General features: G+C 58.4%; 396 protein-coding genes, 3 tRNA genes and 13 pseudogenes (2 of these 412 only partly in view). 212 read left to right on the top strand and 200 right to left on the bottom strand.

Annotation, left to right across the window (positions count from 1 at the left end; all coding sequences use genetic code 11):
• Positions 1-670, top strand: the 3' portion of a protein-coding gene (yddG, locus tag ACA047_RS15390) for an aromatic amino acid exporter YddG (protein ID WP_497350614.1). 233 nt of this gene lie to the left of the window's left edge; the window shows 670 of its 903 coding nt (coding positions 234-903); its start codon lies off the left edge, out of view; the stop codon is at positions 668-670.
• Between the two features lie 72 nt (positions 671-742).
• Here yddG and ACA047_RS15385 read toward each other — a convergent pair whose 3' ends face one another.
• From ACA047_RS15385 to ACA047_RS15370, 4 genes and pseudogenes are all read right to left on the bottom strand, one after another.
• Positions 743-1186 (bottom strand): GNAT family N-acetyltransferase, encoded by a 444-nt coding sequence (locus ACA047_RS15385; RefSeq protein WP_497350612.1) that lies wholly within the window; start codon positions 1184-1186, stop codon positions 743-745.
• 59 nt (positions 1187-1245) lie between these two features.
• Positions 1246-1347: pseudogene (locus ACA047_RS15380) on the bottom strand (transposase domain-containing protein); the annotation flags it as partial.
• A gap of 26 nt (positions 1348-1373) precedes the next feature.
• Positions 1374-1898 carry a GNAT family N-acetyltransferase gene (locus ACA047_RS15375; protein ID WP_497350610.1) on the bottom strand — a complete coding sequence of 175 codons (525 nt, stop codon included), beginning with the start codon at positions 1896-1898 and terminating at the stop codon, positions 1374-1376.
• Between the two features lie 121 nt (positions 1899-2019).
• A pseudogene (locus ACA047_RS15370) lies at positions 2020-2205 on the bottom strand (transposase domain-containing protein); the annotation flags it as partial.
• Here ACA047_RS15370 and ACA047_RS15365 point away from each other — a divergent pair.
• Positions 2205-2647, top strand: a pseudogene (locus ACA047_RS15365) (IS66 family transposase); the annotation flags it as partial. The pseudogenes ACA047_RS15370 and ACA047_RS15365 overlap by 1 nt on opposite strands.
• Before the next feature lie 45 nt (positions 2648-2692).
• Positions 2693-3469, top strand: a complete 777-nt coding sequence (locus ACA047_RS15360; protein WP_497360374.1) for a nucleotidyltransferase domain-containing protein — start codon at positions 2693-2695, stop codon at positions 3467-3469.
• Between the two features lie 415 nt (positions 3470-3884).
• On the opposite strand, the gene ACA047_RS15355 is transcribed toward ACA047_RS15360, so the two are convergent.
• On the bottom strand, positions 3885-4895 hold the full coding sequence (locus ACA047_RS15355; RefSeq protein ID WP_497350608.1) for an asparaginase: 1011 nt from the start codon (positions 4893-4895) through the stop codon (positions 3885-3887).
• A 162-nt stretch (positions 4896-5057) separates the two neighbouring features.
• Positions 5058-5531, bottom strand: a complete 474-nt coding sequence (locus tag ACA047_RS15350; protein ID WP_497350606.1) for a GNAT family N-acetyltransferase — start codon at positions 5529-5531, stop codon at positions 5058-5060.
• A gap of 120 nt (positions 5532-5651) precedes the next feature.
• Here ACA047_RS15350 and ACA047_RS15345 point away from each other — a divergent pair, with 120 nt between their 5' ends.
• The 5 genes and pseudogenes from ACA047_RS15345 (at position 5652) to ACA047_RS15325 (ending at position 8287) form a co-directional block, all read left to right on the top strand.
• Positions 5652-6098, top strand: coding sequence for an NUDIX hydrolase (locus ACA047_RS15345; RefSeq protein ID WP_497350604.1), 447 nt, complete (start codon positions 5652-5654; stop codon positions 6096-6098).
• Between the two features lie 97 nt (positions 6099-6195).
• Positions 6196-6435, top strand: a pseudogene (locus ACA047_RS15340) (GFA family protein); the annotation flags it as partial.
• Positions 6436-6470: 35 nt separating this feature from the next.
• Complete coding sequence (locus ACA047_RS15335; protein ID WP_497350602.1) at positions 6471-6929, top strand: NUDIX hydrolase; 459 nt, start codon at positions 6471-6473, stop codon at positions 6927-6929.
• A gap of 100 nt (positions 6930-7029) precedes the next feature.
• Complete coding sequence (locus ACA047_RS15330; protein WP_497350600.1) at positions 7030-7536, top strand: P-loop nucleotide/nucleoside kinase family protein; 507 nt, start codon at positions 7030-7032, stop codon at positions 7534-7536.
• Between the two features lie 40 nt (positions 7537-7576).
• Positions 7577-8287: an HAD family hydrolase gene (locus tag ACA047_RS15325; protein ID WP_497350598.1), complete on the top strand. Its 711-nt coding sequence runs from the start codon at positions 7577-7579 to the stop codon at positions 8285-8287.
• A gap of 57 nt (positions 8288-8344) precedes the next feature.
• Here ACA047_RS15325 and ACA047_RS15320 read toward each other — a convergent pair whose 3' ends face one another.
• The 16 genes from ACA047_RS15320 to galU all read right to left on the bottom strand — a co-directional run bounded on the left by ACA047_RS15320 (position 8345) and on the right by galU (position 24472).
• Positions 8345-9688, bottom strand: a complete 1344-nt coding sequence (locus ACA047_RS15320) for a UDP-glucose dehydrogenase family protein (RefSeq protein WP_497350596.1) — start codon at positions 9686-9688, stop codon at positions 8345-8347.
• On the bottom strand, positions 9685-11136 hold the full coding sequence (locus ACA047_RS15315) for a mannose-1-phosphate guanylyltransferase/mannose-6-phosphate isomerase (protein ID WP_497350594.1): 1452 nt from the start codon (positions 11134-11136) through the stop codon (positions 9685-9687). The genes ACA047_RS15320 and ACA047_RS15315 overlap by 4 nt, the downstream gene beginning before the upstream one ends.
• A gap of 50 nt (positions 11137-11186) precedes the next feature.
• Positions 11187-11663: a glycosyltransferase gene (locus ACA047_RS15310; RefSeq protein ID WP_497350592.1), complete on the bottom strand. Its 477-nt coding sequence runs from the start codon at positions 11661-11663 to the stop codon at positions 11187-11189.
• Positions 11663-12118: a polysaccharide biosynthesis protein gene (locus tag ACA047_RS15305; protein ID WP_497350590.1), complete on the bottom strand. Its 456-nt coding sequence runs from the start codon at positions 12116-12118 to the stop codon at positions 11663-11665. The genes ACA047_RS15310 and ACA047_RS15305 overlap by 1 nt, the downstream gene beginning before the upstream one ends.
• A 34-nt stretch (positions 12119-12152) precedes the next feature.
• Complete coding sequence (locus ACA047_RS15300) at positions 12153-13130, bottom strand: glycosyltransferase family protein (protein ID WP_497350588.1); 978 nt, start codon at positions 13128-13130, stop codon at positions 12153-12155.
• Between the two features lie 26 nt (positions 13131-13156).
• Positions 13157-13699 (bottom strand): acyltransferase, encoded by a 543-nt coding sequence (locus ACA047_RS15295; RefSeq protein WP_497350586.1) that lies wholly within the window; start codon positions 13697-13699, stop codon positions 13157-13159.
• Between the two features lie 13 nt (positions 13700-13712).
• Positions 13713-14543, bottom strand: a complete 831-nt coding sequence (locus tag ACA047_RS15290) for a polysaccharide lyase (RefSeq protein ID WP_497360372.1) — start codon at positions 14541-14543, stop codon at positions 13713-13715.
• Positions 14544-14568: 25 nt separating this feature from the next.
• Complete coding sequence (locus tag ACA047_RS15285; RefSeq protein WP_497350584.1) at positions 14569-15720, bottom strand: polysaccharide pyruvyl transferase family protein; 1152 nt, start codon at positions 15718-15720, stop codon at positions 14569-14571.
• Positions 15717-17177, bottom strand: coding sequence for an oligosaccharide flippase family protein (locus ACA047_RS15280; RefSeq protein ID WP_497350582.1), 1461 nt, complete (start codon positions 17175-17177; stop codon positions 15717-15719). Before ACA047_RS15280 ends, ACA047_RS15285 begins: the two co-directional genes overlap by 4 nt.
• Positions 17177-18442, bottom strand: a complete 1266-nt coding sequence (locus ACA047_RS15275) for a DUF6369 family protein (RefSeq protein ID WP_497350580.1) — start codon at positions 18440-18442, stop codon at positions 17177-17179. Before ACA047_RS15275 ends, ACA047_RS15280 begins: the two co-directional genes overlap by 1 nt.
• A 662-nt stretch (positions 18443-19104) precedes the next feature.
• Positions 19105-20295, bottom strand: a complete 1191-nt coding sequence (locus tag ACA047_RS15270) for an MFS transporter (protein WP_497350579.1) — start codon at positions 20293-20295, stop codon at positions 19105-19107.
• Between the two features lie 125 nt (positions 20296-20420).
• Positions 20421-21260: a glutathione-dependent disulfide-bond oxidoreductase gene (gene yghU / locus ACA047_RS15265; RefSeq protein WP_497350577.1), complete on the bottom strand. Its 840-nt coding sequence runs from the start codon at positions 21258-21260 to the stop codon at positions 20421-20423.
• Between the two features lie 169 nt (positions 21261-21429).
• The gene (locus ACA047_RS15260; RefSeq protein WP_497350575.1) at positions 21430-22485 is read right to left on the bottom strand and encodes an NAD(P)-dependent oxidoreductase; all 1056 of its coding nucleotides are present in this window, start codon (positions 22483-22485) and stop codon (positions 21430-21432) included.
• A gap of 63 nt (positions 22486-22548) precedes the next feature.
• Positions 22549-23070: a transcription/translation regulatory transformer protein RfaH gene (gene rfaH, locus ACA047_RS15255; RefSeq protein ID WP_497350573.1), complete on the bottom strand. Its 522-nt coding sequence runs from the start codon at positions 23068-23070 to the stop codon at positions 22549-22551.
• A gap of 65 nt (positions 23071-23135) precedes the next feature.
• Positions 23136-23567: a phosphomannomutase gene (locus tag ACA047_RS15250; RefSeq protein ID WP_497350571.1), complete on the bottom strand. Its 432-nt coding sequence runs from the start codon at positions 23565-23567 to the stop codon at positions 23136-23138.
• A 74-nt stretch (positions 23568-23641) separates the two neighbouring features.
• A complete protein-coding gene (gene galU, locus ACA047_RS15245) occupies positions 23642-24472 on the bottom strand; it encodes a UTP--glucose-1-phosphate uridylyltransferase GalU (protein WP_497350569.1) in 831 nt (276 codons plus the stop codon).
• A 525-nt stretch (positions 24473-24997) separates the two neighbouring features.
• Between galU and ACA047_RS15240 the strand changes: the two genes are divergently transcribed.
• The 9 genes from ACA047_RS15240 (at position 24998) to ACA047_RS15200 (ending at position 34605) form a co-directional block, all read left to right on the top strand.
• On the top strand, positions 24998-25438 hold the full coding sequence (locus ACA047_RS15240; protein ID WP_497360370.1) for a low molecular weight protein-tyrosine-phosphatase: 441 nt from the start codon (positions 24998-25000) through the stop codon (positions 25436-25438).
• A 42-nt stretch (positions 25439-25480) separates the two neighbouring features.
• The gene (locus tag ACA047_RS15235) at positions 25481-27709 is read left to right on the top strand and encodes a polysaccharide biosynthesis tyrosine autokinase (RefSeq protein ID WP_497350567.1); all 2229 of its coding nucleotides are present in this window, start codon (positions 25481-25483) and stop codon (positions 27707-27709) included.
• A 291-nt stretch (positions 27710-28000) separates the two neighbouring features.
• Positions 28001-28894 (top strand): dTDP-4-dehydrorhamnose reductase, encoded by an 894-nt coding sequence (rfbD, locus tag ACA047_RS15230; protein ID WP_497350565.1) that lies wholly within the window; start codon positions 28001-28003, stop codon positions 28892-28894.
• A 403-nt stretch (positions 28895-29297) separates the two neighbouring features.
• Positions 29298-29528 (top strand): hypothetical protein, encoded by a 231-nt coding sequence (locus ACA047_RS15225; protein ID WP_497350563.1) that lies wholly within the window; start codon positions 29298-29300, stop codon positions 29526-29528.
• Between the two features lie 86 nt (positions 29529-29614).
• Positions 29615-30727 (top strand): polysaccharide biosynthesis/export family protein, encoded by a 1113-nt coding sequence (locus ACA047_RS15220; protein ID WP_497350561.1) that lies wholly within the window; start codon positions 29615-29617, stop codon positions 30725-30727.
• A 14-nt stretch (positions 30728-30741) separates the two neighbouring features.
• Entirely contained in the window at positions 30742-31398 is a 657-nt protein-coding gene (locus ACA047_RS15215) for a YjbF family lipoprotein (RefSeq protein ID WP_497350559.1), read from the top strand.
• Positions 31395-32162, top strand: a complete 768-nt coding sequence (locus ACA047_RS15210; protein ID WP_497350557.1) for a capsule biosynthesis GfcC family protein — start codon at positions 31395-31397, stop codon at positions 32160-32162. Before ACA047_RS15215 ends, ACA047_RS15210 begins: the two co-directional genes overlap by 4 nt.
• Positions 32159-34249, top strand: a complete 2091-nt coding sequence (locus tag ACA047_RS15205; RefSeq protein WP_497350555.1) for a YjbH domain-containing protein — start codon at positions 32159-32161, stop codon at positions 34247-34249. Before ACA047_RS15210 ends, ACA047_RS15205 begins: the two co-directional genes overlap by 4 nt.
• Positions 34246-34605: a VanZ family protein gene (locus ACA047_RS15200; RefSeq protein WP_497350553.1), complete on the top strand. Its 360-nt coding sequence runs from the start codon at positions 34246-34248 to the stop codon at positions 34603-34605. The genes ACA047_RS15205 and ACA047_RS15200 overlap by 4 nt, the downstream gene beginning before the upstream one ends.
• Positions 34606-34778: 173 nt before the next feature.
• Here the strand turns inward: ACA047_RS15200 and ACA047_RS15195 are convergent, their stop codons facing one another.
• The 8 genes from ACA047_RS15195 to ACA047_RS15160 all read right to left on the bottom strand — a co-directional run bounded on the left by ACA047_RS15195 (position 34779) and on the right by ACA047_RS15160 (position 43574).
• Positions 34779-35129 (bottom strand): hypothetical protein, encoded by a 351-nt coding sequence (locus ACA047_RS15195; RefSeq protein WP_497350551.1) that lies wholly within the window; start codon positions 35127-35129, stop codon positions 34779-34781.
• A gap of 82 nt (positions 35130-35211) precedes the next feature.
• Positions 35212-36606 carry an undecaprenyl-phosphate glucose phosphotransferase gene (locus ACA047_RS15190; RefSeq protein WP_497350549.1) on the bottom strand — a complete coding sequence of 465 codons (1395 nt, stop codon included), beginning with the start codon at positions 36604-36606 and terminating at the stop codon, positions 35212-35214.
• A 444-nt stretch (positions 36607-37050) separates the two neighbouring features.
• Positions 37051-37719 carry a winged helix-turn-helix domain-containing protein gene (locus ACA047_RS15185; RefSeq protein WP_497350547.1) on the bottom strand — a complete coding sequence of 223 codons (669 nt, stop codon included), beginning with the start codon at positions 37717-37719 and terminating at the stop codon, positions 37051-37053.
• A 39-nt stretch (positions 37720-37758) separates the two neighbouring features.
• Positions 37759-38511, bottom strand: a complete 753-nt coding sequence (locus ACA047_RS15180) for an EAL domain-containing protein (protein WP_497350545.1) — start codon at positions 38509-38511, stop codon at positions 37759-37761.
• Positions 38512-38539: 28 nt separating this feature from the next.
• Positions 38540-39253: a winged helix-turn-helix transcriptional regulator gene (locus ACA047_RS15175; protein WP_497350543.1), complete on the bottom strand. Its 714-nt coding sequence runs from the start codon at positions 39251-39253 to the stop codon at positions 38540-38542.
• A 1367-nt stretch (positions 39254-40620) separates the two neighbouring features.
• Positions 40621-41022 (bottom strand): GFA family protein, encoded by a 402-nt coding sequence (locus ACA047_RS15170; RefSeq protein WP_497350541.1) that lies wholly within the window; start codon positions 41020-41022, stop codon positions 40621-40623.
• Positions 41023-41066: 44 nt separating this feature from the next.
• The gene (locus tag ACA047_RS15165) at positions 41067-42293 is read right to left on the bottom strand and encodes a YbfB/YjiJ family MFS transporter (protein ID WP_497350539.1); all 1227 of its coding nucleotides are present in this window, start codon (positions 42291-42293) and stop codon (positions 41067-41069) included.
• 231 nt (positions 42294-42524) lie between these two features.
• Complete coding sequence (locus ACA047_RS15160; RefSeq protein WP_497350537.1) at positions 42525-43574, bottom strand: GlxA family transcriptional regulator; 1050 nt, start codon at positions 43572-43574, stop codon at positions 42525-42527.
• Between the two features lie 109 nt (positions 43575-43683).
• On the opposite strand from ACA047_RS15160, the gene ACA047_RS15155 reads away from it, so the two are divergent.
• Positions 43684-44652: a LysR family transcriptional regulator gene (locus ACA047_RS15155; protein WP_497350535.1), complete on the top strand. Its 969-nt coding sequence runs from the start codon at positions 43684-43686 to the stop codon at positions 44650-44652.
• Here the strand turns inward: ACA047_RS15155 and ACA047_RS15150 are convergent.
• The 3 genes from ACA047_RS15150 to ACA047_RS15140 form a co-directional block, all read right to left on the bottom strand.
• Positions 44628-47051, bottom strand: a complete 2424-nt coding sequence (locus ACA047_RS15150; protein WP_497350533.1) for a glucose/quinate/shikimate family membrane-bound PQQ-dependent dehydrogenase — start codon at positions 47049-47051, stop codon at positions 44628-44630. The two genes, ACA047_RS15155 and ACA047_RS15150, sit on opposite strands and share 25 nt — an antisense overlap.
• A gap of 280 nt (positions 47052-47331) precedes the next feature.
• A complete protein-coding gene (locus ACA047_RS15145) occupies positions 47332-48015 on the bottom strand; it encodes a class I SAM-dependent methyltransferase (protein ID WP_497350531.1) in 684 nt (227 codons plus the stop codon).
• 70 nt (positions 48016-48085) lie between these two features.
• Positions 48086-49015, bottom strand: coding sequence for a LysR family transcriptional regulator (locus ACA047_RS15140; RefSeq protein ID WP_497350529.1), 930 nt, complete (start codon positions 49013-49015; stop codon positions 48086-48088).
• Positions 49016-49142: 127 nt separating this feature from the next.
• On the opposite strand from ACA047_RS15140, the gene ACA047_RS15135 reads away from it, so the two are divergent.
• The 4 genes from ACA047_RS15135 to ACA047_RS15120 all read left to right on the top strand — a co-directional run bounded on the left by ACA047_RS15135 (position 49143) and on the right by ACA047_RS15120 (position 52646).
• On the top strand, positions 49143-50291 hold the full coding sequence (locus tag ACA047_RS15135) for a muconate cycloisomerase family protein (RefSeq protein ID WP_497360368.1): 1149 nt from the start codon (positions 49143-49145) through the stop codon (positions 50289-50291).
• Positions 50292-50301: 10 nt separating this feature from the next.
• Positions 50302-50592, top strand: coding sequence for a muconolactone Delta-isomerase (gene catC / locus ACA047_RS15130; protein ID WP_497350527.1), 291 nt, complete (start codon positions 50302-50304; stop codon positions 50590-50592).
• A gap of 51 nt (positions 50593-50643) precedes the next feature.
• Positions 50644-51573 (top strand): catechol 1,2-dioxygenase, encoded by a 930-nt coding sequence (gene catA, locus ACA047_RS15125; protein ID WP_497350525.1) that lies wholly within the window; start codon positions 50644-50646, stop codon positions 51571-51573.
• 113 nt (positions 51574-51686) lie between these two features.
• Positions 51687-52646, top strand: a complete 960-nt coding sequence (locus tag ACA047_RS15120) for an AraC family transcriptional regulator (protein ID WP_497350523.1) — start codon at positions 51687-51689, stop codon at positions 52644-52646.
• Between the two features lie 54 nt (positions 52647-52700).
• On the opposite strand, the pseudogene ACA047_RS15115 reads toward ACA047_RS15120, so the two are convergent.
• Together ACA047_RS15115 and ACA047_RS15110 are read right to left on the bottom strand one after the other, a co-directional pair.
• Positions 52701-52808, bottom strand: a pseudogene (locus ACA047_RS15115) (VIT1/CCC1 transporter family protein); the annotation flags it as partial.
• Positions 52809-52894: 86 nt separating this feature from the next.
• A complete protein-coding gene (locus tag ACA047_RS15110; RefSeq protein ID WP_497350521.1) occupies positions 52895-54574 on the bottom strand; it encodes an HAD family hydrolase in 1680 nt (559 codons plus the stop codon).
• Positions 54575-55023: 449 nt separating this feature from the next.
• Between ACA047_RS15110 and benA the strand changes: the two genes are divergently transcribed.
• From benA to ACA047_RS15075, 7 genes are all read left to right on the top strand, one after another.
• Positions 55024-56388, top strand: a complete 1365-nt coding sequence (gene benA / locus ACA047_RS15105) for a benzoate 1,2-dioxygenase large subunit (protein WP_497350519.1) — start codon at positions 55024-55026, stop codon at positions 56386-56388.
• A complete protein-coding gene (gene benB / locus ACA047_RS15100; RefSeq protein ID WP_497350517.1) occupies positions 56385-56873 on the top strand; it encodes a benzoate 1,2-dioxygenase small subunit in 489 nt (162 codons plus the stop codon). The genes benA and benB overlap by 4 nt, the downstream gene beginning before the upstream one ends.
• A 10-nt stretch (positions 56874-56883) precedes the next feature.
• Positions 56884-57897: a benzoate 1,2-dioxygenase electron transfer component BenC gene (benC, locus tag ACA047_RS15095; protein ID WP_497350515.1), complete on the top strand. Its 1014-nt coding sequence runs from the start codon at positions 56884-56886 to the stop codon at positions 57895-57897.
• 24 nt (positions 57898-57921) lie between these two features.
• Complete coding sequence (locus ACA047_RS15090) at positions 57922-58695, top strand: 1,6-dihydroxycyclohexa-2,4-diene-1-carboxylate dehydrogenase (RefSeq protein ID WP_497350513.1); 774 nt, start codon at positions 57922-57924, stop codon at positions 58693-58695.
• Positions 58696-58928: 233 nt separating this feature from the next.
• Complete coding sequence (locus ACA047_RS15085) at positions 58929-59240, top strand: Mpo1-like protein (protein ID WP_497350511.1); 312 nt, start codon at positions 58929-58931, stop codon at positions 59238-59240.
• Positions 59241-59596: 356 nt separating this feature from the next.
• The gene (locus tag ACA047_RS15080; protein WP_497350509.1) at positions 59597-61102 is read left to right on the top strand and encodes an aldehyde dehydrogenase family protein; all 1506 of its coding nucleotides are present in this window, start codon (positions 59597-59599) and stop codon (positions 61100-61102) included.
• A 214-nt stretch (positions 61103-61316) separates the two neighbouring features.
• The gene (locus ACA047_RS15075; RefSeq protein ID WP_497360366.1) at positions 61317-62174 is read left to right on the top strand and encodes a TorF family putative porin; all 858 of its coding nucleotides are present in this window, start codon (positions 61317-61319) and stop codon (positions 62172-62174) included.
• Between the two features lie 63 nt (positions 62175-62237).
• Here ACA047_RS15075 and ACA047_RS15070 read toward each other — a convergent pair whose 3' ends face one another.
• From ACA047_RS15070 to ACA047_RS15055, 4 genes are all read right to left on the bottom strand, one after another.
• On the bottom strand, positions 62238-63254 hold the full coding sequence (locus ACA047_RS15070) for an AraC family transcriptional regulator (RefSeq protein ID WP_497350507.1): 1017 nt from the start codon (positions 63252-63254) through the stop codon (positions 62238-62240).
• A 320-nt stretch (positions 63255-63574) separates the two neighbouring features.
• Positions 63575-64759, bottom strand: a complete 1185-nt coding sequence (locus ACA047_RS15065; protein WP_497350505.1) for an MFS transporter — start codon at positions 64757-64759, stop codon at positions 63575-63577.
• A gap of 33 nt (positions 64760-64792) precedes the next feature.
• The gene (locus ACA047_RS15060) at positions 64793-66229 is read right to left on the bottom strand and encodes a coniferyl aldehyde dehydrogenase (protein WP_497350503.1); all 1437 of its coding nucleotides are present in this window, start codon (positions 66227-66229) and stop codon (positions 64793-64795) included.
• 61 nt (positions 66230-66290) lie between these two features.
• Positions 66291-67448, bottom strand: coding sequence for an amino acid deaminase/aldolase (locus ACA047_RS15055; RefSeq protein ID WP_497350501.1), 1158 nt, complete (start codon positions 67446-67448; stop codon positions 66291-66293).
• 317 nt (positions 67449-67765) lie between these two features.
• Here ACA047_RS15055 and ACA047_RS15050 point away from each other — a divergent pair, with 317 nt between their 5' ends.
• The gene (locus ACA047_RS15050; protein ID WP_497350499.1) at positions 67766-68563 is read left to right on the top strand and encodes an SDR family NAD(P)-dependent oxidoreductase; all 798 of its coding nucleotides are present in this window, start codon (positions 67766-67768) and stop codon (positions 68561-68563) included.
• A 32-nt stretch (positions 68564-68595) separates the two neighbouring features.
• On the opposite strand, the gene ACA047_RS15045 is transcribed toward ACA047_RS15050, so the two are convergent.
• On the bottom strand, positions 68596-69789 hold the full coding sequence (locus ACA047_RS15045; protein WP_497350497.1) for a sensor histidine kinase: 1194 nt from the start codon (positions 69787-69789) through the stop codon (positions 68596-68598).
• On the bottom strand, positions 69786-70475 hold the full coding sequence (locus ACA047_RS15040; protein WP_497350495.1) for a response regulator: 690 nt from the start codon (positions 70473-70475) through the stop codon (positions 69786-69788). The genes ACA047_RS15045 and ACA047_RS15040 overlap by 4 nt, the downstream gene beginning before the upstream one ends.
• A gap of 98 nt (positions 70476-70573) precedes the next feature.
• Between ACA047_RS15040 and ACA047_RS15035 the strand changes: the two genes are divergently transcribed.
• From ACA047_RS15035 to ACA047_RS15005, 7 genes are all read left to right on the top strand, one after another.
• The gene (locus ACA047_RS15035) at positions 70574-72082 is read left to right on the top strand and encodes an efflux transporter outer membrane subunit (RefSeq protein WP_497350493.1); all 1509 of its coding nucleotides are present in this window, start codon (positions 70574-70576) and stop codon (positions 72080-72082) included.
• Positions 72079-72909, top strand: a complete 831-nt coding sequence (locus ACA047_RS15030; RefSeq protein ID WP_497350491.1) for a MipA/OmpV family protein — start codon at positions 72079-72081, stop codon at positions 72907-72909. Before ACA047_RS15035 ends, ACA047_RS15030 begins: the two co-directional genes overlap by 4 nt.
• Positions 72910-72926: 17 nt before the next feature.
• Complete coding sequence (locus ACA047_RS15025; RefSeq protein WP_497350489.1) at positions 72927-74057, top strand: efflux RND transporter periplasmic adaptor subunit; 1131 nt, start codon at positions 72927-72929, stop codon at positions 74055-74057.
• A 2-nt stretch (positions 74058-74059) separates the two neighbouring features.
• Positions 74060-77119, top strand: a complete 3060-nt coding sequence (locus tag ACA047_RS15020; RefSeq protein ID WP_497350487.1) for an efflux RND transporter permease subunit — start codon at positions 74060-74062, stop codon at positions 77117-77119.
• Between the two features lie 392 nt (positions 77120-77511).
• Positions 77512-78000: a hypothetical protein gene (locus tag ACA047_RS15015; protein WP_497350485.1), complete on the top strand. Its 489-nt coding sequence runs from the start codon at positions 77512-77514 to the stop codon at positions 77998-78000.
• Positions 78001-78182: 182 nt separating this feature from the next.
• A complete protein-coding gene (locus ACA047_RS15010) occupies positions 78183-78992 on the top strand; it encodes a hypothetical protein (RefSeq protein ID WP_497350483.1) in 810 nt (269 codons plus the stop codon).
• 291 nt (positions 78993-79283) lie between these two features.
• Complete coding sequence (locus ACA047_RS15005; protein ID WP_497360364.1) at positions 79284-79901, top strand: LuxR C-terminal-related transcriptional regulator; 618 nt, start codon at positions 79284-79286, stop codon at positions 79899-79901.
• 113 nt (positions 79902-80014) lie between these two features.
• Here ACA047_RS15005 and ACA047_RS15000 read toward each other — a convergent pair whose 3' ends face one another.
• The 3 genes from ACA047_RS15000 to ACA047_RS14990 all read right to left on the bottom strand — a co-directional run bounded on the left by ACA047_RS15000 (position 80015) and on the right by ACA047_RS14990 (position 83792).
• Complete coding sequence (locus ACA047_RS15000; protein ID WP_497350481.1) at positions 80015-80500, bottom strand: MarR family winged helix-turn-helix transcriptional regulator; 486 nt, start codon at positions 80498-80500, stop codon at positions 80015-80017.
• Between the two features lie 277 nt (positions 80501-80777).
• The gene (locus ACA047_RS14995) at positions 80778-82562 is read right to left on the bottom strand and encodes an IlvD/Edd family dehydratase (RefSeq protein ID WP_497350479.1); all 1785 of its coding nucleotides are present in this window, start codon (positions 82560-82562) and stop codon (positions 80778-80780) included.
• Positions 82563-82610: 48 nt separating this feature from the next.
• On the bottom strand, positions 82611-83792 hold the full coding sequence (locus ACA047_RS14990; protein ID WP_497350477.1) for a fumarylacetoacetate hydrolase family protein: 1182 nt from the start codon (positions 83790-83792) through the stop codon (positions 82611-82613).
• 114 nt (positions 83793-83906) lie between these two features.
• On the opposite strand from ACA047_RS14990, the gene ACA047_RS14985 reads away from it, so the two are divergent.
• The 4 genes from ACA047_RS14985 (at position 83907) to ACA047_RS14970 (ending at position 88086) form a co-directional block, all read left to right on the top strand.
• Complete coding sequence (locus ACA047_RS14985) at positions 83907-84857, top strand: LysR family transcriptional regulator (protein WP_497350475.1); 951 nt, start codon at positions 83907-83909, stop codon at positions 84855-84857.
• Positions 84858-85076: 219 nt separating this feature from the next.
• Complete coding sequence (locus ACA047_RS14980) at positions 85077-86459, top strand: MFS transporter (RefSeq protein ID WP_497350472.1); 1383 nt, start codon at positions 85077-85079, stop codon at positions 86457-86459.
• A complete protein-coding gene (locus ACA047_RS14975) occupies positions 86456-87196 on the top strand; it encodes an SDR family oxidoreductase (protein WP_497350470.1) in 741 nt (246 codons plus the stop codon). Before ACA047_RS14980 ends, ACA047_RS14975 begins: the two co-directional genes overlap by 4 nt.
• 41 nt (positions 87197-87237) lie before the next feature.
• Positions 87238-88086 (top strand): ureidoglycolate lyase, encoded by an 849-nt coding sequence (locus tag ACA047_RS14970; RefSeq protein ID WP_497350468.1) that lies wholly within the window; start codon positions 87238-87240, stop codon positions 88084-88086.
• Here ACA047_RS14970 and ACA047_RS14965 read toward each other — a convergent pair.
• Complete coding sequence (locus ACA047_RS14965) at positions 88033-88551, bottom strand: MarR family winged helix-turn-helix transcriptional regulator (RefSeq protein WP_497350466.1); 519 nt, start codon at positions 88549-88551, stop codon at positions 88033-88035. The two genes, ACA047_RS14970 and ACA047_RS14965, sit on opposite strands and share 54 nt — an antisense overlap.
• A 22-nt stretch (positions 88552-88573) precedes the next feature.
• Between ACA047_RS14965 and ACA047_RS14960 the strand changes: the two genes are divergently transcribed.
• Positions 88574-89083: an FAD-dependent oxidoreductase gene (locus ACA047_RS14960; RefSeq protein ID WP_497350464.1), complete on the top strand. Its 510-nt coding sequence runs from the start codon at positions 88574-88576 to the stop codon at positions 89081-89083.
• Positions 89084-89165: 82 nt separating this feature from the next.
• The gene (locus tag ACA047_RS14955) at positions 89166-90245 is read left to right on the top strand and encodes an FAD-dependent monooxygenase (protein ID WP_497360362.1); all 1080 of its coding nucleotides are present in this window, start codon (positions 89166-89168) and stop codon (positions 90243-90245) included.
• A 149-nt stretch (positions 90246-90394) separates the two neighbouring features.
• Here the strand turns inward: ACA047_RS14955 and ACA047_RS14950 are convergent, their stop codons facing one another.
• Together ACA047_RS14950 and ACA047_RS14945 are read right to left on the bottom strand one after the other, a co-directional pair.
• Positions 90395-90772, bottom strand: a complete 378-nt coding sequence (locus ACA047_RS14950; RefSeq protein WP_497350462.1) for a c-type cytochrome — start codon at positions 90770-90772, stop codon at positions 90395-90397.
• Between the two features lie 167 nt (positions 90773-90939).
• A complete protein-coding gene (locus tag ACA047_RS14945; protein ID WP_497350460.1) occupies positions 90940-91749 on the bottom strand; it encodes an isocitrate lyase/PEP mutase family protein in 810 nt (269 codons plus the stop codon).
• 212 nt (positions 91750-91961) lie between these two features.
• Between ACA047_RS14945 and ACA047_RS14940 the strand changes: the two genes are divergently transcribed.
• Positions 91962-92309, top strand: a complete 348-nt coding sequence (locus ACA047_RS14940) for a GFA family protein (protein ID WP_497350458.1) — start codon at positions 91962-91964, stop codon at positions 92307-92309.
• Between the two features lie 206 nt (positions 92310-92515).
• Here ACA047_RS14940 and ACA047_RS14935 read toward each other — a convergent pair whose 3' ends face one another.
• Genes ACA047_RS14935 through ACA047_RS14905 form a run of 7 tightly spaced genes read right to left on the bottom strand, consistent with a single transcriptional unit; the run spans position 92516 to position 100779 of the window.
• On the bottom strand, positions 92516-93787 hold the full coding sequence (locus ACA047_RS14935; protein WP_497350456.1) for a TIGR02270 family protein: 1272 nt from the start codon (positions 93785-93787) through the stop codon (positions 92516-92518).
• A 33-nt stretch (positions 93788-93820) separates the two neighbouring features.
• Positions 93821-94747 (bottom strand): beta propeller repeat protein, encoded by a 927-nt coding sequence (locus tag ACA047_RS14930; protein WP_497350454.1) that lies wholly within the window; start codon positions 94745-94747, stop codon positions 93821-93823.
• A 24-nt stretch (positions 94748-94771) separates the two neighbouring features.
• Entirely contained in the window at positions 94772-95962 is a 1191-nt protein-coding gene (locus ACA047_RS14925; protein ID WP_497350452.1) for a PAAR-like domain-containing protein, read from the bottom strand.
• Positions 95962-97002, bottom strand: a complete 1041-nt coding sequence (locus ACA047_RS14920; protein ID WP_497360360.1) for a hypothetical protein — start codon at positions 97000-97002, stop codon at positions 95962-95964. The genes ACA047_RS14925 and ACA047_RS14920 overlap by 1 nt, the downstream gene beginning before the upstream one ends.
• A complete protein-coding gene (locus ACA047_RS14915; RefSeq protein ID WP_497350450.1) occupies positions 96999-98111 on the bottom strand; it encodes a DUF2169 family type VI secretion system accessory protein in 1113 nt (370 codons plus the stop codon). The genes ACA047_RS14920 and ACA047_RS14915 overlap by 4 nt, the downstream gene beginning before the upstream one ends.
• 15 nt (positions 98112-98126) lie before the next feature.
• On the bottom strand, positions 98127-98585 hold the full coding sequence (locus ACA047_RS14910; RefSeq protein ID WP_497360358.1) for a DUF6484 domain-containing protein: 459 nt from the start codon (positions 98583-98585) through the stop codon (positions 98127-98129).
• Between the two features lie 16 nt (positions 98586-98601).
• Complete coding sequence (locus ACA047_RS14905) at positions 98602-100779, bottom strand: type VI secretion system Vgr family protein (protein ID WP_497350448.1); 2178 nt, start codon at positions 100777-100779, stop codon at positions 98602-98604.
• Between the two features lie 599 nt (positions 100780-101378).
• On the opposite strand from ACA047_RS14905, the pseudogene ACA047_RS14900 reads away from it, so the two are divergent.
• From ACA047_RS14900 to ACA047_RS14870, 7 genes and pseudogenes are all read left to right on the top strand, one after another.
• Positions 101379-101645, top strand: a pseudogene (locus ACA047_RS14900) (IS66 family transposase); the annotation flags it as partial.
• A gap of 513 nt (positions 101646-102158) precedes the next feature.
• Complete coding sequence (gene ltrA, locus ACA047_RS14895; RefSeq protein ID WP_497350446.1) at positions 102159-103388, top strand: group II intron reverse transcriptase/maturase; 1230 nt, start codon at positions 102159-102161, stop codon at positions 103386-103388.
• A gap of 82 nt (positions 103389-103470) precedes the next feature.
• Positions 103471-103644, top strand: a pseudogene (locus ACA047_RS14890) (transposase domain-containing protein); the annotation flags it as partial.
• Positions 103645-103973: 329 nt separating this feature from the next.
• Entirely contained in the window at positions 103974-104735 is a 762-nt protein-coding gene (locus ACA047_RS14885; RefSeq protein WP_497350444.1) for an SDR family NAD(P)-dependent oxidoreductase, read from the top strand.
• 132 nt (positions 104736-104867) lie between these two features.
• On the top strand, positions 104868-105560 hold the full coding sequence (locus tag ACA047_RS14880) for a M24 family metallopeptidase (RefSeq protein WP_497350442.1): 693 nt from the start codon (positions 104868-104870) through the stop codon (positions 105558-105560).
• A pseudogene (locus ACA047_RS14875) lies at positions 105557-105789 on the top strand (LysR family transcriptional regulator); the annotation flags it as partial. The gene ACA047_RS14880 and the pseudogene ACA047_RS14875, both read left to right, overlap by 4 nt.
• A gap of 361 nt (positions 105790-106150) precedes the next feature.
• The gene (locus ACA047_RS14870; RefSeq protein WP_497350441.1) at positions 106151-107086 is read left to right on the top strand and encodes a proline dehydrogenase family protein; all 936 of its coding nucleotides are present in this window, start codon (positions 106151-106153) and stop codon (positions 107084-107086) included.
• Positions 107087-107439: 353 nt separating this feature from the next.
• Here ACA047_RS14870 and ACA047_RS14865 read toward each other — a convergent pair whose 3' ends face one another.
• The gene (locus ACA047_RS14865) at positions 107440-107970 is read right to left on the bottom strand and encodes a DUF2867 domain-containing protein (RefSeq protein WP_497350439.1); all 531 of its coding nucleotides are present in this window, start codon (positions 107968-107970) and stop codon (positions 107440-107442) included.
• A gap of 252 nt (positions 107971-108222) precedes the next feature.
• Positions 108223-108843 carry a DJ-1/PfpI family protein gene (locus ACA047_RS14860; protein ID WP_497350437.1) on the bottom strand — a complete coding sequence of 207 codons (621 nt, stop codon included), beginning with the start codon at positions 108841-108843 and terminating at the stop codon, positions 108223-108225.
• Between the two features lie 126 nt (positions 108844-108969).
• Here ACA047_RS14860 and ACA047_RS14855 point away from each other — a divergent pair, with 126 nt between their 5' ends.
• Both ACA047_RS14855 and ACA047_RS14850 read left to right on the top strand, forming a co-directional pair.
• Complete coding sequence (locus ACA047_RS14855) at positions 108970-109524, top strand: TetR/AcrR family transcriptional regulator (protein WP_497350435.1); 555 nt, start codon at positions 108970-108972, stop codon at positions 109522-109524.
• Between the two features lie 195 nt (positions 109525-109719).
• A complete protein-coding gene (locus ACA047_RS14850; protein ID WP_497350432.1) occupies positions 109720-110175 on the top strand; it encodes a GNAT family N-acetyltransferase in 456 nt (151 codons plus the stop codon).
• On the opposite strand, the pseudogene ACA047_RS14845 reads toward ACA047_RS14850, so the two are convergent.
• The 4 genes and pseudogenes from ACA047_RS14845 to ACA047_RS14830 form a co-directional block, all read right to left on the bottom strand.
• Positions 110172-110444: pseudogene (locus tag ACA047_RS14845) on the bottom strand (transposase domain-containing protein); the annotation flags it as partial. The gene ACA047_RS14850 and the pseudogene ACA047_RS14845 overlap by 4 nt on opposite strands.
• 383 nt (positions 110445-110827) lie before the next feature.
• Positions 110828-111043, bottom strand: coding sequence for a hypothetical protein (locus ACA047_RS14840; RefSeq protein WP_497350430.1), 216 nt, complete (start codon positions 111041-111043; stop codon positions 110828-110830).
• A 226-nt stretch (positions 111044-111269) separates the two neighbouring features.
• The gene (locus tag ACA047_RS14835; protein ID WP_497350428.1) at positions 111270-111692 is read right to left on the bottom strand and encodes a bleomycin resistance protein; all 423 of its coding nucleotides are present in this window, start codon (positions 111690-111692) and stop codon (positions 111270-111272) included.
• Positions 111693-111946: 254 nt separating this feature from the next.
• A complete protein-coding gene (locus tag ACA047_RS14830; protein WP_497350426.1) occupies positions 111947-112609 on the bottom strand; it encodes a TetR/AcrR family transcriptional regulator in 663 nt (220 codons plus the stop codon).
• A 143-nt stretch (positions 112610-112752) separates the two neighbouring features.
• Between ACA047_RS14830 and ACA047_RS14825 the strand changes: the two genes are divergently transcribed.
• A complete protein-coding gene (locus ACA047_RS14825) occupies positions 112753-113631 on the top strand; it encodes a DAPG hydrolase family protein (RefSeq protein WP_497350424.1) in 879 nt (292 codons plus the stop codon).
• Between the two features lie 56 nt (positions 113632-113687).
• Here ACA047_RS14825 and ACA047_RS14820 read toward each other — a convergent pair whose 3' ends face one another.
• Positions 113688-114419, bottom strand: coding sequence for a TetR/AcrR family transcriptional regulator (locus ACA047_RS14820; RefSeq protein WP_497350422.1), 732 nt, complete (start codon positions 114417-114419; stop codon positions 113688-113690).
• A gap of 331 nt (positions 114420-114750) precedes the next feature.
• On the opposite strand from ACA047_RS14820, the gene ACA047_RS14815 reads away from it, so the two are divergent.
• The 6 genes from ACA047_RS14815 to ACA047_RS14790 all read left to right on the top strand — a co-directional run bounded on the left by ACA047_RS14815 (position 114751) and on the right by ACA047_RS14790 (position 121137).
• The gene (locus ACA047_RS14815) at positions 114751-115839 is read left to right on the top strand and encodes a hydroxymethylglutaryl-CoA synthase (protein WP_497350420.1); all 1089 of its coding nucleotides are present in this window, start codon (positions 114751-114753) and stop codon (positions 115837-115839) included.
• A 29-nt stretch (positions 115840-115868) separates the two neighbouring features.
• The gene (locus ACA047_RS14810) at positions 115869-117065 is read left to right on the top strand and encodes a thiolase family protein (RefSeq protein WP_497350418.1); all 1197 of its coding nucleotides are present in this window, start codon (positions 115869-115871) and stop codon (positions 117063-117065) included.
• 11 nt (positions 117066-117076) lie between these two features.
• Positions 117077-117517, top strand: coding sequence for a Zn-ribbon domain-containing OB-fold protein (locus ACA047_RS14805; protein ID WP_017125423.1), 441 nt, complete (start codon positions 117077-117079; stop codon positions 117515-117517).
• Between the two features lie 205 nt (positions 117518-117722).
• Complete coding sequence (locus tag ACA047_RS14800; protein WP_497350415.1) at positions 117723-118772, top strand: type III polyketide synthase; 1050 nt, start codon at positions 117723-117725, stop codon at positions 118770-118772.
• 151 nt (positions 118773-118923) lie between these two features.
• Positions 118924-120204: an MFS transporter gene (locus ACA047_RS14795; protein WP_497350413.1), complete on the top strand. Its 1281-nt coding sequence runs from the start codon at positions 118924-118926 to the stop codon at positions 120202-120204.
• 6 nt (positions 120205-120210) lie between these two features.
• A complete protein-coding gene (locus ACA047_RS14790; RefSeq protein ID WP_497350411.1) occupies positions 120211-121137 on the top strand; it encodes a fumarylacetoacetate hydrolase in 927 nt (308 codons plus the stop codon).
• 412 nt (positions 121138-121549) lie between these two features.
• Here the strand turns inward: ACA047_RS14790 and ACA047_RS14785 are convergent, their stop codons facing one another.
• From ACA047_RS14785 to ACA047_RS14755, 7 genes are all read right to left on the bottom strand, one after another.
• Entirely contained in the window at positions 121550-122851 is a 1302-nt protein-coding gene (locus ACA047_RS14785; RefSeq protein WP_497360194.1) for an MSMEG_0569 family flavin-dependent oxidoreductase, read from the bottom strand.
• A 53-nt stretch (positions 122852-122904) separates the two neighbouring features.
• The gene (locus ACA047_RS14780) at positions 122905-123240 is read right to left on the bottom strand and encodes an MSMEG_0570 family nitrogen starvation response protein (protein ID WP_497360192.1); all 336 of its coding nucleotides are present in this window, start codon (positions 123238-123240) and stop codon (positions 122905-122907) included.
• Between the two features lies 1 nt (position 123241).
• A complete protein-coding gene (locus ACA047_RS14775) occupies positions 123242-124273 on the bottom strand; it encodes a sll0787 family AIR synthase-like protein (protein ID WP_497360190.1) in 1032 nt (343 codons plus the stop codon).
• Positions 124266-124826, bottom strand: a complete 561-nt coding sequence (locus ACA047_RS14770) for an MSMEG_0567/Sll0786 family nitrogen starvation N-acetyltransferase (protein ID WP_497360188.1) — start codon at positions 124824-124826, stop codon at positions 124266-124268. Before ACA047_RS14770 ends, ACA047_RS14775 begins: the two co-directional genes overlap by 8 nt.
• 14 nt (positions 124827-124840) lie before the next feature.
• The gene (locus ACA047_RS14765) at positions 124841-125923 is read right to left on the bottom strand and encodes an MSMEG_0568 family radical SAM protein (protein WP_497360186.1); all 1083 of its coding nucleotides are present in this window, start codon (positions 125921-125923) and stop codon (positions 124841-124843) included.
• Positions 125910-126887, bottom strand: a complete 978-nt coding sequence (locus tag ACA047_RS14760; RefSeq protein ID WP_497360184.1) for a Nit6803 family nitrilase — start codon at positions 126885-126887, stop codon at positions 125910-125912. Before ACA047_RS14760 ends, ACA047_RS14765 begins: the two co-directional genes overlap by 14 nt.
• Positions 126888-127009: 122 nt before the next feature.
• Positions 127010-127492, bottom strand: coding sequence for an MSMEG_0572/Sll0783 family nitrogen starvation response protein (locus ACA047_RS14755; RefSeq protein ID WP_020294052.1), 483 nt, complete (start codon positions 127490-127492; stop codon positions 127010-127012).
• Between the two features lie 243 nt (positions 127493-127735).
• On the opposite strand from ACA047_RS14755, the gene ACA047_RS14750 reads away from it, so the two are divergent.
• Positions 127736-129643: a sigma 54-interacting transcriptional regulator gene (locus tag ACA047_RS14750; protein WP_497360181.1), complete on the top strand. Its 1908-nt coding sequence runs from the start codon at positions 127736-127738 to the stop codon at positions 129641-129643.
• Positions 129644-129665: 22 nt separating this feature from the next.
• On the opposite strand, the gene ACA047_RS14745 is transcribed toward ACA047_RS14750, so the two are convergent.
• The gene (locus tag ACA047_RS14745; protein WP_497360179.1) at positions 129666-130769 is read right to left on the bottom strand and encodes a DmpA family aminopeptidase; all 1104 of its coding nucleotides are present in this window, start codon (positions 130767-130769) and stop codon (positions 129666-129668) included.
• An 11-nt stretch (positions 130770-130780) separates the two neighbouring features.
• On the bottom strand, positions 130781-132142 hold the full coding sequence (locus ACA047_RS14740; protein WP_497360177.1) for an APC family permease: 1362 nt from the start codon (positions 132140-132142) through the stop codon (positions 130781-130783).
• 195 nt (positions 132143-132337) lie between these two features.
• Between ACA047_RS14740 and ACA047_RS14735 the strand changes: the two genes are divergently transcribed.
• The 3 genes from ACA047_RS14735 to ACA047_RS14725 all read left to right on the top strand — a co-directional run bounded on the left by ACA047_RS14735 (position 132338) and on the right by ACA047_RS14725 (position 136580).
• On the top strand, positions 132338-133117 hold the full coding sequence (locus ACA047_RS14735) for a helix-turn-helix transcriptional regulator (protein ID WP_497360175.1): 780 nt from the start codon (positions 132338-132340) through the stop codon (positions 133115-133117).
• A 170-nt stretch (positions 133118-133287) separates the two neighbouring features.
• A complete protein-coding gene (locus tag ACA047_RS14730; protein WP_497360173.1) occupies positions 133288-134643 on the top strand; it encodes a hypothetical protein in 1356 nt (451 codons plus the stop codon).
• Positions 134644-134768: 125 nt separating this feature from the next.
• Positions 134769-136580, top strand: a complete 1812-nt coding sequence (locus ACA047_RS14725; RefSeq protein ID WP_497360171.1) for a di-heme-cytochrome C peroxidase — start codon at positions 134769-134771, stop codon at positions 136578-136580.
• A 75-nt stretch (positions 136581-136655) separates the two neighbouring features.
• Here the strand turns inward: ACA047_RS14725 and ACA047_RS14720 are convergent, their stop codons facing one another.
• The 3 genes from ACA047_RS14720 to ACA047_RS14710 all read right to left on the bottom strand — a co-directional run bounded on the left by ACA047_RS14720 (position 136656) and on the right by ACA047_RS14710 (position 140268).
• On the bottom strand, positions 136656-137603 hold the full coding sequence (locus ACA047_RS14720; RefSeq protein WP_497360169.1) for a hypothetical protein: 948 nt from the start codon (positions 137601-137603) through the stop codon (positions 136656-136658).
• Positions 137604-137659: 56 nt separating this feature from the next.
• Entirely contained in the window at positions 137660-138457 is a 798-nt protein-coding gene (locus ACA047_RS14715; protein WP_497360167.1) for a hypothetical protein, read from the bottom strand.
• 158 nt (positions 138458-138615) lie between these two features.
• A complete protein-coding gene (locus ACA047_RS14710) occupies positions 138616-140268 on the bottom strand; it encodes an ArnT family glycosyltransferase (protein WP_497360165.1) in 1653 nt (550 codons plus the stop codon).
• Between the two features lie 251 nt (positions 140269-140519).
• On the opposite strand from ACA047_RS14710, the gene ACA047_RS14705 reads away from it, so the two are divergent.
• The 8 genes from ACA047_RS14705 to ACA047_RS14670 all read left to right on the top strand — a co-directional run bounded on the left by ACA047_RS14705 (position 140520) and on the right by ACA047_RS14670 (position 148975).
• A complete protein-coding gene (locus ACA047_RS14705; RefSeq protein WP_497360163.1) occupies positions 140520-141539 on the top strand; it encodes a LacI family DNA-binding transcriptional regulator in 1020 nt (339 codons plus the stop codon).
• Positions 141523-142527: an ABC transporter substrate-binding protein gene (locus ACA047_RS14700; protein WP_497360161.1), complete on the top strand. Its 1005-nt coding sequence runs from the start codon at positions 141523-141525 to the stop codon at positions 142525-142527. Before ACA047_RS14705 ends, ACA047_RS14700 begins: the two co-directional genes overlap by 17 nt.
• Positions 142528-142539: 12 nt before the next feature.
• Complete coding sequence (locus tag ACA047_RS14695) at positions 142540-143397, top strand: ABC transporter permease (RefSeq protein ID WP_497360356.1); 858 nt, start codon at positions 142540-142542, stop codon at positions 143395-143397.
• Positions 143394-144188 (top strand): ABC transporter permease, encoded by a 795-nt coding sequence (locus ACA047_RS14690; protein WP_497360159.1) that lies wholly within the window; start codon positions 143394-143396, stop codon positions 144186-144188. Before ACA047_RS14695 ends, ACA047_RS14690 begins: the two co-directional genes overlap by 4 nt.
• Complete coding sequence (locus tag ACA047_RS14685; protein WP_497360157.1) at positions 144185-145210, top strand: ABC transporter ATP-binding protein; 1026 nt, start codon at positions 144185-144187, stop codon at positions 145208-145210. The genes ACA047_RS14690 and ACA047_RS14685 overlap by 4 nt, the downstream gene beginning before the upstream one ends.
• Positions 145211-145237: 27 nt before the next feature.
• Positions 145238-146071 carry a phosphodiesterase gene (locus ACA047_RS14680; RefSeq protein WP_497360155.1) on the top strand — a complete coding sequence of 278 codons (834 nt, stop codon included), beginning with the start codon at positions 145238-145240 and terminating at the stop codon, positions 146069-146071.
• A 190-nt stretch (positions 146072-146261) separates the two neighbouring features.
• A complete protein-coding gene (locus tag ACA047_RS14675) occupies positions 146262-147581 on the top strand; it encodes an OprD family porin (RefSeq protein ID WP_497360153.1) in 1320 nt (439 codons plus the stop codon).
• Positions 147582-147817: 236 nt separating this feature from the next.
• Positions 147818-148975 carry an alpha/beta hydrolase family protein gene (locus ACA047_RS14670; protein ID WP_497360151.1) on the top strand — a complete coding sequence of 386 codons (1158 nt, stop codon included), beginning with the start codon at positions 147818-147820 and terminating at the stop codon, positions 148973-148975.
• 278 nt (positions 148976-149253) lie between these two features.
• Here ACA047_RS14670 and ACA047_RS14665 read toward each other — a convergent pair whose 3' ends face one another.
• From ACA047_RS14665 to ACA047_RS14645, 5 genes are all read right to left on the bottom strand, one after another.
• The gene (locus ACA047_RS14665) at positions 149254-150387 is read right to left on the bottom strand and encodes an FAD-dependent oxidoreductase (RefSeq protein ID WP_497360150.1); all 1134 of its coding nucleotides are present in this window, start codon (positions 150385-150387) and stop codon (positions 149254-149256) included.
• Positions 150388-150726: 339 nt separating this feature from the next.
• Positions 150727-152196, bottom strand: a complete 1470-nt coding sequence (locus ACA047_RS14660) for an NAD-dependent succinate-semialdehyde dehydrogenase (RefSeq protein ID WP_497360148.1) — start codon at positions 152194-152196, stop codon at positions 150727-150729.
• Between the two features lie 16 nt (positions 152197-152212).
• On the bottom strand, positions 152213-153229 hold the full coding sequence (locus ACA047_RS14655; protein WP_497360146.1) for a dihydrodipicolinate synthase family protein: 1017 nt from the start codon (positions 153227-153229) through the stop codon (positions 152213-152215).
• Between the two features lie 26 nt (positions 153230-153255).
• The gene (locus ACA047_RS14650) at positions 153256-154266 is read right to left on the bottom strand and encodes an ornithine cyclodeaminase family protein (protein ID WP_497360144.1); all 1011 of its coding nucleotides are present in this window, start codon (positions 154264-154266) and stop codon (positions 153256-153258) included.
• A 99-nt stretch (positions 154267-154365) separates the two neighbouring features.
• Positions 154366-155325, bottom strand: a complete 960-nt coding sequence (locus ACA047_RS14645; RefSeq protein ID WP_497360142.1) for a LysR family transcriptional regulator — start codon at positions 155323-155325, stop codon at positions 154366-154368.
• A 284-nt stretch (positions 155326-155609) separates the two neighbouring features.
• Here ACA047_RS14645 and ACA047_RS14640 point away from each other — a divergent pair, with 284 nt between their 5' ends.
• Entirely contained in the window at positions 155610-156533 is a 924-nt protein-coding gene (locus ACA047_RS14640; RefSeq protein ID WP_497360140.1) for a LysR family transcriptional regulator, read from the top strand.
• Here the strand turns inward: ACA047_RS14640 and ACA047_RS14635 are convergent.
• The 13 genes from ACA047_RS14635 to ACA047_RS14575 all read right to left on the bottom strand — a co-directional run bounded on the left by ACA047_RS14635 (position 156523) and on the right by ACA047_RS14575 (position 171349).
• The gene (locus tag ACA047_RS14635; RefSeq protein WP_497360138.1) at positions 156523-157269 is read right to left on the bottom strand and encodes a FadR/GntR family transcriptional regulator; all 747 of its coding nucleotides are present in this window, start codon (positions 157267-157269) and stop codon (positions 156523-156525) included. The two genes, ACA047_RS14640 and ACA047_RS14635, sit on opposite strands and share 11 nt — an antisense overlap.
• A gap of 12 nt (positions 157270-157281) precedes the next feature.
• On the bottom strand, positions 157282-158067 hold the full coding sequence (locus tag ACA047_RS14630) for a cyclase family protein (protein WP_497360136.1): 786 nt from the start codon (positions 158065-158067) through the stop codon (positions 157282-157284).
• Positions 158054-159064 (bottom strand): NAD-dependent epimerase/dehydratase family protein, encoded by a 1011-nt coding sequence (locus tag ACA047_RS14625; RefSeq protein ID WP_497360134.1) that lies wholly within the window; start codon positions 159062-159064, stop codon positions 158054-158056. The genes ACA047_RS14630 and ACA047_RS14625 overlap by 14 nt, the downstream gene beginning before the upstream one ends.
• A gap of 11 nt (positions 159065-159075) precedes the next feature.
• Positions 159076-160059 (bottom strand): fumarylacetoacetate hydrolase family protein, encoded by a 984-nt coding sequence (locus ACA047_RS14620; RefSeq protein ID WP_497360132.1) that lies wholly within the window; start codon positions 160057-160059, stop codon positions 159076-159078.
• On the bottom strand, positions 160056-160637 hold the full coding sequence (locus ACA047_RS14615; RefSeq protein ID WP_497360130.1) for a cupin domain-containing protein: 582 nt from the start codon (positions 160635-160637) through the stop codon (positions 160056-160058). Before ACA047_RS14615 ends, ACA047_RS14620 begins: the two co-directional genes overlap by 4 nt.
• 146 nt (positions 160638-160783) lie before the next feature.
• Entirely contained in the window at positions 160784-161827 is a 1044-nt protein-coding gene (locus ACA047_RS14610) for a Rieske 2Fe-2S domain-containing protein (RefSeq protein WP_497360128.1), read from the bottom strand.
• Between the two features lie 76 nt (positions 161828-161903).
• Positions 161904-163106 (bottom strand): MFS transporter, encoded by a 1203-nt coding sequence (locus tag ACA047_RS14605; RefSeq protein WP_497360126.1) that lies wholly within the window; start codon positions 163104-163106, stop codon positions 161904-161906.
• The gene (locus ACA047_RS14600; protein ID WP_497360124.1) at positions 163096-165588 is read right to left on the bottom strand and encodes an efflux RND transporter permease subunit; all 2493 of its coding nucleotides are present in this window, start codon (positions 165586-165588) and stop codon (positions 163096-163098) included. Before ACA047_RS14600 ends, ACA047_RS14605 begins: the two co-directional genes overlap by 11 nt.
• 3 nt (positions 165589-165591) lie before the next feature.
• Entirely contained in the window at positions 165592-166722 is a 1131-nt protein-coding gene (locus tag ACA047_RS14595) for a WD40/YVTN/BNR-like repeat-containing protein (protein WP_497360122.1), read from the bottom strand.
• A gap of 52 nt (positions 166723-166774) precedes the next feature.
• The gene (locus tag ACA047_RS14590) at positions 166775-168142 is read right to left on the bottom strand and encodes a DUF1329 domain-containing protein (RefSeq protein WP_497360120.1); all 1368 of its coding nucleotides are present in this window, start codon (positions 168140-168142) and stop codon (positions 166775-166777) included.
• A 14-nt stretch (positions 168143-168156) separates the two neighbouring features.
• Positions 168157-169827, bottom strand: a complete 1671-nt coding sequence (locus tag ACA047_RS14585) for a DUF1302 domain-containing protein (RefSeq protein ID WP_497360118.1) — start codon at positions 169825-169827, stop codon at positions 168157-168159.
• A 215-nt stretch (positions 169828-170042) separates the two neighbouring features.
• The gene (locus ACA047_RS14580) at positions 170043-170399 is read right to left on the bottom strand and encodes a Rieske (2Fe-2S) protein (RefSeq protein ID WP_497360116.1); all 357 of its coding nucleotides are present in this window, start codon (positions 170397-170399) and stop codon (positions 170043-170045) included.
• Positions 170399-171349, bottom strand: a complete 951-nt coding sequence (locus ACA047_RS14575) for a VOC family protein (protein WP_497360114.1) — start codon at positions 171347-171349, stop codon at positions 170399-170401. The genes ACA047_RS14580 and ACA047_RS14575 overlap by 1 nt, the downstream gene beginning before the upstream one ends.
• Positions 171350-171730: 381 nt before the next feature.
• On the opposite strand from ACA047_RS14575, the gene ACA047_RS14570 reads away from it, so the two are divergent.
• Complete coding sequence (locus ACA047_RS14570) at positions 171731-172471, top strand: EthD domain-containing protein (protein WP_497360112.1); 741 nt, start codon at positions 171731-171733, stop codon at positions 172469-172471.
• Positions 172472-172515: 44 nt separating this feature from the next.
• On the opposite strand, the gene ACA047_RS14565 is transcribed toward ACA047_RS14570, so the two are convergent.
• Positions 172516-173223, bottom strand: coding sequence for a methyl-accepting chemotaxis protein (locus tag ACA047_RS14565; RefSeq protein WP_497360354.1), 708 nt, complete (start codon positions 173221-173223; stop codon positions 172516-172518).
• Between the two features lie 1025 nt (positions 173224-174248).
• Between ACA047_RS14565 and ACA047_RS14560 the strand changes: the two genes are divergently transcribed.
• Positions 174249-175397, top strand: a complete 1149-nt coding sequence (locus ACA047_RS14560; RefSeq protein ID WP_497360110.1) for a MalY/PatB family protein — start codon at positions 174249-174251, stop codon at positions 175395-175397.
• Positions 175398-175459: 62 nt separating this feature from the next.
• On the opposite strand, the gene ACA047_RS14555 is transcribed toward ACA047_RS14560, so the two are convergent.
• The 5 genes from ACA047_RS14555 to ACA047_RS14535 form a co-directional block, all read right to left on the bottom strand.
• The gene (locus tag ACA047_RS14555; RefSeq protein WP_497360108.1) at positions 175460-175864 is read right to left on the bottom strand and encodes a VOC family protein; all 405 of its coding nucleotides are present in this window, start codon (positions 175862-175864) and stop codon (positions 175460-175462) included.
• A gap of 269 nt (positions 175865-176133) precedes the next feature.
• Positions 176134-178734 (bottom strand): DNA ligase D, encoded by a 2601-nt coding sequence (gene ligD / locus ACA047_RS14550; protein WP_497360106.1) that lies wholly within the window; start codon positions 178732-178734, stop codon positions 176134-176136.
• Positions 178731-179894 (bottom strand): carboxylate-amine ligase, encoded by a 1164-nt coding sequence (locus ACA047_RS14545; RefSeq protein WP_497360104.1) that lies wholly within the window; start codon positions 179892-179894, stop codon positions 178731-178733. The genes ligD and ACA047_RS14545 overlap by 4 nt, the downstream gene beginning before the upstream one ends.
• Positions 179866-180867 (bottom strand): methyltransferase, encoded by a 1002-nt coding sequence (locus tag ACA047_RS14540; RefSeq protein ID WP_497360102.1) that lies wholly within the window; start codon positions 180865-180867, stop codon positions 179866-179868. Before ACA047_RS14540 ends, ACA047_RS14545 begins: the two co-directional genes overlap by 29 nt.
• A gap of 9 nt (positions 180868-180876) precedes the next feature.
• Positions 180877-182262: an iron-containing redox enzyme family protein gene (locus ACA047_RS14535; protein ID WP_497360100.1), complete on the bottom strand. Its 1386-nt coding sequence runs from the start codon at positions 182260-182262 to the stop codon at positions 180877-180879.
• A gap of 210 nt (positions 182263-182472) precedes the next feature.
• Here ACA047_RS14535 and ACA047_RS14530 point away from each other — a divergent pair, with 210 nt between their 5' ends.
• Complete coding sequence (locus ACA047_RS14530; RefSeq protein WP_497360098.1) at positions 182473-183810, top strand: cation:proton antiporter; 1338 nt, start codon at positions 182473-182475, stop codon at positions 183808-183810.
• A 37-nt stretch (positions 183811-183847) separates the two neighbouring features.
• On the opposite strand, the gene ACA047_RS14525 is transcribed toward ACA047_RS14530, so the two are convergent.
• The 4 genes from ACA047_RS14525 to ACA047_RS14510 form a co-directional block, all read right to left on the bottom strand.
• The gene (locus ACA047_RS14525) at positions 183848-184384 is read right to left on the bottom strand and encodes a hypothetical protein (RefSeq protein ID WP_497360096.1); all 537 of its coding nucleotides are present in this window, start codon (positions 184382-184384) and stop codon (positions 183848-183850) included.
• Between the two features lie 265 nt (positions 184385-184649).
• The gene (locus ACA047_RS14520; protein WP_497360094.1) at positions 184650-186581 is read right to left on the bottom strand and encodes a hybrid sensor histidine kinase/response regulator; all 1932 of its coding nucleotides are present in this window, start codon (positions 186579-186581) and stop codon (positions 184650-184652) included.
• A 90-nt stretch (positions 186582-186671) separates the two neighbouring features.
• Positions 186672-188975, bottom strand: coding sequence for an ATP-dependent DNA helicase (locus ACA047_RS14515; protein ID WP_497360092.1), 2304 nt, complete (start codon positions 188973-188975; stop codon positions 186672-186674).
• The gene (locus ACA047_RS14510; RefSeq protein WP_497360090.1) at positions 188972-190624 is read right to left on the bottom strand and encodes a VRR-NUC domain-containing protein; all 1653 of its coding nucleotides are present in this window, start codon (positions 190622-190624) and stop codon (positions 188972-188974) included. Before ACA047_RS14510 ends, ACA047_RS14515 begins: the two co-directional genes overlap by 4 nt.
• A 222-nt stretch (positions 190625-190846) precedes the next feature.
• Here ACA047_RS14510 and ACA047_RS14505 point away from each other — a divergent pair, with 222 nt between their 5' ends.
• Positions 190847-191071, top strand: coding sequence for a YgdI/YgdR family lipoprotein (locus tag ACA047_RS14505; protein ID WP_497360088.1), 225 nt, complete (start codon positions 190847-190849; stop codon positions 191069-191071).
• 75 nt (positions 191072-191146) lie between these two features.
• Here ACA047_RS14505 and ACA047_RS14500 read toward each other — a convergent pair whose 3' ends face one another.
• The 7 genes from ACA047_RS14500 to ACA047_RS14470 all read right to left on the bottom strand — a co-directional run bounded on the left by ACA047_RS14500 (position 191147) and on the right by ACA047_RS14470 (position 200922).
• Complete coding sequence (locus tag ACA047_RS14500; RefSeq protein ID WP_497360086.1) at positions 191147-193000, bottom strand: polyurethane esterase; 1854 nt, start codon at positions 192998-193000, stop codon at positions 191147-191149.
• A gap of 76 nt (positions 193001-193076) precedes the next feature.
• Positions 193077-194411, bottom strand: coding sequence for a TolC family outer membrane protein (locus ACA047_RS14495; protein WP_497360084.1), 1335 nt, complete (start codon positions 194409-194411; stop codon positions 193077-193079).
• 13 nt (positions 194412-194424) lie between these two features.
• Entirely contained in the window at positions 194425-195759 is a 1335-nt protein-coding gene (locus ACA047_RS14490) for an HlyD family type I secretion periplasmic adaptor subunit (protein WP_497360082.1), read from the bottom strand.
• Positions 195756-197519, bottom strand: a complete 1764-nt coding sequence (locus ACA047_RS14485; protein WP_497360080.1) for a type I secretion system permease/ATPase — start codon at positions 197517-197519, stop codon at positions 195756-195758. The genes ACA047_RS14490 and ACA047_RS14485 overlap by 4 nt, the downstream gene beginning before the upstream one ends.
• A gap of 136 nt (positions 197520-197655) precedes the next feature.
• Complete coding sequence (locus ACA047_RS14480; RefSeq protein ID WP_497360078.1) at positions 197656-198093, bottom strand: AprI/Inh family metalloprotease inhibitor; 438 nt, start codon at positions 198091-198093, stop codon at positions 197656-197658.
• Positions 198094-198228: 135 nt separating this feature from the next.
• Positions 198229-199686: a serralysin family metalloprotease gene (locus ACA047_RS14475; RefSeq protein ID WP_497360076.1), complete on the bottom strand. Its 1458-nt coding sequence runs from the start codon at positions 199684-199686 to the stop codon at positions 198229-198231.
• A 330-nt stretch (positions 199687-200016) separates the two neighbouring features.
• The gene (locus ACA047_RS14470) at positions 200017-200922 is read right to left on the bottom strand and encodes a LysR family transcriptional regulator (RefSeq protein ID WP_497360074.1); all 906 of its coding nucleotides are present in this window, start codon (positions 200920-200922) and stop codon (positions 200017-200019) included.
• Positions 200923-201054: 132 nt separating this feature from the next.
• Here ACA047_RS14470 and ACA047_RS14465 point away from each other — a divergent pair, with 132 nt between their 5' ends.
• Together ACA047_RS14465 and ACA047_RS14460 are read left to right on the top strand one after the other, a co-directional pair.
• Entirely contained in the window at positions 201055-202509 is a 1455-nt protein-coding gene (locus tag ACA047_RS14465; protein ID WP_497360072.1) for an MFS transporter, read from the top strand.
• 202 nt (positions 202510-202711) lie between these two features.
• The gene (locus ACA047_RS14460) at positions 202712-202990 is read left to right on the top strand and encodes a DUF1652 domain-containing protein (protein ID WP_003201764.1); all 279 of its coding nucleotides are present in this window, start codon (positions 202712-202714) and stop codon (positions 202988-202990) included.
• A 72-nt stretch (positions 202991-203062) separates the two neighbouring features.
• Here ACA047_RS14460 and ACA047_RS14455 read toward each other — a convergent pair whose 3' ends face one another.
• A complete protein-coding gene (locus ACA047_RS14455) occupies positions 203063-205531 on the bottom strand; it encodes a UvrD-helicase domain-containing protein (protein ID WP_497360070.1) in 2469 nt (822 codons plus the stop codon).
• Positions 205532-205772: 241 nt separating this feature from the next.
• Here ACA047_RS14455 and ACA047_RS14450 point away from each other — a divergent pair, with 241 nt between their 5' ends.
• A complete protein-coding gene (locus ACA047_RS14450; RefSeq protein WP_497360068.1) occupies positions 205773-206468 on the top strand; it encodes a pirin family protein in 696 nt (231 codons plus the stop codon).
• A 54-nt stretch (positions 206469-206522) separates the two neighbouring features.
• On the opposite strand, the gene pgm is transcribed toward ACA047_RS14450, so the two are convergent.
• The 5 genes from pgm to ACA047_RS14425 form a co-directional block, all read right to left on the bottom strand.
• Positions 206523-208169: a phosphoglucomutase (alpha-D-glucose-1,6-bisphosphate-dependent) gene (pgm, locus tag ACA047_RS14445; protein WP_497360066.1), complete on the bottom strand. Its 1647-nt coding sequence runs from the start codon at positions 208167-208169 to the stop codon at positions 206523-206525.
• A 93-nt stretch (positions 208170-208262) separates the two neighbouring features.
• Positions 208263-209660 (bottom strand): aminotransferase class I/II-fold pyridoxal phosphate-dependent enzyme, encoded by a 1398-nt coding sequence (locus ACA047_RS14440; RefSeq protein WP_497360064.1) that lies wholly within the window; start codon positions 209658-209660, stop codon positions 208263-208265.
• Positions 209661-209747: 87 nt separating this feature from the next.
• Positions 209748-211232 (bottom strand): hypothetical protein, encoded by a 1485-nt coding sequence (locus ACA047_RS14435; protein WP_497360062.1) that lies wholly within the window; start codon positions 211230-211232, stop codon positions 209748-209750.
• Between the two features lie 131 nt (positions 211233-211363).
• Positions 211364-211681 (bottom strand): hypothetical protein, encoded by a 318-nt coding sequence (locus ACA047_RS14430; RefSeq protein ID WP_497360060.1) that lies wholly within the window; start codon positions 211679-211681, stop codon positions 211364-211366.
• A 242-nt stretch (positions 211682-211923) separates the two neighbouring features.
• Positions 211924-212949 carry a zinc-dependent alcohol dehydrogenase family protein gene (locus ACA047_RS14425; protein ID WP_497360058.1) on the bottom strand — a complete coding sequence of 342 codons (1026 nt, stop codon included), beginning with the start codon at positions 212947-212949 and terminating at the stop codon, positions 211924-211926.
• Positions 212950-213193: 244 nt separating this feature from the next.
• Here ACA047_RS14425 and ACA047_RS14420 point away from each other — a divergent pair, with 244 nt between their 5' ends.
• From ACA047_RS14420 to ACA047_RS14375, 10 genes are all read left to right on the top strand, one after another.
• Positions 213194-214108, top strand: coding sequence for a LysR family transcriptional regulator (locus tag ACA047_RS14420; RefSeq protein ID WP_497360056.1), 915 nt, complete (start codon positions 213194-213196; stop codon positions 214106-214108).
• A 342-nt stretch (positions 214109-214450) separates the two neighbouring features.
• Entirely contained in the window at positions 214451-214750 is a 300-nt protein-coding gene (gene hxsD, locus ACA047_RS14415; RefSeq protein WP_497360054.1) for a His-Xaa-Ser system protein HxsD, read from the top strand.
• Positions 214747-216234 (top strand): His-Xaa-Ser system radical SAM maturase HxsB, encoded by a 1488-nt coding sequence (hxsB, locus tag ACA047_RS14410; protein ID WP_497360052.1) that lies wholly within the window; start codon positions 214747-214749, stop codon positions 216232-216234. Before hxsD ends, hxsB begins: the two co-directional genes overlap by 4 nt.
• Entirely contained in the window at positions 216234-217469 is a 1236-nt protein-coding gene (hxsC, locus tag ACA047_RS14405; RefSeq protein ID WP_497360050.1) for a His-Xaa-Ser system radical SAM maturase HxsC, read from the top strand. Before hxsB ends, hxsC begins: the two co-directional genes overlap by 1 nt.
• Positions 217466-218074 (top strand): His-Xaa-Ser repeat protein HxsA, encoded by a 609-nt coding sequence (gene hxsA / locus ACA047_RS14400; protein ID WP_497360048.1) that lies wholly within the window; start codon positions 217466-217468, stop codon positions 218072-218074. The genes hxsC and hxsA overlap by 4 nt, the downstream gene beginning before the upstream one ends.
• Before the next feature lie 317 nt (positions 218075-218391).
• On the top strand, positions 218392-220167 hold the full coding sequence (locus ACA047_RS14395; RefSeq protein WP_497360046.1) for an SIR2 family protein: 1776 nt from the start codon (positions 218392-218394) through the stop codon (positions 220165-220167).
• 107 nt (positions 220168-220274) lie between these two features.
• Positions 220275-220706 (top strand): hypothetical protein, encoded by a 432-nt coding sequence (locus ACA047_RS14390; RefSeq protein ID WP_497360044.1) that lies wholly within the window; start codon positions 220275-220277, stop codon positions 220704-220706.
• Between the two features lie 783 nt (positions 220707-221489).
• Entirely contained in the window at positions 221490-222458 is a 969-nt protein-coding gene (locus ACA047_RS14385; RefSeq protein WP_497360042.1) for a toll/interleukin-1 receptor domain-containing protein, read from the top strand.
• A 101-nt stretch (positions 222459-222559) separates the two neighbouring features.
• Positions 222560-222925, top strand: a complete 366-nt coding sequence (locus ACA047_RS14380) for a hypothetical protein (RefSeq protein ID WP_497360040.1) — start codon at positions 222560-222562, stop codon at positions 222923-222925.
• A gap of 332 nt (positions 222926-223257) precedes the next feature.
• The gene (locus ACA047_RS14375) at positions 223258-223818 is read left to right on the top strand and encodes an NADPH-dependent FMN reductase (protein WP_497360038.1); all 561 of its coding nucleotides are present in this window, start codon (positions 223258-223260) and stop codon (positions 223816-223818) included.
• A 34-nt stretch (positions 223819-223852) separates the two neighbouring features.
• On the opposite strand, the pseudogene tnpC reads toward ACA047_RS14375, so the two are convergent.
• From tnpC to ACA047_RS14335, 8 genes and pseudogenes are all read right to left on the bottom strand, one after another.
• Positions 223853-225378 (bottom strand): annotated as a pseudogene (tnpC, locus tag ACA047_RS14370) (IS66 family transposase).
• A gap of 81 nt (positions 225379-225459) precedes the next feature.
• Positions 225460-225795 (bottom strand): IS66 family insertion sequence element accessory protein TnpB, encoded by a 336-nt coding sequence (gene tnpB, locus ACA047_RS14365; RefSeq protein ID WP_497360036.1) that lies wholly within the window; start codon positions 225793-225795, stop codon positions 225460-225462.
• On the bottom strand, positions 225792-226124 hold the full coding sequence (gene tnpA, locus ACA047_RS14360; RefSeq protein WP_497360034.1) for an IS66-like element accessory protein TnpA: 333 nt from the start codon (positions 226122-226124) through the stop codon (positions 225792-225794). Before tnpA ends, tnpB begins: the two co-directional genes overlap by 4 nt.
• A gap of 484 nt (positions 226125-226608) precedes the next feature.
• On the bottom strand, positions 226609-227610 hold the full coding sequence (locus tag ACA047_RS14355) for a DUF2971 domain-containing protein (RefSeq protein WP_497360032.1): 1002 nt from the start codon (positions 227608-227610) through the stop codon (positions 226609-226611).
• A 158-nt stretch (positions 227611-227768) separates the two neighbouring features.
• Complete coding sequence (locus ACA047_RS14350; RefSeq protein ID WP_497360030.1) at positions 227769-228269, bottom strand: hypothetical protein; 501 nt, start codon at positions 228267-228269, stop codon at positions 227769-227771.
• A gap of 1000 nt (positions 228270-229269) precedes the next feature.
• Positions 229270-230271, bottom strand: a complete 1002-nt coding sequence (locus ACA047_RS14345; protein WP_497360028.1) for a DUF4917 family protein — start codon at positions 230269-230271, stop codon at positions 229270-229272.
• A 615-nt stretch (positions 230272-230886) separates the two neighbouring features.
• Positions 230887-234711, bottom strand: a complete 3825-nt coding sequence (locus tag ACA047_RS14340) for an ATP-binding protein (RefSeq protein ID WP_497360614.1) — start codon at positions 234709-234711, stop codon at positions 230887-230889.
• A 15-nt stretch (positions 234712-234726) separates the two neighbouring features.
• A pseudogene (locus tag ACA047_RS14335) lies at positions 234727-234903 on the bottom strand (helix-turn-helix domain-containing protein); the annotation flags it as partial.
• A 188-nt stretch (positions 234904-235091) separates the two neighbouring features.
• On the opposite strand from ACA047_RS14335, the gene ACA047_RS14330 reads away from it, so the two are divergent.
• On the top strand, positions 235092-237758 hold the full coding sequence (locus ACA047_RS14330; protein ID WP_497360026.1) for an AAA family ATPase: 2667 nt from the start codon (positions 235092-235094) through the stop codon (positions 237756-237758).
• 475 nt (positions 237759-238233) lie between these two features.
• Positions 238234-239946 carry a SulP family inorganic anion transporter gene (locus tag ACA047_RS14325; protein WP_497360024.1) on the top strand — a complete coding sequence of 571 codons (1713 nt, stop codon included), beginning with the start codon at positions 238234-238236 and terminating at the stop codon, positions 239944-239946.
• 262 nt (positions 239947-240208) lie between these two features.
• Here the strand turns inward: ACA047_RS14325 and ACA047_RS14320 are convergent, their stop codons facing one another.
• Positions 240209-241777 carry a carbohydrate porin gene (locus ACA047_RS14320; protein ID WP_497360022.1) on the bottom strand — a complete coding sequence of 523 codons (1569 nt, stop codon included), beginning with the start codon at positions 241775-241777 and terminating at the stop codon, positions 240209-240211.
• Between the two features lie 169 nt (positions 241778-241946).
• Here ACA047_RS14320 and ACA047_RS14315 point away from each other — a divergent pair, with 169 nt between their 5' ends.
• The 7 genes from ACA047_RS14315 (at position 241947) to ACA047_RS14285 (ending at position 249548) form a co-directional block, all read left to right on the top strand.
• Positions 241947-243221 carry an ABC transporter substrate-binding protein gene (locus ACA047_RS14315; protein ID WP_497360352.1) on the top strand — a complete coding sequence of 425 codons (1275 nt, stop codon included), beginning with the start codon at positions 241947-241949 and terminating at the stop codon, positions 243219-243221.
• 21 nt (positions 243222-243242) lie between these two features.
• A complete protein-coding gene (locus tag ACA047_RS14310; RefSeq protein ID WP_497360019.1) occupies positions 243243-244205 on the top strand; it encodes a carbohydrate ABC transporter permease in 963 nt (320 codons plus the stop codon).
• Positions 244202-245044 carry a carbohydrate ABC transporter permease gene (locus ACA047_RS14305; protein ID WP_497360017.1) on the top strand — a complete coding sequence of 281 codons (843 nt, stop codon included), beginning with the start codon at positions 244202-244204 and terminating at the stop codon, positions 245042-245044. The genes ACA047_RS14310 and ACA047_RS14305 overlap by 4 nt, the downstream gene beginning before the upstream one ends.
• 27 nt (positions 245045-245071) lie before the next feature.
• Complete coding sequence (locus tag ACA047_RS14300) at positions 245072-246217, top strand: ABC transporter ATP-binding protein (protein ID WP_497360015.1); 1146 nt, start codon at positions 245072-245074, stop codon at positions 246215-246217.
• The gene (locus tag ACA047_RS14295) at positions 246214-247716 is read left to right on the top strand and encodes a glycoside hydrolase family 32 protein (RefSeq protein WP_497360013.1); all 1503 of its coding nucleotides are present in this window, start codon (positions 246214-246216) and stop codon (positions 247714-247716) included. Before ACA047_RS14300 ends, ACA047_RS14295 begins: the two co-directional genes overlap by 4 nt.
• A 75-nt stretch (positions 247717-247791) precedes the next feature.
• Positions 247792-248784: a LacI family DNA-binding transcriptional regulator gene (locus ACA047_RS14290; protein WP_497360011.1), complete on the top strand. Its 993-nt coding sequence runs from the start codon at positions 247792-247794 to the stop codon at positions 248782-248784.
• Between the two features lie 200 nt (positions 248785-248984).
• Positions 248985-249548: a hypothetical protein gene (locus tag ACA047_RS14285; protein WP_497360009.1), complete on the top strand. Its 564-nt coding sequence runs from the start codon at positions 248985-248987 to the stop codon at positions 249546-249548.
• Positions 249549-249576: 28 nt separating this feature from the next.
• On the opposite strand, the gene pqqA (ACA047_RS14280) is transcribed toward ACA047_RS14285, so the two are convergent.
• On the bottom strand, positions 249577-249648 hold the full coding sequence (gene pqqA / locus ACA047_RS14280; protein WP_335944289.1) for a pyrroloquinoline quinone precursor peptide PqqA: 72 nt from the start codon (positions 249646-249648) through the stop codon (positions 249577-249579).
• Between the two features lie 625 nt (positions 249649-250273).
• Here pqqA (ACA047_RS14280) and ACA047_RS14275 point away from each other — a divergent pair.
• The 7 genes from ACA047_RS14275 (at position 250274) to ACA047_RS14245 (ending at position 261844) form a co-directional block, all read left to right on the top strand.
• Entirely contained in the window at positions 250274-251038 is a 765-nt protein-coding gene (locus ACA047_RS14275) for a substrate-binding periplasmic protein (RefSeq protein ID WP_497360007.1), read from the top strand.
• Positions 251039-251246: 208 nt separating this feature from the next.
• Entirely contained in the window at positions 251247-252500 is a 1254-nt protein-coding gene (gene mexE, locus ACA047_RS14270; protein ID WP_497360005.1) for a multidrug efflux RND transporter periplasmic adaptor subunit MexE, read from the top strand.
• 15 nt (positions 252501-252515) lie between these two features.
• Positions 252516-255695, top strand: coding sequence for an efflux RND transporter permease subunit (locus ACA047_RS14265; RefSeq protein ID WP_497360003.1), 3180 nt, complete (start codon positions 252516-252518; stop codon positions 255693-255695).
• Positions 255692-257125: an efflux transporter outer membrane subunit gene (locus ACA047_RS14260; protein WP_497360001.1), complete on the top strand. Its 1434-nt coding sequence runs from the start codon at positions 255692-255694 to the stop codon at positions 257123-257125. The genes ACA047_RS14265 and ACA047_RS14260 overlap by 4 nt, the downstream gene beginning before the upstream one ends.
• Before the next feature lie 237 nt (positions 257126-257362).
• The gene (locus ACA047_RS14255) at positions 257363-258418 is read left to right on the top strand and encodes a tetratricopeptide repeat protein (protein WP_497359999.1); all 1056 of its coding nucleotides are present in this window, start codon (positions 257363-257365) and stop codon (positions 258416-258418) included.
• Positions 258419-258671: 253 nt separating this feature from the next.
• Complete coding sequence (locus ACA047_RS14250; protein WP_497359997.1) at positions 258672-260174, top strand: ATPase domain-containing protein; 1503 nt, start codon at positions 258672-258674, stop codon at positions 260172-260174.
• A complete protein-coding gene (locus tag ACA047_RS14245; RefSeq protein WP_497359995.1) occupies positions 260171-261844 on the top strand; it encodes a response regulator in 1674 nt (557 codons plus the stop codon). The genes ACA047_RS14250 and ACA047_RS14245 overlap by 4 nt, the downstream gene beginning before the upstream one ends.
• Before the next feature lie 83 nt (positions 261845-261927).
• Here ACA047_RS14245 and ACA047_RS14240 read toward each other — a convergent pair whose 3' ends face one another.
• From ACA047_RS14240 to ACA047_RS14220, 5 genes are read right to left on the bottom strand one after another with little or no spacing between them, the layout of a single operon-like run.
• Complete coding sequence (locus ACA047_RS14240) at positions 261928-262305, bottom strand: response regulator (protein WP_497359993.1); 378 nt, start codon at positions 262303-262305, stop codon at positions 261928-261930.
• Positions 262298-263563 carry a hybrid sensor histidine kinase/response regulator gene (locus ACA047_RS14235; RefSeq protein ID WP_497359991.1) on the bottom strand — a complete coding sequence of 422 codons (1266 nt, stop codon included), beginning with the start codon at positions 263561-263563 and terminating at the stop codon, positions 262298-262300. The genes ACA047_RS14240 and ACA047_RS14235 overlap by 8 nt, the downstream gene beginning before the upstream one ends.
• 5 nt (positions 263564-263568) lie before the next feature.
• Positions 263569-264156: a chemotaxis protein CheB gene (locus tag ACA047_RS14230; protein WP_497359989.1), complete on the bottom strand. Its 588-nt coding sequence runs from the start codon at positions 264154-264156 to the stop codon at positions 263569-263571.
• Positions 264153-264968 carry a CheR family methyltransferase gene (locus tag ACA047_RS14225; protein WP_497359987.1) on the bottom strand — a complete coding sequence of 272 codons (816 nt, stop codon included), beginning with the start codon at positions 264966-264968 and terminating at the stop codon, positions 264153-264155. Before ACA047_RS14225 ends, ACA047_RS14230 begins: the two co-directional genes overlap by 4 nt.
• Positions 264968-268450: a response regulator gene (locus ACA047_RS14220; protein WP_497359985.1), complete on the bottom strand. Its 3483-nt coding sequence runs from the start codon at positions 268448-268450 to the stop codon at positions 264968-264970. The genes ACA047_RS14225 and ACA047_RS14220 overlap by 1 nt, the downstream gene beginning before the upstream one ends.
• A gap of 259 nt (positions 268451-268709) precedes the next feature.
• Here ACA047_RS14220 and ACA047_RS14215 point away from each other — a divergent pair, with 259 nt between their 5' ends.
• The 11 genes from ACA047_RS14215 (at position 268710) to ACA047_RS14165 (ending at position 280647) form a co-directional block, all read left to right on the top strand.
• A complete protein-coding gene (locus ACA047_RS14215) occupies positions 268710-269081 on the top strand; it encodes a response regulator (protein WP_497359983.1) in 372 nt (123 codons plus the stop codon).
• A gap of 77 nt (positions 269082-269158) precedes the next feature.
• Complete coding sequence (locus tag ACA047_RS14210) at positions 269159-270451, top strand: glycosyltransferase (protein ID WP_497359981.1); 1293 nt, start codon at positions 269159-269161, stop codon at positions 270449-270451.
• Positions 270452-270616: 165 nt separating this feature from the next.
• On the top strand, positions 270617-271522 hold the full coding sequence (locus ACA047_RS14205; RefSeq protein WP_497359979.1) for an AraC family transcriptional regulator: 906 nt from the start codon (positions 270617-270619) through the stop codon (positions 271520-271522).
• 291 nt (positions 271523-271813) lie between these two features.
• On the top strand, positions 271814-273124 hold the full coding sequence (locus ACA047_RS14200) for an ABC transporter substrate-binding protein (RefSeq protein ID WP_497359977.1): 1311 nt from the start codon (positions 271814-271816) through the stop codon (positions 273122-273124).
• A gap of 150 nt (positions 273125-273274) precedes the next feature.
• Positions 273275-274207, top strand: a complete 933-nt coding sequence (locus ACA047_RS14195; RefSeq protein WP_497359975.1) for a carbohydrate ABC transporter permease — start codon at positions 273275-273277, stop codon at positions 274205-274207.
• A gap of 10 nt (positions 274208-274217) precedes the next feature.
• Positions 274218-275048: a carbohydrate ABC transporter permease gene (locus tag ACA047_RS14190; protein WP_497359973.1), complete on the top strand. Its 831-nt coding sequence runs from the start codon at positions 274218-274220 to the stop codon at positions 275046-275048.
• A gap of 39 nt (positions 275049-275087) precedes the next feature.
• Positions 275088-276191: an ABC transporter ATP-binding protein gene (locus ACA047_RS14185; RefSeq protein WP_497359971.1), complete on the top strand. Its 1104-nt coding sequence runs from the start codon at positions 275088-275090 to the stop codon at positions 276189-276191.
• Between the two features lie 15 nt (positions 276192-276206).
• Positions 276207-277688: a mannitol dehydrogenase family protein gene (locus ACA047_RS14180; protein WP_497359969.1), complete on the top strand. Its 1482-nt coding sequence runs from the start codon at positions 276207-276209 to the stop codon at positions 277686-277688.
• Between the two features lie 54 nt (positions 277689-277742).
• Positions 277743-279230, top strand: a complete 1488-nt coding sequence (gene xylB / locus ACA047_RS14175) for a xylulokinase (RefSeq protein WP_497359967.1) — start codon at positions 277743-277745, stop codon at positions 279228-279230.
• A gap of 12 nt (positions 279231-279242) precedes the next feature.
• Positions 279243-280181, top strand: a complete 939-nt coding sequence (locus ACA047_RS14170) for a carbohydrate kinase family protein (RefSeq protein ID WP_497359965.1) — start codon at positions 279243-279245, stop codon at positions 280179-280181.
• Positions 280182-280383: 202 nt separating this feature from the next.
• A complete protein-coding gene (locus tag ACA047_RS14165; RefSeq protein ID WP_497359963.1) occupies positions 280384-280647 on the top strand; it encodes a DUF2790 domain-containing protein in 264 nt (87 codons plus the stop codon).
• Positions 280648-280732: 85 nt separating this feature from the next.
• On the opposite strand, the gene ACA047_RS14160 is transcribed toward ACA047_RS14165, so the two are convergent.
• The 4 genes from ACA047_RS14160 to ACA047_RS14145 all read right to left on the bottom strand — a co-directional run bounded on the left by ACA047_RS14160 (position 280733) and on the right by ACA047_RS14145 (position 284201).
• Entirely contained in the window at positions 280733-281014 is a 282-nt protein-coding gene (locus tag ACA047_RS14160; RefSeq protein WP_497360350.1) for a DUF1652 domain-containing protein, read from the bottom strand.
• A gap of 379 nt (positions 281015-281393) precedes the next feature.
• Positions 281394-282401, bottom strand: a complete 1008-nt coding sequence (gene ilvA, locus ACA047_RS14155; RefSeq protein WP_497359961.1) for a threonine ammonia-lyase, biosynthetic — start codon at positions 282399-282401, stop codon at positions 281394-281396.
• 262 nt (positions 282402-282663) lie between these two features.
• Entirely contained in the window at positions 282664-283812 is a 1149-nt protein-coding gene (locus ACA047_RS14150) for a PQQ-dependent sugar dehydrogenase (RefSeq protein ID WP_497359959.1), read from the bottom strand.
• A gap of 47 nt (positions 283813-283859) precedes the next feature.
• Positions 283860-284201 (bottom strand): hypothetical protein, encoded by a 342-nt coding sequence (locus tag ACA047_RS14145; protein WP_497359957.1) that lies wholly within the window; start codon positions 284199-284201, stop codon positions 283860-283862.
• Between the two features lie 224 nt (positions 284202-284425).
• On the opposite strand from ACA047_RS14145, the gene ku reads away from it, so the two are divergent.
• Positions 284426-285316: a non-homologous end joining protein Ku gene (gene ku / locus ACA047_RS14140; RefSeq protein WP_497359955.1), complete on the top strand. Its 891-nt coding sequence runs from the start codon at positions 284426-284428 to the stop codon at positions 285314-285316.
• A 33-nt stretch (positions 285317-285349) separates the two neighbouring features.
• Positions 285350-285562 carry a hypothetical protein gene (locus ACA047_RS14135; protein WP_497359953.1) on the top strand — a complete coding sequence of 71 codons (213 nt, stop codon included), beginning with the start codon at positions 285350-285352 and terminating at the stop codon, positions 285560-285562.
• On the opposite strand, the gene lpxO is transcribed toward ACA047_RS14135, so the two are convergent.
• Together lpxO and ACA047_RS14125 are read right to left on the bottom strand one after the other, a co-directional pair.
• Positions 285549-286448, bottom strand: coding sequence for a lipid A hydroxylase LpxO (gene lpxO / locus ACA047_RS14130; protein ID WP_497359951.1), 900 nt, complete (start codon positions 286446-286448; stop codon positions 285549-285551). The two genes, ACA047_RS14135 and lpxO, sit on opposite strands and share 14 nt — an antisense overlap.
• Before the next feature lie 360 nt (positions 286449-286808).
• The gene (locus ACA047_RS14125) at positions 286809-287432 is read right to left on the bottom strand and encodes a TetR/AcrR family transcriptional regulator (RefSeq protein ID WP_497359949.1); all 624 of its coding nucleotides are present in this window, start codon (positions 287430-287432) and stop codon (positions 286809-286811) included.
• Positions 287433-288454: 1022 nt separating this feature from the next.
• Between ACA047_RS14125 and ACA047_RS14120 the strand changes: the two genes are divergently transcribed.
• From ACA047_RS14120 to ACA047_RS14105, 4 genes are all read left to right on the top strand, one after another.
• Positions 288455-290164: a DUF1302 domain-containing protein gene (locus ACA047_RS14120; protein ID WP_497359947.1), complete on the top strand. Its 1710-nt coding sequence runs from the start codon at positions 288455-288457 to the stop codon at positions 290162-290164.
• Between the two features lie 16 nt (positions 290165-290180).
• On the top strand, positions 290181-291554 hold the full coding sequence (locus ACA047_RS14115; RefSeq protein WP_497359945.1) for a DUF1329 domain-containing protein: 1374 nt from the start codon (positions 290181-290183) through the stop codon (positions 291552-291554).
• Positions 291555-291712: 158 nt separating this feature from the next.
• The gene (locus ACA047_RS14110; protein WP_497359943.1) at positions 291713-292759 is read left to right on the top strand and encodes a YCF48-related protein; all 1047 of its coding nucleotides are present in this window, start codon (positions 291713-291715) and stop codon (positions 292757-292759) included.
• Positions 292760-292820: 61 nt separating this feature from the next.
• Positions 292821-295307 (top strand): efflux RND transporter permease subunit, encoded by a 2487-nt coding sequence (locus tag ACA047_RS14105; RefSeq protein ID WP_497359941.1) that lies wholly within the window; start codon positions 292821-292823, stop codon positions 295305-295307.
• A 234-nt stretch (positions 295308-295541) separates the two neighbouring features.
• On the opposite strand, the gene ACA047_RS14100 is transcribed toward ACA047_RS14105, so the two are convergent.
• Positions 295542-296195: a TetR/AcrR family transcriptional regulator gene (locus tag ACA047_RS14100; protein ID WP_497359939.1), complete on the bottom strand. Its 654-nt coding sequence runs from the start codon at positions 296193-296195 to the stop codon at positions 295542-295544.
• 237 nt (positions 296196-296432) lie between these two features.
• On the opposite strand from ACA047_RS14100, the gene ACA047_RS14095 reads away from it, so the two are divergent.
• The 3 genes from ACA047_RS14095 (at position 296433) to ACA047_RS14085 (ending at position 301187) form a co-directional block, all read left to right on the top strand.
• Positions 296433-297569 (top strand): hypothetical protein, encoded by a 1137-nt coding sequence (locus ACA047_RS14095; RefSeq protein ID WP_497359937.1) that lies wholly within the window; start codon positions 296433-296435, stop codon positions 297567-297569.
• A 634-nt stretch (positions 297570-298203) separates the two neighbouring features.
• Complete coding sequence (locus ACA047_RS14090) at positions 298204-299793, top strand: ABC-F family ATPase (RefSeq protein WP_497359935.1); 1590 nt, start codon at positions 298204-298206, stop codon at positions 299791-299793.
• A gap of 200 nt (positions 299794-299993) precedes the next feature.
• On the top strand, positions 299994-301187 hold the full coding sequence (locus ACA047_RS14085) for an MFS transporter (protein ID WP_497359933.1): 1194 nt from the start codon (positions 299994-299996) through the stop codon (positions 301185-301187).
• Here ACA047_RS14085 and ACA047_RS14080 read toward each other — a convergent pair.
• Both ACA047_RS14080 and ACA047_RS14075 read right to left on the bottom strand, forming a co-directional pair.
• Complete coding sequence (locus ACA047_RS14080) at positions 301181-302218, bottom strand: alpha/beta hydrolase family protein (protein WP_497359931.1); 1038 nt, start codon at positions 302216-302218, stop codon at positions 301181-301183. The genes ACA047_RS14085 and ACA047_RS14080 overlap by 7 nt on opposite strands.
• A 182-nt stretch (positions 302219-302400) precedes the next feature.
• Entirely contained in the window at positions 302401-303009 is a 609-nt protein-coding gene (locus tag ACA047_RS14075; protein WP_497359929.1) for an FMN-dependent NADH-azoreductase, read from the bottom strand.
• Positions 303010-303138: 129 nt separating this feature from the next.
• Here ACA047_RS14075 and ACA047_RS14070 point away from each other — a divergent pair, with 129 nt between their 5' ends.
• Both ACA047_RS14070 and ACA047_RS14065 read left to right on the top strand, forming a co-directional pair.
• Entirely contained in the window at positions 303139-304047 is a 909-nt protein-coding gene (locus ACA047_RS14070; RefSeq protein ID WP_497359927.1) for a LysR substrate-binding domain-containing protein, read from the top strand.
• Entirely contained in the window at positions 304044-304394 is a 351-nt protein-coding gene (locus ACA047_RS14065) for an MmcQ/YjbR family DNA-binding protein (protein WP_497359925.1), read from the top strand. Before ACA047_RS14070 ends, ACA047_RS14065 begins: the two co-directional genes overlap by 4 nt.
• Before the next feature lie 6 nt (positions 304395-304400).
• Here the strand turns inward: ACA047_RS14065 and ACA047_RS14060 are convergent, their stop codons facing one another.
• Positions 304401-304829, bottom strand: a complete 429-nt coding sequence (locus ACA047_RS14060) for a DUF1294 domain-containing protein (RefSeq protein WP_497359923.1) — start codon at positions 304827-304829, stop codon at positions 304401-304403.
• The gene (locus ACA047_RS14055) at positions 304826-305656 is read right to left on the bottom strand and encodes an undecaprenyl-diphosphate phosphatase (protein WP_497359921.1); all 831 of its coding nucleotides are present in this window, start codon (positions 305654-305656) and stop codon (positions 304826-304828) included. The genes ACA047_RS14060 and ACA047_RS14055 overlap by 4 nt, the downstream gene beginning before the upstream one ends.
• Positions 305657-305918: 262 nt before the next feature.
• On the opposite strand from ACA047_RS14055, the gene ACA047_RS14050 reads away from it, so the two are divergent.
• The 9 genes from ACA047_RS14050 (at position 305919) to fapF (ending at position 314184) form a co-directional block, all read left to right on the top strand.
• Complete coding sequence (locus ACA047_RS14050) at positions 305919-307553, top strand: methyl-accepting chemotaxis protein (protein WP_497359919.1); 1635 nt, start codon at positions 305919-305921, stop codon at positions 307551-307553.
• A gap of 273 nt (positions 307554-307826) precedes the next feature.
• Positions 307827-308390 carry a nicotinamide riboside transporter PnuC gene (pnuC, locus tag ACA047_RS14045; RefSeq protein ID WP_497359917.1) on the top strand — a complete coding sequence of 188 codons (564 nt, stop codon included), beginning with the start codon at positions 307827-307829 and terminating at the stop codon, positions 308388-308390.
• Positions 308387-308911, top strand: a complete 525-nt coding sequence (locus tag ACA047_RS14040) for an AAA family ATPase (protein WP_497359915.1) — start codon at positions 308387-308389, stop codon at positions 308909-308911. Before pnuC ends, ACA047_RS14040 begins: the two co-directional genes overlap by 4 nt.
• A gap of 321 nt (positions 308912-309232) precedes the next feature.
• Positions 309233-309679 (top strand): functional amyloid chaperone FapA, encoded by a 447-nt coding sequence (gene fapA, locus ACA047_RS14035; protein ID WP_497359913.1) that lies wholly within the window; start codon positions 309233-309235, stop codon positions 309677-309679.
• A 2-nt stretch (positions 309680-309681) separates the two neighbouring features.
• The gene (fapB, locus tag ACA047_RS14030) at positions 309682-310260 is read left to right on the top strand and encodes a fibril amyloid subunit FapB (RefSeq protein ID WP_497359911.1); all 579 of its coding nucleotides are present in this window, start codon (positions 309682-309684) and stop codon (positions 310258-310260) included.
• Between the two features lie 63 nt (positions 310261-310323).
• A complete protein-coding gene (fapC, locus tag ACA047_RS14025) occupies positions 310324-311304 on the top strand; it encodes an amyloid-like fimbrin subunit FapC (RefSeq protein WP_497359909.1) in 981 nt (326 codons plus the stop codon).
• Positions 311305-311367: 63 nt separating this feature from the next.
• A complete protein-coding gene (gene fapD / locus ACA047_RS14020) occupies positions 311368-312048 on the top strand; it encodes a fibril amyloid maturation endopeptidase FapD (protein WP_497359907.1) in 681 nt (226 codons plus the stop codon).
• A 59-nt stretch (positions 312049-312107) separates the two neighbouring features.
• Positions 312108-312854, top strand: coding sequence for a fibril amyloid subunit FapE (gene fapE, locus ACA047_RS14015; protein WP_497359905.1), 747 nt, complete (start codon positions 312108-312110; stop codon positions 312852-312854).
• 46 nt (positions 312855-312900) lie between these two features.
• A complete protein-coding gene (gene fapF / locus ACA047_RS14010; RefSeq protein ID WP_497359903.1) occupies positions 312901-314184 on the top strand; it encodes a fibril amyloid transporter FapF in 1284 nt (427 codons plus the stop codon).
• 45 nt (positions 314185-314229) lie between these two features.
• Here fapF and ACA047_RS14005 read toward each other — a convergent pair whose 3' ends face one another.
• Complete coding sequence (locus tag ACA047_RS14005; RefSeq protein ID WP_497359901.1) at positions 314230-315555, bottom strand: sigma-54 dependent transcriptional regulator; 1326 nt, start codon at positions 315553-315555, stop codon at positions 314230-314232.
• Positions 315556-315895: 340 nt separating this feature from the next.
• Between ACA047_RS14005 and ACA047_RS14000 the strand changes: the two genes are divergently transcribed.
• The 3 genes from ACA047_RS14000 (at position 315896) to nhaB (ending at position 319237) form a co-directional block, all read left to right on the top strand.
• Positions 315896-316162: a hypothetical protein gene (locus ACA047_RS14000; RefSeq protein WP_497359899.1), complete on the top strand. Its 267-nt coding sequence runs from the start codon at positions 315896-315898 to the stop codon at positions 316160-316162.
• A gap of 188 nt (positions 316163-316350) precedes the next feature.
• On the top strand, positions 316351-317640 hold the full coding sequence (locus tag ACA047_RS13995; RefSeq protein WP_497359897.1) for an NHL repeat-containing protein: 1290 nt from the start codon (positions 316351-316353) through the stop codon (positions 317638-317640).
• A gap of 94 nt (positions 317641-317734) precedes the next feature.
• A complete protein-coding gene (gene nhaB, locus ACA047_RS13990) occupies positions 317735-319237 on the top strand; it encodes a sodium/proton antiporter NhaB (protein ID WP_497359895.1) in 1503 nt (500 codons plus the stop codon).
• Here the strand turns inward: nhaB and ACA047_RS13985 are convergent.
• Genes ACA047_RS13985 through gnd form a run of 3 tightly spaced genes read right to left on the bottom strand, consistent with a single transcriptional unit; the run spans position 319225 to position 322579 of the window.
• Positions 319225-320061 carry an HAD family hydrolase gene (locus tag ACA047_RS13985; RefSeq protein ID WP_497359893.1) on the bottom strand — a complete coding sequence of 279 codons (837 nt, stop codon included), beginning with the start codon at positions 320059-320061 and terminating at the stop codon, positions 319225-319227. The genes nhaB and ACA047_RS13985 overlap by 13 nt on opposite strands.
• Complete coding sequence (gene zwf / locus ACA047_RS13980; RefSeq protein ID WP_497359891.1) at positions 320058-321578, bottom strand: glucose-6-phosphate dehydrogenase; 1521 nt, start codon at positions 321576-321578, stop codon at positions 320058-320060. Before zwf ends, ACA047_RS13985 begins: the two co-directional genes overlap by 4 nt.
• A complete protein-coding gene (gene gnd / locus ACA047_RS13975; protein WP_497360348.1) occupies positions 321575-322579 on the bottom strand; it encodes a phosphogluconate dehydrogenase (NAD(+)-dependent, decarboxylating) in 1005 nt (334 codons plus the stop codon). Before gnd ends, zwf begins: the two co-directional genes overlap by 4 nt.
• Before the next feature lie 251 nt (positions 322580-322830).
• Between gnd and ACA047_RS13970 the strand changes: the two genes are divergently transcribed.
• Both ACA047_RS13970 and ACA047_RS13965 read left to right on the top strand, forming a co-directional pair.
• Positions 322831-323004, top strand: a complete 174-nt coding sequence (locus tag ACA047_RS13970; protein WP_497359889.1) for a DUF6026 family protein — start codon at positions 322831-322833, stop codon at positions 323002-323004.
• 220 nt (positions 323005-323224) lie between these two features.
• On the top strand, positions 323225-324964 hold the full coding sequence (locus ACA047_RS13965; protein WP_497359887.1) for a phosphoethanolamine transferase CptA: 1740 nt from the start codon (positions 323225-323227) through the stop codon (positions 324962-324964).
• A gap of 22 nt (positions 324965-324986) precedes the next feature.
• On the opposite strand, the gene ACA047_RS13960 is transcribed toward ACA047_RS13965, so the two are convergent.
• The 4 genes from ACA047_RS13960 to ACA047_RS13945 all read right to left on the bottom strand — a co-directional run bounded on the left by ACA047_RS13960 (position 324987) and on the right by ACA047_RS13945 (position 327955).
• Positions 324987-325481: a GNAT family N-acetyltransferase gene (locus ACA047_RS13960; protein ID WP_497359885.1), complete on the bottom strand. Its 495-nt coding sequence runs from the start codon at positions 325479-325481 to the stop codon at positions 324987-324989.
• 58 nt (positions 325482-325539) lie between these two features.
• Positions 325540-326661, bottom strand: a complete 1122-nt coding sequence (gene zapE / locus ACA047_RS13955; protein WP_497359883.1) for a cell division protein ZapE — start codon at positions 326659-326661, stop codon at positions 325540-325542.
• 184 nt (positions 326662-326845) lie between these two features.
• The gene (locus ACA047_RS13950; protein WP_497359881.1) at positions 326846-327187 is read right to left on the bottom strand and encodes a nuclear transport factor 2 family protein; all 342 of its coding nucleotides are present in this window, start codon (positions 327185-327187) and stop codon (positions 326846-326848) included.
• A 51-nt stretch (positions 327188-327238) separates the two neighbouring features.
• Positions 327239-327955 (bottom strand): helix-turn-helix transcriptional regulator, encoded by a 717-nt coding sequence (locus ACA047_RS13945; protein ID WP_497359879.1) that lies wholly within the window; start codon positions 327953-327955, stop codon positions 327239-327241.
• A gap of 287 nt (positions 327956-328242) precedes the next feature.
• Here ACA047_RS13945 and ACA047_RS13940 point away from each other — a divergent pair, with 287 nt between their 5' ends.
• Positions 328243-328713 carry an LEA/WHy family protein gene (locus ACA047_RS13940; RefSeq protein ID WP_497359877.1) on the top strand — a complete coding sequence of 157 codons (471 nt, stop codon included), beginning with the start codon at positions 328243-328245 and terminating at the stop codon, positions 328711-328713.
• Here the strand turns inward: ACA047_RS13940 and ACA047_RS13935 are convergent, their stop codons facing one another.
• A complete protein-coding gene (locus ACA047_RS13935; RefSeq protein WP_497359875.1) occupies positions 328714-329637 on the bottom strand; it encodes a carbon-nitrogen hydrolase family protein in 924 nt (307 codons plus the stop codon).
• Positions 329638-329730: 93 nt separating this feature from the next.
• On the opposite strand from ACA047_RS13935, the gene ACA047_RS13930 reads away from it, so the two are divergent.
• Complete coding sequence (locus ACA047_RS13930) at positions 329731-330630, top strand: LysR family transcriptional regulator (protein ID WP_497359873.1); 900 nt, start codon at positions 329731-329733, stop codon at positions 330628-330630.
• Between the two features lie 3 nt (positions 330631-330633).
• On the opposite strand, the gene ACA047_RS13925 is transcribed toward ACA047_RS13930, so the two are convergent.
• Complete coding sequence (locus tag ACA047_RS13925) at positions 330634-330888, bottom strand: hypothetical protein (protein ID WP_497359871.1); 255 nt, start codon at positions 330886-330888, stop codon at positions 330634-330636.
• Positions 330889-331048: 160 nt separating this feature from the next.
• On the opposite strand from ACA047_RS13925, the gene ACA047_RS13920 reads away from it, so the two are divergent.
• Positions 331049-331366 carry an ElaB/YgaM/YqjD family protein gene (locus tag ACA047_RS13920; RefSeq protein WP_497359869.1) on the top strand — a complete coding sequence of 106 codons (318 nt, stop codon included), beginning with the start codon at positions 331049-331051 and terminating at the stop codon, positions 331364-331366.
• An 81-nt stretch (positions 331367-331447) separates the two neighbouring features.
• Here the strand turns inward: ACA047_RS13920 and ACA047_RS13915 are convergent, their stop codons facing one another.
• Positions 331448-332479 (bottom strand): Ldh family oxidoreductase, encoded by a 1032-nt coding sequence (locus tag ACA047_RS13915; protein WP_497359867.1) that lies wholly within the window; start codon positions 332477-332479, stop codon positions 331448-331450.
• A 264-nt stretch (positions 332480-332743) separates the two neighbouring features.
• Between ACA047_RS13915 and ACA047_RS13910 the strand changes: the two genes are divergently transcribed.
• The 3 genes from ACA047_RS13910 (at position 332744) to ACA047_RS13900 (ending at position 335308) form a co-directional block, all read left to right on the top strand.
• A complete protein-coding gene (locus ACA047_RS13910) occupies positions 332744-333184 on the top strand; it encodes a hypothetical protein (RefSeq protein ID WP_497359865.1) in 441 nt (146 codons plus the stop codon).
• A gap of 426 nt (positions 333185-333610) precedes the next feature.
• Positions 333611-334615 carry a FecR family protein gene (locus ACA047_RS13905; protein WP_497359863.1) on the top strand — a complete coding sequence of 335 codons (1005 nt, stop codon included), beginning with the start codon at positions 333611-333613 and terminating at the stop codon, positions 334613-334615.
• Positions 334616-334927: 312 nt separating this feature from the next.
• Positions 334928-335308 carry a fe2+ zn2+ uptake regulation protein gene (locus tag ACA047_RS13900; RefSeq protein ID WP_497359861.1) on the top strand — a complete coding sequence of 127 codons (381 nt, stop codon included), beginning with the start codon at positions 334928-334930 and terminating at the stop codon, positions 335306-335308.
• Positions 335309-335317: 9 nt separating this feature from the next.
• Here the strand turns inward: ACA047_RS13900 and ACA047_RS13895 are convergent, their stop codons facing one another.
• Complete coding sequence (locus tag ACA047_RS13895) at positions 335318-335506, bottom strand: hypothetical protein (protein WP_497359859.1); 189 nt, start codon at positions 335504-335506, stop codon at positions 335318-335320.
• A gap of 540 nt (positions 335507-336046) precedes the next feature.
• Here ACA047_RS13895 and ACA047_RS13890 point away from each other — a divergent pair.
• The 18 genes and pseudogenes from ACA047_RS13890 to ACA047_RS13805 all read left to right on the top strand — a co-directional run bounded on the left by ACA047_RS13890 (position 336047) and on the right by ACA047_RS13805 (position 361570).
• Complete coding sequence (locus tag ACA047_RS13890; protein ID WP_497359857.1) at positions 336047-337282, top strand: MFS transporter; 1236 nt, start codon at positions 336047-336049, stop codon at positions 337280-337282.
• 28 nt (positions 337283-337310) lie between these two features.
• Positions 337311-338438 carry a LuxE/PaaK family acyltransferase gene (locus ACA047_RS13885; protein ID WP_497359855.1) on the top strand — a complete coding sequence of 376 codons (1128 nt, stop codon included), beginning with the start codon at positions 337311-337313 and terminating at the stop codon, positions 338436-338438.
• A 1-nt stretch (position 338439) separates the two neighbouring features.
• Complete coding sequence (locus ACA047_RS13880; protein ID WP_497359853.1) at positions 338440-340851, top strand: acyl-CoA reductase; 2412 nt, start codon at positions 338440-338442, stop codon at positions 340849-340851.
• Between the two features lie 54 nt (positions 340852-340905).
• On the top strand, positions 340906-342180 hold the full coding sequence (locus ACA047_RS13875) for a phenylacetate--CoA ligase family protein (protein ID WP_497359851.1): 1275 nt from the start codon (positions 340906-340908) through the stop codon (positions 342178-342180).
• On the top strand, positions 342177-343121 hold the full coding sequence (locus tag ACA047_RS13870; protein ID WP_497359849.1) for a GNAT family N-acetyltransferase: 945 nt from the start codon (positions 342177-342179) through the stop codon (positions 343119-343121). The genes ACA047_RS13875 and ACA047_RS13870 overlap by 4 nt, the downstream gene beginning before the upstream one ends.
• Before the next feature lie 104 nt (positions 343122-343225).
• Positions 343226-344359: pseudogene (locus ACA047_RS13865) on the top strand (PDC sensor domain-containing protein); the annotation flags it as partial.
• A gap of 15 nt (positions 344360-344374) precedes the next feature.
• The gene (locus tag ACA047_RS13860) at positions 344375-345220 is read left to right on the top strand and encodes a methyl-accepting chemotaxis protein (RefSeq protein WP_497360346.1); all 846 of its coding nucleotides are present in this window, start codon (positions 344375-344377) and stop codon (positions 345218-345220) included.
• 203 nt (positions 345221-345423) lie between these two features.
• Positions 345424-345870 carry a DUF411 domain-containing protein gene (locus ACA047_RS13855; RefSeq protein WP_497359847.1) on the top strand — a complete coding sequence of 149 codons (447 nt, stop codon included), beginning with the start codon at positions 345424-345426 and terminating at the stop codon, positions 345868-345870.
• A 115-nt stretch (positions 345871-345985) separates the two neighbouring features.
• Complete coding sequence (locus tag ACA047_RS13850) at positions 345986-347017, top strand: alpha/beta fold hydrolase (RefSeq protein WP_497359845.1); 1032 nt, start codon at positions 345986-345988, stop codon at positions 347015-347017.
• Positions 347018-347028: 11 nt separating this feature from the next.
• On the top strand, positions 347029-347991 hold the full coding sequence (locus ACA047_RS13845; protein ID WP_497359843.1) for a D-2-hydroxyacid dehydrogenase family protein: 963 nt from the start codon (positions 347029-347031) through the stop codon (positions 347989-347991).
• Positions 347992-348613: 622 nt separating this feature from the next.
• A complete protein-coding gene (glgA, locus tag ACA047_RS13840; protein ID WP_497359841.1) occupies positions 348614-350185 on the top strand; it encodes a glycogen synthase GlgA in 1572 nt (523 codons plus the stop codon).
• A 7-nt stretch (positions 350186-350192) separates the two neighbouring features.
• Positions 350193-351992, top strand: coding sequence for a malto-oligosyltrehalose trehalohydrolase (treZ, locus tag ACA047_RS13835; protein WP_497359839.1), 1800 nt, complete (start codon positions 350193-350195; stop codon positions 351990-351992).
• Entirely contained in the window at positions 351989-354067 is a 2079-nt protein-coding gene (malQ, locus tag ACA047_RS13830) for a 4-alpha-glucanotransferase (RefSeq protein ID WP_497359837.1), read from the top strand. Before treZ ends, malQ begins: the two co-directional genes overlap by 4 nt.
• Complete coding sequence (locus ACA047_RS13825; protein WP_497359835.1) at positions 354064-356850, top strand: malto-oligosyltrehalose synthase; 2787 nt, start codon at positions 354064-354066, stop codon at positions 356848-356850. Before malQ ends, ACA047_RS13825 begins: the two co-directional genes overlap by 4 nt.
• Before the next feature lie 20 nt (positions 356851-356870).
• Positions 356871-357224, top strand: coding sequence for a DUF2934 domain-containing protein (locus ACA047_RS13820; protein WP_497359833.1), 354 nt, complete (start codon positions 356871-356873; stop codon positions 357222-357224).
• 203 nt (positions 357225-357427) lie between these two features.
• On the top strand, positions 357428-359587 hold the full coding sequence (gene glgX, locus ACA047_RS13815; RefSeq protein ID WP_497359831.1) for a glycogen debranching protein GlgX: 2160 nt from the start codon (positions 357428-357430) through the stop codon (positions 359585-359587).
• Positions 359588-359843: 256 nt separating this feature from the next.
• Positions 359844-360608, top strand: coding sequence for a PIG-L deacetylase family protein (locus ACA047_RS13810; RefSeq protein WP_497359829.1), 765 nt, complete (start codon positions 359844-359846; stop codon positions 360606-360608).
• 161 nt (positions 360609-360769) lie between these two features.
• Positions 360770-361570, top strand: coding sequence for an endonuclease/exonuclease/phosphatase family protein (locus ACA047_RS13805; RefSeq protein ID WP_497359827.1), 801 nt, complete (start codon positions 360770-360772; stop codon positions 361568-361570).
• 197 nt (positions 361571-361767) lie between these two features.
• Here ACA047_RS13805 and ACA047_RS13800 read toward each other — a convergent pair whose 3' ends face one another.
• From ACA047_RS13800 to ACA047_RS13790, 3 genes are read right to left on the bottom strand one after another with little or no spacing between them, the layout of a single operon-like run.
• Complete coding sequence (locus ACA047_RS13800) at positions 361768-362952, bottom strand: MFS transporter (RefSeq protein WP_497359825.1); 1185 nt, start codon at positions 362950-362952, stop codon at positions 361768-361770.
• Positions 362949-364163, bottom strand: a complete 1215-nt coding sequence (locus ACA047_RS13795) for an MFS transporter (RefSeq protein ID WP_497359823.1) — start codon at positions 364161-364163, stop codon at positions 362949-362951. Before ACA047_RS13795 ends, ACA047_RS13800 begins: the two co-directional genes overlap by 4 nt.
• Complete coding sequence (locus ACA047_RS13790) at positions 364160-365353, bottom strand: serine hydrolase domain-containing protein (RefSeq protein ID WP_497359821.1); 1194 nt, start codon at positions 365351-365353, stop codon at positions 364160-364162. The genes ACA047_RS13795 and ACA047_RS13790 overlap by 4 nt, the downstream gene beginning before the upstream one ends.
• A 115-nt stretch (positions 365354-365468) precedes the next feature.
• Between ACA047_RS13790 and ACA047_RS13785 the strand changes: the two genes are divergently transcribed.
• Both ACA047_RS13785 and ACA047_RS13780 read left to right on the top strand, forming a co-directional pair.
• A complete protein-coding gene (locus ACA047_RS13785; protein ID WP_497359819.1) occupies positions 365469-366401 on the top strand; it encodes a LysR family transcriptional regulator in 933 nt (310 codons plus the stop codon).
• A gap of 67 nt (positions 366402-366468) precedes the next feature.
• Entirely contained in the window at positions 366469-368094 is a 1626-nt protein-coding gene (locus tag ACA047_RS13780) for an NADP-dependent glyceraldehyde-3-phosphate dehydrogenase (protein WP_497359817.1), read from the top strand.
• A gap of 18 nt (positions 368095-368112) precedes the next feature.
• Here ACA047_RS13780 and ACA047_RS13775 read toward each other — a convergent pair whose 3' ends face one another.
• A complete protein-coding gene (locus tag ACA047_RS13775; RefSeq protein WP_497359815.1) occupies positions 368113-369006 on the bottom strand; it encodes a DMT family transporter in 894 nt (297 codons plus the stop codon).
• A gap of 136 nt (positions 369007-369142) precedes the next feature.
• Here ACA047_RS13775 and ACA047_RS13770 point away from each other — a divergent pair, with 136 nt between their 5' ends.
• The gene (locus ACA047_RS13770; RefSeq protein WP_413791240.1) at positions 369143-369580 is read left to right on the top strand and encodes an Lrp/AsnC family transcriptional regulator; all 438 of its coding nucleotides are present in this window, start codon (positions 369143-369145) and stop codon (positions 369578-369580) included.
• 49 nt (positions 369581-369629) lie between these two features.
• On the opposite strand, the gene ACA047_RS13765 is transcribed toward ACA047_RS13770, so the two are convergent.
• Positions 369630-370979: a hypothetical protein gene (locus ACA047_RS13765; protein WP_497359812.1), complete on the bottom strand. Its 1350-nt coding sequence runs from the start codon at positions 370977-370979 to the stop codon at positions 369630-369632.
• 397 nt (positions 370980-371376) lie between these two features.
• The gene (locus tag ACA047_RS13760) at positions 371377-372048 is read right to left on the bottom strand and encodes a Bax inhibitor-1/YccA family protein (RefSeq protein WP_210644852.1); all 672 of its coding nucleotides are present in this window, start codon (positions 372046-372048) and stop codon (positions 371377-371379) included.
• Positions 372049-372172: 124 nt separating this feature from the next.
• On the opposite strand from ACA047_RS13760, the gene ACA047_RS13755 reads away from it, so the two are divergent.
• The 3 genes from ACA047_RS13755 to ACA047_RS13745 all read left to right on the top strand — a co-directional run bounded on the left by ACA047_RS13755 (position 372173) and on the right by ACA047_RS13745 (position 375328).
• Positions 372173-372260 (top strand) — tRNA-Ser (locus ACA047_RS13755).
• A gap of 137 nt (positions 372261-372397) precedes the next feature.
• Positions 372398-373252 (top strand): SPFH domain-containing protein, encoded by an 855-nt coding sequence (locus ACA047_RS13750; RefSeq protein WP_497359810.1) that lies wholly within the window; start codon positions 372398-372400, stop codon positions 373250-373252.
• Between the two features lie 279 nt (positions 373253-373531).
• Positions 373532-375328 (top strand): DAHL domain-containing sensor histidine kinase, encoded by a 1797-nt coding sequence (locus ACA047_RS13745; protein ID WP_497359808.1) that lies wholly within the window; start codon positions 373532-373534, stop codon positions 375326-375328.
• A gap of 56 nt (positions 375329-375384) precedes the next feature.
• Here the strand turns inward: ACA047_RS13745 and ACA047_RS13740 are convergent, their stop codons facing one another.
• Positions 375385-375576: a DUF2188 domain-containing protein gene (locus ACA047_RS13740; RefSeq protein WP_497359806.1), complete on the bottom strand. Its 192-nt coding sequence runs from the start codon at positions 375574-375576 to the stop codon at positions 375385-375387.
• Positions 375577-375688: 112 nt separating this feature from the next.
• Positions 375689-376588, bottom strand: a complete 900-nt coding sequence (locus ACA047_RS13735) for a polysaccharide deacetylase family protein (RefSeq protein WP_497359804.1) — start codon at positions 376586-376588, stop codon at positions 375689-375691.
• 238 nt (positions 376589-376826) lie between these two features.
• On the opposite strand from ACA047_RS13735, the gene ACA047_RS13730 reads away from it, so the two are divergent.
• On the top strand, positions 376827-377081 hold the full coding sequence (locus tag ACA047_RS13730; RefSeq protein ID WP_245145449.1) for a DUF6555 family protein: 255 nt from the start codon (positions 376827-376829) through the stop codon (positions 377079-377081).
• 151 nt (positions 377082-377232) lie between these two features.
• Positions 377233-377463, top strand: coding sequence for a hypothetical protein (locus ACA047_RS13725; protein WP_497359802.1), 231 nt, complete (start codon positions 377233-377235; stop codon positions 377461-377463).
• 59 nt (positions 377464-377522) lie between these two features.
• On the opposite strand, the gene ACA047_RS13720 is transcribed toward ACA047_RS13725, so the two are convergent.
• Together ACA047_RS13720 and ACA047_RS13715 are read right to left on the bottom strand one after the other, a co-directional pair.
• The gene (locus ACA047_RS13720) at positions 377523-377750 is read right to left on the bottom strand and encodes a PLD nuclease N-terminal domain-containing protein (RefSeq protein ID WP_497359800.1); all 228 of its coding nucleotides are present in this window, start codon (positions 377748-377750) and stop codon (positions 377523-377525) included.
• A gap of 80 nt (positions 377751-377830) precedes the next feature.
• Positions 377831-378016: a hypothetical protein gene (locus tag ACA047_RS13715; RefSeq protein ID WP_497359798.1), complete on the bottom strand. Its 186-nt coding sequence runs from the start codon at positions 378014-378016 to the stop codon at positions 377831-377833.
• A 263-nt stretch (positions 378017-378279) separates the two neighbouring features.
• On the opposite strand from ACA047_RS13715, the gene ACA047_RS13710 reads away from it, so the two are divergent.
• The gene (locus tag ACA047_RS13710; RefSeq protein WP_497359796.1) at positions 378280-378642 is read left to right on the top strand and encodes an NUDIX hydrolase; all 363 of its coding nucleotides are present in this window, start codon (positions 378280-378282) and stop codon (positions 378640-378642) included.
• Positions 378643-379068: 426 nt separating this feature from the next.
• On the top strand, positions 379069-379269 hold the full coding sequence (locus ACA047_RS13705; protein WP_497359794.1) for a hypothetical protein: 201 nt from the start codon (positions 379069-379071) through the stop codon (positions 379267-379269).
• A gap of 52 nt (positions 379270-379321) precedes the next feature.
• Here ACA047_RS13705 and ACA047_RS13700 read toward each other — a convergent pair whose 3' ends face one another.
• The 4 genes and pseudogenes from ACA047_RS13700 to ACA047_RS13685 form a co-directional block, all read right to left on the bottom strand.
• On the bottom strand, positions 379322-379927 hold the full coding sequence (locus ACA047_RS13700) for a hypothetical protein (RefSeq protein WP_497359792.1): 606 nt from the start codon (positions 379925-379927) through the stop codon (positions 379322-379324).
• Between the two features lie 530 nt (positions 379928-380457).
• Complete coding sequence (locus tag ACA047_RS13695) at positions 380458-380694, bottom strand: hypothetical protein (RefSeq protein WP_497360344.1); 237 nt, start codon at positions 380692-380694, stop codon at positions 380458-380460.
• A 293-nt stretch (positions 380695-380987) separates the two neighbouring features.
• Positions 380988-381443: pseudogene (locus tag ACA047_RS13690) on the bottom strand (tail assembly protein).
• Between the two features lie 437 nt (positions 381444-381880).
• Positions 381881-382654, bottom strand: coding sequence for an alpha/beta fold hydrolase (locus tag ACA047_RS13685; RefSeq protein ID WP_497359790.1), 774 nt, complete (start codon positions 382652-382654; stop codon positions 381881-381883).
• Positions 382655-382806: 152 nt separating this feature from the next.
• Here ACA047_RS13685 and ACA047_RS13680 point away from each other — a divergent pair, with 152 nt between their 5' ends.
• Entirely contained in the window at positions 382807-383028 is a 222-nt protein-coding gene (locus tag ACA047_RS13680; protein ID WP_497359788.1) for a phiTE_072 family protein, read from the top strand.
• Between the two features lie 205 nt (positions 383029-383233).
• On the opposite strand, the gene ACA047_RS13675 is transcribed toward ACA047_RS13680, so the two are convergent.
• A complete protein-coding gene (locus ACA047_RS13675) occupies positions 383234-383806 on the bottom strand; it encodes a hypothetical protein (protein WP_497359786.1) in 573 nt (190 codons plus the stop codon).
• 409 nt (positions 383807-384215) lie between these two features.
• On the opposite strand from ACA047_RS13675, the gene ACA047_RS13670 reads away from it, so the two are divergent.
• The 3 genes from ACA047_RS13670 to ACA047_RS13660 all read left to right on the top strand — a co-directional run bounded on the left by ACA047_RS13670 (position 384216) and on the right by ACA047_RS13660 (position 384983).
• Positions 384216-384422: a DUF4224 domain-containing protein gene (locus ACA047_RS13670; RefSeq protein WP_497359784.1), complete on the top strand. Its 207-nt coding sequence runs from the start codon at positions 384216-384218 to the stop codon at positions 384420-384422.
• Positions 384423-384563: 141 nt separating this feature from the next.
• The gene (locus ACA047_RS13665) at positions 384564-384710 is read left to right on the top strand and encodes a hypothetical protein (RefSeq protein WP_497359782.1); all 147 of its coding nucleotides are present in this window, start codon (positions 384564-384566) and stop codon (positions 384708-384710) included.
• 120 nt (positions 384711-384830) lie between these two features.
• Complete coding sequence (locus tag ACA047_RS13660) at positions 384831-384983, top strand: hypothetical protein (RefSeq protein ID WP_497359780.1); 153 nt, start codon at positions 384831-384833, stop codon at positions 384981-384983.
• An 82-nt stretch (positions 384984-385065) separates the two neighbouring features.
• Here the strand turns inward: ACA047_RS13660 and ACA047_RS13655 are convergent.
• Both ACA047_RS13655 and ACA047_RS13650 read right to left on the bottom strand, forming a co-directional pair.
• Positions 385066-385152, bottom strand: a tRNA-Leu gene (locus ACA047_RS13655).
• A 194-nt stretch (positions 385153-385346) separates the two neighbouring features.
• Positions 385347-385420 (bottom strand) — tRNA-Cys (locus ACA047_RS13650).
• A gap of 344 nt (positions 385421-385764) precedes the next feature.
• Between ACA047_RS13650 and ACA047_RS13645 the strand changes: the two genes are divergently transcribed.
• From ACA047_RS13645 to ACA047_RS13610, 8 genes are all read left to right on the top strand, one after another.
• Positions 385765-386991 (top strand): MFS transporter, encoded by a 1227-nt coding sequence (locus ACA047_RS13645; protein WP_497359778.1) that lies wholly within the window; start codon positions 385765-385767, stop codon positions 386989-386991.
• Between the two features lie 122 nt (positions 386992-387113).
• The gene (locus ACA047_RS13640; protein ID WP_497359776.1) at positions 387114-387629 is read left to right on the top strand and encodes a sigma-70 family RNA polymerase sigma factor; all 516 of its coding nucleotides are present in this window, start codon (positions 387114-387116) and stop codon (positions 387627-387629) included.
• On the top strand, positions 387630-388595 hold the full coding sequence (locus tag ACA047_RS13635; RefSeq protein WP_497359774.1) for a FecR domain-containing protein: 966 nt from the start codon (positions 387630-387632) through the stop codon (positions 388593-388595).
• Between the two features lie 86 nt (positions 388596-388681).
• Complete coding sequence (locus ACA047_RS13630) at positions 388682-391105, top strand: TonB-dependent siderophore receptor (protein ID WP_497359772.1); 2424 nt, start codon at positions 388682-388684, stop codon at positions 391103-391105.
• A 61-nt stretch (positions 391106-391166) separates the two neighbouring features.
• Positions 391167-392345 carry an ABC transporter substrate-binding protein gene (locus ACA047_RS13625; RefSeq protein ID WP_497359770.1) on the top strand — a complete coding sequence of 393 codons (1179 nt, stop codon included), beginning with the start codon at positions 391167-391169 and terminating at the stop codon, positions 392343-392345.
• Positions 392342-393400, top strand: a complete 1059-nt coding sequence (locus ACA047_RS13620; protein ID WP_497359768.1) for a FecCD family ABC transporter permease — start codon at positions 392342-392344, stop codon at positions 393398-393400. Before ACA047_RS13625 ends, ACA047_RS13620 begins: the two co-directional genes overlap by 4 nt.
• The gene (locus ACA047_RS13615) at positions 393394-394149 is read left to right on the top strand and encodes an ABC transporter ATP-binding protein (protein WP_497359766.1); all 756 of its coding nucleotides are present in this window, start codon (positions 393394-393396) and stop codon (positions 394147-394149) included. The genes ACA047_RS13620 and ACA047_RS13615 overlap by 7 nt, the downstream gene beginning before the upstream one ends.
• Before the next feature lie 120 nt (positions 394150-394269).
• Complete coding sequence (locus ACA047_RS13610) at positions 394270-395049, top strand: TSUP family transporter (protein ID WP_497359764.1); 780 nt, start codon at positions 394270-394272, stop codon at positions 395047-395049.
• Here the strand turns inward: ACA047_RS13610 and nudC are convergent.
• The 14 genes from nudC to ACA047_RS13540 all read right to left on the bottom strand — a co-directional run bounded on the left by nudC (position 395017) and on the right by ACA047_RS13540 (position 414765).
• Positions 395017-395847 carry an NAD(+) diphosphatase gene (gene nudC, locus ACA047_RS13605; protein ID WP_497359762.1) on the bottom strand — a complete coding sequence of 277 codons (831 nt, stop codon included), beginning with the start codon at positions 395845-395847 and terminating at the stop codon, positions 395017-395019. The two genes, ACA047_RS13610 and nudC, sit on opposite strands and share 33 nt — an antisense overlap.
• A gap of 6 nt (positions 395848-395853) precedes the next feature.
• Entirely contained in the window at positions 395854-396666 is an 813-nt protein-coding gene (locus ACA047_RS13600) for a crotonase/enoyl-CoA hydratase family protein (protein ID WP_497359760.1), read from the bottom strand.
• Between the two features lie 155 nt (positions 396667-396821).
• A complete protein-coding gene (locus tag ACA047_RS13595) occupies positions 396822-398297 on the bottom strand; it encodes an efflux transporter outer membrane subunit (protein ID WP_497359758.1) in 1476 nt (491 codons plus the stop codon).
• A complete protein-coding gene (locus ACA047_RS13590; RefSeq protein WP_497359756.1) occupies positions 398294-401398 on the bottom strand; it encodes an efflux RND transporter permease subunit in 3105 nt (1034 codons plus the stop codon). The genes ACA047_RS13595 and ACA047_RS13590 overlap by 4 nt, the downstream gene beginning before the upstream one ends.
• 118 nt (positions 401399-401516) lie before the next feature.
• Positions 401517-404612 (bottom strand): MdtB/MuxB family multidrug efflux RND transporter permease subunit, encoded by a 3096-nt coding sequence (locus ACA047_RS13585; protein ID WP_497359754.1) that lies wholly within the window; start codon positions 404610-404612, stop codon positions 401517-401519.
• Positions 404609-405925: an MdtA/MuxA family multidrug efflux RND transporter periplasmic adaptor subunit gene (locus ACA047_RS13580; protein WP_497359752.1), complete on the bottom strand. Its 1317-nt coding sequence runs from the start codon at positions 405923-405925 to the stop codon at positions 404609-404611. The genes ACA047_RS13585 and ACA047_RS13580 overlap by 4 nt, the downstream gene beginning before the upstream one ends.
• A 188-nt stretch (positions 405926-406113) precedes the next feature.
• The gene (gene tpx, locus ACA047_RS13575; RefSeq protein ID WP_497359750.1) at positions 406114-406614 is read right to left on the bottom strand and encodes a thiol peroxidase; all 501 of its coding nucleotides are present in this window, start codon (positions 406612-406614) and stop codon (positions 406114-406116) included.
• A 158-nt stretch (positions 406615-406772) separates the two neighbouring features.
• The gene (locus ACA047_RS13570; RefSeq protein ID WP_497359748.1) at positions 406773-407444 is read right to left on the bottom strand and encodes a DUF3313 domain-containing protein; all 672 of its coding nucleotides are present in this window, start codon (positions 407442-407444) and stop codon (positions 406773-406775) included.
• Between the two features lie 121 nt (positions 407445-407565).
• A complete protein-coding gene (locus tag ACA047_RS13565; RefSeq protein WP_497359746.1) occupies positions 407566-408060 on the bottom strand; it encodes a hypothetical protein in 495 nt (164 codons plus the stop codon).
• A 121-nt stretch (positions 408061-408181) separates the two neighbouring features.
• On the bottom strand, positions 408182-408679 hold the full coding sequence (locus ACA047_RS13560) for a GNAT family N-acetyltransferase (RefSeq protein WP_497359744.1): 498 nt from the start codon (positions 408677-408679) through the stop codon (positions 408182-408184).
• Positions 408680-408904: 225 nt separating this feature from the next.
• Complete coding sequence (locus ACA047_RS13555; protein WP_497359742.1) at positions 408905-409702, bottom strand: transglutaminase family protein; 798 nt, start codon at positions 409700-409702, stop codon at positions 408905-408907.
• Positions 409699-410649 (bottom strand): alpha-E domain-containing protein, encoded by a 951-nt coding sequence (locus ACA047_RS13550; protein ID WP_497359740.1) that lies wholly within the window; start codon positions 410647-410649, stop codon positions 409699-409701. Before ACA047_RS13550 ends, ACA047_RS13555 begins: the two co-directional genes overlap by 4 nt.
• A gap of 3 nt (positions 410650-410652) precedes the next feature.
• Complete coding sequence (locus ACA047_RS13545) at positions 410653-412062, bottom strand: circularly permuted type 2 ATP-grasp protein (protein ID WP_497359738.1); 1410 nt, start codon at positions 412060-412062, stop codon at positions 410653-410655.
• Between the two features lie 576 nt (positions 412063-412638).
• The gene (locus tag ACA047_RS13540; protein WP_497359736.1) at positions 412639-414765 is read right to left on the bottom strand and encodes a TonB-dependent siderophore receptor; all 2127 of its coding nucleotides are present in this window, start codon (positions 414763-414765) and stop codon (positions 412639-412641) included.
• A gap of 246 nt (positions 414766-415011) precedes the next feature.
• Between ACA047_RS13540 and ACA047_RS13535 the strand changes: the two genes are divergently transcribed.
• Entirely contained in the window at positions 415012-416808 is a 1797-nt protein-coding gene (locus ACA047_RS13535) for a methyl-accepting chemotaxis protein (RefSeq protein ID WP_497359734.1), read from the top strand.
• Positions 416809-416885: 77 nt separating this feature from the next.
• On the opposite strand, the gene ACA047_RS13530 is transcribed toward ACA047_RS13535, so the two are convergent.
• The 9 genes from ACA047_RS13530 to pedF form a co-directional block, all read right to left on the bottom strand.
• Positions 416886-418256: a hybrid sensor histidine kinase/response regulator gene (locus tag ACA047_RS13530; RefSeq protein WP_497359732.1), complete on the bottom strand. Its 1371-nt coding sequence runs from the start codon at positions 418254-418256 to the stop codon at positions 416886-416888.
• Positions 418240-419403 carry an alcohol dehydrogenase-like regulatory protein ErcA gene (gene ercA / locus ACA047_RS13525; protein ID WP_497359730.1) on the bottom strand — a complete coding sequence of 388 codons (1164 nt, stop codon included), beginning with the start codon at positions 419401-419403 and terminating at the stop codon, positions 418240-418242. The genes ACA047_RS13530 and ercA overlap by 17 nt, the downstream gene beginning before the upstream one ends.
• A 111-nt stretch (positions 419404-419514) precedes the next feature.
• Positions 419515-419586, bottom strand: coding sequence for a pyrroloquinoline quinone precursor peptide PqqA (pqqA, locus tag ACA047_RS13520; protein ID WP_003243383.1), 72 nt, complete (start codon positions 419584-419586; stop codon positions 419515-419517).
• Between the two features lie 244 nt (positions 419587-419830).
• Positions 419831-421351 carry an acetaldehyde dehydrogenase ExaC gene (gene exaC, locus ACA047_RS13515; RefSeq protein ID WP_497359728.1) on the bottom strand — a complete coding sequence of 507 codons (1521 nt, stop codon included), beginning with the start codon at positions 421349-421351 and terminating at the stop codon, positions 419831-419833.
• A 292-nt stretch (positions 421352-421643) separates the two neighbouring features.
• A complete protein-coding gene (locus ACA047_RS13510; RefSeq protein ID WP_497359726.1) occupies positions 421644-423419 on the bottom strand; it encodes a PQQ-dependent methanol/ethanol family dehydrogenase in 1776 nt (591 codons plus the stop codon).
• 151 nt (positions 423420-423570) lie between these two features.
• Entirely contained in the window at positions 423571-424506 is a 936-nt protein-coding gene (locus ACA047_RS13505; protein WP_497359724.1) for a quinoprotein relay system zinc metallohydrolase 1, read from the bottom strand.
• A 16-nt stretch (positions 424507-424522) separates the two neighbouring features.
• Positions 424523-425278, bottom strand: a complete 756-nt coding sequence (locus tag ACA047_RS13500; RefSeq protein ID WP_497359722.1) for a quinoprotein dehydrogenase-associated SoxYZ-like carrier — start codon at positions 425276-425278, stop codon at positions 424523-424525.
• Between the two features lie 10 nt (positions 425279-425288).
• Complete coding sequence (locus ACA047_RS13495) at positions 425289-426164, bottom strand: substrate-binding periplasmic protein (RefSeq protein ID WP_497359720.1); 876 nt, start codon at positions 426162-426164, stop codon at positions 425289-425291.
• Positions 426165-426169: 5 nt separating this feature from the next.
• Positions 426170-426631 (bottom strand): cytochrome c-550 PedF, encoded by a 462-nt coding sequence (gene pedF / locus ACA047_RS13490; RefSeq protein ID WP_497359718.1) that lies wholly within the window; start codon positions 426629-426631, stop codon positions 426170-426172.
• A gap of 252 nt (positions 426632-426883) precedes the next feature.
• Between pedF and exaA the strand changes: the two genes are divergently transcribed.
• Together exaA and ACA047_RS13480 are read left to right on the top strand one after the other, a co-directional pair.
• Positions 426884-428758 carry a quinoprotein ethanol dehydrogenase gene (gene exaA / locus ACA047_RS13485; RefSeq protein ID WP_497359716.1) on the top strand — a complete coding sequence of 625 codons (1875 nt, stop codon included), beginning with the start codon at positions 426884-426886 and terminating at the stop codon, positions 428756-428758.
• 55 nt (positions 428759-428813) lie between these two features.
• Positions 428814-429458: a pentapeptide repeat-containing protein gene (locus tag ACA047_RS13480; protein WP_497359714.1), complete on the top strand. Its 645-nt coding sequence runs from the start codon at positions 428814-428816 to the stop codon at positions 429456-429458.
• Positions 429459-429584: 126 nt separating this feature from the next.
• Here the strand turns inward: ACA047_RS13480 and ACA047_RS13475 are convergent, their stop codons facing one another.
• Both ACA047_RS13475 and ACA047_RS13470 read right to left on the bottom strand, forming a co-directional pair.
• A complete protein-coding gene (locus ACA047_RS13475; protein ID WP_497359712.1) occupies positions 429585-430223 on the bottom strand; it encodes a response regulator in 639 nt (212 codons plus the stop codon).
• Entirely contained in the window at positions 430223-431479 is a 1257-nt protein-coding gene (locus ACA047_RS13470) for a sensor histidine kinase (RefSeq protein ID WP_497359710.1), read from the bottom strand. The genes ACA047_RS13475 and ACA047_RS13470 overlap by 1 nt, the downstream gene beginning before the upstream one ends.
• Before the next feature lie 389 nt (positions 431480-431868).
• Here ACA047_RS13470 and ACA047_RS13465 point away from each other — a divergent pair, with 389 nt between their 5' ends.
• The 6 genes from ACA047_RS13465 to ACA047_RS13440 all read left to right on the top strand — a co-directional run bounded on the left by ACA047_RS13465 (position 431869) and on the right by ACA047_RS13440 (position 437010).
• Positions 431869-433053: an ABC transporter substrate-binding protein gene (locus ACA047_RS13465; RefSeq protein ID WP_497359708.1), complete on the top strand. Its 1185-nt coding sequence runs from the start codon at positions 431869-431871 to the stop codon at positions 433051-433053.
• 26 nt (positions 433054-433079) lie between these two features.
• Complete coding sequence (locus tag ACA047_RS13460) at positions 433080-434069, top strand: YVTN family beta-propeller repeat protein (RefSeq protein WP_497359706.1); 990 nt, start codon at positions 433080-433082, stop codon at positions 434067-434069.
• Positions 434066-434797 carry an ABC transporter ATP-binding protein gene (locus ACA047_RS13455; RefSeq protein ID WP_497359704.1) on the top strand — a complete coding sequence of 244 codons (732 nt, stop codon included), beginning with the start codon at positions 434066-434068 and terminating at the stop codon, positions 434795-434797. The genes ACA047_RS13460 and ACA047_RS13455 overlap by 4 nt, the downstream gene beginning before the upstream one ends.
• Positions 434794-435585, top strand: coding sequence for an ABC transporter permease (locus ACA047_RS13450; protein ID WP_497359702.1), 792 nt, complete (start codon positions 434794-434796; stop codon positions 435583-435585). The genes ACA047_RS13455 and ACA047_RS13450 overlap by 4 nt, the downstream gene beginning before the upstream one ends.
• A gap of 169 nt (positions 435586-435754) precedes the next feature.
• Positions 435755-436288 (top strand): PQQ-dependent catabolism-associated CXXCW motif protein, encoded by a 534-nt coding sequence (locus ACA047_RS13445; protein ID WP_497359700.1) that lies wholly within the window; start codon positions 435755-435757, stop codon positions 436286-436288.
• Positions 436289-436344: 56 nt separating this feature from the next.
• A complete protein-coding gene (locus tag ACA047_RS13440) occupies positions 436345-437010 on the top strand; it encodes a response regulator transcription factor (RefSeq protein WP_033046458.1) in 666 nt (221 codons plus the stop codon).
• A gap of 71 nt (positions 437011-437081) precedes the next feature.
• Here ACA047_RS13440 and nahK read toward each other — a convergent pair whose 3' ends face one another.
• From nahK to ACA047_RS13415, 5 genes are all read right to left on the bottom strand, one after another.
• The gene (gene nahK / locus ACA047_RS13435) at positions 437082-439724 is read right to left on the bottom strand and encodes a hybrid sensor histidine kinase/response regulator NahK/ErcS' (RefSeq protein WP_497359698.1); all 2643 of its coding nucleotides are present in this window, start codon (positions 439722-439724) and stop codon (positions 437082-437084) included.
• On the bottom strand, positions 439654-440817 hold the full coding sequence (gene nosP, locus ACA047_RS13430) for a nitric oxide-sensing protein NosP (RefSeq protein WP_497359696.1): 1164 nt from the start codon (positions 440815-440817) through the stop codon (positions 439654-439656). The genes nahK and nosP overlap by 71 nt, the downstream gene beginning before the upstream one ends.
• Before the next feature lie 218 nt (positions 440818-441035).
• Entirely contained in the window at positions 441036-442220 is a 1185-nt protein-coding gene (locus ACA047_RS13425; RefSeq protein ID WP_497359694.1) for a porin, read from the bottom strand.
• A 221-nt stretch (positions 442221-442441) separates the two neighbouring features.
• Positions 442442-443716 carry a glucarate dehydratase family protein gene (locus ACA047_RS13420; protein ID WP_497359692.1) on the bottom strand — a complete coding sequence of 425 codons (1275 nt, stop codon included), beginning with the start codon at positions 443714-443716 and terminating at the stop codon, positions 442442-442444.
• The gene (locus tag ACA047_RS13415; protein ID WP_497359690.1) at positions 443713-445128 is read right to left on the bottom strand and encodes an MFS transporter; all 1416 of its coding nucleotides are present in this window, start codon (positions 445126-445128) and stop codon (positions 443713-443715) included. The genes ACA047_RS13420 and ACA047_RS13415 overlap by 4 nt, the downstream gene beginning before the upstream one ends.
• Before the next feature lie 90 nt (positions 445129-445218).
• On the opposite strand from ACA047_RS13415, the gene ACA047_RS13410 reads away from it, so the two are divergent.
• Positions 445219-446115 (top strand): LysR family transcriptional regulator, encoded by an 897-nt coding sequence (locus tag ACA047_RS13410; RefSeq protein ID WP_497359688.1) that lies wholly within the window; start codon positions 445219-445221, stop codon positions 446113-446115.
• Between the two features lie 62 nt (positions 446116-446177).
• Here the strand turns inward: ACA047_RS13410 and ACA047_RS13405 are convergent, their stop codons facing one another.
• The gene (locus ACA047_RS13405) at positions 446178-448307 is read right to left on the bottom strand and encodes a TonB-dependent siderophore receptor (protein WP_497359686.1); all 2130 of its coding nucleotides are present in this window, start codon (positions 448305-448307) and stop codon (positions 446178-446180) included.
• A gap of 242 nt (positions 448308-448549) precedes the next feature.
• Here ACA047_RS13405 and ACA047_RS13400 point away from each other — a divergent pair, with 242 nt between their 5' ends.
• The 14 genes from ACA047_RS13400 to ACA047_RS13335 form a co-directional block, all read left to right on the top strand.
• The gene (locus tag ACA047_RS13400) at positions 448550-449221 is read left to right on the top strand and encodes a GntR family transcriptional regulator (RefSeq protein ID WP_497359684.1); all 672 of its coding nucleotides are present in this window, start codon (positions 448550-448552) and stop codon (positions 449219-449221) included.
• A 112-nt stretch (positions 449222-449333) separates the two neighbouring features.
• Positions 449334-450266: a 4-hydroxyproline epimerase gene (locus tag ACA047_RS13395; protein WP_497359682.1), complete on the top strand. Its 933-nt coding sequence runs from the start codon at positions 449334-449336 to the stop codon at positions 450264-450266.
• Complete coding sequence (locus ACA047_RS13390) at positions 450263-451378, top strand: NAD(P)/FAD-dependent oxidoreductase (protein ID WP_497359680.1); 1116 nt, start codon at positions 450263-450265, stop codon at positions 451376-451378. Before ACA047_RS13395 ends, ACA047_RS13390 begins: the two co-directional genes overlap by 4 nt.
• Positions 451371-451607, top strand: a complete 237-nt coding sequence (locus tag ACA047_RS13385) for a 2Fe-2S iron-sulfur cluster-binding protein (RefSeq protein WP_497359678.1) — start codon at positions 451371-451373, stop codon at positions 451605-451607. Before ACA047_RS13390 ends, ACA047_RS13385 begins: the two co-directional genes overlap by 8 nt.
• Positions 451604-452860: an FAD-dependent oxidoreductase gene (locus ACA047_RS13380; RefSeq protein WP_497359676.1), complete on the top strand. Its 1257-nt coding sequence runs from the start codon at positions 451604-451606 to the stop codon at positions 452858-452860. Before ACA047_RS13385 ends, ACA047_RS13380 begins: the two co-directional genes overlap by 4 nt.
• 123 nt (positions 452861-452983) lie before the next feature.
• Positions 452984-453733, top strand: a complete 750-nt coding sequence (locus ACA047_RS13375) for an AraC family transcriptional regulator (protein ID WP_497359674.1) — start codon at positions 452984-452986, stop codon at positions 453731-453733.
• 233 nt (positions 453734-453966) lie between these two features.
• A complete protein-coding gene (locus ACA047_RS13370; protein WP_497359672.1) occupies positions 453967-454785 on the top strand; it encodes an ABC transporter substrate-binding protein in 819 nt (272 codons plus the stop codon).
• Between the two features lie 10 nt (positions 454786-454795).
• Positions 454796-456562 carry a cis-3-hydroxy-L-proline dehydratase gene (gene lhpI / locus ACA047_RS13365; protein WP_497359670.1) on the top strand — a complete coding sequence of 589 codons (1767 nt, stop codon included), beginning with the start codon at positions 454796-454798 and terminating at the stop codon, positions 456560-456562.
• Entirely contained in the window at positions 456555-457220 is a 666-nt protein-coding gene (locus ACA047_RS13360; protein ID WP_497359668.1) for an amino acid ABC transporter permease, read from the top strand. Before lhpI ends, ACA047_RS13360 begins: the two co-directional genes overlap by 8 nt.
• A 24-nt stretch (positions 457221-457244) precedes the next feature.
• Positions 457245-457895: an amino acid ABC transporter permease gene (locus ACA047_RS13355; protein ID WP_497359666.1), complete on the top strand. Its 651-nt coding sequence runs from the start codon at positions 457245-457247 to the stop codon at positions 457893-457895.
• A complete protein-coding gene (locus ACA047_RS13350) occupies positions 457888-458610 on the top strand; it encodes an amino acid ABC transporter ATP-binding protein (RefSeq protein WP_497359664.1) in 723 nt (240 codons plus the stop codon). The genes ACA047_RS13355 and ACA047_RS13350 overlap by 8 nt, the downstream gene beginning before the upstream one ends.
• Before the next feature lie 117 nt (positions 458611-458727).
• Entirely contained in the window at positions 458728-459756 is a 1029-nt protein-coding gene (locus ACA047_RS13345; RefSeq protein ID WP_497359662.1) for a trans-3-hydroxy-L-proline dehydratase, read from the top strand.
• A gap of 104 nt (positions 459757-459860) precedes the next feature.
• On the top strand, positions 459861-460778 hold the full coding sequence (locus tag ACA047_RS13340; RefSeq protein ID WP_283557217.1) for a dihydrodipicolinate synthase family protein: 918 nt from the start codon (positions 459861-459863) through the stop codon (positions 460776-460778).
• A 159-nt stretch (positions 460779-460937) separates the two neighbouring features.
• Positions 460938-461373, top strand: partial view of a DinB family protein gene (locus ACA047_RS13335; RefSeq protein WP_497359660.1) — the 5' portion only. The gene runs 119 nt beyond the window's last position; the window shows 436 of its 555 coding nt (coding positions 1-436); its start codon is at positions 460938-460940; its stop codon lies beyond the right edge, outside the window.

Raw genomic sequence — 461373 nt, 5'->3', positions numbered from 1 at the left:
GCCCTGGCAAGTCTGGGCCACAGGTTTTCTGGGGATTTTTGCCTATCACGCCTTGTACTTCTTCGCCCTGAAAGCGGCGCCACCCGCCGAGGCCAGCCTGATCGCCTATCTCTGGCCACTCCTGATCGTGTTACTGGCAAGCGTCTGCGGCGGCCAACCGCTGCGTAAACGACAATTGCTGGGCGCGATCCTGGGACTGGCTGGTACCGCTTTCATCATGCGACTGGGGGCGCAATCCACCGTCACCGACATCCCGATTGCCGGGTATGCAGCAGCTTTGCTCTGCGCGCTGGTATGGTCAAGCTACTCAGTGATCAATCGCCGCTTCAGCAACGTTCCCAGTAGCATCATTGGCGGTATCTGTGGCCTGGTAGCCATGGCCGGGCTGCTCTGTCACTTGGCCTTCGAAACCACCATTCGCCCCGATTCTGGTCAATGGGCGGCAATCATCGGCCTGGGTCTGGGGCCGGTTGGCTTGGCTTTTTTTGCCTGGGATCACGCCACCAAACACGGCAACCTGGCGAGTCTCGGTGCTCTGTCCTATTTGGCACCGCTGTTCTCCACGCTGCTGCTGATCCTGGTGGGCCAAGCTAACGCCAGGCCCATCCTGCTCGTGCCTTCGATACTCATCATCGCGGGCGCGGTGATTGCTACTTCACGCGCACGGTAAGCGTCCGCCGAACACACCTTGCGTGATTAAGCGGACGCCCACCTAAGCGTAAGCGTCCGGTCGGTACATTTTTTAGTTATTATTCAGGCACTTTTCAAAGCGAATATCACCTTCCGGTAAATTCTCCATGGGCTGCCAGCCAAGGTTTCGATAAAAGCCACTCGCGCGGCTTGCTTCAGCGGTTTCTAGCCATATCGTCTGGTGGTGTTGAAATAGGAAAGCTTCTGCTCTGTCCATCAGACTGCGCCCCAATCCGTGCCCCTCGAACTCAGGAAGAACGAAAGCGGCAAACACGCAGCCATCCTCAACATCAGCCATGGAAAAACCTACGGGGACACCATCGACCTCGGCGACCCAAGCGCATGGAGCCTCTAAAATTGCCTGTCGTATAGTTTCGGGAGTAATACCCATTTCCGCTAACTGATCATGGGACAAGTGGTTTTCCTGAACACTTGTTCGAATATCAAAAATGGCATTGATATCGGCCTGGTCGGCGAGTCTGATTGTTTTTTCCATGACGTATTCCTTTGTATTCCATCAACGCGATGGAAAGTATCCTTACATGTCTGGCGTAATCAAGGGTGGCCCCACTTGTGCGGCAGCAACTCCGCAATTTCACTCGCCCGCTGCGTCGGCAGTCGCGTGAGGACGTCCTTCAAATAAACATACGGATCATGGTATGCGTCCAGGCATCCCATCTTGCCTAACTTAATTGGCTAAAGGGCAACCGATACCTCACCTCTACCAGTGTTACACCCCCCCTTTCAAGATTGCGCTCACTCCCTGTTTCCTCAACACATCCTGCCCTGCGATAAAATCGGATAGCTCTTTCATTACGGGTCAAGACCCAAAGAGTTAAACGCTCATATCCTTGCTCCATCAAGTACTGCAGGCCTGCTTTCCACAAGGCTAGCCCGACGCCAGTTTGCCAATACCTAGCTAAAACGTAGATGGCCATGACCTCACCCGCGTTTCCCCCAGCGGCATCTTCGTCACGGCTGGCTCCGACTGATATCCAGCCGACGACCTGCTTGTTCAGCTCCGCGACCAATACTTTAGACTCGCCCGATTCAATCGAGCGAATCCAAAATGATTCACGCTGAGCCGGAGTTGCTTCCAACGAGTTCAAGTATTCGGTAGGCATCAGGTCACGATACGCTTCTTGCCAACTGCTGATATGCACCTGGGCAATAGCCTTTGCGTCGCAGGGTAACGCGTTACGAATCATCGATGTGCTCCTTCTTCGGACACTGAATGCTTATTGTAGTCGTCTCAGTATGCCCGCCGATGAGGAAATAGGTTATGAAGTCCAAACGGAGATTCTTTGGTATTGGGGTGTGTACGCTAAGCTAACATAGAACGGTCAACCATCTGTGCGCTAATAAAGTGGTGATTTCGCTTGCTGATTGCGTCGGCAGATGCGTGAGAATGTCCTTCAAGTAAGCATACGGATCATGACCGTTGAGCCTTGCAGACTGGATCAAACTCATGATCGCCGCCGCCCGTTTTCCGCTGCGTAGCGACCCTGCGAAGAGAAGTGGAACGGCAAGCGCGGGACATGAGCGATGAGGGTCGCTGGCGAATACGGCAGGAAAAGGCAGCACCGATCATCGAAACGCATCCACGACTGGATGCTGGCCCAGCGGGATTTGGTGCCTAACGGATCAGCAACGGCCAAAGCCCTTGATTACAGTCTTAAACGCTGGGTAGCACTGACGCGCTACTTGGAAGATGGGGCTGTACCGATTGACAACAACCAAGTCGAAAACCAGATCCGCCCGTGGGCACTTGGGCGCTGGAACTGGTTGTTTGCCGGATCGCTACGCAGCGGCAAACGGGCAGCGGCGATCATGAGTTTAATCCAGTCTGCACGCATGAATGGGCATGATCCGTATGCCTACCTGAAGGACGTCCCCACTCGCACCCACGCAGCGGGCAAGTGAAATTGCCGAACTCCTGCCTGGCAAGTGGGTACCAGCTCATCTAACGGTCGCTAAAGTCGCTAACCAACCGGACAATTTCATGGATAAGTGTCATGGCACAGATGCCGAGGGATTCATCAAGTCCATTCCAGCTGTACAGATCCAGCCAGAGTTTGAGAGTGTTGTCAGAGATGTCTGCTCGACCCTGGTAGCGGCACTCGGGACGGCAGTAGACAGCATCTACCTGTATGGCAGCGTTGCCAGCGGAGAAGCGAGACCAGGCGAATCAGACCTCGATGTGACACTGTTGATCAATGGTCAACTTGACCTTTATAAAAGTCAGCTAGAACGTGTAAAGCATGAGTTACAAGAACGGCACCCAGAAGTTACCAAGATTGATTTTGATGTAGGAACTCGCGCTGAAGCTCTGGCCCCTGCGAACCTTTTTAGCTGGGGCTACTGGCTAAAACATCATTGCCGATGTGTTTGGGGGAGTGACCGTAGCAGCGAATTGCAAAGTTTTAAGCCCTCACGCGAGATCGCGATGGCAATCAACGGGGATTTCGCTGCGGTGCTAAGGACGTACGCCACGTCGATTGAGTGTACGACTGATACCGTGCAGCTACGTCGATTGCAGCGCGAGGCGTCCCGAAAACTCATCAGGTCTACGAGCATCCTGCGTCTGGATCAGGAGCAGTCGTGGCCTCTCGCACTTGAGGATTATGTAGAACTCTTTGCACGAGTCGCTCCGAAAATGAAGCATAGAATTGATTATTTCCTGATGCAGGCGAGGGCGCCAGATGCTTCCGCAGAGACGTTTTCAGCGGTCCTCAGATCTTTCACGGACTGGATGATCGAACAGCAAGCACCCACCTAAAGGGTAGCGGTATGACGCGTCTAAACCCCGAACCAGGTAGGATTCAGCCATAGCTAGGTGGAAATGCGCCTGGCTATGACTAACCAGCCCGCAGCGCATGCACCATTTCCAAAATATCGAAACCTGACTTCACCGGACGCTTACGCATGAGATACCCGCTTAGAAGGCTAGAGCTAGTGCCCACTTAAATTTAAGTGCACACCATGTCTTGGCGTTGCGGGGTTGGGTAGATGACTTAGCCGGACGCATACAGATCATGTCCATTGAGTCGCGCCGACTGGATCAAACTCAGAATGGCGGCCGCCACCCCGGGCGAGTACAGCTGCAAGCAACGCATCGACCAGAGGCCGAAAAGGTGTTCGCCAGTCGCTGACCCTTGTTTCGCAGCCACCCAAACCTTAAGCGGATAACCCGTTCAAAGCTTGGCCAGTCTCAATGTGCTCTGTAATTGACCAACGCGCTCACCCCGCAGGCTCTTTATCGGCGGGTCGATCCAAGGCGCTAGAAGCCTATGTTCGTGAATTAAACCCAGCTGCAGTAATACGCTGACGGCGGTGGTGCACAGTGGTCCTGAACTTCCATCTGCAATCTTAATGGCGATACCCAAACCGCGACTGCGAACCGCGATTGTATAGACGCCATCCGCGCCGGCTTTGGCAATGCAATCGCCCTTGGATGCTTGAGCGATGGCGTGATCACAGCGTCCAGTACCTGACACCATTTCTGGGTGTGAAACCATTGCGGATGCAATTGACGACAGCGCGGTATCGTAATCACTGTCGATGCTGGAGTCGCCAGACGCAAGACGTGCCCAGAGCAGGGCAAGTCGGGACAGTGGCATGCCGTAGTTCGGCGCGCTGCAACCATCTGTTCCAGACCATAGCTGGCTTATAGGGAGCTTCGCGAGTTGCGCAACGCCTCGACGGATGTCCACTTGGAGCGGGTGATCTTGTTCAAGATAATCTTGGTGATGGTCGTGTAAAGAACAAAAGCCCAGAAAACCCGCGTGTTTGCCTGAGCAGTTGTTATGCCTCTGATCGAACACGCTGCCTAACGGTGGAAGGTTGTGTTCACCGTATTGAATCGGTAGATGGCACCCGCAGCGCAGATCAGTTTCTGATTTGCCAATTTTTTCAAGCAGTCGGGTAACGGCGTCGACATGAAAATCCTCGCCGGAATGGCTGCCACAGGTAATGGCAAGCTCTGCCGCAGACAACCCAAAGTGTTGGTGCCCACCATCCCGGACCAAAGGCAGCGCTTGAAAAGGCTTCAGTGTCGAGCGTGAAAATACGTAGGTGTCAGCTGCTCCCACCTGCGCAACCGATGCGCCCGAGGTATCAACCACGGCGAGTGATCCCCAATGGATGCGTTCGATATGGTTATTGCGCGTCGCTATCACAATCGGGATATGGGCAGGTGACAGCATCGAAAGATCCGCAAGCGAGTGAGTTACTTGAACCAGTAGAGCACCATTGTAAACGTCAAGCCAATACTGCTTGTCTGGTTAAACAGGTGCCTGCCTGTGGCGGCATGAACACATCCTTCAAGTAACGTAGGGACCATGTCCGTTGAACCGTGCCGTCACTGTCTAAATGTCATACCGTTTCACGAGACGACGTTCGTCGGGCTCATAACCTTGTTGCCGGTAAAACTTATGAGCCTGCACTCTGTTGTTGCCGCTGGTTACCTCAGCCCGGATACAGCGTTGCTCTGCAAAAAAAGCGTCAGCCGCCGAAACCAGCATGGCTCCGACGCCCTGTCCTCGGAAGGCATCATCAACCACCAATGAGGTGATACGTCCGAGCCTGCCTGGCTGATGGAATAGTTCAAGTACATGCAAGCTTATGACCCCAATGATGTCGTCACCGTCTTGCGCTACCAGCACGGCATCGGTAGTACTGGAGCCAAAAATTTCAAGTTTCTCTTGGATGAGCTTTGGCGAGATCTGGTAGCCCAACTGATTCAGGAGATTAGATATCACGTCCGCATCCACGTTGAGCGCTTTTCTAATTTCCATAGCAGTCTCGGAAAGTGAAGGCCTGGCCAGTTTTTTTCTGCGCATGCACATGCATCCATTCATGGACATCGTACGTCGCGACCTGAAAACTACTTGGGTTTCGGCTCTGACGCCGGGTGGAATGCAGTACCTTGTGCATCATCAAGCCAAAAGGGAGTTTTACTCATGCCGGAACAGCGCATTCGTCCTCTCGCTCTCTGCATCTTTCATCATCACGGAAAAATACTGGTCAACCCATTCTACGATGCCGTTGAAAAACAGACGCTCTATCGCCCTATAGGCGGCGGCATTGAGTTCGGCGAAAGGAGTATCGATGCTATCGTCCGAGAAGTGCAAGAAGAGCTAGGTCTTTCGATTAGCGACGTTCGACTGATTGGCACATTGGAGAGCATTTTCACTTACTTGGGCAAGCCGGGGCACGAGATAATCCAAGTTTACGATGCAAGATTTGACGACGCAGGCGTCTATGAAAAACCTTGGCTAGAAGGCTGTGAAAGCGACGGGGCATCGTTCAGGGCCACGTGGTGTCACAGTTCCAGCTTCACCGCTAACTCACCGCTAGTACCTGAAGGGCTCTATGATCTGCTCAAGAATGCTTCGCTATTGGAATGAATAAAGGGTTAGCGAGCGCATTTTATTGCCTAGGCACGAGAGCAAATGATTCAGTGGCACGAAGCGTTGGACGGACGCGTTCGATGCCCACTTTGCTGGAGGGGCAAATATGCTCGGGCTGTACGAGTCCGAAACTGGTGTCAGGCGCCAGTTTTGTCCGACTTGCGGTTCAAGCTTGTTCTGGTCTGATCCTCACGGCGCGTTCCCTGACTGGATATCGGTTGCCGTGGCCACTCTTGACTCCGAATTCAAGCCGGGTAAGCAACAGCACAGCTGCCGCGAAACCAGGCTTCATTGGCTCGACTTGTCAGATTCCATCGAGCCGACGCGGCGTTAGTCTTGAGTAACTGAGACCGCTTCCAGGACGTTACGATGCTTCCAAACAAAGCTTGTCCCATTATTCTTTCCAATGCTCACAAACCGCGCATCATGTTGTTCCGTCATCCGCTAGCCGGTGTACAAATTGTGAAAGGGACGATCGAGGAGGGTGAAGCGGCCAGGCAGGCCGCACTGCGGGAGTTGAGTGAAGAGTCCGGGATTGCCAGTGCTACGATCCTGGCAGACCTCGGATGCTGGGACGCCGATCACCTCGCCCAAGTATGGTCATTTCACCTATGTGATCCAAAGGTCTCGCTTCCTGAGCGATGGACATACTGCACGCGTGACGACGGTGGGCATTGCTTTGAGTTTTTCTGGGCTGCCTTCGACGAGTTGCCCTATGAAGAGTGTCATCCCGTCTTTCGCCGAGCGCTGCGCTTTTTGAGCGGTACGCTCGCTGCGTCTGGCTACCTGAATCGCTGTTGGGGGAACCACCTGCGCAGTGATCGCTGAGTCGTTGAACGGATAGGCTCGCAGAGCCCGCCCGGTTATTCTTGGTCGTTTGGACTGGCAACGACCTGAACGGGCTTAATTCACTCACCAAGGATATAGAATGCTCATTGTCTTCAGCGGCCTTCCAGGCACCGGAAAGACGACTATCGCGACGGAGCTTGCTGCCCGAATAAGTGCCGTGTACCTGCGGATCGATACGATTGAGCAGGCCATCCGAAATGCCGGGGTGCTGGCACAAGACGTGGGGCGCAGCGGTTACATGGTCGCTAATGAGCTTGCGCTGAGCAATCTTCGTTTGGGGCACTCGGTCATAGTCGACTGTGTTAACCCAGTCATCGAAAGCCGAAAGGCGTGGAGCGAAATCGCCACGCGCGCGGCTGCTCCATTAGTGAATATTCAGGTGGTTTGCTCTGATCAACGGGAACACCAGCGGCGGGTAGAAACAAGGAATATTGATATTCCTGGGCTGACGCCACTAAGCTGGCAGTCTGTTTTGGATCATGAATATGAGGCGTGGGATAACGCTCCGTTTACTATGGACACGGCCCTGACGACTCCGGGGGAGGCCGTGGCGATGATTACTCAACGATTTTTATCCGAGGTGTAGCCTGGGCTGTTCTACTGATTTGGTTTCACGAGGGAAATTCGTGTACCCACGGGCCATTCTGTTCGATTTAGATAACACCCTGACACACCGCGACTTGAGTATCCTGCGGTACGCCAAACTGTTCCTGACCGATTTCGGCCATCACATCAAACCAGCGACGTTGGATGACATCACGAACCTTATTCTGCGTGAAGACAACGGCGGTTATCTTTCCCCGCAATCTGAATTTTCCTCCATCCGGGAAGCGGTCGGTCAAGCGCTTTCCAGTCACTTACCATGGTTAGTACCGAAGGCACCCCAGATCTTGATCGAGCACTGGATGAGCCATTTTCCAGCGGCTGCCGTCCAGATGCCAGGCGCTACGGACTTGATCCAAGAGCTGGAACGCAGAGATATCAAGGTTGGGATAGTTTCCAATGGCGCCGAGCGCTCTCGAAGACAAACCGTCGCCGCATTACCTTTCGCTCAGTCGGTCAGTATGGTTATCAGTTCGCAAGCGTTTGGGATAGCCAAACCGGCGTCCGATATCTTCCACGAAGGTGCTGCACAGATAGGCTGTCTTCCAGAGCAGTGCTGGTTTGTAGGTGACCATCCTTTGAATGACTACCAAGGTGCAAAAGCTGCCGGAATGTACGCCGTGTGGCTTCAAGGTTTTCATCCATGGCCCGCAGGCATATCTCCAGCGGATTGCTCTATACATTCGCTCGGTGAGCTACTCGCTCTGATCTCAAAGTGGTTACCGGGAAAGTAGCGTTTTTTTACAGGAGCAGGCCGGTGCCTGGCACCGGGCGGCAATGCAACGAGTCAGCTAAATAACCGGCCTCACTGACAGTCCGCGCCCGATACCGTAGTAGTGGAAGCCTTCCAGTTTCATGCGCTCGGGATCAAATATATTACGGCCATCAAAAATGATCGGTGAACTGAGCTGGGTCTTTATCAAGTCCATATCCGGCGCTTTGAATTCACGCCATTCAGTAACAATAACCAGCGCGTCCGCGCCGCGCAGAGCGGCCTCCTTGGTACCCATGAGCAGAAGATCTTCATTCACGCCGTAGATGCGCTGGGTTTCTGCCATTGCTTCTGGATCAAACGCCTGAATACGGGCGCCTACGGCGCGTAATTGATCGATCAATACCCGACTCGAAGCGGCACGCATATCGTCGGTGTTGGGTTTGAACGCCAAGCCCCATATCGCAAAGGTCTTGCCCTCAAGTTGCCCGTCAAAGTGATGGTGGATGTGTTTGTACAGATGCTCTTTTTGTCGCCGATTCACTTCTTCCACCGCGCTGAGCAAGGTCGCTTCATAACCGACTGAGGACGCCGATTTCTCCAATGCCTGCACGTCCTTTGGAAAGCATGATCCGCCATAGCCGCAACCGGCATAGATAAAGTCATAACCGATACGTGGGTCCGAGCCGATACCTTTGCGCACGGCTTCGATATCCGCACCCAGCAGTTCAGCAAAATTGGCCATTTCGTTCATGAATGAGATTTTTGTCGCCAGCAGACAATTGGCAGCATATTTCGTCAGTTCGGCACTGCGAATATCCATGGTAATGATTTTTTCGTGGTTGCGATTGAACGGCTCATACAACAGGCGCATGCGATCAATGACGTAACTACTGTCGGTTCCCAAAATGATTCTGTCGGGGCGCGTGCAATCGGCGACCGCGGAACCTTCCTTGAGAAATTCAGGGTTGGACGCCACGTGGAATTCCAGCTCCAGCTCGCGATGCTTAAGCCCCTGCATGATAGTTGCCGCGACTTTATCGGCGGTGCCCACAGGAACAGTGGATTTGTTGACGATGATTTTAATGTCGGTCATGTGTTGAGCTATGGCGGCCGCCACCGTCAACACATATTTCAAATCGGCACTGCCGTCCTGATCGGGGGGTGTTCCGACAGCAATGAACTGCACTTCGCCGTGGCGTACGCCTTCGGCGGCATCAACGGTAAAGTGCAGGCGACCGGCCTCATAATTTCTTTCAACCAGTGCCGACAGACCAGGCTCGTAGATCGGAATGATACCTTTCTTCAGATTATCAACTTTCGCCTGATCGATATCGACACAGCAGACAACATGGCCGACATCGGCCAATACCGCAGCCTGTACCAGGCCGACGTAACCGATTCCAAATACAGTGATATTCATTGCAGCACTCCTTTAATGGTCTCAGTTCGTTCAGTTCGTCCGTAACGATCTTCGAAGCGCACAATGTCGTCTTCGCCCAGGTAGGAACCTGACTGAACTTCTATAAGTTCCAGATCAATTTTCCCCGGGTTTTCCAGCGAGTGCTTTACGCCGATTGGAATGAAGGTGGATTCGTTTTCGGACAGCAGGATGTGTTTGTCACCGATTTGCACGTTGGCCGTCCCTGATACAACAATCCAGTGTTCGGCGCGGTGATGATGGAGTTGCACGGAGAGTTTATGGCCGGGCTTTACGGTGATTCGTTTGACCTGATAGCGATTGCCTTTATCGATGGCATCGTACTTACCCCAGGGGCGATAGACTTGTCTATGGCTGATGGCCTCGGTGCGATGTTGCGCCGCCAGTTCGGTGACGATGCCCTTGACCTGCTGGGTCTGGCTCATGCTTGTGACCAGTACCGCATCTGAAGTTTCAACCACCACCACATTGCTCAGGCCGAGTACTGCAACAAGCCGGTGACTGGAGTGCACGTAACTGTTTTCGACATCCTGCAACAGCGCGTCGCCTCGCATGCAATTTCCGGCGTGGTCTTTTTCCGCGTCTTCCCACACCGCATCCCAGGAACCCAGATCACTCCAGTGCAAATCCAGAGGCATCACCACTGCAATCTGGGTTTTTTCCATAACCGCGTAATCAACGGAAACACTGGGCGCCTTGGCGAAGTCCACTTTGTTCAGACGAGTGAAGTCCAGGTCCAACGACGCATTTTCCACGGCCAGCGATGCAGCTTCGAAGACCGCAGGGCAGAGGTGCTGCATCTGTGCAGCCATTACAGAAGCCTTCACCATGAACATTCCGCTGTTCCAGAAATACGTGCCTTGGGCAACGAAATTGGTGGCTGTTTCCAGGTCAGGTTTCTCGACAAATGCCTGTACGGACACCGGCATTCCGGTGCTACCCGCGGACGCCTGGATATACCCATAACCGGTTTCCGGCTTGGTTGGCACTATTCCGAAGGTCACAATCGCGCCCTGCTCTGCGTCCCGTAGGGCCAACTGGATAGCGGTGTTGAAGGCATCAGCATCGTTGATGACGTGGTCGGCCGCGAGAATCAACAGGATCGGGTCCTGGCCGTTTTTCAGCGCTGCCAGCGTGGCCGCGGCAATGGCCGGTGCGGTGTTGAGGGATGTCGGCTCAAGCAATATCGTTTGAGGCGTCACGGCCAGATCACGGCTTTGCTCTGCAACAATAAAACGATGATCTTCATTGCATACAATGATAGGCGGCGCCAAAGGGACACCATCAACAGACAGGTTTCGAACACGCAAGAGTGTTTGCTGGAACAGGCTGATGTCAGCATTCAGGGAAATAAACTGTTTGGGTTTAAGCAATCTGGACAATGGCCACAGGCGTGAGCCTGCTCCACCGCATAAGATAACGGGCGTCATGGGGCGTACCCTGCTAGTCGTGATGAGACAAGGAGAACTTCAGCGAACACTCAAGAGACAAAGGCCTTGACGTAACTGATCAAGTGATCGCGTTCGGTAAAGTCTATTTGATGTTCCACGTCGCTGTAATTCATTGCAGAATCGATGGCCGAGAAAAAATCATCCTGGTCATAAGCAATGAATATGGAAGGGAAGGCGGAGAATTTTTCCACCGTATCGAACTGATGATTATTGATATGTTCACCGCACTCGCTGTCTCTAGGCACAATAACGATGGGTTTGCCCAATTCCAGAGAGCGAATGATATTACCCATGCCGGCATGGGAAACAACGATTTTGGATTCATTGAAGTTTTGCGAAAAATACGGCTCTTCAATGGTTTTGTACAGGGTGATCGGGCCTTGTTGTTTCTCCTGGTTACCGACCTGCGCAACGATTTTGATGCTCGGGTGCGCCCGGCTCCATTCGGAGAGATAGCCGAGCAGCCTGTCAAAAGGCGCTTGAGTGCCAACGCTGCAGAAAATCATTAGACGATTCTCCCTTTGTATTGGGCTTTAGTGTGTTGAGAAAGCATCGGCCACTGGGTCAATAGTTCATCGACGAAAAATAAGGCAATTCGACCGGATAACGAGATTTTTTTTGTATTGGCAATACTGTCGATCCACAACGTTTTTTTGCCCAGCAGTTTCGCGGAAATCAGGCCTAGCAATCCCGGTGCTGCGCCTGTGGAAATAACGCATGACGCTTTGCTTCGATAAACGATTTTGAAAATCCTGAACAGGCCATCGATTATTTTTAACGGATCCTTTCGGTTGAAATCCGGTACCTTGATAAATTTATATTGCGGGTATTGCAATTGCACGCTGATATCGACTGTTGCAATCGTCACGCTTCTTCCATCGAAGGCCGGTAGCAACTTACTCATTTGCACCCAATGCCCACCGCCCGAACAAACCAATAAAATGCCTTTTGCTTTATTCATGATGTACAACCTCGATTCAGTGAGGGCATGTCAGTCAGCCAGTGAGAATGACTGACTTGAGTACCTCCGCCTTGCTTTTCCAGAGTGCAATCCGCTTGATTTTCAAAAGCGCCGACTTTTTTGCATAACCATCGGTGTCCGCAACAAGCTGCAGGATGCCGTTTTTTATCGATACAGGGTCTAGTGTGTCGACGAACACTGCTGCGTCACAGAACAGAGAGCGCAAGACCGTTGTATTTGAAAGTGCCATTGGCCTGCCCGCACTGACAGCTTCGTTGGCGACACTCAGCTGGACGTTATCGCGCGTGGTCAGACCGAGCACAACATCTGCACCGCATAGCAAGGCTTCAAACTCCGGTTTGCTCAGGAAACCCGTGAACGTTACGTTTGACGGGGCCGAGTCCACCAACGCCTGGGGCACCTTGCCCTGGTATCTTCCGGTCACGAAGAATCTGACATGGGGAATCGACCTGGCTGATTCCAGCACCACGTCTATCGGCTCATCAATATCGAATGAGCAGGGGAACAACACATAGGGTGTTTCATGGCCCTTTGGGGCGGGTGTGTCGAAGTCGCAGGGCAGGTCTTCAAGCACGAAAATCTTTGCGGCCTGAACGCCACGGTCCAGAAGCTCTTCCTGTACTTTGAAGTTATGCACCACCACCGCATCGATTTTGTTCAGCAGCGTGAGGGTTCCCGGAAAGGTGATCCATTGTTCACGCAAGAGGCTATTGTGCCCATCGGCAATAATTTTCAACTGACGGTTGAATAAGAGCCGATACGTCAAGGCGATATGAATCAGCGGGCTGGGCGGTAGTTGCACCCAGACAATGTCCGGTGCTTGCCAGATCAGCGCCTTGAGTGTCTTCATGGATTTCAGAAAGTAATCCAGTGGGCGCAGGTATTTATTCCTGAACTGGTTGGGCAAATGGACTATCTTATAGGCCCAGTACTGTTTCATAGTATCAGCACGTCGCTGATAGCCCACCCATGCAATCATCAATGATTTCACTTAAGCCACCTGTGTTTCAACTCAGGTTAAATGGAAAACCAGATAGGAAAATCCAGCGTATAAGCAATGTCTTTGTTTCGGTATCTGATATGTCTTGCCGGGTTGCCGCCCACGATTGAATAGGCTTCTACATTCCGGGTTACTACACTGCCCGGATAGATAACCGCACCCTGTCCGATGGTCACGCCGGGCATGATCAGCGTGTTCGGGAAAATCCACACGTTGTCATGAATGCACACCGGCTTGATAACCGTTGGGCTCATGGGATGGTCAATGTCGTGGCCCATTGTGTAGATTTTAGTGTCATGAGAAATATTGACATTGTTACCTATGGTTATTCCCCCACGATTATCCACGTAACATCGATAGTTTAGGGTGCAGTTATGCCCGATGACACACTTGCCGAAGGTGAAAAACAGTACGTTTCTATGGATAGTGGTTCGGCGGCCAACGCTAAACCCCATCAGGCGCATGAGGGATCGTCTGAGCGAGAAAAAGAACGCTATGCTCAAGGCGGTATTAAAAAACGCCACAGCCGCCTTGCGAGCATTAAGTGTTAGATGGGTCATCTATTTTCCAAGGTTACTGGCCAGTGATGCGCCGGCTGCTCATGGCAAAGTTTCTGAACTCAATATGGGTATCAACGGGGGTTGCAAAAGTTGCATTGTTACCACCGAAGAAGGTTGAGAACATCAGTCCTTCTATCTTCAGTTTCTCGGTATCTCGAAATACCAAGCCTTTGGAAGTGTGAACAAGCATGTTGTCGTACCAGACGGTAATCTCACCGTCAGATTGGCCTGGGGTATTCAATTTGACCTTTTGCTCGATTCGGTGCCAGCTACCGACAGTAAACGTCCAACTTCCCGTGCCCAGTGCCGTTCCCCACGTCTTGCTGTTGGGCAAGTAGGCATATGCGGCGCCTTTGCCTTGTTCTTTCCAGATGAACCGCACCGAAAAACCGTCGTGGCCATTGGGGATCTTGCCTCCGGAGTTACCAATACCGCCGAACAACCCAGGTAACTTCCCACCTTTAACAAAAACAAAATTTTCATCGAATTTCAATTCGTAGGTCAGTATCAGGCATTCAACCCCTTGCTTGAGCCTGGATTTGAATCCGATTCCGCCATAGGGTAAGCCCTGCTGTTTCATAGAGCCTGGATCATAGGAACCGGCAGGGTAAAAGACAGTGACGTCTTTTATGCGTTTTTGCTCGTCGGTGTCATTGATCTTCAGGTTGGAAAGACCCCCTATCGAATCCCGGTTATGTTGGTTATCCACATCAGTGCCGGTTGCCTGAAACGGAAGTGTCGGATAAACCGTGTCGATTGTTTCTTTACATCCGTCCACAGACTCAGCGCCGTAGGAGGGCGAAATGGACAGGCATAGGTATAGGGGTGCCCAAATGGCGAACATGTTTTTCAAATTTGTCTCCCCAGGCTTATGAGTGATCTACCCAGTGAAGAAAATCGTCGACTGACTGTTTTACCCGTTCTGCACGCTCGCTGACTTCCCGCTTCAGATGTTCGGTCATGAGTGCTTTGTCACGGCGCAGCTCCTGGATCGCGTCCAGCATTACGGCACTGTCTGGACTGCTCACAAGCTTGGTACCCAAGGGTAGCATTTCATGCACTTTACGGAGTTTGTTCTCGATTTCTACGGCAATGGTGGGGTAGCCCAGGGCTGCCGGGAGCAAAACCCCGTGGGCCCTGGCACTGATGATGACGTCCGATTCCAGGATCAACCGACGCATGAATGTTTCCGGTGTACTGTCTGCCGCGTTCCAGCATAACCATTCGAAGTCGGCGTACTGATCGATCAAATGCTGATCGCGTTCTTGATACAGCGAGACAAACCTTATTTTCTCACCTCGCTCCGCACAGGCTTTTGCGGTGCGAACCATGGCGGCGATAAAAGCTTGGCCATTAGCATCATGTGGCCAGTCACGCAGGATGAACGAAACATAGTCGGGTTGGCTGTCTCCCTTCAGGTCGATACCTTCAGGCGCGCTCCATAGCTGACAGAGTAGTGAGGGGTCGGTATAAACCTGTGCATCAGCTTTTCCAAAGGTCGTGCAATGTGCCTTGCTGGTGGCATCCCTTACCGAAATGTAATCGCACCGGCCAATGATGCTGGAGGCCCGCGCGAGTTGTTTGCCGCCACCGTCAAAAGGTCCAAGGCCAATACAGAAAGCGGCCAGCCTGCGATGAAAGTAGATCTTGTCTATCCCGCCACGCAACCCTACATAAAGACGGGTCAATGTCGACGCAATATTGGTTTGGGCCCGAATACGGCGACGCAACCTCTCAAAACCTGAAGCCGGTGTCGCCGGCTGTGCCGCAGGCGGGACGAATGAGAAAAATTGCCCACCACCGCCCAGCACCACGAGATCCGCGCGCACAGGTTGTTTGATATGCAGCCACTTGATGTTCGGGTTGAAGTTTTTGGCGATTTCCGGATGGTCGACGCCGACCATGATGTCGGATTCCTTGAACTTCATTTTCAAAATGTTGATGACACTCAACATCAGTATGTCGTCACCCAAGTTTCCCGGGCCGTAAGCTCCGCGTATGTAAACCTTGCTGATGTTCATAGGGGATTTCCAACTCTTGCTGTGTCACTGAATGTTCGGTTCAGCTGCCAGGCGGCCAGGGCGATATACAGGACAGTGATGATCAGAATCGCCAATCGGTAAAGGGGGCTTTGGATGTAGTGCTGTGCCGTGTAATTCGCCAGCGGCACACACCACAACGCCAAGATAGTGGGGTTGGCGATCAGGGCTACCGGGAGTATTCGCTTGAATATGAAATAGGGCAGGCCGAGCACGAAATGGATGAGCTGTGATCCGATAAAGACCTTGGCAATACCTTGTGCACCTTCATCACGAAAGAACCACACTCCGGTAATGAATAAAGCCCCCCAAAAAATGTTGCTCATCACGCTATACCAGGCCAGATCCATGACGATCATCTTTCGGGATATACCTGATTTATAGGCGTTGAGCAGCGAGCCCAAAATAACCAGAATCAATGTCGTTTCAAATTCCTTGCCCAGAAAACCTGCACCGTATAACCGCGTTAGCATCTCTGGGAAAAGAATCACTGGCTGGATAATGACCAGGACCACCAGCCATCCGGCCAGAAAATTCAGTGCTTCCAGTTTTCGGCTTTCGCCGCCTACCCGTGATGCGAGCATTGGAATAAGCACAGTGCCCAAGACAATGGATACATGGGAGAAAATCGCATTCCATTGCATGGCGGCTGCGTAGATGCCCAGCGCCGAAAGCCCATCCTGAGTCTGTACCAGTAGCTTGTTGCCCAGCCAATTGATCGGCGCCACCATCAACCCGGTCAGCAGCACCGGCAACCCCACGGAGAGCAGGGCATGTTTTTCGGTCAGGACGTTTTTGAAGCGCAAGCTGATGTTGTTGCGGATCAACGTTTTCCAGCAGACCACCGCACCCACCAAAACAATCAACAATTGTGATCCGGCCAAGCCAGCCAGAGCACCCATCAGTTGGTAATGCACGGTCAGATAATAAGTGGCCGGTATGGAAAGGACAGCAATGGCACCATTTACGGCGGCAATGGCTCGGTATTGTCCCCAGCCTGTCAGGCAACCTTGAGTCCATCCGGACAGAATGATCAGCGCAATGGTCAACAGCACGATCATCGACACGGGGCCCAGGGTTGCAGACCCAAGCAAGGTCTCGGAAAAAAAAGTCGGAGCAACCAAAGCGGTGCTACCAATAACGCCGATAAACGCCAATGAAAATATCAAAGTGAGGGTGATGCCTTTACCGATTCTCTCCAGGTCTTGTCCCTTGAACTGAGCGATATGCTTGGCTGTTGCAGTGGTCGTGGTTTGTGCCGCCACATTCGCCAACATCACAATTGCGCTCTGGATAAGTCCGTACTCACCAAATGACTGAGTACCCAGGGCTCTGGCGACGAGTATTCCGGTAATGACGACGGATATTTTTGTTGCGACTGCAGAAATGAAACTCCAGGCGGTGTTGAACATGAATTTTTTCAGTTGCTCTGCGTTCATCAGGCTTTTGCTCCGGCGCTGAAAGTGCCGGCAACGGGCGCCATGATCCTGACACTGCTCGATCTGGTGGGGGTAACCGAAAGGCTGCGCAGCAAAATGGCTGCGTAGGCAATCCCTAGTGCATAAGGCTGGTAGGGTGTTGCCGAGACAACAAACATCAGCCCCAGGAAAGTTGCCATTGAAATGGCAACTTTATTCTGTAGAGGTCCGACAACCGACCGGGTGAACATAATCAGTAGATACAGACCCAGTACGCCATATTTGACGAAGTAGGTCAGGTAGGCGCTGTCGATATTGGAGTTCTTGTCATCCAGCCCTCGATAATCAAACCACGGAATATCGAAAGGCGTTCCTGCGCCGAGCCCCACGAAGTAGTTGACCGGGTGCATGTCCTGGATCAGCGTTATGGCGGGACTGAATCGCGTTGCCAACTGCGCCAGCAATCCTTGTGAGGACAAACCATCGGTGATTCGGTCAGCACCGATCATGCCGCTGACTTGAATAAATGCGATTGAGGAAATTACCGCCAGGACTATCAGACCCATGGCTCTTGCCGGTTTGGTGTACTGATGAATAATGATGGCGGCAAACGTGGCGAGGAAGATGAATCTTGAATTGGCAATAAATAAACAAATAAAGGCCGCCAGCAGACAAAATCTCGCCAAGTATTTTTCACTGCGGAACAGGGCCGGGTTGATAAAGTAAACGATGATAAATCCCACCGCGGCATAGGTCCCGCCGTCCAGATAGCGGTATGCATTTTCTTCGTAATACACATCCTGAAATTGATACAGGCCAAGACGCAGCCAGGTGATATCCAGAATATTGAACAGGCTCATGACGGTCAGCAGCTTCAAGATATCACGCAGTGTTATTCGGTCTTTGGCCAGGCGAACGACATTGGATAACGTAACGAAAGACAGCATCATGATGATGGGCCGGGTGTCTTTAAGCAGGTATTTGGATTCACTGAACAGTAGCCCGATGGACAGCAGGATCAGATAAACACCAAAACCCAGCAGCAGTGTTGCTGGTATCGCGAGTTGGTGCTTAGAGATCACCACCGACCTTACCATTAACGCGCCTATCGCACCTACAGTATATAAATCAAAAAAGTAAACGCCACTCATTGAAATGAGGCCGCTGTATGAGTTTCCTGTCGGGATGACGGACAGCATGATGCCCAAGGCAATCACCGAGTATTTGGGGGACTTGATTGCAATCAAGCCTGCGAACAGTGCCATCAGCGACAATACATAAAACATTGATTCGATTCTTTGTTAGGACTGATGGGTATTGTGCCGACACGCTACCGCCCCAGGATTTATTGTTGATTTCCTGAAAACACAGTGTTGCCATGATGGGCGGTTGCAACGATCCGTGATCCTTGCGCGTTGTAGCTGACCAGTCGTTGTGGGCGGTTAGGTCAGTTAATTTCCGACACCTATGCGTATTGGTAGCATCCCGAATCACAGACGATCAATTTTTTCGATCATGACCCTATTTCTGTCATCCGTCTGCGAGGTTACAAGTCCGATGTAAAAAATAGCGATTGCCTGTGTGCGCTCAGTCAACGCTTAACACAAGGTAAGTTACAGGCTATTTGGTGCGTCCGTGGAATGCTAACTCTGAAAATGGTGTACTGACAACCACTAATTGTACGTACTTGTTATGTAGTTCGGGCTTTGTTAGTTGTCCACTAAAGAAAGATGACGATATATAACATTTCTCTAAAAGTGCCAGCAAAAAAATAACATTCTGACCGGGGCGGGCTGAAAAGGTGTAGCGTGATAGGCTAAGGCTATAGGGCTTTTCTGTGAGATCAGTTATATGAATGTCCTGTATGGCGTTGGACATAACCGATTCGATACGGAGTCATTAGTGTATGTATGCGAGGTTATAGATGCGCCTGGCAAGAACCCCGCTATCAGATCAAGTCGAGCTTTTTATAACTCGCACGCCTGCGTATGCTCAAGGCAATCATCAGGATGACGGCCGGAGCAATCACCGCGCTGGCCGATAACATCGCCCCCTTGGCCCCGGCCACATTCAGCGCTCCGCCACCGATAATCACACCCAACCCGATGGCACTGTTCAGCACTGCTGTATGGATCGCGGTCGCCGGTACGGTGTGCTCACCGGCGATCCTCAAGACCCAGGTTTGCAGACCGGTAAATAAAGCGGAAATGGCCACGCCCCAGATGATCAGCAAGGCAACAACCGGGACGATCCCCATGAGCGGGCCGTAGATGCCCAAGATGAGCAACGCTGATGCCATCGCAATCAACGCCACCAGAATAAATCCCTTCAAGTAACGATCAAGAAAAAGCGCACTCAGCAAGTTGCCCAGGAATCCTGCGGCACCAAAGGCAAACAATAGGGCGGCAATCAGGTAAGCCGTAATCCCCGGGACATGGCCAATAAATGGTTCGACAAAGGTGTAGGCCCCAAAATGGGCAGCCGCGGTCAGCCCGGTGATGACGTAAGTTATCAAGAGATCCTTGCGCCTGAGTACCGCGGCAAACCCGATACCTTTGGCTGGCGAATGAATATTCATGGACGGCAACACCAGGGCTATCGCGGCGGCACTGGCAACACACATCAATGCCAGGCAGACAAATGCCGTGCGCCAGCCATCGTATTGGCCCACCAGATTGATCAAGGGAACCCCCATGACCGTCGCGATGGTGATACCCCCCAAAACGATCGAAGTCGCCAACCCCATCCGGTGTACAGGAACAATATGGGCGGCGGTGGCCGCCACGATTGCCCAGAACACCCCATGGGCTAGCGCGCCAACGGCACGAGCAGCAAGCAGCATCGAGAAGTCAGGGGATAACGCCACCAGGCCATTTGACACGGCCAGTATCAAGATCAGAACGATCAGCAGGAGCTTGCGGGGAATCCACCGGTTCAACCCATTCGACAGCAATCCGTTGGCGGCCCCGATCCAGGCGTACAGCGTCACTGTCAGGCCGACGGTAGACGGTGCTTGATTCAGGTCGTTTGATATCTGCGACAACAAACCAATGGGCGCGAACTCGGAGGTCACCATCGTGAACGAGGCCACGCACAGCACACTGACCGCACACCATATCCGCAAGGCTGAGTTGACCATGGGTAATGTCTATCCTCGTTCGTAACTGAGTCATCGTGAACAAACCCACCGCAGCTTGGACAGCGTGGCGACTGGCCGCGCTTGTCTTTGATGCTGCCGCGATCTGACAGAAGTATTAGGGCCTTTCAGGCCAAATCCTCAGCCTGATGCCGCTCCGGCACTTGGCTCGCCTCATCACCCCATGTCCGGTTGACTCGCTGCCCACGGATGACCGTCGGCCGTTTGGCGATTTGCTCCGCCCAGCGCTGTACATGGGTGTATTCGTGCGCGGCTAGAAACTCGGCAGCCGAGTACACGTTGTTCCGCACCAGTTGGCCGTACCAGGGCCAGACCGCGATATCGGCGATGGTGTAGCTATTGCCGGCCAGGTATTGGCTTTCGCCAAGTCGGCGATCCAGGACATCGAGTTGCCGCTTGGCCTCCATGGTGAAGCGATTGATGGGGTACTCCAGCTTCTGCGGTGCGTAAGCGTAGAAATGTCCGAAGCCGCCACCCAGGTAGGGGGCTGCACCCATCTGCCAGAACAGCCAGTTCAAGGTTTCGGTGCGTCCGGCCGGGTCGGTGGGCAAGAAGGCGCCGAATTTTTCCGCTAGGTAAAGCAGGATCGAACCGGACTCGAAGACTCGGATCGGCGGCTCCACACTGCGGTCCAGCAACGCCGGGATCTTAGAGTTTGGATTGATCTCGACAAAGCCGCTGGAGAACTGGTCGCCGTCGTTGATGCGGATCAGCCACGCGTCGTACTCCGCGCCTGTATGCCCAAGCGCCAGCAATTCCTCAAGCATGATGGTCACTTTCACGCCATTGGGCGTGGCTAGCGAATAGAGCTGCAACGGATGCTTGCCTACCGGCAATATCTTTTCGTGGGTCGGCCCAGCAGTAGGGCGGTTGATGCTGGCGAATTGTCCGCCGGACGGGGCGTCATTTTTCCAGACCTTAGGAGGAACATAGGACGCTTTGCTCATGAGACGGACCTCATTGTTTGCTTGCTCTGATCACCTGGACCGCGAAGCTGCAGCCCGTAGGGTTGCCAGAATGTGGGGCTTGGATCATAACCTCTTAGCCATGGGCCGCCACCCAGGCGTTCATGAATAGACGTCTGCATGATGAAAAAATCTTTGTGTTTTTGTGGCGTTACCGTGCTGTCACCTCGGTACTGAACGCGTGGATTTTGTCGACGATTTGCCGCGAGGCCGTCCTGATTGCCGTCGCGGTGTTACCCGCGATATGCGGCGTCAGCTGCGCGTTGGCGATCCCCACCAGTGGCGAGTTGAAGCGGTCTTTTTCCTGGGCAAAGGTATCGATGGCGACGGCCTTTATATGGCCAGGAAACCGGGTCATGAAGACTGCCAACTGGTCCTCGTTGACGATGCCGCCGCGCGCGGTATTGATCAGGATCGAGCCTTGGCGCATCTGGTTAAACGCGGCACTGCCGAACAGGCCCTGGGTGAGCGGCGTGAGAGGCGTGTGGATGGAGACGATGTCGGATTCACCCAGCAGTTGCTCGAGTGTTTGTCTTCGTTCAAGCCCCAGGTCTCGTGCTGCCTGTTCCGTGAAGCGTTCGGAGCCGGTGGCAATAACGTTTATGCCCAGTGCCCCGGCCTTGCGAGCCACCTCCAGGGCGATGCGGCCGGTGCCCACCAGGCCGAGGGTGAGTTCGGTGAACTCCGGGCCGGCGGGCAGGGTGCCTTTGGACCATTGGCCTTTGTGGGTTTCGGCGTTGTAGTAGTTGAGGTCTCTGGATAAAAACAACGCTTGGGACACGACGTATTCGGCGACGGATGTGGCGTTGGAGCCCGGCGTGTTCAATACCGTCACACCACACCGGGTCGCTTCGTGGCGGTCTATATGATTCAGCCCGACACCGGCCTGGGCGATGGCTCGCAACGGGGTTGCCAATGTGGGTGACACGGCGGCGCCGATCAACTCGCCATCGAGTGGGATGTTCAAGCGCGTTTTGAACACGCTGTAGCCACCCGCCTGGGTCACAGCGGTGATAAAGGCGGGTTTGTCATGGCAGTTGATCTCGCTGTACTGAATGCGCTCCCCGTAGTGCTTTTTGATGCGGTCCTTATCGGTGCAGTAGTGGAGGTTCAGGGTAACGGCCAAGCCGAGCTCGAGGAATCTGTCGATTTCCTCGAACAGCAGCGGCGGGTTGGGTGCGTCCAGTATCAAGGTGGTAAATGTCATGTCCACGGCCCTCTGTTATCGCCTAGGATCATAACTGTTTAATAGATAACCTCTCACATTGGGTCAAGCGAGTTCGCGGCCCACTGGACTGACCCCAGACAGAGGCAGACTGATTCGCTGTTCACGTTGCAGGAAATTCATCAGCAGCACCACTCGTTCCTCACCCTCCATTGCCAGGAACACCGCCTCGAGTTCGGCAAACGGGCCTTCATTGATCCGCACGTTTTCACCTGGTTTAAACAGCGTAGTCATGATGGCTTGATGGTCCCGTTCCTGGAGTTCGTCGATCAGCACATCGCTGATTGGCAGTGGATAACCGCCGAAGGCAACAATTCGCGAAACGCCGCGAGTTGAACGCAGGGGGCTCCAGCTGTCTTGCGGGCTTAGTTGAATAAATAGATAACCGGGGAACAACGACTCGCTGATGATTCGTCGTTGTCCCTTTAACTGGCATTCGCGATTGTAGGTGGCGCGAAAACAGGTGTAGCCCTGACGCTGCAGATGTTCTTCGGCGCGCTCATCCTGCCGGGTCTTGCACTGAAGCAGATACCAGGATTTGGCGGGATGCTCCGTATACGCGTTCATGGCAAGTCCTTCGTTCATAGGTGTTGATATTCAGTCGGTCAGCATTGCGAGTTGGGTAAGCCTCACTAACTGCCTTGGTCTGTCTCTGCGTCGATCTGCTCCAGGAGCTCGGCGGTTTTGAGTTGCATCAACGCTATGTCGCCGCGACTTTCCACATTCAGGCACGTCGCATGGCCATTGCCCGAGAGGTTCAAGCTGAAGCGCCAGTCGGCAAAAACCAAGCTCAGCCCGCTGTCCTCCCTGATTTCCAGCGCATCGGCGACATAGCGCCGTTTGATCTTCGCCATCAGCGCGGCGCCATCCTTGACTTGTCGGTGGATATCTCCGGAAGAAGGGAAGGCGCCGATGCGCTCCACCAGTAGTTCGGGTTTTTGCGTACGAGGGAAGATCAGTTCCGACGCGTAGGCGAGGATGATCAGGTGCGCAAGGTTGTGTTTAAGTTCAGGGCCATGCCGCTGACGGCTGTCATCAGCCTTGAAATCGCTCAACGTATCCATAGAAATCTCGCCCACCGGGAACAGAGGAACATGCAGCCGCGTCCAGGACGTGCAATCTGGCGCGGCTGCGGAAGTCACAGGTTTTGATGCAGGTGTTCGAAACAGAAATTAGTCGCTTCGATGTAGCCTTCGGCCCCCCCGCAATCGAAGCGCCGCCCCTTGAACTTGAAAGCCAACACGCAACCGTCTTTTGCCTGCTTCATGAGCGCATCGGTAATCTGGATTTCACCGCCCTTGCCAGGCTCAGTGTCGGCGATCAGGTCAAATATGTCGGGTGTCAGAATGTACCTCCCGATGATCGCCAGATTGGAAGGGGCGTCCTCCGGGCGGGGTTTCTCAACCATGTTGCTGACCCGGTAAATACCATCGCGAATCAGCTCGCCGGCAATCACGCCGTACTTCTGAGTTTGCTCAAGGGGTACTTCCTGGATCGCGACGATTGAACAGCGGAACTGTTCGTAGAGCTTGAGCATCTGCGCCAGCACCCCATCACCGCCTGGATTCAGGCACAAATCGTCAGCCAACACGACTGCAAAGGGCTCATCGCCGATCAGCGGACGGCCGCTGAGGATGGCATGCCCAAGGCCCTTCATCTCGATCTGACGGGTATAGGAAAAACTGCAGGTGTCTATCAGGTCTCGAGTGCTGGCCAGGAACCTCTCCTTATCGGTGCCGCGAATCTGATGTTCCAACTCGAAGCTGATATCAAAATGATCTTCCAGCGCTCGCTTACCGCGCCCGGTGACGATAGCCATATGCTGCAGGCCGGCGTCGCGCGCTTCCTCGACGGCATACTGGATCAGCGGCTTATTGACGATCGGCAGCATCTCCTTTGGCATGGCCTTGGTGGCGGGCAAAAAGCGGGTTCCATAGCCCGCGGCGGGGAACAGACATTTTCGAATCATGAAAGCGTCCTTGAAAGTAGACTGATGTTTGGCAAGTGGCAGTAAGAAAATGGGTCCAGCCTAGTCTCACTAGCAATGCTGGTAATCGGGGCATCGAACGTGCACCTGACTACATTGATGGAATGGTCGCAACGCGTACGGGCAACGAAAGGCCCGCCCATACTGCTCGCCAAGCGTTGGCAAAAAACCAAAAGTCGGGCAATTGGATCCTGGCAACGCACAACTAGGGAGCGCTCTACGATCTTAGATGGGCCAGTGTCAGAAAACCGGAACTGTTAGAAAATGTCGGAATAAATACTTCCCTCGGTTTTGATTATTAAAGAATACCGTCAGTTGTTATTTTTTGTCCGAAGAAAAACGTCGGGACGATTCAAGTGCCGTGTTAAATAAAACACCTACATGAACCTGTAAGGGAGACGTTTGTTGTCGCTGGATTTCCAAGTTCAGCTCATTCGTGGCTAAAGACTCTTAATGTTTGGCAAGTGCTGTGCCACCGCCAATGTTGACAATACAGGGAGGTTTATCTTGCTAAAAAGAGTTTTGATTGTGTGTGTGGGCAACGTTTGTCGTAGTCCCACCGCAGAAAATCTCCTGCGCGGAGCACTTGCTCACTCTGATATCAAGGTGAGCTCAGCCGGTCTTGCCGCATTGGTCGGCGAACCTATCGAGCCGACCGCACGTGCGGTACTTGAGGCGCATGGCCATCCGCCCGATGAGCATCAGGCTATCCAGCTTGCACCAACGGCGATCAGAGACGCCGATCTAATTCTGGTGATGGAGCGACAGCATGTCAGCAACGTACTGGATATAGCGCCTGAAGCGCGAGGGAAGGTACTGATGCTGGGGAAATGGCAAAACGACCGCGACATTAGCGACCCCTACCGTCAAGGCAAGGCTGCTTTTGTGCACGCTTATGCGTTGATCGAAGAAGCCGTAAACGCATGGGCGCAGCGTCTAGCACGCTGATCGCAACTTATTTTGAATCGAAACAGGCAAAGAATCTGACTTATGCAGCAAGCGCCAGTAGTTACCGTACAGGAAGACGACAACGCCGAGATAGATCTATTGGGTCTGTTTGGGACGCTGATTGATCATAAATGGTTGATCGCGGTGATCACGGGCATCTTTATGATGGCAGGCATTGCTTATGCCGTGCTGGCAACGCCGGTGTTTCAAGCGAATGCGCTGTTGCAGGTCGAAGCAAAGAAAAATGACTTATTGGGCTTTTCGGACATTAGCAGCATGCTGGGCAAGGAGTCGCCATCGGCCACCGAGATCGAGTTGATTCAGTCTCGCTCGGTGATCGGCAAAACGGTCGATGACCTGCAGTTGGATATTGTCGTTGAACCCATTCACTTTCCAGTGATTGGCGGGTTTCTGGCGCGTCGCTTTGAGAAGAGCAATCCTGGTGAAATAGCCGATGCCTGGTTGGGATTGAACAGTTTTGCCTGGGGCGGGGAGTCGCTGAAGATATTCAAGCTTGACCTTCCCGAGGTGGAGCTGGGTAAAAAGTTAACACTGACGGTGGGTGACAACGGCCACTTCACCTTGGTGGATGAAGATGACAACTTGCTGGCGGCGAGCCAGACCGGTCAACTCTTCGAAAAAAACGGCGTTGAGTTTCAAATTCAGGAAATGCACGCCAACCCTGGGACTCGCTTCAGTATCATCCGCAACTCTCGCTTGACCAGTATTCTTGACTATCAAGACGATCTGGATGTCGCTGAGCGCGGGAAAGATTCGGGCATGATTGGTTTGGCGCTGGAAAGCACCGATCCGGACCAAGCGATAAAAATCCTTAATAAGATTGCCGGCATCTATGTGCGGCAAAACGTCGAGCGCACTTCCGCGGAGGCGGCCCAGAGCCTGGCCTTTCTGAAAGAGCAACTTCCAGTGGTTAAAAAGGACCTGGAAAAAGCTGGCGATGCTTTGAATGAATACCAGACTCGCAGCAAATCGGTGGATATCACCCTCGAAACCAAGGCCATTCTTGATCAAATTGTCGGTCTGGATACCAGCATCTCTGAACTGAAGTTGCAGCAAGCCGAGATGGACCGCAAGTTCACTCGCCAACACCCTGCTTATCGCGCATTGCTGACCCAGATCGACGAATTGAGCAGCAAACAGAAAGGCCTGGCTGGCAAGGTCGAAAGTCTCCCATCCACCCAGCAGGAACTGCTGAGCCTGACCCGGGATGTAGAAGTCGCCACAGCCATTTATACCCAGCTATTGAACAAGTCACAGGAGTTGGACGTGATGCGGGCGGGGACTGTGGGGAACGTGCGCCTGATCGACCCGGCGGACGTCAACTACCTGAAGCCGATCAAACCCAAGAAGGTCCTGATTGTATTAATCGCGACGATTCTCGGCGGATTCCTCGCCGTAGCCCTGGTTTTGGTACGCAAGGCGCTGAACCGTGGTCTTGAAAGCCCGGAAGCGATTGAGCAACTGGGTTTGCCGGTATACGCATCAATCCCCCTTAGCTCCCTGCAAAAGACCGAAGAAGATAAAATTTCTCGCGCAAAGGGACGTGCCGGCACAGGCTATGCGTTGTTGGCCATCAACCACCCCACCGACTTGGCAGTCGAGGCACTGCGCAGTCTGCGGACCAGTCTGCACTTTGCCATGCACGAGGCCGACAATAATCGGCTGATGATTTCCGGCCCAAGTCCCCTGGTGGGCAAAACGTTCGTATCGGCAAACCTCGCTGTGGTGATAGCCCAAACCGGGATGCGGGTATTGTTGGTCGACGTTGATATGCGAAGGGGCTATCTGCATAAAATTTTACGCGTTCCTTCGGATAACGGGCTTTCCGATATCCTGACCTCTCGCTGTGATTTGGCTACGGCGATCCATAAGACAGATATCGAGTGTTTTGACTTTATCAGTCGAGGGCAGATCCCGCCCAATCCTTCCGAGTTGCTGATGAATGCCAATTTCAGTGCGTTATTGAAGCAGATGAGTGAACGTTACGATTTGGTGATTCTTGACACTCCACCACTGCTGGCCGTGACGGACGCGGCAATCGTTGGACGCCAGTCGGGGACTAATTTGATTGTTACACGCTATGGTCTGAATCCAGCGAAAGAAATCGAGTTGACTGTCCGCCGGTTCGCTCAGAAGGGCGTCGAAGTCAAAGGGGCGATTTTCAACGGTGTGGAGAAAAAGGCGTCCAATAAGTATGGCTACAATACCTACGGTTATTACCACTATGCGTATGCCTCCGATAATCGTTGATATAGATTGAATTGCTCTTATTGCCGGGGCGGATTGTGTCCGAAGCATTCGTCTTAGTCGTGTGGATTCGACAGATTTTAAACACGCGATTAATTCGATCTCTATGAGATACACCACGTCCTGAGGAATATGACGAAAAATCCTGGGGCGGTAGCGTATTTGTGAATGACATAGGTCAATGCCGTTACCTTCATGACGGCGGTCTAGGTGTTGGTACTGGCTTCGGACTCGGCAAATGAAAGTCATCAAAACCAAGCGTGCTTTCGTGCATTGCGGAGCGGGGGAATCAACATGCGTGTTCTAGTGACCGGTGCGCAAGGGCAGGTCGGCCAGGAATTGCTGCAAAGAGTGCCGTCCGGGTTCAACGTCATTGGCTATGGTTCGCACGATCTGGACATCAGTGATCGGCTTCAGGTTTTGGAGGTCATGGCCCGGATCAAGCCACAGTTGGTGATCAACGCGGCGGCCTATACCGCCGTAGACAAGGCCGAAAGCGAGATTGAGCGTGCTTATTCGGTGAACCGCGATGGTGTTACGCACCTGGCGCTTGCAGCTGAGGTGCAGGGCATCCCGTTGCTGCATATATCGACGGATTACGTATTCGATGGCAACAGCGATCGGGCTTACAAACCCGGGGATGTCAAGGCGCCTTCAGGCGTGTATGGCGTGAGCAAGCTGGCCGGTGAGCAGCAACTGCAGCAACTCTGTTCGCGCCATATGATTCTGCGAACCAGTTGGGTTTTTGGCGCTCATGGCAACAACTTCGTCAAGACCATGCTTCGTCTTGGGCGAGAGCGGGATGAACTGGCAATCGTCGCGGATCAACGCGGCTGTCCGACTTCCGCTGGCAGTATTGCCGATACGCTGTGGGCGCTCGCAGCGATTTTTCATCGCCAAGGCACACTCAAATGGGGTGTGTACCACTACAGTGGGGCTCCCGCCTGCTCCTGGTACGACTTTGCCCATGAGGTTTTCACTCAGGCCTGTGCGTTGGGTTTGCTTGAGAAACGCCCACGCTTGAAGGCTATCACCAGCGCCGAGTTTCCGACTCTGGCTAAACGACCTGCCTGGTGCGTCCTGGATTGCCAAGCCCTTGAACAAGATTATGGAATAGTGCCTCGAAGCTGGAGGTGGGAATTGCAACAGGTATTGCAACAACTGGAAAGAGCAACCACCACCGTTTAAACACTCATGAGCGCTACTCGGACGGCTATTCAGTTGGAAGCGGTATTATGGGGCGCTGTTTTGTGCTGAAATGACTGCCCGATAAAAGCGTTATGCTTGAGAAAAACCCGACAAATAATAACAATTTTCACGATGCAGACGTCTTGTCCACTTCGAGCTTTGGGTGCAACACGCCTGTTAAAGTCTTGAACATCATAAAAAACGCGAATATTTCAGTAAACCAGGATGCGCGTACCTATTTCTCCAAGCGTGTAGCGGTGGAAGTAGTCTATGGCATGCAACCTCCATAAATGACATGCTTCCAAGTGAGCCAGGCGTAAGGCCTAGCTCGTTCGGCCTGTGACTTTCAGTCCATATACCTGCTGCCTTAGTAAGAAGTCTTAATGTCGAGAAGGAGTCTGATATGAGGAAACTGTTTATTGCCGGCTTGCTGGCCTTGTCGAGCGCCGCGGCGCATGCCGAGGAACCTTTGAGCTCGAGTACGCCATTGGCTGGGGGCGTTACCGTAGGGCAAGCCGCGACCGCAGGTTCAGCCGTTGCTGGTGCTGCTGCGGCCGCCTCAAACTCCGATGGTAGTTCCAATGGAGGCACTACTGGCTCCACGGGAACTACCGGAACTACCGGAACCAATTAATCCCTCAAAAGTGCGTTGTTCAAGATCACTCAGGATGTTCTGGGTGGTCTTGTTTTAGATTCGCCCTCGACTAGCGTAGTGTAATTATGAGCCTTAGACTTTCTGCTGTGATGCTGGCAAGTATTACTTTACAAGGCTGTATGTTTTCCCCTGGCCAAAATATGGACGCCGGTCAAATGGGGCGTGACGAGTCTTCCGAGAGTAGTCGTGTGGAGTTGATTCCCATCACGCCGAAATTGATTGCCATGAACGCGGCCTCGAAAGTTCACGAGTCGGTTCCTCCCGCCTTGTTATCCTATGTCCCGGGTGATTATCGCGTAGGTCCCAATGACTTATTGTTTATCACAGTTTGGGATCACCCCGAGTTGACAGCGCCTTCGGGGCCGCAACAACAACTTGATGCCAACGGTCGCCTGGTTCGACCGGACGGCACTCTATTTTACCCCTATATCGGTAATGTCCACGCCGCCGGTAAAACCATTGAAGAATTACGTGCCTTTATCGCCGAGCGGTTGTCGCAGTTTATTGAAAGCCCTCAGGTGGACGTCAGCGTATTGCGTTTCGCCAGCCAGACCGTGGTGATATCCGGTGCCGTCGCAAAGGCCGGTAACCAGTCGATTACTACCAGTCCGCTCGGCCTGGTGGAAGCCATCGGCCTGGCAGGGGTGGACCCCCTGAATGCGGACCTGTCTGGATTGACGCTGACCCGTGATGGTCAAGCGTACAAGCTTGATCTGGACATGCTCAATCGCCAGGACTCGCAGTTGCAAAAGGTCTATTTAAAAGGCGGTGACCAGTTGTATCTGCCCTACAACGATTTGAAGCGGATCTATGTTTTGGGAGAGGTCAATCAGCCCCGTGCGCTTAGCTTCAAGACCAAATCGATGAACCTTTCAGATGCGCTGGGTACTGTAGGCGGGTTGAATCAGACCACGTCGAACGGCAACGCGGTATACGTGATTCGAGGCGCGAATAATCCTGAAAGCGAGCCGGCCAAGGTATTCCAGCTCAATGCCGAGTCGCCTTCTGCCATGGTCTTGGCCAATCGTTTTGACCTGCAGCCGCAAGACATCGTCTATGTCGGTCCGGCCGGCGTGACGCGCTGGAATCGTTTGATCAGCCAGCTTCTGCCTACGGCCAGTGTCCTCGGGACCGGGGCCAGCTCAGTTAACGACCTCAGTGAAGCCAACAGTAGATAAGGCTTAAACAATCCGTGAAAACTTTGCATAGCTGCGCCTATCTGACGACGGCACTACTGCTGTGTGGGTGCAATCCTTTGATGACGGGTTCCTGGGAAACGCTTAAAGCGTCTGTCAGCGGGCCCAACTCGATTGGATTGACCCGCGCTCAGGTTGATGCCGTCCCATACCCGCAGATTTTGGTCACCACCACGAGCGGTGAGGGGGTGATGGCCATGACTCGTCGGCGTGGCGACCTGGAGTTCTGGGTCGCGTCCGGTAAGCAAGTATTGATGATGCGTGATGGGCTTGTGGTGCGCAGTGTAGGAATGGGTGTTTCCCTGGACGGTACTCGCTTCGATGGCGAATCACCGTTCAAACGCGGTCTTCAGCATTTGCCCGACGGTTACACCAGCACTCGCTGGATCGATATCTACGAGGGCCACGTCGGCATCGCCGTCAACAGTCACTTCAGCACGGGTGGCATTGAGCGCATCAGAATTTTGGACAAGGAATACGCCTTGCTGCGGGTTGACGAGCAAGTGGATGCCCCGACCCTGGATTTCAACGCCACCAACCGCTACTGGGTCGACCCGCAGGATGGTTTCATCATGCAAAGCGAGCAGCATCTGACGCCGCAGATCTCCATGAAAATTGCGCAGTTGCGCCCCGATCGGGGAGCCGCTCGGTGAAGCGTCCAGATATTTTATTGTTTGCTCTGCTCTTGATCGGCCCAGTCTCAAGCCAGGCGGCCGTTACGGTCAGTGGTGATGTCCAAAGCCCTGGCGACGTGGTCATCAAACCCGGCGCACATCTGATGGACGTGATCAGCGCTACTCAACCTAATGCCGAAAGTTACTGGCTTGGCGCTGTGTGGCTGCACCGCCCATTGGAAGATCAGCAAATTCGGCTGAAGGCCGCCGTGTTGTTCGATTTGAAACTGCTTCAGCAGGTAGCCTTGCAGGATGGGCGTGAAACGCGAGCAGCCTTGGGCGCACGCCTGCATGAACAGGTCGAGCAGTTGCCTGTCACCGGTCGCCAGTTCGCGGTACTTGACCCGATTGCCCTGGAAGCAGGGTTCGCGCTCAACGCTCGGCTCGATGATGGCGACCGTCTTATCTATCCACCTCGGCCGTCCACTGTGGAAGTCTGGGGCGCAGTCGCACAACCTTGTCGTATGCCTTATACCGCCGGGCAGCAAGCCCGAGTCTATGCCCAGCACTGCACCATCCTCAGCGACGCCGAACGCGATTATCTGTGGCTGATCCAGCCCGATGGTCAAGTACGGCGCATAGGGGTAGCGGCATGGAATCTTGAGGAAGGCTTCACGCCCGCTCCCGGCAGCAGGATTCTGGTACCGATCAAAAGCGACGATCTGGAAACGCCGACCCCCGAGCTCAATCAACAATTGGCCGAGTTTCTCGCCACTCAACTCCCGGATGAGGTGGCGCCTTGAAGCTACATGTTGCTGTTGCTTTGCTCCTGCCTTGTGGACTGGCTCATGGCGAACCGCGTTGGACTCAAACTGATTTTGGAGGTGTCGGTCTGTTGCAGACGCCCACCGCGCGAATGGCGCCGGAGGGGGAGCTTAGTTTCACGGCCAGTCGTACCAGCCCTTATTCGCGCTATAGCCTTTCCTTGCAACCATTCGATTGGCTGGAAGGCTCGTTCCGTTACACCGCGATCACCAACCGCAGGTACGGTAGCGAGGAGTTGAGTGGCGATCAGAGTTTCAAAGACAAGGCCATCGACGTGAAGGCGCGGCTTTGGGAAGAAAGTCATTGGGCGCCGCAAATCGCGTTGGGGTTTCGGGACATCGGCGGTACTGGATTGTTTTCGAGCGAATACTTTGTCGCCAACAAGCGTTATGCCGATCTTGATTTCAGCCTGGGTATCGCTTGGGGCTACTTGGGTAACCGGGGCGATTTCAGTAATCCACTGGCGGTAGTGGACAGCAAATTCAATGATCGGCCGCAGAGCACTACGGACGTCTCCAGGTCAGGGGGGGTGAACACCAACGCCTATTTCAGGGGGAACCCTTCGCTGTTTGGCGGGGTTTCGTATCAAACGCCTTGGAAACCGCTGAGCCTGAAACTCGAATACGAGGGCAATGACTACAAAAACGAGCCATTAGCCAACTCGATCAAGCAAGACTCGCCGGTCAATATCGGCATCGTCTACCAACTGGCCGACAGCGTCGATCTGAGTGCAGCCTGGGAGCGGGGCAACACCGCTATGTTCGGTATTACCTTGCACACCAATTTTGTCAGCAGAAAATCCCCCCCCAAAACCTACGACCCTCCCGCCGAGCCACTTCCAACGCAGGTGCCGTCGACGCCGCTGGATCAGGTGAACTGGGCCAATGTGTCCAGCCGACTGCAGCAAAATGCCGGCTACAAGGTGGAACGCATCGCCGTACGCGGTCCGGAGTTGTTGGTGTACGGCGAACAGACACGCTACTTTAACCCGGCCAAGGCCGTAGGGCGGGCCAGCCGGATTCTCGATAACAGCGTTAATCAGGACATCGACTGGTTCACCCTGGTCGATCAGCGCTACGACATGTCGATAGAGGAAATCAGCGTGCCTCGAGAGACATTCCGCGCGGTGCTGAACAATGATCAACCGTTGAAAGATCTGCACCGTACGACTGAAGTCAATTCGGCGTCGGCCCACCAGGAAACCGCGCTCTATACCCAAACTTTTGATCCGTTTAGCTATGGCTTCGGCCTGGGGTTCAAACAGAACATAGGCGGCCCTAATGGTTTTCTCTATCAATTCACCGCCGACGCCGATGCGCAGTACCGTTTTACCCGAGATGTCTGGTTAAGCGGGCTGCTCAGTGCCAACCTGTTAAACAACTACGACAAGTACACCTATGATGCGGAGAGTGGGCTGCCTCGGGTGCGCACCGATCTGCGCAAATACCTGACGACCTCGGATGTAACGATGCCGACGTTCCAGCTCAACCATGCGGTGCAATTGGATCAGAACCTCTACGGCATGGTTTACGGTGGCTATCTGGAGTCCATGTATGCCGGGGTCGGTAGCGAGGTGCTCTATCGACCGGTGGGGCAACACTGGTCAGTGGGGGCGGATTTGAACTTCGTTCGTAAGCGTGACTTCGACCAGGGCTTTGGGCTGCGTGATTACCAAACCGTGACAGGCCATGTCACCACCTACACATCGCTGCCAGGTAATGTGAATGCGACAGTCAGCGTCGGGCGTTATCTGGCCCGTGACTGGGGCACCACCGTGGATCTGTCGCGCGAGTTCAGTAATGGCGTGATATTTGGTGGCTGGGTTACGCTGACGACAGCCTCGAAAGCGGACTATGGTGAGGGCAGTTTCGATAAAGGGATCTATATTTCTGTTCCGTTCGACGAGTTGATGAGTGCTTCGACGATGCGTCGGGCCAATCTAGTCTGGTCGCCACTGACTCGCGATGGCGGTGCGCGCCTGAATCGCGCCTATTCACTGCAGACGATGACTAATGGGCGCGACGGCGACTTTTTCTACAATAACTTCGAGAAAATCACTGAATGATTTTACTGCTCAAGCGTTTGGTCGAGTTGCCCTTTTGGCTCCGGTGGCTTGCCTTTGCCACCGTGACCCTGATTCTGTTGTTCGCGGGGTTGCGCCCGCAGCCGATCCCGGAGCTGTTCGCCCAAGAGGACAAACTCCATCATTGGTTCGGGTTTCTGGTCTTTACGTGCAGCTGCCGTCTGGCTTTTCCTCGGGTGAAGTTCTTTTGGATCGCCCTGGGATGTTTGCTCACTGGAGTGCTCATCGAGGGCGCGCAAGAATTGCTGCCGCTGCGCACCGCTTCACCCTACGACATGCTGGCAAATAGTTTTGGTGTGCTGACAGGGTTGCTGATCACCTGGCGCAGCACGTACTGAGCACAGAAGGGCTACCGGGTTTCTACCTCAGACTGGGCTTATGAATTGCCAGGTTGCGGCGCTGGGTACATCCGTTCGATTGAAAGTGATCGTGCTGCCTGGCTCCAGCACTTTGTTAGGTCCCGGGGCCCCAGCGCAAGGTTGCCCCAGAAGCAAATCTCCCGGGTTGGTACTCACCAAGCAAGGTCAAGGTTTCTCCTGGCATGTGATGGCCGTGCAGTTTTTGGTGCATCCAGGCCAGTGACGACATTGGTGAAGCGTGGAGCGATCAACTCCAGCCCGGCCGACGAGTTTTCTGCCCGGGCCGTACACACGCCATCGAATCGGCATTCGTCGAATTCAATATGTTCGCATTGTCCCATCAGGACCAATGCCCGCGATGTTGCCAGCGGCCGTTCAATCAATACATGGTCCACATGTGTGAATTGAATGGGTGCCTGCGTATCTTTATAGCTCCCAACAAGCCGTAAACCGTCGCCGGCAAAGCCCTTGACGAATAGCCGGCGCAGCTCGAAATCCCACAATCTTTGGCTTTGTTGCCCGCGCGGGAGCGCCGTCCGGAACCGGCTCAAGCGTAGACTGCAACCCGGCGCGGGCGCGCAGTTATTAATAGATATTTTTGGAAAAAAGCGTGAACGGCGTCTTGATCAGGATTTTTATATCGAGCCACAACGACCAGTTATTGATGTAGTTGAGGTCGATCTCCACGCGCTTTTGCATCTTATCGAGGGTCTCGGTTTCGCCACGGCAACCACTGACTTGTGCAAGGCCAGTTATCCCAGGTTTGATTCGGTGGCGCGCCATGTACGCGAGGATTTTGCCTGCGTAGTAGTTGTTATGAACGACGGCATGCGGACGTGGCCCCACCAATGCCAGGTTGCCTTGCAGCACGTTGAAGAGCTGCGGTAATTCATCAATCGACGTACGCCGTATAAAGCGACCTATCGGTGTAATGCGGCTGTCTTGACGGCTGGCCTGCTGGACCTGGTGATCATCGTGAAGGCGCATGGAGCGGAACTTCCAGACCTTGATGATCTTGCCATTCCAGCCATGACGGTCCTGTTTGAAGATGATGGGGCCCGGAGAAGACATCTTCACCGCAATAGCAATCACCACGAGCAGCGGGCTGAAAGCGATGAGCGCCACAATGGCCAGGATCCTATCGAGCAGGGCCTTGCTCAGCGCTGCCGTAGGGAAACTGGTCAGCGGGCTTTCATTGAGATGGATGGCAGGTAAACCATCAACCTCACTGATGGAGTTGTTGAGTAAGGTCATGCTACCCAGGTCGGGGATCCAGACGACGTCCACATTCGAATCAAGAAGGTCGAGGTTCAGCACCTCAATCTGCTTGGCTTCGCTCAGGGGAAGCGCAATGTATAGCCGCCGGATATCGTGAACCCTGATGAGTTCGCGCAGTTCCTTGAGTTGGCCTACTACCCTGTGGTGGTTAACGTTGGTCGACAGTTGGTTCGGTGTAGAGCTGATCAGGCCGATCAGCGGCGGATATGCAGTCATCGCCAGCTTGTCCGCCAGTTTTATCGCCAGCGAGTTGGTGCCAATAATCAATGTGTTGTTTTGGCTGTACAACTGCCGATGGTAATACCTGGAGAAACTCTGTAACGGCAGGTACAGCAAGGCTTGCAGGCAAAAACCGGAAAAGGCCCAGATCAGAACGATCTCTCGGGAAAACAGCTCGCTGGTCTTGCTTACAAAACCAATGCTGGTCAGCCCTGCCAGCGTCAGCATCCAACCAAGCAGCAAACGTCCCAGGCCGTTTAGGTAGCTGTGTCGCTTGTGATAGACCTGCAGCAGCGAATAAGAAGGAACCGAACCCAGAAAGGTGAGCACCGCAAGCACACGATAGCAGGCGCCTACGTCACCGATTCGATACAAAGCCAATACAAATAGCAGGGCATTGACTGAGGTCATGGCAATTGCCCATTGTCCCCAAAAGGTAAGTCCTTTAGGGATGCTGTTGCGATTAAGGCGATGATGTTCCATAGCGGTATCCCTCGGGCGTGCGCCGCGTTGTATTTGAGTCAATGGTTAATAACCGGCAGCCATGCGCAAAATAGCCGCAACGGCCCCATTAGTTTGTTATTGTCAGGAGGGAGCGGCGAACATGTGACAGATCAGATGGTGTTATTTTTTTGGGTTTCTCGGTGATGGACTTTATACTAATACCTTCATCTTTGAGGGTGTCAGACGTTTTATAACGGTCGCGGAATTGTTCAGGTTGTTACAAAAGTTCAGGTATTTCTAATAGGTCTTTTGAAGAGCGTTTCTATAAAATTGTGGCGGCTGCCTGTGTGCTTGCCCGATAACAATTATCGGACGAGCTTGGGGGCAGCGCCGCACCTTGATAGGGCGCATGAACGTACGCGCGAGAGGGAAAGAAAAAGTAGGCAGTAAAATATGCAAGGTCCCAGGACGCATATTATTATGTCAGTGGGTCACCCTAATTCTTTGTGCCAGGCAGTAGCCGCGATTTCTCACCGAGCGTAGAAGTCGCGCTCCATTTGCCGCAGTTTTGAACTTCGTCTGTAATCGACTCAAACACATTTCAAGACCACTGTAGTGTTCGGGATCTTTATTGACACGCACGATAAGATCCGTTTTGCTGAGTACACGTCGATCGTTGATGACCAGCTGTGTGAGTAATAGCGCTTCAGTTCCTGTAAGCATGACAGTGACATCGTCTTTGATCAGCGTTCGCTCGCCACCGTTGAACCACCATGTGTCGGAAATATTCGATAATTCGTTAGTTCCGCTTACTGCCGAAATGAATTCTTCGTCAGCCACTGGCTTTTTCAGGAAGTCGTCTATTCCGAAATGAGAAAAGTGATTGAGTTCAGAAAGCTCTGAATTAAGGGTTATCAAGATGATTTTTGCATCTTTCTGGTTTTTACGAACAAAGCTGACATCATTTAAAGATATGTCAGCCTGATCGAGCAGTATATGACTGAAGCGTTTATGTTTAATTCGTGCGCTGCTGAGTTTGCCGGATTCTATTTCAAATTGAGAGCACAGTCGGTGTGCAAGAAGCGACTCGATCGCCTGTTGTGCAAGTTGATCTCGGGTGAAAATCAAAAAGTTATTGCTGGGCGTATTCATGATTTGAGACTCCGTTCTACACTGGGTGAATGTGTTGACCTAAATAACTTCGGTGGGCGAGTAGTGTCTACCTTGGAAAAAGTCAAAGGGCATACTTCGGGCCAGTGTGTGAAGGGCTCTATGCTCCACGCGGTCCGCAATTAGCTTGGTTTTGCTGTTGTGGATTATGTTGCTCAGACAGTCATAGGATCGGTTGAAAAAGTCCTGGCTGTGATCGACCATGATGTCAAAATTTGATTGGGTAAGGTCAACTTTCACATAATCAAAAAAATCCAGGCTAATCAATGCCTGAGTACTGTCATCGCTCAGGTCATAACCGTCGCAGGCAATTTCGACCCCCTGATCCTTCAATAAATGGAGGTGATTGATAATTATTCTGCTTTCCTTTAGGTTGGCCCGACCAAATGAACCGACATAAATACTCGGCACAAGGAGCTGCCCATTGGCTTGAAGCGTCGTTTGAAGGCTATTGATTTCCTTGATCAAGGCATTGTCCAGTAGCGAAGAATGACTCATCGTTACAAACTGCCTGAGGGGGGTGTTCGGTCGTGCTGTTGTGGCGATCGCAGAGTGTTGAATGTTATTCAACTGGATGCGCGTCAGCACCTCGCGGTGAAGTGCCAAGGGGGGAGGGAGGCGCTGTGGTGGATACGCCTTCAGGTGGGTATTATGCTTTACGGCCTTGGCATAGAACTCACTGCCAAATAGCTCACTGTTTCGATTCAGTATGGCCTGTCTGAAAAAGCTTAAAGTAAAACTACCGAGCACAGAGTGCTGTTTACTTTGTTCCACGATTCAGCTCCTTTGAAAATGTAAGTCTCTATTTCGCCGTGATGACCCTGCGCAGCAGTCGGTAACCATAACCTCGAACACTGTGAATAATATTAAGGCCGAAATTTATTTTTATTTTATTTCGAAGTCGACTGATGGATTTTTCCAGCACCCTCGAGTCGTAGAGTTTTATATTAAGCCCCATGGCCTCGGCGATCCGATCATGGTGCAAGATGTTGCCTTGTGAATCGATAAGTGCCTCCAGCACTTTGACTTCCTGATAAGCCAAATCAATTTTTTGTTTTTCATCGCACAAATGCAGGCATGTTCGATCAAGCACCAACTTCATGGAAGGATTCCACTCAGGGCTGTTAAGCAGGGCCGATATCAGTTGTTCTTTTTTTGGTGGGTCGTTAGGTGCACAAATGCAATGATCGGCGCCATTGCGGTAGCACTCAGTCTTGGCCTGCGGAGAGCTGAAACTGATGTTGGCGACGATGACCAATTCGGAATTATTTTTGCGTAAAGCTCTAATCAGTTCTAGGCTGTCATTAAGCTTGGAAGGGGCTTCGACCTCTATCAATACTGCACCAGGTGCCTCGCCTGCAACATCGCTTTCCAAGGCACTGGCGCTCTCCAATGTAGGGATGTGTGTAGAGCTCGTTACGAAAAACGACTCTAACAGCACGGTTGAGGACCAAGGCTGCGCATTGGTAAGAATGATATTTTGGTCATTCTTAAACTTGCTACTCGTATTCATCATGTTAGTGACTCATATCTGGTGGCGCCATAATGTTAATACACAAAATTCTGAAGTTATCTGACGTTTTATAACATTCACGTTTCTCTGTTGGAGGTTGCGACTAGATCATTCGTAGCGACTAATTTCACGTAGGGTCAATGGCTTAGCTGGTTTTCTTGTTTTTGTGGCAGGTGAGTAGTTGGTGGCGCGTGCGTTGAGATTGACTAGGGTCAGCGCCGTGATTTCTTCAGCGCTGCACTAGGCGCTGGTTGCGCAAGTATTAGACGGTAGTGTCCGGTAGCGGGCGCCATAAGGGAGCGGATCTCGGAAAATTTGCGTCTAAATAGTGCGCAGTCAGCATTTTTTTTGCGCTGAACTGACTCTAAGACTATTTCAGAATGATATATGGATTGACACAGTGCTTGCCTCCTTTTTGGGGCGGCAAGCTGGTTGTACTTTTTGGTAATGTGTTTGTACCGTATCTGTAATGATCCGCGCTTAAAATATTTTTTAACTAGTTGACATCGCCTTCTGTTCAAGGGGAGGGGCCTTGAGAGTTGTCTTTGAGGGCGTAGGTTTACCCTGCTGTGCTCGCGGTCGACTGGAGGGGCGGTACTGATACACCTCGGATCTGCCTGACTTACAAGCAGGCAACCACACGGGGTCGGTATCGGGCTACGGTCCGCCACCGGTGCGCCAGCCAATCAGTTTTGGAGTATCTCTTTAAGCGCCTGATTGTTGTATGAAAACGTCTGGCAAAATTTTGAGATGATCCAAGTCGCGCGCCAAGGCCCGACCAAGATCCTGATTTCAGTATAGAAAACCAAGCGCTGCTCAATGGAGTGCTAACAGCCAGAATGGCAGCGATGAGGCGGTTATCGGCCAGAAGTGGCCGCGCAGGTTGCAGTAGGCGTTGGCCACGATGGCCAGAAACTGCGCGTAGGGACGCAGAGTCTACGCGCAATTTCTGGCAAATCGCGGCCTCAGGTGACAATCGAATAAGCAGGTAAAGCTACGCCACAAAGTCAATTGTGATCGCTGCCAACGAGTGCTTGGCGAGACGTAGTCTTTGGGGGGTAGAAGAGCTCAGGTAGTGCAGCACTGCGCCAGCGCAAAGTAATGCCATCGACACGATCATCGTGACCATTAGCTCGCCAAAAGCGCTGTATAGGAGAACTGCAGCGACATTTCTCAGCTCTTCAACCTGCACGTGTCCAAGCGCCAGATTGCCGAAAATTGCTGCACTACATTGGGGCTCTATACGAAGCTGAACGAGAAATCCGAGAGTTGGAGCCTGACAACCGACAGCGAAAGTGGCAAGTTGTCGAACATAATTCCTTGCGCCAGCGCCGAAACGACCTGCGGCACCAAGGCGATGTCAGCGAGAGCTAGATGCCTTCTGCAAAGCGTTGTGTATCTCGCAGCGGTGCCAGCCATTCAAAGGCCCGGCTGGTATAGATTTCAGTCTTTGGCGGGAAGTGTTCTGGATGATCAAGCGTGCCGCCTTTGAGTACGATTTTTCCAGGCGCTGAGGCAATTTTTGCCAGGATGTGAGTCCCGCAGGTGCCACAAAAATACCGTTGTACTGGATTACCACTGTCGCCCCTGTTTTCATAGAACACGGTGTTGCCCTGCTGGATGTAGTCTTGCTCGCGAACAACCAGATTGAGGCTAAAGCCGCCGCCAAGCTTTTTGCAATGCATGCAATGGCAAACGGAAACGGCTCTTGGTTCGCCAGTGAAGCTGTAGCGAATTGCACCGCATAAACATCCCCCGGTATGCTTTGTCATAAGAACCACCTCTGTGTCAGACGCGTTAATCGGCATTGGGTTGGTCACTGCAAAGGTTTTTGACGGCACGCAAGCAAGGCACCCAGCAGCAACGCAGCTGCTGATACGGTCAGCCCACGCTCCAGACCACCGGGCCCATCGGCCAGATGACCGACGAGAAGCGGACCGCTGATTTGCCCTAAGGCAAAAACCACGGTGAAGGCGCTGATCGCCGCCGACCAGTACTGTTGCTCAAGATTGTGGCGCACAAGCGTAGTGGTGGACGTCACCACTGACATGAACACCCCACCAAAGACCAGGCCCGAGAGGAACGCCAGGCTCACCGAATTAGCCAGGACTGGTAGAAGGGTCGCCCCTGCGAGAATCGCGTTCAGGATGGCCATCGGTTGCCCGCCTTTGTAGCGTTCCAGCAAGCCCGCCCACAAGCGCGAGGAGACCATCACCGCCAGTCCCAATACGGTATAGAACAGCGTGATAAGCCAAGCTTGCATATGCTGTTCTTTTAACAAAGCCACGACGAAAGTCATGTAACCGATACAGCCCACGCCGAATAGGAAGTACCCCAGCAGCGCCCAACTGAACCGTCCCAACGCGTAGTCGTGTCGTTGCACCTGACGACCGTTGCTACTGCTGCTGATTGCCCTGCCTAGCGGTGACATCAAGCCAGCGGCGACAAAGCACAACAAGCCAAGCCCATACCAGGTCCACTGCCATGCATGCCCATGGCCATTTTGCTGTGCTGCAGTCAACAGCAGCGGAATCAACAGGGCTGACAGCACGATACCCAGCCCAGTACCGCCGTAGTAGATTCCAAGCAACAGGCCTGACCGTTGCGGATGTAGAGAACTTAAACGCGCGGCCAGAACACCGCCAGAGATGAAGATGAACGAACTGACTACGCCTGAGCACACCCTCAGCGCAAGGAGTACATCAGTGTCCACAGTGCTACCCGATATGACCATGAAGAAACCGGCCAGCACGGTACTCAGGGTCAGTAAGCGTGAGACACCGAGCCGGCGCATGGCTAATGGCGCGAGCAATGCGCCGGCAAGATAACCGATGGCATTGCTCGTATTGAGTGAGCCCGCGAGCATGTAACTCCAATTCAAATCTGAGCGCATGGAGGGTAAGAGCAACCCATATGAAAAGCGGGTGATACCCAATGCCACCGCCGCGGCAAGCGACAATGTCAGCGCTGCCAAGTAGGGATGGCGCTCATGGACAGCCTGCAAGGGGGTCTCAAGCACCTGAGACGGCCGGTATGTTTTCATGGCAGAACCCTCTGCTTGCGCCTGGTTAGCGGTGATTCGCCGGATTGATTGCGCCTGGTATGGGAGCGTAAGCACAGTCAGCCTGCGCACTGTTTTACGGGTAGTCGGTGACTGCTTAAATTCACGTAGAGCTGGTGGTAATTCTTATACCGATGCCAAACCGTAAGATTATGGCTATTCGTGCAATAGTCGTGGCTCGTTTGGCCTCAATCCACGCAGGTAGGGAGCGGTTTAGATGACGGGCAGCTCGACTACGTGAGCCTCGGCAGCCAGGCCTGTCCTTTTCATTGAGGCGGGAGTGGTTTGCTCCATTTTGAGCGTCAACTTACGTAACGACGATACGTTTGCGTAGCCCACACGGTAAGCGATCTCGCTCAGGGAAAGGTCGCCTATGGCCAGCAATCGCTGAGCATGACGCATGCGCACCGTATGAATCAGCATCTGTGGGGACATGCCGGTCGCCTTGATAATCCGTCGGGCCAGGGTGCGGTGAGTCAGGTTCTGCAGACGGGCCGCCTCGGCAACAGTGGGAATGTCGGGCAGGCTGGTTTCAATGAGGTTTTCGAACCGTGTGGTCACGTCGTCTCTATCTGAACGCAGATGGTCCCATACCTGATAACGGGCCTGAGTAGGCCGGTGGTCGATCAGAAAATATTTCATGGCCATATCGGCAATGTCTCGGCCAACCTGCTTGCGGATCAGGTACAGCATCAGGTCCATCTGTGCCATGGCCGCCCCGGCACTGATTGTCCCCTGGTCGTCGACCAGCATCTGGCGAGTGTCCACGTTCACTTTGGGAAAATACTTTTGGAAGAACCCGCCCAGGCGCCAGTGGGTTGTTGCGGTGCGATGGTCGAGAATGCCTGCCTGGGCCATCAACAGTACCCCCGAGCAAGAGGCTGCAACTGTCCCGCCTGCGGCGTGGTGCCGGGCAGCCAGCCGGGCGAAAGCATGAGCGTCGGCCAACATCAGGCGCTGCCAGATGTTCGTGTCCCGGAAGCGGTCGAGGATGTCCGCGTCGGTGTCCAGAGCGGGATGATCCAGTCCAATGCCCGGCATTACCAGGACAGCATCGGTGGCACAGGTCATTTCATCCAATGGCCGGGCCGACAGGCTCATCCCCGAGGACAGTGCTACCTGTCGCTGCGTTGAAAATACCTCCCACGTGAGAGGTGGCTTGCCCATGGCGGCAGCGCAGCGTTTTGCCACGTTCAGGATGTCCAGTGTAGCGCCCACGCTTGCAGCGAGAGCGCCTTTTGGTACAGCAATGGCGAATTGCATGGCGATGTCCTAAATGGATCTTTTTTTGTCATTTTAGACAATTGTTCAGAGTACACAGTCCCGGGTAGTTTGGTCAGGCAGCCACGCAAATTGATAAAAGGACTTCATCATGGAGTTACGACATCTGCGCTGCTTTTTGGCGGTTGCCGGGGAACTGCATTTCGCACGCGCCGCCGAAAAGCTGCATATCGACCAATCTGCGCTCTCGCGCACGATCAAGGAGCTGGAAGAAGATGTAGGTGCGAAGCTGTTCGTTCGCACCACGCGCAGTACCCGGCTGACCCCGGCGGGGGTTTCACTACTGGAGCAGGTACCACGGGTGTTTTCACTCTTGGAGGAGGCACGCGAAGGAGCACGCGCTGCGGCGGCAGGCTGCGATGGGCGGTTGCGCATAGCCTTGTCCGATGGAGTGGTTTACACGCCCAGGCTGTCGGCGCTGATCGCGCTGACCCGCCAAGAAGAGCCGGGCCTTGTTCTGTATTTCGATGAAATCTCGCTTGCTCAGCAGAACAAAGGCCTGCTCGACGACCTTTATGACTGCGGGTTCTGCCAATCCGGCGAACACGTCCATGGCGTGCGGTCCGAGCTGGCTTGGATTGAGTCGCTGCGAGTTGCCATGCCAGTCGACCACCCTTTGCTGGCATACGAAAAGGTGCGAATGGAAGATGTATTGCAGTTCCCGCTTTTACTCGGTCACGCCGAGACGTGCGCGGGCTATAACAAACAGATCGAACGTCTTCTCCTCACAACCTCGACTGAAGTGCCGGTAATAACCCAGCGCGTCGGTTCCTTTGCTCTGATGATGTCATTGGTGTCGGCCGGATACGCCTTGGCACTCATCGGTGACTCTCAAATACTTTCCAGTCGCGAAACCCATGTGTTCAGCCGTTCGCTTGTGGGCGGTGAAGCGCAGTTGTCCACTTACCTGCTGCGTCAGCAACGACCTGAAGCCCCTGCCTTGAGCCGTTTCATCGAACGATTGGGGCGCCTTGGTGGCGCTCATAAAAAACCCGCTGACACCCTCAAAGGGCGCCAGCGGGTTGGGGCTACCGGTTACTTGCTGTCAGGCAGGGCGTAAGCAATTACATAATCGCCCCGATCCGGGGACTGACGTGCACCGCTTGCCGTGATGACCACGTATTGCTTGCCGGTTTTCGGCGAGACAAACGTCATCGGACCGCCCTGGCTACCCACTGGCAGACGGGCCTTCCAGGCTTCTTCACCGTTGGCGGAGTTGAAGGCGCGCAGGTAGTAATCCTGAGTGCCGGCGATGAAGATCAGGCCACCTTGGGTCGAAAGTGTGCCACCCAGGGTCGGCATGCCGATTGGCAGTGGCAGGTGCATCTTGATACCCAGTGGACCGGTGTCCTGGACGGTCCCGACCGGCACTTGCCAGGCGACTTTCTGGGTTTTCATATCAATGGCCGTCAGCGTGCCGAACGGCGGCGCCTGGCAAGGAATGCCGGCAATCGACAGGAAGCGGTTCTTGTTCACGGCATACGGGGTGCCTTTGAGCGGAACCGCACCCATGCCGGTGTTCAGCGCTTCGCCACCGGAGGCAGCCTTAACGTCTTTCTGCTGAGGCACCATCTGGATCCATAGGCCCAGACGCATATCGTTGACGAAGATGAAACCGTGCACCGGGTCAGTCGAGAGGCCGCCCCAGTTCATGCCGCCGAGGGAGCCAGGGAAACTCAGCGACTTATCGGTGCCCGGTGCGGTGTACAAGCCTTCATAGCGCATTTGCTTGAACGAAATGCGGCACAACATCTGGTCAAACGGGGTCGCGCCCCACATGTCCGATTCGGTCAGGTGCTGGGTGCCGATCTGCGGCATACCCACCGACAGCGGCTGGGTGAGCGAGTAAGGTTCGTTCGGGATGTTGGCCGACCTGACCGATACATCTTCAACTTTGGTCAATGGTTTGCCGGTGGCGCGGTCGAGTACGAAGATCTGACCGGCTTTGGTGCCGATCACAACTGCGGGCACCTTGCTGCCGTCGGCCTTGGTGAAGTCGATCAGGCTAGGCTGCATCGGCAGGTCGAAGTCCCACAGGTCATTGTGGACGGTCTGGTAGACCCACTTTTCTTCGCCGGTGGTGGCGTTGAGGGCCAGCACGGAAGCACCGTATTTATGATCCAGCGCGGTACGTTCAACACCGTAGAGGTCGGTGGACGAGCTGCCCATCGGCAAGAAGACCGTGTTCATCGCCGGGTCATAAGACATGGGCGCCCAGCTGTTAGGCGTACTGCGCACGTAAGTGCTATCGGCTGCAGGAGCCTGCCTGTCTTGCGGGTTGCCCGGGTCGAAAGCCCAGCGCATTGCGCCGGTGATCACGTCAAACCCACGGATCACGCCACCGGGCATGTCAGCCTGAACGTTATCGGCCACGCGACCACCCACCACTACGGTGGAGCCGGCCATCAGCGGTGCGGATGACAGTTGGTAGTAGGAATCCGGAACATCCCCCAGCCCGGCTTTCAGATCAACCTGGCCGTGGGTGCCGAAGCCTTGGCAGAACTCGCCGGTATCGGCATCCACCGCAATCAGACGCGCATCGATGGTGTTGGTCAGCAGGCGACGCTGACAATTGGCACCCGCCGGTACCGAGACAGCCACGGCAGGTGTGCTGCCGTCGACAGGCTGAGCGAGTGCGACTGTCGCGTCGAAGTACGCCAGGCCGCGGCAACGCTGCCAGACTTTACTCCGGGCGTTGATATCGTTCCTCCACAGCTGTTTGCCGGTGTCAGCATCCAGTGCGATGACGTTGTTGTGCGGGGTGCAGATGAACACTTTGTCGCCCACCTGCAAGGGCGTCGTCTGATCCTCGGCGCCATTACCGTCGCTGATGGCCACGTCACCGGTCTGGTAGGTCCATGCCGGTACCAGGCTGGCCACGTTGCTGCGATTGATCTGGTCCAGCGCGGCGAAGCGGCTGCCGCCTTCGTCGTTACCATAATGCGCCCAGTTTTTTTGAGCCTTGGCAGGGTCGACCTTGGTCAGGCCCGGGCCGTCGCCGGTCGGTGAAACCGAGGCGTGAGGGATGAACATGCCCCAAACGCCGGTAGCGATAGCAAGTGCGAGCACGCCGCCCAGTGCGTAGCCGCCGAGACCACTGGCAAGGCCATTGGCCTTGCGCAAGATGGGGTAGACCAACGCCACCACCAGGCTCAGTACCGCCAGGGCAAACAGGCGCGAAATCTGCGGCCAGAAGTTGAGCCCGGCATCGTTCAGGGCCCAGATCACCGACAACACCATGACTGCCGCGAACAGCCAGGCACCCAGCAGGCGCAGTTTGAAGAGCAGTACGCCAGCGACGATCATGCCGAGACCGGCGAGCAGGAAGTACCAGCTGCCGCCAAGCACGACAAGGTATCCGCCTAATCCTGCGAAAAGTAGTCCAAATACCAGTGCGCCAAGCGCAGCGATCCAGATGGGCCAGCGGCTGACGGCTGCCGAAGGTTGAGATTTAGTCATGTTGCATGATCCTACTGATGCATGAACGTTGATGGGGACGGTTTAGAGTCGCGAGGCTGCAGCCTTGGTGGCTGTTCCCGTGACAGTGTTCGCTGACGGCTTTTAAAGTTGACGCTGGCAAGATCGCCCGGCAGGGCGGGATTCAGGACAGCAGTTAACTGGATGGTTAATTTTGTAACGATACCAAAAAAAAGCCGACCTGCGACAAATTGCCCAACGTTAAGAGGGATAAAACACCGTTGCGAACTCGGTAATAGTCGGTTCGAGTGTCCTGGCATCGTCAGGCGTGGGGCGCTTCCCGCTTCTCGGCCACCAACAGCAACGACTGCGGCACAGGACTTTGTGGGTGCTGCGGCTCCTGCAGTCCGACCCATTGAAAACCGGCCATGTCCAGGGCGTTGAACCAGCTGGACAAGGTGCGGAAGTACCACGGCATGGGTTGCCACTGCCCCTGGAACCCGGTGAAGGTTTCTTCCCGCCAACCATCTTGATAGTCGCCCGCCGACGCGGTCCATGGATGCAACGTCTGAACTATCAGCGTGCCGCTCGGGGTGAGTAGGGCGTTCATGGCGGTGAGCAACGGGATGATGTCCTGGTGCAACAGGGCGAAGTTGGCGCAGATCAGGTCGTAGTCGCTGCCGATATCCACTTTCGCAGCCACCAACTCTTCATAACTCGCCAAATGCACCGGCGAAGAGCCTGCTGCCCGCGCTGCCTCGACCAGCGTGGCATCGCCATCCACGCCGACCGCCGTGATGCCCCGTTCAGCCAGCACACGCAACAGCCAGCCTTCGCCGCAGCCCAGGTCGAGTACGCGCTCGGGCTGGCGGCTTAGCACCGCCAGCAGGATTGCCTGGTCGGTGACCTGTAGGCGGCTTTCGATGGAGCCGGTGCGGATGGCTTCTATCCAGGATTGGGCGTTGTGGTGCCAGCTTTGGAGCAGGGGGGATTCGGAGGTCGACATTTCTATCTCCGGCGTTGTCGGTTGGATAGAAGGATAGGACAAACTTTCAAATAATCGCGGCGGCCAATGTCTACGGGTGGAACGGGTGGTTTTGCGCAGCATCGTTCCGGTTGCCCGGTTCCTTTTTGAGCAACATCTCAATCATCCGCAAGCAATGATTCAACCCCGGCGATACATCGCCTGCACGCCTGCTGAGGATAATCGGCGAGGTGGCATTGTCTTCCAGCAGCGGGGTAAAACCGATGTCGTCGCGGTGCAGCAATTGCACCGAGGCCGGCACCAGTGTGACCCCGATGCCCGCGCCCACCAGGCCAATCGCTGTTTGCAGTTCATTGGTCCATTGCGCGACTTTAATGTGCATGCCACGGGCTTCGAATAGCGCGATCACATGATCGGCATAACTGGGGCGCGGGTTGCCGGGGTAGAGCACAAAGGGTTCTTCGGCCAGGTCATCAAGACTGATGGGGCTGGCGAGGAGAGGGTGGCCGGCGGGCAGGGCGGCGACCAGTCGATCCTCGGTGAGCACGGTCTGGATGATGGCCGGGTCGTCAATGCGGATGCGGCCGAAGCCGACATCAATGCGCCCGGCCTTGAGCGCTTGCACCTGTTGCAAAGTGGTCATTTCCGAGAGCCCCAACTCCAGCGCCAGAGGCTCTGCGCGGCGCAACCGGCGAATCAGTTCTGGCAACACGCCATAGAGCGTCGAGGGCGCAAAGCCAATGCCCAGCCAGGTTTTTTCGCCCAGGCCAATCCGGCGCGTGTTGTCGCAAACCTTGCCCAGTTGCTCGAGCAGGGTGGTGGAGTGTTCATGGAAAAACCGTCCGGCGTCGGTCAACTTCAACGGTCGGCCCCGTTCCAGCAGGAGCACGCCAAGTTCGTCTTCCAATTGCTGGATCTGCCGGCTCAGGGGTGGCTGGGCGATGTGCAGCCGTTCGGCGGCGCGGGTGAAGTTGAGGGTTTGAGCCAACACCTGAAAATACCGCAGGTGGCGCAGTTCCATGGGACCTCCGGACGCGGGTCTGTTGAATACCTTTAAGGTATCGAGCGAGACCAATTCTATATTGGCCGCCTGGAAAAAGCCGTACGAGAATCCGTTTCAGAATTTCAAGAACCTGACGGGTATCGACATGCGTGCAACTGCCATTGAATCGATCGAGACGATCATCGTCGATCTGCCGACCATTCGCCCGCATAGATTGGCGATGCACACCATGCAGAACCAGACGCTGGTGATCATTCGGGTGCGCAACGCCGACGGCATTGAAGGCATCGGTGAGTCGACCACCATCGGCGGTCTTGCCTATGGCAACGAAAGCCCGGACAGCATCAAGACCAACATCGACAAACACTTCGCGCCACTGTTGGTTGGCCAGGACAGTGCCAATGTGAACGCTGCGATGTTGCGCCTGGAGCGCAGCATTCGTGGCAACACGTTCGCCAAATCGGGTATCGAAAGCGCTTTGCTCGACGCTCAGGGCAAGCGCCTTGGCCTGCCCGTCAGCGAGCTGCTGGGCGGCCGGGTTCGCGACGCGTTGCCGGTGGCCTGGACCCTGGCCAGTGGCGACACTGCCAAAGACATCGCCGAAGCGGAAAAAATGCTCGACTTGCGCCGCCATCGGATCTTCAAGCTGAAAATTGGCGCCGGCGAGGTCAACCGCGACCTGGCCCACGTCATTGCGATCAAAAAAGCGCTCGGCGAGCGTGCCAGTGTGCGGGTCGATGTCAATCAGGCCTGGGACGAAGCGGTGGCTCTGCGGGCCTGCCGGATTCTCGGCACCCATGGCATCGACCTGATCGAACAACCGATCTCGCGCCATAACCGCGCCGGCATGGTGCGCCTGAATGCCATGAGCCTGGCGCCGATCATGGCCGATGAGTCCATCGAATGCGTGGAAGACGCCTTCAACCTGGCGCGAGAGGGCGCGGCTTCGGTATTCGCGCTGAAAATAGCCAAGAACGGCGGCCCACGCGCGGTGTTGCGAACGGCTGCCATTGCCGAGGCCGCGGGTATCGGCTTGTACGGTGGCACCATGCTCGAAGGCGGTATCGGCACGCTGGCCTCGGCGCATGCGTTTGTCACGCTCAACACCTTGAGCTGGGATACCGAACTGTTCGGCCCGCTGCTGCTCACTGAGGACATCCTCAGCGAGCCATTGGTCTACCGCGATTTTCAACTGCACGTCCCGCAAACCCCGGGGTTGGGCCGGGTCCTGGATGAAGAGCGCCTGGCGTTCTTCCGTCGGGACAAGGCATCCACTGCCGTTCATCAAGCCTGAGGAGGGCATCATGCTGTTTCACGTAAAAATGACCGTGAATTTACCGGTCGACATGCACCCGGAACGCGCCACAGAGCTCAAGGCCGATGAGAAGTCCCTGGCCCAGCGCCTGCAACAGCAAGGCAAATGGCGTCATCTGTGGCGCATCGCCGGGCTCTACGCCAATTACAGCGTGTTTGATGTCGACAGCGTTCAGGAACTGCACGACCTGCTGATGCAATTGCCGCTGTACCCCTACATGGCCATCGAGGTCAACGCGCTATGCCGACATCCTTCTTCCATTCGCGAGGATGACCGCTGAACCCAGCCTGCTCAGTTCGCTACGCTAATAATTACAAGATGAGGAACCACCATGAACGTCAAGATTTCCCAAACGGCCAGTGTCCAGAAGTTTCTTGAAGAGGCCAGCGGCCTGCGTAACGAGGCCGGTGATCCACGGGCCAAAGCGCTGGTTTACCGCATCCTGCGCGATTCGGTAAACATCATCGAAGACCTGTCCGTGACGCCAGAAGAGTTCTGGAAAGCGGTCAACTACCTCAATATCCTCGGTTCGCGCCAGGAGGCCGGTCTGCTGGTGGCCGGGCTCGGTCTTGAGCATTACCTGGACCTGCTGATGGACGCCGAAGACGAGCAGGCCGGCAAGACCGGTGGCACCCCGCGGACTATCGAAGGGCCGCTGTATGTGGCGGGTGCGCCGCTGTCGAACTTCGAAGCGCGGTTGGACGATGGCGCCGATCCTGGCGTGGTGCTGTTCATGCAAGGCCAAGTGCGCAACACCGCCGGCGAACCGCTGGCCGGGGCGGTGGTGGATGTCTGGCACGCCAACACCGGTGGCACTTATTCTTACTTCGATACCACGCAATCGGAATTCAACCTGCGTCGACGCATCGTCACCGATGCCGAGGGTCGTTACCGTTTTCGCAGCATCGTACCCTCGGGCTACGGCTGCCCGCCTGATGGTCCAACCCAGCAATTGCTCGATCAACTGGGGCGCCATGGGCAGCGGCCGGCGCACATTCATTTCTTTATCTCGGCGCCGGATCATCGTCACCTGACGACCCAGATCAACCTCGACGGCGATCAATACCTGCATGACGATTTCGCCTATGCCACCCGTGACGAACTGATCGCCAAGATCACTTTCAGTGACGATACTCAGCGGGCGGCGGCCCATGGCGTTAGCGGGCGCTTTGCCGAAATCGACTTCAATTTCACCTTGCAGGCATCCGCACAGCCCGAAGAACAACAACGCCATGAACGGGTCCGCGCGCTCGAGGACTGATACCCTCGATCTGCCGAACCGGGCTGCGAGATAACCGACTGTTTATCTCGTGGCCTTCTGTGTTACGGCCTTCGAATGGCGGCGCCATCGATAACGACAATGAGAGTGAACCGATGATGCAAACGCAATTGTTAAGTCATCGCAGCAGGGTTTTCGAGCATGCCGACCCCTATGCGGTATCGGGCTACGTCAACCAGCATGTCGGCAATCATTGCCTCCAGATGCCCAGGAGTGGCCGGGCGCTGGCCAGTCTCAACCATTGCAAGTTCGCCAGTCTTGACTTGTGCCGCATCAGTTACGGCGCGAGCGTGCAGGTCACGTCGGGCGCCTTGGAGAACATCTATCACTTGCAAGTGCTGCTGCGCGGCCACTGCCTGTGGCGTGGGCATGGCCAGGAACACTATTTTGCGCCTGGCGAGTTGCTGTTGATCAACCCGGACGATCCGGTGGATCTGACGTATTCCAGTGATTGCGAAAAATTCATCCTGAAAGTCCCCACACGGCTGTTGGAGTCAGTGTGCGAGGAGCAGCGCTGGCGGTATCCGGGGCAGGGCGTACGGTTTCTGGAAAGCCGTTATCAGCTCAATGAGCTGGAAGGGTTCGTCGGCCTGTTGGCAATGATTTGCCAAGAAGCGGAAGCCGCCGAGCCGATTCCCCGCGTGCAGGAGCACTATACGCAAATCGTTGTCAGCAAAATGCTCAGCCTGATGAAGACCAACGTCATGCGCACCGATCCCGGCTCAGCCTCGGCTACGTTCGAGGCGTTGGTTGACTACATCGCGGGCAATCTCAAGCAGGACATCGACAGCGAAGAACTGGCGCGCCAGGCGCGGATGAGCCTGCGTTCGCTGTATGGGCTGTTCGAGCGCAACGCAGGGGATACGCCGAAAAACTACATCCGGCAGAAGAAGCTCGAGCGCATTCACGCCAACCTGAGCGACCCGACCTGCAATGTGCGTAACGTCACGCAAGTGGCCATGGATTACGGCTTTCTGCACTTGGGACGGTTCTCCGACAGCTACCGCAAACAGTTCGGCGAGTTGCCTTCGGACACCCTCAAGCGCCGTCATTGAGTGCAATTATGGGGAAACCGGCTGCCGACGCCGAACGTGTTTTAGTAGCGGGAACATAGTGGCGGTGGAGACAATCCCGTCGTTGGCCCCCAGAACTGCAGCGCGGAGCCAGCCGATCCGATCGCTTCGGTGGGACTCAGTGTGCCTATGCATGAATTTCATATCTTTGACAGGACTCACTGTTAGTGGGCAGTTCAATCGTTCAGGTTGCCGGCAAGTGGTGTCAGTGCATTCGAGTGGCTCAGTTTTCAGAGGTGATAGCGCGATTGCAAAAGTCGCGTGATCTGTTCCAACGCATCCTTGGGAGCCAGGGTGCCGTTTGTTTCAATAAGGTGTGTCTTATTGGCAAGCACATCATCCCGGATCACCTTGCGGAACCAATTAGAAAAATCCCCGGCATTCATATGTTCGCGAAGGGCATGCTCCGCAAGCTGCGTTGATAAGGTGAAGAACTCAGTCAGGTTCGACGCACTTTGGCCCAGCGTAGGAAAGTGGAATGAATGCCATGTACCTACATCCCCCACAACGTACTTACCGCTGTGGCGATGGTGCTTTTGATTGGGCCGAACCTGATCGAGCAGAACCACCTCTTCGCCCTCGCGAAGATTCCAGAGACAGGCATGTTCCAGGCCTGGCAAACGTTCCGGGAATTGGAGGTTCTGGCGCTGTATGCGTTGGGCGAACTGTTCGACCAGCTCCCGGGCAGTGCTGCCTAGCGTCACCAGCACGTCTACCCCCTCAAGGAGTGCCGGGCACACCTGATCGAAGTCGAGGGCCACGATGATTGCACCGATGTTTGCGAGAAAACCGGGCGGCCAATCGGCACAGTGGGGGAGCATGTAATGAGCTTCGTCCACTATTAACCAGTAGGGCCGACCTGAAACGCTGCGAAGATGCTGAATAAAAGGGAGTAGTTCGCCAAACAATTGCACTCGCGCCGCCGGATCCAGGGCGAGGGCGTTCACCACTACATTGAGCTGCGCCTGTAAAAGATGATGCAGCGACTCTTCTGTCGTCGGGGGTACGGTCAAGCCACCCACCGTCACCGCGTTGTCCAGGGTCAGATAATCGCCTTCTGGATCAAGGATGCAAAAACCCTGGTGAGCCTGAACCATGCGTTCGGTCAGCCAGGTGATATAGCTGGACTTGCCGGCCCCCGAATTTCCAACCACCAGCATCACCGATTCTGGGGCAAGCCATACATTGCGTGCATCGGTGGTTTGGCCCAACTGGATCCCGGTGAGCTGGACGGGAACCAGCGCGGCGTCTTTTTCCAGCAGCATGTCCACCAATTCGCAGACCCCTCGTCCATGATCATGACTGAGGCACAGATCAGCGCTGGCCTTTATAGACGCTATGGCGTTGCTCACTGCCGCCGCACAGCCACAGATCGATAGAAAGGCGTGGTCGTTTTCTGCATCGCCCACGCCCACCACGTTCAGCTCGCAAATACCTAGTATTCGTAAGGCCGCACTGAGGCCCGACGCCTTGTTTACACAAGGCGGCAAAACCATGATCGCATCCTTGTTGAACGTCATCTGCAGTTCAAGGCCGAGTTCGCGAATGCTGGTGCTTACCGCGTTCTCAAACGGGTGCCATGTGGCGATAACCGACCGGCCGATTGACAACGGCGAAACGCCCTTGTCGCGTAGGCGGTCAACCAACTCGGTTGAAGCCGGATCTGCGATGGACTCCTCGGTGTCTGTGAGCGGGTCGTACAAGAGCGCGCCGTTTTCTGCGATCACCAGATCAAATAGATCCATGCGTGGAAAATGATGCTTGAGCGCTTGCAATTCCCGGCCCGTAACCAGCAGTAACTTGCGGCCGCTATTTTTGAGGGCGATGAGCGACGCACAGACTTCCGATGAAACGCTGCCGTTTTCGGCAATGGTACCGTCAAAGTCCACCGCTAAGGCTAAGAAGTGCATGCTCACTCCATTACAGGCTCGGTTGAGTCAGGCCTCGAGCAGCCAGAACTCGATTGGGCGATCAGGATGGAATCATTATCCTTGTACGCGCTCGTAAACGTTGAGTTTTGTCAATATTTGAAGAAACGGCGCGCCGCTGAAAAGATGGACTCGGCGTCCACAACCAGGCCTCGATAACGCTCGTTCTCTTGGGCGAAGTGCAACGCCGATAGGCTATCCAGGCTGCTCAACGCCGGGGATCGACACCTGTCACGTTGGGACGCGGGCAAACTCAGCTGCTGTATGCCTATCGATAACTGCTGACCAGCACTGCGAGCGACACTCGGGGCGAAACAACAGTGACCTCTCATTGCACAAAACGGATACAGGTCTGCAGCCCACGGATAGTCCGACCCATTTCCCCGTCCTAGCATGGCCCTGCCTGAATAAAAACAATGGAGGCGGCGGCCATGTCCCTGCGACCCGAATACCTTCACTCCCTGCTTGAAGAAGACCCAGAGCAAGGCATCTATCGCTGCAAACGCGAGATGTTCACCGACCCGCGACTGTTCGATCTCGAGATGCAGCACATTTTCGAGGGCAACTGGTTGTACCTGGCTCACGAAAGCCAGATCCCCAACATCAACGATTTCTACACAACCACCATGGGGCGTCAGTCGATTTTCATCGCCCGCAACAAGGACGGTGAGTTGAATGCCTTTATCAACGCGTGCAGTCACCGTGGCGCGATGCTCTGTCGGCACAAGACCGGCAACAAGAGTTCGTACACTTGCCCCTTCCACGGCTGGACCTTCAACAATTGCGGCAAGCTGCTCAAGGTCAAGGACCCGGCGGCGGCCGGCTACCCGGCAAGCTTCAATTGTGAAGGCTCCCATGACCTGACCAAAGTCGCGCGCTTTGAGTCCTATCGCGGTTTCCTGTTCGGCAGCCTCAAGGCTGACGTCGTGCCGTTGGTGGAACACCTGGGTGAGTCGGCGAAGATCATCGACATGATCGTCGACCAGTCCGCCGATGGCCTGGAAGTACTGCGCGGCGCCTCCAGTTACCTCTATGAAGGCAACTGGAAACTGACCGCCGAAAACGGTGCCGACGGCTATCACGTCAGCTCTGTGCACTGGAACTACGCAGCGACCCAGAACCAACGCAAACAACGCGAAGCCGGTGAGGAAATTCGCACCATGAGCGCCGGCACCTGGGCCAAGCAGGGCGGTGGTTTCTATTCCTTCGACAAGGGCCATATGCTGCTTTGGACCCGCTGGTCCAACCCTGAGGACCGTCCGCTGTACGAACGTCGCGACGAGTTGGCCCAGGACTTCGGTAAGGCTCGAGCAGACTGGATGATCGAGAACTCGCGCAACCTGTGCCTGTACCCGAACGTGTACTTGATGGACCAGTTCAGCTCGCAAATTCGCATCGCCCGGCCGATCTCAGTCAACCGCACGGAAATCACCATCTACTGCATCGCCCCCAAAGGTGAAAGCGATAGCGCCCGGTCGAGCCGCATTCGTCAGTACGAGGATTTTTTCAACGTCAGCGGCATGGCCACTCCGGACGACCTGGAAGAGTTTCGCTCCTGCCAGACAGGCTATCAGGGCAGCGTCACCGCCTGGAACGACATGTCCCGTGGCGCCGAGCACTGGGTCAAAGGCGCCGATGAGGCGGCCAAGGCGATTGACTTGCATCCGCTGCTCAGCGGCGTGCGCACCGAGGACGAAGGCCTGTTCGTGCTGCAGCACAAGTATTGGCAGCAGACCATGCTCAAGGCGTTGGCCACTGAGCAATCCGAACTGATTGCAGTGGAGGCGATGCAATGACAATGACCTATGACGCGGTGCGTGATTTTCTCTACCGCGAAGCGCGCTATCTCGACGATAAACAATGGGATAACTGGCTGGCGTTGTACGCGCCAGACGCAACATTCTGGATGCCGTCCTGGGACGATAACGACGAACTGACCGAAGATCCGCAGCGAGAAATATCGTTGATCTGGTACGGCAGCCGCACCGGCCTGGAGGACCGCGTTTTCCGCATCAAGACCGAACGCTCCAGCGCCAGCGTGCCGGACACCCGTACCTCGCACAACCTCAGCAACATCGAGCTGATCGAGCAGGCCGACGGACTGTGCAAGGTCCGTTTCAACTGGCACACCCTGAGCTTTCGCTACAAGACCGTAGACAGCTATTTCGGCAGCAGTTTCTACACCCTGGATGTGCGCGGTGAACACCCGCTGATCAAGGCCAAGAAAGTGATCCTGAAGAACGACTACGTTCGCCAGGTCATCGATGTTTACCACCTCTGAGGGGGCCGTCATGACTCATTCAATTGCCTTCAATTTCGAAGACGGCGTCACCCGTTTCATCGACGCCAATGCCAGCGAAACCGTAGCCGATGCCGCGTACCGCCAAGGCATCAATATTCCATTGGATTGTCGCGACGGCGCTTGCGGAACTTGCAAATGCTTCGCTGAAGCCGGCCGCTACGAGTTGGGCGAGGACTACATCGAGGACGCCCTCAGCGCCGATGAAGCGCAGCAGGGGTTTGTCCTGACCTGCCAAATGCGTGCCCAGAGCGATTGCGTGGTGCGGGTGCCGGTTTCATCGGACGTCTGCCGCACCCGTCAGGCCCGCTACGACGCGACCATCAGCGCCGTGCGACAGTTGTCCGACAGCACCATTGCGCTGTCGATCAAGGGCGAGGCCCTGAGCAAACTGGCGTTTTTGCCGGGGCAGTATGTGAACCTCGGGGTGCCCGGTAGCGAGCAGACCCGTGCGTATTCGTTCAGCTCGTTGCAGCGTGACGGTGAGGTGAGTTTTCTGATTCGCAACGTTCCCGGCGGCTTGATGAGCAGTTTCCTGACCGGCATCGCCAAGGCCGGCGACAGCATGAGCCTGGCCGGACCGTTGGGCAGTTTTTATTTGCGCGACATTCGCCGTCCGTTATTGCTGTTGGCCGGTGGCACCGGGCTGGCACCGTTTACCGCGATGCTGGAAAAAATCGCCGAGCAGGGCAGTGAGTATCCGCTGCATTTGATTTACGGCGTGACCAACGATTTCGACCTGGTGGAGCTCGATCGACTGCAAGCATTTGCCGCACGCATCCCGCACTTCAGCTTTAGTGCCTGTGTGGCCAACCCCGACAGCCGCCACCCGCTCAAGGGCTATGTGACCCAATACATCGAACCGCGGCATTTGCATGATGGCGACGTCGATGTCTACCTGTGCGGCCCGCCGCCAATGGTCGAGGCGGTCAGTCAGTTCCTTGGCGAACAAGGCATTGCGCCGGTTAACTTCTATTACGAGAAATTTGCCGCCAGCGCGGCTTGAACCACGCGGTTGTGGGAGAAAGACATGAACAGATTTCACGAAAAAGTCGCGCTGATTACCGGTGCCGCCCAGGGCATAGGCCGGCGCGTGGCCGAACGCATGGCGGCTGAAGGTGCGCGGTTGATTCTGGTCGACCGCTCCGATCTGGTGTTTGAGCTCAAAAAACAACTGGGGCAGAACAGCCAGGTGCTCGCGCTGACCGCCGACCTCGAGCAATACAGTGAATGCAAACGTGTGATGCAAACCGCTGTCGAGCGTTTTGGTCGCCTCGATGTGTTGGTCAACAATGTCGGCGGTACGATCTGGACCAAGCCTTTCGAGCATTATGAGCAACAGCAAATCGAAGCCGAAGTCCGCCGTTCATTGTTCCCGACACTGTGGTGCTGCCATGCCGCATTACCGTTCATGCTTGAGCAGGGCAGCGGCGCTATCGTCAACGTTTCGTCCATTGCCACCCGAAGCATCAACCGCGTGCCCTACGGCGCGGCGAAGGGCGGGGTCAATGCGCTGACCGCTTGCCTGGCTTTCGAAACGGCAGGTCGTGGCGTGCGGGTCAACGCGACTGCTCCCGGCGGCACCGAAGCGCCGCCGCGGCTGATCCCACGCAATAGCGCCCAACAGAGCGCTGAGGAACAGTTGTGGTACCAGCAGATCGTTGACCAAACCCTCGACAGCAGTTTGATGAAACGCTATGGCACGCTGGACGAACAGGCAGGCGCCATTCTGTTTTTGGCCAGCGACGAAGCCTCCTACATCACCGGCATGGTCATGCCGGTCGGGGGTGGCGACCAAGGCTGAGTTGCTTACTACAAAGAAGAACGACGGCCGATTGCCGCGGCCGTAGTGCTAGCGCATTAAAAGGGTCGGCGCATGAAGACTGTCCGTTAATGATCCCTGACTGACCGCAAAAGGCTCATCCACACGATGGGCTTCCTTTACATTTTAGATTCGACGCCCCTCTAAATGCTAAAGGAAAACGCTATGACTTCTGCGAACGACCCCGGCATCAACGACCAAGGAGATGCCGCTTAATGACCGGTCCAGTGAAGTACCATAATTTTCGGGAATTTTATCCGTTCTATCTGAGTGAGCACTCCAATCGTACGTCGCGTCGCCTTCATTTTATTGGCTCGACGATCGCAATCCTGTTAACGATTGGTGCCGTGACTGCCGAAAATGGGTGGTTACTCTTGCTTGCGTTGGTTCAGGGGTACGCTTTCGCCTGGGTCGGGCATTTTTTCTATGAGCGAAATAAACCCGCAACTTTCCAATATCCAATCAGTAGTTTCATGGCTGATTGGCGCATGTGGTGGGACATCCTTACCGGAAAAATACCGTTCTGACAGCCCGCTACTAAAACCTCTCCAGAAGAGCAGGCCCCTACCTCTGATCAGATTGTCCCTCCCCGGTCAGCCCGGGGCCTGCCTGATTCTGCGCTTAGATCCTCTGTCACTTTTCCTATTCTGGAAAACGGGTAAGCACTCTGCAGTCAACGTCGCTTTCGGGGCGTGATCGCAGTCCGTTTTCAACCCCTTTTCGTCCGTCTCGCCCCTGCTCGCGCTGCCGGCTCTTGGTTATTTTAGACGGGTTGCCCGTTCTCAGGAACGTTCGGTGAACGACGAAAATGACGCGCGCATTCCACAATGACGTTCTGCGTTTTGAGTATGCCTTATGGCTTTGATTGGAGATGGAAGCAAACATGAACGATAAACTAGTCGATGCTGAACCTTCGGCCTCTAAAGTTGCTTTTGATGCTGCTCGCAGTGCTTTTGAAACGTATTTCCATCTCACCACCCAGGAGCGTTTAGCCGAGATTTCAAAGCTGAAGGAAGCGGTCCTGGCGAACCAATCGATGATTATGGACCGCATCATGAAAGAGGTCGGCAAGTGCCGCACCGATGCCCTGATCGCAGAGGTTCTGGGGGTAGTCGACTGGCTCAATTGGCTTGAAAAAAATGCTGTTCGGCTGCTCAAGCCTGAAAAGGTCAAAACGCCGATTACCCTGTTAGGTAAACAATCGCTGTTGTTGCACGAGCCATTGGGCACTGTGTTGATCATCTGTCCTTGGAACTACCCTTTCCACGGCGCCATTAGCGGCATCGCCGCTGCTATCGTTACGGGAAATGCCGTGGTCTACAAACCCTCCGAGCACTCCCCCTGCGTTGGCTTGATAGAACAGCTCCTGGCTTGCTCGCCGGTGCTTCAAGGGTTGGCGCAGATCGTCTACGGCGATGGTCGTCAGGGGGCGGCCCTTATAGATGAGCAACCTGCAAAAGTCTTTTTTACCGGCAGTGGACCCACGGGCACCAAGATTATGGCCCAGGCAAGCAAGGAGCTGATTCCCGTCGAACTCGAGCTGGGTGGTAAGGACCCCATGATCGTGTTTTCCGATGCGTCCATTTCGCGATCGGTTGCCGGTGCACTGTGGGGGGCGTTTACCAACGCCGGTCAGTCCTGCAGCGCCGTGGAGCGACTGCTGGTGCAGGACAGTATTCATGATCGTTTTGTCGATGAATTAGTGAAAGAGGCCGGAAAAATTGTCGTACGTGTCGACGATAACGGTGATGCGGATATTGGTCGAATGGCCGTGGGTTTCCAGAGAGACAAGGTCATCGAACACGTGGAGGAAGCACTTGCTTTGGGGGCACGTTTGCGTTTTGGCCAAGTACCGTCCAGGGACTCATTGATTGTGCAGCCGATCATCCTGGATCGAGTCACGCCACAAATGCTTGTCTGGAAAGATGAAACGTTCGGCCCGGTGCTTCCCGTAATGAAGTTTTCCAGTGAAGCACAGGCTATTGATGAGGCCAATGCGACGATCTATGGCTTGTGTGCCAGTGTTTTTACCGCTGATGCCGAGCGAGGCCTGCGCGTTGCGAAGGCACTGGACGTCGGCGGTGTTTCGATCAACAACGTGAACATGAGCGAGGGTAATCCGGGACTGCCCTTTGGCGGTGCCAAGAAGAGCGGGTTCGGAAGGTTGCGAGGGCCCGAGGGCTTGTTGGGGTTTACCCGCAGCAAGGCGGTACTCATCGATACGGCAAAGCCCAAGATCGAAGCCAACTGGTATCCCTATACCCAGGAAAAGTTTCGACTGATCGAGAAGTTTATGAATGCCTTATATACCCCGCGCCGACTGCGCATTTTAGCCATCGCCTGGCATGGCTTTCGGCTTGAGTCATTCAGTCAGAAACCGCGTAAATAACGATCATTCCCGCTGTTACGAACGCATCGGTTCATGGGTGCCCGTGAGGGCGGGCCTTGTCCGTTAATCAAACAATAATGATGCAATCTATTTGTTTATAACTGAGCCCGTAGTGTCAGTGATTTTGTTCAATTGCCTTTCTCCTAATCCAATAAAATGAAAGGGTGCATGAATGAATGAATCAACCGTTAATCATCAAAAACCGTTCGTTTCGATGCTCGGCTTACTCTCGATGAGTTTGGTCGTTTCGCTGGCCCAGGCAGATGATGAGATAGCCAGTTATGCGTTGGATGTGACCGCAAAAGTGGCGACTGACATGCGTAATAGAGGGACCTCTGATACGTTAAATCGTCCGGGCGCGAAACTATCCCTCACGCTCGCCCATGAAAGTGGTTTGGTTGCCCTTGCCGAGTTTATGACGGTGAGCGATAAGCAGTATTTGAACGCCGACGGATACAGTGTACTCCTGGCCGGTGGTTATCGATTTGGCGACCCTGATGCCTGGCATTACGGTTTGGGTCTCGCGGCCGAGTTTTTTCCAGGTGCAAAGTATAAAGCGCCCAGTCGTTTTGATGTCGAGAACTTTGTGACGGCCGACGAGCAAACCACTGATTACAATGATCAGTTTGCTGTCCTGGAGCTGGGGTACGGTGCGCTACAGGGGCGGATCGCAACCGTTATTTCGAAGACGTATCGCGGCGCTAATACTTCAGGTGTGTGCGGCACCATGCTGCAATATATGAGTGATCCTACGGATGCATTGAAATGTTATGCACGGGGAGACCATAACTCACGGGGCAGTATGCTGTACGACCTGGACTATAAATATGAACTGACTTCCGCAGCCACCTTGACACTCCATGCCGGTTATCAGCAAATCAAGAATTTTTCCGAAGCTAATTTTTACGATTATGGCGTGGGTATTATCTATCGGCTTTGGGGGTTCGACTGGGGGTTGGACTGGGTCTCACCGAAGACGAAAGTGCGGGAGTTGTTTATTGCGCAAGATGGCGATCATGAACGAGCAACAGACGAGAACAGTTGGGTATTTTCCGTTTCCCGTCATTTTTGAGTTTTTCCGCGAGCAAAGGACTTGATACCCTCGCCAGGATGCGTACTGGTGCGGGCATGGCGTTCAGGCGATGGTTTGCCTGGGGCCATGCCCCGTCCATCGCTTGAAGGCCCTGCGAAAGTTGTGAGCGTCGCTGAACCCGACTTCGTAAGCAATTTCATCCAGTGTGAGTCGCGGGTTGCTCAATAGCGACAGCGCACGGTTTTTTCGTAAATCATCCAGCACGGCCTGATAAGAAACGCCGTGCTCCGTCAACCGACGACGCAATGTACGACTCATACAGAGCTGCGAGGCCACGGACGACAGACTGATGGTATGACGCAAGTCACGTCGTACAATTCGTTCTATCGACTCGATGAATTCGCTTTCTATGGATTTTTGATATTCCCCCATTTGCAGCAATTCCATGACCTGCCTGTTGCTCAGCGAATCATGTGTGGCAATGGGTTTGTTGGCCCAGCAGGCGTCACAGGTGAAGACATTGTCTTTTTGATCAAAGCGTATCGGGCATTTGAACAGTTGCTCATATTGCGCCGCATAGGCAGGTCTTGGATGGCTCAGTTCAATGGATACCGGGGTGAACTCTTGGCCCAGAAGAGTACGTGCAACATTCAGGAAAACCCCAAAGGACTCTTCAACCAGAAACGTTTGGATGTCGGGTTCGTGAAAGCCAGAGATGGCTCTGATTGAAAAGCTCCCGGCGTTTTCGATTTTTTCAAAGTACAGCAACGTCCCCGTGTGCTTCTGCAGGGCGATGCCCAACTCGATGGCGCTGCTCAATGTCGCACTGGTCAACATGGCATAACCCACCAGTCCCATGGAGGTAATGCTCTCATGGGCACTCATGTCCAACCCCAGGCTGCGGTTGCGGCCTTTGGTCATATCCAGGGCGCGCTTGATCATCAGAGACGCCTGCCGAAAAGATACACGACTTTGCGGATTGGATAGATCTGCCACATCAAAGCCGAGCCCGATGCACAGCCGGCTCGCGTCAATCCCCAGATCCATGCTTATGTCCGCCAGGCTGCGCAGGAAGTTCACTTGCAGTTCAGCCGTGGCGTAGCGAGTTGATGCGATCATCTGCAGTAACCTCTTTTATTTGAAAGGGAGGTTTTTATGAGTATCTGACGGTTCCCTCTGGCGCTGGGGAAACGCATCCGGGAAGGGGATCCGAAAGATCTCCCTTTATCCACTTGAGCACGGGCGGTGGGTAGTGTTTAAACCACAGAATGATTAAGACATGATCGTCGGGAGTATTCAATGGGGGGGAGCGGAGGGCGCTGAAAATGTTTCAATTGCGTTAAAGGCACACGCCGAATGCGGCCCGGCGATCTATCGATCACCGGAAAGGTTGCTGGGAGGGTCCTTATTGGGGCCTGTACGCTTGGGGGCATCGATATTCAATGTTGCGGCACCGTTGCGTATGAGTTGACGGGTTGCGCCGATCGAAGCGAAAACCAGACGAAGGGCATCGTAAAAGCAATACCCAGACCAAGACCGCACGCGAACTGAATAGCACCGAGCTGTGAAAACAGCGCCCCCGCGACAGCGGTACCGACTCCGGCTCCCAGAAAGGTGATAACGACTGTTCGTGCGATGAGTGAGCCATCTGGATCAACGTCTGAAAGCAGCCCGCTGAGGAACGGGATGATGACGAAAAACGCGGCATTTACCAGTACTTGGCTCAAGAAGAAAGACCACGCGTCTCTTTCCAGAAAAAACCAGATAATCGAACCGGCCAGTACCAACTGAGCACACCAGATAATGCTCAGCCGATGATTGTGACAACTACGTATGGACGGCACGATGGCGCCGGCAAATCCCAGTAACGATGAGATTGATAGAAGCATGCCGGTCGTGGTGGAAGTTAGCCCGGCATGGGCTCCAACGATTGTGGACACGGCCCACTGGGATGCCTGGATGCCATAGATAAGCACTGTGCAGACCCATACGCTAAACACCAGTTTCCTCGGTGGTTTAACGCCTCTGGAAACCTGGACCACGTTATGGGTGAGTTTGCCAATCGTGGTTATCCACGGAGCAATCACCAGGGCGACGCCGGTCAGCAGGAGAAACAGCCACCGGCTCAGCCAGCTTTCTGGCAGGTTCGATATCATGACCAGTACGCTGCCGTTTATCGCGCCGGCAATCAGGTTGATCTTGCCCCACAACCGATCAGTCCCAACGCGTTGGGAAATAGCCGATCCTACAATGACAAACAATGCCCCTTCGCATAAGCCGCTCAGGCCTCGTGCGAGGCAGACGCCAATCACGGTTGTCGCCGTTGCACTGGAAAGCTGGCCAATAATGATCCCCACTATGCCAATGAGTGTGAAAGCGCCTGCTGTTCGAGTAATCCATCGCGGAAGCAGTGCGCAACTTATGGCTATTCCGAGTATTTCGACACCGGCTATTTGCGTGGCAACGATCTCATCCAACTGAAACCTGAGCATGACCGATGTCACCAGAAAGGGTGTCAGACTCAGGCCAGCGGTGGCGAGGGAGTATGCAAGCGCCAGTCGGATTACCGCGATTCCACGCAATTCAGATCGCAAGGTCGATAATGCAGTTGAGACCGATGACATGATTCACCTCGTTTTTTTTAAAGGAAGGGCTTGTTACTTGCCAAGCATCAATCGGGTCACCAGGCGTGTCATGATTCCGTAGGGGGCCGAAACTTTGTCGGACATGTTGAAGCGGCTCAGCTTGAATACCCCTCGGGCATGGGACAGGCGAACAAACCCCTCATACCCGTGATAGGCGCCGGTCCCGCTGTTGCCTACGCCACCAAAGGGAAGATCATCCTGGGTGGCGTGCAGCATCGTGCCATTGATCGTCGCGCCGCCTGAACGCGTCTGCTCAAGCAGCTGATCAATGAATGCGACGTTGTTCGAGAAGCCATAGAGAGCCAGGGGTTTGGGACGAGCATTGATAAAGGCGATTGCTTGCTCGAGGTTGTCGTAGGCAATGACGGGTAACAGAGGGCCAAAGATTTCTTCGAGCATCACGTCCGCATCCAGGGGCACATTGGTCAGAATGGTCGGGGGAATCTTGCGCTCATCGGTCCTGTTGACCGTGCTGTTCTGCCAGACCCTGGCCCCGCTAGTGCTTGCCTGATCAATCAGGTTCACCAGGCGATCGTAGTGTCTTGGCGAGATAATTGAGGTGTAATCCTTGTTGCCTTCGAGGGTCGGATATAGCTGCTTCGCTGCGTTCAACCACTCGGCGGCGAAGGTCTCCACCAGGTGACGTGGGACCATGACATAGTCGGGGGCCACACAGGTTTGGCCCGCGTTGAAGAGCTTGCCTATCGCAACCAGTCGTGCCGCTTTTTTCAAGGGGAAATCTGTACCGATGACCACGGGTGATTTACCTCCCAGCTCAAGCGTCACCGGGGTCAGGTTGCGCGCGGCGGCAGCCATGACATGACGACCGATATTCGTTGACCCGGTGAAGAGCAAGTGATCGAAGGGCTGTTCACTGAACCGGCTGGCCAGCGTGGCATCGCCTACCACCACGGCGACCTGCTCAACGGGAAATATTTCGGCGAGCAGTCGCTTGAGCAGCTCAGCAGTGCGGGGCGTCAGTTCCGACGGTTTGAGCATTACCCTGTTGCCGGCGGCCAGCGCTTCCACAAGCGGGGCCAACGTCAATGTCAGCGGGTAATTCCAGGGGGCCAGAATCCCGACTACGCCTAAGGGCTGATACATGACGCGTGCAGTTGCGGGTTTGAACGCCATGCCCACCTTGCGCTTGCTGGGGCGCATCCATGTCTTGAGGTGGGCGCGGATATGTTTGATACCGTTGACAATAGGCATGAGTTCGCTGAGTTGGGTTTCAGCAAACGAGCGGTTGCCGAAGTCTGCGCAGACCGTCTCGATGAGCAAGTCATGATTGGCCTTAATCATGTGCAATACGGCATTCAAGTCTGCGATACGCTGCTTGTAGGTAGGCGCGCCACTTACGCGCACGGCTTGTTGCTGCGCATCGAAAAGTTGGGTGAGCTCGTCGGTGTTACTGCCGGATGGAAGGGTAATGCTGGCTGGGAGGCTCATTACTTTATATTCCTTTGGCGCAGCGCCTTGCGAAAGTAGAAGAGAGACTTGTTCGATACGTTCAGAAAAAACTCTTGCCTTCGCCACGGTAGGTAGGGACGCGATCCACCACTCGCCCGTTGCGGATAAGAAGCAGCTCGTTGAATCGCTCGCAGAGCTCGCCGGCTTTGGCATGCCTGAACAGAACGGGGTCACCTATCTTCAACGCCGATGCCGGGGAGTGACGCAAAGGGGTCTGCACCTCGCCCGTCGCCTCGTTGTCGATCAAGGTGCACCCGCTGGGCAACCAGGGTTGGGGCAAGCGATCTTTGCCGGCCGGCCCGGAAGCGACATAGCCACCGCCGGAGCAGACCATTACACCCGCGTGCTGGGTTCGCGTGACGGTCAGGGCGAATCCGGCGCAGGGGAGCAGTTCAAAGGCCTGGTAGTGATCGAACAAGGTTGGCGCATAAAGTCCTGAACCTGCTGCCAATTCAGTGACTGATGAATCGTTTAGGGTACTTTCGAAACTGCCTGTTCCGCCGCCGTTCACAAAGCGCAATGTATGCCCTGCATTCAGTAGAGCGGTCACGACGTTTTGTCGCCGTGCGTTGACTTCCTGGATGGACCTTCGCTTGAGATAGCGGATGATTCCATTCTTTATGGCTTGCCCTGGCACATTGTCCATCAGACCGGCGACTTGTCCTTCGTACCCCATGAGCCCTTCCAGTACCACGCCTCGGCGCCTGGAAATTTCGTCGGCCAACTTCAGGGCCGTGGCAGCGTCATTGATGGGCGAGCGGTGAACGCCAAAATAAAGCCCCGGAAAATCCGAAGACATGTCCAGATCGATGGACAACGGGATGACGACGTCTTCTGTCAGGGCTATTTCATTAATCGTGATGACTTGTGCCAGGTTGTCGACCATCAAGGTGATTGATCGGCCCCTGCGCAGTTGGGTGGTTACCTTCAGAATGTCCCGGGTGTCCACGGTGGGGTAGGCCACGACAATATCGTCGAATCCATGGCTGGCAAGCCAGGCGGCTTCAGCCGCGGAATAGCACAACAAGCCCTTCATGAACGGCCCCGTCGCCATGATCGTACGAATCATTTCCACAGAGCGCACTGATTTGGTGACCAGTCGCACAGGCAGATGGCCGGCCCGCAAGCCCAATCGCTCCAGATTGATCAATAAATGGTCCAGGTCAATGAAGGCAGCAGGCAATTGATAATCGGCCAAGGCCCCACGGTAATAGTTGTAATTTCGGGCGGGTCCCTCAAGGGGGGATTGGGTCTCTACGCAGGTCATGGGCGTTCCGCTGGGATCATCAAGTAAAGGATTGGCGCAATTCGTTTCTCCTTTGAGAGTAATAGGCGCGTAGGGGACTGAAAAAGGGTGAGTTGGGACCATCTTGGGGTCCGAAAAGGCCACAATCGTTTATGCATGAGCATGGCCAGAATGGACTCAAATCTGGCCTAAAGACGATGTCGAGGTGAGCAAGTCACGCTCCTACACTGCCGTTGTCGACAACGACTTAACCCAAGGGAACGTGATAAATGAAATATGCGTTGATTACCGGAGCATCCAGAGGCATCGGAGCTGAGTTTGCCAAGTTGTTCGCTCGCGATGGCGTCGGCGTCATCCTGTGTTCCAGTCCGCGCGGTCGGGATGATCTCCAGGCGCTGGTGGTGGAGCTCAAATCGGTATTTGGCATTGAGGCCTATGGGCTTTGCCAGGATCTGTCTTTGCCTGGCGCGGCCGCAGCGCTCATCGATCAAGTCAATGATCTGGGGTTGCAAATTGAATACCTGGTAAACAATGCAGGTGCCGGTATCGTAGGCATTGAATTCCAAGGATACGACCCGGCTCAAATGACCGCGATGCTACAACTCAACGTTGTGACGCTTTCCGAACTGACCTTGCATTACGTAAAGCAAATGCTGCCTCGCGGGCGCGGCCGGATCCTCAATCTCAGCGCGGCGGCCGGTTACATCGTTCCCCATGGACTGGAGACGGGGTATGCCGCCTCGAAGTCCTATGTCATCAGCCTGTCCGAGGCGCTCTCGTGCGATTTGCGCGGCACGGGTGTGACGTGTACTCATGTTGCTGCCAGCGCAACGAAAACCCGTTTTTTCTACGAAGCCGGTCTGGTCGATGATCGTCGGCTCGCCAAGCTGGGCTACAGTAAGCCTGAAGAAGTTGCTCTAGCGGGATACAAGGCGATGCAGGCGGGGCGTATGTCCGTGTTGCCGGGGCTGGGCAATAAAATCATCATTTGGCTCGCCCGCATCTCACCTTCCAGATTATTGACCGGAATAATTTCCGGCTATGTCGTTTCGCGGAAGCTGGATTGAACGCACCGTCATCATGATGCGTTCTCAAGCGTCTAATCTTGAGCACATGGAATTTCAACACGAATGACGGCGCCCCCTGCGGCTCGATTTTCCGCGGCGATGTTTCCACCATGCTCAAGGCAAATGGCACGCGCAATGGACAAACCTAAACCGCTGCCTCCCGAGTAACGGGCCCGGGAGCGCTCTGCGCGCCAGAAGCGGTCGAACACGCTGTCCAGGTCTTCTTGATCGAAACCAGGCCCGCGGTCTGCAAATATGAGCACTACTTTCTCTACTGAAGTGGTCGCCGAAATATGGAGTTCCCCGCCTTGTGCGGCGTAGCGAAGAAAGTTGTCGATCAGAATGTTAACGACTTGTCCCATTCGGTCCCGATCAGCCCTGATGTTCAATGCGCTGGAAATTTCAACGGTGGGGTCGACCCCTGCGTTTTTGAGTGAGGCGCTGCGCCAAGCGAGACGCTCGAACACCAATTTGTGCAAGGGGAATCCGGTCTTGTCGAGCACCAGCTGTCCGGCTCGCGCAAGCGAAAGCAGATGCAAGTCATTCACCAGCTTGTTCAACTGATCCAGCTGTCGCTTGACCATCTCCAATTGATTGGCGTCGAAAGGGAAGACCTCATCGATCATGCCTTGTACGCGCCCCATGGCGGCATTCAAAGGCGTTCGCAATTCGTGTGCAATGACGGCGCTGGACTCGCGGACTTCCCCTTCATAACGTTCCAGCTGGGTCGTCATACTGTTGAAGTCGATCACCAGCCTTTGTAATTCTTCAGGGCCTTTGCCGCTGACGGGAAGGCGCGTAGTGAAATCGCCCTCAGCAACCCGACGCGCGACCTTGGCGATCGCCGAAAACTGGCTAGATAGCGGACGCGAAAACAGGAAACCGCACACGATGATGATGGGAATCGCACCGGTAACCAAGCCCACCAACAACAGCCAGTCGGTGTTGGCAATGCCCGGAAGTAACTCCTCAATGTCGTAATACTGGGCGAATAGCTGCCAAAGCCTGGCCTCGTTCAGATGAGGATGATTGCGCAAATAAATCATTTCCTGGCGCTGTTCGAGAGGAATCTGATGCAGCATCGTCCAGTCTGAAATCAGAAAGTGCAGCCACATGCACAGCGCAATCACGACAACCGCACCCACGGCCAGCAGGCTCATGCGGATCCCGACCCAGCGCCACAGCAGTTTGCGCTCGGACTTCAGGGAATCAACGATGTTTTTCATCTGAATCGATAACCAATAGAGCGCACGGTGACCAGGACATCCTCAATATTGTGGACTTCCAACTTACGGCGCAGGTTATGTACGTGGGCATCAACGACTCGTGCAAGAGCCTCGCTTTCAGGAAGGCAGATTTCCAGCAGCTCCTCACGGGTGAAGGCCTTGCTCGGCGTCTTCAACAGCGTTGACAGGATCTTGAATTCGGTCGGTGTCAGATCAAGTATCACGGGCTCATGCGTCGAAGTCTCAATGCAGGCCGTGATCGCATCCAGGTCAACCAGAAGGTTTTTATAGCGCAGGTGCCGATCCACCATGACAGTGCCGCCTGAGCGACGCAGCACCGCATGCACTCGCGCCACCACTTCCTTGGGGTTGTAAGGCTTGACGACATAGTCGTCCGCACCGTAGCGCAGGGCCCCCAGCTTTTCGGGTTCGTCGCCCATGGCCGTGACCATTATCACCGGGGTATCGCTGCTGCGTCTTACGACAGACAGTACCTCGGTTCCGCTCATTCGGGGCAACATGACATCCAGCAGGATCAGGTCGGGCTTGCATTGTCGGTGCAGCTCAATGGCGCGCTGGCCGTCTTCAGCGAGTATGACTTCGAAGCCGTCGCGACGCAGATAGGCTTCCAGGATGCTCGCGCTGTCGGCATCGTCTTCGACTACCAGAATACATTTTCCTGACACAGGCAAGCCTCTTGATCAAATCTTGATAATTGCCGAACGGTTTATTGATAGTGGGCACTTAGGATCGCAGCCAGCGCTCAATTTCGTGAACTGATCCTATGTCGATGAATGCCCACCTGTCCAAGCCTATCCGACTGCCCCAGAGCGTTTGCCTGGCGTTGATGCTGTCGCTGAGCGTGACGGGCTGCACCTTGGCGCCCACGTATGAAAGGCCGTCTTTGCCCGTTCCTCAAACACAGGACGCGAGCGCCCCGGCAGAAAAGCCGGGCAGGCCCGAAGTACCGGGCAACCACGCATTGTCGGTGGACGAAGAACAACTGATTGCGCAACTGTCGCCAAAAGGCGAGTTGCGCCTTCTGGTGCAAAATGCCCTGGCCTTCAACCGCGACATGCAAGTGACGGCATTACGTGTCAAGGAAGCTCAAGCGCTGTACGGCATCACCGGGGCGGATCGTTTTCCGACCCTGGCTGCTGGCCTGGAGCGTGATCGTCAACATTTCGACAAGGCGGCAACCGAGGAGCGTTATGGCCAGGATCTGACGGTCGCCTCGATAGGTGTGTCGGACTTCGAGCTGGATTTTTTTGGTCGGATACGCAGCCTTTCGGACGCGGCACGTCACGATTATCTGGCCACGACCTATGGCCAACAAGCGGCTCGAGGTGCGCTGATTGCCGAAGTTGCCAGGCTGTATCTGCTGGAACGGTTGGCGGCTGCGCAACAAGCAGACCTGCGATTAATCGACGATACCGAACAGACTTTGCTGGGGGTGGCTCAGACGCAGCAAAGGGAAGGGGCTGTTTCGTTTGACGACGTGATGTCGCAACAGGCGCAAGTACAGCGTTCACACCTGCAACAGCAAGCCGCGACCCATGAACACTCTCGCGCAGAGCAGGCGCTGCTGTTCGTCACCGGCTACGCCGCGCCTCTGCCGACGATGATGGTCGAGCCTGCCAGGTTCGTCGAAACGACGCCTGATCCGACGCCGGCCTGGTTGATCAACATGCGTTCCGAGCGACTGCTGGAACGTTTTGATGTTCGCCAGAGCGAAGAAAGTTTGCAGGCTGCCAACGCCAATATTGGCGCAGCCCGGGCCGCCTTCTTCCCCTCGATCAAACTCAGTACTGGCGTCGGCACGGCCAGCGATAGTTTGCAATCGCTGTTCAAAGGTGGCAGCGGGGCTTTTCTGTTCACGCCGCAACTCTCCTTACCGTTGTTCGATGGCGGACGTAATCGAGCCAATTTAAAGCTGGCCGAGGTCCGCAAGCAGATCGCTGTCGCCCAATACGAAAAAACCGTTCAAGTGGCGTTTCGCGAGGTGGCGGATGTTCTGGCCCGGCGACGGCAAGTGCTTGACGACATTAACAGCGAATCAGTCATGAGCCACTTGGCGCAAGACAAAGCACAGCGTGTGTCCACTGAGCTTGAAGTGGGCAGTTCTGACCGCACCGTGGTGCTGGCCTCAAAGATCCAACTGGCTCAGGCAGACATGGCATGGCGACGGGCGCATCACGCCTTGTTGCTCAATCATCTGGACATCTATCGCGTTCTGCTCGGTGTGGACGCAGCACCCTCTCAACCGCTTTCCGATAATGAGGCTCCACTATGAACCGCAAAAACACACAGTTCGAATCTGCCTGGACGCTGGCCAAGGTCTTGTTGGCTTTGGCAACTTTGGCGGTCAGCGGGACGGGGCACGCACAAGAGGCAGACAGTTCGAGCCTGTTAGGTGATAAGACCGATGTCACCCTGGGGCTGGGGATGGGCTTTACGCCACGCTATATGGGGTCGGACAACTATCGCAGCCTGGTTCTGCCGATGCTAAGCATTCAGCGCGGCGTTCTATTCGCCGACAGCACCCGCGGTATTGGCCTGCAATGGAAGTCGTCCTCTGGCTTCAGCGCGAGTGCGGCGTTTAATTACGATTTAGGGCGCAGCGATAAAAATTCCAGCAGTCGTTATGGCTCCAATGAACTGAAAGGAATGGGAACGGTGGAAGGGGCTACCGTTGCTGACTTCACATTAGGGCAAGAGCTGCTGCCATGGTTGTCGGTCAGCGGCGAAGCTGAGCTGCGAGTGGCGGGTGAAAACCGCGGCAACCGCTATCGCTTGGGCTTGGAAGGCATCGCCTTTCATAACGACACCGATACCGTCGCGCTGGATCTGGATGCCCACGCCGGGGATGGCCGTTATAACCAGACCTACTTTGGCGTCAGTGAGGAGCAAAGCCGGCTCTCTCGATTCTCTACCTTCCGCGCCGATAGCGGCATCTATGCCTACTGCGCTGCACTCAACTGGCTGCACACTTACGACGCGCATTGGTCTGCGTCGACCAGTCTGGTGGTGACTCATTACACCGATCAGGTCCGTGGTAGCTCGCTGGTGGATAGCGATGCCGAGGTGATGGGAATGGTTGCCCTGAACTACACCTTTTGATTGACCGGGGGGCTGTCATGCATCGTTATCCCAATATTATTTATGCCGCGACCAAGGCACTTCAGGCCCGTTTCAGTGCTGTGGCGCTGGTCGCGGTTTTTTTGAGTGGGTGTTCCCGTGACGAACCGGTCGATCCCCCCGTTCAACGTGCCGTCAAGATTGAAACAGTCAGCGAGACCGTGGGCGAGGGTGGTCGTGTTACCGGTGTCGTTCGGCAACGTCAGCGTGCCGAACTGTCATTTGAGTCGTCGGGACGACTGATTACTCTTGGCGTGGATGTCGGTGACAGGGTTAACAAGGGTCAGGTGCTTGCGACGCTCGATGGTGAGCCGGCACAACAGCGACTGCATCAGGCCCAGGCCAGCGTTAAATCCAGCCAGGCGCAAATGATCGAGCGCAAAAGCAATTATCAGCGCCAGCAGCGGCTTTATACCGCTGGCAGCGCTGCACAAAGCCTTGTCGAAGCGGCGCGGGCGGCGTACGAAGAGGCCCTGTCGCAACAACGTCGGGCAACGTCTGATTGGCTGTTGGCCAGGCGTGACGTTGAAAAGGGCCAACTGTTGGCGCCCTTTGCCGGGCATATCGTTGCACGGCGTGCCGATACTTTTGCGCAACTGACCCAGGGCCAGGTGGTGCTTGAGCTCGAATCCGATGATGACAGCCAAGTGGTCGCGGCTGTGCCGACGGTGCAAGCGGACCGATTGAAACCTGGTGACGTGGCGCAAGCCTATATGGCTTCGCAACCCTCAACCCCCGTCGACTTGTTGCTTGAGGGGGTGTCGCAACGGGCGGAAAACGGGTTGCTGCAGACCTGCATTTTCCGCTTGCGCGATCCTTCCATAAAGCTGCCCAGTGGCGTGACGGTCCTCGTGCAGTTGAAGCCAGGCATTGAAAAACACCTTTCAATTGCGGTGTCGTCACTGTTGTTGGGTATGACAAATTCCAGCGCCAAAGTCTTCGTCTACCAGCCTGCCCAAGGGACGGTTGCCGTCAGAGACGTGACACTTGCTGGGATCGTAGAGGGGCGGGCGCTGATCGAAAGTGGGCTTTCCATCGGTGAGCCAGTGGTTAGCGCTGGCGTCGCGTTTTTGTTTGATGGTCAGGCCGTCAGGCTCTACCAACCACTCACTCGCTTGGCTCAAGACTGAATATGAACCTTACGCGCAATGCGATTGGCGCAAGCCGACTGACTTTATTCGCCTCGTTTCTGGTGCTCGTGACAGGGGTTTTCACCTTTTTGAGCTTCCCTTCCCAAGAAGAGCCTTCGGTCACTATTCGCGATGCATTGGTCAGCGTTTCTTTTCCCGGCTTGCCGACTGAGCGTGCCGAGGAACTGTTGGCAAAGCCTATGGAGGAAAAATTAAGAGAGTTGCCCGAAATCAAGAGTCTGGTGACGACGGTGCGAGCGGGTAGCGTAATTATCCAGATAACCGCCTATGACGAGGTCAAGAACCTGGGTGTGTTATGGCAGCGGGTGAGAGCTAAAGCCGCTGAAGCAGCCGCGGGATTTCCGCCCGGCGTCGTGGGGCCGTTCGTCGACGATGATTTCGGAGATGTTGCGGTGGCCTCCATTGCCGTCACCGCACCCGGTTACAGCATGAGTGAAATGCGGGGGCCAATTAAGCGGTTGCGTAACCAGCTTTACGCGCTTGAAGGGGTAGACCGGATTTCCTTGCACGGATTGCAGGAGGAACGACTGTATCTGGATTTTGATCGCCAACGCTTGGCGAGTGCTGGTCTCTCGATGCCACAGCTGCTGCAGCAGCTCCAAGGCCAGAATGTCATTGTTTCCACTGGCAACCCGATTATTGGCGATCAAGATACGACAATCACGGTCACCGGTGAGGTGCTATCCCCAGCGGCGCTTCGTCAGTTGCCAATCAAGCTCACAAGTGGTGAATCGGTTGCCCTCCAGCAGTTGGCCGCAGTTTCGGTCAGGACCGATGATCAGCCAGAGTCGGCAGCGATATATCAAGGGCAGGACGCAGTGGTGCTGGCTGTTTCAATGCAGCCCGGGCGCAATATCAAGGCATTCGGCACGACATTGCGCGCACGCCTGGCTCAGTTGGAGCGCCAGTTACCTTTGGGTTTTTCGCTGCACGTGGTGACTTTCCAGTCCGATGTGGTCCACCACGAAATGAGCAAAATGCAACACGTGATGATGGAGACAGTGATCATCGTCATGGCTGTGGTCATGCTGTTTTTGGGGTGGCGAACTGGTCTGGTGGTGGGGGCGATCGTACCGTTGACCATCCTGGGATCCCTGATAGTGATGCGCTTGCTGGGTGTAGAGCTGCAAACGGTTTCGATCGCCGCGATCATTCTGGCGCTGGGTTTGTTAGTCGATAACGGAATCGTGATCGCTGAAGACATCGAGCGTCGACTCCAGGCGGGCGAGGAGCGTCGCAAGGCCTGCGAGGAAGCCGGGCGCAGTTTGACGGTGCCGTTGCTGACTTCTTCACTAGTCATCGTCCTGGCATTTTCTCCATTCTTTCTGGGGCAAACCAGCACCAACGAATATCTGAAGTCTCTCGCCATTGTCTTAGCCATCACCTTGCTCGGATCCTGGTTTCTGAGCGTGACGGTGACGCCATTGCTGTGTTTTTACTTCACCAAGGCGCCGGTGCTTGGGGAACCCGGTGCCCATTCGCACGGTTACGATTCCGCGTTCTATCGAGGCTATCGTCGCGTGATCGAAAAGCTGTTGAAGCATCCGCTGGCGTTTCTGGGCAGCATGTTAGCTTTGCTGACAGCAGCAGTCGTCGTATTGACGCAAGTTCCCTACGATTTCCTCCCGAAGTCTGACCGGATGCAGTTTCAGATTCCGATGACACTGGAGCCAGGTACCAGTTCTCGTATGACGCTGGATGCTGTACGCGATATCAGTCATTGGCTGAGCGAAGATAAGGATGTCTTGAACAGCATTGGTTATGTGGCAGATGGCGGGCCGCGCATCGTATTGGGTTTGAATCCGCCGTTGCCTGCGCCGAACACGGCTTACTTCACCGTCAGTGTGCGCGAAGGCCGCGATCTGGATCAGGTGATAAAGCGCACTCAAGATTATCTGTTGTCCCAACACCCCGAGGTTCAAGCGCAGCCCAAGCGTTTTTCCATGGGCACCACCGAGGCGGGCGTTGCCATTTATCGAGTGATAGGGCCGGACGAAACGGTGCTGCGTGAAACCGCCACCAAGATCGAACAGGCACTGGTGTCGTTGCCCGGAACTTTGGATGTGCGCAATGACTGGAGCGTGCGCCTACAGCGTTATAGCGTGGTTGTCGACCAATACAAGGCTCGACGCGCGGGGCTCGGCACGCAAGATGTTGCCCAGGCGCTGCGGCTGCGCAACGGTGGTTTACAGGCGTCGTCCATGCAGGATGGGGAGACCACTGTTCCCATCGTTATGCGGGAGCCGGCGACAACCACCGCACCGATCAACGATATTCTGAGCACATTGATCTATCCACCGGCGGGCGGCGATGCATTCGCGCTGTCGACAATCGCAACGCTCGAACCCGTAACAGAACCATCGACGATACAACGGCGCAACCTCGAACGGGCGATCACCGTGGTTGGGCAAAATCCTTCGCTGACCGCCAGCACGATTGTCCAGCGGTTGGGGCCGAAGATCGCAGCCATAGAGCTGCCACCGGGCTATCGGATCGAATTGGGCGGTGAAATTGAAGATTCCGCTGCCGCCAACCAGGCGTTGCTTCAATACTTGCCGCATGCCCTGATCGCGATGCTCTTGCTGTTCGTCTGGCAGTTCAAATCGTTCCGAAAGCTGTTGATCGTGGTGTCCAGTGTCCCGTTTGTTCTAATTGGGGTAGCGGTTGCGCTTTTAGTCACGGGATATCCATTTGGTTTCATGGCGACCTTTGGCCTGTTGTCGCTTGCCGGAATCATCGTTAACAACGCAGTGTTACTGCTTGAGCGCATCAAGGTGGAGCTGACAGACGGTTTGTCTATTCATGACGCCGTTGTAAAGGCGGCCGTCATGCGGCTGAGGCCGATTGTAATGACCAAGTTGACCTGCATCATTGGCCTGGTACCGCTGATGCTGTTTGCGGGGCCACTGTGGAAAGGCATGGCGATTACAATTATGGGGGGACTTGCGTTGGGGACGCTGGTGACATTGGGCCTAATTCCGGTGCTGTATGAGCTGCTCTTTGCGAAAATACCGGCTCGCTTCAAGCAGACACGACCATGAGCCAACATACGAAAAGAATCGCTGACGCTCTCTGCGGATGATTTGACGTCCGCAGTTTGCTCGCGCGTATTCGATACCGCCGGCTGGCGGCGCGTATCAGAGAGCGTGCGCATTTTCCCTGTCTACAACCCGCGCCATAGCACACTTGCCCTATAGCTTCAGCCAGCAACCGCACTCTAAGCTGTGAAGGCTCCCTAAAGGCTGACGTGAGCAGTCGAAAACACGCTAAACGAGCATGCAGCCCGGCTGCATGATCGCGCGCGTTGATGCTCTGTGGCTCGTGGTTCCATTGGCTAACTAGATCATTGGCTGCCCAACGCTGGGCCAGTTCCACCGTTTATTCAGTCGAAGAATGAAACGGTCCTGAAAATAAAAAATCAAGGTAAGTCCCTATGCCCTTCAAGTATGGAAAAACACTTAGAAATGGAGTTGCACTGTGCGTACTGGCTGGACTGCTCAGCGGCTGCACAAACACGGGCGACTTGATGAACTCCTTGAACCCAGGGGCCAAAAAGTACGACATCGCTTATCTAAAGCAAACAATCATCCCGGGCAAGACCACAAAAAGCCAAGTGTCTCAATTGTTTGGCGCACCCACGAGCGAAGAACTTGACTCGACAAGCACCAGCAACGAGTCGAATTGGACGTACGACAAACGTGAAGAAGGCCTCGATAAGTACGTGAAGCTGGCTCATAAATATGTCTCGACCGAGACGAGCCTGAAGATGTATGACACCTCGGCACAAGTGTCCAAAGCGCAGGGCGTGGCCGATGACGTCAGTAGCGTAACCGGCAAAAAAACGGCCCAGAACAAAACCCAGGGGACGGTGCTGTTAATTTATTTCGTGGACGATGTCGTCAAATACTACAGGGTCTACTAAAACATCAGATAACCCAACCGCTGACATCACTGATACGGTCCAAGGGAAGGGGATCATCTGCGTTAACAAGAGTTCTTATTGAACGGGGGCACTTGCCGTGGGCCTCGCGCACAGTCACGTCACAAAGGGATGAGTATCAACACCGGCTTTTAGTGCAGCGATGCTATTTTAATGGATTAATTATGAAACCGAACAATGAGCTGTTCTTGGACAGTACACCCGCCACAAAACCTGATGCGAATGCGGCTTACCGAAAACGAGCCGCAACGGCCATGGCCTCTGTGGCCCTTGCGGTCTGCGGTTGGAGTGTTATGGCTGACGTGTCGGCGTCAACAACCGCCTTCAGCGACACGTCTTCTGCGGCTTGCACCAACGAAGCGGATTTTCAGGCAGGTACGGTGGTGGAATACGACAGCCGTGACAATGTGTCGCCGGTCACCAGCCACAGCAAAACCGAGACACTTGACCGTGAGGCATTTGCCGGTGCAAATCCGGTTGCTTCGTTGCATACCTCGTACTTGAATAGTTCGACGACCTATCTCACCACAACCTTCGCGGAGATCAAGGGCAATCACCTGATTCGATACGGTGATCGCCATGGCGCCGGGGCCTCGTTGGTCACCTCAACCTACAATCCTCCTCCCTCTACCCCTATTGATTTACAGCCTGGGCAGACGGTCACCGTCAGCTACAAGAACAAAGCGGTTAGTGCCGGCGCAACGGTCGAATTCGATGTCTTTGAGAAGCTTACTTATAACGGTCGAGAAACGATCAAGACGGCACTCGGCACTTTCAACACCTGCAAGTTTACCAATGAAATCGCTACGCAGTCGGCTTCCCTCAAGCAGCCAACGCCTGTGATCGTTGTTCAGAATTGGTTCCCCGCGGAGGGGCCTTATCGGGGGCAGTCCATTAGAGCGGTCAGTTCCGCGGTCAATGGAGTTCCAGAGAGAGTCAGTGAAGTCGTCAAGATGCAGTATCGCGCGCGATGAGGGATGAATTCCAAAGCGCGCCAAGCAGGCCCATTCAGCACAATGAGCGCTTTTTGAGCGTTGTGCTGTTGGTGACGCTAAGTGGCTGTGGCGAGTCCCACAGCAGTGGGCCACAGGACGTAATAGACTGGATGACCTAGTGGCACTTTGGGCACTATTTAATGTGTCGACATCAGACTTTTTAGCAAGTAGCACACCTGTACTAGATCAGCTGTTCTATATCCTAAATAGCGTGACTCGGACATGATCGGAATGATTTTCCTGCTCAATTGAACGGTTGTGTTCCCTTATATGATTTGCCGAATTATCGTAGCAGACGAGCATCCGTTGTTCCGAGAAGGAATGGTGGGGTTGCTCGAACGCTTGATACCCAACGCGATGGTCGAACAAGCAGGGCATTTGGAGGAAGTAATGGCCTTCACCCAAAACGGTCCGCCAGTCGATATGCTAATTCTTGAAATACGCCTTCCAGGTCTACGGTCAGTTAGCGAGCTTGCGCAGCTGCGGCAAGAATTAAAAAACGTCACAATTATTGTCGTATCCACCATAGATGACGACGTTGTCATTAGCCGTGTCATAGACGCCGGTGCAGACGGGTTTATCGGCAAGGGCCTTTCTTCGGATGAAGTTGGTAGCGCCATCACCCATATTCGCAGCGGCGAAGTGCTGGTTAAATATAGGCTCTCGGGGCTAATGTCGTTCGACGTTAACGATGATATGAGCAAGCTGACTTCTCGGCAGAGAGAAGTCTGGCATTTGATTGCCGAAGGCAAGACCAACAAGGAAATCGCGGCAGAGCTTGAAATCTCTCCATTTACCGTGCGCGTTCATGTCTCGTCCTTGATCCGCGTCTTAAATGTTCCTAATAGAGCTGTTGCCGCTGCGCGCTTTGCTGGGCGCCAAACTTAAAATTTATCATCCCGCGACAGGCGTATGTCGCCGGAGTTCGCGTACCGTGCCGCTGCAGATAGGTTGAGTGGCTCACCCCCCCGAATTCCCACAAAGCACCTGTTATTCAATTGTCATGAGCCAGTAAACACATCATTTTTGATGCCATCGGCAAACTTGCGCATAAGCCGCACCAGATCCTCAACGTCTGGTTCGTCCCACGTGGCGAAAATCGATCGCCCAATCTTCAGTCGCGCCTCATCGAGACGATCAGTTATCGCCTTACCCGCCTGGGTCACAACTGACTCGCGGACTCGCCGGTCGGCCGCACTTTCCTGGCGATCGATCAACCCAAGGCTTTCCAGTTTCGAGATCTGACGACTGACAGTTGTGTAATCGCGACCTATGCGCTCGGCCAACTCGACAACGCCAATGGGGCCGAAACGCTCCACCGAGACCAATAGTGGAAAAAGTGTGCGGTCCAGAGGTATCCCGACATCCCGCATGATAGCTTCGTCCAACTGAGGGCGGTTCATCACTACAACAATGTCAATCAGCGCTGCGTGAAGTTCCTGAAGCTGAATCGAAATATGTGCGCTTTGCACGTCTTCGGTAGGCATGACTTTTCCCTTCGAATAAATGTTCGCACACTATATGTATCTGGGCTCGCTATGAAAGAGCAATTTGCAGTCGACGTGTTATTTTGCGGCGGGGTGCTGCCGGTCTGGTCCTGGCGATTAGCTTGGCGCGCAGGGAAGTATCACGAGGCCTTGGAAGAATACCTCGTGCGAGCAGGACTCAGCGTGCCCAATACCCGAGTACACCCATGAAAATGGCAGGGAAGGGGCTTACTCCCACGCCATAAACAAAGGCGGCGGGGGAGCAGGCTGGCCGTTGTCAGTGGGAGTGGCGTGGCTCACCACTGCGGGCGATCACTCGCAGATGCAGAGTCGCCGGTTCCAGGCACCCCCCCGTGGAGAGCTGTCCTACCAGTTGCCGGTACAGTTCCTGCCAAGGCGTTTGCGACGGCGGGATGTTGGGCGTCCACTCGAGCCGGCGCTGGGCCATCTCGGCCGCGTCTATCAGCAGGTTCACGGTCCGTGTGTTCAGGTCCACTCTCAGGCGGTCGTTGGTTTTCAGTAACGCCAGGCCGCCACCCACGGCTGCCTCAGGGGACATGTTGAGAATCGAAGGACTTGCCGATGTACCGCTCTGGCGCCCGTCGCCCAGGCAGGGCAGGGAGTCGATGCCTTGTTTGATCAATGCGGCCGGAGGGGCCATGTTCACCACCTCCGCACTGCCGGGGTAGCCCACGGTGCCGACACCACGGATCACGAGGATGCAGCGCTCGTCGATATCCAGCGCCGGGTCGTCGATCCTGGCGTGATAATCCTCCGGCCCCTCGAACACGATGGCCCGTGCTTCGAAGCTGTTTTCTGCACCGGGCTCGGACAGGTAGGTCTTGCGAAACGCCTCGCCAACCACCGACATCTTCATGATGGCGCTGTCGAAGAAGTTGCCGCTGAGCACGATAAAGCCGGCACGGTGTTTGAGCGGGGCATCGAAGGGGTAGATCACATCGGCGTTGCTGGTCAGGCTGCTGCTGACGATTTCGCCGATGGTCTTGCCGCTGACCGTGGCACAGCCTTCATGCAGACGCCCGGCTTTTTGCAGTTCATGCATGACCGAGGGCACACCTCCGGCACGGTGGAAACCTTCGCCCAGGTACTTGCCCGCCGGCATGCAATTGACCAGCAGCGGCACGTCTTCGCCAATCCGTTGCCAGTCATCCAGGCTCAGCTCGACGCCCATGTGCCGGGCGATGGCGATCAGGTGAGGAGGGCAGTTGCTCGACGCGCCCAGGGCCGAGGCGACGGCGATGGCGTTCTCGAACGCTTCGCGGGTCATGATCTGCGACGGCCTTACGTCTTGTAGTACCAGTTCGCAGATGCGCTTGCCGGTGGCGTAAGCCATTTGCCCGCGCTCGCGATAGGGGGCTGGAATGCTCGCACAACCGGGCAGCGACATGCCCAAGGCTTCGGCCAGGGCGTTCATCGACAGGGCGGTTCCCATCGTGTTGCAGTGTCCCACGGACGGCGATGCCGCCGTGGTCATCTCCATGAAGCCCTCGTAATCGATCTCGCCAGCGGCCATCAGGTTTCGCGCATGCCAGAGCACGGTGCCGGAGCCGATCAGTTCCCCTTTGTGGTGACCGTCGAGCATCGGCCCACCAGACAGGACAATGGCGGGCAGGTCGGTGGTCGCGGCGGCCATCAGGCAGGCGGGGGTGGTTTTATCGCAGCCGGTGGTGAGCACCACGCCGTCCAATGGGTAACCGTGAAGAATCTCCACCAGGCCCAGGTAGGCCAGGTTACGGTCCAGGGCAGCGGTGGGCCGGCGTGACTGCTCGGCGATTGGGTGCACCGGGAACTCCATGGGAATGCCGCCGGCATCCCGAATACCGGCCTTGACCCGTTGTGCCAGCTCCAGATGATGACGATTGCAGGGCGTCAGGTCGCTGCCGGTTTGGGCAATGCCGATGATCGGGCGTCCCGATTGCAGCTCTTCGCGGGTCATTCCGTAGTTCATGTAGCGTTCGACATACAGCGCAGTCATGTCCGCGTGGGCAGGGTCATTGAACCATTGCTCGCTGCGCAGGCGGCGTTTTGGAATGTCAGTCATGATTCATTTTCTCTCTTGTAATTGGATGAATCGACCATCGGTTATGGCTTAGCGAGCGAGCAGCCCCCGGGATGCCAGGTTACGCAGCAAGGCGCTCACACCAAAAGTCCAGGGTGCGGCGTCACAGCTGTGGGTCACCTGGTTATGCAGGCTACCGAGCAACGGGCTGCTGATACTGACCCGGTCGCCCAGTTTGTGGGTGAAACCGCTGCCGACATGATCACGGTCTTCGGTGGGGGCGAACAGGGTACCGAGAAACAGCAAAAAACCGTCCGGGTATTGGTGATTGGCGTTGAGTGTCTGGCCTGCCAGGTCCTGCGGGTCGCGGCTGATCTGGCCCATGGAGCTTGAACCGTGCATCCGGTAACCGTCCTCACCCTGAACCTTTAGATCGACCACGCAGGCTCGAACATCATCCAGGCTGAAGTGCTCGTCGAACAGGCGAATAAACGGCCCGATGGCGCAAGAGGCATTGTTGTCCTTGGCTTTGCTCAGCAGCAACGCGCTGCGACCTTCGAAGTCCCGCAGATTGACATCATTGCCCAAGGTGGCGCCGTGGATCTGGCCACGGCTGTTCACCGCCAGCACCACTTCAGGTTCCGGGTTGTTCCATTGCGAGCCGGGATGAATACCGATGCGGCTGCCGCTGCCAACGGCCGCCAGGACCGGTGCCTTGGTGAAGATTTCCGCGTCCGGGCCGATGCCGACTTCCAGGTACTGCGACCACATGCCCTGTTCGATGAGCAAGGCTTTCAAGCGCATGGCCTGCTCGGAGCCGGGAACGATCGAGCGTAAGTTGTCGCCGATGACGCTGTGCACGGTAGCTCGCACGGCTTTGGCTTTTGCCGCGTCACCGCCAGCCTGCTCCTCGATCACACGCTCGATCATGCTGGCGGCGAAAGTCACGCCCGCGGCCTTGATCACTTGCAAATCCAAGGGCGGCAACAAAGAAGGCTTGGACGGGTCGGCATCAAGGCCGGTGTTGGCCAGCAGTGCTTGGACACTGGCGATGAAGGTGCCAGGCGTCTGCATGACGGCTGCCAGTGGAGATTCTGTTTCCAGCAAGTCACTCAATGTCGCAAAACGCTCCGACAGGTCGAACACACCATCGCTGCGCAGCACGATCGGCGAAGGCCCTGAGATCCGGCCTGGCACCCAGGCGCGGCCAATCAGGGTACCGGCCACGCCATCGACCGGCAGGGTATTTTCGGGAGTAAGCAGTAGCGACATGGCAAGTCATCCTGGTTCGTAAAGCCTTCACGCTAGGGCGGGCTGCCGATAAACTCCAATGAGATATATTCAGTATTTGATAACGCTTGGTTATTGAAACTCCCAGGAGTGTCCATGTCAGATCTGTCCTTTTCCAGCTTCTGTGGCTGGCTCAAGTTCCGCCATTTGTTGCTGATCGACACCCTGGGGCGCACACGCAACATGCACCTGGCGGCCCAGCAGATGAACCTTAGCCAGCCGGCCATCAGCAAAATGCTCAAGGAAATCGAAAGCCTGCTCGGTTTTGCCCTGTTCGAGCGGCGACCACGAAGCATGCCGCCGACGGCCTTGGGCGAGCATGTGCTGCGTTACGCGCAGATCGCCTTGAATGACGCACGTTCGTTCGTCGAGCAAATCAGCAGCCTGCGCGAGGGCGGTCACGGCTATCTCAAGGTCGGCGGTATTTTTGCCGCCACGGCGGTGGCCTTGCCTGAGGCGATCCTGCAGATCAAACAGCGTTGGCCGTTGCTGTCGATTGAAGTCGTAGAGCAGACCAGTAACCACCTGATGGAGATGCTCGAAGAGAAGAGGCTAGATCTGGCGGTGGCCCGCTTTACCGATCAAAACCAGCCGCAGCGGTATGACTTCCAACCGCTGGCCCCGGAACCTTTTTGCATTGTGGTCAACAGTCGACATCCGCTGGCTGGGGCCGGACCGACCTCCTTGCAACAACTGGTGGACTTGCCGTGGATTCTCTATCCAGTCGGCACACCGATTCGCGCCCGCATGGAACTGGCTTTCGCTGAGGCCGGGGTAGGGATGCCGCGCAACACCATCGACACCATTTCCATGCAGACCTTCCTCCAGGTTCTGCAGCGCGGGCCGATGATCGGGATGCTGCCTAATGCCATGGTCAATCCGCTGCTCGAAAGCGGCCAGTTGAAGACCCTCGATACCCCCTTGCATCTGGTGCCACAGGATTACGGCATTCTTACACGCAAGGGCGAGCACCTGGCCGGGGCGGCGCTGGAGTTCGCTGAAATCCTCAAGGAAAACGCCCGTCTGAGCGACGATTTGGCCAGTTGATTTGAGCAGAACTGATGGCTATTTCGATAACGGATCGTTATCGGTTAATCAAGAAATGCCATTGGGAAAGAATCGATTCGCGACAGTAGAGTAAGGACCAGCTTCCGGACACAGTTTCATCGCCTGTGGCGGCCGCAGCGCTGCCGGATGAATTGCTCATTCGGCGTGACCCATTCGATAAAAACAATCAGGCATGTCCACATGCCCAGGGGTTACCTCATGCAAACCATATCTGAGCATTTGCCCGCGCAGGCACAGGCCAGCGAACTCGATTTTGAAGACAGGACCTACCGCAAGGTCATCTGGCGCATCCTGCCCGTTCTGCTCCTGTGTTACATGGCCGCGTACCTTGACCGGGTGAATATTGGTTTCGCCAAGCTCGACATGCTCAACGAGCTGCAATTTAGCAACACCGTGTATGCCTTGGGCGCCAGTATGTTTTTCTGGGGCTATTTCCTGTTCGAAGTACCCAGCAACCTATTGCTGCATCGCTTTGGCGCACGGTTCTGGATTGCCCGGATCATGCTGACCTGGGCGGCGATCTCCATGGCCGTGGCCTACACCGTGCCCTTGGCGGGTTTCTTCCATATCGAATCGAGCAGCATGTTCTACGTGCTGCGTTTCCTGTTGGGTATCTGTGAAGCCGGCTTTTTCCCCGGGGTGATTTTGTACCTCAACTACTGGTTTCCGACCCATCGGCAAAGCCGGGTGATGTCTGGGTTTCTGATGGCCTTGCCGATCAGTTTGACCTTGGGCGGGATACTTTCCGGTTGGCTGATGAACAGCATGCAAGGCGTACATGGCCTGTCCGGCTGGCAATGGATGCTGATCATCGAGGGCATTCCTTCGATCATCATGGCCTTTGTGGTAATCGTCTGCCTGGCCGACAACATCGACAAAGCCAAATGGCTTTCCGTTGCCGAAAAAGCCCTGCTCAAGGCCAATCTGCATACCGATAACCAGGGCAAGGCTTCACGCTTGAGCGAAGTGTTTTTCAACCCGCGGGTGTGGCTGCTGGTGCTGATCCTGCTAACCTTCAACACCGGTTTTTACGGCCTGGCTTTCTGGATGCCCTCGATCATCAAGAGCACCGGTATCACCAACAGCTTGCACATTGGCTTGCTGACCGCCATTCCCTACTCGGTGGCGCTCGTGGCGATGCTGCTCAACGCACGACACTCCAACCGCACCGGTGAGCGGCGCTTGCACGCGGCCATTCCTGCCTTTATCGGTGGTGTCGGCCTGATGCTCAGTGCTTTCTTCGCCGACAACATTGTGTTGTCCGTGTTCTTTCTCAGTGTCGCCGCTTCGGGGATTCTCAGCCTGATGCCGATTTTCTGGACCCTGCCGGGTACCGTACTGTCAGGCGTCGCCGCCGCAGCCGGCATTGGCATGATCAACGCCATTGGCAACTTGTCGGGCTTCACCGGTTCGATGATCACCGCCGTGGCGGAAAACCTCACGGGCAACATCAACAACGGCACCTATGTATTGGCCCTGTGTCTGTTCGTCAGCGCCGGGTTGATCCTGGCGATTCCCGCATCGATGCTCGGCAGGATACCCAAAAACGCAACCATGACAGCGAAGCTGGAGACCGCATGAACCTGCAGAACAAACGGGTACTGGTCACGGCGGCGGGGCAGGGCATCGGCATGGCCAGCGCCATCGCCTTTGCCCGGGCCGGTGCACAGGTGTTCGCCAGTGACATCGAGACTCGCGCCCTGGTGGGCATCGAAGGGATCACCGCCATTACGTTGGACGTCACGTCGACCAGTAACATCAGCGCGGCGTGTGAACGTATTGGCGGGCTGGACGTGCTGTTCAACTGCGCAGGTTATGTGCACAGCGGCAACATTCTCGAGTGCGACGAAGCCGCGTGGGCGCGTTCGATGGACATCAATGTCACGTCCATGTACCGGATGATCCGCGCGTTTTTGCCGGGCATGCTGGAGCGTGGCGGCGGCTCAATCATCAACATGTCGTCGGTGGCCTCGAGCATCAAAGGTGTGCCCAACCGTTTCGCCTATGCTGCCAGCAAGGCGGCGGTGGTGGGCTTGACCAAAGCCGTCGCCATCGACTTTGTCAGTCAAGGCATCCGCTGCAACGCGATATGCCCAGGTACCGTGGAGTCTCCATCGCTGCGTCAGCGCATTGCCGCCCAGGCTGCGCAACAGGGCGTCGATGAAGCACAGGTCTACCGGCAATTCATCGAGCGCCAGCCCATGGGCCGTATTGGCAGCACCGAAGAGATCGCACAGTTGGCGTTGTATCTGGGTAGCGATGCATCGGCCTACACCACCGGCAGTGTGCATGTCATCGATGGTGGCATGAGTATCTGAATCCCGCCGATTTTCACTTTGAGTTTGAGCAGGAGAACGTCATGAAACTGTTGCGTTACGGCGAAAAAGGTTCTGAGAAGCCCGGCCTGTTGGATACCGATAGTCAGATCCGCGACCTGTCGGGTCATGTGCCGGACATTGCAGGGCAAGCCTTGAGTCCGGCCAGCCTGGCAGCGATCGCCGCCATCGATCCGCGCAGCCTGCCGGTCGTTGCCGGCCAGCCACGAATTGGCGCCTGCGTCGGGCAGGTCGGCAAATTTATCTGCATCGGCCTGAACTACGCCGACCATGCCGCCGAGTCAAACATGGACGTGCCCAAGGAGCCGATCATCTTTAACAAATGGACCAGTGCCATCTGTGGGCCGAACGACGATATTCAGATCCCGCGCGGCTCGCTCAAGACCGACTGGGAGGTCGAACTGGGCGTTGTTATCGGTAAAGGCGGGCGCTACATCGATGAAGCAAACGCCATGGAGCATGTCGCCGGCTATTGCGTCATTAACGATGTGTCAGAGCGCGAATGGCAATTGGAACGCGGCGGCACTTGGGACAAAGGCAAAGGCTTCGACACCTTCGGCCCCATTGGGCCGTGGCTGGTGACTCAAGATGAAATCGCTGATCCGCACACGCTGGATCTATGGCTGGAAGTCGACGGGCATCGCTATCAAAAAGGCAATACTCGGACACTGATCTTCAGTGTGCCGCAACTGATTGCCTACCTGAGCCGTTGCATGAGCCTACAACCCGGCGATGTTATTTCGACCGGGACGCCCCCCGGCGTGGGCCTGGGCATCAAACCCCAGCCTGTCTTCCTGCGCCCGGGCCAGACCATGCGTTTAGGGATCTCGGGATTGGGTGAGCAGCGCCAGATGACGGTGCAAGCGGACTGAATAGGCGCCCGTGTGGAGCGCTAAATCCTGTTCGTCCCAAGTGGCGAAAATCGATAGGCCAATCCTTATCTGCGCTTCATCGAGACGATCAGTCATCGCCTTGCCCGGCTTGGTGACCACAGACTCGCGGACTCGGCGGTCGGTCGCGATTTGCTGGCGATCGATCAACCCAAGGCTTTCCAGCTTCGAAACCTGACGACTGACGGTGGTATAGTCGCGGTCCACGCGGTCGGCCAACTCGACAACGCCGATGGGGCCGAGACGCTCTACTAAAACCAGCAGCGGGAAAAGTGCCCGGTCGAGGGATATCCCAGCTTCCCGAACCATGGCCTCGTCCCGCTGAGGGCGGTTCATGATTCCGACGATTTCAAGCAGCGCTGCGTTAAGCTCCCGGAGCTGAACAGTAATATGTGCATTCTGCACTTTTTTGTTGGCGCGTTTTTTCCTTTGCGTAAATATGTGCATGCTGCATGTATCTGGGGGCGATATGAAAGAGCAATTTGCAGTCGATGTGTTAATTTGCGGCGCGGGAGCTGCCGGTCTGACGCTGGCGATTGACCTGGCGCGCAGGGGCATTTCCTTTCGCCTGATCGAGAAAGCGGATCAGCCGTTCCAAGGATCGCGTGGCAAGGGTGTTCAGCCTAGAACTCAGGAAATATTCGAGGATATAGGCATTCTCGATCGAATCGTTGCCGCCGGAGGTGCTTACCCGCCCGAGCGGCGTTATCGCGCCGACGGCAGCTACACCGATTCTGATGTGATGGAGCATCAGGATCCTACACCGGCCGAGCCCTATCATCTGCCCCTGATGGTGCCGCAATTTATCACTGAGGGTGTTATGCGAGAGCGGCTGCTCGAACTGGGGCAATGGCCAGAGTTCGGTTGCGAGTTGGTCGGTTTTGAGCAAGACGAGGAGGCTGTTGCTGTCCATCTGCTGGGCAAGACCGGCGCAGAGACGCTTCGCGTGCGTTGGCTCGTAGGGGCCGAGGCTGTGTAAAAACGTTTTTCAGCGCGATTGGAGCCCAGTGTTGGACTGAAAATCGCGCTTCTACGCAAAATCCAGATCGGCTGAGCAGCCGATAGTTTTCAGATTTCGCATAGATGCGCAAACTTCAATTATGACGAAGCGTTTTTACACACTCTGGGCCGATGGCGGTCGCAGTTTTGTGCGGCGTACGCTTGGTATCGGATTCCCGGGCAAAACCCTTGGCACTCGCGCTGTCGTGGCCGATGTTGTGATACACGGCCTGTCACGTGATTATTGGCACCGCTTTGGCGATGGTGACACGGCACGGCAAATCTTTCTGTGCCCGCTGGCCGGAACCGAAATGTTTCAGATACAGGGTCCGATCCCGCTCGAAGGCGATATCGACCTTTGCGCCGAAGGCCTGACGGCATTGGTGGCCGAGCGCGCTGGACGCAGTGATATTCACGTCCAATCGGTTTCCTGGGCATCGGCCTACGCCATGAATGCGCGGCTGGCTGATCGTTTCCGCGAGGGCCGAATTTTTCTCGTCGGGGACGCCGCGCATACTCACCCTCCGACGGGTGCTCAGGGCCTCAATACCAGCGTGCAGGATGCCTACAATCTGGGCTGGAAGCTGGCGGCCGTCGTTAATGGAGCACCTGAGGGGCTGCTTGATAGTTATGAACAAGAACGACGGCCGATCGCCGCGTCGGTGCTCGGCCTGGCGACCCAGCTTCTTGACGCCCAGAAGCGCGGTGAAATGCGCCGTGGCCGCGAAGTGCACCAACTTGATATCGGCTATACCGATTCCACTCTCGCGCTTGGAGATCCAGATCGAACCGCCAGCGTGTTAGCAGGCGACCGAGCTCCAGATGCGCCGATTCAGGGGGCGGCGGGCCACTCGACACGGCTCTTCAATTTGTACCAAGGAACCCATTGGACATTGCTGGGTTATGGGCAGGAGCGCGGTGCTATAAAGCCTCGTCCGGGACTGCACATCCATACCTTTGGCCCGGGCGGCGACATAATCGATGATCAGGGTTACCTAAACGACGCCTACGAAGCTGCTATCGATGATTGGGTATTAGTGCGTCCTGACGGCTACATCGGTGCGATCATCACCCCTAAGCATCTCGAGGCCTTGGAAGACTATCTCGAGAGCGTAGGGCTCAGTGTGTTTAATCCGAGATAGTTCATTAGCGATGTGCCCCAGTATGAAGGGAATTCAGCGAAGAGCCACTGATCATGTCTAATGATCTCATCAGCTCTTCGCTGAATAATTTGTTTGTAACCAACCCCGGAATGTCTCTTAGATTTCTGGGCCCACCGTTCATCTCAAACTCATCGTTTTTTTGAAATTACACCACTCATGTATTGATTTAAATCGCGCAGGTCCTTAACCCTCCAAGCGTACGGCGATAGCTTTACACCATTCTCTTGCAAAGTTCTTGGAATCAAGTCTCCATTGGGTCGAAGTATTATCGATGATACAATAACGCCCGGATAATCATTTAGCCGCTTTTTGAAAGCGGCTGTTGTAAGATTAGGTGTAGGGGGATTGCTTTTATTAGCCAATGGCCCTGTTCCTTTGATATCTATTCCGTGGCACATGGCACATCTCTGTAGATAGAGATTTTCCCCATTGACATTATCCGCCAAGGACAGTGATGTTTGAATTAGCGATAAAATTCCTAGCGAAGCGATGAACAATATTTTCATTTACATGTGGCCTTGTTATATAAATCAGATCTGAATCGAGGGCAAACCCCGGAGGGGCCGCTGCAACACTATGCCGAAGTGATAACCCTGAAACCGGTGTAAACCTATTTCAGAACTAGACACCTTCTGTTCAGACTGGCGCTTGGCCTCGTCCAGGGGAACAGGTATTACTCGGTTTTCGCCGCCATCAAGGCGTTCAATTCGCCGTAGGTATGGGCTTTCAAGGTGTGGGTATCGAGTTGGCCGTTGTCCAGGAAGCTGCGGACCAATGCCCCCATGGCACCGTGCAAAAACTCGGCGATGCTGGAGCCCGCACTGAGTCGTCTAACGCCCAGGCGCTTCAATTCGTCGGGGGAGGGCAGCCCGTCCCGGGACAGCAGGTTGACCGGCAGTTTGGTGTCCCGGCAGATGGCGGCAATTTCGTTCGAATCGACCACGCCTGCGGCAAACAGACCATCCGCCCCGACGCTGGCATACAGTGCGGTGCGTTTCAGGAGTTCCTCCAGACGTTGTTCGGCGGGGAACAGGTTTTTCAGGTAGACGTCGGTCCGTACGTTGATGAACAGCTTGACGCCCGCCTGGTTCGCCACCTTTCTCGCGACGTCGATCTTGCGAACAAGCAGCTCTGGAGAGCCCAGGCCGTCTTCGATGTTGATCCCGACCGCCCCGGCGGCGATGACGGCGTTGATCACCTGGCCGACCTGCTCCAGGTCATCCGAGTAGCCGCCTTCGATATCCACCGTGAGCGGTACGCTGAGCACCCGTGCCATCGACTGGACGGTGGTGCTCAGCAGGTCGAGAGGCAGCTTGTTGCCATCCTGATAACCATGGGACCAGGCCATGGCCGCGCTGCTGGTCGCCACGGCCTTGCCGCCCAGGCGTTCGACGATGCGCGCACCGCCCGCATCGGCCACATTGGCCAAGACCAGTAGTCCATTCTGATGCAGGCTGTGAAAGGTGTTATCCAGTGCGGTCATGGCAATTCAACTCCGTTGAAAGTTATGTTTTTAATGACAAGGGGCGGCGTCGTTACTGGTTATGCAAAATATCCAGGAAAACCGGCTCGGAGGGAAGCCAGCATTGATTCCATCTGGCTGGCTGGCGAGCCTATGCCGTCCTGCTGCAAAAAATGAATTGGAGTAGTCTTGCAAATAATCGCTGATGTCAGAAGCCATTTAGGAGGATAAAGATGACTCGCTATCAGGGCAGTTGCCATTGCGGCGCAGTGCAATTCTGCATCGAAGCTGAGATCAACGAACTGATTGCTTGCGACTGCACGCTTTGCCGCAAAAAGAACGCGCTGATGGCTACCGTCAGCTACGCCGCTCTTAAGATCCTTCGGGGCCGGAAATGGCTGAGCCTGTATCAGTGGAACACGGGAAAGGCCGAGCACTATTTCTGCTCAAAGTGTGGGATCTATACCTTCAACAGACGGCGCATCAACTCTGATCTGTACAGCGTCAACGCCTACTGTCTGGACGGTCTCGACTTGACGACGTTACCCGTGCGGCACGTTGCCGGGAAAAATCGGTCATGATCATCCGCTCCGCAATGAAGTATTACCCAAAAAATAAAGTGGCAGGCACCCCTTGGGATGCTGAAACATCACATCCAGGTAAACGTCGACCATAACATTACATAACGCTTTTCAACTCTACCGATGACAGCTGATTGTTGAAGACCATGGCGGCGTTTTGCGTTGTAGAACATCTCGATGTAATCGAACACATCGCTAGAGGATGCCTAAACCATCGGACCTCGAACCGATTCCACTGGCCCCCCCAGCAACCTCTTTTGCCGCCAGGCCTGTGCGCTGGTGGGGAAAAGTACTTCGCTCGGCCGAAAGCGGGCGAGACCGCAGGTGGCGGCAACGCGCTGGCGTTGCTGGCCTTGGGCAAGCGCTTGCTGAAAACTGCGTTCGCTCTGCGGCAACCCTAGCATATAGCCGATGCCCACCTGGAAATCACCTCCATGGACCTGCCACCAGGCTGCGATTGACTGCGGGTCGGGCCAGGGCAGATTCTCATCGGGGTCCATGACCACATTGGAATCTTCAGGGTCGTCGTTCGGGCCTGCGTCGAAATCCGGCAGGGCCTGCAATTCCAGATCGAGCAGCGCCAGGTCAGCGCCGGTAATCAGGCTGAAGGCTTCGCCGGCGACCCGGGCATAGGGCAGGTCGCTCATCTGCTGGATCAGCCACGGCACGCTGACCGGATCACCCAGCAGCCCAAGGGCCTGGATACCGATGCGCCGCTGCTCGGGGTTCTGTACCAATTGCCGTATCCAGGCGATGCTGGGTTCGCGCTTTTGCCAGGCCAATAACACACAGAGTGAGCGGTATTGGAACTCGCCCGGTTGCTCGGCGAACTGGCGTAGTGGCTCCAGGGCTTGCTCATCGCCCATCTGTGCGGTGGCCCAGTTGGCCCAGAAGCACGTGGCGGCATCCTTATGCAGGCGGTGGGCACGAATCGCCGACAGCAGGTCACGCCGGCGCAGTTCGCCAGCAGTACGGGCGGCCCGTGCCAGCACGCTTGGGTCGGCATCGGAAAGTCCGGTAAGCAGGGCGGCACCAGGGTCCTGCCGATGCATACCGCAGGCAGCCAGGCCGAGGCGGCGGAACAGGGGCTCGGGGGACGCGAGCATGCGGTCGATCCAGGGTGATACCCGCTCCCAGTCGAGCCAACCCAAGGCCATCAGATAACCGCGTTCCGTTTCCGGCGCACCTCGCAAGTGTTCGCTGAGGCGCGACAACACCTGCGTGTTACCCGCCTCGAAGGCCAGCACCACACTGGCGAACATCTCGCCGATAGCGTCTGGGCCGAGCTGGGCCAGCAGGGTTTCCAGGCCTCTTGATTCGGCTATACGCAGGCCGTCGAGATGAGCGTCGATGCGCTCGTCCAGTTTGCCGAGCTCGTCCAGGTCATAGTGGGGCGCGCGCAATGCGTAGTCGCGCAGGATGGCGAGGAAGCCGGCTTCTTCGGCGTGCAGGTCAAGGACAACGGGCAGTGTGTTCATCAGCCACTGATCCTGATGCATGGGCAGACCGGGTCAGTCAATTTGCAAACACCGCTTCCAGTTCGAACCATCGAATTCCATGACATCCTTGGGCCCGATGGACCACATGATCCCGTCGGCCGCACTCAGGTGATAACAGGTGCGCGGAACGTCATCGCCGAAATCGACGGGCGTGAGCTTGCCGTCCTCGAGCCGATAGACGAAATGCGTGGATGACACGTACAGCTGCCCTTCGAACACCTCCATGCCCCAGAGGTCTTCCCGGGTGCTTTCATGCTCGATCACTTCCCATTGATCATCGCGTCCCCGGAGCAAGGTCCCGAGCTGGCCGCAGGCGTAGGCAAAACCGTCCGGTGCGCAGCGAACCTTGTAGAGCGCCAGGTTGGTCGGGCTGTTCTGCTGGGTGAAGACGGAGCCGTCATATTTCCAGATTTCACCTTCCCAACCGACCGCATAAATTTCCTGTTCGTTGAACCCATCGATGGATTCAAAGCTCGTGTCGGTGATCGGGGTGTCACCGACCTGGGCGCTCTGGTCGATGCATCTCCACTGATCTTCGCCATCGCGAACATAGGCCTGCCGGCAGGTTCCCACGGCATAGGCTCGACCTTTGGCGATACCACGTACTTCACGAAGAGGGCCGCGCTTGGTCGGGTCTACGCCGCAGCTTGCGATGGGAGCCTCTTCTTTCACAGCGCCGCCACCACTGGCTCGTACCGATCCATCGGTGCCGAGCACCAGATAACGTTCAGCGGGCACATGGCAGACGGTTCCGGAACAGGCAAGCCATTGCACTGTGCCGGCGCCCCAGGTTCCACGATCCAGAGTGAACAGTATCGAACCCGTGTAGCCTTCGCTGATAGCAGCGTCGTGCGTAGCAATCAAATAGCTGAGGTCCGAGTAGCGAACGATTCCGGTACCAATGCTGAGTCCGCTGAACCGTGGATCTCGAGTGTCCATGTTGGTCTTCCTTATGTCAGTAAATTAACGGCCTGACTCGCTAGCGAACATCTCGGCCACAGCCTCGCCTCGCTGCTGTGGATCGCTGGTCATGGACGCGCTGGCATTGATCGGTTTCTCCTCGCCAGGGTCCTTTGCCTTGTCGTGATACTTGTTCAACTGGGCTTCCAGACATTCCGGAGAACAGTCGGAGTCAGGGAAGGTTTTCCTGGCCGCTTTGGCTCCTGTCGCTGTGGCCTTGGATCTTGGCCACTCACCTTTTGCATCGGCCTCGCGCAAGGCTACCACCCCACGCCGGGTATGCATTTGGCCATGGGTGGCGGTGGTCTGATTGGGTCCCTCGACGCACATCACCGGGGCCTTGTCGGTCTTGTATTGGCTCCAGCCGGCTTTCGTCGGGTGCTTGTTTCGGGGCTGGCCTGCAAACGCCGGCCCGTCGGTAAAGGACGCTGAGTCGATGAGGTGGTCTCCGGTTTGTCCCGGGCAACATCTGTTGGGCTTGAACGGGGCGAGAAAACAGCGCATTGCCTTTTGGCAAGGGTCGTCGTTGAGGGTCTTCGCCAAGGACGAATACTCGCCTTGGACTTCGGCGTGTGCAGCCAGATAGGCCGGATTGTCTTTGAACCCATCGCCTGCCGCGTCTTTGGCGGTTTTCCTGGCTTTGGTAGCGGTTTGTAGCTTGCTGATGTCCGGGCAGATCATTTTCTGACTGGTGTCCCCGCAAGTATCTTTCGCCCGCTTTTTTTCTCCTTCGCATTGGGCCAGATCCTCGGCGAGTGCCATTCGGTCGGCATAGGTCCAGGGCACGGTATTGCCAGGTTGGGAGGCATGATTGTGGGTGGTCAGGTCCATGTGTCGGACGACGTTCTTGCCTTCGTACTTCACGTCCATTGACCAAGAAGTGAAATACACCTTGCCCTTGTTCTTGCTGGTGATGATTCCCTTTTTCGGCGCATTTCCAGCCTCGTCCCCATAGCTGGTCTTGAAATGGCTCTTGTCCTTGAGCATCACTTCCTTGCCACTGATCTTCACCGTCCGACTGCCCTTGGTCGTGTCCTTGGCCATGCCGGTATTGGGGTAGGGGATGGGCACACCCAGCGGGGTAGGCGGGGCCTGGGGTGGGGTGAAGCAGACATCCGGAAAGCAGGCGATCGACTTGCCGTCGGCGGCTTTGCAGGAAATTTCCATATTGTTGGCAAAGACTTCGTTGGCCATCAGGCAGCCCTCACGGTCTGGTAGCTGAGCAGCACGGCGGCGCGTTGGCCGGCGTCGTTGCCCAGATGGCAGAAAATGTTTGGCCCTTCGCCATAGCCCTTGCGGCTGGCGGCCAGTGCCACGGCGAGCATCACCGGGCCGATGGCGGCGCCGACTTCGCCGATGCAGTCGGCCGGGTGCCAGAGATGGAAGAACTCCTTGCGTACCCGCAGGCTGCGGCTCAGGGCCAGGGAGGCTTCCTTGAAGTAGTACTGTTCGCCGGAAATATCCGTCAGACGATAATCCATCTGCTCCAACCCGCAGCCGGCTTCGCCCAGGGCCGCGCGTACGGCCTGGGTCAGGCCTTCGGCGCGTAGCGGGATGTCTTCAGCCTCCACGGTGGCCGGTTCCAGGCCGAAACCCAGGCCGATGCAGGTCAATTGCGGCTTTTCGCTGGCAACGGGGGCGGCCAGCACCACGGCGGCTGCACCTTCGCCGGGGATAAAGCCGTTGGAGTTCTGACTGGTGAGCAGGCGTTCGCGTGCTTCGAAGACGGTCAGGGTCGGCCCGCTAAGGAAAGAGTCGACGCCGGCAATCAGCACGTGGCGATGCCCCCCCTGGTAGATCAGCGTGCGCGCGTCGAGCAGGGCCACGGCCGCGCTGACCCGGCCCCGGGCGATGATGTAAGAGTCAGGATGAAAACGCAGGCCCAGTTCGGCTTCGATAGCGAGCAACAGCCCCTTGTCAAGGCCGGCGAGGCGACCGGGCCGCTCGGCTTCCGCCAGCCCCAGCAGCAGCGGGGTCTTTGCCGGGTCGACACCGGGGGTGCTCTGCAGTGCCTCGGCGATGGCGCGGGTGGCCATCTTGATCAGCTTGGTGCGGCCGCGCCAAGGCTGTTCCAAAGGCACGCTGGCAGCGATCAGCCATTCGCCGCCGCGGTCGATAAAGCGAGTTTCCTGGAAGTTGTCGATGGCACAGCGGATCGCCGCGCAGCTCGCTGGTGCGCTGAGGCCGACAGCGCTGATCATTCCCGAGCCGATGATGCAAAGAGCCGTCATCAGTGGGTTTCCTCAGGAGCGCGTTTGGCTTTTACCAGGGCGCCGAGCGAGGGGTAATAATCCTTGCCCAATTCACGGGCACGCCACCAGCCCGTGGACATGGTACCGACCAGCACCTGAGCAATCTCGAACACGTTACGCCGTAGCGGACGGGAGACACGCCAGGTCAACTGCACCTGACGAGCGTCTGTGTCAATCAGCAGAGTATCGATCACCGCCTGCACCGTCTCATGACCACCTTTTTTCAGGAAGAAGGTCACCGGCACATCCATTTCGGGAATGCGAAAGCCTGCGCGTTCTTGGGAGGTGAGGTTGAGCAACAGCACATCCTCGCCACCACGCAGGTATTCGACTTGCTGGTCGTCAGCGGCTGCTTGAAAGTAGCGGTTGTCGAAATCCCCTGGCAAAAACGGAAAGCAGTCGGCCAGCCAGGCATCGTCGTAAGTACCGGCGAAGCGGGCGCGTTGCGGCCAGCTACGGCCGATGGGACCGAGGGCCATGGGGCGAAAGTCGCCTGAGGGGCTGTCGATCGGCTTGCCCAGTTGCTCGGTGTTCGGCATTGGCTTGCCGACGATTTCAGCACTGTCGATGCTGCCTGGGTACCAGCCGCAACCGCTCGGGTTGTCTGGGTAGCAATGACGCATTTCGGGGGTGTTCACTATGGGATGAGAGCCGCCGAAGGCCTGGGCATAAGAGATGTTCTGTTCGGTAAAAGGCTGCGCTAAGCCGCAAGAAACACCCAAGAGCCCCTGTTGCCATTGCCTCGGGCCGAGGACGGAAAAAGCCTTGCTTACCCGACCGACGCGAATACCTGCGGTCAGCTGTGTCACGGGCCGCCCGCCTGGTGCATAGGCCTTGCCACACACCAGCACGTCGCAGAATGGCTTGACTGGGGCAAAGTCCATTTCCTGCAGCGGGGCGCTGAGGCCCGGCGCCCCGAGAAAGGTGTCGGCCATCAGTAGCGGTTGCTGGATGTCAGCGAGCGTCGCGGCTCGGCCGTCCAGAGGCAGATTGAAAGTGCCTTTGGCCACCACGACCAGGGATTCGCGGCCGTCGCGCGCCATACCCATGGTATAGGCAGCAAGCAGTTTGCTGGCGTTGAGCAGTTCCATAGTCCGACTACCCGTCTAGTTGATCTGCACCGAACCGCCCTTGATGCGGTTGACCCCGCTGGAGCGGCTGGACAGGTAGGTGCCCCGGATGATCACTTTGCCCGCGCGGGTCAGGGTGATGCTGGCTTTGCCGCACCGCAGGACGATTTCCCGTTCTGCGGTGAACTCCAAGCGCTCGCCGTCCAGGTGGGCGACTGCTGGCGTTGCGGTTTGCGGCAGACGCTGGATGCGACCGATCACCAACGGCCGGGCCACGTCGCCGGCCTCGAACATCAGCGCGACTTGGGCGCCGATGTCTTCGCGCGAGAGCGGGGTGGTGGTGCGCGCGGCTAGGCCCGTGTCACCGGGGCAGCCGGGGAAGGCCACCACCGGGGCGTCCGCCTTGGGCACATCCAGCAGCACGCCAATCACGACGCCATCCACGCGCGCCGGTGTGGAGGTGGAGGAGGCGGGGAAATGGTGTTCGACGGTCATAGCGCCCACTCCGTGGCTAGTTCTGCAAAATCTTCTGGCCTTTGACGACAACGTTCTTGTTGGCCTTTATGTTGATGGCACCGGAGCCGTCGATGGTGATGTTTTTGCCGCTAATCATGATGGTCCCGTCCTTCTTCATGGTGATGCTGGCCGCGCCCGTGGTCAGGCTGATGGAGTCGCCGGCGTTCAGGACAAAGTGTTTGCCAACGTCCAGACTGTCGTTCTGCTTGATGCCCGTGCTGCGGTTCTGGGCGACGTCGCGGGATTCGTTCTGGCCTATCTGGGTACTCTGGTTGCCATTGATCTCAATACCTTCGTTGCCCCGGACCGTTTCGTTACGGTTGCCGCTGATGCCGATGGTTTCGTTGCCGCCCACGTCCTCGGTGCGGTTGCTGACGATGGTGATGTTTTCGTTGGCGCCGACCTTTTCCGTGCGGTTCGCACCTATGGTGATGGTCTCGTTGTTGCCCACGTTCTCGGTGCGATTGGCGCCGATGGTGATTTTCTCGTTGCTGCCCACATCCTCGGTACGGTTCACGCCGATGGAGATGGTCTCGTTGTTGCCTACCGTTTCAGTGCGGTCGTGTTTGACGTGCACGGTTTCGTCGTTGTCGATGGTCTTGCTGCGGTCGTGGCCGACCCAGTGGGTCTCGTCGTTCTCGACCTCAATGTCCTGGTTCTTCTCGGCGTGGATAAACAGTTGCTCCGCGCCTTTCTTGTCCTCCATGCGGATTTCATTGAAGTTGGCCGGTGAGCCGTCCTTGCTTGAACGGCTTTTCACGCCACTTTGGGTGGCATTGGCCGGCAGCTTGTAGGGCACGGTCTGTTCGGCGTTGTAGACGCGGCCGGTGATGATCGGCCGATCCGGGTCACCTTCGAGGAAGCTGACGATCACTTCCTGGCCGATCCGCGGGAGTTGCATCGCCCCCCAGTTCTTGCCGGCCCAGGCCTGGGACACGCGAATCCAGCAGGAGCTGTTTTCGTTGGACTGGTCATGGCGATCCCAGTGGAAATGCACTTTGACGCGCCCATATTGGTCAGTCCAAATTTCCTCGCCGCTGGGGCCAACCACCACGGCGGTCTGCGGCCCGCGGACAATGGGCATGGCGGTCAAGGGGAGAGGGCGGAAGGCCTGGCTGGCATCCATGCAGTCCAGCTCGCTGACGAACTGTTCGGCCAGGTCAGACTGCCCGCTTTCATAGGCTTCTTGACGGATCTGATAGCGGGCGACCACCACCAGGTATTCGCGGTTCTGGTCCGCACGGTCGTAGCCCGTCAGCGTGAACAGATGGCCGGACCCCAGCCCGCGAGCGCGTCCGCGCAACTGCACACGCTCGAACTGGCTGTGAATGGCTTCGATGCGGGTACGCGCGTAGTGATCGCCATCGTTGCTCTGTACGTACTCACCGGGGTAGTCGTAGAGCGGGTAGTCGCCGTTGCTGTGGTTGCGCGGCACACTGGAACGCACCTCAAGGCTGGCGCGGGGGCGTAGAAAGTCATAGTCATTCAGTGCCAGCGAACCGGGTTGGACTTCCCGAGCCAGTTGCCAATCGTAGAAATGATCACGCTCGCGCATCTGCCGATCGGGCGGATAGAAGGGTACTGAGGCGTAGTCTGCAGCCGTGGAGTGAGCGCCATAGGCGTCAGCCAACACCAGTACATGACGCGCCTTCTCATGGCGAAAGTAGTAATAGATGCCTTCCTGTTCCATCAGCCGGCTAACGAAGTCGAAGCTGGTTTCGCGGTACTGCACGCAATATTCCCACTCGCGGTAGCTGCCGCTCAGACTGTCTTCGAAATCGGAGAAACCGAGGTCGCGGAACACTTGCTTGATGATGTCCGGCACCGTCTTGTTCTGGAAAATCCGGCAGTCGGAGGTGCGCGTAAGCAACCAGAACCAAGGTCGTAGACTGACGCGGTAACCCGCGAACTGGCCGTGGCCGGTCAGTTGCCGGCAGCTGCAGACAATGCCGTGGAAGTAGCGTTTGCCGCCGTTGTACAGATCGAGGGCCAGGCTCATCGGCTTGCCCAGCAATTGGTCAAACTTGATCGCCCGGTCTTCGGAAGTGAGGTCCAATTCGTAGTGGAACAACCGCCCCAGCTCTTCGCTGCCGTCCATGCTCTGCAGCAGCAGGACATCGCCACCGAGGGGACTATCGACCTGCACCAAACGGTTGTTTTGCGTGATTGCCATAACGGCTTCCCCCGGCCCGTGTTCGGGCGTCAGTCGGCCGTAAGGAATGGGGCGACGTACTCAAGGTCGTCGCCATAGGGAGCGCCAGGGGAGATTGGATCGAACAATCGCTGTACATCCACCACAGAGGTGATCTCCTTATCGGGCTCGCAACGTGCACTCAGCCAGAGCGAACGTACGACTAAATCCGTTTCTAATGTACCGAAGGTCATTTACTTATTTTCTTGACTATAGAAGAGATTATTCAAAGACGAATACAACCGCAAGAATGGTAAGGAAGGATTGCCACCAAATGTGGACATACGCCTGAGCCCCGGGCGTAGCGATTTTCCTGAAAAACATCACCGCCGGGCCGACCCAGCCCCCAGAATCCATGTGAGAGGATAGGTAAGCCTATGATTGGCAGGGAGACAGTGGCTACTCAATGTCGTGGACCAGCTTTTCCTGTGGAAGACACGAATGGCTTACCTCGGACCGGGGCGTTTCTTGAGAATGTCAGGGGTACAATTGGGAAGGCTTCATCGCCTATTTACGCGTCCCCCAGGCTCCGACGTATTAATCCAAGCGATAAAAATTACTATGACACCCACGATTAAATCGAGAGCGAAATCCGCGACCTGGAGCCGGATTTACGCTGCCGAATACGGCAAGAAAAGGCCGTGCCGGTGATGAAAACGCTACACGCCTGGATGATCGCCCAGCGCGATCTCGTGCCTGAAGGCTCGGCTATTAGCAGAGCGCTGGATTACAGCTTGAAACGCTGGGCAGCGCTGTCGCGCTACCTCGATGACGGGGCTGTTCCCATTGATAATAATTGGGCAGAGAACCAGATCCGTCCGTGGGCACTGGGGCGCAAGAACTGGCTCTGTGTGTCACGAAGGAGGCGTCATGACGACGAGATGAAAACGGCGGCATGACACTCCATGTTCCAAGATGGATGGAGGTAGGCCCTCCGGTCAGGGCGTGCAGGCGTACTGATCAAACGACCCGATGCTGCGAACATGTTCAGCATGTTTGTGGTGAGCGATTCGGGAAAAGGCAGAGTAACTACTGTCACGTAAGGCTCAGGTAGTTGAACGAAAGTGAACTGACTGATGAAGCGACGAAATCTCCACTGGTGTCAAAACGGGCTTGTATAGCCGGGCCCCGAGAAGTGCAGAGGACACCTGTCTACCGACTGCGCGGCACCCGTTGTTAAGGCAGCAAGAACCTGAGCCAGGCCATTTTGGGGAACGTGAGAACCTATCCTCGGCACGTATCGTGGGGATAGGGACGGACTCACCCGTAGTAGTGATGAAAGACCTGTAATGGGGCTGGAGCGAAGGGGTGGGGATCACTTTCGTTGTGCGGGACACAACTCAAACGAGGATGACGTTCTAGTGCAGCGAAAAGCATTCGAGATACCGAAGTCGCTGGTGTGGATGGCGTATCAGGATGTACGCCGCAATCGTGGCGCGCCTGGCTGTGATGGTCAGACGCTCACGGACTTTGATCGGCAACGCGATCATAATCTCTACCGCATCTGGAACCGGTTGTGTTCAGGGTCGTATTTCCCGCCACCTGTACGGGAAAAGCGCATTCCAAAAGACAACGGCAAGGAGCGCATCCTTGGCATTCCAACGGTCTCTGATCGGGTAGCCCAAGGCGCAGTGAAAAGATATGTGGAGGCTGTGATCGATCCGATTTTCCATCCTGACTCGTATGGGTACAGGCCCGGAAGATCGGCCCACGATGCTTTGCGTCAATGTTCCATTCGGTGCCGTCGTAAGAACTGGGTACTGGAAGTGGATATCAGCGCGTTCTTCGACCACGTTGGGCACGACCTGATCATCAAGGCTCTGGAACATCACCAGATGCCGAAATGGGTGATCTTGTATTGTCGACGCTGGCTGCAAGCGCCGATGCAGAGTGAGAGGGGGTTGCTTCAGGAGCGGGGACGAGGGACACCTCAAGGGGGTGTGATCTCGCCCTTGTTAGCCAATTTATTCCTGCATTACGCCTTTGATCGTTGGATGGACAGGACGCATCGCGGTGTGCCGTTTGAACGGTATGCCGACGATATTGTTATTCACTGCACAAGGATGAGCGAGGCTGTTCGAATCAGGGAGAGCCTGACGCGACGGATGAGTGAAGTGGGTCTGACCATCAACGAAGAAAAGTCGAAGATTGTCTACATCGACACATTCGAGCGGCACAATGTCACGACGAGCTTCACCTTTCTTGGGTATGACTTCAAGGTGCGAACCCTGAGGAACTCCAAGGGCGAACTCTTTCGTAAGTGCATGCCGGGAGCGTCGATGAAGGCGATGCGCAGGATGGTAGACACGATCAAACACTGGCGCATCCATCGATCCACGACGGATGACCTGAGGGATTTTTCTCGCAGGTACAACGCTGTGATTCGAGGATGGATCGAATACTACGGTAAATTCTGGTACAGAAACTTCAGCTATCGATTGTGGAGCGCGTTGCAATCGCGCCTGCTCAAATGGATGAAGAGCAAGTACCGAATCTCTATACGTCAAGCCGAGCATCGGCTGCGTCTTGTTCGAAGAGAGAATCCGGAGCTGTTCGCGCATTGGTATTTACTACGTGCATCGAATGTGTGATCAAGAGCCGTATGACGGGAGACTGTCACGTACGGTTCTGTGAGCAGCCGAGGGGTGAAACTCCCTTCGGCTGACTCGACTCGCAGGCTCGCTGCGCAGCGGAAAACGGGCGGCGGCGATCATGAGCTTGATCCAGTCTGCGCGACTGAATGGTCATGACCCGTACGCCTATCTGAGGGATGTCCTCACGCGTCTACCGACGCAGCGGGCGAGTGAAATTGAGCAGTTGCTTCCGCATAAGTGGCAGCCGGTTTAATCACGCAAGGCGTGGTGTCGGACGCATACACCTAGCCGATAGCTGTGACAAAGGCGGTGTTTTTCACTTAAAAATACGTGGACACCTCCGCCATTAACGCCAGGATTTCCATGCGTCAAAGAACTTCTTGTCCCAAACTTTTTTAAAGCTCAAGTCGTCCAGGAATGCGTACAGCCGGACGTCTCAATGACAAGCGTAGCTTTGTGCCACAGAATAAGCGCCAACCTGATTTGAAAAATGGATACCTGCCTATCGTGACCGCCTGACGCCGACGTTGCCTGCTTGGTGCTACGGTAATGGCTCTCTAGCAACCAATTCGAGATATCCATATGAAACCCAATCCGACAATCGATAACGTATTACGCGTCGCGTTGGTTACGGGATCGACTTCCGGTATCGGCGCAGCCATTGCACGTGTACTAAGCCGGGCAGGCTATGCGGTGGTGCTCCATTCGCGAAATTCTGCGGATACGGGACGCGCTATGGTTGCCGAAATGAAGCAGGCTATTTACGTGCAAGCTGATCTTGCTTTCGAAGCTGACAGGGTCAGGCTTGTTAACGAGGCTATCGCCGCGTGGGGGCAGCTCGACGTATTGGTCAATAACGCCGGTATTAGCAGAGTCATTCCGCACGGCGACCTTGCCTCTGCCAGTTCGACGGTGTGGCACGAACTTAACGAGGTTAATGTCGTGGCGCCGTTCCACCTGGTCGCTTTGGCCGAGTCGGCATTGCGCGATGCCGCCCGTTACCGTCGAGCAGGTTGCGTCGTAAACATCAGTTCGCATGCCGGTATCCGTCCTAAGGGCGCATCGATTCCCTATGCGGTAAGCAAAGCTGCGCTTAATCACATGACCCGCTTGCTCGCGGTATCGCTTGGGCCAGAAATTCGCGTAAACGCTGTGGCGCCTGGCTTGGTCGACACGCCTCTGACCGCAGAGTGGACAGATGCCCAAGAGTTGTGGCGAACTCGCGCACCTATGCGCAGGGCCGCTAGCCCAGACGACATCGCAAAAGCTGTTGTAATGCTGGTCGAGTCGGACTACTTAACCGGCGAGATACTGCTGTCAGACGGCGGGTTGAATCTGACCTAGGTAAGGCTTCCGGCTGCACATAGGTGAAACCTGGTAGCCTTCAGGTGCGCTGCGACAGTGTTGTATGCGCGATGTCTAGTAGATGAACAGGACGCGTTTGGGCGTACGATACCGACGATAGAGGCCTCATCCATGGCTGTGCCGCCAAACCTGCCCATCCAAGCCGCTGCGAAATCTGTCTTAGCACAACTCGTTTATCACATAACGCCAAGCTCCACTGAAGCCTCTATCGCGCGAATTGCAGCCGATATGCTCACGCAGTTGGGGTATCCAGATACTTGGTATTACGATTGCCCGGCATTCGTTTTGCTGGGATCCCGCAGTCTGGCCTCAGTGTCAGGTCGAGACTACCAACCAAGCGAAGAAACGGTAGGTTTACAAAATCTTGTAACAGTCGATCTCAGTCCCCGTTCAGGCACTGTGTGGGGTGATTGCGCACGTTCATTTTATGTTGAGGACGGCATATGTCGAACGTTGCCACTTGGTGATGATTTCACCAGAGGATATGAGGCGGAACAAAGTCTACATGACATCATGCTGCGATTTATTCACCCTGAAACCACCTTCAACGACCTATATGAGTTGGCTAATGAGTCGATAATTGATGCCGGTTTCGAGAATCTCGACTTTCTTGGCAACGTTGGTCACAGCATTTGTGAGCGACGTGATCAAAGGCTTTACATTGAGTCGGGTAACAATCGGTGCCTGGGTGAGGTGACCTGTTTTACATTCGAGCCCCATATCCGTTTGAGAGCCGGCAAATGGGGTTACAAGCATGAGAATATTTACTACTTTGACGATGATGGAGTGCCGTGTGAGCTTTAGAACTGACCTGTGAACAGTCGACCACGCTTATCCCGCGTGTGCTGATCTTGCGCTGGTGTCCAGGGACTCGCCTCAAAGCGGTACATTTTTCTTCAAAGAACCCATGGTTTGGGTTGGCTCACCCCAGTTCGAACTGTGGAGGCGAGACCCGGTGCCTATCGCAGTCTACGAAAGTGAAAGCTTGGCTCGGCGTTATGCAGTGAACTTGCTGACCCAACAGGGACGCCAACAAGTCGGTCAACCAGAAGTTGGCCACAAGATTGCGTTGCTCAAGCGTAAGCGTCTGCCCAACACACCTTGCTTTTTTTTGTGGTATGGATCACCGTTCAGCCCCCTCCTCAAGCTCTACAAAAAGCTTGGACAATACTGGGGTAGAAGACATCAACAACAATTGACGTTAGCAAACACCTAGAGAAGAAAGCATGCACGCCGCCGCCTGGCCCCCATTGATGAACTGAAGCTCGCAGTAGACGCTGCCGCTATGCGCTGACACATACGGCTGTGACTCTGCTTCATGCTGCTCTCAAAGGAGGGTGGTGGCTTTGCTTCGTCCGTGGTTTTTCGACGCTTGGTCGCGAAGGAACGGAAGTTTGCTGTTTTTCATCTCGGGAATTGATATGCACCTTTTTAATGCTTTGATGGCTCGTGCCATCCCTTTTATTCCTCGCGCAATTATCCAAAATATCTCCCGCCGCTACATTGCCGGTGCCACGCTAGGCGAAGCTATTGAGCGAGTTCAACAGCTAAATGCCCAAGGTTTTTGTGTGACTCTCGACGTATTGGGTGAGACTGTTTCGACTCCACAACAGGCTGAGAATACAGCGATCGATTACATTAACTTGCTGGAAGCGATTCAAGCCAATGGATTAAAAGCCAATATTTCGATCAAGCCGTCCTCGCTTGGATTGCTCTTCGATATGCAGCAATGCGAACGTCTCGCAGAGCGCATTCTTGAAGCCGCAGAGGGTCACAAAAACTCTGTTTGCATGGATATGGAAGATATTAACTGCACGGAAAAGGAAATCGATCTGTTCACCCGATTGAGAAGAGGCCATGACAATTTAGGGTTGGCATTGCAGGCTTATTTGAAGCGGACTTATCAGGATATTGAGGTGCTCACACGCGAAACAAACACTTTGCGCATCTGCAAGGGTATCTATATGGAGGAGCGATCGCACCTTGTGAACGGCTCATGGAGTGACCGTACCGCCATCAACAAGCATTTTTTGGATCACGTCATGCGCTGCTTTAACGCCGGCAGCTTTGTCGGTGTGGCCACGCACGACGCTGCACTGATCGATCAAGTTATTGCTCTGGCCCAAGATAACGGTATCGACAGATCCCAGTTTGAATTCCAGATGCTGCTAGGCGTTTGCGAACCCTTGCGTGACAAGGTGTTGAGAATGGGATTCGGCGTGCGCATTTACGTACCTTTTGGTATGGATTGGTACGGTTACAGCACGCGCAGACTTAATGAGAATCCTAGTATAGCGGGCCATGTCGCCAAAGCGCTTATTGGTCTCTGACAACCTAATAAAAGCACACAACAGGATCGCTGCATTCAGTAAGTGAACTCCAGGGTGCGATCACTTTGATCTGAGCAGAGATCATTTCCTGACGTAATTGATGATGGGCTGATTCCCTCCAGTGAAAACTGAAGGGAATCATCTCTTTTCGTGAGGGGTGTGAGCATCTGCCCATCACGCCAGCTTCATTAACCGGGCATCCACTTATGTGGCAAAAGCTCGGCGAGCTCACTAGCTCTACGCTTACAATGAATCTTAGAGGCCTAACGTTTGACATGAGAGACTTGGCCAGGCTTGCCAGAACAGCCTTTCGATAGAAGCGTTAGACCTCGGGGCACACATCGCTCTCAGCCTTAGGGGCAGGTAGCCAGAGGCCAACCGATGCGTGCTGCACGGAGGAGGCTGGCCTTAACAACCAAGCGGTGAAATGGGGCAATAACGAAGATGTAGGCCCGGCCTAGACGGTTGTGGCACTGGACCACGGTTGAAAAAACGAGTTGACGACTGCCTTCTGGCTCTGCCTCTCCAGAACATAGGATCGATATCCGGAAGTCGAGGTGCTTGTCGTCCTCTCCCAACACGATTTCAGTCTGGTTCGTGCTGTAGACCTTGAAGACTCCAATCCGATTAGCAAGTGATGCCAAATGTTTGGCTGTCTTGAGACCAAAACAGACAACGATAGTGTCTCGGACTTTCATGAGCCATCCGATCCAGGATGGCTGGTGGGAAAGGATGAATCGAGCTAGCAAATCTGGATTGCTAGATGTGCCCGCAGGGAGCCGAATCGCAAAAGCGTCCGCTAGGTTCATCGACTTGTAAAGGTGGGTGATGCCTGACCTCGAGGGGACTGGCACGGACATAATGATTTCAAATTCTCGGGGCATCGGGGATCTCTCCTGAGTTCTAACTACTAATTAGACGGCATGCCATGTCGCGTTTCTTGTTGCGATGGTTTGTCGTATAACGCTCCTTGTCGCCCTGTAAGTGCTTGTCTAGCTTAGAAGTGACGGTTACCGACTTTCAAGCCGGACAGGGACAACCGCGCTCACTGCTCATTCCCAAGCACACGAGGTATCTGCATAGTGGAGGAATCTCGTTGTACAAGCGGCTCTTTTTCCATGCTGAGCGAGCATGGATTAACTGGATGTTGTTGAGGCGCCAACTTCTCCTTGTCGGATACTGAGCCCGATCAAGGCATCATAGAGCTCTTGCTGCCCAGCTGGCAGAACAGGGAGCAGCGTCGCACGGCGTTTGTCGACATCGAACCAGGATTCAACCAACCATCCCACCAGATAGAGCGCCGAAAGGCATCCGCCAGCGGTTGCAACGTTCCCCTGGCATACAAGAGGCTGGTCCACAGGCTCAAGTCCCAGAGTTTGCAAGCTCGATCGTGCATCCGGGTGTGTAGTTGCTTGGCCGCTGAGCAGCCCAAGCCGTTCGAGAATGAAAGCTCCGGCGCATATAGAGCCGATTCGCTGGCGTCTGGAGTCAAGTTCAAACGACGGCAGGAAATCTGGGGCGGCAAGTGCAGCGGGTATCCCTTCCTTGCCGCTGACGAACAATACCGCGTCGGCACTATTGGCCTCGGAAAGCGGACCGTGCACCGAAACAGGCAGGCCGTGCGCCGATCGCACGATAGAGCTAGAACCCAATATTCGGACGTGCCAGTCCTCAGTGTTGCGGCCTAAAATGTCCCACATCAGGAATAGGTCGATATCAGTGAATTGGTCGAAAGCAACCAGAACGATTTTCTTCAAGGCGAGCTCCATGAAAAGTGCTGGCGTGCAAAACGCAACGGCCATCTTTGCTGGTGTTCGCAGCGTATCAATCGGTTGCGCACCATACACAGTCTGTATGGCGCTAAATATGGAGCTAAATAACTGGTGAGAAAACTAACTCGTAACCATTGGATCGCGGCTGGTTTTGAGGCCCTCGACCAAATAGGGCATATTGGCGTTTCGGCCGAGAGTCTATCGCGCCGATTGAATGTGACCCGCGGATCGTTCTATCACCATTTCCGCAATCGCGAAGACTTTGTCCGCACCTTGCTGGCTGCTTGGGAAGAAGACTACACGGAGCGCATGCTCGCTTATGCGGCGCAGGGTCGTAGCGCGGGCGAAACCTTGAAACGCTACTTGAGTATTGCCGCTGAGAAACAACCTGGGCGGGAAGTTTCCATCCGAGCCTGGTCGCTGCACGATCCGTTGGTAGGCGAGTTTCAGCAGCGTGTTGACACAAGACGACTGGACTTCGCGATACGGACGTGCCGCCGCTTGGTCCATATGCCAGGCGAAGCAGAAGTGATTGGTCAGGTGGCCCATCTGTGCCTGATTGGTGGTCAACAGGCAGGGCTGCGACGTGATGCCGCTCGCTTCAACAGTTTCCTGCGTCAAGCCTTTTCACTTTTCGAAGGGGCTCTTCCACCGTGGCGGGCCTAAGTCATGAGCTAAATTGGATAACTGAATAAATAGAGTTCGCGTGCCACTGCAAATGTGTTTGGGGTAGGGACGTCGCTACCAATCTGCGACGCTTCAAGCCTTTGCGCGCTATGACAATGCGATTAATGGTAACTGTCCGGTGAAGGCACATTGCGATGGGCTATGCTGTGATCGTTAGAGATTGAGGTTCCCAACATGAAATGTCAGGTTCGCCTCGCAACAGGCGAAGATACAGTAGCGATTAGCCGTGTAGTGATCGCCGCTCTGCGTGAGTCAAATTCACAGGATTACTCACCTGACGTTATCGCTCAGGTTGAGCGGAGTTTTGCTCCTGAAGCCGTCAACACACTACTCGATAAGCGCAAGGTTTTCGTAGCTTGGCTAGGCGAAAATATTACCGGCACTGCAAGCCTCGATGGTGCTGTAGTTAGAAGCGTTTTCGTTGATCCTGCTTACCAAGGTGGCGGTATCGGTCGGCAGTTGATGGATGTCATTCATGCTACTGCTGCCAGCGCTGGTGTTGGAGCTTTGCGGGTACCGTCGTCGATTACAGCGGAGAAGTTTTACGCTGCGTTGGGTTATCAGAAAATCCGCGACGAGTCTCATGGGGCTGAGCGCACCATCGTCATGGAAAAACAGCTTGAGGATTAGTCCAAGCCATTCACCCATTTATGCGGCAGTAGTTCAGTGATTTCACTCGCCCGCTGCGTCGGTAGGCGCGTCAGCACGTCCTCTAGATAAATGTACGGATCATGCCCGTTCATGCGTGCAGACTGGATCAAACTCATGATTGCCACCGCCCGTTTTCCGCTGCGTAGCGATCCGGCGAACAACCAGTTGGAGCGCCCAAGTGCCCACGGTCGGATCTGGTTTTCGACCTGATTGTTGTGAATGGGCACGGCCCCATCGTCCAATATTGTATGCAGCGACCATCGAAAACTTCAGGTTTCGGGTACGTTGCAAATACACAATCAGGGCCTTGCTAAAGTCTTGGAATGCGAAGGGCAGTGGACCCTTGGTCGGGGCAGGATAACCTGTCTTCTCGAGGGCTTGTCGGTGCGTCTCGAAGGTAAGAGCATGTTTGTTATGATCCCTTTGCGGTAACCAATTTCCGATACCCCACAATGGTTCCGGCCACGGTGTTGAAATCGGTAATGACCGAAAAATCGCTTACTCTTGTCATAGGCATGCTGTGGACCCTGATTGATATCCGTGGTGTAGAGCTTCAGACGCTCTCGTTCTGGAAACGGATTCTCCGCAGTGCCCGGGCGAATCAGCGTGCGAAAGATCTGGAGCTGCGTATCTAGTCACGGGTACGCGGATCGATCTGCGGAAAAGGTGCCATTGCAGCTGTGCCGATTCGGGCTACCAGGTTGTCGGCTTGACGGCTGCTTTGGAGCCAGATGGCGTAACCGTCCAGCAAAGCCAGAATCGCCTCAAAGTGGCAGGCCAAGATGGCCTCATCGATATCCAGGTCTCGGGTATTGGCATAGGTGTAGAGCGGGATGAGTTTGGGCAATGGCGCCGCCTGACCATCCTGCACAATTCAAAGGCTCACCATGAACATTTAGAACATGGCCCGTTGAGGGAGTGGACGTCAGAAGCTAGTTTGTCGAATCAGTGGCTTAGGTAGCTCATGAACATCTATGACATAACCTGTCGTTTAACATAATATACATTATGCGAACCATCCTATACGGAGCTGAGGGGCTCTGGTGGTGAGATTTGAACCAGGCAGCTCTCTATCATGCGACTTTAAAACCCAAGCTCTGGTTGAACCTCAATAAATAGCCATCTGGATCAAGCACCAAGAAATTCAGTTGGCCATGAAAACGATCATGGTCGCGATACCAGCGTTCCTCGATGGGTTTATGCAAATGGTGACCGGCACCTTCAAGTGCCGCTGCTAAAAACGCGCTGTCAGGACACTCAATCGACAGGTTCAACCCTCTGCCAAATGGACGCTCCAGAGGACCTACACGCCAAGGTGACTCATCCGGGTGGTCTTCCTCAAGCATCAATTGACTACCGTAATATGAAAGAAATGCGAACTTGTCTTCTGGCCTGTCGTACTCAATTTTGAACCCCAGAATATGGCAGTAAAACCGCAAACTCTGTTGCAGATCAGAGACGATCAGCTCAGGAATCAGCGCATTCATTTTCAGCATGACATGCTCCTGTTGATTTCAAAGGTATACTGCGACGTTAAATCTATTTAATAGAAAACAATAACATAAGATAAATTATGCGAACCTAAGGATCAGCTCAGTTGGCACCCTGTGCAGGCTTTTCGCTGTGCTGCCGGTGTCAGCTACAACGGTAAATGCTGATCCGTTGACAGGATTTCTCTGAGTCACTGGCTCGCTCCTCAATGACGGCTTGGCTGGCTGATGGCGCCCAGTAAGGCTCGTACTGCTCGCTGCTATTGCAGCGACACCGCCTTCAGGCCCGCTAGGGCATAAGTCATCATGTGCTCTATCAGCACCGTGGGTTCGATCTCCAGCCCCGGCAGCACGTTTTTGCTCAGGGCTTCGTGGGCCAACAGCAAAAAAAGGCAAGGTGCAAATACCCCCAATGCACAGCGCAGCGTGGTCGGGTGATCGTCTGGCAGGTTCAGGATCTGCCCGAGAATGCCGCGAAAAATCTTCGCCTTGGGATAGGCCTGCTGCTCCAGCACCGAGGGCAGCAGGCTCGAGGGCGACAGCAGTTCCCGGCTCAGGACCTTGAGCGCCCAAGCTTCACGATGATCCCGTAAGCGCTCCACCAGGACCGTGATGATCAACCGCAACTTGTCCTCAGGGGCTGCCGGGCTCTGGCTCAGGCTGAACAATGTATCGATGCGCAGCAGGCGGTTATGGGCTTCGAGCAGCACAGCACGGTACAGACCCTCCTTGTTCTCGAAGTGATAGTTGACCGACGCGGCGTTCGACTTGGAGTTCTCGCAGATCTGTTTGCTGGTGGTATTGGCGTACCCCAGATCGGCAAACAACTGCCCCGCCGTTTCCAGGATCTGCTGACGAGTCGCCTGGCCATCCTGGCGCTGGGCACGTTGAGAGGCAGCAGGGTTAGGATCGGACACAGGCATGGAATTCTCACTAGATTAAATTCAAATTTGACTTTTACTTATGCGCGGTTTAGTTTCAAATCACCCACACACCTCAACAGGCACTGACGGTGCCAACAGATGCTGTCAGCTCCACAGTCGTTTAGCCAAAGGATATTACCGCAATGGATGCGCGCGTTATGACACCGTTCACCTACTTCTCCCTGCCGATGCAGAAGCTATTCCTGCGCAACCGCGAGGCGATCAAGGGCAAGCCCTACGCCAAGTATTTCCGTGCGCAAATGCAGGTCCCGCTATCCGCCGTCAGCAAGATCCTGCAAGGACCGCTGGCGCAAGAACAGACCCTGACCCCGAGCATTGAGGACATCAATCGGTTACTGGAAGCAGATTTTGTCAGTGAAGAGTCGGGCTACGCCCTGCTGCCCGGCCCAATGGCCTACGTACAGAGCCGCAAGTTCTTTCCCGGTTCCACAGCCGAGATGTTCAAGTGGTGGTTCATGTGGCATCCGCTAGAGGCCGAGCGCTACACCCTGTGGTTTCCATATGCCCATGTCAGTAATCCCTGTGTCAATCACGAACGACTCAAGCAAACCTCCCTGAGTTTCGAACAGCGCTTGTACGGTAATACCTTCTGCGCCTCGGAATATGTCGGCGATCGCCTGATGCACCTGCATATTCACTTTCAGGAACCGGAGAAACTGGGCCTGCGCACCGAGCTGTACCGCGAAGCGAAAATCGACGGTAGCGTCAGCGCGCTGATGAGTCTCGCCGAGCAACCGGATGTGCCGGTGTCGCTGATGTTGCACCTGTTCAAGCAGACCCCGGAAGGCCTGTACCTGACCAGCCGCTACTGGGTCGGCAGCCATCCCTCAATGGAGCGATTCCCTGGGGCCGAGCGCGCCGCCGCGCTGATGAAGGCTAACGGTTTCGGTGAGACGGAACTGGAAACCCTGGCCTATGAATTCGCCGTCCATGATCTCTGCGAGTTCAACCACCTGGCCAGTTTCCTGCCGGACTTGTACCGGGAATTCGGCGCTGGCTGAGCCTCGGAGGGGGCGTGCCACCCAGCCGTCAGGCTGGGCGGGATACCCGGGAAATGTCAGCGTTGCCCCGCTGGACTAATACCGTTTATCAGAAGCGTTGTAAATTCCCCGATATCCTGATCCACCGTCAGTTGCTCAGTCAGCAGCCGGTACCAGCAAAAACCGAAGATCATATCGAGCAGCAATTCGCGATTGGTGTCCTTCGGTAACTCACCATTACTGATGGCTTTTTCCACCAGCTTCTTTGGCATCTCCCGCCGTCTCTCCATGAACTGATCCTTTAGCTGCGCCAGGGTGGCCGGATCGAGCTGGGCCTCCGCGATCAAGCAGCGGAAAGCCTCGCCACAAATCGTCTCACGCCAGACTTTCCAGAGATTGTGCAGCAAAAAGTCGAGATCTGCCTTGAATGATCCGAGATTTGGACACTTTCTGACCTGTTCGCTTTCATTCTCGTAGACCTCAGCTATCAGTGCTGCCTTGTTGCCCCACCAGCGATAGATCGTCGGTTTGCTCGCTCCCGCCCGTCGGGCAACAGACTCAATACTGAGTCCCGAATAACCGCATTCCTTGAGAATCTCGATCGTCGAACTGAGGATGGCCTTGTGGGTGTGGGGGTTTCGCAGGGAACCGATGGAGCTGCGAGAGGGTGTACGAGGCACAGTGAAATCTCCAGGCAGGATGCTTGACAAAAATAACTCAAGGTATACGATTTCAAAAAACGCAACGAAACGGTCCGTTTCGTTTCGTTGCGTTTTAAACGATTCTATCGTATGACTGACTTCGATCAATCTGTTTTCATTTTTTTCATATACGTTCAGGAATAAATGCGATCCAGCCAGGGAAGCCCCCAGCAGTTATCAACTGCTTTCCCCTAGCATGAGATTATGTCACTTTTTTTATATATGAAACGATACGTTTCGTATGATATCAGTCCGGGAGTTAAAAAGGCAGCTTTAGGCACTTTTTAGAACAGTCAGCCGGAAACGCCAAGTAGTTAAAATTGCTGGATAAAATTGCGATACCAAGACTCAGCGCTCCACAAATTGTTTTCCGTATGTTTCACGGCGTCTGGCAAGACGCCACCAGGGTTTTCTGACAACGAATGGAATCAAGAGGAAAATGAACGTGAAAAGAGTAGGAATTGTGAGCTACGGCACTGGCGTTCCCGTTTGTCGCCTGAAAGTCGAAGAAGTCATCAACGTCTGGAAGAACACCGATCTGCATCTGGTGCAAAACCAGTTGGGGGTAACCGAAAGAGCGGTCCTGCAACCTGACGAAGATGTCATCACCCTCGGTGTGCTGGCCGCCCAGCGGGCGCTTGACAAGGCTCCAGGCAGCAGCGTTGAAGCCTTGTACCTGGGCACCTGCACCAACCCTTATGACTCCCGCGCCTCGGCCTCGGTCATCCTAGAAATGCTAGGTTCCGGCTACGACGCCTACTGCGCCGATGTACAGTTCTCTGGCAAGTCAGGCACCTCGGCCCTACAGATCTGTCAGGCACTGGTCGCCTCCGGCATGACCGGCAGCGCCATTGCAATCGGTGCCGACACCATTAATCGCAACACCGCCCCTGGTGACCTGACGGAATCCTATGCCGGTGCCGGTGCAGCCGCTCTGCTGGTGGGGACGCAGAATGTCATCGCCGAATTCGACGGCAATTTCTCATGTGCCGCCGACGTCGCCGACAACATTCGCCCGCAAGGCGACCGCTACATCCGTTCCGGGATGGGACTGGGATCGGACAAGAACAGCATCGGCCTGGAAGACCAGACACGCCGGGCGGCCGAAGGCCTGATGGCCAAGCTGGGCACCAGTCCGCAGGACTACGACTACGTGGTGTTCCAGCAAAACCTGGTGTCCACGCCCTACTCCCTGGCCAAACATCTAGGTTTCAATCCCAAGCAGGTCGAGCCCGGTATCTACGCCGGCAGCGTTGGTGACGCCGGGGCCGCCAGCCCTCTGCTCGGCCTGATCAACGTGCTCGACCAGTCGCGCCCCGGGCAGAAGATCCTGCTGGTGTCCTACGGTTTCGGCGCCGGTAGCGACGCCATCGCCCTGACGGTTACCCCGGCCATCGAGGCCTACCAAAAGCACAACAAAACGCTGCGCGATTTGCTCGAAAACAAACTGTACGTTGATTACGGCACGTCCATCAAATACGAGTTCAAGTATTTGCGGGCCGATTACGCCCTGACCGCCTATCTCTGATTTCGCCTGTCTACGCAAGGAGCATGAACATGTGCGCACGTCGTGTTGCAATCGTTTCGGCCGCTTACACGCCGAAACCGGGAAGTTCGAGGGTGCGGCAGACGTTCAAGGAAATGATCGTCGAGTCGGCCTACAAAGCCATCAAGGACGCCAAGATGCACCCCCGGGAAATCCAGGGTGTGGCCTATGGTTATCACGGTGAGGGGATTTCGGAATATGGCGGCCTCGGGCCGACGATCTCCGATACCCTGGGCATCAGCCCGGCGCCGACCTTCATGAGCACGGCCAACTGCACCAGCAGTTCGGTGTCGTTCCAAATGGGCCATCAGATGATCGCCTCTGGGGAATACGACATCGTGCTGGTCGGCGGTTTCGAGAAGATGACCGACCACTTCAACTATGCCGAGTACATCGGTTCCAGTACCGAATGTGAGTACGATTACTTCCTCGGTATTTCCCACACCGACGCCTTCGCCCTGGCAACGGCGGAGTATTTCCAAAAGTTCGGCTACGCCGGGCGTGAAGCCGATGTGCTGGCGACCTTTGGCCGGCAGATGCGAATTTATGCGCAAAACACCCCGACAGCCACCCGCTACGGCCTACCGATCCCGTCCCTCGATACACTGAAGAACAGCGAAGCCTTCGGCTCGATGCTGGCCTGGGGTGAAGCCAGCGGCTGCGCCATCCTGGTCGCCGAACACCTGGCCCACAAGTATACCGACAAGCCGGTGTTCGTTCGCGGTTGTGCCTACACCGGCGTTTCCCATTACTTTGGCACCCGCTTTCACAATCCGACTCTGCATCACCCGGGCCTGCCCAAGGACGTCGGCATGGCCGTCTCGGCCAACTCGATCGCCTGCGCTGAAATCGCCTACAAGAAAGCCGGGATCTCCGCCAAGGACATCGACGTGGCGCAGGTCTACGACCTGCTCGGCGCCGGCTTGATCCAGATGGAATCCATGGGCATCTGCGGCAAGGGCCAGGCCGGCGATTTTGTCCTGGAGGGCGGTATCGCCATCGACGGCCAACTGCCATTGAACACCGACGGCGGCAATATCGGCCGCGGCCATGCGTCCGGTTGCGACGGCATCCTGCATATCACCGAACTGTTCCGCCAGTTGCGCGGTGAATCCGACAACCAGGTCAAGGGCGCGCGCATCGGCGTGTCGCAGAACCTGGGAGGTTACGCCGCCCACAACTCAGTGATCGTTCTTTCCAACGACTAAGGAGCCGGACCATGTCCATGTACCCCGAACAGATCCATCGGATGACCACCGCCAGCATGCTTCGCGAATGGCGCGAACACGGCGGCAAATACCGCCTGGAAGGCAGCCAGTGTGAAGAGTGTAACGAAATCTTCTTCCCGCGCCGTACTGTCTGCGGAGCTTGCAACTCGCTGAGCGTCAAGCCATACCGCTGCGCTCGCAGCGGCAAAATCGAAGTCATGGCCCACGCCGAGAACCCGATCCTCGCCGCCATGGGCTACGGCGAAACCGTACCGCGCTGTATGGCGATGGTGCGCCTCGACGATGGCCTTGTCATCGCCTCGGAAATCGTCGACGTCACCCATCCAGAACAACTCAAGGCCGGCGCGCCGGTACGCATGGTCGTGCGCAAGCATGTCCGTGAAAGCAACCTGGCCTGGCAATACGCCTACAAGTTTGTCCTGGATATATAAGCAACTTACCGGGCGTTAGTTACTAATGCCCGGCCCTTCCGATATCAAAACAAGAACGTCGCCTCAGCAGTATAAAAACGGTCTCTTCCTATAGTGTAGAAGCCATTAAGCCCCTGTTCCTTCAGGGCTACGAACTGCCTTAATTTTAAAACGGGGAATGACTCCCCATACTCATTATTGGCCTATATATGGCCGAGGATTTATCATGTCGACTCTTTGTCTCCCGCACGTGCTGTTCCCGAAAAACAAGATTACCCAGCAACAGATGATCGACCATCTGGAAAGCCTGCACGCCGACCATCCGCGCATGGCGTTGGCCAAGCGCATGATCCAGAACACCGAGGTCAATGAACGGCACCTGATCCTGCCGATCGACGAACTGGCGGTGCACACCGGCTTCACCCACCGCAGCATCGTCTATGAGCGCGAAGCCCGCCAGATGTCCTCCGCCGCCGCCCGCCAAGCCATTGAAAACTCTGGCCTGACGGTCGACGACATCCGCATGGTGGTAGTCACCTCCTGCACCGGCTTCATGATGCCCTCGCTGACCGCGCACCTGATCAACGACCTGGAACTGCCTACTTCCACCGTGCAGTTGCCGATCGCCCAACTCGGCTGCGTCGCTGGTGCCGCCGCGATCAACCGGGCCCATGACTTCGCCAAGCTCGACGCGCGCAATCATGTGTTGATCGTCTCCCTGGAGTTCTCTTCGCTTTGTTATCAACCCAACGATACCAAGTTGCACGCATTCATTTCCGCCGCACTCTTTGGTGATGCCGTTTCCGCCTGTGTATTGCGCGCGGATGATCAGGCGGCAGGCTTCAAGATCCGTTCGACCAACTCGTTCTTCTTGCCGAAAAGTGAGCACTACATCAAGTACGATATAAAGGATACCGGTTTCCACTTCACCTTGGATAAAGCCGTGATGAACTCCATCAAGGATGTCGCGCCGATCATGGAGAAACTCAACTACGACACACTAGAACAGAACTGTGCGCAGAATGAATTCTTCATATTCCATACCGGCGGCCGCAAGATCCTCGACGAACTGGTCCTGCAACTGGACCTGGCCTCAGACTGTGTCTCGCCATCGCGCAACAGCCTCTCCGAAGCCGGCAATATCGCCAGCGTGGTGGTGTTTGATGTGCTCAAGCGGCAGTTCGAAGCAGGCCTGAATCCCGGAGATGTCGGCATGCTGGCGGCTTTCGGCCCGGGCTTCACCGCCGAAATGGCCGTGGGTGAATGGGCAGCCTGATCCAAAGATTTGCTCGGCCAACGGGGTGGGCGTGCGCGAAGCCTTAACGGTCTGCTAGACGCCAAGGCTCCCGCGCGCCCTCCAGGCATTTCGGAAGACGGCGGAGCCCTTTAATTGCGCTGATTCATGGTTTTCACACGGAAGATGAGCGATGAACAGAGACAATCACACGACGACGCCCAAGCGGAGTTACGAACGACGCATGGTATGGCTGCTGTCATTGAGTTTCGGCCTGGTCGGGCTTGACCGATTTATTATCCTGCCGCTGTTTCCGGTGATCATGCATGACCTGCATCTGGATTATCAGGACCTCGGCTTCCTCTCGGCCGCACTGGCCTTTACCTGGGGATTTTCAGCCCTCGGCGCGGGCTACGTGATTGACCGCCTGGGCCGCAAGAGCGCACTGGTCCTGTCGATTGCCGTGCTGTCTCTGCTGTCGGGACTCTCGGCCCTGGCCAGCGGGCTGTTCGGGCTGGTACTCCTCCGAGCCCTGATGGGACTTTGCGAAGGCGCCTTCACGCCGACCAGCATCATCGTCACCGACGAGGTTTCGCATCCGGATCGACGCGGACAGAACCTGGGCTTCCAGCAGGCGCTATTCCCGATTCTCGGCCTGTGCCTGGGGCCGTTGCTGGCAGCCAGCCTACTGGAACTATTCGACTCCTGGCGTATGGTATTTGCAATCATCTCCCTGCCGGGCCTGCTGCTGGCCGGCTATCTGTGGAGGGTCTATCGACCGGTGCCGTTGCCAGGCCATCACCAATCAGCCCCCAGCAACGCCCGGACACGCTGGTTGAATGCCTTCAGAAGTGGCAATGTCAGCCTGAACATCCTGATTATGTTCTGCATTCTCACCTGCCAGTTCGTGTTGTGCGCCATGTTGCCCAGCTACCTGACGGACTACTTACACCTGGAAACCCTGTCAATGGCCGTAGTGATTTCCGCCATCGGCATGGGCGGCTTCATCGGCCAGTTGATCATTCCGGCGATGTCGGATCGGCTGGGACGCAAGCCGGTGGTCATGGTTTCCTTCATGATGAGCGCGACGCTAGTGTGCCTGCTGATCATCAGCCCGGCGATTACCGAACTGCTGTTCCTGCTGCTGTTCCTGTTGTCGTTCTTCAATTTCAGCCTGATCTGCATGACCGTCGGCCCGTTGACTAGCGAGTCAGTGCCGCCGGCGCTGTTGCCCACGGCCACCGGCATCGTCGTGGGGTTCGGCGAAATCCTCGGCGGTGGCGTATCACCAGCCGCCGCCGGCTACGCCGCCACCCATTTCGGCCTGCCCTCCATCCTATACGTTGCCCTGGCCGGAAGCATCGCCGGCCTGTTGTTGTCCATGTGCCTGCGCGACAACCTGAGACGCCACAACCCCGAGTCCGTCCTGCAGCCCATAGAAGCGCTGCCGGCCAGCTTGCCCCTGAAGGAGTAGAGAATCATGGGACACTATTTGATGTTGCTCGACCTTTACCAGCACGAGCACCGAGGCATCGGTGTGTTCGATTTCCAGACGGGCCAGAACTCCCGGATGTTTCCCGAGCAGGGCGGGCTGTATGAAACGCTGCAGTACTGCAGTCGCTGGCACCTGGGTTGGGCCGAGCACCTCAAGCACCTGCCCACCATTACCAGCACCCGGGAAATCGACCTCAGGCCACCACTCAAGCCCAGCAACAACCTGCTGGCCCAAGTCAGCGCGATCAGCCTGGCGACGCCGAAGAAAAACCAAGCCTGGTTCTACAAAGGCAACGGCAGCCTGCTCAAGACCCACGGCGAGGCGCTTAACATCCCCTATCACGCACTGAGCATCGCCTGCGAACCGGGGATCGTCTGCATCTATATGGTAGATCCCTTTGGAAAGTTGCGCTTCGTCGGCTTCACCCTCGGCAACGATATACATGACCCGTTGCTCGGCAACCTCGATTCACCGGACGCCTTGCAGGCCAGCCTGCGCGAGTGCGCGATTGCCCCGGCCATGATTCTCGGGGAAATGCAGTATCGGTTGTCCATCGATGCGCGCATCGAGCGCCAGGACGCGCAGATTTCCTGTCGCGAGTACGTTATCGACCTAAAGGAGTGGCAGGCGCTGCGCAGGCGCACCCAGGCCTTTCTCGAACAACATGAGCAGTTCCTGCAACCAGGCTTGGTGCACTACGTGTTTCATGGCCTCGGCCATCGTGACAGCGAACCGCCTCTGCAACACGGCGACTGGCTCGACCTCGATTGCCCGGAGCTGGAGCTAGGCATGAGCAATTGCATCGTTGAAGAAGAGTTGCTGCACCTGTACCCGCTCGGCAAGCGCCTGCTAGAGGCCGGCCCGCCGGCACGGGCGACGGACCTGCAGCAGCGTCCCAGCGATCGGCGATAAATCCGATACGCAGAGACGTCCTTCGATATCGCATTCAAGCAAGTGCCGAATCGGACTGTGCACGAGTGGAATACTCAGCGTTGTTGCGTTGTCGGCCACCGGATCAGCGTCACCAAAACCAGCAGATAATGGCCAACTTCAACGATGTATCTTGCTTGAGCAACCGCAAGACCTGCTCGATCTGTGGCTGTGAATCAGGAAGGGTTTGGACCAGACCTTGCCTTCCACCGCCTCCAGGCGATCACCTGTCCAGAATGACACCTGATCAAAATCGGCGACATCGGCAGGCTGGACGAGTCGAATGCCCTGCCGGTTGCTGCCTGCAAGGGTTGCGACGCTTGAGCGCGCCAGCGGACGAAACCCCCTTATCAGGTGCTAAATCGTCGAGATCCCAAGGTGTAAAAAGAGACCTTTATCTTGCGACCGCCCGTTTCGCTTGAACAGAAAGTTCGGCGTGTGAAGCACTGATCCGGTCTACCAGGTAACGCGCATCTTTTGCCACGCCGCAAAAACGGCCCGAGCCCCAGGTGTACAACCATGGCAATCCGAGGAAGTACAGACCTGGCTGCGTCGTGATCCCGCGCTGGTGGCACGGATGGCCGCGACCATTGAAAACGGCGGCCTCGACCCAGGTAAAGTCCGGACTGAAGCCGATACACCAGATGACGCTGGTGATGCCTGCGCTTTCAAGGTCCAGTTCGCTGCGCGCTTGCTCAGGTGACCAGTTCGGCTGATAGCGTTCGCCGGGCGGCGCGTCGATAGAATACTGCTCGATGTACTTGTCGATCGATCCGTTGATGCGGTTGTACACAGCATCGGCGCTGTCCAGACTCTCGCCCAGGTTATTTGCAAACTGCATGCGCGTGCCCTGCAATCCTTCGAGGCGACCGAACAATTCCATGCCTTGCGTGGCGAATTTGCGCAGGTCTATATCGCGCCCGCCATCGCGCCCCGTGACATAGTGATTGGTGTTATCACGAACGCCTTCACGCAGCGGATGGGTGTCGACACCGATTTCGTAGTAACCCATTTCTGCGAGCCAATCGACCACGTCCCTGCCTCGGTAGAAGCGCGCGCAACGCGGTGCATCGCCCACCGCAAGAAAGACTTTGCGTCCAGCTAGATGCAGATCCTCGGCAATCTGCGCCCCCGACTGCCCGGAGCCGACCACCAGCACATTGCCGGCAGGTAAAGCCTCGGGGCTGCGGTATTGCTCCGAATGCAGTTGATGAATACCTGTTGGCAAACGCTCGGCCAGTCGCGGAATGATCGGCGTGTGATAGCCGCCCGACGCGACAATCACCTGGTCGGCCGTGAACTCGCCTTGCGAGGTGTGCACCTCGAACCCACCGAGCGAGCGAGGGACCACACGCTGCACGGTAACCCCCTCGCAAACCGGCGCATTAACCGATTTGACGAAACCGGCCAGGTACTCATTGATCTCATCCTTTTTCATGAAGCCGTGAGGATCAGTGCCCTTGAAGTCATCGACGTAGGTGTAGCCCGGCAAGGCGCATTGCCAGTTGGGCGTGACCAGCGTGAAGGTGTCCCAACGCTGATTGCGCCAGGTATGAGTCACGCTGTGCTTTTCCAGCACCAAGTGGTCAATCCCTTCCTGTTGCAGGTAGTAGCTGGCGGACAACCCGGCCTGACCGCCGCCAACGACGATCACACTGTGGTGTGGGGTTTTGATTGAGGTGAGGTGGCTGGTCATAACGTTGCTCCGGTCTTCGGTGACGATAAAAATCAAGGGGAAAATTCAATGAATCAGAACGAGCCCCAGCGCGCGCCGATCACCTGGCCAGCGCCTTCGGTCCGCATGCTGAGAATGTCCACTAGCCCCTCTGTGTGGACAGGCTCGAGCAGGTAACTGGCTTGGCCCTTCAACGAGTTCAAGGTGTCCATGGCCGAACTGCAATAGAACCCCTTGACCGCCTTGACCCGCTCCGAGGCCTTGTTCAAGGCGCTTTCGAGGCGCTGTAGAAAATCCGGCAGAGGGTAGCTGGCGCCCTCCTCCAGATATTGATAAATCACGGTTGAAGGTGAATAACCGGACGCCTCTGTGCCATTGGGCCAGCGGATTTTGAAGTTAACGGCGGGCATGTCAGTGCTCCTGTTGATGAAGGTTCAAGGGGGTCAAATCGAGATGGGAATAGCTGAAACCGGTAAATGGTTGCATGTGCAGGTTCCAGAATTCGCCGCGCTGCTCGCCGAGTCGAACGTTCAGCGCAGCGCTGGCATCGACCTGGCCGATGCGTTCGCAGCGCACACCTTCAAAGGCAAAAGCGCTCTGGACTTGCACCCAGTCACGCTCATCGAGCGTCATCAAAAAGCCATAGCTGGGAAATACCTGTAACCAGCGAACCAGCTCGGCGTCCGGTGGACATGGCAGCGAAGCAAAATCGATGGTCGCGCCGCAGCCGGTGGCTTCCAGCAGCATCAACAGGCTGCCGAGGACACCTGCGTTGCTGATGTCTTTGGCCGCGTGCAGCAGTTGGGCATCGGCAAGGCGCGGCAACACGTCGAGCTTGCTGCGCAGGCGCTCGGCCGGTACACCTTCGAACGCTTTCCAATAGGTGCTGTCAGCGTGCCAGGCGCCCTCAAGGTCCACCGCCATGGCGATCACCTGGCCGGGAGCGACATGCAAGGTCGACAGCAGCGTTGACGCCGTCCCGGTAATCGCCACGGCCAGAGCGGCCGGGTTTTGCGTGGTGAGGCTGGTATGGCCGCCGGCCAACAGCAAGCCGTAGGCTTCACACGCCGCACGGATGCCCGCCAGAATCTGTTGCGCGGCATCGTTGTCGTGATGCCAGTACGCGTTGACCACCGCCGTTGCGCGACCGCCCATGGCGGTGATGTCGCTGACGTTGGCCATCACCGCCGACCATCCGGCAAACCACGGCGCCGCCTCGACGAAGGCCGGCAACATGCCTTCGATGGCCAGCAACTGAAAGTGGTTGCCACAGGCAATTGCCGCCGTGTCGTCGCCCGGCAAGGCGTAAAGCTGTTCGCGGGTCAGCGTTTGTTTAGTGCAGCCAATCACCGCCGCCGGTTGTTGGATCGCCTGTTTCGAGCGCATCGCCGGGGTGTTGCGCACGGTGTCAAGCAGGGTCGCCAGATCAAGAACCTCAGTCATGGCGAACCACCTTCAGCGCCCGCAATGAAACCTGGCGCGGCATTAACGGGTAGGCCGACAGATCCGCCTGCATCAGGCAATGGGGCTGACCGAGCAATTCCAGCCGTTCCAACGTGTGCCAGCGCAGGCCATGGAAATAGCCTTCGTTCTGCGCCTGCACCGTGGCACGGAACACGTCACAACCCAGGTCCTTGGCCCGCGACACCGCCTCGTTGACCAGTGCCTTGCCGATCATGCTGTGCCGCCGATACGCCGGGGCCACACACAAACGCCCACCAAACCACAGACCCGGCTCCGGCTGGTAAATACGAACCGCGCCCACCACCTGATCGGCGATCCCGCAATTGCCGGCCAGGGCGACAATGGCTATGGCCTGAAAGTCGTGGCTGTCTTTGTCCTGTACCAGCAGTTGTTGCTCATCGGAAAATACCGAACGTCGCAAGGCGAAATAGGCCTGTTTCTCCCAGTGTTCGCTGGCGGGTTTGACCAGCAACTCACCGGCGCGAAACGGTTCAAAGGTGCTATCAACCAAAGCAAAGGCGAGATTCGGCATGGGTGTTCTCCGGCTTATTCGTAGCTTTTCAGGGCCGAGCACGCACCGCATTTGGCGCAGCCGGCATTGATCTGATCGGAGTGCAGGCCGTGACGACGCAGGCTCGCGCCGATCTGCGGATACAAGCGGGCCATCATTGCACTGTCGGGTTTTGGGTGATGGGCCAACGGGGTGCCGTCGATGGGCACGAACGGCACCACGAACGGGTACACACCCAGCGCGCACAAACGCTCGCTCATCTCGCCGATGGCGGCTTCGCTGTCGCCCAAGCCCGCGAGGATGTAGGTGCTGACCTGGCCGCGACCGAACACTTCGACCGCCGCGCTGAACGCCTCAAAGTAGCGACTGAGCGGCACTTCGGCCTTTCCTGGCATGATCCGTTGGCGCACTTCATCGGTGACCGCCTCCAGGTGCATGCCAAGAGAGACCACACCGCTGTCAGCCAGGCGCTGGAACCAGCGATCGTCGTCCGGCGGCTCGCATTGCGCCTGAATCGGCAGATCGACCGCGGCAGTCACCGCCGCCGCGGACTCACACAAGATGGCCGCACCACGGTCTGGGGTTTGCGGCGTGCCGGTGGTCATCACCATGTGCTTGACGCCATCGAGTTCCACAGCGGCTTTTGCCACCTGCGCCAATTGCTGCGGGCGTTTGCGGGCGATGGTTTTGCCCGCGGCCAGCGACTGGCCAATGGCGCAGAACTGGCAGGAACTGCCGCGATCATTGAATCGAATACAGTGCTGCAATACCGTAGTCGCCAGCACATCACGGCTGTGCAGCGTGGCGATTTTCCAGTAGGGAATGCCATCGGCGGTGCTCAAGCCGTAGAAGTTCGGGACGCCGGGCATCTGTACCTGACCGACCTGCAAGCCTTCACGAAAGATCAGCGCCTGACTGCCATCGGCACTGGGTTGTGCCTGGTAAGGCGAATTCTGCGAGGCCTGATTGAGGATCGGCACCATCATGGTCCGGCTGCCGAAACTCAGGGCCTTGTGGTCCGAGGGCCCCGCACCACCTTGTCGGGACAGACCGTTTTGCGCAGCCGGCCAACGCACGCCATGACACTGCAACTCGGCCAGCAACTCATTGGTTTGCATGATCGAGCTCCTCGGTGGCAACCACCGCAACGCGCGAGGCGCGTTCATGCACATGGGCCGTGGGCGTGCGGTCGATCAAAAGGCTGAGCAGTTCCGGACGGCTGTAATGGCCGACCGAATCCATCATGCGTTTGCGCTTGTCGATCAAGGCCAGGTCGAGGTCGGCAATCACCACACCTTCACCGGCACGCAGCGGCTCACCGAGCAATTTGCCCTCAGGCGAGACAATGGCGGTGAAGCAGCCTCCCGAAATCGGGCCAAGGCCACAACCGGTGTCCTGCATGATCTGGCCTTGCTGATCGGCATCCAGCCATGCGGTGGCGTTGACCACGAAACAGCCGGATTCCAGCGCGTGGTGGCGAATGGTGACTTCGATCTGCTCGGCGAAAATATCGCCCACCAGGGAGCCCGGAAACATCGCCGCGTGGATCTGCTCTCCGTCGGCCATCAAGGCGTAACGGGCCAGCGGGTTGTAATGCTCCCAGCACGCCAGCGAACCGATGCGCCCGATGGCACTGTCGACGGCGCGCAGGCCGGAACCGTCGCCTTGTCCCCAGACCATGCGCTCGTGGTAGGTCGGGGTAATCTTGCGTCGATGCTGAATCAGGCTGCCGTCGGCATCGAAGAGTAATTGTGCGTTGTAGATTGTGCCGCCATCGCGCTCATTGACGCCGATGGACACGACCACCCCCGCTTGCTTGCAGGCCTCGCCAATCGCCAGTGTGGCGGCGGATGGAACGGTGACCGATTGATCGAGCAGCTTGAGGTGTTGCGCTCCCATGGCAAACGCCGGCTGCACAAAGGAAAAATACGGGTAGTACGGCACCACCGTCTCCGGAAACACGGCGAACTGCACACCTTGCCCACCGAGGGCGATGATCTGTTGGCAGACCTTGTCCACGGTGCCTTCGCGGCTGTAGAGCACCGGGCTGATTTGTACGGCTGCTGCGCGAATGATGGCCATGATGGGTCCTGAAAATGGTGAGGGCTCGGAAGATCGACAACAGCCTTGTGGGGCAGGCTTGCCTGCGATTCGGGTTGGGGTGCCGATCGCGAGCAGACTCACTCCCACAAGGGGTTGTGCTGTCAGGCCGTCCAGGTATCGATGATCATCGCGCCTTCACGGCGCATCAGCAGGCGCAGGTCCATCACGTCCAGCGGATTGATCGGGCGGATGCCTTCGATCAGGGCTTTTTCGGTCTGGCCATACAGTGCTTGCAGGGCGAAACGACAGGCGTAGACCTCACCGCCCTCCTCCATGAACTGCATCAGTTGCTTGTTCACCGCCAGGTGACCGGGGAACGCTTCGGCGCCCAGGGTTGGGAAGCCGCGTTGCACGCCCAGTTGCACGCCTGGTCCATACAGCAGGATTTTGGTTTCAAAGCCTTTGCGCAGCAGGCGTTTGGCCTGAAGCATGTTGACCAGGCCAATGGAGCCCTCGAAGGCGATGGTGTGGAAGGTGATCAGGACTTTCTCGCCCGGCTCGGCTTTGACGTCCTCGAAGACTTTCTCTTCGTAATTGACCAGGAAGTCGCCGTCTTTGTAATGAGGGATGTCCACGGTTGGCATAGTGTCGCTCTCCAGTTTTCTTCGTGCTTGAACGTCAGCCAGTGTTGGCTGCCGGGTTGCAGGAGATAGAGCGAACGCCATGCCAGAAAATAGAAACATTTTTCGATGAGGGTTAATCGGTTGATTTATATAAAGATACTGCTCTGGTCTGGTTTTTAGTGGCGTATCTGATGCTATCGCTGAGTCACGCATTCCCGTAGAAATACGAATATTCGTAGTGATAAAGCACGAGATTTCGTAGCCATGAATGAAGCAGACTCTCTCAGCGGTTGGGCCGACCTGGCGTATTCGTCACGGCATATGGTGTTTGAACATTGCGCCGAAGCCATCGCGCTGCTCAATCCGTTTTCCGATCGGCTGGTTGACCTCAACATCGCCACCTGCAAGCTGCTCGGCTATCCGCGTCAGGAACTGCTCGAACTACCGGTGAGCAAACTGTTCGGTCATCAATTGGCCGACCTGATCGTCTTCACCCAGGCGGTGATGGACAAAGGCCGCGCCTGGACCGATGAGCTCAGTTGCAACTGCAAGAGCGGCGAACGCATCGAACTGGAAATCTCCGCCACCACCCTGCAAATCAAGGGCAAACAACAGCTCATTCTGGTGCTACGCGAACGCAGTCAGGAAAAGTATCAACGCGACCAGGCCCACACCGAACGCACCATGCGCGGAGGGCTGATCGAGTGGCGCAACATTCTCAATCTGTTCCAGGAAAACGAGCGCGACAATCAGTTGCTGCTGAGCTCGGTGGGCGACGGTATCTACAGCATCAACAGCGACGGCCTGGCCACCTTCGTCAACCCGGCTTGCGCGCGGATGTTGGGTTGGGAGCCCCAGGACATGATCGGTAAGAACATCCACCGCATTCACCACCATACCCATGCCGATGGCAGCCACTACCCCGTGGAAGAGTGCCCGATCTATAAAGCCGTGCGCGACGGCGTCATTCACGAGGGGCGTCAGGAGGTGTTCTGGCGTCGCGACGGCACCTCGTTTCCGGTGGAGTTCACCAGCACCCCGGTGATTTCCGAGGGTCGCATCGTCGGTGCCGTGGTGGTGTTCCGCGATATCACCGAGCGGCGTAGCACGGAAAACCAGCTGCAAAGCGCCCTGGAAGAACTCAAGGTACTCAAGGAACGCCTCGAAGAGCAGAACGCGTACTTGCAGGAAGAGATTCACATCGAGCACAACTTCCGCGAGATCGTTGGCCAGAGCGAGCCGATCAAAAAGATCATCCGGCAGATCGATGTGGTCGCGCCTACCGATGCCAGCGTGTTGATCAACGGTGAATCGGGGACGGGCAAGGAGCTGATCGCCCGCGCCATTCATCAGGCCAGCCGTCGTAACGGCCACCCGCTGATCCGGGTTAACTGTGCGGCGATTCCGGCGGAGCTGTTCGAAAGCGAGTTTTTCGGCCACATTCGCGGGGCTTTTACCGGGGCCGTGCGTGATCGGGTCGGACGTTTCGAACTGGCGGATGGAGGCACGTTGTTTCTCGACGAAATCGGTGAGATTCCTCTGGAGTTGCAAAGCAAGCTGCTGCGGGTGTTGCAGGAAGGTCAGTTCGAGCGGGTCGGCGAAGAGCGCACGCGCAAGGTCGATGTGCGGATCATTGCGGCGACCAACCGCGATCTGCGCCAAGAAGTCGCGGCCAAGCACTTTCGCGAAGACCTGTATTTTCGCCTGAACGTGTTCCCGATCCACTCCCCGGCGTTGCGAGACCGATTGATGGACATCGGCGCCCTGGCCACGCATTTCCTCAAACAGACCGGCAAACGCCTGAACATGCCAGGGCGGCGACTGCGCAACAGCGACATCGAACGTCTGCAACGCTACTCATGGCCGGGCAATATTCGCGAGTTGCAAAACGTCATCGAGCGCGCATTGATCACCTCGATTGGCGCGGATCTGAGCCTGGATTTGCCCGACGAGCCGAAAGCCAGCCTCGCCGACCCTCAACAACAGGCCTCCCCGATCACGATCATGACGGACGCGCAGATCCGCGAGCTCGAACGATGCAACATGGAAGCCGCCTTGAAGGCGGCGGATGGCAAGTTATTCGGTAAAGGCGGTGCAGCTCAATTGCTGGGACTCAAGCCAACGACGCTGGCTTCGAGGTTCAAGCGGCTTGAGATCAAATTTGGAGAATGAGTTGAACCCGTTCGCAAGCGGCTTAACGCCCCGGCTGCCAACCCATCTTCTCCAATGCCTGAAGCAAGCGCCCTCCCTCCAGGGCCGGCACCTCCCGCCCATCCTCGGCATGCATGGTTCGACCGGCTAGCAAAGCATTGACGATAGCCTCCTCTACCGCTTCGGCCGCTGCCGAGAAAAGTGGCGAGATATGATCGTTGTTGACCATCGCTACTTGAGCTGTCTTCGGCAGATTACGCCGGTTGTAGTCGGCTGGAGCCAGCCCGGTATTTCCTGTAGAGAAGGCCAGGAAGATATCGCCGCTGGAGTCGTCGGTACCGCCGCCAGTCCGTGCAATACCTAGCGAGGCCCGTTGTGCCAGCCGCTGGCATTGGTGTGGTAGCAAGGGAGCATCGGTGGCCAACACGACCACGATTGATCCCATGCCTGGAGTGCCTTGCAGAGCGTAGGGCGACGGCAGATCCAGCAGCGCTCTGCCCACCGGGTATCCATCGACTCTGAGTTCGCGGCGTTGGCCATGGTTGGCTTGAACGAATGCCCCCACCGTCCAACCGCCCTGCTCTGCTGGCAGTTTGCGTGAAGCGGTACCAATCCCACCTTTGAACTCGTGGCAGATCATTCCTGTGCCTCCGCCGACAGCACCTTCAGTCACCGGCCCGGTATCCACAGTGCTCAAGGCTTGCTGCACCAAGTCTGCATTCACGTGCTGACCCCAGATGTCGTTCAACACGCCATCGTAGGTTTCCATCACTACCGGCATGCACCAATAAACCGATCTATCAGCCAGTGTTGCGTGCTCATGAGCGATAAGCGCATCGCGTACCACGCCCACGCTGTGGGTGTTGGTGGTCGCGATAGGCGTCGTAAGCAGCCCTGCTTCACGAATCCACTCCAAGCCCGTGGCATCGCCATTGCCGTTCAGTACGTGACAGCCAGCGAAACACGGCTGAAAACGCGCGGCTCCAGCCCGCGGCTCAATCACACTCACCCCCGTACGCACCGGTTTGCCGTTATGGACCTTATCCAGCGTCGCATGGCCAACCCGAACGCCTGGCACGTCGGTGATTGCGTTGTTGGGGCCTGGTTGGCCCAAGCCCAAGGAAATGCCGAAGTCGCGTGCTCGCATGATGTCCTCGTTCAGAGTTTTTGGAATGCCGGGCTCAACTTGCCGTACGTAGCGTAAAGCAGCACGGAAGTCACCAGGATTCCAAGAATGATGAAGATGTCCCGGGTGTTAGCGGTGCTCAGTAACGACGTCAGCAGGTATCCCGAACCTACCACGGCAGCCAGTGCAGGAAGAGGCCACAACGGCATCTGATACGGGTGCTCGCGATCACGGCGCAGCACACGGCTGAACAGCGCGCACAGCCCTACGATCAGGTACACGCACAGGATCAGCAGAACGGTGAACGAGGTCAGTTCCGACAGATTGGAGCTGAAGGTCAACGCTGCAGAAGGCACGGCCAGGAAGAGTGTTGCCAGCCATGGAGACTCCCATTTGGCATGGATTCGGGTGAATGCGCGGTTCATGGTTGGCATCCATAGCTCATCACGACCACTGCTGTAGATCACCCGGCCGATCTGAATCACCAGGGCAATGATGGCATTGAATACCGAGAGGAAGATGCCGGCGCTCACTAGCCGTGACAACGTTTCGTTGCCGTGGGCCGTCAGCAAATAACCGATTGGGTCAGGGCTGGCCAGCATCTGTTCAAGCGACGGAGCCCCCACCAGCAGGGCTACGAGCGGGATCAACTCAATGGCGACTACCAGCACCAAAGACAACAGTACCGCTTTTGGAATACCGCGCCCGCCGCATTTCATGTCTTCGGCAAGCAGCACTGCTCCGCCGTAGCCGTTGAAGGAGAACAGAGCCGTGCCGACCGCTCCGATGACCAAGGCCCAGGGCGCTGAGCGTAAGATTCCGTTGTCGAGCACAACAGGGTTGAGCAGGCTGCTGATCGGTTGCTGTGCATGACCGAAGCCCAGCACCACAATCACCATCAAAGCCGCCACCTCAAGAATCAGGCAGCCGCCCGTCACCCAAGCATTAAGCTTGATGTTCAAAATGCCGAGCAGATAGCTCAGCGCTACGATCACCAGGGCCACGGTCTGCCCATCGAACTGTGTGCCTAGTGCGGTATTGAGATACGTGGCGGCCCCTGTTGCCAGCACGGGCGGAATGAACAGAAGCATTGCGAGCACGGTCAGGAACGTGGCGTAACCGGCCATGCCGCCGAATACTCGCTTGGCAAATACGTATTCCCCACCCGCCGCACTGTGCGCACGGCCCAGCTCTGCGTAACACAGCGCAAACATCAGCGCCAACACACCACCGAATATGAATGCCCAGATGACCCCGGTACCGGCCTGGGCGATCGCAAATGGAGCAATGACAAACACGGAGCTGGCGGGTGTCACTGAGGATACAGTGATCGCAATTACATCAGGGACGCTCAGCGTAGGCTTGAGCTCAGGAGATAGCGCATTAGACGACATATGTTCATCCTCTCGTTTGTTATATGAGTTAGGAGGCAGAACTAAAATGCTATGAATGGCGGGCTCTCCGGCACGCTTGATAGGACAGGACTGTATGCAGGTACCCTTGGCCGAACAATTCCCCCTATGGGGTACCCCCGTTGACAGCTTTATAGAATCGGGGGCCAATGCCCTCCTCGCCCTAAGGAAGTAGACGTGGACATTCTCTTTCATGAAGTCGCCAGTCATACCGCTTTAGCTCGAGCTATCGAGCAGATAGGCAGTCCTCGGTTTTGGCGCCAGCTTATCCTGGTGCTACGTCAATGGGTGCCATTCGATAACGCGCTGGCCATCCACTTTCCTTCCCAGGCCGCCCCACACGTGCTTGCTGAGTACGACGCGGCGCCGGCGCCAACGGCGAGCGAGCTGTATCTGGATGGCCTGTACCTGCTCGACCCTTTCTACCAATCTGCTCGCGAAGGCCTGGCCAGCGGGTTTTATCACCTTGAGGAAGTCGCCCCGGATCATTTCCGGCAAACGGACTACTACCTGAACTACTTCCAGAATCATGTGCTGGAAGACGAGGTGCAGTTTCTGCTGCAGCTGCCTGATGGCGTGCTGTCTTTATCCCTTGGCATGCGCCGAACCTTCGATTCAGTGGAGCTGGGGAAACTCGCCCTTGTCAGCTCATGGGTGCTGGCCTTGCTCGACCAGAACTGGACACGCATCGGTATCTCGGTACCTCTGCTGCCCCCCGTTGGCGATGCGTTGGCAAAGTTTGGCAAAGGCGTGCTTTCTGAGCGCGAGGTGGAAATCGCACGGCTTATTCTTCGCGGATACTCGTCGAAGGCGATGGCGCTGCGGCTCGGAATCTCCCCTGAGACCATCAAGGCACACCGCCGGCATCTCTATGCGAAGCTGGACATTTCCTCTCACCCGGAGCTGTTCTCAATGTTTATCCGGGAGCTAGGGTTCTCCGAAGAGCAAGGTACGTAGGGACACTGACAGCGCATGCAGTACCGCTTCACACGCCGTATCCAGCAGACGCTGGAGCTGCACGCCGGTTTGCCCGCCCCGGGACTGTCCCGGCCTATGACAAAATGCCAGCACCTGCACAAAAATCTTCTACGCTGCTAATCAGGGATGCAGCAAAGAGGGTAACGGAGATGCGCGCACTGATTGCGGTCATTGTGTTGGGCCTGGCGTTCGCTGGCTGCGCACCACTCAAGCAATACCACCCTGCCCCGCCATACTTTAAATCCTACGACCTTGACACCCCGCTTGCCTCCTGCCCGGATGCCAGCGGCCGCAAGGCCGACTTCCAGCATGGCTTCATCGAGTTCGATGAGTACGGCAACCTGATGAACCCTGATGCCTTCGAGGCGCTGCTGGCCGGCATCAGGAAAATCAACGAGCCAGTGCTGGTCGTGACGTACCTGCATGGCTGGCGGCACTCTGCGGCGCCTGATGATGACGATGTCCGTGAGTTCAAACTGGCGATGCGCAACATTGCTGCGATGGATGGCTGCAAGCGCAAAGTTGTTGGGCTGTACATGGGGTGGCGCGGCCAGGTGCTGGCCTGGAACTCTGCGCTGGATCTCGTCACGTTCTGGGACCGCAAACAGACAGCGCACAGCGTCGGTAGCGGAGCGGTCACCCAGGTGCTGCTGCGCCTGGACAAAGAGCGCGTGCGTCGCAACAGCGGCAGCTTGCTACAGGCAACCGATAACACCCAAAGCCGCTTGGTGTTTATCGGCCACAGCTTCGGTGCGGCGGTACTTTATACAGCCCTTGCGCCGATTCTGGTCGAACGCTTTACCCAGAGTGCGAGTTTCGATCCCGACAACCCACTGGATGCCACCGGTTGCATGAAAGACCCCAAGGAGTCGCTGAAAACTGTCGGTGACCTGGTGGTGCTGATCAACCCAGCCTTCGAGGCGATGCGTCTGGTCACCTTGCAGAAAATGAGCATGGGCTGTCACTACACCGAAAATCAACCACCGGTACTGGCCATCGTAACCGGCACGACGGACTCAGCCACCAAGTGGGCGTTTCACATCGCCCGGGCACCGCGAGCAAGGCTGCAGAAGTACACCGACGATGTACCTGAAGGCTACAAGGCCAATGCCACCGCCGTTGGCCACTACGAGCCCTACCAGACGCACTTTCTTTCCTCGTCAGACTATTCACCTGACACCGTTGAAGGGCAAACCTTCAAAGGGTGCGAACAATACATCGACGCCTTGGCACAGCCCGATCAGCGCCTGAGCCTGGCAACGCTGTCGACCTCGACGCCATTGAGCGAAGTCAGGATCACGTCACAACAAAAGCAGAGGGACGGCACGGCGAAGTCCTTTGTCTTGCACCTTGCTAAAAATCCGGAATTGAAAGATCCGCCACCCCATAACCCCCTTCTCAACGTCAAGGTGTTTGCGCCGATCATTGAAGGACATGGAGGCATCTACAGCTGCCAGTTGATGACCTTCATCGGCGGCTTGGTCACCCAGCAAATAACCAACTGATGCTCGACCTCAAGGAGCAGCGGTCTTCAGTTTTTTCATCACCCACAGATAGGAGAACAGCAATTCCCGTGAGCCTGAACATTTCATAACAACGATCCTGGCAGCAGCCACGAAGGAACGAGAAAATGACAGTGAAGTCTTTGTTGACGGCGGTAAGCATCGGAGTCAGTTGCCTGGCACCGACATTCGTAATGGCAGACGCGTACGGACTGGATCAGAACTGGAGTGCGAAGGACCTTGCCATCTGGCAGAACACCTCCCAGGGATCGCGCCTGGCTCCCCTAACCTGGATGATGGCGTTGGAAATAAAGGGCTCGAAAGCGCCCTTCATGTCCGACGCCAATATCGAGGCCTATGGGTATACACCGCGCACCCTGCAGTTCGACTACAGGAGCTATCGGTTACCCCGTGGCTTTGTGGTCGATCAAGGTGATGACAAGGCCCTGACGTTTTCTCGCCTACGCTGGAAACGCGGCCAATCGGATCAGGAACCCTGGGTGGGAATGAACTGCGCCGCCTGCCACACGGCCAATATTTCCTTTGGCGGATATACTTGGGAAATACCGGGCGGCCCAACCAATGCCGACTTCCAGAAATTTCTCGAAGCCTTTCGCCAGGCACTGTCCGACACCCATAGCGACAGTGAGAAATTCGATCGCTTTGCGGCAAAGGTCTTGGCCAGCGACGACACTGAAGATAATCGCCAGTCGTTATTCACGGCATTGAATGCCTTGAACCTGTTCCTTGAAAAAAGTGCTTCGCTCAATCAGACGGACCTGGAGTATGGCCCCGGTCGCGTTGACGCCGTCGGGCACATTCTCAACCGGGTGGCCCAGCTCAATGGCGCCCCAGACCCGACCCCTAACCCGTCGGATGCTCCGGTCAGCTACCCGTTTTTATGGAATACACCTCAGCACAACCAGGTGCAATGGAACGGTGTCGCCCCAAATCAGCGATTGGGCAAGGATGGCTTGGATATCGGCGCCCTTGCGCGCAACGCCTCGGAAGTCGTGGGGGTGTTCGGCGATGTGGCAATTCGCCCGCATACGCTCCTCAAGGGCTTTGTTTCAAGTGTGCGTATCGACAACCTCGATCAGCTTGAGCGCACAATACAGCGCCTGAAACCACCGAAGTGGCCTGACAGCCTGGGCCCTATCGACGCAACCAAGGTACAACAAGGTGCCCAGTTGTTCGCTCGCAACTGCTCAAGCTGTCACCTGCCATTGCCACGCGATGACTTGAAAACCAAGATCGTTGCCCAGATGGCGACCATCGATGCCGAAACGGAAAGTCCAAAATCCATCACCACCGACCCTTGGATGGCCTGCAATGCCGTCCAGATGGTCAGCGCCCCAGGTAAACTCAAGGGCGCCCTCCTCAATACATTTACCGGCATTATTACCGATAATTCACCCTTGGTGACTCAGTTGGGTGTTACTGCCCGGGAGGTATTGCTGAACCAGAAGGAAGGCCTTCTTCTATTGGCATTGAAGGATTTTCTTAACGTCGAACCGCTACCGTCACGGGCGGTGCGCAAGAACAGGTTGGCCTTATTGCTCGCCTTTCAGTCGCAAAGGAGTCAGCAGCTGGAAGCTTGTTATAAGCTTGCCGAAAACATCAAGGAATACCCGACTCTGGCCTACAAGGCGCGCCCCTTGACCGGTATCTGGGCAACTGCGCCGTACCTGCACAACGGCTCGGTACGTACGCTGTATGATCTGCTACGGTCCCCCGAGGATCGTCCTTCAAGCTTCAAGGTAGGCTCGATTCTGTTCGATCCGAAGACTGTCGGTTTTATCGATGCCTATGGGCCCGGCAGCCCATTCACCCTCAATACTTCGTTGCCGGGCAACTCCAACGCAGGCCATGACTATGGCGCATCGTCGTTCAACGATGACGAGCGTTATGCCCTGATCGAGTACATGAAAACCCTTTAGCTCAGGTAGCTGCCGATCATCCTTGCGGGGCTGATCGGCAGTTAGGGCAGCCCCTGAGTGTCATAAGCCCCGCTGTCATAACGAACATACGTCGCGCCCTAACGCTTTTAGGTGTCCACAAACTTTACTGCCAAAATCGTTGAGATCGAAGTTTTGCGGATCATCGTGAGCATCACCTACCCCTTTATCTATGGCCAGGTGATATGCCGGTACTAACCATTTTCCTGCTCGGTGGCTAGCAGCGATGTAAACCAATGCGAGCCGTGAATACTGTATTTGCGTAAAGCCCGGCTGCTGAGCCACTCGGTCATTGCGGCATTTTTTTTCTTTCGTCTTCTTGTCCAGTACCCATGCACTTTCACCTGGCTCAACGGCGACGGTTCGCAACTGCACGTTCTCAACGTGGAGAAAGAGTCCTCGTGTACGCGACTTATCTTGCTGCTCTAGCTTCGTTGCCGGATACGCAACCTTGAAGGTACGCCCTTGAGGTGCGATGAGCTTCCCATCCCGAGTGATGTAGAGGTGAGCCTCGCGGTCATCTGCCCATCGAGAAGTCAAATTCCATTTCGCGTTTGGGTCGTCCGATCTTGATAGGGATTCCATATCATCACAGAGGTTGTAGCTCACATCATGAATGACAAAGTACTTAGCCAATGGCTTATTTTCGGCGGCTGATCGAGAGAGCGGATCCTCCAGGCGTCCTCCCAAAGAATCAGGCCCAACCTTGAGTCCTGCCAAGTACTCGCGAAAGCGTGAGGGATCCAGTTTGAAAGGCGTACCAACGACCTGCTCAAAGGGCGCTGGCAAAGTCGTCAACGGAGCACCAAGATGCCCGGCTGGTTTCGTTGGACTCAGCAGACATTTGGCCTGTTCCAGGTCGGTTCCACGGAAACTCAGAGACTTCATGTCGAAGCCGCATAGCCCTAAAGATTTTTCTGCAAAAGCGAAATCAGAAGGCGTGAATGTTGCGCCCCCTATGAAGGCCCACCCGCAGAGGCCTACGCTCAAAATTCCTTTTTTCATTATGTACTCCTTCACTTCAAAGTCAGGTTTCAACCAATAACCATCGGCATCAGGTGCTAGCGCCAAGGCCCCTCTAGCTCACTTCCGGCAGAGGCCGGTAACTTTGGCGTCCCTCCCAGGCATTCATAAAACATCATCGCATAGCCTGCCGTGACCGCTTTACGTGGTGATTTCGGATTGACGATCATTCTCGCCGTATACCAATCCTCGGTTTTTTCGTTGAAATAATCATTAAGCTGACTGGAGGTGAACAACCCCTTATACATACCCGTCACCATGATCTTGGAGGCATATTCTGGCTTAAGCGCCAAGTCAGGGTTCGTGTAGAGGAGTGTTTTGGGCTGAAGCTTTAGAATCGCTCCAAACTTTTTATAGTTATCCGCCCACGTCAGTTGAACATAGCCTCTGCCGACGTAATTGTGGCCAGTGGAACGATCAATGCGGGCATATTCTTTTAGCTTGCGGTTTTGTTTTTTGCATGAGGCATCAGACAGACACCAGACTTTTTCTTTTGTGTCTGCTGACATCGTACCGTGGCTCTCTCGGTAAGCAGTGCCCAAAACGTAGGCCGCTTTTTTGAGGTCCAAAGGCTTGGGTGCGGTTTTTTCGATCTCATCGAAAATGAGATTTATGTTCTTCCTGCCTTCACCGCTAAAAACACCGCGGCGTAAAGAAAATCTCTCCATGACATCACGATCGAGCCCACGGAAGCTGACCTTGTCAATTGCAGATTTTTCGCATTTTTTGAAAAAGGCATCCCTATCAATGGCGTCTTGCTCAATAGCCTCGTTAGCGAATGCTTGTCCTGTCAGGACAATAGCGACACACACGCCAGGCGCACAAAATATTCTCATATCCCCACCTTTTGTAGAGCGCTTCGCAACCCTGCGAAACGCCTTCCATACGTATTAGCAGAGTGATAATTTTTTGCCATCTGACAGGGTTGGGATTATCGAACATAGCCGTACGTCAAGGCCTCGGACGCGACGTATGACCCGTTTTTAACTCAACATCAACGACCAGCCGACGCTGCCGCTTGCAGGTTGAGCAGCACATAGTCGTCTTTATCGAAAAGACCGCTGTAGCGCACTTGCATGGAGGCCTTGAGCTCGTCCGGCAGCGCCAGATAATCGCGGTGGCTCATCACAACATAAGCAGGGCCGCGAACACCTGCCAGCTGTTGGGGCGTTTGAGTGAATTGCGGGTAGATATCTTGATCAAGATTGACAACGAACTTGATCGCCTTGGCATCCTTGCCCATGCCGTGAAGCACCAGGGGCGCGGGGCTTTCCTGCATGATCGTCCACGCGGCCAATGTGAAACGTCGAGTGTCATACAAGCTGCGCTCGACGGGTTCGACGATGCCGATATAGACCGACCACACGGCAATCACGGCACACAACGCAAGCCCCTGCGCCCTCAGGATTGGGCGGAGCAAAAGAGCTAAAGAAACCACCTGTAGCAGCCCCAGAAAAACGAGCATGGGCCCGATGCTGCCCAGTAATTCGGGAAAGCGTGGGCGTACCCACAACAATGCCAGGGTGAGCGAGGCTGGAAACAAAGCGCACAGGGTCAGAATCAGCATTCGGACTGCGCTCGCCCAACGTTGGCCCGTCACTTGAAAGGGATAGGCTGAAATGATCGCCACCATTGGAAGCATCGGCAGCAGGTACCGAGCCTTTTTGGCTTGCGGGATGGACAATCCTACGATCACGGTCAGCGCTGCCGCCAGGCACAGGTAAACCAGATCAAGAGGTTTAGTCGTGGGCAGTCGCCCCGCCACAACGCGTGTACTTAAAAGCCCGACCAGCACCACAATTGCCAGTGGATAGGCTAATGCAAAGCCATCCATGGAACTGGTGAAATACCATAAAAGGCCCTTGGAGCCCTCACTACCGTCCATGCGCGAAGTGAACTGCATGCGCACGACTTCAGCGGCAAATCCATTGCCGCCGCTGCCTTGTGCAAGGGCCAGCAACGTCACAATGCAGACGACCAACAGCATCAGGGATGAGACACCCAACACCATCAGCCGCCGCCACTGTTTGCCCACCAGGTAATAACTGCATAACACCCCTGTCGGAACCACGAGCCCCAAAGGCCCCCGAATGGCAAACCCCAATACCAGCAACGCCAGCACCCAGCCCATGCGCCGCGGTGATTGAAAATGATCGGCGGCATAGCCCAGATAAAACACGGCAAATGTCACCGTTGCCAGCATCTGGTCCAGCGAAACGGCGCGGGTTTCACTGATGAAGGTATTGGTAAGCAACAGTAATGCACTGCTCATCCAGGCCCACAAACGGGAATAAGGCGAGAGCAGGCGATAAATCAGCGCGACCGTTACGGCGCTGGCAATTGCCGTTGGCAGCCATGCCGTCAGGCTCGTCACCTGCCCGAAAGGCAGCGAAAGCAGGTAGATGAGAAAGGTCGAAAAGCCCGAATAATCCGCGTAGGGCTCGCCATACGTCGTGGGGAAAACACCGACCCCGTGACGCAACATCTCCTGGGCAAAGATCACAAACCGCGAATCAAAACCAATGACGTCCCTGTGCCAGCCCCCCGCGAGGAACAGTATCAGCGCCAGTGCGCCGACGGCAGCCGACTCAAGACGCAGGCGTGTTTTTGCCGGCCCCGAAAAACTCAGCGATGCAGGAATGGTCAAGGGACTCTCCGCGACGTATGGCTATTGCGGCAACGTTATCAGGAGACGCCACCCAGAAAACATTTCTGTGGTTCTTTTCATTTTCCTGCTTCAAATCGGGCGCGCGCTCCCCCCGGGGGGCATGCGTGGCCTGCTTGGTCGTGCACTCCTCCGAGCCAAATCCGTCATCAGAATGTCATCCGTACATCGCCGGAACGCCATATTCCCTCAGTAATGTGCTCGCCAATGAGATCGATCTCAAGCGAGTGACAATGACTGATTTGAAAGAAGTTGCACGGTTGGCAGGTGTTTCGCGGGCGACCGCGGCGCGCGCCTTTGCCTCCCCCGAAGTGGTGCGTCCAGCCACCCGCGAACAAGTCTTCGCCGCGGCGCGTCAGCTGGGTTTTCGGCCCAATCGGCTCGGTCGCCAACTGCGCTTGCAAGTCACCAAGTTGATCGGCGTCGTGGTGCCCAACCTGCTCAACCCCGTGTTTGCCGAGCAATTCCAGGCGATGGAGCGCGCTGCGCGTTTGCACGGTTACAACCTTTTGTTGGCGACGACCGATTACAGCAGCGAGCGCGAAAGCGCGGTCGTCGAAGAGTTGTTGCGACAGCGCGTCGATGGTCTGGTCCTCACAGTGACCGACGCCGAGAGCAACCGGGTTTTGCAAAGCCTGGACAGCGAAGACACGCCTTTTGTGCTGGCCTATCACCAGCCGAGCAATCCGGACTACAGCGCGGTGTCGGTGGACAACCGCGCGGGCATGGCGCTCGCCACCCGTTATCTGCTGGAGGCTGGGCACTCTCGGATCGGCATGGTCGCAGGCCCTGCCCTGCAATCGGACCGCGCTCGCCTTCGCTACGCCGGTTATTGCGACGCGATGCGTGAAGCTGGCCTCGACAGCCTGCCGGTGATTGAAATGCCCGCCCATACCCAGGCTGATTTTGCTGCCATCGAGCCGTTACTGCAGGGCCCGCAGGCAGTCAGTGCACTGGTTTGTTCCAACGATTTACTGGCAATCAGCCTGATAGCGGAACTGCGGCGCAACGGTTGGAACGTGCCCCGGCAGCTTTCGGTTATTGGCTTTGACGGCATCGCCCTTGGCACTCAAATGCACCCGACGCTGTGCAGCGTCGTTCAACCCATCGCGGCGCTGGCGTGCACCGTGATCGATCAGTTGCTGGCGCAGATCGCTGGCGCCCCACCGATTTCCCATTGCCTGCCCTGCCATATCCGGCCGGGCGAAAGTACTCAACCTTACGAGGAGACACTTGATGATCCGCTTCAGTAAAACCCTGGCAACGCTGCTGTTATGCGGCGTTGCCAGCCTGGCCCAGGCCGCCGAAACGGCGATTTGCTACAACTGCCCGCCGGAATGGGCGGACTGGGGCACGCAGCTCAAGGCGATTGCCGATACCACTGGCGTGCAGGTGCCGCTGGATAACAAGAACTCCGGACAGTCATTGGCGCAACTGGTCGCCGAACAGGCAGCGCCGGTGGCCGATGTGGTGTATTACGGCGTGACGTTCGGCTTGCAGGCGCAAAAAGCCGGGGTGGTGGGCACTTATAAACCCAAGGGCTGGGATCAGATCCCGGTAGGCTTGAAGGATCCGCAAGGACACTGGTTTGCCATTCATTCCGGCACCTTGGGCATCATGGTCAACGTCGATGCACTGGGCGGCCTGCCCGTGCCGCAAAGCTGGGCCGACCTGCTCAAGCCCGAGTACAAAGGCATGGTCGGCTACCTTGACCCATCCAGCGCTTTCGTCGGTTACGTCTCTGCGGTCGCGATCAACCGAGCCATGGGCGGCAACCTGGATGACTTCACCCCGGCCATCGATTACTTCCAAAAACTGGCGAAGAACTCGCCCATCGTCCCCAAGCAAACGGCTTATGCCCGGGTGCTGTCCGGGGAGCTGCCGATTCTGGTCGATTACGACTTCAACGCCTATCGGGCCCGTTACAAGGATAACGCCAACGTTGCCTTCGTGATTCCCAAGGAAGGCAGCATCAGCGTGCCTTATGTGATGAGCATCGTCGGCAACGCCCCGCATCGGGCCAACGCCGAGAAGGTGTTGGATTTCGTCCTGTCCGATCAAGGCCAGGCGCTGTGGGCCAAGGCATACCTGCGGCCGGTACGGCCTATGAAAATGCCTGCCGACGTCGCCGCGCAGTTCCTGCCGGACAGTGATTACGCCCGGGCCGGCGTGGTCAACTACGAACAGATGGCGGCGGCGCAGGAAGCCTTTTCCGCACGTTATCTGAGAGAGGTCAAGTAAGTGACGGCTTCGCTGGTAAAGGTTCAGCAAGCGCGCGCTCGCCGGACCCTGCTGCAGCGCTTGCGACCTACCGCTGCCTGGGCGCTCGCGCCCGCAGCAGCGGTGCTGTTCGCGTTCTGGTTATTGCCGCTGGCGCACCTGATCGTGCTCGGTGGGCAACGTCGCGATGGCAGTGACAGCGGCTATTGGCAGGTGCTGAGCAGCGCGCAGTACCTGGGCAGTCTGGCCCAGACCTGCCTGCTTGCGCTCGCCACGACCCTCGCGGCGTTATTGGTTGGCGGCATCAGTGGTTTTTTTCTCTCACGCCAGCGTTTCTTTGGCCGTTCGGCTCTGGTCGCCTTGCTGACCTTTCCTCTGGCATTCCCCGGCGTGGTCGTGGGTTTTCTGGTGATTCTGCTGGCCGGGCGCCAAGGGTTGTTCGCCACCCTGGGCCTGGATCTGGTGGGTGAACGCTGGATTTTTGCCTACTCGCTGATGGGGTTGTGCATCGGCTATCTGTACTTCTCGATTCCGCGGGTGATCCTCACGGTGATGGCCGCTTGTGAAAGCCTGGATCGCAGCCTGGAAGAAGCCGCTCATTCACTGGGGGCCGGTCATTGGCGAGTGGTCTGTGATGTCATCGTCCCCGGCCTGGCACCGGCATTGGTCTCGTGCGGGGCTATCTGCTTTGCGACCTCCATGGGCGCCTTTGGTACGGCCTTCACCCTGGGCACTCGGCTGAACGTGACCCCGGTGGCGATCTACAACGTGTTTACCAACTACGCCAATTTCGCCGTGGCCGCCGCGCTGTCGGTGGTATTGGGGGCGTTGACCTGGGCGGTACTGTTGCTGGCCCGACGGCTGGCCAAAGAATCGAGGACAGTCTTGTGAAACGCTCTGCGCTGTTTGTCGGGCAACTAGTGTTTACCTTGCTGGTGTGCGCCTTCATGTTGGTGCCCGTGCTGATGTCACTGCTGGCCGGGCTGACGCGCAATTACTTTCAAGGGGTATCCAGCGGCCTGACGTTCGATTGGTTGGTGCAAGTCTGGCAGGCGTATTCGCCGACGGTCTGGCTATCCCTGCAACTGGCGGCTGCCTGTGCGCTGTGTGTCTGTGTGGTGGGCGTACCGGCGGCTTACGCGCTGGTACGGATGAATAACCGCTTCAGCCGCGCGTTCGAGGAATTGATGGTGCTGCCGGTGGCGATGCCTGGCCTGGCCAGCGCTTTGGCGTTGCTGCTCACCTATGGCCAGTTCGGCGGGTTTCGCAGCAGCTGGTTATTCATTCTTGTCGGCCATGTGCTGTTCACCCTGCCGTTTCTGGTGCGTCCGGTGATGGCGGTGATGCAGCGCCAGCATCTGCCCGTTCTGGAAGAGGCTGCTGCCAGCCTTGGCGCCGGGCCGATCCGGCGTTTCTTCAATGTGGTGGTGCCCAACTGCCGGGCGGGAATTCTCGCCGGGGTGTTGATGGTCGTCACCCTGTCGTTGGGGGAGTTCAACCTGACCTGGATGCTCCACACACCAATGACCAAGACATTGCCGGTGGGCCTGGCTGACAGCTATGCCTCGGCCAGGCTGGAGGTCGCCAGCGCCTACACCCTCATATTTCTGTTGATGATTGTGCCGCTGCTGATTGCGTTGCAGGCCATCAGCGCCCGCCTTTCCCGTGGAGAAAAACGATGACCGGAACCACCATTCGTCTGGCGGGTTGCCGCAAGGCGTTCTCTGACGGCACTGTTGCTGTACATGATCTGGACCTGACCATTAAAGCCGGGGAAACCCTGGCAATCCTTGGCCCGTCCGGTTGCGGTAAAACCACCACCTTGCGCCTGATCGCAGGTCTTGAGCGTCCGGACGTGGGACAGGTGTTTTTTGGCGACCACGACGTCACTCGCCTGCCCATCGAACGTCGCGACGTGGGCATGGTGTTCCAGAACTATGCCTTGTTTCCAAACCTGGACGTGGCCAGCAACATCGTTTACGGCCTGAAAATTCGAAGCGTATCACCCGCTGAACGCAACAAGCGTTGTTTGGAACTGCTGGAGCTTGTCGGCCTGCAGGATCACGGCAAGCGCAGCATTCACGAGTTGTCCGGCGGCCAGCGCCAGCGGGTCGCCCTCGCCCGCGCCCTGGCGCCCAAGCCCCGGGTATTGTTGCTGGACGAGCCCCTGGCGGCGTTGGATGCGCAGTTGCGTGAGCGTTTGCGCAGCGAGCTGGATCAGCTGCTACGCAGTTTGGGCATTACCGCGGTGTTCGTCACCCACGATCAGGGTGAAGCCATGGCGCTGGGCGACCGTATCCTGGTCATGGAGCAGGGCCGCATCGCGCAATTGGCCAGCCCGCGGGAAATTTATCAGCAACCTGCAAACGCTTTCGTCGCCAGTTTTGTCGGCAATCTCAACGCTTTCCCGGTGATCGAGCACACGTCCCATGGTTTGAAAGTCAGTGGCGGTGAATTGCCATGGAGTGGCGCCAATCGGCCCGCCACGGTCTATTGCCGCCCCGAGCATTTGCGGGTGATGGACAACGAGGGGCATCTGCACGGACGGCTGGTGGGGCAGTTTTTCCAGGGTGCCCAAAGCCGTCTGTTGGTGGATGTCGGCGCCGCACAGCCATTGTTGGTGGACAGCACCGATAACGTCATCCACGCCCCCGGTGCACTGATTGCCCTGGCCGTCGAACCGCAAGTGCTGTTTACCCTTTAATTGTGATTTTGTGTTTTCAGAGGACTTATGTTCAACCGTCCGTTTCTCATTGCGCAGATCAGTGATCTGCATCTTAAAGCCGGGCAAAAGCTCACTTATGGCATCGTTGATACGCTCGCCGCGTTGCGTCGTGCGGTCGATCATTTGAATACTCAAGTTCCGCGTCCCGACATCGTGGTCATCAGTGGCGACCTGGTGGACTTCGGTCGCCCTGATGAATATGCCGCGCTGCATCCCGAGTTGGCGCGCCTGCGCATGCCTTACTACCTGGTGCCCGGTAACCACGACAATCGCGAGCATTTGCAGGCGGCCTTTGCCGATCACAGTTACCTGCCTACGTTGGCCGGTGCACCATTGGATTGGGTGGTTGAAGAGCATCCAGTGCGCCTGATCGGCCTGGACAGCACCATTCCCGGCGCCCATGGCGGTCAGTTGCTGGACAGCCAGTTGCGCTGGCTCGATGAACAACTGGCACTTCGTCCCGATGTCCCGACGTTATTGGTTCTGCATCACCCGCCGTTTATCAGCGGCATTGGCCATATGGACCGCGAGCCGTTCATCAACGCCTCGGCGCTGGCGCAGGTCGTCACCCGTCATCCGCAGGTGGAGCGCTTGCTGTGCGGGCATTTGCATCGGCCGATGCAGCAGCGTTTCGGTGGCAGCCTCAGTTGTGTATGCCCCGGCACCTCACATCAAATTGTGCTGGATCTACAGCCAACCGCTCCAGCGCATTTCAATCTGGAACCACCGGGGTACTTGCTGCATCGCTGGCATGGGCAAGCGATGGTGAGCCACAACGCCGTGTTTGGCGAGTATCCCGGACCGTATCCCTTTCATGACGCTCATGGATTGATCGACTGATTGACACAGGGACTTTCAAGGCACTTTTCTGACGAAGTTCTTCGGAGGTTTTAACCGATATCACCCGATGCTGACTTAAGCATTTACCCAACGATTATTAACGCATTGGCCAATCGCCTGATTGGCTAAATGCTCCCTGCTGCCTTTTCAATATGCCCGGAACATAGGTTCCGCGCTGGAGTTCGTCCTGATGAAAGCCCTGTTTCAAGTACTGAGTGTTTTAACCGGCGGCATGAGTATTGTCATGAGCCCGTTGGCGTCTGCTGATTTTATTAGCGACAGCAAAGCCAACTTGACCTTGCGCAACTTCTACTTCAACAACGATAACCGTGACGGTGCCGCCGCCCCTTCGAAGACCGAAGAGTGGGGGCAGGCGTTCATGCTCAATTATCAATCCGGGTTTACCGACGGCACCGTGGGGTTTGGTCTGGACGCTATCGGCCTGCTGGGTTTGAAACTTGACAGCGGCGCCGGTCGTCATGTCGGCGGCTCGATGTTCCCCAACGACGGTGACAAGGCTGCGGACCAATGGTCTCGCCTAGGTGCAACGGCCAAGATGCGCGCCTCCAAAACTGAACTGCGTTACGGCACCTTGCAACCGAAGTTGCCGATTCTGGTCTCCAACGATGGCCGCCTGTTGCCCCAAACCTTCGAGGGTGGGCAAGTCACCAGCAATGAAATCGACAACCTGACCTTCACCGCCGGCCAACTTGAACATGCCACCGGCCGGGCTTCCAGCGACAGCGCCGGTCTGGCCGTTGCGGGCGGCACCCAGGAAAGCAATAAATTCACCTTTGCCGGTGGCGATTACAAGCTGACCAAGGATCTGACCGCCCAGTACTACTACGCCAACCTCGAAGACTATTACCAGCAGCAGTTCGCCGGTTTGCTGCATGTGTTGCCGTTGGGTGAATACGGTTCGCTGAAAACCGACTTGCGATACTTCAAGACCACGTCCGATGGCAAGAACAGCAGCGCGGCCGGTCGCGCCAGTGGTTACAAAGTCAGCGGCTACACCAAGGACGGCAGCGGTGAAATCGACAACGACACCTGGAGCGCGGCGTTCATTTACTCGTTGGGCGGCCATGCGATTACCGCGGGCTATCAAAGCGTTTCCGATGACAGCAACTTTGTGCAACTCAATCAGGGTGGCCTGGCGGGTAAAGGCGAAGGCGGCGCCAGCCTTTATCTCTACACCGACCGCACCATCCAGACATTCATCCAGGCAGGTGAACGCACGGCATTCGCGCAGTACGCCTATGACTTCGCAGCGCTTGGCGTACCGGGCTTGAAGGCATCGGTGATGTACCTCAAGGGCGACAATATTCAGACGAGCAGCGGCCAGGACGCCAGTGAATGGGAGCGCGATATCGCCCTGGACTATGTGGTTCAGAGCGGCTCGCTGAAGAACGTAGGTTTTGGCTGGCGCAACGCGATGTCCCGCAGTGATATTGCGCGCGACCAGGATCAGAATCGCCTGATCGTGAGCTACACCATTCCATTGATGTAAGACCACCGCTTTCGACCCAATGGTCGGTTGCTAAAGGAAGGAGCCGCCAGTGCTGCCACTTCGGCTCCTCTCCTCCTCGGCTGTCCTGGATCTATCTCCTTTCGCGATACCTCGCATCCCGACTTCCGATTGGCCAATTGATTCACCTCTCCTTAACGTGTTTGGCAAATGGCGTTCGTGGGCTTTGCCTGCGCAAGTCACGGCGCCAGTCTGCCGCCACCAAAAGGACAATAAGAATGTTCCGTTACTTCCCCACCAATTACGTCTGGAATGCCTCCATCAGCCTGGCCATCGAGATGGGCGCGCGCATGGGCGAGATTGAAGCGATGTGCGCGCCGTTGCATGAGGCCGCTAAACAACCTGACGCGGCTGGCAGCAAGGCTTTCCGTGAAACCTGGGCCAACATGGCCGATAAACTTTGCGGCCTGGCCGAGGAAGACGAAGCCGCCGGACGTCTGTTCTCCGCCGGAGAGAAGTACAACCGCGCGGCCATCTACTACCTCACCTGCGAGCGTCTACAGGCCCACGGTGCGAACGGGCGCACGGAGCTTTATCAACGTTTCCTTGAGACGTTCGCCCGCGGTATCCAGCTTTGCGGGGAAAACTGCGAGCGAGTAGAAATCCCTTACGAGGGCACTCATATCTCCGGCCTGCTGGTACGCGCGACAGGCGTGGACGGTCCGGCACCGATCCTGGTACAGCTCAACGGGCTCGACTCCACCAAGGAAATGAAATACCGCGTCGGCCTGCCCGCGTGGCTGGCCAAGCGTGGCATCTGCTCGCTGATCATCGACCAGCCCGGCACCGGCGAGGCGTTGCGCCTGCACAACCTGACCGCTCGCTATGACACTGAGCACTGGGCCAGCCGTGTTGTCGATTGGTTGGAGACCCGCAGTGATGTCGATTCAAAACGCATCGGCCTGGAAGGCGTCTCGTTAGGCGGTTATTACTGCCCTCGTGCCGTAGCCTTCGAACCACGCTTTGCCTGCGGCGTGATATGGGGCGCCAACCACGACTGGCGCGACGTGCAGAAGCGCCGTTTGGAGAAGGAAGGCGACTTCCCGGTACCGCATTATTGGGCCCATGTGTGCTGGGTGTTTGGTGCCAAGGATGTCGACGAATTCATGACCATCGCCGAAAACATGCACTTGGATGGCGTACTGGATCGGATCAAAGTGCCGTTCCTGGTTACCCACGGGGAAAAGGACACGCAGATCCCGTTGAAGTGGGCGCATCGCACCTACGAGCAATTGGTCAACAGCCCGAAACGTGAACTGAAGATATTCACCGATCGCGAAGGCGGCGTGCAGCATTCCAGTCTCGACAACAGCATCAATGCCGGTCACTACATCGCCGACTGGGTGGCCGAAGCCCTGGGTGGGCATACAGCCTGATAAATCGAGTAGAAGGCGGCTTTACAGCCGCCGTTCTCTCCTCCATCGCGACTCACTGATTACCCCCGACTGTCCGTTCGTGACAGGCCGCTCAGCCCTTCCCTACTCCGGTTTTCAAGCAGCGACTACGGTCTCTAAAGCGTTTCAGACCGCAGGGAGTGCCTGAGGTTGGCCTCGCCCAGGACCTGCATTGAATGTGCGCTGGCCCCGATAGTTAAACATCCGGCTTGGATGTGAGCATCGATTTGCTCTCAATCCAGCCGGAGGGTTTCGGTCAGTCAGATAGGCTCGGCCAATGTAACGAATGATTCATGCATGATCTGAGCATGTTCTTCCTTGCTGCCGCCGCTTTTTTCTATCTCGCACAGGCGCGCAGACATCTCAACCACCAGTCGGCAACGCTCCCAGCGCCGCTCTTCGAAACGACTCAAGGCTACCTGTAGGTCACTATGACTAAACAGCTCTTCAGCGAGCACGATGGCGCTTTCAATGCCAATTCCCGCGCCCGACGCCAGATGAGGGGTAGTGGCATGCACGGTATCGCCAATCATCATGATGCGGCCTTTATGCCAGGGTAATGGCACCAAGAGATTAGCCAGTGGCCGGTAATCGATATTGGCGGACGGCTCGTACAGTTGAGGCACAAGCGTTTGCAGGATCGGAGCCGGAAACTCCCCCAGAAGGCGCGCCATTTCACCAGGCCATTTTTCCGGTTCGATCCGCTCGGAATGCTCTCGGTTTTCCATGAGGAACATATACATATGCGTGTCTGAAATGGGATTAACGCCCACTTTAGTGCGCCCTAGCCAATGGCTGGGACGTACGATTTCCGGTGGCCGTTTCAGTACGGCACGCCAGACGCTCTGGTGAATGGGTTTTGGCGAGGGTGCTTCTGGGAAAAACTCCTTTCGCATCCGCGAGTGCACGCCATCCGAAGCAATGACCAGGTCGTAGACCCCTGATGTTCCATCGGTGAAAGTCACTTCGACGCCATCCCCACGCTGGACAATGGTTTCGAAGGTAATACCCAGGCGCACGTTAGTGCCCACTTCTCGCGTCTTATCGGAAAAAATTCGAGCTAATACGGGACGCAGAATCCCACCGCCACCGGGAATCGGTTTGCTACTGATCGGAGGTCGAGTTGCCAATTGCACAATCAGTTCGCCTGCGGGTGAAAACACATCGAAATCTTTCGACATATACCCTTCGCTGGCCACCTGCTCGAAGATTCCGACGGTATCGAGGGCCCTCAAAGTGGGACCGCTGAGCGTGATTCCGGCCCCCAGGGGACACCACAAGGGATCTATTTCGACCAGATCTACTTCAACGCCCTGGCGGGCAAGCTGGATGGCCGCTGTCATACCGGAAAAACCGCCTCCGATTACCAGGACCTTATTGACTGCTGCAATCATCACGCACTCCTAATTATTCTTATTTCAACCGGACGGACATTGCGTTGCGCACCGATGCGCTCAGCGGCGCTATCGACCGAATGCTGAAAACGCATAAGATTCCGACGAACAATGCCGGATCAGGAACGAGACTATCGGACTGGATATCAGCGCTGAAATCGCGTTATGCAATCTGAGGTATCGTTGGAAGTGATGGGTGTCGGGAGCAGGGTTGAAGCGGCTTCTCCCCTGCCTGAGGTCTACGCGGATTACTCGAAAAACCTACAGCGTCACCCTGAAGAAATGCGGCTCACATGAGCCGCAATCTTTGAGCCTCTGCCTACGATCGACTACAGAGCTTCAGGCACTTTCCAATCCGTCCCAGCAGAGGTATTTCACCTCAAGGAACTCGTCGATCCCCAGGTGAGACCCCTCTCGTCCCAGTCCGCTTTGCTTCACTCCGCCGAAGGGGGCGACCTCATTCGAGATCAAACCGCAGTTGATCCCGACCATGCCCGACTCAATGCGCGCAGCATTACGCCAGATACGCGCCGCATCACGGCTGAACAGATACGCCGCAAGGCCATATTCGCTGTCATTGGCCATCGTGATGGCTTCATCATCACTATCGAAGCGCACCAGTGGCATGACAGGGCCGAATATCTCTTCTTGAGCAACCCTCATCCCATGCGTCACATCGGCCAGTAACGTGGGTTGGAAGAAACACCCGCCGAGTGCATGACGCGTGCCGCCGGACAATAGTCGAGCACCTTGGGCCAAGGCATCATCAACCAGCTCCTGGGATTTTTGCACCGCCGCGTTATCAATCAACGGCCCAACCTGCACGCCTGGTTCCAGACCATTGCCTACCTTCAGTCGTGCCATGCGCTCGACGATGCGATCGGCCAGTGCGTCATAAATCCCGGACTGTACCAACACCCGGTTCGCCCCGATACATGACTGCCCGCCGTTGCGAAATTTAGCCAACATCACACCGTCAGCCGCCGCGTCAAGATCAGCATCATCGAAGACAATGAAGGGGGCGTTGCCGCCTAACTCCATGGAGCATTTCTTGACCGTCTGCGCCGCCTGCGCCAACAGTAACCGGCCCACTTCGGTGGAACCTGTAAACGTGAGTTTGCGCACCAACGGGTTGCCCGTGAGTTCGCCCGCGATGTCTCGGGTGTCATTACCTGTGACTACGCTGAAAACACCGGCTGGCACGCCAGCACGTTGCGCAAGTTCGGCGAGCGCGAGCGCGGTCAACGGCGTCTGGCTGGCTGGTTTCACGACCATGGTGCAACCCGCCGCGAGGGCCGGAGCCGCTTTGCGCGTAATCATCGCCGCCGGGAAATTCCAGGGCGTTATCGCAGCGCAGACCCCGATGGGCTCGCGCAGTACAACAATGCGCTGGGTTTCTTTTACGCCGGGGATCAGATCGCCACGCACCCGAGTGGCTTCCTCAGAAAACCATCGTACAAAGGACGCCGCGTAATCGACTTCACCACGCGCCTCCTCCAGTGGCTTGCCCTCCTCCAAGGTAATCAGCGTGGCAATGTCCTCGCGATGTTCAACCATCAACTCGTACCAACGCCGCAACACCTCTCCGCGGTGTTTAGCCGTCAAGCGCCGCCATGGACCAAACGCCTCGTGCGCCGCATCGATTGCATGGCGTACTTCGGCTTTGCGGCAGCGCGGTAACTCGGCGAGCACGGTTTGATCGACCGGATTACGCAGCGTGTACTGGCCGTGCGGCGTCTCGTTCAGCCACTCTCCGCCGATGAAGGCGCTCGTACGCCACAGGGTTGGATCTTTTAGTAAATGCTTCACTTGGCAATCCTCGTACTCAGCAAGGGTTACGCCCGATCATGAAGGCGCTATCAGGATCCGACGTCACCGGCAGCCCGGCCGCAACCAGTCCTTGACGCAAAGACTTCATCAGGCGATCCGGCACTCGCATCGCGGGTGCACGAAGCGGACCGCCGTTGAATCCGGCGAGCCAGTCCTGGTACTTCCACATCGTGCGATTGAGCACCCCCGTCCCGCCGGCATACGTCTGAGCTGCTGCGCCGTTGGCGCCACGTGCCGGGTTGACCTTCCAATACAATTCCATCGCTTCCTCGAACCGGCCCGTGCGTGCCAGCTCAAAAGCTTTCGGGTAGTAGTCGCTCATCCAGGCGGTGTTGCTGGTGCCGGAAAACTGCAGCTCCATCAGACTCATCAACGGAATCGCATCACCTTCGATCGGGCAACTGATCACGACCTGATCGCGGAAGTGGTGGTACATCTCGCAGATACCTGCTGGCAGCGGAAACCCCTGCTCTGCCTTGATGGCTGCAATATTCGGGCAATCGGCGAGCAGACGACGCACCAGCGCCAGGGACATACCGGACGGGTGCACGCGCTCAAAACCCCAGAGTGGAATCGGGAACAGCATGACCGCAAGATCCGTCGCGTCGCAGAATGACTTGGTGTAGTCGTAGATTTCCTGCTCTGACGTTGGCCAGAACTGCGGTGGGTAAGAGAGCAGAACAATGTCTGCACCTGCTTTCTCGGCGAGTTTCGCGGCCTCGATATTCTCGGCGAGCGTGCCAAACGCCGCATGGAAGAACAGGATCAGGTTTTTTCCGGACTCACGGGCCCAGGCGGTGAATTGAGCGTTTTCCTGCGCAGTGATTGCAAGCTCGCTGCAGAGCAGTGTGGCGCTGTAACCGAGTCCGACCGTATGCTCGATGTCGTGACGAATGCCACGTTCATTGAGGCCCTTGAGGTCGGCGCTGAAGCTGGGGATAGTGACTGCCGAGCAGCCAACCAGGTTCTCGCGCGCCCAGGCGCGGGCATCAGCTTTTTTGTAGATTGTCATGATGATTTCCTTCAAACGGTGGAGGGTTATTTCGAGACAGGGACAATACTGGTGAGCTGGTCGATACCGATGCCTTGCTGTTTGGCGCGCTCATAAAGCATTTCGGCAATGACGACATCCTGCAGGGCCGAGCCGACCGATTTGTAGAGAACAATGTCGCTTTCGTTTCGACGCGGATGGGCACGACCAGCGACCAAATCGGCCAACGGTATTAACTTCTCGGCGACTTTTACGCCGGCACTGAGGGCCGCGATGGCGTCGCCTGTGTCGTGAAGCACCTCGTGGGGCATGTCCGCGACGATGCAGACGGCTCGCTCCATCGTGGCCGCATCAACCTCCCGTTGCTCAGGCAGGGTCGAGCCCAATGACACGACCGTAGTGCCTGCCGACAGCCACGCGCCCTGCAACACCGGCGATTCGTCGCGACTGCGTGCGGCGCAAATCACCACATCACAATCCTGCACGGCCTCTTGCGCACTGTTCACCGCCTCGATATCCAGCGCTGGCCTGAAGCTCTCGGCAAAACGCTCACGACTAGCGGGTGTAGGACTGAACACGCGTACCCGAGCCACATCACGCACGGACTTGAGGCAGTCAAGCGCGCCGCGTGCTTCAAACCCGGAGCCAATCACGCCAACCCGCAGCGCTCGCTGAGGTGCAAGTAGATCTATCGCCAGTGCAGCGGTTGCAGCGGTACGCAACCCCGTCACCCGGTTGCCGTCGATCAGGGCGCTGAGCGCCATGGTCTGCTGATTGAACAATGCAATCAGATAACTGGCGCAACGGGCCCGCATTGAGGCCGCGATCAACTTGCATCCCATGTGGCCGCCAGCGGGTGACACCGCGGTCAAACTGCGCAGCCAGATACCGTCGCCCCGAGCCATGGAGCGAGGCGGCACCATCGCATCCGATGTGGGGCGGGCATAGGCGTCGGCGAGCGCGGCAACGGCCCCGCTCCAGTCGGCGAGCGAAGCGACATCGGCGTCGCTGAGAAAGAGCGTCGGTGCAATTGCTTGGGGCGCCTTGGAGTCATGCATATCGTTAACCTCGCAATCGGGTATCAGTCATTGATTGACTGACACCCTACGAGGCACGTGCCGCGGTGAATACTGCGTGGAGTCGAAAGCAGCTATCGCTCAAGTCGATGGCATGGCCAGGTTACAGATCAGCCTGCGTACTTCCCGGGAGGCGCGGGTCAGGGGTCGACGGGGAGACTCGACGAGCACTACAAAACGCTCAAGAACGGGGTCAACGATGTGCGCCGAGGTCAGTCGCTGGTCCAGCGAACCTGGCAGCACAGAGGCAATTGCGTAGCCTCCGCCCGCCGCAACGATTTCGTACTGAAGCTGAACAGAATCGGCCTCAACGGCGACGCACAACACCATGGAGTGCTCGACCGCCAGGTGATCGAGCCTGGCCCTCAGCAAATGGGGACGCCCAGGCACCACCAATGGCAACCCGGATAACTGCTTCAATGGGATATCTCGATGACCGATAACAGGATCGGTGGCTAACCCCACCAAGTGCAGAGGTACCCTGGCCAATAAATGCGCCTCACCGATACTCTGCTCATCCTCACGCAGGACCAACGCCATATCGAGGCGACCATCGTGCAACTGCTCTTCCAGTTGAGCGCTCGCCCCCTCGATCAGGTGCAATCTGACACCCGGCATCTGCGCACGCACTGCCGAAAAAAGAGCACCAGCATACCGGCGTACGGCTGAAGGCAGCATGCCGACGACCACCTCGCCCACCGGTTTTCCGCGCAGGTTACGAATGTCATCGGCAAGGCTTTCAGCGTCCGCGAGAAGGCTCGATACACAGGGCAACAGCTGTTCCCCAAACTCGGTCAGGACCACGCCCCGTCCAGTACGATGGAACAGGCGTTCGCCACATTGCGATTCGAGCAGCGCAATATTTCGACTCACCATGGACTGAGGCATGTCAAGTAATGTAGCGACTTTACTTAAACTTCCAATCGCCGCAACGCGTATAAATAATATCCATCGAGGATCAACAATCGTTAGCGCGACAGACACACTGGGCGGCCCCGTGTCGAATATATAATTACTGTTAAGGTTTTTATTATTCTTCATGCCGCACACTCCAGAACTTCCAACCTGCCTTGACGACCTGACCACCCAGCGAATCAACACGTTATGCGTACAGTAGAGCCCTGGCTCAGGCCTTGCACGCGCTATTGGCCACCCACCCATCGCGAATGGCGATACGCACTATCGATTTGAAAGATACGTGACGCCGCCCCCGACATACGCGACTTATTTTTGACTCTTCACCTCGCCTCCGCATCCAGTAGTTGACAACTACATGGGGGCTCAATGAAAGTATCAAAAAACAAAAACAATAAGAGATCAATGCCATGCGCTTCGAACATCTGGACCTTAACCTTCTGGTGGCACTCGATATTTTATTGGAGGAACAAAACATCACGCGTGCTGCAGCGCGCTTGCACATGACGCAATCGGCGACCAGTGGTGTCATCGGCCGTCTGCGAAGCTATTTCGAAGACGATCTGCTGGTGCAGGTGGGACGCAAAATGATGCTCACCCCACGGGCCAAGCAACTACAAAGTCCTGTCCGCGAAGTTCTTCTCAAGATCCAGACATCGATCACGAGCAAACCTGGAGAAAACATCGCTGAGAGCAAGCGCCATTTTCGTGTCATGGCGTCTGACTACCTGATATGCGTGATCTTTGCCGAGGTCATCAAGGAAGCCAATCGTGAAGCCCCTTTCGTCACGTTCGAACTGGTCAGCCCGAACGACTCCCCTCTCGAGATGCTCCTGCATGGCGAGATCGACTTGATGATCGCCCCAGAACACTACATTTCCACCCAACACCCTTCACAATTGCTCTTCGAGGAACAACACGTCTGCGTTGTATGGGAAGGCAATACCAGCGTTGGTCAAAACCTGACGTTGGAGCGCTACCTGGAGATGGGTCACATCGCCGCTACTTTTGGCAGAGTCAGAACGCCGGGTGTGGATGAGTGGCTGATCAAGCAATACGGGTGCAGCCGTCGAATGGAGGTCGTCACACACGATTTCAGCACGATACCCAGCCTGCTCATGGGCACCGAACGTATAGCGACCATGCTCAGCCGGCTTGCCTCGCTGTACGCCAAAACGCTGCCCCTTCGATTGATTCGCCCTCCGGTGGAGTTGACTACCATGAAAGAATACATGGCCTGGCACCGCAGTATGGACAGCGACCCTATGTTGCGTTGGCTACGCGAAAAAGTGGTCGATACGATCCAAACCCTGGATACGCCCCCTATTCTCTAGCTCGGTTCTGCTCGTGCACCTGATGCAGATGCCCGCGACTGTCATCCAGGTGCAGACGCATGGCCGCCCGTGCGCATTCAGCGTCCTGACGCACGATCGCTTCGTAAATCCTTTCATGCTCATCATGAATGCGCTGTTCATAACTCAGGGGGTCATCATGGAACAGGCGTGCAGAGTCAAGCCGGCTACGCGGGACGATGACAACGCCAAGGTTACGCAGGGTATCGCCAATGTAGGGATTGCCGGTTGCCTCGGCTATTTTCAAATGAAATTGAAAGTCCAGCGTGGCCAAATCATCAGCCATGACCTCACTCTGTTTTAACCGATCAAGCAGCGTGCGCATCTGCTCCAACTGATCGGGCGTTCGTCGTTGAGCGGCTAGCCCTGCCGCTTCCACTTCAAGACCAATGCGCAGCTCCATGATGGCCAGGGAGTCGACGATGATGTCGATCGTAGCGGGATCAATGAGTGGCCCTAGCGACAGCGTACTCCCCCGCACGAAAGTCCCCACACCATGGTGTGTCACCACCCTTCCAGAAGCCTGCAAACGAGACATGGCTTCGCGAACGACCGTTCTGCTTACGCCATGTTCAAGCATGATGGCCATCTCCGTGGGCAGCTGTTCACCCCCTCGTAGCCGGCCCTCGCTAATGTGTTCCGACAATAGCGTTTCAAGCGCTTGAGAAAGGCTACGGCGCTTTTTCCGAACGTTAGTTGGCGAGTTCATATCAGTCATGATCGATCATTCTCAATCCTCGAAAATCGCCACGGCACGGACAAACCCGGCCGACGCATGCTTGATCTTGTAAGGGAAGCAAGAGACCAAAAAGCCATGGGCCGGCAGATTTTCCAAATTGGCGAGTTTTTCCATCTGGCCATAACCAATATCCCGACCGGCCTTGTGCCCCTCCCAGATGATCGAGGCATCGCCACTTTCAACGAAACGCTCGCGCGTGTACTTGAATGGCGCATCCCAGCTCCACGCATCGGTACCGACAACCCGCACGCCCTTCTCCAGCAGATACAGGGTGGCCTCGCGCCCCATGCCGACACCGGCATCCAGATAGCCGGGCAAGCCGAACAAGGCTCCAGCCCGAGTGTTGACCAGGACAATGTCCAAGGGTTGTAACGAATGGCCGATGCGTGTCAATTCGCCTTCCACTTCGGCGGCCGTGACCACATGCCCGTCGGGCAGGTGCCGAAAATCCAGCTTCACACCAGGTTGCAGGCACCAGTCCAGCGGCAGCTCATCGATGCCATAGGCCGGTTTGCCGCCATCGGTGGTCGAGGCGTAGTGCCAAGGTGCATCCATATGCGTGCCGCTGTGGGTGGTAATGTTCAAACGTTCAGCCGCCCAGGATTCATCCCCCGGCATATCAGACTTTTTCAACCCGGGAAACATGGCGGCCATCTCCGGCCAACCTTCCTGGTGGTTACTGTATTCAATCTTCGGCAATAACGGCGGTGGGTCGGTGTACAGGTTGTTTTCCAAGGAGACGGACAAGTCCACCAGACGTCGATTAGTCAATTTCATGAGCAAGATCTCCAGCAGAATAATTAACCGTGCCTGCACGCCGAGTGCGCGAAGAGGGATTCAGGGCGTTTCGAACCAGCGCCGTAGCGGAGCCATCATGGCGCAGACCCAGCGCGCGGGCCTTGGGCGCACTCATCGCTGGGTAGCGACCGAACAACGCTTCCAGGCTTTCGTCCGGGGCAAACGTGATGAGTTCGCGCCTCTGCTCACCGTATACCGCTGCCAGGGCGTCAATGACCTGGCTGATGGAAAGATGCAGCACGGGCAGTTGCCAGACGCATTGCCCCCCCAGCGCGGCTTCATCCACTTCAGCTACGTGCAAGAGGTTATCGACACAGCAGCGTGCCGACATCCACCAGGCCGTCGCTTGGGGAGACACTGGACAACAGTAAGGCTCGCCCGCAGCGAACGCATGCAACAGGTCGCTCATGAACGCTGAACGCAATCCGTTGGGTGCTCGAGGACGAGCAACGATGCCGGGTAAACGCACCGCACGACCATCGACCTCTCCACGCCGAGCCAGATCGCTCAGTGCGATCTCAACCATCAGCTTGTGGGAGCCATAGGACAATTCGGGGTGCGTTCTCGCGGATTCATCCATACGCCCCGCCGGAGTCGAACCGTAAACCGCTACGCTGCTGGCATAGATCAACACTGGGGTTGCAGGCTGCTGCCGCAGTTGCTCGAGCAACTCCAGGCTGGCCTGCAAATTGATTTCATAACCTGGAGTGTAATGCTGCTCCGCAGCGCCACCCGGTATGCTCACCAGGTGAAAGACCACATCGATACCGTCTGCCAATATCCGTCTTAGCAAGGCAGCGTCGCTGACACTGCCAGGATTGCAGCGCAGCCGGTTATCCTCGGGAAAGTCATTCAGCTCTTTGTCCAACAGGATCAGCTTACTGATCGGTTTTCCCCGTAAAATCCCGGTCTTGAGCAAGCGTTGGACCAGGATCCGACCAATGAAACCGTTGGCCCCTGTGACTAATATCCGCATGATCGTCTCCCTCAATCCTTGGCAGAAACAACGCGCTGGTCGATACCACCGAATAGCGACTGCCCGTTTCTGTCGAGCACCTCCATGCGCACTCGATCACCGAAACGCATGAAGCCGGTACGTGGTGCGCCGTGCTCGATCATTTCGATAGCCCGGCGTTCGGAAATGCACGCCGAACCCACTTGGCGATCGGCATTGGAGACCGTCCCCGAGCCCACCACCGTACCCGACCCCAAGCGACGGGTCAGCGCGGCGTGGGCAATGAGCTGGTGAAAGCCGAAGTGCATGGCACCGCCATGGGGGTTGCCGAACCATTCACCGTTCCATTGCACTTGCAGCGGCAAGTGCACGCGCCCCTCATGCCAGGCATCGCCCAGCTCATCCGGGGTGACCGCGACGGCGGCAAAGCTGGAGGACGGTTTGGCCTGAAGGAAGCCGAATCCGGTTTTCATCTCACGCGGAGCCAGGGCTCGCAGGCTGACATCGTTGAGCTGCAGAATCAGCTTGATATGCCCCATGGCGGCCTCGGCCGAGCACCCCATCGGCACCTCATCGACCACCACTGCGAACTCGCCTTCGAAATCGATACCGTGTTGCTCGCTGGGCAGCGGGATATCGTCACGGGATCCGAGAAAGTCATCGCCGGCGCCCTGGTAAATCAGCGCAATACTTTCTACGTCTTCGATAGGCTCGAGGTGAAACGCTTTTTGCATCAGATAACCGTGGGAGATGAAGGACGACCCGTCGAGCCACTGATACGTACGCGGCAATGGCGCCGCAGCCTGTGCCGGATCAAAGACGAAGGCGCCTGGCGCCCGCCCCTCGTTCAGTACCTGATACAACGCCTGCAACGGCGGCTCGACTTCGGCCCAGTGATCGATGGCTTGTTGCAGGGTGGCCGCGATATCACCGACATCCAGTGCCAAACGCAGATCGCGCGAGACCAATACCAGCCGTCCATCGCGACCGGTGCTTTTGAGGGTTGCCAGCTTCATGGGTGAGTTCCTTGTACAGCGGCCAGTTCGTCGCTATAGCGACCGTCAAGCAGAATGAAAACCATCCGAGCCATCTGTTCGGTGCGATTGCTCCAGGCGTGATTGGTACCGCGTTGCACAACCATATCGCCGCGCTTGAGGTGTACCTCTTCCTGATCCAGCACCAGCCACACTTCGCCCTCGGTGACGATGCCGTAGTCGAGGGTCTCGGTGCGGTGCATCAACTTGTGCCGCGAATCCGTTGTCCCGGTGCCAGCATGGGACTCGCCGATTTCGGCGAAAGCCGCCGCGGCGTCCTCTTCACTGACTTGGTTTTGCACGCTGTCAGGCGGAATATCCACGACACGAACCACGCTACCGAGGGCCGCGGGGCTCAGTTGCAGGGGTTTGGCCGTGGGATCGGCCCCGTTATCCAGCAACGCCGGGCTGTTGCTGCTGTTCCACACCTCATAGAACACCGTACCGGGTACAGCCTTGAGCGGAAAATTGTTGGGTGTCGGTCCGCTGAGCGCAACCACCGCCCGACCCTGGGCATCGTGCCCGGTGACGACTCGTTTGAAACCAGAAAGTTGTTGCATGTTCGACTCCTCAATCAGTTCGCGAACGGGTTCGAAAAAAAACGGTGCCTTAGCGGCAGCAGGCAGAAATTGATTCATAAAAAATCCTTAAAGATCGAGCATCGGGCGTGCGCTCCTGGCACGCCTCTTTTTCAACAACGGTCCGGTCACTCCTTGAGTTCAGCGCTCGCCCGCTCGGACTCGATCAATCGACGCAAAACACGTCGGCAGCGAACGGCACCGGCATCGACTGGAAGCAGCACAGGGTTAAGGCTGAGCAGCTCAGCCTCGCCCATCTGGCGTTGTTGAGCCTCAACCATGGGTTTATCTTCACCGGCGAAAATGCCGACCAGCATGTTCTGAACGAAGGCATTAAACTCCGCGTCTTGCTGCTGGAAATTGCGTGTATTGGCATAAAAGTAATGGGTATTCGTCGCGTCCTGCGGCGTCATCAGATGCAGGTTCCACGTGCAGGCCCCCTCCTCACGTGGATGCCCTGGGGGTGTTGCACCGCTGCCCAGCAGCATCAGGCCCGGCGCGTGCCATATGACTTCAGCCCAGACGTCTGCTCGAGTCGGGTCTTCAAGATGAGCGCCGAACGCCGGCGGGGGAACGTCATCAGGTGCCCACCAACTGATGCGCACACGATCATTGGGCAGTTCCTCAACGCTGGCGCGCACCCGTGACAACGCTCCGCCACCCAGCGTATCGGGGTGCAGGAAATCAACGTGGCTCAGATCCATGATGTTGTCGCACAGCAGCTCGTAGTGCGCACGGGTTGGCAAATACCCATTGCCCTTGGCATGGGGTAGAGCCTGCTCAAAAAAGGAGAAGTCGGGGATCAGCGCATCGCTGGCCAGTGTCGGATCGCCAAGCCAGATCCAGATCGCGGTATGGCGCTCAACGACAGGAAACGAGCGAACACAGGCGGCCTTGGGGATATTCCCTTCACCATGGGGGTTGTGAGTGCAGTGGCCACTGCCATCGAAACGCAAGCCGTGGTAAGGGCATTGAACGCTGTCGCCGACAATCTTGCCCTTATGCAGTGGGGCAAAACGGTGTGGACAGCGATCAGCGATCGCCTGAATCACGCCCTGGCTATCACGAAAGAACACAATGGGCTGTTCGACAATCGTTCTCCCAAGGAGCGCCCCTTGCGCAAGCTCGTCTGCCCACCCAGCGATGTACCAGGTGTTGAGCAAATAATTCATGGTGTTCTCCTCGTTTTCTTATTTTGATAAAACGCCGTTTTGAATCCAGGGCATTTACCGAGAAACACTGTGTAGATCAGCTATCAGGGGCTGCGGCGACAACGCCAGGAAAAACCGCCCCCTTTGCGCGTAGCCGAAGGCAGGCCAGGGCCACAACCAGTTGAAGACCTGCAACGATGCCTAGCGCAATCGGCAGAGTGCCACTCACCGCGCTGGTAATAGCCAGCACTATCAGCGGGCTGAAAAACTCGCCGCCAAAGAACGCCGCAGCGAAGCCCCCGGCGGCGCGACCGCGGTGGTGGAAGTCAACTTGGGCCATGATCCAGGTGATCAGGGTCGGCATCATCAGACCGATACCCAGACCGTTGATCAGTACGGCGATGACTACCAAGGTGTGACTGTCGGCCATCGCCATCAGCCCGCCGCCAATGCCGGTCGTGACAAAGGCCAGGCACATCTGCCGGTACGCCGGCACACCACTGAGTAGACGGAAAACCAGGGCACCGGCGAGCACACCAAACTGGCTTGCGCCCATGGTCAAGCCGATCTGCTGTGACCCGTCGACGTGCAGCAGGTTGAGCAGGTAACCGACTTGTACCGGCACCACAAACATGCTCACGCCTGTCAGGAAAGCCAAGCCATACAAGGGCGCCAGGCTGCGCCAGGGGAATCTACTGTCCACCGTCGGTGCCGCTGTCAGAACACGCGCACGCGGCTCCCACAGCAACCAGGCCATCAGCGGCAGAAACAGTATCCCTACCCCATACAGCACAAACGGCGTGCGCCAGCCGTGCTCACCGAGCAAGCCACCGACGGCAATGAAAATCGTCGCCGCCAGGGAGGTGGCGACCATCTGCAGGGCAAACAAACGCTCGCGACGCGCACCGCTGTAGTAGTCGCCCATCAAGGCGGTACAACAGGTCATGATCGCGGCTTCGGCAATACCTATACCCGCCCGGCTGATGACAATGGCGGGCAACGACTCAAGCCAGATCGGCAATAGTCCAAACACGCTGTAGAGCAGCATGGCGCCCAGTAGCAGCGGCTTGCGGCCCAAGCGGTCGGCGATGAGTCCGGCAACGGGGGCCAGCAGTGCAATCATGAGGGCCGGTAGGGTTAATGCGATGGGCACCAGCACATTTGCCCCAGGAGTATCGGCAAAATGTGCCTGAATGCCCGGCAGCACGGGGGCCAGCAACACCGCGCCCAGTACCGGTAGGCAACTGCCAAGAAGCAGCAATAAGGATTGCGCAAAACCTGCCTCGCGTTCAGCGTTCACGGACCACCTCCAAAATTTTGTTAGGGAACTCACGATGCACCGATGCGGTGGGGTGAGTCTTATTGAGGTCGGGTACCTCCTCCTTGACCTGCCCTGCCCCTTCACGGCGACTCACAGGCAACAGGAAGTAAGCCAGTGCCGGCAGCAGAATCAGCGCACCGGCCATATTCCAGACGAACATGAACGCCAGAAGAACGCCCATGTCAGCCTGAAACTTGATGGGCGACAACACCCAGGTGCCGACCCCGATAGCCAAGGTCACGCCGGTCAGCATCACCACTTTTCCGGTGAACAACAGGGCGTGGTAGTAGGCCTGGGACAGGCTTTCACCCTGACGCAGGCGCGCCAGCACAATGCTCATCACATACAGCGCGTAATCCACGCCAATTCCCACGCCCAGGGCGATCACCGGCAACGTTGCGACCTTGACGCCGATGCCCAGCGCCACCATCAGCGCTTCGCAAAGGATTGAGGTGAGCACCAAGGGCAGCACCGCACAGAGCACCGCGCGCCATGAGTGGAAAGTCACCAGGCACAACAGAATGACCGCGCCATAGACCCACCAGAGCATCTCGTGGCTGGCCTGCTTGACGACGATATTGGTCGCGGCTTCGATGCCAGCATTGCCTGCCGCAAGCAGGAACTGCGCTTGATCACTGTTGTTGTCCCGGGCGAACGCTTCCACGGTATTGACGACCCGACTCAGGGTGTCGGCCTTGTGATCGGACAGGTAGCCGTACAGCGTCAGCAGGCTGCAGTCTTCGTTGTACAGCCCCCGTGGTGCCCCCGCGGTGACCATGTTCAGGGTCGCCTGATTGTTCAGCAGCTCATACCACTTCGGGCTGCCTTCACTCAGGCCTACAAGCATGCGGCGGTTGAGCAACGCGAGTGAGTTGGTCGAGTCGACGCCCTCCAGGCCACGCAGTTGCCAGTCCAGGTTATCCACCCGCCGCAGCGTGTCGTAATGGGAACAGGCGCCGATCGGGGTCTTGACCATGATCGCGAACACATCGCTGCTAGCCCCGTAGTGGCCGGTCATAAACGCGTTGTCTTTGTTGTAGCGCGAGTCGGCGCGCAACTCAGGCGCACCCGGATCAAGATCGCCGATCTTGAGGTGCGTGCTGACCAGATAGCCACCGGTGGCGAGCAAACCCGCAACGACCACCCCCACGGTGGCCCACTTGCGTTGGGTAAACAGATCGAGAAAACGCCACACGGGATGTTTGTTGCCCCCGGCTTCGGCCACTTGCTCGCTTTTGAGACTGCGCAAGGCCGCGGTCTGGCTCACACCGAGGAACGACAGCAGGATCGGCAGCAAAATCAGGTTGGTGAAAATCAACACCGCCACGCCGATACTGGCGATCACCGCCAAGTCCTGGATGACCTGGATCTTGATGATCATCAGCACGCCAAAACCCACCGCGTCGCACAGCAGCGCCGTCAGACCGGCCAGGAACAAACGGCGAAAGGTATAGCGAGCAGCGACCTGCTTATGAACGCCGCGACCTATGTCTTGCATGATCCCGTTCATCTTCTGCGCACCGTGGCTCATGCCAATGGCGAACACCAGAAACGGCACCAGCACCGAATACGGATCGAGTTGATAGCCGAGCATTGGCAACAGGCCCAGTTGCCAGATCACCGCGACCAGCGAACAGCACACCACCAACAATGTGCTGCGCAGGCAACGGGTGAACCAATAGAGCACTGCGGTGGTGATAATCAGCGCCGCCGCGAAGAACAGCAGGATCTGCCGGAGTCCATCGATCAGATCGCCCACCACCTTGGCGAAGCCGGTGATGTGAATGCCGATGGTATCGCTCTGATACTGCTGGCGAAGACTTTCCAGCTGTTGAGAGAACGTTGTGTAGTCCAACGGCTGACCATCCGCCGTGGTCGTCAACAAAGGCACATACAGGATGCTTGAACGTTGGTCGAACGCGACGAGCTGACCGATTTCATTGGATCGTTCAACATTGCGTTTGAGCGCCGCAAGACTTGCGTCATCACCGTTGTAGCCATCCGGAATGACTGGCCCGCCTTCCAGCCCATCCTCGGTCACACCCACCCAGCGGGTAGCGGGTGTCCATAAGGACTTCATATAAGCCCGATCAACACCCGGCAACAGATACACCTGGTCATTGAGCTTTTGCAGTTGCTTCAGGTAATGGGCATCGTAGATCGAGCCGGACTTGTTCTCGACGGCGATACGCACCGCATTACCCAGGCCAGATAGCTGCTTGCGGTTTTCCAGGTAGTTGACAATGTACGGATGATCGCTGGGGATCATTTTTTCAAAACTGGCGTTGAGTCGCAGGTGAGTCGTCTGCCAACCGAGCAGCGCGGTAATCAGCAGGCAAATCAGCAGGACCAGACGCCGGTGGTTGAACAATGCACGTTCAAGTAACGAACCGGACTGGCGATCGAAATCGGCCAGGCTACCGACGATGGGTTGAGCGCGATGAGGAGTCGTGATGTTCATCTATTACTCCAGGACGGCTTGGGCTGGTTTGCTGGACGACTGGCTCACATTGGGCATCGACATTCGCGAAACACCGGCAAATCCAGCTCCGACCAGCGAACCGTCGGCGGCGTCCACCACGTTAATCAGGGGCGGCCCTTCGGGTGTCACAACAGGCTGCAGCAATGGGCTGTCGTCAGCACTGGATAGCAGGCCGCCAGCCTGATTGACCCATAACGTCTGTTGTCCGATGCGGGTTGCCGACCCAAGTGAGACAGGGACTGGATTGACCAGGCCCTCGAAGGTGTCACCGTGATCGCGTGAACGAAAGACATTGCCGCGCAGACCTCCAACCAGCAGCGCGCCATCCGCCTGGACTGCGAGGCTGAAATAGCTGCCGTCATAGGGGCTGTTCAAACGTTCAAAATGCTTTCCTGAATCCAGTGATCGAAGTAACAAACCCTGTTCGCCGGCGATATAAACCGTCTCGCCGGAACGCGCCAACGCATACAGATGCAAGCCTTGGACATTGGGAATATGGCCCATCAATGACTGCCAACTCTTGCCACCGTCATCCGTACGCATCGCCAGGCCATAGGCGCCGACGATCAAGCCGTGTTCGGCATCACTGAAATTTAAAGCCAGGAAGGGTTTATCCGCGCCATCGGTGACCATCCGTTTTGCCGCCAGCAACCGTTGTTGCGCATCGTCGCCGGTCGTAGTCTCGACAGCCTTTTGGGCCTCAACCAATTCCAGCCCCGCCGCGCGCTGCCCATCAAGCTGCAACTGCCAGCTCTGCCCAGCGTCTGTGGAGTGCAACACGACCCCCGAATGCCCGACTGCCCAGCCGTTGCGGGCATCGACAAACTGCACCGCCGTCAGGGTCGTGCTGACGGGCATCTGCACTTGGCGCCAGCTGATGCCATTGTCATCCGACAGCAGCAGAACCCCTCGCTCCCCGACCGCGACCAGACGTTGGCCAACCCGGGTGATGTCCAACAACACCGCACGCGCGGCCTGTCTTGTCATAACGCTGGGTTGCCCCAGCACATCAGGCTGCTCGGCGGCCCGCACGTTCAGCGTCAGCGCCGAGGCCAGCAGCGCACAGAGCAGCCCGCTTGCATGCAGGTTCTTGTAGTTAAGACGGCAGACCATCAATCCTCTCCTCGATTGGATGCGCCCGCGTGCACGGGCGCAACACCTGGTGTCAGCGAACGCCTTCACCCGCCAGCGCATCACCGGTAAACACCGAATCCGGGTATGTGGGCATGATGCGGTACTGCTCGCTCTTGCCGGCGAAGATGTCGCCTGCAAACCAAGCCCCGGACAGCAGGTCGTAGAAACCGTTGTTGACGGTCACCACACCTGGCAGATCAGGCAATACGACGGGGGTGGTCCACAACATTTTCACCAGTTGGTTCTGAGCGTCATAACGCTCAGCCAATACGGCACTCCAGGTGTCTTCATCGAGGTAGTAAGTGCTCTTGGGCAGCACATGGCGCTTGCCTTCGGCGAGCGACGCTTGCACCACCCAGACGCGGTGCAGTTCCCAGCGGATTGAGGCAGGGTTCAGGTGATGTTGACCCAGCAGGTCAGTGGGCGCATTGGCGGTAAAGACCCTGTTGGAGTTATACGGGATGTACAACTCCTTCTTACCCAGCAGTTTCCAGTTGAACCGGTCGATTCGACCGGTGAACACATACAGTTCATCGAAGCTCATGACCCCGGCGCTGGCCGGCGTTGGCGTATCGCAGCAGCTATTGGGCAGGCGGCGAACCCGACGCTGTCCTGGCAGGTAAGTCCACGTTACCGTTTTGTCTGCACTGATATTCTCACGTCCGACGATCCCTTCCCCCGCACGCAACGGTGGCCCATCGTTAGTCATCCGCGTCTGCCAGAAGACGCCGTTGTCGTTAGTGCCTTTGGGCAAATACCAAGGCATCTGATAGTCGGCCCGTGAATCGTTGGTCAACACTGGCTTACCGTCGGAAGTCACCAGGTACTGAAAGAAACTGGCGTGCCAGGACGCTGCTCGCCAGCGAGTCAGGTGGTTCCAGATGGCTTCGGCGCCGCTCTGCGGAATCGGGAATGGAACACCGCCTGCGGCATTCTGGGGTTCAGGTCCCCCTTCGCCATCGACCAGTTTGCTTTGGGTCGCATTCTTGAAGGTCGTGTCATACACAATCTGCGGTGCGGCAGCGGTCCGGTGGGTCGGGTAGACATCCAGGTGGTAGGTGTCCGGATACTTTTTGAGCATCGCTTTGACACCTTCGGACAGTTGATCGCTGTACTGCCCCATGTTTTGCGCCGTGATGGTGTACAGCGGTTTTTCGTTGGCAAACGGATCACTGCGTTTACCACCATCTTTGTAGTTTGGATCGGCCTTTGTGTAGCCCCCGTCCCAGGCAGGAATCGTCCCGCTGGCATTACCGGCGCGCTCGGCACCCAGAGGCGTCAGCGAGGTCTTCAGCTTGGCCGCCTCCTCAGCCGAGACGGCTCCAAGGGCCCCTTGGGCAATCAGCAATGAAGAAGCCAGGCAAGTAAACAAAGTAGCGATGCGTTTATAGTTATTCATCGGTTGCCCCTGACTCAAAAAGTGCGGCTGACGGAGAAAGAGACAAAGTCACGGTCTTTCATCGTTTGGCCGTAGGTGTAGTTGCTGCTTGCGTCGAGAAAGGTATTCTCCGGCCCGTAGTAATGGGTGTAGGTCAGGCCGAGATTCCAACTATTGAGGTAGTTGCCCTTGATCCCGATGTTGAGATCGCCACCGTTGTTGACGCCGAAGGCACTGCCCAACGCTGACGAGTTGCCGTGGGTGTAGCTGGCCCCCATCGGAATACTCAGATCCAGCCCCGGGAATGCTTGGCGGTACATCGGTTCATAGACGGTGCGCATACTCCAGGCATCGCGGTCGGCATGGGGATCCAATGCGTCCGGGCTGCGGGTCACGCTCAGGGTCCGGTTCCAGGCAAACTCGCCCATGAAACTGGCTTCTTGGGAAATAACCGAGGGGCCCAACGTTGCGAGCCAGGACAGGTTGGCGTGCAACGTGTGTCCCGTGACGTAAAGCGAGTCGTCGTCATTGTTCAGCGCTTCTGCGGCTAGCAGGGAGCGCTGATTGGTCGATGCCAAGGGTTGGTGCCAGCGGGTCGATACTTCGCCGGCGATGTTGTAGTCGCCCTGGGTGAGGGAGAAACTGCCGCCAACGGCTTCAATCCCCTCGGGATAGAGCCAGTAGTATTCACCAGCCTTGCCCGTCTGCGGATTGACGTTAGCGAAGTCCGGGCGCGTGTTGATCTGCGGTGATTTGTCATGGAACCGGATCGCATACAGTCCCCAGTCCACAGTCTCGCCGCGAATGCGCAGTTGCAAGCCGCCCTGCCCCGAGTCCTTCGCGTCCTTGTCCTTGCCGTGATAGAACGCCAGCGGCTCACCTCCGGGCATCACAGGTGAACCTACATACAGCCTCTCGTTGCCAGCACCAAAAAAGTCATCGGTCGAGAAATAGCTGCCGGAGGCCGGAAGACGGTTGGCTTCCCACTCAAACTGGTAGTAGGCGCCAACCGATACTTGCGGTGTCAGTTCAAATTGCGTAGATACTTGTTTGACCGGACGGATCAACTCTTTGAATTGGGTATTGGGTACCGACAGGCTCTTGACCACGTCGATAGGCGCCATGCCACCGGCGATACCGTTTGCCCCGTAGAACAGGCTTTCACCCCACTGCATGGCGTACTGGCCGATACGACCAGAGATGGCTCTATCGCCAATTTGCCCTTTACCGAAGATGAACGCATCCAGCAACTCAGCCTTGCGGCCGTGCAGCTCGCGGGTGTCACTGGAAAACTCATCGCCGGAAAGACTGTTATTGCGAGATGCGTCGTTGTTGTCGGTTTTCTGGTTGTAGACATCGTCGTACCAGGCCGCACCGCTGACCCGCGCGCCGAAGTTCTGGTAAGTGATATCGAACTCCGACAGCAGATCAAGCCGGTTGGAAATCAGGCCTTTGTCGAAGTTACGATCACCGTCGTCCAGGTTGAGGGACGTCTGTCCTTTGGTCAGCTTGTCGGACTGTCCCTCCACCCGCCAGGCAGCGCTGTATTTGAGTGTGTTGTCCCAACGTACGCGAAGATCGGGATTGCCGGAGTCGAACTCAAATGCATTGGCATTGGAACCGAGCATGCCAAGCATCAGCGCAGCCAGACTCAGGGCAAAGGGAGGACGTTCGCCGCGAAAAACGGCGGCATCGATACGTGCCATGGAGAAACCTCTCTGTTGTTTTTATTTTTTTAGTTTCATCACACTGCGCCTCTCAGTTGGGGCAGCGCTTTCACTTCGTCAACGATAGAGCCGTGGGTCCAGGGGGCATTGCATGCAAGGCTGCATGGGCTGGCTCGAAATCAGCTTCTCGTCAAAACAGGAATTTGACCAATCGAGTCCCGGGATGCGATCTATCACCAAAGGCGATACCTCGATCACACCTTTTGCACCGCCAACTGTTCGACCGGCAGCACCAGCCATCCGCCTTCCTGACTGAACTCAAGCGCCGTCAGGGCCTGGCCAAGACACGGTCCGTAGATGCATTCACCTGTATCGGGTAGAAACTGTGCTCCGTGGGCATAACAGATAATTCGTTCACCGTCGGCACTCAGGAAGCGGTCCTTGCGATATTGCAAGGGCACCTGAAGATGCGGGCAACTGTTGAGATAAACCCGCACTTGCCCCCGATGACATAGCGCAAAAACACTGTCACGCCCCTGCTGCAGGGGGTCAAAACCATAGGCTTGACCCTCGACCAATGCGTCGATGCGACACAGCAACACTGTGCCCATCACCCATGTTCAACTTCTTTGGGAGGAGGACCACCCGGTGACCAATTCTCACGCGAGGTGAACAGGAACAACTGTGAGGTGTCCGCCGACATCGGTGCCTGTCGCGCCGCCCAGGCATCGTCGTGCCTGTCCATGTCGGCGTCGTACTCAATGTGGCAACCCAGTGGGCTGTTGAAATACCAGAACCAGTTAGAACCAAAGAGATGGCGTCCTGGCCCCCAGAAACTGGTCCAGCCGCTTTGCTCGAAACGCCGGCCCGCCAGCAGCACTTCGGTGCCACTGCCCAGGTGAAAGGTGAAGTGCTCGCAGCCCTGCATATGGGGCGGGGTTTGAATCATGAACAGGCAATGGTGCTCATCCGAACCACGCGGGCGCATGAACGGACCGACACCGTCGAAACGATCCGTGGTTTTGAACCCCAGACGCTCGGCATAGAACGACTCGGCCTTGGCGGCATCAGGCACGAAATACACAACGTGGGACAAGGTGCGCGGTACGGCCGGCATGTCGGGAAAGATGCCCAACTGATTGACTGGGCGCTGTGCTGCGCTACCCGGCGAGTTCGTGAGGTCGGGCGCCGCGCTGAAGTCGCGCCGGACACTGACTTGAAAAGCGATGGCGAAGCCCGAGTCATCAACGCTGTGCAACGCACCTTCGCTGTCCCAGGTCACCGTTCGATCGCGCGAGAGCTCATGACCGATTGCATCGAGGTCAGCCGCGCTGGCCACGCCGTAGACGGTTTCGCGAATCGAGGGAGCCGGGCCAATGGCCGGTGGCAACGCCGGATCATCCGCGCGCCGAATGATAATTGCCGTACCGTCCAAGGCTTCAAAACGCCCGCCGTTGCTATCGGCTCCGACCGCGGTCAGGCCGTAGTCACTCAGACAGGCGCTACAGGCAGGGATGTCGTCGACGCCAAAAACCAGGGCGTCTAGGCCAATGATGTTCATGCCATACCACTCCATTGAAATTATGATACGGGCTCACCGAGGCCCTCTTCAGAGGTCAGGGCCGGTAAGTCCGGTGGTGGTGGTCGGGCGCTGCAAATCGCGACCGACTGGCTGGAGAGGTTGCCGATGTACGAGGACGCTGACTAATCGCATGTCAGGATGTGATGTATTGGCAAACGTGATACCTGCACACCCGAATCGACATTCCGAGCAGGCAGCGTTCCGTACGATACTTGCTAGCGCCAATCTCGATGGGTGCGCAAACAGGCGTACATGTTATGTGTTGTCAACCTGCCTGTTCATGGAAGGGTTTGAACGCCCTCGCCACACGTAGAACAGCCTGTCGCTTGATTGCACTCAAATTGGAAAGTGAGCGTTTCGATGATAAAAATTGTAGCCGCGGTGCGTCGTAAGCCTGGGATGACCCATTCCGAGTTTCTCAACTACATCGAACATAAACATGGACAATTAGCGCGGGAGAATCCTTTGGGGCTCAGTCGCTATGTTCAAAATCACGTGTTTGACTCCGCCTACGGTGGCGACACGGATCCTACGTACACGCAAGCATTTCATCGGGACTCTGTGACCGAATTATTTTTCGCGGATGTCGCGCAAATGATTCGAACCATGAGCGACCCACACACCCAACAAAAAACCGGCCCGGATGCACTGAATTTCGCCGACATGTCAAACCAGATCGCGCAGTTGATGGATGAAAGCGAAGTCGCGGTACAAAACCCTGGAACGGGGGCCCTTAAGGTCATGCTCTTCCTGAAAAAGCTTCCCGACGTGCCGCTTGAAAGCTTTTTTCGGACCTGGAACCAGGCCCATGATTCGGTAGCAGCAGAACAGCCGTTATTCGGGCAGTCCGTGCGCAGGCAAACACACTCTCGCTATCTGCCGGAAGGCGACAAAATAACGTCCTATTTCGGTCCTGACATCCAAGTGTCGCACGGTGTCAGCAGCCTGTGGTTTGAGAGTGAAGCCGATTTCCCCGCCTTTCGCGCCTACCAACGCTCACTGTTTCAGCGACTTGCCCAAGAGGGCGTTCTCGACCCTTCGGGCTCTTTCTTCGTTTATGCCAAGGAAGTCGTGATTATCGATCAGCGCTCAGATAGCTGATTGCCTACTGTGCCGCGTCATTTGCTTTAGCCGTAGAGGCAAACTCAAACCGCGCCGCCTTTCCCATGAAACGCTTGACCCAACACCGCCAGCCGCTGCGCCAATGGCGGCAGACACTGGCTGCTGCGGGTCAGGATACCTATGTTGTCGGCGTTGCGTTCGGCCACGGCCTGCACGGTTTGCAGGCGCTCATTGATACCCATTGAAGCCTTGGACTGTTCCTGGGTGGTGCTGGCGATCAGGTCGTTGAGGTGGTTGATCACTGCGATGTCCTCCACCACGGCGTGCAGCAGTTGCGAGGCGAGTTGGCTGGCGGACACACAGCGTTCCACGCCGTCGCGGCTATCTTGCATGGCGATGGCGGCCTGACGGCTGCCCTGTTGCAGCTTTGCAATGATCTGCTGGATTTGCGTGGTGGACGCTGAGGTTTTTTGCGACAGACTGCGCACTTCGTCGGCCACCACCGCAAACCCGCGTCCCTGCTCACCAGCCCGAGCAGCCTCGATGGCCGCGTTGAGGGCCAGCAGGTTGGTTTGCTCGGCGATGCCATTGATCACGTCCAGCACCTGGCCGATGTGTTGCGCCTGCTCGGCCAGTACCTGCACGGTTTCGTTGGTCAGGTTGATGCGCCCTGCCAGCTCAACGATTTCCTCGCGGGTCTGGTCAACGGTACTGCGCCCTTGGTTGACCTGCTCGTTGGCCTGTCCGGCGCGCAGCTGGTTTTGATTGACGTGTCCCGCAATATTCTCCATGGCCTGGATCAGCTGGGTGATCGCGCCGCTCATCTGCGCCACTTCATCCAGTTGGTGCCGGGCACCGTTTTCCAGGGTCTGGCCGACCTGAGACAGGTCTTGGCCCAGGTCCGAAAGGTTGCGGGTATCGCGCACCACGCCGTCCACCAGGTTAGTCACCTGCTGCAGGAAATGATCAAAACGCTCGCCCGATGAGACTTTGAGGCCCTGGCTGCGGTGAGTATCGGCGTCGCGGCTCAACTTCGTAGCAGCGGCCAGCACCTTGTCGAGCACATCCTGGTTGTCCGTGGCATCGGCCAGGCTCTGGTTTGCCAGGTAAATCAGGATCACGCTTTCCACCACCACGTAGAAGGCATGGAGCAAGACCATGGTCCAGCCACTGTGGGTGTCCATCACGAACACTGGATAACCTTGATGCTGAAGCCAGTGGAAACCGAGGTGGTGAATGGCGATGGTGGCAGCGGCCACGACAATCGGCAGCCAGTCACGGTAGAAGGTCAGCACCGCCAGCAGCACGAAAATCCCGAAATGGAATTCGACCACGCCGTGGGTCTGGTTGATGTGCAGGGCCGCCATGACCATCAGCGCCACGGCGATGACGCAGCGCATGGCACGAGTGCCGCCGAGGCCGCGGTAAAGCACGGTGGTCAGCAGGCAAGTCGTCCCCCCCACCAGCAACGCCTGAGTGAACGTCGAATGCACAAATGCCAGGCAAAAGGAATACAGCAATGTGAGCCAGAGCAGCCCCAGCATGATACGGTCGGCTTTGCGGTGGTGATCATTAAAGCGCACGGGCGATGTCATGGATGGCTGTCCTTTTTGGGTACCTGGAGGGTCCGTTACCAATGCCGGATTCACCCCTTATCGGCATACCGGAATCGAACTGTAGTTGATTACCATTAATTGGTAGCGATAAGCCATCAACTTTCCAAAAACCGCAGCGTTCGCCGTTGCAACGCAGTCCTGAGCGAGATCTTTGCTTTATCATGAGCGCCATCTCAATTCCCTGACTTGATGGAACGACCATGACTTTCGATTTCGATCCGGTGTTCGAGCGCCACGGTACCGGTAGTACCAAATGGAGCCGCTACCCGGCCGATGTGTTGCCGATGTGGGTGGCCGATATGGACTTCCCTGCTCCGCCAGTGGTCATCGACGCGCTGCACAAGCGCCTCGAACACCCGATGCTCGGCTACAGCGTGGCCCAGGACAACCTGCGCGCCGCCATCGTGGCCGATCTCTGGAGCAAGTACGCTTGGCGCGTCGAGCCTCAGCAGATTGTGTTCCTGCCTGGTGTGGAACCCGGTTTCAACATGGCGCTGCACGCGCTGGTAGAACCGCAGCAGAACGTCGTGGTGCAGGTGCCCAATTACCCTCCACTGCGTCATGCGCCGGGGCATTGGCAATTGAACAAGGTGGAACTGCCGTTCAAAGCAATCAACGGCGAATTCCACACCCCCCTGGCTGCGTTGCGCGAAGCGTTGCACGGCGGTGGTGCCCTGCTGCTGAGCAACCCTCACAACCCATTGGGCAAGGTGTTTGCGCGCGAAGAGCTCAAGGCCGTGGCAGATATTTGCCTGGAGCAAAATGCCTGGATCATCTCCGACGAAATCCACGCCGAGCTGTGTTTCGACGGCCGCGTGCACATCCCTACCGCCACCCTCAGCCCCGAAATTGCCGAGCGCACCATCACCTTGATGTCCGCCAGTAAGGCGTACAATATCGCCGGGTTGAAAACTTCATTCGCCATCATCCAGAACGCCAAGCTGCGCGAGCGGGTCAACAGTGCCCGGGCCGGCATGGTCGACAGCGTCAACGTTTTTGGCCTTGAAGCAACCCGGGCGGCCTACAGCGAAGCGGGCCCGTGGCTTGAAGCCTTGAAAGCGTATCTGCAAGCCAACCGCGACTACCTGGTCGATGCGGTGAAGTCCCGTCTGCCGGGCATCACCCTGACCGTGCCTCAAGGCACTTATCTGGCCTGGCTGGATTGCTCCGGGTTGGGGCTGGACGATCCGCAGGGGTTCTTCCTCAACGAAGCGAAGGTGGGGCTGAGCGCCGGTGTGGATTTTGCTGATGATGCCGGGCAGTTCGTGCGCTTGAACTTCGGCTGTCCGAGGGCGCTGCTGGAAGAAGGGATTACGCGGATGGAACGTAGCCTCAAGGCCAGGCGCTGATCGCCAGAAGACTTCTGTGGCGAGGAGACTTACCCCCCCTCGCCACACACTAAGCCTGCATCTTATTCATGCATATCCGGCGTATACACAAAGCACAACTTGTTCCCCTCCGGGTCCCGGCAATACGCCCCGAAATACCCTTTCGAGTACTGAGGTCTCGGTCCCGGCGGACCTTCGTCGAGACCGCCCATGGCCATGGCCATTTCCCAGGCGGCATGAACGGTTTGCGGCGAGTCGGCGGCAAAGCTCACTTGCATGCCGTTGCCCCAGGTGGCGGGCAGGCGGTTGAACGGCTGCTGTACAAACACCTGTGGCCAACGCTTGCCAGGTTGATGCCAGCCCTCTCCCGGCGGGCCTGAGTCGTTTTCGCTGTCCATGCGCACCAATCCCAGGCAACCCAGAACAGCATCATAAAAAGCGACCATTCTCGGCAGGTCGCGTGCACCGATCTGTATATGGCTGAACATGCACTGCTCCTTGTTCTATCAGAACCGATACCGTTGAGATAATCCGCTCGTCCATCGTTCGTCAAAACTGATAATTCCCCGACGAAGTACCCGCTGCCACACTCATCCCTCCGTCGCGCAATCCGACCGAACGCTGCTCGAAGCCCCAAGATCCACCCTCCATCCCATATACATCTAGCATGGAGAACGAGAATGGTCGAATACTTGTGCCAGGCAGATACAAGGGTCGGCTGCGCAGCTCAGCGGGAGCAAACTCCCTCGCCACAGGTTCACGTGTCAGTCTGCTTCATACCGATTCGCCGGCGCATGTCGGCGGTGATGCTCTGGCGGGTTTTCTTGAGGCCGGCCCAGGGTTCGTGGCCGACCTCTGCCAGGCGCTCATGAACGTTGTGCACGTTCCACAGGTTCGCGCCTTTGAGCTCGGCCACTTCCTCGCGAAAGATCGGCACTGACACCGGCAACCCCTCCCGAGTACGGGCGGCGTAGGCGCAAATGGTGGTGGCGCCCAGACCGTTGCGCAGATAGTCAATGAAGATCCGCCCTACCCGGTTTTTCGGCCCGGACACCGCTGAAAAACGATCCGGCAGCAGCTTGGCCATATGAGTGACGATGGCATGGCTGAAATCCTTGACCTCGTCCCAGCCCAGTTTGCGCGTCAGCGGCACCACCACGTGGATGCCCTTGCCGCCGCTGGTCTTGAGAAACGCCTTGAGACCCAATTCATCGAGCACCGACAACGTTAGCTGCGTGGCCTCCACCATGCTTTTCCAAGGCAGCGCCGGGTCCGGGTCGAGGTCGAGGACAAAGCGGTCAGGCTTATCCAGGTCCACGGACGTGGCGTTCCAAGTATGCAGCTCCACCGTGCTCATTTGCACCGCGCCGATCAGCGCTTCGGGGTTGTTGATGATCATCACCGGCTGCCCCGTCAGCGCCTTGTCCAGGCTGGTGAGGCCGGGAATCGCCAGGTGCTCGGCATTTTTCTGAAAGAACAGTTCACCAGCAATGCCGTCCGGCGCCCGAACCAATGCCACCGGGCGATCAGCCAATTGCGGCAGGATAAATTCGGCAACGCTGGCGTAATACTCGGCCAGTTGCAGCTTGGTGGTGCCGCTGCTGGCGTCGATGATCCGGTCCGGGTGGGTGATCCGGACTTTGCCGTCCATGGCCGACGCCTGAGCGGCTTTTGCCTTGGATTTGGTTGGCGCCGCATCAGGTTCGTCTTTCGCTGATGTTTTCTTTGTAGCCGCTGTTTTTTTCACGGGTTTTGCGAGCTCCTGCGTGATCGCCTTGGCCGGTTTGTCGTTACGCAATCCATGAAATACCGCATGGCGTACCGAACCTTCCTGGGTCATTCCGGCGAACGCGACTTCAGCCAGCAAGGTTGGCTCAAGCCAGTGCACGCCTTTGGCTTCGTAACCCGTAGGCGGGTTGACCACGGCGGGCTTGTTCGTCTCCAGAGGCAACAACTGCTGGTAAATGTTTTTGAGGGTGGCTTCGTTGAACCCGGTGCCGACCTTGCCGGCGTAGCGCAATTCACCACTGTCAGCGTCGTGCAGCCCCAGCAGCAAGGCGCCGAAGGCACTGCGGGCGCCCTTGGGCTCACTGAAACCCACCACCACGAATTCCTGGCGATTCTTGCACTTGAGCTTGATCCAGTCGCTGCTGCGCCGCGACGCATAAGTACTACCGACACGCTTGCCGATCAGCCCTTCCATCTGCATTTGGCAGGCGCTGGTCAGCAGCGCTTCGGGAGTCTCTTCAAACGCATCGGAAAACCGCAACAGCGGGTCTTCATGACCTTCCAGCACCGCCGCCAATGCAGCCCGCCGTTCTTGCACCGGCACTTTGCGCAGGTCCATGCCGTTGAGGTACGGCAGGTCGAACAGGTAATAGGCGATCTTGGCGCTGCTCCCAGCTTCAAAAGCGTTCTGCAATGCCTGGAAGTCCGGCACACCTCGTTCGTTGGCGACCACCACTTCCCCATCAAGCCAGGCCGTTTCCAGACCCAGCGCAGCCAGGGCCGCGGCCTGCTTCGGCAGTTTGTGGGTCCAGTCGTGGCCATTGCGGGTGATCAACCGAACATCACCCTTGTCGATACGGGCCATGATCCGATAGCCATCAAACTTGATTTCATAAAGCCATTCGCCGTCGGGGGCACTTTCCACCAATGTGGCCAGTTCAGGTTTGAGTGTTTCAGGGATCGACCCGGCCACCGCGCCACTGAGGGTGGTCTTGGCGGTCTTGGCGGCTTTTTCAGGCTGCTTCACTGCCTTGGCTGCGGCGGCCTTGCCGCGACGTTTGGGCACAAGGGTGCGGTCGCTGAGCACACTGTCCGGCGCGGCTTGTACCACGTCGTATGCGCTTTCGGGGCGGGCCGCGTCGTCCTGGTGCTTGATCAGGAACCACTGCTCCTGCTTGCCGGGCATGTGGGTGCGCACCAGGTTCCACAGGCCTGCAAGTTTTTCGCCTTGCAGCTCGAACTTGAGCCGGCCTTTTTCGTAGGCCTCTTGAGGGTCGCCCTGGGGAATCCACACGCCCCGGTCCCATACAATGACGTCGCCGGCGCCGTAATGGCCCTCGGGGATGCTGCCTTCAAACGTCGCGTAATCCAGCGGGTGGTCTTCGACATGCACCGCCAGACGCTTGGCCTTGGGGTCCAGGGATGGACCCTTCGGCACCGCCCAGCTCTTGAGCGCGCCGTCCAACTCCAGTCGCAAGTCGTAATGCAACCGTGAGGCATCGTGTTTCTGAATGCAGAACTGCAAGGCGTGGGCGGTTTTTACCGATTTGCGCGAGCGCTTCGCCGCCGGTTCCGATGTGGCGGTGAAATCACGCATGCGGTTGTAGTCATCAAGCGTCTTACTGCTCATCCACCACCTGCCACTTGTTGCAGCGCCGGATTGGCCACGGGCAGCCCTGCGGTCTGCGATAAGAGCTGATCGACAACCCGGCTCAATGCCTGCTCGGTGGAGTCACCCAGCAGCAGCCCTTGTTCGTAGAGAACGATTTGCTGATCGGCGCTGGTGCCTTCCTGGACGATGTGGCGGGCCTGCTTGAATACGTCCTGGGCGCCCAACTGCGCGGCAGTTTCACCGAAGGTTTGCTCTGCCACATTCAGCCACTCACCGATGAGCATCGGCGGCGCCTGTCCCTCGGCGATGAACTGCGCCAGAATCCCGTGGCGCTTGGCCCGCCAGCGGTTTTCCTTGAGGATCCAGTAGGACGTGGGGCTGAAATGGTCGCCGGGCCGGGGCTGAGCAATCGCGTGAGCGACCATCACCCGAAACAGCGAGACGAGGCACATCACATCTTCGATCCGAGGACAGGCATCGCAGATGCGCAGCTCCAGCGTGGGATAACGCGACGAAGGCCGTATCACCCACCAGCAATCGCTGGGCTGGCGAATGGAACCGGTGCGCGTTAGCAGGCTGATGTAACTGGCAAAAGCGGCCTCGTCTTCAAAGAACTCCGGCACGCCCATGCGCGGCCATTCATCACAGGCGACCTGACGGTAGCTGCTGAAACCGCTGTAGGCACCGTTCCAGAATGGCGACGAAGCGCTCAGCGCCAAGAACATCGGCAGCCAGGGCAAGACTTCGTTCATGACCCGCACACGATCGCGGTCGACCGGCACTTCCACATGCACATGCAGGCCCGACAGTACGCTGCGCCGCGCGACCCGCTGGTAGTCGCCGAACAGATGCTGAAAATGCAGTTCATCGGTGGGCTGCAGACCCGGGGTGGCCATCGGATGAGAGCCGGCGCTGAGTAAGCCCAGGCCGTAAGTGGCCAGGCGCTGCGTCAGGCCGGTGCGCACCTGGGTCAAATAATCGCAGGCCTCGGCCAAGCCACGGAAGATGGGCGATGCCATCTCGATTTGGCTCTGGAACATTTCATGGGCGAAATGCTTGCCCAGCTCGGCCCGACACGCCGCTACAGCTTCTGCAGGCGGCTGGTCGGGCATACAGCGGGTTTGCAGGTCGGTGATGAAATACTCCTCTTCAATGCCGAACTTCAGACGCCTGTTCATCGATATTCCCTCCGATACCCGCATCGATGCGGGTTACAACCAACGCCACTGCGGCGATCCTTTCCACGTCCTGATAACCCGGCGTGAGCAACTCCTCGCCAAAAACGTCCGGGTCCAATTCTCGATAAGTCCAGCCGAAATCCGTTGAGTCCAGCCATGGCCCCAGCGCTTCGAGAAACGGGTCACGGCCATCGACCATCGCCACGCCGGTGTAGAGCACCAGTGAGCCGCCGAGTGTGAGCCGGGGCAAGGACTGCTCGACGATGCGCAGCGACAGCCCGGCGCCCAGCGTCCCGCCGCCGTGGCGATACGCGCGCTCGGACGGGTCGGCCATGTACGGCGGGTTGGCAACGATCAGGTCGAAGTTGCCTTCCACATTCTGGAGCACGTCACTGCGGGCGATCTCGATGTTGGCCACTTCGCTGAGTGCGGTATTGACCGCCGTCAGACGCAGGGCCAACGGGTTGATGTCCAGGGCCAGCACCTGCGCCTCGCGCCGGGCACGGGCAATCACAATCGCCCCGACCCCGGCGCCGCAACCGATGTCCACGGCCCGGTGCACCGCCGTGAAGTTCTGTTGCAGATGGGTATGGATCAGTTGGGCGAAACGATAGCTGTCCGGTCCGAAAAACACCGCGTCGCTGGCCTGGGTAGGAAATTGCGAATGAGCGAACAGCAAGCCGTCCAGGCTCGACCAGCGCACTCGACTGCGCAGAAGGCCGTCGTGTTCCTCCAGCACTTCGGCTTCCTGCAATTGCCGTTGCTCATCGGCGCTGATGAGCCCTTGGGCGAACGGCCGCGACCAGCCGAACACGTCCCGCAGCGTCTTGGACTGTTCGTTGCCGGGACGTTGGTTGACCCGTTCGTGAGTCAGGGGCGTCGGGGTAATGAAACAATAGCCATCCGCTTGCAGACGTCGGCCCAGTTGCAATAGCGCCAGGTCGGGTTCGCACAGGCATTCTTCCTGATTCATGCAAGGCTCCTAGCGCAGTACGGATTTGAATTCGATGAAGCGACGCGTTGCCAGCAACCCGGCCGGATGACTGTGGCAGCGAGCCGAGAGCCAGGGCATCAGGGTCTGCATCTGCTCATCGGGCGACTGGCCTCGCAACGTCTGCTGAAGGTTCTGCACATCGGGGTCTTCAACTGGCGTCTTCGGCTCGCCCGCCGCGCCATGGCTGCGGCGTGGGCTGTTGCGGGTACTCTCCTTCAGCCAGTCACCAGCGATCCAGTCGTGCAGCAGCTGTTTTTCATAAGGGCTGAACACCCCGAACATGGCCGCCCCGGCCCCTTCGATCAGCGTCCAGAACCGACTGTTCTGCGGGTCCTGATGGCGTTTGATCCAGCCTTTGTTTTCCATGGCGTCGATAAAGCCTTCCAGTTGTCCCGGCGCCGAGAGCCACTGGTTGACCGTCTTGCCTTCGAACTTGCAGTAATCGGAATGCATGTGCTGGCCGAACGGACGTTTGCGCTCGAGCATGTCCAGCACTTCGCGGTACAGGTCGAACGACTCGATGATCGCCCGGCTGCCCTGCCCCAGGTCGTTGAGGCGATAGCCCAGGGTGACCCGGTGCCAAAAGGACTCGCGGCCCGCTTCCATCGGCATCAGTTGCATCAGCGATTGCACGGCCTTGTGGGCATGGCCGGTGCTGGCGTTGTCGATGGTCACATGGAGGGTGAAGTAATACGGATCGATGTCCAGCTCGCTCAGTTCGTACGCGCTGATCAACAGGTGCAACGGCAACTGTTCGTAGCCCAGGTTGTAGCCGATCACCTCGGGCAGGTATTCATCGCCGGCGTACCCCAGGGCCAGTTGCACTGCGCCTTGCAGGTAGCGTTCGTCGTCGATGTCCGGCGCATCCGGCAAGCCATGTTCGGCGAGTAGCTTGCGATAGATCACCACATGGTTTTGCGACGGGTTACCGTCCCCCAACTCTTCCAGGTAAGTGCACAGCAGCCCCTCGAAGCGGTGGTCGTGCCAGCGCTTGAGCACGCCATACAGCCAGGCGCCATCCACCAGTTTGGTCGGCGCCACGGCTTGCAGGAAATACAAGGCGTGGGCCTTGCTGCTGAAGAACTCCCGTGGGCCGCCACTTTTGCGCCGTTCCAGATAATCGGCATATTGCCGCGCCACGCCGGCGCTGTGTTGCTCGACCCAAGCTTGCAGGGCCATGGGGTCGTCGGGCATTTCCTGGGGCAATGCCTCGGCCTGTTCAACGCATTGCTGGATGAAGGCTTGGGCGATGCCTTGTTTATCCGCATCGTCGGGGGCCTGGAGCAACCGCTCATAGCATTGACGCACATGCCCGGTGTGGGTGACAGGTTGCGCAGTGGCAGGCTGGGATTGAAGGGGTGTCAGCGCAGTCATAAGGGCCTCTTGGGTTCTCGGCAGGACGCTGAATCAGAACGTCTCTATATTTTGAAGAGCGCTGAGAACGACGAAAAATTCCGTTGAATTGAACGGCCGCCGGATAAACGGAACCGTCCCGAATCGGCGGGAACCCTCGCTTCGCTCCAGGCCTCAAATACTACAAATCGCCTTGCCCCCTTCAATGTGGGCGGGATCAAAGGAGCAACAATGATTTTCACAGTGTGGGTAGCGGTGCTCGGTGCCGTGTTGTTGACCCTGGCCCTGACGTCCTCCTACCTGCGCTGGATGCCAGTGACCACCTCGGCGATGTGCCTGGTGCTGGGCGTCGCCATCGGGCCGGCGGGGTTTGGGCTGCTTAAGTTGGACGTAGACGATTCCTCGGTATGGATGGAGCACCTCACCGAAATCGCCGTGGTGTTTTCGCTGTTCGTCAGCGGCCTCAAGTTACGCTTGCCCTTGAAGAACCGGACTTGGCGCGTGGCCTATGGCTTGGCCGGGCCGGTGATGATTCTGTCCATCGCCGGCCTGTGCCTGGCACTGCATTATTTGTTCGGCCTCAGTTGGGGCGTTTCGATGTTGATCGGTGCGATGCTCGCCCCCACCGACCCGGTGCTGGCGGCGCTGGTGCAGGTCAACGATGCGCGGGACGACGACCGAGTACGTTTCGGCCTGTCTGGCGAAGCCGGGTTGAACGATGGTTCGGCCTTTCCCTTTGTGATCCTGGGCCTGTTGATGCTGCGCGAAGATGGCAGCGGCTTTCTCGGTGAGTGGGTCCTGCGCAGCGTGTTGTGGGCCGTGCCGGCAGGTTTGCTGATCGGCTATTGGATGGGACGCGGCATTGGCAAGCTGACCTTGTCGATGCGCATCAGAAACGCCGACAGCACCCTGTCACCCAACGACTACCTGGCCCTGGCGCTGATTGCCCTGGCTTACGTCGCGGCGGAATCGGTCCAGGCCTATGGCTTTCTTTCGGTGTTCGCCGCGGGCCTGGGGCTGCGGCAGGCCGAGGTCGAATCCTCCGACGAGGACTCGTTGCCGGCCGAACACCTGGTGCAACCGGTGGTGGGCCACGAGACCGTCTCGCCCCGGCAAGCGCTGCAGGGCAACACAGAGTCTTTGGATGAAGGCCAAGTGGCCGCCGGCGTGATGATGGGGGATATGCTGGCGTTCGGCAGCCTGGTGGAGCGCTCCATGGAAGTGTTCCTGGTGACGCTGCTGGGAGTGGTGCTGGCCAACCATTGGGATTGGCGGGCCTTGGCCATCGGTGCGCTGCTGTTTGCCGTCATCCGCCCGTTGAGTGTGCTGGCGATGCCCTGGGGGCGATTGCTGGACGGACCACAACGGTTGCTGATCGGCTGGTTCGGCATTCGTGGCATCGGCAGTCTTTTTTATCTGTTCTATGCCTTGAACCATGATCTGCAACCGCAGGTGGCACAGCTGTGTATCAACCTCACCCTGTCGGTGGTGGCCCTGAGTATTCTGGTTCACGGCCTGAGTACACAGCCCACATTGGCTTGGTATGAGCGCCACAAAAAGTCGAATTGAGGAGAATCTGTGTCTGCCTGAAAGTCAGGCGCGCGCTTCAACCTCCGGGATCGGTCACTTGGATAAAGACTGAATACACTCCCAACAGCACCCAGAATGCGGCAAAGATCCACGGTGTGCGCACCGAAAACAGCAACGACTTGCGGTAGCCCTTGTGGGTCGATTCCCTCTCGCTGAACAGCGGCGAATCGTCGTAGGCCAGCCCCATCAGCGGTTCGGCGCGCAGTAATTCGCTCTGTTTGAAATGCCAATGATCGATGATGTCGTAGGCCGCACGAATGCCCGGCCAGGCATTGAGCGAACTCAAAAAGCCCAGCAGCGCCAGGAATGGTGGCACGATCAAGGTGAACATTTTGCCCCACTCGGGGTTGAGGTTGGCCATGCACGAGGCAAAGGCGATGACCAGGAAGGATTGCGCGGCCAGGTAGGCATCGGTTCGATTGGCCAGGATGCTGGTTTCGTACTGGATCTCGCGGCGATAAAAATCCAGCCGTTCCTTGGGGGAGCCGAACAGCTTGGCATTGTGTTCAGTCAGTTCTTCTTCCGGGGTCGGGCCGGTCAGTATTCTGGGCATTGCGCAGGCTATCGCTCGCTGATGATTTCGGACTCTTTAGAAGAGCCTGGCTCAGAGCAAGTTCAAGCCAATGGACCAGAGGCCAAAATCAGATCGATGAAACTCAAATATTAGGTACACCCCAGATCCAATGTGGGAGCGGGCTTGCTCGCGAGATCGGGGTGTCAGTCACTGTCATGCCGGATGTGCCGCCCAATCGCGAGCAAGCTGTACTCCCACAGCCCAGCGGGAATTTATCCCCCGCCACAGAAGAACATGCCTCCTGTTACTTCATCGTCTGCCCAATGATCTGCACCAAATCAATCTGCTTGAACGGCTTGGTCAGCCGGGGCAGTTGCGTGGCGAAGCCTTCCAGGCGCTCGGCGTAACCGGTGGCGAGGATGATGGGCAGGCTCGGCTGACGATCGCGCAACAATTTCGCCAGTTGCGCACCGTCCATCTGCGGCATGGCCATGTCGGTGATCACCAGGTCGATGTCCTGATTGCGCTCATACACCTCCAGCGCCTGAGGCCCCGACGGCGCACACAGGACGCGGTGCCCAAGGTCTTCGATCAGCAGACGGGTGCTGGTCAGCACCAGGCTGTCATCGTCAACCACCAGCACCAGCAATTCGTGGACCGGTAGCGGCGCCGTGTCGGGGGGCTGCGCTTTGCCCGGTGCCGAATTATCGGCCACCGGCAACCACAACTCGGCGGTGGTACCTACGCCTTGCTGGCTCCTGAGCATCAGGCGGCCACCCAATTGCTCGGCCAGGCCATGCACCATGGACAACCCCAGGCCAGTGCCCTTGCCGACGCCCTTGGTGGTGAAAAAAGGGTCCACGGCCGAGGCCAGCGTCTGCTCATCCATGCCCTCGCCTTCGTCGGTGATCGACAGGCAAATGTATCGCCCGGACGCCAGCGGTTTATCCAACCCGGCCTCGTTCTCTTGTCGCTCATCGGCGGCAATCACGATGCGGCCGCCGAGAGGCATGGCGTCCCGGGCATTGGTCGCCAGGTTGAGGATCGCCAGTTCCAGTTGGTTGACGTCGGCCAACACCGGCGACAACGTCTTGGCGAAGTTGGTCTGGATGTGTATCGAAGGCCCCATGGAGCTTTGCAGCAAGCCGCTGATGCCCTGCACCAGCGCCAACAGCTCGACCGATTCGGACGTCAGTTTCTGCCTGCGGGCAAACGCCAGCATGCGCTGGGTCAGCGAAACACCGCGAAGCGCACCCTGGGTTGCGTTGTCCAGCAACTGGGTGAGTTTCGGATCGCCGGGCATGCGCTTGCGCACGATTTCCAGGTTGCCGAGGATCACCGTCAGCAGGTTATTGAAGTCATGGGCGATGCCGCCGGTGAGCTGACCGATGGCTTGCAGCTTCTGGGACTGGAACAGCGCTTCACGGGCCTGTTCAAGGGCCTGCTGCGTCTGAGTTGCATCCGTGATGTCGCGAGTGATCTTGGCAAACCCCAACAGTGCCCCGGTGTCGCTGCGGATCGCGTCAATGACCACGTGGGCCATGAACCGCGTGCCATCCTTGCGCATGCGCCAGCCCTTTTTTTCGAAACGCCCCACGCTGGCGGCGATGCTCAGCGCACGTTGCGGCTCACCGGCATCGCGGTCTTCGGGGGTATAGAACATCGAAAAATGCCGGCCGATGGCTTGCGCTGGAAGATAGCCCTTGATCCGCTGCGCGCCCTGGTTCCAGTTGGTCACCTGACCGTCAGGGTCGAGCATGTAGATGGCGTAATCAGTGACGCTTTGCACCAACAGGCGAAATTGCTGCTCGCTTTGCTTGAGGGTTTCTTCGGCCATCTTGCGATCAGTCAGGTCGCGGGTGATCTTGGCGAACCCGAGCAACTCGCCGGTCTGGTGGTCGATGATCGGGTCAATGACCACATGGGACCAGAACAGCGTCCCGTCCTTGCGCACTCGCCAACCCTCGCCTTCGAAACGGCCCTCACGCACGGCGGTGTCCAGCGCCCGTTGTGGCAGGCCGTCGGCACGGTCTTGATCGGTGTAGAAGCGAGAGAAGTGCTGGCCCAGGATCTCGGACTCTTCGTAGCCCTTGAAACGCCGGGCGCCGGAGTTCCAGCTGGTGATGATGCCCGAGGGGTCGGTCATGTAGATGGCGTAGTCGACCACGGCGTCGATGAGCAGCCGGAATCGCTGCTCATCGTTCGCAAGGGTGGTCTTTTGGTCATTCTCAAGCATTTGGCCGGGGCATCCGTGTGGATTTTTTTTGCAAAGTATGGAGCAAGTCATGTGTCAGGAAAAACTATTAAACCGCAGAGGATTAGCGAGTTAACTGCCAGAAACCCCACAGGTTTTTTGTCCTTCATGACTAACTGACCACCAACGCGGCAACAAGTGCTGCACCCTGGGTTCGCCGAACCGATCGTCAATCAACATCACCACCCCGCGATCCTGCTGGGTGCGGATGACGCGGCCGGCGGCCTGTACCACTTTTTGCAGGCCTGGATACAGGTAGGTGTAATCGTAACCGTCACCAAAAATCACGGCCATGCGCTGCTTGATCTGCTCATTGACCGGGTTGAACTGCGCCAGCCCCAGGGTGGCGATGAACGCTCCGATCAGGCGTGCGCCCGGCAAGTCGATGCCCTCCCCGAACGCGCCGCCCAGCACCGCAAAACCGATGCCCTGGCTGTGTTCCATGAACCGATCGAGAAAAGCCTGCCGGGGCGCTTCGCCCATGCCGCGCGACTGCGCCCAGGTGACAATCTCCGGGTGCCGCTCGGCAAACAACCCGGCCACTTGTTGCAAATAATCGAAACTGCTGAAAAACGCCAGGTAGTTGCCCGGGCGCTCGCTGAACTGACGGGCCATCAACGCGACAATGGGCTCCAGGGACGCCTGGCGATGGGCAAAACGGGTGGAGATCCGGCTGACGACTTGTACATCCAGTTGTTCGGCCTTAAACGGCGACTCGACGTCGACCCACACAGTGTCTGCCGGAGTACCCAACAGGTCGGCGTAATAATGCCGGGGGCTCAAGGTGGCGGAAAACAGCACAGTGCTGCGGGCCGCCGTCAGTCTTGGCCGCAGGAAACCGGCCGGTACCACGTTGCGCAGGCACAGCGTAGACGCACTGCGCTGGCGGCCGAGTTCGCGCTTATGGATGTCGAACAGGAAATGCTCGTCGAACGACTCCGCCACCCGGCCAAACTGCAGGGCGTCGAAGTAAAAACCCTGCAATCCGCTGTCCAGCCCTTGGGGATGGTCATTGAGGTAATCACCGATGGCCGTGGTACAGGTTGCCAATGCCTGGAGCAGTTTTTCCGGTGGCTTTTCATAAGCCTGATAGGCCGCGACCTGCGGCGCCTGCAAGGCGTTCCACTGGCGATTGACCCGCTGCAAGGATTTCTTCAAGGCTTGGGGAGCAACTTTTTGCACCGCTGCCAGGGTCGACTGATCGAGGGTCGCGCTGTACATCTGCCGCCCCCGCTCCACCAGATTGTGGGCTTCGTCCACCAGGGTCGCGACTGTCCAGCCATTGGCCTGGGCCAGGCCGAACAGCAAGGCGCTGAAGTCGAAATAATAGTTGTAGTCGGCGACCACCACGTCGGCCCAGCGGGCCATTTCCTGGCTGAGGTAATACGGACAGACCTCATGGGCCAGCGCAATATCGCGCAAAGCGGCCTGATCCAGCAGCGTGACCTGGCTGGCAGCCGCCCGGGCGCTCGGCAGGCGATCGTAGAACCCGCGGGCCAGCGGACAGGATTCGCCATGGCAGGCTTTGTCCGGATGCTCGCAGGCCTTGTCGCGGGCAATCATTTCCAGCACCCGCAATGGCATCGACGGCGCGCTGCGGGTGATCACCCGGGCCGCATCCAGTGCCAACTTGCGCCCCGGGGTTTTCGCCGTGAGAAAGTAAACCTTGTCCAGTTGCTGCGGCGCCAGGGCCTTGAGCATCGGGAACAATGTGCCGACGGTCTTGCCAATTCCAGTAGGGGCCTGGGCCATCAGGCAACGGCCGGTGCTGACCGCCTTGAACACCGACTCGGCCAGGTGCCGTTGCCCTGGCCTGAAGCCGGCGTGCGGAAATGCCAACGTCTGTGCGCCGAGATTGCGCGCCTGTCGATGGGCCATTTCCTGCTCGGACCAGGCCAGGAACAACGCGCACTGTTCTTCGAAGAAGGCCTGAAGCGGCGGCGCCTCGAAGCTTTGCGTCAGGCAGGTTTCCTTCTCGCTGACGATGTCGAAATACACCAATGCGACGTTGATGCCCGGCAACTGTAATTTTTGGCACATCAGCCAGCCGTAGATTTTCGCCTGGGCCCAATGCAACTGACGATGATTGGCCGGTTGCTTGGCCAGGTCGCCCCGGTAGGTCTTCACCTCTTCCAGGCAGTTACGGGCCGGGTCGTAGCCGTCGGCGCGGCCTTTGACCTTCAGCGTTAGGTAGTGGCCCTCCAGGCTCACCTCAGCCTGATACCCCTCGCTGCGCCGAGACGCCACAGTGCGGTGGCCGGCAATGCCTTCCAGGGCCGTGGGCGACGGTGTGAAGCGCAGGTCCAGGTCGCCCACCTTGGCGGTGAACTCACACAACGCTCGCACGGCAATGCTGTAGCCCGGCGCCTGGGTCATGCGCTCTGCTCCGCCCATTGCACGTAGCAGACGGCGACCGGCATCTGGTGCTCCTGGCAGAATTCCAGCCAACGTAATTGATTGTCTTGCAGGCGATCGCCAGGGCCTTTGACTTCAATCATGCGGTAGGTCTTGTGTTGTGGCCAAAACTGGATCAGGTCCGGCATGCCGGCGCGGTTGGCCTTGATGTCCAGCAGCAGGCGGCTGAACCAATGTTTGAGGTGTTCGGCCGGCAGGCAATCGAGGGCCTGGTTCAACAGTTCTTCGGACAACGCGCCCCAGAACACGAACGGCGACTGCACGCCCCACTTTTCTGCGTAGCGACGGCCAATGGTGTCCCGATAACGCCCATCGTCCAGCTCCGCGAAGCAGGCCGCGAACAGCTCGGCGCGACGGGCGTGGAAGTCTTCGTTGAGCAGGTCTACCGGTCCGCGCTGGAACGGGTGGAAAAATGCCCCCGGCAATGGCGCGAAAATCGCCGGCCAGCACAGCAGGCCGAACAGCGAATTGATCAGGCTGTTCTCGACGTAATGCACTGGCGCGGCTTCGTCGTGCAGATGCGCCTGGACGTGATATTCCACCGACAAGGCCGGATCGACACGCGCCAGGTGCAGGTCCAGCCGCTCCACTTCTCGGGCCAGGGCTCGTGGTATCGGCGGCCCGCCCAGCTTGCGCCGCAGTCGGGGCTCGATCCTGAGCAACGCCTGGGTTTCGGCGGCACTTTGGGGCGACTGCGCAGCCGCTTCGCCCCATTCAAGGGCCAAGGCGTATTCACCGATGCGCTCCAACACGCGAATCATGCGTAGCCGCGCGCCGGGGTAGGTGCAATCGCGATAGATGCGCAGGGCCAGGGCGAAATCAGCGATGCGCTCGCCGTGCTGGCCGATCTGAAACAGCAACTTGCCCCGACGCCGCTCCAGCCATGGATTGTCCAGGGCCATTGCATTGACTTGGGCGACGATCTCTTCAAGCGGTTCGCCGGCTTCGAAACGCTGCTGGCATTCATACAGGAACAGGCAGGCATCGACGTCCTGGCGGCTGCGCACGCCGCGGGACTCGGCGCTGAACTCAACGGTTTCATAAGTAAAGATGCCCAGGTCCGCCAGCACGAACTCCGACCAATCTTGATAGAGGTTGCCGAAAAACATAAGCCGCAATCGATCGCAGAGGCTCATGATCGTCAGGCTGAACAGTCGGTCCTCAAGCTGCGGGCACCAGGTGCGAAACGGCTCTGGTTGGCTGAAGCGTTCATTCAAGGCCTGAAGCCACTCGGTCTTTTTCGCCTTGGGTTGTTCGATTGCGTGGCCCAGGCACAGGAGAATTTCCGGCTTGAGCAGCACCTCGAACAGCTCGGCCAAATTCAGCGGTACCTGTTCCTCGACCCAACCCAGCGCCAGCAGCGGTTCGACGGCAGCGCCAATGTCACCGATTTCCGCGTAACGCAGCTTGCTCTGGCGGAACCGCAACCCCTTGCGCATGACCATCCGCACCAGCAAGCCCTGTGACGGACGAGGCAGCGTCGCGAAATCGTCGATAAACCGCTGCTCTTGCGGGCTGAGAACGTCGGCATAACGTTGCGTCAGCCAGGCGAGCACCTGCTGGAAGTTGTTCAGGTAGTAGAAGGGATCGTCGAGAGGGTTGGCTGTCACGGAAAGAAGCGCCACGGATGCTTGAATACTGGTTATGCGTACAGATAACAGCTACGAACGGTCCAGGCAACTGCAAAAGATGAGCGGTCTCCTGCATTTAGAGATGAAATCCTGCAGTCAGCGATGAACTTTCCTACGGCAAGCGAGACCAATGGCGGTTAACTAGGTGATGGCGCGGTCGAATCAGCTGGGCCGCGTTCTTTTGATTGAGAGGTTATGGTTATGAACATCAGGTTTCTGAGCCTGTCCCTGGCCGCTGCGGCATTCCTGGCTTTGGCCGGCTGCGCGTCGCCAACCGTAGTGACCTTGCAGAACGGTACCCAGTATTTGACCAAGGACACCCCCAATACCCGCACCGCCGACGGCTTCTACGAGTTCGAAGACATTTCCGGCAGGAAAGTCCGGGTCCGCGCTGATGACGTGGCGACCATACGCAAGGAAGATTGATCGTCTCCGAACTTCTCCTTTCAAAGTGGTGAGGGCGCAAGCGCCTTCACCACCGTGACTCAAAACAATCCTCAATCAGGCGAACACGATGCCCTCGCCTCCCACCTGAGCAAGCCCAACGCCAACCAGGGTGACGGAACTGTCACCCACCTTGAGCAGCGTGTCGCTGCCCACCTGGGTCATGTGCTGGCTGTAGTCGTAATCCGCCCCGGCGCCTTCCACGCCGAGGAATACCAGTTTGTCGCCCGCATCATAACCGCTGATCCGGTCCTGGCCGAACGAGCCGTTGAACAGAAAGGTGTCGTTGCCGCCGCCGGACCGCATCACGTCATTGCCAGAACCGCCGACAAAGGTGTCGTTACCCACGCCGCCCACCAGCACATCGTTGCCGCCCTGGCCGAAGAGCCAGTCGCCCGTGGCCCGCGCCGTCAACGTGTCGTCAGCCGCGCTGCCTTTGACCGATGATGCATACGCCGTCAGGTTGCTCCCTGAGACCAGACCGCCGGCGGTGACGCTGTGGCTCACTTCGTTCTTTAACAGCCCCCAGAACAATCCCGGCTCCTTACTGACAAGGGTGCCGATGTCGTGGGTGATACTGATCGCGCCCTGGGCATCGCGCACGTACAGCGTCCCGGCTCCGTCATGGGCGAAGCTGAAGTCTTTCACGGACTTCTGCAATTGCAGGCTGTTGCTGCCCTGCCCGCCCAATATCACGTTGTAGCCGCCGCTGTCGCGGAAGGTATCGTTGCCGGCGCGACCTTCCAGGTAATCGCTGCCCTGACCGCCCTGGATCAGGTCATCTTTGTCGCTGCCGATGATGAAGGTGCTGCCCGTATGGGTTTCGGCGTTGCGATTGAGGTCCTGCACCCACGTCTTGCTGCGCGCCGGGTCCGACAGGTTGGCGACGATGATGGTGGAGTCCTTTTCGGTGAGGTCGTAGAACGCCGAGTCCATGATCCGTCCCATGCCATCGCCGTAACCAAAGGGCAGATGGGAAACCCAGGTGGGAATGTTGAGAATGGAAAACGGCAGCACGTTCCAGGTTGCCGAGGCGTAATGGTCATTGAAGCTGACAATGTTGTTGGTGGCCGATTCCTGCGGTGCATCGTGCACACCCAGAGATGACGCATTGAACGTCGAACCGTCCAGCACCCGGAACACCGGATCGTTTTCATAGCCGATGTTCAACACCTTGTCGGTGCTGCTCTGGGTTGGCGATGCATAGGCGATGTAATTGGCGCTGTCATAGAATCCAGACCACTTGCTGGAGCTCAAGTCCGCCAGGCTGTTGACCGCCAGCCCGCCCAGGCTGTGGCCGCTGACCAGCACGTCCTGGCCCGTCAAACCGTGGGCCTGGGCAAACGTCGCGACGTCCCCGAGCAAGTTGCCAAAGGCTTCGCCGACGTAGTTCTTCGCATAATCCTTTGGCCCAAAAGCGGCCAGCAAATCGCTGATCGCGTCGCCAATGGAATCAATGATCAGGTTCTCCCGCGGGCCGCTGGTGCCACGAAATGAAATCCCGATTTCCGTCAGTTGCCCGTCGGCGTCGTACTTGCCGAGGATCTCCACCTGCGCGGTGGTGTAGCCGGCCTTCTCGCCAAAGAAGGTCCCCCGGGCATCCACCTTGCCGGTGTAACCCAGTTGCGACGCACTGATAGGCGTCCAGCCGGCCTCTTGCACCGCTTCCAGGGCGAGCTTCTCCGAATCAGGGTTCCATGGCACGCCGGGGATCACCCCTTGCGAATCGGTGCCGCCCAGCAATGCCGTCACCAGGGTCGCCGGAAGGCCGGCACCGAAGCCGTTCTGCTGATACCCGGCGGCAAAGCCGTTATCGAGGTTGTGGTAGGAATACAACATGATTGCCATCGCATCGCTGACCAATGCTTTGGACTCAGTGGTACCGAGGTTCTTGTAGTCGTAAATACCCATGGTTGTTGCTCTCTTTTTGTTGTTGGAATGCTAAACCGGGTGGTAGAGGCCTCTGTGGCGAGGGAGCCAGGTCAAATCATTGAGTGATAAACGCTTCATCCACCTTCGCCAGGTCCTGCGCCCCCAGGGTGCCGGCGTAGTAATGCAGTTTGGTCCAGGCCATGAGGTAGTCGTAGCGCGCCTGGGCCAAGTCGCGGCGGGTGGTGTAGAGCTGTTGTTCGGCGTTGAGCGCATCGAGGTTGACCCGCTCGCCGCCAAGGATGCTTTGCCGGGTCGACACCACCAGCGCTTCGGCGGAGGAAAGGGCTTTCTGATAGGCCCGCAGTTTGTTCACCCCCGACGCGCAGGCGCTGAACTGACGGCGCAGTTCGATCAGGGTTTCGCGGGTCTTGGCGTCCAGCTCGTACTCGGCCTGTTCCATGTTGCGACTGGCCTGGCGGGTCGCCGCCGAGACCCCGCCACCGGCGTACAGCGGCACGCTGACTTCCAGGCCGATGGTGTTGGTATCGTAGCGTTGGTTATAGGTGTTGCCGCTTTCTGATTCGTTCTGGCGCATCGTCGCGTAGGCGCTGACTTTAGGCAGGTGCCCGGCGCGGTTGCGTTCGACTTCAAAACGCGCCACGTCCACGGCCTGACGTTGGGAGGCCAAGTTTGGGTTGTTACTCACCGCCAGTTCGTGCCAGGTGTCGAAACTGGCCGGTTGCAGGGTGAACGTCTGGAAGGTTTCGTTCAGGGGCGCCAGGTCGCCGATATCCAGGGCCGGGACGCCAATCAGCGCGCCAAGCTCGCGCAGCGACGCGTCCTGCTCATCGCGCGCCTCGATTTCTTCGGCAGTTGCCAGTTCATAACGCGACTCGGCCTCGAGGATATCGGTGCGCGTGCCTTCGCCCTGGCGGAACAGATGCTCGTTCTGCCGGAACTGTTGCTCAAAGGCTTTTTTCTTGGCCTGGGCGATGTCGATCTGGTCTTGGGCGAACAACGCCTGGGTGTAATAGCTCAGCACCCGCACCAGTAACTCCTGGCTCTTGCCACGAAAACTTTCATCGGCAAACAGCGCCTGCGCCACACCTTTGCGATAAGCCGCATACGCCTCGTAGTCCAGCAGCGGTTGTTGCAGGGTCAGGCTGGAGCCGTAGCTGCTGTAGTTGCGATCATCGTGCTGGCTGGCGCCGCGATCATTGAGGTAAGTGACCTTGGATTGGTTGCGGCCCTTGTTGTAGCTGTAACCCAGGTGCGGCAACAATCCGGCGCGGCCAATGGCGCGGTTCTCCAGACCCGCATCGCGCTCCTTGATCGCGCCCAGATAAACCGGGTCGTTGCGCAAAGCCTGTTCATAAACCTCGAACGGCCCCATGGCCCAAACGTTGTTGCAGACAGCCGCCAGCGCGGCGAGCCAATAAAAGCGCTTCATACCAGCGACATCCTTATTCTTCAGTCAACGCAGAGCCGGCTCGGTCGAGCAGCGGTTTGAACAGGTAGTTGAGGAGCGAGCGCTCACCCGTGCGCACGAACATCTGTGCCGGCATTCCAGGCTTGATCACCAGGCCGTTGAGCTTTTCCATCGCCACGTCGCTGACACTGCTGCGCAGCACGTAATACGGCGTGCCGGTCTTTTCATCGATCATCTGGTCAGCGGAAACCAGGCTGACCTCACCCGGCACCCTCGGTGTGCGGTTCTGGTTGAAGGCGGTGAACAGGATGTCCACCGGCAAATGGGTGCCAACCTTGTCGATCAGGTTCACCGGCAGGTGCCCTTCCACTTCCAGCCGCGTGCCTTGGGGCACGATTTCCAGCAAGGTGTCGCCCTGGCGCACCACGGCACCCTCGGTATGCACGCCGAGGTTGACGGCGATGCCGTCGGCGGTGGCGAGGATTTCGCTGTGTTGCAGCTCGAAGCCGGCCGACGTCAGTTGCTGTTGCAGGGTTTCGCTCTTGAGCTGGACGTCGGCCAACTGGCTGCGCACTTCCTTCTGATATTCCTCGTTGTGTTGTTGCAGCCGCAGGCGAGACTCGACGATCCCCTGCTCCACCCGGCCACTTTCGCCACTGTTCTGCGCCAGTTCCTGCTGCACTTGCGAGAGTTGGCGTTGATAGTCCAGCAAGCGGTTGCGCGGGATGTAACCGTTGTCCGCCAAGGGTTGCAGGTTGCCCAGCTGCAGGCGCAGGGATTGGGCTTGGGCGGTCAAGTCGCTGCGGGCCCTACGCATGCCCGCCAGTTGCGCCGTGGCGCCTTCGATGCTGGCGCGCAATGCGGCCTGCTCCCGGGCGAACGCTTCGCGACGGCTGCTGAACAGTTGCCGCTGGCCTTCGAGCACCAGGGCCAGGCGTGGGTCGGGGTCGCGGCTCAACTCAGCCGGGAAACTCACTTGGCCGAGGTTGTCCCGCTCGCTTTGCCAGCGCGCCAGGCTGGCCCAGGCCATCCGGTACTGGGCTTGCAGCGATTGCACATCAGCCGCCGCCTGGGTCTGGTCCAGGCGAAATAGCGGCTGGCCCAGCTTCACCGCCTCGCCTTCACGCACCAGGATCCGGTTGATCACGCCGCTGCTCATCGATTGCACGGCCTTGCGCTTGCCTGAGACCACCACCGTGCTCTGCACCGCAATGCCCTGGTCCAACGGCGCCAGACTGGCCCAGGTGAAGAAACTGCCCGCGCCGATGATCGCCAGTGCCCACCCCATGCGGGTGAAGAAACGGGCATCACGCTCCGGACGCTCGAGGTTTTCAGAGTGTTCGAGGTTCATGTCGTGATCCTTGCTCATACGCTGCCGGGCTTGCTGGCCGCCTGGTATTGGCGACTCATGCTCAGTCCGTTGGGCGCTGCCTGGGGTTTGTCCGATTGGCCGGACAGCGCCCGCAGCACCTCCTGGCTCGGGCCAAAGGCCTGTAGCCGGCCTTCGTTGAGCACCAGCAGCTTGTCGGCCTGGGCCAGGGCCGAGGAGCGATGGGTGACCAGCACAACGCTGGTACCCTGGGCCTTCATCTGCGCAATGGCGCTGGCCAGCGCCGCCTCGCCGACCGTGTCGAGGTTGGAGTTGGGCTCGTCGAGCACCACCAGGCTCGGTCGGCCGTACATCGCCCGCGCCAGGGCAACCCGTTGTTTCTGGCCGCCCGACAAACCACTGCCGTCCTCCCCCAGCACCGTGTCGTAGCCTTGGGGCATGCGCAGGATCAGCTCATGCACGCCGGCCTGTTGCGCGGCGGCGACGATCTTTTGCGGGTCGGTTTCGCGAAACCTCGCGATGTTCTCGGCGATGCTGCCACTGAACAGCTCGATGTCTTGGGGCAGATAGCCGATATGCGGGCCAAGCTGCTCGCGGTTCCAGCGATGGATGTCGGCGCCATCGAGCCGCACCGTGCCAGCGAGGATGGGCCACACCCCCACCATCACGCGGGCCAAGGTGGATTTGCCGGAACCCGAAGCGCCCAGTACCCCAAGCACTTCCCCGGCACCGAGGCTGAAACCGAGTTGATGCAGCGTCGCATTGCGTTGCCCAGGCGGGCCGGCGCTGACCTGTTCGAAGCTCACCTGGCCCTTGGGCGCCGGCAATGTCATTGCATCGTCCTGCGGCGGATAAGCCTGCAACAGCACATCGAGACGGCGATAGGCCAATTTGGCCGCGCTCCACTGCTTCCACACGGCAATCAACTGGTCGATGGGGCTCAGCACCCGGCCCATCAGGATCGAACCGGCAATCATCATCCCGGCGGTCATGTCGCCCTTGATCACCAGCAGTGCCCCCAACCCCAGCACCAGCGATTGCAGGCACAGGCGCAGGGTCTTACTCAGGGAACTGATCACCGCGCCGGTGTCACTGGCCCGGTTCTGCAGGCCAAGAAACCGCGAGTGCACGGCAAACCAGCGGCTGCGCAGCGCACCGAGCATACCCATGGCCTGGATGGTTTCGGCGTTGTGCAAATGGCTGGTGGCCAGTTGGCTGGACTGTTGCGAGTAAGCGCTCGCCTGGCCCAACGGTTTCTTGGTCATGACCTCGTTCAGGCAGGCCAGGCCGATGAGCAGCAGCGTGCCGACGGTGGCGAACACACCGAGCCAGACATTGAACAGATAGATCACCAGCAGATAGACCGGGAACCACGGTGCGTCGAAGAACGCGAATAACGCCGGCCCGGTGACAAATTGGCGGATATGGGTGAGGTCACCCAGGGACTGTCCAGCGTTGCCCTCGCCCTGGCGCAAATTACGCTCGAACGCGGCCCTGTACACCTGGAGGTTGAAGCGTCGCTCCAACTGGCTGCCGATGCGGATGACGATGACGCTGCGCACCATTTCCAGCAGTCCGATGAATACAAAGAACCCCACCACCATCAACGACAACATCACCAGGGTGGTTTCATTCTGTGAGGACAACCCGCGGTCATACACTTGGAGCATGTATATCGAAGGCGCAAGCATCAGGACGTTAATCAGCGCAGTAAAACAACCGACACTGAGCAAAATGTTTTTATAGTCGCCCAGCGCTTTAAATAACGGCACCGCGACAGTGCCCCTAACTTTTGTCATGAATTTTCCTGCTGTTGGCTTCGCCGGGTGCCCGGCTGTTATGCACTACCAATCTTTAATAATTAAATCGGACAATGCCGATGTGCACGCCTGAGCAAACATACGCGCCTTACCCTTATGCAAATGTAACAATTTGTTAACGATTGCTTTGCGGTTTGCTTCGTTCAAGCCTAAGTATCAAACCGGATTTCAACGTGACCTGATAATGATGTTCGTGGCGCAGCCCCAGGTGAACTCTGGAGTTCTGTTTGCCGATCAGGGAAAGACCATCGGGTTCGGTAAACCAATGGACCGGCTCATCCCCCAGCCAGTGGCCCAGGCAATCGGTTTGCCCACCCAAGGTCTGGTCCGCCCTGAGCTCGACAAGGCAAGTGTTGGACGGCTTTTCTTGCAATGCCTGGGCTTGCGTATTTTCCTTCGGATCCGATAGCACGGCCTGCCACTGACCGGCCAACTGTGAGGGTTCTGCTAACAACAGGCTGCGCGCCATGGCGACTTCTCCGGAAAACATCATCAGCGTAGCGAGTAGCCAGGCGGTTGCCTGGGCGCTACGGGGCATAAAAGCGCTACTCATTTATCTAATCCTGACCGAGGGTCCCGTAGGCGCTGCCGCAGGCTGCGTTTTTTTGATCTTTTGCTTGAGACTCAATTGTCTGGGGCAAAGATCGCAGCCTCGCTTCGCTCGGCAGCTCCTACCGGGATCGAGCTATCAGGCCACGATGTCCGAAACCGCTGCCTGGCCCACGGTGCTGACCAGGAAATCAGCCACGCCGTGCCCGGAGAAGTCCACCGACAGCAAGCTGTTACCGCCCGATGTCGACAGCACCGCATCGCCCGACGCACCGGTGAACGCGTTCACAAAGTGCAGCCCTGCGCCCTGGGTGATCCCGGTCAGGTCGATCTTGTCCAGGCCACTGACGAAGTCGAGGATCTGATCCGTCGTCCCAGGCCGCGAGTCGGAACTGGCGGCGAACACGAAGGTATCCGAACCCGAACCGCCCCACAGTTTGTCTGCACCGCCGGCACCCCAGAGGATATCGTTGCCCGCACCCCCCTTGAGCTCGTTGACCACCGAGTTACCGATCAAAAGATCGCTGCCCGACCCGCCGGTGGCGTTTTCGACGATCGCGCCCTTGGCGATGGACACGTTGCCTACCATGCCGCCAATATCGGAGAACGAGGCGTCATTGAGGTTGATTTTCTGGTTTTGGGTAAACCCGGAGAAGTCCAGGGTGTCGCGACCACCCGCGTCCCAAACCGAAAACACGACTTTGTCCGAGGACGAGGATGCGCTAAGGAAGTCGCGACCGGTATTGGAGTTGAAACCATAGGTCGTGTCGCCGGTTCGGGTACTGGCGTTAGCCCCGTAGAGCTTCTGGATGGCTGCGATGTCATCCATCAGCGGACCCGAGGCATAGGCTTCGACGCCGCCCTTGCTGAAGTTCTGGCTGGTGTTGCTTTCACTCCAGTAGCTCATGACGCTGTAGCCGCGAGTGTCCTGGCCATAAGTGGCGTCATCGTAGGTCGGGCTGCCTTCGCCGGCGTTGTAGTCGCCGGGGTGCGCCAGGCCCAGGGTGTGGCCGATTTCATGGGTGAGGGTCTGGCGACCGTAGTTGTTCAGATCCGGATTCTTGTTCTGGGTGTAGCTGCTGTTGATCAGGTACCACGACGTTCCGTCGTAACCGGCACCGGTCCCTGGCAAGTAAGCAAACGCCGCCGCGCCATCCTGACCACCGCTGTAGTTGCCGAAGGTCATGTGGCCATCGCCGCCACTGGCCTTTTCGGTGAAGGTGACGTTGGCTACGTCCGCCCAGGACTGCATGGCCAGGAACGCCTGGCCTTTCTGCTGGGCGCTGAACTGGCTGAAACCGCTGATCCCGTGTTTGTTCATGGTGCTTGAGGAGGCGGAAGTCAGCAAAGTGTAGGTCAGCTCGATCTTGCCGCTGCCGTCCCGGTCCTGATAAGCCGCGCCGTCGCGCAGCAATTGGGTGGCCGCCTCGTCGACGGAATACGACGGTTTGCCGTTGACGGTCAGATCACCGCCGCGATCATATTGGTGGCTGAAACTATTGATCTGATTGAATGCATTGCTGGAAGCCGCCCAGGGTTGCGGCGCCCAAAGGAGTTGCTCGGATGAATCAATAGCGTTGGTTTTGACTTTCGACATAAACACACTTCCTTGTTTGCAATGGAACAGTTTTTGTCAGACAGACAATCTCTGGCGAGATCGTCCTATCACTCGCCCACTGAGGACGTAACAACGCTGACACAATTCGAAATCAAACGTCTAGCGTTTTTTTCGGACCAACTAGACGGTTAATTTGTTAGCGTCCATGAACAACGGGTGTCGCCCCGTTAATACAGGCATTTAATTAGTAGCCTTAAAGATTGTCGGACAAAACTCTATTTAAATATTAAATATCGATGAGTGCCGATGTGTGCACGGTGCCGCACTTTCGCCAACTAAGTGCCAGCGAAACGCTATTAATCAATTGGACTAATCCTCTGCGTTTTTGCCCCCGCACACTTCCCGCAGGCAGCCTCGAAACCAACGATGGACAGGATCGGCATCCATTCGGGGATGCCAAAGCATGGAAATGGTGAATTCAGGCATCGAAAACGGCAGCGCAAAACTGTGCATACCCATGCGCAGGTTGGCTGTGTAGCGTTCAGGGACGCTGGCGATCAAGTCGCTGGATCGGGCTAGCGCAAGCGCAGTGGAAAACCCCGGGACGGTGGTCACGATTTCCCGCATAAGATCCATTGGTCCTAGCGTCTGGTCGACGGGGCCATAATCGGGGCCGCGCAGGGAAATACCGATGTGGCCGCCTGCGAGGTACGCAGCGGTGGTCACCTCTACTTGGCTCAGCGGGTGTCCCGAGCGCACCACGCCGATGACGCGGTCGCCAAACAACGCCTGCGTTCGCAGTTCCGGGCTGGTGCTTTCGTCCACGACGGCGGTTTCCAGGTCCACGGTGCCTTCGCGCAATGCCGTACTGTTCCTGTCGGCCTTGTCCACAAACCGCAGCCGTATACCGGGCGCCTGCTCGCTGATGCGGGCAATCAGGTCGACCGCGAAGTTCTCCACGAACCCTTCGCGGGTACGCAGCGTAAAGACTCGGCTCAACCGCCGCAGGTCCGGGGCCTGCGCCGGTCGCAATACCGCCTGGGCGTCCTGCACCAGTTGACTGACCTGCTCGCGCAATTCCAGCGCGCGGGGTGTGGGCACCAGGCCCCGCCCCGCCCGTACCAACAGCGGATCGCCGGTGGTTTCACGTAAACGCGCCAGCGCCCGGCTCATGGCCGAAGGGCTGAGCCGCAGCCGCTGAGCGGCTCGGACCACGCTGCCTTCAGAGAGCAGCACATCAAGGGTGACCAGCAGATTGAGGTCAGGTGTAGACATTGTCGGGCCCTGGCTTGAATAGATGGCGTTATATGCAGCTATAACATGCAAACGATGCGTCTTCCGCCATGTTATGCCTGGGCGTAAGGTTCTGATAGCTCCGCTTTGGGAGCTGCAGACAGAGCGCATACGATGAAACCTGCTAACACAGAACAGAGCCTGCCGACGGCAACAGACGAAGAACGGGCCTTATCACCACGCGGGGCCCTGGCCAGCCTTTCGCTCTCGACGCTGCTGGCCTCCCTGGGCGCCAGTGTCGCCACGGTGGGCTTGCCGACGCTGGCTCAGGCGTTCGATGCCTCTTTTCAAGCGGTGCAATGGGTGGTGCTGGCCTATTTGCTGGCGATTACCACGCTGATTGTCAGCGTCGGGAAACTGGGTGATCTGATAGGACGTCGCAAGTTGCTCTTGGCCGGGGTTCTGCTGTTCACCCTCGCCTCAGCCCTGTGCGGCCTGGCGTCCTCGCTTTGGCTGTTAATCGCGGGGCGGGCGCTGCAAGGCCTGGGCGCAGCCATCATGATGACGCTGACCCTGGCCCTGGCCGGCGAAACGGTCAACAAGGAAAAGACTGGCAGCGCCATGGGGCTGCTGGCCACGCTATCGGCGGTGGGCACCGCGCTTGGGCCGTCCTTGGGGGGTGCATTGATCACCGGGTTCGGCTGGCAATCGTTGTTCCTGATCAACGTTCCCCTTGGGCTGCTGACGTTTTTGCTGGCCTGGCGCTCACTGCCCGCCCGGCAACCGGTGGCGAAGGTCGAGAGAACCCGCTTCGATGTCATGGGCACATTGCTGTTATCGGCAACGCTCACCGCCTATGCCTTGGCCATGACCTCGAAACTCGGGGACTTCGGCTGGTCGAATATCGCCCTGTTGCTGACAGCGATCCTGGGAGGTGGGCTATTCGTTCTGGCCCAGACCCGGGTAGCGTCGCCGCTGATCCCTTTGGCATTGTTTCGAGACCGCCTGCTGGTCTCGGGCCTGGCCACAAGCGCCCTGGTGGCGATGGTGATGATGGCAACGTTGCTGGTCGGCCCTTTTTATCTGTCCATCGCCCTCGGGCTGCCCGCGACGCTCGTAGGGCTGGTGTTGGCAGCGGGGCCTTCTGTCGCCGCGCTTGCCGGAGTACCTGCGGGTCGCTTGGCGGACCGCTTCGGCGTGCGCCCCATGCGGCTCGTCGGGCTGGCGATCATGGTCCTTGGCTGTCTGATGCTGTCGCTGGTATCACCTGCCCTTGGCATAGGCGGCTACGTCACGGCTGTCGTGGTAACAACCCTTGGCTACGCGCTCTTCCAGACGGCCAACAACACGGCGGTAATGGCCGATGTTGCCAACCACAGGCGTGGTGTCATCTCCGGGTTGCTCAATCTGTCACGCAATCTGGGCTTTTTTACCGGTGCGTCGGTTCTCGGCGCGGTATTCGCCTTCGGGATGGCGACGAATGACATCTCCACCGCTACCCCCGAAGCGGTGGCACATGGTCTGCACATCACCTATGCCGTCGCCTTGGCGATGATGGTCCTGGCACTGCTCATCGCCCTGAAATGCCGCGTCCCAGAGGCGTTGAGTGAACATCAGGAAACTGCATGAGATGGATGGTGGCGTTCTGGGCATTACTGCTTAAGTCGTGATGCAGATCAAAAAAAGTGAACCAATCGCAAAACGGACTGAAAAAAGCCACATGACTTTCATTATCAGGTGCTACTTTTAGTTCTCACTGGTAGAGCCATGATGGCTCTTCCTTCCTGACATGAGCAAAAGGAAGCGCTTGATTGAAGAAGGTGGGCAACTCATGAATAAAGGGTCTTTCAGCAAGGTTACCTTCCCTAACGCCTGCCAGTTGATGCGCTGGCACTTCCATCCAATGGGATTTGAAGCCAGCATGGACGCACCAGGCAGTATGGTCGCCCGATTGTTTGATCGTGCCAGCGGCGAGACCATGATCGCTATTGCAGGCATCCCCTGCGCGACCGTGATGAACGCTCCGGACGTGGAGCGAATAATTGAAGCAGTGGAGGCCGAGCTGGAAGCCTTTGTGCCACCGGTTGGTTTGCGACGGTTTGCTTCCTGAAGAAAAAAGCCCACTTCTGTGGGCTTTTTTGTGGGTAATGGTTTTGCACGCGGTGTTTGCAACAAGCTTGCTTCAACCGTGGGCACGGCGATGGTCGGCGAAGAACGGTTTGCCCGTCCCGATACGGTCCGACGCTTTAGGCGCATGGGCGGCCTGGTTGTCCTGGCCGTCGACGTACCAGTAACAATGCTGAACGGCGCGGGTGATACCCACGTACGCCAGGCGCAGGATCTCGTCCTTTTGCGCAGTGTCGTAGGGTTCAGCATCGCCATCCTGGCCCAACCCGGCCATTCGATAGACCTGATTCTTATAGGGTGAGCTGGTCAAATGCTGGCAGTCGCCCAGCAAAAACACGGCATCGGCCTGAAGCCCCTTGGCGCTGTGGTAGGTCATTTGCCTGAGACGTCGCGCTGCGTAAGGCAAGCTAGAATCAACATTAACTATTGATTGAATATGTTTTTCAATCAATAGCTTATAGCTACTTTTTCGATACAGCATCAAGATTGAATCGCCCTGGCGGTAGTGCTCGTCCAGTCGTCGCGCCAGGCCTTCGTCGTCTCGGTCCAGCACGTTGACCGGGTTCAGCGCCCGAGGCTTGCCGCTGGCCTTGGCCTTTTTGCCAGGGATAGCCGCAGCCGCGCGGACGATATGCTCGGCCGCATCAATGATGTGCTGATGGCTGCGGTAGTTGTCGGTCAGCATCACCCGGGTAGTGGCCGGCGACGGGAATTGCTTATTGAACCCCATGAAATAGCTCGGGGAACTGCCACGCCAGCCATAGATCGATTGCCAATCGTCACCGACACACAGCAAGGACGAGCGTTGGGCCCCGCGCCCCACGTGCATGGCAGGACCACGGCTGCGCACTTCCCGAAGGCTTGCACGAAGCCATGAGACGATCTGCGGCGAAACGTCCTGGAACTCGTCGATCATCAGGTGCGATAAGGGCCTGAGCAGTGCATCGCCAAGCAATTTGAAATTTTCCGGTGAATGCTCGCTGAATAACGCGAACATCCGGTTGTAGGTCATGATTGGCGGCGACTGATCGAGCAAATGGTCTTCAAATGCCCGCCAATAGCGGCTTAATGCCTCGAAGAAATACCGATCCGGATCATCCTGGGCAAAACACATCCGGCCCACCGCATCTGGAACGTCCAGGCCAAGGTTCTCGATAAAACCCGCTGCCGCGACGAAACAATCCAGCAACGGTGCCGCCCCTAGCTCACCCTTGACCTTGTAGTCGAACCCGGGGCCGGCGCTGGCATCCCCGGCCAGCGAGGCCAAAACACGTTTTGAGGTTTCGTAACTTTCGAGCCATATCATTGGCTTACGACAGAAAGCTTGAAACAGTGTGCGCTTTACTGCCCATTCCGCTCGGATACTCAGCTTGGCGCCTGGGCGACTGAGCCGCGCATCTTCCCGCGGATCGAAACCCAGCATCACCCATGCGTCCAGGGACGCAATGTAGCCGTGACAGTGAAACCTCGACCCGTTGATCTCAAATGTCTGGCGCTTGGGCTCAATGCCTTTGATCGGCCAGGCACCCGCGCGAAACCACAGGTCTTCAATCCCATCGCACAGCGCTTCGTCGCGCTGGGCCGCCAGCTCGGTCACTGCTACCCGTTTTTGCACATCCGGGTGATCGCGCTCCAATTCCTTAAGCTGCAAGGCATGCCGGGACAACGGTTTGATCAACTCACGGAAACGCTCGTCGCGCTGGTAAAGGCTGTGGTAACAGGCATTGAGCTGCTGGCGCTGAGCATCATTGATGCGTAAGTCGAAGGGGTTGCTCTGGGCGTCGTCATCGCCCGGCTCAGCGCGATGGCTCAGGGTCTCGAAAGCCTGGAGCCGCTCAAATCCGGGCAGGCTGCGCACCATGGGCAGGATACGCGAGTGGAACGTGCGCACCAGGTCACGGGCTTCCTTGAGGCTGACCGTTCGCCCCCACAGCGCGAACACTTCGATCAATTTGTGGATGAAATCCTTGCGCGACTCCCGGGTAAACGTCACCACGGTCATCGAGTCCAGTTCAAAACCCAGGTAATGGGACAACAGTACAATGCGCAGCACCAGGGTCGTGGATTTGCCCGCACCCGCACCGGCCACGACTGAGGTCGACGGCGTATCGCTGAAAATCATCTTCCATTGCGCGGCGCTGGGCTGTGCATGTGCTGGCAGCAAGCGGGCGACGTCCGCCTTGACGCGCTTCTTCAGTTCAGCGGTCAACGGTAGGCGCCAGTCGTCGAACAACAGGTCATCGACCTTCGGTGCAGGGTGTTCCGTACTGCGCGAGTCACGGATTAACAGGACCTGGCGGCCCTCTTCCAGCCCTTCGCTCCTGCCTTCTTTATAGCCGTAGTCAAAACCGGCGGTATGACCGCTGCGAAAGCCATCGGCCTGACCGTGCAGCCAGGACGCGCGATGCTGGGCTCGCAGGCGCGTCAGGCCATGGCCAAAAAGCCGCGCGGCCAGGCGCTTGAGCAGCGGCATCTGGGCCAGTGGCAAAAGTTCGGGGGGTAGATCGGGAGTGTGTTGCGACACGCTTGGAAACTCCGGTGTTCAGAACCATGGCGTCTATGGTGTCTGTATTTTTCACCAGGTTCCACCAAAAAGCTTATATGTCATAGGTTTAGGCGATGAAGTGAAAGCTGTATCCCGATTTTGTATCTAAATAGACGATAGGTGGGACGCATTTTTTACGCTTTTTATCGATGTTTAGCCCTAGGAGAATGGTTGATCAACCATCGCTTTCGCACTTGAATCTGCGAAGAGGGACACGAACATGCTCGAACTCAGACCGTTCACTTCCTTAGGCGCAGCCAATTTTGGCTGGCTGGATACGCACCTTCACTTTTCGTTCTCCGAATATCACGACCCAAAGCGCATGCACTGGGGCAACCTGCGGGTCTGGAACGATGATGTGATCGCCCCGGGCACGGGCTTTCCTCTACACCCGCATCGGGACATGGAAATCATCACCTATGTGCGCGAAGGCGCGATCAGCCATCAGGACAATCTGGGTAACAAGGGCCGGACAGAGGCCGGGGACGTGCAAGTCATGAGCGCCGGCACCGGGATCGCCCACAGCGAGTACAACCTGGAATCGACGCCTACACGCATTTTCCAGATATGGATCATCCCTAACGAAACGGGGCTGGCGCCTTCGTGGGGTGCCAAACCGTTCCCTAAAGGCTCGCGAGAAGGCTTTGTGACCCTGGCCAGTGGCAAGGCTGGCGATGACCAGAGCCTGCGCATCCGCGCCGATGCTCGAGTGGTGGCGGCCAACCTGAAGGCGGGAGAAAGCGTCGAGTATGTGCTGGAGACGGGACGTCGCGCCTATCTTGTACCGGCCACGGGTTCAATAGAAATCAATGGTTTGCGTGCCCAAGCTCGAGACGGCGTTGCGATAGAAGATGAACGGATATTGCGGGTGACCGCTATCGAGGACAGCGAAGTTGTCCTCGTAGACGCGACTTAAAGGCCTGCACTGCTTGTGTGGCGAGGGAGCGCGCTCCCTCGCCACAACTCTTTGTCACTTGCTGGAAATAGCACCATCCACCAGCGTCTGCGCCTCGACCACCAATTGCTTGAGGTGCTCATCGCCAATGAAACTCTCGGCGTAGATCTTGTAGATGTCCTCAGTCCCGGAAGGACGCGCCGCAAACCAACCGTTTTCGGTCATCACCTTAAGGCCGCCAATCGCCTGGTCATTGCCCGGCGCATGGCTGAGGATGCACTGGATCGTTTCCCCGGCCAGTTCGGTGGACGCCACCTGATCCGGCGACAGTTTGCTCAACAACGCCTTCTGCTGCGGGCTGGCCTTGGCATCGACGCGCACCGAGAACGGCTCACCCAGCTCATCGGTCAGGACGCGGTAGGCCTGGCTTGGGTCGCGACCGGTGCGAGCGGTCATTTCAGCCGCCAGCAGCGCCGGGATCAGGCCATCCTTGTCGGTGCTCCACACGCCGCCGTCCTTGCGCAGGAACGAGGCACCGGCACTTTCTTCGCCACCAAAGCCCAGTGAACCGTCGAACAAGCCGTCGGCAAACCACTTGAAGCCTACCGGTACCTCGTAGAGGCGGCGACCCAGGCGCTTGGCCACGCGATCGATCAGACCGCTGCTGACCACCGTCTTGCCTACGGCGGCATCGGCGCGCCATTGCGGACGGTTCTGGAACAGGTAATCGATGGACACCGCCAGATAGTTATTCGGCGCCAGCAGGCCGCCGGACGGCGTCACGATGCCATGGCGATCGTGGTCCGGATCGCAGGCGAAGGCGACGTCAAAACGCTCCTTCAGGCCGATCAGCCCTTGCATGGCGTGGCTGGAGGACGGGTCCATACGGATCTGCCCGTCCCAGTCGACGGTCATGAAGCGGAAGGTCGGGTCCACCTGGGTGTTGACCACTTCCAGGTCCAGACGGTAATGCTCAGCGATGGCCGGCCAATAGCGCACCCCCGCACCGCCCAATGGGTCGACGCCCAGGCGCAACCCGGAACTGCGGATGGCATCGAAATCGATGACATTGATCAGGTCCGCCACGTAAGTGTTGAGGTAGTCGTGACGGTGGGTGGTGTCGGCTTTCAGGGCCTGCTCATAACTGATGCGCTTGACGCCGACCAACTGGTTGGTCAGCAGTTCGTTGGCCTTGGCTTCGATCCATTTGGTGATATGGGTATCGGCCGGGCCACCGTTGGTAGGGTTGTACTTGTAGCCACCGCTTTGCGGCGGGTTGTGGGACGGTGTGATGACAATGCCGTCCGCCAGGCCCGTGGTGCGGCCACGGTTGTAGCAAAGAATGGCGTGGGAAATCGCAGGCGTCGGGGTGTATTCATCGCCCTCGGCGATCATCACGGTCACACCGTTGGCAGCGAACACTTCCAGTGCGCTGGCGCCCGCAGGAGTAGACAGCGCGTGAGTGTCGATCCCGACGAACAGCGGCCCGTTGATGCCTTGGGCTTCACGGTACAGGCAGATCGCCTGACTGATCGCCAGCACGTGCCATTCGTTGAATCCCAGATCGAAGGAACTGCCACGGTGACCGGAGGTGCCGAAAGCCACACGCTGGGTCGCAACCGAGGCATCGGGGCGGCCCGTGTAATAGGCCGTCACCAGTCGCGGGATATCGATCAACAACTCTGCCGGTGCCGGCTTGCCCGCAAATGGACTGACTGTCATGCAAAACCTCTGAATGGAGTGGCTCGGGAAATAATGTGCAGTTTACTGACAGTTCGACCATGGCGCGATGGGTTCGATCCCATCGCTTCCCATTCAGGATTGCTCAAGCCTCAGGGCGTCGGCCAGCGCGCAGAGCGCAGCGTCCAGATCACCTGAGCCGCCCAAGGCGTGGGTCAGGCGAATATGTTGTGCGTACAGACCCTGAATACTGAATAACGCCCCCGGCGCGATGACGATTCGCTGGACAAGCAGTCGCTGGAAAACCCGTCGCAGATCGACTTGGCGCGATGATCGCATCCAGATCGTCGCGCCGCCGTGTGGCTCAACCCATTGCAGGCTGTCCCCGAGCCGCTCGCGCAGCAATTGCGTGGCCGAAACCGCGCTTTCACGCAACAAGCGTCGCAGTACCAGCAAGTGCTGATCGATCCGGCCGTTGCTGTACAAGCGGGCAATGGCTTTCTGACGAATCGGCGATAGCCGAAATGCGCGCAACAAAAAGTGTCGCTGCCATTGCAGAGTCAACTGGCGCGACAACACATAACCATACGGCGCCTCTGGGCCAATGGTTTTCTCAAAAGTGGAGTAGACGATCAACCGGTCTGGGTCGAGCAAATCTCGAAAAGGCGTAACCCCAGCCTCGAACGCCAGGTCGGCATAGCTGTCGTTCTCCAGCACCCAAGTGCCGTGCAGGCCCAGCAGGCGCGCCACAGCGCGGCGATTGTCTTCAGGCATGAGTGTGCCCCTTGGCATGCTCAAGACCGAAGACAGCACCACCAGACGCACCGTTTCGTTCACCAGCAGCTGTTCCAGTTGTTCGGTATTGATCTCCCCGCCCGCCAGCAACGGCAACTCGATAACCCGGATGTCGGAGGCCTGGAGTAAGCGCAGGACAGTCCAGTCCCAGGGCGACTCGATCAGTACCACGGCGCCCTTGAGCGCCAGCACGGCGATCAGAATCTCCAAAACACCACGCAAATCGGCACCGATATACACGTCATCGGCATTCCAGCAGCGGGCCGGTGAAGAGGTGTAACGGGCCGCCAGCGCGGTGCGCAATTCCAACTCGCCCCAGGGTTGCGAGGGCGTCTGTGAGGAGCGCGGGTACTGGCGCAGCAGCTCGCGTTCAAGCAACAACAGTGGGCTGTCCAGTGGCTGCATCGACGCAGGCTCATCAGCACTGAGCACCAGCATGCCCGGTCGTCGGGCATTGACGTACAGGGTCTCAAGCCAATCGTCACCGCTGCCCAGGGTGGCCACGCAAGGCACCGGCAGCGCGTAATAACCGGACTTGGCAATCGAGTAGACGCGCCCTTCCTTTTCCAGCAACGAATAGGCGTACTGGATGGTAGAAATCGACACATTCCGCCGCTCCGCCAGTTGCCGTAACGACGGCAGACGTACCCGGGCATCGGCACCCAATTCGTTGATCAGGGTGGTCAGATAACGATAAACCGCCTGATAGGCAAAGTCTGTTTCCCGGCCGCCTTTCATGGGGTCGAGCCAAAAGAGCGGGCCGTAACCGGCCAGACCGGAACGCTGGCCGGATACAGAGTGGATGAATCCGTCAAACCTCGTACCTCAGTGCCTTGCCAAGCGTTCGCAAAGAGCATCGGCGCCCTGCCCGGCCTCTTCGGCGTCGACACCGCCAACGGCCTGTGGCGCGTCGATCCCCGATACGATGTCCTCCGGCAGCGCAATGCTCGCCCGGTACAGCTTACCGAGCACGTCGATGGACAAGCCGCTGACGTCGACCATCCACTGCGCCACTTGATCGGCGATCGTCGCGCCCTGCATGGCCTTGTGCAGGTCCGGCATTGCCACCAGCATGCCGGGGTGGCAACAACGCAGGAAGTGTTCCAGGCCTGCACCTTGCTCCACGAACGGGGCAAACAGCATGCACACCAGTTGCGTTTCGTTGAGCCCCAGCGTCTGTTGCGCTTCGATGGCGGCCTGAGCCCGACGCTCGGGAATGGCCGAAGGTGAGCCAAACAGCTCACAGGCCTGCTGGCAGACGTGCTCCGGCAGTTGCTTGCGATGCATGATCATGATCGCCCGCTGCACGTAATCCCCGTAACCGGTTTCGTAGCTGCGCCCTTGCAGATAACAGGCCTGCAGGCCATGTAAATGCGCCGACAGCAGTGGACTGACGTACTCGTTTTCGGGCGCCGAGGCGATGAGACTGCCGGTCTGTACCCGCAGAAACTCGTTGAACAGCGGCCAATTGGCTTCTTCCGAACGATCAACTATCAGGTCGTCGATACCGATGTGACCCACCCGCCGGCATGCCTCGAAATGGCCCTCGGGTTTCCACGTGCCGAGGCGGTCCTGGCCATAAAAGTGCTGGTAGAGATCGCTGCCCAAGGTATCGAGTTGCGTCAAGAGACTGTCAAAGCTGCCAGTGTTGTCGGTGGCCAGGCCGATCTTGCGGGTTGCGCGCCGAAGGCCCGACATGAATTGTTTTTGCTGACGCGGCGTATCACTGCTGACCAACGAGTCCACCCCCGCCTCCCAGCGAGCCATATGCCGATAAAACTCCGCCATCGCCAGATAGCCGTCGTCGCCAACCTCCAAAGGGCTGTGCGCCGAACGAAGGTGTCCCAGAACCAGCATGTCCATGCGACTGGCCTCATGCCCGGCCAGCGACAACGGTTGCTTGTGATTGAACGGCACCACTTCGCGGTTATCCGCCATCAGCAGCTCCACTCGGGGATCGTCGTAGACAAACAAAGCGCTGTAGCAGCGGTGAATGTTTTCCAGGGTCGACTGAGTGGTCTCGCTCAGGCGCGGCGTGGCGACGCGCAGGTTAAAGGTCACTGGATGCCTGCCAGCGATGCTCAACTGCGCGGCACGCAAGGCTGTCAGTACGTAAAAGCTGTCCCGGCTGCCGTTCTGGACCGTCAGCACGCGATAGTCGCCAATCCGGTCTATGCCTCCGGCGGCGACAATTAAACGCTGGATCAAAAGCTGCAACGCGGTACGTTCTGCACGGGAATAAAAACCTAACAGTCGTTGCAGTATCTGTTGATACACGTGAGTCATTGCCTGCTCATGAATTGCACTCATAGCCATTTACCTGGAAATTCAATATCGGCGTCGCACCTGCACCAGCGTGACCGAGCGACGTGTAGGTCTAGAAGGATTGTTCTAGTACTGCAGAGAGTATTAGTAATACGGCCAAGCTTTGCTTGTCGTAATTATTTGATACACACGTTGGGAGCCGGACCGCTTCCCTTCAGAACGCCCCTAAAAGCCGCCAAACCATTGGCTATCGCCGGATTAACGGCTCGTCCTAGGAGAATTCTGACAACGTCCCACAGACAATGAGTACGATAAATAAAGAACATGCCGAACTTCAATTTACCTTCTGCCTCACGCTGTTTTCCCCACAGTCGATAGATAGGCTTATACCAAGTAACGCCCGAAACACCTTGAACAGGCCCAAAAGGTTTAAGACCTTCGAAAAAGTTATACCGCGCCACGACTTCTTCCTTGAGATGGAAATCAGCGTTCAATTATCAGGACTTAAATAATGATTAGAAGATACAGATTAAGGGCAAAAACCAGTTCAGATGTCGCTGGCCAAACAGGATCGGTTTTAAGCGAACCGGGGCAGCCCGCTCAAGGGCGCGCTTGCCGGGCACAAGCGCACCACCGCCAGGCAAGGCAGTAGGCGTGAATGGCAAAAGGAGGGATGGCCGGTCTGGCCGAAAGCAGCGCAAGAGCCCGGGACGGTGGCTCTTGCGCAAGACAAGCATCAGGCGGGGTCGACGACCTGAAGGGCAACGCGTTCACGGCAAGGGCATTCGCCCATATAGTGGTGAGCCTCGACAAACTCGGAGAACGGGAACACACGAGTCTTGAGCGGCAGCAGCACGCGATCGGCGGTCAGTTGATTGATATCACGCAGTGCTCGTTGCAAAGCCACCTGGTCCTGGACAATGCCCAGTTCCGGCTTACCCGTGAAATTACCGATGCAGTGCACAAAGAACTGAATGTTCTTCTGGAACGCCGCGCAGGCCGGAAATGGCGTCTGGTTGCCGCCCTGCAGCCCATACAGTACCAGGCTGCCACGCGGTGCCAGCACATCGCCGAGCAGCGACATTTGCGGCCCGCCAAGGCCGTCGAACACCACATCGACGCCACGACTGTCAGTGAGCTTGTTGATTTGCATCAGCAAGTCCTGCTCTTCGGTGACGATGACTTTCTCAGCGCCCAGCGACAGCAGATAGTCACGCTCATCCGCTGTCTTGGTGGCCGCGATCACTCGTACACCCAGGGCCTTGCCCAGTTGCACGAAGGACGGACCGGCGCAATGACTGGCATCGGTTACCAGGGCAAACTGTCCGGGCTTGACCCGCGCCAAGTCCATGTAGGCGAAATAAGCGATCAGCAGCGGCGTGTAGTGCACGGCGGCTTCGATCGGGCTGAGCACGTCGGGGTAACGGGTCAAGGCGGTGCGCGGCAGCACGATAACCTCACCGTACACCGGATAATCGTTGGGGCTCTCGGCAGGGAAGCTGGCGACCTTGTCGCCCACAGCCAGATCGTCGACACCGTCGCCGACGGCAGTCACCACGCCGGCCATTTCATGGCCCAGGCCCGAAGGCAGGCGTGCCTGGGACGACGCCAGGTTCTGGCGCCACAGGATGTCGTACCAACTGATGCCGATCGCTTCGACACGGACCTGCACTTCTCCTGGCGCAGGAAGAGCCGCCACGTGCTCTTCGCATTTGAGCACCTCGGCACCACCAAACTTGTGAAAACGGATCGTGCGGGACATCGCAAACCTCGTCAAAGTAACCTCTAATGCTATGAACTCTATCCGGGCTTTGTACCCAAGACCATCAGTGGCTATTAATAGTCGACATGCCTGTCATTGATTCCGCAGCAAGAAACCTAACCAGTCCTTTAGAAAAATTCAATTAGCCGGTGCAGAGTACCAGCCTTTCCCCGTAAGATTCACGCCGGTCATTGTTCCCATATGGCCGCTTACGTCAAGCTTGCCGAATCTGCCAGGACCCCAGATGAATCGTAATGACCTGCGTCGTGTCGACCTGAACCTGTTGATCGTGTTCGAAACATTGATGCATGAACGCAGTGTGACCCGCGCTGCCGAAAAACTGTTCCTCGGCCAGCCGGCCATCAGCGCCGCGCTGTCGCGCCTGCGCAGCCTGTTCGATGACCCACTGTTCGTACGCACCGGGCGCAGCATGGAACCTTCGGCCCGGGCGGTCGAAATCTTCGCCCTGCTCTCCCCGGCCCTGGACTCGATTTCCACCGCAGTCAGCCGGGCGGCGGAATTCGACCCGGCCACCAGCACCGCCGTGTTTCGCATCGGCCTGTCGGACGATGCCGAATTCGCCCTGTTGCCGATGCTGCTCAAACGCCTGCGAGCCGAAGCGCCGGGCATTGTGCTGGTGGTACGCCGAGTCAATTACATTCTGATGCCGGGCCTGCTGGCGTCCGGGGAAATCTCCATCGGTGTCAGCTATACCGCCGACCTGCCGGCCAACGCCAAGCGCAAGGTCTTGCGGCGCAGCTTGCCCAAAGTGCTGCGGGCCGACACCGCGCCGGGACGACTGAGCCTGGATGAATTCTGTGCCCGCCCCCATGCGCTGGTGTCGTTCGCCGGCGACTTGAGCGGCTTCATCGATGAAGAGCTGGAGAAACTCGACCGCAAGCGCCACGTAGTATTAGCGGTGCCGCAGTTCAACGGTCTGAGCACGCTGCTGGCAGGCACTGACATTATCGCCACCGTACCCGACTACACCGCCGACGCGCTGACGGCTGCTGGCGGGGTACGTGCCGAAGACCCGCCAATACCGGTGCGCAGCTTCGAGCTGCACATGGCCTGGCGCGGGTCCCAGGACAACGACCCGGGCGAACGTTGGTTGCGCTCGCGGATTCAGATGTTCTTCGGCGACCCTGAGAGTCTATAGAAGCCGTCTGGCGGGCTGTTTATCTGATCATTTCTGCGTTTTCATAGACCATGGAGATCCATACACTTCCAGTGGATTGCTACATTGGGGGCATATTTGAGGGCATGCTTTGGATGGTTTGAAAAGGATGCCCCCAGCCTTGGGCCAAATGGGCTATTGATGAAGATGGATGCACTGAGGGAGATGTGGTTCGCCCCTACCCCATATCAATGACCGAGCCCTAGTGAACGCACCACCCACCACGCTGGACAAATGCGTGCAAATGTAAAAAATATGATGGCATAATGCCTCAGCAACCGGCAAAATCCACACGTTCCCAACGGATTTGAAGGACCGGTTCCGATGACATGGCCAGTCACGCTGAAACTCGACAGCGCAGCCTACCCGCTCAGCGTGGTGCAACGCGCCGCTTATTCCCTGGCCGACACTGTCACGATCCAGGTCGGTATTGAAGCCAATCAGATAAGCCTCACGGCCCACCCCGCTGAATCAAGGCTAACGCTTTCCCCGGAGCAGGCTCACTCGCTGATCCTTCAGCATCTGAACGACTTCGCCCTACGCGACCATATCAACCGCGAAACAGTAGGGTTGCGCGAGGTCCTGGCCCGAGCCGCTCTCGCTGGATGTGGGATTTCCCAGTGACACTGATTGCGACAGACGCCAAGCACTACCGCTTGCTGCCTTTTCGATTCATGCGCATGAACACGGGAAATGACCGTGACATCCTGCTCACCTCCGATACCGGTGAGTACATGCACGTGAACGACGCGCAATTACGAGCCCTCAGTTACTTCGACGTTCAACCAAGTACGCCTTTTTACAAGGACCTGCTGGCCCGCCACTTCATCTACGAACCAGGCTGCCACGACCCGTTCCCAGAAATGGCCGCGCAGTATCGCAGCCGCAAGGACTTCCTCTTCCAGGGCCCTGCACTGCACCTGTTCGTGGTTACATTGCGCTGCAACCACACCTGCCAGTACTGCCAGGTGTCGCGGGCCCCTCTGGGAGGATCCGGCCACGACCTGTCGGAAGCGGATGCGCGAGCGGCGGTCGATCGCCTGTTCGAATCGAACGCTCCCGCCTTGACTGTGGAGTTTCAGGGTGGCGAGCCGCTTCTGGCCTTCGAGCGCGTCCGCCAGATTGTCGAATGGGTCGTCGAACGGAACGTGGTCGAACAACGGGATATCCAGTTCGTCATCACCACCACGCTGCACCACCTGACGGAGGAAATACTCGACTTCGCAGAAAAATATCGCATCCAGTTTTCGACCTCGCTCGATGGGCCGGCGCCCTTGCACAATGCCAACCGCCCTACCCCGTCACGAGACTCCTACGAACGCACTGTAAAAGGCATCCAGTGGGTCCGTGAGCGCCTTGGCCATGATGCAGTTTCCGCGTTGACCACGCTGACTTCAAGAAGCCTCGAACAGCCTGAAGCGATCATCGATGAGTATGTAAGCCAGGGCTTCTCCAGCATCTCGCTTCGGCCTCTGAGCCCTTATGGGTTTGCCACCAAGAGTGCCCATCGACTTGATTACCCTATTGAGCGATACCTGGCCTTCTACAAGAAGGCACTGGCCTATTTGCTGCATATCAACCAACAGGGCGTATACCTCTCAGAGAGTTATACGAGCCTGTTGCTGAAGAATATCCTGACACCCTTCTCCTCCGGCTATGTAGACCTGCGCTCCCCTGCTGGCGCAGGCACTGCGGCGCTGGTTTACAACTATGACGGTTACGTCTATCCATCGGACGAAGCCCGAATGTTGCTGGAGATGGGTGAAGAAGGCTTGAGGCTCGGCACCGTACACCAACCCTTGTCTGAATTACTCGCATCGCCCGTTATGAATGCGTTGCTCGCCAGTGGTGTAGCAGAGGCGCTGCCGGGCTGCTCCGACTGCGCACTTGTCCCGTACTGTGGTGCTGACCCCGTCGAACACTATGCCCGCCAAGCTGATCCGATCGGACACCGAGTGTTCAGCAGCTTCTGCAAGAAGAACATGGGGCTGCTGAAGCATCTTTTCGGCCTGCTTTGCGATGGCGACGACAACGTGCAGAGGGTGCTGCTGTCTTGGTTGAACAGGCGCTCTTACAACGATGTTCGATTTCCGGGTTACAGGGGCTGATGGCGATGCTACGCAAAGATACCCACTTCGAAATCCATCACCTTAATGAGCCAAAACTGCTCAAGGTCATCACTCTGGATGAGTTCATCGAACAAGGCTTGGCTGTTTGTGCCGGAAGCGCTGACTTCGGTGAGCTGCTACTTTGGCTACCAAACCAAGAAAGGCTGCGAAGCCCCGACCTGCTTTCATTGCCAGTGGGTGGATTCCTGACCCCAGAGCCATTGATTGGCGACTTCGACAGCGCGCAGCTACACCTGCACACCCCCAAAGATGCGGATGTCGTGCAGCCGGGCGATGTCATTGCCATCACACCAGGCAACGCTTTGGTGCGAGTGCTCTATCGACGAGGCTCGGACAGCAACCTGCTGTTTATGACCGATCGTTGCAATAGCCTCTGTCTAATGTGCTCGCAGCCGCCCAAAGATATTGATGACCGTTGGCATATCGAGGAGAACCTACGGCTAATCGACCTGATGGACCAGGGCGAGGAAAATCTGGGAATCAGCGGCGGAGAACCAACGCTTTATCGCGACGGCCTGCTCGAAATCCTGGCCAAGTGCAAAGCCGTTTTGCCGCAGAAATCCATTCATGTGCTCAGCAACGGGCGTCTGCTCCAAGACCCGAGCTGGATCGCTGCGCTCTCTTCCATCGGTCACCCTCAGTTGAGCTGGGGCATCCCGCTGTATGCCGACAATGCCGAAGACCATGACCATGTGGTGCAGGCTCCCGGCGCGTTTAGCGAAACCCTGCAAGGTCTTTACAACCTGGCGCGCGCCAACCAGATCATCGAGATACGCGTGGTGCTCAATCGCCTGACCACGCCACGCTTGCCAGAGCTCGCCCACTACGTGTTCAGGAACCTGCCTTTCGTGCGGCATGTTGCGCTGATGGGTATCGAAAGTACCGGCCTGGCCAGGAAGAACTACGAAGAACTGTGGATTGACCCGCTGGACTATCAGGAGTCGTTGAGCCAGGCCGTGTATTTCCTGTTCAACCGCGGAGTGCCGGTTTCGATCTACAACTTGCCCCTGTGCCTGATCCCGGCCCACCTCTCGCGTTTCGCCCGCCAGAGCATCTCGGACTGGAAGAACCTGTTCATCGATACCTGCCAGCAATGCGCTGCCGTCAAACATTGCTCTGGCTTCTTCAAATCCCACACCGACCGCTGGCAGAGCCGCGGCGTACAACTACTATCGACCGAGGCCTTTAGCGCCTATGCAAGGAGTGCACAGTGAAATTGCTCGACCGCTGGAAAGTCCTGATCAGTGGGATCAGCTTGCTGCCAATGGCAGGTACCACCCTGGCACAGGCGGGCCATCTGTCGCTCGCCGATGCGAACTGGCAACCCAACGACAAGCTACAGCCCCCGGTATTTGCCGATACGCTCAATGCGCCAAACACCGTCAACATCTATGCGGCGCATCGCTCGCACAGTTCTCATCGGTCCCACAGCTCGCACAGTTCTCACTACAGCGGCTCGGGTGGCTATAGCGCACCTCGCTACTACAGCCCACCCGCTACTAGTACCCGAGGCTACAGCGCGCCGAGTGCTTCGAGCAGTCCTCCAAGCAGCAACAGCCTTTATCAGTCGTCTGGCACTACCAGCGGGACAAGTTCGAGCACTTCTAAGAGCCGCGCGACCAATGAGCAGAAAAGCAACCTGGTCACCCGTGTGCAGACCGCGCTGATGGTGCGCCAGTATTACCAAGGCACCATTGATGGGGTGATGGGCAAAGCAACACGTGGTGCGTTGATGGCCTTTCAGATGGACAGTGGGCTGACCGTGAATGGCCGGATGGATACGGCATCGCTGAATGCGTTGGGTATCAAGATTCCATAAGTTGTTGGCGCTGATGCGATTTTTGACGCCGGCTACCGGAACTCATTGACCCACCCGAGTACTCAAGAAATGATTACCTTGCGGGTGATTTCGGAGGCAGCGTGTGGGTCAGTCAAAATCAGCAACCTGGGTCAAAATCGCATCAGCGCCGACAATCATGGGCTTATCTTGCACCGCAAATAGGTCGATTGGCTGGAGATGCAGCAAGTCGTCACCAACCACCGTCGCTGCCACCGACCGACACGGATCTGACTACTCTTAGATAAGCCGATGCTCGCGCAGAAACCTCACCTCCCCGCTGAAATTTAGGAATGTGCATGACTGCTGCCATCAGTGATTCAACAGTCCAAATCGCGTTTTCAATGTTTGAAAACAAAGGCGTCTACGCAGTGCTTCTTGGCTCGGGGGTATCACGCTCGGCGGGAATACCGACCGGCTGGGAAATCACCATGGAGCTGGTGAAACGATGGGGCATAGCGTCTGGTGCCGGCGAACAGGAAGATTGGCTCGCGTGGTACGTAGGTCAAACAGGAGAGCAGCCCAATTACTCCACGTTGCTCGAACGCCTGGCGACAACCCAGACTGAGCGGCGAGCGATCATTCAAGGCTTTCTGGAACCTAGCGAAGACGAGTTAGAGGATGGCCTTAAACTGCCTACCCCCGCACATCGAGCGATCGCTGCGATGGTCAAAGCGGGTTATGTGCGCGTGATCATCACGACGAACTTCGACCGACTCATGGAAAATGCACTTCGCGATGTCGGCGTTGAGCCAACTGTCGTCAGCTCAGAAGACACCCTCGGAGGAGCGGAGCCACTCACTCATGCGTCCTGCTACATCCTGAAGATCCATGGTGATTACAAGGATGCCAGGATCCTCAATACCGATGGGGAGCTGGGCAAGTATCCGCCAGCGTTCAATACGCTGCTTGACCGCATCATCGATGAGTTTGGGCTGATCGTCGCGGGCTGGTCAGGTGAGTGGGATCATGCGCTGAGGGCGGCGTTTTTGAGGGCGCCCTCCCGTCGCTACCCGACCTACTGGCTTTCGCGAGGAAAATTGAGCGAGCGTGGCCAAGAGCTCATCACTCAGCGGCGCGCCAACGTCGTGACGGGCCTGGATGCCGACACCTTCTTCGATGGGCTGAACCTCAAACTGGAAACCATCCAGCAATCCCGCCTGCAGAACCCAGCCGGCATCGAGCTGACTCTCGCTATGGCCAAACGCTTTATGGCCAGACCCGAACACAGGATTCAGCTCGATGATTTAGTGACAAGCCAGGCTCATCAAGCGATCAGCCATCTGGCTCCTCTCTTCACAGAACGACCTCAGGGCAGCACGTCCAAGGACTTTATCGATCTGGTTGAGATATACGAAGCGGCCATCGAGCCACTAGCACGCCTTTGTGCAGTGTTAGGGCGATGGGGTGCAGGTGTTGAGCATTCGATCGTTTTGGATGCGATCAAGGGCCTGCACGCTGCGTCTCAAGTCGAGCAGTCAGGCTGGGTAGCTGGACTTGCATTGAAGAGTTACCCGATAGCACTTGTTACCTATGCGTATGGCATGGGACTTGTGCGGGCCAATCGCCTGAGCGAGCTAAACGAGCTGTTTAACACGACCCTTATCAACCGGCGCGAAATGCCTTTCCCTGTGGGAGTTGATCTATCACCGTTCTACGTTGAGGGAGCCAATGGCCTGCTTGAATTATGGAGGAGCTTCGAAGACCAAAGTAGAGCTCTTACCCCCTTGTGCAACCGACTCCATGACCGTCTTGCGCCTCGGTGGGCGCCTGACTTCGCAGGTCTGCAGGATCACGGGCTGCTTTACGAACGGTTTGAGTTTTTCAGTTTCCTGTTCTTCTGCGAGCAACGCGGAGTCAGTGAAGAATCGCTCGCGGATGCGGTGAAAAACCACGATTTCAAGAGAATCGCATTGGGCCGGCTTTCCTGGCATTCAGAGACCATCAACCGCTTCGCTCACGAATATGCGACCGAAGAGTACAGGGCCCCGCTGCTGGCAGCAGGGTTCGCACTTGGGTCGCAAAGCTACCTGGAGCAAATGCTTGAAGGACTGAAGCGGCTGTCCAGGTACTGACGCCTCACGCATTCCAATTAATGCAAATACGATTCAAATGGGGTACATGCGTTTGCTGCTGAAAACCTAGGACAAGTTTGGATTCTGGCAGCGGGCATCGAGGGAGGGTGATTTATGCGTTCTTCATCGGGTCACTGCCACTCCTGACCACCTCACCAGAAGAGGTGAGCGTTTTGGTGACCGCGCTACTGACCCCCGAGCTCATGGCTTACTACGTGTACCTGCTCATAGCATTCGCTATCGTCAGCATCTTCACGCTTAGGGTGACGTTTCGATCCTTTCATCTCATTGGAAGGTCGCGGGAAGTGCACACGTTCTTCATCAACGAAGGAGGTAGCTTGCTGACTGCCTGTAGGGCTGCGTTGGGGGCGATGATTGGTGATCTGCTTGTATGGTGCTACCTAGCAGTTGATGATGTGAGTGCAGGAGGAGTACATGCAGTGATCAGCTACGCCTCCTTGACCCTGAAGTTCTGCATTGGCCTTGCGTGGACAGATGAGACCCTCAGAGACCCGCATACCGTTAGCAGCTACAAATGATGGTGGCTGCCAGCAACTCCGGCACAAATGCCTGGCGCGCGGTCATCACGGGGGTTAACCCAACGACAGACTGAGAAGCTCTGATGACCAAAAACCTCTGTCCCTGCAAGCCCGAGTTTTCGGACAATGGCTACTGTTTGGCCTGCGACGGTACCAAAATCAAGAATGCTAACAGAGAGAAAACGCTGAATAGCAATCTGCTCCGGCGCATTCCTAGCTGGGAGGAATACCTGAGCTTTGATGGCGCCCATTGCCACCAGCTATGGGCGAAGCTTGATGATCATTGGCGATGCCCGTGCTGCGAACGGACACGATACCAATTGCTACGTTGGACGATGCTTTACCCGAACAAACCGCATAGGCGAGAAGGCTGGGCTGTAGGTCTCCATACTCACCATGACCATGGAACCGACCTTTACGTACGAAAACCGCTTCTTGGAGAACCTCATCGGATCACCACATTTGCTCCCGCCATCATCTGCGAGCAATGCAACAGTGCTGACGGCGCGGTTAAGAGACGCCTAGGCCTTCCACCTTCCTTTACATTTGCGCCACTTGAGATCCGTCAGTTCGTGTGGCCAACGCCTCACGGCAAGCACATCATTCATTACGAGCGAGCCCAAATGATCTACCACCATGTTACGACTCGAGCACCGTTGTTTTTTGGCTGACAGGTTCAACTGAAGGGCATCCAATCAGCAGTCAAGCCAAACCACGTCTGTACTTCGCAGCCAAGCTGCCCGTAAGATCGACATCGCACCTATCCGAGTAGGAGTGACCCTTTTGCCGAACGTGTTCTTTTCTTATTGCCATGCTGACGAGGCGCTGCGCGACCAGTTGGAAAAGCAGCTTTCGATGCTCAAGCGCCAAGGCGTCATTGAGACTTGGCACGACCGCAGAATCGGAGCAGGCCAAGAGATCGATGCTGCCATTGATGATCACATCAACAGCGACGAAATTATCCTGTTGCTGGTAAGCCCGGATTTCATCGCTTCCGACTATTGCTACAACATCGAGATGGCTCGCGCGATGGAGCGCCATGCCGCTAAAGAAGCGACTGTCATTCCTGTGATTCTTCGCCCATGCGATTGGCATCATGCCCCCTTCGGCAAGCTGCTTGGTACGCCCCAAGATGGTAAGCCAGTGACCCTTTGGCCTGATCGGGACGAAGCATTCTTGCAGGTTGCGAAGGAGGTTCGGAAGGCCGCCGAGCGACGCAGCCGTGGCCAACCGAACACTGCTCCGCGAGCCGAACGCAACGATTTCAATGGAGGTTCAGCGCCCTCCCTTATCGCCCCGGCTGGCCCTAGGTCGAGTAACCTTCGAATGACTAAGAGCTTCACCCAGCTGGACAAAGACCGCTTCTTGCTCGACAGCTTCGAGTACATCGCCCGCTATTTTGAGAACTCGTTGCTGGAGCTCCAAGCGCGCAACTCAGGGTATGAAGGGGTGTTCCGTCGGATAGATGCAAATCGCTTTTCTGCGAATATCTACAAGGACGGCCACGACGTTGCAAAAGCGGCAGTGTTCACCGGTGGCCAGATGGGCGCCGGTATCTACTACAGCCATGGAGACTCGTTTGGCGGCGGCTCGTACAACGAGGCGCTCACCGTAAATACGGACGACCAATCCATGTACCTGAAGACCTTCGGCATGGCGTTCCAGACTCGGCAAGACCAGAAGCTTTCCCAAGAAGGCGGCGCCGAGACGCTTTGGGGCCTTCTCATCGCACCGCTACAACGCAATCGGTAAATCATTGTTGGGTGCGAATTAGAAAGAACCCAGGGGGGGCACTTGGCCTTGACGCTGCCCCCTACGATAAAGAAGTAAGACTCACATAGAAGGTTCAGACCATGGAAGTAGTCCTGCTCGCCCACATCACATTTAACCGAATAGGCTCGGCCAGTGGCGGAGGCTTTCAAAGCCAACGCCAGGTCAAGTTTTCCGCTGAGCTACCAGACACCGACCAATTGGCCTTAAGGGAATTGGTGATCGAGATCGCCGAGGCAAATGGTGAAGCGGCGGGAGCCTTGAGAGAATTGAGGTACGAGCGAAGCTACGGAGGGGAATTGGTACTCAACATCCAAGGCCCGTACGGCACCGCTTATGCCCAATGTCGCATCATCCATGCGCTGAAAGCCAAAGGGCAGTACTTCAAGCTTCAGGCGGTAGAAGACAGAGACGTCACACCATATGTCTCATCTCGGCGGGCTAAGTAGTTCGCATATCGACTCATCGAACCACCAGGGATTTGCCGGATTCTGGTTGGTCATCCAGTATACGGAGGCGCACTGAATACCAGTCACGTCCACCCCGCCCCGCTTCAGAAATCGCCATTCGCGATCACTCGCACACCCGGTGCAATGGGGGCAAAACTGGGGGCACAATTCTATTTTTTCAGGCTGTAACTACGTAAGCGTCTGGCAAAGCCATCTAGTCATTCCTGCGAAGTCAGGACATAGGATTTGACTCCGGTGGTAGGGCCAATGATGGTGCAGTAAGTGGCCCTCATGCGACACTCCCCGCCCTACAAATCAGGGAGCGTGTTGACATGGTGCGTTTGCTTGCGGTCTCAGGGAGTCTTCGCGAGGCCTCCTCCAACTCAATGCTATTGCGTGCAGCTGAGGTTCTCTGTCCCAAAGGGTTGTCTATAGAGCATTATCACGAGGTTGGCCAGTTACCTCATTTCAACCCGGATCTCACGGAAGCTCCTCCCGAATCCATCATGGGCTTACGCTCCAGTATCGCCCACGCGGACGGCGTTCTGATCTCTTGCCCTGAGTACGCTCGCGGAATTCCCGGCGCATTCAAGAACATGCTGGACTGGCTCGTCAGCTCTGAGGAGTTCCCAGGCAAACTCGTTGCGCTTTTCAACGCTTCACCTCGGGCTTCGCACGCGCAGGCCGCACTGCGGCTGGTTCTGGAAACAATGTCGGCTTGTATCGTGGAGGAAGCATCAATATCCGTAAATTTGCTTTCCACGGAATTGAGTGCCGAGACCGTCGCAAATGATCCAACGATCCGCCCACTGATTGTTTCCGCACTTGAAGCATTCAAGCAACAAATCGATAGCAAAAAAGCGGGCTATCTACACAGAGATTCCGCTAGTTAAGTCGATGGCAAGCGATTGGGCGTCGGTGGGTGCGTTACGGTGCCCAGTTATGTGGCAACAACTCAGCGATTTCACCCGCCCGCTGTGTCGGTAGGCGAGTGAGGACGTCCTTCAAATAAGCATACGGATCATGCCCGTTGAGCCGCGCCGACTGGATCAAGCTCATGATCGCCGCCGCGCGTTTACCGCTGCGCAGTGATCCTGCAAAGAGCCAATTTTTGCGACCCAACGCCCACGGCCGGATCTGGTTCTCTGCCCAGTTATTATCAATGGGCACAGCACCGTCATCGAGATAGCGCGACAGCGCCGTCCAGCGTTTGAGGCTGTAATCCAGAGCTTTGCTTATCGCCGAGCCGTCGTGCACGATCTGGCGCTGGGCGATCATCCAGGCATGCAGAGCATCCATCACCGGCACAGCTTTTTCTTGCCGTATTCGGCGGCGTAAATCCGGTTCAAGGTCGCGGGCTTCGCTCTCGATTTCGTAAAGCAACTGGATGTAGCGCAAGGCCTGTTCGGCGAGCTGGCTCTTGTTGGTGGCGTGCAATTCGAAGAACTTGCGGCGCGCATGGGCCATGCAGCCGATCTCGGTGACGCCGAGTTCAAAGCTGGCCTTGTAGCCACCAAAATCGTCGCAGACCAGCTTGCCTTTCCAGTCTGTTCTCCGGCGCGGCTGGGGCTGAAGTCGTAGACGACCGCCGCCAAGTCCGAGAACTGGCTGGTGGCGTAAGCCCAGACATAAGCGCGGTGGGGTTTCTTCGCGCCCGGCGTGAGCATCTGCACCGGCGTTTCATCGGCGTGGATCACGTCATGTTCCAGGACGGCATCACGCAGGGCATCGACCAGAGGCTGCAACTGCACACCACAGTTGCCGACCCATTGCGCCAGAGTTGAACGAGCGATGGCCAAACCAGCTCGACCAAAAATCGATTCCTGGCGATAGAGCGGTAAATGGTCGGCGAACTTCGCGATCATCACATGGGCCAGCAGCCCGGCGGTCGGTATGCCTTTGTCGATGACCTGCGCCGGAACCGGCGCCTGGATCAGGGTTTCGCACTGATCGCAGACCCACTTGCCACGGATGTGACGCTCGACGGTGAACACGCCTGGCATGTAGTCGAGTTTCTCGCTGACATCCTCGCCGATACGCTTGAGGGCGCAGCCGCACTGGCAGTGGCTATTGTCGGGTTCGTGATGGATCAGGGTGCGTGGAAACTGGGGTGGTAAGGCGGTGCGTTTAGGTTTTTGACGGGCATCGGTCGAAACTGGAGCGGGTTGCAGCGCTTCAAGTTCGGCTTCGATGGCGGCAATGTCAGTGTCGATCAGATCATCGAGCAGACTGGTTTGGTCCGGGCTTAATTGCTCGCTGCGCTTGGCAAACTTGAAGCGCTTGAGCTGCGCGATCTCGTGGGCCAGTTTCTCGTTGACCGTTTTGTGGTGGTGGATTTGCTTGCCCATCGTCTCGACTTTCTGATCGAGACTCTCGACACGCTGCATCAACTGCGCCGCCAGAGCGCGCAGTTGTTCAGGGTTTAGTTGGTCGAGGTTTGGAAGCGAAGTCATGCCGCCGATTTTGCCAGAGCAAGGCTACACCGGCGATAGACTCATCGGACAATTGCACGGCCAGGCTGGCCATGGCAGGCGTCACACGATGGAAATCGCGCTGCCTGGCCCAACTCTTTGCCAAGGCAAACCCAGCACCAGGGCATGCAGTTGTTCGGCACCTAATTCCATCTGAGAGCCGTGTCGAGAACCCGGCCAGAAGAACTTGCCTTGATGCAGGCGGCGCGCCGCCAGCCAAATACCCAACCCGTCGTGCACCAGCACTTTCATGCGATTGGCGCGGCGGTTGGCAAACAAATAAGCACAGTGCGGCTGCGCCGCACCGAACACGGCGACCACACGCGCCAGAGCGGTTTCGGTGCCGGCGCGCATGTCCATGGGCTCGGTGGCGAGCCAGATGGAGTCGATGCGGATCATCGCAACAGGTCTCGAAGAAAGGTCGCGCAGGCAGCCGCGCTTTCGGTCGGCCAGTTCACTTTGACAGTGCCACGCGGGTGCTGGATTTCAACGCAGATATTCGATGATGCAGCTTGCGAATTTGCTCCGGTTAGCTGCATGGGTAACGGAATAAAAGCAGGTTGCAACTCCGTGTTTTTTTGCGTTTGCACCCGAATCCATTTGTGGACAAGGTTCGCGTTGAGGCTATGGCTCAGCGCGACGCTGGCAATCGAGGCACCGGGCTGGGCGCACTCTTGAATGACTTGGACTTTGAAGGATTTGGAGTAGGAACGGCGTTGTGGCTGCATGAAATACCCGCTTAAAAGGCTAGAACTGGTGCCCACTTAAATTTAAGTGCACACCATGTCTTGGCTTTGCAGGGCTGGGTAGATGACTTGGCCGGACGGATACGTAACTACTGCCCTAGAGCCAAGTCAAAATGTTTTTTGGCTTGCCTGAGAGCTTATGATCTGAACGTCGAGACCATAAATGTTATGTATTTAAATCAGTCGCTCTCGACACTCACACTCACACTCACACTCACACTCACTTCCAGGCTCACGTGTTGACGTCCTTTACCGAGCAGAGACTCTGCCCTACGGCGAGGCGGATATGGGGATCATGCGAATGAGACAAGCGCTGGGGGTCGAATCGTAGATTCCGATCGGCTTTCACGAGTCGCCTACTGCTGCAGCTCGTGAAGTTCTCGCTATGCCTGCCACCTGAAACCAGTAACCAACTCAGCACTTAGGCCGTGTCAGTGCCTTCTGCTGGCAGATCGCTCCGAAATGGCTACTCCTGCATCATCCACTCCCGAGGCATGTTGCCCTGCTGCCGTCCATTAATGGAACACCAATCATCTAGGCTAGTGGGCAGCGAGATCATCCGGAACTCATTGGGGGCGAGCGTAACCTTGTAGACAGGGATGCCGATTTCGCTGCAGATGTTCAGGATCTCAAGCGCATGTGCATCCGAGATTTTAGCGCCGAGATGAACAGCCTTGAGGGGCGCTCGACGGTTGAAGCCTTTGACCTCTCTATCGCCATCTGGAATTACCCAGCGCCATTCACGCTCGTATTGCCAATCGACAGCCTTGCACAACGATGCAGCAATGCCAAAAAGCTCGTTGTAATCCTTACCCAAGCGGTGGGCTTTAAGGATATGAGTGATGTCGAACAGCTTTTCTGTGTAGGCGACCGGCCAGAGTGTGAGGGTTGGAAGTTCATTCCGATGAAGGCTTGTGAAGTCATACTCCATGGCAAAACCGGTGTGGTTATGGCCATAGTGACTCCACATCAGCACCGAATCCACACGCGCACTTAGGCTACAGATTTTGTAGCTGCTTTTAAGCTGATCAATGAGGGTCGGGAGCTGCCCGGCCTGGTGATTCTGCGCCAAAACCCCTACTTCATGAAGCCATTGATCCACGTTCAGGCGGGGTGGCTCCTGAGCTAATGCCAGTGCCACTACCGCTGCAATGGGGTCATCGGAGGCCAGAGCAGCGACGACCTGATCATCGCTGAAGCCCAGTTCATCGAGTTTTTCCCAAGCAGCGAGCTTCCGGTAATCAATCCAGAACGCCGTGTCGTATGGGTCGTTGAACTCATTGGCGACGCCCAAGTAGAGCGTTTTCTCAGCCAAATTTTTGAATGCGTACTCGCCGCATTTTCTGATTTTGAAAAGCTGATTGGGCGTGTGCAGGACTTTATCGTTGACTAGCTTCGGGATATCCATATCACCAATCGTGGCCGACGAAATGTTCTCAATGAAATCTCTTACCCATTCCCTATCCACACGAATTCCTTTGGCTATGTGCTGTGCTGATGCCGGAGAAATCACCACACCTAGAGCCCCAATTTACCTACGCTGCCAGCATCCTTAGCAGCTTGTCACAATCATCAAAAGTGAATGATGAATCTCGTCCCCCCCCTTGGCGGCAGATCGTCGAAGAGCTATTTACTGGCTGCTGCTAGCTTTGGGTCTTTCAAAGTTTCTTCGCCCAACGCCAGCATCACGCTAAGTAAAGTGAGACTGAAAACCATGACAAGCGTACGAATTACATTCTCAGCGCTCAACGAGTCCGGTTCGACCCAGTGCCAAACCGTCAAAAATCCCAGTATCGCTCCTAGACCCGTTCTGCCTGCGGTCAAAAAACTTCCACCAATGTCACCTAAAAAAAGATGCACAGCGTCGAGCCAACGCTGATACCGAGCGGACATGAACCTCCACTTGTATTTAACAATTGCAGCCACCGCGAATGCTATACACAGCCATGCGTAGTAGCCCATCAAAAAAGGTGCCGCGAGTAAAAGGTCCAGCATTGCCTTGAACTGTGCTGACGACTCTGAATTTAACAGAACTGGCACTCCTCCCAACGCGAAGGCGAGTGCCAGCTCCCGGGATGCCCTCACAACAACGTGCAACTTTGGACGTGTTTTTTTAACCTTGAACATATAAACCCTCATCGTGCGTAGTCGTTGGATCTGCGCTGGCTTTGCTCGGAGCCGCAACGACTAATGAAGACAACGAAAACAGGCAACGGAGCTTACCGGATTCATAACTGACATGTCCTGCCGAAATAGCCAAGCCGGCAGCCGTAAGCAACTGATCTATCGATCTCTCCCCTTCTCAAAAGCCCACCTCCAGCCAGGACATAGCTCTTGCCAAGCAGACGAACGACATGGTTTTTAGATTCGCAGAGCGGTGGGTCATGCGCGGTTAGGCCGCACGTAAGATCCGCTCAAGTAAGCGCAAGTCCAAAGACGTGGTCGCCCACCCTTTCCGCAGGCCGTGCACGAACACGCTTGCGAAGGTCTTGCTGTTGGCGCTGGCGTCGAATTGACCCATTGGCCAATGCCATGATGTTCCAACAGCAATCCGCAAAAAACCAGCACTGGTAACGGTTCATAAGGTAGAAGCTTGGATCAGTAAGGTTTCAGCAACAGGGTCAATGCTGTGCTGGCGATAACAGTCACGCCGCCTCCTATGCAATTTGCGCCGACAGTTCCGCAAATATGTCGTCCGCCGCTGACTCAACGGCCAATAGAACCACAGTAGGTGCAGACACAAGCATCATCCCTACCGCTCGGCTAGATGTAGGCATTAAAGAAGAGCTAGGTGCTTAGCCCGGGAACACGCAGAAAAGCCTTCACCGGGAAGCTTATGTTGCCATGCGACCACACTGGCGTCGCCCTTGAAGGAGACCGCAGCGTAGTAAATGCCAAGACCTGACAGCTTACCTGGCCAATTGGCGCGCTGGCCTGCCGATTGTCCAGGCTGCGGCAATATCCCTATCAAGGTCGTGATGCAGAAATTCATACCTCAGACCATCATCGTCGGCAATTACCACGCCGGGTGACAAAGCAGTCTTCTGCAGCAGCCAATCCTGTCCGGTAGAGCCATACCGGCAGCGACGCTGTTTGCATGGCCTTTCTAGCTCCCAAAAGTTCCAGTCTATTCGTCTGCCGGGTGAATCCAGCAGCCGGGACTCTCACTATCGAAGAAATCTACTTCTACCTCGCCGAGGTCATCCTGGATGATCTGATGGGCCGTATTGCAGTAAGCCTGACTGCCCCGAAATACTGAAACGGCCACACGCTGGATGCCACTGCCTCGCATTCGCTTGAGCAGGTGCCTGTCATGCTCCCCCAGTCCCCAGCCGAACAGGGTCAGCGATCTACGTGGCGATGTGAGGACCTCCCGATAGACCGTGGACAGGTAATAGCTGCTACGGATTGAGTTGATTTTTTGCCCGGCGGTCCCCTCACTGACGAACAGAGGCACAACTCGTTCGCTACGCCACTGCCGCAGGATCGCTTCCAGCAGCCCATGGCCTGCAGCATGGATTTTGAACTCTTCCTCCACGTTATTACGGCTCAAAGCCAAGCTACCGTGGGGGTAGAAGACCAAGGTATTTTCGCGCTCGCCGTAAAGCGAACGGAATCGCCGCCAATCGTCGTCAAAACTGCCGTCGCGGAAGCAGTCCTTAAACTTGTGACCATCGTCGACGTTAAAGCCGTGCGCCATGGTCCAGTAGATCAGCAAGTCGTAGTTCAGCGAGAGCACCGTGTCGAACCCTTTAAGGTACTGGTACATGTTTGGCAGGTGTTGTGTGATCTGCTCGTACTCAGGGTGTACGCTGCGGACCGCCTGTATTAAGGAGTCTCGAACTCGCACATACGCCTGGTGCGTTCGCTCGTCAGGAATTTCAAGTGACCGGTTCACGTTGCTGGCCTGCCAAACCAGCCGCAGGACAAGCTCAAAATCGCTGGTTTCGAAGAAGTCGAACAGGCGCTGCACATCGCCGTCGAGCAACTCATTCTCGCGAGCATGCGTCAGCAGGGAGCCATACGCGAAGGTCGGTGCAATCGCGATGCTCGCACCGTTGCCGAGCAAGATAGTGCCGCGACGGTAGCTGTTAGAAATTTCTGCCCACGGCAGGATGGGGAATGGCATACCGGCTCCGCTCTGGATGTTGTCGCGCGATGATAGCCGTACCCGGTGAACGTTTATCAGTGACCGAGTCAATAAAAGACGTGATCACCGAACCGCGGCAAAAATTGAATGAGTGCACGGAAGGAAACTGTATGAGTGGGGAGTAGCTGTCGACCTGATTGCCGGATGCTGCTTTCAGCCACCGCCTGTTGTAGGTCGAAGGCGGCCGGCTGGGAGTAACGGCTAACCGCCTGCATGCGGTATCGGGTTTCATCCAATCACTACCCTGGCTCGTTCTGGCGAGGTCAACTCAACTAGGCAGATGTACAGTTTTTGGTGAGAACCATGGACCAGGGGCAATACATCATAGTTGGAGGGCTGGGCCTGGATAGCATTGACGTAGCGCACTCAATCATCAGCAACTCGCCTAAGCCCGCGTACTTAAAGGGATTGGCAGTGATCGATACGTGACTTTGCCGTCTGCTTCACCGTCATTCGCGCGCAGCTTTGCTGGCGGGCGCGATGGAGAAATTTGCAAGGTGAGGACGCTAGCGACAACATGGTCGATCAACGAAAAGGATACGCGAGGAGCCTTCGCCTGGTTGGCTCACTTGAGGCATTCCAGATGTATCGCCATTACTCGTCCTCCAGCTCCATCGCGCGCCTTTCGTCTGCCTGCCGATCTATGTTGTCCTTGGCGTGCTGAAGCAGCCCCTCGTACAGCCTATACGCTGGATCCATCCTGCTCATACCTTTGAGGGTCTTTTCTGCATGTTCCCTAAGTGCCAAATCCTCACTAAAGGGCTCTCCAGCCAGTCCAGATCTTCCGCCAGATACGGCGGATGACCATAAAGCTGAGGAGATATCTCTTACGGCCTTCTCGCTAATAAGCTCCGCCTGACTCAATAGCTCTCTAACGAAGGCCGCTTCCTGAATCACGAGCGACTGGTACGCACTTCGTAACGTGCTTGCGACAACATTTACGTGCGCTTGGCCGCCGCCTTTAATTAGCAACAGCAGCAAATCGAGCAGCTGCTGTTCATACTTACCGCAAAGACCCGAAACACACGCACCTATATCTATAGTCAGCTTCTCACCCACCTGACCATCCACGGCCCAGGTAAGAAGTTCTTGCAATAGGCGATGCCCATCACGATGCGCTAGAAGACCAAGCCCTGCACCACTACGATCCCTGCGCATTGATCTATACCCCAAGCAACGACCAACAGCTTGCAATCTACTCTTCATCATCTGAACCACGTCTGCCGGAACCACCTCAACAGCTTGCTTGAGAAACTCGATCACCCAATGATCATCAAGCTCAGGCATCCGCTCTAGCGCTCTCAAAAGAATTCGCCATTGGTCAAAACTGATACTTCCCGCGGGGAGGATGCTACGGCTCGCCAAGAGCATGAAAAAATCATGGGTAGCCTGAGGAGAGACAACCATATCGGCGGTACAGATCATCGCTACCGCTAGCGCTGGATTACCCTTGGCAATCTGGCGCGCGATAGATGCAGAGTTGCGTAAAACAGAAGGGTCATTCGACTGAAAAATGCGTCGCAAAACCGGCAAATCAGCATCAGTGAAGAATCCATTGGCCTGACGTGCATATGCATCCGAAACCATTTCCCAAGCACACGCCGAATCAGCCCCTAACAAATCAGCGATAAGACCGTGACGGTTCTGATCTGCTATGAGGACGGCCAGAGCAGCCCCTGAAAAGTAATTCAAGGGCGACTGGGAGCTCGACTGTCTGGCCATGATCGCTTGAGCAAGATCTGCACGCCCTTGAAGCAAGCGATTCACAAAAACATACGAACTCCCCCACCCGTTACCTGCGACGTGACCAATCTCACTGAGCCAATGATCCAAGAACTCATACAGATCCAGAGCATTGGGAAACTCGGCCGTAAGATCCGCTATCAAAGCGAGAGTCTCAGCTTCGTGGGCCTTGTACTCGAAAGACTCGTCACTATCCCACGTCTGATGCCCCCACGCGTCACCAATGAGCCTAACCAGTCTACTCGGCAGGTCACGACCCAACAGCCCAATTACAGCTCGCGCACTAGAACGGCATGCTTGATTCTCGTTAAAGAAAGCATGCCAGCTGACGGATATCGCTGTTTGAACCAGAACAGCCGGATGAACCAGTGCATTTTCGAGCACAAGATGCACGCGCTGCAGTAATTCAGCGTGAGCAAAGTCCCACGTTTCAAGATCTTCGCCGCCATGCATAGGACCGCGAAGCGCCTCAGAAAGCAAACTGGAAGCAAGAAATGCCTTCCGGTTTGGGCCTTGCTCTATGGAGCTGACCATGACATCGATCACTCGCGCCCGTACGCTCTTGGCAAGCTCAAAATCTAGCTTGTATCGAGTAATTGTAAAACTCCGATTACTCGAAGTGATCTCCTCCATCTCAGTACCTAACGCCCCTTCTAATATAGTGAAAGGTGTGTAAGTCCCGGACAAGGCCACAGGGCGCTCCAGCAGTTCAGTAGCAAAAGCTACCACTTGCTCCACATAAGCCACTGGCTTGTTAGGTGAGAACTCAGCAAGCTCTCTCAGAATTCGTATTCCGTGGTTCGGATGCGAGTTCAACGCACGGGCGTCTCCTCGCCCCGCCCGCCATAGCAACACACACCCTTCTTCCAAAACTTCCGGGTTGAAGACAGCGTTGCGAATCATCCCGCATACGCCGCCGTCATCCCCATGACCTTCCTCAATAAGCCGCTCAGCGAAGTTGAGTGCCAGCCGCGGCTGATAGTAAGCCACGGCCTCGACGGCATGAACGTGCGGATTATGGTACTCCCCGTGCCATTGGAGCTTTCGTCCAATACTGGACAGCAATGTGCTGCCCTCTGGATCACCATTCCGCAAACGCCAGTCAAGACGCCCTAGGTTGACTAATAGATATTTCAGGTACTCAGAGTCAGCGAGCTCGAAAACACGCTCAACTTTGGGGGTTACGGATCCATCAATACCAATAAAGTTGCGCTGGATGATGGAGTCAGCCAGCAGGTCCGGAGCCAGCCGGTGACGAAGACCGCGTTTAAAGAGAACTCCCCCCTCACCGAGGAGACGAAGCAGGCGCTGAGCATCCTCATGCCCTAGGCCCTCAACCTCCTGCAAGATCCGGAGGAAAGCCGGATCATCGAACACCACAGGCTGCAGCAATGCTACCATCTGAAGAACGGCTTGAAGCTTGGGTACGTCCTGCCCAGTCACAATTTTGCCAGCAATAATATCTTCCAGCCTGGCAAGCACATGCTCCTGAAAGTTCTCGCTGTTGCCAATCAACGCCGGCGCTAAATTCTCCTTGGCGACTATCTGAGCAGCTAGCACGGTCACAAGCGGCGTGGGGTATGTCAGTTCCGCAATGATATCTGCCGCCTCGAGCGGCCCGCCCGAGACTTGCAATACCTGCAAAGCGAGGATTTTTGCATCCTGCTTAGTACGCGGCCTCAACCCCACAGTTGCGACCTGAGGGCTATCCATAGCTACAAGTGAAGCTTGATTACGAACCATAGCTCGACCGTATGGCCGCAATGAAATCAACAACCTTGCCCTATTCTCTGCCACTGACGCATACCGCATCAACTGGGCAAGATCATCACGATCATGGGCATCGTCGATAACTAATAGCTTCGCACCGCCCCCCAGTTCGTCTAAATGTTGTGCCTTGACATCTTCCGTCGGAGAAACAAAAAGAATACTTATATCCGGCCGCGCCCCTCGCACCCTCTCAACAACTTCTCGTAGAAGTCGAGTCTTCCCGTTCCCCGGAGCCCCCAGAAGCATCGTAACCAGGAGATTATCATCGAGGACATCTTCAGCCAGCTTTTCTAATTCTTCCTCCCTGCCTACTAAAGTCCAGGCATGATTAAAGAAACGACTATTATCCGTGAACCCCTTAAAGAACTGTTCGGCCCTCTGGAATGGACCCGGCTCTGGCTCACCAAGAAGTGCCTGGCGTTGCCCTCGAAAATAGACGTCGACCAAATCCCTTCGATCAACCATTGATAACTCACGGAATTTTGCTGAGATATCTATCCGATCCCACAGCTCCCACCCATCATACTGAGCAACTGCCTGGCGAGCCTTAGGACTTGCGATATTGGAAAGCAACAGCACCTTGAGATCTGACACATAAGTGTGTTCGGCCACAGCATCGTGGACTTTCTGTGCCCCAAATTCTTCTACACGCTTGCATTGAAATGTATGCACAAAGGTGCTCCCACGCACCTCAATATCGATACCGTATTGCTTACTGCCATTACCACCAAAGCGATTTACTACGCCAGCACGACTACGGTAGTACCGGTGAAGAAAATCAGCACTAAAGTTTTCGAAGCTGTCAGGTCGCAAAGAATGCACTGGAAGCGGAACGTCATAGGTCGGCGCCCCTTCAGGCTGACCGCTGACTGGAGCAGGCTGTACATATCCAGCAGCGGCAGCCATAACGCTCAACTCCGCCTCTAGAAGAGCCGCGAGGCGAGGCAGCTCTTCCGCCCTCGGACGGGACGCACCCCGCTCCCAGCGACTAACCGTCTGCTGAGTGAGGCCTGCACTGGTAGAAAACTCCTTTTGCTTCCAACCCTTAGCGCTTCTGAGGGTAACAATGAGCGCTGCGAACTCGGGATACTTGACCATGCCACCCTCCAAAATTCAAAAACACATTAATTGTGTTTCAGAATAAGCGAGAATGTGAAAACGTCAAGATCACCTAGAATACGGACCTGCTTACAGCCAAGGCTGAATATCTACTCAGGTGCTCCTGGTGAGCCCTACGACCCATACGGTACGCTAGCTACAGATACCGCTGATCAAAGGGATGGGGCATGGCATCGGCAAGACAGGATTTTGAACGCTTCGTGCACTGGATTTACCAGCCAGATAGGCAAGTTCCCGGCGGCGTGCGCCGCCTGGCTACTTTGGCCCTTGCTAACTTTGACGAATTGGCGGGAACCTCACGACAACGAAGCCAGCGCTCCACCTTTTTAGTAGGCCTAATGCGGCGAGAGCTTGATGGTACGGTTGAAGCGCCTCCAGCCGACGTCGCTGAAGCAAACGCAGGCGTCTGGCCATGGGTTAGGTTGCGTCACCTAACGCTCGGTCCATTTAGGGGATTCCGAGCACCTGAACCCTTCGACCTAACAAAGCAGATCATCCTTTTCTACGGCCCCAATGGCAGTGGGAAAACCAGCCTTTGCGAAGGATTGGAATATGCTCTTCTTGGGGATGTCGAAGAGGCCGGTAACAAACGTATTGCGGCAAGGACGTATCTGGCAAATGTCCACGACAGACGATTCGATCCGCCAGTTCTGAAGGCTACGGATCAACAAGGACGCGAGGTCGACGTTGCTGCAAATCTCGACGCCTACCGCTTCTGTTTTATAGAAAAAAACCGAATCGACGCATTTTCAAGAATCGCTGCCCGGCCTAATGCTCAGCGAGCCGAACTGATTGCCACACTCTTTGGTATGGACCAGTTCAATGAATTCGTAGGCCACTTCAACGAGACCATCGACGGACAGCTTGTTCTGGTCGCAGAACTACAAACCACCTTGACGATGCGCCGGAACGCGCTGAAGGCAGACCAAGCAACCGTTAATGGAGAAGCTGCCTCCCAGCAAGTGCTGGACGAAGAGGAATCCTCTCTAGCCAAGAAGTACGCAGTTGAACTCACTTATCAAACCCTGAAGGGCTTGATTGGTACAGGGGAATCTTCAGGACGTCTCCAAGAGCTTGATGGCATCCTGGAAGCGGTTCCACCGAGTGTTCTTGGTGTCACACGACAAGGTCTCCAGGATGCTTTCGCAGAGGCACACCAGTGCTCCCAGGAGCTTGATGCGGTTATCGATTCTCTTCGGGCCAAGAGCGACCAAGTGTCCTTCAAGGCACTGTACAACTCTGTTCTCGCCTTGCAGCAGACTGTTGGAGACCGCTGCCCCGCTTGCGACACACCATTGAACGGTGACGCTCATGTTGCCGCAGATCCGTTTAAGAAGGCAGTAGACGGCTTGCAGCAGCTTGAAGAGCTGGGTGCCCTTCAAGAGCAACAGCAGACCATTGAGGTAAAACTTGGCCAAGCATCTCGCGCGTTGCGGCAGATGTTCTCCCCCCTCAGCGCGTTCATAACTGCTCACCAAGAAGAGGAATCAGTAGCCGGTCGATGGGCTCTGCAGCTCCCCGCGGAGCCTGTCGGTCGTTGGTGGACAGATATCTATCCCCAGCCCCCCACAGGCCAGCGCGGATTTCCTTCGCTGGATGAGATCCTCGGCGTAGTAGACCGCATGACCGCGCAAGACGAGGCGTCAAGGACGGCTCAGCGAGATCGACAACCGCACATCGATCAACGTCGGCGACTCAACGAATTCCAGCTAAAGGTGCAAGCGCAAGATCTCAAGCGGCAACAACTGCAAGCGGATATCGAAGCAGCACGTAACCGCATCAAAGCATTCGACGAAACAAATGCTGGGTTGATCGCACAAGCGGAGCAGGAGAGACTAGATATCGCCCGCGACAGGCCGTACAAGACCGCCTACGACAGATTTCTCGAAGTACTTAGATCTTATAGAGATCAACTCCCTGGTCAGCTAATGGCTGGGCTGAATGACGCTGCCAGAGACCTCTATAACGCATTCAATCGCAATGATCGCGACGAGGACAAGCTATCAGCGCTGCATCTGCCTTTGACTGGCGAAGAAAAGATCGAAATCAGCTTCCGGGGAAATCCTGGGACCCGCGTCGATGCTCTCCACGTTCTGAGCGAGGGGCATATACGCTGTCTCGGCCTTGCCATTTTGATGACCAAAGCGAAGAGCATCGGCTGCCCAGTTATCGTTTTCGACGATGCCATCAATGCCATCGACCATGACCATCGAGGCGGAATCCGAGAGGCGATCTTTGAGGGCGACCACTTCGCTCAAATCCAACTAATCGTCACCTGTCACAGCAACGAGTTCATTAAAGACATCCAACAACACCTTCCTGCCCATCGCAGAAATGCGTGCCAGGTCTACCTGTTCCGACATCACGATGGCAACTATCAACCGAGAGTTACCGGCAACGTACCGAGCGCGAATTACATTGCCAAGGCCAGGGCAGCAAGGGAAGCGCTCAACGACCGAGATGCGCTCGCTGCTTCTCGCCAAGCCTTGGAGATGCTGAGCGAGAAAGTTTGGCGGTGGCTTGGAAGTCATGGCCAAGGCGTGTTGAATCTGATGTTGGCTGGCGTCGGTGCCGAGCCTGCGTTGAGAAATCTATGCGAAGCGTTGGTCAAGAAATTGGGAGATGCCCAGACCTTCCACCATGCGAACAGAGAGCCACTTCTTGCTGCGTATGGCCGCATTTTGGGTATTCCAGTCAATAATCTTGTCTGGACCTACCTGAACAAAGGCACTCATGAGGAGGCAGACCGCGATGACTTTGACGGGGAACTTGTCGAGGTCGTTGTCCAAACTCTTGAGGAGCTAGACCGCCTAGATCTACGAGGCGGACGCTAGCATTCGTTGCGGCGCACGCTTGGTCTCGGCTGGGAGTAGCATTAACTTCAACTATAGGGGCGAGTGCACAGGCACGCTCCTTTATCAATAGACTTCTCCCAACACAGATATTACGGCTAGCAGCGTAAGCAGCTAGCCGTAATATCTGCCGTTGAGCTATGACACACCGGACACCAAATGTGATTTCGGTGTCCTACCAGGCGCTTGGTGCCCTGCCCTAGGCGACCAATCATCCAGGCATCCCCCGTGCAAGCCGAGTCTGACGTACATTGAAAGCCATCGACGACCACCCTGCTCCGCCTCAGAGATCGCCAATCTCGATCGCCCGCATATCCCGCGCTACTGGGGGCAAAACTGGGGGCACATTTGAATTTTTTCCGCCTGAAAACACCGTCCTAGAGCCAAGTCAAAATGTTTTTTGGGGATCCGGACAGTCTTTGAAGAAGCTCGCGTCATCACTCGAAAGGACCCATGCATGTTTCTCTCTCGCTGGCTGCCAGGCCTGTCAGACCTGTTGCAGTACCGCCGTGAATGGTTTCGTCATGATCTGCAAGCCGGCGTGTCGGTGGCTGCGATCCAGATCCCCATCGCCATTGCCTATGCGCAGATAGTCGGCCTGCCGCCGCAGTACGGTTTGTACGCATGTATCCTGCCGATGATGGTTTATGCCCTGATCGGCAGCTCACGGCAATTGATGGTCGGCCCGGATGCGGCCACCTGTGCCATGGTGGCCGGGGCGATTGCGCCGCTGGCAATGGGCGATCCCGCACGCATGGTGCAGTTGTCGGTGATTGTCACGATACTGGTCGGACTGATGCTGATCGGCGCCGGGCTGGCGCGGGCCGGGTTCATTGCCAGTTTTTTCTCGCGGCCGATCCTGATCGGTTACCTCAACGGTATCGGCCTGAGCCTGTGGGCCGGGCAACTGGGCAAAGTGCTGGGGTTCCAGATCGAGGGCAAAGGCTTCATTCTCAGTCTGATCAACTTGTTGCAACGCCTGGGGGAAATCCACTGGCTGACGCTGGTGATCGGCGTCGCGGGCCTGAGCCTGCTGATCTGGTTGCCACGCCGCTACCCCCGCCTGCCGGCGCCGCTGGTGACCGTGGCGGTTGCGACGCTGGCGGCCTGGCTGTTCGGCCTGGATCGCTTTGGCGTGGCGACTCTAGGCACCGTGCCGGCAGGCATACCGGAACTGGCCTGGCCGAAAACCAATCTTGAGGAGATGAAAAGCCTACTGCGCGATGCCTTGGGTATCGCCACCGTTAGCTTTTGCAGCGCTATGCTCACCGCCCGCAGCTTTGCCGCACGCCATGGCTACACAATCAATGCCAACCATGAGTTCCTGGCCCTGGGCGTGACCAACATTGCCGCCGGGGTTTCCCAGGGCTTTGCCATCAGCGGCGCCGACTCGCGCACGGCGGTCAACGACATGGTCGGTGGTAAAAGCCAACTGGTAGGGATCATCGCCGCACTGGTGATTGCCCTCATCCTTCTAGTCTTCACCACCCCCATGGCCTGGATTCCACAAGCCGCTTTAGGTGCGGTGCTGCTGATGGCCGGCTGGGGGCTGATCGATGTGCAGTCACTGAAAAAGATCTACAAACTAAGCCGCTTCGAGTTCTGGCTTTGCGTACTGACCACCGTCGGCGTTCTCGGGCTCGGCGTGCTGCCGGGCATCATCATCGCCGTGACCCTGGCGATCCTGCGCCTGCTCTACAGCATCTACCAGCCCACTGATGCAGTGCTCGGCTGGGTGCCGGGCATTGAAGGCCAGGTCGACATCCACCGCTACAAGGATGCGCGCACGGTGAAAGGGCTGGTGGTGTATCGCTTTGACGATGCGATCCAGTTCTTCAACGCGGACTACTTCAAGATGCGTTTGCTTGAAGCCGTGCAGCGTGAGGAACAACCGCGCGCCGTACTGTTCGATGCCGAAGCGGTCAGCTCCATCGATGTCAGTGGCATTGTCACCCTGCGCGAGGTGCGCGATACGTTGAAAGCCCGCGGCATCTACTTCGGTATCGCCCGGGCACGCGGACGCTTTCTGCGCATGCTGGTGCGTTCGGGACTCGCACGGGAGATGGGGAGCCAATTGCTGTTTGGTTCGGTACGCTCGGGGATCAGGACTTATCGGCTGTGGCGCAATCGCAATGGCAATGGCAATGGCAATGGCAATGGCAATGGATAGATTCGTCGACCATCCCGTCAAAATCGCTGCCCCAGCAGCTCCCGCGACTGGTGTGTTGATTGATTTTTCTACCTTCACAGCCTGCCGAAACGCCTACGCCGCCTCGCCGTCTGGCGTAGATAGCGGCGGCGTAGCGAGGGACTGCCCGGCCCTCTGGCGACCTGGTATTACACAGGATAGAGGGTGGGTTGAGCGCAACGTTGCGCTCAACGATAGCCAAGCACCAAAGATCAAGCCTGGGGATGAACATCAACCCCGCGATTTAGAACCAGGTCTCCATCTGTATACCGTATTGCCACACACCGCCGGTGTTGAAGTCAGACTTGCCAAAGTTGTCTGAGGAACTGTATCGGTCCAGATCCGAAGACCAGTTCATGAAGCTTGCGAACACGCGCAATTCGGGACGTGTGAGAAGGTCTCCAAGGTCCGGTTTGAATGTCGGGGCAACCGTGAGTTTCCAGAAGTTACCGTCGACCGCATTACGTTGCAGGTAGCCCTTGGGATCGAGGTCCATGGTTTGCCAGCTCATCTCGTAGGCCATCTCGAAATTGCTGTTGATTTCATTGGCCAGGCGCACGTTCAGTGTCATCCAGCGGTAGTCGTCACCCTTGACGTACCGATCCTTGCTCTGTTCGGCCAGCAGGCTTGGGCCTATGCGCCAGCCGGGTGCAATGGGTGTCTCGCCGTAAAGCGCCAGACGCAGAGCCCGGGCCTCGTCGATCAGTTCACCGTCCGAGCCGATGTCCTTGACCTCTGCCCCCAGGCCTTGCCCGTAGAGCAGCGCCGTTTTGAAGAAGCCTTCCCTGCCGAAAAAGTTTTTCTGGTGATTGGCCAACATACTGTGCAAGCCGGAATCCGCAGGCGTCAGGCCCGCCTCATTGCTGCGGCTGCCGATGTCGTTTTTCTTTGAGCCAATGGCATTGAACATCCACTGCCACTGCCCATTGTCGAAAAACTGGTTGGAAGTCAGGATGTAGCTTTCCACATCGGCATTGATGCCGCCCTCACTGAAGTCCCCGTAGTTGCGCCCGATCAACGAGTAATTCGAACGCCAATTCTTGTTCATCTGCACATCGTAGATACCACCCCCGGTACCGGCCAGATAGACAATGTCCGAGTCCAGCCAGTGGATATCGAAATTGTCCCTGTCAAATCGCTTGCCGGCCCACAGGGTGGAATTCTCAAACGTCGAGTTGCCCTTGAACGCAGCAATATGATCGAGTTCGGTAAACACCTGCCGCACGTTCAGGTCGCTTTCGTCGGCTGTCCAATCATTTGAGCTCTCCACGCCATCGGCGATGGAAACCGTAAATTTGGAACGGGTGCCATTCGGCGCATACATCTCTTTGGACAAGTCGATGCGCATGTAGGTGTCGTCTTCGTTACCGAGTCGCCCGACGGCACCACCGACTGAACCGGCCGGGGTGGTATAAGGACCGCCACGGCCACCGCCGAGCCCATCATTGATCAGCAACCCGGAGCGGGCGTAGCCCTTGAAGCTGAATCCGTCTGTGAGGTGTCCGCCACTTTTGTCCTGTTTTTCCAGGTTTTGCTGACGGGCTTCGAGCTTTGCCAGCCGCGTGTCCAAAGTGGGCGCTGCAACGGCGGGCGCAGTGGACGCCGTTGGTTGCAGGGCAGGCGTGGCGAGTTTGATTTGCTGCAATTCCCTGGCGAGTGCCTGGGTTTGCTGTTCGGCGGCGGTTGCACGCTTTTCCGCTGCGCTGGCACGGGCTTCAAACGCAGCCATGCGTTCTTCCAGAGTCGCAGCTTGAGAAGTGGCCGCCGAGGTGCCGAGCACGCCTGCGAGTAGCCAGCTTGATGTTTTCTGCATGTGTATTTCCCTGTTTTGTTTTTATTGTTTTGTTCCAGCGACTGGCCTTTTTCACGTAGGTGGCGACTTGTCAGAATCCACGAAAAAAAGGGTGCCTCATCGCAAATACGCTGCTACATTTGGCGATGTTAACGTTAACTTTTCTAAAAACAAAAATAAAGAGGGCTTTATGAAACAGCTCAAATCGCTCCTTCCAGCAGCGCTACTCACCCTTTTTGCCGGGCTTCCATCCCTCTCCAGCGCAGCCGATCTGACGATCTCCTGCGGCGCGGTGGGTGCGGAATTGCAACTGTGCAAGGAGGCTGTCGAGGCATGGTCGAAACAGACCGGCCACGACGTTGAAGTGGTTTCCACGCCTAACTCGGCGACCGAGAGGTTGTCGTTCTACCAACAGATCCTGAGTGCGCAGTCCAGCGACATCGACATCATTCAAATCGATATGGTCTGGCCGGGAATGCTGGCCAAACATTTGATGGATCTGCGCGAGGTGCTTCCCGCCAACGCAACCCAGGGCTATTTCCAGGCACAGTTGGATAACGCCACGGTGGACGGGCGGTTGGTGACGATGCCGTGGTTCACCGACTCGGGGCTTTTGTATTACCGCAAGGACTTGCTTGAGAAGTACAACAAGCCGGTACCCCAGACCTGGGAAGAAATGACCGCGACCGCCAGGGAGGTCCAACAGGCCGAGCGCGACGCCGGGAACGCCAATGCCTGGGGTTATGTCTTTCAAGGGCGCGCCTACGAGGGCCTGACGTGTAACGCGCTGGAGTGGATCAGCAGCCATCCGCAAGGCGGGCTGGTCAATTCACAAGGCGACATCGTGGTTAATAATCAAGCCTCAAGAACGGCTTTGGCTCTGGCCAAAAGCTGGGTCGGAGACATTTCCCCACGCGGTGTACTCAATTACACCGAGGAAGAAGGACGTGGCGTATTCCAGTCGGGAAATGCGCTATTCATGCGTAACTGGCCTTATGTCTGGGCCCTGGTGCAAAGCCAGGACAGCGCCGTAAAGGACAAGGTCGGGGTCGCTCCCCTGCCCCAAGGCGGCACGACCGGTACCCATGCCTCCACGCTCGGCGGGTGGGGCCTGGCAGTATCGCGTTACAGTGCCAATCCAAAACTTGCCGCAGAACTGGTGAGTTACCTGAGCAGTCCCCAACAGCAGAAACATCGTGCGCTGGTCGGCGCCTATAACCCGGTTATCGAGTCGCTTTATCAAGATCCTGAGTTGCTCGCGGCAATGCCTTACTACAGTCAACTGCGCAGCATTCTCAACGATGGGGTCATGCGCCCCGCCGCTATCACCGCCGCTCGTTATCCACGGGTCTCCAATGCGTTCTTCGATCAAGTACATGAGGTGCTCGCAGGTGAGGTGCCTGTCGATCAAGCGCTGGCCGAACTGGAAAGCGAACTGACGCGCATCAAACACCGGAGCTGGTAAGCCCCAAGGAAGGAAATAACCATGTCTGTCTCTTCTACCCATGTCCTCTATGACGAGCCCCTGCTCACCCGGGAAACGCCGGTACAACGTCGTCGAGTACGCGCCGCCTGGCTGTTTCTGACACCGATGCTGCTGTGCCTGGCACTGGTTGCCGCCTGGCCGCTGCTGCGCACATTCTGGTTCAGCCTGACCGATGCCAGCCTGGCGGACACGAGTGGCGGCTCCTTTGTAGGCTTGAGCAATTATCTGTTCCACAACAGCTCCGGCTGGTCAGGCATTCTGGTCGATCCACAATGGTGGGGCGCTGTGCGCAACACCTTGCATTTCACCGTGGTGTCCGTGGGGCTGGAAATCGTCCTGGGGCTGTTGGTGGCATTGCTGCTGAACATCAAGTTCACCGGACGTTCGCTGGTGCGGGCGTTGATTCTGATTCCCTGGGCAATTCCGACCATTGTCTCGGCGAAGATCTGGTCATGGATGCTCAACGATCAGTTCGGCATTATCAATCATCTGATGCTGAGCATCGGCCTGATTGACGCGCCCCTGGCCTGGACGGCAGACGCGGATCTGTCGATGTGGGCGGTGATTATCGTCGACGTCTGGAAGACCGTCCCTTTTGTCACGCTGCTGATGCTGGCAGCCTTGCAGATGTTGCCGAGCGATTGCTACGAAGCCGCCAGAGTCGATGGCATTCACCCGCTTAAGGTGTTCTGGCGGGTCACGCTGCCACTGCTGATGCCGGCATTGCTGGTGGCTGCGATCTTCCGCATTCTCGACTCCTTGCGGGTGTTCGACGTCATTTATGTGCTGACCTCCAACTCGTCGAGCACCATGAGTATGTCGGTCTATGCCCGCCAACACCTGGTGGAATTCCAGGACGTCGGTTACGGCAGCGCGGCCTCGACCTTGCTATTTCTAGTCGTAGCGGTGATCGCCATGTTTTATCTGTACCTCGGACGCCGTCAACTGGAGGTCCGCTCATGAGCCCGCGCCTACTGAAAAAAGCGCTGTTGCGCCTCGGGTTCTGGTGCCTGATCGGGGTCTTGCTGCTGTATGCGGTCTTCCCGTTCTACTACGCCATCGTGACTTCGCTGAAGCCATCCAGCGCCTTGTTCCAGGTGAGTTACTGGATCGACAACCCCGACTTCTCCAACTATGCCGCCGTCCTGCACCAGGCCTCATTCGTGCGGGCCATCGGTAACTCGCTGGTGGTTGCGCTATGCGTGGTCACGCTGGCGCTGTTCCTCAGCCTGACCGCCGCCTATGCCTTGGGCCGGGTGAAGTTTCGTGGACGTGGCACGGTATTGATGATGGTCCTTGGCGTGTCGATGTTTCCTCAGGTCGCTGTGTTGTCAGGGCTGTTCGAGGTGATCCGTGCCTTGGGTCTGTACAACACGTCCTGGGCGTTGATCCTGAGCTACACGATTTTCACCCTGCCCTTCACCGTCTGGGTGCTGACCACATTCATTGGGCAACTGCCTCATGAGCTGGAAGAAGCAGCCATCATGGATGGCGCTTCGCCCTGGGTCACGCTGACCCGCGTGCTGTTGCCGCTGCTCTGGCCCGCACTGGTCACCACAGGCTTGCTGGCCTTCATTGCCGCGTGGAACGAGTTCCTGTTTGCCCTGACCTTCACCCTCACAGACACACAACGCACGGTCCCGGTCGCCATCGCCTTGATTTCCGGCGGCAGCTCCCATGAGTTGCCTTGGGGGCTGTTGATGGCCGCCTCGGTGCTGGTCACTGTCCCACTGGTGATTCTGGTGCTGATCTTCCAGCGCCGAATCGTTTCCGGCCTCACTACCGGCGCGTTAAAGGGTTGATGCCCGACAATTACAAGGAACAGCATCGTGATCAAACTGAAATTGGACAACGTGAACAAACAATTGGGCGGCACGCGCATTCTTCGCGATGTCAGCCTGGAGATCGCAGCGGGTGAATTCGTGGTGTTCGTGGGCCCTTCGGGCTGCGGAAAATCGACCCTGCTGCGACTGATCGCCGGACTGGACTCAATCTGTGCCGGCGACCTGCTGATCGACGGGCGCCGCGTCAACGACCTGGAGCCGCGCGAGCGTGGCGTCGGCATGGTGTTTCAGTCTTATGCGCTCTACCCGCACATGAGCGTCTACGACAACATCAGTTTTGGTCTCAAACTGGCCAAGACCGAAAAGAGCAGCCTGCGCGAGCGCGTGCTAAAAACCGCGCAGATCCTGCAATTGGACAAGCTGCTGCAACGCAAACCAAAGGAATTGTCCGGGGGGCAACGTCAGCGGGTGGCCATGGGCAGAGCCATGGCGCGGGAACCAGATATTTTGTTGTTCGATGAGCCGCTTTCTAATCTGGACGCCTCCTTGCGGGTGCAGATGCGCAACGAAATCGCCCGGCTGCATGCTCGCCTGGGCTCGACCATGATCTACGTCACCCACGATCAGGTTGAAGCGATGACCCTGGCCGACAAAATTGTCGTGCTCAATGGCGGTCACGTAGAGCAGGTCGGCTCACCGCGCGAACTCTACGAGCGCCCGGCCAGCCGCTTTGTCGCCGGTTTCCTGGGTTCGCCCAGAATGAACTTCCTGCCGGCACGCTTGCATACCCCAGGCGAAACCAGTCTGGTCGATTGCCTCTTATTGGGTATGACGTCCCTGCCCCTCGATAGCTCGAGCCTGGCGGCCAACACTCAGTTGAGCCTGGGGATTCGCCCCGAACACGTGTCGCTTAAAGCGGCAGAGGGAACCGCCGGCGTCGTCGTGAGCGGTGTCGAATACCTGGGCAGCGAAACCTATGTGCACCTGGAAACCGGTCAGGACGAGCCCCTGATCTGTCGTTGCGAGGTCAGCGCCGGATGGCAGGTGGGCGATCGGGTTGAACTGCAGTTGGAGATGGGCAATTTGCATCTGTTCGATGCCGACGGCACGGCCTTGAGGCGCGACCCACAAACCATTGAAACCCAGCTGCCTGACGTCACCCTGCGCTCGGTACGAGCAGGCGCCCTATGACCTTGTCTTTGAATACCATGACCGATCCAATGTCCACGGCTCTTGAGCTTGCGCAACAGGCGCTGACTGATGGCCAGTCTCGCGTCATCCATGATTATCGCCCTGGTTATCATCTGGCCCCTCCAACAGGCTGGATGAACGACCCGAATGGGGTGGTGTACTTTCGTGGTGAATATCATGTGTTCTATCAACACCACCCTTTCGACGCGAAATGGGGCCCGATGTATTGGGGGCATGCCAAGAGTGCCGACCTGGTCCATTGGCAGCACCTACCCATTGCCCTGGCGCCGGGCGATGACTTCGACCGCGATGGTTGTTTTTCCGGTAGCGCGGTGGTGTGTGGCGATACCCTGGCGCTGATCTACACGGGGCATACCTGGCTGGGAGACGTGGGCGACGAACGCTTCATCCGTCAAGTCCAGTGTCTGGCCACCAGTCTCGACGGCATCCGGTTCGTCAAGCATGGCGCCGTCATCGAGACCGCGCCGCAAGACACGATCATGCACTTTCGCGACCCCAAGGTATGGAAGGCGGATGACTATTGGTACCTGATTGCCGGAGCACGCCTGGGCGATAAACCCCTGCTCCCGCTGTATCGCTCCACGGACCTGTACGCCTGGGAGTTCCTCGACTATGTGTCCAGCGGCCGTGAGGGCGATGGCTATATGTGGGAGTGCCCGGATCTGTTTCGGCTGGACGGACGCGATGTGCTGCTCTATTCCCCCCAAGGCATGAAACCCCAGGGTTACGACCGGCTCAACACGTACCAGACCGGTTATCGAGTGGGCCGACTCGACAGCGAATGGCACTTCACTGGCGGGCCTTTTATCGAGCTGGATAACGGCCACGACTTCTATGCTGCGCAAACCCTGGAGGCCGCCGATGGCCGGCGCCTGCTGTGGGCGTGGCTCGACATGTGGGAAAGCCCGATGCCGAGCCAGGCTCATCACTGGTGCGGCATGCTCGGTTTGCCACGCGAACTCCAATTGCATGGCGATCGCCTTTGCGTGTTTCCGGCACGCGAACTGACTGCGCTGCGCGAGACGCCGTTGCCGAGCACGCCCTGGTGGGATGAGTCGGGTAGCCGATGGGTGCCCCACGTAAAGGGCGACAGGCTCGAAATCCATGTGCATCTGGATTTGCGCGACTGCACCGACGGCCACCTGGGAATCGCCTTGCGCTGCAGCGCCGATGACCATGAACAAACCCTGCTTTATTACGATGCGTCACTGCAACGTCTGGTGCTGGACCGCAGTCACTCCGGTGCGCAAGTGACCGGCCAGCGCAGCGTGTCGATAGATCGGGCACAAGAGCAACTGCAACTGCGTGTGTTCCTGGATCGCTCGTCCATCGAGGTATTTGACGAAAACGGGCGCTTCAGCCTCAGCAGTCGCCTCTACCCCCGGCCCGATAGTTTGGGAGTGAAGCTACTGGCAAGCGGGACTGGCGGGCGTGTCTCGATTCCCGGGGCATGGCCTTTGGCCTCAGGATGGCTATGAGCGCCGTCATTCGAGTCGCGAGAAGCCCGGGGCCTGTGTCATGATTCTGCGTCAACCTGACCGGCCTCACCTCGCATGACTTCAGTGAAAGACGTTGCACAGCTGGCCGGCGTGTCTCTGATGACGGTTTCTCGAGCGCTCAACAATCCGGAAAAACTGAGCCCCGAAACCCTTCAGCGGGTGCGTCGCGCCATTGACGAACTGCAATTCGTACCGAGCCTGTCGGCGCGCCGGATGCGCGGCGACAACCTCCAGGCGCGAACCATCGGTGTGTTTGCACTGGACACCGCGACCACACCGTTCGCGGTCGAGTTGCTGCTGTCCATCGAACAGACCGCGCAGCAAGCAGGCTGGAATGTCTTTATCCTCAACCTCTTGAGCAACCCGCCCACCGACCAGAACATCGACCTGATGCTGTCGCACCGTCCCGACGGGTTGATCTTCAGCGCCATGGGGTTGCGCCAGGTGAGCATTCCCGAGCGATTGAAGAGCAAACCGCTGGTGCTCGCCAATTGCTTGGGGGATGACAGTCGACTGGTCAGTTATGTGCCCGATGATGAAGCGGGGCAGCATCGAGCTGTTCACCATGCGTTGAGCCAAGGCTATCGGCGCCCCTTGTGTATCAATCTGCCAAAACAGAGTGTTGCCTGGAGCCTGCGACAAAAGGGCCTGCAGCGTGCCTGCCAAGCCTTCGGGATGGCGCCTGAAGCACTCCTGCAATACGACCTTTCTGATCACGATGCCTACGGTGAAACCGCTGCTATCCTCGACCGGCACATCATTGAGGGCCGTCCCCAGTTCGACATTCTGATCTGTGGCAACGACCGCATTGCCTTTTGTGCCTATCAGCTGTTGTTGAGCCGTGGCCTGAAAATTCCCGACGACGTCGCTGTGCTCGGCTATGACAACATGATCGGCATCGCCGAACTGTTCATCCCGCCATTGACCACGGTACAACTGCCGTACTACGAGATCGGTCGCAAGGCTGCCCGGCACCTGATCGAGGCCCTCGACGTATCGGGAGCCCAGCCAGTAGATTGTCCATTGGTGATCAGGGCATCGCTATAAGCCAAATCGGTATCTGGCAAGCGCCTTTGAGCAAGGTAGCCAGATGGCTATCTGAGCGCCCACCCATGCAAAAAGCTTGAAAAAAACCGCCAATCCCCGTATCCGTGCACTCCCCCGTCAATAAACGGGAGAGATGCTCTCCTTTGCACGCCTGGACGGCGTGGCAATCATTGGGCGGTGAGGATTACCAAGGAATACACATGAAAAAACTACTGATGCTATCCGCTGCCATTTCGGCCGCCGCGCTGATCACCGGGTGCTCCAATCGCACCCCTGCGGCCAAGGCCGTCGAACCGTCTCCAGCACCCATTGTCACGCTGGTCCCTGACGACAAGCACGCCAGCCTGACCTTCCGCCACATCGGCGGCGAAGGCAACAACCCGGTGACGTTCCTTTTCAGTACGGCAGATGTGCCAGACGATTTTTTGTCCGTCGCGGGCGAGCCGGTGTATGACGCCACCTACCTCAAGAAAATCCCTGGCTACCTCAGGCGCCTGGCCCCAGGAACAGATGTGATCGAACGACTCGTAGACGCCGATAAGCCCATCAAGGTACGGGCCAAGGTCAAGGAGTCCACCTTTGTCCTCAATGGTATCCCCATTCCCCTGGGTGCCAGTAAGCAGCCTCCCGTGCAAACCTTTACACCCCGGCCGATGAAGACCTACCTCATCGAAACGGTTCTCCAGGATAGCTATACCCTGAAAATCTACGAGCTCTCCCTGTCGGGCGAGCGAACGCTGGTGACGCCGACACCCCTGAAATAGCGAGCCCGGCGCCCCACCATGCAGAGCTTCAGCGGTTGGCGAAGTACATGGTTACTTCGAAACCAATGCGCATATCGATATAGGTTGGTTTAGTCCACATGTTGAATTCCTCTGTATGGTTTTAATGGGTATAGCTACTTGAAAGGATCGTCACCCTGGCACGGTTCCCGCTGACAACTCAGTAAAAATAGGCCAGTCGGAACTCAGCGAATTATCGATTTTCACCCCCTCACGCACCGTCACATCGCGCATCCCCCCCATCTGCTGGATTCGTTGCCGGCCACTTCGTTGAAAAATCAAAAAACAATACTGATCTTCACCATGATCGGCCCTGGCGTGCTAACGGGCAATGTGTCCGGCATTGGTCCTGGCATGTGCGATGCCCAACCCGCCGAAATCCCTCCTGCAAACGTCCCCAATGAACAAACCATGGTCGTGCGAGGGGGTTTTGTGGCGAGGCTCCCGGCACACGGGCCACAACCTGCCATACCGTCGCGCCCAACGGCATCAAAACGCCAGACGCCAAGGTTTTTGTCGACGGGATGATCTATACCTTCAGATACACGCAATCAGGCCGACAGCATTGACGTGTCACGATAAAAAGGGTGTGGCGAACCTGCTTCGGATTCGCTGCATCACATAACAGACTGGCCTGTAGGACGATGTTTCCCGACGCCGAGCACACGCAGCCTGGCGCACCCTTTTCAATGCCTGAAGTATCGATCATGAGCCGGATCACACGCGTATTGCATGTCCGTATCAAAGCGCTTTTCCGCCTTTGCCTGTCACTACCGCTGCTGATGGTCGGTCACGCCAGCGGCGCGCCCCTACCGGTTGAACTGCACATCCTGGATGCTCCTCCGCTGACGTTTGTCGACGACCCGAGAGGTCACGGAATTGTCGGCGACGTCGCCTTGGCGGCCATGACCAAAGCCGGGTACGCCGTGAAAATTCATGTGCTTCCCTGGGCCAGGGCACAGAGACACGTCAGCGAGGGGCAAGACCTCTTGATAACGCCTTTGTCGCGCATACCTGGACGTGAAGATCGCTATACCTGGATCGCCTCGATCATGCCCATGGAACGAGCCTTCTTCAGCCTTGACCGGCGAGTGAGCAGCTTCGCCCAAGCAAAAGAAACCTACCGCATGATCGGCGTCGGCCTGGGCAGTGCCCAGGAGGAAATCCTGCGCACCGAGGGGTTCAGCGACGAACAGATCTACCCACTGGCCATCGGTGACAACCCCGCCCAAATGCTCTTGATGGGGCGCATTGATGCCTGGTTCAACGGTGTTCCAGAGAGTCGGTACATTTGGCCGAAGGTATCTAAACGCAAACTGCTCATGAGTTCAGTCAAGAGCAGCGCCGATCTCTATCTGGCGTGTTCGAAGCAGTGCTCTGCCCAAATGGTCGAAGACTTGCGCGACGCCGTTGAAGCCCTGCGCGCCGATGGCGAACTTAAGCGTATCCATGACGTTTATTTGTCAAAATAGCGCTACATGGGCTGATTTTCGACTGATCCAGCCTGCTGAAGCATCATCAACCAAATTAATAGCAACCTAACGAAAGCCCCAAACTAGAGGGCTTGGTGATGGCTTATATCATTCCGAATGATAGTTATCTTTGTTTCATTCGATTCGTTCCGCTGCTTCGCCCCCCGCATCATCCGTCCATTCTCAATACATTGGCGGGATGCTATCCATGGAACATTCACTTTCAAAACTGCGCTTTCCCCTCGCACTGCTGGCAGTGCTGGTGATGAGCGCTTGCGGCAAGACTCCCGAGACAGCCGCCTCCATGCCTGCGGCCAAAGTCAGTGTGGCCAAGGTGTTGGAGCAGCCGGTCAACGAATGGGACGAATTCACCGGGCGCCTCGAGGCACCGGAAACCGTCGAGATACGCCCGCGGGTTTCGGGGCAAATCGATGAGGTGGCCTTCACCGAAGGTTCGCTGGTCAAGAAAGGCGACCTGTTGTTCCAGATTGACCCTCGCCCCTTCCAGGCTGAAGTACGTCGTCTCGAAGCCCAGTTGGCCCAGTCCCGTGCCACCGCAACCCGTAGCGAAAACGAAGCCCAGCGTGGCGAACGCCTGCGTTTGAACAATGCCATTTCCGCTGAGCTGGCAGACTCGCGTACCAGCGCCGCCCAGGAAGCCCGTGCCGCCACGGCAGCCATCCAGGCGCAACTGGATCTGGCCAAACTGAACCTGAGCTTCACCCGTGTCACCTCGCCCATCAGCGGGCGCGTCAGCCGTGCACAAATCACCGCCGGCAACCTGGTGACCGCCGACGTCACGCCGCTGACCAGCGTCGTGTCGACCGACAAGGTCTACGCCTACTTCGACGCCGACGAACGCGTCTTCCTCAAGTACACCCAACTCGCTCGCCAGGGCCAGCGCGGCCAGACCACCCCGGTGTACATGGGCCTGTCCAACGAGAGCGGCAATCCACACCTGGGGCAGATGAACTTCGTCGACAACCAGGTCAACCCGCAAACCGGCACCATCCGTGGCCGCGCCGTGTTCGACAACAAGGACGGCGCCTACACCCCAGGCCTCTATGCCCGACTGAAACTGGTGGGCAGCGGCACGTATTCCGCCGTGCTGATCAACGACGAAGCCGTGGGCACCGACCTGGGCAAGAAATTCGTGCTGGTGATGGACGCCGACAACAAGCCTGCGTATCGCGCCGTCGAGCTGGGGCCCAAGATTGAAGGTCTGCGCATCGTGCGTAACGGCCTGAGCAAGGACGACACCATCATCGTCAAGGGGCTGCAACGGGCTCGTCCGGGTTCGCCGGTCACGCCTGAAACCGTGCCGATGGCCAGCGAAGAGACCATCGCCGCCCTGGCACAACAACGAAAAGCGCTCGAAGCCAGCAACCTGCCCCAAGTCGCGCCCGCCAAGGCTGCTTCCGGATCAGCAGGCAAACTGGCCGCTGCGACCCCACGCGGTTAAGGGACTGAACTCAAGATGAAATTTTCCCAGTTCTTCATTTCGCGGCCGATTTTCGCAGCGGTGCTCTCGCTGCTGATCCTGATCGCCGGCGCCATCTCGCTGTTCCAGTTGCCGATCAGCGAATACCCGGAAGTCGTGCCGCCGACCGTAGTCGTACGCGCCAACTTCCCGGGTGCCAACCCCAAGGTCATCGGCGAAACCGTGGCCGCGCCTCTTGAGCAAGCCATCACGGGCGTTGAGAACATGCTGTACATGTCTTCGCAGTCCACCGCCGACGGCAAGATCACCCTGACCATCACCTTCGCCCTGGGCACCGACCTGGACAACGCCCAGGTGCAGGTGCAGAACCGCGTCACCCGGACCGAGCCCAAGCTGCCGGAAGAAGTGACCCGCATTGGCATCACGGTGGACAAGGCTTCGCCCGACCTGACCATGGTCGTGCACTTGACCTCGCCGGACAAACGCTACGACATGCTTTACCTGTCCAACTATGCCCTGCTCAACATCAAGGATGAGTTGGCGCGCCTGGGTGGTGTGGGTGATGTGCAGCTGTTCGGCATGGGCGACTATTCCCTGCGGGTTTGGCTGGATCCGAACAAGACCGCTTCGCGCAACCTGACCGCCACTGACGTGGTCACCGCCATCCGCGAACAGAACCGTCAGGTCGCCGCTGGTGCCCTGGGCGCGCCGCCAGCACCCAATGCCACGGCGTTCCAGTTATCGGTTAACGCCCAAGGCCGCCTGGTAAGCGAGGAAGAGTTCGAGAACATCATCATTCGTTCCGGCGCCGACGGTGAGATCACTCGCCTGAAAGACATCGCCCGGGTCGAGCTGGGTTCCAGCCAGTACGCCTTGCGCTCGTTGCTCGACAACCAGCCGGCGGTGGCGATCCCGATCTTCCAGCGGCCGGGCTCCAATGCCATCCAGATCTCCAACGACGTTCGCGCCAAGATGGAGGAGTTGAAGAAAGGCTTCCCAGCGGGAATGGATTACAGCATCGTCTATGACCCGACGATCTTCGTGCGCGGTTCCATCGAGGCGGTGGTCCACACCCTGTTCGAAGCGCTGATCCTCGTGGTGCTGGTGGTGATCCTGTTCCTGCAAACCTGGCGTGCCTCGATCATTCCGCTGGTGGCTGTACCGGTGTCACTGATCGGTACGTTCGCCGTGATGCACCTGTTTGGCTTCTCTCTCAACGCTCTATCGCTATTCGGCCTGGTACTGGCCATCGGTATCGTGGTGGACGACGCCATCGTGGTGGTGGAGAACGTCGAACGAAACATCGGCCTGGGACTCACGCCGGTGGAAGCCACCAAGCGCGCCATGGGTGAAGTGACCGGTCCGATCATCGCCACGGCATTGGTGTTGTGCGCGGTGTTCATTCCAGCGGCATTCATCAGCGGCTTGACCGGGCAGTTCTATAAGCAGTTCGCCCTGACCATTGCCATTTCCACGGTGATCTCGGCGTTCAACTCCCTGACGTTGTCGCCGGCCCTGGCCGCGGTACTGCTCAAGAGCCATGACGCGCCCAAGGACCGTTTCTCCAAGTTCCTCGACAAGATTTTCGGTGGCTGGCTGTTCCGTCCGTTCAACCGTTTCTTCGACCGCGCCAGCCACGGTTATGTGGGAACAGTGGGCCGTGTGATCCGTAGCAGTGGCATCGCCTTGCTGCTCTATGCGGGCCTGATGGTGTTGACCTTCTTCGGGTTCTCCAACACCCCGACCGGTTTTGTACCCGGGCAAGACAAGCAATACCTGGTGGCCTTCGCACAACTGCCAGATGCCGCCAGCCTGGACCGCACCGAAGACGTGATCAAACGCATGTCCGACATGGCGCTCAAGCAACCGGGCGTCGAAAGCGCGGTAGCCTTCCCTGGCCTGTCGATCAACGGTTTCACCAACAGCCCGAACGCTGGCATCGTGTTCGTGACCCTCAAGCCCTTCGATGAGCGCAAAGACCCGAGCCAGTCGGCGGGCGCCATCGCCGGTGCCTTGAACGGTCAGTACTCGGAAATCCAGGAAGCCTACATGGCGATCTTCCCGCCGCCGCCGGTACAAGGGTTGGGCACGATCGGTGGTTTCCGCCTGCAAATCGAAGACCGGGGCAACCTGGGCTACGACGAGCTGTACAAAGAAACCATGAACATCATCACCAAGAGTCACAACGTGCCGGAACTGGCCGGGTTGTTCACCAGTTACACCGTGAACGTGCCCCAGGTCGATGCCGCCATCGACCGTGAAAAAGCCAAGACCCACGGCGTGGCCGTCAGCGACATCTTCGACACCCTGCAGATCTACCTGGGCTCGCTGTATGCCAACGACTTCAACCGCTTCGGCCGCACCTATCAGGTCAACGTCCAGGCCGAGCAGCAGTTCCGCCTCGAGTCTGACCAGATCGGCCAGCTCAAGGTGCGCAACAACCGTGGCGAGATGATCCCGTTGGCGACCTTCATCAAGGTCAGCGACACCTCGGGGCCGGACCGCGTGATGCACTACAACGGCTTCATCACCGCTGAAATCAACGGTGCCGCCGCGCCGGGCTACAGCTCCGGCCAGGCTCAAAAAGCCATCGAGAAACTGCTCCGGGAGGAATTGCCCAACGGCATGACCTACGAGTGGACCGACCTGACGTACCAGCAGATCCTTTCGGGCAACACCGCACTGTTCGTGTTCCCGCTCTGCGTACTGCTGGCGTTCCTGGTGCTTGCGGCGCAATACGAGAGCTGGAGCCTGCCACTGGCGGTGATCCTGATCGTACCGATGACCCTGCTGTCGGCCATTACCGGGGTGATTCTCTCCGGCGGCGACAACAACATCTTTACCCAGATCGGACTGATCGTACTGGTAGGGCTTGCCTGCAAGAACGCGATTCTGATCGTCGAGTTCGCCAAGGATAAACAGCTCGAAGGCATGAACCCGCTGGCTGCGGTATTGGAAGCCTGCCGTCTGCGTCTACGGCCAATCCTGATGACCTCCTTCGCCTTCATCATGGGCGTGGTGCCCCTGGTGCTCTCCAGCGGTGCCGGTGCGGAAATGCGCCATGCCATGGGTGTCGCGGTGTTCTCGGGGATGCTGGGCGTGACATTCTTCGGCCTGCTGCTCACTCCGGTGTTCTATGTACTGATCCGCAACTTCGTCGAACGCAGCGAGGCCCGCAAGGCGGCCCGGGCTTTGAAACTGGAGGCGCAACAATGAGTTTGAAAGCGTTCGTGCCAAGCTTGCTGGTGCTGGCCCTGACCTTGAATCTGAGTGCCTGCGCCGTAGGCCCGGACTACAAGACACCGCAAACGGAGGCGGCCAACATCACCACCGCCACCGATGGCGCCGAGGGCCAGAAAAACTTCGACCGGGCCCGCTTTGAAGGCATCTGGTGGCAGCAGTTCGAAGACCCGACCCTCAACACGTTGGTGACCCGCTCACTGGAAGGCAACCGCGAGTTACGCGTGGCCTTCGCCCGTTTGCGGGCGTCCCGGGCCATTCGCGACGACGCCAGCAATGACGCCATGCCGACCATCACCAGCCGCGCCAGCAGCAGTGTGGGCAAAGGACAGATTCCGGGGCAGACCACCGACCGGGTCAACAGCGAGCGTTACGACCTGGGCCTGGACATGGCCTGGGAGCTGGACCTGTTTGGGCGCATCCAGCGCAACCTGGAAGCCAGCGACGCCGATCAGCAGGCGGCCGAAGCCGATCTCTATCAGTTGCAGGTGACGATGATCGCCGAGCTGGTGGACGCCTACGGTCAACTGCGCGGCGCCCAACTGCGGGAAAAGATCGCCCTGGAGAACCTTGAGAATCAACAGGAGTCGCGCAAAATCACCGAAAGCCTGCGCGACGCCGGTGTCGGCGATCAGCTCGACGTGGTTCGCGCCGATGCGCGCCTGGCCTCGGTGGACGCCAGCTTGCCGCAACTGCAGGCCGAACAGGTACGCCAACGCAACCGCATCGCCACGTTGCTGGGCGAGCGCCCGGACAAACTGAGCGTTGACCTGAGCCCCAAACGACTGCCAGCCATCGACAAGTCCCTGCCGGTCGGAGACCTGGGCGAACTGCTGCAACGTCGTCCGGACATTCTCAAGGCCGAGCGTCAACTGGCCGCCGCCACGGCGCGTATCGGCGTGGCCAAGGCCGACCTGTTCCCGCGGGTCAGCCTCAGCGGTTTTCTTGGCTTTACCGCCGAGCGCGGTTCGCAGATCGGCTCCTCGGCAGCCAAAGCCTGGTCATTGGGCCCGAGCATCACCTGGGCCGCCTTCGACCTGGGCAGTGTCCGGGCTCGTTTGCGCGGCGCCAACGCAGAGGCTGACGGTGCCCTGGCGACCTACGAACAGCAAGTGTTGCTGGCCTTGGAAGAATCGGAAAACGCCTTCAGCGATTACGGCAAGCGCCAACAGCGCCTGATTTCGCTGATCCGTCAGAGCGAATCGAGCCGCGCCGCCGCTGACCTGGCCCAGATTCGCTACCGCGAAGGCACCGTGGATTTCCTCGTGTTGCTCGACGCCCAGCGTGAACGCCTGGCCGCCGAAGACACCCAGGCCCAGGCCGAAGTAGACCTGTATCGCGGCATCGTCGCGATCTACAAAGCCCTGGGCGGCGGTTGGAACCCGCAGACCGTCGCCAGCAACTGACCCCCTTCTCAACCGAGCTCCTTTGGTTGGCCGCAACCAACCAAATTTTTGCCCCGCCTCCCATTCGGATGCGGGGCTTTTTTTGGTCTATCGGGCCCGGCTACTTTTTAGGAAGGGTTGCTAGAGAAGTTCACCGCGGCTCCCACAGGTCTTGGCAGATATCTCACAAGGTTTGACTCAAGCTCCTGCCTGGCCGAAGCTTGCGACATTTCACGCTCCTGGTTATGGATTTCCTGCATGCCTTCGCCTCGCCGCTATCTGCTTCTCAGCCTGTCCGTCCTGTTGGTGATCGGTCTTGTCGCGGTGTGGCTACGCAGCACTACCCCGCAGATCCCCGAGGCCATCAAGCGTGGTTATAGCGAAGCCCTGGGACAAGCCCGTAACGGGCTACCGGGGGCGGCACGAGTGCTTTACCAACAACTGGGACGCCCGGATCTCTCGCCTAAGCGCCGCGTGTGGCTGCACGCCGAACTGCCCAACTACCCGAGCCCCCAAGCCTTGAAGCTGGCGGATGCGGACCTGCACAGCGAATCAGCGGACGTACGTCGAGCCGCCATCGGCAGCATTGTCGGGCTGGTGCCGACGGGCCAGCGCAGCCTGCTGCTGGGGCCGCTGCTTGATGATGACGACCAGAACGTCCGGTTCGCCGCCGTCAACGCACTGCTGGGCTTGTCGCCGGATGACCTTGGCTTGTATTTCGGGGCGATGCAGCTTGCCATCGACACCTGGGAACAGGTGCTTGAGGACGCTCCGCCAACCGCCGAGTCCTACTATCAGCTTGCCCGCCTGCACCTGCACAACGCCGAATTGAAAGACGCGCAACAGGCGTTGGAGCGGGCACTGCAGCTGAAACCGAACGACCTGCCGGCGCTGGTCATGCAGATCGAAGTGCTGGACAAACAGGGCCAGAGCGAAGCCGCACGACACTTACTCGCCCGGCAGTTGCAAACCCAGCCGGAGTCGGCTTACCTGCAACATGCGCTCGGCATGTGGCTACTGCAACATGGCCAGAGTGAGTACGCCGTACTTGGCCTGGCAAAAGCCGTGGAGCTTGAGCCCGATAACAGACATTACCGTTATGACCTGGCAACGACCCTGCACGCCGAGCAGGAAGTAGAAGCGGCGCAGAAACAGTTGCAGGAAATCGTCCAGCGCTACCCGGCCGACCGCAAGGCGCGGGTGCTTTTGATCAACTACTGGAAGGAAACCGGGCAGTTGCAGAATGTGCAGATCCTGCTGGCGCAACTTGAACAGCTGAACCCTGACGACCCAGCGTTACAACAAGGTCTGTAGGTGCTGCCGAAGGCTGCGATCTTTTGATCTTGATTTGTTGGCGTTCGCTTGTGGCTCAATTGTCGGGGGAAAGATCACAGCCTCGCTTCGCTCGGCAACGCCTACAGCCAGCGCCTAAAAAGTTGTGCAGCACTGCTCGTTTTGTCAAAGAAAGCGGAACCGCCATCACCGCCGAAGGTCAAGTGTTCAGGCAGTTCATTTTCAGGCGTACTTCAGCCTGCTGCCCACTTCCCTAGTCATGAGAGGGCTATTTTTGTCTACATCTAACGAGTTGATCAGCGCAAAAGCCGCCACCGGAATTGAAGGGCTGGACGATATCCTTTCCGGTGGCCTGTCCCGCGGCCATGTGTTCCTGCTGGAAGGGGAACCCGGGACTGGCAAGACCACGGTCGCGTTGCAATTCCTGCAAGCTGGTGCCCAGGCCGGCGAGCGCTCGTTGTACATCACGCTGTCGGAAACCGAACGTGAACTGCGCCAGGGCGCGGCGTCCCATGGCTGGACGATTGACGACAGTATTCATATCTTCGAGCTGACCCCGCCTGAAAGCCTGCTCGATATCGAACATCAGCAAAGCCTGTTGTATTCCTCGGACCTGGAACTGGGGGAAGCGACCCGGCAGATTTTCGAGGTGGTCGAACGAGTCAAACCGACCCGGGTGGTGCTCGACAGCCTGTCGGAGATTCGCCTGCTGGCGCAAAGCTCCCTGCGCTATCGTCGCCAGATCCTGGCAATCAAGCATTACTTCGTGCGCTATGACGCCACCGTACTGCTGCTGGACGACCTGACCGCCGAGGCCATGGACAAAACCGTGCACAGCGTTGCCCACGGGGTGATACGCCTGGAAGAACTGACCCCCAACTACGGCGCCGAGCGGCGGCGCATGCGGGTGCTCAAATATCGCGGCCAGAAATACCGCGGTGGTTTCCATGACTTCACCATCATGGGCGACGGCGTGCACGTCTTTCCGCGCCTGGTGGCAGCCGAACACCGCAGCGGTTACCTGCGCCGACAGCTGTCCAGCTGCCTTGAGGGCCTGGACGCCCTGCTCGGTGGCGGTATCGAGACCGGTTCCAGTACTCTGATCCTGGGGCCGGCCGGCACCGGCAAATCGCTGATTTCGATGATTTTCGCCGCAGCCGCCGTAGCCCGTGGCGAGAAAGCCGCGCTGTTTATCTTCGATGAAGAACTGGGCCTACTGTTCGAGCGCATGAAGAACATGGGCATTGATCTGGAGGCGCTGAAAAAAACCGGCAATCTGTTGATCGAACAGGTGGACGCTGCCGAGCTGTCCCCCGGCGAGTTCTCACACCGGGTGCGCCGTTGCGTCGATGAAGGCAACATCAAGACCGTCATCATCGACAGCATCAATGGCTACCAGGCCGCCATGCCGGAAGAAAACGCGCTGGTGTTGCACGTGCATGAGCTGCTGCTCTACCTCAACCGCCGGGGTGCGGCGACCTTCATGACCGTGGCACAGCATGGCCTGGTGGGCGACATGGAGGCGCCGGTGGACATCACCTACCTGGCCGACACGGTCATTCTGTTGCGTTATTTCGAAGCGCTGGGCAAGGTCCGCCGGGCGATTTCGATTATCAAGAAACGTACCGGCGCCCATGAGTCCACCATCCGCGAATATCGCATCAGCGGCCAAGGCATGACCATCGGCGAGCCTCTGGAAGCCTTCCAGGGTGTGTTGCGTGGGGTGCCCACTTATCTGGGCGAGAATAAACCGTTGCTCAAGGATGATTCCCAGTGACGTTGGCGAAGCCGCTGTCCGAGCGCGCGTTGATCCTTACGCCGCTTGGACGGGACAGCCAGATCGCCCTGATGATCCTCAACGAAGCCGGCTTCCCTGGGCTCATCTGTCGCCATCTGGCGCACTTATGCGAAGAGCTTGAGCACGGCGCCGGTCTGCTGGTGATTTCCTCCGAAGCCTTGATGGGGCCGGACCTGGGAACCCTGTTCCGTCAGATCGAACAGCAGCCGACCTGGTCTGACCTGCCCATCGTATTACTGACTCACCACGGCGGCCCGGAACAAAATCCGGTGGCACGCATTGGCGCGCAACTGGGCAACGTGACGTTCCTGGAGCGCCCTTTTCACCCGGTGACGCTGGTCAGCCTGGTGACCACCGCCTTGCGTGGTCGCCGAAGGCAATACGAAGCCCGGGACCGTCTGATCGACCTCAGCAACAGTGAACTGCGCCTGCAAACCACCCTCGAAACCCTCGAACAGCAGGTGGAAGAACGTACCGCTCAATTGCGCCACAACGAAGAAGCCTTGCGCCAGTCACAGAAAATGGAAGCGGTCGGCCAGCTCACCGGTGGCATCGCCCATGACTTCAACAACATGCTCACCGGGATCATCGGCAGCCTCGAATTGCTGCGCCGGCGCCTGGCCCGAGGCCGCACCGAGGATTTGGACAGCCTGATCGATCTGGGTGTGACCTCGGCCAACCGTGCAGCCGGCCTGACCCATCGCTTGCTCGCCTTCTCCCGGCGCCAATCACTGGACTCCAAAGCCGTGCAGATGAACACCCTGGTGCTGTCCATGGGCGAGCTGTTGCAACGCAGCCTCAACGAAAGCATCCGACTGGACATGCAACTGGACGATCAGCTCTGGATCGCCGAAGCCGACCCCAACCAACTGGAAAGCGCCCTGCTCAACCTGGTGCTCAACGCCCGGGATGCAATGCCGGACGGCGGAAAGCTGTTGATACAGACGTTTAACCGACACTTGGATGCCGAGTTCACCGACGCCTACACCAACCTGGCGCCCGGCGACTATGTCGTGCTGAGCGTTCAGGACACCGGTTGCGGCATGCCCGAAGCGGTGATCAATCGCGCATTCGATCCGTTTTTCACCACCAAGCCAATCGGCCAGGGCACCGGGCTGGGCCTGTCGATGATCTATGGGTTCAGTAAGCAATCACGCGGCCACGTGACCATCGACAGCGAGGTCGACAAAGGCACGACTGTGAATCTTTACCTGCCGCGCTTCATCGGTGAAGAAATAGACGAGCCTCTGGTCCATACCCAGCACGCGCCTTACGCGCAGGATGGCGAAACCGTGCTGATCGTCGAAGACGACCCGGCGGTACGGGTGCTGGTCAGTGCGGTGCTGAGCGAGCTGGGCTATGCCTTCGTCGAAGCAGCCAATGCCGACAGCGCGCTGCCGATCCTGCAGTCAGGCCAACGGGTTGATCTATTGATCAGTGACGTGGGCCTGCCAGGCATGAATGGCCGGCAACTGGCGGAAATCGGCCGACAGATCCGCCCTGACCTGCGGGTGCTGTTCATCACCGGCTACGCTGAGCATGCGGCGGTACGCGGCGGTTTTCTTGACCCGGGCATGCAGATGATCACCAAGCCATTCACCTTTGATTTGTTGACGGCCAAGGTGCGGGAGATGATTCAGGGCCCTTGACTCTGTGGGAGCAAAGCTTGCTCCCACAAAAGCATCGCTCTCCTCACACAAGTCTTGCCCAATCCAAACAATCCTCTACAACCCTACGACAGCATCGACCGCATGAGCGCCTGCAACACATCCAGGTCAAACGGCTTTGCCAGGATCGGGGCTTTGCGAATGATGGGGCTGTCGGTCTCGTGCACTTCCTGCGCGTAACCGCTGATAAAGATGACTTTCAGGTCGGGGCGCAGCCTGACCGCGGGTTCCGCGATCTGCACGCCGGTGATACCGCCCGGCAGGCGGAAGTCGGTGATCATCATGTCCAGATGAGGCTTACTTGCCAGGATCTCGAACGCCTGCTCACCGTTTTCGGCCTGCAACACCCGATACCCTTCGCCCGACAGATAAGCAGACAGCACCATCAGGATCGACTCGTCATCCTCGACGATCAATACAACGTCTTGCGCATCTTCACTCATGAGAAGCCTTTGTTCGATCAATAGCTGCTGATACGACCGTAGGGTCACCTAGAGGTTGCGTCCGTGTGACGGTTTTCAGCAACGGCAGGCAAACGCGAAACAACGCCCCTTCGTTGATCCGACTATTGACCGTAATGGTACCCCCATGGGCGGTAACAATCTGTTCGGAAATAAACAGGCCCAGCCCCAAGCCCGAAGCTGCCGCCTTGGAGGACACTCGCTCGAATTGCTGGAAGATACGCGCCTGGTTTTCTTCGCTGATGCCGATACCGTGGTCCCGGACCTCGACGCAGGCATGGTCAGGCGTTTTGTAGACACGCACCTCGATCGGGCTTTTACCGCCATAACGCAAGGCGTTGGTCAGCAGGTTCGAGACCACCTGCTCGATACGGAACTCATCCCACAGCCCCTCCACCGAAGGCTCCGCGGTACAGACCAATGAGCATTCGGCGACCGCGATCTGCGGCTGGAAATTGCGCAGCAGGTTTTCCACCAGCGCCGTCAGGTTGAAGCGGGTCGGACGGATGGACAACTTGCCTGTGCGGATTCGCGACACGTCCAGCATGTCTTCGATCAGCCGGATCAGGCTCTTGATCTGACGCTCGTCACGTCCGACCATCGCTCGCACCTTGTCCAGGCTGAACGCCGCAGCGTTGTCCCGCGCCAGGTGCATCTTGCGCAGCTGAGTCTCGAGAATCAGGCCATTGAGGGGCGTACGGACCTCGTGGGCGACGATCGACATGAAGTCGTCACGCATGCGCACCGCCTGCTCCAGCTCACCGCGGGTGACCTGCAACTGCTGCAACAGCGCCTCCTGTTCCCGGCGACTCTGCTCCAGGGCAACCACCTGCTCCTTCATTGCCTTTCTCTGGCGATAGAGCTCGACGAATACGTTGACCTTGCTTTTGACTGCGTGGGTGTCCAACGGCTTGTGCAGGAAGTCCACCGCGCCGTTTTCATAACCGGTGAAGGCATAGTTTCGTTCACGGCCAGCGGCGCTGACAAAAATGATGGGAATGCTGCGGGTCTTCTCCGTGCCGCGCATCAGCTCGGCCAGTTCGAAACCGTCCATTCCCGGCATCTGCACATCAATGATGGCCAGGGCGAATTCATGTTGCAGCAGCAGAGACAGCGCTTCGTCAGCCGACAGGGCCTTGAAGACCTCGCGGTCGTCACGCCTGATCAACGCGTCCAGGGCCAACAGATTCTCCGGCAGATCATCGACGATCAGCAGTTTGGCTTGAATATCTCTTGGCATGTGGTTCATTCCAGCCCGGCCAGCAACTGGCCGATGTCTTGCAAAGTTAGGATATGGTCGGGTTCGTGCAAGGCCAACGCAGCTTCGGGCATGGTCGAGACCTGGGCTTCGTCGGGATCCTGGACCACCGTGGTTCCGCCCAGCTCCCTGACCCTGGCCAGCCCCCGGGCGCCGTCGTTGTTCGCACCGGTCAGCAGCACACCCAGCAGGTTCGGGCCATAGGCCTCGGCAGCCGATTCAAAAAGCACGTCAATGGACGGTCGCGAATTATGCACAGGGTCCTCCAGGCTCAACGACAAGCTGCGGTCCGCCTCGACCGACAGGTGATAACCGGGCGTGGCGACGTACAAGGTACCGGGCGCAATGTCCTGCTTGTCCTGGGCTTCCTCAACCGGTACCGCCAGACGGTAGCCAAACACCCGGGCCAGTTGGCTATCGCGCTCATCCGGCAAATGCAACACCACCAGGATGGGCACGCCGAAACCCTTGCGCAGTTGCCCAAACACCTTGAGCAGCGCTTCGACGCCGCCAGCGGAAGCGCCGACGACAATGGCCTCGATTGGCGGCCTGGGCCTGTCTGTCGTGTGTTTCATAACTTGCGATAGATCCGTTCCTGTTTGACCAATGGTTCGAATTGCCTGCCGTAAGCCGAAAAATCCACCGTCTCCTTGCTGCCCAATACCAGGAAACCGCGGTGACAGAGGGAATCATGAAACAGCCCGAACGCGCGATCCTGCAGATTTTTATTGAAATATATCAATACGTTACGACATGAAATTAATTGAGTTTCTGAAAATACACTGTCGGTCGCGAGGCTGTGATCGGCGAAGGTCACGTTCTCGCGCAGGGTCTTGTCGAACATCGCGTAATCGTAGGCGGCAGTGTAGTAATCGGCAAACGATTGCCGCCCTCCGGCGCGCTGGTAGTTTTGCGTGTAGGCCCGTACGTTTTCCAGGGAAAAAATGCCCTGCTTGGCTTTTTCCAGCGAGCGAGGATTGATGTCGGTGGCATAGATGAGCGTGCGCTCCAGCAAGCCTTCCTCGCGCAGTAGAATCGCCATGGAGTAGACCTCCTCCCCCGTGCTGCAACCGGCGATCCAGATCTTGATCGAAGGATACGTCTTGAGCAGCGGCACCACTTCCTCGCGGATCGCCAGGAAATGCGACGGGTCGCGAAACATCTCGCTGACCGGAATCGTCAGCAGTTGCAGCAACTGCATGAACGCGCCCGGGTCGTGCAATACGCGCTCCTGTAACGCCGAGATGGTCTTGCACTCAAACTGGGTCAGGGCATGATGGACCCGGCGCTTGATGGACGCGCCGGAGTAATCCCGAAAGTCGTAGCTGTACTTGAGGTAGATTGCTTCGATCAATAAACGAAGTTCAATGTCTTTGTCACGTTCCACTAAATTCTTTCCATATTCGGCAACCACACGCGAATCAGCGAAAACAGACGATCCAGGTCGATCGGTTTGGCCAGGTAATCGTTGGAGCCCGCCGCCAGGCAACGCTCCTGATCATCCTTCATGGCCTTGGCCGTCACGGCAATGATGGGCAACTTGCGCCAGCGAGGGTCCTTGCGGATCAGCGCGGTGGCTTCGAAACCGTCCATTTCCGGCATCATCACATCCATCAGCACCAGGTCGATGTCCTCGACTTCATTCAGGCGGTCGATCGCCTCAAAACCGTTACGGCCAATAATCACGACAGCGCCCTTTGCCTCCAGGGCGCTGGTGAGGGCGAAGATGTTGCGTACATCATCGTCCACCAGCAGCACTTTGCGGCCCTCGAACACTTTGTCGCGGCTGCGAGCGGTCTTGAGCATCCGCTGCCGTTCATGGGACAACCGCGACTCGACTTTGTGCAAAAAGAGTGTCACCTCGTCCAGCAGGCGCTCTGGCGAACGAGCGCCCTTGATGATGATCGAACGCGAATATTTGCGCAGCTCGGCCTCCTCATCGCGGGTCAGGTTGCGCCCCGTGTAGACAATCACAGGCGGGAATGAACAGATGTCTTCGGTGGACATGCGCTTGAGCAGGTCATTGCCCAGCATGTCCGGCAGTTTAAGGTCGATGATCATGCAGTCGTAGACATTGGTGCGCAGCAGATCCAGGGCTTGCTGGGCCAAACCAACGGCGGTGATCTCGATGTCATCGTCGCCGATCAGGCGGGTAATGCTGTCTCGCTGCAAGTCATCGTCTTCCACCAGCAGCACCCGCTTGACCTTTTGGGTCAGTTTGGCCTCCAGACGGGCGAACACGTCCTTGAGTTCTTCGCGGGTGGTCGGCTTGACCGCATAGCCGATGGCGCCCATGTGCATCGCGGCTTCGACGCGGTCTTCGACGGAAATCACGTGTACCGGGATATGCCGGGTTTCGGCCTGCTCCTTGAGCCGTTGCAGCACCGTCAGCCCGGAATGATCCGGCAGACGCATGTCCAGCAGGATCGCGTCGGGGCTCAGATGCAAGGCCAGGTCGAAGCCTTCATCGGCGCCATGGGCCACCAGGCACTGGTAACCGAGTTCGTGGGCCAGGTCGAAAAGGATCTGGGCAAACTTGGGTTCGTCTTCGATCACCAGGATGCAACGCGTGTCGAATGGGGCCTTGTCCCGGTCATCGGCAAATCGGGCGATGGGGGTTTGCACCTGGGCAACCAGTGGCGCGGGCGCAGGTTTATGAGGCACAGGGGCAGGCGCAATGGCCGGTGGGGTGAACGCTCTCGGCTCTCGCGGGGTTTCCCCTGGCTCGACGTAGCGTTCAGGCAATACCAGTGTAAACACACTGCCCCGCCCCGGCTCGCTGGAAACGGAGATCGAGCCACCCAGCAAGGTGGCCAGGTCGCGGGAAATCGACAGGCCCAAACCGGTGCCGCCGTAACGGCGGTTGGTGGTGCCATCGGCCTGGCGGAAGGCTTCGAAGATGCTTTGCTGCTGATCGACGGCGATGCCTATCCCTGAATCACGCACCATGAACGCAATGCCCGAACCCGGCTGGCCGGCCACAGACAGGCAGACGGTGCCTTGCTCGGTGAACTTCACGGCGTTGGACAGCAGGTTCTTGATCACCTGTTCCAGGCGTTGGCGGTCGGTGTACAGCATGGGCGGAGTGTCGGGCGACAACTGCACTTCGAAGCTCAGGCCCTTGTCGGCCGCCAGAGGCTTGAACATATCGCGCAACCCTTCCACCAGGCGCGGCACGCTGGTGTTCTCCGGGCGCACTTCCAGCTTGCCGGCCTCGACCTTGGAAATGTCGAGAATGTCATTGATCAGATTCAGCAGGTCATTACCGGCGGAGTAGATCGACTCGGCAAACTTGACCTGCTCTTCGCTGAGGTTCTGCTGCGGGTTCTCGGCCAGCAACTTGGACAGAATCAGCGAACTGTTGAGCGGTGTACGCAGCTCATGGGACATATTCGCCAGGAACTCGGACTTGTACTTGCTCGAACGTTGCAGTTCTTCAGCGCGTTCCTGCAACTGGATCTGGGCCAGGTTCAGTTCGCTGTTCTTCTGGTCCATGGCGTCGCGCTGTTCGGCCAGTTGTTCGTTGGTCTGCTCCAGTTTCTGTTGCTGGGTCTCCAGGTGAACCTGGGACTCCTTGAGGATGCGCGACTGTTCTTCCAACTCTTCGTTGGCCGTCTTGAGCTCTTCCTGCTGGACTTGCAGCTCTTCGTTCAACTGCTGGGTTTCGGCCAGCACTTCCTGCAAGCGCTGGCGATAACGGGCGGCTTCGATAGAGGTACCGACGTTGCCGGCCACCAGTTCCATCAGCTCGATGTCGCGGTCGGTCAATGGCCGCAGGAAACCCAGCTCAATGACACCGTTGATCCGTTTGTCATCACTGGTCGGTATCACCAGCACGCTGTTGGGCAAACCCTGGCCCAGTCCGGAACTGACTTTCAGGTAATCGTCGGGCACATCATCCAGACGGATGAGACGGCCTTGTTGCACCGCCTGACCAGCGATACCTTCACCCGCAACGATGACCTGATGCTGTTCGTCATCCTCCCGGGACAGCCCATAGGTGGCGACGCGCTTGAGGACGCCATTTTCTTCGCGTGCATAAAGCGCGGCAACCGCGATGCCCATGTACTGGGCGCAGAACTGCAGGATGTTGCGCCCCAGCAGGTTCAAGCTCAGTTGCCCCAGGACCTGCTCGGCCAACTGGGTCTGGCCATTGCGCAGCCAAGCCTGTTTTTCCAGGTGCAAGGCGCTCTGCTGCTGGACTTTGAGGCTGGCGCTGTAGTTGCTGGAGAGGGTCAGCAGGTCCCGACGACCGACGTAGGCCAGCAATCCGCTGACGGCGGCCACGAACAGCAGGTACAGGGCGATGCTCCAGACGGTGGTGGCGCGCACCTCCTCGTTGCGCTCCGCGCGCAGGTGCTGCTCGGTCTCGACGATGTCTTCGAAGGTCTTGCGAATTTCGTCCGTCAGGCGTTTGCCGCGCCCAGCCTTCACCGCTCCCTTGTAATCGCCGCTGCTGCGTTGCAGGTCGATCATGCCCTGGGCGTAATTGGCCCATTCCGTCTGAAGTGCTTGCACCTTGTGCAGGCGGTCGGTCTGGACGGGGTTGTCGGCTGTCAGTTCCAGCAATGTGTCCAGCGCAACGGCAATGCGTGGCTTGGCGACTGCATAAGGGTCGAGGAAATGCTCGTCGCCGCTCAGGAGGTAACCGCGCATGCCGGTCTCCAGGTCCACACTCAGTTTGAGCGCTTCGTTGGCATTATTGATCACCCGGTCGGTATGTCCGACCAACTGGATCACCGACAGCAGGTAGGTGATCAACACAATGAAAAACACCGCACTGAGGGCGCCCATGCCCAAAGGCAGGCTGATATTGCGGCTCAGGAGCTTGCGAAAACTTTGCTCGTCAACCGAAGACGAAGGGGTCATGGAAAAGGCCTTGGTGGACAGTTGAAAACCGTGGAGTTTGCCCGAAAAATACCGGTTGGATCCACATTTCTGACGAATCAAAGGCACAAACCCTAGGTCGACCTGCCTTGTCGCAAGGAAGCGACTATCCTTGTCAGCTCTTGTACTATAGATCCTTTCTTGTACAACCCCGGGAACTTGTGCCACCTCGCCACTTACTCATACATGAGGCCTTTTTTTTTGTGCCGTTCCCGTTCCCCATTTTCCGAGATTGCCTACTATGTCCACCCCCGCTTCCGCCACTCAACCCACCATTCTGGTAGTCGAAGACGACAGCATTGTGCGTATGTTGATTGTCGACGTGCTGGAAGAGCTGAAATACCGGGTGCTGGAAGCGGACGGGTCTGAGCAGGCGCTGGCGCATCTGAATAACAAAGAGCAACCCATTGCCCTGATGATGACGGACGTTGGCCTGCCGGTCATGGACGGTCGTGAGCTGGCGACGCAGGCTCGATTGGTGCGGCCGGGGCTGGCTATTCTGTTTGCCAGTGGGTATGCCGAAAGCATTGATGTGCCTAAAGGCATGTCAATGATTGGCAAACCCTTCTCCATCGATCAGTTGCGCGACAAGGTCAAAAAAATTCTTTCTTGAGCCGGACCGCACTCTTGTTCACTATCGGCGCCCCGTGCGCCGACTGCGCCTGATTCGTTCCAAGGAAGCACCCGCTCATGCGTCATCCCTCCGCCACCAAGGTCCTGGTTATCGGCTATGTCTGGCCCGAGCCGCGTTCATCGGCAGCCAGCGGGCATGTCATGCAGATCCTGGAAACCTTCCTCGGGCAAGGTTGGGACATCACCTTCAGTAGCCCAGCGGGGCCCGGCGAGAACCGCGCCGACCTGATCGCGCTGGGCATCCGCGAAGTGCCAATCGAACTCAATAGCAGCAGTTTCGATGCATTCATCTGCGAACTGGCGCCGGATATCGTTTTATTCGACCAGTTCATGATGGAAGAACAATTCGGCTGGCGCGTCGAGAAGCACTGCCCTGGTGCCCTGCGGATACTGGAAACCTCAGATCTGCAAAGCCTGCGCCACGCCCGGCATCAGCGCCTGAAGGATCGCTTGAAGGTCGATGATACTTCTCAGGATTTCAGCGACCTCTTCGCCCCCGCCCTGCGTGAAGAGTTCGAGCTGATGGCCAGCACCGACCTGGCCCAGCGGGAAATCGCCGCCCTGTACCGCTGCGACCTCAACTTGATGGTGTCCGAGGTTGAAATCGACCTGCTGGTGGAACACTTCAGACTGCCCCGCAGCCTGTTGCACTGGTGCCCGTTGATGTTGGACCTGCCGAGCGAACCGCTCGTACCGTTCGAAGACCGCGCGCACTTCTTGAGCATCGGCAACTTTCGCCATGCGCCGAACTGGGACGCGGTGCTCTGGATGAAAAATGCCATCTGGCCGCTGATTCGGCAGCAACTGCCCGGTGCACAACTGCACCTGTACGGCGCCTACACCCCGCCCAAGGCTGCTGCGCTGCACAATCCGGCCCAGGGGTTTCATATCATGAACTGGGCCGAAGACGCCTTGCAGGTCATGTCAGCGGCACGCATCTGCCTGGCGCCGCTGCGTTTCGGCGCCGGCATCAAGGGCAAACTGATCGACGCCATGCTGTGCGGCACGCCGAACGTCACCACTCCCATCGGCGCCGAAGCCATGCACGGTGACATGCCCTGGCCCGGGTCGATTGCCCAAAACGCCGAAGGCATCGCCCGCGCCGCAGTGCAGTTGTACAGCGACCAGGCGCGCTGGACCCAGGCCCGGGATGCCGGCCTGGCCTTGCTGGCGAACCGTTACCGGCAACAGGTGCATGGCCCGGCACTGATTGAAAGCATCGACGCCTGCCGTGCCGACCTTGCACAACGTCGCCGGGACAACTTCACCGGCAGCATGCTGCGTCACCACCAGCACAAAAGCACCCAATACATGTCCCAGTGGATCGAAGAAAAAAACCGCAACAACTGAAGCTGAAGGTGGATTTCTTCGACAAGCCTTCGATCGCGTACAACTGTGTAAGCACCCACATTGCCAAAGGCATGGCCAAGCGGCCGTCGGCAGGACATCCGGGGTAGCACCTGCCCGACGAAGGGGGCATTATCCAGCGGCGATAACAAAAAAAGCGCCAGGCACATGACCCGAACAGCAAGAGTCACCGACCCTTCCTACGAGTTGATGGACGACCATAACGGGCTGTCCATCATTTACCGTCAGCACGGCTTCCCTTGCCCGCTGGTGCGCTGGCATTTCCACAAGGAATACGAGCTGCACCTGATCGTCGCCAGTTCCGGCAAGGTGTTTATTGGCGATTACATCGGCAACTTCTATCCGCAGTCGCTGTTTCTCACCGGACCCAACCTGCCCCACAACTGGATCAGCCAGGTGGCCGAGAACGAAGTGGTGTCCAAGCGTGACATGCTGGTGAATTTCACCGACGAGTTGTTCGAAAGCGGCCATCAGGTGTTTGCCGAGCTCAAGACGCTCACTCCGCTGCTTGAGCGGGCCCAGTACGGCATCGAATTTCGCTGCAAGCGCACCATCCGTCAGGCCATGACCCTGATGCAGCGTATCGCCGACTCGCAGGGCATCAGCCGCCTGGGCCATTTTTTCATTCTGATGGAGCTGCTGGCCTCCACGGATGACTATCAACTGCTGTCCGGCGCCACGTCCTCGCAAGCGGCGGATGAGCACAGCATCGATCGCACCAACCGCGCGGTGGATTACATTTTTGCCCACTACGCCCGGGAATTGCCCCTGGAAGAAGTCGCCGAGCACTTGGGCATGAAACCCACCTACTTCAGCCGGGTGTTCAAACAGGCCACCGGCCGGTGTTTCATCGAATTCGTCAATCGCCTGCGCATCAGCAAATCCTGCGAGTTGCTGGCCGATGGCGACAAACCGGTAACGGATGTGTGCTTCGAATCGGGCTTTAACAACATTTCCAATTTCAATCGGCGATTCCAGCAGCTCAAGGGCATGACCCCGTCCCACTACCGGCGGCTGGCGGTGCAGCGGTTGACCGAGCAGAACCAGGGCTGAACAACAGAACCGACTGATTCACAACTCCTGTAGGAGCTGCCGAGTGCAACGAGGCTGCGATCTTTTACCAGACAATTGAGTCGTGAGCAGAAAGATCGCAGCCTTCGGCAGCTCCAACAGCTCTGTGAAATTTCTATCAAGTGCAAAATAGTATCAGCACCAGTGCGACGGATGATTTGTCACGCCGTCCATTGAGGGCTGTAATCAGCGCACATTCTTCCCTTCATCCGGAAGACACAAAAACAATAACTGTCCTTCTGCAGCCTACCGGGCGCGGAAAAGGAGTGCGCGATGAAACCTTCGGTAAAAGCTCTGCTTGTCTCCACTTGCATGACCCTCAGCAGCGTCAGTTTCGGCGCACAGACCCTCACCATTGCCACCGTCAACAACAGCGACATGATCCGCATGCAAAAGCTCTCGAAAACCTTCGAGGCCGAGCACCCGGATATCAAGCTGAACTGGGTGGTGCTCGAAGAAAACGTGCTGCGTCAACGCCTGACCACCGACATCGCCACCCAAGGCGGGCAGTTCGACGTGCTGACCATCGGCATGTACGAAGCCGCACTCTGGGGCGCCAAGGGTTGGCTGGAGCCGATGAAAGATCTGCCGGCCAGTTATGCCCTCGACGATATATTCCCATCGGTACGCGAAGGCCTGTCGGTCAAGGGCTCGCTCTACGCCCTGCCGTTCTACGCCGAAAGCTCGATGACCTATTACCGCACCGACCTGTTCAAGGACGCCGGGCTGACCATGCCGGAGCGCCCGACCTGGGAGCAGATCGGTGAGTTCGCCGCCAAACTCAGCAAACCCGACCAGGAGCAGTACGGTATCTGCCTGCGGGGCAAGGCCGGTTGGGGCGAAAACATGGCATTGATCACCACCCTGGCCAACGCCTATGGCGCGCGTTGGTTCGATGAACAATGGAAACCGGAGTTCAGCGGCCCCGAGTGGAAAAACGCCCTGAACTTCTACGTCAACACCATGAAGAAGTCTGGCCCGCCGGGGGCGTCGAGCAACGGCTTCAACGAAAACCTGGCCCTGTTCAACAGCGGCAAGTGCGCGATCTGGGTCGATGCCAGCGTCGCCGGCTCCTTCGTCACCGACAAGACCCAAAGCAAAGTCAGCGATCACGTCGGCTTCACCTACGCGCCTCATCAGGTCACCGACAAGGGCTCGGCATGGATGTATTCCTGGGCCCTGGCGATCCCCGCCAGCTCCAAGGCCAAGGACGCGGCGAAGACCTTCAGCACCTGGGCCACGTCCAAGGAATACGGCGCCCTGGTTGCCGAGAAGGATGGCATCGCCAACGTACCGCCGGGCACTCGCGCCTCCACCTACAGCGAGGCCTATATGAACGCTGCGCCGTTCGCCAAGGTGACGCTGGAGTCGCTCAAGGCCGCCGACCCGAGCAAGCCGACCCTCAAGCCAGTGCCGTATATCGGTATCCAGCTGGTGACCATTCCTGAGTTCCAGGCGGTAGGCACCCAGGTCGGCAAGCTGTTCTCCGCCGCCCTGATCGGCCAGACCACCGTCGACCAGGCCCTGGCCGCCGCCCAGCAGACCACCGAACGCGAGATGAAGCGCGCCGGGTATCCCAAGTAACCCGCGCCGCCGCTCTACCTTTTGTGGGAGCGAGCCTGCTCGCGATGAGGTCAACACATTCAATATGTGTGTTGCCTGACCGTCCGCTATCGCGAGCAGGCTCGTTCCCACAGGGGATTTTTGTAGGCCCACAAAAATCGGTTTAATGCCATGAATAGTTCAACAACAACTGCCAAAGCGCCCATCGAGATCGCCAAGCCGGCTCGCAAGAGCCGCTTGGCGAACCCCGGCTGGTTCCTGGTCAGCCCTTCGGTGGCCTTGTTGCTGCTGTGGATGATCGTGCCGCTGGGCATGACCGTCTACTTCTCGATGATCCGCTATAACCTGCTCTACCCCGGTGAAAATGAGTTCGTGGGGCTGGAGAACTTCAGCTACTTCCTGACCGATTCGGGGTTCATGCCCGGTGCCACCAATACCCTGTTGCTGGTGGGCAGCGTGTTGCTGATCAGTATCGTGCTGGGGGTGTTGATCAGCGCGCTGCTGGAGGCCAGTGAGTTTTTCGGTCGCGGCATCGTACGGGTCATGCTCATCTCGCCATTTTTCATCATGCCCACCGTGGGCGCGTTGATCTGGAAGAACCTGATTTTTCACCCGGTCTCGGGGATCCTGGCTTCAGTGTGGAAACTGTTCGGCGCGCAGCCGGTGGACTGGCTGGCCCACTACCCGCTGCTGTCGATCATTATCATCGTGAGCTGGCAATGGCTGCCCTTCGCGATCCTGATCCTGATGACGGCCATGCAGTCCCTCGACCAGGAACAGAAAGAAGCCGCCCGCCTGGACGGCGCCGGCCCGATCGCGATTTTCTGGCACCTGACCCTGCCGCACCTGGCCCGCCCGATTGCCGTGGTGCTGATGATCGAGACGATATTCCTGCTGTCGGTATTCGCAGAGATCTTCACCACCACCAACGGTGGCCCCGGCTATGCCTCCACCAACCTCGCCTACCTGATCTACAACCAGGCGCTGGTGCAGTTCGACGTCGGAATGGCTTCGGCCGGTGGTCTGATTGCCGTGGTCATCGCCAACATCGCCGCCATCATCCTGGTCCGGATGATCGGCAAAAACCTCACCGACAAGAATTGAGGCCGCAGCCATGACCCTTCAACAATCCCGTCGCCTGCAAAGCCTGCTGTTGGGCACGCTGGCCTGGGCCATTGCGATCCTGATCTTCTTTCCGATTTTCTGGATGGTGCTGACCAGCTTCAAGACCGAAATCGATGCGTTCGCCACGCCGCCGCAGTTCATCTTCACGCCGACACTGGAGAACTACCTGCACATCAACGAGCGCAGCGACTACTTCAGCTTCGCCTGGAATTCGGTGGTGATTTCCTTCAGTGCCACCGCCCTTTGCCTGCTGATTGCAGTGCCAGCGGCCTACTCCATGGCGTTCTACGAAACCCAGCGCACCAAACGCACATTGCTGTGGATGCTCTCTACCAAAATGCTGCCGCCGGTGGGCGTGCTGATGCCGATCTACCTGCTGGCCAAGAGCTTTGGCCTGCTGGACACACGGACTGCACTGATCATTATCTACACGCTGATCAACCTGCCGATCGTGGTCTGGATGATTTACACCTACTTCAAGGACATCCCTCGCGACATCCTCGAAGCCGCGCGTCTGGATGGCGCCACGCTGTGGCAGGAAATGGTTCGCGTCCTGCTGCCAATCGCCAAGGGCGGCCTGGCGTCCACCGTGCTGCTGTCGTTGATCCTGTGCTGGAACGAAGCCTTCTGGTCGCTGAACCTGACCTCGTCCAAAGCCGCGCCACTGACGGCGTTGATCGCCTCCTACTCCAGCCCCGAGGGCCTGTTCTGGGCCAAGTTGTCCGCCGTCTCGACCCTGGCTTGCGCGCCGATCCTGATTTTTGGCTGGATCAGCCAGAAACAGCTGGTGCGCGGTTTGTCCTTCGGCGCCGTTAAATAACGCGCCTTACACAATAATCAGAAGTGGAGGCCCACCCTCATGGCCAACCTGAAAATCAAGAATCTGCAAAAAGGTTTCGAAGGCTTCTCCATCATCAAAGGCATCGATCTTGAAGTGAGCGACCGTGAGTTCGTGGTCTTCGTCGGCCCGTCGGGCTGCGGCAAGTCCACGCTGCTGCGGCTGATCGCCGGCCTGGAAGAGGTCAGCGACGGCACCATCGAACTGGATGGCCGGGACATCACCGAAGTCAGCCCGGCCAAGCGCGACTTGGCGATGGTGTTCCAGACCTATGCCCTCTACCCGCACATGAGCGTGCGCAAGAACATGTCCTTTGCCCTGGACCTGGCGGGCGTGCCCAAGGCCGAGGTGGAGAAAAAGGTCAATGAAGCGGCGCGCATCCTCGAACTGGGGCCGATGCTCGAGCGCAAGCCCAAGCAACTGTCCGGCGGCCAGCGCCAGCGTGTGGCGATCGGCCGGGCCATCGTACGCAACCCGAAAATCTTCCTGTTCGACGAACCGCTGTCCAACCTCGACGCCGCCCTGCGGGTGCAGATGCGCCTGGAACTGGCTCGGCTGCACAAGGAACTGCAGGCAACCATGATCTACGTGACCCACGACCAGGTCGAAGCCATGACCCTGGCCGACAAAGTAGTGGTACTCAACGGTGGGCGCATCGAGCAGGTCGGCTCGCCGCTGGACCTGTATCACCAACCGGCCAACCTGTTTGTCGCCGGGTTTCTCGGCACACCGAAAATGGGCTTTCTCAAGGGCAAGGTCACGCGGCTCGACAGCCAGGGCTGCGAGGTCCTGCTGGACGCTGGCACCCGTATCAGCCTGCCGCTGAGCGGTGCCAGCCTTAACGTCGGCGGCGACGTCACCCTGGGGATCCGTCCGGAACACTTGAACCTCGCACAACCGGGTGATTGCACGCTGCAAGTCACCGCCGATGTCAGCGAGCGACTGGGCAGCGATACGTTCTGCCACGTCGTGACCGCGTCCGGCGAAGCCTTGACCATGCGGGTTCGCGGCGATCTGGCGAGCCGTTTCGGTGAGCAACTGAACCTGCACCTGGATGCCGAACACTGCCACCTATTCGATGCCGAAGGCGTGGCGGTCACCCGTGCGCTGCGCGCCGCCGCCTGAATGCCGAGACTTGCGATGAAACTCAACCGACAGAACTTGCACAACCTCAACCCCGAGGTCACCCTGCCCGCCTATTCCTTGAGCGAGACTCGCCAGGGCATCGCCCACATCGGTGTCGGCGGCTTCCACCGGGCCCACCAGGCGTATTACACCGACGCGCTGATGAACACCGGCGCAGACCTGGACTGGGCCATCTGCGGCGTGGGCCTGCGGGCCGAAGATCGCCGCGCCCGGGATGACCTGGCCAGCCAGGACTACCTCTTCACCCTGTACGAACTGGGTGACACCGATGACACCGAAGTCCGGGTGATCGGCGCCATCGCCGACATGCTGCTGGCCGAAGACGGCGCCCAGGCGCTGATCGACAAACTGGCCGACCCGCAGATCCGCATCGTCTCGCTGACCATCACCGAAGGTGGCTATTGCATCGACGACAGCAATGGCGAGTTCATGGCCCACCTGCCGCAGATCCAGCACGACCTGGCTCATCCCGACGAACCGAAAACCGTATTCGGCTTCCTTTGTGCTGCCCTGGCCAAGCGACGTGCCGCCGGCACCCCGGCGTTTACCCTGATGTCCTGCGATAACCTGCCCCACAACGGCGCAGTGACGCGCAAGGCCCTGCTGGCCTTCGCCGCATTGTGCGACGCCGACCTAGGGCAATGGATCGACCGCAACGTGAGTTTCCCCAACGCCATGGTCGACCGCATCACCCCCATGACCAGCGTCGCCCATCGCCTGCAACTGCACGACGAACACGGTATCGATGACGCCTGGCCGGTGGTCTGCGAACCCTTCGTGCAATGGGTGCTGGAAGATAAATTCGTCAACGGTCGCCCAGCCTGGGAAAAGGTCGGCGTGCAGTTCACCGATGACGTTTCGCCCTATGAGGAGATGAAAATCAAGCTGCTCAACGGCAGTCATCTGGCGCTGACCTACCTGGGGTTCCTCAAGGGCTACCGTTTCGTTCACGAGACCATGAACGACCCGCTGTTCGTGCGTTACATTCGTGCCTACATGGACCTGGACGTGACCCCGCAGCTGGCCCCGGTGCCGGGCATCGACCTGACCGACTACAAGAACACCCTGGTGGAGCGCTTTTCCAACCAGGCCATCGCCGACCAGTTGGAACGCGTGTGTTCGGACGGCTCATCGAAGTTTCCGAAATTCACCGTGCCGACGATCAACCGTTTGATCGCCGACGGTGGCGAAACCCGGCGCGCCGCGTTGGTGGTGGCGGCCTGGGCCGTGTACTTGAAGGGCGTGGACGAAAATGATGTGAGCTACTCGATCCCGGACCCACGGGCGGCGTTCTGTCAGGCGCTGGTGGCTGACGATGCCCTGGTGACCCAGCGGATGCTGGAGGTCGAGGAAATTTTTGGCACGGCCATCCCCCGTTCGCCGGAGTTCGTGGCAGCATTCGAATGGTGCTGCAACAGCTTGCGTGAGCACGGAGTTACGCAGACGCTTGAGCGGGTGTTGGCTGACGCGACGTAGTAGTTGATCGTTCCCACGCTCTGCGTGGGAACGATCTGTCATGCGAGGATTTTTATGGCAAACCAACAACTGTTCCTGGGTATCGACTGCGGTACCCAAGGCACCAAGGCCCTGATCCTGGACGCCACCAGCGGTCAGGTCCTGGGCCTGGGCGCGGCTGCCCACACCATGATCAGCGGCCCCAACGGACGCCGCGAACAAGATACCGGGCAGTGGCTTGACGCGTTTACCCAGGCGACCCATCAGGCGATGGCTGCCGCCGGCGTCGATGGACAGGCCATTCTCGGCATCGGCGTCTCCGGGCAGCAACACGGTCTGGTGCTACTCGATGACCAGGGCCAGGTCCTGCGCCCGGCCAAGCTATGGTGCGATACCGAGACCACGCCGGAAAACGACCGGCTCCTGGCGCACTTGGGCGGTGAAAGCGGCTCCCTGGAACGCCTCGGCGTGGTCATTGCCCCCGGCTACACGGTTTCCAAACTGCTGTGGACCCGCGAACAACATCCGGATGTTTTCAACCGCATCGCCAGCATCCTGCTGCCCCACGACTTCCTCAACCATTGGCTCACCGGTCGCCATTGCAGCGAATACGGTGATGCCTCGGGCACCGGCTACTTCAACGTGCGCACCCGTCAATGGGATGTGCAGTTGCTGCAACACATCGACCCCAGCGACCGATTGCAATCGGCGCTGCCGGAACTGATCGACGCCCATCAACCGGTCGGTCGGATCCTCCCGGCCATTGCCGCGCGCCTGGGCATCAACCCCCACGCCGTGGTGGCCAGCGGTGGCGGGGACAACATGATGGGCGCCATCGGCACCGGTAATATCCAGCCCGGCGTGATTACCATGAGCCTTGGTTCCTCCGGCACGGTATACGCCTATGCCGCAGAGCCTACGGTCAGCCCAGAGGCGTCGGTGGCGACCTTCTGCTCATCCAGCGGTGGCTGGCTGCCGCTGATCTGCACCATGAACCTGACCAACGCCACCGGGGCGATACGCGAGCTGCTGGAACTGGACATCGACGCTTTCAACGCCCAGGTGGCCCAGGCCCCGATCGGCGCCGAGGGCGTTTGCATGTTGCCGTTTCTTAACGGTGAACGCGTCCCCGCCCTGCCCCATGCCACCGGCAGCCTGCTGGGCCTGACAGCCACCAACCTGACCCGGGCCAACCTGTGCCGCGCGGTGGTCGAAGGCACGACCTTCGGTTTGCGCTACGGCCTGGATCTGCTGCGGGCCAACGGGCTCCAGGCCCAGAGCATTCGCCTGATCGGCGGCGGCTCGAAGAGCCCGGTGTGGCGGCAGATCGTCGCCGATATCATGGACACCACCGTCATCTGCACCGAACAGAGCGAAGCCGCCGCCCTCGGCGCGGCTATTCAAGCAGCGTGGTGCCATTCAGGGGCGCAAGAGAACCTCGCCGAACTGTGCGAGCGCTGCGTCAAACTCGACCCGGCCAGCGAAACCCGGCCAGTTGCCGCACATGTCGCGGCGTCCCAGCAAGCTTATGAACATTATCGAAAACACGTCGCAACCCTTTGAGAGTGGGCAACTATGTATCTGGTGTGTGGTGAAGCTCTGTTTGATTTTTTCAGTGACAACGAGACTGGCGGCCCGGCCTCGCAGGTGAACTTCAAGGCCATCGCCGGCGGTTCGCCATTCAACGTGGCGGTGGGACTGCGTCGACTGGGGGTGGAGTCGGCGCTGTTTGCCGGGCTCTCCACCGACTACCTGGGGCGACGCTTACAGCAAGTGCTGCTGAATGAAGGCGTCAGCGCGCAGTACCTGCTGGACTTCGACGCGCCGACAACCCTGGCGATGGTTGCCGTCGGCGCCAACGGCTCGCCCCACTACAGTTTTCGCGGCGAAGGCTGTGCAGACCGACAATTGACCGCTGAGCATCTACCGGTCCTTGGCCCAGAGGTGCGCGGCTTGCATTTCGGGTCGTTTTCCCTGGTGGTGCAGCCGATAGCCGATACGCTGCTGGCCCTGGTGCAACGTGAGAGCGGCAAGCGCCTGATCAGCCTGGACCCGAACGTGCGGCTCAACCCGCAGCCGGACATTGAGCTGTGGCGCTCACGCATCGCAACGCTGGTGCAATATGCTGACCTGATCAAGGTCAGCGACGAAGACCTGAGCCTGCTCTATCCCCAGCTTGAGCCCCAATCTGTGATCGAAGGCTGGCTGGAGCATCGCTGCCAACTGGTGTTCCTGACCCGCGGCGGCCAGGGCGCTACGGTATTCAGTCGCCAATACGGCTCATGGTCGATGCCGGCCTGCCCGGTGAAGATTGCTGACACGGTGGGGGCAGGTGACACGTTCCAGGCCGCGCTGATTACCTGGCTCACTGAACAGCAACTGGATTCGGTCGAAGGCCTGCACACCCTGACCCGGGAACAGATCAACGCCATGCTCGACTTTGCCATGCATGCCGCATCCCTGACCTGTGGCAAGACTGGGCCGGACCTGCCCTACCGTCAGCAGTTGAACTGACAACGCTACGCAGACGCTGCCGAATGCGACCCCGCCTTCGGCAGTGCCTGGCCGCATGCAAAAGCCAAGCGTTTGGCTTTAACCCTCGTTTAATCCCGCGATCCGAGACTGTCCTGGACCGCGTATCCCCTTCTGAGGTCCCACGCGGCAGGCCCGATGTCTAGACATCGGGTCGATGTTTCTCTGCTGCGGAGTCCCGCCCATGAACATTCGTACATTAATGGCCGCTTCATCTCTGATGCTACTGGCCGGCATCACCGGCATGGCCCAGGCCGACAACGTCGGGCAGCCCACGCCTTATCGCTATGGCATGCCGCTGGAGATCAAAAAAGTGGTTTCAATGAAGGAGCCGTCAACACCTTATTGCGAGGTCGTGACTGCGCAGATGGAATACATCGACAAGACGGGGCAAACCCGTGATATCTCATACCGCAAGCTATCGGATGCCTGCAGCTATGGAAACTGAGTGCCGTCGGCACGTCAGAAAACTGGACGCCGAGTTCGGACGTTGACCGGACCCTGGCGTCAGACTTCCAAAGACAAAGCCGCCGTTAGCGCCCCGTCATCCGGTGGTGTTGCTGATGAAAATGGTTGCCGGCTTGGGGATTGTGGTCGAGCTCTGCGCGCAATTCGGCAATGAGGTCATTGATTGCCCGACAGCCTGTGAGCTTGTTGGCATCAATGTCGGTTTTGATCAAAGCCACACGATCGGTTGCGTGATCGTCGTAAATTTTGATCGTCATCAACAAATCAGGTGACAAGGTGCATTGCGAGCGCTTAGGCAGCAAGCTGCTTTCAATGATGTTGCGCATTTCGAGGGCAGATAAAAACATGGCGACTCTCTCCTGTTGAGGCGGCCAATTTAAGTTCACGACGGCGGTATTTTCGTCCGATTCTTCCATGCGGACTGGAACTATGAAAGCCATGCCGTTCGTTCGTTTTTTGGCGTTTATAATCAATGAGCCCGCGAAGCGAACTCCTGAATAATCCCGCAAAAAGTATGCCTGCATTGACGACATTCTGGATTGATACAAATCAATCGCTTAGCAGCGTCGCGCGCCGAACTGTTCGTGCAAAATGCAAGGAAACGGCGCTTTTTTCATGCAAACTGCAATCGCTTCAATCCTGTCGAAGCTAGAGTAGCCCCTATTTCAGCGGGGTGAGCGGGCACCCGTCGGCTGCTTCAAAAAAAGTGTGACGCGGGATGTAAATTCAAATGACCTCCAGCGCTGCACGCTCCGCCACGTAACGCAAACTGTCGAAATTGATGTTCGCACCGGAATCAATTGCCACCAGGGTCTGACCTCGTGCACCGGTGCGGGCTACGTACTGCTTGACGCCTGCCACCGCCAGGGCGCCCGACGGCTCGGTGATTGAGCGGGTGTCGTCATAGATGTCCTTGATCGCGGCGCACAGTTGGTCGTTGGTAACGGTCATCACTTCATCGACACAGAAGCGGCAGATGTCGAAGCCATGGGCACCGATCTGCGCCACGGCCACGCCATCGGCAAAGGTGCCCACATCCGGTAGGGTCACCCGTTCCCCAGCTGCCAGCGCCACCTGCAGGCAGGCAGAGTGTTGCGACTCGACACCGATGATGCGCACTTCCGGGCGCAGGTATTTGACGTAGGCCGCGATCCCCGCGATCAGCCCACCGCCGCCGACCGGGACAAAAATGGCGTCCAGGCTGCCTGGGTGCTGGCGCAGGATTTCCATGGCGACAGTGCCCTGTCCGGCGATCACGTCCGGATCATCGAAAGGCGAAACGAACTCCCGTCCGGTCTGCCGCGCCAGGTCCAGCGCGTATTCAAGGGCAAACGGAAAACTCTCCCCGTGCAGCACTGCTTCGGCGCCCCGGCTGCGCACGCCTAGCACCTTGAGTTGCGGGGTATTCAACGGCATGACGATGCTCGCCGAGATGCCCAGCTCCCGCGCAGCCAGCGCCACGCCTTGGGCATGATTGCCGGCCGACGCGGTGATGACGCCGCGGGCCCGCTGCTCTGGGGTCAATTGCACCAGTTTGTTGTAGGCGCCCCGGATTTTGAAAGAAAAGGTTGGTTGCAAATCTTCGCGCTTGAGCAGGATCCGGTTTCCCAAGGCTTCGGACAGCGCTGGGGCCGCTTGCAGCGGCGTGCGCACGGCCAGCTCATACACCGGCGCGGCCAGAATTTTTTTAACGTAGTGTTCCAGCAGGGCTTGCTCGGTGCGGGTAACGGTCATGGCGGTCTCCTGGTTTGGACGGAGCCCCGGAGACAGAAAGAAAAAACCCGCCTCTAGGGCGGGTTGGGTGCAGTCGTCAGCTAGCCCGCCAAATAAGGAATGGCGGTAATAATGCTTGGCTGGCTGCGCAGTACGGTGGAAGTCATGGTTGGAAATTAACCGGGGGTGGGTGGCAAGTCAATGGCAAGTTCCAGCCTTTGGCGCTGTGTTCGCGGTTTCGCTGCCCCCACCCAAACTCGCGCCACAAGCGCGACACGGCACATCATTTGAGCCCGACTTTGTACAGCGCCCCGTCGTCTTCATCCGTCAGCACATACAGGTAACCATCCGGCCCCTGGCGAACATCACGGATACGTTCCTGGAGTTCGCCGAGCAGGCGCTCTTCGTGAACGACCTTGTCGCCCTCAAATTGCAGACGGATCAGGTTCTTGGACACCAGCGCGCCGATGAACACGTTGCGTTGCCAGGCCTTGAAGCGATCACTGTCGTAGAACGCCATGCCGCTGAGCCCCGGTGAAACCTGCCAGACGTGTTGAGGGCCGAGGGCGCCTTCAACGGTTTTCCCCTGGGCTTCGGGAATCGGAGCGCCGGAGTAGTTGTCGCCATGAGTCGCCAGCGGCCAGCCGTAATTCTTGCCGCGCTCGATGATGTTCAGCTCATCGCCGCCCTTGGGCCCGTGTTCGTTCTCCCACAGCGTACCGTTCCATGGGTTGAGCGCGGCGCCCTGGGGGTTGCGAAGGCCGTAGGACCATATCTCGGGACGTACGTTTTTCTGGCCGACAAAGGGGTTGTCGTCCGGCACCTTGCCGTCGGGGTAAATGCGCACGACCTTGCCCTGCAGCTTGTCCAGATCCTGGGCCGTCGGCCGGTCGTTGTTTTCCCCCAGGGTAATGAACAGAAAGCCGTCCCGGTCGAAAACCAGACGTGATCCAAAGTGGTTACCCGTGGACAGCTTGGGCTGCTGGCGGAAAATCACAGTGAAATTCTTCAGGCTCTTCAGGTCTTCGGACAACTGCCCGCGGCCCACAGCGGTGCCGGCCTTGCCGTCTTCACCAGCCTCGGCATAGGACAGGTAAACCGTGCGGTCCTGCTTGAAGTCCGGCGACAGCACCACATCCAGCAAACCGCCCTGGCCCTTGGCCCACACCACCGGCACACCGCCCAACGGTGCGGATAATTGACCCTCGGCGCTCACCCGTCGCAAGTTGCCCGATCGCTCTGTCACCAGCATACCCTGCTGGTCAGGCAAGAACGCCACGGACCAGGGGTGTTCCAGCCCCTTGACCACGGTGGTCACCTCCAGAGTGCCCTCTTCGCTTTTCAATGGCTGGGTTTGCGCGGCAGAGGCCGGCGTGGCAAGGGTCAGAACAGCACTGGCGCAAAATGCGGCCAGGAGTGTTTTACGCAACATGCACACTTCCTTCTTTGGTGTGGAAAGAGACAGCCAGGGCTTTGCGCCTAGCGATTGCCGTTGTTTGTGTTCCTGGTCGGCGTGGTGGACTCGATGGTGGATCGTGGCGAGCGCGGAGGCTGCCCGGAGCGAGGGTAGCCATTGCCGATTCCGCCATTTTCCAGGGTCGGTCGACGGGGAGCAGGAACCGTCGGGTTGTTATGAGTCGTCGGCACGTTGGGCCGCGTACCCTGCATGCTGTTGGGATTGGTCCGGCGAGTCGGGCTGTTATAGGGGTTGTTGTTGTCTGGCTGACTCTGAGCGACGACCACAGGGCCACGGCTCGGGGTAGCGGCCTGAGCGGCTGCGGTCAGTATTAGCATCATGATGGCCAGTATCAGCCTGTTCATCCGGCACCTCTGTGCTTTACCCATATCGTCAAACATATCGAAAGCACGCTACGCCGCAGGTTCGCCATTGTTAAGCGAAATGTCCGCCCGAAGATGTAACCAGGCATCTCTAAAATGAGGCTTGCGTTAGGGCAATGGCCTTAGCCAGTCGGCGCGCCATGGAAACTTTCCCCAAAACCTGAAGGTCACCAGAGAGACATTCACCGGCAAGGAAATCCTCCACCATGGCACGGGCAATCTGGAAAGGCGCAATCAGTTTCGGACTGGTCCACATTCCTGTGGCACTGGTGTCGGCCACCTCATCCCAGGGCGTGGACTTCGACTGGCTGGACAAACGCAGCATGGACCCGGTGGGCTACAAGCGGGTCAACAAGGTCACTGGCAAGGAAGTGACCAAAGAGGACATCGTCAAAGGCGTCCAGTACCAGAAAGGCCAATACGTGGTGCTCAGCGAAGAGGAAATTCGCTCCGCCCACCCTAAATCCACCCAGACCATCGATATCTTTTCCTTTGTCGACAGCGAGAAGATCCCGCTGCAAAACATCGACACGCCCTACTTTCTTGCACCCGACAAACGCGGCGGCAAAGTCTACGCACTGCTGCGCGAAACCCTGATCAAGACCAACAAAGTGGCCCTGGCCCATGTGGTGCTGCACACCCGCCAGCACCTGGCGGCCCTCATGCCTCTGGAATCCGCGCTGGTGCTGGTGATGCTGCGCTGGCCAGCGGAAGTACGCGAGCTCGACATCCTGGAACTGGGCGACGAGGTCACTCATCCGACCCTCGCCAAGGGCGAACTGGAAATGGCCAAGCGCCTGGTGCAAGACATGAGCGCCGATTGGGAACCGCAAGACTACCGTGACAGTTTTGAAGACAAGATCATGGAATTGGTAGAGAAGAAGGCCAAAGAGGGCCGGCTCGAAGCGGTGGAAACCGACCCAGGCGAAGAACAGCGCAAGAGCGCCGACATCATCGACCTCACCGAACTGCTCAAGCGCAGCCTGGGCAGCAAAGGCAAAGCGCCGGACAAACCCACCGCCAAAACCGCTGCGCAACCTGCGAAGACCAGCAAGTCCGCTCCCGCTAAAAAAGCCACCAAGACCTCCCGGGGCTAACCCCCGGGCGCCTGCAATACAAAGGAAACTGTCATGGCCAAGGCCAAGAGTGAATCTGCCCGTGCGTCCGATGCACAGCCGGACGAAATAAAGGGCCGCCGCCACGTCCGGCGAGGCAAGACGGGCGATGAAAGCCGGCTGCCCGAACGTTTGGTGCCACAGTTGGCCACGCCAGTGGATCACGGCCAGGATGTGGGAGCAGTTGGACGCCCAGAAGCCCACGCAATGACGTTCAGATCCAGATGAAGATCGCCAGCAGGCCCCCGAAGAACGCCCATTTCTGGAGGTAATACAGCGTGCGGTTGCGTTTCTTCAACGCCTTGCCTTGCAGACGAATCTTGTAAAGCCTGGAAAACGCCCGGTTCAGGCCGCCTGTCCTGTCACTGGCGTCATTGGGTGCTCCGGCGGCGGCCATCACGGTGCGGCTGAACCAGCGGTTGAATGCGCCGGCCCAGCGGAATTTCATCGGCCGTTCCACGTCGCAAAATAGAATGATGCGGTTGTGTGGCGTGGTGTTCTCGGCGTAATGAATGAACGTCTCGTCGAACATAACCGCCTCGCCATCACGCCAATGGTAATGCTCGCCATCGACATTGATATAGCAGCCGGCATCGTTGGGCGTTTGCAGCCCCAGGTGATACCGATAGGAGCCGGCATACGGGTCGCGGTGACGAACCAGCTTCGAACCCGGCGGCAATTCAGCGAACATCGCCGCCTTGATCGAGCCGATGCCCTGCACCAGCTCGGTGGTGCGCGGGCAGAGCTTCATGGCCGAGGGGTGGCTGTCGCCGTACCACTTCAAGTAAAAGCGCTTCCAGCCGGTCTTGAAAAATGAGTTGAAGCCAACGTCATCGTACTGGTTGGAGCGCTTGATCTCCCCTGCCTCCAGCAGGCTCTGGCCCTCGGCACGGATCTCTTGCCAATGGGCCTGCAACGGGCTCAGGTCCGGGAAGTCCACCGGGCTCAGGAAAGGCTTGTTGGGAAGTTTGGAGCACAGGTAAAGCAGGCAATTGATCGGAGCGAGGAAGGACGAGTGGTCGCTTAACTGGCGTCCGAATTTATGTCGCACACGCCCGCGCAGGTGCACGTAGCCGATGGACAGGATATAGATCGCGGCAATGATGAGTTTCACAGAATCCGTCACAATCTGGAGTAAACGGGCTGCTCCCCCGGCCAGCCGAGCGGCAAGGGAGGTGGCGTCGAGTGAGATGGCATTTTAACCTCGGTTTGTAAGCGAAGGTTACCTCTTAGTTGTGAAAAACTGTCTTGCCCGGGCAATACCCTATCGTTATGCGTCCAGATCAGTACAGTCGCAGCCAAACTTCACGCGCCCTTCTTTGGCCGATACAGTCAATCAACCCTGCTGAGCTCATGCAAAACTTGCCAGGTCACTGTCACCCCGGAACGAGATGGCCTGGTCGTTCGCCTTCCTGAACCCCTCGCCTGATTTGAGGCAGGCGATCTGCGCCCTGGCTTGGGTGACTGCAAGCATTCAAGCGTTCTGGAGAGGCTCGCCAATGGCTATCAGGCCCCGCAGGTAAAGCACGAACATATTGCGTGCATAGTCCGGGTCGTTCTTACGCACGCCGTGGGAACCCTGGAGCGACAGGCTGTTGCCCACGCTCATCGCCGAGGCCGCAATATCTTCTGCAGGCGCGGGGGGGGCTTTGCCGGCCTTGCGGAAGATAGCCACGTACATCTCGGCAACATCCGCATGATGCTGCTCCATAAACCGGTAATAGCTCTTCCCGAACTCAGGGGCGCGGTCTGCGTGCAGCTGCAACTCCGCAGCAAGAAGCCCCCAATCTCCAGTTTGGTTGAAACGCTGGAAGCGCTCTGCAATTTTTTCCAACATGGACTCCACGTTGAGCGCCTCATCGACTAGCTGCCGCCAAGCACCGCTTTCGCGCACCAACATCTCGGTCATCAGCTCAAGCAGCAACTCCTCCTTGGTCGAGTAGTTCGCATAGAACGCCCCTCGCGAATAGCCGGCAGCCTCACATAGACCATCGATAGACGCCCCTTTCACACCCTGCCGGGCAAAAACGATTGCCGCCGCAAACCGCAGCCTGGCGCGGGTCTCCTGTCGCTTATCCTCACGCGTTGTAGATGCCATATGTAATATACACTCCTGAATGTGGATGAAATTCCATGTTACAAACGAAAATGCCTTGCAGGCGCCTCTACAGCAAGCTTGGCCACTGGCGCTGGAAGCGCCTTTCTTAAGCCTTACAGTGACGGGTGAGTTCTTTTTAAACGGCCGTTTCAATTATCCCCAAGCGTAGCTCAAGACAGCGCTTGCGAAATGCCCCGTTTATTTATATACATAACACCATGCGAATATATGAACGTCGCTCACAAGATAGAGACTGGGTCAAAGTCTCAAAAATCGTTCAGCGCTGTAGAAACAGACACGCAAACTAATAAGAAGAAGATCGACCATGAGCCTAACGCCTGTTGAACGCGCGCTCCCCGAGAGCCAAGCCGAGCTCGGAAAAATCGAGCACTGGCGCGCTAACGAATTCATTGACAGTGCTGCATCCAGCCGCGCCATGAAATCCACAGACGTCACTCACGTTGTGGGCGTGATAGTGCCTCAACTGAATGCGGCATGCAGATTCAGCCAGCAAGTTTCTGCGCCCACCTCTTCCTCACACCTCTTCCTCACACCTCTTCCTCACACCTCTTCACGACTACTTCCAGCCTGCTCCTGGCTGCCAACACTCGCCTGACGACCGCATGGTCAACCTGGCTTCATCTCTGCACCCAAGGCAATGAGTTTTTTGGCCGGGTCGTCTTCACCAATAAGACGTTGGGAGAGATGCGCTCCGCCTGAACACAAGGCGAGCAGTCTCTTTTTATCTGGAACCTGGTGCAAGCCTGGTTCATTCATCCCCCGGGCACATTTTCATCCCGAGGGTGGAGCAATACGTGACTGGGCCGGCACGCATCTTACGTCGAGATAACGAGGTAGCTGCTCTGGCAGCGGCACAACGGATCGTCCATTGAATTGAAGGATTGGGTCTGCGCGAGCGCGCGACAAATTCTTCCTAAGGAATACGCAGGGCAAGGATCGCCCAAAACGCTTTATCTGCAGTCGCTTGCACCGTCATAACAACAAAAAAAAGAGGATAACCAATGGGAAACCTATCCAGACATGCAGTATCAGACCTCGCCAAGCCGGCAGCCCTTGCCGGCCTGTGCCTGGCAATTGCGTGGGACAACCAGGCGATGGCCTTCAATATCGATAGCGGCAACGAAGACTTGAGCATGAGTCTCGACACAACCGTCCGTTACAATCAGGGCTGGCGTACCTCCAGCCGCGACAAGACGCTCGCTAGCGCTAACGGCGGTGCGTTTGACGAAGGTAACTACTTGTCCGATAAAGGCGACGTGATGCTTTCTCGCCTGGACCTATTCACCGAATTCGACCTGAACTGGCAGCAGCGCTTTGGCCTTCGTACCAGTGCTGCCGCTTGGTACGACCATAACTTTCCGGACGAGAGTCAAAGCGCGCCAGGCCTCGAGAGCAGCGCCAACTACCGCAATAACAACTACAACGGCTATGTGAAGCGCTATTACGCTGGCCCGTCTGCCGAATTTCGCGATTATTTTGTATGGGGCAACTTCGCGATAGGTTCGACCGACCTGAATCTCAAAGCAGGTAGTTTCGCCTGGTTGCCGGGTGAGTTTCTCCTGGGCAACGGCGGCAGCATTTCCTACTCAATGGCGCCAAACGATGGCCTTCTGAGCGACCTTAGTCCAGGCGCGTCAGCCAAGGAAACAGCGTTGCCCATAGGGCAAGTGGCAGCGACCTGGCAGGTCATTCCTGAACTGTCCTTCATGCTGCAGTACACCTATGACTACAAGGTTTCTCGTATCTCCGAAGGCGGTACTTATTACGCGGTCAACGACGGTGGCATTCAAGGGCCCGACTTCATGACATCCGGTTTTACCCGGGAAGACTCCAAAGAAGGCGACAACGGTGATGTTTCCCTGGGTGTGAAATGGTCCCCTGATTGGGCGCAAGACAGCTCTTTCGGTCTTTGGTATCGCAAGTTTGACGACAAGAATGCCAGTTGGGCCAACCAACTCGTTATCAACGGCACAAACCGTTACGCCCGGGCGGTCTACGCAAAAGACATCGAGCTTTATGGCCTGACCTGGAACGGTCTATACCAAAGCATCGGGCTGGGTGCGGAGATCAACTACCGCAAAAATATGCCCCTCAACTCCGCCAATGGCGCGGGTTTCTACCTCGGCGCCAACGGAGTAGAACCTGACATTGAAGGTGCTCGCGGTGACACCGTGCATGCGCTGGTGAGCGGTGCGTTCACTATCAACAAAAACCCACTGTTTGATAGCGGTTCCGTCGCCGTACAGCTTGACTACATGCACTTGGTCGACGTGACGAGCAACAAGCAATACTTCCTCGGCAGCAATGGGGTGGGTGGCAGCGGAACGTTGGGGAATCGTTGCGAGAACGACGCGCTCCTGGAGAACTGCTCAACCAAAAATGCTGCAAGCATCGGCGTCAACTTCACGCCCGTTTGGCAACAGGTGCTCCCGAGTATCGACCTTTCGTTTCCGATGTTCGTGACGTACGGCCTATACGGCAATGCTGCCGCAGCAAACGCCGGTATCACGCCAGAGGACTCGTATTTGCTGAAAGTCGGTCCACGCATGGAGTACTTCTACGATCGCTCCAAGCATCAGTTTGACTTGGCCTATACCCATAGAGACGGTCGACGCGGTTTTGTAGATCGCACCAACACTCAGGGGTATTCGGCGCTTGCCTACCTACATGACCGTGACACCGTGATTCTCACCTATCAAACGTCGTTCTGATTAGGAGACTTAAAGTATGTATCTGAGTTTTCAGCGAGTACTACTGGCAACAGCACTTCTAGCCAGTGGGATGACTCACGCAGCGGTCTCTTCTGAAGAAGCCAGCAAATTGGGTAAAACCCTGACGCCTTGGGGCGCAGTTGTCGCCGGCAACGCGGCCGGTACAATTCCCGCCTACACCGGCGGCCTGCCACCCGACACGCGGCCGGCAGGTTTCGTGGCGAACTCCGGTTATTGGGCCAACCCCTTCCCGGATGACAAGCCGCTGTACACCATTACCGCGAAAAACGTTGACCAGTACGCCGATCAGTTGTCTGAAGGCACCAAGGCCCTGCTCAAGCGCTTCCCGGACACCTACAACGTACCCGTCTACCAAAGCCGGCGCTCTGCCCGCTTTCCCGACTGGGTCAATAAAAACAGCCTGGCCAACGCCACTCGCTGCAAAAGCATCGAAGAGGGCTTAGCCGTTGAGGGCTGCTTCGGTGGTATCCCCTTTCCCATCCCGAAAACCGGTAATGAAGTGGTGTGGGATGCCATCCTCCATTACAAAGGCGAATCGCTGATTACCAGCGGTGAAGGCTGGTATGTGGACTCCAAGGGCAGCAAGGTACTCACCGCCGGTATCAGTAACCGCGGCGAGTCGCAGTACTACAACAAAGAACTGGACGTGGAAAAGTTCGCCTCGATCGGTACCTACCTGAACCAGCTGAACACCTACAACGCTCCTGCACGTAACGTGGGCGAAGGCAACTTGATGAAGTACTACGTCAACCCGGTGAAGAACCCGAACGCGGCCTGGACTTACTCACCCGGTCAACGCCGTGTACGTCGCTCGCCTGATGCGGCCTACGATTTCCCGATCGCTACTTCGGGCGGTGCTCAGCTGTACGACGAAATCTATATGTTCTCGGGCAAGATGGATCGTTACGACATCAAGTTCCTGGGTTCGAAGGAAATGATCATTCCGTACAACAACTACGACTGGACCAATGCCAAGGCAGAGGACCTGTTGATGGATAAACACCCCAACCCTGCCCTTACCCGCTGGGAACTGCACCGCGTAAATATCGTCGAGTTCAACCTCAAACCCGGCATGCGCCACGTGCAACCTAAACGTCGTCTCTACTACGACGAAGACATCAAAGCGGCCGGCATGGCGGACGCATGGGATGCCTCGGGAAAACTGGCCAAAGCAATCTTCTCGCCGTCGGTCCAGATGTATGACAAAGAGATCCCTCACTCCTCGTCCTACTGGATGTACGACTTTGCGACTGGCGTGTATTACCACTCCTCAATCGTCGGCAGCGGCAAAGGCCTGAAAGTAAACGACAAACTGCAACCGGACGCCTTCTACACCCCAGAGTCCCTGGCACGTCAATCCGCGCGATAAATACGTAATAAATCGGGTACGACGCATACCCGATTCGTTGCCTAGGTGAGTAAGGTGCGCTCGGCCGATACCGACGCATCTCGCACACCTGTTTTGGCTTTTACAAGATCCAAAGTGTCCACCAGGCATAGCGTCCAACGGGGATACGGAGAGCACTGATGAACGTTGTTCTGAAGCTGACTTTTAGCCTCGCCATGCTGAGCACGGCTTCTTATGCCGCTGCTTTTACTGATCCATTGGATCAACCTGCCCGAATTTCCGAGCGTGCCGCCACCTCCTCCCTTTACGGGCTCGCCAGAATAGGCGCAGACGAGATAGTGGCGGTCGGTCGACGGGGCCATATTCTGTACTCGCAAGATGGACAGTCTTTCACACAAAGCGCCACGCCCTTGAGCAGCGACTTGGTTGCCGTTTACTTAGCCACCACGCAACAAGGGTGGGCGGTAGGTCATGACGGCGTCATTCTGCACAGCACCGACGCGGGTCAAACCTGGCAACGCCAGCTCGATGGACGCCAGATCGGCGACCTGGCCGTTGCCCACTACGCCGCGCTGCCAGCCGGTGACGAAGCATTGGAGCGCGCCCGTGACGACGCCCGGTACCTGCAAAAAGAAGGGCCGACCAAGCCGTTGTTGGATGTCTTCTTCAACACCCCTCAAGAAGGCTGGGCCATTGGTGCCTACAACTTGATTCTGTATACCTGCGACGGCGGCAAAACCTGGTCGCCCTGGATGGAGCGGATGGAGAACCCCAGTAGCTATTCGCTCCATGCCATTGGAAAAATTGGCGATGACATTTTCATCGTCGGCGAGCTGGGATTGCTGCTCCGACTTGATCCGGCGCAACAGCGGTTCATCAAAGTGGAAAGCCCTTACGAAGGCTCTTTCTTTGGCCTAACCGGTCGCAGTGGCCTGCTGGTGGTATTCGGGCTGCGCGGCAATGCATGGCTTAGCCGCGACCGTGGCACCCGCTGGGAACAGCTTAAAACGGGGACAACCAGCAGCATCAACGGCGGCACCCTACTCCCGAACGGCCGGATCGTTCTGGTGAGTGCGGGTGGCGAGTTGCTCGTCAGCGACCAGCAAGGCGAAAACCTGCAAAGCCTCCCGCGCCAAGGCCGCACACCGTTGTATGGCGTCGCCGCTACTGCGCGCGGCGTGTTCGTCGTCGGCGCCAAAGGCATCGAGCGCGTTCAAATAAAATAAACAAGCTCGCTTCACACAAGCTAGCGAACGCGAAACGCGTTTAACCATCGGAGAACCCACGATGGCAACTGATTTGAGTCAGGCCAACAACCGCTATCCTGTGATCAAAGATCGCAAGGATTTTGACGAAACCTCAGGCAATAAAGTTGAGCGCCTGATCTTCAACCATCGCCTGCTGATCATTGCGGTCATTGCGCTGACGTCCATCTTTTTGACCTGGCAAGCCACGCACATTGTCGTAAATGCCAATTTTGATCGGATGATTCCCAGCTCTCATCCCTACATCAAAAACTTTCTTGACAATCGAAACGAACTGAGTGGATTAGGCAACAGCCTGCGCATCGTGGTCGAGAACACTGAGGGGGATATTTTCACCCCCCACTACCTCGATACGCTCCGTAACGTAAACGACGAACTGTTCCTCATCCCCGGCGTTGATCGGCCCTGGATGAAGTCCTTGTGGACGCCGCTGCTGCGCTGGACCGAAGTTACCGAGGACGGCATGCGTGGCGGCCCGGTGATGCCGGATCGATTCGATGGCTCTCCTGACAAAGTTGACGAGCTGCGGCAAAACCTCGCTCGCTCTGGCGCTGCTGGCCGCATCGTGGCCAATGACTACAAATCGAGCATGATCAGCGTGCCCCTGCTCGACCGCTACGCCGACACCGGCGAACCGATCGACTACAAAGCACTGTCGCAGGTACTGGAAGAAAAGGTGCGCAGCAAAGAAGGCAACGGCATCCGCATCCATATCGTCGGCTTCGCCAAGCTGGTGGGCGATCTGATCGACGGGCTCGGCCAGATTCTGATGTTTTTTGCCCTCTCCGCCGTGATCGCTACACTGTTCGTCTACGCCTATACCCGCTGCTTGCGCAGTACCGTCATGCTGGTGGCCGTCTCAGTGTTGGGCGTCATTTGGCTGCTGGGGCTGATGCACCTGGCCGGTTTCGAGCTAGACCCGTACTCAGTCCTAGTGCCCTTCCTGATCTTCGCCATCGGCCTGTCCCATGGCGCGCAAAAAATGAACGGCATCATGCAGGACGTTGGCCGAGGCACTCATAAGTACGTTGCCGCCCGCTATACCTTCCGCCGTCTGTTTATGGCCGGTTTGACCGCCCTGCTCGCCAACGTAGTTGGTTTCGCCGTATTGATCATCGTCGACATTCCCGTCATTCGTGACCTGGCACTGGCAACCAGCATTGGCGTTTCCGTACTGATCTTCACCAAGCTGATCCTGATTCCCGTATTGCTCTCCTATACCGGCGTCAGCGAGAAAGCAGCACTGCGCTCACTGCAGGAACAAGAAGGACAGGCCGGCATTACCACACCACTGTGGACTGCCCTAAGTCGTTTTACCGAACCACGCTGGGCCTTATCGGCAATCGGCGTCGCCGTCCTTATAAGCGCGGCCGCGCTGTGGGTACGAACCGGTCTGCAGATTGGTGACTTGAGCGCCGGCGCTCCTGAGCTACGCCAAGACTCTCGTTACAACCAGGACGTGGCGTTCGTGACCAAGAACTATGGGCTGTCCAACGACCAGTTCGCGGTCATCGTGAAAACCCCGCCGAATGTCTGCGACAAATACCCCGTGCTGGTAGAGGCAGACCGCTTGGGTTGGGAGCTTAGCCACCTTCAAGGTGTACAGGGCGTAGAGTCCTTCGCGACCCTGACGCAGCGCGCAGTAAGCGGCACCTACGAAGGCTACTTCAAGTGGGATTCCATCATTCGCGACCCGCGCTCTCTGGGCTCCGCAGCCTCGCTGGTGTTGGTCAACAACCCCGACTCACTCAACCCGAAATGCTCGGTATTTCCGATCATGGTTTACCTGAGCGACCACAAGGCCGACACCCTGACCCGCGTGCTGGATTCAGTCGAAAAATTCGCTGCCGAACACTCCACAGCGGACCTGCAATTCCTGCCTGCCGCCGGCAGCGCCGGGATTGAAGCGGTAACCAACATTGTGGTGAAAGAATCGTTCTACAAAATGCACGCGGTGCTCTACGCCGCCGTCATCCTGCTCTGCTTCGCCACCTTCCGCAGCTGGCGAGCGGTGTTGGTTGCCCTGATTCCACTGGTCATCACCTCGATCCTCTGTGAGGCACTGATGGTCTGGCTGGGAATAGGCGTAAAGGTTTCCACCTTGCCTGTTATCGCCCTTGGCGTTGGTGTGGGGGTCGACTACGCGCTCTACCTGCTCTCGGTACAGCTCGTAGTGCAACGGCACGGAGCAACGCTAAAAGAGGCATATGCCATCTCGCTGCAGTTCACAGGGAAAGTAGTGGCCTTGGTCGGCCTGACGATGGCAGCAGGCGTAATCACCTGGGCGTGGTCACCCATCAAGTTCCAGGCCGACATGGGGATTCTGCTGGCGTTTATGTTCCTCTGGAACATGGTTGGCGCGCTGGTGCTTATCCCGGCGTTGTCCTGCTTTATGCTGCAAAGCCGTGAGCAGCGTAAGCAGGCAAGTGAGTTGGCCAAAGCCGAAGCCAGGACCGAAATGCAGCACGCCCATGTGCAGAAGAAGGCTGCACATTCACAAACTGCGTAAGCGGGTATGGACCAAGACTAAATAGACCTCCGCTACATGCGAAGGCCTTCGGCTTGACAGAGCCAGGCCCACCTATCCCTGAAAGAAAGTAGCCGACTTCAGCGAAGAACATGCCTCTGAGAAAGCCGATCATACGCAAATAAAAGCCCGCGAGAGCGGGCGTTTCTTTAGTTTTAAGCGCTGGACCAGAGAAGAGATAAAACGGGGCAAAAATCGGCGTATTTTTCCGACGAATCAGGCAGAAATACCGCGCAAATAGAAGTCGACATAAGCACCCAGCGCCCTCATATCTCCCTCTTCCAACGTCAACCCATTGCGGCCAAAACACGCCTGCCAGAAGCGCGCAAGAATGGCGCCGTGCAGGAAAATCTCGGTGGCTTGCTCGATATCGCTGAGGCGCAGTTGATCGTCTTCAACTGCCTTCTTCAACGTGTTGTAAACGATCTGGTGAACGGGCTTGGACAAGGTTTCCTCAATGTGCAAAAGCAGCATTGGAAACTTGGCATGAGAGGAAATGATCATCCGGCATATGGCAATGACGTCAGCGGTGAGCATGCTTTCAAGCAGCGCACGGGCAGTCAGCAATAGCGTCTCTTTGATCCCTGTGCCGGGCTCAATTCCCGGCACAATCATCTCCAAATAGCTTTTGGCGAAGCGCGAGATGACTGCCTCAAACAGCGCTTCCTTCCCGGAAAAACGGGAGTAGAACGTTTTTTTTGAAATGTTCAGAAGCCCGATGATCGTATCGACGCTCGTGCGCTCGTAACCGACCTCTAAAAATAATTTGAAGCTGGTATCGAGTAACGCATTGGTCAGTTGGACGGACTGTTCAACGGAAGGTCTACCGCGAAATGTAGGGCGCAAGCTGGCGGGGTTTGGCTGTTTCAAATCGCGGTTTCCAGGTAAGGAGGAGGCTGTCTCGACCGAACACGCGCAAGCGATATTCAGGACCGTCAGGCAGCACATCCTACCGTCACCCACCTTCCATTTCGATAGCTCTGGAAAAAGGCAATTGTGTTTTGGTGTACGTAACCGTATCTTTTATTGAGCCAGTAGCATAACAGCACACGCGCCTGCCAAGCCCAGCGGTGCCGGGCTTCTAAAGATTCGATAGAGGACGTATTCATGACCAAGAAAAGCTCCGACTACGATGCCCAGTACACAAAAACTCCACACGTAGTGAGCGTGCCGGTGACTATCTCTGACGAGCACCCGCAATACAGCGCCCTTCCCCACGAGAAGACCGACCTTTGGGAAGAAACGGCTTTTGCCTTGGTTGCAGAAAGCGGCGACTACGACGTTCTGCTCTGGACTGCCGGTTACCTGCTAAAGGGCAACGGGCGCGGTGTATGGATGCATAACGAGTCGGTTGAACACGACGTTATGTTTATCGCGGTGCCCAAAAGCAGCCGCGGGAAAATGCAGGACAACCATTTCGTTCGCGCAGGGTGGCATCCGCAGGAACGCTTGAGCTGGGATAAATTCCGCTTTGAAGACAAGGGGGACGAAGTCGTCTGGCATTTCGATCAACAGCAGTTTGTCGCCAAGCCGCCGCTTTGGCAGGCAAAAGGCAGCTACGCAGGTATCGAGTTCGACCTGGATTATCAGCAAACCGGAAAAACCCTATGGAATTGGGGCCCCTTCGCTGACGTCGCTGCAAAGAACCGTGCTGGCTACGATCTATTTGCAACGGTTGATGGCTCGCTCAAAGTCGGTGATCGCACGTTCGATATCAAAGACGGCCAGGGTGTGCGCGAACACATCATCACCGGCCAATCCAACGACCCTGTGCGTAACCTGCCAGCGCCAACCTGGATGTGGTGGCTTTACACCATTGTCGATGGTGTGGCGATCAACTTCTTTCGACCTGGCCAGATCGATATTGGCGCGGTGTACACCGGTGATCGGGAGATCAAATTCAACCCGGCGGCCGACCCCTCCACCATCTGCCGCTATACCACGCTGGAAACCTGGCATGACCCACGCGATGCGAGCGACCTGCCAGTGCGTTGGCACCTGAACATGACGTCGAAGGAATGCACCGTCGACCTGGAAATCAGCGCGCATGGCCGAGCTTACGAGTTCTGGACGTCTCATGACGGTGTGCGCAAGTATTGCTACTACGTTTGCACTGCAAATGGGCGGATCTGGATGGATGACGGTCGACAGATCGAAGTGAAGGATCACCTGTTGCTTAACTCTTCCCACCGCACTATTTCGGTAAGAACCGAGACGCTCGAGGGGCCGAAGTACATAGGCTAACCCTGGCGCCGCCTGCCGAGCGCCTGGATTGAGCGGTGCATCAACAACACCGCGCTTGCTTCGCTCAATCCATTTGCAAAAGTGCGCTGCCACAAGCGTCTAGCAACAGCGCGGCTTATCGAAGCCTGCTGTTCGTCGAGTGGTGTGACCGCCAGGAAGATTTTCGCTGCGACGCAGCGTCCTTACCTCCTCGCCTGCGGGGTAATGTTCAAGGAGGAAGTCAACGAAAGCATTGACCTTGCCCTCCAGATTGCTCAGGTGAGTGGACACCATTGATGGCGATAATCCCAACACCGCAGCCGCAGCACCAAGGCTGCCTCGGTCGCACGGTCGCGCCAGGTGTCATTGAGGAGCGCACCAAAACCGGTGGCGACCGGTATTGAAGCACTAGGCGTCCATTATCGGCCACCGTACAACTGCCGTCATACCTATGCGACAATATGCTTAATGTCTGGCATGAACCCCGCATTCATATCCCAGCAGCTCGGCCATAGCGTGCAGGTGCTGCTTTCTACGTATGCCCGCTGGATCAACTCAAGCTCCGATTGGAGCGAACTGGAAAAAGCTTAATATCGGTATCAAATCGGTATCAGGCAATTCCTGACACATCGTAAGTTATTGATAGGTAAGCCTCTTGATCTCCACCGCTAACATCACCATGCAGTTCGGCGCCAAGCCACTGTTCGAAAACGTCTCTGTCAAGTTCGGCGCGGGTAACCGCTACGGTCTGATCGGTGCCAACGGTTGCGGCAAGTCGACCTTCATGAAAATCCTCGGCGGCGATCTCGAGCCGTCCGGCGGACAAGTGATGCTCGAGCCGAACGTGCGCCTGGGTAAACTGCGCCAGGACCAGTTCGCCTACGAAGAATTCACCGTGATCGACACCGTGATCATGGGTCACGAAGAGTTGTGGAAGGTCAAGGCCGAGCGCGATCGCATCTACTCGCTGCCAGAAATGACCGAAGAAGACGGCATGGCCGTGGCGGAGCTGGAAACCGAGTTTGCCGAAATGGACGGCTACACCGCCGAGTCCCGTGCCGGTGAGCTGCTGTTGGGCCTGGGTATTGGTATCGAGCAGCATTTCGGCCCGATGAGCGAAGTGTCTCCGGGCTGGAAGCTGCGTGTACTGTTGGCCCAGGCGCTGTTCTCAGACCCGGAAGTGCTGCTGCTGGACGAACCCACCAACCACCTGGATATCAACACCATCCGCTGGCTGGAAAACGTGCTGACCCAGCGTTCGAGCCTGATGATCATCATCTCCCACGACCGTCACTTCCTGAACAGTGTCTGCACCCATATGGCGGACCTGGACTACGGCGAGCTGCGCCTGTTCCCGGGCAACTACGACGAGTACATGACCGTGGCGACCCAGTCCCGCGAGCAGTTGCTGTCGGACAACGCCAAGAAGAAGGCACAGATTTCCGAACTGCAGTCGTTCGTCAGCCGTTTCTCGGCCAACGCCTCGAAAGCCAAGCAAGCCACCTCCCGCGCCAAGCAGATCGACAAGATCCAACTGGCCGAGGTCAAGCCATCGAGCCGTGTCAGCCCGTTCATTCGCTTCGAGCAGACCAAAAAGCTGCACCGCCAGGCGGTCATTGTCGAACGCATGGCTAAAGGTTTTGACGGCAAGCCGCTGTTCAAGGACTTCAGCTTCAACGTCGAAGCCGGCGAGCGCGTAGCGATCATTGGCCCGAACGGTATCGGCAAGACCACGTTGCTGCGCACCCTGGTCAATGAACTGGAACCGGACGCCGGTACTGTGAAATGGACCGATGCCGCGGAACTGGGCTACTACGCCCAGGACCACGCCCACGACTTCGAAGACGACGTCAACCTGTTTGACTGGATGGGCCAATGGACCCAGGGCGGCGAACAACTGGTTCGTGGCACCTTGGGCCGCATGCTGTTTTCCAACGACGAGATCCTCAAGTCGGTCAAGGTCATTTCCGGTGGTGAACAGGGCCGCATGCTGTTTGGCAAGCTGATCCTGCAAAAGCCGAACGTGCTGGTGATGGACGAACCGACCAACCACTTGGACATGGAATCCATCGAAGCGCTGAACCTGGCGCTGGAAAACTACCCGGGCACGCTGATCTTCGTCAGCCACGACCGTGAGTTCGTATCGTCCCTGGCCACACGCATCATCGAACTGAGCGCCGACGGTGTGATCGACTTCAGCGGCACCTATGACGATTACCTGCGCAGCCAGGGGGTGGTGTTTTAAGGGCTGTTCTGAGCTATAAGCTTCAAGCTGCAAGTGAAAAGCCCTGTCCATTGTGACGGGGCTTTTTGTATTTCAAGGACACAAAACCTGTGGGAGCGAGCGCCGGCACAATCCCCCCAAGCAAACCGTTAGCCTGCTTTCTTTTATCGCCACCTCGCGCCATGATGAAGCTCTCTTACCGCTGCCCGCGAACGAGCCCCATGCCAACGCCCCACCCTGCCCCCAGCGCCCTGTCGATCACCCTGCAGATCGTCTCCATCGTTTTCTATACTTTCATCGCCTTTCTCTGCATCGGCTTGCCGATTGCCGTGTTACCGGGGTATGTGCACGAACAGCTGGGCTTCAGCGCGGTGGTGGCCGGGTTGACCATCGGCTCTCAGTATCTGGCGACGCTGCTCAGCCGCCCCATGGCCGGGCGGTTGTCGGACAGCCTCGGCACCAAGCGGGCGATCGTCTACGGCTTGTCGGGGATTGTACTCAGTGGTTTGCTGACGTTGATCTCGACCTTGCTGCAAAGCCTGCCGCTGCCGAGCCTGCTGATTCTGATTGCCGGCCGTTTGTTGCTCGGCGTGGCCCAAGGCTTGATCGGCGTGGGCACGATCAGTTGGTGCATGGGCCAAGTGGGTGTGGAGCACACAGCCCGCTCGATTTCCTGGAACGGCATCGCCTCTTACGGGGCCATCGCCATCGGCGCCCCGCTGGGGGTGGTGATGGTCGGTGAGCTGGGCTTCGCCAGCCTGGGCATCGTGTTGTCGTTGCTGGCCGGTGCGGCGCTGGTACTGATTCGCAACAAACCGTCGGTGCCCGTCATTCGGGGCGAACGCTTGCCCTTTTGGGCCGTGTTTGGGCGCATCGCACCGTATGGCGCGAGCCTGAGCCTGGCCTCGATCGGCTATGGCACGCTCACTACATTCATCACGCTGTTTTATCTCAGTCGCGGCTGGACCGGCGCAGCCTGGTGCCTGACGGTATTTGGCGTGTGCTTCATCCTGTCGCGGTTGTTGTTCATTTCCAGCATCGCCCGCTTCGGAGGCTTCAACTCGGCCATTGCCTGCATGAGCATCGAAACCCTGGGGTTGGTGCTGCTTTGGCTGGCGCCTACCACTGCATGGGCGCTGGTAGGCGCAGGGCTGGCCGGCTTCGGGTTGTCGCTGGTGTACCCGGCACTGGGGGTGGAAGCCATCAAGCAAGTGCCGAACACCAGCCGTGGCGCGGGGTTAAGTGCCTACGCGGTGTTCTTCGACCTCGCGCTGGCGATTGCCGGGCCGTTGATGGGCGCAGTGGCGTTGAACCTGGGTTATTCGTCGATCTTTTTCTGTGCCGCATTGCTGTCGATCATCGGGCTCGGCCTGACCTTGCTGCTACGTCGCCGAGCCGAAAAAACCGCTTATTGATCAGCCGTCCTCAACCCCGCCCGGCTCGGTTTGCCCAAGGCCTGACTGAAAAAGCGCCCGGCCTCGGAAATCATGGTGCGGTGTATGTCCTTGCGGTCGACACCGTCAGCATCAGTGCACAGCGCTGGCATCGCGGCGATCTGCTCGTCGGTGCACGGGGCCAGGAATACAAAATGTCCAGCCCCGGCCAGGGTCTTGAAATCCGGTGCGGTGGGCAGCTTGCGGGCCAACGCGGCAGCGTTTTTGTCAAAAGCCACGAGTTTGTCGCCATCACCGCTGTACAGCAGCACCGGCACATGGACGTCGGCCAGGGTGTGACGGCCAAACTTCAAGCTCAAAGGCGCCATCAGCAACAATGCCCGGACCCTCGGGTCGGCCACCGGGTACAGGTCCTCGCGATCGGCAATCAATTCGCCCTGAGTGTTGCAGGCGTCATGGTCGTCCGGGCGCTCCTGGCAGTAACGGCGCAGGCGATTGAGATCCGGCGTGGCGCCCGACAGGATCAGCGCGGTTTCGCCACCGGCCGAATAGCCAATCACCCCCACCTGCCCGGCGTTGACGAAGGGCGAGAGCATCGGATCATTCAGCGTCGCGGTAATCGCTTCGGAAATCTGGATCGGCCGTCCATACAGGTTGCTCAGGGTACCCAGCCGGCTGTGATCCTGGGCGTTGTCGCCGGGGTGAATAACCGCCACCACCACGAACCCCTTGCGCGCCAGCGAGGTGGCGAGGTCATGCAAGGCCAGCGGTGTTCCGGTGTTGCCGTGGGATAGCATCAAGAGTGGAAAACGGCCAATGGCGATCTGGGCGTCTGGCGCGGCATCGATTTGGTAGCCACCCAGCTGACTGGACTGCTCCCGGTCGGTAGACGGATAAAAAGTGATGGCGTGCATCGGCTGCCGATCCAGCGGATCGAGAAAGCTCAGCTCGTGGAAACCGGCGCTCCAATGTGGATGCGGCGCCGGCGCGGCCTGCACCGAACCCAGGCTACCGAACAGGCAAAGCAGTAGTCCTGCACCAAGACGTGTCATCTGATCTTCCACCTTCACCACCGGACCGGGACGCCCTGTGGCTCGCAGCTTTGGCGTGCATAACCTGCGCCATAAAGCCCAACGCCAGACGCAGAAAAACTCTGCACCCTGGCCATCCATGACAATCAGAATACAGAGTTTTACGAAGGTTGCCCGAAGGACTTGGCGTTTTTACGCAAGCCTTACGCAGCGGCGAACTGTTCGCCGATCTGCGCCTTGGCTTCGCCCATGGCTTTGGTGCGCATATCGTCACCGTAGGCCAGGCCCTCGGCGCGGACGATTTCAATGTCGGTGATGCCGAGGAAACTGAACATATGCTTGAGGTAATCCTCATGGGCCACGCCACTTGGCTTGCCGGCGTGCAGGCCGCCTGCGGTGGAAACGATTATCAGCTTCTTGCCACCGCACAAACCTTCATGGCCTGCTTCGGTGTAGCGGAACGTCTGGCCGGCCACGGCGATGCGGTCGATCCAGGCCTTGAGCTGGGTTGGAATGGTGAAGTTATACATCGGCGCGGCGAGGACTATCGCGTCTGCCGCGAGGAATTCGGCCATGGTGCTAGCGCTGAGGTCAGCCTCGTGTTGCTGGGCGGCGTCGCGCAGTTCAGCGGCGGTGCCGGCGGCAACCAGGGTCTGGGTGGAAAAATGACTGATAGCGTCGGCAGCCAAGTCACGGTAGGTCACGACGACGCCCGCCTCAACGGCTTTCCAGGCCTGGACCACTTCACGGCTCAATTGGCGGGAAGCGGAGTTGTCGCCGAGGATGCTCGAATCGATGTGCAACAGTTTCATGTGAGGGCTCTCCAAGTGAGTATCGCGGCCAGGCGATTAAGTGGGAGTAAGCCTATCGATGAAACCAATGGTCGATAAGACAGCATTAATGCGATAGTTCGTTCCACTGACAGGACAATCGAGCCCGACATGCAAGACCTCAACGATCTCTATTACTTCGCCAAAGTCGTCGAGGCGGGCGGCTTCGCGGCGGCCGGTCGCGCGCTGGGCATTCCCAAGTCGCGGCTTTCCCGGCGTATTTCCGAGCTGGAGGAACGCCTCGACGCACGGCTGCTGCAGCGCACGACGCGCCAGTTGAAACTGACGGCCGTCGGCGAACGTTACCTGCGCCATTGCCAGGCCATGTTGCTGGAGGCCGAGATGGCCGATGAAGCAGTGGCCAGTATGTCCAACGCCCCCCGCGGGCGCCTGCGAGTGTCGAGCCCGGTGGGTCTGGCCCACCAGATTCTGCCGGCAGTGATTAGCACCTTCCTGACAAAATACCCCCAGGTACAGTTGGAAATGATCGTGCTCAATCGTCGTGTCGACCTGGTGAGCGAAGGCATCGATGTGGCGTTACGCGTGCGCTACCTGGGGGACGAAGACCCGCTGCTGATGACCCGTCGCCTGCGCCAGGCGCAACTGCTCATGGTCGCCAGCCCAGCGTTCGTCGAAGGACGGCAACTCAAAACCCCAGAGGACCTCAAACAGTTACCGGTGCTCGGGGCGCTGGATGCCGATCGTCTGGTGCATCTGCGGTTGCTCAAGGCCGATGGTCAGAGTGTCGAACTGGCCCTCGAAGCGCGCCTGGGCATCGATGACTTCGTCGTGCGTCGCGCCTGCGCCCTCGACGGCCTGGGTTTTACCGTGTTGCCCAGCATGTATTGCGAGGAGGAATTGCGGGACGGCACACTGGTGCAATTGTTACCCGGGTGGTCGCTGCCAGATGGCTGGCTGCAGGCGGTCTACCCTCACCGTCGCGGCATGCTGCCGGCGGTGCGCGCGTGGATTGACCATCTGGTGGAAGCTTTTGACAGTTGTGGGGAGAGAAGGATATGAGGTTGAGCGAAGAGGACGTCGCGCGGTTTTGCCTGGGCTTGCCCGGCGCCAGGGAAGACTACAAATGGGGCGGCGTACGGGTGTTCTCCATCGCCGGCAACAAGATGTTCGCCCTGCAGGGCCTGCGCAGCGATTCACTGGCGTTCAAGGTCGACAAGGATTTATTCGTGGGCCATTGCGACCGACCCGGCATTCACCCTGCGCCTTACCTGGCGCGGGCGCAGTGGATCATCATGCAGACGCCCTACCCGCTGGGTGCCGAAGAACTGCGCGGCCTGCTGCAACGCTCCCACCAATTGGTGGTCAGCAAATTACCCAAGCGCACGCAGGTTGGCTTGCTGCTGTAGCGACGCTCAGAGCAACCGCAGCAGATGACCGCCCAGGAACAACTGGTCGATCCAGAACACCTGGTGCAGCAGAACGATGAACCAGAACAGCACTTGAAACGACACCTTGCGAGTCTTGTGGCGAAACACCTGCTGGGCCAGCAATGCCCCAGGCCAGCCGCCCGCCAGCTCCACGGCATGCAGCACGTTCTCCGGAGTACGCCACGCATCGACGCGGGCCTTGCGCTTGTCACTCCAGTACAGCAAAAACGCTACCACGCTGACGAAGCCGTAGGCGACCATGGGCACCCACGACACCGCCCGCAGACCGAGCAGAAGCGAACCGAACAGCGGCATGGCACACAACAGCGCAAACACCGTCAGTTTGAGCCGCAAGTTCTGCACGGCACCGTCGGCATGGCGCGCGGCGTGTTTGCGGGCGCCTGAATCGTTCATGGCCGGGCAGCCGACCAGTCCACCCAACCGAATTGCCAGGTCGCCAGGATCAACAGACCGAACGCGATCCGGTACCAGGCAAACACCGCGTAGCTGTGGCTGGCAATGAATCGCAGCAGGCCCTTGACCGCAATCATGGCGAAAATGAACGCCGTGACGAAGCCGATGGCAAACACCGGGAAATCCGCCGGAGCGAACAGTTCGCGGTACTTATAGCCCGAGTAGACGGCCGCGCCGACCATGGTCGGCATCGCCAGAAAGAACGAGAACTCGGTCGCGGTCTTGCGCGACAGCCCGAACAGCAACCCGCCGATGATGGTCGAGCCAGAGCGGGAAGTGCCAGGAATCATCGCAAGGCACTGGGCAAAACCGACTTTCAGTGCGTCCTTCCAGGTAATCTCGTCCACCGTTTCGGCGTGCACCTGATGCTGGCGCTTCTCGGCCCAGAGCATCACGAAGCCGCCCACCACCAGCGCTGCGGCCACTGTGATCGGGTTGAACAGGTATTCATGAATCCAGTCGGCAAACAACACGCCCAATACCACGGCGGGTAGAAAGGCGATCAGCAAGTTGGCGGTAAACCGGCGAGCGCTAGGTTGAGTGGGCAAGCCCAGCACCACGTCGAAGATTTTTTGCCGAAACTCCCAGACCACCGCCAAGATTGCGCCAAGCTGGATAATGATGTTGAACGCCATCGCGCGCTCGCCGCCGAATTCGAGCAAGTCCGCGACAATGATTTGGTGCCCCGTGCTGGAAATCGGCAGAAACTCCGTCAAGCCTTCTACCACGCCAAGAATCAGTGCCTGAAAGGCCGTCCACAAATCCATTCTTCCCCCAAAAAGACCTTGTTTGTGCAGGTCTCATCAATATTCAAGTGTTATGCAAGTGTAAATATCGCGTGCACGATAACTGTGACCTTTCAAAAAAAACCAATGAAAAATCAAGACAGGCTCAGGTTTTGCGTTGCGGCGCCGAAATCCTATCAGACAAGCCCTGATAACGCTGCCGCGTTATGGCCTAAGGTCAGTCAGACGTACCCGCCTGGACGGTGGCCGCTGACGACAGAATAAGAATCCGGAGTGACAGCGTATGAATAGCTTGCGCAGTGTGTCGATCAGTCGACGCTTGTGGCTCATCCTGGTGGTAGCCATCGTGATGTTGTTCACGTTGGGCGCATTGATGCTCAAACAGATCCACAGCGACCTCTATCAGGCCAAGGCGCAGAAAACCCAGCATGTGGTGCAGACTGCCAGTGGCGTGCTGAGCTATTACTATGGCCTGGAAACTGCCGGAACCCTGACGCGCGACGCCGCGCAAAAGCAGGCGCTGAGTGCCGTGCGTGGCCTGCGCTATGACCAGAGTGACTATTTCTGGATCAACGATCTGACGCCAGTCATGATCATGCACCCCACCAACCCGAAACTCGAAGGCCAGAACCTCTCGGCTATCCGCGACCCAAACGGTTTTGCGCTGTTCAACGAGATGGTCACCATCGCCAAGGCCAAGGGTGCCGGCATGGTCAACTACCTCTGGCCGAAGCCGGGCGCCGAGGCGCCCGTGGGGAAAACCTCCTACGTCAAACTGTTCGAGCCCTGGGGCTGGATCATCGGCTCGGGCGTGTACATCGATGACGTGCAGGCCGAATTTCAATCCCAACTGATCAAGGCTTCGGTCATCGGCCTGGTCATCACCCTGATCATGGGCCTGCTGTTGACCCTGATCGTGCGCAGCATCGTTCGGCCACTGCAAGAAACGGTCAACGCCATGGCCAATATCGCCAGCGGCGAAAGCGACCTGACCCGCGCCCTCGACACCCATGGCCAGGACGAAGTCACTCAACTGGCGCGGCATTTCAACGCTTTCACCGCCAAGCTGCGGCAAGTGGTGAGCCAGTTGCAGGCCTCGGCCAGTGCCCTGGAGCAATCCTCCGGCGAACTGGGCAACGACGCCGCCCAGGCCCAGGAGCGCAGCCAGCAACAGTCGCAACAAATGGAACTGGTGGCCACCGCGATCAACCAAGTGACTTATGGCGTGCAGGACGTGGCCAAGAACGCCGAACACGCCGCCAGCGAAATGCGCGACGCCGAATCCCAGGCCCAGCAAGGCCAGATCAATATCGACGGCAGCTTGCAGCAGATCGACCGACTGTCCCAGACCATCGACCAGGCCGTGGAAGTGATTCGCACCCTGGCGAGCGAAAGCACCCAGATCGGCAGCGTTCTGGAGGTCATTCGCTCCATTGCCGAGCAGACCAACCTGTTGGCCCTCAACGCCGCAATCGAAGCCGCTCGCGCCGGGGAACAAGGCCGGGGCTTTGCGGTGGTGGCCGATGAAGTGAGGTTGCTGGCCCAGCGCACGCAAAAGTCCACCGCCGAGATCCAGGCGATGATCGAACGCCTGCAAACCCATTCCGAAGCGGCGGTGAAGGTCATCAGCGACAGCAGCCGCGCCTCGCAGTTGACCATCGAACAAGCCGGCCTGGCGGGCGCCAGCCTGAACGCCATCGGCCAGGCCCTGCGCAACCTCAACAGCCTGAACGCCTCCATCGCCAGCGCCACCCTGCAGCAGGCCCATGTGGTGGAAGACATCAACCAGAACGTCACCCAAGCCGCGGGCCTGTCCCACAGCACCGCGCTGGCCGCCGAACAGTCGAGCCTGGCGAGCACACGCCTCAAAGAACTGAGTGTACAGTTGAACGGGCTGCTCAAACATTTCCGGGTTTGAGATTGCTGGCCAGCCTGCTTTAAAACCTGTGGGAGCAAAGCTTGCTCGCGATAGCAATGGGTCAGCTCGCACTGATAGTGAATTGGCTTCCCTCATCGCGAGCAAGCTTTACTCCCACAGGTTTCTAAGTCGTCTCCAAATGTGAGGCCGCCATCGATTCAGTGTGTGCGAGCCTACTCCCGAAAACGTCGGCACATTCAGCATTGATATTGGAGCTGTCCGCGCCATAACGTTTACAATCGCCGCCCTCTCCTACTTCCCCAAGGAACCGCCATGTCCGGGCTTGAACTGTTTGCCGCAGCCCTCGGCGTGATAGCTGTCTGGTTGACCGTCAAGCAGAACCCCTGGTGCTGGCCGATCGGTCTGGTCATGGTGCTGCTGTACAGCTGGATTTTTTTCGAGGTGAAGTTGTACTCGGACATGTTGCTGCAGGTGGTGTATGCCGTGCTGCAACTCTATGGCTGGTGGCAATGGACCCGTGCCGGGCAGCATCATGATGGGCGACAGGTCACGCGCCTGGGCGGGCCATCGGTGTTACTCGGCCTGGCCATGGGTGCCGCAGGCAGCCTGATGCTGGGCGCCGCCATGGCGCATTGGACCGACGCCGCCCAGCCTTGGCTCGACGCGGCGCTCACCGGTTTCAGCCTCGTGGCCCAGTGGTGGATGGCGCAAAAGCGCGTGCAATGCTGGCCGCTGTGGATCGCCCTGGATGTCATCTTCGTGGGCCTGTTCATCTACAAAGACCTGTACCTGACCGCCGCGCTCTACGCCCTGTTCACCCTGCTGGCCGTGCAAGGCTGGCGGGAATGGCGAGCCGACCCGGCCCTGCGCGCATGAAAGTAGTGGTACTGACGGGCCCGGAATCCAGCGGCAAGAGCTGGCTGACGGCGCAACTGCAGGAGCACTTCGGTGGTTTGCGGGTGGACGAATACGTTCGCCACTTCATGGAGCAGAACCTGCGCGAGACCTGCCTGGGCGACATCACCGACATCGCCGCCGGCCAATTGGCCTGGGAAGACGCGGCCCGCGCCCAACAGCCCGCGTTACTGATCCTCGACACCCATCTGTTGAGCAATATCCTCTGGAGCCAGACCCTGTTCGGCGACTGCCCAACCTGGCTCGAACCGGCCTTGCTGGCGCGCCATTACGACTTGCACCTGCTACTGAACCCCGAGCAGGTCGAATGGACAGGCGACGGCCTGCGCTGCCAACCCGAGCTGGAAGAACGCATGACGTTTTTCGAAGCGATCAAGGACTGGCTGGTTCGGCATCAGCAGCCTTTCCAGGTGATTGAAGGTGATTGGGCGCAACGGCGAGATCAGGTGTTCGCAACGGTAAGCCGACTGCTCCAGGCCTGATGCCTGTTCCATTTCTGCAACACCTGCACCGCGCCAAGCCCCGTGCCAGAGCCCTTTAACAGGATTGTCATCTCACTGTTAACTTGTTGAAACGCTTCTTGCACCACCTCCATCCAGAGCCTGGGTCCAGAGCCAAGCGATAGCGCAGGGCCACTAACCACGATGGAGCTGTCTCAGTGATGAAACAGATCCGGTCTGCGGCCCCCCGCAAAACAACAACAGTTCGTTGAATTTAAAAGAGTTTCAAAAAGCGGCACAACACCTGCTCTCCCCCTTCGCAACGCTGACTAGGGCCAGCCCAGCGAAGAAGGAATCGATGCCGTGGGGACTTTCGATAGAAGTTTGACCTGCCTGCTATTGATCAGCTGTGCCGCCAGCGCGACGTTCAGTCTGCCGGTGCAGGCCGAGGGCAACGGCGTCATTGTGCTCAGCCGTGACGTGCAGCCTATTTCCATTGGTCGCAATGGAGGCAAAGACCCCTACCCGACCACCGTCAATGCCAACCCATCCGATCGAATCAACCAAGCGACCACCAGCACCGAGCTGAGCGACGGCGAGTTCGCCAGCGTTGCCAGCGGCTCGTCGATCCGCGACACCGTCAACCCGAACACCGGCATGCAGGGCCTGAACGTCGTGACCAACCCCAACGGCCTGCCGGGCATGAGTGCCGGGCACGGTGGCGGCAGCGGTGGTGCGATCTCCGGCACGATCAACCGCTCGCTCAGCTCTGGCCTGGCCCCCTTGGGTCGGCTGGCGGGGGGGCAGTAAAAATGAAGCCTGCCCTGTTTCTACTCGCCCTGTTCAGCGCTACCACGGTGCTCGCCGACTCAGGCGTAGCGGTGGTCAGTAGCGCCAACCTGCAGGATTCCGGCAGCCATTACACCGGCAACTTCAACCTCAACCAGGCGGCCGGTGACCAGACCCAGCAGACCAACACCCGGGCCATCGCCATCGGCACCGACGCACAGGCCACCACCGGTGTGCACCAACGCCTCGACACACCGGCCAACCCGTCCATGAACGCAACCGCCCGCATTGACGGCAACTCATTCACCAATGGCAACGGGGTGCTGGGCGTCAACCAGTCCGCCGGGGCCAATAACCAGATGGCCAATGTCATGCGGGTGGGCATCAGTGCCCATCCGCAGAGCATTGACGACAGCGCCCTTTCTCAACAGAACGTGGCGTTGCTACCGAACTCAGGAGCAACTGGCGCCCCAACCGGCAGTCGCCAGGTCGTCACCAGCGACCAGGCATTCACCGGCAGCCGAGGGGTGATTCAGGTGAACCAGAGTGCCGGGGTGGGGAACCGCATGGCTAACACCCTGAGCATCCGGGTCGCTGACTGACCCGGCCGCAGTGCGCATAAGAAAATACTGACACTTAACCAACGACACGCAAGGAGAAACACCATGAAACCTACAATGGCACTCAAACCATTGGTTTTCGCTCTCGCCGCTGTCATGGCAATGGCCGCACAGGCCGGTGGAAACGGTAATGGGCATGGCAACGATCACGGCGATCACGGCCCCAAAGGCCCGACGCTTGATCAACTGCTTTCGATTACGGCCGGAGCCGGGGCGGCCGTGCTGGATGAGCAGAACAGCGATGGCAACGTGGTGACCAACCAGGCCACCAAAAACACTGCTGGAGCCAATGACTCGCTCAATGGCAGCAACGGCAACATGGGCGCCAACGTCGCTGCCGGCGACGGTAACCAGCAGGACAACGCCGCGGCCCTGGCTACCGCTGACGAAAGCTTCATCTTCGGCTCGGCAGTCGCCGTCTCCAGCGCCACGCAGGTCAATAACAACAACCACGTCACAAACAACTCGACCCAAAACAACGCCTCGCTCACCAACGCGGGCAACAATGGCTCCGGCAACATCGGCATCAACGTGACCGCCGGCAACTTCAACCAACAGAAAAACAACCTGGCCATCGCCGTATCGGGCGGCCGTGTCGCACAAGCCTCTGCCTCGGCCGACCAAACCTCCACGGGCCTGGTGGTCGACAACAAAGGCGTGCGGACCTACAAAACCGACACCCTCACCAGCGCCTACGCCGCGTCAGGCACTTTCAAGGCCAAAGGCACCGGCACTGTCGAAGACGACAACCATGGCGGCTGGGACAACAAAGGTGGCGGTTACGGCGGCGGTCACGATGACGACAAGTTCAAGTTCTCCGCCGTGGGCACTTTCGAACTGGCCGGCAGCAACACCCAGCAAGTGCTGACCCGCGATGGCTGGAAAAACCCTGTGATCAACAACGCCACCATGAGCAACTCCATGAACGGCTTCTCCGGTAACGGCGGGGCTAACGTTTCGGCCGGCGTGGGCAACCAGCAAAGCAACTCGCTGTCTATCGCGGCCGGCTGCAAAGCCTGCATGTAGGCGCGATCGAAACGAAGCCCCGGAAACGGGGCTTCTTTCCTGGTTTGCATAGGCGTACCGATCATGCGTGCGACTGCCCTTTTCCTGCTCCTGTGCCTGACTTGCGCAGCCGAAGCTGCGCAGACCCCGGTCGCCGCCCTGCCTGGCGGCATGCTGGTCTACAAGCCGGTGCAAAGTATGCGCGAGCGTAAGTTCAGCGACATCGTCGAGCAGAAAACCGATTTCAGTTGCGGTGCCGCCGCGCTGGCCACGGTATTGCGCCAGGCCTATTGGCTTGACGTCGATGAAGAGCACGTCATCAAAGGCATGCTGGTCAACGCCGACCAGAACCTGGTTCGCACCCAAGGGTTTTCCATGCTGGACATGAAGCGCTACGTGGAAAGCATCGGCATGCGCGCCCGAGGCTACCGGATACCGCCAGAGAAACTCGAAGCGGTGACGATTCCGGTGGTGGTCCTGATGGAAATACGCGGCTACAAGCACTTCGTGGTGTTGCAGCGGGCCGACAAGCAATGGGTCTACATCGGCGACCCGGTGCTGGGGCACAAGCGCTACGCCCACGATGAATTCGTCAAAGGCTGGAACGGCATCGTCTTTGCCATCGTCGGGCCGGGTTATGACAAGACCAACGCCTTGCGCAGCCCTCCGCAGCCGCTGACGGCGCGTAACAAGCTGGACGGGTTCAACCCGGTCAAGGATGCAGAACTGATGGATTTCGGCTTCATACAGAGCGACTTTTTTTAATCGCCGCCCCACTGCCAACAATAAGTACAAAAAGGAGCAGGACGCTCCGGGAGCAGGACATGAAAACTTCACACTGGCTGGCGTTTGCCGGCCTTGCCGCGGCTGTGTCGGGCTACGCCCACGCCGGTTTCAAACCCATCGAAGTCAAGGATCGGGAGCTTGCCGAACTGCGCGGTCGTTATGTCATGCCCGGGCGGGTCATCAGCTTCGGCATCGTCATGAGCAGCACTTGGCGCAACGCCAGCGGCGACCTGATCGGCGCCACCAGCTCCATGCAGATCCAGGCTGCCACCGTCAAACCCGAGTTCTATGTCTCCACCGTCACGCAGACCGGCAACGGCAGTGCTGCGCAAGAAGGCAGCGGCACGATCACCGGTGGCGCAGGTCTTGGGACGAGCCAGGGCGTAACCCAGAGCGTCCGCGCCGCGGGCGACGGCAACACCGCCTATAACACCGTCGACATCAACGTGAAGGAAAGCAGCCAGGCGCCCGCACTGGAGCCCTCCCAAGGCCAGTTGCTGACTAACGGCCAGACCATCAGCGGCAGCAATGCCGCCGGCAGCGTCTCGGTCACCGCCACCGGCAGCGGCGTACAAATGGCGATCCAGGCCAGCAACAACCAGGGCAGCGCCCTGCAACAGGTAGCCCAAGGCGGCTTGCTGCAGAACACCCGTCTGCTGGGCAACAGCAACCTGGTCACCAACATGACGCAACTCAACGTGGTGCTGAACAATAACGGTCCCAGTGCCGGAGCGCTGGACTGCAACCTGACCCAGCTGCGCGGCCTACGCAACCTCGGGTATTAAAACCACGATGATTTTCGACCACTGAGCAAATAGGGACGGCATCTTCATGTATCGATCCGTATCGTTGCGCGCTGTGATGTGTTTAAGCACGTTGTTCCCGGCGACCTTGCTGCAAGCAGCACCGGACGCAGACATCGAGACCCTGAAGCAGGAACTTCTCGAACTCAAGCAACGATACGAGGTTCAACAAAAAGCCCTGGCAGTGCTCGAACAGCGGGTTCGCCAGGTGGAAGAACAACCGGTCGCCCCACCGCCCAAGCGTCTGGCCAAATCCCCGGCAGACATGAAAGGCAACCCGAGCGTGGCCGGCAGCGGTTCGGCAACGGCCGGTGGCAGCGGCTACGGGCAATCCCTGGCTGATGACTCTCAGCCCGCCCAGAGCGTCTCCAACCTGTATGACGAGGCCAGCGGCTTCTTCGGCGGCGGCAAATTCAGCTTCGAAACCGGTGTGACCTATTCGCGCTACGACACGCGGCAATTGATCCTCAACGGCTTCCTGGCCCTGGATTCGATTTTCCTGGGCAACATCAATCTGGACCGCATCAAGGCCGACACCTGGACGCTGGACCTCACCGGCCGCTACAACTTCGACAATCGCTGGCAGTTCGACCTCAACGTGCCAGTGATTTACCGCCAATCCACGTACCAGTCGGGCGGCGCCAATCAAGGCGCAGCCGGGGTGACCAGCGAAGAAACGGTCTCCCGCGACCCTACCATCGGTGACGTCAACGTCGGCCTCGCCTACAAGTTCATGGATGAGTCGGTCAACAGCCCGGACGCGGTGGTAACCCTGCGCGTCAAGGCCCCTACCGGCAAGGACCCCTTTGGCATCAAGCTGCGCCAATCCCAGGCCAACACCAACCTGTTCGTACCTGAGGACTTGCCCACCGGCAACGGCGTCTGGTCGATCACGCCCGGGCTCTCGCTGGTCAAGACCTTCGACCCCGCCGTACTGTTTGGCACCCTTTCCTACACCCATAACTTCGAAGAGTCATTCGACGACATCAGCTCCACGGTCAATCAGAAGACACCGGGCAAGGTGCAGATAGGCGACAGCTTCCAAATCGGCGCGGGCATTGCCTTTGCCTTGAACGAGAAGATGAGCATGTCGTTCTCGGTCTCTGACCTGATACAAAAGAAGAGCAAACTCAAACAGGACGGCGGGGATTGGGAATCGGTGGTCTCCAGCGACGCCAACGCCGGCTACTTCAACATCGGCATGACCGTTGCCGCCACCGACAACCTGACCATCGTGCCCAACTTGTCCATCGGGCTGACCGACGATGCGCCGGATTTCACGTTCAGTCTTAAATTCCCGTATTACTTCTAGCGCGGGATAAGGGACTTATCCCTTGTGGATAGCGGCAGGCTTGATTCAGCGGATCTGATGCTTGTGCAACAACCGATAGAAAGTCGGCCGGGACACGCCCAGGACCCTGGCCGCCACGCTCAGGTTATCGCTGTGTCGGTTGAGCACATCGCTCAGTGCCTGGCGCTCGGCGCGGGTTTTGTAGTCTTCGAGGGTGCCCATCGGCGCAGCGACGCCCTGTTGGCTGGCCAGGCCAAGGTCCAGTGCTTCGATCTGCCGTCCCTCCGCCAGCACCAGGCCGCGACGCACACGGTTGGCCAGTTCCCGTACATTGCCCGGCCAATCATGCTTGCCCATGGCTACCAGCGCCTCGTCGCTGAAGCTTCGAGGCCGGCGGCCGGTTTCCTGGCTGTAGAAATGGGAAAAATGACTGGCCAGCATCGACAGGTCGCCATGGCGTTCACGCAACGGCGCCATCACCACTTGCAGCACGTTCAAGCGATAGTACAGATCCTCGCGAAAACGCTTGTGCTCGATGGCCGCCTCCAGATCCACATGGGTGGCCGCCAAAACCCGCACATCGACCGCAATCGGCTGGCTACCACCCACCCGCTCAATGTGTTTCTCCTGCAGGAAACGCAGCAGATTGGCCTGCAACTCCAACGGCAGATCACCAATTTCATCCAAAAACAGCGTGCCACCGTGGGCCGCTTCAATACGGCCGATCTTGCGCTGGTGAGCGCCGGTGAAAGCACCCTTCTCATGGCCGAACAACTCGGACTGGATCAGGTGCTCCGGGATGGCGCCACAGTTGATGGCAATGAACGGTTTATTACGGCGTAGGGACTGGCGGTGCAGCGTGCGCGCCACCAGTTCCTTGCCAGTGCCGCTCTCGCCGCGAATCAATACCGGCGACTCGGCAGGTGCCAATTTGCTCAACAATTTGCGCAGCTCGCGAATCGGTCGGCTATCGCCCAGCAATTCATGTTCGGGCTGATCGACGTGAATCGAACCCTGCCCCCGTAGACGCGCCATGCCAAACGCTCGGCCCAGCGTCACCTGAACCCGGGACACATCGAACGGCAAGGTATGGAAGTCGAAAAACCATTCGCAGACAAAATCACCTACGTTTTGTAAGCGCAGCACTTCCTGGCTGAGCACGGCGATCCACTCGGCACCGCTGCGGCTGATCAACTCCTTGACCGCTTCCGGGCGCTCCAGGTGAAAAGGCTGCAACCGCAAAAGACCAACGTCGCAGGTTCGATCGCCAGCATGTTCGAGGGAACAACTCTCAACATCCCAGCCAATAGCGCGTAAACCTGGCACCAGGCGATGACAATCATCACAGGGATCAACCACGAGCAAACGACGCGACGTGCTGGCTTCGATCATGATTGATCCTTGGCGTCAAAATTAAGAATATTAGTAGAAACAATCGTTTGGAAAACCTTCAGCTAACAGTAGCAAGAAGTTGACGCATCCTTGTATCGATTTCTTATCGGTATTGATACAAACCAGTTATAAGTGAGCGCTCCGCTAGTGGCTGCCCCCTTAAATCTTTCGTGAAGCTTTCAAACAAAAGCCCGCCAGCCTGGTCTGAAAGAAAGTCGAAATTTATTTGAAGAATGTGTGACCTGCCCCCCGGTTCCGGACATCAGTACAAGTAACCAGCCGCACGGTACGCCCAACCGACGGCACATCATTTGATTGGGCACATTTAAGAGATAACGCCATGAACGCCCCGCTCCGTATCAACGAAGCTCTTTTGATTGCCGACCGCGCATTCCGTCCTTTCCAATGCGTGGCCTGGGCGCCTCAAGACGGTAACGGCGAACTCAGCCTGACCGTCATCGACCGCACCAATACTCATATTGGCCGCACCCAGATTCCAAGCAGTGCCTATACCGACCCCGCTCAACTCGCCAACCTGTTGAGACAGGCCCGCGCCGAATTGAGCCAGGACGGCTACACACTGCAATCCTGGTCCATGCCCGAATAACATACCCTTAAGGCCTGTTATTTATTGTCAGGCTTTGCACTGGGTCGAAAAGCCATTGTTCTGGCACGAATCGCCCCTGTTTCTGCAGAGCCTGACAGTTGTGCCCTGTCACGTTCAGGGATTGAATGTTGCCCTCATGCAGTCGTCTTCCCCCTTCCGGGCCTGTCGACGCACAAGGAGAGGCAGGCATGCTCGATCAATCCGCGTTTGCACTCTCGACAACTGCGGCCCACGCCGGGCAACTTGACCGCAGCTTCACCGATACCGGCAAAGCCTCAGTCCATTTTCCCGGCAGCACCTCAAGCATGACCACCGGGTTGACCATCGACCACCTCTCAGGGATTTTGGTGGCGGCCAGGGTCGAGACAGCCCGGGGCAGCCGGTTCGGGCTGGCACGACTCAATCACGACGGCTCGACCGATCCGGGCTTCGGAACCCGAGGCTACGTGATCGGCGCCTTTGTAAGCGGCTTTGAAGCGACAGCGGGCAAAGTGATTGAATTGCCCGACGGCCATATCCTGTTATCAGGCCTGCACTACGAAAGCGCCGACAGCACCCTTCCCGCCCTGGCGCTGTTCGACCAGCAGGGCCGTGCCGTTCAAGACTTCGGCAACGCCGGGCGGCAGGTCATCCGGCTCAGCGGCAACCTCTCCCAAGGCCTGCGTGATCAGTGGTTACCGCCTGGCGTACCGGGGGTTGAAGCCTCTGATATGCGAGTCCAGGCCGATGGCAAGATTCTCCTGCTGGCTAACCATCATTACCAACGGTCTGACCATGTTGGCATCCTGATCCGGTTGCTGACGGACGGTACATTGGACACCTCGTTCAATAATCGCGGTTTTGTAATGGTCCGGCGCTTATTGAAAAACACCTGGCTGGGCTGCCTGACACTTCAGGCCGACGGCAACATCGTGGTAGGCGGCGCCATCGATTTGCCTCAGCAAGGCTTGATGGCCCGCTACGATCCCACCGGCAAACTTGATGACAGCTTCGGCGACGACGGCTTCCTGTCCATCACGGCTCAGGAGCGCAGCGTCATGGTCAGCCAGATCGTTCAACATGAAAACGGTGATTTGCAGGCGTTCGGCAGCAGCCGCGACCCGATGCACTGCCTGTCCCTTAAAGTACACCTGGACGGCAAACCCGACTGTCACAGCAACCTGGGCCAGTGCCGGCTTCTGGAGATCGAACACAACGCCAGCCAATGGACCGCCGCCCAGGCTCAGCCGGACGGAAAACTCGTAACCGCCGGCGCCACCATCGGTGGTATCGAGGCCGATTTCGTGCTTGCCCGGCATCTGCCGGACGCCAGCCTGGACCCGGATTTCGGCCAGGGCAAAGGCTGGGTCCGCACACGGCTCGGCTACAGCCTGGACACCGCCACCGCCCTGGCTGTGCAGGCTGACGGAAAAATCCTGGTGGGAGGCTATTCGCTCCTTGGCAATTATCGAGCAGTGGTTGCTCGGTATTGGGCCTGAGCCGGATCGCCCGGGCGAACGGTATTTATTCCTACGCTTGATATTCGCCATTTCTTACGGCAAGTTGCGCGCTTCAAATTAAAAGGAGCGGCTGATGTCCGGTTCAATGGCTCAAGCTTTCGCGCATAACTTCCTAGGGCACTCACCACGCTGGTACAAGGCGTGCATCGTCACTTTCCTGATTCTCAATGCCGTGGTGCTGTGGACCTTGGGCCCGGTCGTTGCCGGATGGATATTGGTCCTGGAGTTCATCTTCACCCTCGCCATGGCCCTCAAATGCTACCCGCTGATGCCCGGCGGGCTGCTAATGGTCGAAGCCCTGGTACTGGGCATGACCACCCCCAAAGCGCTGTACGACGAACTGCTTCACAATTTCCCGGTGATCCTGTTGCTGATGTTCATGGTGGCAGGGATTTACTTCATGAAGGATCTGCTGCTGTTTCTGTTCTCGCGCCTGCTTCTGGGCGTACGTTCCAAGGCAATGCTCTCCTTGATGTTCTGCTTTCTCTCGGCGTTCCTGTCGGCGTTCCTCGATGCATTGACCGTCACAGCGGTCATCATCAGCTCCGCGGTGGGTTTCTATTCGGTGTACCACCGCGTGGCCTCGGGCGCAGACCCGCGCCAGGACAGCAGCGTCGATGAAGACCATGGCCTGGCGTCGCAGCATCATGAAGACCTGAATCAGTTTCGGGCCTTTCTGCGCAGCCTGCTGATGCATGGCGCCGTGGGCACCGCGCTGGGTGGCGTATGCACCCTGGTAGGCGAACCGCAAAACCTGCTGATCGGCCATGAGATGGGCTGGCATTTCGTGGACTTTTTCCTGAAGGTCGCACCCGTGTCGCTGCCGGTGCTGGTGGCCGGGCTGGTGACCTGCGTGCTGCTGGAAAAGCTGCGCTGGTTCGGTTACGGCACGTTGCTGCCGGAAAACGTACGCGCCGTGCTGGCCGACTACGCCGAGCAAGACAACCGCGAGCGCACGTCACGCCAACGCGCTGCCCTGATCGTCCAGGGCATCGCCGCGCTGATTCTGATCGTGGGCCTGGCCCTGCACATCGCCGAAGTCGGCCTGATCGGGCTGATGGTCATCGTGCTGATTACCGCGTTCACGGGCATTACCGATGAGCACCGACTGGGCAACGCGTTCAAGGACGCCATGCCGTTCACCTCGTTGCTGGTGGTGTTTTTTGCCGTGGTGGCGGTCATTCATGATCAACAGCTGTTCACGCCGCTGATTCAATGGGTACTGGCCCTGCCCGCCGACCAGCAGCCAGGCATGCTGTTCATCGCCAATGGCGTGTTGTCGGCCATCAGCGATAACGTATTCGTGGCGACCATTTACATTACCGAGGTCAAGCAAGCCTTCGTCTCCGGCCACCTGAGCCGCGAACAGCTCGAGACCCTGGCAGTGGCCATCAATACCGGCACCAACCTGCCCAGCGTCGCCACGCCCAACGGCCAGGCGGCCTTTCTGTTTCTGCTGACGTCGGCTATTGCACCGCTGATTCGCCTGTCCTATGGACGGATGGTCTGGATGGCATTGCCCTACACCGTGGTGATGGGTGGCTTGGGGTGGTTTGCAGTGACCTACTGGTTGTAACTCAACCCCCGCAGGATGTACCGCTCGATTGCCAGGGCAGCGCCGTCTTCAGTGTTGGCTGCGGTAATGACATCGGCCTGAGACTTGATGGCCTCCTCCGCCTGCCCCATGGCAATCGACAACCCCGCGCGATGGAACATCGCCGGGTCGTTGCCACCGTCACCCATGGCGGCCGTCTGCTCCATCGGCACCCCCAGAAACGCGGCCAGGGTCGACAGCGCTTCCCCCTTGTTGGCCTGCATCGCCGTCACGTCCAGGTAGATCGGCTGCGAACGCGACACCTGGGCCTGGCCCGTGAGCAGCGGATGCAACCGAGCCTCCAGCTCAACCAACAGATCCGTGTTGGCACTGGTGGCAACAATCTTGTCAATGCGCTCCAGATAAGGCTCAAAACTCTCGACTTCCACCGGTGGATAGCCCAGGCCGCGGGCTTCACCTGGCACCATCGGACCGTAGGCGTCACGCACCAGCCATTCACCGTCGGCAAATACCCAGACCTCGATGCCGGGCTGATCGGCATACATGCCCAGTGTGGTCAGCGCCGCTTCGGATGGCAGGTAGTGCACGGCGAGGAAGCTGCCGTCCGGATGAACCAGCGTACCGCCATTGAACGCGGCCGTGGGCAGGTCGACACCCAAGGCTTCGATCTGCTGCAACATCGCCCGGGGCGGCCGCCCGGTGGCGAGACTGAACAGCACGCCAGCGTCACGCAACGAACGAACGGCTTCTATGGTGCGCTGGTTGATACTGTGGTCGGGCAGCAGCAACGTCCCGTCCATGTCACTGAGCAAAAAGCGAATGGGGTGTTTCACCGGGTCACTCATCCGAGGCCATGCCAGACGCGACCGTCGCGTGTCAGCAGGTCATCTGCGGCCTCTGGACCATCTTCACCGGCCTTGTAGGCCTGGACCGTTGCGTCCTGCTGCCAGGCATCGAGGAACGGCTGCACCGCACGCCAGCCGTTTTCAATGTTGTCGGCGCGCTGGAACAGCGTCTGATCGCCGGTCAGGCAATCGTAGATCAGGGTTTCGTAACCCGTGGACGGTTGCATTTCAAAGAAGTCCTTGTAGGCAAAGCCCAGTTCTATATTCGCCATATCGAGTGCTGGCCCCGGCCGTTTGGCCAGCAGGTCGAACCACATGCCTTCATTGGGCTGAATCTGAATTCTCAAGTACGTAGGTTGCAATTCGTCGACTTCGGTATCGCGAAACTGCGCATAAGGCGCCGGCTTGAAGCAGATGACAATTTCCGTATCCCGCACGCTCATGCGTTTGCCGGTGCGCAGGTAAAACGGCACGCCCACCCACCGCCAGTTATCGATCATGACTTTGAGGGCGACATAGGTTTCAGTGCTGCTGTCGGCCGCGACATTGGCCTCCTCGCGATAACCGTTGACCGGCTTGCCAGCCACTTCACCGGCGGTGTACTGACCGCGTATGGAGTTGGCGCGGGCCTGCTCCACCGACCAGGGCCGAATCGCCCCCACGACCTTGGCCTTTTCCCCACGTACCGCGTCTGCGCCAAAAGCAGCCGGTGGCTCCATGGCTACCATCGCCAGCAACTGGAACAGGTGGTTGGGCACCATATCCCGCAGGGCTCCGGTGTGTTCATAAAAACTGCCACGGGTTTCCACACCGACGGTTTCAGCGGCGGTGATTTGTACGTGGTCGATGTAGTGGTTATTCCAGAACGCCTCGAACAGGCTGTTGGAGAAACGGCTGACCAGAATGTTCTGCACCGTTTCCTTGCCCAGGTAATGGTCGATCCGATAGATCTGTTTCTCGCTCATGACCTTGAGCAGGCAGGCGTTCAGCGCTTCGGCGGTTTGCAGGTCGGAGCCGAACGGCTTCTCGATTACCACACGCCGGAAGGCATCACTGTGTTCCTGAAGCAGCCCGGCAGCGCCGAGGCGGTTGACCACTTCACTGAAAAAGCGTGGCGCGGTCGCCAGGTAGAAGACGGCATTACCAGTACCACTGGCGGCGATTTTCGCCGCCAACGCTTGATAAGTGCTGTCATCGAGGAAATCACCCTGAACGTAGCTGATCCCCCTGGCCAGCCGGGTCCACAGCGCCGGGTCGAGTGCCCGGTCTGGGTCGCCGCCCTTGTTCGCCGCTTCGTTACGGATGAAGTCCTCGAGTTTCTTGGCGAAGTCCACATCACTGATGGCGTTGTGGTCGACACCGATGATCTGCAGCCCATCGCCCAGCAGACCGTCACGATTAAGGTGGTAAAGCGCCGGCATCAGCAACCGCTTGACCAGATCACCATGGGCGCCGAACAGGAACAACGTGGTCGGCGGCGCGGGGTCTGCCTTGGATTTGCTGCCGATAGAGGTCATTTTTTCGGTGTCTCCACGTGGCCGCCAAAGCCGAAGCGCATGGCCGAGAGCATTTTGTCGCCATAAGTACTTTGCTGACGGGAGCGGAAACGGGCGAACAGCGAACTGGACAGCACCGGGACCGGCACCGCTTGCTCGATGGCCGCTTCGATGGTCCAACGCCCTTCACCGCTGTCGGCCACTTCACCGGAATAACCGTCCAGCTTTGGATCGCTGGCCAATGCATCAGCCGTCAGGTCCAGCAACCACGACGAAACGACACTGCCACGGCGCCAGACTTCGGCGATATCGGCCACGTTCAGGTCGAAACGTTGTTCAGGCGGCAGGCTTTCGCTGGATTTGGTCTTGAGGATGTCAAAGCCCTCGGCGAAGGCTTGCATCATTCCGTATTCGATGCCGTTGTGGATCATCTTCACGAAATGCCCGGAACCAGCCGGGCCCGCATGGATATAGCCGCGTTCGGCACGGTCGTCATCGGACTGGCGATCGCGAGTGCGCGGGATATCGCCCATGCCCGGGGCCAGGCTGTCGAACAGCGGATCCAGGCGCTTTACCACTTCGGCATCACCGCCAATCATCATGCAGTAACCGCGGTCCAGGCCCCAAACGCCGCCGGAGGTGCCGACGTCGATGTAACTCAAGCCTTTTTCCGATAACGCCTGGGCGCGACGCATGTCATCCTTGTAGTACGTGTTACCGCCATCAATGATGACGTCGCCGGGCTCCAGCAGGTTGCTCAGCGCATTGATTGTGTCTTCGGTGGGTGCGCCGGCCGGCAACATGACCCAGACCGCCCGCGGCTTATCCAGCCCGGCGACCAGCGCCGGCAGGTCCGCAACGCCCTTGGCGCCTTCCTGGCTCAGGTTTTCGACAAAAGCGGCATTGCGGTCATAGACGACGGTGGTGTGCCCATTGAGCATCAGGCGCCGTGCAATATTGCCGCCCATGCGGCCCAGTCCGATAATCCCGAGTTGCATGTGCTGATGCTCCCTACTACAAATAAAGGTGTGTCAAAGGTTTAGCTCGATCGACTAGTGGAGGTTAGTCCAGAGCATTGCTGCATAGTTTCCGGTTAATTCGAGCGATCACAAGGGATAACGCTACAAACCCTGCCGAAGGCACAGCGACCCTGAAAAATAAAAAAGTTCCATTCACGAGCAAAAGAAATCAGAATCGGCGCCGATAGTAGAGGCGTCGACCAAAATACTGGCGGCATCTCTATAGTTGATGTACGCCATTTGCGAGGTGAGCAATGGGCCCTGTCGTTACCGCACGTCCTCCCCAAACCCTTTACGTGACCATTCGTCGCGACGAATTACGCCTACTCAAGGAAGAGCGTGATCTGCTGCTTGAGGAAGTGACGCAGTTGCGCATGCAATTGCAACACTCACAGCTACCCCATCAGAGCCAGGCTCTGATTCGGTAACCCGCCCCAGAAGCGAAGTGCAAAAGTGACGCTGGACAACTCCGGTGTCACTTCACATGCAAACCAGACATCCGCACCCCGACCATCGTTTTGTAGCCGAAAAACTCACGAAGTTTTCACATCTGCATCGCGATACTCCCGGCCTTTAATGTTGTTCGGCGTATGCCTGCGGACACCAATCCGGTGTCAACAGCGTCGTCGATGAGGGCTGGAGCGCTTGATGAGCTTGTTCAAACGCAGCAAAACGACTGCGAAAGGTTTCGACTGGGCCGGGTTCGGCTGGCTGTTTCTATTCTTCTGGTATTTCTCGGGCATTACCCAACTGCTCATTCTGCTGAGCGACACTTCCGGCTTCACGGGGTTTCGCCAGGCATTCGTGATGAGCGCGTTGTGGCTGGCGCCCATGCTGCTCTTCCCCGCCCGCACACGCTTGCTCGCCGCATTGATCGGCTTGGTGCTTTGGGCCTGCTCCATGGCCAGCCTGGGTTACTTCTTCATTTATCAGCAGGAATTTTCCCAGAGCGTCATCTTCATCATGTTCGAATCGAACGTGTCTGAAGCGGGTGAGTATCTGACCCAGTATTTCGCCTGGTGGATGGTGGCGGCCTTCCTGGCCCACACCGCCGTCGGATATTGGCTCTGGACCCGTTTACGCCCGGTGTACCTGCCCCGCGGCCAAGCCATGGTAGCCGCCGCCGTGATCGTGGCGGCCGTGGTCGGTTATCCGTTGATCAAACAAACCCAGCGTACCGGCAGCTTTGCCGGCGGCCTGGAGAAATTCGAAGATCGCATCGAGCCGGCCGTGCCGTGGCAGATGCTGGTGGCCTATCGTCGCTACGGCGAACAGCTGGAAAACATGCAAGGCATGCTTCACAGCGCCAGCAAGATCGCGCCATTGAGCAACCTCAAGGACACCATGGCCAACCAGCCGGCAACCCTGGTGCTGGTGATCGGCGAATCCACCAACCGTCAGCGCATGAGCCTGTACGGCTACCCGAGGGAAACCACACCGGAGCTGGACAAGCTCAAGGACCAGCTCTCGGTTTTCGACAACGTGATCACCCCACGCCCCTACACCATCGAAGCGCTGCAGCAAGTGCTGACGTTCGCCGACGAGCAGAACCCTGACCTGTACCTGAGCACGCCATCGCTGGTGAGCATGATGAAACAGGCCGGCTACAAGACCTTCTGGATCACCAACCAGCAGACCATGACCAAGCGCAACACCATGCTGACGACCTTCTCCCAACAGGCCGATGAGCAGGTGTACCTGAACAACAACCGCAACCAGAACGCCGCACAGTACGACGGCGACGTGATCGAACCGTTCAACAAGGCCTTGGCCGACAGTGCACCGCGCAAGCTGATCGTGGTGCATCTGCTCGGTACCCACATGAGCTATCAGTACCGGTATCCGCCGACCTTCAACAAGTTCACCGACCGTCAGGGCGTGCCGGCCGGTGTACGTGACGATCAGGTCCCGACCTATAACAGTTACGATAACGCAGTGCTGTACAACGACTTCGTGGTGTCCAGCCTGATCAAGGACTACGCCAAGACCGACCCCAACGGCTTTGTGCTTTACCTGTCGGACCACGGTGAAGATGTATTCGACTCGGCTGGCCATAACACCCTGGGCCGCAACGAAGGCAAGCCGACCGCGCCGATGTACACCATTCCGTTCATGGCCTGGGCCTCGCCCAAGTGGCGCGAAACCCACGACTGGAACTTCGCCGGCGATCTATCTCGGCCTTACAGCAGCTCTCACCTGATCCATACCTGGGCAGACCTGGCGGGCTTGAGTTTTGATGAACTGGACCGCAGCAAGAGCCTGGTCAGTGAGGACTTCAAGGCCCGGCCGCTGTTGATCGGCAACCCTTATGAAAACCAACACAAAGGGCTGATCGACTTCAGCCTGATGCAGCCCAAGGCGCCGGTGGCTGAAGTCGTACAGAAATAACCGCCACCGCCAAGGCCAGCTGCTACAGGGGCTTGATCCAGAACAGCATACGGCCGTGGGCCGGGTCGAACATGCCGGCGGCAAAGCCGAACTTGGCATAGCTGGCCTGGGCCACGGCATTGCCTTCAAGCACTTCCAGCGTGATCTTGCAGCAACCACGCTGGCGTGCGATGTCCTCGACCTTCTGCAGCATCTTCTGGCTCAGCCCCAGCCCCCGAAACTCTTTCATCACCGCCACATCGTGGATATTCACCAGCGGTCGGCAGGCGAAGGTTGAAAAACCTTCGAAACAATTGACCAGCCCCGCCGGTTCGCCGTTGACGAAAGCCAGCACACTGAACGCATGCGGGCGCTTGGCCAGTTCTCCGGGCAGATGCAGCAGCACTTCGTCTGAAAGTGGCTGGCCACCGCCCATTGGATCTTGCGCATAGCCGTTGAGCACATGACAGATTGCTTCGGCGTGGACCGGATTGGTGTAGCTGGCTTGCAGTACAAGAATGTCCTTGGCTTCTTCCATGACTTTGCATCTCACTTCGGTAGTACCGGCGGCTCGAGGCCGTCGGCGGGGTAAAAGGTCAGGAGGGCTGACCAAAACGTTGCATTTGCATTTCCTGGAGGCGACTGAGCGTACGGCGAAACGGGAATTGCAGATAGCCATCGGTGTACAACTGGTCCATCGGCACCTGGGCCGAAAGGTAGAGCGGCACCTTGCGGTCGTAACATTCGTCGACCAGGGCGATGAAGCGCCGTACACCGTCGTCGTGGATCGACAGCTGCGGCAACTCCCGATCACCGGCCTCAACTCGTTCGACACCGTCTTCTGTGCCTCGGGCAATGCGCCCTTCACGCTGTTCGGCGCTCAGGCTGGGCACGTCACTGAGCAGAATGACGCTGAAACGGTCGCACAGGGCCATGAAATCCAGAGCCGAGAAAGGTTGCTCGCATACATCCAGGTAACGGCTCCAGAGCACTGTGTCGCTGGCCTGGACCGGCTCAATAACTCGATGACCGACTTCGACAGGCTCGCTGCTCGGCGTCTGCCCTGCGGTCAACTGGTTGAAGACCTCGCCCAACGGATCGGGTTGCCCGTGCTCGCGCAGCCAATAACGCTGCTGCAACTTGCCCGGATGCTGGCGGTGGTCTTGCCAGCCGTTCACCGGCACGACCTGCATGTGTTGCTTGATCGCGGTGATGGTCGGCAGAAACCGTTCACGGTTATGGCCGGTGGCATAGAGTTCTTCCGGCGGCAGATTGGATGTGCTCACCATCACCATGCCCTGCTCAAACATCACCTGGAACAGGCGCGCGAGAATCATGGCGTCGCCAATGTCGGTGACAAACAACTCGTCGAAACACAGCACCCGTACCTCTTGGCTCAACTCACGGGCCAAGGCCTGCAAAGGGTCCGGCGTGCCGGTGAGCTGGAACGAGCGCTGATGCACCCAGGCCATGAAATGATGGAAGTGCTGACGGCGGGCCGGCACTTTGAGGCTTTCATAAAAGCGGTCCATCAGCCAGGTCTTGCCGCGCCCGACCGGGCCCCAGAGATAAACCCCCTTGATCGACTTGCGGCCTTCGTGCAACGCCTTGTGGCATTGCTCCAGGGACATGATGGCCAATTCCTGGGCTTCGTCCTGAACGAAACCGTGATGTTCAATGGCGTGCTGCCAGGCACTCAAGGGGGAGTCGAAAGTCATACGGCCCGGGTCCGATATCGAAGTTGGGGAGTATGCCATGACAGAACCACGAACGATCACACGCAGTATCTTGTGGCGAGGGGATTTTTCCCCACCGGGTCGCGCAGCGGCCCCATTTATTTGCGGTCGCTGCGCAACCGAGCGGGGATAAATACCCTCGCCACAACTGTGTTTACATACAAAATTAAATCGAGATATCCAGCCGACTGATCTTCCCCTGCTCATCGAGGCGGAAGGTATAGCGCAGCTCCAGCGGGCTGCCGGGGAAGGTTCCCGAGATCAGGCTGTGCACCAGCACCTTGCCGGTGCGTTGCTGCACGTTGAGCACTTCCACCCGCGGCTGGAAACGCTGGGCGGTGTCTTCCATCCATTGGGCAATGGCTTGAGTACCGGCCCGGTGCTGGCCTTCATCGAACACGCTGGCATCCTCGGCGAAGAAACGCGTCACCGCCGAACTGTCGCAGGCATTGGCGGCCGCAATGTAACCGGCAATGGCCGGGGCCAGGGAAGAGACGGGATGGGACATGGTACGACTCCTTGTTTTATCGATCTGGCACCATGCTAAAACAGCGTAGTGTCAGTTTTTGTCAGGAGTGAAACGCCCGGTTTCGTCCATTTTCATCAACGCAAACCAGGCGCGTAGCAAGTCACTGCGCCTGCCCGGGTAACGCTCGCCCTGCTCAGTGGCAGAAGCAATCCGGTCGGTGCGAAAGGTCCGATAGGCGCCGCGCAACTCACACCAGGCCACCACCACCCGCGCCTCATTCAAAAAACCCAGGGCCAGCGGCCAGATCAACCGCTGGCTTGGGATTTTGTTCACGTCGGCATAATCGACGTGCAACTTCGCTTGAGTGCGAATGGCCTGACGGTAAACATTCAGCGCCACCATGTTCTGCGGGTAGCCATAACCCGGCGGACCAGGCAGCACGGTAGGGTTGCGCAACGCATCCCGCACATCAGGGGCCAGTACCGCGGCGACTTTCGCCAAAGCATCGGCGGCGGCCTTGCCCAACACCTCATCGCCGCGCTGATCAACGTAGCGCAAGCCCAGCACAATGGCCTCTATTTCATCGGCCGTGAACATCAGCGGCGGCAGGAACAGACCACTGCGCAACACATAGCCAATGCCCGCCTCGCCCTGGATCGGTGCGCCCAGGGCCGTGAGTTCGGCGATGTCGCGGTATAGCGTGCGCTCGGACACTTCCAGCTCGCCCGCCAATGTCGCGGCGGTGACCGGGCAGCGCTTGCCCCGCAAGACTTGCAGCAAAGTAAGCAGTCGAGTGGTACGCGACACGATGGCGATCCGGGAGGAAAAAGTTGACGCAGATTAGCAGAGGCTGGTGTCAGAAACTGTCAGGAGGCATGACCTACGTAGCATGTATCCATATGGCATATGCCTTTGTGGCGAGGGAGCTTGCTCCCGCTGGAGCGCGTAGCGGTCCCAATCTTTACGGTCGCTTCGCAACCGAGCGGGAGCAAGCTCCCTCGCCACAGGGGGTTGCGGTGCCTTGGAGTGTTGTGGGTTATCGTGCTCAGCAGTTTCCCGAGTTTTGCCCCATTTTTTATCGTGAGAGTTTATCCATGCGCAGAATCCTCGGTATGTCCCTTTTCCTGATACTGCTCAGCCTGAGCGCCTGCGCCCTCTTCCCACACCGTGACCCGCTGAACATCAATGTGGTCGGCATCGAACCGTTGCCCAGTCAGGACCTGGAAATGCGCTTCGCCGTGAAGCTGCGACTGCAGAACCCCAACGAAACCGCCATCGATTACAACGGCGTGGCGCTGGATCTGGAGGTCAACGGTCGTACGTTGGCCTCGGGGGTCAGTGATCAGACCGGGTCCATTCCACGCTTTTCCGAAGCGGTGCTGAGCGTACCGGTGAGCATCTCGGCGTTCTCTGTGCTGCGTCAGACCCTGGGCCTGAGCCAGACCCAAAGCCTGAATAACCTGCCCTATGTACTCAAAGGCAAACTCGCGGGCGGGTTGTTTGGCACCATGCGCTTCGTCGACCGCGGCACCCTCGACTTGCCGGGCTCGGCAGCCAACTGGTGATCAAACGGTGAACCGCACGCCGGGCTTGGCCCGCTCATCCACCACCAGCTCGAACACATCCGGCCTGGCGTAATGCCCGACTACGTCATAGTCGTAGCGCGCTCGCACCAGTTCATCGGTATCGATTTCGGCAGTCAACAACCCGGCCGTGTCCTTCAGCGGCCCGGCCAGCACGTCGCCCATGGGGCCGACAATCACGCTGCCGCCAGCGATCAACGGACGCTCGGCAGGCCAGTGCGCGACTTCGATACCCAGCGCCTGCGGTGAAGCCTGGACCTGACAGGCACTGACCACAAAGCAGCGGCCTTCGTGCGCGATGTGACGCATGGTCACCTGCCACATCTCCCGCTCATCCACCGTGGGTGCACACCAGACCTCTACGCCTTTGGCGTACATTGCCGTGCGTAGCAACGGCATCATGTTCTCCCAACACACCGCAGCGCCCACACGACCGACCTGAGTGTCGATCACAGGCAAGGTCGAACCGTCGCCCTGGCCCCAGATCAGCCGCTCAGTGCCGGTGGGCATCAGCTTGCGGTGCCTGGCCACCAGGCCTGCATCGGGCTCGAAGTACAGCGCCGTGCAATACAGGGTGCTGCCGACGCGCTCAATGACACCCAACACCAGGCTCGCCCCGGTGCGCGCCGAAAGCCCGGCCAGCGCCTCGGTTTCAGCGCCAGGCACGTCAATGGCATTGGCAAAATAGCGGGCGAAAGCCTCGCGCCCCTCCGGCAGCCGGTACCCCAACTGGGTGGCGAACCCCTCGCCCTTGGGATACCCGCCAAGCAGGGCTTCGGGCATCACCACCAGGCGTGCGCCGGCCTGGCGTATGGCGTCCTCATAGGAAAGGATCTGCGCCAGGGTTTCGCCCTTGCCGCCGGGCAACGAACCAATCTGTAATGCGGCCACAATGGATTTGGGCATGGTTTCAACTCCTTGATCATCAGGTGTTGCTGATTCTCAGGCGTCGGCCGATCATGAATAAAGCCCAATACACTGCTAAATGATATGAGCCTTATGAATATCGCCGACGTCGACCTCAATCTGCTCAAGACCTTTGAAGCCTTGCACGACGAGTCCAGCGCCAGCCGCGCTGCTTTGCGCCTGGGCGTGACTCAATCGGCCATCAGCGCCGCTCTGCGCAGGCTGCGAGGGCTGTATGACGATCAATTATTCGTGCGCACCGGTCGCGGCCTGGCGCCGACACTGCGGGCCAATCAGTTGAAGCCGGTCATCAGCGATGCCCTGAACAAATGCCGCCAGAGCCTGGCAATGGTCGATCCGGACGCCAGCCATTACGAAGGCCGCTCGGTCATCGTCGGGCTGTCCGACGACTTCGAGATAGCCCATGGGCGACGCTTGATCGAGGAAGTGGCACGACGTGCGCCGGGGCTGCGGTTGATTTTTCGCCAGACACACAGCCAGATCGTCGGCCGAAACCTGCTGGAGCGCAGCCTCGACCTGGCGATTACGGCGGGCGGTTTCACGCAACGGTTGCTCAGCCGCCAGGCATTGGGCGAAGGCGACTACGCCTGCCTCGTGGACCCGGACAGCCTGACGCAGGGCCAACAAACCCTCACCTTGCAAGCGTTTGTCGCCCGTGAACATTTGCTCGTGTCTTCGGGTGGTTTCATCGGCATTACTGATGAAGGGCTGGCCGGGCTTGGCCTGAGCCGCCGAGTGTGTGCGTCGACCACCCACTTTGCCGCACTGCCGTTCCTGCTCAAGGGCAGCCAGGCCGTGGCGACCATTCCGCAGCATGCCGCTCGGGCCATCGCGTCGATCAGCGGCCTGGCATTGCTGCCCTGCCCCCTGGCCCTGCCTCGCTACCCCATCGAACTGGGGTGGCGAACCCACACGCAAATGGATCCGGCAGTGGCCAAGGTTCGCGAGGCTATTGTCGCAACGTTTACATAAGGTTTATTTGTTGGCAGCCATCAAGCGATTGACCTCACTTCGCACCATGTTGGCGTATTCCGGCGGCGACATAGCGTCCAGTTCGGCACGCACCCACTCGGCCCACTTGCCCTTGCGCTTGGATCGCTCGCCGAACAGCCGGGCGGCGTCGCCCTTGGCCTTGCCCAGGTTGTTTTGCCACAGTTCAAAGAGTCGGGATTTTTCGTCTTCCAGCGCGGCGCGCTCGGCCAGGGGCTTGTCAGCCAGATTGAAACTCATGGGAATTACCTGTTGCGTAAATAGGCGCCATCTTACACGTTGCGCAGAAACGTCTTAACCACGATTTATGATGGGCTGCGCTGCCGATACCAGTCACTGCAACTTTTCAACAAACGCAGCACTCCATTGTTCACTGCCATCAACTGCAAGGAGTACCTCAATGGCTCGCAAAAGCACCGTGCTAGCGAACGGAGAGCAAATCAAGGATCAAGCGTTCAGCGAACTGAAAGCGTTGATCGAGGAATCGGAAAAACTGCTCAAAAGCAGTGCCTCGATGGTTGGCGAAGACGCCGAAAACCTGCGAGGCCAGATCTCCCAGAAACTGCAACAGGCCCTGGATTCGGTCGCCAGCGCACGGGAGCGCACCCGTCCGATGGTCGATGCCACTGAACTCTATATCGGTGGTCACCCGTGGCAAACCGTGGCGATTTCCGCCGGTTTCGGGCTGGTGGTGGGCTTGCTGCTCGGACGACGTTAAGCGACACCCAGCCGCAACGGTTATCCATGGCGAGGGAGCTTGCTCCCTCGCCACAAAAAATATCACAGTGCCTTCGGGGGTTTACCGCCCCGCCAACTCCCGCAACTGCGCCAATGTCTGTTCATCCAGCGTAATCCCGTGCTCATTGGCTTTGCTGCGCTCGCGATACCGACGATCTCCCGGCAGCCGTCGCAACCCAACGCCATGCATCTGCCTGACCAGTTCCTGGCTGCGTTCGGCGAAGCTCTGTCCGGCGGCCTTGCTTGGGTCGATCACGATCAGCAACTGTCCGGTCCATGGGGTCTTGGCACCCGGATGATTGCGCCAGTCGAACTCGAACGAAAAGTTACCGCCGGTCAGGGCCGCCGCCAGTAACTCGACCATCATCGATAACGCCGAACCCTTGTGCCCGCCAAACGGCAGAAGCGCCCCACCTTCGAGAATCGCCTTTGGGTCGCAGGTCGGCTGGCCGAGGCTATCCACCCCCATCCCTGGCGGCAACAGTTCGCCCTTGCGTGCGGCAATCTGTACGTCGCCATGAGCGATAGCGCTGGTGGCGAGGTCAAAGACAATCGGATCGCCGTCAGCCCGTGGCGCGGCGAAGGCAATGGGGTTGGTGCCGAACAGTGGACGGTCCGCGCCATGGGGCACCACACACGTCATGCTGTTGACCACGCTCAACGCCACCAGACCTTCGTAGGCAAACGGCTCGACATCCGGCCAGAGAGCGGCGAAGTGATGGGAGTTACGAATGGCCAGCACCGCAATACCGGCGCTGCGGGCCTTTGCCACCAGCAACGGGCGTGCGGCGGCCAGGGCGGGCTGGGCGAAACCATTGCCGGCGTCCACTCGTACGAACCCAGATGCGACGTCTTCGACCACTGGCACTGCCCGACCGTTGACCCAACCGCTGTTGAGCGTCGAGACATAACCGGGAATGCGAAACACCCCATGGCTGTGGGCACCGTCGCGCTGCGCGAAAGCACAGTTTTCGGCCAAGATGCGGGCGACTTCGACCGAAGTGCCATGCCGCAGGAAAACCTCCTCCAGCAAACTCACCAAAGCATCAAGGGACAGGGTGCAAGAACCGGCATCATCGGATAGCGCAGACATCTGAGGCTCCAGAGTGATTGTTGGAGGTAGCAACAGCGTAAGTGGTGATTAAACACTGCTTCACGGTGGGAGCAAAGCTTGCTCGCATAGCGCTCCTTTCAGCCACATCGCCATCGCAAGCAAGCTTTGCCGCCGCCCTTAGCCTGACAGGTCTGAAACCTTGCGCGCGGTAACTATGTACCACCTTTGCTCATGGGTCGCTGTCTAGTCTGGCCGCTTCATCCACCGATGTGTCGCCTTGCGGGCCTTGATCGAGAAGCAACGATGCCCCCTGAGACCACGCCACTCTTATTTCCCGAGGTGTTAAACGCCAATCGCCTGGACGAGTTGAACAGCACTCATGGGTTGACGCAGGCAGACCTCGACTGGCTGCACCACACCGCCCAGCCCAGCCAGACGCTGCGCGCCGCGCAGACGCCAGCAATGTCTGCCGAAAAAATCCTCTTCAAAGTCGAGGGTAACGCCCCGATTCCACTGGCCGGTTGTTTTACGCTCAGCGCCTTGCCAAAGGCCGACGGGCCAGCCATCAAACCGGTGTTTCTCTGCACGCCACAGGCGTGGAATCATAAAATTCGACAGCCTGGAAGCGCTCGAAAAGAAGATCAACGAAATGCTGGAGCCCCCTGCAAACGCGCTAAAAGACCAGCAAGACAATGGGCTTTCATTGAGTACGCCACGGAGGCGACTGTTTACGGCATGGGATAGCGAGGCCGACACGCTTAGAAGCCTGGATCTTTTCGCCCGGTATAAGGACACCGTGAAGGAAATCCTGAAAATAACCGGCACCAGGACCCTGGACGAAGCACGGGATGCCTTTCTGGATCCGAATCTGCCGGACAAACGCATCGATGTCATACTTCGAAACGCCGATTCCGTGACACTGCTTATTTGTAAGTTGGGTCGCCAGCTCGACCCACCCTCCCCAACGACCACGTCTTAACTGCGGCACTTCGCGCAGGTGTCCAAGTATTGATCCTTTTTTCACGACATCCATGGGACGCTACAACTAAGAAATACCGGTGTTCGAGCCTTTGACCGAAAAAAACAGGCTCATTTGATGTGCAAACGCCATGATGGCTGTTCTCGGCGGCTTATGCCGAAGGTTAGAATGCGGCAAACCAGGAAGAGTCAATGACCGAACACACACTCTCGGAAGCCGAATACGACGCCATTACCGACGCAGCCGCACATTGGTGCATGCGTTTGCATGCAGTCGACTGCACCGATGCCGAACGGCTGGCGTTCAAGCAATGGCACGACGCCGATCCCCTGCACGCTTTCGAATACGAAGCCATGCTTGAAATCTGGGTGGTTGCCGATCATTTGCCGCTCATCGAGTCAGCGACATCCCCCACCCCAACGTCCCGCCCTCGGTCACGCTGGAGCCGGTTGGCTGTCGCTGCTGCAGTGCTTGTGCTGGGCTTGCCCCTGGCCGCTTACACCGGCTGGAACCTGGGCTGGCTTGCGAATTCCTATCAGCGGTTCGAGGCCGGCGAGAGCGTACGTCACGTCACCCTGAGCGACGGCAGCCAGGTAGAACTCAACTTGGGCAGCCAGCTGGTATTTGCCAATTACAAAAATGAACGCAGCGTTACGCTAAAAAAAGGCGAGGCGTTTTTCAACGTCAGCCATGACGCCCAGCACCCGTTCGTTGTTCGGGCAGGCCAGGGCCAGGTGCGCGTGACCGGCACTCGCTTCAATGTATGGATATATCAGGATCAGGTACGGGTCACGCTGGTGGAAGGCTCCATATGGGTGACCAGCAACCAGACGCTTGCCGATAACGGCCTGCGTCTTTCGCCTGGCATGCAGGCGCGTTACAAGGCCGGTGACTACCAACCACAGATTCGTGAAGTCGACCTCGATGACAGCTCACTGGCCTGGCGCAACGGCAAGCTGGTGCTCAATGACCTCGCCCTCAGCGACGCGTTGCCGCTGATCAACCGCTACCTCGAGCATCCCGTCATGCTGGCCGACAACAGCACCGGCGCCCTGCGTATCGGTGGTATCTACAACCTCAACGAAGTGAAAAACCTCGTGCCTTCCTTGCCGAAAGTGCTGCCGGTTTATCTGACACGGAACAAGGACGGCAACCCGGTCCTCAATTCCATCGGCCAACGGCCGACCAATAACTGAAAAAGCACCGCCCGGACATTCTTACGTCCACTCCTGGTCGAAAACTTCAAAAGCCAGGACGGCTACCGGTGCGACAGTGAAAAAACTGGCCCGCCTGGAAATTCACATACCGCGTGCTAAAGCGCAATGAGCCTTCCCTAAAACAAACCAGATGAAAAAACATTAATGGCTTGGCAGCCGGTTCAGAGCGGATGTTCGAGGTGCCCGTACATTTTTTTCACCTCAGGGCCCTCATGATTGGTCACCCTCGTTCGTCCTATTACAGGAGAGCATCTGTGACCTTTTCTGATCAGGCTGGTAAGGAGTTTTTGCATGCATAACACGCAACTGCCAATGGTGGGCAAGCCAAGGTCGACCGGCGTCTCGATGACAGCCACTGACAGCGTGTTCGGCAGGCCAGAGGAACGAGGCGGCAATGAACACATCAGGCGTTTGCTCAAAAGCTTTGGGCTCAGAACCAGCCTGATTCGCCTCAAAGTCATTGATGCATTGCTCAAGGCCGCCGACGAAAACCGCTGCCTGGGTGTGCGGGGCGTGCACAATCAATTGTTGGGGCTGGACATTCCTTTGTCCTTCCTCAGTGTGCGCGAGGTGTTGAAGCGCCTGTGCAGCGAGGGAGTGGTCACCCTCAATCCCGATAAAAGCTACAGCCTGCACCGCAGTGCCATGGCGGTACTCAAGGCCGAGGAATGACCCCGGTGCTCAGGACTTGACCTTGCGCCGCATCACGCCGTTGATCACCACCACGATGACCGCCACGGCGATGGCGATGTATTGAAACAGCTGCTCGCTGATCATGCCTTTGTTTTGCATCCAGGAAAGTCCCAGCATGACCGCCAGGACGACGAGAACGATCAGAATCGAGTATTTCAAACGTTGCGAATGAGTCATTGCCATTTCCAAATGTATCCGATTTGTATTCACATGCTTACCAGTCTCATACCTTATTTCTGGGATAAGAGGCAGCAAATGGTGTCCCATGTTACAGCCGCAGGAGCGCTTTCGCGCAACCACGGCGTTTAATCATGAGGATTTATCTATGTTTCGTCGCATGACCCTGTTGATTCCCCTGCTGTCCATCCTGACACTGAGTGGCTGCCTCTTTTTTCCTCCAGGTGGCGGTCATGGCGGTGGGCCTGGTGGTGGTCATGGCGGGCCTGGTCCAGGCTTTGACCAACGTCGCTAAGGATTCCCCTCCTTGGTCCTGCGTAGGTAACGCAAGAACCTAATCAACGCACTTGTTATTATCAACTGTCAGATTAGTTACTTGCTCAAGAAAAAATGTCCGCCTTTGCGCGGACATTTTTCTTACAACGATAAGTCATGCGTCCTCCACAAACAAAGGGCAAGACTTCTTTCGGCCCTGAATGTCACCAACGTACTCTCGAATAAGAAGCACCTACCTTCTTATCGACACTGACGTTGGAAACCATGCAAAACTTGCTGACCACTCTTTCCCCAATACGATTAGCAGGCTTTTGCCTGGCTATCGCCCTCTTCGAATTATTGACTTACATGGCCAGTGATCTGGTCATGCCCGCCATGCTCGCGGTAACCCAAGAACTCGATGCACCTGCCGATCAAATCCCCTATGCCTTCAATCTGTATTTGCTGGGGGGCGTGATGTTGCCGTGGCTGATCGGCCCGTTGTCGGATCGCTATGGGCGTCGCCCATTCATGCTCGCCGGTTGTGCCGGGTTTGTGCTGGCTTGTGCGGCAATCACCCAAGTCACCCACATGCAGGGATTCAATGGACTTCGCCTGATCCAGGGGATGGGCCTGGGCTTCGTGATTGCGGTCAGCTACCCCGCCATACAAGAAGTGTTCTGCGAATCGGATGCCGTGAAAGTCATGGCGTTATTGGGCAACCTCGCGCTGCTTTCTCCCTTGCTAGGGCCTTTGTTGGGAGGATTGCTGCTGCAATGGCTGTCCTGGCGCGAGCTGTTTGTGCTGCTGGCCGGCCTCGGGGTGCTGAGCTGGTTGGCCTTATGGGTATTCATGCCGCAAAACCCTGGCCCAACGCCCCGCCCCGGCCACCAACCTGTACGCGAGCCGTTCGAGCTGCGCACGCTGATCGGCCGGTATGGCGCATTGCTGGGCCATGCAGGGTTCATGGCGGCCAGCCTGGCGCTAGGGCTGATGAGCTTGCCGCTGATTGCCTGGATCGGCCTGTCGCCCCTGCTGTTGATCCAGGGCCAGGGCCTGTCTCCCCTGATGTACGGGCTGTGGCAGATCCCGGTTTTCGCAGCCGTGATCCTTGGCAACCTCCTTCTCAACGGTTTGGTAGAACGGGTGGGCGTACGCGGTGTGCTCCGCTACAGCCTATGGCCCTTGTGTGCCGGCCTGATCGCACTGGTCGTTGGCAGCCAGTTTCATCTTTCCTTACCCGCGCTGGTCAGCGGCCTGTCGCTTTACGCCCTCGGGCTCGGCATGGGCAATGCGGCGTTGTATCGATTGGCGCTGTTCGCCAGCGACGACAGCAAAGGGCTGGTCTCGGCCATGGTCGGGATGATCTCAATCGCAGTGATGAGCGCAGTGGGCTCGCTGTTGGCGCTACTGGGCGCCGGGGCAAGCCTGCAAGCTTTTGCCTTGATGGCTGGCATCGCCGGGCTCAGCTGTCTTGTCGCGTTGCGCCTGTTCATGGCGCGACCGGTCGCTCACGTTTGAATTTGCCGTCCCCGAGGAAAGATACTCAATGATCCATTTTCCCCACACCGATGCGCTGTGCGCGTTGCCCCGGCCTTATGGCGCTGACTCGATTCCCCCCGGGCTGTTCAATCGAGCCATGGCTGAGATCAGCCTGTTCCATAGCCACCATACCCCTGGCTACAAAGACTGGCTCAGCGCCAACGGCCTCACCGTCGATGACCTGGAGCATTTGACTGACTGGTCGCGCCTGCCGCCTATCTATGCCAATTACTTCAAGCAGCGATTGCTGCTCAGTCCCACCGCCGAGGACGCGCTGGAACTCACCTCCTCCGGCACCAGCGGCCAGAAAAGTCGCATGCGCTATGACGAGCGCAGTATGGCGGCGGCCCAGGGAATGGTGGCGCGCATTTTTGATCATTACGGCTGGTCCACTCCGGATTCGCCCTGCAACTACCTGTTGTTGAGCCATGAACCCGAAGCGGCCAATCACCTGGGCACGGCGTATACCGATCAATTCCTGTGCCGTTTTGCCCCGGCCAAACGCATCGTTTATGCCCTGCGGCGTACCGGAAAAGGTCATGAACTCGACGTTTTTGGCGTGATCCGCGCCCTTCAGGAATTCGCCGAGGAGGGTCTGCCAGTCAGGATCTTCGGCTTTCCGGCGCTTCTATGGCATGCACTTGAGCGCATGCGCGAGACCGGCATCCAGAACCTGAAGCTTGCGCCCGCCTCGCTGGTGTTCCTGGGGGGCGGTTGGAAAAAACAAGCCGCCCAGGAGATTCCACGCCACCAGGTCTATGAACGCATCACCCGGCAACTGGGCATCGAGCCCCATCGCTGCCGCGACGGTTACGGTGCCGTAGAGCACGCGGTCCCTTACATCGAATGCGCACACCATCACTTTCATGTGCCGGTCTATTCGCAAGTCTTCGTTCGCCACCCCTCGGATTTCAGCGTCCAGCCCTTCGGCGAGGCCGGGTTGCTGTCATTCGTTTCGCCCTACATTTCCTCCAGCCCGGCCCACGCCGTGGTGATGAGCGACCTGGCGACCCTGCATCCGGCCAACTGTGAGTGCGGCTTGCGCACCCAGTGGTTTGAACTGCATGGCCGGGCGGGGACCAGTGCCAGCCGGAGCTGCGCCATGGCTGCCGCCGAATTGATCAAGGAAAATTGATATGTATCTCATCAACGGCCAGTTGCACGCCGACCTGACACTTGACCAGGCGCTTGAACGCTTGCAGCCGCAACTACCCGCCCTCCTGGTCTCGGCCCCCCACAGCGACAGTGTGCTCGATTGCGCCGAGGCGTTCGCTCAAAAGCTACGGGGACAAAGACAGGATGCAATCCTCGACGAAGACCAACGCCAAGCGTTGATCGCCTTTTGCGCACGCAAGCATTTGAGCTTGAAGCTTGCGCGGGAACTGGGACCGGATCCGCGCTCGCTGCGGCGAATCGACTATTGCGACGGCCCCTTCGAAAGCTGGCAGCCCTTGGGTCTGGTGGTGCATGTCACGCCGGGCAATGCACCGCTGCTGGCGTTCTGCGCGGCACTGGAGAGCCTGCTGGCCGGTAACATCAACTGGTTGCGCCCCAGCACACGCGATGAGGGCCTGACGGCGCGGATACTGGCGGCGTTCCTCGATTGCGACACCAGTGGCCGGCTGCGCGATTACCTGGCGGTATTGCCCGTGCCCCACCACGAGAGCGAGCGTCTCTTCGCACTGGCACAGGGTGTCAGCGCCTGGGGCGGCGAGACGGCACTCAAGGCCATGCGCGAGCAGATCCCAAGCGGCTGCCGCTGGATTGACTGGGGGCATCGCATCAGCTTCGCTTATGTCACACCTCTAGCCGCCAGTGCGCAGGCGCTCGATAGCCTGGTGAATGAAGTCTGCAGTCTCGATCAGCAAGCCTGTTCCAGTCCGCAATGGCTGCTGGTGGACAGCGATGAGCCGGCTGTCTTGCAAGCACTGGGCAACGCCCTGGCCGCCGCATTCGAGCGCCGCGCCGGACAATGGCCAGCCTTGGCACCCACCGCCGCCGAAGCCTGCGAGATCACCACCCGCACCGCACTTGCTCGCCTGGATCACTGCTTCGCGGGGCAGACCGGCCAGGTCTGGGCGGGTGACGGCTGGCGCATCCTTTGGGAGCATCATCGCAACCTGTCGCCATCACCACTGTTCCGCACGCTGTTGTTGCGGCCAGTGCCCCAAGGGCTGATCACCGAAACCCTGCTGCCCTGGCGGAACGTGTTGCAGAGCTGCGCGCTCATCTGTGAACCGGAACAGGCACCCGGGCTGTCACGCCGTTTGATAGCCGGCGGCGTGACCCGCATCTCGGCAACCGGCGCTATTCAGCAAGGCTATGACGGCGAACCTCACGACGGGGTCTATGCGCTCCAACGGTTGAGCCGTCGGGTGTCGGCCGGGCTTGAGCCTGATGTCGCAAGTCATCGTGTAACGCTGGATGCTGCGCCTGCTGCGATGTCGGTTTGTCCCTCGACACCGATCATGGACAAGGCAGCCTTCATGGCACTGCCCGCCGCTCCCCAAGCGCAACTGTTCTTCCGCTCCGGCGGCAGCAGCGGCGCTGCGGTGTTATCGCCCTACAGTTACCGCGATTTCGACAGCCACATGCGCGCTGCCGCCGACGGGTTGCGCGCGGCCGGGCTGGATCCTGCGCAGGATCGGGTCATGAACCTGTTTTATGGCGGCAACCTCTACGGCGGCTTTTTCAGTTTCTCGAAAATACTGGAGCACATGAACGTCGTGCATTACCCCATGGGCGGGCCGTCGGACGACGACTTCGGCGAAATCGCCCGGATGATCGTTGCGCATGAGGTCAACACGCTGGTCGGCATGCCAAGTACTTTGCAACGTCTGTTTTCCAGCCAGAAACCAACGCTTCAATCCTACGGTGGCGTAAGCAAAGTCTTGCTGGGTGGCGAGCACCTGGGGCAAGAAAGTCGGCAATTGCTCCAGGACTGCGACGTCACAAGCATCCGCTCGGCCATCTACGGCAGCGTGGACGCGGGCCCCCTTGGCCATGCCTGCGCCGCCAGCGACGATGGCGTTTTCCATCTCATGGACGCCATTCAACACCTGGAAATCGTCGACCTGGAACAGGACGTTCCGGTCGACCTGGGAGAAACCGGACGCTTGCTGTTCACTTCCCGCATACGCCAGGCGCAACCCCTTCAACGCTATGAAGTCGGCGATTGCGGGCGCTGGCTACCGGGCCCCTGCCCCTGCGGCCTGGAGTCACCAAGGTTTGAGTTACGCGAGCGTCACGGGCGTCTGGTACGCATCGCAACGCATTTCATCAATACCCGAGAGCTGGCCGACCACGCGCAAACGGCCATTCAAATCGTGCTCGATTACGACAGCAGTGGTTGTGAGCGCCTGTTGATTCGCGCCAATGGCGACGCCGAAAGGATTCGACGCCAAGTGCTGGGCCTCGCATCGCTGTCCGAGGCAGTCGATGCCTCAATGCTGGTGGTGGAAGTTCAAGCCTGTCCACCCGAATGCTTTGAACATAACAAACACAGCGGCAAAGTTCCGCTGGTGATTGATTCCAGAATAACCGGTTAATTGTTTTTTGCAGGCAAACCTATAAACGGACTGCCAAGCGCCGAGAGAACCCTGATGAGCACTTCTTTATCATTCGAACAATGGCTTGCCCATATCCGTACCCATTCAAAGTATTACCAGCGACACTTTAAACACTTACCCGCCCAAGGCTGCGTTTTGGAAGACTTACCACTGATTGACGCCGACGATTATTGGGTGGGTAGCCATGATCTGGACAATTGGGAAGTACTGACCGAGAAAGTACAGGACGCCCTGATATATAAAACCGGCGGCACGACCAGCGAGGGCAAACTGTCGGTGTACACCCACGCTGAGTGGCAGCAGATGCTCGACTGCTTCGGTCACAGCCTGTCAGCTCAACTGAGGGCAGGCGATCGAATCGCCAATCTGTTTTTTTCAGGCGGCCTGTACGCCAGTTTTATGTTTATTCATGGTGCCTTTTGCCGGGTCAATGTGGCCATTACCGAATTCCCCTTCACAGGGTCGGTAGATCTCGAGGTGCTGGCCGACGCCGTTACCGGACACCGCATCAATGTGCTGGCCGGTGTGCCCGCCCATCTTCTGGCGTTTGCCGGTCACTTGAATCAACAGGGACGCACGCTGCCGACCGTCACTACCGTGCTGTTCGGCGGAGAAAACCTGTTCGAGAGTCAACTGCCCACGTTGAAACGCGCATTCCCGCAGGCTCGTTTCGTGTCGATCGGTTATGCCAGCGTGGACGCCGGCCTGGTAGGCGCCAGTACACCTGATTGCAGCCTCGGCGAGCACCGCGTGTTCGACGAACAGACACGGGTGGAGATCATCGATGAACTGAGTGGTGAGGTCATCGAGGCATGTGATCGCCCGGGCAACCTGGTGGTCACCAACTTCACCCGGACCCTGATGCCGATTGTTCGCTACCCGGTGGGTGACCGGGCCTGCTGGCGCGAACCGGCCGGCACTGCGCAGCGCAAGTTCGCACTTCAGGGGCGCAGCGCACAAAGTCGGCGAGTGCGAGTAGGCGTGATGTCGCTCTTTCCACAGCAAATCAGCGACCTCACTCGACGTTTGGGCGGTGATCTGCAATGGCAACTGATCATCGAGCACGTCGAAGACAAAGACCGCGTGCTGCTCAAATGGGCATCTGAGAGGCAAGCGAAGGCTCGCGAATCATTTTCCCAATCGTTGAAAAATGCCTTGATCAGCCAGTACCCAGGCATCGACCAACTCGGCCTGGACGTCCAGGCGTGCAGCCCTCAGGAGCTGGAGCGCCATCCACGCTCAGGCAAACATCTATCGATTATCGACCGTCGGGTCTATGGCCCGCCAACAGTGAGGAGCGCCGGATGAACGCCCTGCTCATCAGGCCATTCCTACCCACCGACGGCGTCGGAATCAGCGAATTGTTCCTCCGGGTGTACGGCGAGCACTACGTCTCGCCAGACGTCTACGTGCCGCAAATGATTTGCCAGCACAACCAGCAGCGACATTGGCACTCCATGGTCGCCCTATTGGGCGGGCACATCGTCGGCCATGGGGCATTGTGCCGACAGGCTGCCAACCCTGCGGAAGGGGAGCTGGCGCTAATAGCGGTAGACCCTGCCGTGCAAGGCGGCCAGATCGCTACGCGCCTGGGCCAGCAATTACTGGACCGCTGCCAGGACCTCGGGTTTGCCCGGCTGTTGATCAAGCAAGTCACCAGCCACTGTTACAGTCAGCGGCTGGCCCAACGGCTGGGGTTCCATGACACCGGGCTGCTGCCCGATTATGTGCCTTCGCCATTCGCCACTGGCCAGGCCGAAACGATCGTGATCGGCTGCCAGGTGATCGGGGCGTCTCGATGCCCGCTGCCGCACCTTCAGTGGCCCTCGGCATACCGATGGTTGATGGAGCCCCTCGTAGCGCGGTTCGGCACCACGCTCGACGACACTCCAGCATCGGTGCAATCGCTACAGATCAGGCAACTGCCCGGGCGAGTCGACATCGTAGCCGGGCGCATGGACCGTCGCCTGGCTGGGCAACTGCACCGTTTGCCGGCCCATTGGCCGCTTTCGGTGCGACTCAGACTTCACCGGCAATTTGCCGATGATTACCGCCGGTTAGTGGCCGCTGGATTCATCTTCACCGGGGTGATGCCCGCCGAGGGCACCCTGGGTTGGCAGGCTCTGTTTCACCGGGGTGCTCTGGCTCGCCGGCTCAGCCTGCGTTCGGAGCCGATGCAACGGCTGCACGATAAAGTGCAGATCCACGCTCAAGCCTGGAAGGACGCCCAGGCAAGCTCCGCGGCTTGACGTTGCCAGGCATGTGACATTAAAGCTCTATTGCGACAGGCCGATAAAAACGGGACCGACCATTGCGCTTGCTCCCCAAAGACGCCTTCGTGCAAGGACCTCACATGCCCGCACTCCGCACCATTCAGGCTCGCTACACGCTGTTCCTGGTTCTATTCATACTGGTGCTGTCCATTCTGACGGTGGTAGGCATCAGTTATCTGGTCGCGCCCAAGCTACGCCACACTGAAGAACAAGTGGTGCTCAACCGCATCGCCGAAGTTGCCGAGCAGATCCAGGGCGAATTGAACAAGGTGCAGGCGCAGCAACGCAGCATTACCCAGACCATCCCGTTGCTCGACAGCGATGCCATCGACAAAGTGTTGCCGGGGCTGGTGGATCAATATGGCGAGCTGAAAGTCTTCGGCGGCGGAATCTGGCCGTTACCCAACCAGCGCGCCGAGGGACGCAGCAAATTCAGTACGTTCTGGCACCGCGACGCCTCCGGCAAACTGGTGGTCAATACCTTCTGGAACAGCGACGCCGCACCGAACTATTACGAACAACCCTGGCACAAGGGCGGCATGGCCACCCCTGCCGGTAAGTGCGCCTGGGCCGCCGCCTATAAAGATGACGCCAGCGCCGAACCTCGTACCAACTGCGCCATGGCCATCCAGAAAAACGGCGTGCCTTATGGCGTTTCCACCATCGACGTGACCCTGGGCTTCTTCAACGAGCTAGTGGCGCGCAAGGAAGCCGACCTGAACGCCGAAATGTTGATTGTCGAAGGCGACGGTAAAATCATCAGCAACAGCTCGCGCATCAGCGGCCCGATCGTACTCAAGAACATCAGCGAACTGGCGGCATCCTCGCCATTTGCCGCCCAGGTCAAGGCCGGCCTGGCCCAGCGTGACCAGCCGCGGCGGAGGGTCGAGTTCGACAACCACGGCGAGGCCAGCACGTTTTTCATGCGGCCTATCGAAGGTTCGCCGTGGTTCCTCGCCACGGCGGTGCCAACCCGCCTGATCACCGCCCAGCGTGACGATGTACTGAGCACGCTGAGCCTGCTGCAAATCCCGATGGTGATCCTGCTGGTGTTGATGCAGCTGTACGCGATCCGTAAGTTGACCCACCGCATGAAGGTCCTCAAAGGCAACATCGACGCATTGTCCGCTGGCGATGCCGACCTGACCCGACGCATCACTATCCGTGCCGAGGATGAACTGGGGGCCATTGGTCACTCAGTCAACGGGTTCATCGCCTACCTGCAAAACATGATCGGCGAAGTCACCCAGGCCACCGGTGCCATGGCGTCGAGCCTGGATAACCTGCAGCGGACCTCGGCCCACACCAGCGAAATCCTGATGCGCCACGCCTCGGAAACCGACCAGACCGTGACAGCCATCACCCAAATGAGCTCCACGGCAGAAAGCGTGGCGCAGAATGCGGCCCAAACAGCTGCGTTCACCCAGCGCGCCAGCGAGCATGCCGATCGCTCTCGCGTCGTTGTCGGTGAGGCCTCCAACAGTGTGGTGGCGTTGATCGATGAAGTGGCCAGCGCCACCCGCAAGGTCGGGAGCATGCAGCAAGATGCGCAGCGCATCACCGAGACTCTCGGCGTGATCGGTGCTATCGCCGGCCAGACCAACCTGCTGGCCCTTAACGCCGCCATCGAAGCTGCACGGGCCGGTGAACAGGGCCGAGGCTTCGCGGTAGTGGCCGATGAGGTACGCGCCCTCGCCGCGCGGACTCAGGCCAGCACGTCGGAAATCAACGAAATGTTGACCCGCCTGACCCAAGGTGTGAGTTCGTCGGTCTCGGCCATGGAAAACACCCAGGCCAGTTGCCAGTCGGCCGCCGACGCCACTTCCCGGGTCAACTCGGGCCTGGATGAAATGGCCGGTTCCGTCAGCCAGATCAACAGCCTGAGCACCCAGATCGCCACCGCCGCCGAGCAACAGAGCGCCGTGACCGAAGAGATCAATCGCAGCATGGTGCAGATCCGCCATATGGTGGAAGAGCAGGTGGAAAGCGGCCTGGCCAGCGAGAACAACACCCGGCAATTGCTGGAAGCCAACACTCGGGTGAATGCAATCATGGGGCGGTTCAAGGTCCGCTAGAACGGCTGCCACACTGATTACAGGCGGATATGCAGCCATATCCGCCAATACCCCACAGGTTACTGCGATACCGGGAATTCTTCCTCCAGCCCCCTCCGCCCTCCCAACCTGACAACGCTGTCATCTGCTCCTCAGCCGCCTGTCAGCTCGCTACCGCTACTCTGTTATCCTCCTTCAAAACCATTCGATACGAGACTGCTTTCATGGCCAACCCCCTGCACCTGCTCGCCCTGAGCGCCCTGTTCGTGACCACCCTGGCCCAGGCCGCCGAGCCGGTCACCCTCGACGTGCACCGCGACGCCAATTGCGGTTGCTGCAAAAAGTGGATTTCGCATCTGCAAGAAAACGGATTCAAGGTCAACGACCATGTCGAAACCGACATGAGTTCAGTCAAGCAACGCCTGGGTGTGGCGCCCAACCTGCGTTCCTGCCACACCGCCGAGATCAACGGCAAATTTGTCGAAGGCCATGTCCCGGCCGATCAGGTGCTGGCGTTGAGCAAACGCGATGACTTGCTGGGCGTGGCCGCACCTGGCATGCCCATGGGGTCGCCCGGCATGGAAATGGACGGCATGAGCGATGCCTATCAAGTGATCGGCCTGAAAAAAGACGGGACTCAAACCGTAGTGGCGGATTACCCGGCCCGCTGATCTCGCGACTTTGGAGCGGATGGACTTGAACATTCGGGCCGTTCGATTGCCTGTGGTTAATGTCGCCATAATCGGTCCGCTCCAGGATCGACCGATTGCCCCGAGGAGATTGACCATGTCGCGTTCCATTGCTCGCTGGTTGCCCAGCCTGTTCCTGACCGCCGCCCTGCCAATGCTCGCCCAGGCTGAAAATCCCCCTGAGGGCCCCGCCTATGGCCCGGAACTTCAAGGATTCGAATACCCCTATACGCTCAAGCACTTCGCCTTCCAGTCTCAGGGCAAATCGTTGCAGATGGGCTACATGGACGTGCCGGCACAGGGCAAGGTCAATGGCCACAGCGTGGTGCTGATGCACGGCAAAAACTTCTGCGCGGCCACTTGGGGTGATTCGATCAAGACCCTCAGCGAGGCCGGCTACCGAGTGATCGCACCGGACCAGATCGGCTTCTGCACGTCCAGCAAGCCCGACCATTACCAGTACAGCTTCCAGCAACTGGCAACCAACACCCACGCCCTGCTCAAGGCCCTCGGTGTGCAGAAAGCTGTCGTGCTGGGCCACTCCACCGGCGGCATGCTCGCCACCCGCTATGCCTTGGAATTTCCCGATCAGGTCGAGCGCCTGGCGATGGTCAATCCCATTGGCCTTGAGGACTGGAAAGCCCTCGGCGTGCCTTATCGTACCGTGGACCAATGGTACGAGCGCGAGCTGAAACTCAACGCCGACGGCATTCGCAATTACGAGCGCACGACCTATTACGGCGGCCGCTGGAAGCCGGAGTTCGAACGCTGGGTGGACATGCTCGCCGGGCTGAATAAAGGCCCAGGCCATACGCAAGTGGCGTGGAACTCGGCGCTGATCTACGACATGATCTTCACCCAGCCGGTCTATTACGAGTTCAAGGACCTGAAAGTGCCAACCCTGCTGCTGATCGGCACCAGCGACACCACCGCCATCGGCAGTGACATCGCCCCGCCGGCCGTGAAAGCCAAGCTGGGCCGTTATGAGGTGCTGGGCAAACAGGTCGCCCAACTGATTCCCCGTTCAACCCTGGTGGAATTCCCCAATCTGGGGCATGCCCCGCAAATGGAAGAGCCGGAGCGTTTTCACAAGGCCTTGCTGAGCTGGCTGAACAAACCCATTCCCTGACGAGGTGATCCATGGCGGTGCAAATAGCAGTCATCGACGATTGGCAAGACGTGGCGAGGGACGTAGTGGACTGGTCGGTACTGGACGCCATCGGCCAGGTGACGTTCCTTCACCAATACCCCGCCGACCGCGACACCCTCGCCGAGCGCCTGCAGCGCTTCGAGGTGATCTGTGTGATGCGTGAGCGCACGCCATTCGACGAGGGCCTGCTGCGCCGCCTGCCAAACCTCAAGCTGTTGCTCACCGGCGGCATGCGCAATGCCGCCCTGGATCTAAAAGCCGCCGCCGAACTGGGAATCCAGGTCTGCGGCACGGAAAGCTACAAGCACGCCGCCCCCGAACTGACCTGGGCACTGATCATGGCCCTGACCCGCAACCTGGTGCAGGAAGCCAATGCCTTGCGCGCAGGTCTCTGGCAGCAAGGTTTGGGTGGCGACCTGCACGGTAAGACTCTGGCGGTCCTCGGCTTGGGCAGCATCGGCACGCGGGTGGCGCAGTTCGGCCAGGTGTTCGGCATGCGGGTGATCGCCTGGAGCCAAAACCTCACCGTCGAGCGGGCCGCCGAAGCGGGTGTGACGTACGTGAGCAAGCAGGAACTGTTCGAGCAGGCCGACATTCTCTCGGTCCACCTGGTGCTCAGCGAGCGCACCCGCGCTCTGGTGGATGCCCAGGCGTTGGGCTGGATGAAACCCGAGGCGCTGCTGGTCAACACCGCGCGCGGGCCGATCATCGATGAAGCGGCCCTGGTTGATGCCCTCCAGCACAAACGCCTGGCTGGCGCCGCCCTGGACGTGTTCGCCGAGGAGCCCTTGCCGCCCGGCCACCCGTTCCGAACGCTGGATAACGTATTGGCCACGCCCCACGTGGGTTACGTCAGCCGACAGAATTATCAGCAGTTTTTTTCCCTGATGATTGAAAACCTGCAGGCCTGGGCCGCGGGCAAGCCGATCCGCTTGTTGACTCCGGCTGGCTAGCAAAAAAACCTGTGGGAGCGGGCTTGCTCGCGATTGCGGTCTGTCAGCGATTCATTTTCTATCTGATACATAACATCCGCGAGAAACCTGCGCTCCAAGAATGATGTCTTTGCCACTCTACAATAGCTATCAAAACGCCTCCATTTCGCACGCCCTCCGCTGGTGCATTGCGCCATCGCATCGCGCACACCGATGAAACAACGCCTTTCCCATACACCCATAACGTGTCCAGGAACTGCACTTCGTCGGTGCGTATCCCCCTTTGTCGTGTAAGCCATTGCCGACAATAAACGTGATTGTCGGACAATGCGACGAAGCGAGCCGCACCGCTCTAAGTTCTGACCTAGACTGCCTATCCGGGGGAAAAACCTACCGGTCATCCAGACGAAAAAAAGTCGAAACTTTTCGCAACGGCTACGGGTCAGGTTAAAGGTAGGGCAACAGCGGCTGGTGCATTCCTTGCAAGTCCCTTGTAGCAGCCCCTTCAACTGATTCGCTTAGCCGTAAGGGCAGCGCTTTGCTTTCCTTGCGTAGCGCTTGTGCGCCTGGCCGCAGGATACGGCCAATGAAACAACAGCTCTGGCGCTTGCCGGAAACAGATCAAGAAAATGGGAGAAAGTTAATGATCAGTGCTGCCTTGGAACCACAGCAAGTCCGTTCTCAATTACCGCCGGCGAGCGAATCGCCGACGGCCCCGGTGCTGGCCACCGGCGGCAAGGCACTGCTCCCCGTCGTTCGACAAAATCCCAATCGCAAGAAGGTATTGTTCGTGACGTCGGAAATTGCCGACCTGGTCAAGACCGGCGGCCTGGGCGACGTCTCATCCGCCCTGCCCCGAGCCATGGCCGGACTGCATGATGTCCGGGTGCTGATCCCCGGTTATCCGCAGGTGATGAACAGCGGAAACCCGATCCATATCATCGGCGAACTGGGTGGCCACGCCGCACTGCCGCCCTGCAAGATCGGGCGCATGGACATGGCCGACGGCCTGGTGATTTATGTACTGATCTGCCCAGAACTCTTTGCCCGCGAAGGTTCACCGTACGGCGCCAACAACGGTCGCGACTGGCCTGACAACCACATTCGCTTTGCGCGCCTGGGCCTGGCGGCAGCCGACATCGCCGCCAACCTTGCGCAGATCCACTGGTGCCCCGACCTGGTTCATGCCCACGATTGGCCAGCCGGGCTTGCGCCTGCCTACATGCACTGGCGCGGGCAACGCACCCCTACCCTGTTCACCATCCACAACCTGGCATACCAGGGCGTGGTGAGCCTGGCGTCCTGCCCGGAGTTGGGTATCCCCGAGCACGCGCTGCAACAGGAAGGCATGGAGTTCTACGGCAAGTTGTCGTTCCTCAAGGCCGGCATGGCCTACTCCAGCCACATCACCACCGTCAGCGCCACTTATGCCCAGGAAATCACCACCCCGGCGTTTGGCTGCGGGCTCGACGGGTTCCTCGCGGCCAAGACGCAACAAGGCCTGCTCAGCGGCATCCCCAACGGTATCGATGAAAGCTGGGATTCGGCCACCGACCCGCACCTGTTCTGCCAGTTCGCCATGGGCGACTGGGAGGGCAAGGCTGTCAACGCCGCCCATGTGCGCGAGCTGTTCGACCTTGACGACTCCACCGGCCCGCTGTTCGCCGTGGTCTCGCGCCTGGTGTATCAAAAAGGCCTGGACCTGACCGAAGCCGTTGCCGAATTCATCGTCAAATCTGGCGGCCAGATCGCCATCATCGGCCGCGGCGAACCGGAGGAAGAACAAGCCATGCGTGAATTGGCGCTGCGCTTCCCAGGACGAATTGGCGTGCGCATCGGCTTCAACGAAACCGATGCACGGCGGATGTTTGCCGGCAGCGATTTCCTGCTGATGCCGTCGCGCTACGAGCCGTGCGGTTTGAGCCAGATGTACGCCCAGCGCTTTGGCTCGCTGCCGGTAGCACGCAACACCGGTGGCCTGGCGGACACCATCGAAGATGGCGTCACTGGTTTTCTGTTCGATGAGTCCACTGCGCACAGCTACAAACAGGCCTTGAGCCGGGCTTTCAAGGTCTTCGAATTCCCGGAGCTGCTTAACGCGATGCGCTGCCGGGCCATGTCGGCGCCATTCAACTGGTGCAAGGCTGTGGAACCCTACGCCGAACTCTATGAACAACTAGTGGCTAAGTCACTGGGTAAATCGGCCAGACAATGAGGTAACGATGTCGTCAAGGACGCCTGATCCCTGGACCCATGGCGCGGTCATGCTCGATGCTGAGCACACCCGCTTCGCCCTCTGGGCCCCGGATGCTTTTTCTGTGAGTGTCGAGCTCGACACTGGAGATTCAATACCGCTACTGCCCCAAGCCGATGGCTGGTTCATGATCCAGACCCGTTGCCCCGCCGGCACCCGCTATCGCTACAACATCGATGGCGAACTGGAGGTGCCGGACCCGGCCTCTCGCGCCCAGGCCGGCGACATCGACCGCCAAAGCGTGGTGGTTGATCCTCATGCTTATCAATGGCGGCACACCCGCTGGTCCGGTCGTCCCTGGCACGAAGCGGTGATCTACGAATTGCACGTCGGCGCCCTCGGCGGTTTCGCCGGAGTTGAACAGCACCTGGCGCGCCTGGCCGGGCTCGGCGTGACGGCCATTGAACTGATGCCTCTGGCGCAGTTTCCCGGTGATCGCAACTGGGGTTACGACGGCGTCCTGCCCTACGCCCCGCAGGCGTCCTACGGTACGCCGGAACAGCTCAAGCACCTGATCGACAGCGCCCATGGTCACGGGCTGTCGGTCATTGTCGATGTGGTCTACAACCATTTCGGCCCCGACGGCAATTACCTGCACCGCTACGCCAAAGGCTTTTTTCGCGAGGACAAACACACACCCTGGGGCGCAGCGATCGATTTCCGGCGTCGCGAGGTGCGGGATTTCTTCATCGACAACGCGCTCATGTGGCTGCTGGAATACCGTTTCGACGGTTTGCGCCTGGACGCCGTGCACGCCATTGAAGACCCGGACTTTCTCCATGAACTGGCGGATAAAGTGCGCCAGCAGGTAGACCCGGCACGGCATGTCTGGCTGACCGTGGAAAACGAACACAACCAGGCCAGCCTGCTACAGCATTACGACGCCCAGTGGAACGACGACGGCCACAACGCCCTGCATGTGTTGCTGACCGGCGAGACCGACGCCTATTACGCCGACTATGCCGAGGAGCCGACGGAGCAACTGGCGCGCTGCCTCGGCCAGGGTTTCGTTTTCCAGGGCCATACCAACCGCCACGGCGAATCCCGGGGCGAACCCAGCAGTCATCTGCCGCCGAGCGCTTTCGTGCTGTTCTTGCAAAACCACGACCAGATCGGCAACCGTGCCTTGGGCGAGCGCCTGCATCAGTTGGCCCCGCCCCAGGCCCTGCACGCGGCAATCGCCTTGTTACTGTTATCGCCAATGATTCCGTTGCTGTTCATGGGCGATGAAGTTGCCGCCGAACAGCCGTTCCTGTTCTTCACCAGTCATCACGGTGAACTGGCGGAGCTGGTGCGTGAAGGTCGGCGCAACGAATTCGCCGCCTTCAGCGCCTTCGCCGATCCCGAGAAGCGCGAACGGATTCCCGATCCCAACGACATCAGCACCTTCGAGGCCTCGCGTCCGGTGCTCGAAGCGCAACATCCCCAGCAGCACGCCACCGAGGCGCTGTACCGCAGGCTGCTGAAGATCCGTCGTGAAGAGATCATCCCGCACCTGCCCGGAGCCCAAGCCCTGGGGGCTGATGTTTTGGGCCACGGCGCAGTCAGCGCACGCTGGCGGCTGGGGAATGGCAGCGTGTTGCGCATCGACCTGAACCTCAGCGGCGACCCCGTCGAGCACACCGCCCCAGAAGAAGTGCGCATTCTTTTCGAACATCCGCAGCAGGCCATGGGTCTGTTGCAACAGGGCGTTCTCGCGCCCTACAGCGCGCTGGTCAGTCTGACGCAAGCGGCAACCTTGCCCAACACCACTGGAGAGCGCCTATGAGCGATGCGCAACTGGAAATCCTCGCCGGCCGGGCAGGCCTGGCGGTGGATTGGATCGACGCCAATGGCCGAGCTCAAAAAGTTTCACCGGCCGTGTTGCGTTCGGTCCTCACTGGCCTAGGCCATCCAGCCGGCAGTGCCCAGGAAATCGACGCCAGCCTGCTGCAATTGCAGCAGGTTCAACAGAATCATCAATTGCCACCGCTGATCACCGCCGACGTCGGCGCCAACGTGGACTTGAGCCGCTATTTCGAAGCCCAGACGCCTTGCGAAATCAAGCTGGAGGATGGCGCCACACTGAACCTGAAACTCGACGCCAACGCCAAGCTGCCGGGGATGGTCCCGGTGGGTTATCAGCACGTCAGCATTGAGGATCAGCATTTTACCCTGGCGGTCGCGCCGGCTCGTTGCTACAGCGTGGCCGACGCGGTGGACGATCCGAACCCCCGCGCCTGGGGCCTGAGCGCGCAGTTGTATGCGCTACGGCGCCCCGGCGACGGCGGCTTCGGCGACACCCAGGCCTTGGAAGAACTGGCACGGGTGGCCGGCGAGCGCGGAGCCGATGCGCTTGCCATCAGCCCGATGCACGCGATGTTCAGCAGCGACACCGGGCGTTACAGCCCTTATTCGCCGTCCAGCCGACTGTTCCTCAACAGCCTGTACGCCGCACCAGGCACCATCCTCGGCGAACGCGCCCTGCGCACGGCCATCGATGCCACTGGCTTGACCAATCAACTGCGCCACCTGGAAGAACAGCCGCTGGTCGATTGGCCGGTGGCGGCCCAGGCCAAGCAGAAGGTGCTGCGGGCCTTGTACGACGGTTTCAGCCAAGGCGAGCATCCGTTGCATGAAGATTTCAGCAGTTTCCGCCACATCAGCGGCGAAGCCCTGGAAAACCATTGCCGATTCGAAGCCTTGCAGGCCGAACGCGCGGCTCGGGGTGAAAGCCTCGACTGGCGCCACTGGCCCGAAGAATGGCGCAACCCGCGCAGCTCGGCGCTGGCGCATTTTGCCCAGGAAAACGCCGACGAAATCGGCTTCTACGCATTTTGCCAGTGGCTGATTGCCCGGTGCCTGGAACGTGCCCAAAGCGCTGCCAAATCCAGTGGCATGGGCATCGGCCTGATCGCCGACCTGGCGGTGGGCGCCGATGGCGCTGGTAGCCAGGCCTGGAGCCGACAGGATGAACTGCTCGCCTCGCTGACCGTCGGTGCACCGCCGGACATTCTCAACCGCTCCGGCCAAGGTTGGGGTATTTCGGCGTTTTCCCCGGAAGGTCTGGTACGCAACGGCTTTCGCGCCTTCATTGAAATGTTGCGGGCCAACTTCGCCCATGCCGGCGGTTTGCGCATCGATCATGTCATGGGCCTGCAACGGCTGTGGGTGATCCCCAACGACGCCCCGCCCGCCGATGGCGCATACCTTTATTACCCGGTGGACGATTTGCTGCGTCTGCTGGCGCTCGAATCCCATCGTCATCAGGCCATCGTGCTGGGCGAAGACCTCGGCACCGTGCCCGAAGGCCTGCGGGAAAAACTCAGTGCCCGCTCGATTTTGGGCATGCGCGTGCTGTTGTTCGAACAGGACAACACCCATTTCAAACCTATTCTCGACTGGCCGGACAACGCCTTGGCAACCACCAGCACCCATGACCTGCCAACCCTCAACGGTTGGTGGCATGGTCACGATATCGACTGGAACGCCCGGCTGGAGCTGATCGACTCTCACACTGAAATGGACTGGCGCAAACACCGCGAGCGTGAACGCGAAGGCCTGCGCAACGTGTTGAATCAGGATCCGCAGAACTTTCGAGAAGAACACCTCGAAACCGACCAGGTACTGGACGCCAGTGCGCGCTTCCTCGGCCACACCCGCGCGCCGCTGGTGTTGCTGCCGCTTGAGGATGCCCTGGGCATCGAAGAGCAGGCCAACCTGCCCGGCACCATCGATACCCACCCTAATTGGCGGCGCCGCCTGGCTCACGAAAGCCAGGCGCTGCTGGATCACCCGGACGCCGCCCGGCGCCTGGAAATACTCGCCTGCGCAAGACTTCAGGCGAACGAGCGTGACCAATGAATCCGATGTTGACCCAACCACTGCGGGCGACCCTTCGCCTGCAGTTTCATAAAGGCTTCACCCTGGACGATGCCGTACCGCAGGTGCCGTATTTCGCCTCACTGGGCATCAGCCACATTTATGCCTCGCCGCTGCTTAAAGCCAGGGCCGGCTCCATGCACGGCTACGATGTAGTCGATCCGACCCAGGTCAACCCGGAACTGGGCGGCGAAGCCGCGCTCAAACGCCTGGTCGCGACCCTGCGCGAGCACAGGATGGGGCTGGTCCTCGACATCGTGTCCAACCACATGGCCGTCGGCGGCAACGACAACCCGTGGTGGCTGGACCTGTTGGAATGGGGACGCCTGAGCCCCTACGGCCAGTTCTTCGACATCCAGTGGCATTCCCCCGACCCCTTGATGGAAGGCCAGTTGCTGCTGCCGTTCCTGGGCAGCGATTACGGCGTGGCCCTGCAGGAAGGCACGCTGAAAATGCGCTTCGATGCCACGCAAGGCAGCTTCTATGTCGAGCATTACGAACATCACTTTCCGATCTGCCCGATGCAGTACGGCGAGTTACTCAAACCCGCTGAAACCCTGTCACCCGAACACGCCGAATCGCTCAAGGCCCTGGCCGAGCGCTTCACCACCTTGAACTACCAAACCGATGCCCATACCCTCGCCCGCCCACTGCAAGCGGAGTTGCGAGAGCTGGCCACACAACCGGGTATCCTGGCCGCCATTGAAGAGAACCTGCGCGGCTACGACTCGTTGGAGCCCCAGGGCTTCGAGCGCCTGCATCAACTGTTGGAGCGCCAGAGCTACCGGCTCGCCAGTTGGCGCACGGCGGCGGACGACATCAACTGGCGGCGCTTTTTCGACGTCAACGAACTCGGCGGCCTACGGGTCGAACGCCCGGCTGTATTCGAAGCCACCCATGCAAAGATTTTCGAGCTGATCGAAGAGGGGCTGGTGGATGGGCTGCGGATCGATCACATCGACGGTCTTGCCGATCCTCGCGGTTACTGCCGCAAACTGCGCCGTCGCGTCGATTCACTTTCGCCGTCACGGCACTTGCCGATTTTCATCGAGAAGATCCTCGGCGATGGCGAGACCCTGCGGCGAGACTGGAACATCGACGGCAGCACCGGTTACGAGTTCATGAACCAGATCTCGTTGCTGCAGCATGACCCGGCCGGTGCCGAGCCCCTCGCCGAGTTCTGGAGTCGCCACAGTGAACGGCCGGCGCACTTTATCGAAGAAGCCCGCCTGGCCCGCCAGCAAATTCTCAACGGCTCCCTGGCCGGGGATTTCGAAAGCGTCGCCCAGGCGCTGCTGCAAGTGGCGCGGGACGATGTGATGACCCGCGATCTGACGCTGGGCGCGATTCGCCGGGCGCTGCAAGAGCTGATCGTGCATTTCCCGGTTTACCGCACGTACATCAACCCGCTGGGCCGCTCCACCGAAGACGAGGTGTTTTTCAACCAGGCTCTGGAAGGCGCCCGGCAAACCCTCAGCGAAGCCGACTGGCCGGTGCTCGATTGCCTGGCCGGCTGGCTCGGCGGAATGCCCTGGCGACAACGCCCGCGTGGCAGCCAGCGTAAACGACTGCGTCATGCCTGCGTGCGTTTCCAGCAACTGACGTCGCCGGCCGCCGCCAAAGCCGTGGAAGACACAGCGCTCTATCGCTCTGCGGTGCTGCTGTCGCGCAATGACGTGGGCTACAACACTGAGCGTTTCAGCGCCCCGCCGCAAGCGTTCCACGACGCCTGCCTTGAGCGGCTGGAACATTTCCCCGACAACCTGATCACCACCGCTACCCACGACCACAAACGCGGCGAAGACACCCGCGCCAGGCTGGCGGTGCTCAGCGAACGTCCCGACTGGTACACCGCGTGCGTGGAGCAGTGGCGCATCCTCGCGCCCTCGCTGCACAGCGATCCTGCGGCCCCTTCGGCCGGCGATGAGCTGATTCTGTACCAGGCGTTGCTCGGGAGCTGGCCGCTGGACCTCGACCTCCACAACCCTAAGGCACTTGCCGACTACAACGAGCGCCTGTGGCAATGGCAACGCAAGGCCCTGCGTGAAGCCAAGTTGCAAAGCAGCTGGGCGGCCGTCAACGACGCCTACGAGCAGGCGACCCAGATGTTCCTCGAACGGTTACTGCTAGGCGATGAAGGACTGCCGCTGCGCAGCGCCATCGCCGAGGCCGTCCAGGCCATCGCGCCGGCGGGCGCCCTCAACAGTCTGGCGCAAACCTTGCTGCGCATGACCGTACCCGGCGTACCGGACCTGTACCAAGGCAACGAGTTCTGGGATTTCAGCCTGGTAGATCCGGACAACCGCCGCCCGGTGGATTTCGCGGCACGCCGCGAGGCGATGCAGGCCGACAACGCCCCGGCAGCGCTGGTACACGACTGGCGTGACGGTCGGATCAAGCAGGCATTGATCGCCAGAACTCTGGCTATGCGGGCCGAACACCCGCAGTTGTTCCACCAAGGCGGCTATCAGCCGCTACAAGTAGTAGGCGAACAGGCCCAACGGGTGCTGGCCTTCATGCGTGAGCATGAGCAACAACGGGCCATCATCGTGGTACCGATTCATGCAGCCCGCCTGCTGGAAAACGGTGCTGTGCCGCTGGTGAATGCGTCGGACTGGGGCAATACCCGTGTGTCATTACCGTTCGCCGCCGAGGGTGAAAAACTGAAGGGACTTTTTTCAAGCGCGGCAGTCACACCCCAAAGGGAGCTGATAGTCAGCGCCGCGCTGGGGGATTTCCCGGTCAATGTCTTTATCCAATCTTGAGTTCAGTCAGGAGCACTGCGATGAGTACCGACGATAAACGCATTCGCGAATTCGCCTATCAGATCTGGGAATCCGAGGGTAAGCCCACCGGGGAGGAAACACGTCACTGGGAGATGGCGCGCAAACTGGCCGAAGCCGAAGCGTTGGCACCGAGCAAACCCGCCAAGGCCGCGGGCAAACCAGCGACCAGCAAGGCTGATAGCGTCAAGCCTGTTGCCGCCAAGAGCGCCGCTGCCAAGACTGCTACAAAAAGCCCCCCCCCCAAAGCCAAGCCTGCGGCCAAACCTTCGGCGGCCACCGCGCCAGTGGCCTCGCCGGCAGAAAAGCCAGCCGACAAAAAGCCACGAGCGGCGCGCAAGCCACCGGCGAGTTGATTCAACCCCCTCTCGACGCTCTCAAACATGGGCTTCCTGGTGGCGAAGGGGCCCGCTTGCATGGGCTGGCCCGCCATCGAACGAGGCAGCCCTCTCATGCGTGCCATGCACGCAAGCGGGAGCAAGCTCCCTCGCCACAATGAATCACACACGTCTTAAGTGAACGGCTTTGCCGTCTCTGTCTGTCTTTTGCAGGAGCAACTATGACCCGTCCACAAAAAACCACGCCGCCGCCTGTTATCGAGGCTTCGCGGATTCGTGAAGGGCTGCCTTTTCCGCTTGGTGCAACCTGGGATGGCCTCGGGGTCAATTTCGCGCTGTTTTCAGCCAACGCCACCAAGGTCGAACTGTGCATTTTCGATGACGCCGGCGAAGTCGAGCTCGAACGCATCGAACTGCCGGAGTACACCGACGAGATTTACCACGGCTATCTGCCCGACGCCCATCCAGGGCTGATCTACGGCTACCGGGTCTATGGCGCGTACGACCCGGAGAATGGCCATCGCTTCAACCCCAACAAGCTGCTGATCGACCCTTACGCCAAACAATTGGTCGGCAAGTTGAAGTGGTCCGAAGCGCTGTTCGGCTACACCATCGGCCACCCGGATGGCGACCTCAGTTTCGATGAGCGCGACAGCGCGCCGTTCGTGCCCAAATGCAAGGTCATCGACCCAGCCCACACCTGGGGCAATGACCAGCGCGTCAGTGTGCCCTGGGACAAGACCATCCTGTACGAAACCCATGTTCGCGGCATCAGCATGCGTCACCCCTCGGTACCCGAGAACCTGCGCGGTACCTTCGCCGGGTTGATGGTGGACGACGTGCTCGAGCACATTCGCAAACTGGGTGTGTCGTCGGTGGAGCTGCTGCCCATTCATGCGTTCGTCAACGATCAGCATCTGTTGCACAAAGGCATGACCAACTACTGGGGCTATAACAGCATCGCCTTCTTCGCCCCGGACCCGCGCTACCTGGCCAGCGGCAAGATCGCCGAGTTCAAGGAGATGGTTGCGCACCTGCACGAGGCCAATCTGGAAGTCATCCTCGACGTGGTCTACAACCACACCGCCGAGGGCAACGAACAGGGCCCGACCCTGTCCATGCGCGGCATCGACAACGCCTCGTACTACCGGCTGATGCCCGATGACAAACGCTATTACATCAACGACTCCGGCACCGGTAACACCCTGGACCTGAGCCACCCATGTGTATTGCAGATGGTTACCGACTCCCTGCGCTACTGGGCCACGGAAATGCACGTCGACGGTTTCCGCTTCGACCTGGCAACCATTCTGGGCCGATACCATGACGGGTTCGACGAGCGTCACAGCTTCCTCGTCGCCTGCCGCCAGGACCCAGTGCTGCGCCAGGTGAAAATGATTGCCGAGCCCTGGGACTGCGGCCCCGGCGGCTATCAGGTGGGTGGCTTCCCGCCGGGTTGGGTGGAGTGGAACGACAAGTTCCGCGACACGGTGCGCGCGTTCTGGAAAGGCGACGACGGCCAGCTCGCCGACTTCGCCAGCCGCATGACCGCCTCGGGCGAGATGTTCAACCAGCGCGGGCGCCGCCCTTACGCCTCCGTGAACTTTGTTACCGCCCATGACGGTTTTACCCTGCATGACCTGGTGTCGTACAACGACAAGCACAACGAAGCCAACGACGAAAACAACCAGGACGGCAGCAACAACAACCTGTCCTGGAACCACGGCGTCGAAGGCCCGACAGACGATCCGCAGATCAATGCACTGCGCCATCGGCAGATGCGCAACTTCTTCGCGACCTTGCTGTTGGCTCAAGGCACGCCGATGATCGTCGCCGGTGACGAGTTCGCCCGGACCCAGCACGGCAACAACAACGCCTATTGCCAGGACAGCGAGATCGGCTGGGTCAACTGGGACCTGAGCGAGGAAGGCGCGGCGCTGCTCAAGTTCGTCAAACGCCTGATCAAGTTGCGCCTGGCCTACCCGATCCTGCGGCGCGGACGGTTCCTGGTGGGCAATTACAACGAGGACATCGGCGTCAAGGACGTCACCTGGCTGGCCCCTGACGGCAGCGAGATGACCACCGAACAATGGCACGACGGCCATGGTCGCTGCCTGGGGATGCTGATGGACGGGCGAGCCCAGGAAACCGGCATCCGGCGCAAGGGCGGCGACGCGACGTTGCTGCTGGTGGTCAACGCCCACCACGACATCGTCAATTTCCTCCTGCCGGAAGTGCCCGAGGGCAGTTTCTGGACGTGCATGGTCGACACTAACCAGCCGGCGGTGCGTGGCCAGGAACGGTTCGATTTCAATTCCGAATATTCCGTCACCGGGCGCTCGCTGCTGTTATTCGAACTGCAGCGCGAGGAAGAAGATTAAAAACCGGCGATAAACGGCTACAGCGGGTGGAGAGCTGCAAGGACGCGGCTCTTCGTTCCAGACAGCCCAGTTCGAATAAAAAAACGCAGTTCAGATACACATGTAACGCGACGAATCAGTCGACATGGTCAATACTTCGGATACGGTAGATTCCAGGATTCGGAGCACCGCAAATCACAGTCGTGCCCTTAGGGGCGCCGTCGGGTAGTCTGCCCGGTGCATGGCTGAATGATTGAACACCACAAGGACGTCTCTCATGAAACTCGCCTCTCGCTTGCAAGGCCGGCAGCACCCGCAAATATGGAACAGCGCCCCGCAACTGGCCGACATTCCCATCATCAGTACCCAGACGCTCATCCCTGCTGGCGCTCGCGCCGTCATTCTCTCCCCGCATCCGGGCGATGAGGTCGGAGCCTGTGGCGGATTGATCCAGCTGCTGAACCATCTGGAGCAGCCCATGTTGTTGATCTCTGTCACCGACGGTAGCCTCGGCCACCCCGGTTCGCCGTTGTGGACCGATGAACGCCTGCGTGCGCACCGCCCTCATCCTCAGGAAAGCTTGGACGCGTTGCACCGTTTAGGTATATCGGCCCATCGCCTGCAATGGGTGCGCGCTGGTTTCCCGGAAAAGGCCCTTGCCGAACATGAGGCACAACTGGCGGCCTTCATTGGCCATTATCTGCGGTCCGGTGACGTGGTGTTCAGTACCTGGCGCAAGGATGGCGACAGCGACCACGAAACAGTCGGCCGCGCCGGAGCCCTGGCGGCTGAAAACGTCGGGGCGGCGTTCAACGAATTACCGGTATGGGCCTGGCATTGGCCGGTCCGCGAGCAGAACAAAATACCCTGGCACCGGGCTCGCAAACTGCGCCTGGACGTCTGGACCACCGCACGCAAACGCCATGCGATGCACGCCTACGCCAGCCAACTCAATGGCGAACCCGCCAGCGGCATCGCCCCGATGGTGCCCCGGGTCATTCTTGATCGGATGGGTATGCCGTATGAGATTGTCTTCATCTGAAACCGGGGTTTTCTGAACAGACCCATCTCTTGTGGGAGCGAGCCTGCTCGCGATGGCATTGGGTCAGTTTTCGGTGAGCTGGGCTGGACACCAGAAAAATCCGGAACTGCCCAAGCCCCCAGTCAGTCGCATGAACAGGTACGTCTGATTCAGGAGTGAACGTGACTCGCGATCCCGACTGGCGGGCCGTCGAATCAGTGCCATTGGACACGCCTGCGGCGGTTCATCGGCTGCGGGTTTTGACGGTCAACACCCATAAGGGTTTCACCGCCCTCAACCGTCGTTTCATCCTGCCCGAATTGCGTGAAGCAGTGCGCAGTACCGGCGCCGACCTGGTGTTCCTGCAAGAGGTACTGGGCGAGCACGACCGTCACGCGTCGCGCTATGACAATTGGCCCCAGACGTCCCAGTACGAGTTCCTCGCCGACAGCATGTGGAGCGACTTCGCCTATGGCCGCAACGCGGTGTATCCCGATGGCCATCATGGCAATGCATTGCTGTCCAAATACCCGATCCGCCAGTTCCGCAATCTCGACGTTTCCATCACCGGCCCGGAGCGACGCGGGCTGCTGCATTGCGTGCTGGATGTGCCGGGCCACGCCGAAGTCCATGGCATCTGCGTGCATTTGAGCCTGCTGGAAAGCCATCGACAGTTACAACTCAAACTGCTCTGCCAATTGCTCGATTCGCTGCCCGAAGACGCCCCCGTGATCATCGCAGGCGACTTCAACGACTGGCAGTTGCGCGGCAACGCCACCCTCGCCGGCCGCCAAAACCTGCACGAAGCCTTCGGGCACCATCACGGCCGCCCGGCCAGGACTTACCCGGCCCGTTTCCCACTGCTGCGCCTGGACCGCATTTACCTGCGTAACGCCACGAGCCACGCGCCGCAAATCCTTGGCAGCAGGCCCTGGACACATTTGTCGGATCATCTTCCGCTTTCACTGGAAGTACATCTTTAGCCCTGGTATGGCTGAACACAGTTCGACCATCTGAACGCCGCATTCATAGCCAATAACCCTCCTCGAGCAAGGGCCCCGCCCTGTTCACGCTACGAAACGGCAGCGGCCACACCCAGTGCATTGGCCCAAGTCACGCCGGTGGTTGGCCTGTATGTCAGCGCCGATTACAGATGGTTCGGTGTAATTGCCGAGCCCCATCACACACGCTTATCCAGATGCTTTGATGAGGCACGCTGACGCATGCCCCAGTCGCGTCGCGCCAACACGAACGCCACGGCCAACACCGCGAACATCCAGCCACTCCACAGCGCGCCAGTCATGCCGGCGGACGAGATGAACACGCCGCCAACCGACGAGCCCAACACCACGCCAAGATTGGCCGCCGATACGTAGAGGCTAGTGGCGAACTCTGGCGCTTGCGGTGCCGCCGAGGTCAACCAGATTTGACTCACGATCAGGCCACTGGTGTGCGCCGCGCCCCACAGCAGACAGACCGCCAGCAATGCCGTGAACGATGCCGAATCGATGACCTGCAACAAACCATAAGCACTCGCCAGCACCACGGGATAAAGCAGCACGGTGCGCGTACGGTTCCGCCCCAGCCAACGGCCTGCCAGCAGGTTGCCCAGCACGCCGCCGATACCGAACACCACCAGCAGCACGCTGATTGTCTCACCGCTTGAGCCTGTCTCGCGCGCCAGGTACTCGCCCGCATAGCTGTAGACCGAGAACATAGCGCCGAATACGCATACGGTCATCGCGATGGACAGCCACACTGCCGGCTTGCGCAGGATGGCGAGTTGGTGGTTTTTCGATGTCGCATGGGGCCTCGCCGTCGCGGGCAGCATCACCCACAGACCCAGCGCTGCGACCAAATTGACCGCGGCGCAGAACACGAACGATGCCTCATAGGACACGCGCGTCTCGATCCAGGTAGTCATCGGCACGCCCAACACCAGGCCCATACTGGTGCCGACGAAGGCCATGGCCGTTGCATGGGTCGCCCGCCCCGGCGGATACAGCGACACCGCAGCCGCGAAGGCGCCTGCAAAGAAGACCGGATGCAGCAACGCCGACGGCACACGCAACGCCATCAGCGCGCCGAAGCCGGGCGCCCGGGCCGACAGCAGGCTGCACAGACTAAACATCAGCAACGATCCCACCAGCACGTTGCGTCGGTCGAAACGCGACAACCACAGCACCATGAGCGGGCCGCAGACCGCGACGACCAGCGCGAACAACCCGACCAGCCAGCCTGCCTGCGCCACACTGATGCCGTAGCGCACAACGATGACCGGCAGGATGCCGACCACGCCGAATTCGACGGCGTACAGGCCGAACAGCCCCAGCGCGATGAAGAACAAAGTGCGGCCGGCGTTCATGCTCGTCGCCCAGGCACAGCCGGCTGCAACACAGCACCATCACCCACCGACGCCACAAAACCATGGGTTTGCGCCGCCCACGCCACAAGCAGCGTCGCCGCGAGCAGTACCAGCAAGGCAGGCGCGAACGCACCAACACCCAGCCGGTCGAGCAGTACGCCACCGATGAGGCCGCCACCGGCGATGGCCGTGTTCCAGGCCGTCACCAGCATCGACTGGGCGACATCTGCGGCATCTCCCGCCGTCCTGGCAAGCGCCGTCTGGAACAGCGTCGCAGCCCCACCGAAGGCCAGCCCCCAGATGCCGACCGCCGTGTAGACAATGGCGGGGACCTCGCCAGCCATGCCCAGGGCCAATGCCGCAACGCCGAACAGCAACGTGCTGGCGAGCGTCAGCCCACGTAGATGACGATCGATCAGCACTCCCACGATCCAGATGCCGATCAGCGAGGCGATGCCAAATATCAGCAGAACCAGATCTGTGCGCTCTGCCATGCCGACCGAGGCCAGGAACGGGGCAATGTAGGTGTATAGGATGTTGTGGGCCAGCACGAAGGCCAGCACCACGAACAGCACGGAGCAAATGCCGGGCAGCGTGAACACGCGCCAGAGCAAGAGCCGCCGGCCCTTCGCCTGGCCATCGAAGTCCGGCACCTGGATGCGCACCCAAATCATGAGGACCAGCGCCATCACACTCATGACGCCGAAGCAAACGCGCCAACCCACCAGTGTGCCGAGGAAGGTGCCGGCAGGCACGCCCAGCGACAATGCCAGCGGCGTGCCCACCATGGCGATCGCGATGGCACGTCCCTTCCGGTGCTCGGGCACCATGCGCGCGGCGTAGCCGGCCAACAGCGCCCACAATAGCCCGGCGCAAACACCGGCAAAGAAACGCGCCACCATCGTCAGGACATAACTGGCAGAAAGCGTCGTGACCGTATTGGCGATGACGAAACCGGCCAGCGAGGCCAGCAGCAGCGGCCGGCGTCGAAGCCCTTGTGTGGCGATGGTCAACGGGATCGCCGCCAGCAGGGAGCCGACGGCATAGACCGTGACAGTCTGGCCGACCCAGGCTTCGGAGACGGCCAAGCCCTGTGCCATCTGTGGCAGCAGGCCAGCGGGTAGCGCTTCGGTCAGGATCGTGATGAAAGCCGCCATGGCCAGCGCCAGCAGCGAGGCCAATGGCAGGCGGTCCGTGGGAGACGACGTCATCGCACCACCTCCAACGCGCCATAGACCGCATCGCGCAGATCAGTGACGAACACGCCCGACATGCCTTCGTACAGCGTATTGGTGAAGGCGACCACGCTCAGGCCCAGGGCCCGATCCACGAACCAGGCGTGGCCGTAGGCACCGCCCCAGCGCCAGGTGCCCTCCGACTCTGGCGATGCGGCAAGTCTCGGGGCACGCAACACCGAGAACCCCAATCCGAAGCCGACGCCCGGCGCATTGGGCAATTCGTAGCTGCCCGCCTGATCCTTGGCCATCTGCTCGACCAGCTCGCTGGGTAGCAGCGCACCGCCCCCCAGGCGCAAGGTTTCCAGCAGTCGCAGGAAGTCCTCGGCGGTGCCCGCCATGCCCGCACCGCCCGATGGAAAGGCATGTGGATCGAAGATGCGGGCCGGGCTATACGTGATGCCGACCGCGCCCTCGAAGGCCGAGACAGTTTCCCCTTCCGCCAAGCGGTGCGGTTGCGGTGCATCATTCACATAAGCGGTCGCCACGCGCTGCGCGTCGAGCGTGAAAAAATCAGTGTCCGTCATGCCCAGCGGACCGGTCACCAGCTCGCGCACCGCCTGACCCAACGGCGCGCCATGCACCCGCTCGATCAACGCTCCCAGCACGTCGGTCGCCAGCGAATAGCCCCAGGCCGTACCCGGTTCATACAGCAGTGGGACGCTGGCGATGCGCCTAAGGTTCTCTTCCAGACTGATGCCGGACGCATCCATACCGTCCGACACGCCGGCCCGCGCATAGGGGCCATCCGCATCGGCCTCGAAGAAGCGGTAGCTCAAGCCAGCCGTGTGGCTGAGCAGTTGCCGCGCCGTGATCCGTGCGGGACGGCCATCGGCCAACTGTGGCCGAAACGTCGGCAGCCAACGCTCAATGCTGTCATCAAGCCCAAGTCGGCCTTGCGCCACCAGCACCAATGCCGCCGTTGAGACGATGGGCTTACTGATCGAGGCCAGACGAAAGATCGCATCCACGGTCATCGCCCGACGGCTTTCGCGGTCGGACCAGCCGGCAGCTTGGCGGTGGATCAGCTCTGCGTCGCGGGCCACCAGGACGACCGCGCCGACCAGACGCTGGTCGTCCAACGCCTGCTGAACAACCGCCTGAATTCGGGCGGACAGGTGCGCAGATGGAACGCTTGTGCGCAGCGCAAATGCAGGATTGGTCATGGGGAACTCCTTTGATCAATGGTTTGCCCATCACGATAGAAAGCCTGCGATTAGAGAAAAAGTGGGATAGAGTTCCTCGGTGTACGGAACCAAATGTCCGTAATGGAGGTGTACAGTGGACAGCCTGAACGGCTTTGTGGTGTTCGTGCAGGTCGCTGAGACGCGCAGCTTCGTGGGTGCCGGTCGGCTTCTGGGGGTGTCGGCTTCCGCCGTCGGCAAGAGCGTGGTGCGGCTGGAGGAAAAACTCGGCGTGCGCCTGTTCCATCGCAGTACGCGCAGCATTGCGCTGACGGCTGAAGGCACGCTGTTCCTGGAGCGTAGCCGCCGCATCCTCGCCGAGATCGAGGCGGCGCAACTGGAACTCTCACACGCCAGCGCCGCGCCGCGCGGCCGCCTTCGGGTCAGCCTGCCCTTGGTCAGCTCGTTGATGCTGCCGGTGCTCGGCGAATTCATGCGACAGTACCCGGAAATCGAACTGGACCTGGACTTCACCGACCGAATGGTCGATGTGATCGAGGAAGGCTTCGATGCCGTGGTGAGAACCGGCGAGCCGAGCGACTCGCGCCTCTCGGCCAGGCGCCTCGGCGCCTTTGAGATGATGCTGGTCGCTTCGCCCGACTATCTGGCGCGGCGAGGCACGCCAAGCACGCCCGCCGATCTGTTGCAGCACACCTGCCTGCACTACCGGTTTCCGAACTCGGGCAAGCTGGAAACATGGCCACTGCGCTTGCCGCCTGGCGTCACCGAACGGGTGCTGCCCACCTCAATGATCTGCAACAATATCGAGACACGCGTGTGCTTTGCGGCGCAGGGCCTCGGGGTCGCCTGCCTGCCGGACTTCGCCATCCGCGACCTGCTGGCCGATGGACGCTTGCGTCAAGTGCTGGCCGACCACGTGGAGCGGACGGGGGCGTTCCACGTCCTTTGGCCAGCCAGCAGGCACCCCTCGCCGAAGGTCCGGGCTTTGGTCGACTTCTTGTGCGCACGGGTGTTTGCGGCGCCAACGAATGTCAGGACTCAGAAGGTGATAAAAAGCCCCTCCGATTAAGGTGTATAACGCTAAAAGCGAATTACGCCTGCAAGCCCATGGCTCATTTCATTGATGGAGTAACGACATGACCACAGCCACCCTCCTCGCCAATCTGTTCCCCAGCGCCGCCGACATCCCGGACGCTTATCGCCTCGATGGGCAGATCGAGCAGCGTGAATACCTGGTCGATGGCATTCTGAAAACCTGGCAAGGGCCGCTGGCGGTGGTACGCAGCCCGGTGTACCTGGCCGGCGAGCATGGCGACGAACAAGTGATTCTCGGCAGTACGCCGCTGCTGGATGCCGAAACCGCCCTCACCGCTCTGGACGCGGCCGTCCGAGCCTATGACCGCGGCCAGGGCCAATGGCCGACGATGCGCGTCGCTGAACGCATTCGCCACGTGGAGACCTTCCTGGCGCGCATGCGCGAGCAACGCGAGGCGGTGGTCAAGTTGTTGATGTGGGAGATCGGCAAGAACCTCAAGGACTCCCAGAAGGAGTTCGACCGCACCTGCGATTACATCGTCGACACCATCAACGCCCTCAAAGAACTGGACCGTCGCTCCAGCCGCTTCGAGCTGGAGCAGGACACCCTCGGACAAATCCGTCGTGTGCCGCTGGGCGTGGCCTTGTGCATGGGCCCTTACAACTATCCGCTGAATGAAACCTTCACCACGTTGATTCCCGCATTGATCATGGGCAACACCGTGGTGTTCAAGCCGGCCAAACTCGGCGTACTGCTGGTGCGCCCGTTGCTGGAAGCCTTTCGCGACAGCTTTCCGGCGGGCGTGATCAATGTGATTTACGGTAGCGGCCGGGAAACCGTCAGCGCGTTGATGGCCAGTGGCAAGATCGACATCTTCGCCTTCATCGGCACCAACAAGGCCGCCAGCGACCTGAAGAAACTCCATCCGCGCCCGCACCGTTTGCGTGCTGCCCTGGGGTTGGACGCGAAAAACCCCGGTTTGGTGCTGCCGGACGTTGACCTGGACAACGCCGTCAGCGAGGCGCTGACCGGCTCGCTGTCATTCAACGGCCAGCGCTGCACGGCGTTGAAAATCCTGTTTGTCCATGAAGACGTGGCACCGGCGTTTATCGAGAAATTCAACGCTAAGCTCGCCACTCTGAAACCCGGTATGCCGTGGGAGGACGGCGTGGCACTGACGCCGTTGCCCGAGGCGGGCAAGGTCGATTATCTGCATTCGCTGGTGGCCGATGCGGTGGCCAAAGGCGCGGCGGTGATGAATGTGCACGGTGGCGAATCCCGAAGCTCGTTCTTCTACCCGGCCGTGCTGTATCCAGTGAACACCGCGATGCGGGTCTACCACGAAGAACAGTTCGGCCCGGTCGTCCCCATCGTGCCGTACCGCGACCTCAATACCGTGGTCGATTATGTGCTCGAGTCCGACTTCGGCCAGCAGCTCAGTATTTTCGGCACCAACCCGGCCGAAGTCGGCAAACTGGTGGACACCTTTGCCAACCAGGTCGGGCGCATCAACATCAACGCCCAGTGCCAGCGTGGCCCGGACACCTTCCCGTTCAACGGCCGCAAAAATTCGGCCGAGGGCACGTTGTCCGTTCACGATGCGCTGCGCACTTTTTCGATCCGCACGCTGGTAGCGACCAAGTTCCAGGAGAGCAACAAGGCGTTGATCAGCGACATCATCCGCGAGCGGGATTCGAACTTCCTGACCACCGATTACATCTTCTGAGCCGCGCCGAACGGTGCGTTACGGCAGGGCTGGGCGGCGCACCTTGATGCCCCAGCCCTGTTGCATGCCTGCTGCCGCCAGCAGGATCGCGGCCACACCCAACCATTGCAGCGGTTCAAGACGATGGCCGAAAGCGAACCAGTCGACGAAAATCGCCGCGATCGGATAAATGAACGACAGTGCGCCGGTCACTGCAGTCGGCAGCCGTTGGATCGCGCTGTACAACAACACGTACATCACACCGGTGTGGACCATGCCAAGGGTCAGCAGGCTGGCCCAGGCCTCAGGCTGTTGCGGCAGCGCCGAGAAGTTCGCCCAAGGCGCCAACAGCAAGACGCCGGTGCTGACCTGGATCAGCGCGATCAAGTGTGGCGGCGTGCCAGTCAGGCGCTTGATGATCAACGCCGCAATGGCATACAACAACGCCGCACCCAGTGCCAACGCGATGCCTACCCTATAGTCGCCGCCACCCTGCCCTTGCTCACCGTGGGCGCTGACGATTGCCAGCATTCCGAGAAACGACACCGCCAGCCAGAACAGTTTTTGCGCGGTGATCTTTTCTCCCAGAAACAGCGCCGCCAACCCCACCAACATGAACGGCTGGACGTTATACACCGCCGTACCGATGGCAATTGAAGCGCGGGAGTAAGAGGCAAACAACAACATCCAGTTGCCGACGATCGCCACCCCGCTGAACACCGCCAACAGGAACGTCGTGCGCGTCAGAATGCCCCGGCGCAAGAAGCCAAAACCGGCGCAAATCAGCAGCAAGGTAGCGGCGCCAAACACGCAGCGCCAAAACACCACATCCAGCACCGGCTGGCCCGAGACCAGCACGAACCAACCTATGGTTCCGGAAATCAGCATGGCGGCGGTCATTTCGAGCGAACCGCGGCGTAAGGTCTTGTCCATCAATCGGGCTCCTTCAGCAAGTGAGGCACAGTATGCCGAGCCGAAGGGCGGCTTCTCCATGGTTTGAAAAAGGCTAAACTGGCTCTCGACCTTTTTTATCAAGGCAACTTCAGGCATTCGCCTAATGGAGCTGAAAATGACTGACGACATCGACCAGATCCTCATCAGTGCCCTGATGGAAGACTCCCGGCGTTCCCTCAAGGCGCTGGCGAACCTCAGCGGCCTGTCCTCCCCCAGCGTCGCCGAGCGCCTTCGCCGGCTCGAAGAACGTGGTGTGCTCAGGGCCTATACCGTTGAGGTAGACCCCAAGTGCTTCGGCTACCAACTCCAGGCCATTGTGCGTATCCGTCCGTTACCGGGGCAGTTGCAGGAGGTGGAACGGCAGATCCAGGCCATCGCTGAATTTACCGAATGCGACAAGGTGACCGGCGACGACTGCTTCATCGCCCGGCTGCATGTGCGTTCGATGGAACAACTGGACACGCTGCTGGACAAGCTCAATGTCCACGCCGAAACCAATACGGCCATCGTCAAGAAGACCCCGGTCAAACGGCGGTTGCCGCCGATGGCGTGAAAACCCACCTGGCCTCGCAAGGTCATTCCGAGGCCAGGTTACAGCGGGCTTACTCCAGGTCTTCCAGCTCAGGGCTGCGCTGCACTTTGTGCACTTCTGCTTCAGGCGCGTGGCTCGCTTTCATCAACTTAAGGGGTTGGGCTTTGTCGCATGCATTCTTGCCGTCCGTATAAATGCCGCTGAGGTTACATTTCCAGTCATAGAAGTTGGCCAGGGCCGCAGACAATTGCAGGCTGTAGTCCGTGCTTTGGGTACCCGGCGTAAAGGGTTGTCCGGCCGGAATGTTCTGGAACCATTTCATCCAGACTTCACCTCCGACTGGCGGCGGGTTGCGTTGGAAGGTCGGATTCATAAGCGCCAATTGCTGGTATTCAGCGGTCATATGGCAGCTCAGGCAAGAAGCCTGGGGGTTGTCCACGGGACCGTTGAGGCGACCGTTCCAACCCAGATGGGTAGGCGGCAACTCGTTGGTATTGGCATTGATTGCGGTCTGCTTCAGCGCAGGGTTGATTTTGGTTTCGGTCGGCGTCGGGTTGGTAAACGCGTTACCGGTCTCTTGGGGATCGTTCCCCCACATAATCCCTACCGGCATCAAATTGTCCCAGCTCGATTTACCGGTAACGGAACCGTTGTACTGAAAGGTACCAAAGAGCCAGCCGGTCTCGCTCACTCGGGTATCACGTACCGCGATGTCCATCTGAATCAGCGCGACTTTGGTGAGGACGCGTTCAGTTGAAGTGAAGGTCTTGGCGGTGTAAGCAGTCCAGAGCACTGGATTGACCAGAGACGGCACCGTACTGACGTCTATATCGGCAAACAGTGCCTTGCAAACGACGGTACCGTTGGCAAAGCCTTTAGGTTGCGAGGTATAGCTCGGGTCAGGATTCTGTGGGTCCTTCCAGACCTGGCCAATGGTGTAAGCCCCAATATCGTTATAAATACCCACGGCATAGGTCTGGCCATCTCCTGTTTGCGTACTTGCCAACTGCCCGGGCTTAATCGCCGCCTCTTTGGTGAGCCCGTGAATACCTTCACGGCCGCTGGTGCCGTAATGCTGCCAGGGCATGTGGTACCACTGACGAATCTTGTTTTTCTGAACATCCCAGGCTATTTCAGTATTGCCCTCCAGGCAGTACTTCTTCACCTCGTTCATATAGGGACGCCAGGTTTCAAAGTTGTTGTCGAATTTCGTGGGTAGTTGCTTGAAGAACGACGGTACCGAAGAAGGGCCCGGCGCCACGGTGGGATAGTTTTGACTGAGCCGGAAAAAGGGTGAGGGATACGAACTCTTTGGCGGAGCGAAGCCGTAATCCGGGAAGGTTCCGGCGTGGGTGCTAGCCATGGACAACGCGCCTGCCAAGGCTAGACATGCGGCGATTTTTCCTTGGGGATGGTTCATCTATATCTCCTTATAGGGAGACGCCTGCCGTCCCATCGGAATCCTGACCGATGCGCAGGGCCTCCTTCTGTTATCAGGCTGCGGCACGATGCCCAAGCCCGCTCACGGTCCACACTCAGTGATGTAACGCACCTCCTTCGGCCCAAAAGTCGGGCGCGGCCAAACCAGGCTGGGTAGCCGAATGCGAACGGTATCGGGGAGTTGTGGCGAGGTTTCGCCCAGTCAATGATCGGTCCACTTCATGCCGCCCCTGGCAATGCAATCCCTTGCCATAGGTGTAGATCATTTATTCAAAGCCGCCATCAGGTTTCAGTATTTTTGCCGGCCATTGGCCATAACACCAAATCGTGGACGAAAAAAAGCCCGCAGAAGCGGGCTTTTCGTTGCAACGATGCTATCAGTCGTCGCGGCCCATCAGGCCGAACAGCTGCAGCAGGCTGACGAACAGGTTGTAGATCGATACATACAGGCTGATGGTCGCCATGATGTAGTTGCGCTCGCCGCCGTGGATGATGGCGCTGGTCTGGTACAGGATGCAGACCGACGAGAACAGCACGAAACCGGCGCTGATCGCCAGTTGCAGGCCGCTGATCTGGAAGAAGAAGCTGGCCAGCACTGCGCCCATCAACACGAAGAAACCAGCGGTAATGAAGCCGCCGAGGAAGCTCATGTCCTTGCGGGAGATCAGCACATAAGCCGACAGGCCACCGAACACCAGCGCGGTCATGGCAAAGGCCGAGCTGACCACTTCGGCGCCGCCCTGCATCTGCAGGTAACGGTTGAGGATCGGGCCGAGCAAGAAGCCCATGAAACCGGTCAGCGCAAACGCCGAGACCAGGCCCCAGGCCGAATCACGAAGCTTGTTGGTGAGGAAGAAAAGGCCGTAGAAACCGATCAGCACAACGAACACATTCGGGTAACCGACACGCATCTGTTGTGCGACGTAGGCCATCACACCGCTGAAAGCAAGCGTGAGTGCCAGCAGGCCATATGTATTGCGCAGGACGCGGCTAACCTCTAGCTGCTCAGCCTGCACGCTGTTGTTCACTGCGTAATCCTGTTCGCGCATGGCGACACTCCTCCGGTTTTGAAACATTCAGTGGTAAGGATCATAACAGACGCTCTGTAACAAGCTACGTAGAGAGTTTGACAGTGTGTTTCATTCGGGTATTATGGCGCCCGCAACGCAATACGGAGGTGTGGCCGAGTGGTTTAAGGCAACGGTCTTGAAAACCGTCGACTGTAACAGGTCCATGAGTTCGAATCCCATCGCCTCCGCCATCTTTATACGACAAAGCCCTGATTATTCAGGGCTTTTTCGTATCCGTCGTTCGGAAAACCAGCTTCCGGTTTCAGCGCGCGACGCGCTTGTATTTACGATGCGCTGCAATTTCAATCACCCAATCAAGGAAAGAAAAGTGACCAGCAAAACCATCGGCTCCATCGTTGCGGCAATCCTGGGCATTGTCCTGTTATGCGTGTTCTTTGGCAGTTGGTACACGGTCGACGAAACCGAGCGCGGTGTGCTGCTGCGCAACGGCGCACTGGTCGGGGTGGTGGAACCGGGGTTGTCATTCAAGACGCCATTTATTGAGTCGGTACGCTTGATCAGCACCCAGAGCCAGGTCACGTCCTATGAAGACCTCCAGGCGTACAGCAAGGATCAACAGTCCGCCCAGCTCAAAGTCTCCGTGTCCTGGCACATCGCGCCCTCCGATGTTGCGAAGGTCTACACCCAATTCAAGGACCTTGAAGGCATTCGGGACAGGATGATCAGCCGCCAGGTGCCGACACAGGTAGAAAACGTGTTCGGCAAGTTCAACGCCGTGGCCGCCGTGCAGAACCGCGTTCAGCTGGTCAACGATATTTCGACCGCCATCAAGTCCACCATTACCGGGCCTGTGATCATCGACAGCGTTCAGGTCGAAAACATCGACTTCAGCGACGCCTATGAAAAAGCCATCGAAGCGCGCATGGCGGCGGAAGTTCAGGTTAAAACCCGCGAGCAACAACTTGCCACTGAGCAGGTTCAAGCCCAGATTCGTGTGACTCAGGCCCAGGCGGAAGCCGACTCACAAGTGGCGCAGGCCAAAGCAGACGCATTGGCCACCGAATTGCGCGGCAAGGCCGAAGCCGAGGCGATCAAGGCTCGGGCCCAGGCCCTGGCCAGCAACCAGAATCTGGTGGAACTGACCAAGGCCGAACGCTGGAATGGTGTATTACCCACCACCGTACTGCCCAATGGCGCCCTGCCCTTCATCGACATCAAGTAACCCCACCGGCGCGGCCTGCTCTGGCCGCGCCTGCTGCGCCCGAGCACCGTCCAGGCCCGCTCCCGCCCAGGAAATATCGAACCACCTCGTTACCGCTACACTCACGTCACTGACGATCCCGAAGTTCACCGTTAGCAGGGAGCTCAACGTGTCCCCAGGCAAAAGCAAACCGGCGCGACAATCCATACATTTTCATTCCGCTGACTCTCGTTCTGACAGCTTCCCCCTACCCGCGAACCCAACGCCTCCTTCGATTAATATTCCGGACAGGAGAATAGCGTGACCTCCCTCATCCAAAAGTATAAATGGCCTGCCTTATTGGCTGTCGCGTTTATTGTTTTTTCAGCGTTGATATTCTTTTTAGTCAAGTCCTACACGTACGACACATCGACTTACTTCGAATCCCGGGACTTCATTCGTCAACTCAAACAAGCCGATGCCAACTGGAGCGTCAAAATCCTGAGAAAAAAGATAGGCGTCAATAACAACCTGTCGTTGGCTCCTCCCCCTGAAGCGGGCAGTCGATGGGAGCAGTTGGAGCAGCTCAACAACTCGGGCCCCCTCGCGGCCCTTTGGGCTTCCAGACGCCAGGGCTATGTGGACGCCATCATGAACAAGACCCTGCTTGTTGATCAATTCCAGCAACACAACGCCAATCTGCGCACCGCTCTGGATGCCCTGCCGATTATCGAAGACGATATTCAAACACTGCTCAAAGAGATGAACATCGAAAGTCCTACAGAGCGCCTGACGGCGGCCTCCAATGTTCTGGAACTGACACTGACAACGCTGGAGTACGCACTGTATGTCACCTCAGACAAAGCCAAGGAAGTGCAGAGCCAGTTAAGTGAACTGGAGCAATACATCAACCAGTTGCCTGCAACGTATCAGCCCCCTTTCATCACGCTGACACAGCACGTCAACGCCGTTATCCAGGAGCAGCCGATCGTCAATGATCTTCTGGACCGCATCAGTGTTATCCCGGTAGCCCAGGAGTTGGACAACATCAATGAGCTGTTGAACGAGACACAGCGCCGGACAGCCGCGACAGACCGTCATTACCATATCTACCTGGCCGTGTGCGCCAGCTTCATGGCGCTTTTGATGATCTACCTGGCCGTGCGGTTGGTTCGCAGCTATGCGCTCATCAATCAGATAAACCAGGAACTGCAATTGTCCAATGAACGGCTGGAAGAGCGAGTGCAAGAGCGCACCCGCGAGCTGATAGAGGCCGAACGTGAGTTGGTGGACGCAGCCCGCATGGCAGGCATGGCCGAAATTGCCACGAACGTATTGCACAACGTCGGGAACGTTCTCAACAGCGTGAATATTTCAGCGGACATCGTGACCCGCAAGTTGAAAACCAGCAAAACACTGGGGCTTGGGAAAGCGGTAAAAATGATGAATGAACATGCCGAGGACCTGGGCCAGTTCATCACCCATGATGAAAAAGGCAAATTATTGCCCCGTTACTTCACCGAGCTGGTCGAATCCATCGCCGCCGAACAAGCAATGCTTATCGAGGAGTTGGCGCAACTGACCAAAAGCATCGATCACATCAAGGAAATCGTCACGACTCAACAAACCTATGCCGGGGCCGCCAGGCTGATCGAAGCGCTCAATGTCACTGACCTGTTCGAAGACGCATTACGTATGAACTCGGGCGCGCTGAGTCGGCATCATGTCACCGTCATCAAGGATTATCAGGACACGCCTAAAATCATGGGAGACAAGCACCGATTACTGTTGATCCTGATCAACCTCATCAGTAACGCCAAATTCGCGATGTCCCACGTCTCCGGGCATCCGCGGGAAATGATCCTGGGGATTCGGATCCTCGATCAAACGACGTTGTGCTTAAGCGTCAAGGATCGAGGCGAAGGCATCGCGCCCGAGAACCAGGCCCGCATCTTTAATCATGGGTTCACGACCCGCAAGGATGGCCATGGATTTGGCCTGCACAGCTGTGCATTGGCAGCGGTTGAAATGAATGGTCGCCTCCACGTCCACAGCGATGGACCGGGGCAAGGTGCACTGTTCACGCTGGAGATTCCGCTAGAGTTGGCACGCACCTGAAAGAGTGCGTGCCGCAAACGCCTCACCACACCCGCGACTTCAACGCGTTGGCGGCTTTATTTGCCGCCTGCGGATGAGCCGCCAGGTTTTTTTCTGGCCGGCAGCGCCGCAGCGTAGGCCAGCGCTTCCTCCCGGGAAGCAAAGGAACCCAACCGGTCCGCCTGGGTGCAGACCCTCCATGGGCCGCTGTTAACGCTGAGCACGTCATAACCGTTGATGTGCATTTTTGTCAGCATCGCAGTACTCATAGCCACCTCCGCCAAGAGAAACCAGGGTTACGTCGCCTACCTTACTCTCAGATTACGCACGGGTGCCGACCGAGCGTCGCCGCCCATCATTGATGTTGTACCCATGAAGCCTTCAGTGGGAATCCGAATCCCATAACCAGTCCCACAAGCCAGGCAAGTGCACAGCCTGATGAGTGTCCTTGACCGTGCGGGCCATCGCCGCTCGCTCCAGTGCCTGGCGGTCATCATAGAATGGCTTGGCGTCGGTTTTCAGCCCTGTAGCACGGGCAGCGTCGAGCAGGATCTGCAGGTATTCGCGAGTGTGACGGGCAGTGTAGCGATTGAGGTCATGAAACGTGACCACTACTGGAATCACCCCATCAACCGCAGGCAACTGCCCAGCAGCGATGCGCTCGCGCACTTCGGAGAGCTGGCGTGTCAGGTTGATTCGTCGTCGCGGGCTGACGGTAATGCCCCAGATCTTGCCGTCATTAGCGCTCAGATCGGTCAGCAATACGTGCAAGCCATGACGCTGGTAGGCGGCGAAGGTGCGCCGGTCATAGCTCCAGAACGGAGGCCTCACCAGGGTGGGCGTTGCACCGGTGATGGCAGCGATATCGGCATCACCATTAACGAGTGACTGCTCCAGCTCATCAGGCTTCAGGAACCGGTGATTGGTGTGCCAATGAGTCGCCGTATGAAAGCCCAGGATGTGCCCTTCCTGCTGCTCGCGTCGCATCACCGAGCGCCCGATATCACTGCCACCGGCGCGCGGCGCACGGGTCTGCACAAAAAAAACCGCCTTGATCCCGGGCTGGACCGGGTTATGTACGAGGGCGTCCAGAACGTCCAGGCTCGGGTTCCAAAAACTCGATGCGCTGGGGCCGTCATCGAACGTCAGCAGGAAACGGATGGGGGGTTGCGCGCGCAGGTTTTGCTCGGTCTGCGGGGTCAGTTCAATGGGTGGGCTGATGCATCCCGACAGACCGACAACAAGGAGTACTATGGTCAGTACCCTGGCGATGATTTTCATGTTTTGCCTTTATGTAATACTGCACTGGCTCGCCTTTGATCCCTGGCCCATGGTGTTGAAGCTCACCTTGGAGAAGGTTAACCGGGTTTGGTTCCTGGCAGCGAGCACTGCCCATTTATAACGCCCGCTGTTGAGCTGGCCTCACGGCTGCCCGGTCTTATTTTGACCGTCTGGAAATTCGATGGAATTTTCCGAATGCCTTTGCATCCATCCGTATAGAACTAATTAGGGAGGATTTATGGGCGGGCCATCGCTTTACATCATCGACTACATGCTCCATGGCGAGCCGAAGTCATTCATCATTCGCGCTGAAGTGATGAATAACTCCGAAGCTTGGCACTGGGCCAGTTGCGACGCGGGGGTCGGGCGCATACCAAAATTCGGGCGAGAAAAGGTCAAGCGGGTTTCAAAACCCCTTGCTGAGAAATACGGCATTACCGATGTGCGCTGGCGAGCGAGCGTCGCGCCGTCCTGGATCAAGGAGTCCGGCTGACTCAAATAACACATTATCCGGCGCACCGGCTGTCTAGCCGGGCGCCGGATTCTTCGACAGATCAGAAATAACTCAACTACGCTTAAACAGCAGCAAGACCCGCCTATGGCGGGCCTTGTGCTGTTTTATCAACCCTGAATGGAGGTGTGACATGTCCGAAAAAGAGTCCATCACCACCCTGCTCACCTTACTTGAATCTCGTCAGGAACGGTTGGCGGCCGCCTGCAAGGAAATCGCCGACTGGGTCGACCACCAAGGCGGCCACCCTACTGCTTTGCGTATCCGCGACCGGCTCAACGACATCGAGAAAGACGCCCCGACGATCCAGAGTGCATTGACCACGCTCAAGCCCGCTGAGCGGCCATTGCCCAAGTTCCGCTAACATCGAGCGCGAGCGGCGACTGGAAAAACCAGTGAGCCACCAGCTCGCGTTTCCTTGCGCTAGCCCTTGCTGTGTTCCGGCGACGACGGGCCTTCTTTGATGCCCCGTGGGCCAGCCACGCCCCAAATGATTAAGCCCAACACGGGGAAAATGATCAGCAACAGAGCCCAGCCAGCCTTGGTGCCAGCCGACTTGTCGCTTCGAAACACGCTGACGATCGCCCATAAATCCACAAGCAGCAAAAGCACCGCAACGCCAATCCAGAAATAACTGGCTAATTCAGACATGGCCTAATCCTCTTGTCGGTCTATGGATTAGGCACAACCCCATGGGGTCCGTTCAAAGAATCTGCCATCGGCTGCCGTGCCTAGGATCGATCATTTAGAAAAGCGACCCACCGCTCATAGGCATCATGCTGACGACGGACCGCCTCTTCCCAGGCCTCCCCCGCCATTTGACGAGCACAAATGAGCTTCATCATCTCTGACGTCGCTGCATCAAGCTCCACCAGAAGCTCGTGAGATTTGATTCTGAAGTCGTCGACGCTGGTCATTTTTCCTCTCTCCCCCACAGTCGGGGTCGGCCATCCACCCAACATGGATGCGTTTTTTCGAATCGGATTCACTCGAGGCGATGATCGGTCGATAGCCTGGTAGATAAGTTTGACGTGGGGGCCAAATGTGTTTGGTCTTTCCCGTCTGGAGGTGGTCGAACTGATAGGGCCCCGGAAAGTCGATATTTCGACGCCGCGATGACCAAGGCTCAAATATTGCAGTAATATTTCATCTATATGACAGTCACTGATTGAGCAAATCCATGAAAATTCGAGCGACCGTCATCTGTGAAGAAGACCGCCACATTTTGTTGGTGCGCAAGCCCAACAGCCGCTGGACCCTGCCTGGCGGTGCCGTCGAACGCGGTGAAACCCATGCTGGCGCCGCAATCAGAGAGCTTTCGGAAGAAACCGGGCTGGGCACCGAAAACCTGCTGTACCTGATGAAGATCAACGACGGTGATACCGAACACCACGTGTTCGAAGCATCGGTCACCGATTCCCGTGCAGCCAGGCCACAGAATGAAATCAGCGATTGCCTCTGGCACCCGCTGGATGCCATTGCGCACCTGCAGATAAAAAAAGGAACGCGAGAGATTCTTGAGGCGTTTCGGCGGCGGTTGTGAGGCTTAGCCGTTGCTCAAAGAGCGTGGGAAGCAAACAAAAAGGGTTGCATGAGATATCTCATGCAACCCTTTGTTTTGTATGGTGCCCGAAGCCGGAATCGAACCGGCACGCCCTTACGAGCGGGGGATTTTAAGTCCCAAGGGGAAATCAATCAGGCCGCGCCTTGTAATAATTTTCTGGTCCGCAATCACCCGTAAGAGGATGCCATGCAGCCCGTTGTTTCCGCATACTTTGAAGTAATTGCGGCCCGGAAATCTGGCTCAAATCATGGCAGGTCCGCCCGCTCGCAACCAATTTCCACTTTTGACATTATGCCAATAATGCATATCCACGAATTTGCGCATAAGTCGTCATCTCCGGCGTCCTGCCGACTGATAACCCTCCCTCGAGCTGCTACGCTGATTTCGTAAACATAGGAATCGCGAATGCCGAACTCTGACTTTCTCCCTTCCCTGCTCTTCAAGATCAACGAAAACCAGCTGGCCTTGGAAGCAGCCATCATGGAGCTTTCCAACTGGGTCGAACAGCGCGGCGCGGCCGACGTGCGGGGTGCCCTGGACACGATTGATAAAAATGAGGAGTTCATCAAGATGACGCTTGCGGTCCTGATGACACCGGGAAGCTAGGAACCTGCTGAATGCCGTCTAGATAATACAAATTCTTCAGAACGCAATTTATTCATGAAACCGCAGGCACATTAAAACCTCGCGACAGCAATACACTCCTCCATGCTTGAGACAAACTATTTATTTTTTCAACCTTAACTCTATAATAAGGGGCGCCCACTCCTCCCGTACGGGTCCACGCCACCACTCGCCTAACACTATTATCTATAATGATTATACTGGCCGCACAAAATATATTTTTTATTGGGAATTTACCTCCCGGCTTATCAGCTTCATTATCCCAGTATAAGTTTTCGACAAAGCTGACATCCGGCTGATCCAAAATCACTTTATGCCCATCAACTACTTCAGAGCCAGCACTTACATCGTAATAAGGATTAGGCTTGTCTTTGTCAAACACATCAACATACCACTCTAAAGCATTTAAACTATTTGAGAACTGTGGAATATCACCATCGAACCCCCCCTTCCCGGGGCCATCAAGCCATCTTGCTAGTTTCGACTTAAATTGGATCATATGTGAGTTCTCTGAGAAGATCGTTATCTTAATTCCATCCGACAGATCGGCTTGACTATTCCCCTGTGCAGCACCATTAATATCAACACCTGTTTCGACTTTAATGAGTTCGTCTTGATAGTTGAGACTATAAAATCCCATTTTTTAAGCTCCCTATTCAACGGCGGTGTCACCGGCAAGCCCCGCTCGGCCATTTGTAGGCCCCGCCTAGAGGGTAGCCTCACCATGGAGAAAATCCTCAGGAGCTTCAGTCATTGTGACGAATGGAATAAAGGAGGAACCTTCACCTCCAACAAATCTATCCGTCGAGCTCACTAGATGGGAAATATCTATTACCATCTAATATAATGAAATGCTCAGTTAGCATCCCTTCTTGATTTTCCACCGCCCGAACTGCTAAACATTTTCAAATGTACAAGCATTCCTGCCTGGTCCTGGAAAACGAGGCGCTGGAGCTGATCACGCTAAAAGGCCCACCAGATATTTTCTGGTCTGATCTAGATGGACACCGCCGAGATCAAGGAATGCGCACGGCTTCGAGCTGAACTGAAGCAGGTGAAGTGGGATAAATTCCGAGCACTTGGAATCTGTGGCCCTGCACCGACAAGTGAAACAATTCCTAGGCTCTAGCCTTTGATGTCAGAACCCACAGGGATTGAGACGTATCAGTATCACCGGCATGCAGCGACAGCGGCGACAAGCTCCTTCTCGTAGCCAATCCGCTGCCGTCGATCCGCCAGCAACGCCCGGACTTTCACCTCGAGCGAGTCGGACTTCTTTAAGCCCGCCAAGGCAAAGGCCGGCACCGCAGCATCTTGGGTCTTGCACGGCACCTGAACGGGCACCTCAACCCAAACCGTGCGCACTTCCGGCGCCTGGCCAGCGCACCCGGACAGCTCCTGATCGATGACTGTTTCAGCAGCAGCGCACTGATCGCCGCCGGTTCGCTCCCGCAGAAGACGATTGGCTGCGGCGTAGTCCGGCTGGGTCTCTTGCCGTGCTTTCTCCTGCGCCAATGCGGCTTCTCGCTCCCGCAATTCGCCGGCCTGCCCCAGCTCACCCAGCTCACCCAGCTTGCGCCCCTGTTTGCTATGCTGCTGCCGCCCTTGGTGCCGTGGATGTCGATCTTGCGTGCTGCGCCCATGCTTTCCTCCAAGCGAAAAAAAACCGCCTCTTGGGCGGTCTGCGTGCTGCGGTCGAGTTACGTTTTGTCTTCGGCGTAGATGGATGCGGAAACAATCATCCCTCCCCACCGGCGGTCGCCGATGCAGATCGGCACGGGGTTGCCGCTGGCCGTGGTGTTCTTGGCGCTTCCGAAGGCGTAGGACGGTGCGTTGTCGGGGGATGCGCTTTGCTTTAGGCCTGAAGCCTGGGGGCTGAGCATTGGTCTGCAGGACGCCGCCTCGTTTACTTCCCTCGACGACTGGGATGATTCGAATCTCACGGGTGCCGCCGAGGTCAAAATCTGCCTCGCCAACATTTCTGCGATTTCGGAAAACCGCGAAACGCATACCCAAGGAGGCGAGGCGTTTAATTTCCGTCTCGAACCCATCAATGGTGCAATTCAACGCCTTGAACACCTCACGAGACGTCCCAGAGTCTGCTTCGGGTGCTCTCTCCCAAATTTCTTGGCGAGGGATCCCGAGAGCTTGACCATGGTCATGCCCATGGCAAAAGAAACTGCGGCGGCCCTGTGTTTATCGGCATTCTTGAAGTGAGTCTCGTAATCCCCCACGCCTCAGCTGAGACCATGCAACACGCTGGTAAAGCTTTGCGACACTGCCCGACTTGGTCTGGCTTATATCCAACACATCGTCAGTTTGCTGTGCAAAACCGTTAACAAGCCTGTAGCCGGCCGAGGTTTCTGCCATGCTGGCATTCGAGTTGTGCTCCTGCCACTCAGGGAATACACAAAGTGCGAATGCTTTCGGAGTCTTTGTGGATGTAACCGTGACTGCTGGAGCCGAGGACATCAGGTCGGATGGCGACGAGCACCCAGCCAGCATCGCCACCGCTACAACCGATATCACAATCCGCAGGTCGTTCCCTCTTTTGGTTTGGCGGACGCTTACCGCTAAAAGATGAATGTACCGATCAATCCGTCAGAAATGCCTCTAGAACAGGTGTCAGCCATTCCGGTCGATCTTCTTGGGGCGAGTGATTCGCGAATGGAATATTCAAGAACCTAGCGTTTGGCACCCGATCAGTGAGTTCAACTGCATTCGTGCGCGAGACAAGCATGTCTTCGTCGCCCCTGACCACCAGCAAATCGGCGGTGATGTTGCGCACAGCTTCGTTCGGGTAGCCATCCGCGCCTGAATCGAGCCAGAGAGCCCGCAGCGCCACTGCCAATCGCTCAAAATCTGGTGCGGGATTCATGACCTGATAACTATCGTAGCTGTGCGGGAACATCTCGCGCCAGCTCTCGGCTGTTACCTCTGTATACATGCCGCGCGTTGGGTCGTCTGCCTTCAATGCCCAGTGCGCGCCAATCGTTACCAGCTTGTCTATAGGGAGAGTGTTGGCGGCGGCAATCCGCAGTGCAGCTATGCCACCATCGCTATGGCCGATGATGCTGAAATGCTCAAGCCCCAGGTGCCTGACCACTGCTTCCACATCCTGCTGGATGCGCTTATAGGTCAGTCGTGATGGACCAAGTGTGGATTTTCCTTGGCCCCGGCTGTCGATGCCGATCAACCTGTAGTTCCGGCCCAAACGGGGCGTGATGGAATTAAAAGTCTCGATGTCACCAAAACCTCCGTGGAGGAATACCAAGACAGGGCCTTCCTTGTTCCCTTGCTGTTCATAGTAGAGGCTCGCGTGGTCTATCTCAATGTGCTGGCCGTCCTGATGATTGAACGTCGTCATGTGATCCCTCACTGCAAAAATCGCGATGCTAGCACACCGACCTGGCCAGGCCATCCAGCATGGACGAAAGGCCAGTATTCGAGCAGACCTAACAAGTAGTAGCGTTACGCCTCTACGGGCCCGATCGGGTGAACGTGCAACGGAGCTAGAAAATGGAATTTGTAGAACGCTTGAACGCAATGTCGGCGAAGGTGAATCAGTTACGCAGCATCGAGAACTCAAACGAATGCTGGCATCAAAGCAGGTTGCTCACTGAGCTGTTCGGCGAGGAATGGCATTACCCGCTCGACGGGAAGCCTGTCGAAGAGAACCACAAATTCACGTATCTGCGCCGGGTTGTCGAAGCAGTTCAACAGGCACTGCGGCAGCAATAGCAGCAGGTCGCGGCATGAAGCGCATCTACCTCAGCGGGCTCATGACCGGACTGTCCAGCCTTTCGCGCAATGGCTTCCACTTCCGGACCAAAGGCTTCGGAGAAGTCAGCCCAGTTCAGATTGACCAAGGCTGCGTCCCATTGGGCAAGTGTATTTTGGCGCGAAATTATTGAGTGTGGAAATAACATATCCCGCATTAAGCACTCTAAGGAACATCCGGCACAGCAAACCCCTCCTCAATCAACTTAACCTTCCATATAATCGGAAAATATTTTATACGACTCACCCTAACCTTGTAATAATTAGCCCCATTAATACCAGTGCGAGACCATTCAACCATATGAGAGGCCCGATTATTTATTATAATAATACTTACACCACGAAACTTATCTTTTGCTGGGTGAGCCATGCCATCTGAAGGGTCAAAGTTTGTGACCCAATCGACACCAGGTTGATCAACAATAACCGTACGCCCATTCACCCTATTACAATATCCACCAGTATCATAATAGGGATCCTTCGTTTGCCCCTCAACTACATCCAAACTCCAGTTCAACTCGTCAGGAGCATAAGAATACCCCCCAATACTATCATCATATTTACCTTGAGACGGACCACTCAACCACTTTAACGTCCTGGCTTTAAACTGAACAAGGTGCGCATCTTCCGTAACCATTGTGAACAGTATTACATCATTAAACTTCTGAGAAAAAGATCCACCAGGAACTTCAACCCCGGTAATCACCTGCAGCATTTCATCCGAATACTGTAACTGCATACATAATCTCCTCCTGATATACGAGCACTCCTCCAGCAACAAAAAATTAAAGTCCACGAGAGAAAACTTGTCAATATCAAGAAACAAAACCTCAACTCAGAAATAGACAGGGAACATTTTTTAAAAATCAGCCGCTATAGCGGCAAGGACAGGTATTCCCTTCCGGCTTGACTCGAACCTGGGTGACGCAGCCATCCTCATTAATGAGATGGCAGAGGCCGGAATTTTGACCCTATTTGCGCACGGCGCGCAGCTCGAGGCCAATGGCTTCGGACATGTGGGATTTTCGGGTGACGTGCCCACGTCACTCACTCGCTGCTACATCGCATGGAAACTCGGCCAGGACTTCGCTGCGACGCCGACTAACTGATTCACCACCTTCTCCCGCCACGCGCGGCTTGGATAGCTCATGAACATTCAATTGTTATCGCACGAAGACGTTTGCGAGCTGACCGGCGCGCGAACCAAGACAGGACAGATCCTGAACCTGAAGAAAAACGGAATCAGACACTCCATCAAACGTAATGGCTGGCCAGCAGTGAAGACTCTGGCCGTTACCGCAGTTGGTGCACTTGAAACTGAAAAACCAGTCTGGACGCCAAGAAAGGCCAGTTGAAATGGGAAGAAGACCAAGCAAACCAGGTTCGATAGCCCGTCTGCGCGAGCGCAAGAAGGCCAGCGGTCGGATTTACTATTAGACACGGGCGGCAAAGACCGAAAAGAGATCGCCCTTGGAAGCGATTACGGTCTAGCGATCATGGAATACGCAAAGCTTGAGCGAGACCGCACGGCCGTTGACCTGGTTGCCAAGGTCATTACATTCCGCTATGTGGCAGAGAAGTACATGGTGGATGTGGTGCCCACCAAAGCGGAAACCACCCAGAAAGACAATGTCGCGAGTTGAAAACCTGATGGCGTTCTTCGACGACCTCCGGCACCACTGGAAACGATCCAGCCGCTGCACGTTCGCCAGTTTAACCTGGCGAAAATCTGCGCCGGTCCGCGCAAATCGCGAGAAAGCTTTATGCGAGATTTGAGAGCAAAAGCGGGCACCGACAAGGCGGAATCTAGCGGCGACATCATGCAAGCCAAGGATCAACTTGGGCATACCACCGTGGTGATGACCGAGCAATACATCCGAAATCGAAAGGGCAAGAAGGTCATGCCAACGAAGTGAATTGCGGACCATCGTTATAATTGCGGACCAGAAACGAACAAGGATTTGCATAAGCTTTCGCTCGCAAACCCCTGATTTTAGATGGTGCCCGAAGCCGGAATCGAACCGGCACGCCCTTACGAGCGGGGGATTTTAAGTCCCATGCGTCTACCAGTTTCGCCATTCGGGCGGTAGCGCGGTCAAGCCTCATGGCCCCGGCAAATATCGGATCTGTCGGTATCGAGGCTGTGCAGCAAGAGGGGGAATATATACATCCCTCCCCAGCGAAGCAAGGTCGCTGGTGTCCTTTTCAAGACAAAAGCTTTCATTGCTTCGCAAATAAAAAAGCTCCGTAAATCATAGATCTACGGAGCTGTTTTAAAGTGGAGGCCGAAGTCGGAATCGAACCGGCGTAGGTGGATTTGCAATCCACTGCATAACCATTTTGCTATTCGGCCTCAAGACGTTTGATGCAATGTCGCCACATCAACCGCGTACAAACCTGACAGGGAAACAAGACACTTATGAAGCGCTATCCCCTTGAAAACATTGAGATTTTTTACGTCCCAGTGCGTTCGATGGGCGCAATTATGTACTCATTTGCCTAGGCTGACAACCCCTTGATTTCAAAAAAAAATCCGCTGGCGGTCAGGCTCCCCTCTGCGTTTGCGAGGTCGATGGTTCAGCGCGAATGAAGACGCATTGATCCCTGACGTCAATGTGATGGAAGTGAATTTTCTCTTGCTCAAGCCCAAGCACTGTCGCATAAGACACAGCCTTAACCGCCTCTGCGAGTCTGTCCATGCCCCGTGCCGGTGCCCCCCAGGGTTCAAGCGTCCGCTTGTTGATCTACCTGTTGTTTGCGATCCAGCTGGTTTCCATGGGCGCGATGGAAATGAGCGGGCCGTTCTGGCCCGTTCATCTACGCCAGTTGACCGACAACGACGCCGTGTTCAGCTTCGCCAGCACGGCGGTGTATGTCGGACCGATGCTGGGCATCATCCTGACCAGTGCTTTCTGGGGCCGTATCGGTGATCGCTACGGCCACAAACTGATGATGATACGGGCGCTGGCCGGGTTGTCACTGACCCAGCTCGGGCTGGCGCTGTGCAGCGATATCTGGGTGATCCTGGTCCTGCGTTTCCTGCAAGGCGCATTCGCCGGCTATATCGCTCCCGCTCAGGCCTATGGCGTGAGCATCGAGGTCCCGTCGCGGCGGGCCAGGCTGTTTGCCATCCTGCAGATTTCCACCAACGTCGGCTCGTTGCTGGGGGCAGTGGTGGGCGGGCTGATCCTGGATCATGCAACGTTTTTCTGGATCAACATCGTGGCCTCAGGCTTGTGCGCCTTGTGTACCGTGGTGGCGGCCCTGACGCTGCCCGACGTGGCGCCCCTCAGGAAGACGGCAGCCAGCCTCCCGTCCGAACCATTGCGCCCCGGGCTGCATAACCCGGCGATTTTATCGTTACTGTGCATCATGGGGCTTTTGCTGTTGGCGCGAATGCTGCCGCAGACTTCGTTTTCACTGTATGTGAGCTCAACCTTCGAGGTCAGCAACGCCATGGTTGGGCTTTGCTACGGCCTGCTGGCCCTGGGATTCATCGTTTGCGCCACGTTCTGGTCACGCTATTTCGAACAGCGCAACCCGACGCAAACGCTGCACGCCATCACCGGCATCGTGATCGGTTGCATTGCCCTGACCGCCTTGGCCGGCCTGACGCGCCAGCCGCTGGTCTTCGCCCTGGTCTATTTCGTCTGGGGCTTGCTCTTGGGTGCAACCACCCCGGTGCTGACCGCGCTGATTTCCAAAAGCACCGACAACACACATCAGGGCCAGATGTTGGGGCTGGCACAAGGCGTTTCGCAAGCGGCGTCCATCGTCGGCATTTCCCTGGGGGCCCTGCTCAGCCAGGTTTACGGCCTTCAATACACGTACCTTTACGTCAGCGTCGCCTATGGTGCGGTGCTGGTGCCATTGATCATGCTGCGTTACAGACCGGTTGCAATGCCGGATCGGGTAAGCGAATAACGTTGCGAGGACGCTTTCGCTCATCACAATTGATCATTGCGCCCAAGATCGACCTTGCGTGCTGACGAGCGCCTCCACTACTATTGGGAATACTTCTCACTCTCAAAAAAATACAAACAGCCATGAGCGTTCCAGGGTCAGCGACCAATGATTGTCATCTGCGCACCGTCGCAGACCTCTATAGCGGACACCATGGCTGGTTGTACGCCCGGCTCTATCGAAAACTGGGCAACGCGCTGGACGCCGCTGACCTCGCTCATGACACCTTCATGCGCATTCTCGCCTCGAAGGTTGCGGTTATCGAAGAGCCGCGGGCATACCTCAGCTGTGTGGCCGGCGGCATCCTGGTCAACTGGTTTCAGCGCAAAGCGCTGGAACGCGCCTATCTCCAGGCGCTGGCGTTGCTACCGGAACCTGAGGTGCCCTCGCCGGAACGGCGCTTGCTAGTGCTCGAGACCCTGCACGAAATCGACGCGATGCTCGACACTCTGCCCACACTGGTCAAACGGGCCTTTCTGCTGTCGCAAATCAACGGTTTGAAATACGACGACATCGCCAAGCAACTCGGGGTCTCGCTGATTACGGTCAAGCGGTACATGAAGCAGGCCTTCCTGCACTGCCTGATGCTGGTGGACTGAATGCCCTCTCGTGATAGTCACACCCTCGACCCTGACATCCTCAACGAAGCGGCCGACTGGCTGATGCGCCTGAGCGAAGGTAGCGTCAATGACGCCGAACACCAGCAATGGGAGCGCTGGCGCGTCAGCAGCCCGGCGCACCGCCAAGCCTGGGCGCGGGCCGAGTTGTTGCTGAGTAAATTGCAAGGCTTGCCACCCGCCCTGGCAATGCCGTCGCTGGACCGCCCCAGTAACCCCGACCGCCGCGCCGCCATGGGCAAACTGGCGGTTCTGCTTGCGCTGACACCGCTAGCCTGGGGCAGTTGGAAGCTCAACGACTGGCAGCAATGGACCGCCGACTACCGCGCGCCCGTAGGCGAGCGCCGCGACCTGACACTGACCGACGGCAGCCACGTCACGTTGAACACCGACACCGCCATCGATGTGTATTTCGATCAGCGCCAGCGCCTGCTGCTGTTGCGTCGCGGCGAAATACTGGTCCAGACCGCACCAGATCCGTCCCCTGTCGCCCGACCGTTCATGGTGCAAACCGGCGAAGGCCTGATGCAGGCGCTTGGAACTCGCTTCAGCGTTCGCGAAGAAGCCGGACACACCCGCCTCGCCGTGCTGGAGGGCGCGGTGCGTATTCAACTGAAGGGCTTCGGTGAAAAAGTGGTCGAGGCTGGCCAGAGTAGCGGCTTTACGGCTTCGGCCATTGACGGGCTGACACCTGTCGACAACTCGGTACTGGCCTGGACCCAGGGCATGATGATGGCCGATAACATGCGCCTGGCCGATTTCGTCAGTGAACTGGCTCGCTATCGCAATGGCGTCCTGCGTTGCGATCCGGCCATCGCCAACCTGCGGATTTCCGGCGCCTTTCCCATCAACGACACCCGACGAACCCTGAACATGCTGGCACAGACCTACCCCATCAGCGTCACTTCCCGCTTGGGTGATTACTGGGTCATGTTGGCGCCCGCGTAAGCCCAAAAAAATAATCGTGCGAGGGTGATACTTTTTTCGATCCTGGCTGGCTAGAGAACAAACCCTCTGAACAGGATCATCACGCCATGCCCGTTGCCCGCCTCCTGCGCTCGGATCGCAAGCTGAATCTGGCGATTCGCAGTGCAATGCTCAGCGTCGCACTTTCGACCTTAAGCCCAGGCAGTTGGGCCGCACCGGGCGCGCCGCTGGACAGCGTCGCCAGCCAGTCCTACAACATCCAGCCCGGCCCCTTGGGGCCAACCCTCTCGGCGTTTGCCGTACAGGCCGGCATCGCGTTGTCGTTCGAACCCTCTCTAACCCAGGGGCTGAACAGCCCTGGCCTGTCCGGTCAATACACTGCGCACGAAGCGTTCACCCGGTTGCTGGCCGGCAGCGGACTGGGCCTGGTGGCTCGCGACGATGGCAGCTACACCCTGCAAAAACACGGCGCCGACGGTGAACTGACCCTGGAACAAACCACCATCAAGGCCGCCCAAGCCCGCCCTGGCGATTTACCACCAGCCTATAGCGGCGGCCAGGTGGCCCGTGGCGGTCGTGTTGGCCTGCTGGGCAACAAGGATCTGATGGACACGCCGTTCAGTGTCAGCAACTACACCTCGACCCTGATGAAGGACCAGCAGGCGGTGACCGTCGCCGATGTACTGGAACGTGATTCCTCGGTGCGCTCCACCGGGCAGACGGGCGGGATTGTCGACTCGTTCTTCATTCGCGGCTTCCCGATTGGCGAAGGTAACCTCGGTGAGTTGGCGTTTGACGGCGTGTACGGCGTGGCGCCCAACTACCGGGTGTTCACCGAGTACGCCGAACGCGTCGAAGTGATCAAGGGCCCTGCCGCCCTGCTCTACGGCATGTCGCCCAACAGTGGTGTGGGCGGTGTAATCAACATTGTGCCCAAACGCTCGCTGGATGAAGACCTGACCCGCCTGACCGCCAACTACGCCATGGACTCCCAAGTCGGCGGGCACGTCGACATCAGTCGCCGCTTCGGTGAAGAAAGGCGCTTCGGCGTACGGGTCAACGGCAGCCTCCAGGGCGGCGACACGGCGATCGACAAGCAGTCGCGGGATGTGGGCATCGGCTCGATTTCCCTGGACTACCAGGGCGACCGATTCAGGACCAGCCTGGACCTGATCAGCCAGAAGGAAAAATGGGACGCCCCTTCCCGACCGTTCCAAATCGATTTCGGCGTCGAAGTGCCTTCGGCGGCCAACGGGCGCAGTAACGTCACCCAGGAATGGGCCTGGTCGCAGACCCGGGATAAATCGGCGCTGCTCAGTGGCGAGTACGACCTGAGCGACAGCCTGACGGTGTTTGCCCACGCAGGCGGTGGAAAGTCCGACGTGGCACGGCTGTCGGACCAGACGCCGACTATCCAGAACAGCGCCGGGGATACCCGTTCGACGCCTGGCTATTACAAATTCGAAGTGGAGCGCTACACCGTGGACGCCGGTGCCCGGGCCCGTTTCGAGACCGGTCCGGTCAGCCACAGCACCACGCTGCAAGTCAGCCGCTATCGTGATGAACTACGCCGGGGTATTAACTCCGGCGCTTCGATATTTTCCAATATCTACCATCCGGTGGAGAGCGACAAACCCTCCATCGCCTCGCCTGATGTGCTGAAAGTCTCCGACACCGAACTGTCCGGCGTGGCCCTGGCCGATACACTTTCGATCCTCGACGAACGTGTTCAGGTGACCCTTGGCCTGCGCAAACAAAATATCGAATCGAACAACTACAGCACCGCAGGAGCCGTCACCAGCGCGTATGACGATAGCGCAACCACCCCGCTGTTCGGCGCAGTGTTCAAACCCTGGGAACATGTGTCGTTCTACTACAACTACATCGAAGGCCTGACCAAGGGTGACACCGCACCCGCTACCGCGAGCAACTCCGGCGAGATCTTCAAGCCTTACATCTCCCGCCAGCAAGAGGTAGGGGTCAAGGTCGACTACGGCACCTTCACCTCGACCCTGGCGCTGTTCCAGGTCAAGAAGCCCAGCGGCGAGACGGCCAATGGAGTGTTTTCAGTCCAAAGCGAGCAGCGCAACCGTGGCATCGAGCTGAACATGTTCGGTGAACTGCGCGAGGGCACCCGACTGCTGGGTGGCATCACCTTGCTGGACGGCGAACTGACCAAAAGCGGCACCGCAGCCAATCGCGGCAACAAACCGGTGGGCGTGCCTGAAGTCCAGGCCAACCTATGGGCAGAATGGGACACCCCGTGGGTCCAGGGTGTGACGCTCACCGGCGGCGCGATCTACACCGGCAGTCAGTACATCGACCAGGCCAACACTCGAGAACTCGATCCATGGACGCGTTTCGATGCGGGCGCACGCTACAGCACTGTGCTTGACGGCCGACCGACGACCTTTCGCGCCACCGTGCAGAACGTCTTCGACCGCGAGTACTGGTCCGGCGTCGCCTCCTATGGCGCGTTTTCCCAGGGGGCACCGCGCACCCTGCTGCTCTCGGCCACGGTCGACTTCTGAGTTCCCCGGGGCTGCCTGCGCGTGCACCGCAGTCGGCCCCGGCCTTATCAAGGCTCCAACGATGGCATTTCAACGTCGATCATGTCTTTATCTCACCGCGTTGCTACTTGGCTTCGGTGCACTGTTGCCAAGCGGTTTCGCTTCTTCAAACACTGCACCGGACACTGAGCAGAAAACCACCGTCACCGACCTGCTGGGCCGCCAGGTCCAGGTGCGCCTTCCGGTGCGCCGAGTGATTCTAGGTGAGGGCCGTCAGCTTTATCTGGTGGCCGCCCTGGACACTCGTAACCCGATTCGCCGCATCGTCGGCTGGCGCAAAGACCTGATCCAGTCGGACCCGGATACTTATGGCGCTTATCTGCGGCAATTTCCGGAGATTGCCAAAGTCCCGACGTTTGGCGGCTTCGAAGACGGCACCTTCGACATCGAGCAAGCGATCAGCCAGCATCCCGACGTGATTATCCTCAACATCGAAGCCCAACACGCCACTGAAGACGCCCGCTACATCGAGAAACTCGACGCGCTCGGCATCCCGGTGGTTTACGTGGACTTTCGCAATAACCCGATGCAGAACACCGAACCGACCATGCGCCTGTTTGGCCAGTTGTTCGGCGAGGAGGCCCGTGCCGAGGCGTTCATCGCCTTTGGCAAGCAGCAAATTCGTCGCGTCACCGAGGTGATCGAGACCCGCCAACCGCCCAGACCCAAGGTCTTCATCGAGCGCATTGGGGGCTACACCGACGACTGCTGCCTGAGTTTCGGCAATGAAAACTTCGGCCGTTTTGTCGAGCTGGCCGGTGGTAGCAACATCGCCAGCACCATCATCCCCAACACCTTCGGTCAATTGAACCCCGAACAGGTGATCGTTGCCGACCCGGAGCAGGTGGTGGTCACCAGCGCCAACTGGGAAGCCTTTGCCCCCGGTGGTCGCTGGGTCGGCGTCGGGCCCGGTGCCGATCTGGTCGAGGCCCGCCGCAAATTGCAATGGTTCACTCAACGCCCCGCATACGCTGGGATCAAGGCCCAGCAAACCCAGGGTTTTCATGCCATCTGGCATCAGTTCTACAACAGCCCTTACCAATTCATTGCCATCCAGCAACTGGCCAAGTGGTTCCACCCGGATCTGTTTGCCGACCTGGACCCCGACGCCACGTTTCGTGAATTCCATGAACGTTTTCTGCCGGTGCCCTACGAACCGGGTTACTTCGTCAGCCTCAAGCCAACGCAGGCCCAGCCATGAACGGTCGTATCGATAACGTTGCCCTTGGCACGATTTACCGCGAGCAGGTCTGGCGTAAACGGTTGATCCTGATCGGGCTGGGCGTGTTACTGCTGTTCAGCGTGCTGTTGGACCTTGCTCTCGGCCCGGCCAGTTATGGCCTGAATGAAGTATTGGGTGCACTGTTTTCACCCGAAAGTGCTGCGCCCCAGGTGCGGGTCGTGATGTGGGACATTCGCCTGCCGGTGGCACTGATGGCGGTGGCGGTGGGTGCCGCGCTATCCCTGGCGGGTGCCCAGATGCAGACCATCCTCAACAACCCGCTGGCGAGCCCCTTCACCTTGGGCATCTCGGCGGCAGCCAGTTTCGGCGCGGCCTTGGGGCTGGCGTTCGGCGTAGCCCTGATACCGGTGATCGCTCAGTACATGGTGCCGCTCAATGCCTTTGTGATGGCGATGCTTTCGGCATTGCTGATCCATGTATTGAGCCTGCGCCGCGGCATGACCAGCGAAACCATCGTGCTGCTGGGCATCGCCCTGGTGTTCACCTTCAATGCACTGCTGGCATTGGTACAATTCTTCGCCACCGAGCAAGCCGTGGCCGCGGTCGTATTCTGGACCATGGGCAGCCTGACCAAGGCCACTTGGCCGAAACTGGGAGTGATATGCCTGGTCATCCTCGTCACCTTGCCGATTTTTGCCCGCCGCGCCTGGGCCATGACCGCCTTGCGGTTGGGGGATGAAAAAGCCGCGAGCTTCGGCATCAATGTGCGCAAGTTGCGTTTGCAGACCCTGGTCATGGTCAGCCTGCTGGCGTCCTTTCCCGTGGCGTTTGTCGGCACCATCGGCTTCATTGGCCTGGTGGGGCCGCACATCGCGCGAATGCTGATCGGCGAGGACCAGCGCTTTTTCCTGCCCGCGTCGCTGCTGACCGGCGCCCTGATCTTGTCGGCCAGTTCAGTGGTGAGCAAAACCCTGATACCGGGGGCGATCTTCCCCATCGGGGTGGTCACGTCGCTGATCGGCGTGCCGTTTTTCATCTCACTCATTCTGGGCGGGAAAAAGCAGTCATGGTAACGATTGAACTGAAAAACCTCGGCGCCCGTTATGGTGGCCGATCGGTCCTCGACGGAATCAATACCCCGGTGTTCTCCGGGGGTGAGGTGATCGCGGTGATTGGCCCCAACGCGGCCGGTAAATCCACGCTATTCAAACGCATCGCCGGGCTGATCGACGGCCCCGGCCACGTACGGCTGGAAGGCTCGCGCAAGGGCCCGGGCGGTATTTGCTACATGCCGCAGAACCTTAACGCCAGCGCGCGGCTGACGGTCTACGAATCGGTGCTGCTGGCGCGCAAGCAACAAGCTCCCGGCTGGGCAGTGCAAGCGAACGAACTGGAGGTGGTGGACCGCATCCTCGAATCCCTGGGCATCAGCGATCTGTCGTTTCGCAACCTAGGTGAATTGAGTGGCGGGCAGCAGCAACTAGTGTCCATCGCGCAAACACTGGTGCGCGAGCCCGAAGTGCTGCTGATGGATGAACCCACCAGCGCCCTGGACATGCACCGTCAGGTTCAGGTCCTGAACTTCATGCGCGCCCTCGCCCGTCAGCATGGAATCATCGTATTCATCGCCATCCACGACCTGAACCAGGCTTTGCGCTTTGCTGATCAAGTGCTGGTCGTTGCTCAGGGCACCCTGCAAGGCAGCGGCCCAAGCGACGACGTGATCACCGAACAGATGCTGCGTGAGGTTTATCGGGTCCAGGCCCGGATCGAGCGCTGTTCGAGGGACGAACGGCATATCATTGTGGATGATGTGGTTTAGTCCCGGTGCTCGCCACGGGGTTTGCTGTGTACTCACCGACTGTCGCAGCCCAGCGCCATTATGAGTAACATACCGGCCTTCCCCGCAGCCCTTCTGCGACCTGCCGAATAAGCCCATTACATGCCTTTTGAACTCAGCGTTGACCTCACTACCCTCGCTATCCTTGCCGTTGTTGCGTTCGTTGCCGGTTTCATCGATGCCATTGCCGGTGGCGGTGGTCTGTTGACCACGCCTGCCCTGCTGACCGCCGGCCTGCCACCCCACCTGGTCCTTGGCACCAACAAGCTCAGCTCGACCTTCGGCTCGGCCACGGCCAGTTTCACCTTCTACAAGCGCAAGCTGTTCCATCCCCGGCAGTGGACCCATGCCCTCGTCGGCACGTTGGTCGGTGCCTTGACCGGCGCCATTGTCGCCCATTACCTGCCCGCCGAATGGCTGAACAAGATGCTGCCGGTGATCGTCTTCGCCTGTGGCCTATACCTGTTGTTCGGCGGCACGCCCAAAGCGCCGTTGGACAGCGACGCACCGATCAAGAAGAAGTGGCAATCGTCCCAAGGCTTCAGCCTGGGTTTCTACGACGGCGTGGCCGGCCCTGGCACGGGCGCGTTCTGGACCGTCAGCAGCCTGCTGCTCTACCCCATCGACCTGGTCAAGGCCAGCGGCGTGGCCCGCAGCATGAACTTCGTCAGCAACATTGCAGCGCTGTCGGTGTTCATCTTCTCGGGACAGGTGGATTGGATTATCGGCCTGAGCATGGGCCTGTCGGTCATGGTGGGGGCGTTCTTCGGTGCTCGCACCGCCATCAGCGGCGGCGCGAAGTTCATCCGACCGGTGTTCATCACCGTAGTGTTGGGTTTGACCGTGCGCCTAGCCTGGCAGCACTGGTTCAGCGTGGCCTAGACGCCGCGCCACGTAGAGGTCGATCAGGTAACGGGCGATGGACCGCGAGGCCGGCAGCGGCGGCAGGTTGTGGACGTTGAACCACTGGGCGTCCTCGATTTCATCTTCCTGTGGCACGATTTCGCCGCTGGCGTATTCAGCGTGAAAGCCCAGCATCATCGAATGGGGAAACGGCCAGCACTGGCTGCCCATGTACTGAATGTTCTTCACCTCGATGCTGACTTCTTCGCGCACCTCGCGAATCAGGCAATCCTCAGCCGACTCGCCTGGCTCGGCAAACCCGGCCAGGGTGCTGTAGATGCCGGTGACGAAACGAGGCGAACGGGCCAACAGGACTTCATCGCCGCGGGTGATCAACACGATCATGCTCGGTGAAATCCGCGGGTAATGCCGCAAATCACATGCATCGCAATACATGGCCCGCTCTCGCGGGATCTGGCCCATGCGCTTGCCGCAACCGCCACAGAAGCGATGCTCCCGAGCCCAGGTGCCGATCTGCGCGGCATACCCCAGGACTTTGTACAGCGCGTGGTCATCTTCGAGCATGAAGGCCCGCAGGCCTTTCCAATTGCAGCCGGGAATGTCCAGTGAACTGTGCAGTTCCAGCAGGTAGACCGGTTCGCCATCCAGATGGCCGATGCCGTGTTCGGCGAGGATCGGCACGTCCTGGCGCTTGAGCCATTCGCGGGGAAACAGCGCGCCGTTGTCATCGAACAGAAAACCTTCCGGGCTACGGGCCACGGCCCAGCCGCCCGGAAGGTCGATATCGAGTACTGCGGTGGTCCAACGTGAAATCATGATCAATCAATCCAGAAATTCGGGTTTCTGTTTGCTCATATGGGCGGCCATGGCCACGCGCAGGTCGGTCGATTGCAGCATGGCGGCGTTCCAGGTAGCGACGTATTCCAGTCCGTCGTCAATGCGGTGATCGCGCATGTAGCTGATCATTTCCTTGGTACCGGTCACCGCGATCGGCGACTTGGCAGCGATTTCCCGGGCAATGCCCATGACACCGTCAAGCAGGCTGGTGCTATCACTGTAGACACGATTGACCAGGCCGATGCTGCGCGCTTCATCGGCACCAAAAGTGCGCCCCGTATAAGCGAGTTCACGCAGCATGCCGTCCCCGATGATCCGGGGCAAGCGTTGCAGCGTCCCCACGTCGGCCGCCATGCCTATATCGATTTCCTTGATGGAAAACTGCGCGTCCTGCGCCGCGTAGCGCATGTCGCAGGCTGCGATCAGGTCGATGGCACCGCCCAGGCAGTAGCCCTGGATCGCTGCAAGCACCGGTTTTCGGCAGTTGTCCACGGCGTTGAACGAGGCTTGCAGTTGCAGGATCTTGCGCCGCAGCAGGCGTGCATTGCGCCCCACGTCCTTGCCCAGCTCGTTGGCCACGCCCGCCAGCATCATCAGGTCGATACCCGAGGAAAAGTGCTTGCCGGCACCGCTCAGGACCACCACCCGCACTTCGTCGGTGTCGTCGATCCACTGGAAGATCTCGACGATCTCGCTCCAGAACGCAGCGTTCATCGAATTGATCTTTTCCGGGCGATTGATCTGCACATGGGCGATGTTGTCTGCAAGTTCGACATTGAACGCTTGGTATTGCGACATGGCAGTGATCCTTTACCGGCTGAAAAGAGGCCTGAACTATAACAAGCCATCGCGGCAGGTCGTAGACAGTGCATCGGCCAAAAGCGGGACCTGACTGCCGGTCAAGGGCACCCCAGCCTTACCTGATCATTCCCACGCGGAGTGAGAACGATCAATTACTCACTCGCCGGCAACTGCCCATCCCAACCACCGCCCAGCGCGGCGATCAATTGCACGCTGGCGATCAATCGGCTCTGCTGCAGGCTCAGGACGCTGCGTTCGTTGCTCAGGGCGGTGGCCTGGACGGTTACCACGTCGAGGTAGGCGATCAGGCCGGCCTTGTACTGGTTCTGCGTCAGGCGCAAGGACTCGCGTGCGGCATCAAGGGCTTCCTGACGCACACGGGTTTCGTCTTCGAGCACCTTGAGCTGGATCATGTAGTTTTCCACTTCGCGAAAACCGTCGAGCACGGTCTGGCGATAGGTGGCGACAGTCTCGTCGTAGACCGCGACGGTGCGGTCGACTTCCGCCGAACGCTGGCCACCATCCAATAGCGTCATCGACAGTTGCGGCCCCACCGACCAATAGCGGTTCGGCGCGCTCACCCACTTGTCGTAGGTACTGCTGCTGTAGCCGCCACTGAGGCTCAGGGTCAGGTCCGGATAGTAGGCGGCCTTGGCCACGCCGATGTTGGCGTTGGCGGCCATCACGGAACGTTCTGCCGAAGCGATGTCCGGCCGGCGTTCAAGCAGCTGCGAAGGCAGCGCCACCGGGATTGTCGGCAGCAATGGGATGTCCTGGGTTTCTGCCAGGTTGAATTCGGCGGGTGGCAGACCGATCAGCACCGCGACGGCGTTCTCGTATTGGGCCCGTTGCCAGATCAGGTCGATCAGGTCGCCCTGGGTGGTCTTGAGCTGGGTCTGGGCCTGGGCCACCGCATCCTTGCCGGACACGCCGGCGCGGTACTGGTTTTCGGTCATCTTCAACGAGCGCTGGTAGTTGTCGAGGGTACTTTGCAGCAGGCGTTTCTCCTCATCGATCACCCGCAACTGCAGGTAGTTCTGTACCAGCTCCGATTGTTGGCTCAGGCGCATCGCGGCCAGGTCGGCGAAACTCGCTTGCGCGCTGGCTTCATCGGACTCCAGGGTGCGGCGCAGTTTGCCCCAGATGTCCGCTTCCCAACTGACACCGGCCTCGGCGCTGTAGGTATTGCGGATGCCACTGGTCGAACTACTCAGGCTCGAACTGCTGCTGCCGGTGCCCTGGCTGGAGCGGCTCTTGCCGACGGTCAGGTCCACCGTCGGGTAAAACGCCCCCCGGGCACTGCGAGCCAGGGCCTGGGCCTGACGGTACTGGGCTTCGGACTGAGCCACGGTCTGGTTGGACGTATTGAGCTTTTCCACCAGGCCATTGAGCAGCGCGTCACCGTACAGCTCCCACCAGGCGCCACGAGCCAACGCGTCGCTGGGACTGGCCTGGCGCCAGCCCTGGGCTTGCTTGTACTGCACCTGTGAGGCGGCCGGCGGGCGCTGGTAATCCGGGCCGACGGCGCAGGCGCTGAGCATCGCCACGCACAGTGCCAGGCTCAGCACCCGCGAGCCACGGGCGGTCGCCAGCGGTGCGACAAGATTGAAAAGCGAACGGTCGGTCATAGCGGAGTTTCCAGGGCAGCATCAGTGCGCACGCCGCGCCAGCGGTTGAAGCGATGGCGCAGATTATCGAGATAAAGGTAAACCACCGGGGTGGTGTAAAGGGTCAGGACCTGGCTGAACACCAGCCCGCCAATGATGGTCAGGCCCAGCGGCTGGCGCATTTCCGAACCCTCGGCGGCGCCAAGCAATAACGGCAAGGCGCCAAGAATCGCCGCCAGCGTGGTCATCAGAATCGGCCGCAAACGCAGCAGGCAAGCACTGCGGATCGACGCCAGCGGCGTCTGGCCTGCGCGTTCCAGTTGCAGCGCCAGGTCGATCATCAGGATCGCGTTCTTCTTCACCACGCCAATCAGCAAGAACAGCCCCAAGAGGGAGATCAGGCTGAACTCCCCGCCCAGCGCATAGATCGACAACAGCGCGCCGACCCCGGCCGACGGCAAGGTGGACAGGATGGTCAGCGGATGGATGTAGCTTTCATACAGCACACCCAACACCAGGTAAACCGCCAACAACGCCCCCAGGATCATGAACGGCTGGCTCTTCTGGCTAGCGGCAAACGCATCGGCGGTGCCGGCCATTTTCGCGATGACGTCCTCGGGCATCCCCAGCTTGGCAATTGCCCGCTCAATGGCAGCGGAGCCCTGCTCAACCGTCACGCCCTCGGCCATGTCGAAAGAAATACTTTCGGAGGCAAACTGGCCTTCATGACTGACCCGGTCATTCTCCAGGCTGTTCTCATAATGGGCGATGGCCGACAACGGCACTCGGGCGCCGTCGGCGGTGATCACTTGGACCTGCTCAAGGGTACTCGGGTCCTGGGCGTACTTGGGGTTGATCTCCATCACCACCTGATACTGATTGAGGCTGTCGTAAATGGTGGAGATCTGCCGCTGGCTGTAGGCGTTATTCAGCACCGTAGTGACCGTGTCCATGTCGATGCCCAGGCGCTTGGCCTGGTCGCGGTCTACTACCAGCGTTACCTGCTGGGCCCCACTACCGTCACGGGCATCAATGGCGGTCAGTTCCGGCAAGGCCCTGAAGCTGGCCGCAACCTTGGGATACCACGCGCGCAGGGACGCCAGGTCACCGCTCTGCAGGATGTAGGAATACTGCGAGGTGGTCTGCTCGCGACCGCCCCCAAACTGCAGGTCCTGGTCAGCCATCAGCATCAATTGAGCGCCGGGGACCTTGGGCATTTCCTTGCGCAGGCGTTCGATGACTTTCTGCGCGGAGATCCGCCGTTCCTTGATCGGCTTGAGGCGCACCAGCATGAACGCGTTGTTGGTGCCGTTGTTGCCACCGATAAAACCAGCCACGCTCTGCACCGCGTCGTCCTTGAGCACGGCACGGCGGAAGATTTCCATCTTCGGCTGCATCACGTTGAACGACAGCCCGTCGTCGCCACGCACAAAACCGATCAACTGGCCGGTGTCCTGCTGTGGCATGAAGGTTTTCGGCACCACCACGTACAACGCGATGTTCACGGCGATGGTCACCAGCAGGCTCAGCAAGGTCAGGCGCCGATGGCGCAGTACCCAGTCCAGGCTGGTGGCGTAACCACGAACCATCCGTTCGTTGAGCCGCTGGCTCCAGCGCTGCAAGCGGTTCTCCTGCCCTGGCACATGAGGTTTGAGCCAGCGGGCGCAGAGCATCGGCGTGAGGGTCAGCGAGACCACCAGCGAGACCACGATGGACGCCGCCAAGGTAATGGAAAACTCGCGGAACAGGCTCTCGATAATCCCGCCCATGAACAGGATCGACAGAAACACCGCCACCAGCGAGACGTTCATCGATAACAGGGTAAAACCCACCTCTTCGGCGCCCAGGTAGGCAGCCTTCATGGGCGGTACGCCTTCGTCGATGTGCCGGGAAATGTTCTCCAGCACCACGATGGCATCGTCCACCACCAGCCCGGTGGCCAGGATCAACGCCATCAACGACAGGTTATTCAAGGAGAAACCGTAGAGGTACATCACCGCAAACGTGCCCACCAGCGACACCGGCACCGCCAGGGTCGGGATCAGCGAGGCGCGGAAGTTGCCGAGAAACAGGAACACCACCAGCACCACCAAGGCCACGGCGATCAGCAAGGTCATTTCCGCTTCATGCAGGGTGGCCTTGATCACCGGCGAGCGGTCCATGGCCAGGTTCAGCTTGACGCTGGCTGGCAGCACGGCCTGCAACGCCGGCAGCTGGGCCTTGATCTCGTTGACCGTCTCAATGATGTTGGCGCCAGCCTGGCGGTTGATCACCAGGAGCACGGCGGCATCGTCGTTGAAGAAACCACTGTTGTAGCGGTCCTCGACACTGTCGGAAACCTTCGCCACATCCTTTAACCGCAGCACCGAGCCGTCCTGGTAACGGATGATCAGCGTTTCGTAGTCCTTGGCCTTCTCCAACTGGTCATTGGCCTGGACCTGCCACATGCGCCGATCGTCCTCCACCGAACCCTTGGGCCGGCGCACGTTGCTGTCGGCAATGGCAGTGCGCACATCATCCAGGGCCACGCCGTACTGGTTGAGTAACTGTGGCTCCAATTCGATGCGTACCGCCGGCAGGGAGCTGCCACCGATCTGCACCTCGCCGACGCCGGACACCTGGGACAGGCTCTGGGACAGGATGGTGGAGGCCAGGTCATAGAGCTGGCCCTTCTCCAGCACATCCGAGGTCAGCGACAGCACCATGATCGGCGCCTGGGACGGGTTGACCTTCTTGTAGGTGGGCATACTGCGCATGCCGCTGGGCAGCAGATTGCGCGAAGCATTGATGGCCGCCTGCACCTCTCGAGCCGCACCGTTGATGTCGCGATCTTGGTCGAATTGCAGGATCACGCGGGTCGAGCCCTGGCTGGAACGGCTGCTCATGGTGTTGACCCCGGCGATGGTGCCGAAGGAGCGCTCCAGCGGCGTCGCGATGGTGGAGGCCATTACCTCGGGACTGGCACCTGCCAGATTGGCCTGGACCACGATCACCGGAAAATCCATCTGTGGCAACGGCGCAACCGGCAGCAAGCCAAAGCACATGCCGCCAAGCAACATGATGGCGAAGCTCAGGAGCATGGTCGCTACGGGGCGGCGGATGAAGGGGCCAGAAAGATTCATGGGCCGTCACTCCAGACTTCAAGTAGCCGGCTGTTGTGGCGAGGGAGCTTGCTCCCTCGCCACAACAAGCGCTCATGCTCCACGCGTCCAAGTGTTGGCTGCTTGTCGCCCGCCGCCGTCATACCCGCACCTCGTTCACGTCAGGCTTGGCAAACCGGCGTCCCAGACGATCGAAATACAAGTAAATCACTGGCGTGGTGAACAACGTCAGCACCTGGCTCACCAACAGCCCACCCACCATCACCAGCCCCAGGGGCTGGCGCAGTTCGGCGCCGGAACCGGTGGCGAACATCAGCGGCAACGCACCGAACAAGGCCGCCAGGGTGGTCATCAGGATCGGCCGAAAACGCAGCAGCGCGGCCTGGTAGATGGCCGTCTGCGGGTCCATGCCCTGGTTGCGTTCGGCGTCGAGGGCGAAGTCGATCATCATGATCGCGTTCTTCTTGACGATACCGATCAGCAGAATAATGCCGATGATCGCGATCATGCCCAGGTCATTGCCGCTGATGATCAACGCCAGCAACGCGCCGATGGCCGCCGAGGGCAATGTGGAGAGAATCGTGATCGGGTGGATGTAGCTCTCGTACAAAACACCCAGCACGATGTACATGGTGACCACTGCCGCCAGGATCAGCAACAAGGTGCTCGACAGCGATGCCTGGAACGCCTGGGCCGCGCCTTGGAACTCGGTCTGCACACCCACCGGCATGCCGATGTCGTGCTGGACCTTTTCGATCACATCCACCGCGTGCCCGAGCGCCACGCCCGGTGCCAGGTTGAACGACATCATCACCGCCGGAAACTGGCCGATGTGGGCAATGGCCAGCTGGGCCTGGCGTTCCTCGACGCGAGCCAGGCTCGACAGCCGCACTTGCCCGCCGTCGGTGGTCTTGACGTGGATCTGGTCCAGCGCCTGCGGTCCGATCCGCTCCCCGGCCTGCGCCTGCAGCACTACGCGGTACTGACTGGCCTGGGTGTAGATGGTGGAAATCTGCCGCTGGCCGAAAGCGTCATACAGCGCATCGGTGATGTTCGCCACCGATACTCCCAGGCGTGAGGCGGCGTCGCGGTCGATCACCAGATAGACCTGCAAACCCTTGTCCTGCAAATCGCTGGCGACGTCGGTCAACTCCGGCTGACGGGCCAGGGCGTCGACAAGGCGACCGCTCCAGAGGGTAAGCAACTCTGCGTCCGGCGACGACAGGCTGAACTGATACTGGGTACGGCTGACCCGGTCTTCGATGGTCAGGTCCTGCACCGGCTGCATGAACAAGCGGATACCCACCAATCGATCCAGCTGCGGTTGCAAACGAGCAATGATGGCGCTGGCGCTGTCGTCCCGTTCGCTGTGGGGCTTGAGGTTGATCAGCAGGCGACCGCTGTTGAGCGTGGCGTTATCGCCATCCACGCCAATGTAGGAAGACAGGCTTTCCACCGCCGGATCGGCGAGTATCACCTTGGCCAATTGCTGCTGGCGCTCGCTCATGGCCGCGAAGGAAATCGACTGCGGTGCTTCGGAAATGCCCTGGATCACCCCGGTGTCCTGCACCGGGAAAAAGCCCTTGGGCACGGCCAGGTACAACACCACCGTCAGCACCAGAGTGCCCACTGCCACCAGCAGAGTCAGCGGCTGATGCCTGAGCACCCACTGCAACGTGCGCCCGTAGGCAGCGATCAACCCATCGATCCAGGCACCGCTGGCGCGGTAGAAACGGCCCTGCTCTTCTTCCTTGGGCTCGCGCTTGAGCAACCGGGCGCACATCATCGGCGTCAGGGTCAGGGAAACTACCAGGGAAATCAGGATCGCCACCGCCAGGGTGATGGCGAACTCGCGGAACAGACGCCCCACCACGTCCGCCATGAACAGCAAGGGGATCAACACCGCAATCAGCGACAGCGTCAGGGATACCAGCGTAAAGCCGATCTGCTTTGCGCCCTTGAGTGCAGCCTGCAGCGGGCTGTCGCCCTCCTCGATGAAACGGGCAATGTTCTCCAGCATGACGATGGCATCGTCCACCACGAAACCCGTGGCAATGGTCAGGGCCATCAAGGTCAGGTTGTTGATGGAGAAACCGGCCAGGTACATCACGCCGAACGTGCCGATCAGCGACAGCGGCACGGCGACCGACGGGATGATGGTGGCGCTGAAACGACGCAGGAACAGGAACGTCACCATGACCACCAGGACGATGGCAATCAGCAATTCATGCTGCACGTCGGTGACCGAGGCGCGGATGGTCTGGGTGCGGTCCGTCAGCACGGTCACGTCCAGGCCGGCCGGCAAGTTGTCGGTGATGCTCGGCAACAGGGCCTTGATCCGGTCCACCACCTCGATGACGTTGGCCCCCGGCTGACGCTGGATATTCAGCAGCACGGCCTGGTTTTCATTGGCCCAGGCGGCAAGGCGTTCGTTTTCGGCGCCGTCGACGATCTGCGCCACATCCTTGAGCCGCAACGGCGCGCCATTGGCGTAGGCCAGGATCAGTTCGGCGTAGTCCTTGGGCGAGGTCAACTGGTCGTTGGCGTCGAGCATCGAGACCCGGGTCGGGCCGTCGAAGTTGCCCTTGGGCTGGTTGACGTTGGAGTTGCCGACCAGGGTGCGCACATCCTCCAGGTTCAAGCCGTTGGCTGCCAGAGCCTCGGGGTTGACCTTGATCCGCACGGCCTGGCGCTGGCCACCGGCGATACTGACCATGCCGACCCCGTTGATCTGGGCGATTTTCTGCGCCATGCGGGTGTCCACCAAGTCATTGAGCTTGGGCAGCAACATGGTCTTGGAGGTGATCGCCAGGGTCAGTACCGGGGTATCGGCCGGGTTGACCTTGTTGTACACCGGCGGCGCCGGCAGATCTTTGGGCAACAGGTTGGTGGCAGCGTTGATCGCCGCCTGCACCTGCTGCTCGGCGACATCCAGGTTGATGTCGAGATTGAAGCGCAGGGTAATCACCGAGGCGCCGCCGGAGCTGGTGGACGCCATCTGCGTCAGGCCCGGCATTTGCCCGAATTGCCGCTCCAGGGGGGCGGTCACGGCGCTGGTCATCACGTCAGGGCTGGCGCCCGGGTACAGGGTCATCACGCGGATGGTCGGGTAATCCACCTGAGGCAATGCCGATACCGGCAGCAGCCGATAGGCGATCAGGCCGGCCAGGATGATGGCCAGCATGCTCAGGGTGGTGGCGACCGGGCGAAGGATGAACAGCCGCGAGAGATTCATGCGCCGCCCTTTTTCGCCTTGTCGGCCACGGCCGGTTCAGTCGGGGTTGCCGCAGTCTTGCCCTGTAGGTGCTCGGCTGGTGTGGTGGGCACCTCCTGGCTGTCGTTGACCACTTCTACTTCGCTGCCTTCCTTCAAACGATCGGTGCCTTCGAGCACTACCCGATCGCCGGCGGCCAGGCCTTCGGTGACCACGGTGTTTTCACCGTCGCTAGCGCCGACCTTCAATTTTTTGATGGTGACTTTTTTATCGCCATCCAGGGCATAGACAAAGGTGCCGTTGGTGCCGAACTGAATGGCAGCCGTCGGCGCCAGGACTACGCCTTTAAGGGTATCGGCCAGCAGGCGTACGTTGACGAACTGATTGGGGAACAGTGCCTGGTCGCGGTTATCGTAGCGGGCCTTGAACTTCAAGGTGCCGGTGGTCACGTCGATCTGGTTGTCCAGGCTTTGCAGCACGCCGCTGGCCTGGAGTTTCACGTCGCCACGGTCCCAGGCCTCCACCGGCAACTTGTCGCCGCTACGGTAGCGGGCGAGCACGGTGTCCAGGGCGTTTTCCGGCAGGGTGAACACCACGCTGATGGGTTGGGTCTGGGTAATCACGGCCAGGGCCGTGGTGTCGTTGGCCGTCACCAGGTTACCGATGTCCAGTTGCCGCAGGCCGACCCGGCCGGAGATCGGTGCGCGAATCCTGGTGAATTCAAGATTGAGCTTGGCGTCGTTGACCTGCGCCTGATTGGTCTTGACCGTGCCCTGATACTGGCCCAGCAGCGCAGCGGCAGTGTCGAGCGTCTGCTTGGCGATGCTGTCCTCGGCATACAGGCCGCGATATCGCTCCAGGTCCACTTGGGCGTTCTTCAGTTGGGCCTGGTTTTGCAGCAGCGTGCCTTCAGCCTGGAGCAAAGCGTTCTGGTACGGACGTGGGTCAATCTCAGCCAGCAGGTCGCCGGCCTTGACCATCTGCCCCTCCTCAAAGGCAATTTTGACCAGTTCACCGGCCACCCGGCTGCGCACGTTGATGGTATTTAGGGCCGTGACCGTGCCCAACGCCTTGTAATACAGCGGGAAATCCCCGGTGACCGCCGGTGCCACTCGAACCGGGATCGGCCCTGATGCGCCGCCAAAGCCTGGGCGCATGCCACCCGACCTTCCCATGTGTCCAGCTGCAGGTTTCTCCCCGACTCCAGGCTTTGGGCCCGGGCCGGTGGGCCAGAATTTCCAGGCCAGCAGCGCAACGACCAATACAATGAACAGGCCGAACAGCCAACGACGGGAATTGCGGGAAACAGAGGATTGCATGGGGTGATCAACCATTGGGCGCGTGGGCTTCTTTTTCGGGAGGCTGAAAGATAAGCACTGGCGGATGTTTAGCAAAGCGCCTTTACCGGCACTTCACCTTGGACTTCCTGTCGATAATTTGGATAAGTAATTGAAATACAAACAAAAACGGCCTGGTTTTGGCCAGGCCGTTATATTGTATTAAATACGTTACTTAAGACTACTTATTTCAGAGCGCTGAGCGCAGCGTCGTAGTTCGGCTCTTCAGCGATCTCCTTGACCAGTTCGCTGTGCAGCACGATGCCATTTTCGTCCAGCACTACCACGGCACGGGCAGTCAGGCCGGCCAGCGGGCCGTCGGCAATGGCGACGCCGTAGTTTTCGATGAACTCGCGGCCACGCAGGGTGGACAGGTTTTTAACGTTTTCCAGGCCTTCGGCACCGCAGAAACGCGCCTGAGCGAACGGCAGGTCGGCGGAGATGCACAGCACGACGGTGTTTTTCAGGTCGTTGGCCTGGGCGTTGAACTTGCGCACGGAGGTGGCACAGGTCGGGGTGTCGACGCTTGGGAAAATGTTCAGTACTTTGCGCTTGCCGGCAAAATCGTTCAGGGAAACGTCCGACAGATCGCCGGCGACCAGGGAAAAGGCTGGCGCCTTGGAACCGACTTGTGGCAACTGGCCGTTGACTTGAACCGGGTTGCCTTTGAGGGTGACTTGAGCCATGAACGGATTCCTTCTGACATGTTTGAAAATGGTGAGGCCGGAGTTAACCATGAAATGGTTCTGCGACCTATGGTCGGACATAAAAAGTCATGGCTTCGACGCCGTGTGTAGGCGCTGACACAGCCTGCGCCTACGCACATGACGAGCGGTTGCGGTTTCTATTTAGCCTTGAGCGTGAGAAACGACTGATGCAAATCCGCCGCCCAGCCATCGATCACGCCTTTGACATCATCGGGCTTCATCACCTGGGACTCGTTGGATAACGGCTTGCCCGTGCCCTTGCGCACGACTTGGGCGACTACTGCATTGTTGCCACCGTCGAGAAAAACCGCTTCGGTACCCAGCGTGGTTTCCTGGTCGCGAATACCGCTGGCGGTGCTGACGGCAGCCGCTACCAGCGCAATCGGAACCACCTCATAAGGCTTCAGGCCTTCGGTCTTGCTGCTGACGGCGGTAATGGCAGCACGTATCACCAATACACCCGGCCCCGGCCCGGACGCCAAGGGCAAGGATTTCCCCGCTTCACGCTTGAGCGCCCGATCGTAGTAACCCGTGATGCCGGACAAGGTCGCTTGCGGGATCTTCACGGTCGGTTGCGGCTTGGGATAAAGCTGCGTTGGCTCTATATAGACACTGGTGTACTTGCTCAAATCAATCTTGGGATCGACCCAACGCATCACCTCGACCCCCGTCGGCGATTTTTCCTCTTTGAGCCGGCTGTAATCTCCCAGGAACCCGGAGTATTCATCCGGCTGGGTGACCTTGCTGGAGCAACCCGCCAGGGCGAGCGAGACGATGCATAGGGTGCCAATCATTGACGCGAACTTCATGCTGTCACTCCTGTAAGCCACACGAAATGGGGCCGGAATTACAGGTATAGCCAAAGAGCGCGGTTTTGCCTGTTCTGGAAGAAAGAAGTGATGCGGCAAGGATTTCCCTCGCCACACGTCTTCAGCCTCGCTCGCGAGGAATCAAACTCTGCAACTGCTGTGCGAGAAAGTCTGCGTCAAAAGCGAACGTGTCCGGGTCCTTCAACCCGTTGGTCCTGCGCCATTGCCACTGTAACGACGGCGGCTGGCAAACCAATGAGATGCTGCCATGGCGGGTTGCGGTCAGGCCGATGATCGACAAGGAAATCAGGCCGCCCGCCCCCATCACATCCGGAACGAACTCCACCGGTTTACCGGTAATGGACAATGTCAGTTTTTCAGTCTTGAAGCCGGACGTTTCTACCGGAACGCTTGGCCCGTGAGCCACATACGCCTCACGGTTAAGCTCCAGAAGGCTCGGCGCCATGACTGGCGCCAGCCATTGTTCGATTTGCCCGTACAACACCCGGATCTGCTCAGCCCACACTGCCGACTGGGCCTGGTGCTGTTGTTTCTTGTGCGCTTCGCTGTCTGCGTAGTGACGAAGCATCTCGCCCAATTGCTGTACATCGTCCATGCGCTGTTCCTCGATTAAGGGCGTGCTGCGAAGCTGGATGATGACAGGTTCAAGACACCGGCGTACGCAAAAGCCACATTAGAAGATCGTCGCTTTCAGCGGCTCCCATAGCAGCGATCGTTCAGCGCAACCGCGCCATTGCCAAGGTGTCCACCCAGCGGCCGTCACGCACGGCATAGTCGCGCATCAGGCCTTCGGTTTCGAAGCCGAACTTTCGATACAGCCCGATGGCGGCGTCGTTGTCGGCATACACCGTCAGCTCGACCCGTCGCAGGTTCATCCAGTTATCCGCCACGTCCAGCGCGGCGGCCAGCAGCATCGAACCCACGCCCCTGCCTTGCCAGGCGACCGCCACACCCATGCCCAGGCTGCCGCAATGGGCGCGACGAATGCGCGTGTATTGCTCCAGCCCCAGATTGCCGATCACTTCGCCCTGATGCAGCGCCACCAATTTCACTTGGCGCTCGTCATCCACCGCCAGGCGCTTGCGCCAGACTTCAGTGGACTGAAAAGGCATTTGCAGGACCTGACGAGTGACCGCAGGGTCGTTGTAGAGCGCAGTGACACCGGCGATATGGGCCTCGGTGAAACGTACAAGGGTGATCGAGGACTCGGACATACGGCTCCTCCCTGGAGCGTGACAAGGCCGTTCACTATAAACCGCTGATCACCCAGGTAGCGAGTGGAGCCGGTGGGAGCCTGCATTTGATGTTGACTGTGCCGCCGTCATCGCGAGCAGGCTCGCTCCCACACTGTTTTTGGGTGGGCGCAAGGGCTGTGTCAGCCGCCAATCCTTGCTCACGAAGAGGCCATCGGCAGCCTCTTCGCGGCTGATGCTGTGTGGCTAGGCGTGCTGTACCTGAACCATTGAATTGACCTGCACCCGCGCCAGCATCTGTTCCGCCCCGCCGCCTCGGCGCATGCCGCGTACCGGGCAGGCGTCGAGGTAATCGAGGCCGACCGCCAGTTTCAGATGGCGGTCGGGGCGGGTCAGGCGGTTGGTCACGTCGAAGCTGTACCAGCCGTCGTCCAGCCAGGCTTCGGCCCAGGCGTGGCTCGCCAGGTGGCTTTCGTCTTCAGTACACAGGTAACCGGAGACATAGCGAGCCGGGATACCCAAGCTGCGCGCGCAAGCCAGAAACGCATGGGTATGGTCCTGACAAACGCCCGCTCCACCGGCAAACGCCTCGGCGGCTGTACTGCTGACCGCCGTCGTGCCGGGGCTGTAAGGCATGCGGGCAGCCAGGCCGTTCATCAAATCGGTCAGCGCCGAGCGATCACGCCGTGCTCCGCATTGCTCCAAAGCAAAAGCACTGAGGGCCTCATCGACCTGGGTGAGACGACTGGTGCGCAGAAACGGCAGCGGCGACTGGCTATCCCCTTCCATCTCCACCGTTTGATCGATTTCCACCTGACCATAAGCCGTCAGCACCAAGGCGCCATGGGGCTCGTCCATGGTCATCACGTGCAGGATGTTGCCATAAGGGTCGAGCTGGCTGCGCACCAGCCGCGGCAGTTCCAGATGCCACTCCAGGATGCGCTGGCGCTGACTGTCCTTGGGAGTCAAGCGCAGAAACTGAATGCTGGTGCAGACTTCATCGGCATAGCTGTAGGTGGTGTCGTGGCGTATGGACAGTTTCATACGACCTCCAGATAAGACTCGTGAACGGTCTGGCCCAAGTGACGGATTTGGCCAATGAGGTCGGTCAGCCATTGATGCAGGCCCGAGGCGAGGATTTCGTCGATTCCGGAATAACGCAGGCGCGCATTCAACTCGGCGGCCAGGCGCTGGGCCGGACGGCCATTGTTGCCCGGCAGGCTGGCGAGGATATGGTCCAGTTCCTCGATGCAGGCATGCAGCGAGCGTGGGACGTCGGCACGCAACAGCAACATCTCCGAGACCTGCTCGGCATTGGGCGCATTACGGTAGATCTCGTTGAACGCCTCGAACGAAGACAGTGCCCGCAGCAAAGCGCTCCACTGGTAATAGCCGCGCGCCGAATTGTCGCTGACCTCTTCCGATTCCTCGCCGAACATTTCGTAGCGGGCATCCAGCAGGCGCAGCGTGTTGTCCGCCCGCTCGATAAAGGTCCCGAGGCGAATGAAACAGTAGGCATCGTTGCGCATGATGGTGCCCGACGTCGCACCGCGAAACAGGTGTGAGCGTTCCTTGACCCATTCGCAGAAATGACTGATGCCGTAGCGGCCCAGGCCGTTGCTGGCGATGTTGCGCATTTCCAACCAGGTGGCGTTAATGTTCTCCCACATGTCGGCGGTGATGCGCCCGCGCACGGCATGGGCATTGGTTCGCGCCGCCCGCAAGCAGCTGTAAATGCTCCCGGGATTGGCTTCATCCAGCGCAAAGAAGTGCAGCATGCGTTCGCTGTTGAGCGCCTCATAACGCGCGTTGTAATCGTCCAGCGTACCGGCCGCCAGCAGCGACATCGCCAGCTCGGCGTGGCCATCGCTGCGCCCGGCCTGGGGCATCAACGACAGCGAATAACTGACTTCGAGCATGCGCGCCAGGTTCTCGGCGCGCTCCAGGTAGCGGGACATCCAATAGAGGTCCGAAGCGGTTCTTGAAAGCATGTCTTAGTCCTCCACGACCCAAGTGTCTTTAGTGCCGCCGCCCTGGGATGAATTCACCACCAGCGAGCCTTCGCGAAGTGCCACTCGGGTCAGGCCGCCTGGCACCAGGCGAGTTTCCTGGCCCGACAGCACGAACGGACGCAGGTCGATGTGGCGCGGCGCGATGCCGCTCTCAACAAAGGTCGGGCACGTGGACAGGCACAGCGTTGGCTGGGCGATGTAGGCTTCGGGACGGGCCTTGAGGCGTGCGCGGAAGTCTTCGATTTCCGCTGCGGTGGCCGCCGGCCCCACCAGCATTCCGTAGCCGCCGGAACCCTGGGTTTCCTTGACCACCAGATCGGGCAGGTTGGCCAGCACGTGGGACAAATCCTGGGGCTTGCGGCACTGCCAGGTGGGTACGTTCTTCAGGATGGGCTCTTCGGTGAGGTAGAAGCGGATCATCTCGTCGACGTAAGGGTAAATCGACTTGTCATCGGCTACGCCTGTGCCGACAGCATTGGCCAGCACCACATTGCCCGAACGGTAAGCGGCGATCAGCCCTGGAACGCCCAACATGGAATCCGGGTTGAACGACAGCGGGTCAAGGTAGGCATCGTCAAGACGACGATAGATCACGTCCACCTGCTTGGGGCCAGCGGTGGTGCGCATGTAGACATGGTCGTCGCGCACGAACAGGTCCGCGCCCTCCACCAGTTCCACACCCATTTCACGGGCCAGGAACGCGTGTTCGAAATAGGCACTGTTGAAGCGACCCGGGGTGAGCACCACGGCGGTCGGATTGTCCAGGGGACTTGAGCTTTTGAGAGTGTCGAGCAGCAGGTTCGGATAATGGTCGATGGGGGCCACGCGCTGGGCGGCGAACAGCTCGGGGAACAGGCGCATCATCATCTTGCGGTCTTCGAGCATGTAGCTCACGCCGCTCGGTGTGCGCAAATTGTCCTCCAGCACGTAGTAACTGCCGTCGCCGTCGCGAACCAGGTCGACACCGGCGATATGGGCGTAGATGCCCCGGTGCAGGTTCAGGCCCTGCATGGCGATCTGATAACCCTCGTTGGCGAGTACCTGCTCGGCCGGAATAATCCCTTCTTTGAGGATGTGTTGACCGTGGTAGATGTCGGCCAGGAACATGTTCAGGGCCTGGACCCGTTGAATGCAGCCACGCTCGACCATCTGCCATTCACTGGCCTTGATACTGCGTGGGATGATGTCGAACGGAATCAACCGTTCGGTGCCCTGCTCGTCCCCATAGAGGGTGAAGGTGATACCGGCTCGATGGAACAGCAGATCGGCTTCGCGACGGCGTTGCTCGAGCAGTTCAAGCGGTGTGTCCGCCAGCCAGCGTGCGAAGGCTTGGTAATGCGGGCGGCAGTCACCCTTTGCGTCATACATTTCATTAAAAAAAGCTTGGGGCATAGCCAACTCCCAGCCGCGTTCTACACGGCATTTCTTATCACTTCGTCATTCCAATGGTTCGGCCTTGCTTTGTTTTAATGAGCCCTGTTTCTCTGAGCACCTCGATAGGCATGGGTCTCTGATCTGGCCTTTGCGTCTGGATGACGTGCGCCCCCTGGTTAAATCTGCGTGTTGAGTGGCTCCTGTATGAAGCCATCGGTGCAGTGGCTTTCTCTTTATGTGCCGTAGCAAAGGCTGTGCCTAAGCATGGTGCATCAGGACAACGCTGGAAAAACCATCGCATAATTATGCCATGGCGAAATTTATTTTCATTTTTGCGACAAAAACCCGTTAGAAAGCTGAAACGTTTATCTCAGTTTTCTTCCGCGCGCTGCGAAACGAGTCGAATCGGTGCAACAAGACGGGTAGCAGGCGTTTAATGCCCTGAAAGAGGGAAATTTATACTCAATCCTTGAGGGTAGCTTATATGAGGGGGCAAGCCTGGTTTCACAGATGATCTCTTGCGTTCGTCGCTGGCCGCGCAAAAAAAAGCCCGGAACTCACGTACCGGGCTTTTTTTGTTTCAGCGCAGCCGGATCAGAACGTCACGCTGGCACTCAGGCGTGCGGTACGCGGGTCGCCGACACTGACCTGCAACTGGCTGCCGGTGGAGGACGGGTAGTAGTGCTTGTCGAACAGGTTGTCCACGTTCAATTGCAGGGTCGTCTTGTGCCCGAACACCGGCGACTCCCAGCGCAGGAAGGCGTCGGCCACGGTGTAGCTGCTGAGCCAGAAATCGTTGGCATTGTTGGCGGCGCGCTCGCCGACGTAACGCGCACCGGCACCGGCATGCCAGGCGCCGAACTCGGCAGGCACGTTCAGGTGGTGGGTCAGGTACAGGCTGGCGGTGTGCTTGGGCGCGTCGGCCAGGCGGTTGCCTTCGTCATCCGGATCGTCGAGGATTTCCGTGTGGTTGTAAGCGTAGGTGCCGATCAAGTCCCAGCGCTCGGCCAGACGTCCGGTGATGTCGAGTTCCAGGCCCTGGGAGCCGACTTTGCCGGCGGCCTCCGAGATACTCTCATCACCGACTTGCGTGGTGGTCACTACGTTCTTTTTGACGATATCGTACACAGCAAGGTTGATGTTCAACCCCGGCAACGGATCGTACTTGGCACCGACTTCATAGCTGCGGCCCTCCTCCGGGTCGAAGGTATGGCCGGCATCGTCCACCGTGTCATTGGGCTTGAATGAGCGACTGTAGTTGCCGTACAGCGACAACGTCTCGGTGGCTTTGTAGACCAGACCGAGGAATGGCACGAAGGCGTCGCCGTTGTCATCGCGGTTGACTACGTAATCACTGCCCCGGCCTTGGTCACTGTATTGGTCGTAATGTTGATAGCGGCCACCGAACACTAAAATCCAGCGATCATCCAGATGCCAGTTATCCTTCAAGTACACGGAGCTGGAGTTCAACTGGTTACTCTGGTCGCTTTGGGAGGTGCTGACAACGCTGGGTTCGGCCAGACTGCCGTAACTCGGATCAGTGATGTCGAAACCGCCCTGCACCTTTCCACGGTAGGTCGTGCCACGAAACTGGTCGGATACCTGATTATCGACACCGATCAGCAAGTCATGACGCTGGCCGAGCAGTTCCTGCTTACCCATGAAATCCCAACCGGCATAGCGGGTTTCATCATCGTAATGAGCGCCGTTGGCGGCCCGGCGCAGCGTATTGCCGGTCAACGAGCTGGGCTGCGCAATCGAAAGACTGTACCGGTCATTATTCCAGCCATAGGTGACACGGGTTTTCCACGCCTCGCTCAGCTCATACTCGAAACGTGCCGTGGCCGTTTCGCGGATGCCCACGCTTTTGGACCAGGTTTCGTCGAGGCGCTTGTCGTAGTCGATGTCGGCCGGATGCCCATTGGTGAACACCGTGCCGCGGTCGAATGGGTTGGAATATTCGTTGTATTCGTAGCTCAGGTTCAACGAGGCCCGCTCGCCGGTCCAGGCCAACGACGGCGCCACCAGCTTGCTCTCGTTGACGCCGTAGTTACGCCAGTAGTCCTCATGTTTGCGCTCGGCAATCAGCCGATAGGCCAGACCGGTGTCGCCCAACGGCCCGGTGGTGTCCAGGGCCATGGTACCGCCGCCTTCGCTGTAGCCCGAGCCACTCAACGTGGTGCTCTGGGTGTACTCGGGTTTCTTGCTGATGACGTTGACCAGGCCGCCGGGTTCCAGAGCGCCGTACAGCATCGAAGCCGGGCCCTTGAGCACTTCGACCCGCTCGGTGGTGGCGCTGAAGTTGTGCCCCAGGTTCGAACTCACACCATCGCGCAAGATCGAGCCGTCGTCATTGGTACCAAAACCGCGCTTGATCAGCGAGTCCCGCGAGCCGCCCAAGGTATTGCCCTGGCTGACGCCGCTGACAAACTTCATTGCATCGTTCAGCGAATGCACCTGGTAGTCGGCCAGGGTCTGTTCGGTTACCACGTTGATCGACTGCGCCTCTTCCTTGATCGGTACATCGCTTTTGCTCGCCGTGCTGGCTTGCGACGCCGTATAACCCTCGTCCTGAGTAATGCGACTGCCCTGGATGTCCGTGGTCGGCAGTTCGAGGGAGTCCTGTGCCCACAGCGGGCTTGCGATGAAACAGCAGGACAACGTTGGCAACACACACTTGATGAACGCGTTGCGATTAGCGAGAGGGGTGGAACGATTCAAGACGCTGCACTCACAGAGGGACGTTAATGAGATGGATTATACTTTGAGAATAATTCCCAGTAAATACCTTCTGTGTTCCTGTGCTTGACTCGCCTTTGTCTGATAGACACCCCAAAACCAGTGTGGCGCGGTGCGCAAATTCAGCTAAATCACGCAAAGTGATATCAAATTGCCCAAACTGCTAAAGCTTTGGCATCAGCGGTCGAACTTATGCCATCGATTCATTTTTTTGCCCGGGAGCAATGGATGCAGACGCTAAAGGCCTTGTACGAGTCTATCGAAATGCAATTTTTCGATACGCTCACCAAAAAGCTGTCGAGCCTTTTTCTGCTGGTCGTGGTCAGTGGGCTGCTGTACTGGGTGGCCCTCAGCGCACGCGCCGACATTGTGTTGCAGTTGCGCAACGCGCAGCTGGATGCCGCATTGTTGGGGCAGATCGAGGGGCGGCTGGACGGCCTCACCCATGCCCTGCTCTTCGGCGCATTTCTGACGCTGTGCATGATCAGTTTCATGGTCTGGTACTTTCGCTACCTCATCGTGCGCCCCGTCACTGCCATGACCAAGGCCCTGGAAGAGATCGCCAACGGTGAAGGCGACTTGTCCAAAGACCTGCCACTGGTGACCCACGACGAGATCCGGGTACTGGCCAGCACCTGCAACCGCTTCCTGGCCAAGCAGCGGGAAATCATCAGCAACGTCCAGGCGCTGACCGTGCACATCGCCGTCGAATCGGCGCGCTCGCTGAAGAACATCAGTGAATCCAGCGACAGCGCCACCCACCAGGCACGTTTCGCCAAGGAAGTGATGGAGCAGAGCAACACCGCCGTGGGCCGCATCGAAGAAGTCTCACAACAGACCCAAGGCATCTCCAACACCACCGCCCAGAACCTGAGCATGGCCCGCGACTCCTACGCCGAGCTGCTGGAAGTGACCGGCAACATCAGTGAGATCTCCGGTAGCCTCGATGAGTTCGCCACGCTGGTGGGTGCTTTGAATCAGCGTTCCTCAAGCATCAAATCCATTGTCGGGTTGATCCAGCAGATCTCTGCCCAGACCAACTTGCTGGCCCTCAACGCCGCCATCGAAGCCGCCCGGGCTGGCGAAAGCGGCCGGGGTTTCGCCGTGGTGGCCGATGAAGTACGGACCCTGGCGCAGAATGTGAGCCGGGCCACCAATGATATCTCGCGCAACATTGACGCCATGCTCGAGGAAGTCAGTTCGACCCACGAACAGACCAACCAGATCAGCCACAGCGCCCGGGAAACCCAGAAAGTCGTGGAGCGCGCCTCCGGCCATTTCGAAAGCATGATCGGCGACTTCGAGTCCACCAATGGCAAGCTGGCCGACATCGCCGCCCATATCCAGCAGTTCGCCGACACCAACACGGGCATCAACGAACGGGTCACCCAGATCCACGCCGACAGCCAGTCGATCGACCAGCGCATGCAGCAATCGGCGACCGCCACCCGAGACCTGTCCGGCGTCGCCGAAAAGGTGCAGACCCTGTTGGGGCGGTTCGTGCTCGGCCACGGCAAGCTGGACGCCGCCATCACCCGAGCCAGCCAGTGCCGCGACACTCTCCAGGTACGCCTGGAGGCGCTGCAGCGCGAAGGTCTCAACCTGTTCGATCAGAGCTACCAGTTGATCCCCGGTACCGATCCCAAGCAGTACATGACCGGCTACACCGAGCGCTTTGCCCAGGTCTGCCAGGAAGAATGCGACAAGCTCACCCGCGCCACGCCGGGCGGCAAGGTTTCGTTTATCGTCGACAGCAAAGGTTATTGCCCGGTGAACAACAGCTGGGTATCGAAGCAACCCACGGGCGATCGCGCAGTCGACCTGCCGGTGTGCCGCAACAAGCGGATCTTCAACGATCCGATCGGCCTGCGCGCGGCGGGTAACGTCCAGCGCTTCCTGCTCCAGACCTACCTGCGCGATACCGGGGAAATCATGACCGAGATCGACGTACCGTTCGTCTTCGGCGGCCGCCATTGGGGCAACTTGCGGGTGGGCTTTGATGCATCGGCGCTATTGGCGCAATGACGGCAGCTGATCCAACACCATCGCGAGCAGGCTCGCGCCCACAGGTTTGATGCTCTCGCTGATGAACCCAGGGATCGCTAGCCAAGCAACTGGCTCAACACCGCCCGCAACTTACCGGGCTTGACCGGTTTGTTGAGCAGCGGTGCATTCAGTTTGCGCAAGGCGCGGCGGCATTGATCGCTGCGGTCGGCGGTGATGATCACCGCCGGTATCGCTTGCTGGAAATGCTCGCGCAGGTGCTTGACCACTTCGCAGCCGACCACCCCATGATCCAGGTGGAAGTCCGCCAGGATCAGTTCCGGCGCGAGACCTTGCAGCACATCAAACGCACCCGCCTCATCGGTGGCCGTCAGCACCTCGCAGCCCCACTGCCCCAACAGCGCAGCCATGCTTTGCAAAATGCGCAGCTCATTGTCGATCACTAACAGCCGGCGTCCCGGCAGCGGGTTGCCGGCGACTGCCTGAGCGGGCATTTGGGAAATGGGTAGCGGTCTTTCAGCAGAAAGCGGCACCTCGATGCTGAACACCGAGCCGCGTCCCGGCCGCGAGCGCACCTGCACCCTATAGCCGAGGATATGGGCGATGCGTTCCACAATCGCCAGCCCCAGGCCAACGCCTTTGCGATCCGCCGCACGTCCGACGTCCAGTTGGTTGAACTCCAGGAAAATCGACTCCAGGCAATCGGCGGCAATGCCACGCCCCGTGTCCCAGACCTCCAGGCTCAACCGTTCGCCGCGGCGCCGGGCGGCCAGGAGGATGCCGCCCTGAGCGGTGTAGCGGCAAGCGTTGCTGAGCAGGTTGCGCAGGATGCGTGTCATCAGCCGCAAGTCCGTCAGGATCGCTTCATCGGCAAAACGCACCCGCAGCTCCAGGCCCGCGGCGCCGGCCACCGATTGAAATTCCGAGACCAGCGGCGCGAGCAATTCATCCAGCCGATACGGCGCCAGGTCGGGCCTGACTGCTGCCTGGTCCAACCGGGAGATGTCCAGCAAGTCGGTGAGCAGGTCTTCCGCGCCTTCGAGCGCCTGGTGGGTCCGCTCTACCAGCACCTGTTCGGTGGAAGGCAGCTGGCGTTCGCGCAACGTGGCAATCAGCAGGCGTGCGGCGTTGAGCGGTTGCAGCAGGTCGTGGCTGGCGGCGGCCAGGTATTTGTCTTTGCTGCGGTTGGCGGCCTGTGCGGCGTCGCGGGCATCGCGCAACTGCTGCTCTACCAGTTCGCGCTGGGCGATCTGTTGCTGCAGGTTGTGGTTGGCCTCCAGCAGCGCGTCGGTGCGCTCGGCCACCCGCTGTTCCAACTGGTCGTTGAGCTGTTGCAGGCGCTGGCGGGCCAGTTCCAGGTCATCGAGGCGCGCCGCCAACTCCGGATAGTGGCTCTTGCGCGTGGAGTGATTGCCCAGTCCCAACAAGCCGGCCAGGGCTTTTTGCTGCGCGTCAGAGGGCTTCGCCATAGACGACCTCGACATCCCGCTGGCTCGACTCCCGAGGGTTGGTGAGGATGCACGGATCGTGCATCGCATGTTGCGACAGGAACGGAATATCCGAGGTGCTCACCCCGTGCAGCCCCAGGGTTTCGTGAAAACCGATGGTGCGCTTGAGGGCAATCAGGTGTTCCACCAGCCGGGTACGAATCTGCCGGTGATTGAGCCCACGGCAATCGATGCCCAGCGTCTCGGCAATCACTTTGAAACGGTCCGGCGCGGAGTTGTAGTTGAACGCCACCACATGTTCCACCAGCACTGCGTTGCACAAACCGTGGGGCAAATCGAGAAAACCGCCCAGGCTGTGGGACATCGCATGCACCGCGCCGAGGATTGCGTTGGAGAACGCCAGCCCGGCCTGCATGCTGCCCAGCATGATTTTTTCCCGCAGGGCGACGTCCGCCGGGTTGGCGATCATTTGCACCAGGTTGTTGTTGATCAGGCGCATCGCCTCCAGCGCATGGGGGTCGGTGAGCGGGCCGTGACCGGTGGACACGAACGCCTCGATGGCATGCACCAGCGCGTCGATGCCGGTACAGGCCGACAGGAATGGATCCATGCTCAGGGTCGTTTCCGGGTCGATCAGCGACACGTCCGGCACCGCCGCCTTGCTGACGATGGAAAACTTCATGCGTTCTTGCTGGTTGGAGATGATCACGAACTGCGACACGTCGGCCGAGGTGCCGGCCGTGGTAGGAATCAGGATCAGGGGTGGGCTGGGCATGTACAGGGTGTCCACGCCCTCGAACTCCAGGATGTTGCGACCGTGGGCGACGACAATGCCGATGGCCTTGCCACAGTCCATCGGGCTGCCGCCACCGACCGCGACGATGACGTCGCAGTGATTTTCCCGGTACAGCTCGGCGCCGAGCATGACTTCCTCGACCCGGGGATTGGGCGAGACCGCGCTGTAGATACAGTAATCGAGGCCCTGGGCCTGGAGGCTGGTTTCAACGTCGGCCACCCACCCGGCAGCGATCACGCCGGGATCGGTGACGATCAGCACCTTGCGGGCACCAAACGTCTTGGCGTAATTGCCGACATTGTGCCGGCAACCGGCACCAAACATGATTTCAGGTGAAACGAACTTGCGCAGCGGACTGAGACTCTGGCTCATCGGTAAGCCTGTTCTTATTGTCGTGGAATACCTTGAGCCTAAAGCATCCCGCCGTGAATGCAATCAGACCAATGGGTAGCCCGGCCTGAACCGATCAGGCCGGGCCAGCGCTCATCGGTTGGCGAAGTACATGGTCACTTCAAAGCCGATACGCAGGTCGGTATACGCGGGTTTAGTCCACATGGGTCTTTCCTCTTCTTGTACCGGGCAATTCCGGCAAGGTCATTAATGCACGGGCCGCCCGGGGCTCGAATGCTACTTTCGAAGCGGTGGGTGGGGTGCGTTGGTAGCAATGCATGAGCCACACAAATCCAATGTGGGAACGAGCCTGCTCGCGATAGCGGTCGCTCAGTCAACATCTATGCTGAATGTTCCGGCCTCATCGCGAGCAGGCTCGCTCCCACAGGTTTTTTGTGGTGTTGCCGGGTTAGAAGAACCCCAGCGGATTGATGTCGTAGCTCACCAACAAGTTCTTGGTCTGCTGGTAATGATCGAGCATCATCTTGTGGTTCTCGCGGCCAACGCCGGACTTTTTGTAGCCACCGAACGCGGCGTGGGCCGGGTACAGGTGGTAGCAGTTGGTCCATACGCGCCCGGCCTTGATCGCCCGGCCCATGCGGTAGGCGCGGTTGATGTCGCGGGTCCACAGGCCGGCACCGAGGCCGAATTCGCTGTCGTTGGCGATGGCCAGGGCTTCGGCTTCGTCCTTGAAGGTGGTGATCCCCACCACCGGGCCGAAGATTTCTTCCTGGAACACACGCATCTTGTTGTGGCCCTTGAGCAGGGTCGGTTGGATGTAGTAGCCGCTCGACAGCCCCCCTTCAAGGCGCTCGGCCGCGCCGCCGGTGAGTAATTCGGCGCCCTCTTCCCGGGCAATGTCCAGGTACGAAAGGATCTTGTCGTACTGCTGCTCGGACGCCTGGGCGCCAACCATGGTCTCGGTGTCCAGCGGGTCGCCGCGCTTGATCCTGGCGATTTTCTTCATCACCACTTTCATGAACTCGTCGTAGATCGATTCCTGCACCAGCGCCCGGGACGGGCAGGTGCAGACTTCGCCCTGGTTGAAGAACGCCAGCACCAGGCCTTCGGCGGCCTTTTCAATGAAGGCCGGCTCGGCCTGCATGATGTCTTCGAAAAAGATGTTCGGCGACTTGCCGCCCAACTCCACGGTGGACGGGATGATGTTCTCGGCCGCGCACTTCATGATGTGCGAGCCCACCGGCGTGGAGCCGGTAAACGCGATCTTGGCGATGCGCTTGCTGGTGGCCAGGGCTTCACCGGCCTCGCGCCCGAAACCATGGACGATGTTCAACACACCGGCCGGCAGCAGGTCGGCAATCAGCTCGACAAAAACCATGATCGACAGCGGTGTTTGCTCGGCGGGCTTGAGCACAATGCAGTTACCGGCAGCCAAGGCTGGCGCGAGTTTCCAGGCCGCCATCAGCAGCGGGAAGTTCCATGGGATGATTTGCCCGACCACGCCCAGCGGCTCATGGAAATGATAGGCCGTGGTCAGTTCGTTGATCTCGGCGGCCCCGCCCTCTTGGGCACGGATGCAGCCGGCGAAGTAACGGAAATGGTCAGCCGACAGCGGCACATCGGCGTTGAGGGTTTCGCGTACGGCCTTGCCGTTGTCCCAGGTCTCGCTGACGGCGAGGATTTCCAGGTTCTGCTCGATACGGTCGGCGATTTTCAACAGCACCAGGGAGCGATCCTGAGCCGAGGTCTTGCCCCAGGCGTCGGCAGCGGCATGGGCGGCGTCCAGGGCCTTGTCGATGTCGGCGGCGCTGGAGCGCGGGAACTCAGCGATCACCTGGCCATTGACCGGAGAGGTATTGGTGAAATACTCGCCATTGACCGGCGCGACGAATTCGCCACCGATGAAGTTGCCATAGCGCGGCTTGAAGGAAACGACGGCGCCTGGGGTTCCGGGTTGTGCGTAGATCATGATGGGCCTCTGCCTGGTCGATGCCTGTCACGGGACAGGCGATAGGCCGATGGTAGAGAGCCCCACGCGGCAGACGAATGCGTCGTTGGCAGGGGGGCTCTCGTTATTTGGTCGTAGGTTTTGTGCTTTGTGGCGAGGGGATTTGCCCCTTGTGGGAGCAAAAGGCTTGCCCGCGATGAAGGCGATGCGGTCTTTCCGAGATCGAGGTGCCTGTTTCGCGAGCAAGCTTTGCTCCCACACAGCGGGGATGAATCCCCTCGCCACAAGGACAGCGTCCGGCTCAACTTTTAGATCAGTGCTTGGCCACCAAATCTTTCGGCAACTTGAACGTCCAGAGCATCCCGCCCTGGTTGAAGTCCTTCACGCGCTTGGCCACCTCGCCGCCCCACAACGGCACAGCGCCGCCCCAGCCAGAGACCACCGAGACGTATTGCTCACCGTCCATTTCCCAAGTGATGGGTGAGCCAAGCACGCCGGAGCCGGTCTGGAACTCCCAGACTTTTTCCCCGGTCTTGGCGTTGAAGGCCTGCAGGAAACCCTCAGGCGTGCCGGTGAACACCAGGTTGCCCTTGGTGGTCAGCACACCGCCCCACAGCGGCGCATAGTTCTTGTGGCGCCAGACTTCCTTGCCAGTCTTGGGGTCGATGGCCCGCAGTACGCCGATGTAATCCTCGTTCAACGGCTTGATGGTGAAACCGGCCCCGAGGAACGCCGCGCCTTTCTTGTAGGCAATGCCTTCGTTCCAGATGTCCATGCCCCACTCGTTGGACGGCACGTAGAACAACCCGGTGTCCTGGTTGTAGGCCATGGGCATCCAGTTTTTCGCGCCGAGGAAGGCCGGTGCAACGAACACCGAACTGCCCTTGGCTTCGCTGCCGGGTGCACCCGGGCGGCTGGCCTCGTTGTAGATCGGCCGCCCATCCTTGTCCAGGCCACTGGCCCAGGTGATTTTGTCGACAAACGGGAAGCCACGGATGAACTTGCCGTTGGTGCGATCGAGCACGTAGAAGAAGCCATTTCGGTCGGCAGTCGCCGCCGCCTTGATGTCCTTGCCGCCTTCCTTGTAGTTGAATGAGATCAGCTCGTTGACACCGTCATAGTCCCAGCCGTCATGAGGCGTGCTCTGGAAGTGCCATTTGATGCTGCCGTCGTCCGGGTTCAGGGCCAGGCGCGACGAGGAATAGAGGTTGTCACCAGGACGCAGGTGAGAGTTCCACGGCGCCGGGTTGCCGGTGCCAAACAGCAGCAGATTGGTTTCCGGGTCGTAGTAACCGCCCAGCCAGGGCGCGGCACCGCCGGTTTTCCAGAGGTCGCCCGGCCAGGTTTTGCCAGCCTCGCCGCCAGAGATGCCATTCTCGATGGCCTTGCCATCCTTGTAGACGTAACCCATGTGGCCTTCCACGGTCGGGCGGGTCCACAGCAGCTCGCCGTTTTTCGGGTCGTAGGCGCTGATCTGACCCACCACACCAAACTCACCACCAGCGACGCCGGTAATCAGCTTGCCGTTGATGACGAGCGGCGCGGCACTGATGGAATAGCCTTCTTTGTGGTCGGCGACCTTCTTGCTCCACACCACCTTGCCGGTGTCCTTGTTCAGGGCCACCAGCTTGGCGTCCAGCGTGCCGAAGAACACCAGGTCGCCATACAGCGCCACGCCGCGGTTGATCACGTCGCAGCAAGGGCGGATGTCATCAGGCAGGCGCGCGTCGTACTGCCACAGTTTCTTGCCGGTGCGCGCATCCACCGCGAACACCCGCGAATAGGAACCGGTGAGGTACATCACCCCGTCCTTGATCATCGGCTGAGCCTGCTGACCGCGCTGCTTTTCGCCACCAAAGGAAAAAGCCCAGACTGGCCGCAGGTCCTTGACGTTATCGGTGTTGAGGGTAGCGAGCGGGCTGTAGCGCTGGCCCTGGACGCCCAGACCGTTGGTCACGATCTGCTGCGGGTTTTGGGGGTCCTGGAGAATTTCCTGGTCGGTCACGGCGGCCAGGGCCGAACCGGACAGCAGCATGGCACTGAGCAGCAGGCTCACGGCGAAGGGTTGGCGACGTGCGGGATGAGTCATGACGGCTACCTCTGCGGTTATTGTTATACCCGGGAAATTTTCCCGGTCTGGCGCAGATTCTTGGGCTCAGGGCCGCTGCCAACAATTGCCCGCAGTGTTGAGTTTTCTAGTTCCTTGGTACATGTGAGTAGTTGGTGGTACTCAGTCAGGGTTATTGGGCCTTGGCGTCTACTCGCTTCATCCGGACGCGTTCATACCGCGAATACAGATGGCTGACACTGCGAATCAACTCATAACGGCTCAAGCTGATCCCGGCAAAGCGCTCGGGGATGGGGCTGCGGATCATCTCGGTCATGTCGTCGCCCCGGGCGGCGCCGTCGCGCATCAGTTGGTCGAGCCAGCCCAGGTAATCACGCATCTGTGCAAAAGGCTGGGCGTCAGTCGCGACCGGGCCGTGGCCGGGGACAATTTGCTTCCAGGGCAAGGCCTGCAAGGTGTCGAGGTCTTTGAGCCACACATCAAGGCCCGGGCTGTTGGGGGTGGTCAGGGCCCGTTCGTAAAACACCAGGTCGCCGGCGAACAGCACGCCAGTGGTTTCATCCAGAATCGCCAGATCGGCCCCGGTGTGGCCGGCCAGTTGCAACAGACGCAACGAATGATTGCCCACCTTCAGCGTCCCGGGCGCCAGTACCTGGGTTGGCAGTACCACCTCGGTGCCACGCATCCAGTCTCCCACCAGCCGGTACATGTTTTGCGCCAGTGCATCACCCTGTTGTCGCAACAAATCCGTGGTGCCTGCCAGCGCGCCGATGGGCACGTCGCTGAAGGCCTGGTTGCCCAATACATGGTCGGGGTGATGATGGGTCAGCAGCACCTGGATCACCGGTTTATCCGTGGTCGCGGCGATTGCCTGGCGCAAAGCTTCCCCATAGCGCTTCGACGGCCCGCTGTCGATCACCACCACGCCGACATCGGTGATGATAAAACCGGTGTTGACGATGTTGCCGCCATTGGTACGGGAGAAATTGTCCGTACTGCCTTCCAGCAGCCAGGTGCCCGCGGCGATTTGTCGGGGTTTGAGTGAGTAGTCCATCCCGGCCGACGCGGGCAAGCACAGGCCTAGACAGATCAATAGCATCCAGCGCATGGCGCGCTCCTTGTGGTCAGGGGATCGCCGCCTCGAACGCGTTGCCGCTGTTGTCGCGCAGCAACAGGCGAGTCTGCCCGGGGCCTTGAATGTCGAAGGCCAGGTTGGGGTTTTCGCTGACCGCCGGAAACAGTTCGAGGCGCGCCAGTACCTGGCCGTCGGCGTCCAGCAGTTGGGCCTGGTTGAGGAAGAACTCCGGGATGCCGCTCACCAGGCCGTTATCCATCGGATGGGCCACTTGCAGGCGCAGGCGGCTCGTGTCACCCCGGGGATAACGCGCGCCGAGCACTTCGCCCAGGTGCTCTTCCCAGCCCGGCTGGGTGCGCACCACGCTTGGCGCGGTGCAGCCGCCACCGGCCGCGTCGATCAGGGTCGAACCAACGTGCCACAAGCCATCACGGGTCTGTACGGCAGCGCGCAAAGGGGTGGCCTGCTCAATGCGAATACGGATCGACAGCCAGGGCAGCACCCGCTCCCCCGGCTGGAAATCGACGATTTTGGGCAACGGGTTCAGTTCGGCCCAGGCCAGCACCCGCACCACGTCACCGGTGAAGGCCCGGGCATCGATTTCCAGCGGCACCTGGCGCGCGTCTTCGGCAAAGGGCGGTGCCAGCACTCGGACCCGGTCGTCGAACACAAACGCTGCGTCGCCCAGCAATTGCTTGTGGTAGAAAGCCCACATCACCGAAGGCACCGGATCCTTCCCCGGCTCGACTGCCGTCGTCACCAATGGGAGGCAGAATAACAGCAGGCCATACGCTCGCCACTTCATCCCTGCGCTCCTATTGATACATCTCGGGCACTTCGTAACGCAGGCCGTAATGGGCGTAAACGGTTTTGACACTGCCGTCGCGGATCAAGCCTTCCAGCGCTTCTTCCACCGCATAGGCCAGTTGCCGGTTGCTTTCATGCACCGCCATGCCGATATCCCAACGTTGCTTGCCCATGTTCGGGTAGGCATTTTCCGCCAGCGCCAGTTGCGGATCGCCAGCTTCGTGCACCTGCCAGTCAACCTCCCCGCGCATGGCCATGACGGCGTCCACCTCCCCCGCCTGCATGGCTTTGAAGGCTTGGCTGACGCCCGGATAATGGTGGGTTTGGGCGCTGAGCATGCCGTTGAACACCGAGGTCAGGTAGAACGACGGCACGCTGTCGACTTCGACACCAATGGCGTGCTGCTGAAACACCGCGACACTGCCCACCGAGTCCAGCCGTCGACGGTCATACGCCACCTGCCAGCACTCTTGCTGATAAGGCCCAAACATCACCACTTGGGCATTTGCCAACTCACCGACGTCGTTGCGTTTTTGCACGTAGTCGTGGTCGTAGGGCACCCGCATCATCAGGTCGGCCAATTGCCGGTTGTGCAGCGCACTGCTGCGCCAGATGTAATCGCGCAGGTCGTCATCGAGCTTTTCGCCAGGGGGCGCCCAAATCAACTGCAGGCGCACGCCCAGCGCCTTGGCCAGGGCCTGCGCCAGCTCTACGTCTACCCCTCTGGGCTGGCCGTGGTCTTCAAAACTGTAGGGCGCGAAGTCCTTGTAGACCGCCACCTTCAGCTCACCGGCGGCGATCATCTCATCGTAGTTGCGCACCTGCGCCTGCACCGCCTGGCCACATAGCAGCACGCTGCAAATTACCCACGCGAACAAACGCATGGCGATCACTCCTCGACGTGCACGCTGTCGAGATAGGTGCGCACCGCCCACAAGGCTTCCTGGCTCAAGTAGTCGGCCATTTTCGGCATGTAGACCCGGCCGTCGCGCACCGCACCATGACGCACGCGTTCGACAAACCACTCATCCCCCGCTTCGGCGACGTCCAGCAGACGCAGGTCCGGGGCGATCCCTCCAGACTTGGCCTCCAGGCCATGGCACGCCGCGCAGTTCTGGTTGTAGGCCGAGGAGCCGATCTCCAACGCCCTGTCATGCTCGGGCGAAGTGCGATAAGGGTTTACGGTGGCCCAGCCGTCGGCATCCAGCACAACGCCGGTGTCCTTGATCGGGGTCAGTCCCTTGGTTTCCACTGCCTGGGGCACTACGTTGCCATGGGCCCACACGGAGCCTGCGCCGGTCAGCCCTATCAGTAATGCGGTAGCGATGATGGCGTTGCATTTTGTTGTCATTGTTATGCCCTCTGGATTGCACGCAAGACCTTTGTGAAGAGGCCGTGCCGTCATCTTAGGAACCGCCCTGCCCCAACCGAATGCTGCTTTGGTGGCCGGGGTCTAGTTCCTTGGTAGCAGGCCATCCGGCGCGGGTCGCAAATACAGGCGGTTTGGGAAGTATTCCCGGCAAGGGCGGGACTTTTTCCGTATCGGCAGGCCTTGGCGCGACCCAACCTAGTCAGGCCAAAACCTTTACTGGGAACTGCCACCATGACAATAAAAACCCTACCCGCCCTCTCCGCCCTGACCGTTGCCTTGCTGCTGGCCGGTGGTCTGTCGCTGAGCCCCTTGGCTAACGCCGCAGCGCCAGCGGCCCCTGGGGTCACCTGGGAAGACATCGCCAACGACCACCTGAGCACCAAGGACGTATTGCAATACGGCATGGGCACCAACGCCCAGCGCTGGAGCCCGCTGGCCCAGGTCAATGACAAGAACGTGTTCAAGCTCACTCCCGCCTGGTCCTATTCGTTCGGCGACGAAAAGCAGCGCGGCCAGGAATCCCAGGCCATCGTCAGCGACGGCGTGGTGTACGTCACCGGCTCTTACTCGCGGGTGTTCGCCCTCGATGCCAAAACCGGCAAACGGCTGTGGACCTACAACCATCGGCTGCCGGACAACATTCGCCCGTGCTGCGACGTGGTCAATCGTGGCGCGGCTATTTATGGCGACAAGATCTACTTCGGCACGCTGGATGCGCGGGTGGTCGCCTTGGATAAAAACACCGGCAAGGTGGTGTGGAACAAGAAGTTTGGCGACCACGCCGGCGGCTACACCATGACCGGCGCCCCGGTGCTGATCAAAGACAAAGTCAGCGGCAAGGTGCTGTTGATTCACGGCAGTTCCGGCGACGAGTTCGGCGTGGTCGGCCAGTTGTTCGCCCGGGACCCGGACACCGGTGAAGAAGTCTGGATGCGGCCCTTCGTCGAAGGTCACATGGGCCGCCTCAACGGCAAGGACAGCACCCCGACTGGCGATGTAAAAGCACCTTCCTGGCCCGACGACAAAACCACCGAAACCGGCAAGGTCGAAGCCTGGAGCCACGGCGGCGGCGCGCCTTGGCAGAGCGCCAGTTTCGACCCCGAGACCAACACCATCATCGTTGGCGCGGGCAACCCCGGGCCGTGGAACACCTGGGCCCGCACGGCCAAGGACGGCAACCCCCACGACTACGACAGCCTCTACACCTCAGGCCAAGTGGGCGTCGACCCGAGCACGGGCGAAGTGAAGTGGTTCTACCAACACACACCCAACGATGCCTGGGACTTCTCCGGCAACAACGAACTGGTGCTGTTCGACTACAAGGACAAGGACGGCAAGGTGACCAAGGCCACCGCCCACGCCGACCGAAACGGTTTCTTCTATGTCGTGGACCGCAACAACGGCAAGCTGCAAAACGCCTTCCCCTTCGTCGACAACATCACCTGGGCCAGCCACATCGACCTGAAAACCGGCCGCCCGGTGGAAAACCCCGGCCAGCGTCCAGCCAAACCATTGCCCGGTGAAACCAAGGGCAAACCGGTGGAAGTCTCGCCGCCTTTCCTCGGCGGCAAGAACTGGAACCCCATGGCCTACAGCCAGGACACAGGGCTGTTCTACGTTCCCGGCAACCAGTGGAAAGAGGAATACTGGACCGAAGAGGTGAACTACAAAAAAGGCTCGGCCTACCTGGGTATGGGGTTCCGTATCAAGCGCATGTACGACGATCACGTCGGCAGCCTGCGGGCGATGAACCCCACCACCGGCAAGGTGGTGTGGGAGCACAAGGAGCCGTTGCCGCTATGGGCCGGGGTGCTCGCCACCAAGGGCAACCTGGTATTCACCGGCACCGGCGACGGTTTCTTCAAGGCTTTCGATGCCAAGACCGGTCAGGAGCTGTGGAAATTCCAGACCGGCAGCGGCATCGTCTCCCCACCCATCACCTGGGAGCAGGACGGCGAACAGTACATCGGCGTGACCGTCGGCTATGGCGGCGCCGTGCCGTTGTGGGGCGGCGACATGGCCGAGCTGACCAAGCCCGTGGCCCAGGGTGGGTCGTTCTGGGTATTCAAGATTCCGAGCTGGGATAACAAGGTGGCCCGCAAATAAGCCCTTGTGGGAGCGAGCAGGCTCGCTCCCACATTAGTTACCGGAGTTTCCCGCCATGAATTATCTGCCTCTTGTACTCCTGATGATCGCCGCTTATACCAACGCCGATGACACCGAAACCCCGCTGACCATCAACGGCTGTGTCATCGCCGAATCGAGCCAGTGCCCCGGCGCCAATCTTCGCGGTGCTCAGCTGGCCAATCAGGATCTGCGCAAAATGAACCTCAGCGGTGCCGACCTGCGAGACGCCGACCTGCGTCATGCGCGGCTGGACCTGGCCAATCTCGAACGCGCCCAGTTGCAAGGGGCCAACCTGAACCGTGCCAGCCTGCAACAGAGCAACCTGCGCCTGGCCGATTTCAGCGACGCCACGCTCAAAGCCATTCAGGGCTGGGGCCTGTTCGCCCAGGGGGCGCAGTTCCAGCGTGCCGACCTGACGGGCGCATACCTTCAATTCGCCCGACTGTCCGGCGCCCGGTTACACAATGCCAACCTACAGGCCGCCGACCTGGAAATGGCCTGGCTGAGCAAGGCCGACCTCAAAGGTGCCGACCTGCGCGATGCCAACCTGCAGGAAGCCAAGCTCGGTGAAAGCAACCTGGAACAGGCCAACCTGAGCGGCTCACGCCAGCATTACGGGAATTTCCAGGATGCAAACATGCAAGGCTGCACGGGTTGCCCGACGACTTGGGAACAGTGATCTGGCTATGGGTAAACGCATTTTCTTCTGGCGAGGGGGGTTAACTGTGAGAGCAAGCTTTGCTCCCACAGAACGGGGATAAATCCCCGTGCCACAGATGATCATCATTGCTTTGGAGTGAGCATCTCACCCCGCCACGCGCACCACGCCCATGTCGATCCCCAAGTGCACCAGCTCGGCATGGGAGCTGACCTGCAACTTGCTCTTGAGCAACGTCAGGTGGTTGGAGACGGTCTTGGCGCTGATGCACAGCTGTTCGGCAATGGTGCGCGCGGGCGTGCCCTTGGCGAGCATGACAAAGATCTCCAGCTCGCGCTGGGTCATGCATTGCAGACGCGGGTCGGCATTGTGCCGGGAGCTCGCGCAGGCCAGTTGCGTAGCCAGGGACTGTTCGATGTAGGCATGGCCAGCCAACACCCTTCGCACGGCTTCCACCAACACCTGAGGCGCTGAGTTCTTGGTCAGGTAGCCCGCGGCACCGGCATCCAGCGCCTGTCGCACCAACGGCAGCTCATCGTGCATGCTGAAGAACAACACCCGCAGTTGCGGCAGGCGCTGGCGCAGTCGCCGAGTGGTTTCCAGCCCGCTGATACCGGGCAGACCGAAGTCCATGATCACTAGATGGGGCACCTGTTCCTGCACCAGGCTCAGGGCCTCTTCGCCCGTGGCCGCTTCCCGTACCTGCAGGTCGGGCATCAGCGCCCGCAAAAGGCTGGCGTAGCCCTGCCGAACCACCGCATGGTCGTCCACCAACAAGATGTTCATCACGCCTCCAAGGGAATATTCAAAGCCAGCGCCCAACCGGCGCCGGGCTGACTGATGATGCGCAGCTCACCGCCCAGGCTGCGGGCCCGTTCGGACATCGAGTGCAGGCCCACGCCCGGTCGCAGCGGCTGCATCGCCCCCCGTCCGTTATCGCGCACCAGCAACCGCAAGCGCCCGGCGCGGTGTTGCAGGCGAATCCGCACCGCCGTGGCGCCAGCATGTCGGGCGACGTTGGTCAGTGCTTCCTGCAGCAGGCGATACAGGTGGGTCTTGTTTGGCCCGGACAACGGCGGCAACGCCTCATCGATCCGCAGTTGGCAGCTGATGCCTTGAGTTTCCTGCCACTTGCCGGCCAACAACCTGATGGCTTCGCACAATGGCAGGTGCTGCAATACCACCGGGTACAAGTCATGCACCAGCGCCCGGAAACCCTGTTGCAAATGCTCGCAATGGTCTTCGAGCTGGCTGACGGTCTGCTCCAGCGCTGGCGGCTGATCAAGCACCAGCCGCAACAGACAGGCCCGGGCGCGAATACCTGCCACGTACTGGCCCAGGTCGTCGTGCAGGGTCTGGGCCAAACGCGTGCGCTCCTGCTCCTGCACGGCCAGCAGGGCCTGGGTGAGCCGGGTGTTGTCGGCCTGGGCCTGGGCCAGGGCGGCCGTCATCCGGTTGAAATGCCCCGCCAGTTGCTGCGCTTCCGGGACGCCTTCAGCCGGCAGCCGCACCTGCAGATTCCCGGCCGACACCTGACGCAGCGCATGCAGTAATTCATCCAGCAACCTCATGCCTCGGCGCACCGCCCAGCGAATCACCAGCAGGCTGAGCAACAGCGCCATCCCACAGACGCCCAGCAGTTGCACCAGGGAGTCGAGAATCTCATCGATTTCGTCCCGAGGATCGACGGCAATCCAGGCCCGACGACCGTCACGCAAGTCCACCACCTGAGCCGCGGGGCCATCGACCAGTAATTGACGACCGAGCCAGGCGTTCACCCCGCCCTCGACGCTTGCCGGACGCATTTGCCCCGGTGCCAGCCAGCGCACCCGTACATGGCGCAGGCTGCCGGTCAGCCGCGGCTGGAGACTGGCCGGGTCACGCTCGGCGGTTTCGCGCAGGTAATGCACCACGGACTCGGCCGATTGCAGTTCGCGTTTCACATCGTCCATCGCCTGATGTAACAACAGGACCGCGCAGGCCAGGGTGACCAGGCCGAAAAATGCCGTCACCCACAGGTTGATCCGCCATAGGGCCGACATGCCTAGCGCCCCATTCCCGGACCGACGTTCAACTCCTGTGGAAGCGGGCTTGCTCGCGAAAGCAGTGGATCAGCTTGCATTGATGTCGACTGTACTGCCGCCTTCGCGAGCAAGCCCGCTCCCACAAGAGGTTGCGGGTGTTTGCAGGTTCTGTGTTTGCCGAACAGCCGATCAACGTCAATCAAACTCAGGATCAGCAGCAACGGCAGAAGCAGGGCTTTGAGAATCCGCACGGTCTGTCCGCTCCCTGATGAATAGCGATGCTTTGCATCCTAAAACCCCGGCGCCGGCGGCGAGTTACTACCTTGGTACTGGCCCGGCGGTACTTTCTGCATATTTCCCCATGACCGCAGGCTTCCTATGCTGGCGCTACCCGCAATGGAGGTGGTATGCGCAGGCTCCTCAGTTACGCCTTGATCCCTCTGCTGGCAGCGGCCAGCGGTTGGCTGCCGACCTCCGTCCAGGCTGACGATAGGGCGCCGTTGCAGGTGCGCATCGGCTACCTGGGTTACCGTCCTGACCCGGGGCCGCTGCTGTCCAACGTCATTGCCGAACCCGCCGATGCCGGCCTGCGTGGTGCCGAGCTGGCGATCATCGACAGCAACAGCACCGGGCGTTTTCTCAAGCACGATTACCGGCTGGAAAGCGCCAACGTCGACAGCCCGCAAGCCTTGCTCCAAGCCGCCCGCGCCCAGCACAACCAGGGCCTGCGTTTGTTCGTGGTCAACGCCCCGGCCGCGAGCCTGCGCCAACTCAGCGCCGCCCTGCCCGACAGCCTGCTGTTCAACGCTGGCAGCCCCGACGACAGCCTGCGCACCACCGACTGCCTGGGTAACGTGCTGCATAGCCTGCCCGACCGGGCCATGCTCGCCGATGCCCTGGTGCAGTTCAGCGTCGTGCGCAAATGGCAGCGGGCATTGCTGATCGTCGGCCAGACGCCCGAGGACCAGGCCTACGCCGCCGCGCTGCGCCGGGCCATGAAACGCTTCGGCATGAAGATCGTCGCCGAAAAAGCCTGGCGGTTCGACAACGACCAACGCCGCAGCGCCCAGGCCGACATGCCGCTGTTCACCCAGACCGCCGAGTACGACGTGGTGCTGGTGGCCGACGAGCGCGGCGACTTTGGCGAATACGTGCCTTACCAGACCTGGTACCCGCGCCCGGTGGCCGGCACGCAGGGCCTTACCCCTACCGGCTGGCACAAGACCGTGGAAACCTACGGCGCGGCGCAGTTGCAGAAACGCTTCGAAGCCTCGGCCGGACGCTGGATGAACGACCGGGATTTCGCCGCCTGGATCGCCGTGCGCAGCATCGCCAGCGCCGTGACCAAATTGCGCCAGGCCGACCCGTTCGCCATCCGCCAACTGGCCCTGAGCGATCAGCTGCCCCTGGACGGTTTCAAGGGCCGCAAGCTCAGCTATCGCCCCTGGAACGGGCAACTGCGCCAACCGATTCCCCTGGTCCAGCCGCGCGCACTGGTCAGCACCTCGCCCCAGGAGGGCTTTCTGCACCCCACCAATGAAATGGACAGCCTGGGCTACGACCAGCCCGAAGTGAGCTGCCGTTACCCCTGATCGATAACAACAATAAGGAAACCGCCATGCGCCGCCCGCTGTTCCAACCGGCCCTGCTCTGCCAAGTACTCACCCTGGGCGTTGCGTTGCTCGCCGCCGGCCCTGCCGCCGCCAGCATCGCCTGGGTCTCCAACGAGAAAGACAACAGCCTGAGCCTGATCGACATGCAGAGCCTGGAAGTCATCGAGACCCTGCCAGTGGGCCAACGCCCCCGAGGCTTGTTGCTGTCCCACGACAATCGCTTGCTGTACATCTGCGCCAGCGATTCGGACCGGGTCCAGGTGATGGACGTGGCCACCCGCAAGATCATCAAGGAGCTGCCCTCCGGCAAAGACCCGGAGCAGTTCGCCCTGCACCCCAATGACCGCTGGCTCTATGTGTCCAACGAGGACGACGCCCTGGTGACGGTGATCGACACCCAAACCTCCGAGGTGCTGGGCCAGATCGGCGTGGGCGTCGAGCCCGAGGGCATGGCGGTCAGCCCCGATGGCAAGTGGGCGGTCAACACCAGCGAAACCACCAACATGCTGCACTGGATCGACACCAGCACCCAGACCCTGGCTGATAGCACGTTGGTGGATCAACGACCGCGTTTCGTCGAGTTCAGTCACGACGGTTCACAGCTCTGGGCCTCGGCCGAGATCGGCGGCACCCTGACGATTCTCGACGTGGCCACGCGCACGATACTCAAGACCCTGACGTTCCAGATCAAGGGCGTTCACCCAGACAAGGTGCAGCCGGTGGGCATCAAACTCAGCGCCGACGGCAAGCTCGCCTTCGTCGCCCTGGGCCCGGCCAATCATGTGGCAGTGATCGACGCCAAGACCTTCGAAGTACTGGATTACCTGCTGGTGGGCCGACGGGTCTGGCAACTGGCGTTCACCCCGGACCAAAGCCAACTGCTGGCAACCAATGGTGTGAGTGGCGATGTCTCGGTGATCGACGTGCAGAGTCGCAAAGTGCTCAAATCAGTGAAGGTCGGGCGCTACCCCTGGGGTGTGGTGGTGACGCCATGAGCGCGTTGCAGGTCAATGATCTGAGCTTTGCCTACGGTGCTCGCGAAGCCCTCAAACAAGTCAGCTTCAGCCTGCCCGCCGGGCGTTTTGCGGCGCTGCTGGGGCCAAACGGGGCCGGCAAGTCGACGTTGATCGCCCTGCTCACCCGGCTGTACGACGTGCAGCGCGGTGACATCCTGGTCGGCGGTCATTCGCTGCAAAAGTCGCCGCGACCGGCCTTGCGCCAGTTGGGCGTGGTGTTCCAGCAGAGCACGCTGGACCTGGACCTCAGTGTCGAGCAAAACCTGCGCTATCACCTCGCGTTGCACGGTTTGTCGCGGCGTCAGGGCAGTGGGCGGATCGACGCCGAACTGGCTCGCCAGCACCTTACAGAACGGCGCCACGAGCGCGTGCGTGACCTCAACGGTGGCCATCGTCGCCGGGTGGAAATCGCCCGGGCCCTGCTGCATGAACCACGCCTGTTATTGCTGGACGAACCCAGCGTCGGCCTTGATCCGGCCAGCCGCCTGGCCCTGGGGCAACACATCCGCCAACTGTGCCAAGCGCACGGCATCAGTGTGCTCTGGACCACGCACCTGCTGGACGAAGTACAGCCCAGCGACGATCTGCTGATCCTGCATCAGGGCCGCCTGGTCGCCAGTGGCCTCGCCGACGCCGTGAGCCTGGAACACGGTGGCAGTCTCGGCTCGGCCTTCACACACCTGACCACACAGGGAGTTCATCCGTGAACGCGTACTGGCATTGCTTCAGTGGCATCGTGGTGCGTGAATGGCTGCGTTTCGTGCTGCAACGCACGCGGTTGCTCAGTGCCCTGGTGCGGCCACTGTTGTGGTTGCTGGTATTCGCCGCCGGCTTTCGGGCGGCACTGGGCATCGCCATCATCGCGCCCTACGACACCTACATTCCCTACGAGGTGTACATCGTGCCCGGGCTGGCCTGCATGATCCTGTTGTTCAACGGCATGCAGGGTTCGCTGTCGATGGTCTATGACCGGGAAATGGGCAGCATGCGGGTACTGTTGACCAGCCCTCTGCCGCGAGCCTTCCTGCTGGCGAGCAAGTTGTTGGCGACCTCGCTGATCTCGCTGTTACAGGTCTACGCCTTTCTCGCCATTGCCTGGCTGTACGGCATTCAACCGCCGGTCATGGGCCTGGTGCTGGCACTGCCGGCTCTGCTGCTGGTGGCCCTGATGCTCAGTGCCCTGGGGTTGCTGTTGTCCAATGCCATCCGGCAACTGGAGAACTTCGCCGGGGTGATGAATTTCGTGATCTTCCCGATGTTTTTCCTGTCCTCGGCGCTGTACCCGCTGTGGAAAATGCTTGAGGCCAGCCCTTGGCTCTATTGGCTGTGCGCGGTGAGCCCGTTCACCCATGGGGTGGAGTTGGTGCGATTTGCCTTGTACGAGCGGTTCAATCCACTGGCCATGGCCGTGTGCGTGGGGTTGACCCTGGTGTTTGCGTTGCTGGCGGTGTGGACGTTCAATCCGCAGCATGCGGCGTTGCGTAAGGCGAACTGATCCAGCCAACACAAGCCCGCTCCCACAGGGTTTTGTTTCTGAGGTTAATACGGCGCGCGTCCTGAGGCCCAAAATTACTACTTTAGTACCGGTTTTCCTGTCTATGGTCGCATTCACAATAACTCGACCCTGGCATGTAATGGGCGCATAACAAAAAGGATACATCCCTATGCCCCGTTTCCTGGCGATCGTCTTGCTGGGCCTGTCGCTGAATGTCGCGCAGGCCGACACGTCGCTGTTTTCCCCGCAGGGCTATCGCATTGCCCAGTACCGCAGCCCGACGCCCACAGCCGTTGACGGCGCACAGACCCTCGATACCCAAGCCCTGCAACACCTCCTTGAGCAAACCTCGCCTCCGGTTTTGATCGATGTCTACCGCCGCCCATGGTTGCAGGGACGCTTCATCGACAACGAAGCCCACGCTAACCTCCCCGGTAGCCTGTGGCTGGCCAATACCGGCGACGGTGACCTCGACCCGACCTGGCAGGCCTACTTTACTTATCACCTGCGCAAAGCCACCGCCGGGCGGGCGGATCAACCGTTAGTCTTTTATTGCCGCGCCGATTGCTGGTTGAGCTGGAACGCGGTAAAACGCGCCGCTGCCATGGGCTATAAGCAGGTGTATTGGTATCGCGATGGCCTCGATGCCTGGGAAGCGGCCAATCTGCCCGTACAACCGGCGCTGCCCGAACCCTTCCCCTGACCTGAAGCACTGCGTTTCACTGCCCCACCCACATGACAATAACGAGGTGAATGGCCATGTATAAAATCTTGATAGCCGACGATCACCCACTGTTTCGCGAAGCCATCCACAACGTCATCAGCGACGGTTTTCCTGGCAGCGAGGTGATGGAAACCGCCGACCTGGACAGTGCCCTGGCGCTGACCCGTGAGCACGACGACCTGGACTTGATCCTGCTGGACCTGAACATGCCCGGCATGCACGGCCTCAATGGCCTGATCAACCTGCGCAACGAGGCCCCGACCATCCCTGTGGTGATCGTCTCCGCCGAGCAAGACAAGCAGGTGGTGTTGCAAGCCATCACTTACGGCGCGGTGGGCTTCATCACCAAGTCCTCGCCACGCTCGCAGATGACCGACGCCATCGAGCAGATCCTCAACGGCAATGTCTACCTGCCGCCAGACATCATCCGCACGCAAAAAAGCCCGATGGGCCGGCGCCTGAATGAGACCCCGGCCTTTCCCCCGGAACTGCTCCAAGCCCTGACCCGCAAGCAGTTGCTGGTGCTCGAGCGCATGACCAAGGGCGAGTCGAACAAACAGATCGCCTACACGCTGGACATCGCCGAAACCACGGTCAAGGCCCACGTCTCGGCCATTTTGCGCAAACTCAATGTGCACAATCGGGTGCAGGCGATTCTCAGTGCTGGGGATATTGATTTCGGGGCTTATCTACGGCGTTGAAAGGCACCACACCGTAGCTGTGGGAGCAAGTCTGTGTGGGAGCAAAGCTTGCTCCCACACAGCAGTTCGGCTTAATGGCGCTGGGTTTGGCCCAGCAAATGACTCATCGCAATCTTGAGCTTCATCGGCCGCACCGGCTTGTGCATCAGGGTGTGGCCCAGCTCGCGGATTTGCTGTTTGAGTTCGTTGCTGTAGTTGGCGGTAATCATCATGGCCGGGATCGCCGAGGCTCGGCGGGCGTTGATCCGGGCCACAGCGTCCACGCCGTTCTGTTCGTCGTCCAGGTGATAGTCGGCGATCAGCAGGTCCGCCTCGGCATGGTAATTGTCTACCTGGCGCGCCAGGTCCTGTTCCGACAAAGCGGTCACCACACGGCAACCCCAGCCCTCCAGCAGCGTACGCATGCCGGCGCAGATCGCCGCGTCGTTATCCAGCACCCAGACCCGTGCCCCGCGCAGTCGCTCGAGCATCGGTTCGCTCATGTCCAGGCACGGCAACGGCTTCGGTGCGGTGGCGCTCAGGGGCACGTCGATGGAGAACATCGAGCCCTTGCCCGGCCATGAGCGCACCTGAATCCGGTGCCCGAGGATCCCGGCGATTTTCTCGACAATCGCCAGCCCCAGGCCCAAGCCACGATCCTGGTTCGGGCGCTGCACATCGCCGCGCTTGAACTCCTGGAAGATTTCCTCCAAGCGGTCTTCGGCAATGCCAATGCCGCTGTCCCAGACTTCGATCGACACACGCTGGCGGTGTCGACGACACCCCAACACCACCCGCCCGCTGGGGGTGTAGCGAATAGCGTTGCTCAGCAGGTTGCGCAGGATCCGCGCCAACAATTGCATGTCGCTGCGTACCAGCACCGAACAGGGCACAAAGTGCAGTTCCAGCCCTTCACTGCGGGCCACCTGAACGTATTCGGCGGCTAGGTTGTCGAGCAGTTCGCTGAGGGCGAACGGCGCGATGTCGGCCTTGATCACCCCGGCATCGAGCTTGGAAATGTCCACCAGGGTGCCCAGCAGGTTTTCCACGTCCTGCAGCGAGTGACTGACGTTGCGCACCAGTTGCGCGTTGGCCACTGGCTCACGACGCTCAAGCAAGGCGCTGGTGAACAGCCGCGCGGCGTTGAGCGGTTGCAGCAGATCATGGCTGACCGCCGCGAGAAATTTGGTTTTTGACAAGTTGGCCTGCTCGGCTTCGCCCTTGGCCTCCCGCAGGCGCAGTTCCACCCGGCTACGCTCGTCGATCTCGCGCAGCAACTGGTCGTTGAGGGTGGTCAGTTCCGCGGTGCGCTCCTGGACGCGCTGTTCCAGGTTCTGGTAGGCCTGGTGCAGCGCCTCGGCGGTGCGGCGCCGTTCGGTGATGTCGCGGATCAGCACGAAGATCCCCACCACCTCGCCATTGGCCAAGCGGTTGGGCACATAGGAGCGCAGCATGTAGCGCTCTTGGTTGTTGATGTTGGTTTCGGCGAATTCGAACGTCACGCTCTCCCCGGCCAGCGCCCGCGCCACGTAGGCCTCCAGGCGCTGATAATGCTGTTCGCTGTGCGCCTCGCGCAGGCTCTGGCCGAGCATCACGCCACGGGGCCAGCAATACCACTGCTCGTAGACCTTGTTGGTGAACTCATAGATCAGGTCGGCATTGAGATAGGCGATCAGCGCCGGCACATGATCAGTGATCAGGCGGATCCAACGCTCGCTTTCGCTCAATGCCTCGGCATGCTGGTAGCGCTCGGTGATGTCGGTGAAGGTATTGACGTAGCCGCCGGTGGGCAGCGGATGGGTACGGATTTCCAGGACCCGGCCATCCGACAGACGCTGTTCGCATTCGTGGATCAGCCGTCCATTGCTGTCGCGGCTGCTCGGGGTCAGCAGTTGCAATTCACTGTCGGCGATTACCTCGGCAAACGACCGGTGGGCCGCCACCGGCGCCAGGCCGCTGAGTTCCAGGAAGCGCCGGTTCCACAGTTCCAGCACGCCTTGGGCGTTGACCATCGCCACGCCTTGGGACAGGTTGTCCACCGCCCGCTGCAACAGGTGGGATTTCTGCGCGATGGCCTGCTCGCGGCGCACGGTTTCACTGAGCTTGACGTCGGTGATGTCGGTAAACAGGATCACCCGCCCACCTTCCTGGGTCGGCCGTTCGCTCACTTGCAACCAGCGACCGTTCTGCAAACGGTACAGCACGTGCTCATCGGCCTGCCCCCGGTGTTCTTCGCTGAACAAGCCGTTGGCGGTCATCAAGCGCTTGACCTCGCCAAGGCGCATCCCGGCGATGATGCGTACCCGGCTGTTGGCCCAGAAAGCCTTGAAGCGGCTGTTGAACAGGACAATGCGTTGTTGTTCGTCGAACAGCACAAACGCATCGGAAATGCTCTCGATGGCATCGATCAGATGCCGGTGGGCCGTTTCTGCTCGCAACCGCGCTTCGCCCAGCAAGTGATTACCGGCCTTGAGCTCGGCCATCGCCTGGTTGAGGGCGTCGGTACGCTCGCGAACCTGCTCGGCCAGCACCACCGAATGCTGGAATGCCGCATACGGGTCATTGCCCCGAGTCACGCCGGATTCCACCCGTTCGATCAGTGCATCGTTGATGCGCCGTAGTTTGCGGTTTTCGTGCTGCAGGGTGGCAATCTGCGCCTGCAGGTCAGCGATGGCCGGGGACGCGATGTCGGGCAATGGCAACTCCGGTGAAGGTCTGGTTGATGTGCATGCCATTGAACTGCTCTCCATAGGTGTTGAACCCCATCACCCGTTGTTCGCGCAGGAACTGCCCGATCTGCTCCAGGCCACCGCAATCTTCCAGCTCCAGGCGCCTGAGAAAACAGTCACAGCCTATGGTCAGCAACAAGTCGCCGAGACGCGCCTGCAAGCCGTCGAACAGGCTTTGCAGGTTGTGCAACATGGGACCGGGCGTCATCGCGGTGAGGACGATGCCGTTCTCCACCGCGCAGTAAAAACTCAGGCTCAAGTCTGGGTGCACTTGCTGGATGGCCCGCACGTAGTACTGATCATTGATGCGCACCGCCAGCGGATGGGCGGCGAAGACCCGGTAATTGAGTGCGCTCACCGGCACGCCGATATGCCGGGCGTATTCCTCGGCAGCGGGTTCGGCGTTCAGTTCGTAGACCCGCCGGGAAGCGCTGTCGGCGCCGGTCACCACCAGTTTTTCTTCCCGAGGCAGGATGTGGTGGGTGGTGAACACTTCGAACTCCAGCCAGGTGTTGATCAGCACCACCACAGCCGCGCCACTGTGGAACTGGCCTTCGAAGTACACGTGGGTATGGGTCAGGTAGTTGTCGTCGCCAGCCGAGCCGCCGAAATGCGGGATGTCTCCCAGTGCTGCGCTCAAGGCCGCCAGCACCATTTCCTCGCGGCTGGACAGGCCGTCGAGCAAGGTCAAGGCGAAACTGTGGCCCTTGATCGGCGCCAGGGCATTGCTGCGGCAACCGCCCGCCAGCCGCTCGACCATTTGCTGGGCGTCGATCAGGCTGAAGCGCTCCATTTCGCCGATCAGCTCGGCGGCAATGGAAAAATGCCGGTGATCGAAACCCACCGCCGTTACGCAGTTGCGGCCATAACCCTGGGAGGTGATTTCTCCGGCGCTGGTACAGCCCACCAGGCGAATCCCACCGAAACTTTGGGAAAGCGCCTGGCCGAGGGCCGGCAAGTCGTATTCGGCGGAACAGAAAAACAATACGAAGCCCAGGTACGGGTGCAACAGCTGTCGCGCCAGTTCCTGAGCCACTTGCTGAACGTCCGTTGCCTGGGACATGGCGCTCACCACACCTTCGCTCTGGGCCTTTAGCATCTTCGCCTCCGACGGGTGCGTGATAAGAGCCTTGAGTGTACGAAGCTGCGCACGAACCACGAATGCTACTTGGGTAGCGGGTGGGCGCTTCCATGGGAGGAGAACAGTGATGGCCCTGGCCGCGATGCGCACGGTTGGGGCCACCACAAAACGCTCCGGGCTTACTCGGGAATACTTTTTGTGGCGAGGGAGCTTGCGCCCTCGCCACAGGATCGCCCTTACCAGGTCAACACCGCGCCCACCGCAAAGGTATCGGTGTCTTCGTTCTGCGCGCTGGTGTCGTGGCCGTTGATTTCGAACTGGTTGTATTCGGCCACAAGCTTGAGGTTGTCGTTGACGTCATGGAACAACGCAATGCCACGGGTTTGGTAATCGGCACCACTGCCCACCGCGCCGTTGCCGTCGTCATCGGTCTTGCCGTAGGACAGCGCCAGGCGGTTCTTGCCCAGTTTGTAGGAGCCCTGCAGCAGGTAGCCCTTGCTGTCGACGTTGCGCAACGTGGCTTCGCCGGCGTTGTTGGTAAAGAACGGGTTGATGCCCTTGGCCTGGAACCCGGAACCGGTGAGCGACAGCCCGCCCAGCTTGGCCTGCACGCCATAACCCAGGCCTTTGGAAGTCACCGACTCGACCGTGGAGTCGGTGTTGTCCGAAGTCTGGTAGCTGCCGTTGAGCCAGCTGTAGATCTTCGCCCCGCCCAGGTCGAACTGGTAGGTGATCTCGCTCTCGGTGCGCGGGTTTTCCTGGTAGGCCTTGCCGGTGGCGCTGTTGTCGTTGGTGTCCACTGGATCCATGATCCCCACCGCCACACGAAGCCCGTCCATCACCGGGGTGCGGTAAGTGATCTGCGACGTCGGGAACGGATAAGGATAGCCGCTGCCAATGTTGCCGAACGACACGCCTCCACCGTCCACCAACCCCAGGGTGTCACTGACCTGGCCGTAACCGGCCAGCAGTTCATCAAGCAGGATGTTGGAGCGGGCGAACAGGCCGAAGTCCTTACCAATCAACACTTCGCCCCACTGCGGGTTAGCGACAGTGCCGTAGAACTGCCGCACATCGATGGCCGTATCGGTGCCGTTGGTTTCGCTGTCGTTGATGGTCACCCAGAACGAGGCGCGGGCGCCGAGCTTGAGGTCATCGACCTGCTTGCTCATGTTGAAGCCCAGGTAGTTGGGCAAAAAACCCATCTTGACCCGCGACTGGCGACGGTCGTACTGCTCCCCTGCGCGATCCACGTCGCTGTTGACGTAAAAAGCGTTGATGTAGCCGTCGGTGGAAAAGGTCGTCTGGTCTTTGTCGTACAGCATGATTTCGGCCTGGGCCCAAGGCGTCAGGCCCAGGGTCGAAAGACCGGCGATGACCGCCGGCAAAAAACGTTGGCGGGTATTTTTATTGTTGTGCATGGCGCGCTCCGCAACAGGGGACAGGATGTCGGAGGCGATTATCGAAAGGCCCCAGGCCGCGTCATACGCTGCCTTGGAGGCAATTGGTGGATGCTTTGGACGCGCCGGGCCAGCGCGACAGTTTTGGTGTAAGACCCCAATGCGGCCGGGCGCAATACTTAGGGCTTAGCCACGAAACTCCCACAGGGGGGATCTTGCGCAGCAGACCCTCCGCCTTCCGCTCAAAACCTCGGTTTGACGGTTTTCCAGTCCGGCCGGTAGCGACGCATCTGCCGCACATCGTCGCGCTGACGAATGCCGCAACTGAGGAACTGGTCATGCAGCTTGCCCAGTTGATCCCGGTCCAGCTCCAGCCCGAGACCCGGTGCCCGGGTGATTTTCACGCAGCCATCGACAATCGGCAGCTTGCCACCCTTGATCACCTCTTCATCCGGTTCCTGCCACGGGTAATGGGTGTCGCAGGCATAGTCCAGGTTAGGCACCGCCGCGGCGACGTGGGCCATAGCCATCAAGCTGATACCCAAGTGCGAATTCGAATGCATCGACACGCCCAGGCCAAAGGTGCTGCACATTTTCGCCAGCACCTGGGTGTCCCGCAGCCCGCCCCAGTAATGATGGTCGGCCAATACAATCTGCACACTATCCAACGCCACGCTGCGGCGGAACTCATCGAAATCGGTGACCACCATATTGGTTGCCAGCGGCAGGCCCGTGCGTTTGTGCAGTTCGGCCATCCCCTCCAGTCCTGGTGTCGGGTCTTCGTAATATTGCAGGTCATCGCCCAGCAGTTCAGCCATGCGAATGGACGTTTCCAGCGACCAGTTGCCATTGGGGTCGATGCGCAACGGATAGCCGGGAAACGCCTGTTTCAGCGCCTTGATACACGCCACTTCATGCTCCGGCTCCAGGGCGCCAGCCTTGAGCTTGATGCTCTTGAAGCCATAGTCCTGGATCATGCGCCGGGCCTGGGCGACGATCTGCTGTTCGTTGAGCGCTTCACCCCAACTGTCCGGCGGGTACGGCGAATCGATGTGCTCGGCATACTTGAAAAACAGGTATGCACTGAACGGAATTTCATCGCGGATCGCACCGCCCAGAAGGTCCACCAGCGGCACGTTCAAGTAATGCGCTTGCAGGTCCAGGCACGCCACTTCAAACGCCGAGTAGGCATTGCTCACGGCCTTGCTCGCGTGGGAACCCGGCGCCAGTTCGGCACCGGCGACACTGGCGGGCCGCTGGGCAGCAACAGTGGCCTGGACGATGGCCCGCAATTGGTTGAGGTTGAACGGATCGAGGCCGATCAACTGGCTCTGGAGTTGCTGCTGGATCGCCAGGGCCGGCGCATCGCCGTAGCTCTCTCCCAGGCCAATGTAACCGTTGTCGCTCTCGATCTCGATGATCGAGCGCAGCGCGAACGGCTCGTGAATGCCGCTGGCGTTGAGTAAGGGTGGATCGCGAAAGGCAATGGGGGTGACGGTGACGCGTTTGATCTTCATACAGCGGCTCCCGATGGGCCAGGGTTCAAGGCTTGGCGTTTTTCCGGCTGATCGACTTCGGTAACGGTTTCGGGCCGGCCGGACAGTGAATTCGGGGTGTCGCGCTTCGGCGCGGTGCGGGCGAAAAAGATCACTACGGCCGCAACGAGCGAGGTGAAAGCCAGCCCATACAGGCCGCCCTCGATGGAGCCGGTAGTCTGTTCCAGGAAACCAAAAGCCGTGGGCGCGACGAAGCCACCGAGGTTGCCGATGGAGTTGACCAAGGCGATCACCGCCGCCGCGATTCGCGCATCCAGATAGCCCTGGGGAATCGGCCAGAACAACGCCGACGCCGCCTTGAAACCGATCGCCGCAAAACAGATCGCCACGAAGGCAAAAATCGGCCCGCCGGTGGTAGACATGAACATGCCGAACGCGGCGATCACCAGCGTCACCGCGACCCAGGCCTGCTGGAATTTCCATTTGCCGGCCAACGCGGCGAAGCCGTACATCGCCACGATGGAAATGATCCACGGAACGGAGTTGAGCAAGCCGACCTGGAAGTCCCCCAGGTTGCCCATTTTCTTGATCATGCTTGGCAGCCAGAACGTGGCGCCGTAGATGGTCAGGGCGATGGAAAAATAGATGAAGCAGAACAGCGCGATCTGCCGGTCGGCCAACAATTTGAACATCGACGGCTTGATCACTTGGGCCGCCTCCCGGGCCCGTTGTTCTTCGGCAATGGCGCCGATCAGCACGGTTTTCTCTTCTTCGGTCAGCCATTTAGCCTGGCTCGGGTGCGATTGCAGCCAAAACCAGACAAATCCGCACAGCACGATAGAAGCGAAACCCTCGATCAGGAACATCCACTGCCAGCCGTGCAAGCCCAGCCCACTGATGTGCAACAGCGCCCCGGACACCGGCCCGGAAATCACCGAGGCAATGGCCGAGCCGCTCAGGAAGATCGCCATCGCTTTGCCGCGCTCGTTGGCGGGCAGCCATTGGGTGAAGTAATAGATGATGCCGGGAAAGAAGCCCGCCTCCGCCGCGCCGAGAATGAAGCGCAGCACATAGAAACTGGTTTCGCCGCGTACAAAGGCCATGGCCATCGCCGCCGCGCCCCAGGTGAACATAATGCGCGTCAGCCAGGCCCGGGCGCCGTAGCGCTGCAGCAGCATATTGGACGGCACTTCGAACAGCGCATAGCCAATGAAGAACAACCCGGCACCGAGCCCGTAGGCGGCGGCGCCGATGCCCAGGTCGGTTTCCAGGTGGCTACGCACGAAGCCGATGTTGACGCGGTCGATGTAGTTGACGATGAACATCACCACCACCAGCGGCAGTACATGACGTTTGACCTTGGCCGCCGCGAGCGCCAGGGTGCTGTCATGGGTGGAGTCCGTTACGTTATTCAAGGGGTGCCTCCCGATCATTGTTTTTGTGGGGAACGGGACGATGATGGACGCGGCGGATTGTTCCCGTCTAATCTAACTTGGCACTTGATTGATACCTGGATTGAATCAATGTTTGAACTGGCCCAGTTGCGCTGCTTCACCACCGTGGCGACCGAACTAAATTTTCGACGCGCCGCCGAACGCCTGAACATGACCCAGCCACCGTTGAGCCGGCAGATCCAATTGCTGGAGCATCACCTCGGTGTCGAACTGTTCACCCGCAGTACCCGCAGCGTGGCCCTCACCGCCGCTGGCCGGGCGTTTTTCATCGAAGCGCAGAACCTGCTGGAGCAGGCGCAACAAGCCGCCGTGGCCGCCCGGCGTTTCGCTCAGGGCGACATCGGCTCGGTCACCATCAGCTTCGTTGGCAGCGCCGTGTATGAGTTCTTGCCCAAAGTCATTGCCGAGGCGCGGCTGAAACAGCCCCAGGTAAAAATCGTCCTGGCGGAGATGAACACTTACCAACAGCACGAGGCCCTGCGGGCTCGCCGTATCGACTTGGGGATTGTCCGCTCGCCGCTGCTGGAAACCGGCTACGCCACCGAGTGCCTGGTGCGCGAACCCTTTGTCCTGGCGGTGCCCGCCGGGCATCCACTGGCCTGTGCCGAGTCGGTAAGCGTCCAGGATCTGGACGGCCAACCCTTTCTTATGTATTCCCATTCCGCCTACCCACCCTTTAACGAACTGCTCACCGGCATGCTTCGCTCGGCACGGGTGGCGCCGCAGTTCGTGCAATGGCTGGGATCGTCGCTGACGATTCTGGCGCTGGTCAACGCGGGCATGGGCCTGGCGCTGGTACCGCGCTGTGCCACCAGCGTGGTGTTCAAGCAGGTGGTGTTTCGTGAGATCGACCTGGGCGAAGGGGTGCAGAGCGAGTTGCATCTGGTGTGGCGCCAGGACAATGACAACCCAGCATTCACCATGTTGCTGGAGGGGATTCGCGGGGCGGTTCGAGAGGGGTTGTGAATAGTGGTAAAAAAGAAAAACCCCGGAGGCAGGACCTTCGGGGTTTTCATGAGGTATCGGATTCAGAGCGTGTAGGAAATACCGGCCTGCACGGTCCGCGGTGCACCTGGATAGGCGTAGACGTTGCCAAACGCGCCTTCTTCATAGTCGGCGTCAAACAGGTTCTTCAGGTCCAGGTTGAGCCGTATCCGCTCGTTGACCTTGTAGTAACCGAGCAGGTCCACAACGGTGTAACTGTCCATGGAGAAGGCGTTGGCCGCCGTCTGACCGGCCCGTTCATCAACGTACTTGGCCCCCAGCCCCAGACCCAGCCCCTTGAGGCCGCCGTCCTGGAACTCGTAGACGTTCAACAGGCTGAAGGTGTTCTTGGGAACGTTGAGCAAGCGCGTACCGGTCTCGATGGTGTTGTCCTTGGTCACTTCGGCATCCACATAAGCGTAACCGCCGATCATGCGCCATTGCGGCGTCAGGTTGCCGGCCACGTTCAGGTCAAAGCCACGGCTGCGCACTTCGCCGGCGGCCACGTTAAAGGTTGAATCCAGCGGGTCGGTGGTCAGCACGTTGCGTTTTTCGATCTGGTACACCGCGGCATCGACGCTCAACTGACGATCCAGGGCTTCCCATTTGACGCCCATTTCATACGACTTGCCTTCTTCGGGCTTGAATCCTGCGCCCTGGCTGCTGCGGCCCGTGTTGGGTTTGAACGAACGGGCGGTATTGGCATAAACGGCCACCGTGTCGGTCAGGTCGTAGATCACTCCCAGTCGCGGGGTGACGGCACTGTCGCTGACATTCCAATTCCCAGTCTTGGTCACGAACGTCTCATAGTCGTGTTCAAAACGCTCGAAGCGCGCGCCAGCCAGCACCTTCAAACGCTCGGTGAGCGCCACCTGATCCTGAATGAACAGGCCGAAAGTCTTGAGGTTTTCCTGATCATCGGTGGGGGTACGCGTCAGCGCCGGACGCGGCTGGCCATACACCGGATCGAAGATATCGATCGGGTAGGCCCCGGCGCCCGCTGCAGAGCGCTGGATGATGGACTGGTAGTCGTAGTCTTCATACTCGATGCCGGTCAACAGTGTGTGCTCGAACCCGCCAGTTGAAAAATGCCCGGTGAGGTTGAGTTGGGTGTCCCAGTCGGTCCATTCCAGTTTGCGGTAGTTGAAGTTACGGCCCAGGGTTCGCCCGTCGGTACCAATGCCGTTGCCTTCGACGGCATTGCCTTGCAAAGTGCCGTCGAGCCACTGGGTGCCGCCGGCGAGGGTCCAGTCGTCGTTGAGCATGTGCTCGAAACGCACTTGCAGCATGTTGTTGTCGTTGTGCAGTTTACCGGCGTCCTTTTCGCCGAAAAACGTGTCGCGGGACGCAGTGCCGCGCTGGCCGGCATAGTGGGTCAAGCCGCGGTCCAGCGGATGATTGTTGCGCATGAAATCGCCTTCGAAGGTCAGGCGCGTGGTGTCGTTGACCTGCCAGGTCACCACGGGCGCGACGCCATAACGCTCGGTCTCGACGTGATCGCGGAACGTGTCACCGCCCTCACCCACCACGTTCAAGCGATAGGCCAGGCGCCCTTCTTCGTCCAGCGGGCCGGACGCATCCAGCGTGCCCCGACGCATCCCCTGGTCGCTGACCTGGCTGCCCAGAGTCACCGTGCGCTCGGCCAACGGCTGTTTGGACACCACATTGAACGTACCGCCCGGGTCGCCCCGACCGTACAGCATGGTCGCCGGGCCACGCAGCACTTCCAGGCGCTCGATGGTGTTGGCGTCAGGCATGTTCGGGTAGCCACGGTTGATCGGGAAACCGTTGCGATAGAACTCCCCCGTGGTGAAGCCGCGCACCGTGAACGTGGTCAGGCCCTGGCCACCGAAATTATTGGCCCGGCCTACCCCACCGGCGTAATCGAGGGCATCTTGCAAGCGCGTGGCACTCAGGTCTTCGACAACGTCGCGGGACACCACTGAGATGGATTGCGGGGTTTCATGGATCGCGGTGTCAGTTCGTGTTGCGCTGGCGGAACGGGTGGCGTGGTAACCCTTCACTGGCCCCTGCGCCGTCTCACCGTCTGACTCGCCGACGATATCCGTGGCTTGCAGCTCCAGAGGCGCCCTGTCCGTGGAAATGGGCTCATCTGCCCAGGTGGAAACCGAATAAGCCTGGAGCACACACAGTGAAACAAGAATCCGACGCATCGATGCACAATCCTAATGAAAGAACACCGGCCACCTTTGGAGGCCGACAAGAATGTGTCGCGAAAGATACATGAACTCATTCACATTTGATATACATTCCCATTAACACCGATATTTCTGGTGCCTGTCAGTCCGCCATCGCGAAAGCGCTTGGCTAAGGAAGATCAAGATCAGGGCCACTCGACATTGCGCTCGGCAAAGTCGTATACCATATCCCCAACTCAGCCGAACGACCCGCCACCGTGACCTTATCCAAGTTCAATCTGCCTGACCTGGGCAATACCCCCTCCACTTCGGAAATCATCACCCGTCACCTGCGTGATGCCATCGTGGCCGGGCATTTTGCCGAGGACGAGCCGATTCGCCAGGACGACATCGCCCGTCAGTTCAACGTCAGCAAGATCCCCGTGCGCGAAGCCCTCAAGCGTCTGGAGGCCGAAGGCCTGGTGATGTTCCAGCGCAATCGCGGGGCGATGGTCACGCGCATTTCCGAGGCGGAGCTGGCGCAGATGTTCGAGGTGCGGATGTTGCTGGAAGACAAGGTGCTGCGCCTGGCGATTCCCAACATGACTGAAGAGACCTTTACCCGCGCCGAAAGTATCTGTCGGGAGTTCATCGGCGAGGATGACGTCGGTCGCTGGGCCGAACTCAACTGGCAGTTGCACGCCTGTCTTTACGAGCCGGCACAGCGGCCATTCCTGGTCAGTCTTATCCGTTCGGTCCACGACAAGCTGGAGCGCTACTTGCGCATGCAAATGAGCCTGTCGGCCGGTAAGGAGCGCGCCGATCACGAACACCGGGAAATTCTCGAAGCCTGCCGCGCCGGCGATGTGGAACGGGCGGTGAAGTTGCTGGACGAGCACATTGCCGGGGTCTGCAATACCTTGTTTGAATTCCTGCCCTCGAGCCATTGATGAGCTTGCGTTGTGCCGATTTCGTCATGACCGGCGGATAAATCCATCAAGCCGCCGACCCACGGCGCGGGCCACGCTTGCGTTCACTCATCTGAACGGACGTGGCCCTCCCATGAAACGCATTACCGTGATCGATTCCCACACTGGCGGCGAACCGACCCGCTTGGTCACTGGCGGCTTTCCTGACCTGGGCCACGGCAGCATGGCCGTGCGCAGGCAGCGTCTGGCCGAACAGCACGACGCCTGGCGCACGGCCTGCGTGCTGGAACCGCGGGGCAGCGATGTATTGGTAGGTGCGCTGCTCTGTGAACCGGTGGACCCGAGTGCCTGTGCCGGGGTGATTTTCTTCAACAATAGCGGCTACCTGGGCATGTGCGGCCACGGCACCATTGGCCTCGTGGCGTCACTGGCACACCTGGGCAGGATTGGCCCCGGCGTGCACAACATCGAAACCCCGGTGGGGACCGTGCAGGCCACCTTGCACGAAGATCACTCAGTCAGCGTGCGCAACGTGCCGGCCTACCGTTATCGCAAGGCGCTGAGCCTGGACGTGCCCGGCATCGGTCCGGTGGTGGGCGACGTGGCCTGGGGTGGCAACTGGTTTTTCCTCATCGCCGACCACGGCCAGCGCGTGGCGGGCGACAACCTCGACGCATTGACCGCCTACACCTACGCTGTGCAACAAGCCCTGGAACAGCAAGGTTTGCGGGGCGAGGACGGCGGCCTGATCGATCACATCGAACTGTTCGCCGATGACCCCCAAGCCGATAGTCGCAACTTCGTGCTCTGCCCTGGCAAGGCTTACGACCGCTCCCCTTGCGGCACCGGCACCAGCGCCAAACTGGCGTGCCTGGCCGCCGACGGGAAACTGCAACCCGGGCAGATCTGGCGCCAGGCCAGCATCATTGGCAGTGAATTCGAAGGCTCCTATGAACGTTCCGGCGAGCGCATCGTGCCGACCATTCGTGGGCGGGCCTACATCAGCGCCGAAACCACGCTGATCATCGACGCGGATGACCCGTTCGCCTGGGGCATTCGTCCGTGAGCAAGGGCCAGGTCGCCGACGTGATCATCATCGGCGCCGGCATCATCGGCGCTGCCTGCGCCCGGACATTGGCCCAACGTGGCTTGAAAGTGCTGGTGCTGGACGCCGGTTGGCACGGCGCCACGGCGGCCGGCATGGGCCATTTGCTGGTGCTGGATGACAACCCGGCGGAACTGGCCCTCAGTCAATACTCCTTGCAACGCTGGCGCGAACTGGCCCCGGCCCTGCCCGACGGCTGCGCCTGGCGCAACAACGGTACTCTGTGGCTCGCGGCCAATGCCGAAGAAATGGCGGTGGCCCACGGTAAATACCTGAACCTGCTGGCCCATGGCGAAGCCTGCGAACTGATCGGCCACGCCACCCTGAACCAGCGAGAACCGCAGCTGCGCAAAGATTTGGAAGGCGGGCTGCTGATCAAGGGCGACGGCATTTTGTACGCCCCGGCTGCCGCTCGCTGGATGCTGGACGCGGCCAACATTCGCCAGCAACGCGCCCAGGTCAGCGAAGTGGACGGCCACCGCGTGCGCCTCGACGACGGTCGCTGGTTGAGCGCCGAAGCGGTGGTGCTGGCCAATGGCATCCAGGCTACCGAACTGTGCCCGGAGCTACCCATCGAGCCGAAAAAAGGCCATCTGTTGATCACCGATCGCTACCCCGCCACGGTCAGCCACACCCTGGTGGAACTGGGCTACGTCACCAGTGCCCACAACGCCAGCGGGCCATCGGTGGCGTGCAATATCCAGCCACGCCCCACCGGGCAATTGTTCATTGGCGCCTCACGGCAGTTCGGCACCCTCGACCCGCAGGTGGAAGGCTGGATGCTAGCGAAGATGCTCAAGCGCGCCGTCGATTACATGCCGGGGCTGGCGCAACTCAACGGTATCCGTGCCTGGACCGGTTTTCGCGCCGCCAGCCCCGACGGCCTGCCGCTGGTGGGCCAACATCCGCAGCGCCAGGGCCTGTGGCTGGCGGTGGGTCACGAAGGCCTGGGCGTCACAACAGCGCCCGCGACGGCCGACCTGCTGGCCGCGCAACTGTTCAACGAAACGCCACCGCTTGCCGCTCAACCTTACCTACCACAGCGATTCCTGGGAGAACCGGCCTATGCCTGAATTATTCCTGGACGGTCACCCGCTGTCGGTCGCCAACGGCACCAGCGTCGCGGCGGCATTGGCATTGGGTGCGGACGGTTGCAGCCGCACCTCGGTCAGCGGTCAGCGCCGCGCGCCTTTGTGCGGCATGGGCATCTGCCAGGAATGCCGGGTGCTGATCGACGGCCATCGGCGCCTGGCCTGCCAGACGCTGTGCCGCGACGGCATGCAGGTGCAGACCCGACCATGAACGAACTCACCGACCTGCTGATCATCGGCGCCGGCCCCGCCGGCATAGCTGCCGCACTGGCTGCGGCAAGCAGCGGCGCACGCATTGTGCTGCTGGACGACAATCCGCTGCCGGGCGGGCAGATCTGGCGCGACGGTCCCCAAGCCAAGCTGCCCAACGAGGCGCGACGCCTGCGAGATCAACTGCACGCTTGCACCAACGTCCGCTGCCACGCCGGCACCCGGGTGATCGCCTGCGCCGCAGACAAGACCTTGCTGGTGGAAGATGCCGAGCGCGGTTGGCAAATTACCTATGAGCGCTTGATCCTCTGTACCGGCGCCCGGGAACTGCTGCTGCCCTTCCCCGGCTGGACGCTGCCCGGTGTGACCGGCGCAGGCGGTTTGCAAGCGCTGATCAAGGGCGGCCTACCGGTGCGCGGAGAACGGCTGGTGATCGCCGGCAGCGGACCTTTACTGCTGGCCAGCGCCGCCACGGCGAAACACCACGGTGCGCAGGTGCTGCGGATCGCCGAGCAGGCCAACCGCGCCGCCGTGGCCGGTTTCGCCGCGCAACTGCCACGCTGGCCGGGCAAGCTCTTCCAGTCGTTCAGTTTGTTCGACAACCACTACCGCACCGGCACTCACGTGCTGGAGGCCTTGGGTCGGGAGCGGCTCGAGGGGGTGCGTGTGCTGCAACAAGGCAAGACAATCGAACTGGCCTGTGACCGGCTGGCCTGTGGCTTCGGGCTCATTGCCAATACCCAGCTCGGCCAGGCCCTGGGCTGTGCGCTTGAAGACCAGGCGCTGGCGATTGACGCCTGGCAAGCGACCACCCGCCAGGATCATTACGCCGCCGGTGAATGCACCGGGTTCGGCGGCAGCGAACTGGCGCTGGTGGAAGGTGCCATCGCCGGCCATGCCGCCGTCGGCAATACCGCGGCCGCCCAACGCCTATGGCCTCGGCGCGCACGCTGGCAGGGGTTCGCCCGGGCCTTGAACAAGGCGTTCGCCCTCAATCCACGCCTCAAGACCCTGGCCCGCGCCGACACCCTGGTCTGCCGCTGCGAAGACGTGCCATATGGCCAACTGGCCAGTCATGAGAACTGGCGCCAAGCGAAACTGGCGAGCCGCTGCGGCATGGGCGCGTGCCAAGGCCGGGTGTGCGGTGCGGCGCTGGAACACCTGCTCGGCTGGACACCGCCAATACCCCGCCCACCGTTCAGCCCGGCACGGATCGACACCTTGCTGCACCTGCAAGAACCCCCGACAACCTGAGCCATACACAAATCCCTTGCGGGAGCGAGTCTGCTCGCGATGGCGGCGTGACAGACACATGATTTTCGACCGACACTGCGCTATCGCGAGCAAGCTCGCTCCCACAAAAGGCGATGCTGGACCATGTACCCCACGCTCACCTCCTTCGCCCCCTGCGACCTGGACACCCTGCTACGCAGCCTGCAACCCATCGCGCCGTTGTTGGACACCCTCGCGGACGTGGTGTTTTTCATCAAGGACAAACAAGCCCGCTACGCCTTCGTCAATCAGACCCTGGCCCGGCGCTGCGGCTTCAAGCACAGCGGTGATCTGCTCGGTCTCACTGCCGAGCAGGTGTTCCCCGAGCGCTTCGGCCCGCTGTACACCGAACAGGATCGCAGGGTGCTGGCCAGCGGCCGGGAACTGGCCGACCAGCTCGAGCTGCACCTGTATTACGGCAACCAGCCGGTGTGGTGCCTGACCCACAAACTGGCCCTGCACGAACCCAATGGCCAGATCATCGGCCTGGCCGGCATTTCCCGTGACCTGCAACGGCCCCAATCGAGCCACCCGGCGTTCCAGAAATTGGCGGCGGTGGATGCCTATATCAAAAGCTACTTCGCCCGCCCCATCAGCCTAGCCGAACTGACCGCCATCGCCGGGTTGTCGGTGGCGCAGTTGGAGCGGCACTGCAAACGCATTTTCCAGCTCACGCCCCGGCAGATGATTCACAAGGCACGGCTGGAAGAAGCCTCGCGGTTGTTACTGGACCAGGACCTGCCGATCACCGAAATCGCCTTGCGCTGCGGTTACACCGACCACAGTGCCTTCAGCCGCCAGTTCCGTGCCCTGACCAGCCTGTCGCCCAGCCAGTACCGCGAGAATCAGCGCTGATTCCTGTTCCTTAACGGGGCGTCGGGCCTCGCCGCTGCTCCCATCTGTAACATCCTGAGGACCACCGGCGCGATACCCGGGGCGGCACAGCGTTGAAAGGAAGGCTCTATCTCCACCCTATGGCGGCGTTCCCTTGCAGAACCCGCAAACAGGCACGCCGATTGCTTATCTAATATCGTATACGAAATCCTCAATACGATATCTCACCGCATTTATTCGACAGCGAGGCATTTATGAAAAACCCAGTACTGGCCGTAGCCCTCAGCGTTGTTCTCACCCCTCTTTTCATCGCCCCCGCGCACGCCGATAAGCTCGACGACATCATCGGCGCAGGCAAACTGCGCTGCGCCGTGACCCTGGACTTCCCGCCCATGGGCTTTCGCGACGAAAACAACAAACCGGCAGGCTTTGACGTGGACTACTGCCACGACTTGGCGAAAGTCCTCGGCGTGGACGCCGAAGTGGTGGAAACGCCCTTCCCGGACCGGATTCCAGCACTGATCTCCGGCCGTGCGGACGTGATCGTCGCTTCCACCTCCGACACCTTGGAGCGGGCCAAGACCGTCGGCCTGACTGTGCCCTACTTCGCGTTCCAAATGGTGGTACTGACCCGCGACAACACGGGTATCAACAGCTTCGCCGACCTCAAGGGCAAGGCCCTGGGCAATACCAGCGGCACCTACGAAGCCATCGCCCTGGAAAAAGACCAAAAGAGCTGGGGCAGCGGCAGTTTCCGCGCCTACCAGTCGCAGAACGACACGCTGCTGGCTGTCGCTCAGGGGCATATTGATGCAACCGTGGTGACCAACACCGTGGCGGCGGCGACCATCAAGTCGGGCAAATACAAGAACCTGAAAATCGCCGGTGATGCGCCCTACGTCATCGACTACGTATCCCTCGGCGCCAAACGCAGCGAGTACGGCCTGATCAACTACCTCAACCTCTTCGTCAACCAGCAGGTGCGCACGGGCCGGTACAAGGAACTGTTCGTCAAATGGGTCGGCACCGACATCCCGCCGGCCAACCTGACGGTGCCGCAGGTTTACTACTGAGGGTCGGCGCATGCCAAGCACGCCTATCCGTGTGACGGGCCGCAGTCTGGTGGAGGGTGCCGCCCAGGGCGCCCTGCTGTTCGCCGATGTCGGCTTGAGTTTCTGGGGCGGGGTCGATCCGGCCAGCGGCGAAGTCATCGACCGGCACCATCCGCTGAGCGGCGAACGCCTGGCAGGGCGCGTGCTGGCGATTCCCAGCGGGCGCGGCTCCTGCACCGGCAGCAGCGTGCTGATGGAACTGATCAGCAACGGCCATGCCCCCGCCGCCCTGGTGCTGGCCGAAGCGGATGAGATCCTGACCCTTGGCGTGCTGGTGGCACAGGTGATTTTCCAACGCTCCCTGCCGGTGTTATGTGTGGGACGCGAGGCCTTGCGCAGGTTGCGCGGCCAGGGGTTTGTGCGCATAGAAGGCGATTGCCTGACCCTGTCCGACCGTCGCCCCAACGATGGCTGGCATGAGTCGGATGTTCCCTTGCAGCCGCCCACGCCGTCCACCATCAGCCTCACCGAACAGGACCGGGCACTGCTCGACGGCACCCACGGCAAGGCGGCCCAAATCGCGATGCAGATCGTCCTGCGCATGGCCCAGATCCAGGGCGCCACGCAGCTGCTGGACGTGACCCAGGCCCACATCGACGGCTGCATCTACACCGGCCCGGCCAGCCTGCGCTTTGCCGAACAACTGGTGCAGTGGGGCGCGAAGGTGCGTGTGCCGACCACCCTCAATTCCATTTCCGTGGACCAGCGCCGCTGGCGGGAGCTGGGCATCGACCCGGCTCTCGGCGAGCCGGCCAGCGCCTTGGGCGATGCCTATATGGCGATGGGGGCGCAGCTGAGTTTCACCTGCGCGCCCTACCTGCTGGAGACCGCACCCAAGGCCGGCGAGCAAATCGTCTGGGCCGAATCCAACGCGGTGGTCTACGCCAACAGCGTGCTGGGGGCTCGTACGCAGAAGTACCCGGACTTCCTGGACATCTGCATTGCGCTGTGCGGGCGCGCACCGTTAAGCGGCTGTCATCTCGACGACCAGCGCAAGGCCGGGCTGATCATCGACGTGCCGGTGCTGGGTCACGTGGACGACAGTTTCTATCCGCTGCTGGGCTACCACATCGGCAGTCTGGCGGGCCGGCGCATCCCGCTGATACGGGGCCTGGAACACGCAGCCCCGACCCTGGACGACTTGAAAGCCTTCGGCGCCGCGTTCGCCACCACCAGCGCCGCGCCGTTGTTCCACATCGCCGGGGTGACGCCCGAAGCCCTCGACCCAGCTGCGGTCCTAGAGGCGGACGCCACGTTACCGCTGGAAACCGTCGACGCCCACGGCCTGCTCGCCAGTTGGCGCGAGCTCAATAGCGCCCGGGGCCTGCGGGTGGATGTGGTGTCCCTGGGCAACCCGCATTTTTCCCTCAGCGAATTCGCCATCCTGGCGAGTCTTTGCACAGGCCGGATCAAACACCCGGACGTGGTACTGGCGATTACCTGCGGCCGTGCGGTGCTGGAACAGGCCCGCAAGGCCGGCCACCTGAGCGCCATCGAGGCGTTCGGCGCGGTGCTGGTAACCGATACCTGCTGGTGCATGTTGGGCGAACCGGTGATCCCGCCGCACGCCACCACGCTGATGACCAACTCCGGCAAGTACGCCCATTACGCACCGGGCCTGGTGGGTCGCGGGGTGCACTTTGCCAGCCTGGCCGAATGCGTCGAGGCCGCCTGCACCGCCAAGGCCAGAGGCCAGCCACCCATGTGGCTGCAACCGGGGAGGCCCGCCCATGTTTGACTACAGCTTCCAATGGCGCCCGGCCCTGCGCGCCCTGCCCGACATGCTGGCCGGAGCCTGGGTGACCTTCGAGACCGCCGCGCTGTCGATGATCTTCGGCGTATTGATCGCCCTGGCGCTGACGGTGATGCGCCAGGCGCGTCATCCGCTGCTGCGGGGCGTGGGCAACGGCTGGGTCTCCATCGCCCGCAACACGCCCTCGCTGTTCCAGATCTACATCCTCTACTTCGGCCTCGGCTCCCTCGGGCTGCACGTCAGTTCCTGGCTTGCCTTGCTGGCCGGCATCACCTTCAACAATGCCGGTTACCTGGCGGAAAACTTTCGTGGTGGCCTCAAGGCCGTGCCGAGTACGCAGATGCGCGCCGCCCGTTCCTTGGGAATGAGCGCCTTGCAGGCTTACCGGATGATCATCGTCCCGCAACTGTTGCGCATCGTGTTCTACCCGCTGACCAACCAGATGGTCTGGGCGGTGTTGATGACGTCGTTGGGCGTGGTCGTCGGCCTGAACAACGACCTCACCGGCGTCACCCAGGAATACAACGTCAAGACGTTCCGCACCTTCGAATACTTCGCCCTCGCGGCGGTGCTGTATTACCTGATCGCCAAGCTGATCGTCGGGTTGGCCCGGCTGTTGTCCTGGCGCTTGTTCCGTTATTGAAGGTTCTGTTATTGAGGGCTCGCCATGTTTGAAACCAGCCTTACCGTTAACGACCTTTTGTTCTTGCTCGACGGGGCCTGGGTCACGCTGCAACTGACCGCCTGGTCGATCCTGCTGGGCACCCTGGCCGGATTGCTAATGGGTCTGTTGCGGGCGCTGTCGCCTCGGGCCAGCCTGCCGCTGGCCTGGGTGCTGGACGTGTTTCGCAGCGTGCCGCTGCTGATCCAGTTCGTGCTGTTCAATTCCCTGAAAAGCATCGTCGGCCTGAACCTCAGCGCCTTCGTCGTCGGCTGCATCGTGCTCGGGGTCTACGCCGCCGCGTACTTCACCGAAATCGTCCGTGGCGGTGTGCTGGCGGTGCCGTTGAGTACCCGCCGCGCCAGTCGCTCCTTGGGCCTGAGCTACCTGCAGGACCTGCGTTTCATTGTCCTGCCGATTGCCACGCGGGTGGCCTTCCCCGGTTGGCTGAACCTGGTACTCGGGGTGATGAAAGACACCGCGCTGGTGATGTGGATCGGCATCGTCGAATTGCTCCGTGCTTCACAAACCATCGTCACCCGCATTCAGGAACCGCTCATGGTCCTGTGCATCGCGGGCCTCATTTACTACGTCATGAGCCTGGTGGTCGCCCGCCTTGGCGCGCGTCTGGAAAGAAGGTGGCAGGAAAATGATTGAAATCGAAAACGTGCACAAATCCTTCGGCGACCTGGAAGTGGTCAAGGGCGTGAGCCTGACAGTGGACAAGGGTGAAGTGGTGTCGATCATCGGCGGCTCCGGCTCCGGCAAATCGACCCTGCTGATGTGCATCAACGGCCTGGAGCCGATCCAGAAAGGCAGCATTCGCGTGGACGGCGTCGAGGTCCATGACCGCGCCACCGACATCAATCGCCTGCGGCAGAAGATCGGCATCGTGTTCCAGCAATGGAACGCCTTCCCGCACCTGACCGTGCTGGAAAACGTGATGCTGGCGCCACGCAAGGTGCTGGGCAAAAGCAAGCAGGACGCCGAAGCGCTGGCGGTGCAGCAGCTCCAGCACGTGGGCCTTGGGGACAAGCTCAAGGCCTTTCCCGGCAAGCTTTCCGGTGGCCAGCAACAGCGCATGGCGATTGCCCGCGCGCTGGCGATGTCGCCGGACTACATGCTGTTCGACGAAGCCACCTCGGCCCTCGACCCGCAACTGGTCGGCGAAGTGCTGGACACCATGCGCATGCTCGCCGAAGACGGCATGACCATGGTGCTGGTGACCCACGAGATCCGCTTCGCCCGGGATGTGTCCGACCGCGTGGCGTTCTTCTGCAACGGTCGAGTCCATGAGATCGGAGCGCCGGATCAGGTCATTGGCAATCCTGTGCAGCCGGAGACGGCGGCGTTCCTTAAATCAGTGAAATAGCGGATGGCCCTATCGCGAGCAGGCTCGCTCCCACACTGTTTTGTGTACGCCACAGAACCCTGTGGGAGCAAGGCTTGCCCGCGATGAGGCCCTACAGGACAACACAAGGATCGACCCATGCGTTCATCGAAAATCATCCATGTAGTGAGCTGCCACGCCGAAGGCGAAGTCGGCGACGTGATCGTCGGCGGTGTCGCCCCACCGCCCGGTGCCACCGTGTGGGAGCAGTCGCGCTGGATTGCCCAGGACCAGACCCTGCGCAACTTCGTACTCAACGAGCCCCGTGGCGGCGTATTCCGCCACGTCAACCTGCTGGTGCCGGCCAAGGACCCGCGGGCGCAAATGGCCTGGATCATTATGGAACCGGCCGACACGCCGCCGATGTCCGGCTCCAACTCATTGTGCGTCGCCACCGTGCTGCTAGACAGCGGCATCCTGCCGATGACCGAACCCCAGACTCGACTGGTGCTGGAAGCGCCGGGCGGGCTGATCGAAGCCGTGGCCGACTGCCGCGATGGCAAGGTGCAACGGGTAGAGATCAAGAACGTGCCCTCCTTCGCCGACCGCCTCGATGCCTGGATCGAAGTCGAGGGTCTGGGCTCGTTGCAGGTGGACACCGCCTATGGCGGCGACAGCTTTGTCATCGTCGACGCCCAGCGCCTGGGCTTTGCCATCCGCCCCGACGAAGCCGCCGAGTTGGTGGCCGTCGGGCTGAAGATCACCCGGGCCGCCAATGAACAACTGGGCTTCGTGCATCCGCTGAACCCCGACTGGTCGCACATTTCGTTCTGCCAGATCGCCGCGCCCATCGTCCTGGAGAAGGGCATTGCCACCGGCGCCAACGCCGTGGTGATCCAGCCCGGCAAGATCGACCGTTCGCCCACCGGCACCGGCTGCTCGGCGCGCATGGCGGTGCTGCATGCCAAGGGCTTGATGCAGGTCGGCGAACGGTTCATCGGCCGCTCGATCATCGGCTCCGAATTCCACTGCCGCATCGACTCTCTGACCGATGTGGCCGGACGCCCGGCGATTTATCCGTGCATCGCCGGGCGGGCGTGGATCACCGGCACGCATCAACTGCTGCTCGATCCGGCAGATCCGTGGCCGCAGGGGTATCGGCTTTCAGATACCTGGCCTGGAGCATGAGTTTGAATTTTGCACATACCCCTGTGGGAGCAAGCTTTGCTCCCACACGGCGGGGATAAATCCCCTCGCCACAACGAAATACCCTTAATAACCGGAGACAACCCATGAGCAAACGCATCAACTGGAGCGGCGTTTTCCCCGCCGTCACCACGCAATTCAACGATGACTTTTCCATCAACCTGGAAAAAACCCATCAGGTGATTTCCAACGTCATCCGTGATGGCGTTTCCGGCCTGGTGGTCTGCGGCTCAGTGGGGGAAAACACCTCCCTGAGCGCCGAAGAAAAAATCGCCGTGACCGAAGTCGCGGTGGACGCTTCCCGGGGCCGGGTGCCGGTGATCTGTGGCGTGGCTGAGTTCACCAGCGTGCAGGCGGCCAAGGTCGCCAACGCGGTGCGCAAGGTCGGCGTCGACGGGGTAATGCTGATGCCGGCACTGGTCTATGGCTCCAAGCCGTTCGAAACCGCCGAGCATTTCCGCTACGTGGCCCGCCATGCCGATGTGCCGTTGATGGTCTACAACAACCCGCCGATCTACAAGAATGACGTCACCCCGGACATCCTGATTTCCCTGGCCGATTGTGACAACGTGGTGTGTTTCAAGGATTCGTCTGGCGACACCCGACGTTTCATCGACGTGCGCAATGAAGTCGGCGACCGCTTTGTGTTGTTCGCCGGCCTGGATGACGTGGTGCTGGAAAGCCTCGCTGTGGGTGCCGAAGGCTGGGTCTCGGGCATGTCCAACGTGTTCCCGAAAGAAGGCGAGACGATTTTCCGCCTGGCCCGCGCCGGACGCTTTGCCGAAGCAATGCCGATCTACGAATGGCTGATGCCGATCCTGCACCTGGACGCCCGCGCCGACCTGGTCCAATGCATCAAATTGTGCGAAGCCATCGCCGGCCGCGGCAGCGCCCTCACCCGCCCACCACGCCTGGCCCTGCCGGAAGAAGATCGGGTGTATGTCGAGCAGATCATGGCCAAGGCCATGGCGAATCGGCCGGTGTTGCCGGATGTAGGGCTTTAGGAACCGACCCAGCACGCCAGGTAGATAAAGAAACCAATGTGGGAGCGGGCTTGCTCGCGAAAGCGATCTGTCTGATATGACTATGCTGCATGTGCCGCCGTCTTCGCGAGCAAGCCCGCTCCCACAGGTTTTTTGGCGGACACGACAGGGAGACTTTCCATGAACTATTTCCTGGCCCAGGCCCTGAACAACCAGTGGGCCAACCACAGGCTGCTCAGTGTCTGTACGCAGTTAAGCGAGGCCGACTATGTGGCCGCCCGTACGGGCTTCTTTCCGTCCATTCAAGGCACGCTTTGCCATATTCTCGAAGTCGATTGCTATTACCTGACGGCTCTTGAAGGCAAGCGTGACGGCCAAAGGCAGGATTTTCCCCTGAGCCTGACATTCCCTCAGTTAATGCAGAGCCAGGTCCGGACCGACCAGCGGCTGGTGGTGTTCTGCGAGTCTCTGCGCGAGCAAGACCTGGCCCGCTCCGTCGACCTGGTGCGCATCGACGACGTGGTGCGTGAACGCATCGACCGATTGCTTTTGCACCTGTTCGAACACCAGGTCCATCACCGTGGCCAAGTCCATACGATGCTCAGCGACACCGACA

This window comes from Pseudomonas sp. LBUM1664, assembly GCF_059695895.1.
This window is presented reverse-complemented; position numbering and strand designations above follow the sequence as displayed.

What these genes read in the sequence shown, in the direction of transcription:
- ACA047_RS15385 (WP_497350612.1), bottom strand. Translation starts at nt 1,186, where the DNA reads ATGGAAAAAACAATCAGACTCGCCGACCAGGCCGATATCAATGCCATT.
- ACA047_RS15375 (WP_497350610.1), bottom strand. Translation starts at nt 1,898, where the DNA reads ATGATTCGTAACGCGTTACCCTGCGACGCAAAGGCTATTGCCCAGGTG.
- ACA047_RS15360 (WP_497360374.1), top strand. Translation starts at nt 2,693, where the DNA reads ATGGATAAGTGTCATGGCACAGATGCCGAGGGATTCATCAAGTCCATT.
- ACA047_RS15355 (WP_497350608.1), bottom strand. Translation starts at nt 4,895, where the DNA reads ATGCTGTCACCTGCCCATATCCCGATTGTGATAGCGACGCGCAATAAC.
- ACA047_RS15350 (WP_497350606.1), bottom strand. Translation starts at nt 5,531, where the DNA reads ATGCGCAGAAAAAAACTGGCCAGGCCTTCACTTTCCGAGACTGCTATG.
- ACA047_RS15345 (WP_497350604.1), top strand. Translation starts at nt 5,652, where the DNA reads ATGCCGGAACAGCGCATTCGTCCTCTCGCTCTCTGCATCTTTCATCAT.
- ACA047_RS15335 (WP_497350602.1), top strand. Translation starts at nt 6,471, where the DNA reads ATGCTTCCAAACAAAGCTTGTCCCATTATTCTTTCCAATGCTCACAAA.
- ACA047_RS15330 (WP_497350600.1), top strand. Translation starts at nt 7,030, where the DNA reads ATGCTCATTGTCTTCAGCGGCCTTCCAGGCACCGGAAAGACGACTATC.
- ACA047_RS15320 (WP_497350596.1), bottom strand. Translation starts at nt 9,688, where the DNA reads ATGAATATCACTGTATTTGGAATCGGTTACGTCGGCCTGGTACAGGCT.
- ACA047_RS15315 (WP_497350594.1), bottom strand. Translation starts at nt 11,136, where the DNA reads ATGACGCCCGTTATCTTATGCGGTGGAGCAGGCTCACGCCTGTGGCCA.
- ACA047_RS15310 (WP_497350592.1), bottom strand. Translation starts at nt 11,663, where the DNA reads ATGATTTTCTGCAGCGTTGGCACTCAAGCGCCTTTTGACAGGCTGCTC.
- ACA047_RS15305 (WP_497350590.1), bottom strand. Translation starts at nt 12,118, where the DNA reads ATGAATAAAGCAAAAGGCATTTTATTGGTTTGTTCGGGCGGTGGGCAT.
- ACA047_RS15295 (WP_497350586.1), bottom strand. Translation starts at nt 13,699, where the DNA reads ATGACCCATCTAACACTTAATGCTCGCAAGGCGGCTGTGGCGTTTTTT.
- ACA047_RS15290 (WP_497360372.1), bottom strand. Translation starts at nt 14,543, where the DNA reads ATGTTCGCCATTTGGGCACCCCTATACCTATGCCTGTCCATTTCGCCC.
- ACA047_RS15285 (WP_497350584.1), bottom strand. Translation starts at nt 15,720, where the DNA reads ATGAACATCAGCAAGGTTTACATACGCGGAGCTTACGGCCCGGGAAAC.
- ACA047_RS15280 (WP_497350582.1), bottom strand. Translation starts at nt 17,177, where the DNA reads ATGAACGCAGAGCAACTGAAAAAATTCATGTTCAACACCGCCTGGAGT.
- ACA047_RS15275 (WP_497350580.1), bottom strand. Translation starts at nt 18,442, where the DNA reads ATGTTTTATGTATTGTCGCTGATGGCACTGTTCGCAGGCTTGATTGCA.
- ACA047_RS15270 (WP_497350579.1), bottom strand. Translation starts at nt 20,295, where the DNA reads ATGGTCAACTCAGCCTTGCGGATATGGTGTGCGGTCAGTGTGCTGTGC.
- yghU (WP_497350577.1), bottom strand. Translation starts at nt 21,260, where the DNA reads ATGAGCAAAGCGTCCTATGTTCCTCCTAAGGTCTGGAAAAATGACGCC.
- ACA047_RS15260 (WP_497350575.1), bottom strand. Translation starts at nt 22,485, where the DNA reads ATGACATTTACCACCTTGATACTGGACGCACCCAACCCGCCGCTGCTG.
- rfaH (WP_497350573.1), bottom strand. Translation starts at nt 23,070, where the DNA reads ATGAACGCGTATACGGAGCATCCCGCCAAATCCTGGTATCTGCTTCAG.
- ACA047_RS15250 (WP_497350571.1), bottom strand. Translation starts at nt 23,567, where the DNA reads ATGGATACGTTGAGCGATTTCAAGGCTGATGACAGCCGTCAGCGGCAT.
- galU (WP_497350569.1), bottom strand. Translation starts at nt 24,472, where the DNA reads ATGATTCGAAAATGTCTGTTCCCCGCCGCGGGCTATGGAACCCGCTTT.
- ACA047_RS15235 (WP_497350567.1), top strand. Translation starts at nt 25,481, where the DNA reads ATGCAGCAAGCGCCAGTAGTTACCGTACAGGAAGACGACAACGCCGAG.
- rfbD (WP_497350565.1), top strand. Translation starts at nt 28,001, where the DNA reads ATGCGTGTTCTAGTGACCGGTGCGCAAGGGCAGGTCGGCCAGGAATTG.
- ACA047_RS15225 (WP_497350563.1), top strand. Translation starts at nt 29,298, where the DNA reads ATGAGGAAACTGTTTATTGCCGGCTTGCTGGCCTTGTCGAGCGCCGCG.
- ACA047_RS15220 (WP_497350561.1), top strand. Translation starts at nt 29,615, where the DNA reads ATGAGCCTTAGACTTTCTGCTGTGATGCTGGCAAGTATTACTTTACAA.
- ACA047_RS15200 (WP_497350553.1), top strand. Translation starts at nt 34,246, where the DNA reads ATGATTTTACTGCTCAAGCGTTTGGTCGAGTTGCCCTTTTGGCTCCGG.
- ACA047_RS15190 (WP_497350549.1), bottom strand. Translation starts at nt 36,606, where the DNA reads ATGGAACATCATCGCCTTAATCGCAACAGCATCCCTAAAGGACTTACC.
- ACA047_RS15185 (WP_497350547.1), bottom strand. Translation starts at nt 37,719, where the DNA reads ATGAATACGCCCAGCAATAACTTTTTGATTTTCACCCGAGATCAACTT.
- ACA047_RS15175 (WP_497350543.1), bottom strand. Translation starts at nt 39,253, where the DNA reads ATGATGAATACGAGTAGCAAGTTTAAGAATGACCAAAATATCATTCTT.
- ACA047_RS15170 (WP_497350541.1), bottom strand. Translation starts at nt 41,022, where the DNA reads ATGACAAAGCATACCGGGGGATGTTTATGCGGTGCAATTCGCTACAGC.
- ACA047_RS15165 (WP_497350539.1), bottom strand. Translation starts at nt 42,293, where the DNA reads ATGAAAACATACCGGCCGTCTCAGGTGCTTGAGACCCCCTTGCAGGCT.
- ACA047_RS15160 (WP_497350537.1), bottom strand. Translation starts at nt 43,574, where the DNA reads ATGCAATTCGCCATTGCTGTACCAAAAGGCGCTCTCGCTGCAAGCGTG.
- ACA047_RS15155 (WP_497350535.1), top strand. Translation starts at nt 43,684, where the DNA reads ATGGAGTTACGACATCTGCGCTGCTTTTTGGCGGTTGCCGGGGAACTG.
- ACA047_RS15150 (WP_497350533.1), bottom strand. Translation starts at nt 47,051, where the DNA reads ATGACTAAATCTCAACCTTCGGCAGCCGTCAGCCGCTGGCCCATCTGG.
- ACA047_RS15145 (WP_497350531.1), bottom strand. Translation starts at nt 48,015, where the DNA reads ATGTCGACCTCCGAATCCCCCCTGCTCCAAAGCTGGCACCACAACGCC.
- ACA047_RS15140 (WP_497350529.1), bottom strand. Translation starts at nt 49,015, where the DNA reads ATGGAACTGCGCCACCTGCGGTATTTTCAGGTGTTGGCTCAAACCCTC.
- ACA047_RS15135 (WP_497360368.1), top strand. Translation starts at nt 49,143, where the DNA reads ATGCGTGCAACTGCCATTGAATCGATCGAGACGATCATCGTCGATCTG.
- catC (WP_497350527.1), top strand. Translation starts at nt 50,302, where the DNA reads ATGCTGTTTCACGTAAAAATGACCGTGAATTTACCGGTCGACATGCAC.
- catA (WP_497350525.1), top strand. Translation starts at nt 50,644, where the DNA reads ATGAACGTCAAGATTTCCCAAACGGCCAGTGTCCAGAAGTTTCTTGAA.
- ACA047_RS15120 (WP_497350523.1), top strand. Translation starts at nt 51,687, where the DNA reads ATGATGCAAACGCAATTGTTAAGTCATCGCAGCAGGGTTTTCGAGCAT.
- ACA047_RS15110 (WP_497350521.1), bottom strand. Translation starts at nt 54,574, where the DNA reads ATGCACTTCTTAGCCTTAGCGGTGGACTTTGACGGTACCATTGCCGAA.
- benA (WP_497350519.1), top strand. Translation starts at nt 55,024, where the DNA reads ATGTCCCTGCGACCCGAATACCTTCACTCCCTGCTTGAAGAAGACCCA.
- benB (WP_497350517.1), top strand. Translation starts at nt 56,385, where the DNA reads ATGACAATGACCTATGACGCGGTGCGTGATTTTCTCTACCGCGAAGCG.
- benC (WP_497350515.1), top strand. Translation starts at nt 56,884, where the DNA reads ATGACTCATTCAATTGCCTTCAATTTCGAAGACGGCGTCACCCGTTTC.
- ACA047_RS15090 (WP_497350513.1), top strand. Translation starts at nt 57,922, where the DNA reads ATGAACAGATTTCACGAAAAAGTCGCGCTGATTACCGGTGCCGCCCAG.
- ACA047_RS15085 (WP_497350511.1), top strand. Translation starts at nt 58,929, where the DNA reads ATGACCGGTCCAGTGAAGTACCATAATTTTCGGGAATTTTATCCGTTC.
- ACA047_RS15080 (WP_497350509.1), top strand. Translation starts at nt 59,597, where the DNA reads ATGAACGATAAACTAGTCGATGCTGAACCTTCGGCCTCTAAAGTTGCT.
- ACA047_RS15075 (WP_497360366.1), top strand. Translation starts at nt 61,317, where the DNA reads ATGCTCGGCTTACTCTCGATGAGTTTGGTCGTTTCGCTGGCCCAGGCA.
- ACA047_RS15070 (WP_497350507.1), bottom strand. Translation starts at nt 63,254, where the DNA reads ATGATCGCATCAACTCGCTACGCCACGGCTGAACTGCAAGTGAACTTC.
- ACA047_RS15065 (WP_497350505.1), bottom strand. Translation starts at nt 64,759, where the DNA reads ATGTCATCGGTCTCAACTGCATTATCGACCTTGCGATCTGAATTGCGT.
- ACA047_RS15060 (WP_497350503.1), bottom strand. Translation starts at nt 66,229, where the DNA reads ATGAGCCTCCCAGCCAGCATTACCCTTCCATCCGGCAGTAACACCGAC.
- ACA047_RS15050 (WP_497350499.1), top strand. Translation starts at nt 67,766, where the DNA reads ATGAAATATGCGTTGATTACCGGAGCATCCAGAGGCATCGGAGCTGAG.
- ACA047_RS15045 (WP_497350497.1), bottom strand. Translation starts at nt 69,789, where the DNA reads ATGAAAAACATCGTTGATTCCCTGAAGTCCGAGCGCAAACTGCTGTGG.
- ACA047_RS15035 (WP_497350493.1), top strand. Translation starts at nt 70,574, where the DNA reads ATGTCGATGAATGCCCACCTGTCCAAGCCTATCCGACTGCCCCAGAGC.
- ACA047_RS15030 (WP_497350491.1), top strand. Translation starts at nt 72,079, where the DNA reads ATGAACCGCAAAAACACACAGTTCGAATCTGCCTGGACGCTGGCCAAG.
- ACA047_RS15025 (WP_497350489.1), top strand. Translation starts at nt 72,927, where the DNA reads ATGCATCGTTATCCCAATATTATTTATGCCGCGACCAAGGCACTTCAG.
- ACA047_RS15020 (WP_497350487.1), top strand. Translation starts at nt 74,060, where the DNA reads ATGAACCTTACGCGCAATGCGATTGGCGCAAGCCGACTGACTTTATTC.
- ACA047_RS15015 (WP_497350485.1), top strand. Translation starts at nt 77,512, where the DNA reads ATGCCCTTCAAGTATGGAAAAACACTTAGAAATGGAGTTGCACTGTGC.
- ACA047_RS15010 (WP_497350483.1), top strand. Translation starts at nt 78,183, where the DNA reads ATGAAACCGAACAATGAGCTGTTCTTGGACAGTACACCCGCCACAAAA.
- ACA047_RS15005 (WP_497360364.1), top strand. Translation starts at nt 79,284, where the DNA reads ATGATTTGCCGAATTATCGTAGCAGACGAGCATCCGTTGTTCCGAGAA.
- ACA047_RS15000 (WP_497350481.1), bottom strand. Translation starts at nt 80,500, where the DNA reads ATGCCTACCGAAGACGTGCAAAGCGCACATATTTCGATTCAGCTTCAG.
- ACA047_RS14995 (WP_497350479.1), bottom strand. Translation starts at nt 82,562, where the DNA reads ATGACTGACATTCCAAAACGCCGCCTGCGCAGCGAGCAATGGTTCAAT.
- ACA047_RS14990 (WP_497350477.1), bottom strand. Translation starts at nt 83,792, where the DNA reads ATGTCGCTACTGCTTACTCCCGAAAATACCCTGCCGGTCGATGGCGTG.
- ACA047_RS14985 (WP_497350475.1), top strand. Translation starts at nt 83,907, where the DNA reads ATGTCAGATCTGTCCTTTTCCAGCTTCTGTGGCTGGCTCAAGTTCCGC.
- ACA047_RS14980 (WP_497350472.1), top strand. Translation starts at nt 85,077, where the DNA reads ATGCAAACCATATCTGAGCATTTGCCCGCGCAGGCACAGGCCAGCGAA.
- ACA047_RS14975 (WP_497350470.1), top strand. Translation starts at nt 86,456, where the DNA reads ATGAACCTGCAGAACAAACGGGTACTGGTCACGGCGGCGGGGCAGGGC.
- ACA047_RS14970 (WP_497350468.1), top strand. Translation starts at nt 87,238, where the DNA reads ATGAAACTGTTGCGTTACGGCGAAAAAGGTTCTGAGAAGCCCGGCCTG.
- ACA047_RS14965 (WP_497350466.1), bottom strand. Translation starts at nt 88,551, where the DNA reads ATGCACATATTTACGCAAAGGAAAAAACGCGCCAACAAAAAAGTGCAG.
- ACA047_RS14960 (WP_497350464.1), top strand. Translation starts at nt 88,574, where the DNA reads ATGAAAGAGCAATTTGCAGTCGATGTGTTAATTTGCGGCGCGGGAGCT.
- ACA047_RS14950 (WP_497350462.1), bottom strand. Translation starts at nt 90,772, where the DNA reads ATGAAAATATTGTTCATCGCTTCGCTAGGAATTTTATCGCTAATTCAA.
- ACA047_RS14945 (WP_497350460.1), bottom strand. Translation starts at nt 91,749, where the DNA reads ATGACCGCACTGGATAACACCTTTCACAGCCTGCATCAGAATGGACTA.
- ACA047_RS14940 (WP_497350458.1), top strand. Translation starts at nt 91,962, where the DNA reads ATGACTCGCTATCAGGGCAGTTGCCATTGCGGCGCAGTGCAATTCTGC.
- ACA047_RS14935 (WP_497350456.1), bottom strand. Translation starts at nt 93,787, where the DNA reads ATGAACACACTGCCCGTTGTCCTTGACCTGCACGCCGAAGAAGCCGGC.
- ACA047_RS14930 (WP_497350454.1), bottom strand. Translation starts at nt 94,747, where the DNA reads ATGGACACTCGAGATCCACGGTTCAGCGGACTCAGCATTGGTACCGGA.
- ACA047_RS14925 (WP_497350452.1), bottom strand. Translation starts at nt 95,962, where the DNA reads ATGGCCAACGAAGTCTTTGCCAACAATATGGAAATTTCCTGCAAAGCC.
- ACA047_RS14915 (WP_497350450.1), bottom strand. Translation starts at nt 98,111, where the DNA reads ATGGAACTGCTCAACGCCAGCAAACTGCTTGCTGCCTATACCATGGGT.
- ACA047_RS14910 (WP_497360358.1), bottom strand. Translation starts at nt 98,585, where the DNA reads ATGACCGTCGAACACCATTTCCCCGCCTCCTCCACCTCCACACCGGCG.
- ACA047_RS14905 (WP_497350448.1), bottom strand. Translation starts at nt 100,779, where the DNA reads ATGGCAATCACGCAAAACAACCGTTTGGTGCAGGTCGATAGTCCCCTC.
- ACA047_RS14885 (WP_497350444.1), top strand. Translation starts at nt 103,974, where the DNA reads ATGAAACCCAATCCGACAATCGATAACGTATTACGCGTCGCGTTGGTT.
- ACA047_RS14880 (WP_497350442.1), top strand. Translation starts at nt 104,868, where the DNA reads ATGGCTGTGCCGCCAAACCTGCCCATCCAAGCCGCTGCGAAATCTGTC.
- ACA047_RS14865 (WP_497350439.1), bottom strand. Translation starts at nt 107,970, where the DNA reads ATGCCCCGAGAATTTGAAATCATTATGTCCGTGCCAGTCCCCTCGAGG.
- ACA047_RS14850 (WP_497350432.1), top strand. Translation starts at nt 109,720, where the DNA reads ATGAAATGTCAGGTTCGCCTCGCAACAGGCGAAGATACAGTAGCGATT.
- ACA047_RS14835 (WP_497350428.1), bottom strand. Translation starts at nt 111,692, where the DNA reads ATGCTGAAAATGAATGCGCTGATTCCTGAGCTGATCGTCTCTGATCTG.
- ACA047_RS14830 (WP_497350426.1), bottom strand. Translation starts at nt 112,609, where the DNA reads ATGCCTGTGTCCGATCCTAACCCTGCTGCCTCTCAACGTGCCCAGCGC.
- ACA047_RS14825 (WP_497350424.1), top strand. Translation starts at nt 112,753, where the DNA reads ATGGATGCGCGCGTTATGACACCGTTCACCTACTTCTCCCTGCCGATG.
- ACA047_RS14815 (WP_497350420.1), top strand. Translation starts at nt 114,751, where the DNA reads ATGAACGTGAAAAGAGTAGGAATTGTGAGCTACGGCACTGGCGTTCCC.
- ACA047_RS14810 (WP_497350418.1), top strand. Translation starts at nt 115,869, where the DNA reads ATGTGCGCACGTCGTGTTGCAATCGTTTCGGCCGCTTACACGCCGAAA.
- ACA047_RS14805 (WP_017125423.1), top strand. Translation starts at nt 117,077, where the DNA reads ATGTCCATGTACCCCGAACAGATCCATCGGATGACCACCGCCAGCATG.
- ACA047_RS14800 (WP_497350415.1), top strand. Translation starts at nt 117,723, where the DNA reads ATGTCGACTCTTTGTCTCCCGCACGTGCTGTTCCCGAAAAACAAGATT.
- ACA047_RS14795 (WP_497350413.1), top strand. Translation starts at nt 118,924, where the DNA reads ATGAACAGAGACAATCACACGACGACGCCCAAGCGGAGTTACGAACGA.
- ACA047_RS14790 (WP_497350411.1), top strand. Translation starts at nt 120,211, where the DNA reads ATGGGACACTATTTGATGTTGCTCGACCTTTACCAGCACGAGCACCGA.
- ACA047_RS14785 (WP_497360194.1), bottom strand. Translation starts at nt 122,851, where the DNA reads ATGACCAGCCACCTCACCTCAATCAAAACCCCACACCACAGTGTGATC.
- ACA047_RS14780 (WP_497360192.1), bottom strand. Translation starts at nt 123,240, where the DNA reads ATGCCCGCCGTTAACTTCAAAATCCGCTGGCCCAATGGCACAGAGGCG.
- ACA047_RS14775 (WP_497360190.1), bottom strand. Translation starts at nt 124,273, where the DNA reads ATGACTGAGGTTCTTGATCTGGCGACCCTGCTTGACACCGTGCGCAAC.
- ACA047_RS14770 (WP_497360188.1), bottom strand. Translation starts at nt 124,826, where the DNA reads ATGCCGAATCTCGCCTTTGCTTTGGTTGATAGCACCTTTGAACCGTTT.
- ACA047_RS14765 (WP_497360186.1), bottom strand. Translation starts at nt 125,923, where the DNA reads ATGCAAACCAATGAGTTGCTGGCCGAGTTGCAGTGTCATGGCGTGCGT.
- ACA047_RS14760 (WP_497360184.1), bottom strand. Translation starts at nt 126,887, where the DNA reads ATGGCCATCATTCGCGCAGCAGCCGTACAAATCAGCCCGGTGCTCTAC.
- ACA047_RS14755 (WP_020294052.1), bottom strand. Translation starts at nt 127,492, where the DNA reads ATGCCAACCGTGGACATCCCTCATTACAAAGACGGCGACTTCCTGGTC.
- ACA047_RS14750 (WP_497360181.1), top strand. Translation starts at nt 127,736, where the DNA reads ATGAATGAAGCAGACTCTCTCAGCGGTTGGGCCGACCTGGCGTATTCG.
- ACA047_RS14745 (WP_497360179.1), bottom strand. Translation starts at nt 130,769, where the DNA reads ATGCGAGCACGCGACTTCGGCATTTCCTTGGGCTTGGGCCAACCAGGC.
- ACA047_RS14740 (WP_497360177.1), bottom strand. Translation starts at nt 132,142, where the DNA reads ATGTCGTCTAATGCGCTATCTCCTGAGCTCAAGCCTACGCTGAGCGTC.
- ACA047_RS14730 (WP_497360173.1), top strand. Translation starts at nt 133,288, where the DNA reads ATGCGCGCACTGATTGCGGTCATTGTGTTGGGCCTGGCGTTCGCTGGC.
- ACA047_RS14725 (WP_497360171.1), top strand. Translation starts at nt 134,769, where the DNA reads ATGACAGTGAAGTCTTTGTTGACGGCGGTAAGCATCGGAGTCAGTTGC.
- ACA047_RS14720 (WP_497360169.1), bottom strand. Translation starts at nt 137,603, where the DNA reads ATGAAAAAAGGAATTTTGAGCGTAGGCCTCTGCGGGTGGGCCTTCATA.
- ACA047_RS14715 (WP_497360167.1), bottom strand. Translation starts at nt 138,457, where the DNA reads ATGAGAATATTTTGTGCGCCTGGCGTGTGTGTCGCTATTGTCCTGACA.
- ACA047_RS14705 (WP_497360163.1), top strand. Translation starts at nt 140,520, where the DNA reads ATGACTGATTTGAAAGAAGTTGCACGGTTGGCAGGTGTTTCGCGGGCG.
- ACA047_RS14700 (WP_497360161.1), top strand. Translation starts at nt 141,523, where the DNA reads ATGATCCGCTTCAGTAAAACCCTGGCAACGCTGCTGTTATGCGGCGTT.
- ACA047_RS14685 (WP_497360157.1), top strand. Translation starts at nt 144,185, where the DNA reads ATGACCGGAACCACCATTCGTCTGGCGGGTTGCCGCAAGGCGTTCTCT.
- ACA047_RS14680 (WP_497360155.1), top strand. Translation starts at nt 145,238, where the DNA reads ATGTTCAACCGTCCGTTTCTCATTGCGCAGATCAGTGATCTGCATCTT.
- ACA047_RS14675 (WP_497360153.1), top strand. Translation starts at nt 146,262, where the DNA reads ATGAAAGCCCTGTTTCAAGTACTGAGTGTTTTAACCGGCGGCATGAGT.
- ACA047_RS14670 (WP_497360151.1), top strand. Translation starts at nt 147,818, where the DNA reads ATGTTCCGTTACTTCCCCACCAATTACGTCTGGAATGCCTCCATCAGC.
- ACA047_RS14665 (WP_497360150.1), bottom strand. Translation starts at nt 150,387, where the DNA reads ATGATTGCAGCAGTCAATAAGGTCCTGGTAATCGGAGGCGGTTTTTCC.
- ACA047_RS14655 (WP_497360146.1), bottom strand. Translation starts at nt 153,229, where the DNA reads ATGACAATCTACAAAAAAGCTGATGCCCGCGCCTGGGCGCGCGAGAAC.
- ACA047_RS14650 (WP_497360144.1), bottom strand. Translation starts at nt 154,266, where the DNA reads ATGCATGACTCCAAGGCGCCCCAAGCAATTGCACCGACGCTCTTTCTC.
- ACA047_RS14645 (WP_497360142.1), bottom strand. Translation starts at nt 155,325, where the DNA reads ATGAAGAATAATAAAAACCTTAACAGTAATTATATATTCGACACGGGG.
- ACA047_RS14640 (WP_497360140.1), top strand. Translation starts at nt 155,610, where the DNA reads ATGCGCTTCGAACATCTGGACCTTAACCTTCTGGTGGCACTCGATATT.
- ACA047_RS14635 (WP_497360138.1), bottom strand. Translation starts at nt 157,269, where the DNA reads ATGACTGATATGAACTCGCCAACTAACGTTCGGAAAAAGCGCCGTAGC.
- ACA047_RS14630 (WP_497360136.1), bottom strand. Translation starts at nt 158,067, where the DNA reads ATGAAATTGACTAATCGACGTCTGGTGGACTTGTCCGTCTCCTTGGAA.
- ACA047_RS14625 (WP_497360134.1), bottom strand. Translation starts at nt 159,064, where the DNA reads ATGCGGATATTAGTCACAGGGGCCAACGGTTTCATTGGTCGGATCCTG.
- ACA047_RS14620 (WP_497360132.1), bottom strand. Translation starts at nt 160,059, where the DNA reads ATGAAGCTGGCAACCCTCAAAAGCACCGGTCGCGATGGACGGCTGGTA.
- ACA047_RS14615 (WP_497360130.1), bottom strand. Translation starts at nt 160,637, where the DNA reads ATGCAACAACTTTCTGGTTTCAAACGAGTCGTCACCGGGCACGATGCC.
- ACA047_RS14610 (WP_497360128.1), bottom strand. Translation starts at nt 161,827, where the DNA reads ATGAATTATTTGCTCAACACCTGGTACATCGCTGGGTGGGCAGACGAG.
- ACA047_RS14600 (WP_497360124.1), bottom strand. Translation starts at nt 165,588, where the DNA reads ATGAACATCACGACTCCTCATCGCGCTCAACCCATCGTCGGTAGCCTG.
- ACA047_RS14595 (WP_497360122.1), bottom strand. Translation starts at nt 166,722, where the DNA reads ATGGTCTGCCGTCTTAACTACAAGAACCTGCATGCAAGCGGGCTGCTC.
- ACA047_RS14590 (WP_497360120.1), bottom strand. Translation starts at nt 168,142, where the DNA reads ATGAATAACTATAAACGCATCGCTACTTTGTTTACTTGCCTGGCTTCT.
- ACA047_RS14585 (WP_497360118.1), bottom strand. Translation starts at nt 169,827, where the DNA reads ATGGCACGTATCGATGCCGCCGTTTTTCGCGGCGAACGTCCTCCCTTT.
- ACA047_RS14580 (WP_497360116.1), bottom strand. Translation starts at nt 170,399, where the DNA reads ATGGGCACAGTGTTGCTGTGTCGCATCGACGCATTGGTCGAGGGTCAA.
- ACA047_RS14575 (WP_497360114.1), bottom strand. Translation starts at nt 171,349, where the DNA reads ATGAACATCATTGGCCTAGACGCCCTGGTTTTTGGCGTCGACGACATC.
- ACA047_RS14570 (WP_497360112.1), top strand. Translation starts at nt 171,731, where the DNA reads ATGATAAAAATTGTAGCCGCGGTGCGTCGTAAGCCTGGGATGACCCAT.
- ACA047_RS14565 (WP_497360354.1), bottom strand. Translation starts at nt 173,223, where the DNA reads ATGGAGAATATTGCGGGACACGTCAATCAAAACCAGCTGCGCGCCGGA.
- ACA047_RS14560 (WP_497360110.1), top strand. Translation starts at nt 174,249, where the DNA reads ATGACTTTCGATTTCGATCCGGTGTTCGAGCGCCACGGTACCGGTAGT.
- ACA047_RS14555 (WP_497360108.1), bottom strand. Translation starts at nt 175,864, where the DNA reads ATGTTCAGCCATATACAGATCGGTGCACGCGACCTGCCGAGAATGGTC.
- ligD (WP_497360106.1), bottom strand. Translation starts at nt 178,734, where the DNA reads ATGAGCAGTAAGACGCTTGATGACTACAACCGCATGCGTGATTTCACC.
- ACA047_RS14545 (WP_497360104.1), bottom strand. Translation starts at nt 179,894, where the DNA reads ATGAACAGGCGTCTGAAGTTCGGCATTGAAGAGGAGTATTTCATCACC.
- ACA047_RS14540 (WP_497360102.1), bottom strand. Translation starts at nt 180,867, where the DNA reads ATGAATCAGGAAGAATGCCTGTGCGAACCCGACCTGGCGCTATTGCAA.
- ACA047_RS14535 (WP_497360100.1), bottom strand. Translation starts at nt 182,262, where the DNA reads ATGACTGCGCTGACACCCCTTCAATCCCAGCCTGCCACTGCGCAACCT.
- ACA047_RS14530 (WP_497360098.1), top strand. Translation starts at nt 182,473, where the DNA reads ATGATTTTCACAGTGTGGGTAGCGGTGCTCGGTGCCGTGTTGTTGACC.
- ACA047_RS14525 (WP_497360096.1), bottom strand. Translation starts at nt 184,384, where the DNA reads ATGCCCAGAATACTGACCGGCCCGACCCCGGAAGAAGAACTGACTGAA.
- ACA047_RS14520 (WP_497360094.1), bottom strand. Translation starts at nt 186,581, where the DNA reads ATGCTTGAGAATGACCAAAAGACCACCCTTGCGAACGATGAGCAGCGA.
- ACA047_RS14515 (WP_497360092.1), bottom strand. Translation starts at nt 188,975, where the DNA reads ATGACCCAGGCGCCGGGCTACAGCATTGCCGTGCGAGCGTTGTGTGAG.
- ACA047_RS14505 (WP_497360088.1), top strand. Translation starts at nt 190,847, where the DNA reads ATGAACATCAGGTTTCTGAGCCTGTCCCTGGCCGCTGCGGCATTCCTG.
- ACA047_RS14500 (WP_497360086.1), bottom strand. Translation starts at nt 193,000, where the DNA reads ATGGGTATTTACGACTACAAGAACCTCGGTACCACTGAGTCCAAAGCA.
- ACA047_RS14495 (WP_497360084.1), bottom strand. Translation starts at nt 194,411, where the DNA reads ATGAAGCGCTTTTATTGGCTCGCCGCGCTGGCGGCTGTCTGCAACAAC.
- ACA047_RS14490 (WP_497360082.1), bottom strand. Translation starts at nt 195,759, where the DNA reads ATGAGCAAGGATCACGACATGAACCTCGAACACTCTGAAAACCTCGAG.
- ACA047_RS14485 (WP_497360080.1), bottom strand. Translation starts at nt 197,519, where the DNA reads ATGACAAAAGTTAGGGGCACTGTCGCGGTGCCGTTATTTAAAGCGCTG.
- ACA047_RS14480 (WP_497360078.1), bottom strand. Translation starts at nt 198,093, where the DNA reads ATGAGTAGCGCTTTTATGCCCCGTAGCGCCCAGGCAACCGCCTGGCTA.
- ACA047_RS14475 (WP_497360076.1), bottom strand. Translation starts at nt 199,686, where the DNA reads ATGTCGAAAGTCAAAACCAACGCTATTGATTCATCCGAGCAACTCCTT.
- ACA047_RS14470 (WP_497360074.1), bottom strand. Translation starts at nt 200,922, where the DNA reads ATGTCTACACCTGACCTCAATCTGCTGGTCACCCTTGATGTGCTGCTC.
- ACA047_RS14465 (WP_497360072.1), top strand. Translation starts at nt 201,055, where the DNA reads ATGAAACCTGCTAACACAGAACAGAGCCTGCCGACGGCAACAGACGAA.
- ACA047_RS14460 (WP_003201764.1), top strand. Translation starts at nt 202,712, where the DNA reads ATGAATAAAGGGTCTTTCAGCAAGGTTACCTTCCCTAACGCCTGCCAG.
- ACA047_RS14450 (WP_497360068.1), top strand. Translation starts at nt 205,773, where the DNA reads ATGCTCGAACTCAGACCGTTCACTTCCTTAGGCGCAGCCAATTTTGGC.
- pgm (WP_497360066.1), bottom strand. Translation starts at nt 208,169, where the DNA reads ATGACAGTCAGTCCATTTGCGGGCAAGCCGGCACCGGCAGAGTTGTTG.
- ACA047_RS14440 (WP_497360064.1), bottom strand. Translation starts at nt 209,660, where the DNA reads ATGAAAGGCGGCCGGGAAACAGACTTTGCCTATCAGGCGGTTTATCGT.
- ACA047_RS14435 (WP_497360062.1), bottom strand. Translation starts at nt 211,232, where the DNA reads ATGAGTGCAATTCATGAGCAGGCAATGACTCACGTGTATCAACAGATA.
- ACA047_RS14425 (WP_497360058.1), bottom strand. Translation starts at nt 212,949, where the DNA reads ATGTCCCGCACGATCCGTTTTCACAAGTTTGGTGGTGCCGAGGTGCTC.
- ACA047_RS14420 (WP_497360056.1), top strand. Translation starts at nt 213,194, where the DNA reads ATGAATCGTAATGACCTGCGTCGTGTCGACCTGAACCTGTTGATCGTG.
- hxsD (WP_497360054.1), top strand. Translation starts at nt 214,451, where the DNA reads ATGACATGGCCAGTCACGCTGAAACTCGACAGCGCAGCCTACCCGCTC.
- hxsC (WP_497360050.1), top strand. Translation starts at nt 216,234, where the DNA reads ATGGCGATGCTACGCAAAGATACCCACTTCGAAATCCATCACCTTAAT.
- ACA047_RS14395 (WP_497360046.1), top strand. Translation starts at nt 218,392, where the DNA reads ATGACTGCTGCCATCAGTGATTCAACAGTCCAAATCGCGTTTTCAATG.
- ACA047_RS14380 (WP_497360040.1), top strand. Translation starts at nt 222,560, where the DNA reads ATGGAAGTAGTCCTGCTCGCCCACATCACATTTAACCGAATAGGCTCG.
- ACA047_RS14375 (WP_497360038.1), top strand. Translation starts at nt 223,258, where the DNA reads ATGGTGCGTTTGCTTGCGGTCTCAGGGAGTCTTCGCGAGGCCTCCTCC.
- tnpB (WP_497360036.1), bottom strand. Translation starts at nt 225,795, where the DNA reads ATGATCCGCATCGACTCCATCTGGCTCGCCACCGAGCCCATGGACATG.
- tnpA (WP_497360034.1), bottom strand. Translation starts at nt 226,124, where the DNA reads ATGCAGCCACAACGCCGTTCCTACTCCAAATCCTTCAAAGTCCAAGTC.
- ACA047_RS14350 (WP_497360030.1), bottom strand. Translation starts at nt 228,269, where the DNA reads ATGTTCAAGGTTAAAAAAACACGTCCAAAGTTGCACGTTGTTGTGAGG.
- ACA047_RS14345 (WP_497360028.1), bottom strand. Translation starts at nt 230,271, where the DNA reads ATGCCATTCCCCATCCTGCCGTGGGCAGAAATTTCTAACAGCTACCGT.
- ACA047_RS14340 (WP_497360614.1), bottom strand. Translation starts at nt 234,711, where the DNA reads ATGGCTGCCGCTGCTGGATATGTACAGCCTGCTCCAGTCAGCGGTCAG.
- ACA047_RS14330 (WP_497360026.1), top strand. Translation starts at nt 235,092, where the DNA reads ATGGCATCGGCAAGACAGGATTTTGAACGCTTCGTGCACTGGATTTAC.
- ACA047_RS14325 (WP_497360024.1), top strand. Translation starts at nt 238,234, where the DNA reads ATGTTTCTCTCTCGCTGGCTGCCAGGCCTGTCAGACCTGTTGCAGTAC.
- ACA047_RS14320 (WP_497360022.1), bottom strand. Translation starts at nt 241,777, where the DNA reads ATGCAGAAAACATCAAGCTGGCTACTCGCAGGCGTGCTCGGCACCTCG.
- ACA047_RS14315 (WP_497360352.1), top strand. Translation starts at nt 241,947, where the DNA reads ATGAAACAGCTCAAATCGCTCCTTCCAGCAGCGCTACTCACCCTTTTT.
- ACA047_RS14310 (WP_497360019.1), top strand. Translation starts at nt 243,243, where the DNA reads ATGTCTGTCTCTTCTACCCATGTCCTCTATGACGAGCCCCTGCTCACC.
- ACA047_RS14305 (WP_497360017.1), top strand. Translation starts at nt 244,202, where the DNA reads ATGAGCCCGCGCCTACTGAAAAAAGCGCTGTTGCGCCTCGGGTTCTGG.
- ACA047_RS14295 (WP_497360013.1), top strand. Translation starts at nt 246,214, where the DNA reads ATGACCTTGTCTTTGAATACCATGACCGATCCAATGTCCACGGCTCTT.
- ACA047_RS14290 (WP_497360011.1), top strand. Translation starts at nt 247,792, where the DNA reads ATGACTTCAGTGAAAGACGTTGCACAGCTGGCCGGCGTGTCTCTGATG.
- ACA047_RS14285 (WP_497360009.1), top strand. Translation starts at nt 248,985, where the DNA reads ATGAAAAAACTACTGATGCTATCCGCTGCCATTTCGGCCGCCGCGCTG.
- ACA047_RS14275 (WP_497360007.1), top strand. Translation starts at nt 250,274, where the DNA reads ATGAGCCGGATCACACGCGTATTGCATGTCCGTATCAAAGCGCTTTTC.
- mexE (WP_497360005.1), top strand. Translation starts at nt 251,247, where the DNA reads ATGGAACATTCACTTTCAAAACTGCGCTTTCCCCTCGCACTGCTGGCA.
- ACA047_RS14265 (WP_497360003.1), top strand. Translation starts at nt 252,516, where the DNA reads ATGAAATTTTCCCAGTTCTTCATTTCGCGGCCGATTTTCGCAGCGGTG.
- ACA047_RS14260 (WP_497360001.1), top strand. Translation starts at nt 255,692, where the DNA reads ATGAGTTTGAAAGCGTTCGTGCCAAGCTTGCTGGTGCTGGCCCTGACC.
- ACA047_RS14255 (WP_497359999.1), top strand. Translation starts at nt 257,363, where the DNA reads ATGCCTTCGCCTCGCCGCTATCTGCTTCTCAGCCTGTCCGTCCTGTTG.
- ACA047_RS14240 (WP_497359993.1), bottom strand. Translation starts at nt 262,305, where the DNA reads ATGAGTGAAGATGCGCAAGACGTTGTATTGATCGTCGAGGATGACGAG.
- ACA047_RS14235 (WP_497359991.1), bottom strand. Translation starts at nt 263,563, where the DNA reads ATGCCAAGAGATATTCAAGCCAAACTGCTGATCGTCGATGATCTGCCG.
- ACA047_RS14230 (WP_497359989.1), bottom strand. Translation starts at nt 264,156, where the DNA reads ATGAAACACACGACAGACAGGCCCAGGCCGCCAATCGAGGCCATTGTC.
- ACA047_RS14220 (WP_497359985.1), bottom strand. Translation starts at nt 268,450, where the DNA reads ATGACCCCTTCGTCTTCGGTTGACGAGCAAAGTTTTCGCAAGCTCCTG.
- ACA047_RS14215 (WP_497359983.1), top strand. Translation starts at nt 268,710, where the DNA reads ATGTCCACCCCCGCTTCCGCCACTCAACCCACCATTCTGGTAGTCGAA.
- ACA047_RS14210 (WP_497359981.1), top strand. Translation starts at nt 269,159, where the DNA reads ATGCGTCATCCCTCCGCCACCAAGGTCCTGGTTATCGGCTATGTCTGG.
- ACA047_RS14205 (WP_497359979.1), top strand. Translation starts at nt 270,617, where the DNA reads ATGACCCGAACAGCAAGAGTCACCGACCCTTCCTACGAGTTGATGGAC.
- ACA047_RS14200 (WP_497359977.1), top strand. Translation starts at nt 271,814, where the DNA reads ATGAAACCTTCGGTAAAAGCTCTGCTTGTCTCCACTTGCATGACCCTC.
- ACA047_RS14195 (WP_497359975.1), top strand. Translation starts at nt 273,275, where the DNA reads ATGAATAGTTCAACAACAACTGCCAAAGCGCCCATCGAGATCGCCAAG.
- ACA047_RS14190 (WP_497359973.1), top strand. Translation starts at nt 274,218, where the DNA reads ATGACCCTTCAACAATCCCGTCGCCTGCAAAGCCTGCTGTTGGGCACG.
- ACA047_RS14185 (WP_497359971.1), top strand. Translation starts at nt 275,088, where the DNA reads ATGGCCAACCTGAAAATCAAGAATCTGCAAAAAGGTTTCGAAGGCTTC.
- ACA047_RS14180 (WP_497359969.1), top strand. Translation starts at nt 276,207, where the DNA reads ATGAAACTCAACCGACAGAACTTGCACAACCTCAACCCCGAGGTCACC.
- xylB (WP_497359967.1), top strand. Translation starts at nt 277,743, where the DNA reads ATGGCAAACCAACAACTGTTCCTGGGTATCGACTGCGGTACCCAAGGC.
- ACA047_RS14170 (WP_497359965.1), top strand. Translation starts at nt 279,243, where the DNA reads ATGTATCTGGTGTGTGGTGAAGCTCTGTTTGATTTTTTCAGTGACAAC.
- ACA047_RS14165 (WP_497359963.1), top strand. Translation starts at nt 280,384, where the DNA reads ATGAACATTCGTACATTAATGGCCGCTTCATCTCTGATGCTACTGGCC.
- ACA047_RS14160 (WP_497360350.1), bottom strand. Translation starts at nt 281,014, where the DNA reads ATGTTTTTATCTGCCCTCGAAATGCGCAACATCATTGAAAGCAGCTTG.
- ilvA (WP_497359961.1), bottom strand. Translation starts at nt 282,401, where the DNA reads ATGACCGTTACCCGCACCGAGCAAGCCCTGCTGGAACACTACGTTAAA.
- ACA047_RS14150 (WP_497359959.1), bottom strand. Translation starts at nt 283,812, where the DNA reads ATGTTGCGTAAAACACTCCTGGCCGCATTTTGCGCCAGTGCTGTTCTG.
- ACA047_RS14145 (WP_497359957.1), bottom strand. Translation starts at nt 284,201, where the DNA reads ATGAACAGGCTGATACTGGCCATCATGATGCTAATACTGACCGCAGCC.
- ku (WP_497359955.1), top strand. Translation starts at nt 284,426, where the DNA reads ATGGCACGGGCAATCTGGAAAGGCGCAATCAGTTTCGGACTGGTCCAC.
- ACA047_RS14135 (WP_497359953.1), top strand. Translation starts at nt 285,350, where the DNA reads ATGGCCAAGGCCAAGAGTGAATCTGCCCGTGCGTCCGATGCACAGCCG.
- ACA047_RS14125 (WP_497359949.1), bottom strand. Translation starts at nt 287,432, where the DNA reads ATGGCATCTACAACGCGTGAGGATAAGCGACAGGAGACCCGCGCCAGG.
- ACA047_RS14120 (WP_497359947.1), top strand. Translation starts at nt 288,455, where the DNA reads ATGGGAAACCTATCCAGACATGCAGTATCAGACCTCGCCAAGCCGGCA.
- ACA047_RS14115 (WP_497359945.1), top strand. Translation starts at nt 290,181, where the DNA reads ATGTATCTGAGTTTTCAGCGAGTACTACTGGCAACAGCACTTCTAGCC.
- ACA047_RS14110 (WP_497359943.1), top strand. Translation starts at nt 291,713, where the DNA reads ATGAACGTTGTTCTGAAGCTGACTTTTAGCCTCGCCATGCTGAGCACG.
- ACA047_RS14105 (WP_497359941.1), top strand. Translation starts at nt 292,821, where the DNA reads ATGGCAACTGATTTGAGTCAGGCCAACAACCGCTATCCTGTGATCAAA.
- ACA047_RS14095 (WP_497359937.1), top strand. Translation starts at nt 296,433, where the DNA reads ATGACCAAGAAAAGCTCCGACTACGATGCCCAGTACACAAAAACTCCA.
- ACA047_RS14085 (WP_497359933.1), top strand. Translation starts at nt 299,994, where the DNA reads ATGCCAACGCCCCACCCTGCCCCCAGCGCCCTGTCGATCACCCTGCAG.
- ACA047_RS14080 (WP_497359931.1), bottom strand. Translation starts at nt 302,218, where the DNA reads ATGACACGTCTTGGTGCAGGACTACTGCTTTGCCTGTTCGGTAGCCTG.
- ACA047_RS14075 (WP_497359929.1), bottom strand. Translation starts at nt 303,009, where the DNA reads ATGAAACTGTTGCACATCGATTCGAGCATCCTCGGCGACAACTCCGCT.
- ACA047_RS14070 (WP_497359927.1), top strand. Translation starts at nt 303,139, where the DNA reads ATGCAAGACCTCAACGATCTCTATTACTTCGCCAAAGTCGTCGAGGCG.
- ACA047_RS14065 (WP_497359925.1), top strand. Translation starts at nt 304,044, where the DNA reads ATGAGGTTGAGCGAAGAGGACGTCGCGCGGTTTTGCCTGGGCTTGCCC.
- ACA047_RS14060 (WP_497359923.1), bottom strand. Translation starts at nt 304,829, where the DNA reads ATGAACGATTCAGGCGCCCGCAAACACGCCGCGCGCCATGCCGACGGT.
- ACA047_RS14055 (WP_497359921.1), bottom strand. Translation starts at nt 305,656, where the DNA reads ATGGATTTGTGGACGGCCTTTCAGGCACTGATTCTTGGCGTGGTAGAA.
- ACA047_RS14050 (WP_497359919.1), top strand. Translation starts at nt 305,919, where the DNA reads ATGAATAGCTTGCGCAGTGTGTCGATCAGTCGACGCTTGTGGCTCATC.
- pnuC (WP_497359917.1), top strand. Translation starts at nt 307,827, where the DNA reads ATGTCCGGGCTTGAACTGTTTGCCGCAGCCCTCGGCGTGATAGCTGTC.
- ACA047_RS14040 (WP_497359915.1), top strand. Translation starts at nt 308,387, where the DNA reads ATGAAAGTAGTGGTACTGACGGGCCCGGAATCCAGCGGCAAGAGCTGG.
- fapB (WP_497359911.1), top strand. Translation starts at nt 309,682, where the DNA reads ATGAAGCCTGCCCTGTTTCTACTCGCCCTGTTCAGCGCTACCACGGTG.
- fapC (WP_497359909.1), top strand. Translation starts at nt 310,324, where the DNA reads ATGAAACCTACAATGGCACTCAAACCATTGGTTTTCGCTCTCGCCGCT.
- fapD (WP_497359907.1), top strand. Translation starts at nt 311,368, where the DNA reads ATGCGTGCGACTGCCCTTTTCCTGCTCCTGTGCCTGACTTGCGCAGCC.
- fapE (WP_497359905.1), top strand. Translation starts at nt 312,108, where the DNA reads ATGAAAACTTCACACTGGCTGGCGTTTGCCGGCCTTGCCGCGGCTGTG.
- fapF (WP_497359903.1), top strand. Translation starts at nt 312,901, where the DNA reads ATGTATCGATCCGTATCGTTGCGCGCTGTGATGTGTTTAAGCACGTTG.
- ACA047_RS14005 (WP_497359901.1), bottom strand. Translation starts at nt 315,555, where the DNA reads ATGATCGAAGCCAGCACGTCGCGTCGTTTGCTCGTGGTTGATCCCTGT.
- ACA047_RS14000 (WP_497359899.1), top strand. Translation starts at nt 315,896, where the DNA reads ATGAACGCCCCGCTCCGTATCAACGAAGCTCTTTTGATTGCCGACCGC.
- ACA047_RS13995 (WP_497359897.1), top strand. Translation starts at nt 316,351, where the DNA reads ATGCTCGATCAATCCGCGTTTGCACTCTCGACAACTGCGGCCCACGCC.
- nhaB (WP_497359895.1), top strand. Translation starts at nt 317,735, where the DNA reads ATGTCCGGTTCAATGGCTCAAGCTTTCGCGCATAACTTCCTAGGGCAC.
- ACA047_RS13985 (WP_497359893.1), bottom strand. Translation starts at nt 320,061, where the DNA reads ATGAGTGACCCGGTGAAACACCCCATTCGCTTTTTGCTCAGTGACATG.
- zwf (WP_497359891.1), bottom strand. Translation starts at nt 321,578, where the DNA reads ATGACCTCTATCGGCAGCAAATCCAAGGCAGACCCCGCGCCGCCGACC.
- ACA047_RS13970 (WP_497359889.1), top strand. Translation starts at nt 322,831, where the DNA reads ATGGGCCCTGTCGTTACCGCACGTCCTCCCCAAACCCTTTACGTGACC.
- ACA047_RS13965 (WP_497359887.1), top strand. Translation starts at nt 323,225, where the DNA reads ATGAGCTTGTTCAAACGCAGCAAAACGACTGCGAAAGGTTTCGACTGG.
- ACA047_RS13960 (WP_497359885.1), bottom strand. Translation starts at nt 325,481, where the DNA reads ATGGAAGAAGCCAAGGACATTCTTGTACTGCAAGCCAGCTACACCAAT.
- zapE (WP_497359883.1), bottom strand. Translation starts at nt 326,661, where the DNA reads ATGACTTTCGACTCCCCCTTGAGTGCCTGGCAGCACGCCATTGAACAT.
- ACA047_RS13950 (WP_497359881.1), bottom strand. Translation starts at nt 327,187, where the DNA reads ATGTCCCATCCCGTCTCTTCCCTGGCCCCGGCCATTGCCGGTTACATT.
- ACA047_RS13940 (WP_497359877.1), top strand. Translation starts at nt 328,243, where the DNA reads ATGCGCAGAATCCTCGGTATGTCCCTTTTCCTGATACTGCTCAGCCTG.
- ACA047_RS13935 (WP_497359875.1), bottom strand. Translation starts at nt 329,637, where the DNA reads ATGCCCAAATCCATTGTGGCCGCATTACAGATTGGTTCGTTGCCCGGC.
- ACA047_RS13930 (WP_497359873.1), top strand. Translation starts at nt 329,731, where the DNA reads ATGAATATCGCCGACGTCGACCTCAATCTGCTCAAGACCTTTGAAGCC.
- ACA047_RS13925 (WP_497359871.1), bottom strand. Translation starts at nt 330,888, where the DNA reads ATGAGTTTCAATCTGGCTGACAAGCCCCTGGCCGAGCGCGCCGCGCTG.
- ACA047_RS13920 (WP_497359869.1), top strand. Translation starts at nt 331,049, where the DNA reads ATGGCTCGCAAAAGCACCGTGCTAGCGAACGGAGAGCAAATCAAGGAT.
- ACA047_RS13915 (WP_497359867.1), bottom strand. Translation starts at nt 332,479, where the DNA reads ATGTCTGCGCTATCCGATGATGCCGGTTCTTGCACCCTGTCCCTTGAT.
- ACA047_RS13910 (WP_497359865.1), top strand. Translation starts at nt 332,744, where the DNA reads ATGCCCCCTGAGACCACGCCACTCTTATTTCCCGAGGTGTTAAACGCC.
- ACA047_RS13905 (WP_497359863.1), top strand. Translation starts at nt 333,611, where the DNA reads ATGACCGAACACACACTCTCGGAAGCCGAATACGACGCCATTACCGAC.
- ACA047_RS13900 (WP_497359861.1), top strand. Translation starts at nt 334,928, where the DNA reads ATGCATAACACGCAACTGCCAATGGTGGGCAAGCCAAGGTCGACCGGC.
- ACA047_RS13895 (WP_497359859.1), bottom strand. Translation starts at nt 335,506, where the DNA reads ATGACTCATTCGCAACGTTTGAAATACTCGATTCTGATCGTTCTCGTC.
- ACA047_RS13890 (WP_497359857.1), top strand. Translation starts at nt 336,047, where the DNA reads ATGCAAAACTTGCTGACCACTCTTTCCCCAATACGATTAGCAGGCTTT.
- ACA047_RS13885 (WP_497359855.1), top strand. Translation starts at nt 337,311, where the DNA reads ATGATCCATTTTCCCCACACCGATGCGCTGTGCGCGTTGCCCCGGCCT.
- ACA047_RS13880 (WP_497359853.1), top strand. Translation starts at nt 338,440, where the DNA reads ATGTATCTCATCAACGGCCAGTTGCACGCCGACCTGACACTTGACCAG.
- ACA047_RS13875 (WP_497359851.1), top strand. Translation starts at nt 340,906, where the DNA reads ATGAGCACTTCTTTATCATTCGAACAATGGCTTGCCCATATCCGTACC.
- ACA047_RS13870 (WP_497359849.1), top strand. Translation starts at nt 342,177, where the DNA reads ATGAACGCCCTGCTCATCAGGCCATTCCTACCCACCGACGGCGTCGGA.
- ACA047_RS13860 (WP_497360346.1), top strand. Translation starts at nt 344,375, where the DNA reads ATGATCGGCGAAGTCACCCAGGCCACCGGTGCCATGGCGTCGAGCCTG.
- ACA047_RS13855 (WP_497359847.1), top strand. Translation starts at nt 345,424, where the DNA reads ATGGCCAACCCCCTGCACCTGCTCGCCCTGAGCGCCCTGTTCGTGACC.
- ACA047_RS13850 (WP_497359845.1), top strand. Translation starts at nt 345,986, where the DNA reads ATGTCGCGTTCCATTGCTCGCTGGTTGCCCAGCCTGTTCCTGACCGCC.
- ACA047_RS13845 (WP_497359843.1), top strand. Translation starts at nt 347,029, where the DNA reads ATGGCGGTGCAAATAGCAGTCATCGACGATTGGCAAGACGTGGCGAGG.
- glgA (WP_497359841.1), top strand. Translation starts at nt 348,614, where the DNA reads ATGATCAGTGCTGCCTTGGAACCACAGCAAGTCCGTTCTCAATTACCG.
- treZ (WP_497359839.1), top strand. Translation starts at nt 350,193, where the DNA reads ATGTCGTCAAGGACGCCTGATCCCTGGACCCATGGCGCGGTCATGCTC.
- malQ (WP_497359837.1), top strand. Translation starts at nt 351,989, where the DNA reads ATGAGCGATGCGCAACTGGAAATCCTCGCCGGCCGGGCAGGCCTGGCG.
- ACA047_RS13825 (WP_497359835.1), top strand. Translation starts at nt 354,064, where the DNA reads ATGAATCCGATGTTGACCCAACCACTGCGGGCGACCCTTCGCCTGCAG.
- ACA047_RS13820 (WP_497359833.1), top strand. Translation starts at nt 356,871, where the DNA reads ATGAGTACCGACGATAAACGCATTCGCGAATTCGCCTATCAGATCTGG.
- glgX (WP_497359831.1), top strand. Translation starts at nt 357,428, where the DNA reads ATGACCCGTCCACAAAAAACCACGCCGCCGCCTGTTATCGAGGCTTCG.
- ACA047_RS13810 (WP_497359829.1), top strand. Translation starts at nt 359,844, where the DNA reads ATGAAACTCGCCTCTCGCTTGCAAGGCCGGCAGCACCCGCAAATATGG.
- ACA047_RS13800 (WP_497359825.1), bottom strand. Translation starts at nt 362,952, where the DNA reads ATGAACGCCGGCCGCACTTTGTTCTTCATCGCGCTGGGGCTGTTCGGC.
- ACA047_RS13795 (WP_497359823.1), bottom strand. Translation starts at nt 364,163, where the DNA reads ATGACGTCGTCTCCCACGGACCGCCTGCCATTGGCCTCGCTGCTGGCG.
- ACA047_RS13790 (WP_497359821.1), bottom strand. Translation starts at nt 365,353, where the DNA reads ATGACCAATCCTGCATTTGCGCTGCGCACAAGCGTTCCATCTGCGCAC.
- ACA047_RS13780 (WP_497359817.1), top strand. Translation starts at nt 366,469, where the DNA reads ATGACCACAGCCACCCTCCTCGCCAATCTGTTCCCCAGCGCCGCCGAC.
- ACA047_RS13775 (WP_497359815.1), bottom strand. Translation starts at nt 369,006, where the DNA reads ATGGACAAGACCTTACGCCGCGGTTCGCTCGAAATGACCGCCGCCATG.
- ACA047_RS13770 (WP_413791240.1), top strand. Translation starts at nt 369,143, where the DNA reads ATGACTGACGACATCGACCAGATCCTCATCAGTGCCCTGATGGAAGAC.
- ACA047_RS13765 (WP_497359812.1), bottom strand. Translation starts at nt 370,979, where the DNA reads ATGAACCATCCCCAAGGAAAAATCGCCGCATGTCTAGCCTTGGCAGGC.
- ACA047_RS13760 (WP_210644852.1), bottom strand. Translation starts at nt 372,048, where the DNA reads ATGCGCGAACAGGATTACGCAGTGAACAACAGCGTGCAGGCTGAGCAG.
- ACA047_RS13740 (WP_497359806.1), bottom strand. Translation starts at nt 375,576, where the DNA reads ATGAGTACTGCGATGCTGACAAAAATGCACATCAACGGTTATGACGTG.
- ACA047_RS13735 (WP_497359804.1), bottom strand. Translation starts at nt 376,588, where the DNA reads ATGAAAATCATCGCCAGGGTACTGACCATAGTACTCCTTGTTGTCGGT.
- ACA047_RS13730 (WP_245145449.1), top strand. Translation starts at nt 376,827, where the DNA reads ATGGGCGGGCCATCGCTTTACATCATCGACTACATGCTCCATGGCGAG.
- ACA047_RS13725 (WP_497359802.1), top strand. Translation starts at nt 377,233, where the DNA reads ATGTCCGAAAAAGAGTCCATCACCACCCTGCTCACCTTACTTGAATCT.
- ACA047_RS13720 (WP_497359800.1), bottom strand. Translation starts at nt 377,750, where the DNA reads ATGTCTGAATTAGCCAGTTATTTCTGGATTGGCGTTGCGGTGCTTTTG.
- ACA047_RS13715 (WP_497359798.1), bottom strand. Translation starts at nt 378,016, where the DNA reads ATGACCAGCGTCGACGACTTCAGAATCAAATCTCACGAGCTTCTGGTG.
- ACA047_RS13710 (WP_497359796.1), top strand. Translation starts at nt 378,280, where the DNA reads ATGAAAATTCGAGCGACCGTCATCTGTGAAGAAGACCGCCACATTTTG.
- ACA047_RS13705 (WP_497359794.1), top strand. Translation starts at nt 379,069, where the DNA reads ATGCCGAACTCTGACTTTCTCCCTTCCCTGCTCTTCAAGATCAACGAA.
- ACA047_RS13700 (WP_497359792.1), bottom strand. Translation starts at nt 379,927, where the DNA reads ATGGGATTTTATAGTCTCAACTATCAAGACGAACTCATTAAAGTCGAA.
- ACA047_RS13685 (WP_497359790.1), bottom strand. Translation starts at nt 382,654, where the DNA reads ATGACGACGTTCAATCATCAGGACGGCCAGCACATTGAGATAGACCAC.
- ACA047_RS13680 (WP_497359788.1), top strand. Translation starts at nt 382,807, where the DNA reads ATGGAATTTGTAGAACGCTTGAACGCAATGTCGGCGAAGGTGAATCAG.
- ACA047_RS13675 (WP_497359786.1), bottom strand. Translation starts at nt 383,806, where the DNA reads ATGCAGTTACAGTATTCGGATGAAATGCTGCAGGTGATTACCGGGGTT.
- ACA047_RS13670 (WP_497359784.1), top strand. Translation starts at nt 384,216, where the DNA reads ATGAACATTCAATTGTTATCGCACGAAGACGTTTGCGAGCTGACCGGC.
- ACA047_RS13665 (WP_497359782.1), top strand. Translation starts at nt 384,564, where the DNA reads ATGGAATACGCAAAGCTTGAGCGAGACCGCACGGCCGTTGACCTGGTT.
- ACA047_RS13660 (WP_497359780.1), top strand. Translation starts at nt 384,831, where the DNA reads ATGCGAGATTTGAGAGCAAAAGCGGGCACCGACAAGGCGGAATCTAGC.
- ACA047_RS13645 (WP_497359778.1), top strand. Translation starts at nt 385,765, where the DNA reads ATGCCCCGTGCCGGTGCCCCCCAGGGTTCAAGCGTCCGCTTGTTGATC.
- ACA047_RS13640 (WP_497359776.1), top strand. Translation starts at nt 387,114, where the DNA reads ATGAGCGTTCCAGGGTCAGCGACCAATGATTGTCATCTGCGCACCGTC.
- ACA047_RS13635 (WP_497359774.1), top strand. Translation starts at nt 387,630, where the DNA reads ATGCCCTCTCGTGATAGTCACACCCTCGACCCTGACATCCTCAACGAA.
- ACA047_RS13630 (WP_497359772.1), top strand. Translation starts at nt 388,682, where the DNA reads ATGCCCGTTGCCCGCCTCCTGCGCTCGGATCGCAAGCTGAATCTGGCG.
- ACA047_RS13625 (WP_497359770.1), top strand. Translation starts at nt 391,167, where the DNA reads ATGGCATTTCAACGTCGATCATGTCTTTATCTCACCGCGTTGCTACTT.
- ACA047_RS13620 (WP_497359768.1), top strand. Translation starts at nt 392,342, where the DNA reads ATGAACGGTCGTATCGATAACGTTGCCCTTGGCACGATTTACCGCGAG.
- ACA047_RS13615 (WP_497359766.1), top strand. Translation starts at nt 393,394, where the DNA reads ATGGTAACGATTGAACTGAAAAACCTCGGCGCCCGTTATGGTGGCCGA.
- ACA047_RS13610 (WP_497359764.1), top strand. Translation starts at nt 394,270, where the DNA reads ATGCCTTTTGAACTCAGCGTTGACCTCACTACCCTCGCTATCCTTGCC.
- nudC (WP_497359762.1), bottom strand. Translation starts at nt 395,847, where the DNA reads ATGATTTCACGTTGGACCACCGCAGTACTCGATATCGACCTTCCGGGC.
- ACA047_RS13600 (WP_497359760.1), bottom strand. Translation starts at nt 396,666, where the DNA reads ATGTCGCAATACCAAGCGTTCAATGTCGAACTTGCAGACAACATCGCC.
- ACA047_RS13595 (WP_497359758.1), bottom strand. Translation starts at nt 398,297, where the DNA reads ATGACCGACCGTTCGCTTTTCAATCTTGTCGCACCGCTGGCGACCGCC.
- ACA047_RS13590 (WP_497359756.1), bottom strand. Translation starts at nt 401,398, where the DNA reads ATGAATCTTTCTGGCCCCTTCATCCGCCGCCCCGTAGCGACCATGCTC.
- ACA047_RS13585 (WP_497359754.1), bottom strand. Translation starts at nt 404,612, where the DNA reads ATGAATCTCTCGCGGCTGTTCATCCTTCGCCCGGTCGCCACCACCCTG.
- ACA047_RS13580 (WP_497359752.1), bottom strand. Translation starts at nt 405,925, where the DNA reads ATGGTTGATCACCCCATGCAATCCTCTGTTTCCCGCAATTCCCGTCGT.
- tpx (WP_497359750.1), bottom strand. Translation starts at nt 406,614, where the DNA reads ATGGCTCAAGTCACCCTCAAAGGCAACCCGGTTCAAGTCAACGGCCAG.
- ACA047_RS13570 (WP_497359748.1), bottom strand. Translation starts at nt 407,444, where the DNA reads ATGAAGTTCGCGTCAATGATTGGCACCCTATGCATCGTCTCGCTCGCC.
- ACA047_RS13565 (WP_497359746.1), bottom strand. Translation starts at nt 408,060, where the DNA reads ATGGACGATGTACAGCAATTGGGCGAGATGCTTCGTCACTACGCAGAC.
- ACA047_RS13560 (WP_497359744.1), bottom strand. Translation starts at nt 408,679, where the DNA reads ATGTCCGAGTCCTCGATCACCCTTGTACGTTTCACCGAGGCCCATATC.
- ACA047_RS13555 (WP_497359742.1), bottom strand. Translation starts at nt 409,702, where the DNA reads ATGAAACTGTCCATACGCCACGACACCACCTACAGCTATGCCGATGAA.
- ACA047_RS13550 (WP_497359740.1), bottom strand. Translation starts at nt 410,649, where the DNA reads ATGCTTTCAAGAACCGCTTCGGACCTCTATTGGATGTCCCGCTACCTG.
- ACA047_RS13545 (WP_497359738.1), bottom strand. Translation starts at nt 412,062, where the DNA reads ATGCCCCAAGCTTTTTTTAATGAAATGTATGACGCAAAGGGTGACTGC.
- ACA047_RS13535 (WP_497359734.1), top strand. Translation starts at nt 415,012, where the DNA reads ATGCAGACGCTAAAGGCCTTGTACGAGTCTATCGAAATGCAATTTTTC.
- ACA047_RS13530 (WP_497359732.1), bottom strand. Translation starts at nt 418,256, where the DNA reads ATGGCGAAGCCCTCTGACGCGCAGCAAAAAGCCCTGGCCGGCTTGTTG.
- ercA (WP_497359730.1), bottom strand. Translation starts at nt 419,403, where the DNA reads ATGAGCCAGAGTCTCAGTCCGCTGCGCAAGTTCGTTTCACCTGAAATC.
- exaC (WP_497359728.1), bottom strand. Translation starts at nt 421,351, where the DNA reads ATGATCTACGCACAACCCGGAACCCCAGGCGCCGTCGTTTCCTTCAAG.
- ACA047_RS13510 (WP_497359726.1), bottom strand. Translation starts at nt 423,419, where the DNA reads ATGACTCATCCCGCACGTCGCCAACCCTTCGCCGTGAGCCTGCTGCTC.
- ACA047_RS13505 (WP_497359724.1), bottom strand. Translation starts at nt 424,506, where the DNA reads ATGCGCTGGATGCTATTGATCTGTCTAGGCCTGTGCTTGCCCGCGTCG.
- ACA047_RS13500 (WP_497359722.1), bottom strand. Translation starts at nt 425,278, where the DNA reads ATGAAGTGGCGAGCGTATGGCCTGCTGTTATTCTGCCTCCCATTGGTG.
- ACA047_RS13495 (WP_497359720.1), bottom strand. Translation starts at nt 426,164, where the DNA reads ATGCGTTTGTTCGCGTGGGTAATTTGCAGCGTGCTGCTATGTGGCCAG.
- pedF (WP_497359718.1), bottom strand. Translation starts at nt 426,631, where the DNA reads ATGACAACAAAATGCAACGCCATCATCGCTACCGCATTACTGATAGGG.
- exaA (WP_497359716.1), top strand. Translation starts at nt 426,884, where the DNA reads ATGACAATAAAAACCCTACCCGCCCTCTCCGCCCTGACCGTTGCCTTG.
- ACA047_RS13480 (WP_497359714.1), top strand. Translation starts at nt 428,814, where the DNA reads ATGAATTATCTGCCTCTTGTACTCCTGATGATCGCCGCTTATACCAAC.
- ACA047_RS13475 (WP_497359712.1), bottom strand. Translation starts at nt 430,223, where the DNA reads ATGAACATCTTGTTGGTGGACGACCATGCGGTGGTTCGGCAGGGCTAC.
- ACA047_RS13470 (WP_497359710.1), bottom strand. Translation starts at nt 431,479, where the DNA reads ATGTCGGCCCTATGGCGGATCAACCTGTGGGTGACGGCATTTTTCGGC.
- ACA047_RS13465 (WP_497359708.1), top strand. Translation starts at nt 431,869, where the DNA reads ATGCGCAGGCTCCTCAGTTACGCCTTGATCCCTCTGCTGGCAGCGGCC.
- ACA047_RS13460 (WP_497359706.1), top strand. Translation starts at nt 433,080, where the DNA reads ATGCGCCGCCCGCTGTTCCAACCGGCCCTGCTCTGCCAAGTACTCACC.
- ACA047_RS13455 (WP_497359704.1), top strand. Translation starts at nt 434,066, where the DNA reads ATGAGCGCGTTGCAGGTCAATGATCTGAGCTTTGCCTACGGTGCTCGC.
- ACA047_RS13445 (WP_497359700.1), top strand. Translation starts at nt 435,755, where the DNA reads ATGCCCCGTTTCCTGGCGATCGTCTTGCTGGGCCTGTCGCTGAATGTC.
- ACA047_RS13440 (WP_033046458.1), top strand. Translation starts at nt 436,345, where the DNA reads ATGTATAAAATCTTGATAGCCGACGATCACCCACTGTTTCGCGAAGCC.
- nahK (WP_497359698.1), bottom strand. Translation starts at nt 439,724, where the DNA reads ATGGCATGCACATCAACCAGACCTTCACCGGAGTTGCCATTGCCCGAC.
- nosP (WP_497359696.1), bottom strand. Translation starts at nt 440,817, where the DNA reads ATGCTAAAGGCCCAGAGCGAAGGTGTGGTGAGCGCCATGTCCCAGGCA.
- ACA047_RS13425 (WP_497359694.1), bottom strand. Translation starts at nt 442,220, where the DNA reads ATGCACAACAATAAAAATACCCGCCAACGTTTTTTGCCGGCGGTCATC.
- ACA047_RS13420 (WP_497359692.1), bottom strand. Translation starts at nt 443,716, where the DNA reads ATGAAGATCAAACGCGTCACCGTCACCCCCATTGCCTTTCGCGATCCA.
- ACA047_RS13415 (WP_497359690.1), bottom strand. Translation starts at nt 445,128, where the DNA reads ATGATCGGGAGGCACCCCTTGAATAACGTAACGGACTCCACCCATGAC.
- ACA047_RS13410 (WP_497359688.1), top strand. Translation starts at nt 445,219, where the DNA reads ATGTTTGAACTGGCCCAGTTGCGCTGCTTCACCACCGTGGCGACCGAA.
- ACA047_RS13405 (WP_497359686.1), bottom strand. Translation starts at nt 448,307, where the DNA reads ATGCGTCGGATTCTTGTTTCACTGTGTGTGCTCCAGGCTTATTCGGTT.
- ACA047_RS13395 (WP_497359682.1), top strand. Translation starts at nt 449,334, where the DNA reads ATGAAACGCATTACCGTGATCGATTCCCACACTGGCGGCGAACCGACC.
- ACA047_RS13385 (WP_497359678.1), top strand. Translation starts at nt 451,371, where the DNA reads ATGCCTGAATTATTCCTGGACGGTCACCCGCTGTCGGTCGCCAACGGC.
- ACA047_RS13380 (WP_497359676.1), top strand. Translation starts at nt 451,604, where the DNA reads ATGAACGAACTCACCGACCTGCTGATCATCGGCGCCGGCCCCGCCGGC.
- ACA047_RS13375 (WP_497359674.1), top strand. Translation starts at nt 452,984, where the DNA reads ATGTACCCCACGCTCACCTCCTTCGCCCCCTGCGACCTGGACACCCTG.
- ACA047_RS13370 (WP_497359672.1), top strand. Translation starts at nt 453,967, where the DNA reads ATGAAAAACCCAGTACTGGCCGTAGCCCTCAGCGTTGTTCTCACCCCT.
- lhpI (WP_497359670.1), top strand. Translation starts at nt 454,796, where the DNA reads ATGCCAAGCACGCCTATCCGTGTGACGGGCCGCAGTCTGGTGGAGGGT.
- ACA047_RS13360 (WP_497359668.1), top strand. Translation starts at nt 456,555, where the DNA reads ATGTTTGACTACAGCTTCCAATGGCGCCCGGCCCTGCGCGCCCTGCCC.
- ACA047_RS13355 (WP_497359666.1), top strand. Translation starts at nt 457,245, where the DNA reads ATGTTTGAAACCAGCCTTACCGTTAACGACCTTTTGTTCTTGCTCGAC.
- ACA047_RS13350 (WP_497359664.1), top strand. Translation starts at nt 457,888, where the DNA reads ATGATTGAAATCGAAAACGTGCACAAATCCTTCGGCGACCTGGAAGTG.
- ACA047_RS13345 (WP_497359662.1), top strand. Translation starts at nt 458,728, where the DNA reads ATGCGTTCATCGAAAATCATCCATGTAGTGAGCTGCCACGCCGAAGGC.
- ACA047_RS13340 (WP_283557217.1), top strand. Translation starts at nt 459,861, where the DNA reads ATGAGCAAACGCATCAACTGGAGCGGCGTTTTCCCCGCCGTCACCACG.